Origin of the sequence: Delftia sp. WY8 (assembly GCF_018437695.1) — a bacterium.
Classification (GTDB): domain Bacteria; phylum Pseudomonadota; class Gammaproteobacteria; order Burkholderiales; family Burkholderiaceae_C; genus Comamonas; species Comamonas tsuruhatensis.
Genome location: NZ_CP049795.1, coordinates 4472902 through 4920886 on the forward strand (window position 1 = coordinate 4472902; position 447985 = coordinate 4920886).

Here is a 447985-nt window from a genome sequence, read left to right on the forward strand (position 1 = left end):
GTGGAGACAGAAACCCCGGCCTACGGCGAAGGACCGGCGCCCGGTGCCGTGCCCGGCGTGGGCTGGCTGCTGGGCGCGCCGCTGGGCCGCTTGCCGGCCGTGGCGCTGGCGCGGCTGCTGCGCGCCTTGCCTGAGCAGGCCTTTTTGCGTGTGACACCCTGGCGCATGCTGCTGGTGGAAGACGCCGGAGCCGGCGCGGCGCTGCCCCGCTGGTGGGCGGCTGCAGGGCTGGACAGCGCCGCTGACTGGGTCACCCACGCCCATGACCCGCGCCTGCGCGTATCCGCCTGTACCGGCGCGCCGGGCTGCACCCAGGCCCTGGGTCCCACGCAGACATTGGCGCTGGAGCTGGCGCCGCAGGTGCCGCCCGGCGCGCACCTGCATGTGACCGGATGCGCCAAGGGCTGCGCGCGGCAGGCGCCGGCCACGGTGGTGCTGCGGGCAGAAGGTGAAGACGAGGGCGAAGGCCCTGTCTATTCCGTAGTGCGCCAAGGCCGTGCTGGGGATAGGGCGCAGGAGCAGCGGACCCTGGCCTCGGTGCGAGACAATCCGGGATTGCTGTTTTCAAAAGAATAATGCTGCACCGCTACGAAACCGATGGCGCCGAGATCTACCGGCAGTCCTTTGCCACCATCCGCCGCGAGGCGGCGCTGGAACGCTTCACGCCTGTCGAGGAACGCGTGGTGGTGCGCATGATCCACGCCGCCGGCCTGGTGGAGCTGGCCCCGCACGTGGCCTTCTCGCCCGGCATGGCCGAGGCCGCCGCACAGGCCCTGCAAAACGGCGCGCCCGTGCTGTGCGACGTGCGCATGGTCAGCGAGGGCATCACGCGCTCGCGCCTGCCCGCCGCCAACCCCATCATCTGCACGCTGCAGGACGAGCGCGTGCCCGCGCTGGCCCGTGACATGGGCAACACGCGCAGCGCCGCCGCGCTGGAGCTGTGGCGCCCGCACCTGGCCGGGGCCGTGGTGGCCATCGGCAATGCGCCCACGGCCTTGTTCCACCTGCTCAACATGCTGCAGGACCCGGCCTGCCCCCGGCCGGCCGCCATCATCGGCTGCCCCGTGGGCTTTGTGGGCGCCATGGAATCCAAGCAGGCGCTGATGCAGGACCTGCCCGTGCCCTGCATGGCCGTGCACGGCCGTCTGGGAGGCTCGGCCATTACCGTGGCCGCCATCAACGCACTGGCCAGCCATGTCGAGTAGGCAGCCGCGTCCCAGCCAGGGCGGGCCCGGCATTGTCTGCGTGGGCCTGGGCCCGGGCGACCCCGAACTCATGAGCGTCAAGGCCGACCGCCTGGTGCGCGGCGCCCGCCAGGTGGCGTTCTTCCGCAAGAAGGGCCGGCCCGGCAAGGCCCGCCAGCTGGTGGACGGCCTGCTGGCCCAAGGCGCTGCCGAGCACGCCATGGAATACCCGGTGACCACCGAGCTGCCCGTGGACAGCCCCGCCTATGTGGACCTGCTGGCGCGCTTCTACGACGACTGGTGCCTGCGCCTGGAAGCGCTGGCGCAGACCGGGCAGGTGGTGGTGCTGTGCGAGGGCGACCCCTTCCTCTACGGCTCCTTCATGCATCTGTACACCCGGTTGCGCGAACGCGGCCAGGTGCCGCTGGACGTGGTGCCCGGCATCCCCGGCATGGTGGGCTGCTGGCACGCCACGGGCGAGCCCATCACCTGGGGCGACGACGTGCTCAGCGTGATGACCGGCACCCTGTCCGAAGACGAGCTGGTGCGCCGCATGCAGACGGCCGAGGCCCTGGTGGTCATGAAGGTCGGCCGCAACCTGCCGCGCATCCGCCGCGCCCTGCAGCGCACGGGCCGGCTGGAGGCCGCCTGGCTGGTGCAGAACGGCACCACGGACAGCGAGCAGGTCGCGCGCCTGGGCGATGTGTCCGACGACGCCTGCCCCTATTTCGCCATCGTGCTCGTGCACGGCCAGGGCCGCCGCCCGGAGGCCGCATGGTGAGCGCCGGCCGCCTGACGGTGGTGGGGCTGGGCCCGGGCGCACTGGACCAGATCACGCCCGAAGCCGCAGCCGCCTTGCACGCGGCCGACGATGTGGTCGGCTACCTGCCCTATGTGTCCCGCGCGCAGGCCCTGCTGGCGCAGGCGGGTCAGGGCCAGGCCGTGGCCTGGCATGCCTCGGACAACCGCGTGGAGCTGGAGCGCGCGCGCCAGGCGCTGGCGCTGGCCGCGCAGGGGCGGCAGGTGGTCGTGGTGTCCTCGGGCGACCCGGGCGTGTTCGCCATGGCGTCGGCCGTGTTCGAGGCCATGGAATCGGCCGGTGCGGCGCAGGCCGCCGCCTGGCAGGCGCTCGATATCCAGGTGCTGCCCGGCATCACCGCCATGCTGGCCGCCGCCGCGCGCGCTGGTGCGCCGCTGGGCCATGACTTTTGCTGCATCAATCTCTCGGACAACCTCAAGCCCTGGCCGGTGATCGCGCGGCGCGTGGAACTGGCGGCCGAGGCCGACTTCGCCATGGCCTTCTACAACCCGCGCTCCAAGAGCCGGCCCGAAGGCTTTGTGCGCCTGCTGCAGCTGCTGCGCACCCATTGCGAGCCGCAGCGCCTGCTGGTGTTCGCGCGCGCCGTGTCCACGCCCGAGGAACACTTGCACGTATGCACGCTGGCCGAGGCCACGCCCGAGATGGCCGACATGCGCACCGTGGTCCTGGTGGGCAACAGCGCCACGCGCCGCGTGGGCCGCTGGGTCTACACGCCACGCCACTACGGCATGGATGGCGGCGCGGGCGGTGCTGTCAGCGCCGTCGGCAGCACGCCATGAGCAATCCAGTGCAGCACCGCAGCCACCGACCCGGTGCGCTGGCGCTGCGGCAGCGCCGGGCGCTGCACCATCACCACGGGCAGGCCCAGGGCGCGTGCGGCATCGAGCTTGCCGCGCGTGGCCTCGCCGCCTGCGTTCTTGGCCACCAGCCATTCGATGCCGTGCGTGCGCAGCAAGGCCTCGTCATCGTCCGCGCTGAAAGGCCCGCGCCCCAGAACCACCGTGGTGTGGGGCAGGGGCAGGCTGCCGGGCTCGGGCGCATCGACCAGGCGCAGCAGATAGTGGTGCTGCGGCTGGCCCGCAAAGGCCGCAAGCTGCTTGCGGCCCACGGCCAGAAACACCCGGGCGGCTGCCTGGGGCAGGGCGGCAGCGGCGGCTTGCATGTCGGGCACGTCGATCCAGGCATCGCCGGCCCTGGCCTGCCAGGGCTCGCGCTCCAGCGCCAGCAGCGGCGTGCCGGTGGCGGCGCAGGCCTCGCAGGCATTGCGGCTCATCTGCGCGGCAAACGGATGAGTGGCATCGACCACATGGCTGATGGCCTGCCCGCGCAGGAATTGCGCCAGGCCCTGCGCGCCGCCAAAGCCTCCCACGCGCGTGGGCAGGGGCTGGGCCACGGGCGACTGCGTGACGCCCGCATACGAGAACACGGCGGCAATGCCGGCGCGGTGCAGGGCCTGGGCCAGCTGGCTGGCGCCGCTGGTGCCGCCCAGCAGGAGAACATGGGGCATGACTGATCCCTGGTTGACATTGGTGGGCCTGAACGAAGACGGCCTGGACGGCCTCTCGCCCGCCGCGCTGCGCGCGCTGGACGCGGCCGAGACCGTTTTTGGCGGGCCGCGCCACCTGGCGCTGGCCGGTGCCGGCGAGCGGGGCCGTCCCTGGCCCGTGCCCTTTGACGTGGCTCCCGTGCTGGCCTGCCGTGGCCGGCCCACGGTGGTGCTGGCGTCGGGCGATCCGTTCTGGTTCGGGGCGGGCGGCAGCCTGGCGGCGCATCTGGCGCCGCAGGAGTGGCACTGCCACGCCCAACCTTCGACATTTTCGCTGCTGGCGTCCCGCCTGGGCTGGAAGCTGGAAGACACGGTCTGCCTGGGCCTGCACGCCGGCCATGTGCAGCAGCTGCTGCCGCACCTGTCGCCAGGCCGCCAGTCGCTGGTGCTGCTGCGCGATGGCGCCGCCGTGGCCGCATTGGCGGACTGGCTGGTGCAGGAAGGCTGGGGCGACAGCCGCCTGGAGGTCATGGAATCCGTGGGCGGCCCGCGCGAGCGCCGCCGCGCATGGCGCGCCGCCGAAGCCGCCCAGGCCCTGGCCGCCGACCCTGCCTGCGCGCCCGTGGCCGTGGCCGTGCTCGCCCAGGGCGGCGCGGCCCTGCCGCTGGTGCCGGGCCGGCCCAATCACTGGTACGCCAACGACGGCCAGATCACCAAGGCCCCGGCCCGCGCGCTGACCCTGGCGGCTCTTGCGCCGCGCCACGGCGAATGCCTGTGGGATGTGGGCGGCGGCTCGGGCTCGGTGGCCGTGGAGTGGTGCCTGGCCGGTGGCTCGGCCATCAGCCTGGAGCAGCATGCGGCGCGTGCGGACAACATCCGCCACAACGCCCGGCGCTTCGGCCTGCAGGCGCGGCTGCGCGTGGTGCAGGGCGTGGCGCCAGAGGCGCTGGCCGGGCTGCAGGCGCTGGCCCGGCCCCAGGCCGTGTTCGTGGGCGGGGGCTTTGACGCGGCCCTGTTCGAATGCCTGCAGGCCCTCATGCCCGCGGGCTGCCGCCTGGTGGTCAATGCCGTGACGCTGGAGACCGAGGCCCTGCTGATGCAACTGCAGGCCGAGCACGGCGGCCAGCTGCTGCGGCTGGAGATTTCCAGCGCCGAGCCGCTGGGCCGCATGCGCAGCTGGAAGGCTGCGCGGCCGCTGGTGCAGTGGAGCTGGCAGCGGTGAACCCGGACGAAGCCATCCCCCACCGCTGCGGCGTGCTGGGCCTGGGCCTGCACACCGACGCACTGCCCCATGCGCTGCAGGCGCTGTGGCAGCGGGCGCAGGCGCAGCTGCCGGAAAGCGCAGACGCAGGCGCCTGCGCGCCCCAGCCCATCTGCGCCGTGGCCGTGCTGGACACCAAGGCCGGCCACCCGGCGCTGGCCGCCTGGATGGCGGCTGTCGTGCCCACGGCCGTTCTGGTGCGCGTGCCGCCAGGGCAACTGCCTGGGCAGCCCGTGGTCACGCAGTCGCCGCGCATGCTGGCGCGCTATGGCACGGGCAGCGTGGCCGAGGCGGCGGCGCTGGCCGCCGCAGGCCCGCACTCCGCCCTGAGCGTGACCCGCCTGGTGGCGGACGATGGCAGCGCCACCCTGGCCCTGGCCGTGGGCCAGGGCGGTCCTCTGAACTGTTGCCTGGCCCACGCCAGCCAGGCCAAGAAACAAGGAGCAACGGCATGACCGTGCATTTCATCGGCGCCGGCCCCGGCGCCGCCGACCTGATCACCGTGCGCGGGCGCGACCTCATGGCGGCCTGCCCGGTCTGCCTGTACGCAGGCTCGCTGATACCGCGCGAGCTGCTGGCGCACTGCCCGCCGGGCGCGCGCATCGTCAACACCGCATCCATGAGCCTGGACGACATCGTGGCCGAGATCCAGGCCGCCGAGGCGCGTGGCGAAGACGTGGCGCGCCTGCACTCGGGCGACCTGTCCGTGTGGTCGGCCATGGGCGAGCAGCTGCGCCGCCTGCGCGAGGCCGGCATTGCCTACACCGTCACGCCCGGCGTTCCCTCGTTCGCGGCCGCCGCTGCCACGCTGGGCGCGGAGCTGACCCTGCCCGGCCTGTGCCAGTCCGTGGTGCTGACGCGCACTTCGGGCCGCGCCACGGCCATGCCCGAGGGTGAGAACCTGGCCGCCTTCGCGGCCACGGGCGCCGTGCTGGCCATCCATCTGTCCATCCATGTGGCCGCCAAGGTGCAGTCCGAGCTGCTGCCGCACTACGGCGCCGACTGCCCCGTGGCCATCGTCTGGCGTGCCAGCTGGCCTGACGAAACCGTGGTGCGCACCACGGTGGGCAGCCTGGCCGAGGCCGTGGCCACCCACATGGAGCGCACGGCCCTGATCCTGGTGGGCCGCAGCCTGCAGGCCGAGGACTTCGGCGAAAGCCGCCTCTACGCGGCCGACTACGACCGCCGCTACCGCCCGCTGGGCACCGAGCCGCGCTTTCCCGCCACCGATGTGCATGCGGGTGCCACGCTGGATACCGCGAGGGATACCTTGAGGGACACCGTGAGCGACACCGTGATCGACGTGCCCCTCGGGAACCCCGCCCCATGAGCGCGGCCCTGCCGCCCGTGGCGCTGAGCCTGATCGGCATCGGCACGGGCAACCCCGACCACCTCACGCGCGAGGCCCAGGCCGCCATGCAGGCCGCCGACCTGATCCTGCTGCCGCACAAGGGCGAGGACAAGGCCGAACTCGCCGCCCTGCGCCGCGACCTGTGCGATGCCGTGCTCACTGCGCCCGGCCCGCGCATCGAAGGCTTCGACATGCCCGTGCGCCGCAGCGTGGGCGACGACTACCTGGCCCAGGTCGATGAATGGCATGCGGCCATCACGCGCTGCTGGCAGGCGGCCATCACCCGGTCCCTGGACGAGGGGCTGCAGCCGCGCACCCCCGGCCAGCCCTTGCAGGTCGCCCTGCTGGTCTGGGGGGACCCGGCGCTGTACGACAGCACGCTGCGCATTGCCGCGCGCATGCAGCCGGCGCCGCACAGCGTGCGCGTGGTGGCGGGCATCAGCTCCATGCAGGTGCTGTGCGCCGCGCATGCGATTGCGCTCAACGGCATAGGCCAGCCCTTCGTGGTGACCACGGGCCGCCAGCTGCGCGAGCAGGGCTGGCCGCCCGGCGTGGACACGGCCGTGGTGATGCTGGACGGGCAGTGCAGCTTCACCGAGCTGCCCTCCCACGGCCTGCACATCTGGTGGGGTGCTTACCTGGGCATGGACCGCCAGATGCTGGACAGCGGCCCGCTGGCCGAGGCCGCCCCGCGCATCGCGCAGGCCCGCGCCGCAGCGCGCGAGCGGCATGGCTGGATCATGGATATCTACCTGCTGCGGCGCGGCGGCTGAGGCCGAGGCTGCTGCCGACGCCGGCCCTCTAGCTGTACACCCCCTTCATCAAGGAATCCCGCCATGCAGATGGACAACATCCCCTTCAACACCACCGACTGGGCCGCCGTGGCGCCCACCGAGCATTCGGCCGAGGCCGGCCAGGCGTTCTGGCGCACGCAGAACTTCGGCAACATTCGCGTGCGCACGGTGGAGTACACGCCCGGCTATGTCTCCGACCACTGGTGCACCAAGGGCCATGTGCTGCTGTGCCTGGAAGGGGAGCTGGAGACCGAACTGGCGGACGGCCGCCGCTTCACGCTGACGCCCGGCATGAGCTACCAGGTGGCGGACAACGCCGAGCCGCACCGCTCGCGCTCGCCCAAGGGCGCCAGGCTCTTCGTGGTGGACTGAACCTGCAGGCACGATCGGCACGGCAGCGCGCTGCAGGTCTGCGACAGGTTCGCGCCGGCGCGGGCGAGAGCTGCGCAAACGTGCCGTCATTGAGTGGCGTACGGCACGGGTTGCCAGGGTGCCCATGCCGGTGGGTGGAATGCCTGACGGACGGCTCTCCAGGTACACAGTCATCGGCCATCAACTCAGCGGCGAAGTAGGCATTGCCGATGGCGACAGCCCTTGTGGCCGGGCTTGTGCACAATGAAGAGCTTTCGCCCAGCCTCTTCACGCGATGCAGCAAGAACCCGACTTCCTCCACAACCTGAACCAGGAATTCCGGGACGGCAGGCGCTGGCTGGACCGCACCATCGTGCTGGCCTATGCCGCCGCCGCCGGGCTGTGCGTGGTGGCCTTCACGCTGATGGCGGACGCGGGCTTCGAATTCTTCGAGAGCATCTACCACTGGCAGGGCGGCTGGGCCGTGCTGCTGTGGATGCCTGCCGTCACGGCGGGCGCCGTGTGGCTCACGCGGCGCTGGGCGCCGGGTGCGGCGGGATCGGGCATTCCGCAGGTGATCGCCACGCTGGACCCGGCGCTGGACTCCACGCAGCGCGGGCGCTTCGTGTCGCTGTGGCTGTCCTTCGCCAAGATGGCGCTGGCCAGCGCAGGCTTTGCGGCGGGGCTGTCCATCGGGCGCGAGGGGCCGTCGGTGCAGGTGGCCGCCGGTGTCATGCACCATGCGCGGCGCTGGTTCGGCCCGCATTCGGGCATCAGCCACCATGCGCTGCTGGTGGCCGGCGGCGCGGCCGGCATTGCGGCGGCCTTCAACGCGCCGCTGGCCGGCGTGGTCTTCGCCATCGAGGAGCTGTCGCGCAAGCTGGAGTCGCGCTCCAGCGGCCTGATCATCGCGGCCATCGTGCTGGCTGGCCTGATGGGCGTGTCGGCCTTCGGCAATCTCAGCTATTTCGGCCGCATCCAGGTGCCCCACCTGACCTGGGACGCGCTGCTGCCCGGCCTGTGCGTGACCCTGGCCTGCGGCGTGCTGGGCGGGCTGTTCGCCAAGCTGCTGGCCGCCTCGCTGACCCGCGCGCCCGAGCGGCTCAACCAGCTGCGCGCGCGCTTTCCCATCCGCTTCGCGGCGGCGGTCGCGCTGGTGATCGCCGTCATCGGCATGGTCACGGGCGGCGCCACCTTCGGCGCGGGCTCGGAAGCCGTCAAGCACATGCTGGCGGGCCAGGCCGACGTGCCTTCGTTCTACGTCACCCTGAAGTTCATCGCCACCTGGCTGTCGGCCTGGGTGGGCGTGCCGGGCGGCATCTTCGCGCCGTCGCTGTCCATTGGCGCGGGCGTGGGCCACAACGTGGCCGGCCTCATGGGCGCAGACATCGCGCCCGCCCTCATCGCCATGGGCATGGCCGCCTTCCTGGCCGCCGTGACGCAGGCGCCGCTGACGGCCTTCATCATCGTCATGGAGATGGTGGACGGCCACTCCATGGTGCTCAGCCTCATGGCGGCGGCCATGCTGGCCAGCCTGGTCTCGCGCATGCTGGCCCGGCCGCTGTACGAGACGCTGGCCCAGCACATGCTGAGCATGGTGGTCGCACCTGCTCCTGCTCCTGCGTCGGCACCCGCACCGGTGCCCGAGCAGGCCTCTCCCCCGAAGGACCAGGACAAGCCCGCAGGCGCCTGAAGCGGGCGCGCTTGGCTGACAGCCAATGGCGAATGCCGATGGCCTGGGTGTGCTGCACGCCACGCCATGCTCCCTTCCTGAGTCCGGACGCAAACCCAAGGAAAGGAACGCGCCATGTGGGAGGAAGTGGCCAACACCCTGGTCGAGGAATTTTCCAGCCTGCCCGATGCGGCCGAGGTCACGCGCGTCATGGTGCGCCTGCTGCTGGCGGCGCTGCTGGGCGGCATCGTCGGCTACGAGCGCGAGCACAAGGGCAAGGCCGCAGGCCTGCGCACCCACATGCTGGTGGCCATGGGCGCGGCGCTGTTCGTGCTGGTGCCCGAGCGCGGCGGCATGGACATTGCCGACATGAGCCGCGTGATCCAGGGCGTGGTGGCCGGCGTAGGCTTCCTGGGCGCGGGCGCCATCATCAAGCGCCACTCCGAGGAACAGGTGCAGGGCCTGACCACGGCAGCCGGCATCTGGATGACGGCCGCCATCGGCGTGGCCTGCGGCCTGGGGCGCGAAGCCATCGCGCTGCTGGCCACGCTGCTGGCCATCGTCATCCTCGTGATGCTGCCGCATGTGGTCAGTGCGCCGCCGCCGCACGATGATGCGGAGCCGGACACCAAGCCGCGCGAGACCTGAGGGCGGGCTGCGGCTCAGGCGTGCGGCTGTGAGTCGGGTGGCGGGGACTCCGCCTGTGCCAGCAAACTGTCCCAATCGCCAGGAGGGTGCCCGTTGGCGAGCATTTTTCGGAACACCCTGTAGGCATCGTCGCTGCCCTCATAGGCTCGCCTGGTGTCCTCATCGTTGACCCAGGCGAACACGATGATTTTGCTGGGGGCGTGAAAGCGAAAGAACAGGCGGTACTGCTGGAAGAACCTGGCCCGAAACCAGTGCTTGTGCTCCTCGCCCAGGGTATGGCCCTGGCGGTAGTCTGGCCGCGTCGGATCCTGCGGGATGACATCGAATGCCAGCTTGCGGATCGCCGCCAATCGCTTGGTCGCGTTCTTGCGTGTGTACCCGCCAGGGTCCTTCGTTTTCAGACCCTCCACTTCGTGGCTCAACGCCTGTAGCTGGGCCAGGAAAAGCGGGTGCATGAATACCGTCCAGCCGTGGATGCGCAAGGGGGCGGGCGGTACGGCGCTCATTCGTCGTCTGCCGAAAGCGGTGCATCCAGATCGACCTCGATGCCTTCGGTCAGCGCCTGGATCTGCTGCGCCAGACGGGCATCCATGGTCTGCAGGCGCTCGGGGTGGGCTGCCATGTCCTGGGCCAGAAAGCCGAGAAACTGGCCCAGCACGGGATCGGCATCCTCGGTGGAGTCGGCGCGACTGAGCACGACCTCCCCGCCGGGCAGGATGGTGTAGTGGATCCTGTCGCGCTTGCTCAGGTGCAATGCGCGGCGAACGGCTTCGGGAATGGTGGTCTGGTAGCGGTCAGTGAGCGTGGATTCGGCTTCAAGCGTCGAAAACATGATGGCATCTCCTGAAAGGCTGTGATGCATGGTAATGCAGGTGCATTACCATGCCCGGGCAAAAGGTTCCTTCCCGGAAAGCACGCGCCTCGCGCCTCAGAAATCCACACTCGCACTCAGCGAGAACATGCGCGGACCGCCCACCGTCAAGTAGCCCGAACCCGGGTAGCCGCCCACGGAGGCCCAGTAGTTGCGGTCCGTCGCGTTGTCCACGCGCAGGCGCAGCGTGAGCAGCTTGCCCTGCACTTCGGTCATGTAGCGCACGCCCAGGTCCAGGCGGTTCCATCCGGCCACGCGCAGGGTGTTGACATCGTTGGCGTAGCTGGCGCCGGTGTGCACCAGGCGGCCGTCCAGCGCCAAGCCGTTGATGCCCGGCACATCCCACTCCACGCCCGCCGTGGCCTGGAAGCGCGGCACGCCGATGACGCGCTTGCCGTCGGTGGTGGCGCGGCCCGTGCTTTGCTGCCTGGCGTCCAGCCAGGTGGCGCCGCCCAGCAGGCGCAGGCCGCGCATGGGTTCGCCGAAGACGTTGAATTCCACGCCCTGGTGACGGTCCTTGCCGGCCGAGGTGAACAGGTTGCCGTCGATCAGCGAGCGCGGCTTGTCGGTGGAGAAGAAGGCCAGGCCGCCGCCCAGCTTGCCGCCGTCGTACTTGACGCCCACTTCCTTTTGCTTGGTGACGTAGGGCGACATCTGCTGGCCCGCGTTGGCGATGATGGTGTCGCCCGACTTGGCCGGCGCCGTGTCGCCCTGGGCCAGTCCCTCGATGTAGTTGCCGTACAGCGATACCTGGGGCGTGAGCTTGAACACCGCGCCCAGCACCGGGCTGGTACGGCTCTGGTCGTAGGCCGTGCGCACGCCGCCCTGGCTGGTGACGGCGCCGTTGCTGACGAGGCGGTAGCTCACCGAGTCGGTCTCTATCGTCTGGCGGCGCACGCCGGCCGTCACCAGCATGCGGCCGTCCATCAGCGACAGCGTGTCGCCCAGCGCAAAGCTGTTCAGGCGCGTGCCCCGGTTGTAGGCGGGGTTGGACAGGTCGTTGCCCAGGTAGTTGAGCGGCGTGATCGCGTAGTAGCTGGGGTTGTAGAGGTTGGTGTTCAGCACATTGCCCTGGACCGCAGACGTGCTCATGCCATAGGCGTTGTAGACCTTGAGGTCGAAGGCCGAATAGCTGGCGACGATCTCATGGCCCACATCGCCCGTCTGCAGGCGTGCGCGCACGCCCAGCTCGCCCGTGCTCACGCGGTCCTTGCGCGCGTTGTCGAAGCGGCTGGTGGTGGCCGCGCCATTGCCGGCCGCCGCCAGCGTGATGTTGGCCAGCGAGTTGTTCTCGGAGCTGCGGCGCAGTCCATAGGCGGCCCAGGCCGTCACATTGCTGTTGATGTCCCATTCGCCGCGCAGCGTGCCGAACAGGTCGCGCTCGTCGGAATAGGTCCAGGGCTGGGCCCAGTTGGAGGAAGCATCGGGCGCCGCAGGAATGGCGGCCAGCCCTGCGCCCGGCGTGACATTGGTACGCGTGCGCTTGAGGCGGTTGTCCTGCCAGCCGATGTCGCCCGACAGGCGCACATTGCGGCTGCGCCAGTCCATGCCCACGGACAGCAGATCGAGCTTGGAGCTTTCCTGGTCGATGGCGGTATCGCCGCCCCGGTGCGCGGCGTTCAGGCGGATGCCCGTGGCCTGGTCGGGGCCGAAGCGCCGGCTCACGTCGGCCGCCACAAAGGCCTGGCCGCCGCTGGCAATGCCTGCCGTCACGCGCGACAGCGGATCGCTGCCCGCGCGCTTGGGCAGCAGGTTGATGTTGCCGCCCAGGCCGCCGCCATTGGGGCTGGCGCCCATCAGAAAGGCCGATGCGCCGCGCAGCAGCTCCACGCGCTCGAACAGCTCGGTGGCGATGTACTGGCGCGGCAGCAGCGCGTACAGGCCGTTGTAGGCCACGTCGTCCGAGCCCAGCACGAAGCCGCGCACGAAGTAGGACTCCTGGAAATTGCCGAAGCCGCGCGCCACGCGCACGGAAGGATCGTTCTGCAGCACATCGCCCACGCTCTTGGCCTGGCGGTCCTGGATCAGCTCGTTGGTGTAGCTGGTGATGGAGAACGGCGTCTCCATGTTGTCGCGCGTGCCCAGAATCCCGGCCCGCCCGCCGCGCGCCACCTGGCCGCCCGCGTAGGGCCTGGACAGGCCTTCAGCCGACGCATCGGCGCTGGCCTCCACGGTGACGGTGCCCAGCTCGGGCGCGGCCGTTGCCGTGGAATGGGCAGGCTGGGCCCATGCGGCGCCAGCAGACAAAAGAAGGGCCAGGGCCCCGGCGATCGGGGTCAGCGTGTGGAGGGGGGAGTGCATGGAGAAAACGGGATGAGAATGCGGGATGAGAATGATTCCCAATAATTTTATCGATGCGACTCCCCCGTATGGAGCTTGTAGGGAGATATGTCTGTTTGTGCCCACACTCCGCCTGGCCCGCCTTCACGCCTGTCCAAGCAGCTCCCACGAGCAGACCTGCGCCTCATCCTCCCCCTGCACGAACGCAACCCGCATGCCCAGCGCCTTGCCCATGCCCTGCACGGCCAGGCGCAGGGCGGTGGGCACGGCGCGGTCGCCCGTGATGACGACCATGCCCCGGCACAGCTGGCGCATGCGTTCGCGGTTGCGCTTGAAGAACAGGGCGCGCTGCTTGCGTTCTTCGTGGCTTTCCTCGGGGTGGTCGCCGGGCAGGTGGTCGGTGAGCAGCACGAAGTGCCGGCCCTGGTCGAGCAGGGATTCCAGCTGGCCTTCGGCCGATGCGTCTTCGTTGGTGCGGGCCTTCTGCGCCGCATGCTCGCGCAGGTAGACCAGGGGAAAGTGGGTGGTGTCGAGCAGCATGGCATTTCTCCTGAAAAGGGCGGGCCGTCAGTACAGGTCGTTCCTGACCGCATGGGCGTAGTGGGCGTTGGCCTGTTCCTGTTGGGCGGTATCCATGGCGGGCGCCGTGGCATCGGCCAACTGCGTGAGGGCGGCCATCATCTGGCCCACGGAGGGCAGGGCGGTGCGGTCCAGCTGGCTTGACGGGTTCCACAGGCCGGAGCGGTGGACGGCCTTGCCGCAGTGCAGCAGCACCTCGTCGACCAGGACCACGGTGGCGGTCTTGGGCGTGCCCCGGCCTTCGCTCAGTTCCTGCAGCAGATGGGGGTCGGTGGAGATGCGGCCGCGCCCGTTGATGCGCAGGAAGATGTCCAGCCCCGGGAACAGGAAGAGCATGGCCAGGCGGTCATCGGCCTGCAGGTTGCGCAGGGATTCGATGCGGTTGTTGCCGGGCCAGTCGGCAAAGGCCACGGTGCGCTCGTCCAGCACCTGCACAAAGCCGGGTGGCCCGCCGCGCGGCGAGGCATCCAGGCCGCGTTCGCCGGCCGTGGCCAGGCAAAAGAAGCTGGCCTGGCGCAGATAGGCCTCGTGGAAGTCGGACAGGCGGTCGCGCACGGCCTTCTGGATTCTTTCTGCCGGGGCGGCGTAGAGCGAATCCAGGTCGATGGCCGGGCCTGGCGGGTCTGCAAGGGCGGTGTTGTCTGTGTGCATGGCACAAGCGTAAGAACAAAGGCGTTGGCGGCTGTAGACTGGATCAGCCAACAAATAGCTCAAAGACGCCATGCCCGATGCCATTCTTGAACTGGTCAGCCATGTGAACCGTGCCGATGGCCCCGTGCTGATCGCGGCCGTGGGCAATCAGGACGAGGAGCTGGCCTCCGAGCCGCACCGCCACGCGCGCGGCCAGCTGTTCGGCTCGCTGCGCGGGCTGCTGTCGGTGGGCGTGGAAGACGCGGTCTGGGTGGTGCCCGCCATCCATGCCGTGTGGCTGCCGCCGCACCAGCTGCATTCGGGCCGCTCCCATGGTCCCTTCCACGGCTGGAGCGTCTATGTGGCGGAGCCGGCCTGCGCCGACCTGCCGCAGCGGCCCTGCGCCATCCGCACCTCGGGCCTGCTGCGCGAGGCCGTGCTGCGCGCCGCCGGCTGGGGATGGCAGCAAGGCGTGCCCACAACGCAGCCCGTGCAACCAGGCCCTTCGGTGGACCAGGCCCGCGCCCATGTGATGGCGGTGATCCTGGACGAGATCCGCACCCTGCCCGTGGAGCCCCTGGGCCTGCCCCTGCCCGCCGACCCGCGCCTGCAGCGCATCGCCCGCGCACTGATCGCCGACCCGGCCGATGCCCGCGACCTGGAGGCCTGGGCGCGCTGGGCCGCGGTCAGCTCGCGCACGCTGAGCCGGCGCTTTGTCTCGGAAACCGGCTTCAGCTTCACCGCCTGGCGCCAGCGCGCGCGGCTGATGCGCTCGCTGGAGATGCTGGCCGCCGGCGCGCCTGTAACGAACATCGCGCTGGACCTGGGCTACGCCACGGCCAGCGCCTTCATCGGCTTGTTCCGGCGCACGTTCGGGGAGACGCCTGCGGCGTACCGGGGGAGGTTGGGGGCGAGTGCAAGCTGAGGCGGGGTCGGCGACTGGATTGCCACATGAAAGTAGGATCACTCACTTGCCTACAGGGAGCCTCCCATGCAGACCACTCAGCAAATGAGCATCACCTTGCCCAATGACATCGCCGATGCGGTCAGGGCCAAAGTGAGGGCCGGTGAGTACGCCAGCGAAAGCGAGGTGATCTGCGCGGGGTTGAAAGCGCTGATGGACAAGGATCGCGGCCTGGATAGCTGGCTGCACCTGGAGGTAGGCCCTGCTTATGACGCCTTGAGGGCTGATCCCTCCAGCGCCGTCACCCTCGGCCAGTTGCGGGAGCGTCTGGCTGCCGAGCGCAGCGGCGGCAACGGCGCGTGACGCTGCCCGCGTCGCTCCTGGGTGACTTCGCCTACAACCGCTGCAACTGCGCATTCAGATACGCATCGCGCGAGGGCAGCAGGTGCTCGGCGCACAGGCGGACCAGGGCGTCGCGGTCCTGGGCGCGCAGGGCTTCGATCATTTGCCAGTGTTCCTGGCGTGCGCGCTCGCGGTAGTTGGCCGAGACCAGGGAGGCGAAGCGGATGGGGTGCGTCTGGCGCGCGTATTCGGTGATGGCCTTGTGCAGCGTGTCGTTGCCCGCCAGCGCAAACAGTTCCTGGTGAAAGGCCAGGTTGATGCGGAACACCAGGCGCGCGTTGCCTTCGGCCACGGCGGCGTCGTGCTGCTGCTGGATGGCGGTCAGGCGGTCCAGGCTTTCGGGGGGAACGGGCAGGGGGATCTTGCGCGCGGCCTCGACTTCGAGCATGCCGCGCAGCTCGTACAGCTCCTGCACTTCCTGGGTGGAGAAGGAGCGCACCAGGGCGCCCACGTTCTTGCGGCGCTCGATGAGGCCCATGCGGTCCAGCGCGGCCAGGGCCTCGCGGGCCACATGGCGCTTGACGTCGAAGCGGGCCATGAGGTCGTCCTCCACCAGGCGCTCGCGCGGGTGCAGCCGGCCGAAGACCACGTCCTCTTCCAGCGCGGCCACCATGGCGCCCAGGGCGTCGGCTGCGGGGGCGGGTTCGGCATCCAGGGAAATCGGCAGTGAGGCGGCAGCGACCATCAAGACAGGCGGTTGGGACAAAGACGCCATTTTGTCCGAATTGACCGCCTGCGCCGACTATTCGCGCCGGCCGGGAATGGTGCCGCGCTCGGTGGTGCAGCGCAGGAAGTCGAAGTCCACGCCCTGGTCGGCCTGGTTCACGGTGGTGAGAAAGAGCTTGCGGTAGCCGCGCTCGGCCGTGGGCACGGCCACCGGCTGCTCGCGGGCGCGGCGGGCCAGTTCCTCGTCGCCGACCTGCAGCGTCAGCTCGCGGCGCGCCACCGATAGCGTGATGCGGTCGCCATTCCTCACATGGGCCAGCGGCCCTCCCACGGCCGATTCGGGCGTGACGTGCAGCACGATGGTGCCGAAGGCCGTGCCGCTCATGCGCCCGTCGGAGATGCGCACGATGTCCTTGACGCCCGCACGGGCCAGCTTGCGCGGGATGGGGATGTAGCCCGCCTCGGGCATGCCGGGTGCGCCCTTGGGGCCGATGTTCTTGAGCACGAGGATGTCGTCGGCCGTCACGTCCAGATCGTCGCTGTCGATGCGGTGGGCCAGGTCGGCCGCGTTCTCGAAGACCACGGCGCGGCCTTCGTGCTCCATGAGCCGGGGATGGGCGGCCGACTGCTTGATGATGGCGCCGCCCGGCGCGAGGTTGCCGCGCAGCACGGCGATGCCGCCCTGGGGGTAGATGGGGTTGGAGCGCGGGCGCACCACGTCCTGCGCAAAGCCGGGGCCGGCGCGGTCGATCTCTTCGCCCAGCGTGCGGCCGGTGACGGTGAGGGCGTCCAGGTTCAGCAGGGGCTTGAGCTCGCGCAGCAGCGTGGCCATGCCGCCTGCGTGGTGGAAGTCCTCCATGTAGTGGTCGCCCGAGGGCTTGAGGTCCAGCAGCACGGGCGTGTCGCGGCCCATGCGGTCCAGGGCCTTGAGGTCGATGTCATAGCCCATGCGCCCCGCAATGGCGGCCAGGTGCACGAGCCCGTTGGTGGAGCCGCCGATGGCCAGCAGCACGCGCATGGCGTTCTCGAAGGCGGCGGGCGTGAGGATTTTGTCGATGGTCAGGCCCCCGCGCGCCATGCGCACGGCCTCGGTGCCGGTCTGCTCGGCAATGCGGATGCGGTCGGCCGTGACGGCGGGGGGCGAGGCGCCGCCGGGCACGGTCATGCCCAGCGCCTCGGCAATGCAGGCCATGGTGCTGGCCGTGCCCATGACCGAGCAGGTACCCACGCTGGCCACCAGCTGGTTGTTCACGTCGGCGATCTCTTCGGCGTCGATCTCTTCGGCGCGGAACTTGCCCCAGTAGCGGCGGCAGTCCGTGCAGGCGCCCACGCGCTCGCTGCGGTGCGAGCCGGTGAGCATCGACCCGGTGATCAGCTGGATGGCCGGAATGCCCGCCGAGGCCGCTCCCATCAACTGGGCCGGCACCGTCTTGTCGCAGCCGCCGATGAGCACGATGGCATCCATGGGCTGGGCGCGGATCATCTCCTCGGTGTCCATGGACATGAGGTTGCGCAGGTACATGCTGGTCGGCGCCGAGAAGCTTTCGTGCACCGAGATGGTGGGGAAGTCCATGGGCAGGCCACCCGCCAGCATCACGCCGCGCTTGACGGCCTCGATCAGCTGGGGCGCATTGCCGTGGCAGGGGTTGTAGCTGCTGCCCGTGTTGGTGATGCCTATGACGGGCCGCTGCAGCGCCGAGTCCGTGTAGCCCGCGCCCTTGATGAAGGCCTTGCGCAGGAACAGCGAAAAGCCGCGGTCGCCGTAGTTGGTCAGGCCCTTGGAGATGCCCGTGGCCGCATCGGCGGGGGCGATGTCATGGCCTGGAGCGCCATCGGGAGTCTTGGGGTCGGTCATGGGTGGGGTGCTTTGCAGAGGGTCTTGGCGGGGTCGGAAGGCAGGCGCTGCCTTGTCGTGGGGCAGGATAGCGGCGGATGCTGCGGATTATTATCGTCGTTATCACCTATATTATTAATAATCTATCTGGCCAACCATGCAGCCGTGCCCGGCGTGCGTGCCGGGCATGTTTTTCCGACACAAGACAAAAGGAGGAGACACCCATGGTTGTTGCTGCATCCCGCATCCGTCGCATTCATGCGCCCAACCGGCGCGCCGCCCTGGCTGCGGCGCTGCTGGCCGCGCTGGCGCTGGGCCCAGGCTTGGCCACGCCCGCGCTGGCCGACGGCGCCTATCCGGCCCGGCCCATCAAGCTGGTCGTTCCGTACACGCCCGGGGGCGCCACCGACGTGATCGGCCGCGTGGTGGGGCAAAGGCTCTCGCTGGCGCTGGGCCAGCCCGTGGTGGTGGAGAACCGGGCCGGCGCGGCCGGCAACCTGGGCGCCGCAGCCGTGGCCAAGGAAAGGCCCGATGGCTATACGCTGCTGCTGGGCGCGCTGACCAGCCATTCCATCAACAGCGTGCTCATGCCTGCCACGGCGGGCTTCACCATGGACAAGAGCTTCGCGCCCATAGCCGTGGTGGGCCGCGTGCCGCTGGTGATCACCGTGGGGCCGTCGGTGACGTCGGCCAATCTGGCGGAGTTCATCGCGCTGGCCAAAGCGAAGCCGGGCGGGCTGAACTACGGCTCCTCGGGCAATGGCTCACCCCAGCACCTGGCGGCCGAGCTGTTCAAGCGGCAGGCCGGCGTGCCGCTGACGCACGTGCCCTACAAGGGCAGCACGCCCGCGCTCAACGACCTCATGGGCGGCCAGGTGGATGTGGTGTTCGACACCCTGCCCGCCACGCAGGGCTTCATCAAGGGCGGGCGGCTGCGCGGCCTGGCCGTGACCACGGCGCAGCGCGTGCCCTCCATTGCCGACATTCCCACCACGGCCGAGGCCGGGCTGTCGGGCTTCGAGGTGACGTCGATGTTCGGCCTGCTGGCGCCTGCGGGCACGCCCGCGCCCATCGTCGCCCGGCTCAGCGGCGCGCTCAAGGAAGTGATGGGGCAGCAGGAAGTGAAGGACGCCCTGGTCGCCCAGGGCGCCATGCCCACCTTCACCACGCCTGCCGAGGCGCGCATGCAGATCGCCAAGGAGGTGGGCCGCTGGTCGGCCGTGATCAAGGAGTCGGATATCAAGCCGGACTGAGGCCGGGTGCGGGGCGGGGCCGGGTGGGGCCGCGCTGATATCGGTAAGGGCACAAGCATATGCCCAAAGATTCGTTCCCCCGCGCCTGCATCGTGGCGATACTGGCCGGCCGCATTCCCTCCACTGCCTTGCCTGTACCACCGTGCTACCCGACCCAGTCCCCGACAGCGCGGCCGAAGCGCAGGTCGATCGCGTCATCGACGGCCTGCTCAACGGCCTGCAATGGCGCGCCAGCGTATTCCATGTGGGGCAGTACTGCGGGCGCTGGCGGGCCTCCACGGCGGGGCGCGCGCGGGCCAGCTTTCACCTGATCCTGGACGGGCGCTGCTGGCTGCACCTGCCGGGCCAGCCCTCGGTGGAGCTGCAGCCGCGCGACGGCGTGTTCCTCTCGCGCGATGTGCCGCATTTCATCTCGCCCTATGCCGACCCGGACATGGCCTGCGCCCCGCAGGCCATGCGCCCCGCCACGGGCGATGCCGGCATCGGAGAGACGGCGCTGGCCTGCGGCTTCTTCACCTTCGAGGGCCCCATGCGCGGCCTGCTGGTCGATGCCTTTCCCGACCACCTGGTGCTGCGTGGCGACGACCATGCGATGAGCGGCGCCTCCATGCTGTTCGACCTGATGCGCGCCGAGGCGCTGCGCACGGGCACCGAGCCCTCGGCCGTGATGGACCGGCTGGTGGGCCTGCTGTTCTTCTACGGCCTGCGCCAGCTCGCGCATGGCGATGCGCGGGCGCGCGGCATCTGGAGCCTGCTGCGCCGGCCGGGCTTTGCGCCGCTGGTGGCCGAGCTGCTGCGCGAGCCGGCCCGCAACTGGAGCGTGGCCGACATGGCCGCGCGCGTGTGCCTGTCGCGCGCCACGTTCTTTCGGCAGTTTGCCGAGGCCTGCGGCCAGCCGCCCCAGCAATTCCTGCTGCTGCTGCGCATGCAGCTGGCGGCGCGCCGGCTGGCCCAGGGCGAGGCGATAGGCCAGGTGGCCGAGGCCGTGGGCTACGAGTCCTATGCGGCTTTCTCGCGTGCCTTCAAGCGCGTGATGGGCGAGCAGCCCGGCGCCTGGCAGCGCGCGCAGGCACGCTGCTGCTGAGCCGCCATCCGAGCCCGCCGCATCTGCCTGCGGGTTGACACGTTCGGGCATAAATCCGCGACGCGGCGGCATTGATGGCAAGGGGGGCGCGGCCGATCATGAAGGCATTCCTTCATTCCTGCAAAGCACCATGGCACGCCTGACCCTGCACACCCCGCAAACCGCCCCTGAAGACAGCCGCCCCTTCGTGGAGCGCGCCCTGGCCGGCAACGGATTTCTGCCCAACCTGATCGCCATCCTGGCCAACTCGCCCCAGGCGCTGGAGACCTATGTGACCGTGGGCCAGATCAACGCGCGTGCCCAGCTCACGCTGGCCGAGCGCGAGGTGGTGCAGATCACGGCGGCGCGCATCCATGGCTGCGACTTCTGCGTGGCCGGCCACACCAAGCTGGCCTTCAAGCAGGCCGGCCTGACCCAGGCCGAGGTGGTGGCGCTGCAGGACGGCCGCGACACGGGCCAGCTGCGCCTGGACGCCGTGCGCCGCTTTGCCGAAGCCGTGATCGCCACGCGCGGCGCCGTCGCCGACGAGGCCCTGGCCGCCTTCCACGCGGCCGGCCTGAGCGAGCAGCAGGCGCTGGAGGTGGTGCTGGGCATCAGCCTGGCCACGCTGTGCAACTTTGCCAACAGCCTGGCGCAAAGCCCCGTCAACCCGCAGCTGCAGCCCTATCTGCCCGAACAGTTCCGACAACCGCAGGAGAACGCACATGCTGGCTGATTCGCTGCGGCAGTGGCTGGACGCCCATGCCGACTCCCTGGACGAAGGCCCCGCGCACGCGCACGAAGTGCTGCCCCGGCTGGCGCAGCACGGCCTGTTCGGCCTGGGCGTGCCCGTGGCCGAGGGCGGGCAGGGCGGCAGCCTGGGCGATGCGCTGGAGGCCATTGCCGGCGTGGCCGGGCATTCGCTGACGGCGGGCTTCGTGTTCTGGGCGCAGCGCGCCTTTGTCGAATACCTGCTGCAGTCGCCCAACGCGGCACTGCGCCAGCGCTGGCTGCCGGGCCTGCTGCAGGGCACGCAGGCGGGCGCCACGGGCCTGTCCAACGCCATGAAGTACCTGGGCGGCATCGAGGCCCTGCAGGTCGAGGCCACGCCCGTCGGCACTGTCGGCGCTGTCGGCGCCGACGGCCTTGCACTGCGCGGGCGCGTGCCCTGGGCCACCAACCTGGTGCCGCCGGGTCGCTTCGTGGTGGCCGTTGCCGTCTCGCGCAGCGACGGTGCAAGGCCCTTCGTGGCCGCGCTGCCCGGCGATGCGGCGGGCCTGCAGCGCAGCGCCGACCTGGACCTGATCGCGCTGCGCGGCAGCCATACGGCGGCGCTGTCCATCGAGGGGCTGCAGATCGGTCCGGCCGATGTGATCCATGCCGACGCCAACCATTTCCTGCCGCGCGTGCGGCCCGCCTTCATGGGCCTGCAGCTGGGGCTGTGCATCGGGCTGGCGCGCGCCTCGCTGGCGGCGGCCTCGGCCCGTGCCGGCGCCGGGCGCGATGTGCTGGGAGGCCCGCTGCAGCAGCAGCGCCACGCGCTGGAACTGGCCACGGCCACGCTGCATGCGGGCCTGTCCGACGGGCGTTTTCTTGACCGACCTCAAGCCCTGTTCCGCCTGCGCCTGGAATTGAACGACATCGTGCAGCAGTCCCTGCAGCTGGAGCTGCACGCCAGCGGCGGGCGCGCTTATCATCGCGACCAGCCGCTGGGATTTGCGCGCCGTTGGCGCGAGGCGGCCTTCATCCCCATCGTGACGCCCAGCGTCACGCAGCTACAGGGCGCGCTGGCTGGCGCGGCCCTGGCAACCACCAGTTCATGACCCAGACGGAAGCTTTCTCCCCTGACGCTCCCGCGCCCGTGCTGCAGGCACGCGGCGCGGGCTTTGGCTATGCGCCCGGCAAGGCCGTGTTCGAGGACATCTCCCTGAGCATTGCCCCGCGCGAAATCGTCTGCCTGCTCGGCGGCAGCGGCTGCGGCAAGTCCTCGCTGCTGCGCGTGCTCGGTGGCCTGGAGTCGCCGGACGGCGGCGCCTGGAGCCGGGGCGAGCTCCAGTTCCTCGGCCAGCCGCTGACCGCGCCGCACCCGCGCGCGGGCTTCGTGTTCCAGCAGCCCAGCCTGCTGCCCTGGCTGGACGCGCGGCGCAACGTGGGCTTCGGCCTGGACTTCGAGCGCCAGCCGAAGCTGGAGGCCGATGCCCGCCGCCAGCGCGTGGAGCAGGCGCTGCAGGCCGTGGGCCTGGGCGGCAGCGGCGCGCTCTATCCCTCGCAGCTGTCGGGCGGCATGGCCCAGCGCGTGGCCCTGGCGCGCGCCCTGGCGCGCGAGCCGCAGCTGCTGCTGGCCGACGAGCCGTTCTCGGCCCTGGACGCCATCACGCGCGCCGAGATGCAGGAGCTGATGGTGGACGTGGTCCACCGCTGGCACACGGCGGCGCTGCTGGTCACGCATGACATCGACGAGGCCATCCTCGTGGGCGACCGCATCCTGCTGATGGGCGGGCGGCCCGGCCACATCGTGCGCGAATGGCGCGTGGACATTGCGCGCCCGCGCGAGGACCAGGCCGCCGCCGTGACCGCGCTGCGGCTGGACATCCTCTCGGCCCTGCACGGCGTGCGCCATGCGGCCCAGGCCTGATCCGGCTCGCCTGCCTGCCCGCCTGCCGATCCGCCTGCAGATCCGCCATTTCTTCGACTTCAACCATGCTCTTCTGAAAGGTCTTTCGCATGAGCTTCCAGGACCACCCTTCCTACACCCACATCTGCGCTTCGTCGGACTGCGGCTGCGGCCTCACGCGGCGCGACATGCTGCGCCTGGGCGCGCTGGCCACGGCCTCGGTGGCCGCGCCGCTGCTGGCCGCAGGCGATGCGCGCGCCCAGGCCTTCAAGGGCGATGACCAGCCCGTGAAGATCGGCTACCTGCCCATCACCGACGCCACGCCGCTGCTGGTGGCCCACGGCAACGGCCTGTTCGAGGCCGAAGGCCTCAAGGCCGAGGCGCCGCGCCTGTTCCGCTCCTGGGCCCAGATCGTCGAGGCCTTCGTCTCGGGCCAGGTCAACGTCATCCACCTGCTCACGCCCTCCACGCTGTGGGTGCGCTACGGCGCCAAGTTCCCCGCCAAGATCGTGGCCTGGAACCACGTCAACGGCTCGGGCCTGACCGTGCTGCCCGAGATCCAGAAGGTGCAGGACCTGGGCGGCAAGACCGTGGCGATCCCGTTCTGGTACTCCATCCACAACATCCTGCTGCAGGACGTGCTGCGCAAGGCCGGCCTCACGGCCGTGACCCGCGCGCGCGGCGGCGCCATTGCGGCCAACGAGGTCAACCTCGTCGTGCTGGCACCGGCCGAAATGGTCTCGGCCCTGGCCGGCAAGTCGATTGCGGGGTTCATCGTGGCCGAACCCTTCAACGCCGCCGCCGAGATCGCGGGCGTGGGCAAGATGCTGCGCTTCTCGGGCGATGTCTGGAAGGACCACGCCTGCTGCGTCACCTTCCTGGCCGAGCGCGATATCGCCGACAAGCCCGAATGGGCCCAGCGCGTGACCAATGCCGTGGTCAAGGCCCAGCTGTGGACGCGCGACAACCGCCTGGCCGCCGCGCGCCTGCTGTCGAGCACCGGCGAGCGCCGCTACACGCCCCATCCGCAGCAGACGCTGTCCAAGGTGCTGGCCGCCACCGACTACGCCAGCTACGAGGCCAGCGGCGTGGTCGTCAACAAGGGCTGGCACCAGCGGCGCATCGACTTCCAGCCCTATCCCTATCCCTCGTACACCGAGCAGCTGGTGCGCGCCATCAAGGCCACCAAGGTCGAGGGCGACACGCGCTTCCTCGACAAGCTGGAGCCCAGGTTTGCGGCCACCGACCTGGTGGACGACCGCTTCGTGCGCAAGGCCATCCAGGCCGTGGGCGGCCCGCAGGTCTTCGGCATTCCGGCCGATTTCTCGCGCCGCGAAACCATCGTGGTGTGATCCAGGTGTTGCGACGTATTGGATTGCCGCTGCTGGGCGCGGCCCTGGTCCTGGCCCTGTGGTGGGTGGGCGGCGCGCTGCTGGCGCGCAGCACGCCCGTGGCTGCGGCCTTCGCGCCCTGGCCTTCGCTGCAGGCGCTGGGCCAGCTGCTGACGGGCGCCGACATCTGGATGCACACCCTGCTGAGCCTGCAGCGCGTGGCCGTGGGCCTGCTGCTGGCCTTCGTGGTCGGCGTGCCGCTGGGCGTGCTGGTGGGCCTGTCGCGCGGGTTCTCGCAGGCGTTTTCGCCCGTGTTCCAGTTCCTGCGCATGATCTCGCCGCTGTCGTGGATGCCCATTGCCGTGATGGTGCTGGGCGTGGGCGACGCGCCCGTGTACTTCCTGCTGGCCTTCGCCGCCGTCTGGCCCATCCTGCTGAGCACGGCGGCCGGCGTGGCCCAGCTGGACCGCAACTGGCTGCTGCTGGCGCGCAGCCTGTCGGCCACGCGCACCGAGACCGTGCTGCGCGTGGTGCTGCCCGGCATCACGGCCCAGATCCTCACCGGCGTGCGTCTGGCCATCGGCATCATCTGGATCGTGCTGGTGCCCGCGGAAATGCTGGGCGTATCGGCCGGCCTGGGCTACTTCATCCTCGACACGCGCGACCGCCTGGCGTATTCGGAGCTGATGGCTGCCGTGGTGCTGATCGGCGCCCTGGGCTATGCGCTGGACCATGCGGCTCGGTGGCTGCACCAGCGCTGGATGCATTCGGCCTGAGGCCTGCGGGCAGGCAGTGGCATCAGGTGCTGCATCAGGTGCCGCATCAGGTGCCGCATCAGGTGCCGTGCACGCGGCGCAGCCGCAGTCCTGCCCATCCCGTCAGCACGGCGCACAGCAGCACTCCCCAGGGGCCCAGCGCGGGCACGGGGGTGGCTGTGGCCGGGGCCGGGGCTGCGGGCTCCACGGTCTGGGCCCATGCGCCGCTGTCCGCGGCGAGATAGTTCGCATCGCCGCCGTACCGGGCCACGATGGCATGCGGGCCGGCCGCCGTCAGTTGGGTGGTGGCGATGATGGCCCTGGCATTGGACAAACCCGCCGTGCCCAGCGACAGGCCGCCAGCCAGGATTTCGACCGTTCCCGTGGGGACGGCGGCGGTGCCCAGGGAGACATCGGGTGCGACCACCACGGAGAAGGACAGCGACTGCCCGGAGCGCGAGGGATTGGCGCTGGAGGTCAGCGTGACACGGGAGGGGCCCTGTCCCACCGCCGCCATCTGCACCGCCTGCGGAGCCGCGTCATGGTCCGCATCGCCGAGCTGGCTGGCGTTGATCGTGCATGTCCCTGCGGCCTGGAAGCGGATGGTGCTGCCGGAGGCGCTGCAGATCGCCGCGGTCAATGCATCCACGGCGAACATGACGGGGTTTCCCGAGGCGCCTCCGACGGCGGCCACGTCATAGGTATCCCCCACCCGTGCGCCGGCCGGTGGTGCCGTGGTGAAGGTGATGGCCTGCGGCGCTTTGGCGATGGCACCTGCCGCCGCCGGGCAACTGGTATCGCTGGCCGGCCAGTAGCGGTTGCCCGTCCCCGTGAACGTTTCGCCGCCACAGTTGTTGCCGGGCGCGTTGTTCGTGATCTGGTTGCCGTGGAGTGTGCGGGGGCGGGTGAGCGTGAACGAGACGCCGGCACCCGAGCCCGGAGACACCAGCACGTTGCCGGTGACGGTGCTGTCGGTCATGGTGGTCGGCACCCCGCTGCGCAGGCCCCCGCCCAGCGTGCGGGCCGTGTTGCCGGACAGGCGGCTGCGCTCCACCGTCAGCGAGCCGCTGCCCGTGCTGTAGATGGCACCGCCCTGTCCCCCTGCCTGGTTGCCGCTGAACACACTGTCCACGATGGTCACCGTGCTGTCGCGGCTGTACAGTCCCCCGCCGTTGATGCCGGCCGTGCTGTCCTGCACCACGCTGCGCTCCAGGCGCAGGGTGACGCCGTTGTCCAGGTAGATGGCGCCGCCGTCTTCACCGGCGGCGGTCAGCCCGCCGCGCAGTGTCAGGCCGCGCAGCGTGAGCTGGACACCGCTGCCCTGGGCCGACACCAGGCGGGAGGCATTGCCCCCATCGAGCGCCACCCGCTGGTCCCCGTCGATCGTGATGTCCGAGGTGGTGAAGTTGAGGTCGATGGAATGGCCTGCCAATGCAATGGCGGTGAGGCTGCCTGCCGGAAAGACGGCCGGGTCGAACACGATGGTGTCCGCGCCATTGCCCGATATGCATGCGCCGTTGCCCCAACTGCCGTCATCCATCTGGGCACTGGTCAATGCCTCATTCAGGCTGCAGTCCGCTGCACCGGGCGTGTTGTCCGTGGTATTGACCACGATGGTCGCGGCCTGGCCATTGAGTGCCAGCAGGCTGCACAGCGCGCCAGGCACTGCCAGAAGCCGGAGGCGTCGAAAGGGTCTGTGAAGAAAAGCGTGCACGGTTCCTCCCGTTGCGCTGCGTGTCCCAGGCAGACCCGCGCGCTGTTGTTGCGGACCGCGTGACCTTAGCTTTCTGCGAAGATCGTGAAAATGTGCCGACGGCACATCGCAGGCCTGAAAATGCGGCCTCAGCCGGCCCACCTATCGCCAGCACCTCGAGCACGCCATTGGATTTCGCGACATGACCCTGTCAACGCAGCAACTGGGGCAACTCAATCAGGCCATCCTCGCGGTGCACGGCGCGCCCGATCTGCACGCGCTGGCCACGCATTTGCTGCACGCGCTGCGCCTGGTGGTGCCGGGTGACATTCGGGTGGTGGATTTCTCCGGCATTGCGGAAGTCCGTGGCTACACGGCCTACGATCCGGTGCGGGCCATTTCCTCCGAAGTCAACGCTGCGGTGCACCGGCATCTGGCCGACAACCCCTTGTATCGGCAGCGCCAGACGCAGGCCGCCAGCATTTCCGACCTGCTGACTCGCGGGCAATGGCAGAGGACGGCGCTCTATGCCCAGGCCTACTCCCAGGTGGGCCAGCAGGACGGACTCGCGCTGGACGTGGAACTGGGCCACGGAGCGATGCTGACCCTCAATGTCACACGCGCCTCGCGCGGCTACACCGCGGCGGAGCGCATGGCGCTGACCTTGCTGGGGCCGCATGCGCAGGCGCAGTGGCGGCGCCTGAGCCAGCAGCAGCGAATCAGCCAGGCGGCATGGCAGGCGCTCTCACCGGGCTCGCCGGCTGCCGACGTGCTGAGCCCGCGCGAACGTGAAGTGCTGCAATGGGTCGCCAACGGCAACACCAACGCAGAAATCGCCACCATGCTGGAGTTGCGTGCAGGCACGGTGAAGCGGCACCTGGAAAACATCTACCGCAAGCTGGGAGCCGCCAATCGGCAGGACGCCTTGTCGAGGATGCGCAGGCCGGATTTGTAGCGCGTGTCGCGCGCTTGTGCGAACCCGCGCGGGCGCCGTGCGCGGGGCCAGCTCTTCGAGAAGCAGGGAAACCGGCCCTACGGCAGGACGCTCCGGCAGGCACTGCCAAACCGCTGGGCCAGCGCGTGCAGGCGCCTGTCTCGCGACCACAGGCTTGCTCGACGTAAGCGGTGCAGCCACGTCCGGCACAGTTTTACCTACAGGTTTCGCGCCAGCACAATAAAAGTCCGCCCAAGCCATACGGCGGACTTCCTGAAATCCACTGTGTCGAGGCCTCATGTTTTGTTTTGCCAGTTGCTCTCCTGTCGGCTTCAACGCCGTCCTTCTCAGCGGCGGTACGTTGCCATTTCTGGTGTCCGACGGCATGTTGTTTCAACCATTGCAGTGAGGCAGCGCATGGAGCAGGAAGTGAGATGCGCGAACTGCAATCGAAAGCTCGCCATGGGCGTCTTTCAGCTACTGAACATCAAGTGCCCGCGTTGCGGCACGTTGAATTCCCTGAGGGTCCAAGCGAACCCCCCACCCGAGTGCCGCCGAGCGCCTTCGACTCCATCCATTGAATAGGAGGCCTCCATGGCTCAAGTTTCCAAGGTTCTCGTCTCGGATCAGTACATGCCGCCGGACAACATCCAGCAGTACAAAAGCACGACGGGTTTCCCTCTTGTTTACGATTCGCGGCATATCAATCCGCATGCGCTCGTGTTCGACAACACGGGGCGTCCTGCCAACTACAACCCTGCCAACAACCGCCACACCATCGTGATGGATGTGCGCTTCAGCGATGGCTATCTGGCCGCTTGCCACATGGGCATCATTGCCAGGCACAAAGGCTCATACAGTGTGGCGGGTGACAACCGTGGCGGTGCTGTCATTGCGGGCAATTGGGGCTATTCGCCAGGCAGCGTGGCGCTTGAGGAAATTGAGATCACCAACACCAAGGACAACGGTGACTCGCACCATCGTCCGTCCGCTCAATATCCGCGTGGTGCCATCGGCGAGGCCAAGCTCGAGGAACTGCGCTGGTATCGACTGGTGATCGAAAGCATTTCCAAGAACGGCAGCATCGGCCACGCAGTCCGGGCAACGGACAAGAGTACGGGCCAGACCGTATTCAGCCTGCCAACCTTCTGGTCGGATTACTCGGCCAACTATGACTCCCGTGACGCAGGCAAGGTGGTGTTGTTCAGCATCAGTGATCCCAACAAGCCTGCCGCCGGCTTTGTCTATACACGCCTGATCAGCTATTGGTCGGATGCTGACGAGGTGATAGCCAATCCGTAAGTGATCTGAGAGCGGGTCCCAGGGCAGCGTGTAGCCGTATCGCCGCCATGCCCTGGTCCTCCTGGCAGGGGGTGGTCAATACGCATGCTGCCATGCGTTGCGCATCGTGCTGCCTTTGGTGGAAAGCCAGTCTGTAGGCGAGGGCCAGCGATACGCAATCTCCTGGGAATCCGGCATATCGGTTGCCCTGCCGCCAAGTGCTGCGAGGCGTTTGACTGCCTGCACCCTCACGAAAGTTCTGAGGACCTGTTGGAACAGAGCTGCCTCGTCCATGCCTGGCTCCAGCATCTTCAGGGCTTATTCGTACAAGGCATCGTCGATCGTCACGGTGATCCGCATGGCGGGCCCTCTGTCATCAAAACAGATGCAATTCTGGGCTTGCGCCAGCCTGCAGACAAGCGCGCTTCCCTCCGAAGTGGTCACTCCTGTTTTGCTATGATGACTGTATAAATATACAGTTTTCGAGCGGCCTGGCTGCCCGATCTGCCAGGCCCATGCTCCCTCCCCACCGCTTCTACTACCTGCACAACTTCCAGCGCGCGCTGGACTGGATTGGCCAGCGTTACGGCGATCTGCTGGACGCGCCCGAGCAGGCATTCCTCACCCGTTTCACGCAGCTGCCCCAGCCCTCGCAGGCGCTGATGGTGCGTTTGCTGATGCGGCGCGGGCCCTGGTTTCGGGCCGGCAAGCTGGTGTACGAAGAGATTCCCGGCATTGCCGACGCGGCCGCGCCCCTGCTGGAGATGGGCTGGCTGGACGCGGACCACCCCATGGCGCTGGAGGAGCTGTTTGCGCTGCACACCAAGCCCGAGCTGCTGCAGCTGTTCGCAGGCGCACCCGTTCACTCAGGCCTGCGCAAGGCCGAGCTTTTGCAGGCCCTGCAGCCCCTGCACGAGGCGCCCAGGCCCTATGCGCAGTGGCAGCCCCAGGGCGTCGCAGCCGGCGAAGCCGCCTGGCGCGTGATGGTGGGTGCGCTGTGCGAGCGCTTTCGGCTGATGTTCTTCGGCAATCTCTACCAGGACTGGTCGGAATTCGTGCTGGCCGACCTGGGCGTGTTCCGCTACGAGGCCGTGGCCTTCGATGCGGCGTCGCGGGCCTTCCAGTCGCGTGACGATGTCGATGGCTACCTGGCCCTGCAGGCCTGCCGCGCGGCGCTGGATGAGGGCGTGGAGATCGATGCGCTGCTGCAGCAGGTGGCCGGCTGCGCCAGCGGCAATGCCTGGCTGGAGCAGCGCCGCGCCAAGGTGCTGCTGCGCATAGGCCAGGCCTGCGAGCGCATGCAGGACTGGGAGCGTGCCGAGCAGGCCTATGCGCAAAGCCGCTACCCCGGCGCCCGCCACCGGCGCATGCGTGTGTACGAGCGCATGGAGCGCTTTGCCGATGCCATGGCGCTGGCCCAGGCCGCCCAGGCCCAGCCCGAGAGCGACGAGGAACTGCAGCGCGTGGCGCGCATGCTGCCGCGCCTGCGCCGCAGCCTGGGGCAGGGCGCGCGCGGGCGTGCGGCGGCGCTGGCGCCCGTGGTGGCGCAGATGCGCATGGACGTGGAGCTGGAGCTGCCGGCCCGGCCCGCATCGGTCGAATACGTGCTGCGCGACCACTGGCACAGCGACGCCGCGCCCGTGTTCTACGTGGAGAACGCGCTCATCAACTCGCTGTTCGGCCTGCTGTGCTGGCCGGCCATCTTCGCGCCGCTGCCGGGCGCTTTCTTCCACCCGTTCCAGAGCGGCCCGGCCGACCTGTCCGCGCCTGACTTCGTGCAGCGGCGCGCAGCCTTGTTCGAGGAATGTCTGGCGCATCTGGACGATGGCAGCTGGCGCGAGGTCATCGTGCAGCGCCATGCCGACAAGCAGGGCCTGCAGTCGCCCTTCGTGTTCTGGGGCACGCTGAGCGCGCCCCTGCTGGCGCTGGCGCTGGACTGCATTCCGGCCGCCCACCTCAAGCTGTTCTTTGCGCGGCTGCTGCGCGACGTGCAGGCCAACCGCACGGGCTTTCCCGATCTGGTGCGTTTCTGGCCGGCCGAGCGCCGCTACGAACTGGTCGAGGCCAAGGCCCCCGGCGACAAGCTGCAGGACAACCAGATCCGCTGGCTGCAGTACTGTGCCGAGCACGGCATTCCCGTGCGCGTGTGCCATGTCCAGTGGCGCGGCCAGCCGCTGGGAGAGGCCGCGTGAGCTACACCGTGGCCGTGCGCGCGCTGTGCGAGTTCACGGCGCGCGCGGGCGACCTGGACCTTCGCTTCACGCCCGCGCCCAGCGCGCTGGAGGGCATGGCCGGCCACAGCCTGGTGCAGTCGCGCAGGGGCAAGGACTACGAGACCGAGATCAGCCTGGCCGGTGAGTACGGCGACCTGCGCGTGCGCGGCCGCGCCGACGGCTTCGACGCCCAGGCCGGCCAGCTGGAGGAAATCAAGACCTACCGCGGCCAGATTGAGGGCGTGCGCGCCCACCACCGCGCCCTGCACTGGGCCCAGGCGCGCATCTATGCCCATCTGCTGTGCCAGGCGCGCGGCCTGCAGCGGCTGCGCGTGGCCCTGGTGTATTTCAACGTGGGCAACTCGGAGGAAACCGTGCTGGTGCAGGAGGAAGACGCGGCCACGCTGCGCGCCTTCTTCGAGCAGCAATGCGCGCTGTTCCTGGACTGGGCGCGCAGCGAGGCCGCCCACCGCGCGGCGCGCGAGGCGGCGCTGGCCGCGCTGCGCTTTCCCATGCAGGGCTTTCGCGCGGGCCAGCGCGAGCTGGCCGTGGCCGTCTACCGCGTGGCGCGCGCGCAGCAGGGCGGCCAATGCCTGATGGCGCAGGCGCCCACGGGCATCGGCAAGACGCTGGGCACCATCTTCCCCATGCTCAAGGCCATGCCGGACCAGGGCCTGGACAGGCTGTTCTTCCTCACGGCCAAGGGCACGGGCCATGGCCTGGCGCTGCAGGCGCTGGCCAGCGTGAACCGGCAGATTGCCGAGCAGCACCAGCCACCGCCGCAGGAACCGGCTGCGCCACAACCTCCGCCCTCGCCACCCTCGCCACCCGCAAGGCTGCGCGTGCTCGCCATCCTGGCGCGCGACAAGGCCTGCGAGCATCCCGACAAGGCCTGCCACGGCGACTCCTGCCCGCTGGCGCGCGGCTTCTTCGACCGGCTGCCCGCCGCGCGCGCCGCCGCGCTGCAGCAGGTGCCCTGGGACCCGCCCGCCGTGCGTGCCGTCGCTCTGGCGCACGACATCTGCCCCTACTACCTGTCCCAGGAACTGGTGCGCTGGAGCGACGTGGTCGTGGCCGACTACCACTACTTCTACGACAGCGCCGCCATGCTGTACGCGCTCACCCAGGCCCAGCAATGGAAGGTGGGTGTGCTGGTGGACGAGGCCCACAACCTGCTCGAGCGCGCGCGCCGCATGTACACGGCCGAGCTGTCGCAGTTCGCCCTGGCTGCCGCCCGCAAGTCGGCCACCGGTGCCGTGCGCAAGGCGCTGGACCGGCTCAGCCGCAGCTGGAGCGCGCTGAACAGGGAGCAGACCGCCAGCTACCAGGCCCATGAGGAAGTGCCCGCAGGCCTGCTGGGCGCCGTGCAGCGCGCCGTGGCCGCCATCGCCGACGCCAATGCCGACAGCCCCATGTTGCCCGGCGACCCGGTGCTGGACTTCTACTGGGAGGCGCTGCAGTTCATGGCGCTGGCCGAACAGTTCGGCGGCCATGCGCTGTTCGATGTCCACCTGCTGCCCGGGCGCTCCGGCCCCCGTCGCACGCCGGCCTCCACGCTGTGCATACGCTGCGTGGTGCCCGCGCCCCACCTGGCGGCACGCCATGCGGCGGCCCATGCCTCGGTGCTGTTCTCGGGCACGCTGAGCCCGCCGCACTTCTACCGCGACATCCTGGGCCTGCCCGAAGGCACGCACTGGCTGGAGGCCGACTCGCCTTTCCAGGCCGACCAGCTCGATGTGCAGGTGGCCGGCCACATCTCCACGCGCTACCGCGACCGCGACCGTTCGCTGCGGCCCATCGCCGACCTCGTGGCCGCGCAGTACGCGCGCCGGCCCGGCAACTACCTGTGCTTTTTCAGCAGCTTCGACTACCTGCAGCGCGTGGCCGAATGCCTGCAGCGTGCCCATCCCGATCTGCCGGTCTGGCTGCAGACCCCGTCCATGGACGAGGAGGGTCGCGCGGCCTTCCTGGCCCGCTTCACCGAAGCCGGGCAGGGCGTGGGCTTCGCCGTGCTGGGCGGGGCGTTCTCCGAGGGCGTGGACCTGCCCGGCGAGCGCCTCATCGGCGCCTTCGTGGCCACGCTGGGCCTGCCCCAGGTCAATCCCGTGAACGAAGAGATGAAGCGCGCCATGGACCGCCAGTTCGGCGCGGACAAGGGCTATGACTACAGCTACCTCTACCCAGGCCTGCGCAAGGTGGTCCAGGCCGCAGGCCGCGTCATCCGCAGCGAGCGCGACCGCGGCGTGGTCTTTCTCATCGACGACCGCTATCGGCGCGGCGAGGTGCAGGCGCTGCTGCCGCGCTGGTGGCGGGTGGAGGGCATGCGATGATCCGGGGCCGCACCAGTCCGCGACTGCCATCCCATCCCCATCCAGTCTCCATCCAGGAGCCTTCCGAATGCCCCGCATGCGCTGCGCCATCCTTGCATTGACCCTGGGCCTGCTGGCCGGTGGCCCGGCTGCGGCAGGCGTGGTGCAGCCTGTGCCCGACAGGCAGGCCAGCGAGAACAAGATGCCGGCCTATCCCAAGGAAGCCAGGCGGCTGGAGCAGGAAGGCCAGGTGGTGCTGCGGGTTCTGGTGGGCGCCAGCGGAAAGGCACTGGCCGTGGATGTGGCAGACAGCAGCGGCTATCCTCTGCTCGACCAGGAGGCGCTGGACGCCGTGCGGACGTGGCGCTTTGTCCCCGGCACGCGCGACGGCGTGCCGGACAGCATGTGGACGCGCGTGCCCGTCACCTTCCTGCTGAAATAGCGGCATGCCGGTGGTGGCAGGTGTGTACCCGGTGCGTGCCCTGCGCAGCGACACAAGGAGCATTCCATGAAGATCGTCATCACCAGCGTGCTCGTCGATGACCAGGACAGGGCCCTGGCCTTCTACCGCGACGTGCTCGGCTTCGTTCTCAAGCACGACATTCCCATGGGCGGCGACGCGCGCTGGCTCACCCTGACATCACCCGGCGATGCCGATGGCGTGGAGCTGCTGCTCGAACCCGACATGCACCCGGCCGCCAGGCCGTTCAAGACCGCCCTGCATGCCGACGGCGTGCCGGCCACCTTCTTCGGCGTGGACGACGTGCAGGCCGAGTACGAGCGCCTGAGCGCGGCCGGCGTGCGCTTCACCAGGCCGCCGACGCATCTGGGGCCGGTCACGATCGCCGTGTTCGACGACACCTGCGGCAATCTCATACAGATCAACCAGCGGCATTGAGCGGGGCCTGCGGCCCCTGCGGCCCTTTCGCGCTCAGTCCCTGGCGGTGGGCTTGTCGTGCCGGGGCGGATCGATGCGCTCGATGTTGCCCAGCAGCAGCGCGCGGCCCGCAAAGGTGCCGCCGGCGGTCTCCAGCGCAAAGCGCTCGGTGTCGCGGCCGCGCACTTCGGACTCCAGCGTCCGGGCCTCGTCCTCGGTGGCGCCCAGGGCCAGCACGGCGTGGCGGCCCATGAGCAGGGCGGACTCGAAGCTCTCGCGCACGACATGGTCGGCGTCCTTCTGGATGAGCTCCAGCGCGTGCTCGCGGTCATAGGCGCGCACGATGAGGCGGGCGTGCGGGCATTCGTGGCGCACGTTCTCCACGATGCGCGTGGCGGCGGCCTTGCTGTCCACGCAGACCAGGATGGCGCTGGCATGGCTGGCGCCGGCCGCATGCAGGATGTCGGCGCGCGCGCCGTCGCCGAAGTAGACCTTGAAGCCGTAGGGCTCGGCGTTGCGGATCACGTCGGGGTCGTTGTCGATGATGGACAGTCTGGCCCCATGCGCCAGCGGCCCCTGGCTGGCGATCTGGCCCACGCGGCCGAAGCCGATGACCAGCACGTTGCCGCGCAGGTCCTGCGGCGCCTCCACGCCGTCCAGCGACACGGCCTGGGCGCCGGCCAGGCGCTTGTGCAGCAGCACCACCAGCGGCGTGATGGCCATGGACAGCACGACGATGGCCGTCATGTTGGCATGCACCTCGGGGCTGAGCACCTTGAGCTTGAGCGCCTCGGCAAACAGCACGAAGGCGAACTCCCCGCCCTGGGCCATGAGGATGGCGCGGTCCAGCGCATCGGCATGGCTGCTGCGTGCCACGCGGGCCACGGCGTAGATGCACAGCGCCTTGCCCAGCATCAGCGCCACCACGCCCATGCCCACGATGCGCCAGTTCAGCGCCACCACCTCCAGGTTCAGCGCCATGCCCACGCCCAGGAAGAACAGGCCCAGCAGCAGGCCGCGGAAGGGCTCCACATCGGCCTCCAGCTGGTGGCGGAACGAGGATTCGGACAGCAGCACGCCCGCCACGAAGGCGCCCATGGCCATGGACAGGCCGCCCATCTCCATCAGCAGGGCGGCGCCCAGCACCACCAGCAGCGCGGCGGCCGTCATCACCTCGCGCGCCTTGGCCTTGGCCAGGATGCGGAACAGCGGGTTCAGCAGCCACAGGCCCGCGCCCACCAGCGCGCCTAGCGACAGCAGGGCCACGCCCGCGCGTTGCCACAGGGGCGAGGTGGCCACGGGCGCCGCATCGGCCGGCGCCAGAAAGGCCACGGCGGCCAGCAGCGGCACGATGAGCAGGTCCTCGAACAGCAGGATGGAGACGATGCGCTGGCCGCGCGGCGCCAGGATGTCGCCACGCTCGGCCAGCACCTGCATGACGATGGCCGTGGAGGTCAGCACAAAGCCCGCGCCGCTGACGAAGGCCACCTGCCACGGAAAGCCGAAGGCCATGCCCACGCCCGTGAGCAGCAGCGCGCACACCACCACCTGCAGGCTGCCCAGCCCGAAGATCTGGCCGCGCAGATCCCACAGGTGCGAAGGCTTCATCTCCAGCCCGATGACGAAGAGAAACATCACCACGCCCAGCTCGGCCACGTGCAGGATGGTCTGCGCGTCCGTCACCAGGCCCAGCCCGTAGGGGCCTATGGCCAGGCCAGCGGCCAGGTAGCCGAGCACGGCGCCCAGGCCCAGCCGCTTGAACAGCGGCACGGCCACCACGGCGGCCCCCAGCAGCGTGACGATTCCTACGAGCTGGCTTGCATTGCCTTCAGCGGCCATGTTGTGTTTCCTTTGTGCGTGCGGCAAGGCGGATTTCCATCCGCGAATTTGCGCGCAGGATAGCAAAGCCCGGTCCTGTGTAGAATCGCGCCCCCTCTGTGCCCCCCCTCTGCGCTTACCTCACCGCCCAGCGCCATGCCCCAGATCCTCGTCCACGACCTCCGCAAGACCTACCGCATCCATGAACGCGACCCCGGCGTGATGGGCGCGCTGCGCGCGCTGGTGCGTCCGCGCCACCGCACGGTGCAGGCGCTGCAGGGTGTGTCGTTCGCGCTGGAGCCTGGCGAGCTGCTGGGTTTCATCGGCCCCAACGGGGCGGGCAAGTCCACCACCATCAAGATCCTGTCGGGCATCCTGCGGCCCGATGGCGGGCGCGTGGAGGTGGACGGGCGCGACCCCTTCGCCGACCGCCAGCGCCATGTGGGCCGGATCGGCGTGGTCTTCGGGCAGCGCTCGCAGCTGTGGTGGGACCTGCCCGTGGGCGACGGCTTCAACCTGCTGCGCGACCTGTACCGCGTCGATCCGCTGCGCTTTGCGCGCACCCGCGACGAGCTGGTGGCCATGCTGAACCTGGAGCGGCTGCTGGACCAGCCCGTGCGCCAGCTGTCCCTGGGCCAGCGCATGCGCGCCGAGATCGCCGCGGCCCTGCTGCACGAGCCCGAGATCCTGTTCCTGGACGAGCCCACCATCGGCCTGGACGCACCCTCCAAGCTGGCCGTGCGCGACTTCGTGCTGCGCGCCAACCGCGAACGCGGCACCACGGTGCTGCTGACCACGCATGACATGCACGACATCGAGGCGCTGGCCCGGCGCGTCATCGTCATCGGCCATGGCCGCGTGCTGGCCGACTGCGCGGTCGATGCGCTGCGCGCCCAGGTGGCGGCAGCGCAGGGCGAGGATCGTGGAGGTGGTGATGGCGAAGGCAATGGAGAAGACATGGCCATCGAGGCCGTGATCGCCCGCTTCTACGCCATGCACGGAGCGGCCGAAGGCTGAGCCGGCATGACGCTGCGTGAACTCCTGCGGCCCTATGTGGCGGCCTTTGCATCGCGGTTCCTGGTGATGCTGCAGTACCGCACGGCCGCCTACGCGGGCTTTGCCACGCAGTGCTGGTGGGGCGCCATCAAGACCATGGTGCTGGCGGCGTTCTACGGCAGCGCCTCGGCATCGGCCGGCGCGCCCATCTCGCTGGAGCACGCCATCACCTACACCTGGCTGGCGCAGGGCCTGTTCGCGCTGCTGCCCTGGAGCGGCGACCCCGACGTGGCCCTGGCCGTGCGCACGGGTGCCGTTGCCTATGACCGGCTGCGGCCCGTGGATGCCTATGCGCTGTGGTTCGTGCGCTCGGCTGGCTGGATCGCCGCGCGCGTGCTGCCGCGCGTGGCGCTGATGGTGGCGTTTGCAGGGCTGGCCTTGCCGCTGATGGGGCTGGGCGCCTGGGGCTGGCAGCCGCCGGCCGGCTGGGCCGCAGGCCTGGGCTTTGCCGCCTCCATGCTGCTGGCGCTGCTGCTGTCCACGGCACTGGTCATGCTGCTGAACGTTGCCGCTGCCGCCGCGCTCAATGAAAAAGGCATCAACACGCTGGCCGCGCCCGTGGTCATCGTGCTGTCGGGCAACCTGCTGCCGCTGGCGCTGATGACCGACGCCTGGCAGACCGCGCTGCTGCTGCAGCCGCTGGCCGGCGTGATGGACATTCCTGCGCGCATCTATTTCGGCCAGATGGCCGGTGCGCAGATGCTGGCCTGCCTGGCGCTGCAAGCCCTGTGGATTGCCGCGATCGTGGCCCTGGGCCGCGTGGCCATGGCGCGCACCATGCGCGGCCTCGAAGTGCAGGGCGGGTGAGCGCCATGGCCAAGCAAAAAGGATCGCTGTCCATGTTCCTGCGCCTGGCGCTGGCCTCGCTGGGCGGGCAGGCGCGCTACCCGGCCTCGGCGCTGATGCTGACCCTGGGCCAGTTCCTGGTCACGGGCATCGAGGTCATCGCCGTCTGGGCGCTGTTCCACCGGTTTGGCGAGGTGCAGGGCTGGCGCATCGGCGAAGTGGCCGTGTTCTATGGCCTGGTGAACTGCATGTTCGCCCTGGCCGATGCGCTGGGCCGGGGCTTCGACGTGCTGGGCACGCAGTTCCTGCGCACGGGCGCCTTCGACCGCATGCTGCTGCGTCCGCGCCCCGTGTGGCTGCAGCTCATGGGCCATGACGTGCGCATCAGCCGCCTGGGCCGCCTGCTGCAGGGCCTGATGGTGCTGGGCTTTGCCACGGCCCAGGGCGCCGTGGCGTGGACGCCCCAGGCCGTCGCCGTGGCGCTGTTCGCCGTGGCGGGTGGCGTGGCGCTGTTCCTGGGCATCCTGGTGCTGCAGGGTGCGCTCTCGTTCTGGACCGTGGAAAGCCTGGAAGCCGCCAATGTGCTGAGCTACGGCAGCGTCGAGGCCGCCCAGTACCCCCTGGCCCTGTACGCGCAGTGGTTCCGCCGCCTGCTGACCTTCGCCGTGCCGCTGGCCTGCGTGGCCTACTACCCGGCGCTGGCCGTGCTGGGCAAGCCCGACCCGCTGGGCGCGCCGGCCTGGCTGGGCTGGGTCTCGCCGCTGGCCGGCTTTGCCTTCCTATGGCTGGCCTCGGGCGCCTGGCGCTTGGGGGTGAGGCATTACGCGTCCACGGGCAGTTGAAGCCGCCGCAGGCGCCGGTGCATAACACGCTCTAGACTGCGCGCTTGCCTTACTCCGGACACCAGACCATGACAGCAGATGAACGCTTCGCCCAGGCCGCCCTTGAGCTCGGCCACCGCTTCGATGGCGAGATCAAGATAGGCGGCAACTACAGCCCCGTCGTGCGCGACGGCCAGCAGCTGTTCGTCAGCGGGCAGATTCCCCGCGTGGGCGATGAAGTGCTCTACGTGGGGACGGTCGGCGCCGGGATCGACCTGGCATCGGCCAGAACGGCCGCCGCCATCTGCGCCATGCGGGCCCTGGCCTTCGTGCAGCGCGCGGCCGGCTCGCTCGATGCCGTGCGCGCCGTTGCACGCATCACCGTCTATGTGCGCTCGGCGCCCGATTTCACCCAGCAAAGCGAGGTGGCCGATGGCGCCTCCGACCTCATCGCCCGGGTGCTGGGCCCCGTGGGTGCCCACACGCGCACTTCGGTGGGCGTGCTGCAGCTGCCCAAGGGCGCGGCCGTGGAGCTGGACCTGATAGCCCGCGTGGACTGATCGCGCTACCCCTATCCCTATTCCTATCCCTGGCCCGCTGGCGTTTCGTTGCGCGCCTTCCAGGCCCGCAGCGCCTGGCGGTACTCGTCCATGGCCAGGTCATAGCTGTCGAAGATGCAGGGGTCGCAGCCATTGCCGCAGCAGGCGTCCAGGTCGGGCTGCTCGGGCGGCTGGGGCATGGGGTCGGCGGAATCTGGAATCGGCGCGGTGGTCATGGGCTCGATTGTCTCGCGCTGCTTGTGGCGTTGTTTTGTACGGTTTTTGAGGAGGCAGGCCATGCAGGCTGGCGATAAGAGCAAACAGGATGAGATTTCGCAATTTCTCGCTGAGGAGGACGCCGCCGAACGCAGAAAGGCCGAGCCGCCGCCCGAGGAAGCCGTGCGGGATCTTGCCCTCTGGCGCTCGCCCCGGGCCGGAGCGCTGAACCCGACGCGGCAGGACAATCCGCTGTGGCACTGGATGGTGCGCACGCGCTGGAGCGCCTATGGCGCGAACGAACTTCTGCGTGGACCGTCGCCCTTTGCGCAAGGGCCCATGTGGTGCTTTGCCCGGTATGGCAAGAGCGAGACGGTGCTGGCCGATGGCCGGGTCGTGCACATCGGCGGCGAGCACGAAGACAGCTGCGATCCCGACTTCTTCATCTACAACGATGTCATCGTCATCGACGCGAATGGCGGCATCGCCATCCACGGCTACCCGGACGATGCCTTCCCTCCCACCGATTTCCACAGCGCCACGCTGGTGGGTGACGCCATCTTCATCATTGGCGGCCTGGGCTACCGGCACCAGCGCATGCCGGGGATGACGCGGGTGTACAAGTTGCTGCTGGACAGCATGCGCATTGAGGCGGTTCCCACGCATGGCGAGGCGCCCGGCTGGATCTATCAGCATGAGGCCTGTCTGGCAGGCGATGGGAGAACCATCGTGGTGAGCCGCGGCGAGCGCTGGTTTGGCGAGCAATGCCTGACGCCCGAGAACATCGACGACTGGTCGCTGGACACAGTGACCGGCGAGTGGCGGCGATTGACCCGCAGGCCCTGGCAGCGTTGGGCCATGCGGCGTGCCGATGGCAAAGGCAACCGGCTCATGAGCATGCGGCTTGCGCATTCACTGCGCAAATACAAACACCTGAATCTGCCAACGATCGAGGGCCTGGGTGACGCGCCTGACTTCGAGGCGCTGGACCTGCTCTACCGGATCGATGAGACAGTTGCCCCGCCGGTCCAGGAAGCGGTCGGGGAAATGTACGCCGTGGTGATGGACGGAGTGACGCTGCGCTTCAAGGAAGGCAACCTCCATGTGGAGGCCATCGTCGAGGGGGCGCTGGAGCCGCACAGGCTGCATGCGCTGCAGCAGGCCACGCTGGCACTGCTGGCGCGCATTGAAGAGGCTCCGTGGGTGATGGAGGATCTGCCGCGGGAGCCGGATACCGTGGGCTGACGGCACGCTTTCCGTCTATTCAGCTCAAACAGCGCGGCGCCGGGAAATCGATCACGCTGCGGATAATCTCGCGCATTTCCGTGATCAGCGGCCGGGCATCGTCGCGGCGCCATTGCACGGTGTAGGTCAGCGGGGCCAGCGCGCTGTGCTTTGCGGCCTCGGCGCTGCCGTCCAGCACGCGCAGGCGGCCGCGTTGCTGCAGGGCCAGGGCCCATTGCTCGGGCATGTAGGTGAAGCCCAGCCCGTCCACCACCATGCCCACCACGGCACCCCAGCTGTTGCAGGAAAGGCGCCGCTCCACTGCCAGGCCGTGGCGGCCCAGCCAGTCGTCCAGCGTGCGCGTGGCGCCCGAGCCGGTGGGCAGGGCGATCAGCAGTTGCTCGCGCACCAGGCGCCGGGGCAGGCCGGTGCCGGCGCGGGCGATGAAGTCGTCGCTGGCGGCCCAGACGAAGCGCACCTGGGCGACCTGCTCGAAGGCCAGGCTGCTGCGCGAGGACGGCCCGGCAATGACCACGCAGTCCAGCTCGCCATCGACGATGCGCTGCTCCAGCACCTGGCCGATGTCGGTGTGGGGCTCCAGCTGCAGGTCGGGGTGCAGCTCGGCCACCCGCTGCACCAGCCGGGGCAGCCAGGTCAGGCCGCTGAGTTCGCCAAAGCCGATGCGGCAGCGGCCCTGCAGGCCCACGCTGCGGCCCGCCGCCTCGCGCAGCTGGGCGGCGCCGTGCAGCAGCTCGCGGATGCGCGGCAGCAGCTGCTCGCCCTGGGGCGTGAGTTCGGCGGCGCGGCCGCTGCGGTCGAACAGCTGCACGCCCAGCGAGGCCTCCAGCTCCGCAATGCGCTTGGACAGCGATGAGACCGACAGGTGCACGCGGTCGGCAGCCACGCTGAAGTTCAGGCAGGTGGCGGCCCAGTAGAAGGCTTCGAGCTGTTTGAGGGTCATGGCGACATTCTTCCAAAATCGAAATATCGATTCCTATTTATTTCGCTTTTCTTTGCAGGTTGGCCCTTCTACATTGGCCGGCAATGCCTGCCAACACCGTCCCCTCCACCACCGCTCCTGCAGCCGCTGCACTAGCCCCTGCCCGGCCGCCGCGCCGCCTGCGCCAGGTGCTGTCTCTCGATGATTTCGAGCGGCTGGCGCGGCGCCATCTGCCGCGCCCCATCCATGCCTACATCAGCGGCGCGGTGGAGGACAACGCCTCGCTGGCGGACAACCGCCGCGCCTTTGCCGAGCTGGCCTTCGTGCCGCGCGCGCTGGTGGGCGTGGCACAGCGCGATCCCTCCTTCGAGCTGTTCGGGCGCCGCTACGGCGCGCCCTTCGGCGTGGCGCCCATGGGCATTGCCGCGCTGTCGGCCTACCGGGGCGATCTGGTGCTGGCCCAGGCCGCACAGCAGGCGGGCGTGCCGGCCATCATGAGCGGCTCCTCGCTGATCCGGCTGGAGGAGGTGATGGCGGCCGCGCCCCACACCTGGTTCCAGGCCTACCTGCCGGGCGACCAGGGCCAGATCGATGCGCTGCTGGACCGCGTGGCCGCCGCCGGCGTGCAGACCCTGGTGATCACCGTGGACACGCCCGTGGCCGCCAACCGCGAGAACAATGTGCGCGCCGGCTTTTCCACGCCGCTGCGGCCCGGGCCGGGCCTGGCCTGGCAGGGCATCAGCCACCCGCGCTGGCTGTTCGGCAGCTTTCTCAAGACCCTGTGGCGCCACGGCATGCCGCATTTCGAGAACAACTATGCGCACCGGGGCGCGCCCATCCTGTCGGCCAGCGTGATGCGCGATTTCTCGGACCGCTCCCACCTGGCCTGGCCGCATCTGGCCGCCATCCGCCAGCGCTGGCATGGGCAGCTCGTGGTCAAGGGCATTCTTTCGGCCGCAGACGCCGTGCTGGCGCGCGACCACGGGGCCGACGGCCTCATCGTCTCCAACCACGGCGGGCGCCAGCTCGACGGCGCCGTGGCACCGCTGCGCGTGCTGCCCGGCATCGTGCGCGCCGTGCCCGGCCTGCCGGTGATGCTGGACAGCGGCGTGCGCCGGGGCACCGACGTGCTCAAGGCCCTGGCCCTGGGCGCGCGCTGCGTGTTCGTGGGCCGGCCCTTCAACTACGCGGCCTCGGTGGCCGGGCCGGCGGGCGTGGCCCACGCCATGGCCCTGCTGCGCGAGGAGGTGCTGCGCGACATGGCCATGCTGGGCGCCACGCGCCTGGACCAGGTCACGCCGGCCTGCGTGCGCCATGCGCAGGCCTGGGATGCGTTCTGAGCGGCAAGACAACGGTATCGACACAGACAACAGACACAGACACAGACGGAGACACAGCAGTGAGCAAGATTCCCGGATTCCATATCCACGCCCGGCCCGAGGCCGCCCTTGGCGATGCGCTGCTGCAGCGCTACCGCGGCTTTCCGGTCGCCAATGTCAGCGACGCCATGAGCCGCACCACGGGCACCTCGGCGCTGCGGCCCTTCCATCGCCGCCAGGGGCCGCTGGTGGGCCGTGCGCTGACCGTGCGCACGCGGCCCGGCGACAACCTCATGGTGCACCAGGCCATCGACATCTGCGGCTCCGGCGACGTGATCGTGGTGGACGCGGGCGGCGCCGGGCCCAACGCCATCATTGGCGAGATCATGCTGGCGCTGATGATGGCGCGCGGCGCGGCCGGCATCGTCATCGACGGGCTGATCCGCGACAGCGACACCATCGGCCAGCATGAGCTGCCCGTGTATGCGCGCGGCGTCTCGCACCGTGGCCCCTACAAGGACGGCCCCGGCGAGCTGCATGTGCCCGTCAGCATCGACGGCATGGTGGTCCACCCGGGCGACCTGGTGCTGGGCGACGGCGACGGCCTGCTGGCCGTGCCCGCCGCCGATGCCGCCGCCATTGCCGACCGCGTGGAGGCCATACAGCGCGACGAGGCCGACGTGCTCGCCGCCATTGCCGCAGGCCGCGCCGACCGCTCCTGGGTGGCGCGCACGCTGGCCGCCAAGGGGGTGCTGTGATGGACCGCCGCGTTGTCCGCTTCGACTACTGGCTGGACGCGGCCTTCGACCGCATCGTCTCGGCCGCGCCCGGTGTGCAGCTGCTCACCTGCCGGCGCGAGGGCGACGATGCCGCCGCCTGGCAGGCCCTGGCCGGTGCACAGGTCTACCAGATCACGGCCGCCAAGGACGAGCTGCCGCGCCACTGGTTCGCCACGGCGGACCTGCTGGCGCGCTGCCCCGATCTGCTGGCGGTATCTTCCAGCGGATCGGGCTGCGACACCATCGACATCGAGGCCTGCACGCGCGCCGGCGTGGCCGTGATGAACCAGTCGGGCGGCAACGCGGATTCGGTGGCCGAGATGGCCATCGGCCTGATGCTGTCCGTGCTGCGCCGCATCAACGAATCCGACCGCCTGCTGCGCGCCCCGGCCAGGGGCTTCAGCCGCGAGGACGTGATGGGCCACGAGCTGCGCGGCTGCACCCTGGGCCTGGTGGGCGTGGGCGAGGCCGGCAGCCGCGTCGCGGCCCTGGGCCGGGCCTTCGGCATGCAGGTGATCGGCTGCGACCCGGCCTATGACGCAGCCGGCCTGGCGGCGCGCGGGGCCGAGGCCGTCGGTTTCGACGAGCTGCTGCAGCGCGCGGACATCGTCTCCCTGCACTGCCCGCGCGATGCCTCCACGCTGGGGCTCATGGACGCCGCTGCCTTTGCGGCCATGCGGCCGGGCGCCGTTTTCGTGAGCACGGCGCGCGGCGGTATCCATGACGAGGCCGCCCTGCACGCCGTCCTGGCCAGCGGCCACCTGGCCGGCGCGGGGCTCGATGTCTGGGACCAGGAGCCGCCGCCCGCCTCCCATCCGCTGCTGGCCCTGCCCCAGGTGGTGGCCACCTTCCACACCGCCGGTGTCACGCACGAGGCCCGGCGCAACAACGCCGAGCTGGCCGCCACCCAGATCGTGCAGTTGCTGGCCGACGGCCAGCGGCCCGCGCGCCTGGTCAATCCCGAGGTCTGGCCGCATGCGCGCGAGCGCATCGCCAGGGCCTTGGACCCGTCCCGTTCCCCGTCCCGTTAGCCGCTTCCTTCACCATGACTAAAAAGCCTCTCAGACCACTGCAAGAGGCGACCCAGGAGACAAAGATGACACAGCAAGCAAGGCGCGCATTGTGCGCAGGCCTGGCCGCCGCCTGCATGGCGCTGCCGGCCCTGGCCCAGGCTCAGACCCAGACTCAGGGCGAGGCCCCCTATCCCTCGCGCAACATCGAGATGATCGTGGCCTACGGGCCCGGCGGCGGCACCGATCTTGTGGCGCGGCTGCTGGCCCGCCATCTGGAAAAGAAGCTCGGCGGCAGCGTGGTCGTGCTCAACCGCCCCGGCGCGGGCGGCGGCATCGGCTTTGGCGAACTGGCGCGGGCCAAGCCGGATGGCTACACCATCGGCTTCATCAACACGCCCAACGTGCTGACCATCCCCATCGAGCGCAAGAGCAGCTTCCACTGGAGCCAGTACGACCTGCTGGGCAACCTGGTGGACGACCCGGGCGGCTTTGCCATCCACAACAGCAACGCCATCACCACGCTGGCCGGCCTGGCCGCCTACGCCCGGGCCAACCCCGGTGCCGTGACCGTGGGCACCACGGGCACGGGCTCGGACGACCACCTGGCCATGCTGCTGTTCGCCAAGGCCACGGGCACGCAGCTCACCCATGTGCCCTACAAGGGCGCGGGCGAGGTGCGCGCCGCCGCCACGGGCCAGCAGATCACCATCGGCGCCATCAACGTGGGCGAGGTGCTGGCCTACCAGAAGGGCGGCACTCCCATCCGCCTGCTGGGCCAGATGTCGGCCGCGCGCAGCTCGCTGGCGCCGCAGGTGCCTACGTTCAAGGAGCAGGGCATCGATATCGAGCTGGCCTCCCTGCGCGGCCTGGCCGCGCCCAAGGGCTTGCCCGAAGGCGTGCGCAAAAAACTGGTCGATGCCGTGGCCGCCATCGCGGCCGACCCGCAGTTCAGGCAGCAGGCCGAGGCCATGTACGCGCCGCTGCGCTACCTGGCACCGCCCGCCTACGCGGCCGAGCTGGAGCGCACCGAGGCCGGCTTTCGCAAGCTCTGGACCGAAATGCCCTGGCAGGACGGAAAGCCCTGAAGGCCATGCCCATGCCAACCTTTGAATTCACAAGGACGACCGCCATGCGCTGTCTGCCGCGCCGCAGCCTGGCTGCGCTGGCCCTGTGCGCCCTGGCCCTGCCGGCCCTGGCGCAAGGCCCCATCACCCTCATCGTGGGCTGGCCTGCGGGCGGCCCCTCCGACAACGTGGCGCGGCTGGCGGCCACGCGCATGAGCGAGGCCCTGGGCCAGCCCATCACCATCGACAACCGGGCCGGCGCGGGCGGCAACCTGGGCAGTGACGCGGCGGCCCGCGCAAGGCCCGATGGCAACACCATCATGCTGGCCACCGTGGCCTCGCACGGCCTGAACTCCGCGCTCTACGCCAGGCTGAACCACGATCCGCTCAAGGACTTCGCGCCCATCGGCATGATCACCACCTCGCCTAGCGTGCTGCTGGTGCCCGTGGCCTCGCCGCTGCGCTCGGTCAACGATCTGCTGGAGGCGGCGCGTGCCAGGCCGGGCCAGCTCAACTACGGCTCAGGCGGCGTGGGCTCCAGCCAGCACTTGGCGGGCGCCAGCTTCAAGCAGCTCACGGGCGTGGATGTCACCCACATCCCCTACAAGGGCACGGCCCCGGCCATGACCGACCTGATGGCGGGCCGCGTGGACTTCGTGCTCACCACGGGCGCCATCCCCTTCATCCGCTCGGGCAAGCTGCGCGCCCTGGCCGTGGCCTCGCGCCAGCGCCTGCCGGCCCTGCCCGATGTGCCCACCTTCGAGGAAGCAGGCGTCAAGGGCTTCTACACCGACTCCTGGTACGGGCTGGTTGCCCCGGCCGGCACGCCGCGCGCGGCGCTGGAGCGCCTGAACGGCGCATTGGCCACGGCGCTGCGCAATCCCGAGGTGCAAAAGCAGTTCATCGACCAAGGCTCGCTGCCCGTCAAGCCCATGGGCGTGGACGCGTTCTGGCGCTTCGTGCGCGAGCAGATGCCCGTGGCGGCCGAGCAGGTGCGGGTGTCGGGGGCCAGAGCCGAGTGAGCGCAGCCGGGGGCGGCAGTGCAGGATCGGCGCAGGGGCGACTGCACAGCCGCAATGCAGCCAGCGTGTCACTGGCAGGTCACTGGCAGGTCACTGGTAGTTGAGCGTGAAGGTGGCCCGTCCGTTGGCCAGGCCTGTGGTGACGGAGGGCTGGGTCTGGACATAGCGCGCCGTCAATGGAATCACGTGGTTGCTGGTGTTTGGGGTGATGATGCCCGCCTGCCACTGGTTGGGATTGCCGAAGTTGGCGGAGTCCTCGCCGTAGCTGATGACCTTGTCGCTGCTGCGGATCTGGATGCCGATGCCGGCAGCCCCTCCGGTCACCGTCAGCACATCGGAGCGGTTGGCGGCATCGTTGGCATCCGTGAGCGTGACGAACGGGCGCAGGGTGGAATTGGCTTCGCCCCCGGTGCAGATCAGTTCCAGATCGAATGACTGGGGCGCGGAGGTAGCGCCTATCCCGTTGAACTGTGACCTGTTGACTCGCTGCAGTTTCACGGCGATGTTGCTCGTCTTCACCCGGCAACTGGCGCCTGTGCGCACCACGGTGCTGCCGGTCGCCTTCACGAGCCAGTTATTGCAAAGGCTATTGCAGTCAAACTGGGCGGATGAATAGCTGCTGACGCTGAAAGTGCCCGATTGAACGGCGCCTGTCTTGATGAGTTGCATCCATATGGTTTGCTCATGTACATCATCCTTTTGCCATCCCGTGGCTCCTGCATTGTTGGACGTAGTGGTGATGGACATGGTTTTGCCATTGGGGAAATTCCTGGCTTTCCATGTGGCACGCCAACGGACTCCTATTCCGCGCAAAGATGTGGAGTAGATATCGCCGTCCAGCGTAGTGGGGTTCATGATATTGGGCCATATTTCTGAAGATGGCCCCGAAAGCACACTGTAGGAAATTGTGTCGAGGGTGGATTTGACCATGGGCGATTCCCATAGCACTGATCCATTCATGATATTTCCTGCGGGAACGTTGATGATTTCCGGTAATTGGATGGTGGACGACACCGGGGTAAATATGCCTCCATAAATGGAGCTTACAGAAAAGCAAAGCGTTGCCGTAATGAGAAAATATCTGATTTTTTTCATATGAATGAAACCGGAAACGATGCAGGAGAGTTTGATGGGCGCGCTCCAAAGTCTATTCCTATGATTGATGGAAATCCATAGGATCATTCTGATATTGGCAATGCTTTTTCATGACTCCAATGCCGTGTTCCGTCCGCTGCCGTGGCGCGGCATGGCCACCGGGTCCGGCCTGCGGCACACCTGGCGCAAGCGGCGCCAACGACGTGGGCGGCCGCCTGGGCACGGCCGCCTGGGCATGGCCGCCTGGGCATGGGCGCCACGGGCGACGCCTTTGCAAGACGCCTGGGCTGAGCCGGTGGCTCAACCCCGCCTGCGCGCCGCCAGCCCCTGCACCACGGCCGCCAGCCGGTCGATTTCCTCGGTGGTGTTGTAGAAGGCCAGCGAGGGCCGCACGGTGGTCTCCACGCCGAAGCGCCGCAGGATGGGCTGGGCGCAGTGGTGGCCGGTGCGCACGGCGATGCCTTCGGCGTTGAGCGCCTCGCCCACCTCGGCCGTGGTCCAGCCCTTGAGCACGAAGGACAGTACGCTGGCCTTGTCGGCCGCCGTGCCGATCAGGCGCAGGCCGGGGATGGGCGCCAGCGCCTGCGTGCCGTACTGCAGCAGATCGTGCTCGTAGCGCGCGATGCGCTCCATGCCCAGGGCCTGCACGTAGTCGATGGCGGCGCCCAGGCCCACGGCGTCGGCAATGTTGCCGGTGCCGGCCTCGAAGGTGTTGGGCAGGGGCTGGTAGACGGTTTTCTCGAAGGTCACGTCGGCAATCATGTTGCCGCCGCCCTGCCAGGGCGGCATGTCCTCCAGCACCTCGCGCCGTCCCCAGACCACGCCGATGCCCGTGGGGCCGAAGACCTTGTGGCCCGAGAACACGAAGAAGTCCGCACCGATGGCCTGCACGTCCACGGCCATGTGCGAGACCGACTGCGCGCCATCGACCAGGGCCCGGGCGCCCGCCTGGTGGGCCAGCTCCACGATCTGCTGCACGGGCACGACCGTGCCCAGCGCGTTGGAGACCTGGGTGACGGAGACGATCTTGGTGCGCGGGTTCAGCAGCCTGCGGTATTCATCGATGAGCACCTGGCCCGAGTCGTCCACCGGGATCACGCGGATCTTCGCGCCCTTGGCGGCCGCCAGCTGCTGCCAGGGCACGATGTTGGCGTGGTGCTCCAGGTGGGAGACGATGATCTCGTCGCCCTCGCCCACATGCTGCCAGCCCCAGCTCTTGGCCACGAGGTTGATGGCCTCGGTGGTGCCGCGCACGAAGATGACCTCGTTCACGTCGGGCGCGTTGATGAAGCGGCGCACGCTCTCGCGCGCGCCCTCGTAGGCGTCGGTGGCGCGGGCAGCGAGTTCATGGGCTGCGCGGTGGATGTTGGAATTCTCGTGTTCGTAGAAGTGGCGAATGCGCTCTATCACCGCGCGCGGCTTGTGCGTGGTGGCCGCGTTGTCCAGCCAGGCCAGGGGCCGGCCGTTGACGTGCTCGGACAGGATGGGAAAGTCCCGGCGCACGGCATGCACGTCGAAGGGCGCCTGCACGCTGGCCGCTCCATGCCTTGCCCCGTGCGAAGCCTGCTGGCGCTGCAGCGGATGGGCCGGCGTGGTGTAGCCGGAGGGCAGCACCACGGGATCGACAAAGTAAAAGCGCGGCTCGGCCGAAGGCACGGTGGACGCAATGCCGGGCCCTTCTGTGGGCACGCCGATGCGCGGCACGGCGGGTGCCGCAGGTGCAGCAGGTGCCGCAGGTGCAGCAGGTGCAGCAGGTGCCGTGAACGGGAGCGCGGCCAGCGCATCCAGCGGATCGCCCTGGCGCTGGGGCACGCCCAGCACCTGCGATCCCAGGCGCGGCTCGTAGGCGGGCAGGGCGCTCACGACATGGTCGGGCACGCCGTTGCCGGCCTGGGCATGGGGCAGCAGCGCGGGCGCGCGGTGGGCCAGCGAGGCCAGCGGCGCGGGCGAGGCCGGCAGCAGGTTGCTGCCCGGCGCCAGGCCCTGTGGGATGGGCGTGCCCGGCACGCCGGGGCCCAGGCCCGCGGGGCTGGCCAGCGGCGAGCCGGGCGGCGCCACGTTCACGGGGGCCTGCACGCCAGCAGGCAGGCCGGGAAGACCCGGAAGACCAGGCAGGGCAGGAGCCGATCCCGGTGCGGCGGAGAACAGGGCGTTGGCCATGCGCGCCAGCGCCTCGGGGTCGAAGGGCGCCTGGGGCGCCACGGAGGTGATTGCAGACACGGTCAACGCCCGGCCTCTTTACTTGTAGGTGTCGGGATAGTCGTGGTACTTGCCGATCTCGACATCGTCGAGCACGGCCAGCGCATCGGGCGTGAGCACGGCCAGCGAGCAGTACAGCGAGATCAGGTAGGACGCGATGGCATGGTTGTTGATGCCCATGAAGCGCACCGACAGGCCCGGGCTCTGCTCGCCCGGCAGGCCGGGCTGGTACAGGCCGACCACGCCCTGGCGCTTGTCGCCCACGCGCAGCAGCAGGATCTTGCTCTTGCCATCGGCCACGGGCACCTTGTCCGAGGGGATCAGCGGAATGCCGCGCCAGGTGATGAACTGCGAGCCGAACAGGCTGACCGTGGGCGGCGGCGTGCCGCGGCGCGTGGCCTCGCGGCCGAAGGCGGCAATGGCCAGCGGATGGGTCAGGAAGAAGGCGGGCTCCTTCCAGACCTTGGTCAGCAGCTCGTCCAGGTCGTCGGGCGTGGGCGCGCCGGTCAGCGGGAAGATGCGCTGCTCGTCCGTGACCTGGGCCAGCAGGCCGTAGTCGGGGTTGTTGATGAGCTCGCTTTCCTGGTTCTCCTTGATGGTCTCGATGGTCAGGCGCAGCTGTTCCTTGATCTGGTCATGCGGGCTGCTGTAGAGGTCGGAGATGCGCGTGTGCACATCCAGGATGGTGGAGACGGCGTTGAGGAAGTACTCGCGCGGCTGCTCCTCGTAGTCCACATAGGTGCGCGGCAGCTGGTTGTCTTCCTGCTTGGCCGTGCAGGTGACCTTGATGGCCTCCGGGTTCTTGACGCGGTTGAGGCGGTAGATGCCGGCCTCCACCGGCGACCATTGCAGCAGGTGCGTCAGCCAGCGCGGGCTGATGGTCGAAAGCTGGGGAACGGTTTTGGTTGCGTTGGCCAGTTGCCGCGCGGCGTTGTCGCCTAGCGCGGTCGTGCCGCCCACTGTTGCCGACATGTGCAGACTCCGTGATCAGTTCAGGAAAAAGGGAAGGGGAAGGAGGGAAACAGGGCCAGTGTCCCGGCCCGCGCACATGTCTTCAACATGCTATAGCCGCCAAGCGCAGGCCCCGCACCAGCTGGTCGTGGGCCACGGTCTCGCCGCGCATGACCAGGGCCGAGGGCTGCACGCCCAGCGAGACGGCCAGCTTCTCCACGGTCAGCAGCGAGGCGATGACGCGGCCGCGCTCTATCTCTCCCACGTAGGAGCGGTTCAGGTCCGAGTGCTCGGCCAGCCGCTCCTGCGACCAGCCATGGGCCTCGCGCGCCTGGCGCACGGCAATGCCGAAGCTGGTGACAAGACGGGTGCTCATAGGGCCACCTCCCGGGGCTGCTGCGCGTGCTCGCGCGCATGGGCCTGGGTGACATGGGCGCCGGGCGGCACGTCCTCGGTCACCCAGACATTGCCGCCGATGACGGCGCCGCGCCCCAGCGTGACGCGGCCCAGGATGGTGGCGCCCGCGTAGATGACCACGTCGTCCTCCACCACCGGATGGCGCGCCAGGCCCTTGCGCAGGTGGCCGTGCTCATCGGTGGGAAAGCGCTTGGCGCCCAGGGTGACGGCCTGGTACAGCCGCACGCGCTCGCCGATCACGGCGGTCTCGCCGATCACCACGCCCGTGCCGTGGTCCATGAAAAAGCCCCGCCCGATCTTCGCGCCCGGGTGGATGTCGATGCCCGTCTGCGCATGCGACAGCTCGGCCACGATGCGCGCCAGCAGCGGCTGCTCCAGCAGGTACAGCTGGTGGGCCAGGCGGTGGTGGATCATGGCCAGCACGCCCGGATAGCACAGCAGCACCTCGTCCACGCTGCGCGCGGCGGGATCGCCCTGGAAGGCGGCCAGCACGTCGCTGTCGAGCAGGCGGCGGATCTGGGGCAGGGACTCGGCAAAGGCGCGTGCGATGTCCAGCGCCATGGCATCGGCGCCCGCTGCCGTGTGGGGCGCGGACAGCCGCAGCTCCAGCCGTATCTGGCCCAGCAGCGCATGCAGGGCCGAGTCCAGCTGGTGGGCCACGAAGATGTCCTCGCTTTCCTGGCGCAGGTCGTGCGGGCCCAGGCGCATGGGAAACAGGGCTGCCTTGAGCTGGTCGATCAGGGTGGAAAGCGCGTCGCGCGAGGGAAACTCGCGCGCCCCGGGCTCCTGGGTGCGGCCGTGCGCCTCGCGCCATTCGCGGCGCGCCGCATGCAGGTTCTGGGTGAGTCCGGCAATGTCGAAACTGGCCATCTGCGTGCTCCTTCAGTCTTGAATCCAGGGCAGGCCGTGGAAGCGCCAGCCGTCGTTTTTGCCGCGCTGCTGACGCGCATCGATCTCGCCCTCGAAGCCTTCGAGCACGTTGAACACATGGGCGAATCCGGCCTGGGCCGCCGCCTGGGCCGCCAGCACCGAGCGCTTGCCGCTGCGGCACAGCAGCAGGGCCACGGCCTCCTTGCCGCCGTGCGGTGCCAGGCGCGCTTCCAGTTCGCGGGCAAAGCGCGGGTTGCGCGTCAGCGCCGTGCCCGTGGCCCAGGGCACGTGCAGGGTGCCCTGCACCTGGCCGACGAACTTGCGTTCCTCGGCCGTGCGCACATCGACCAGCACGGCCTGGCCGGCCTGCACCAGCGCCCAGGCCACGGGCGGGCGCACGCCGCCTGCGTGGCCCAGCCCCTGTGCGCGGGCGTGGTCCTGTGCCTCCTGCAGCGCCTGGGGCAGGGCGGTTTCCAAAGTGAGGGCTGTCATGTCGTCGTCCTTGCGGAGAATTCGCGGGTTGGTGGCTATAGGCACCAATCTAAGAACTTCGCGGCAAGCCACCAACGAACAAGAGCGGCGTTTGATAGAAGCAAAACGTCTATGAAGGCGCCGCGCGGCGCCATGCCCGGTTCGGGCGATCAGGCCGTCAGCAGCCGCTGCAGCATCCACAGGTTCAGCGACACCACCAGGGCCGCGCAGCCCCACAGCACCGTCGCCATCCTGGGGCCAAAGGCCAGCTCGCCCAGCGCCTTGCGCCGCGTGGTGAACAGCAGCAGCGGCACGATGGCAAACGGCAATTGCAGGCTCAGCACCACCTGGCTGAACACCAGCAGGGCGCTGGCGCCGGTGCTGCCGTACCAGGCGGTAGCCACCACGGCGGGCACGATGGCGATGCAGCGCGTCAGCAGGGCGCGCAGCGCGGGCGACAGGCGGATCTGCAAGAAGCCTTCCATCACGATCTGCCCGGCCAGCGTGCCCGTGACCGAAGAACTCAGCCCCGAGGCCAGCAGCGCCACGCCGAACACCGCGCTGGCGATGCCCACGCCCAGCAGCGGGGACAGCAGGTGGTAGGCGTCCGACAGCTCGGTCACCGGCGCCTGGCCGGGCCGGTTGAACGCGCCGGCCGCCACCACCAAGATGGCGGCGTTCACGAACAGCGCCAGACCCAGCGCCACCGTGGAGTCCAGCGTGGCCAGGCGGATGGCCTGGCGCGTGCCCTGGGGCGTGGTGTCATGCCGGCGTGTCTGCACGATGGACGAATGCAGGTAGAGGTTGTGCGGCATCACCGTGGCCCCCACGATGCCCACGGCCAGGTACAGCATCTGCGGATTGGCCACGATCTCCATGCCCGGCAGCAGGCCGCGCAGCACGGCCGCCACGGGCGGCTGCAGCCACACCAGCTGGGCGGCAAAGCACAGGCCGATCACTGCCACCAGGGCGATCACCACCGACTCCAGGCAGCGAAAGCCCCGGCTTTGCAGCGCCAGGATCAGCATCACATCCACCACCGTGATGCATACCCCGGCCACCAGCGGCAGGCCGAACAGCAGGTTCAGGCCGATGGCCATGCCCAGCACCTCGGCCAGATTGCAGGCCACGATGGCGATCTCGCAGAAGAACCACAGCACCAGGTTGATGCGCGGTGAAAACTGCGCGCGGCAGGCCTGGGCCAGGTCCCGCCCGCTGGCCAGGCCCAGGCGCACGGCCGCCGCCTGGAACAGCATGGCCATCAGGTTGGAGGCAAAGATCACCGCCAGCAGCGAGTAGCCGAACTGCGAGCCGCCCGCGATGGAGGTGGCCCAGTTGCCCGGGTCCATGTAGCCCACGGCCACCATGTAGCCGGGCCCGGCAAACGCCAGCACGCGGCGCGCGTTGTCCGAGCGGCTGGCGCCGCGCGGCACGGCGATGCTGCGATGCACCTGCGGCAGGCTGGGCGTGCCCGCGTGGCCGTGGTCCGGCTCGATGGTGCCGAAGCGGCCCTGTTCGGCCGCAAGCACGGTGTCGTTCATGGGGGCCTTTCCGCCGGCGGGGGCACGCGGTTGCAGGGGGATGCCTATCGGGCCGTCGGCACCAGGCCGCTGGCGGGCGCAATGGCTGCGGCGGCGGGTGCGGCATCAGTGCCTGCGCCGCGCCACAGCGCCACGAGATCTCCGGTCACGATGACCGCGCCGGCCAGCACAATCAGGCTGCCCACGCAGCGGCGCGCCACGGTGGCAGGTTTCAGGCGCCGCGGCGTGCGGCCCGGCGTGCTGGCCGGCGTGCGGGGGGCGGATGAGGAAGGCAGAAGGGACATCATGGCAACTCCTTGGCAGGGGAACGCTTGTCTCGGGCCAGCCCCGGGGAAGCCCGCCTGCCCCGGCCGGTGCGGGGCAGGCGGGCGGTCCGCGTCAGGCGTAGGCGCTGCTCATCACCAGCGAGCCGTTCACGCCGGACGGGAAGAACCCGCCCTTGGTCGCCGTGTCCTTGGTCAGGTACACGATGTTCAGCACGTCGCCCGGCGAGCGGCTGTAGGCGATGCCGTTGGCATCCAGCGGCACGATGTTGGACGTGGTGGCATCCCCCGTGATGCCCTGGTCCACGTCGGTGGAGCCGTCCAGGCTGTCGCGCGCATCCGAGATGGCGCCGGCCGCCGTGCGCAGCGCGGGCGTGGCCAGTCCCTTGGCGTACAGCACCGTGCGCACCAGGCCTGCGTGGTAGGCCTCGGCGGCCAGGATGCCGGCGGCTGCCTCCAGATAGGTCTTGTTGGTGATCAGCGGCGATGCGCCCTTGTAGGCGGTGACGCCCACGTCCTCGAAGATGAAGGCCCCCAGCAGGAAGTTCTCGTCACTCGCATAGGGATCGAAGGCCGTGCCCGCGCCCACCAGGCCGGCCGCTCGCGCGGCCACCGAGAAGGCGCCGTTCGGGTCGGTTCCGCCAATGTCGATCTGCGGCTGCGCCACTGCGGCCGAACCCAGCGCCGCGCGCAGGAAGGCCACGTGGGCGATCTCGTCCTGGGCGATCTCCTTGGCGTACTGCGCTACCACGGGGTCCTTGAAGGCCACGGCACGGCCACCCGTGATGGCGCCCTGCGTGCCCACGCCCGACTGCAGGTTGGCGGGCAGGCCGGTGCCGAACACCGCGTAGTGATAGAACTGCGACTCCAGATACTCCAGGTTGAGGGCGAAGTTCAGGATCTCCGCATCCGTGGGCCCGTTGGCCTGCGCATTCGCATCGCCCCCGCCACCGCCGCAGGCGGACAGGATCACCCCGCCCGCCATGCCCACGGCCACGCCGCTGGTCTTGCGGAAGAACTGGCGCCTGTCCTCCAGCTTCTTGGCACGTTTTTGCAAAACCCCTATCAACACTGATTCGTCGGACATGATGGTTCCTCTCGGTTCGCGGCAGGCGCGAACGGTCAACGTGAAGAATGCGCCTCCGGCCGAAAGCACACGGGTGTGGCGAAAGCGCGTTCCACTGAAGAGGTGGCCACCTGCTCCAGGGGAATGGGATGCGTCCCCGCTATCCGGCAGTACGCAGGCCGCGCAGGTCTGGATGTGCCGCAATTGAAAGCGTCGGTAACGGTTTGCGGATGCCGCCGTTTCTTTTTCTTTTTTGAATCCAGACCCCGCTGCGCTGCGTATCCAGATCAGCCGGAATCGTTCGGCTTGTCATCAACCCGCTAGGAGCATTCCATGGTCTCGATTCAAAACACCCGCAAGCTGGCCTCGTTCGGCCTGGCCATCGTGATGTCGGCTGCCTCCGTGGCCGCCATGGCCGATGTGATGGTGGGCGGCGCACCCATGCTGCCGTCCAAGGACATCATCGACAACGCCGTCAACTCCAAGGACCACACCACCCTGGTCGCAGCCGTCAAGGCGGCGGGCCTGGTCGATACGCTCAAGGGCCCGGGTCCGTTCACCGTGTTCGCGCCCACCAATGCCGCCTTCGAGGCCCTGCCCGCAGGCACGGTGGACACCCTGCTCAAGCCCGAGAACAAGGGCACGCTGACCACGGTGCTGACCTACCACGTGGTGTCCGGCAAGTGGGATGCAGCGGCGCTGTCCAAGATGATCAAGGACGGCAAGGGCATGGCCAGCATCAAGACCGTCAGCGGCGGCACGCTGGTGGCCAAGTCCAGCGGCTCCAAGATCATGCTGACCGATGAAAAGGGCGGCATGGCCACGGTGACGATTCCCGACGTCTACCAGTCCAACGGCGTGATCCACGTGATCGACAAGGTGCTGCTGCCCAAGTGAGCGGCACAGGCAGCGAGCGGGCCGGCCACTGACCTCCGTGGTCAGTGGCCCGAGCCTTGCGCCTTCGCCATGCGCCTTGCGGGCGCAACGCCGCAAGCCGCTGCCGGCGTCCCGGCCTGCGCGGCCAGCTTGGACAGCCGCCAGCGCGTCAGGTCGTCCGCGCCGGGGCCGGCCTCCACGCGCAGCTCGGAAAAGGGCACGCTGCGGCCCGACTCCTCCTCCACCAGCGCCAGCCGCAGGGGCGTGCCCGACTGCGCACGCACAAAGCGCATGGGCGGCTGCGCTTCTTGCTGCAGGCGCCACCGGTCGCCGACCTGGGCCAGCGCCTGGATCACCAGGGACAGGTCGCGGCCCTTGGGCGTGAGCAGGTACTCGTAGCGGTCCGGGCCGCTTTGGTAGAGGCGGCGCTCGACCAGGCCGGACTGCTCCAGCTGGCGCAGGCGGTCGGTCAGCGTGGCGTTGGTGATGTCCGTGGACTTTCTCAGGTCGTCATAGCGGCTCAGGCCCAGCATCAGGTCGCGCAGCACCAGCATGGCCCAGCGGTCGCCTACGGCCTCCAGCGTGGTGGCGATCGAGCAGGCCATGCCCTCGAAGCTCTTGGATCGCATGGAATTCCTCGTTGTCTGTTCGCGTTGTCGCAGGCCAGGAGTGTCTCAGCAAAACGCAAGCCCGGTCCGCAGAGGTGGATTGCGTGCTTGTAGCTCTAATGATTGAAGTTTATAGTTGAAGCCACTTTCAACCACCGCTTGATCCAAGCAAGGACTTCTCCCATGAGCACGCATCAAGGCACCGCCGTCGTCACTGGCGCCTCCTCCGGCATCGGCGCCGTCTATGCCGATCGCCTGGCCGCACGCGGCCATGACCTGATCCTGGTCGCGCGCCGCCTGGACCGGCTGCAGGCGCTGGCACAGCGCCTGCGCGACGACCATGGCCGCCAGGTCGAGGTGGTGGCGGCCGACCTGGCCGACGCCGCCGGCCTGCAGCGCGTGGAGGCCCTGTTCGATGGGCAGCGCGACATAGCCATGCTGGTCAACTGCGCCGGCCTGGGCGCCCTGGGTCCGGCGGCCCAGGTGGATGCGCGCGAAGTCGACCGCCTGGTCATGGTCAACATCCATGCGCTGACGCGGCTGTCGCTGGCGGCAGCGCGGCTGTTCGCCACGCGCGGCCGGGGCACGCTGATCAACATCGGCTCCATCCTGGCCCTGATGCCCTTGCCGGGCGCCTCCAGCTACAGCGCCTCCAAGGCCTATGTGCTGAGCTTCACGCGCTCGCTGCAGGCCGAGCTGGCACCCAGCGGCGTCACCGTGCAGGCCGTGATGCCCAGCCTGGTGCGCTCGGAGTTCTTCGGGGGCAAGCCTTCTCCTTTTCCCGAGCACCTGTTCATGTCGCCCGAGACCCTGGTGGACACGGCCCTGGCGGCGCTGGACCAGGGCGAGGCCATCTGCTTTCCCACGCTGGGCAGCACGACCGCCTGGCTGGACTTTGACCAATCGCGCGCCAATCTCGTCAAGGCGCTGACGCTCAGCGGCGTGCCGGCGGCGCGCTACCAGGCTGCGGATGCAGGCCAGCCGGCCTGACGGCCGCGCTGCGTCGCCACCCCGGATTCCCGTACTCCTCTTTTTGCCCCGGAGAAAGCCATGCCCCTGTGGAAGATCTACCACCCCGAAAACGCCTTCAGCGATAAAGACAAACAGGCCATCGCCCAGCGCATCACGGCCGTCTACGGCGACCTGCCGCGCTTTTACGTGGGCGTGGTGTTCGAGGCCGTCGCGCGCACTTCGTTCTTCATCGGCGGCGAGCCTGCGGATGATTTCGTGCGCATCTCCGTGGACCACATCGCGCGGCAGATCCGCGACGAGGAGACCAAGACACGGTTCCTCGAAGGCGTGCGGCGGCAGCTGTCCCCCTTCATTGCCGACCGGGGCCTGCGCTGGGAGATGCATGTGGACGAGACGCCCTTCAGCCTGTGGAGCATCCAGGGCCTGCGCCCGCCCGTGCCGGGCACGCCCGAGGGAGAGAAGTGGCGCCTGGACAATCGGCCCTCTCCCCTCTGAGGTCCTGCCTGCACCTCAGCGCAGCGACAGCCCCGCCGACTGGATCGCGCGGGCGTAGCGCGGGCGCTCGCTTTGCAGGCTCTGGCCCAGGTCGGCCGGGGAGCCGCCCGCCACCTTGAAGCCCATGTGCTCCAGCTGCGCGCGCACATCGGGCGCCTGCAGCACGGTCTGCAGGTCGCGGTTGATCTTGGCGACGATGGGTGCGGGCGTGCCGGCCGGCGCGAAGTAGCCCTGCCAGCTCTCCACCGAGAAGCCGGGCACGCCGGCCTCGGCCATGGTGGGTACCTGGGGCAGGGCGTCGGAGCGGTAGGGCGTGGTCACGGCCAGGGCGCGCAGCTTGCCGGCGCGCACGTACTCGGTCACGGCGGCCAGCGTGATCAGCGTGGCGTCGGTGTGGCCGCCCAGCACGTCCAGCGCGGCGGGGCCACCGCCCGGGTAGGGGATGTAGTTGACCTTGGCGCCCGTCTCCTGCGTGAGGATTTCATGCGCCACATGGGCAATGCCGCCATTGCCGGGCAGGCCCAGGCTGATGCTTTGCGGCTTGGCCTTGGCGCGGGCCAGGTAGTCGCCCAGCGTGTTCAGGCCCGTGCCGGGGTTGACCACCAGCACCTGCGGATTGACCACGGCCTTGATGATGGGCGTGAAGGCCTTTTGCGTGTCGTAGGGCAACTGGGCGAACAGCAGGCCGTTGAGCGTGAGGCCCTCGCCCTGCTGCAGCAGGGTGTAGCCATCGGGCGCGGCCTTGGCCACCTTGGCCGCGCCGATGGTGCCGCTGGCCCCGGCCACGTTCTCCACCACCACCGACTGGCCCCACAGCGCGGCCAGCTTGTCGGCCAGCGTGCGCGTGAGCTTGTCGGCGCTGCCCCCGGGCGCCACGGGCACGATGATGCGCACCGGCTTGTTCGGAAAGCTGTCGGCCGAGGCCAGGGCCGCCGGCGCGTGCAGGGCCAGGGCGGAGAACAGGGGAAGCAGCAGTGCGCGCAGCGCAGACGGGGTGCGGATCATGGGAATGCCGGAGTGCAGAGAGTCGATGCCCGCAGTCTGGGAGGCTCCTGGCGCGGCGTGAACTAAGCATTGCGGCTATGCATATGCGGCTGCCGCACAACGTGCGTCACGCTTGCCCCACGCATGCGCGCGCAGTGCCCAAAGCTCATATCCATATCTGCAATGCGTCGTTGGCGCCGGGGCGGGAGAGGCCTAACTTCGTGTCCTCCCGCGAACGTCCTCCCAGGCACTCCCATGACACAGACCCATCTCTCCATCGACTTCAGCGGCAGCGACGTGGCCAGCCGCCGCGCAGCCGCCATCACCGGCTTCATCGCCACGGCCCGGCGCCTGCTCCCCGATCCCGAGCGGGCCACGCCCGAGCAACTGCAGGCCGTGGCCCGCGAGCTGGAGGCGCTGGGCCTGCAGCGCGAACTGTTCCCGCACGCGCACTTCCCCGTCTCGGCCAGCAACCCGGCCCAGGTCTACCGGCTCAGCGAAGACCTGGGCGGGCGCTATGCGCTGTACCTGTCCACCGGCCTGCCGGGCAAGTCCCAGCCGCCGCATGACCACACCACCTGGGCCATCATCGCGGGCGTCGAAGGCGTGGAGCGCAACGTGTTCTTCACACGCGGCAAGACCGACGACCCGCTGCGCGACACCCTGGCGGTGGGCCGCAGCGTCGATGTGGGCAGCGGAACCTCGGTGGTGCTCACGCCCACCGACGTGCACACCATCGAGCTGATCGGCGAGGAGCCCGGCCTGCACCTGCACTTCTACGGGCGCGGCCTGGAGCGCATGCCCGAGCGCGTGGTCTTCGAGAGCCTGGAGGGCGGCAGCTTCCGCACCTTCGGCCCGCCCAAGTCGATTCGCCATGCGCTGGTCACACCGGCCGCTCTTCGGCAGGCCCTGGCCGACGGCGAGGAAATCGCCGTGCTCGACGTGCGCGAGGCCGGTGTCTTCGCACACCGCCACATCCTGTTCGCGGCGCCCGCCCCGGCCTGGCGGCTGGAGCAGCTCATCGACCGCCTGGTGCCGCGCCGGGGCACGCGCATCGTGCTGGTGGATGGCGACGGCTCCCTGGCCCATGAGGCTGCGGCCAAGCTCGTGCGCCTGGGCTGGCCCAATGTCTCCGTGCTCGAAGGCGGCACCGAAGGCTGGGCGGCCGAGGGGCTGGAAATCTTCAGCGGCACCAACGTGCCCAGCAAGGCCTTCGGCGAAGTCATCGAGCATGAAAAGCACACGCCCTGGATCACCTCGGACGAGCTGGGCGCGCGCGTGCAGCGCGGCGACAACATCGTCGTCGTCGACAGCCGCACGCCCGAGGAATTCGCGGCCTTCAGCCTGCCCTTTGCGCTCAGCGTGCCGGGGGCCGAACTGGTCTACCGCATCGGCGAAATCGCCCCGGACCCGCAAACCCTGGTCGTCGTCAACTGCGCGGGCCGCACGCGCTCCATCGTGGGCGCGCAGACCCTGATCGACGCCGGCATCCCCAACCAGGTCGTCTCGCTGCGCAACGGCACCATGGACTGGCTGCTCACCGGCCGCAGGCTGGCCCATGGCCGCCGCACCCCGCTGCCCGAGCCCGGCGCCGTCGCCCTGGCCACCGCCCGCGAGCGCGCAGCCAGCGTGGCACAGCGCGCGGGCGTGCAATCCATTGATGCGGCCGAACTGGCCCGCTTCGAGTCCGAAGCCACCGAACGCACGCTCTACCGCTTCGACGTGCGCACCCGCGAGGAATACCAGGCCGGCCACCTGCCCGGCTGGCGCTGGGCGCCGGGCGGCCAACTCGTGCAGGCCACCGACGAATACGCGGCCACGCGCGGCGCACGCATCGTGCTGGCCGACTGGGACGGCGTGCGCGCCCTCACCACCGGCGCCTGGCTGGCCCAACTGGGCTGGGAAGTCTTCACCTACGTTCCGCCCACGCTGGCCACCCTGGAGGTCGGCGCCGAACCCGTGCGCGTGCTCGCCTCCCACGCGCCTGCGCCCCAGCTGTCCGTGCAGCAGGCGCAGGAACTGCTGGGCGAAGGCCGGGCCATCGTCTTCGACGTGGACAGCCGGCCCGCCTTCGAGAAGCAGCACATCGCCGGTGCGCGCTTTGCCGTGCCTGATCGTCTGCCCTCCTTCGTGCAGGCCCTGCCGCCGGCCCAGGTCGTGGTGCTGACCTCGCCGGACGGCGTGCTGGCGCGCAGCGTGGCGGCCGAACTGGCGGCGCGCACGGGGCGCGATGTGCGTTCCGTGGTGGGCGGGACTTCCGCCTGGGCCGCTGCGGGGTTGCCATTGGGGCAAGGTGATGCTGATGTGCTGACGGGGGATGATGATCAGTGGTACAGCCCTTATGCGCATCGGGATCTGGGGTTGAGGGATGCGGGGTTTCGGGCTTATCTGGATTGGGAGTTGGGGTTGGTGGGGCAGTTGGAGAGGGATGGGTGGGCTTCTGAGATTCGGCTGGTGCCTGCTGTTTGAGTCTGGCTCTGGGTCTGCTTTTTGTCCCTGCCGGGTGGTTGTTTTTCGGGGCCGGGTTTCGGCCCGGCGGCCGACCCGCTTTCTTGTCGCGCGACAAGAAAGCGGGGCAAAGAAGCGCGCCCCGAACTGCCCACGACCCTTCGCTTCGCTGCGGGCGACCTGCGTTGGGCGGGATGCGGGGTGTGCCGCAGAACTCGCTTTGCGCTTCGCGCGCCGCTCAAACAACTGCGGCAAGTCAGATGACGAAGCAGCCCTGTCCTTCGGCAGGGCTGCCACCCCGCATCCCGCCCAACGCAGGCGTGGGCAGAGGGGGGGAGGCTGGGGCAGCCAACAGCCAACGCCATCACTGCGTTCGGTTTCAAACCAGGGGCCGAGCGAAGCGAAGGCCCGGGCAAACTCCCCGTATGTCAGCGCCTGCGGCGTGGTGGTTGCGGGGTTGCAGTCCTGCCGAAGGACAGGACTGCTTCGTCATCTGACTCGCCGTGATGTTTGAACGTAGCGCGCAGCGCGAAGAGAGTTTCACGGCGAACCCCGCAACCGCCACGACGCAGGTTGCCCGCAGCGAAGCGGAGGGTCGCGGACATCCGGGTCGCCTTTGCTTTGCCTACTTTCCTTTGGCGAAACAAAGGAAAGTAGGTCGGCCGCCGGGCCGAGACCCGGCCTCGAAAAGAAACCCCCCGGCAGGGCCAGAACCAGCAAGCGCAGCAAACGCAGCGCACGCAGCAAACGCAGCAGCGCCCAAAAATCTCAGGCAGCCAACCTGAACCGCTCCACCACCCCCCCAAACCCCCTCTCCAGATCCGCAATCAGATCCAAAGGATCCTCCAGCCCCACATGCAGCCGCACCACAGGCGCAGTCCCCGTCCACACACTGTGCTCCCGCAACCGCTCAGGCTGCGCCACCAGCGCCAGGCTCTCGTACCCGCCCCAGGAAGCCCCCTGCGCAAACTGCCGCAACGAGTCAACGAACACGGCGCCGGCACCGGCGTCCACCCCTTCGGCAAACGCGAATGACACCAGCCCGCTGGCCCCGCTGAAGTCCCGCTTCCACAGCGCATGGCCGGGATCGGACGGCAGGGCCGGGTAGAAGACGCGGCCGACCTGGGGCTGCTGCTCAAGCCACTGGGCGATTTCGGTGGCGTGGCGCTGGTGCTGGGCCAGGCGCACGGGCAGGGTGCGCAGGCCGCGCAGTGCCAGGTAGGCGTCGTCGGCGCCTATGGTCAGGCCCAGGGCCTCGTAGGCGGTGGATATCTTCTTCGACAGCGCGGGGCCGTCGGTGATGACGATGCCCTGCATCACGTCGGAGTGGCCGGCGATGTACTTGGTCGCGGCCTGGATGGAGAGGTTGGCGCCGTGCTCCAGGGGCTGGTAGAACCAGCCGCCGCTCCAGGTGTTGTCGGTGGCCACGGCAATGCCGTGCTGGCGCGCCACGGCGGCCAGGGCGGGCAGGTCCAGCACCTCGTAGAGCAGGGAGCTGGGCGACTCCAGGTAGACCAGGCGGGTGTTGGGGCGGATCTTGCCGGCCAGATCGTCGCGCGAGGGCGAGAAGTACTCCAGCGTGATGCCCAGGCGCTGCAGCAAGGTGGCGTCCACGCGGCGCACGGGAGAGTAGACGCTGTCGGCCACCAGGGCATGGTCGCCGGGCGAGAGCAGGGCGATGAGCACCAGGGTGATGGCGGACAGGCCCGAGGGCGTGAGAAAGGCGCGGTGCCCGCCCTCCAGCGCGACCACGGCGTCTTCCAGCGCGCGGTGCGTGTCCAGGCCGTGGCGGCCGTAGGAGGCCACGCGCTCGCCGGCCTCGCGGCGGTGGTGCAGGTCGGCGTAGGCGGCGCTGTCGGCAAAGCGCACGGTGCTGGTGCGCACCACGGGCACGTTGACGGGGCCGGAGCCGCCCTGCAGCTGCGGCGTGCCTGCGTGCAGCAGGCGGGTCGACGGGCCCAGGGGCCGGTGCTTGTCTTGGGGGATGCTCATGCCACGGCCTCGCTGGGACGGAAGTAGGCGGCGTTGTAGTTCTTGACTTCGCCGGTGTCGGGGTCGATGGCCACGCGGCCGCTCAGGGTTTCCAGCGGTTGGCCGTAGAGATGGAAGTGCAGCGTGGGCTGCTCGCCCACCACGGCAATGCTGTGGATGTCATCGGGCAGGAAGGCGATGGAGGCGCCCGGCTGCACGGTGAATTCGCGCGCCAGGTGGATGCTGGCGCGTGCGGGGTCGCTGCGGTCGTCCGTGCGCTCGTAGAGGCGGTTGAGCTCCTGGCCTTCGACGGCAACGATCACGGCCCAGGTCGTGTGGTTGTGCGGGGCCGTGGTCTTGCCGGGGTTGATGGAGTTCAGGTAAAGGGCCAGGCCCGCATCGCCATCGGCCGGGTTGAGGCGGTAGCGCGTGGAGGCGCCCACGCCCTCGGTCTGCGCGGGCGGGGGGAAGTCCGCGCGGCTGAACAAGGCCTTGTGCGCGGCCAGCTGCTCCAGGCGTGCGGTGATGGCCGACAGGGTGCTGCGGTCGGGCGCGCCGGCCTGCAGCAGCTGGCGCACGTCGGCCAGGGCGGCGTCCACGGCCTGGCGGCGCAGGGCGGCGGCGTCTGTATGGATGCCTGTATCTGCGCCTGTGCCGGCCGGGGTTTCAGTCGTTGTTTCTGCGGTCATGGGGATGTGCTCCTGGAGGTGGGGGATCAAAGGGCAAAGCGCAGGCTGTTGAAGGGCAGCGGCGTTGTTACCGGAGCGGCTGGCGCAGGCCTGGGCCGTGCACCATCGCCCAGGGCGCGTTGCAGGAATTCGCGCGTGCGCTCGCTGCGCGGGCTGCCGAAGATCTGGGCGGCCGGGCCGTGCTCGACGATGCGGCCGGCCTCGGTGAAATAGACCTGGTCGCTGACCTCCTCTGCAAAGCGCATTTCGTGCGTGACCAGCACGCAGGTCATGCCGTCCCTGACCAGGTCGCGGATCACGGTCAGCACCTCGCCCACGGTCTCGGGGTCCAGGGCCGATGTCACTTCGTCGAACAGGATCAGCTCGGGCCGCATGGCCAGGGCGCGCGCAATGGCCACGCGCTGCTGCTGGCCGCCGGACAGCTCGCCGGGGTAGGCGGATTCCTTGTGGTCCAGGCGCACCTTCTGCAGCAGGGCGCGGGCCTCGCGCTCGGCCGTGGCGCGGTCGCGGCCGACCACGCGCGTGGGGGCGATGACCAGGTTCTCCAGCACCGACAGATGGGGGAACAGGTTGTACTGCTGGAAGACGAAGCCCACGCGCTTGCGCAGGGCGATCAGCTCGGCCTCGGTGCGCAGCTGGTCCACGCGCGTGCCCGCCACCGAGATGGCGCCGCGCTGGGGCCGCAGCAGGCCGGTGATGCAGCGCAGGATGGTGGACTTGCCCGAGCCCGAGGGCCCGATGATGGTCACCGCCTCGCCGCGCCGCACCTGCACGTCGATGCCTTGGAGCACCTGGTTGTCGCCAAAGGACAGGTGCACATCCTGCAGGTGGACCAGTGCGGGCGCCGTGCCTGCTGGGGCATCGGCAGTGGCGAGTTGGGAGAGAAAGGAGTCAGTGGCGTTCATGGCGTCGCTCCAGGGCGCGGGTGGCGCGGGCAATCGGATAGCAATAGGCGAAAAACAGCGCGAGCAGCGTGAAGTACACAAGGATGGTGAAGTCCGTGCGTGCCACGGTGTTGCTGGCGATCTGGGCGGTGTCCACCACGTCGTGCACGCCCACCAGCGAGGCCAGCGAGGTGCTCATGGTGATGCTGGCGTAGAGGTTCATCCACGGCGGCAGCATGCGGCGCACGCACTGCGGCAGCACGATGAGGCGGAAGATCTCGCTGCGGCGAAAGGCCAGCGACTGGGCCGCCTCCCACTGCGCGCTGGGAATGGACTGGATGGCTCCCCGGAAGATCTCGGCCACGTTGGCGCTGGTGGGCAGGGCCAGGCCCAGCACCACCTTGACCCAGTCGGGGAACGGAAAGGTCCAGCCCACCAGCTTCAGCTCGAACGGGAACACATAGGTGGTGAAGTAGATGAGCACCAGGATGGGCGCATTTCGAAACAGCTGCACATACCAGCGCACGCCCGTGCGCACGGCCGGCGTGGGCGACAGCGACAGGGCGCCCAGCACCAGGCCGGCCACGGTGCCGATGGCCACGGCCAGCACGCTGATCTCGATGTTGACCAGGAGGCCGCGCAGCAGCGCAGGCAGCCATTTCCACAGGTGCACGAAGGCGGGCGGGGTGCTGTCCGTGGCGGCCCAGCAGGCGCACAGGGCCAGCAGTGCGGCGCCTGCGATCAGCCAGGGGCTGCGCGCCGCGCGCAGCAGGGCGGCGGGCAGCGGGCGGGGCGCGGCGCCGGGGTTCAGGGTGGCTTCATTGGCCATAGCCGGGCATCCTCAGGTGTTGTTCCAGCCAGCGGCCCGCCAGGCTGACCAGCCAGGTCAGCAGGCCGAACCACAGCAGGATGAGCAGCAGCAGCTCCAGCACGTTGTCGCGCTGCGACCAGATCATGATGGACTCGTAGGTCACGTCGCCCACGGCAATGGCCGAGGCCACGGCCGTCATCTTCACCAGGTCCACCAGGTTGTTGGTCAGCGAGGGCAGGGCAAAGCGCACGGCCAGCGGCAGCTGCACGCGCACCAGCAGCTGGCGCTGCGAAAAGCCCAGCGAGCGTGCCGCCTCCAGCGTGGTGGCGGGCACGGCCTCGATGCCGGCGCGCAGCGCCTCGGCATGGAACACGCCCTTGTGCAGCGAGACCACGATCACCACCCAGACAAAGGGCGTGAGCGGGTTGTTGCCCGCGCCCCAGTCGCGCAGCTGCTGGGTGATCAGCATGTTGAGCACCAGGAAGGCGCAGTACAGCTGCACCAGCGTGGGCGTGTTGCGCGTGACCTCCACAAAGGCGCGCGCAGGCCGTGCCAGCCAGGCGCGGCCCGAGGTCAGGGCCGCCGCCAGCGCCACGCCGGCCGCCAGGCTGCCGGCAATGGTCAGCAGGGCCAGCTGCACGGTCACGAACATGCCGCGCACAAAGGCCTGGCGCTCGGACACATCCAGCACGAAGGCGTAGTTCAGGCCCAGGCCCTTGAGCGCTTGCACGCCCTGGGCAAGCAGGCTGTCGTTCATGGCACGGCCTCCAGGGCGGCCGGCTGTGCATGCGCTTGCGCTTGCGCAGCGGGGTCTTTCAGCGCGGCCACGGCGCGTGCGATGCGGGCCGTGGCCTCGGCCAGCACCTCGTCGCTGGCGGCCGTGGAGATACGGAAGTAGGGCGACAGGCCGTAGGCCCCGCCATCCACGGCAGCCACGCCTTCGGACTCCAGCAGCCATTCGGTCAGGTCGGTGTCGCTGGCGATGGGCTGGCCGTCCGGGCGCAGGTGGCCTATCAGCGCGCCGCAGTGCACAAAGGCAAAGAACGATCCGCCCGGCGGCAGCAGGGCCAGGCCCGGCACCTGGGCCAGCGCCTGGGTGACCCGTTGCGCGCGCCGCGCATAGGCGTTGCGGGCCTGCTGCACAAAGCTCTGGTCGGGCGACTGCAGCGCCGCCGTGGCTGCGGCCTGTGCCGCGGAATTGGGGCCTGACGAGGCCTGCGACTGGATCACCACCATGGCCTGCACCAGCGCGGCCGGGCCTGCGCCCCAGCCGATGCGCCAGCCGGTCATGGCATAGGTCTTGGAGACGCCGTTGACCAGCAGCGTGCGCTCGCGCAGGTCGGGGGCCACGGCCAGCCAGTGCGCGGGGGCCTGGGGCGTGAACCAGATGTGCTCGTACAGCTCGTCCAGCAGCACCAGAACCTGCGGGTGCTGGCGCAGCACCTGGGCCAGGGCGGCCAGTTCCTCGCGGCTGTAGACGGCGCCCGAGGGGTTGCCCGGCGTGTTCAGCACCAGCCAGCGCGTGCGCGGCGTGATGGCGGCCTGCAGCGCGGCCGGCGTGAGCTTGAAGCCCTGCTCAATGCCGCAGTCCACGATGACCGGCGTGCCGTCGTTCACGCGCACGATGTCGGGAAACGAAGGCCAGTACGGCGCCGGCACGATGACCTCGTCGCCCGCGTCCAGCGTGGCCGCCAGCGCGTTGTAGATCACCTGCTTGCCGCCGTTGCTGACGATGATCTGCCCGGCGTCGAAGTCCAGGCCGTTCTCGCGCCGGTACTTGGCGCTGATGGCCTGGCGCAGCGCGGCCGTGCCGGGCGTGGGCGTGTACTTGGTTTCGCCACGGGCCAGGGCCGCGATGGCGGCCTGCTTGATGGGCTCGGGCGTGTCGAAATCGGGCTCGCCCGTGGTCAGCGCAATGATGTCGCGGCCCTGGCGGGCCAGGGCCGTGGCCCGCGCGCTGGCCGCGGCATTGGGCGAGAGCCTGACGCGCTGCACGCGCTGCGAAAGGGGAAAGGGCGTGGTCATGGCGTGGGGCCTTCCTGGAATGCGGCGGCTGGCGTTGGAGAAACCTGCGGCAAGTCGTGCGGCAAATCGTCCGGCAGGGGCTGCAGCACCTTGCCGGGATTGAGCAGGCCCAGCGGGTCGAAGGCCTGCTTGAGACGCCGCATGAGCTGCAGCTCCACGGCGCTCTTGTAGCGGGGCAGCAGGTCGCGCTTGGTCTGGCCCACGCCGTGCTCGGCGCTGATGGAGCCGCCGTGGGCGTGCACGCTGTCGTGCACCACCTCGTGGATGGCGTCTTCCTGGGCAAACAGCTGCGCGGGCGTGCTGTCCGGCGCGTGCGACACGTTGTAGTGCAGGTTGCCGTCGCCCAGGTGCCCGAAGGCCACGGGCCGCACGGCGCCAAAGCGCGCCTGCAGCAGCGCGGCCGTGGCCGCAAGAAAGTCGGGGATGCGCGAGATGGGTACCGACACGTCGTGCTTGATGTTGCGGCCGTCGCGCCGCTGGGCCTCGCCCAGGGCCTGGTCGCGCAGCCGCCACAGGGCCTGGCTTTGCTGCAGGCTCTCGGCAATGGCGGCATCGGTGATCAGGCCGTCCTCGAAGGCCTGGCCCACCACGCACTCGAAGCGCTGGCGCGCATGGTCCTCGCCCTCGCTGTCGGACAGCTCGATCAGCGCAAACCAGGGCGCCTTGAGCGCCAGCGGTATCGGCTGCTCGGGCACATGGCGGGCTATCAGGCCCAGGGCCGTGTCCGACATCAGCTCGAACGCCGTCAGGCTGGCACCGAAGCCCGCCCGCGCCTGGCTGAGGAAGGCCACCGCATCGCGTATGCAGCCAAAGGCCAGCAGGGCCGTGTGTTGGGCGCGGGGCAGCGGATGCAGGCGCAGCGTGGCCGCCGTGATGATGCCCAGCGTGCCTTCGCTGCCCACGTACAGGTCGCGCAGCGCATAGCCGGTGTTGTCCTTGCGCAGCCCGCGCAGGCCGTCCCAGATGTCGCCCTCGGCCGTCACCACTTCCAGGCCCAGCACCAGCTCGCGCGCGTTGCCGTAGCGCAGCACCTGGGTGCCGCCCGCGTTGGTGGACAGGTTGCCGCCAATGGTGCAGCTGCCCTCGGAGCCCAGGCTGAGGGGAAACAGCCGGTCCGCATCGCGCGCTGCCTGCTGCACATGGGCCAGCACGGCGCCGGCTTCCACGGTCAGGGTGTCGTTGTCGGTGTCGATGGCGCGCACGCGGTTCAGGCGCGCCAGCGACAGCAGCACGGCGTGGCCCGAGGCGTCGGGCGTGGCGCCGCCCATCAGCCCGGTGTTGCCGCCCTGGGCCACGATGGGCGTGCGGTGGGCGCGGCACAGGCGCACCAGCTGCGCCACCTGGGCCGTGTCGGCAGGCCGTGCCACGGCCAGGGCCTGGCCCGTGAGGCGGCCATGCTGGTCGGTCAGGTAGCCGGCCGCATCGGCACCCGTGAGGACATGGGAATCGCCCAGGGCGTGGCGCAGCGCGGTGACCAGGTCGGCGGGGCCGGTGATGTGGCCGCTGGTGCTGGTGTGGGTGCTGGTGTGGGTGTGGGTGCTCATGCGGGCGCCTTCCTGAACTTGTCGTGCAGCTGGCGCAGCAGCGGCGTGGGCGTCATGCCGTTGCGCTGCTCCACCTCGATCAGCCAGCCCGTGCGGTGCCAGTCCTGCACGATGCGGTCGATGGCCGCCTGCGTGTCGGACTCGCCCTTGCGCAGCCAGATCACCGAGGGCGAGGGAATGATGTCGGCGGGCGAGACGATCTCGTAGTCCTTCCAGTCCGCATTGCTGGCCACGAGTTCGCGCAGCGTGGGGCTGACATGCACGGCGGCCGCGCAGTTGCCGCCCTTGAGGGCCAGCAGCGACTCGGGCTGGCCCCGGAAGGCCTTGATCTGGGCGCCGTATTGATCGGCCAGCGGCTTGGTGAAATTGCTGCCCTGCGACACGCACACGGGCTTGCCGCGCAGGTCGTCCCACTGGCGCACGCCGCTGCCCTTCTTGGCGATGGCGGCGCCGCCGACTTCCTCGAACGGCGTGGGCACGAAGGACAGGATCTCGCTGCGCTCCTGCGTCCACTGCATGTTGGCGATCAGGATGTCCACCTTGCCCTGCTGCAGGAACTGCACGCGGTTGGACGGCTGGACCTGCACGGTCTCCACCCCCACGCCCAGGCCCTTGGCCACGCCTTCGGACAGCTGCACGTTGTAGCCCACGTGCCTTTGCGTGACGGGGTCTATGGTGCCGAACGGCGGCCCTGAAAGCATCACCCCCACCACGATCTTGCCGCGCTGCTTGATGCGGTCCAGCGTGGCGTCGGCATGGGCTGCCAGGGCCGTGAGGGCGAGCAGGGTCGCCAGTGCGGTGCGAGTCGGCTTCATGGCTTGGCTCCCTTGGCGGCGGCCTGGGTTGCCTGCGCATCGGCTTGTGCTGCCGCATACACCGCGAAGTCGTAGGGCGCGCGGTCGAACTGGCCCTTCAGCGCGCGTTCGTGGCGCTCGGCGATCCAGGTATCGGGCACGCCGCTGGCGCGGGCCACCTTGAGCAGAAAGCCCGTGCGGTGCCAGTCCTGGATGGCCTTGTCCACGAAGGCCTGGGTGTCGGCCTCGCCGCGGCGCGTCCACACCACGGTGGGCGAGGGAATCAACTGGTCCTGCGTACCCAGCTCGAAGTCCTTCCACTCGGTCGCATTCGGGCCGGTGAGCTTTTCATAGAGCGCGGGCTGGATATGGACCGAAGCCGCGCAGGTGCCGCCCTTGAGCGCCAGCAGCGACTCGGGAATGCCGCGCAGGCCCTTGACCACGGCGCCATAGCTCTCGGCCAGGGGCTTGGCGAAGTTGCTGCCCTGCGACACGCAGGCCACCTTGCCGCGCAGGTCTTCCCAGCGCTTGATGCCGCTGGCCTTGGCCACCAGGGCGCCGCCGCCGATCAGGTCGTAGGGCGTGGGCGCGAACGAGAGGATCTCGCTGCGCTCCTGCGTCCACTGGATGTTGGCGATCAACAGGTCCACCTTGCCGCTTTGCAGGAACTGCACGCGCGTGGAGGCGGTCACGGGAACCGTCTCCAGCGGCACGCCCAGGCGGCGCGCGATGTCGGCGGCCAGCTCGGTCTGGTAGCCGCCGGTCTTGCCGGTGGCGGGGTCCAGCACGCCGAACGGCGGGCTGGCGCCATCAATGCCCACGGACAGCTTGCCGCGTTGCTTGATCTTGTCCAGCGTGGCATCGGCGTGGGCGGCGCCGGCGCCCAGCAGCAGGGCCAGGGCGGCGGCAAGGGGGGGAAGAAGGCGGGGCATGCGTGAATCCATCAGGGAACGGAAGGCCCGGCCCCGTCTTGCGGGGCCTGGGCCTGGGTGGTCGAAAAAAAGCAGGGGTGGACCGCCGTGGCGGTCGGCGGTCAGCTGGCGGACTTGAACTTGGCCTGCAGCTCGGGCAGCAGCGGGTTGGCCGGCTCGATGCCCACGCGCTTTTCGGCGGCGATCAGCCAGCCCGTGCGGTGCCAGTCCTGCACCACCTTGTCCACGGCGGCGATGGTGTCGGCCTCGCCCTTGCGGGTCCAGACCACGGAAGGCGCGGGCAGCACCTCGCTGGCGATGGGCGCCGAGTACTGCGCCCATTCGGGGTTGCTGCGCAGCAGCGGGTAGATCAGCGTGCTGTCATGCACGGCGGCCACGCAGTTGCCGCCCTTGAGCGCCAGCAGCGAGTCCGACGAGCTCTTGTAGCCATGCACCTGGGCGCCGTACTCGCTGGCCAGCGGCTTGGCAAAGCTGCTGCCCTGGGACACGCACACGGGCTTGCCGCGCAGGTCTTCCCACTTGGCGATGCCGCTGCCCTTGCGCACGGCGGCAATGCCGCCCACGCGGTAGAAGGGCGTGGGCGCGTAGCCCAGGGTCTCGGCACGGTCGGGGTTCAGCTCCATGGAGGCGATCAGCAGATCCACCTTGCCGGCCTGCAGAAACTGCACGCGCGTGGCGGTCTGCACCTGGACCAGCTCGGCCTCCACGCCCAGGCCCTTGGCCAGGGCGCGTGCCAGCTCGGGGTTCCAGCCCACGAGCTGCTGGGTGGACGGATCGATGGAGCCGAAGGGCCCGCCATTGACCAGCACGCCAATGGTGACCTTGCCGCGCTGCTTGATCTTGTCCAGCGTGGCATCGGCCCGGGCCTGGGTGCAGGCCAGGGCCAGCGCGGCGGCGATGAAGGTCAGGGATGCGGAAAGGGTGGCGCGGGGCTGGCGGCGCAGGGTGGGGCTTGTGTGCATGGCGGGAGCGGGGCGGTGGGGACGAACGAAAGATGCGTACGCTCGCATCTTCTGGCCGCCCTTGACCCACGGCAACAAAGCTTTGGGAGCATGTTTATGCGCTTTGCGTCGCTGCATCAGGGTGATCACCAGGGAAATGTGGGCCCGAAGCAGGGCGGGTCGATGGTGTAATCGCGACGGCCGGGGTGCTGCACCCACCGGCACCTCCCAGCGAGCCCTCTTCCATGCACCAAGCCCTAGCGTCCCTACTCGCCCCTCTCGCCTGCGCTGCCCTGTTGTGTGGCAGCCCCGTGGCCCGGGCGGCCAATCCCACGAGTTCTGGCAATTGCGAGGAAAGCTCCACCAACATGTCCGAGGTGCGCGCCTGCCTGCAGGAGCAGAACGTGGCCCTGGTCAATGCCGCCTACGTCTCGCTGTCGCTCAAGCTCAAGGCGCGCATGCCCCAGGCGTCGGAAGAGCTGGAAGTGGCGCAGAGGAACTGGGTGCAGTACGCGCGCAGTGCCTGCGAGTTTCTTTCCGAGTTCAACTCGGCCAGCTTTGCCAAGGACGATGCGCGCACCAACTGCTGGAGCGACTTCGCCCGCGCCCGCGCCAAGCAGCTCAAGTCCTGGGAAATGCAGCTGGACAAGAAGCCCTGAGGGCGGGGACGCTGCTCACTGGTAGTTCAGCGTGAAGGTGGCCCTGCCGTTGGCCTGCCCCGTCGTGACTGCCGCAGCGGTCTGCACGTATTTGGCAGTCAGCGGGATCTTGAACTGGGCAACGCCCTGAACGATGGTTCCCGCACTCCATTGGTTGGTGTTGCCAGGCACGTTGGAGTCGGGGCCGTATGCGAGTGCGGTGCCATCCTTCAGTATCTGTATGCCTATTCCGGTGGCAACCGGTTTGCCGCCTGACGTGGCCTGGCTCAAGGTCAGGACGGTGCTCCGATTGCTGGTGTCGTTGGCATCGGTGAGCGTGACGTGGGGGTGCAGAACGCTTGCGGGCGCGCCGCCCTTGCATTCCAGCGTGATGTCGAAGTGCTGGGGGATGGAGGTGGATTGGAGGCCCGTGAATCGCAGGATGGGCACAGCGCCCATGGGTACGGAGATGGCCGAGGCGGCCACCGAGCAGGAGGGACCGACCACCACCCTGGTACGGCCGGACAGGTTGGCGTATCCTGCGGTGCAGCCGGGGCACTGGAATCGCATCTCGACGTTCATCCCGGAGCCCGTTAGCGTGCCAGCGGAAACGTTGCCGGTTTTCACCAGCTCGATCCAGACATCCTGGCGGGATGAAGCATTCCAGAAATAACCCAGCGCGCCCGAATTATTTTCTGATTCGGTGGTAATGGGCATGGTTCTGCCACTGGGAGCGCCGGGGCCGCGCCATGTGGCCCACCAGCGGATTCCAATGCCGGGAATATTGGTGCTGTAGACATTATTGTATCCGGGCGTCTTGCTTCCGGATTGGACATTGGCAGCTACAACGGCTTTTTCAACATCGTACTCGAATGCCGTGTTCAGCACTGCTCGCAGATTAAATACGGTTACCGTAGACTTCCATAGCGTCGATCCGTTGGCGTAATTTCCGGGTACTGTTATTTCCTCGGGCAGTGAAATGCTGGAACTGGTGGGGGAGAATACGCCCCCGGCAAAGGCATTGGTGTTCATCGTTGCCGCTGAAAAGGCGATGAGAAATGGAAGGGCGATCAATGCAAGGCGGCGTACTTGCGAGAAAAATGAGGGAATGAAAGAAAAATGCATGATACTGATTCGGTCCATTGCTGAAGTATGTTTCTCGAAAATATCACGCAATAGTTTTATCGAACTTTTGAGTGACTAAGGAGGGGGGAATGAAAGCATCGAATCATTCGATGTGTGGCCTCTTAGGTATTTCACACTCTACGCCGAAGATATGAGTTGATGCAATCAGATTGTTCTGAAAATGGAGCGTGGCTCAGTCAAAAGCCGCCCATGCACGCCATTCGTAAAGAGCAAGGCCCGCGTGTCACGCAGCTCGGGTGCGTGGGAGGTCGCGCAGACAAGCCAGGTTCAGTCCGCTCGCGGCCCCGGCGACTGTCGTGAGCGCGCCAGGCCGCTCAGGTACTGAGAGGTGCGGTCGAAGAAGCGTCCCTGGCACCTCTGGCGGCTTGCCAGAGCGCATCGGCCAGGGCTGTGATCTCAGGGGCCAGGTGCAGGCGTTCCAGCCAGCGGCCCGCAATGCCGCTGGCGCCGTGGAGGGCTCCGGCCAACTGGCCCGTGATGGCTGCCGTGGTGTCGGCGTCATCGCCCAGGTTGGCGGCCTGCAGTACCGCGCCTTCAAAGCTGTCATGCCTCGCAAAGCACCACAGGGCCGCCTCCAGGCTGTCCACCACGTAGCCGCTGCCGCGAATCTGTGCGGCCGGCTTGTCGCGATAGTCGCCACGGGCAATCTCCCGCAGGCGCGGGCTGGCGCCGTCTTGCAGAACGCCGCCCAGGTCCAGAACCTGCGACCGGGGCAGTCCCTGCAGTGCCCGGCTCAGCGACACGGCGAACAGGCGGCAGGCCTGCAGGCATTCAGGTGCCGCGTGGGTGGTGCGTGAGCTGAGTTCAGCCATGCGCTGCACCAGGTCCTCGTCGGGGCCGAAGAACATGGGCACGGGCGCCAGCCGCATCAGGGAGCCGTTGCCGGCCTGGTCCGGGTCGGGCGACCCGGCCAGCGGATCGCCGGTGGCCAGGAAGCGCTGGATGGCCGCCCTGGTGGCCATGCCGATGTCAAAGCAGTTGCCGGTGGAACTCCAGTACCCCCATTCGTACCAGTTGGCATAGCGCGTCATCTGGTCCTGCGGGTCGCAGCCGCCGCGCTGGAGCAGGCTTTCGGCCAGGCACAGGGCCATGGAGGTGTCGTCGGTCCACTTGCCTGCGGGCAGCGAGAACGGGCCGCCGCCGACCATGTCGGTCAGCGGCGCAAAGCTGCCGCGCGGCTGGAATTCCAGCGTCGTTCCCACGGCGTCGCCGCAGGCCAGGCCCAGCAGGGCACCACGGTATCGGTCCAGCGTGTCCATGGCCACGCCTGTGCTCTTGATCATGGTCGGTCAGGGAGCGGTGCTGCGCAGCCGCGCCCGCACCTGCATGAGGGCAAAGCCCAGCAGGTTCAGGCCCTGCCAGCGCGCGGGGTCGGTGACGCGCACATCGTCGGCAGCCAGGCCGATGCCCCAGATGGCGTCCACGGGGCTGGCCTCCACCAGCACGCGGTCGCCCGTGTTCAGCAGATAGCGGGCCAGGGCGGGGTTCTGGGAGAACTTGGCCTGGTTGGCGTGCACCACGATGCCCATGCGCGCGGCCACCCAGGCCGCTTCATCAAAGCCCTGGATGCCACGCCCCAGCTTCTTGGCCTCGCCCGGCGTGCGGCAGCGCACGATGGCCGCGTGCGCCGCCTCGTCGCCAAACAGCCGCGCCTTGCCCGCCATCATGAAATGCTCGGCCGTGGGGTAGTGCTGGCCATCGACCTCGAAGCCCGCCTCGAACCACTGGCTCATGCAGGTCTTGCCGATGGAGCCATCGGCCGCAGGCTGGTGGCCCCAGAACGGCAGGAAGCGCGGGGTGAGACCCTGGGCCATGGCGTGCTGGAGGTCTTGCAGGGAGGCGATGTGGGCTGTGGTGGTCATACGGAGTTCTCAGGTGCGCAATTCTTCCTGTCGAGCCGCACGTAGACGCGCTCCACGGGAGTCATGAGCATCGGATTTTCATCCTGGGCATGGGCCCGCTGCTCGATGACGAAGGATGTCATGTCGATGACCTCCAGCAGTTCCTCCGTGGCGAAACGGCGTAGCAGCTTGCCACGCAAGCCCAGCTGGATGGCACGCAACGGCAGCTTGGCGCCGCTGGGGGCATGGTCCGGATCCCATTGCTGGCGCACCTCGGAGGTGGCCACCGCTTGCTGCCACTCGGGCAGGCCAGCGTAGAGCTGGGGGTTGAAGGTGGAAGGTACAGCGGCATCCAGCAGGCTCTCGAAGAAAGTCCGGCGTATGCGCAGGCCGAGGATGACTTCCTGGCCGGCCTTGGTCGCCCAGCCGCAGCGACACATCATCCAGAGGAAATTGGGCTTGATCCAGCTCATGCGCGTGAAGCTGAAGTCCGGGCCGCCGAACCGGCCATGCTCCAGCGCGTGAAGGCCGATGGCCGGGCGATAGGCCTGGTAGACCACCACGGTGGAGTCGTCGTAGTGGGCGAGGATGTGCTCTCCCTCGGAAGGCCAGGTGGCAGATTGCTGCAGGTAGGGTGCTGTTGCGAGATTCATGGTCTGTTCGTTGTCGTTGTCGCTGTCGTTGTCGTTGTTGTTGTTGTTGTTGTTGTTGTTGTAGGTGTTCTGAGGGCGCTGCGCCACGCTGCAGGGCCGGTCCTTCACACCACCAGGCAGCCCTGCCGGTCCGACAGGCCGATGGTGGCCTGCATGCCCGCCGTGAACTGCAGGTAGTCGGCCTCCATGCCGTCCGAGAAGATGACGCCATGGTCGGGCATGCGCGAGCGCAGGGTCAGCGGCTGGCCGGCGGTGACCTGGCCGTAGACCAGCTCGGCCGTGGAGGAGCGGCTGGGAAAGGGCTCGCGCACGGCGAAGTCCAGGCGTGGCGCATCCCAGGCGAAGGGCTGGTAGTCGAAGTCGGTGGATGCGCCGCGCACGGCGCGGGCAATGCCCATCGATCCCGTGACGATGCTCTTGATCCAGGCCGACGAGCCCAGCCCCGTGGCGACGATGAGGCCGGAGGACGACTGGGATTCCTGCCGGTCGCCCAGCGCGATGTCGTACAGGGCCGAGGTATGGCTGCGCGGGCCGATGAACAGGTCGTTGGCGGCGCGCAGCACCTGGCCGTCGCTCAGGCGCGCTTCGGCCAGGGTGACGGCGCGCGTGGGGCGGCGGTTGGCGGCCACGTCGCCCAGCAGGGCGGCCAGGTCGGCGGGGGCGAAGGGCAGCAGCAGGCCGTCCCAGCGCGCGGGCTCGGGGTTGACGCCGATGAGCGGCTGGCCGTCCAGGTATTTCATGGTGTTGGCCACCATGCCGTCCTGGCCCAGCGCCACCACGATGTCGTCGGCGCCGAAGACGAAGTTGGGCACCAGGGCGCGGTCCACGATCTGGTAGCGGCCGCGCGCCTCCAGCGCCTGCACCACGGCCTGCAGGGCGGCGGCGTAGGCGGCGCTTTCGCGCAGGTAGTCGCCGAAGTCGGCACCCAGGTGCTCGATGTAGAAGCGCGCCTGGGACAGCGTGTGGTACTTGGCCACCAGCTCATCGAGCCGCGTGCGCCGCACCACCAGCACGGTCTTGTGTTCATTGGCGTTCACGGCGGCTCCTTGCGGGTTCGGTATCGGCCACGGCAGCTGCATGGCCTGCACCGGCGCCCATGAGCGACTGCAGCAGCTCGGGCGAGACGTTGAGCTGGCCGATGCGCTCGGCCTTCTCTGCAATGCCGCCAAAGGCCTGGGCGATGAGCTGGCCCGGCTGCATGCCCACGGCGGCCAGCGATTGCACGATGCGCGGGTCGGCCTTTTCCAGGGCCTGCATGACGGCGCCCACGCGGTAGGCCTCGGCCTCGGCCAGGGTGCGGCTGTTGGCGGCCTGGCCTTCGACGAAGTCGCGGCGGCTGGTCTCCAGCGCCACGTCGGCGGACATCTGTTCGGCGCGCAGCTCGTTTTCCTTGCGCATCTGGGCGGCCTTGGCTTCCAGCTGGGCCTCGCGGATCTGGCGCTTTTTCTTTTCCACGGCCACATCGGTATCGAGCTCGTTCTGGCGGATGGCGCGCTCGTTTTCCACGGCAGCCATGCGGCGGGCATAGACGGCGTCGTCCGCAGCCTTGAGGTTGGACTCGCGCGCCTCGGCCTCCAGGGCGCGGGCGATGTCGGGCGTGGGTTTGACGGCCATGACCGAGACGCCCAGGATCTCCAGCCCCAGCGCCTCGATCTCGGGCTGGGCGGCCAGCTCCTGCTGGGCCGTGCGCGCAATGAGTGCCGAGGAGCGCAGCGCCTGCTTGAGCTCCAGCGCCTGCACGGCCTGCTGGATGATGACCTCGGCCTGCATGGTCACGCGGTCGCCCAGGCGCTGCGGGTCTTCGGACAGGTATTTCTGGCCGTCGCGCGCCAGGGAGAAGTCCATCAGCGTGGCGGTCTGGCGCGGTGTGCTGATGCGGTAGGTGACCTGGCCCTGCACGGTGACGCTCTGGAAGTCGGCCGTCACCAGCTCCAGCATGAAGTGGCAGTCCTGGCTGCCCACGGGCACGGCGACCAGGGTGGTGGTGGGCGCGTAGTAGAAGAAGGACTGGCCCGCACCCTCGCGCACCACCTTGCCGGCGCGGAACTGCATGAGGTGGACCGTGGGTTGGGACTTGATGAAACGGATGCCGAACATGGTGCTTCTCCTTTAAGTTGCTCTGTGCAACTTGTATGGGTTGCATAGTGCAACTTAAAATCCGGCACGTCAAGCACAATCCATCCTATGGCTGAAAAAAATTCCCCATCCCCGCAGGGCGCGCTGGACTTCCCGCGCCCGTTCACCACGGTGGACGTGGTCATCTTCACGGTGGCAGACGATGCCCTGCAGGTGCTGCTGGTGCAGCGCCCCACGGCGGGCAGCGAGCCGTTTCCGGGGCTGTGGGCGCTGCCCGGCGGCTTTGTGGATGTGCGCCAGGACGCAGACCTGCTGGCCTGCGCGCGGCGCAAGCTACTGGACAAGACGGGTGTGGACAGCCCCTACCTGGAGCAGCTGGGAAGCTGGGGCGGCGCGGCGCGCGACCCGCGTGGCTGGTCGGCCACGCATGTGTATTTCGCGCTGATCCCGGGCCATGACCTGATTCTGGCCAAGGGCGCGAATGCGGCCGATGTGTCGTGGTTTGCCGTCGATGAACTGCTGCGCGCGCCTGCGCTGGCCTTCGACCACGGCGAGATCCTGCGCGCAGCGGTGGAGCGGCTGCGGGGCAAGGTGGAATACACCTCGCTGCCGGCCTTTCTGCTGCCCGAGCCTTTCACGCTGCCGCAGCTGCAGCAGGCCTACGAAGTGGTGCTGGGCCGCCCTGTGGACAAGAGCGGTTTTCGCACGCGCATGATGGCGGCCGGCTTTCTGGTCGAGGCAGGCCAGGTGGAGGGCACGTCACGCCGCCCCGCCATGGGCTACCGCCTGGCCGACCGCAGCGCGCCCGTGGTGTTTCCGCGCACCTTCAGCCCGCGCGGGTGAGGGCGGCCTTCGATCAGGATCAGGCGCCCAGCAGGCTGCAAAAGCGCTGCATGTCCACGTTGCCGCCGCTGAGGATGATGCCCACGCGCCGGCCGCGCAGCTCCTCGCCTTTCTGGCGCGCGGCGGCCAGGCCCAGGCAGCCGGTGGGCTCGACCACGAGCTTCATGCGCGTGGCCAGGAAGCCCATGGCGTCGACCAGCTCGGCATCGCTGGCGGTGAGGATGTCGGTCACGTCGCGCTGGATGATGGGGAAGGTGATGCCGCCCAGGTGCTGGGTCTGGGCGCCGTCGGCAATGGTCTTGGGGGTGTCTATGTGGACGATGCGGCCTGCGCGCAGCGACTGCTGGCCGTCGTTGCCGGCCTCGGGCTCCACGCCGTAGAGCGCGCAGTCGGGGCTGAGCGCGCGTGTGGACAGGGCGGTGCCCGACAGCAGGCCACCGCCGCCCAGCGGCACGAAGAGGGCGTCCAGCGGGCCGGTTTCCTCCAACAGTTCCTTGGCGGCCGTGCCCTGGCCGGCCAGCACGTCGGCATGGTCGTAGGGCGGGATCAGGGTCAGGCCATGGCGCTCGGCCAGGTCGCGGCCGATCTGCTCGCGGTCTTCGGTATAGCGGTCGTAGACCACCACCTGGCCGCCATAGCCCTTGGTGGCCGCCACTTTGGCGGCGGGCGCGTCATGCGGCATGACGATGGTGGCGGGAATCTCCAGCAGCCTGGCAGCCAGTGCAATGGCCTGGGCGTGGTTGCCCGAGGAAAACGCCACCACGCCGGCCTTGCGCTGCGCGGCGCTGAAGCGAGACAGGGCGTTGAACGCGCCGCGGAACTTGAAGGCGCCCATGCGCTGCAGGTTCTCGCACTTCAGGAAGACGCGGGCGCCCAGCGCCTCGTCCAGCGTGCGCGAGGTGAGCACGGGCGTGCGGTGGGCATGGCCCTGGATGCGTTGGGCCGCTGCGGCCACGTCGTCATAGGTGGGAAGGCTTGTCATCGGTACGGGAGAGAAGGAGTTGCAGATCGGCGGGGTGCCGGGACCTACTTGGCGTAGCTGTAGACCGTGGCGCGCGACACGCCCAGGTGGGCGGCAATGGTCTCCATGGAGCGGCGAAGGTCCAGCAGGCCGTCGCCCTTGAGTTCACGGACCAGGGCGCGCCGCTCCTCGGGCTTGAGGGCGCGCGGCGTGGTCGCCAGGCGCGCCGCGAACTGGTCGATGCGGGCGCGCACCGTGTCGGCACCGGCCCCGGCGCCCATGGGCGCCAGCATTTCGCGGGCCGGCGTGTCGCCGCTGACGGCGGCAAAGCGGTTGAGCATGCTCTGGAAGCCCTGGAACATCGTCAGGTCCACATTCATGCACAGGGCGGCGATGTAGCGGCCCTCGGAGTCGCGGATGCCGATGGACGTGCTCTTGGCCTGGCGGCCATCGGCGAACTGGTTGGGGTAGTTGGCGATGACCTGCTCGTAGCCGGGGTCCTGGATGCGGGCCAGGCCCAGCTCCGTCGCGCCCTGGCCGACATCGCGGCCCGAGAGATTGTTGTGGATGGCCAGCACCGCATGGGACGGGTCGAGCAGGTCATGCACCACCACCTCGCAGAACGGGGCAAGGGTCTGGCCCAGGCCTTCGGCGATCTTGGCCACCTGTTCCAGCAGTTGGCGCTGCTCGGGAGTGCGTTGTGTCATATTGGACATTTTGTTTTGAATTGGACAAAATGTCAAAACTCAGGCGACCTGCCTTCTTGTCCGTTTCTTGTGCTCCCTGCCATGTTCGACACCCTTGTTCACCTGCTGCAATCCCAGGACGCGCGCTTTCGCGTGATCGAGCACCCTGCCGAGGGCCGCTCCGACCTCGTCGCCGAAATCCGGGGCACGGCACCCGGCCAGGGTGCCAAGGCCATGCTCTGCAAGAGCCGCGATGCGTCCGGTGCGGGCGATCCCCAGCTGTTCCTGGCCGTGCTGCCCGGCGACCGTAAGCTGGACTTCAAGCGCCTGGCCCAGGCCGTGGGCGTGCGCAAGGCCACGCTGGCCTCGCCAGAGGAGGCCCAGGCCGCCACCGGCTGCGTGATGGGATCGGTGCCGCCGTTCTCCTTCAACCCGCAGGTGCGCCTGGTGGTGGACCCGGCACTGGTGGAGCGCTTTGCCGAGATCGCCTTCAATGCGGGCCGGCTGGACCGCTCCATCGTGCTGGACTCGGCCGACTATGTGCGCATTGCCCGGCCCGCGCTGCACAGCCTGAGCGGGGAGGGCGCCGATTGACCATGGATTGACCCTGGCGCGGGGCTGCGCCCACAATCGTCGGCAACGTCCACATCTCCTTGCCTGACCATGTCCACCCCTGCGAAGCAGCACCCTGACCGGCCCGATGCGGCCGGCTTTGTGCGTGCGGCGCTGGCTGCTGCCCTGGCCCAGGTGCAGTCGCATCTGGCGGTCTTGGAGGGCGGTGGCAGCGATGCCGAGACCATTCACCAGCTGCGCGTGGCCCTGCGGCGCCTGCGCACCGTGCTGCGTGAGTGCGCGGGGCTGGCGCCCGGCATGCGCGCCGAATGGGATGACCCCCTGGCCCAGGCCTTTGCGCAGTTGGGCACGCTGCGCGATGCCGATACGCTGGCCGATGTGGTGCGCCCGCTGCTGCAGGCCGCCCATGCGCCCCTGTGCGACTGGCAGGCGCCGCAGGCCGTGCAGGCGGATGCAGCCGCTGCCGTGCGCGAGCCGCCGTTCCTGCACGCGCTGGCCGAGATCCAGGCGCTGGCGCAGGCGCCGCAGGCAGAGCCATCGGCCCGTTTTGCCCACCTGTCCGCCGCAGGCACGCGCAAGTACCTGGCACGGCGGCTGGCGCGCCTGCACCGCCAGGTGCTGCGCGACGGCCGGCACTTCGACCGCCTGCCGCTGTCGCAGCAGCACCGCGTGCGCAAGCGGCTCAAGCGCCTGCGCTATCTGGCGGACTTTGCACGGGAATTCGCGCCCGGAATGTGGCCCGGCAAAAAGGGCCGGCGCTTTGCCGAGGCGCTGGTGCCCGCCCAGGACGCGCTGGGCCTGCACAACGACATGGCCGTGGCGGCCGAGCATTTCCATGCCGAGGCCGCGCGCGACCCGCGCGCCTGGTTCGCCGCCGGCTACCTGCAGGCCCGCCTGGCCACCAGCGCGCGCAGCAGCCGCCGCGCGCTGCGGGCGCTGGCCCGGGTGCCGGGCTTCTGGGCTGGGCGATAATCCGCCGCTGGCGCACCGCCGCAGCCCCTGGGCCGTGGCGGTGCGCTGTTGCTGAAGGTGCCTCATGCCGTTCACCGGCCAGGGGTTCAACGGGAAGCAGGTGCGCGATGCCATCGAGGTGGCCGCTCGCAATGCCTGCGCTGCCCCCGCAACGGTCAGCGGAATACAACTCCCCACGCTGGCGCGCCACCCACCGGTTGCGCGCCGCAAGCCACTGTGTCTGGACGGACATGGGAAGGCGGGGATGCCTGCTGCAGCGCGCCCACCCTGCGCGCCGCAGCGTTCCGCAAGCCCGGATACCGGCCTTCTGCATTGCTTTCGGACGCCGCGGGAGTGCGCCTGTCCGGTCCGGCCCCAGCCTGCGCTGGCGTGGCCGGCTCCGGCGTGCGCGCCGTGCGGCGTGGTTCAGACGATAGGCCCCACGGGTGACTGGGGCAGTTGGATTCAACGCATGCGCTTCGCTTCTTTGGCCGCCGATTGTTCCGGCCCCTTTCCCCTTCCTCCCTTCCTGCGCCCGGCCACCGCTGCGGCCGTGCTGGCCTGCTGCGCCGCGGCGGCCGGCGCCGCACAGGAACCGGCGGCCGGCAAAGCCGGTGCATCCGCCGACGATGCGCTGGACGCCGTCTTCGTGACCGCCACGGCGCGGCCCGAGGCGCGCAGCCGCATCGCGAGCACCACGCAGACCATCGACCGCGAGGCCATAGAGCGCTCCAGCGCGCGCTCGGTCACCGACCTGCTGGCCGAGAACGCCGTGGGCTTTCTCAGCGAATGGACGGCGGCCCAGACCTCGATGAACCTGCGCGGCGCCTCCACCGACGGCCAGGGGCGCGACTTCCGCAGCCAGGTGCTGGTGCTGGTCAACGGCCGGCGCGCGGGCACGGCCAACCTGTCCAAGCTCAGCCCCTCGGATGTGGAGCGCATCGAGATCGTGCGCGGCCCGTCCTCGGTGATCTACGGCAGCCAGGCCATGGGCGGGGTGGTCAACATCATCATGAAGACGGGAGCGACGGCGCCTGGCACGCGCGCCCAGGTCCAGGCCGGCTCGTGGGACCTGTGGCGCACCGATGCGCAGACGGCCGGCGCCAATGACCGCTTCGACTGGTACTTCGGCGTGAGCGCAGGCGGGCGCGGCGACTACGAGTCGGGCGACGGCGGCACGCGCATGGAGAACACGGGCTGGAAGCGGCGCGGCGCCAGCGGCGCCCTGGGCTGGCAGCTGCACGAGCTGCACCGCGTGGAGCTGCAGCTGCGCACGGACGGCATCTACAACGCGGGCTTTCGCGGATCGGGCGCCAACATCTACAGCCGCGACAACCGCAGCAACCGCTCGCTGGACCTGACCTACGAAGGCGCACTGCCCGGCCAGCGCCTGAGCTGGACGACCCACCTCTACAGCCTGGTCGATACCGATGAGTTCAACTGGGCATCGCCCGTGATCCGCTCGGGCAACAGCGCCGTGCCCGGCACGGCGCGCGACTACAACCACCGCCAGCTGGACGCCACGGGCCTGCGCTTTCAGCCGCGCCTGCGTGTCAGCCAGACCAATGACCTGCTGATGGGCTTCGACTGGGAGCGCAGCAAGCTGCGCTCCGACCGCCTGCGCGTGGCCATGCCGGGCGGCCCGGCGGGCCAGGTTGCGCCCTATGACAACAACCAGACCGAGCAGGTGCACGCGCTGTACGTCGAGGACGCGCAGACCCTGTTCGACGATCGCCTCACGCTGCGTGCCGGCCTGCGCAAGACCTGGGGCACGACGCGTTTCGACGATACGCCCAATCTCGCCCTGGCCCAGGCCAGCACGCGCGACTACGACAACCACACTTGGTCGGCCGGCGCCACCTGGAAGGCCACGGACCGGCTCACGCTGCGCGCTGCGGCCTCCACGGGTTTCCGCGCTCCCACGGCCACGGAGCTGGCTTCGGACTTCACGGCCGTCGGCGGTGGCCGCACCTTCGGCAACCCCAACCTCAAGCCCGAGACCAGCCGCCAGATCGAGGTCGGCGCCGCGCTGCAGCAGCCCGGCTGGCGCGTGGATGCGGCCCTGTTCCAGAACACCATCAGCGACCGCATCATCACCGTCTCGCGCGGGGCCACGACCAACACCTCGGACTACGCCAACAACGCGGCCGACATCGTGGCGCGCGGCCTGGAAATGCAGGCCGACATGGACCTGGCGCGGGCGCTGAACCTGACGGGCCACCAGCTCAAGGCCTGGGCTGGCGGCTACTACCACTTCAGCATGCGGGACAAGGGATCGCCAGCGTCGGCCAATACCGACAAGGTGCAGCGCATGTACCGCTACGAGGCCTCGGCCGGCGTGCGCTACGGCCAGGGCAGCGGGCGCCTGCAGGGCGACTGGAGCCTGCAGCTGTCCACGCTGCTGCGCGGTCCCATGTGGTACGACACGGAAGAGGCGCTGCTCATCCCGCAGGGCGAGCCCAGCAGCACCTTCATCCACCGCAAGGGCGCCTTCACCATCTGGAACCTGCGTGCCGACTACCGCGTGTCGCGCGGCGTCAAGCTGTTCGCAGCCGTCAACAACCTGTTCGACCTGAACCGCCATCCCATCTTCATCGCGCTGGACCGCGCGCCCTGCATCGCCAACCCGGCGTACCAGAACGGCGGCTGCGGAACGTCGATGGCCGGGCGCGAACTCATGGTCGGCCTGCAAGCAGAGTTTTGAGGACCATGGCATGAGGCAATCCAGCACCACGCGCCGCCAGTTGTTGCGCCAGGGCGCGGCGGCGGCCCTGGGCTGCGGCCTGCCCGCGGCCTGGGCCGACACCGTCGCTGCAGGCGGTCCGGTGGTGCTGCAGGATGCGCTGGGCCGGCGCGTGGAGATTGCCGCGCCGCCGCAGCGCATCGTCTCCATCTTTGCCTCCAACACCGAGCTTGTGGCCGCGCTGGGCCTGCTGGACCGCGTGGTGGGCGTGGAGGATTTCACGCGCTTTCCACCGGGCGTGGAGCGCATTCCCAAGGTGGGCGGGCGGCTGGGGTTCTCGGTGGACGCCGTGGTGGCGCGCCAGCCGGACCTGGTCATCGTCACGCCCGCGCGCCAGGCGGCGCACCAGCTGGTCGATCCCATGGAGCGCATCGGCGTGCCGGTGATGGTGCTGCTCAGCCGCTCGCTGGCCGAGGTGATGGACAACCTGCGCCTGGTGGCCCGCGCCACGGGCGTGCAGGCGCGCGGCCAGGTGCTGGCCCTGGCGCAGGAAGCGCGGCTGCTGCGCGTGGACCGGCAGGTGGCCGGCCAGCCCCGGCCGCGCGCCCTCATGGTCACGGGCCGGCTGGGCAACGGCATGCTGCTGGCGGCACGCCCTGGCACCTATACCGGCGAGGCCATGGTGCGCGCGGGCGCCGCGTTCGCGCTGGACGGCCTGGGCACCGTGCCCCAGGTCTCGCCCGAGGCCGTGCTGGCCGCCGACCCCGACGTGCTGCTGTTCGCAGGCACGCAGGAGGCCATGCAGGACCTGATCGGCCAGCGCGGCTGGCGCGACCTGCGCGCCGTGCGCGGCGGCCGGGCCACCACGGTGGCGCGTGCCGAGTTCCTGATTCCCGGGCCGCGCACCTTTGGCGGCGTGGAAAAGCTCTCGCGCTGGCTGCACCCTGCGGCCTGGGCCGGGGAGGCCGCATGAATTCCCTTTCACATCCACCTGCGTGGCGCCCCTGGGTCGGTGCGGTCCTGCTGCTGCTGGCCAGCCTGCTGATCGCCGCCTGCGCGGGCCACCAGTGGGCCAGCCCGGCCGACCTGCTGGCCGCGCTGGGCGGCGAAGACAGCCTGCGCAGCCGGCTGCTGCTGCAGTGGCGCGTGCCGCGCGTGCTGGCAGCCGCCCTGGTGGGCGCGCTGCTGGGCCTGTCGGGCGCCATCTTCCAGGGCGTGTTCCGCAATCCGCTGGCCGAGCCCTATCTGCTGGGCGCCTCGGGCGGCGCGGCGCTGGGGGCGACTGTCGCCCTGCTGGTTCCCATGCATCTATTGTTCGGCCTGTCCCAGGCATGGACGCTGCCCGTGCTGGCCTTTGCGGGTGCCTGGGGCTCGACCGTGCTGGTGCTGGCCGTCTCGCGCGTGGCCGGTGCCACCGATGCGGCCGGCATGCTGCTGGCCGGCGTGGCGCTGGCGGCCGTGCTGGGCGCGCTGCGCTCGTTCCTGATGCTGGCGCTGTCCGATGAGACGGTGAGCCTGCAGGTGGTGCTCAGCTGGGTGCTGGGCGGCATACAGACGCCGTCCTGGAGCGGCCTGGGCCTGCTGGCCGGTGCCTCCCTGGCCTGCCTGGCCGGGGCCATGGCGCTGGCGCGCGGGCTGGACCTGCTGGGCCTGGAGCAGGATGCGGCCCAGGGCTTCGGCCTGGATGTGGCGCGCTTCACGCCGCTGGCCGTGCTGGCCGGCTCGCTGGTGGTGGCCGTGGCCGTGGCCTATGGCGGGCTGGTGGCCTTCGTGGGCCTGGCTGCGCCGCACATCGCGCGCTGGATGGCGGGACCGCTGCACCGCGCGGCCCTGCCGGCGTCGGCGCTCACGGGCGCCATCATCGTCACGCTGGCCGATGCCATTGCGCGCAGCGTGCTGCCGCCGGCCGAGATCCCGCTGGGCCTGGTCACGGCCGTGGCGGGCGGGCCCTTCTTCATCGTGCTGCTGGCGCGCAGGCTGAGGTCCGCATGAACGATCAAGCCATGGACGACGCCGTGCCACGCCTGCAGGCCCGGTCCCTCACGCTGCGCCATCGTGGCCGCAGCGTGCTGGACGCCGTCTCGCTGCAGCTGCCCGCCTGCGGCGCCGTGGCCCTGGTGGGGCCCAATGGCGCGGGCAAGTCCAGCCTGCTGTCCCTGCTGGCGGGGCTGCAGGCGCCTGCATCCGGCAGCGTGCTGCTGGACGGGCAAGACATTGCAACCCTGCCCGTGGCCGAGCGCGCACGCCGCGTGGGCTACATGCCCCAGCGCTTTGCGCCGCACTGGGACCTGACGCTGGCCGAGCTCATGCACATGCGGCTGGCGGGCAGGGGTGATGTCGAGGCGGCCATTGCGAGCGCCGGGCTGCAGGATTTCGCGCGCAGGCGCTGGTCCACGCTGTCGGGCGGCGAGCAGGCGCGTGCCCTGCTGGCCACCGTGCTGGCCACCGACCCGCCCGTGCTGCTGGCCGACGAGCCCGGCGCCGCGCTGGACGTGCGCCACCGCCTGGCCCTGGTGCAGGCGCTGGCGCAGCGTGGGCGCGAGCGGCTGGTGCTGGTGGTCATGCATGACCTGGACCTGGCGCTGGCGCACTTCGGGCGCGTCATCGTGCTGGACCAGGGGCGCATTGCGCTCGATGGAGCCCCTGCCGAGCTGCTGCATGCGCCGGGGCTGGATGCCGTGTTCGGCGTGGATTTCGAGCGCATCGACGCACCTCCGCAAACCTTGCTGCGCGCGCGGCTGAAACAGGAGAACTGAACCCATGCGCATCGATCTGGCCGGCTGGACGCGCGACGCCACGCGCGGCGACCACCGTGAATTCCTGGCGCTGTTCGAGCGCGCCGAGCGCCTGGGTTTCCAGGGCGTGTGGTTCAACGAATTCCGCGTGCCCGATACCGCCTGGCCCTATCCCTCGCCCCTGCTGCTGGCCGCCGCCGTGCTGGCGCGCACCGAGCGGCTGCGCGTGGGCACCTCGGTGCTGGTGCTGCCGCTGCACCATCCGCTGATGCTGGCCGAGGAAATTGCCCAGCTGGACCTGCAAAGCGCCGGCCGCATCGACGTGGGCGTGGGCCGGGGCACGGAGCCGGTCGCGCTGCGTGCCCTGCAGATCGATGCGGACAGCACGCGCGAGCGCTTCGAGCAGTCCTGCTGCATCCTGGTGGAGGCGCTGTCGGGCAGGCCCATCGTGGCGGGGCAGGGGCCGTGGAGCTTCGAGGACCGGCCCGCCCTGCCTTTGACCGTGCAGCGCCCGCATCCTCCCTTGTATGTGGCCGGCTCCACGGCAGAGACCCTGGGCTTTGCCGTCGATCAGAATCTGCCCCTGCTGCTGAGCCTGGAGCCGCCCGAAGGCACGCAGCTGGAGCGCCTGGAGGCCGCTGCCCGGGAGCGCGGGCGCGATGCCGCCGCGCTGCGCGCGCGCTCATCGCTGGCGCGCTATGTCTGCATCGGTGCCGATGAGGCCGCCGTGCAGGCCCAGCTGGCCACGCTGTGGCCGCAGCTGTACCAGCGCCGCGTGTACTTTGCGGGCAAACGCGGTGTGCCGGCCGACCAGGTGCTGCCCATCGATGTGCCGCGCGTGCTGGCCGAGCAATTCATCCATGGCACGCCCGAACAGTGCCATGCGCAGATCACCGCATTGCGCGAGCGCACGGGCATGGGCCAGCTGCGCTGCGTCTTCAACGCCAACGGCCTGTGGAGCGATGCCCAGGCCCTCGCCGGCATGGAACTGTTTGCGCAGGAGGTTCTCCCTTCATTGCGCAGCGCCGTGCCTTTCGCCACCGTCTGACTTCCTCTTTTTTCTGGAGAACCTTCCATGCAAACCGCCAAGATTCCCGCCACCATCGTCACCGGCTTTCTGGGCAGCGGCAAGACCACGCTGCTGCGCCACATCCTGGACAACGCGGGCGGCCGGCGCATTGCCGTCATCGTCAACGAGTTCGGCGAGCTGGGCATCGACGGCGAGATCCTCAAGGGCTGCGGCATCGGCTGCGACGACGAGGGCAACGAGCGCGAAGGCGCGCTGTACGAGCTGGCCAACGGCTGCATGTGCTGCACGGTGCAGGAAGAGTTCTTCCCCGTGATGCGCGCGCTGGCCGAGCGCCGCGACCAGATCGACGCCGTGATCATCGAGACCTCGGGCCTGGCCCTGCCCAAGCCCCTGGTCCAGGCCTTCCAGTGGCCCGAGATCGCCAACGTGTTCACCGTGGACGCGGTGGTCACCGTGGTGGACACGCCAGCGGCCGCCAGCGGCCAGTTCGCCGCCAATCCCCAGGCCGTGGACGAGCTGCGCCGCGCCGACCCCAACCTGGACCACGAATCGCCGCTGCACGAACTCTTCGAGGACCAGCTGGGCGCGGCCGACCTGGTGGTGCTCAACAAGACCGACCTGGCCGATGCCGATGCCCTGGCCCGCGTGACCGCCCTGGTGCGCGAGGAGCTGCCGCCCGAGGTCAAGATCGTGCAATCGTCCCAGGGCCGCCTGCCGCTGGACGTGGTGCTGGGCCTGGCCAAGGCGGCCGAGACCACCATCGACCAGCGCGTGAGCCACCACGACCACGACGAAGACCATGACCATGACGACTTCGACTCCTACGTGATCGACCTGCCCGCCGTGGACCGCGACCGCCTGCTGGCCGCGCTGGAGACGCTGGTGGAGCAGCACAGCATCCTGCGCGTCAAGGGCTTTGCCGAGATCCCGGGCAAGCCCATGCGCTGGCTGCTGCAGGGCGTGGGCCGCCGCTTCGACCACCATTTCGACCGCGCCTGGCGCGAGGGCGAGGCACGCGGCACGCGCCTGGTGTTCATCGGGCAAGACCTTGACGAAGCAGCGCTGCGCAAGGGCCTGGAGAATGTGGCCGCCTGACCTTCCGATTCCGTACTGAAACCTGTTCCATGCACCTGCTGTCCACGCGCCCCGGCGGCTTCGTCGAGGATGAGAGCATCGTCACCCGCCTCGACCAGACGCCGGCCGACATCGTCATCCTGAGCTCGGCCGACACCACGCTGGCCCTGCTGTCCTCGGCCGTGGCCGCGCTGGCCGGGGCGTCGGCGGACTTTCCCTCGGTGCGGCTGGCCAATCTGCTGTACCTGCGCCAGCCGGCCTCGCTGGACCTGTATGTGGACGAGGTGCTGCGCCATGCGCGCGTGGTCATCGTGGACCACCTGGGCTCGGAATCGGCCTGGCCCTACGGCATCGAGCAGATCGGCTCGCTGGCGCGCCGCAAGGGGCAGCGCCTGGCCATGTTCTCGGGTGACCTGCAGGAAGACCCGCACCTGCTGGCGCGCAGCACGCTGCCGGCCGCCGCCTGCCGCCAGCTGTGGCAGTACCTGCGCTCGGGCGGCGCGGCCAATGCGCGCGAATTCCTCAAGGCCACCGTCTACCACGGGCTGGACCGGGGCGATGCGCCGCTGCCGCCGCGCACCCTGCCGCAGGCGGCTGTCCACGTTCCCCCGGCGCTGTTCGCTGCCAGGAGCCATGCCCAGGTCCATGCCCATGACGTGGCCGGCATCGACGACCTGCAGCGCGCCTGGACGCCGGGCGCGCCCACCGTGGCCCTGGTGTTCTACCGCTCCCACCTGCTGGCGGGCAATACGGCGGCCTTCGACGTCATGGCCCTGTCGCTGCAGCAGCGCGGCATGAACCCGCTGCCCGTGGCGCTGGACTCGCTCAAGGACCCGCTGTGCCTGGCCACGCTGCGCCAGCTCTGCGAAGACCATGCCGTGCAGCTGGTGCTCAACACCACGGCGTTCTCGGCGCTGGAATCGGGCACGGCCCTGGCCGGCGATGCGCCCGTGCTGCAAGTCATTGCCAGCGGCGGCAACCGCGAGGACTGGTGGGCCGACAGCCAGGGCCTGCGCCCGCGCGACATCGCCATGCAGGTGGTGCTGCCGGAGATGGATGGCCGCATCATCACGCGCGCCATCAGCTTCAAGGGCCTGTCCCACCGCTGCGCCTTCACCCAGGCCGACGTGGTGGCCTACCAGCCCGAGCCCGACCGCGTGGACTTCGTGGCCGACCTGGCCTGGCGCTGGTGCCGCCTGCGCAGCCTGCCCGCGCGCGACAAGCGCCTGGCCCTGGTGCTGGCCAACTATCCGGGCAGCGAAGGCCGCATCGGCAGCGGCGTGGGGCTGGATACGCCGGCCTCGGTGATCGCCATCCTGCAGCACCTGGCGGCCGAAGGGCACGAGCTGGGCGACCCCGCGCAGCTGCCCGCCGATGGCGAGGCGCTGATGCACACCCTGCAGCAGGGCATTGCCAACGACCCGGCCCAGTGGCCGCTGCGACCGGCCTGGCAAAGCTATGCGCTGGACGAGTACCTGGCGCGCCTGGCCGCGCTGCCGGACGGCATGGCCGACGCCATCACGGCGCGCTGGGGCGCGCCCGAGGCCGACCCGCTGCTGCGCCAGGGCCGCTTCATGATCGCGGGCCTGCGCCTGGGCCATGTCTTTGTCGGCATACAGCCGGCGCGTGCATTGGGCGGTAAAGGCATGGGCGCGCAGGACTATGCGAGCTACCACGATGCCGAGCTGGTGCCGCCCCACGGCTACCTGGCCTTCTACTTCTGGCTGCGCGACCGCTTTGCCGTGGACGCCATGGTCCACGTGGGCAAGCATGGCAACCTCGAATGGCTGCCGGGCAAGAGCCTGGCGCTGTCGGGCGCGTGCTGGCCCGATGCCATCCTGGGCCCGCTGCCGCACCTGTACCCCTTCATCGTCAACGATCCCGGCGAAGGCGCCCAGGCCAAGCGCCGCAGCCAGGCCGTGATCATCGACCACCTGATGCCGCCGCTGACGCGCGCCGAAAACCACGGCCCGCTGCAGGACCTGGAGCGCCTGGTGGACGAGTACTACGACGCCCTGCTGGTCGATGCGCGGCGCGGCGCGCTGCTGCGCCGCCAGATCCTGGACATCGTGCGCCGCCAGCACCTGGACCAGGAGCTGGACCTGGCGCCCGGTGCCGCGCAGGACGACGATGCCGTGCTCGAACGCATAGACGCCTACCTGTGCGAGCTCAAGGAAACCCAGATCCGCGATGGCCTGCATGTCTTCGGCGCCTCGCCTCAAGGCCGCCAGCGCCGCGACACGCTGCTGGCGCTGGCGCGCTTCCCGTCGGACGAAGGCCAGGGCCTGATCCAGGCGCTGGCCGCCGACCTGCTGGACAGCCCCGGGTTCGACCCGCTGCGCATGGAGCCTGCACGTCCCTGGACCGGCGCGCGCCCCGCCGCCCTGCAGGCCGTGAGCGACGAGCCCTGGCGCCATGAAGGCGACACGCGCGAGCGCCTGGAGCTGCTGGCCCAGCAGTTGCTGGAAGGTGAGGCCCCGGCCGGTGACTGGCCGCAGACACGCGCCGCGCTGCAACAGGTGCATGCCGTGCTGGCGCCCGCGCTGGATGCCTGTGGCGGCGAGGAACTGCGCCAGCTGCTGCGCGGGCTGCAGGGCCGCTTCGTGCCGCCCGGGCCCAGCGGATCGCCCTCGCGCGGGCGGCCCGACGTGCTGCCCACGGGGCGCAATTTCTACACGCTGGACACGCGCGCCATTCCCACCCAGGCCGCCTGGGAGCTGGGCCAGCAGGCCACGCTCAGGCTGCTGGAGCGCTATCTGCAGGAGCATGGCGAGTACCCGCGCACCCTGGGCCTGTCGGTCTGGGGCACGGCCACCATGCGCACGGGCGGCGACGACATCGCCCAGGCCTTTGCGCTGATCGGGGTGCGCCCCAAATGGGCGCCCGGCAGCCAGCGCGTGGTGGACTTCGAGGTGGTGCCGCGCGTGGGCATGGGCCGGCCGCGCGTGGATGTGACGCTGCGCATCTCGGGCTTCTTCCGCGATGCCTTCCCCGGCGCCGTGCAGATGTTCGACGCGGCCGTGCAGGCCGTGGCCGCGCTGGACGAGGACGCCGAGGACAACCCCATACGCGCGCGCATCCTGGCCGAGGCCGAGCAGCTGCAGGCGCAGGGCATGGACGCCGTGCAGGCCCGCCTGCAGGCCGGCTGGCGCGTGTTCGGTGCGCCGCCCGGCCACTATGGATCGGGCCTGGGCGGACTGTTCCAGAGCGGCGACTGGCAGGGCGATGCCGACCTGGCCCAGGCCTACCTGGGCTGGAGCCAGCATGCCTACGGCCAGGACGCCGAGGGCGTGCCCGCAGGCGATGCGCTGCGCCGCCGCCTGGGCGAGCTCGACGTGGTGGCCCACAACCAGGACAGTCGCGAGCACGACATCCTCGACTCGGGCGACTACTTCCAGTTCCAGGGCGGCATGGCCTCTGCCGTGCGCCACCTCTCGGGCCGCCAGCCCGCGCTCTACCACGGCGACCATGCCAACCCGGCCCAGCCGCGCGTGCGCTCGCTCAAGGAGGAGATTGCGCGCGTGGTGCGCTCGCGCGTCACCAATCCCAAGTGGATGGACGGCGCCAAGCGCCATGGCTACAAGGGGGCCTTCGAGATGGCGGCCACGGTGGACTATCTCTTCGGCTTCGACGCCACCACGCAGCAGGTGGGCGACCACCAGTACGCCCTGGTGGCCGACGCCTATGTGCTGGACGCGGCCACGCGCGACTTTCTCGTGCAGCACAATCCGCAGGCCCTGCGCGACATGCTGGAGCGCCTGCTCGAAGCCATGCAGCGCGGCCTGTGGGAGCAGCCCGGCGACTATCGCCAGCAGCTGGAAGACCTGCTGCTGGAACATGAAAACCATCTCGAAGGATTGCGCGCATGACCGCATCTCCTGACCTGGGCAGCGGCGCCCCGCCCGCGCTGCCGCCGCTGTTTCCCTTTGCCGCCATTGCCGGCCAGCCCCTGCTGTGCCAGGCGCTGCTGCTGGCCGCCATCGACCCGCAACTGGGCGGCGTGCTGATCGAGGGGCCGCGCGGCACGGCCAAGTCCACGGCCGCGCGCGCCCTGGCCGAGCTCATCGATGCCGCGCCCTTCGTCACGCTGCCGCTGGGCGCCTCGCTGGAGCATCTGGCCGGCTCGCTGGACCTGGGCCAGGCCATGGCCGGCCATGCGCTCAAATTCGCGCCCGGCCTGCTGGCGCGCGCCCATGGCGGCGTGCTCTATGTGGACGAGATCAACCTGCTGCCCGATGCCCTGGTCGATGTGCTGCTGGATGCCGCCGCCAGCGGCGTCAACGTGGTCGAGCGCGACGGCATCTCCCACCGCCATGCGGCGCGCTTCGTGCTGGTGGGCACCATGAACCCCGAGGAAGGCCAGCTGCGCCCGCAGCTGCTGGACCGCCTGGGCCTGTGCGTGCGCCTGGCCAATGTGCAGGATGCGGCCCAGCGCCAGGCCATCGTGCGCGCGCGGCTGCTGTTCGATGCCGACCCCGCAGCCTTCCGCGCCCGCCATGCAGACGCCCAGGCCGCGCTGGCCGCGCAGCTGCGCACGGCACGCGAGCGCCTGCAGCCGGCCGGCGCGCTGCCCTGGTCCGACGCGGTGCTGCAGGCCGCCGGAGCGCTGTGCATTGCCGCCCAGGTGGACGGCCTGCGCGCCGACCTGGTGCTGCTGCGTGCCGCACGCGCCTGGGCCGCCTGGCTGGGCGATGCCGAGGTCACGCCCGACCATGTGCAGGCCGTGGCCGAGCTGGTACTGGTGCACCGCCGCAAGCCGGGGGCGCCGCAGCAGCAGCCACAGCAGCCATCCCCACAGCAGGCGCCATCGAATCCGCCTTCGCAGTCGCCGGCACAAAGCCGGCCGCCTGCGGAATCCACGGCCAACGGCGCAGGCGACAGCCCGCCCTCCGAGGCCGACTGGGGCGCCATGCCGCCCGAGCCCGTGGGCCTGCTGCGTGTCGCCGTGCCTTCGTTGCTGGCCCGCGAGGCCGCAAAGCCCGGAGCGCCCGCCGCAAAAAAAGCCTGAGCCCTCGCGGCCCCGCGCCACAGGCAAGGGATGCGAGGGCGGGCCAGCAGGCGGCCAGCCAGCCCCGGCTGGCCCAGGCGCAAGGCGGGCCGCCCACCGGCAGCTGGGACTGGCCGCGCACGCTGGCCGCGCGCGGCGCCCAGGCGCTGGCGCCCGAACATCTGCAGCGCCGCCGTGAGCCGCCCCAGGCCACGCGGCTGCATTGCTTTGTGCTCGATTGCTCGGCCTCCATGGCCGCCAGCGGCGCACTGGCGCGGGCCAAGGGCGTGCTGCTGTCGCTGATGGAAGAGGCCTACCGCCGCCGCGAGCAGGTGGCGCTGATCTGCTTTGCGGGCACGCGCGTGGAATTGCGCCTGCCGCCGCGCAAGGCTGCGGCCTGGAATGACGACTGGATCGCGCCCATCGGCGGGGGCGGCGGCACGCCGCTGCAGGCGGCCGTGGAGCAGGCGGGCCAGTTGCTGCAGCGCCATTGCGGCGCAGAAGCCTCCTGCCAGGGCTGGCTGTGGCTGCTCACCGACGGCCGCACGCGCGAGCGGCCCGCGCGGCCTGCGGCGGCGCAGGAGGCAGGCATCGTGGACTTCGAATCAGGCCGCGTGCGCCTGGGCCGGGCGGCTGCGCTGGCCGCCGCCTGGGACGCACGCCATGTGCGGGCCGATGATTTCGCAGGCTGATCTGCGGCTCTGACGAGGTCAGGCCGGCCAGCTCAGCTCGAACAGCGCGCCGCCGCGCTCGCCCGGCAGGCATTGCGCCCGCCCGCCATGGGCCTGGGCAATGGCCTGGACCACGGCCAGGCCCAGTCCGCTGCCCTTGCTGGCCCCCACGCCGGCGTTTTTGCGGCTGCGGGCGCCTTCGCCGCGCTGGAAGGCGTCGAAGATGCGCGGCGCAAGGTCCGCCGCCACGCCGGGGCCGCTGTCTTCCACGCGCACGGTGCACAGGCCCTGGCGCACGCGCGCGGCCACCAGCAGGGGGCCGGGCTGCGCATACAGCATGGCGTTCTCCAGCAGGGCCAGCAGGGCCTGGCGTATGCGCACGGGGTCGCAGACCACGGGCTGCTCATCCAGCTCCAGCGCCAGTTGCAGGCCCGCCTGCTCCAGCGCCGGCCCCACGGCCAGGGTCACCGATCGCACCTCGCCGGCCAGGCAGGTCTGGCGCAGCTCCAGATGCAGGTGGCCGTTGTCCTGCAGGCCCAGCAGGCGCAGATCGTCGATCAGGCGGGTCAGCCCCTCGACCTGGGTCATCAGGCTGGCCAGCATGTCCTTGCTGGGCAGGAAGACGCCATCGGACAGGCCTTGCAGCCGTCCGCTGAGAATGGTCACGGGCGTGCGCAGCTCATGGGCGATGGCCGCGCTCCAGAAGGCGCGCTCCTGCGCCATGCCTTCCAGGCGCTGGGCCAGGCTGTTGAAGTCGTGCACCAGCTGGGCGGCCTCGTGCAGCGCGCTGTCGTCGGTGTGCGCGCGCGCCGAGAGGTCGCCCTGGGCCAGCTGGCGCAGGCTGATGGCCACCGAGTCCAGCGAGGGCAGGATGCGCCGCGACAGCCGCGTGGCCACGAAGATGGCGATCAGCAGGGCGATGACCAGGGTCAGCAGCACCCAGGCCAGCTCCACGCTGGAGGGCATCCAGCCGTCGGAGACGCTGGCCGGGTGAAAGGTCAGCAGCAGTGCATAGAAGGCGTACGAACCCAGCACGCACAGCACGACCACGGCCAGCGTGACGGCCGACATGGTCAGCACCACCTGCCGGCGCAGGCCCGGCACTGCGCTCATGGATCCATCCCCAGCCGGTAGCCCACGCTGCGCACGCTGTCGGGCATGCCCTGCAGGCCCAGGCCTTCGAGCTTCTTGCGCAGCTTGCTGATGTGGCTGTCCACGGTGCGTTCCAGCGTGTGGCCTTCGGGCAGGCAACTGAGCAGCAGCTCGGCGCGGCTGAACACGCGCCGGGGCGAACGCACCAGGCTGGCCAGCAGGTTGAATTCGGTCACGGTGAGTTCGGGCACATGCGTGGCGCCCTGCACCTGCACGCTGACCTCGCGGCTGTCCAGGTCCACGCGAAAGGGGCCGGCCTGCAGCAGCTTGGTATCGCGGAGCCGGCCCTGGCCGCAGCGGCGCAGCACGGCCTGCACGCGCGCCACGACCTCGGCCGCATTGAAGGGCTTGCCCACGTAGTCGTCCGCGCCAATGCGCAGGCCGATGAGCTTGTCCACGTCCTGGTTGAGGGCGGTGAGCATGATGACGGGCGTGTCGCCGCGCCGGCGGATTTCGGACAGCACCTGCCAGCCGTCGAGGCGTGGCATCTGCACGTCGAGAAGAACGAGATCGGGTTTCAAGTGGTGGTGCAGTTCAAGGGCCTGCTGGCCATCGGCGGCATGGACGGTGCGCAGGTCGCTGCGGGCCAGGTAGGCGCACAGGATGTCTGCGATCTCGGGCTCGTCCTCGGCAACGAGGATGAGCGATGTCGATGGCTGGAAAGGCAAGGGCTGGGCAATGATAGAAGCCATTTTGGGTCGCGGCGGCGGCTGTGTTCATCTCCATCGTTCTTCCACATTTCCCGGGCCGAAATGCCATCGAAAGAACGCAAGCTGTTTCCCTGTGCCGCCGCCATTGGCCGGCATGCGAAACAAAGCGATGAATATGAAGTCACAGCGGCAGTGCCGTATGAGCGGGTGGAGCGGTCAGCTTTTGCAGCGGCTCCCTGAGTGAATGGCCCTTGCGGCAACACGCCGCAGGCCGAAGCCGCACCGGCAGGAGTTTCCTTCATCCCCATGCCTCCTGGCAATCTGGATTTGCATCCGGATGGCCCCTCAGATGATTCGGCGCCAGGCGCCGTATTTTTTCCGCAGCGCGCCCTGGCGCGCATTGAAAACCAGACCTCGCGTCCATGCCACAGTTCTTCATTCACCGGCCCGTCTTTGCCTGGGTCATCGCGCTGTTCATCGTGCTGCTGGGCGTGCTCGCCATCCCGCAATTGCCGATATCGCGCTATCCCACGGTGGCGCCGCCCACGGTGAGCCTGTATGCCACCTACCCGGGCGCCACGCCCAAGACGCTCAATGATTCCGTGGTCTCGCTGATCGAGCGCGAGCTGTCCAGCGTCCGCCACCTGCTGTACTTCGAGTCCTCGGTGGACACCTCGGGCTCGGCCGAGATCAAGGCCACCTTCAAGCCCGGCACCAACCCGGAGCTGGCCCAGGTGGATGTGCAAAACCGCATCAAGGCCGTGGAGCCGCGCCTGCCGCAGGCCGTGCGCCAGAACGGGCTGCAGGTGGAGTCGGCCACGTCGAGCTTTCTGCTGCTGGTGGGCCTGATCTCGCCGGGCGGCGAGTTCGACGAGCTGGCACTCAATGACTACATGGCGCGCAACATCGTGGAGGAGCTGCGCCGCATCGAGGGCGTGGGCCGCGTGCAGCTGTTCGGTACCGAGCAGGCCATGCGCGTCTGGGTCGATCCGGCCAAGCTGATTTCCTACGGGCTGTCCATGGGCGACCTCACCCAGGCCATACAGCAGCAGAACATGCAGATCGCCCCGGGCCGCGTGGGCGATGCGCCGACCGCGCCGGGCCAGCGCGTGACCACGCCGCTGACGGTGCAGGGCCAGCTGACCTCGCCCGCGCAGTTCGCGGCCATCGTGCTGCGCGCCCATGCCGACGGCTCCCGCCTGGTGCTGGGCGACGTGGCGCGCGTGGAGCTGGGCGCGCAGTCCTATGCTTTCTCCAACCGCGAGGACGGCAAGCCCGCCACCAGCGCCGCCGTGCAGCTGTCGCCCGGTGCCAATGCCGTGCGCACGGCCGCTGCCGTGCAAAAGCGCATGGCCGAGCTGGCCTCCATCCTGCCGCAGGGCATGCAGCACACCATCTCGTTCAACACCGCGCCCTTCGTCAAGATCTCCATCGAGAAGGTGGTGCAGACCCTGGTCGAGGCCATGGTGCTGGTCTTCCTGGTGATGTACCTGTTCCTGCAGAACCTGCGCTACACGCTGATCCCGGCCATCGTGGCGCCCGTGGCGCTGCTGGGCACCTTCGCCGTGATGCTGGTGGCGGGCTTTTCCATCAACGTGCTGACCATGTTCGGCATGGTGCTGGCCATCGGCATCATCGTGGACGACGCCATCGTCGTGGTCGAGAACGTGGAGCGCCTCATGGCCGAGGAGGGCCTGTCGCCGCGCGATGCCACGCTCAAGGCCATGAAGGAGATCACGGGCGCCATCATCGGCATCACCCTGGTGCTGACGGCGGTGTTCATTCCCATGGCGTTCGCCAGCGGCTCGGTGGGCGTGATCTACCAGCAGTTCACGCTGTCCATGGCCGTGTCCATCCTGTTCTCGGCCTTCCTGGCCCTGAGCCTGACGCCGGCGCTGTGCGCCACCTTGCTCAAGCCGGTGGCGGCAGGCCACCATGAGAAGAAAGGCTTCTTCGGCTGGTTCAACCGCGGCTTCGAGCGGCTGACGAACCGCTACGAGGCCCATGTCACGGGCCTGGTCCGGCGCACGGGCCGCATGATGCTGCTGTTCGCGGCCATCGTGGCCATCCTGGTGTTTGCGCTGCGCCAGCTGCCCTCGGCCTTCCTGCCCGAGGAGGACCAGGGCTACTTCATGACCTCCATCCAGCTGCCGGCCGATGCCACGGCCGAGCGCACGCTGGACGTGGTCAAGCGCTATGAGGAGCATGTGGCGCAGCGCCCCGGCATCGCCTCCAGCATCTCGGTGCTGGGCTTCAGCTTCGCGGGCTCGGGCCCGAACGCGGCCATGGCCTTCACCACGCTCAAGGACTGGGACCAGCGCAACGGCGCCACGGCCGGCGAGGAAGTCTCGCTCGCGCAAAAGGCCATGGAACACGCGCCCGAGGGCGCCATCATGGTGCTGCAGCCCCCGGCCATCGACGAGCTGGGCACTTCCTCGGGCTTCACCATGTACCTGCAGGACCGCACGGGCCAGGGCCATGCCGCGCTCAAGTCGGCCACCGACCAGTTGCTGGCGCTGGCCGGCAGCAGCAGCGTGCTGGGCTCGGCCTACCAGGACAGCCTGCCTTCGGGCACCAGCGTGCGGCTGGAGATCGACCGCCAGAAGGCCCAGGCGCTGGGCGTGGGCTTTGCCGCCATCAGCGAGACGCTGTCCACGGCCATGGGCTCGCTGTACGTCAACGACTTCCCCAACGCCGGGCGCATGCAGCAGGTCATCGTGCAGGCCGACGCGCCCGCGCGCATGCAGATCGATGATGTGCTCCGGCTGAACGTGCGCAACGCTGCGGGCGGCATGGTGCCGCTGGCCGAGTTCGCCACGCCCGTGTGGTCGGAGACGCCGCTGCAGCTGGTGCGCTACCAGGGCTTCCTGGCGTCGCGCATCTCGGGCACGCCTGCGCCCGGCGCCTCCAGCGGCGCGGCCATGGCCGAGATGGAGCGGCTGGTGGCCCAACTGCCGCCCGGCTTTGCCGTGGCCTGGACCGGCCAGTCGCTGCAGGAGCGCCAGTCGGCCGCGCAGGCGCCCCTGCTCATGGCCCTGTCCATGCTGGTGGTCTTCCTGGTGCTGGCCGCGCTCTACGAGAGCTGGTCCATCCCGCTGTCGGTGATGCTGGTCGTGCCCCTGGGCCTGCTGGGCGCGGTGGCGGCCGTGCTGCTGCGCGGCATGCCCAACGATGTGTTCTTCAAGGTGGGCCTGATCACCATCATCGGCCTGTCGGCCAAGAACGCCATCCTGATCGTGGAGTTCGCCAAGCAACTGCGCGAGGAAGGCCAGGACCTGCGCGAGGCCGCCATCAAGGCCGCGCGCCTTCGGCTGCGGCCCATCCTCATGACCTCGCTGGCCTTTGCGCTGGGCGTGGTGCCGCTGATGCTGGCCTCGGGCGCCAGCGCCGAGACCCAGCACGCCATCGGCACGGGCGTGTTCGGCGGCATGGTCAGCGGCACGGTGCTGGCCGTGTTCTTCGTGCCCGTCTTCTTCGTCTTCGTCCTTGAATGGCAGCGGCGCATCGCCGGGCCGCGCGGCAGCGCGCGCCGGCCGCCGCCCGCTGCGGACCCCGGAACATAAACACATGCCCCTCTGAATCGCGCTCAACGCCCTGTGCTTTCAGGGCCGCCCGCCGGCACAGTCTTCGAACCCTTGCGCGCCATCGGCGCCTGCAGCCCCCGCGCGGCAGGCCGGGCCCACCGGACCCGAGCCGCCGCGTGCAAACGCCGGTGCGCATGCCGGCCCCCTTGGCGCCGACGGCGCCGATGGCGCCCCCTCCGGCACGGCCAGCACGTCCGTCCCATGATTTCTATAATGGCGGCTTCGTTCACCATTGCAGGAGGTATTCGTCCCATGCGCCATTGATGCTGCCGCTGTCCCAGCGGCCCGCTTTTCCCGACCCTGCCCACCGCACGCGCAATGCATGCAAAGCGGCAAGGAACTGCGTTGGCATCCATGAACCGCGATATGACGAATACCACGATCACGCTCGACGGCGTTTCCTGCGTGCTGCCCGATGGCAGCCCCCTTTTCTCCGATCTTTCCGAAACCCTGGACCACCGCCGCACCGGCCTGGTGGGGCGCAACGGCGTGGGCAAGTCGCGGCTGGCGCGCATCCTGGCCGGGCTGGATGCGCCCTCGCAGGGCCGCTGCCTGCGCTCGGGGCAGGTGCTGTACCTGGCCCAGCGCACGGACTGGCACGACCAGCCTTCGGTGGCGGCGCTGGCCGGGCTGCAGCCCGCGCTGGAGGCGCTGGCGCGCATCGAGGGCGGCAGTTGCGAGCCCCGCGACTTCGAGCTGCTGGCCGACCGCTGGGACCTGCGCCAGCGCCTGCAGGCCCAGCTGGAGCTGGCGGGCCTGGGCCATCTGCGTGCCGATACGCCGGGCCACGCCCTCAGCGGCGGCGAGGCCATGCGCGCGGCCCTGGCGGGCGCGCTGCTGTCGGGCGCCGACCACCTGGTGCTGGACGAGCCCAGCAACCACCTGGACCGCGAAAGCCGCCAGGCCCTGGCCGCGCAGCTGCAGCGCTGGCCCGGTGGCCTGGTCGTGGTCAGCCATGACCGCAGTCTGCTGCAGGGCATGGAACGCATCGTGGAGCTGTCGCCGCAGGGGCTTCGCAGCTACGGCGGCGGCTACGCCTTCTATGCCGAAGCCAAGGCGCGGGAGATGGCCTCGGCGGTGCAACTGCTGGAGCAGCGCAAGCTGGAGCGGCGCCGCGAAACGCAGCAGCTGCGTGAGCAGCAGGAGCGCCAGCAGCGCCGCGAGGCGCGCGGCCGCCGCCAGGGCCAGGAGGCCAACCAGGCGCGCATTCTGCTGGACCGGCAAAAGGAGCGCAGCCAGGCGTCGGCTGGCCGCCTGCGCCGCCAGCAGGCGGACACGCGCGAAGCGCTGGACCAGCGCGTGCGCGAGGCGGCGCGCCAGATCGACCTGCAGGCCGACATCCGCTTGCAGGCGCCGCCACCGGTAGGTGCTCCCTGCGACGTGGTGGCGCTGCTGGACGATGTGCTGCTGCCGTTTTCCCCGGGGCCGCGCCTGAACCTGTCTCTGTACGGTGGTCAGCGCCTGGCCGTGACGGGTCCCAACGGCTGCGGCAAGACGCGCCTGCTCGATGTGCTGGCGGGCCGCCTTGCGCCCCAGGCGGGCGAGGTGCGCCGCATGCGGGCCTGTGCCTACCTGGACCAGCGCCTGTCCCTCTTGCAGCCCGGGCGCACGGTGATGGAGCAGTTGCAGGACGCCTGCCCCGGCACCCCCGTGGATGTGCTGCGCACGCGCCTGGCCTGGCTCGGGCTGGCGGCCCGGCAGGTGGAGCAGCCCGCGGGCCGGCTCAGCGGCGGCGAGCAGCTCAAGGCCGCCCTGGCCTGTGCGCTGCATGCCGAGCCGCCCGCGCCCCTGCTCCTGCTGGACGAGCCCTGCAACCACCTGGACCTGCCTTCCCTGCAGGCGCTGGAGGCCATGCTGCGCGGCTACGCCGGCACGCTGGTCGTGGTCTCGCATGACGAGGATTTTCTGCAGGCCATCGGGCTGACCGACCGCCTGGTGTGGTCGCCGCAGGGCTGGCGAATGGAGCCCGCCTAGCTTTCCTGCGCTATCAGCGCCTGCAGTGCGCGCACATCGGTCACCAGCAGCGCCTGGCGCCCCTCCTTGCGCAGCAGGCCGCGCCGGGTGAGGGCGCCCAGCTCGCGCGTGACCTGCTCGCGGTTGGTGCTGATCTTGCTGGCCAGCACCGAGTGGGAAGGCACGGGGCTGATGAGGGCCGTGTGCTCGGGCGATACGCCCGCCTCCCGCGCCAGGCGCAGCAGCTCCCTGTGCAGGCGCGTGGGCACGCCCAGGGTGCTCAACTCCATGACACGGTCGGTCAGCCGGCGCACCAGGCCGGCCAGGCCTTCCATCATGCGCAGGGCGATGGCAGGCTCGCGCGCCAGTAGGGCCAGGAAGTCCTGGCGCGAGAGGCTGGCCAGCAGCGAGGATTCCAGGGTGACCACATCGGTGGAGCGGGCCTGGCCGTCAATGGCCGCCAGGTCGCCGAAGTGCTCGCCGGGCCCGTAGTCGCGGAAGCTGACCTCGCGCCCGCCCGGCGAATAGGTGGTGATGCGCACGCGCCCGCTGACCAGGAAGAACACGTCGCTGCCCGTGGAGCAGCGGTTGAACACGGGCTGGCGGGCCTGCAGCGGGCGCCATTCGCAGTCGGCGGCGATGCGGTCCAGGCTGGCGGTGCCCAGGCCCTCGAACAGGGTGATGCCGCGCAGGGCGAAGCTGGAGGGCTGGGTGGGGTGGGCCATGGAACCAATAGCGGGCGGAATGTACAAAGATTCTGGATCGGGCTGCGCTGTCCCAAGTTCCTTCAAGCCGCCATTGTTCCTGTCTTGTCCTGCCGTCGGGCGCATCATCCGTTTCCATGGCCCGTGTCCTTCCTCCGTCCCTGCCGTCCCTGCGCAGTCTCCACTGGTCCACCGGCCTGGTGCTGTGGACCTATGCGGCGCTGCACCTGTCCAACCATGCCCTGGGCCTGGTCTCGCTGGCCACGGCCGAGGCCGTGCGCGAGCTGGTCCACGGCGTGTGGCGATCCCTGCCCGGCAGCCTGCTGCTCTACGGCGCGCTGGCCGTGCACATGGGGCTGGCGCTGCAGGCGCTGGCGCGGCGGCGCAGCCTGCGCATGCCGGCGCTGGAGGCCGTGCGGCTGCTGCTGGGCCTGGGCCTGCCGCTGCTGCTGGCCCTGCACGTGCCGGCCACGCGGCTGGCGCAGGAGGCCTGGGGCGTGGACCCCTCGTATGCGCGCATCGTGCGTTCTTCCTGGAATCCGTCCAGCATGGCCATCCAGCTGCTGCTGATGGCGGCCGCCTGGACGCATGGCTGCATGGGCCTGCACATGGCCCTGCGTGCGCGCGGCTGGTGGCGGCGCTGGCAGCCGCTGTTGCTCACGGCCGCCGTGCTGCTGCCCGTGCTGGCGGCGCTGGGCATCGTCTCCATGGCGCGCGAGATCGCGGCGGCCGGTGTGCCCGCGCCGGCCGGGCCTTCGCCGCAGGCGGCGCAGCTGCTGCGCGATCTGACATCGGGGCTGCGCCAGGGCTGGCTGGCCGGCCTGGCTGCCTTGCTGGCCGGCCCCTGGCTGTGGCGGCGCATGCGCCTGCGCGGCGCCCGCCAGGTGCTGCTGCACTATCCGGGCCGCACGGTGCAGGTGCCCCAGGGCATGAGCGTGCTCGAAGCCAGCCGCGAGCATGGCATTGCCCATTTGTCGCTGTGCGGCGGCAGGGCGCGCTGCTCCACCTGCCGCGTGCGCGTGTCCGGCCCGGCGGCCCACCTGCCTGCGCCGGGGCGCGATGAGCGCCTCACGCTGGAGCGCGTGGGTGCGCCGCAGGACGTGCGGCTGGCCTGCCAGCTGCGGCCCACGGGCGATGTGCAGGTGGCGCCGCTGTTCCGCTCGCCGGCAGCCGCCCAGGCCGGGCGGGGCGATGAGCAGCGCGAGGTCCGCGAAGTGCGCGCGGTGGCCATCCTGTTCGTGGACCTGCGCCGCTGGTCCGGCCTGGCCGAGCGGCAATGGCCCGTGGACCTGTCCTGGGTGCTGGACCAGTATTTCGAGCGCGTGGGCCAGGCCGTGCACGACAGCGGCGGCATGGCCAACCAGTTCATCGGCGACAGCGTGATGGCCATCTTCGGCCTGGACACCGACCTGGATACGGCCTGCCGCCAGGCCGTGCAGGCCAGTGCCCTGATTACGGCCTGCCGCCAGGCCGTGCAGGCCAGTGCCCTGATAGACCGGCGCATGCAGGAGTGGAGCGCGAGCTTCGAGGCGCAGTTCGGCCAGCCGGTGGATTTCGGCATGGGGCTGCACGCGGGGCGCGCTGCCGTGGGGCGCGTGGGCTTCGAGCACACCACCACCTTCACGGCCGTGGGCGAGGTGGTCAACACGGCCAGCCGCCTGCAGGAATACACCAAGAGCGCCCAGGCCCGGCTGGTGCTGTCGCTGGAGGTGGCGCGCCGCGCGGGCGTGGCCGATGGCCTGGGCGAAGTCCGGCAGGTGCAGGTGCGCGGGCGCTCCGAGTCCTTGCAGGCCCTGCATGTGGCGCGGCCCGGCCTGCAGTGGCCCTGAGGGTGGATGGTGGGCGTGGACGATGAGCGTGGACAGTGAGCGCGGGAGCCGGAGAGTTTGCGCAAAGCTGTGCGTTTAGGCACTGACGTGCAGGCGGGCGAAGACGAGACTGCAGCCATGCAGAACGCAATCACGCGCTGCAGGATTTGACAAAGGATTCGCCATGAAGCACGCAAAGACCCTCTTCGCCATCACCGCCCTTTCTGCCGCCCTTTCCTCCGCGTTGTGGCCGGGCATGGCCTCGGCCGCACCGGCCGCCACGGTATCTGCAGAAACCTGGTTCGGCGCCGAGCCCGCCAGCTCCGGCCCCGCGCTGTCGCGCGCCGAAGTGCAGGCCGACCTGGCCCTGTGGAACCGCGCCGGCCTCAACGTCTACCGCGAGTCCGACGTGAACCACTGGGATGCCGACTACCAGCAGCGCCTGGCCCAGTACCAGCGCATGCGCAGTGGCCCCGAGTACCTGGCCGAAGTGCAGCGCCTGGGCGGCTCGGTGAAAGCGGCCGAAGGCCAGGGTTCCGGTCGTGTCCCGGGTTGAGCCGACGATGCGCGCCGCCACGCATTCCACTGCCCATGCCGCCGCATCGCCCTGGGCCGACTTCGCGCCGCTGCTGGCCCGGGTGCTGCTGAGCCTGCTGTTCATCTACAGCGGCATCGGCAAGCTGATGGGGCCGGAGGGCACCATGGCCTATATCGCCAAGGCGGGCCTGCCGCTGCCCATGCTGTCGTATGCCATGGCGCTGGTGGTGGAGCTGGGCGTGGCCACGGCCCTGCTGCTGGGCTGGCGCACCCGCGAGGCCGCGGCCGTGATGGCCGTGTTCAGCGTCATGTCGGCGCTGATGTTCCACAACCAGTTCGGCGACAAGGGCCAGCTGGTGCAGTTCCTGAAGAACCTGGCGATCGCCGGGGGATTCGTGCAACTGATGCTGGCGCCCGTGGCGCGCTGGAGCCTGGACGCACGGCGTTGAATGCGAGCCAGTGTTGTGCACTGAACACTGCCAATGAAACCGGCGCTGCCCAAAGCCGGGGACACCGAGGTAGGGCCGCCCCGACCCGAGGGTGTCGTCCCCCTCCCTCGCGAAGCGAGTAGAGAGGGGGAAGCGGCGTCAGCCGCTCAGGGGGTGCCGCCTGTTTCACACCTTGATGCCCTTCTCAGCCAGGCGTCGGGCATAGGCGGCCAGGATCAGCCGCTCCGAATGCACCAGGTAGTCATTGAGCGCGGCAGCGGCCTCGGCCGGCTTGCCGTCCTCGAACTGCTGCAGGATGCGCGCATTCATGTCCACATAGGGCGCATGCAGGAAGTGCGGGTCGCGCAGCAGGCCGAAGGCCAGGCGCAGCTCGGCCAGCAGGTGCTCGAACATGGTGTCCAGGCGCTCGCTGTCGGCCAGCTGCACCACGGCCTTGTGGAAACTCATGTTGGCCGTGCCCACGCCAGACCAGTCCTGGGCCTCGCGGTGGCGCTGGGCCGCTTCCACGGCTTCGCGCATCAGGCTGCGTGCCGGGTGCATGGGATAGGCCTGGGCCAGGGCCTGGCACTCCACCATGCGGCGCACGCGGTAGATGTCGATGATGGAGGCGATGCTGGGCGCCGCCACCGACACGCCCTTGTTGGGCTCGTGCACCAGCAGCCCCTCCTTGGTCAGCAGCCGGAAGGCCTCGCGCAGCGTGTTGCGCGAGATCTGCAGGCTTTCGCTGAGCGAGGCTTCCGACAGCTTCTGCCCGGGCTCCCAGGCACCATCGATGAGCTTGCTGCGCAGCTGCTCGGTCACGCGGTCGGTCAGGTTGAGGATGTCGGTGCTGCGGGTCATGGTGGTCGGGATGCAAGGGCCAGAGCGCAGTGTAGCCAGCGCCGGGCCGGTCACCGGTTTCGTGCAGTGCTCAGATGGGGTGTTGCAGCCTGGCGAAGGCCTGCAGCGTGCTGTCCACGGCGGCATCGTCGATATGGCGGTGCGTGACCAGGCGCAGCAGGCCGGCGCTGCCCGTGCGCACCAGCACGCCGGCCTGGGCCAGGCGTGCTTGCCACAGGCGCGCTTCAGCCGCGCTGGTGTCAACGCGAACCTGGACGATGTTGGTCTGCGGCAGTTCGGCCGCGCACCAAGCCGGGTCGATGGCGCGCAGGCCCTGGTGCAGGCGGCGGGCGCGTGCGTGGTCCTCGGCCAGGCGATCGACCATGTGCTCCAGCGCCACCAGGCCCGCCGCCGCGATCACGCCGGCCTGGCGCATGGTGCCGCCCAGCATGCGCCGTATGCCGCGCGCCCGCGCGATGAAGTCGGCCGGCCCCATGAGCACCGAGCCCACGGGCGCGGACAGCCCCTTGGACAGGCAGACGGTGACTGAGTCCGTGTGCGCAGCCATCTCGCGGCAGGACAGGCCCAGGGCCACGGCGGCATTGAACAGGCGCGCGCCATCGGTGTGCACGGGCACGCCATGGCGGCAGGCCAGCGCATGCACGGCGGCCAGCGCCTGGGGCCCGGCCACGGTGCCGCCCCGCGCATTGTGCGTGTTCTCCACGGCCACCACCGCGCTGGGGCAGCGTGCGGAGATGGCGGTGTCCAGCGCCGCCTCCAGCGCGGGCAGGGCGATCAGGCCGCCGTCGCCGGCCAGGCTGCGGTAGTGCATGCCGGTCAGGCCCGCGGCGGCGCGCTCGGCGTTCAGCAGATGGCTGCCGGCCTCGGCCAGCACCTCGCCGGGCATGCGGCCATGGGCGAGCACGGCCACCAGATTGCCCATGGTGCCGCTGACCACGAACAGGCCCGCAGCCTTGCCAAAACGCTGGGCTGCGGTCTCCTCGAGCGCGCGCACGGTCGGGTCGCCGTCCAGGCCGTCATCGCCCAGCGGGGCGCGGGCCATGGCTTCGAGCATCTGCGGCGTGGGGCGCGTGACGGTATCGCTGCGCAGGTCGATGGCGTCGGGAAGAGGGTGCAGGCTGGACATTAGTCGGCCTTGATGTTGCGTTCCTTGACGACGCGCGCCCAACGCGCCGCGTCGGTCTCCATCTGGGCGCCGAACTCTGCCGCAGTGCGGGGCGTCAGCTCCAGCCCCAGGGACTGCAGCTTGGCCTGCAGCGTGGGCGTGGCCATGGCGCGGGCCACGGCATCGTGCAGCGTGGTCTGGATGCCGGAGGGCAAACCGGCAGGCCCCAGCAGGCCGAACCAGTGCAGCACGGTCAGGCCGCGCACGCCGCTTTCGCCCAGCGTGGGAACCTGGGGGAGGGCCGGCGAGCGTTGGGCGCTGGTGGTGGCCAGGGCGCGCAGCGCACCGCTTCGGATATGCGGGATCACGGTGGGTGCCGAGGCGAACATGCTCTCGGTATGCCCGGCAACCACATCGGCAATGGCCTGCCCCGAGCCCTTGTAGGGGATGTGGGTGATGAAGGTGCCGGTCTGCTGCTTGAACAGCTCACCCGCCAGATGCGTGGCCGTGCCCGTGCCGCCCGATGCAAGGTTGAGCCGGCCCGGCTGCGCTTTGGCCAGGGCCACGAATTGCTTCACGCTCTGCGCCTTGAAATTCGGGTTGACGGTCAGCACCAGCGGCGATGATCCGATCAGGGCCACGGGCGTGAAGTCCTTGAGCGCGTCGTAGGGCGTCTTGTACAGGCTGGGCGTGATGGTGTGCGGCATGTCGGCCATCAGCAGCGTGTAGCCGTCAGGCGCGGCCCGCGCCACCATTTCTGCGCCCAGCATGGCCGAGGCCCCGGGCCTGTTGTCCACGACCACGGGCTGGCCCAGTTCACGCGACAGTTCCGTGCCCAGCGCGCGGGCGATGTTGTCCGAGCCGCCACCGGCCGTGTAGGGAACGATGATGCGCACGGGCTGCGCCGGCCATTTCTGCGCTGGCGCAAGGCCGGGCAGGGCAGCGGCGGCCAGGATGAGCAGGCGGCGTGGCACACCGCGGTGGGAAGCGCAGGGCACAAGGCGGTGGCGTTCGGCAGGCATGGCGAGAACTCCTTGGTGCGGCGAGAGAAAGAGACCATCGCGGCCCGGCCCGCAAGCCGCCACTGGCATCAACCGATGAAGCGCCCCGCGTTGCCCAGTACGCCCAGGTCGATGAAGCTGGAGCCCACATGCGGCGGCTGGCCGCTGTAGTCGATCACAAAGCCGCCCATGTCCCAGTTGCGCATGCCGGCCAGCGCTGAGCGCAGCCTGGCCTGGGTGGGGTCGCGGCCGGCGCGTTCCAGGCCCTCGGCCAGCACGCGTGCATTCACATAGGCTTCCAGCGAGCCCATGGAGAACTCCTGCTGGCCGTGGGCGCGCAGGGCCGATTGGTAGTCGCGCACCAGTTGCAGCCGGGCCTGATGGGGCGCGGGGACGACCATGGTCATGGCAAGGCCCCGGGCATCGTCGCCCAGCGGCTTGAGGCTGTCGTTGGGCAAGGTCACGCTCAGGCCCGTGAGCAGCACGCCGGGCACGCTTTTGCGCAGGCCGCGCACCAGCGCGACCGACACCGTGCCGGCCGTGGCCAGCAACACGGCGGACGGACGGGCCGCATGCACTTTGTTCAACACTTCGGCCAGGTCCTTGCCATCGGTGGCAATGGCCGCCTGTACGGAGGGGGCCATCTTCCCGGCTTCCAGTGCGCGTGTGGCGTCTTCCAGTATTTCCCGGCCGTAGGCGTTGTCCAGGTAGACGATGCCGATGCCCTTGAGGCCCATGCCTGCAAGCCGCTGTATCAGTCGTTGGACCTCATTGGTGTAGCTGGCCCGGACATGGAAGACGTTGCGCGCGCCCTTGCGCAGCGACGAGGCGCCCGTGATCGGCGCCACGTAGGGAACGCCAGCCTCTTCGATCAGCGGAATGATGGCCGCATTGTTGGGCGTGCCGTTGCACGACAGCAGGGCGAAGGCCGTGCCCTTGGACAGCATCTGCCGCACGTTGTCGGCCGAGCGCTGGGGCACATAGCCATCGTCCACGATCTGCAGCTGCAGCGTGCGGCCGTGAATTCCGCCGCGGGCATTGATCTGCGCCATGGCCGCTTCCGTGCCCAGCTTGATGTCGGTGCCGTATGCGGCCAGCGGGCCGCTCAGTGACACCGTGGAGCCGATGGTGATGGCTTTGGCGGACAGGCCGGCCTCGTCGGCAAAGGCATTGCGCACGAAGGCCGGCGCCAGGGCCGGGACCGCTGCGATGGCCGCAGCGCGGGGAACCAGGGAAACAATCTGACGGCGTCGCATGGATTCAGGGCTCGGGCAAGGTGGGTTGGGAGCAGGAAGGGCCATTCACGACGCCTGCCGCGCATGCGCCCCGCGCTGGGAGCGCGGCCCATTGTAGGAGGCGGCCTTGCCGCAGGCGATACCGGCGCAGGGGCATTGTTGCATTCATGTCTTCTATCGGTATTCAATCATCGATAGTTTTCCTGACTTTGGCAAGAACCCTGTCAGTGCACATTGCGTAGGCAGGTGTATGCGGGTTTGTACTATCAGTATGCGTTGATTGTCTTAATCACAATTCGTTTCTGTAAGACAAATTACTAGTTTTGTTGAACAAAACCAGGTCGGCAGCGCACTCCTTGCCACCGGGTTGGGCATGCGGGGTGGCTCGACGGCCGTCGCGCACCGGGGGTGTGAAGGGGGAATCAACATGCTGACTGACGTCAATCTCTGGCCGCTTATCGGGGTGGCCATCATCGTTGCGGGCTTCGTGCTGCGCTTCAATCCCATGCTGGTCGTGATCGTCACGGCCATCGGCACGGCACTGGCGGCGGGCTTTCCCGTCGACAAGGTGCTGGCCACCATCGGCACGGGCTTCATCAAGACGCGCAACCTGCCGCTGATCATCCTGCTGCCGCTGGCCGTGATCGGCCTGCTGGAGCGCCATGGCCTGCGCCAGCATGCGCAGAACTGGATCAGCTCCATCAAGTCGGCCACCGCTGGTCGCCTGCTCATCGTCTACCTGGCGGCGCGCCAGCTGACGGCCGCCGTGGGCCTGACCAGCCTGGGCGGGCATCCGCAGATGGTGCGTCCGCTGCTGGCGCCCATGGCCGAAGGCGCGACCCAGTCGCGCTTCGGCATCCTGCCCGCCAAGGTGCGCGACAAGCTGCGCGCCTACTCGGCCGCCACGGACAACGTGGGCCTGTTCTTCGGCGAGGACATCTTCGTGGCCTTCGGCGCCATCGTGCTGATGACCACCTTCCTGAAGGAAGCCGGCATCGAGGTCGAGCCCATCCACGTCGCGCTTTGGGGCATTCCCACGGCCATCTGCGCCTTCGTGATCCACGCCTGGCGCCTGGGTCGCCTGGACCGCATGCTCGAGCGCGAGCTGGCCCAGTACAAGGCGGGCGTCGCAGCCGACGCGGCCAATGCCAACGCCACCCAAGCCAAGGGAGCCTGAAATGACGCTGACCATCCAACACCTGTACTACCTGGTCGGCTTCGTCCTGGCCGTCACGGCCGTGATGACGCTGCGCGATGCCAGCAATCCCAAGCGCTGGTCCAGCGGCCTGTTCTGGGCGCTGTATGCGGCCGTGTTCCTGGTGGGCCATGAGCTGCCCCCCATGGTGGTGGGCGTGATCGCCGTGGCCATGGCGCTGATCGCCGGCTTCGGTGGCGTGGGCAGCGGCCGCCACGCGCCGCGCAGCGATGCCGAATACCTGGCCAGCGCCAAGCGCCTGGGCAACAAGCTGTTCGTGCCGGCCCTGGCGATTCCGCTGATCACCATGGTGGGCACGCTGAGCGCCTCGCACCTGGTCTTCGGCGGAACGCCCCTGCTGGACCCCAAGGCCACCACGCTGGTGAGCCTGGGCGTGGGCTGCGTGCTGGCGCTGGGCCTGGCCTGCTGGCTGACCCGCGAGACGCCGGCCCAGGGCATGCGCGAATCGCGCCGCCTGACCGATGCGCTGGGCTGGGCCCTGGTGCTGCCCCAGATGCTGGGCATGCTGGGCCTGGTGTTCTCGGACGCCGGCGTGGGCAAGGCCGTGGCCTATGTGACCACCACCTATATCAACATGGACATCCGCTTCGTGGCCGTGGCCGTCTACGTGCTCGGCATGGCGCTGTTCACGGTGGTGATGGGCAATGGCTTCGCGGCCTTCCCGGTGATGACGGGCGGCGTGGGCGTGCCCATTCTGGTGGGCGTCTACCATGGCGACCCGGCCGTGATGGCGGCCATCGGCATGCTCTCGGGCTACTGCGGCACCCTGCTGACGCCCATGGCGGCCAACTTCAACCTGGTGCCCGCCGCGCTGCTGGAGATCGACAAGAATGCCGTGATCCGCGCCCAGGTGCCCACGGCCCTGGCCCTGCTGACGGCCAACGTCTTCCTCATGTATTTCCTGATGTTCCGTTAAAGGACGGACTGTTGCCATGACCGATTCCACTTCCCCGCGCATCCTGGTGACCGGCTTCGAGCCGTTCGAGCAGGACCCTGTCAATCCCTCGTGGGAAGTGGCGCGTGCCCTGCATGGCGAGATCGTGGAGGGCGCCACCGTCCACGGCCTGCAGCTGCGCTGCGTGTTCGGCGAATCGCTGCGCCAGCTGCAGGAGGCGCTTGCGCAGCTGCAGCCGGTGCTGGTCATCAGCCTGGGCCTGGCCGGCGGCCGCAGCGAGTTCACGCCCGAGCGCGTGGCCATCAATATCGACGACGCCCGCATTCCCGACCATGCGGCGCGCCAGCCCGTGGACCAGGTGGTGATCCCGGGCGCGCCCGCCGCGTACTTTTCCACGCTGCCCATCAAGGCCGTGGTGCACAACCTGCGTGCGCGGGGCATTCCGTCTTCCGTGTCCAACACGGCGGGCACCTTTGTCTGCAACCACGTGTTTTTCGCGCTCATGCACTGGCTGGCCCAGGGCAAGGCTGCGCCGGGTGCGCGGGGCGGCTTCATCCATGTGCCGGCCCTGCCTGAGCAGGCAGCGCGCAAGCCGGGCATGCCCAGCATGTCGCTGGCCGACCAGGTGGCTGCCGTGCGCGAGACCATCCGCACGGCCCTGACCGTGTCCCAGGATCTGAAGGAAAACGCCGGCCAGTTGCACTGAACCCCGTGCACCGAGTCCGGTGAGGAGAGAACGATGAAAATTGACCTGAACAGTGATCTTGGCGAGAGCCTGGGCGGATGGCGCATGGGCGACGATGCCGCCATGCTCGATATCGTCAGCAGCGCCAACGTGGCCTGCGGATTCCATGCCGGCGACCCGGCAGGCATCCTGGAGACGCTCAAGGCCGCCCGCGCGCGCGGCGCCATCGTCGGCGCCCATGTGTCCTATCCCGACCTGGTCGGCTTCGGCCGGCGCAACATGGACGTGGCCAGCGCCGACCTGGTGGCCGGCGTCATCTACCAGATCGGCGCGCTGCAGGGCCTGGCCCGCGTGGCCGGCACCGAGGTGCGCTACGTCAAGCCGCACGGCGCGCTCTACAACACCATCGCCCACGACAGGCGCCAGGCCACCGACGTGATCACGGCCATGCGCGCCATCGACCCCAGCCTGGTGCTGGTTGCGCTGGCCGGCTCGCCCCTGATCGACTGGGCGCGCGACGCAGGCCTGACCGTGGTGGCCGAGGCCTTTGCCGACCGCGGCTACACGCCCGAGGGCACCCTGGTCTCGCGCCGCGATCCGGGCGCCGTGCTGCACGACGTGGACCAGATCGCCGCGCGCATGCTCATGCTGGTGCGCGAAGGGGTGGTCGAGGCCGTGGACGGCAGCCCCGTGCGCATTGCCGCCGACTCCATCTGCGTGCATGGCGACAGCCCGGGAGCCGTGGCCATCGCACGCCATCTGCGCGAGCGTTTCGAGCAGGAGGGCGTGCGCATTTCCTCCTTCGCGGGTTGAGGAGTGGCCATGCGCTTTCTACCTGTCAACCGCCAGGCCCTGCTGGTGGAGCTGGCCGACCTGGATGAAACCCTGGCCCTGCTGGGCTCGCTGCAGCGCGAGCCCATCGCCGGCGTGCAGGAGCTGGTGCCGGCCGCGCGCACCGTGCTTGTGCAGTTCACCCCCGCCCAGGTGGGCGTGGCCGAGCTGGTGAACCGCATCGCCGCGCGTGACCTGAGCCAGCGCGCCGAGCGCAGCGATGTGCTGGTCGAAATCCCCGTGCACTACGACGGCGAGGACCTGGCCGACGTGGCGCAGCTGCTGGGCATCACGCCCGAGGAAGTCGTGCGCCGCCACACGGGCAGCGAGTACGCCGTGGCCTTCACGGGCTTTGCGCCCGGCTTCGCCTACCTCAGCGGGGGCGATCCGATCTTCAACGTGCCGCGCCGCACCACGCCGCGCACGCGCGTGCCGGCCGGCTCGGTGGCGCTGGGCGGCACGTTCAGCGCCGTCTATCCCCAGGCCAGCCCGGGCGGCTGGCAACTGATAGGCCGCACCTCGGCGCGCATGTGGGACCTTGCGCGCGAGCTGCCTGCGCTGCTGCAGCCCGGCTACCGCGTGCGCTTTGTCGATGCCGCAGGCATGGAGCAGGCGGATGCCGAACCTGCGCCTGCTGTCGTGCAGGCCGAACTGCCAGAGGGCAACGCGCTGCGCGTCAAGGCCACCGGGCTGATGACGCTGTTCCAGGACCGGGGCCGCCTGGGCCAGGCCGGGCAGGGCGTCTCGGCCTCGGGCGCCATGGACCAGGCAGCCTTCAAGGCCGCCAACCGCCTGGTCGGCAATGCCAGCGACCTGGCCGTGCTGGAGACCGTGGGCGGTGGCCTGTCGCTGCAAAGCCAGGGCGAGACCGTGGTCGCCATCACGGGCGCCGATGCGCCCCTGACCGTGACCACCGGGTCCGGCCAGCGCTGGAGCGTGCCGCGCTACCAGGCCGTGGCCCTGGCCGATGGCGACCTGCTGACCATTGCCCAGCCCGTGGCCGGCGCGCGCTGCTATGTGGCCGTGCGCGGCGGCTTTGCCGTCACGCCCGTGCTGGGCAGCGCCTGCACCGACACCCTGGCGAATGTCGGCCCAGCCGCCCTGGCCATGGGCCAGATCCTGCCCGTGCGGGCTGCGGACCGCAAGGCCGTGTCCGCACCCGAGCTGCCGCCCGAGTCCCTGCCCACCGCCGGGCAGGACGTGGTGCTGGACGTGGAACTGGGCCCGCGCACCGACTGGTTCACGCCCGATGCCGTGGCCCTGCTGGCCGCGCAGCGCTGGCAGGTCACGCCGCAATCGAACCGCGTGGGCCTGCGCGTGGCGGGCGAGCAGCCCCTGGAGCGCGCCGTGGCCGGCGAGCTGCCCAGCGAAGGCACGCCGCTGGGCGCCATCCAGGTGCCCCCCAGCGGCCAGCCCGTGCTGTTCCTGGCCGACCATCCGCTGACGGGCGGCTATCCCGTCATCGGCTGCGTGGCGCCGCACCACCTCGATCTGGCCGGCCAAATTCCCGTGGGCGCCTGGATCCGCTTCAACCCCATTCGCGCCTTCGAGGAATATTCCCCCGGCGCGCAAGGCGCCCAGCGCCTGCAGAACAATTGAAGGTATTGCGATGAAAAAAGTCCTGATTGCCAACCGTGGCGAGATCGCCGTCCGCATCGCCCGCGCCTGCGCCGACTACGGCGTGAAGTCCGTGGCCGTCTACGCCGATGCCGACATCGACGCCCTGCACGTGCGCATGGCCGACGAGGCCTATGGCCTGGACGGCGAGCGCCCGGCCGACACCTACCTGAACATCGCCAAGCTCATCGCCATCGCGCACAAGAGCGGCGCCGACGCCGTGCACCCCGGCTACGGCTTCCTGTCCGAAAGCGAAGCCTTTGCGCGCGCCGTGCTGGATGCGGGCCTGCGCTGGATCGGCCCCACGCCCGAGACCATCGCCAAGCTGGGCGACAAGGTCGAGGCGCGCAAGATCGCCCTGCAGGTGGGCGCTCCCCTGGTGGCCGGCACGCCCGACCCCGTCAAGGATGCCGGCGAAGTGCTGGCCTTTGCCCAGCAGCACGGCCTGCCCATCATCATCAAGGCCGCCTTCGGCGGCGGCGGGCGCGGCATGAAGATCGCGTGGCGCATGGACGAGGTGGAGGAACTCTTTCACTCGGCCGTGCGCGAGGCCGTCACCGCCTTCGGCCGCGGCGAGTGCTTCGTCGAGCAATTCCTGGACCGCCCCCGCCACATCGAGGCCCAGGTGCTGGCCGACACCCACGGCAACGTGGTCGTGCTGGGCACGCGCGACTGCTCGCTGCAGCGGCGCAACCAGAAGCTGGTGGAAGAGGCCCCGGCGCCCTTCCTCAGCGACGATCAGCGCGCCCGCATCCACAGCTCCGCACGCGACATCTGCGCGGCGGCCGGCTACGTCAGCGCGGGCACGGTGGAATTCCTGCTGAGCCAGACGGGCGCCATCTCCTTCCTCGAAGTCAACACGCGCCTGCAGGTCGAGCACCCCGTGACCGAGCAGACCACGGGCGTGGACCTGGTGATCGAGCAGCTGCGCGTGGCCGACGGCCTGCCCCTGTCCATCACCGAAACCCCGGCGCCGCTGGGCCACTCCATCGAATTCCGCATCAACGCCGAAGACGTGGGCCGGGGCTTCCTGCCCACGCCAGGCCCCGTGGTGCGGTTCGACCCGCCCTCGGGCCCCGGCGTGCGCCTGGACACGGGCGTGCAGACCGGCTCGGTCGTGCCCGGCAGCTTCGACTCGCTGATGGCCAAGCTCATCGTCAGCGGCGCCACGCGTGAACAGGCCCTGGCCCGTGCCCGCCGCGCGCTGGCCGAGTTCCGCATCGAAGGCCTGTCCTCCGTCCTGCCCTTCCACCGCGCCGTCATCGGCCATGCCGACTTCGTGGGCAACGACGGCTTCAAGGTCCACACGCGCTGGATCGAATCCGACTTCGCCGAACCCCTGGCCGCCGCCGTGCGCGCCGAGCCGCTGCCCGACGCCAGCCTGGTGCGCTGCGCGGTCGAGATCGACGGGCGCCGGGTGTCGCTGGGCCTGCCTGCGGTGCTGCTGCAGGGGCTGGCATCGGCTGGCGGCGGTGTGGCTGCCGCGCCCGTTGCCGAATCTGCCGTGGACCCCGCTGCCGTTACTTCACCCATTGCAGGCAATCTGCATGCGTGGAAGGTGGCCGATGGCGACACCGTCCAGGAAGGCGATGTGATTGCCGTCATGGAGGCCATGAAGATGGAGATGCAGGTGACTGCGCATCGCAGTGGGGTGGTGGCTTTGGTGGCTGAGGCGGGGAAGGCGCAGGTGCTGGGGGCTGTGATTGCTCGGATTGGCTGATTTCTGGTTGACCTGTTTTTGATTCTGTTGTGCCTCTGGCGGCAGGAGCCGGGTTTCGGCCCGGCGGCCGACCCGCTTTCTTATCGCGCGACAAGAAAGCGGGGCAAAGAAGCGCGCCCCAAACTGCCCACGACCCTTCGCTTCGCTGCGGGCGACCTGCGTTGGGCGGGATGCGGGGTGCGCCGTGAAACTCGTTGCGCGCTGCGCGCTTCACTCAAACATCACGGCGAGCTAGACAACGAAGCAAGCCTGTCCTTCGGCAGGCTTGCCACCCCGCATCCCGCCCAACGCAGGCGTGGGCAGAAGGGGGGAGGCTGGGGGGAGCCAACAGCCAACAGCCAACAGCCAACAGCCAACAGCCAACAGCCAACAGCCGGCGCCATCGCTCCGCTCGGCTTCAAACCAGGGGCCGAGCGAAGCGAAGGCCCTTACCAACTCCCCGTATGTCAGCGCCTGCGGCGTGGTGGTTGCGGGGTTGCAGTCCTGCCGAAGGACAGGACTGCTTCGTGATCTGACTCGCTGCGGTTGTCTGAGCGGAGTTCACGCAGTGAACGCAGCGAGTTCCGCAGCGAACCCCGCAACCGCCACGACGCAGGTTGCCCCGCAGCGAAGCGAAGGGGTCGCGGACATCCGGGTCGCCTTTGCTTTGCCTACTTTCCTTCGGCCGGCGTACCGGTGGCGAAACAAAGGAAAGTAGGTCGGCCGCCGGGCCGAGACCCGGCCTCGAAAAACACCCCCCGGCAGGGTCTCAAAAAAGAGCGTGAACTACTCAGCGCCCACCCTGAAAACTACGCGTGCTGTACAGATCCGCCGGCAGCCGCGACAGCAGCGGCAGACCAGACACCGCATCCACCGGCTGCCTCTCGATGTAGTTGAAGAACACATCGGAATCGAGCACGCCAATGTCCAGACGGCGCGCATCAGGCACGGCCGCCAGCGTCTTGTAGCCGTCGCCGCCCGTGGCATTGAAGCTCAGCACGAACAGCTTGTACGTGCGCGCCGCATCCAGCGGCTTCCACGTCTTGCTCGCGTTGTCATACACCTCGATGCCCGATACGCGCTGGCCGGCCGCCGCTGCCGCATTCACGTCAAAGCGCAGGCCGCCCGTGTAGGGGTAGGGGCCGGTCGTGCCGCTGGGGCCGTAGACGGCCTGCAGGCCGTCCTCGAGCATGCCCTTGACTTCCGTGCCGGTGATGTCCAGGCGGAACAGCTTGTTGCCGAAGGGCAGGACCTGGATGACCTGGGCGGCCGTGGTCTGGCCCAGCAGCGGGATGCGCACGCCGCCGCCGCTTTGCAGGGTGATGTCGGCGCCGCCGTAGTGGCGGTTGGCTTCTTCCAGGTAGGCCTGGGCCACGAGCTGCTGGATGTCGCCGCCGCGCACGCTGACGCTGCCTTCGGCATTGCAGGCGGCGCTGGACTGGCTGTAGTTCATGGTGCCGACGCCGCCGGGCACGCGGCGCGAGCACAGTTCCTGGGGCACGGTGGCGACCTGCTTGAGGTTGAACTGGGCAACCTTGTCCTTGAAGGGCTGCAGCGCGGCGGTGGCCTTGGCCGAGGGCGTGGTCACGCGCAGCACGCCGGTGGCGGCGGCGCTGGCCTTGAGCGCGGTCTTTTGCGCATCGGTGGCGGCCTTGCCGGCGATGGTGAAGCTGTCGCCGATCAGCACATGGGGCGTGCCCGTGCACTGGGTGACGCGGCCGTCGGCGTCGAACTGGACCTTGAGGTCGCCGACGACCTGGGCGTACTCCCAGGCCTGGACCACGCAGACGGGGCTGCCGTCCCTGTCGGCCAGGCGCGTGGGGTAGGCGCCGCCGGGCGTGCCCACGCCCGTGGTGTTGAGAACGTCGGGGCCGAGCAGGGTGTGCGAGTCGCCGCCCACGACCACGTCCACGCCGCTGAGCTTGGGCACGATCTGGCGGTCGTACTCATAGCCCACGTGGCTCATGACGATGATCTTGTTGATGCCCTTGGCGCGCAGCGCGTCGATTTCGCGCTGGGCCGCCGTGGCCTCGTCCTCGAAGGTGGTGTCGGCATCGGGGCTGGACGATGCCTTGGTCTTGCCCGCAATAGTCAGGCCGACGATGCCGATCTTCTGGCCGCCGCGCTCCACCACGGTGGAGGGGTTCACATAGCCGGGCGCCTTGGCCGCGTTCAGGGCCGAGTTGGCGCCAAAGCGCACGTTGGCGCTGAGCACGGGCGTCTTGCAGGTGCCTGTGCGCAGGCGGTCCAGGAAGGACTTGAGGCCGCTGTCGCCCTTGTCGAACTCGTGGTTGCCCAGCGTGAAGGCGTCAAAGCAGACGGTGTTCATGAGGGCGGCATCGGCCTCGCCGTCGGCGCCTGCGCGATTGAAGTACAGCGTGCCGGTGAGCGCGTCGCCGGCGTGCAGCTTGAGCACGTTGGGCGACTGCGCGGCCAGCTCCTCGATGGCCTGGGTCACGCGCTCAAAGCCTGCGGCGTCCACGGCCACGGCTTCGGCCTTGCCCGTGCCGGCGTCCAGCTGCAGGGTCTTGCTCTTGGACTCCAGCGTGGAGTGGTGATCGTTGATGTGCAGAATGCGCAGCTCCAGCGGCTGGCCTGCGGGCGTGTCGTTGCCGGAGCCGCCGCAACCGGCGATCAGGGCGGAGGCAGCCAGGGCCACGGCCAGCGGGCGCAGGGCGGGGCGATGGGAGGTCAAGGACATGAACGGGTTCTCTCTGTATCGGTTTGTCACGGCCGCCGATGCTGGGCAAGGCTGATGACACGGCGATGAAATCGCTTTGCAGGGGGCTTGACCTTGACATGGTGGCAATCTCTAAAGTGCCTGCATGCGAGAACAAAGGAGTCAGGCAATGAATGCATCGACCAAGGCCGGCATGGCCATAGACCTGCCCGTTCAGGGCATGACCTGCGCCTCCTGCGTGGGGCGTGTGGAACGCGCGCTCAAGAAGCTGCCGGGCGTGCAGGAGGCCGTGGTCAACCTGGCCACCGAAAAGGCCAGCATCCGCTTCGAGGGCGCGGCCGATCTGCCCGCCGCCATTTCCGCCATCGAGAAGGCCGGCTACGAGGTGCCCCAGTCCAGCGTGGAACTGGAGGTGGAGGGCATGACCTGCGCCTCCTGCGTGGGCCGCGTGGAGCGGGCGCTGAAAAAGGTGGAGGGCGTGCAATCGGCCAGCGTGAACCTGGCCACCGAACGTGCAGTGGTGACGCTGGCTGGCAGTGCAGATGTGGCGGCCCTTGTGGCAGCTGTGCACAAGGCCGGGTACGAAGCGCGTCCGCTGGGAGCCAGCGCGAACCCGGCCAGTGAAGGCGGCGCTGCGCAGTCGCCGGCCGAAGACGGCACGGAGCAGCGCCAGGCGCGCGAGCGTGCGTCGCTCAAGCGCTCGCTGATCGTGGCCACGGTGTTTGCGCTGCCGGTGTTCGTGCTGGAGATGGGCGGCCACATGGTGCCGGCCTTCCACCACTGGGTGGGTCAGGCCATCGGCACCCAGAACAGCTGGTATCTGCAGTGCCTGCTGTCGGCCATCGTGCTGTTCGGGCCGGGCCTGCGCTTTTTCCAGAAAGGCATTCCCGCGCTGCTGCGCGGCGCGCCCGACATGAATTCGCTGGTGGCCGTGGGCACCTCGGCGGCGTTTGCCTATTCGCTGGTGGCCACCTTCGTGCCGCAGTGGCTGCCGGCCGGCACGGTGAATGTGTATTACGAGGCGGCGGCCGTGATCGTGGCGCTGATCCTGCTGGGCCGCTTCATGGAGGCGCGCGCCAAGGGCAATACCTCCGAAGCCATCCGCCGCCTGGTGCGCCTGCAGGCCAAGACGGCGCGCGTGCGCAAGGACGGCGCCGTGCAGGAAGTGGACATCGCCGCCGTGCGTGCGGGCGACACCATCGAGGTGCGGCCCGGCGAGCGCATTCCCGTCGATGGCGAGGTCATCGAGGGCAGCAGCTTCGTCGATGAATCCATGATCAGCGGCGAGCCCGTGCCCGTCGAGAAAACCCCGGGTGCCGAACTGGTCGGCGGCACGGTGAACCAGAACGGCGCGCTGGCCTTTCGCGCCACCAAGGTGGGCGCGGACACGCTGCTGGCGCAGATCATCCGCATGGTCGAGCAGGCCCAGGGCTCCAAGCTACCCATACAGGCGCTGGTGGACCAGGTCACCATGTGGTTCGTGCCGGCCGTGATGGCCGTGGCCCTGCTGACCTTCGGCGCCTGGCTGGCCTGGGGGCCGTCGCCCGCACTGAGCTTTGCGCTGGTCAATGCCGTGGCCGTGCTCATCATCGCCTGCCCCTGCGCCATGGGCCTGGCCACGCCCACTTCCATCATGGTGGGCACGGGCCGGGCCGCGCAGATGGGCGTGCTGCTGCGCAAGGGCGAGGCCCTGCAGACCCTCAAGGACGCCCGCGTGGTGGCCGTGGACAAGACGGGCACGCTGACGCGCGGCCGCCCCGAGCTGACCGACCTGGTGCTGGCCCCGGGCTTCGAGGGCGAGCGCAGCCGCGTGCTGGCGCTGGTGGCGGCCGTGGAGGACCGCTCCGAGCACCCGATTGCGCGCGCCATCGTGGATGCTGCCAAGGCCGAGGATCTGCCGCTGGGCGCTGTGGATCGCTTTGAATCGGTGACAGGCTTTGGCGTGCGCGCCCAGGTGGACGGCGTGCGCGTGGAGATCGGTGCCGACCGCTTCATGCGCGAATTGGGCCTGCAGGTGGACACGCTGGCAGACGAGGCCGCGCGCCTGGGCGACGAAGGCAAGACGCCGCTGTATGCCGCGGTGGACGGCCGCCTGGCCGCCATGATCGCCGTGGCCGATCCCATCAAGGACAGCACGCCGGCCGCCATTGCCGCGCTGCACGCCTTGGGCCTGAAGGTGGCCATGATCACCGGCGACAACCGCCGCACGGCCGAGGCCATTGCGCGGCAGCTGGGCATCGACGAGGTGGTGGCCGAGGTGCTGCCCGGCGGCAAGGTCGATGCCGTCAAGCGCCTGAAGGCCGAGCACGGCACGCTGGCCTATGTGGGCGACGGCATCAACGACGCGCCGGCCCTGGCCGAGGCCGATGTGGGCCTGGCCATCGGCACGGGCACGGACATCGCCATCGAGGCGGCCGACGTGGTGCTGATGTCAGGCGACCTGGGCGGCGTGCCCAATGCGATTGCGCTGTCCAAGGCCACCATGGCCAATATCCGGCAGAACCTGTTCTGGGCCTTTGCCTACAACGTGGCCCTGATCCCCGTGGCTGCGGGCCTGCTGTACCCCGTCAACGGCACGCTGCTGTCGCCCGTGTTCGCGGCCGGGGCCATGGCGCTGTCCAGCGTCTTCGTGCTCAGCAACGCGCTGCGCCTGCGGCGTTTCAGTCCGCCGCTGGCGGCGGGGCGTTGAACGACGAAGGCAGTCAGCCGGGCAGCTTGGGGACGTCTATGAAGTCGTCCAGGCTCAGGCCTTTTTCCTTGAGCAAGGCTTCTAGCACGGGCTGCAGGCGGCCCAGGCTTTGCTGCACGGTCTCGCGCACCGTGTCCACCACGACCTGGGTGCTGCGGTCTATCTCCACATTGAGCAGGTCGCCCACGCCCTTGGACTCGAACACGGTCATGCGGCGCGTCTCGGGGATCAGCCAGACCTCGAACCAGCCCGCCTGGCGGTCCACCTCGGACACCGTGAGGCTGGCGCCGTTGATGGCGATGTAGCCCTTGGCGAACACGTAGTGGCGAAAGCCCTCGGGAATGCCGAAGCGGATGCGGTGGTTGGTGTCGCTGGAGGCCACTTCCAGCACGGGCGAGGTGAAGTCCACATGGCCCGACAGCGGATGGCCGCCGATCTCGGCGCCATCCTTTGCCGCGCGCTCCACATTGACGCGCCCGCCCACGGCATAGCCGCCCAGCGTGGTGATGTTCAGGCTTTGCAGCATCACATCGAACGTGGCGCGCGTGGGCGAGAGGATCTCCGTCACCGTCAGGCACACGCCGTCGGTGGAGACGCTGGCGCCGATGGCCAGGTCCTGGCAGAAGCCTTGGGGAAAGTCGAGGGTGAAGGTGCGCAGGCCGTTCTGGTCGCGCAGCGCGGCAATGCTTGCCACGGCCTGGATGATGCCGGTGAACACGATGTGGGATTCCTTGGAGCCGCCCGTGCGGCGGCGAAGCGGGTATTTTGCATCGCGGCGCTGCGCTGCGGGGGCGCAGGCCGGCGTGTCCCTGCGGGCATCAGGCCGGTGCCGCTGCCTCTTCCCACCAGCCGCTGAGCAGGGCTGGGGGCCGCTGCGCCGCATGCACCCAGGCACAGGACGGCCAGGCATCCTGCTGCACGTTCATGCCCGCATAGATGCCGTAGCCGGGGCCGGCCGCGATCTCGCCTTCGGCATGCAGGGTCTCGCCCGCGCGGATGCTGCAGGCCGCACGGATGTCGCCCAGCGCGCGCATGCCCCAGTCCACCTCGATGTGGCTGCCGCCTTCCACGTCGGCGCCAGCGTACAGGCCGTGGCCCAGCTCGATCAGGCCGCTGGCGCGGATGCTGCCGCCCGCGCGCAGGCCCTTGCCGCAGCGGATGGCGCCCTGCACCTCGATGTCCTGGCCGGCCTGTGCTCCTCCGCCCAGGCGCAGGTCGGCGCCGCAGCGCAGCTCCCAGCCGGCGCGCACGTCCTCGGCGCGCAGTTCCTCGTGCACGTCCACGCTCCAGGCGGCCTTGACCAGGCCCCCTGCCTGCAGTGGGCCGCTGCAGAAGATGGCGCCGCCACTGTGCAGGTCCTGGCCGGCCTCGATGCGGCCGGCGTGGATGCCGGCGCCGGCCTGCAGCGTGCGGCCCACGGCCAGCAGGCCGGGCACGCGCAGCTCGCCATGCACGACGACGCTGCCCGAGAACACCAGGGCATCGGCCTCCAGGTGATCGACCTCCAGCACGGCATCGGTGGGGCCGAACTGGTTCATGAGCCAGCGCGCATCCTCGACGCGGCCATCGCCCACCAGGGCATCGAGCACGCGCTGGTAGTCGTTGCCGTCATGGCGGTTGCGCACGAACCAGCGAAAGCCCGCCGCGCAGGGGCTTTTGGCACGCAGAAAGTTTTGGGAGAGTTCCATGTCCATCATCGGCTCCGGGGTCAAGGCGGCTGTGCCATGCGGCGGCGCAGCCTGAAAGGCGTGCAGGCCAGGGCGATGCGGGCGTGGGCCGGCAGCTCCTGGCATGCGTTTGCATGCGGATTCGCTGCGGGGGCCGTGCGGGAAGCTGGGGTTGGACCTCAGGCTTTCCGCACGGCGGCGGAAAGCAGGGCCGTGAAGCCGCACAGGCTGATGAAGGCCGTGGGCACGCCGTGCACGCGCTGCGGCCGCTGCGCGCGCAAGGCGGTGCAACGGGTCGGGGCGTGGCGGAAAAGGCGTGTAGGGGCCATGGACAGGGGGATGAGGAGCCGCGATTATGCCGCGAGGCCATTTGCGCACGGGGGCATGGGGCCGTGTACAGGACGGGGCTTCGTTGCTTTGGGTAACATCACGGACCCTGCGGGCGCCCGGTGGAGGACCACCGGCGCCCGGTTGCCCTGCTGCGCGGCGATCGGCCCGGCAGGGTCCTCTCGCCAAGAGAAGCCCATGAATTCCAAGACTCCCCCCTCGTTCCTGAGCCGCATCGCCATCGCGATCGGCAGTTTCTTCGCCATCCTCGGCAACGGCCGCCTGGCCGCCGATGTGTCCCGCCTGCGCGACGGCGAGCCGCTGGCCGCCGACGTGCCGCCGCCCGCACCCAAGGAGGTGCGCGTGGAGGTGCCCGTGGACCGGATCGTCGAGGTCCGCGTCGAGGTGCCTGTCGAAAAGGTGGTCGAGAAAGTGGTTGAAAAGCGTGTCGAGGTGCCGGTCGAGAAGATCGTCGAAAAGACCGTCGTGGAGCCGGCCGCACCCGCTGGCACCGCCGCCCTGCAGCTGCTGGGCCTGCTGCAGCGCGAGGCCCGCTTCGTGGACTTCGTGCAGGAAGACGTGGCCGGCTATGCCGACGCCGAGATCGGCGCCGCCGCGCGCGTGGTGCACGAAGGCTGCCGCAAGGTGCTGCGCGAGCATTTCAGCATCGCTCCCGTGCGTGCCGAGGCCGAAGGCAGCCGCGTCACGCTGGCCGCAGGCTTTGATGCCGCCGCCGTGCGCCTGACGGGCAACGTGGTCGGCCAGGCACCCTTCACGGGCACGCTGGGCCACCGCGGCTGGCGCGTGGACGATGTCCGCCTGCCCCAGCTCACCGATCACAAGGCTGCCGCCATCGTGGCCCAGGCCGAGGTGGAGCTGTGAGCATGGACCAGTCCCGTCAATCCTCCCAGGCCCGTTTCAGCATCGGCATCGACCTGGGCACCACGCATTGCGCGCTCTCCTATGTGGACCGCCAGGCCAGCGATGGCGAGAAGGTGGAGCAGGGCGTGCTGGAGATTCCCCAGCTCACCGGCCCCTCCAGCGTGGAGGCACGCCCGCTGCTGCCGTCCTTCCTCTACCTGCCGCATGAAAGCGAGCTGACTGCGGCCGACATGGCCCTGCCCTGGGGCGCCAGCCAGGACTTCGTGGTGGGCGAGTTCGCGCGATCGCGCGGCGCGGCCACGCCGATCCGGCTGGTCTCCAGCGCCAAGAGCTGGCTGTGCCATCCGGGCGTGGACCGCCGCTCGCCCCTGCTGCCGGCCGATGCGCCCGAGGAGGTGCACCGCGTCTCGCCCCTGACCGCCTCCATCCGCTACCTGTCGCACCTGCGCTGGGCCTGGGAGCAGGCCCATCCCGAGGCGCCGTTCGACGCCCAGGACGTGACGGTGACCATTCCCGCCTCGTTCGACCCGGCCGCGCGCGAGCTGACGGCCGAGGCCTGCCGCGCCGCGGGCTTCCAGAAGCTCACGCTGCTGGAGGAACCCCAGGCTGCGCTGTACAGCTGGATCCAGGCCAGCGGCGGCCAGTGGCGCAAGCAGGTGCAAAGCGGCGAGATCATCCTCGTCGTGGACGTGGGCGGCGGCACCACCGACCTGTCGCTGATCGCCGTGCTGGAAAAGGACGGCGGCCTGGAACTGCAGCGCGTGGCCGTGGGCGAGCACATCCTGCTGGGCGGCGACAACATGGACCTGGCCCTGGCCTACGGCGTGGCCCGCAAGCTGGCCCAGGAGGGCAAGCAGCTCGACGCCTGGCAGACCCGCGCCCTGGCCCATGGCTGCCGCCAGGCCAAGGAGCAACTGCTGGCCGATGCCACGCTGCAGTCCGTGCCCGTGGTCGTGCCCAGCCGGGGCAGCAAGCTCATCGGCGGCAGCATCCGCACCGAGGTCACGCGTGACGAGGTGCTGCAGATGCTGGTGGAAGGCTTCTTCCCGCGAGCAGCCGTCTCCGACAAGCCCCAGACCCGCGCGCGCGCCGCGCTGACCCAGCTGGGCCTGCCCTATGCGCAGGACGCAGCCGTCACGCGCCACCTGGCGGCCTTCCTCTCGCGCCAGGCCGGCGCCACCGAGCAGATCGAAGGCCTCCAGGGCACGCAGCCCGAGGGCGCGTCCTTCCTGCATCCCTCGGCCATCCTGTTCAACGGCGGCGTGCTCAAGGCGCCGCAGATCGAGCAGCGCATCCTGGAAGTCGTCAACGGCTGGCTGGCCGGCGAAGGCGCGCAACCCGCGCGCCTGCTGGACGGCGCCAACCTCGACCTGGCCGTGGCGCGCGGCGCCGCCTACTTCGGCCATGTGGCGGCTGCGGGCCGTGGCGTGCGCATCCGTGGCGGCACGGCGCAGAGCTATTACGTGGGCGTGGAAAGCAACATGCCCGCCATCCCCGGCATGGAGCCGCCCATCTCGGCCCTGTGCCTGGCGCCCTTCGGCATGGAAGAGGGCACCGAGGTGGCGCTGGACACCCAGGAATTCGGCCTGGTCGTGGGCGAGCCCGTGCGCCTGCGCTTCTTCGGTTCCTCCGTGCGCCGCGCCGACCAGGTCGGCACCGTGCTGGACTTCTGGGGACCCGAGGAACTGGTCGAGCTGCAGGAAATCGAGGCTCACCTGCCCGCCGAAGGCCGTGCGCCCGGCGAGATCGTGCCCGTCACCCTGCATGCGCGCGTGACCGACATCGGCACGCTGGAACTCAACGCCGTGCCCGTGGGTGGTGACGAACGCTGGAAGGTGGAGTTCGACGTGCGGGCCGATGTAGCGTAGCCCGCCCCGGCGGCAGGCCCGGTCCGGGCCGCGCACCGTGCCCTGTATGACTGCCGATATGCCTGATACTGCCGCCCCCGCCTCCGCCACCCCCTTCGCTCCCGACGCCGCCCACATCGTGGGCATCGACCTGGGCACCAGCCACACCGTGGTGGCGCATGTGCCCGTGGGCGGCACGGCGGCCGACATCGCCTTGCTGCCCGTGGCGCAGCGTGTCTCGGCTGGCGAGGTCGCTGCCCAGGTGCTGCTGCCTTCTGCGCGCTACCAGGCGGCGCCCGGCGAGCTCGGCGATGCCTGGCAGCAGCCCTGGGCGGCACTGGGCGCCGATGCGCAAGCGCCCGCCGTCAATGGCCGCTGGGCGCGTGATCTGGGCGCGGCCGTGCCGTCGCGCCTGGTGGCCAGTGCCAAGAGCTGGCTGTCGCACGCGGGCGTGGACCGCACGGCGGCCATCCTGCCCTGGGGCGCGCCCGAAGAGGTGGCCCGGCTGTCGCCGCTGCAGGCCTCGGCCAGTTACCTGGACCATGTCCGGCAGGCCTGGGACCGCACGCACCCCGGCGCGCCGCTGAGGGACCAGCTGGTCGTGCTGACCGTGCCGGCCTCATTCGACGAAGGCGCGCGCGCACTGACGCTGGAGGCCGCGCGGCTGGCCGGTCTGCCTGCGGTGCAATTGCTGGAGGAACCCAAGGCCGCCTTCCACGACTGGCTGGTGCTGCAGGGCGAACGCCTGGCGGCCGAGCTGGCGCACTGCCGCCTGGTGCTGGTGGTGGATGTGGGCGGCGGCACCACCGACCTGACCCTGATCCGCGTGCAGCCCGCTGAAGCTGGAGGCCTGCCCGTGCTGACACGCACGGCCGTGGGCGAGCACCTGATGCTGGGCGGCGACAACATGGACCTGGCGCTGGCCCATCGGCTGGAGCCGCAGTTCGCCCCGCCCGGCGAGCGTCTGCCCGCCGCACGCTTCGCCCAACTGGTGCAGCGCTGCCGCATGGCCAAGGAACAGTTGCTGGCCGACGATGCGCCCGAGTCCGTGGCCGTGACCCTGCTGGGCAGCGGATCGAAGCTGCTGGCGCAGACGCGCACGGCCACGCTGCGCCGCGACGAGGTGCGCGAGGCCGTGGTCGAAGGCTTCATGCCGCTGGCCGGCCTGCAGGATCTGCCCACCCGGCGCCAGGGCGCTTTGCGCGGCCTGGGGCTGCCCTATCCTGCCGATGCGGCGATCACACGGCACCTGGCGCAGTTCCTCGCGCAGCACGCGGCTGGGGAGTTGCCCGATGCGGTTCTGCTCAATGGCGGCGTCTTCCACGCCCATGCGCTGGCCCAGCGGCTGGTGGCGCAGCTGCAGGCCTGGCGCGGCCAGCCGCTGCGCCTGCTGCACAACCCGCATCCCGACTGGGCCGTTGCACGCGGCGCAGCGGCGCATGGCCTGGCCATGCATGTCCAGAGCCGTCCGTCAGAGGATCTGCCGGAATCGGAAGATGCCCGGACTGTGCCCGCCCCGGTACCGCGCATCGGCGGTGGCTCGCCGCGCAGCTACTGGCTGGTCCTGCCCGAGAAGGCGGGTGCCGCACCACAGGGCATCTGCCTGCTGCCGCGCGGCACGGAGGAGGGCGTGCGCATCGTGCTCTCCGGCCGGCGCTTTGCGTTGCGCCTGGGCCAGGCCGTGCGCTTTTCGCTGGTGGCCAACAGCCTGGCGGCGGCGCCTGCGCAGGCCGGCCGTATCGCGGCGCTCGACGGCGAGGGCTGGGTCGAGCTGCCCGCCCTGTCCACCGTGCTGCCCGCGCCCGAGGGCCGGGACAAGGCCCAGGTCGAAGTGCAACTGCAGGCCTGCATGACCGAGGTCGGCACGCTGGAGGTGCGCTGCGTGGCCGCCGACGATGCGCAGCGCCAGTGGTTGCTGCCGTTCAGCGTGCGCGGTGCGCTGGCCGCAGATGCGCAGGACACCGGCGATCTTTCTGCCCGGCAGGGCCGGCTGGCGGACGCCGTGGCCCTGATCGAGCGCATCTTCGGCAGCCAGGCCCAGGAGGTGACGGCCAAGGAGGTCCGCCAACTGCGCCAGTCGCTGGAGCGACGGCTGGGCCCGCGCGAGGACTGGGACCTGCCGCTGCTGCGCGCGCTGTTCGACGCCTTGCTGGCCCGCGCTAGGCGCCGCCGCCGCACGGCCGAGCACGAGCGCGTCTGGCTGAACCTGGCAGGCTGGTGCCTGCGCCCCGGCGTGGGCGCCGAGCTGGACGGCTGGCGCATGCAGCAGGTCTGGCAACTGCATGGCCAGGGCCTGGGCCATGGCGGCGAGGCGGCCAACCGCACCGAATGGTGGGTGTTCTGGCGCCGCGTGGCCGCGGGCCTGGACGAGGCCCGGCAGATGGAGCTGCTGGAAGAGGTTGCCGGCCACATGCAAAAGGCCGTGCAGCAGTCCACGCAGCGCAGCCAGGGCAAGTCCGCCCATGGCAGCTACGACGACATGCTGCGCCTGTTCGCCGCCATGGAGGCCGTGCCCTGGCAGTACCGCCAGGAAATGGGCCAGTGGATGCTGCAGCGGCTGAAGCACCCTGGTGAATCCGTGCAGACCTGGTGGGCCATAGGCCGGCTGGCCGCGCGCATGCCGCTGGCGGCCAACGCCCACCGCGTCATGCCGCCCGAGGCTGCGCAGGAGTTCCTGGACGCCACCCTGGCCCAGGACTGGCGCCGCAATGAGACCGCCATGTTCGCTGCCGTGCAGATGGCCCGCATGACGGGCGACCGTGCGCTGGACCTGTCCGATGCCCAGCGCGCCCTGGTGCTGGAGCGGTTGCGCGGCGCCGGTGCACCGCAGCGCTGGATCGACCTGGTGGAACAGGTCCAGCAGATGGACGCCCAGGATGCGAAGCGCAGCTTTGGGGATAGCCTGCCGCCGGGGCTGGTGCTGGTGGGGTGACGGCTGTTGCCCAAGAAGAAGGCCCCGCAGTGCGGGGCCTTCTTCTTGGGGAGGCACTGCAGCAAGTGCAGTGCGCTGTGCTTACTGCGAGTTCCAGACGTAGTAGGCGACACCTTCGTACTTGAAAACGGGATAGCTGGCGATCACGAAATCGCGTTCAGCCGCGTTGGCCGTGTAGAAGTGCGTGCCTGTCTGCACGTTGAAGAAGCGGAACATGGGCACGGTGCCATTGCCGGCGGCCGTCTGGGCATACCAGGACGTGCCCTCGCTCTTGAAGCTGGGATAGGTTGCGAGCACGTAGTCACGTTCAGGCTGGCTGATGGTGAAGAAGTGTGCGCCGGAGGCCGTGTTGAAGAAGCGGAACACCGGGTCCAGGCCCTGCTGCGGCTGGGTGGACGCATAGAAGGCCACGTTCTCGTACTGGAAGGCCGGGTAAGTGGCCACCACATAGTCGCGCTCGGAAGCGCTGGCGGTATAGAAATGAGCGCCGGTCTGGCGGTTGAAGAAGCGGTAGATGGCGGTGCGGGCCTGTCCGGTGCCGGTGTCCACGCCGCCCGTGCCCGTGTCTGCAGCAAGCCACTTCTGCACATTGGGGAAGAGCAGGTCAAAGCGCCCATAGATCGAGTTGCCACCCGTGCGCGAACAGGTCTGGTCGTCGCCGCCGTAGAGCGTGCCGACCAGCAGGCCATTCAGGAACAGGCCCGAACCGCTGCTGCCCGGCTGCGTCAGGCCCTGGTCCCAATTCACGCTGAGGTAGCCGCCATCGCGGTACCGGCAGGTCATGGTGGCATCGCTGGAGGGTTCGCAGGCCAAGGAGCGGTCATAGGTGCCGAAGCTGATCTTCTGCAGGTCGCCGCGCGGGTGGTGTATGCCTACCACCTTGGCGCCACTGGTCAGGGCCTGGGTGGACCAGCCGGCAAAGACGGCGCCTGCAGGGGCGGCTTCGTTGAGCCGCAGCAAGCTGCCGTCATAGGTGGCGGTGGCGTACAGCAGGGTGGCGCCGTTGCGCAGCGTGCGCGAGGCCGACGACAGCGTGCGGCTGTTGCACGAGGGCGTGCGATAGAACCACGAAGTCTCCAGCGTGGAGGCCACGGTCTGGGTGCTGATGCAATGGTTGGCCGTGAGGAAGTAGGGCGTTCCGGAGCCTGCCTTGTCGTTGATCAGCGTGCCCGAGCACACATAGCCCTGGCCGTTCTGGACATAGAACATGCGCGCCACGGCGTTGCGCTGCGCGCTGTAGGCGTCATAGCAGGTGGAGTCCAGGTGGCATGACAGGGACTCGTTGAGCTGGGCCGAGAACACGTTCTCGCCCTCCAGCGGCAGCGACAGGTTCTCGTACACGTGCATGACGCGCGGAATGGCCAGTCGCAGCGCATCGGCAGGCGTGCCGGGCGGCAGGTCGATCTCCAGGGTGACCTCGTCGCCGCCGCTGTCGGGAGTCCACCAGGTGCGGCCATCGGCGCTGGCATCGCCTGCGTCCTTGTTGGCCTGCAGCAGCTGCAGCACGCGCTGGCCGGAAATTTCATAGGCGCCGGCGCGGTCGCCTTGGGCATAGATGCGCAGCAGGGCGCTGCCGGGCAACTGCTCGATTTCCACACCCAGGCGAATGCCGTAGGCACCTTCGGAGCGCACGCTGACTGCGGCAATCAGCCCGCCGTCGGCCGAGGTCTGCCATTGCAGTTGCCCGCCCAGGGCCTGGGTGGTGGCGGTCTGGCTGCTGGGGCGCTGTGCGCCCACCTGCAGGGCGCCGCCCACAGCGGCCGAGGCGGCTCGCACATCCTTCCAGATGCCCAGTTCCACGCGCAGCGGCATGGGGGTGACGGCTGCGGGGGAAGACATGCTGCGTGAAGCCAGGAACTCCCGAGGCGTGTCCTGCGGCTGGACGCGCGAGTCCACGCTCATGCGGGGGATGAACTGAGGCACATCTGTGGCGCCCTCCTGCCCCCATGCCAGCCCCAGGCTGCCGGCCAGGGCGAGCGCCAGCGCGACGCTGCGCAAGCCCCTGCGCGCAGTGGTGTCGAAAAGATCGGTCATGAGCTCCCTCTCAACGGATTGGTGGATATTGCGAAACCCGGGCATTTTAGGTGTTGTGTGCGTGACAGCCCGGTGACGGCAGGGCCGTCCGGCGCTTCCTAGAATGGTCGCTGCGCTGCAGCGGCAGCCGGGAGCGGACACTGCGAGCGCCGTGCCTGCCCCACACATCTGCCCCCTGTCATCTACCAAGGATCTGATCCAGCATGAGCCATTCCTACTCCGACACCCAACTCCTGATCGACGGCCAATGGCAGGACGCCGCCAGCGGCAGGAAGATTCCCGTGCGCAATCCGGCCAGCGGCGAGGTCATCGGCCATGTGGCCCATGCCGACGTGGCCGACCTGGACCGTGCGCTGGCCGCCGCTCAGCGCGGCTTCGAGACCTGGCGCAAGGTCTCCGCCCATGAGCGCGGAGCCGCCATGCGCCGTGCCGCAGCCCTGCTCAAGGACCGCGCCGACGAGATCGCTGCCCTGCTGACGCAGGAGCAGGGCAAGCCGCTGGCCGAGGCCAAGGGCGAGATCCTGGCCGGCGTGGGCATCATCGAATGGTTTGCCGACGAGGCGCTGCGCGTGTACGGCCGCATCGTGCCCTCGCGCCGTCCCGAGGTGCAGCAGCTGGTGATCAAGGAGCCCGTGGGTCCCGTGGCCGCCTTCACGCCCTGGAACTTCCCCGTCAACCAGATCGTGCGCAAGATCGGCGCGGCGCTGGCCACGGGCTGCTCCTTCCTGTGCAAGGCGCCCGAGGAAACGCCGGCTGCGCCTGCCGCCCTGTTCAAGTGCTTTGTCGATGCCGGCGTGCCGGCCGGGGTGGTGGGCCTGGTGTTCGGCGATCCGGCCCAGATTTCCTCCTACCTGATCGCCCATCCCGTGATCCGCAAGGTCACGTTCACGGGTTCCACGCCCGTGGGCAAGCAGCTGGCGGCGCTGGCCGGCCAGCACATGAAGCGCTCGACCATGGAGCTGGGCGGCCACGCGCCGGTCATCGTGGCCGAGGATGCCGACGTGGCGCTGGCCGTCAAGGCGGCGGGGGCGGCCAAGTTCCGCAATGCAGGCCAGGTCTGCATCTCGCCCACGCGCTTTCTGGTGCACAACAGCGTGCGCGAGGAATTCACACGCGCCATGGTGGCGCATGCCGAAGGCCTCAAGGTCGGCGATGGCCTGGTGCAGGGCACGCAGATGGGCCCGCTGGCCAATCCGCGCCGCGTCACCGCACTGGCCCATTTCATCGAGGACGCGCAAAAGCAGGGCGCCAAGCTGCTCACGGGCGGCGGCTCCCTGGGCGACAAGGGCAACTACTTTGCACCCACGGTGCTGGGCGATGTGCCGCTGAGCGCCGAGATCTTCAACCAGGAGCCTTTCGGCCCCGTGGCTGCCATCCGCGGCTTCGACGATCTGGGCGATGCCATCGCCGAGGCCAACCGCCTGTCCTATGGCCTGGCCGCCTATGCGTTCACGCGCTCCATCAAGACCGCTCACCAGCTGGCGCAGCAGGTCGAGGCCGGCATGCTGTGGATCAACCAGCCGGCCGTGGCCTCGGCCGAGATGCCGTTCGGCGGCATCAAGGACTCGGGCTACGGCTCCGAAGGCGGCCCCGAGGCGCTGGAGGCCTACCTGGTCTCCAAGGCCGTGTCCATTGCCGCCGTGTGATCATGGCCGGCTGAAAGATGAACGGCCCCTGAGGGGGCCGTTTTTCATGGGTGCGGCTTGCGCGCGGGAATGCGGTAGATGACGGCCGCGTACTTGGGCCGCTGCTGCTGCTCCACGACGACCCCGCCCAATCCTTCGGCGATGCGCCGGCTGGCCGTGTTGGCCTCGGCCACCGGGTAGCTGAAGGACTTCGGGGCGAAGGTTTCCGCGGCCCAGGCGGCCAGGGCGGCAACGGCCTCGCGGCCATGGCCCTGGCCATGCGCGTCCTCGCGTATCCAGATGCCGAGTTCGGGCTCGGCATCGCGCGCGCGGTGCAGGCCCAGCAGGCCGGTGAATCGGCCTGACGCGCGCTCGCGCAGCGTGAAGTTGAAGTCCGTGCCGGCTGCGATCTCCCGCAGCCATCCGCGCCAGACCGCCTCGAAATCGGCAGGCGTCGATGGCGGCTCGAACGACAGGTAGCGCGTCAACGTGGGCGTGATGCAGGCAAAGGCCTCATTGGCATCGGCGGCAGTGAAGGGGCGCAGCGCCAGGCGCTGTGAGGTGATGGTGGTGTCGCTCCACGTCATGGATGCTTTCCTCGCAACAGGGGGACAGAGAGCGTGGGGCGCTGCCGGCCTGGGCCGGCCTTAGCCGTTCATTCTGGCATGGGTCCGTGCTTCAGCCGGCATTGCGGAAGAAGGCTTCGTGCTGCGCGATCTCATGCGCGGCATGGCGCAGCTGGCGGGCCTGGTCGGGGTGGCGTTCGGCCACGCGCTGCGCCAGCGCGCGCAAAAGCGGCGGGCACTGGCCGGGCGCCTGTTGCAGCCGCTGCAGGCGCAGCAGCGCGGCGCGCACGGCGCGGGCCGTGCCGTCGCCCAGGGCCGCTTCCCCGGACAGCTGGTGCAGCGCCTGGATGGCGCGGCCCACATGCAGGGCGGCCAGGCCGCACTCGGCCGCCTGCGCACCCAGCTGCCCTCCGGCCTGCTCCGACATGCGCACCAGGCGCAGCAGCCGGTGGTACAGGCGGGCACGCCAGATGCGGCCATCGCGCGCATGGCCGGGCGTGGCGGCCATGTCCTGCAGCTCGTGGACCATCATGGAGCGCAGGCCCTGCAGCCGTCCCTGCAGGGTGACCGGCAGGATGAATCGGTAGGCAGCCCAGCCGGCCAGCGGCCCGGACACCACCGCCAGCCCCAGGGCCAGCGCATGGCCGAAGCTGGCCGTCTGCGGGTAGTGGGGCTGCAGCAGGAGCAGCAGCACCATGTTGCAGTCATAGCCCGAGAGCGCGGTGCGCTGGTGGGAGAACAGCAGTGCGCCCACGAAGACGAAGGGCAGCATCAGCCACACCAGGCCCGCCTGGCTGCTGGCGAACGGCCAGACCAGCCACTGGCAGGCCAGGGCCACCAGCACGCCCATGGCCTGGCCCAGGGTCACATGGCGCATGGTGGCCGACGGGTTCTCGAAGCCCGAGAACACGGTCAGCATGATGGACATGCCCAGCAGCATGTAGGCGCCGCCGCTCCAGCCCGAGGCCACCCACAGCAGGCCCACGATGGCGATGGCCGCGCTGGCGCGCAGCATGGCGCGGCGCGCGCCCAGCCAGTCGCTGTGCAGCACCACCGGCCATTGGCGCGCGCGGTGGCCGGGCGGCAGCGCCACGTCGTGGGTGGCGGCCAGGTGGGCCTGCAGTGCAAAGCCCATCGGGGCCAGCATGTCGGCCGCGCCGGGCCAGGTTGCGGCGGACTCGCGTGCGCGTATCAGGGCCGCCGCGGCCTCGTGCAACTGCACGCGCGTCTCCAGTGCCACGGCGGCTTCGCGCAGCGCCTGCGCGGCGGCCAGGGCCTGCGCGTCGCCAAAGGCCGCAGGCGGCTCCTGCGATGGTGCATCGCGCAGCCACAGCAGGGCCGAGATCTGGGCATTCATGAGTCGGCGCAGCGCGTGCACGGCCTCGCGCGAGCGCTGCGATCCTGCGGCGTGCGGGTCCAGCCCCTCCTCGATCACCGCCATGGCCAGCAGGCGGGCGGCGATCTCCTGCGAGCCCAGTGACGAACGGCCGCGCGCCTGCAGGCTGTCGGCCAGATCGCGCAGCAGCCGGGCAAACAGCTGGCGTACCTCGGCATTGCCGGGAATGCCGCTGCCCTTGGGCGTGAACAGCCAGCCCACGAGCAAGGCTGCGAAAACGCCGGTCAGCGCGGTGAACAGCCGGTCCCAGCCCAGCGCGAAGACCTGCTCGGGATGGGCGAAGTCCAGCAGCGCCACCATGGCTGCCGAATAGCCGGCCAGCATGGTGCCGTAGGCCACGAAGCTGCGCTGCAGATTGCCCACGCCCGCACACAGGCCCAGCCAGACGGCCAGGCCCAGCACCAGCCACAGCAGATTGCCCTGGGCAAGCAGCACCAGGCCCACGCCGACGGCTGTGCCGGCCACGGTGCCTGCGACCCGGAAAAAGCTTTTCTCGACCAGTTGCCCGCGCAGCGGCTGGGATGCGGCCCAGGTGGCCATGGCGGCCCACTGCGGATGCTCCAGCCCCAGCTGCCAGGCAGCCAGCAAGGCCAGGCATGCGGCGAAGGCCGTGCGCAGGTGCTGGCGCAGGCGCACGGGGTCGAAACCCCAGCGGGCCGAGGCCTGGAGCAGGCGGCCATAGGCATCGTGGAGGGCGCTCATGGCGCGCCTTCCGTGCGCAGCGCGCCCATGCGCGCCTGGATCTTGGCCATGCCGGCCAGCATGGCCTCGACCTCGGCATCGTCCAGGTCCTGCAGCATGGCCAGCTCGGCCTGCAGCATGGTGGCGCGCACGCGATCCACGGCGCCGTTGCCTTCATCGGTCAGGAAGATGCGCTTGCTGCGCCGGTCACCGGGGTCGGCGCGGCGCTCCACCCATCCGTGGCCTTCCAGAATATCGAGCAGGCGCACCAGGCTGGAGCCGTCCAGTCCCACGCGCTCGGCCAGTTCCTTTTGCGTGACGCCATCGCCCCAGGCGCGCAGGTGGATCAGCGGCGCCCAGGTGGCGTCGGTCAGGCCGTCGGCCAGCAGTTGTTCCTCGACCTGGCGGCGCCACTGGCGTACCAGGGTGACCATGAGAAAGCCGAGACGGGCGCGGGGAGGGGCAGAGGCAAAGGACATGCCTCGATTATCTTTGTAGTTCAATTAATTTGTATTACAAATTAATTGTGCCTGCATTTGATTCAAGGGTATTCCCTTGCTCTGGAAGGCAGGCCGTCCATGAAAAAGGCCCTGCGAGACGATGCCTCGCAGGGCCGGTCGATGGATGCTGGCAGCTTCAGAGCAGGCCGGGCACCCAGCGGTTGAAGAGCAGGCCCGCCACCAGAAGCCATGCGAACAGCAAGGCGGCCAGCAGCAGGGGCTTCGTGCCTGCGGCACGCACGGCGCGGACATGGGTGGTCAGGCCCAGGGCCGCCATGGCCACGGCCAGCAGCGCGTTGTCCAGCTGCACGCCCACCTGCACCACGGCAGCGGGCAGCACGCCCAGCGAGTTCACGCCGGCCATGGCGACGAAGCCCAGCGCGAACCAGGGAATGGTGATGCGGCGCGGCTGGCCGTCGCTCATCTGGCTGCTGCGGTTGCCGCGCGCCACCGCCATGGACAGCAGCAGCAGGAAGGGGGCCAGCATCATCACGCGCACCATCTTGGAGATCACGGCCACGTCGGCGGCTTCGGGCGCAATGGCTTCGCCGGCGGCCACGACCTGGGCCACCTCATGCACGGTGGAGCCCACGTACAGCCCGTACTGCGCGGGCGACATGTCCAGCCAGCCGTGGGCGGCGTTCCAGTGGAACAGCGCGGGGTAGAGAAAGGTGCCCACGGTGCCGAAGACCACCACGGTGGCCACGGCCACGGCCACGTCTTCGGCACGTCCCTTGATCACGGGTTCGGTGGCCAGCACGGCAGCGGCGCCGCAGATGGAGCTGCCCGCGCCGATCAGCACCGTGGTGCGCGCATCCAGCCCGAAGACGCGGCGGCCCAGCCACTGCGCCAGCAAGAAGGTGCTACCCAGCACCAGGGCATCGACCACCACGCCGGCCATGCCCACATGGCCTATGTCCTGGAAGGTCAGCCGCAGGCCGTAGAGCACGATGCCCGCACGCAGCAGGCGCTGCTTGGCCAGGCCCACGCCGGCATGGCAGCTGGGCGCCAGGCGCGGATAGACGGTGTTGCCGATGACCAGGCCGATGCAGATGGCCAGCGTCAGCGCGCTCAGGCCCGAGCCGGCCAGCAGGGGCTGGCGTGCGCCCCAGGTGGCGGCTGCGGCAATGGCGCCTGCCAGCAGCAGGCCGGGCGCAAGCTCGGTCAAATGGCGAAGCCAGCCAGGGAGGAAGGAGCATGGGAGGGAAGTGGTGTTCATGGTGCCTGCGCGCCGCGTCAGGAGCGCGGTGCATGGGAGGCACTTTAGATTTCTTGGCTATATTCGTATAACGAATAGTTTTTGTAGCATCAACCGGGGAAACAGGTTGATGCCTCGTCCAGACTGCACGCCATGCTGCACCTCACCCTGCGACAGCTCGAAATCTTCTGCGCCGTTGCCCAGGCCGGCTCCACCGTGGCGGCGGCCGATGCCGTGGCCCTGTCGCAGTCGGCCACCAGCGCCGCGCTGCAGCAGCTGGAGCAGGCCATGGGCGCCCAGCTGTTCGAGCGCGTGGGCCGGCGGCTGGCGCTCAACGACGCGGGGCGCGCCCTGCTGCCCGAGGCGCTGGCGCTGCTGGAGCAGGCCAGGGGCATAGAGCAGGCGTTTTCGGTGCGGGCGGCCAGCCTGCCCGTGCGTCTGCGCGTGGCAGCCAGCACCACCATAGGCACCTATGCGCTGCCGGCCGTGCTCGCGCACCTGGCGCGCAGCCATCCGCACCTGAGCGTGGACCTGCAGATCGCCAACACGCGCGAGGTGGGCCAGGCCGTGGAATCGCTGGACGTGGACCTGGGCCTGATCGAGGGCACCAGCCACTGGCCCGGGCTGGAGGTCGAGCCCTGGATGCGCGACGAACTCGTCATCGTGGCTGCAGCACAGGACCCGCTGGTGCAGGCCGCGGGCCAGCGCCCGCTGGGCGTGGCCGCTTTGCGCGGTGCGCGCTGGCTGCTGCGCGAGCCGGGCTCGGGCACGCGCGAGATGGTGGAGCATGCCTTGCTGCCGCATCTGCACCAGCTGCCGGCCGCCGCCACGCTGGGCAGCTCCGAGGCCATAGCGCGCTGCGTGGCCCAGGGCCTGGGCATCAGCTGCCTGTCGCGCGTGCTGGTGCAGGCCCTGGTCGCCTCGGGAGAGCTGGCCGTGCTGCCGACCACGCTGCCGCGCATGTGGCGCGATTTCTCGCTGGTGCAGCGGGCAGGCAAGCGCCGCTCGCCTGCGCTGGCGGCCTTCGTGCAGGCCTGCAGGTCCCAGGCGCAGGAATGAGCCCAGGCTACTTTTGCAGCGGTATCGGCGTGTTGCGCGGCACGGGCACGGCCGTGACGCTGTTCTGCGGCGAGCCTTCGATCACGCGGTCCGAGTAGGTCATGTAGACCAGGGTGTTGCGCTGCGCATCGACCATGCGCACCACGCGCAGGCGCTTGAACAGCAGCGAGATGCGTTCGCTGAACACTTCTTCCTGCTGCTTGAGCGGCGCAGGGATCTGGATGGGTCCGGTCTGCACGCAGCTGATCGAGGCTTCGGCGCGGTCCTCGGCCAGGCCCAGGCCGCCCTTGATGCCGCCGGTCTTGGCGCGCGAGACATAGCAGGTCACGCCCGCCACCTTGGGATCGTCATAGGCATCGACCACGATCTTGTGGTCCGGGCCTATGAACTTGAACACCGTGTCCACCGCACCGACCTGCTCGGCGCGCGCGCCACAGGCGCCCAGCAGCAGCGTGGCCAGGGCGGCCGTGAGCAAGGCCCGGCCTCGCGGGAAATACTTCGCACTGGGTTTGATCATGGCGTTGCGTAAGAGAGTGGCGCGGCCCAACTCAGGGACACCGAGGAAGGGCCGCCCCGCCCCGAGGGTGTCGTCCCCCTCCCGCGAAGCGAGAGAGGGGGAAGGCGCAAAGCGCCTCAGGGGGTGTTTTCACCCGCCACATGGCGGCGAAGATGCTCCAGAGCTTCCTCGACCTGATCCACCAGCACCAGGCACAGGTCGCCGGGCGTCAGCCGCGCCAGCGCGTGGTCGATGGCGTTGAACTCGCCCTGGATCTGGGTCACGTAGCCGGTACGCGGTGCGCCTTGCAGGCCTTGCTGCAGCAGGGCCAGGACTTCACCGTCGGCGCGGCCGCGCTGGCAGGCATCCTGGTAGAGGATGACGTCGTCGAAGGCGCGGCCCAGGATCTGTGTCTGCTCGGTGATGTCCTGGTCGCGGCGGTCGCCCGCGCCGCTGATGACCACGCTGCGGCGCTGGGCCGGCATGGCATCCACGGCCTGCACCAGGGCGCGGATGGCGTCGGGGTTGTGGCCGTAGTCGGCGATCAGCGTGGCGCCACGGTAGTCCATGACGTTGAAGCGTCCGGGGGCGTTGTCGCTGTCGTTGACGAAGCCGGCCAGCCCGCGGCGGATGGTCTGCCACGGCAGGCCCACGCCCCAGGCGGCGGCGATGGCGGCCATGACGTTCTCCACCTGGAAGGTGATGGTGCCGTTGCGCGTGATGGGGATCTCGCGCAGGGCGATGGTCTCGCGCCACGAGCTTTCGGCCGCAACGATGCTGTCGCCGTCCACGTAGACCACGCGGTTGCCCTGGGCGCGGTGCGTGGCCATCACGGGGTGGTGGCGGTCGGCCGCGAAATAGATGACCTTGCCCGGCGAGGTGGAGGCCATGGCGGCCACCAGCGGGTCGGCGGCGTTGAGCACGGCATAGCCGTCGGCGGCCACGTTCTGCACGATGACGCGCTTGAGCACGGCCACGTCTTCCACCGTGGTGATGTAGTTCAGGCCCAGGTGGTCGCCCGCGCCCACGTTGGTGACCACGGCCACCTGGCAGCGGTCGAAGCCCAGCCCTTCGCGCAGGATGCCGCCGCGCGCGCATTCGAGCACGGCCGCATCGGTCTCGGGGTGGGCCAGGGCGTTGCGCGCGCTGCGCGGGCCCGAGCAGTCGCCGCTGTCGATCTGGCGGCCGTTGACGTAGACGCCGTCGGTATTGGTCATGGCCGTGCGCCAGCCATGCGAGGTGAACAGGTGGGCGATCAGGCGCGTGGTCGTGGTCTTGCCATTGGTGCCGGTGACGGCCACCAGCGGGATGCGGCCATCCTGGCCGGGTGCGAACAGCTCATCGACCATGGGCACGCCCACGTTGCGGGGCTTGCCGAAGGACGGCGCCAGGTGCATGCGCAGGCCCGGCGCGGCGTTGACTTCGACGATGCCGCCGTTTTGCTCCTCCAGCGGGCGCAGCATGGTCTCGCAGACCACGTCCACGCCGCAGATGTGCAGGCCGATGGTCTGGGCGGCCTCGACGGCGCGTGCGGCGATGTCGGGATGCACGTCGTCCGTCACATCGGTGGCGCTGCCGCCGGTGGACAGGTTGGCGTTGTTGCGCAGCACCACGCGCTGGCCCTGGGCCGGCACGGATTCGGGCGTGAGCCCTTCTGTGGCGATGCGCGCGATGGCGATGTCGTCCAGGCGGATCTTGGTCAGCGCCGTGCCGTGGCCCGAGCCGCGGCGCGGGTCTTGGTTGACCAGCTCGACCAGTTCGCGGATGGTGTGCTGGCCGTCGCCCAGCACCTGGGGCGGCTCGCGGCGCGCAGCGGCCACCAGCTGGCCGCCGACCACCAGCAGGCGGAAGTCGTGGCCCGGCAGGAAGCGTTCGACCATGATGTCGTCGCCGAATTCCGAGGCGGTGGCGAAGGCGGCCTTGAGCTGCTCGTGCGTGGTGATGTTGACCACCACGCCCTTGCCCTGGTTGCCGTCCTGGGGCTTGACCACCACGGGCAGGCCCACTTCCTGGGCCACGAGCCAGGCTTCTTCCACGTCCTTGACGGGGCGGCCCAGCGGCACGGGCACGCCGGCGGCGTGCAGCAGGCGCTTGGTCAGGTCCTTGTCCTGGGCGATGGACTCGGCCACGGCGCTGGTCTGGTCCAGCTCGGCGGCCTGGATGCGGCGGGCCTTGGAGCCCCAGCCCAGTTGCACCAGCGAGCCCGAGGTCAGGCGGCGGATGGGAATGCCGCGCGCCACGGCCGCATCGACGATGGAGCCTGTGGAGGGGCCGATGCGCTCGTCCTCGTCGAGTTCACGCAGCTCGGCCACCACCTTGTCGGCGTCGAAGGGCGTGTCGGCCAGTGCCGACTGCAGCAGCGCACCGGCCTGTTCCATGGCCAGGCGGCCCACGGATTCCTCGGTGTACTCCACCACCACCTGGTAGGTGCCGGCTTCCACGGTCTCGTGCGTGCGGCTGAAGGTCACGGGGCAGCCGGCCTGGGCCTGCAGCGACAGGGCCGCCACTTCCAGCACATGGGCCAGCGACAGGCGCTGGTCGGCACCGTGCGGCTGCAGCGTGCCGATCTTGGGAAAGCGTGCGCGCAGCCGGTCCTCGAACCCTGCCAGGGCCGAGTAGTCACAGTCGCCGGGCTCGCATTGCACGATGGCTTCGATGGCGGTGCTGCGGGTCCAGAGATTGGGGCCGCGCAGGGCTCGGATGCGGGTGATCTGCATAGTGTCTTCTTTCGGAGGGCAGGCCCGCGTCGCCGGGCCTGCCTGCATGTCATCGTGTGGTCGGGCTCAGGCGGCGGCGGTGGAAACCGCAGCGGCGGCCGGCGTGTAGTCGAAGGTCTTGATGCCGGCGACGATGAGGTCGGGGGCAATGTCCATGGACCACGCCGCGGCAATGGCAGCGAGCAGGGCCGGCGTGTCCGGGCGCAGGCCGCCGGGCAGGCTCAGCGCGTCCAGCGTGCCCAGCACGCGCTCGGCGGCGCCCGTGGCCAGGATCACCTGGTTGCCGCGCACGAAGACGGCACGGCCTTCGCTCTCGCAACGGTGGGCCGCTACCACGGGGCTGTCGGCCTGCATGGAATAGAACAGCACCTCGCCGTCGCACAGGCGGGCCAGGTCGGCCACCTGCTCGATATCGGCATTGAGCACGCCCGCGCCTTCGTCCAGCACCACGTCGATCTGGGTGCGCATCACGCGCGTCATCTGCGACTGTTCATGCACGTCATGGTCGGGCAACTGCTCGAAGCCGTCCATGTCGGTGACCACGCCGACCAGGCAGCGGTCGTAGGCCAGGCCTTCCTCCAGGATGGAGCGGGCCGTGGTCTGGATGACGGCGGCCTGGGCCAGGCGGTTGGTCAGCAGGCGGTGGGCGCCGGCCCAGTTGGCGGTGTTGGTCTTCTGGGTCTGGCGGTTGGACAGGAACATGCCCTCGCTGCTGGCCACGCCCGTGAGCTTGCCCGACAACTGCAGCAGCCAGCCCACCAAGCGGGCCGTGAAACCGTTGTTGCGCGTGCCGGCAATGCCGACCAGGGGGATGCGGCCGGCGCCCGTGCCCTCTTCGGTGCGCGGGAACAGGTGGTCGGCGATGGCCATGCCCACGGGGCGCGGCGCGCCGCTGGTGGGCTTCAGATGCATCAGCAGGCCGGGGCCGGCGTTGACTTCGAGGATGGCGCCGCCCTGCTCCTTCATGGGGCGCGAGACGTCCTGCAGGATCATGTCCATGCCCGCGATGTCCAGGCCCACGATCTTGGCGGCCAGCGTGGCCATGTAGGCCACTTCGGGATGGACTTCGTCGGTGCAGTCGATGGCCATGTTGCCGTTGCGCTGCAGCAGCACGCTGGTGCCCTGGGCAGGAATGGTGTCGGGCGTGACGTTCTGGCGCTTGAGTTCCAGCTTCACGGCCGGGGCTTCGAGGTTGATCCAGTCCAGCGGGTATTCCTGCTCGGGGCCGCGGCGCGGGTCCTGGTTGACCACGGCGACCAGTTCGCGAACCGTGGACTTGCCATTGCCGGCCACGCTCACGGTCTCGCCACGGCAGGCGGCAACCACCTTGCCGCCCACGACCAGGATGCGGTGCTCGGTGCCGTCGATGAAGCGTTCGACGATGACGTCCGAGCCTTCGGGCTGGGCCAGCGCGAAGGCGGCCTTGATGTCGGCCTCGTCGCGCAGGTCCAGCGTCACGCCGCGTGCGTGGTTGCCGTCCGAGGGCTTGACGGTGACGGGAAAGCCGATGTCCTGCGCCACTTCCCAGGCTTCCTCGGGGCTGTGGACGATCTGGCCTTCGGGCACGGGCACGCCGCAGGCGGCCAGCAGGCGCTTGGTGAAGTCCTTGTCCTGGGCAATGCCCTCGGCGATGGCGCTGGTCTGGTCGCTCTCGGCGGTCCAGATGCGGCGCTGCGCGGCGCCATAGCCCAGTTGCACGAGGTTGCCGTCATTGAGGCGGATGTGGGGGATGCGGCGCTCGCCGGCCGCATCGACGATGCAGCCCGTGCTCGGGCCCAGGTAGCGGTCGTTGATCTCGGTCTTGATGGCCTTGATGGCGGCCTTCAGGTCGAAGGGCTCGTCATTGATGGCGGCCATGATCAGCCTGTGGCCATGGGCCAGGGCCGTGCGCGCCACGGTTTCCTCGGGGCAGCGGAAGACCATGCGGTACACCCCGCGCTGCGAGATCTCGCGGGTCTGGCCGAACTCGGCAGGCATGCCCGCCAGGTTCAGCAGCTCGATGATGATGTGCTCCAGCACGTGGCCGCACCAGGTGCCGCCTTCCAGGCGCTGGATGAAGCCGCCGCGCTCGCCCACGCCGCAGTGGTGCTCGACCAGGTCGGGCAGCCAGGCCGTCAGGCGCTCGTTGAAACCGGGAAGCTTGTTCGAGGGATAGTCCTCCAGCTCGCCCAGATCCAGCCAGACCTCCAGCACGGGACGGTAAGTCCAGACGCTGGGTCCACGCAGGTAGGTGGTGCGCAAGAGTTGGATGTCTTTGAATTTCGCCATGTCGGTCAACGGGTAAGCGTGAACGACGACCCGGATTCGGATCGCCGGAGAATGGGAGAGGATTGTGCGCCCAGAAAACCCATGCGCAGTGTTGTCAGCCTAAACCAGGGTTGGCGCGTTGAGCAGGGTATGCCGTGCAACGCGCGGGATATCCACCGGGGAGCTGCGGTTGCCCGCATGACACCAGGAGCCGCCAGGGGCGGGAAAAACAACTCAACATGCAAGAACACCATTCTGTGGACGTTTCGGCCTTCCTTGCCAGCCCCCGCGGGGCTGAGCTGCGAGCCAGGCTCGCTTCCAATGAAAACGTGCTGGCCCTCGCCACGGTTGACCTGACCCTGGATATGCGCTTCGGCGAAGGCTGGGTTGTCCTGACCAACCAGCGCCTCATCGCCTGTGATCCTGAGGATCAGCGATGGAGTGAGTGGATACTCTCTGTCGATCAGAATTTGCGTACGCTGGACCACGGCGGCGTGGGCAACCTCGAATTGCATGGTCCTGCGGCTCGGCTGGCGCTGTGGCGCTTCACCTTGCGCCACCAGGCGGGCGTATTGCGCCTGCTGCAACAGTTCGATCACCAGCGTGAGCGCATGGCGCGTGGCGAGGACTTCGACGGGCCCGAGGACGATGTGCCCCGCTGCCCGGCCTGCCAGACCGAGCTGCCGCCCGAGGCCGACGAATGCCCGGCCTGCGCACGCCAGCAGGGTCCGCAGACCTCCACCTGGGTGCTGCTGCGCCTGTGGCGCTTTGCCCATCCCTACCGGCACCAGCTGCTGCTGGGCTTTTTGCTGACCCTGGCCTCCACGGGCGCCACCCTGGTGGCGCCCTATCTGACCATTCCCATCGTGGACAAGATCCTGATCCCGTTCCAGAACGGCCAGCAGATCGACAGCAGCCTAGTGGTCTTCTACCTGAGCGGCCTGCTTGCGGCGGCGCTGGTGGCCTGGGGCCTGGGCTGGGCGCGCACCTTCGTGCTGGCCAAGGTCTCCGAGCGCATTGGCTCGGACCTGCGCACGACCACCTACAACCACCTGCTGACGCTGTCGCTGGACTACTACGGCAGCAAACGCACGGGCGACCTGATGGCGCGCATCGGGGCGGAAACAGATCGCATCAATTTGTTTCTATCCTTGAACGCGCTGGATTTTGCGACCGATGTGCTGATGATCGTGATGACCTCGGTCATCCTGTTCTCCATCAATCCATGGCTGGCCCTGGTCACCCTGGTGCCGCTGCCCTTCATCGCCTGGATGATCCACCTGGTGCGTGACCGCCTGCGCACGGGCTTCGAGAAGATCGACCGCGTCTGGTCCGAGGTGACCAATGTGCTGGCCGACACCATTCCCGGCATCCGTGTGGTCAAGGCCTTCGCCCAGGAAAAGCGCGAGGCCGACCGCTTCGCCCAGGCCAATCTGGTCAACCTGCAGGCCAACGACAAGGTCAACAAGACCTGGTCGCTGTTCACGCCCACGGTGACGCTGCTGACCGAGATCGGCCTGCTGGTGGTCTGGGGCTTCGGCATCTGGCTGGTGGCGGGCGGCCAGATCACGGTCGGTATTCTGACGGCCTTCATCGCCTACATCGGCCGCTTCTACAGCCGCCTGGATTCGATGAGCCGCATCGTCTCGGTCACACAGAAGGCGGCAGCCGGCGCCAAGCGCATCTTCGACATCCTGGACCACGTGAGCAACGTGCCCGACCCGGTCAACCCGGTCAAGCTGCCGCGCGTGCAGGGTGCCATCACGCTGGACAACCTGACCTTCCGCTACGGCAGCCGCGCCGTCATCAAGAACCTGGATCTGCAGATTCGTCCGGGTGAAATGATCGGCCTGGTCGGCCACAGCGGCTCGGGCAAGAGCACCCTGGTCAACCTGATCAGCCGCTTCTACGACGTGAGCGAAGGCTCCATCCAGCTCGACGGCGTGGATATCCGCCGGCTCAAGGTGTCGGACTTCCGCAGCAACATCGGCCTGGTGCTGCAGGAGCCCTTCCTGTTCTTCGGCACCATTGCCGAGAACATCGCCTACGGCAAGCCCGACGCCACGCGCGAGGAAATCGTGGCGGCCGCGCGTGCGGCCCATGCCCATGAATTCATCCTGCGCCTGCCGCATGGCTATGACTCCCTGGTCGGCGAACGCGGCCAGGGCCTGTCCGGCGGCGAGCGCCAGCGCATCTCCATCGCGCGCGCGCTGCTGATCGACCCGCGCATCCTGATCCTGGACGAGGCCACTTCTGCCGTGGACACCGAGACCGAGAAGGAAATCCAGAAGGCGCTGGACAATCTGGTGCAGGGCCGCACGACGATTGCCATCGCCCACCGTCTGTCCACGCTGCGCAAGGCAGACCGCCTGGTGGTCATGGACCGGGGCGAGATCGTGGAAGTGGGGCCGCACGACGAACTGATGGAAAAGCAGGGCGCCTACTGGCGCCTGTACCAGGCCCAGGCGCGGCGCGCCGAAGAGGATGCCCAGGCCGCAGGCCTGACCCTGGTCGCAACCACCATCGAGGAATAAGCCATGTCCACTGCCCAACATTGCGCCGCCGGCGCCGATCTGAGCCGCGTACGCGTGGAGCGCAACGCCCATGGCCGCCTGGTGCTGATCCTGGCCGACGGCACGCGCCATGAATCCGTGGTGCCCGTGCGCGCCTTTCCCATTGCCGCGCCGCTGCAAGGCCTGTCCCTGGTCTGTGCCGATGGCAAGGAGGCGCTTTGGGTGGACCACATGGACCACCTGCCCGCGCAGGCCCGCACGCTGATCGAGCAGGATCTGGCCGTGCGCGAGTTCGTGCCCGTCATCCAGCGCATCCGCAAGGTGTCCAGCTATTCCACGCCCAGCACCTGGGACCTGGAGACCGACCGCGGTCCCGCGCAGCTCGTGCTCAAGGCCGAGGAGGATATCCGCCGCCTGTCGGGCCGCACGCACCTGATGATCACCAGCCAGGACGGCGTGCAGTTCAGCGTGCCCGACAGCACGGCGCTGGACCGTGCCTCGCGCAAGATGCTGGAGCGTTTCCTCTAGCGCCTGGTCAGGGTGGTTTCGGGGTTTACCCTTGGTTTGAGGCAGGCCTGGGCGTCTTTCAAAAAAAGCGCTTCAGTTCTTTCAGGTTCTGTCGATGATGAGGCGACGGCGGGAAATTCCCGCCCACAGCACACATCCAGCAAGAGGGTCGAGCCATGCCAATTCCACCTGTTGACCGATCGCCCATACCGTGGCGCCCGCAAAGCGCCGATCTGTACTCCACCGGCGCGTCGGGCGCGGTGCCCGTGCGTCCCGTGAACGCTGCCAATCCTGTCGAATCCACGGACCGCATCGGCGAAGGCCGTGTGATTCGCGATCCTGAAAAACCGTCCGTGGTGGACCAGGAAAACCGCGACTGGACGCTGGCCGAGGAGATCAAGCAGAAGGAAGAGGTCGAGGAGCCGCCCAAGGAGCCGATTTCCAAGCAGCTCATCGAGTTCATCCAGTCCATGTGGCGCGCCAGCGCCATGGCCGTGGAGCAGGCCCAGGAGGTCAGCAAGGCCGATGACGTGGCCCGCAACAAGCTGCAGGTGCGCGAGGAGCCGTTGACCTATTCGGAACCCAAGGTCAAGCGTACCGGCGGACTTTGAGTGTCAGTGGCTGAATGCGCAGGCTCAGTCCCTTGAGCCTTCGCCTTCCTTCGTGTCCCCGGCAGCGGACACGGCTGCGGCATGCTCTGCGGCCTTTGCCTCTTCGGCCTGCGCCTTGGCCTTTGCCTTGTCGCGCTCGGCGCGGTACTTGACGGCAAAGGCCTGCACCTCCGCATAGGAGACGTAGCCGTCCTTGTCAGTGTCGGCCTCGTCGAAGGCCGCCGCCAGGCGCGGGAACAGCGCCACTTCGGTGCGGCTGAGCTTGCCGTCCTTGTTGAAGTCCAGCATCTTGAATTCGCGCTGGGCCTTGATTTCCCCCTTGGTCAATGGCGCCGGGCTGGCCGAGGCCTGTCCGGTGGACGCCTTGTCGGCCGTCTCGGCCGCCTGCGCGCGCGCGGCGGGCAGCATGAAGGCGCTGGTCAGCAGGACGGCAGCGGCGGCCTGCAGCACAGGCGGCCGGCGCAGCAGGGCGGAGCGGTTCATGAGGGGAAAATGCATTGACTTTATTTGGGCACGGAACCGGCATTTGCAAGCACGGCCGGCCCGCCCTTTGCAATTGTTTACTTCAGCGGATCGGCGTCCGGATTGGAGATGCCGCTGTTCACATGGCCTGCGGGCACACGGCGGGCCGCCGAGCTGACATGGCCCGATTGGTCGTCGAAGAAGAAATCCGGCTCGAACTCGCGCAGGAAGGGGCCTTTTTCCAGGCCGCCGAGGAACATGGCCTCGTCCACGGTGATTCCCCAATCGAGCAATGTGCGGATGGCGCGCTCGTGCGCCGGCGCACTGCGCGCCGTCACCAGGGCCGTGCGAATGCGCATGGTCTGGGACGAGTCCGCCTGCTGCTGAAGCCGGTGAAGGGCTTGCAGCAGGGGTTTGAACGGCCCTTCTCCCAGGGGCGTGGCGGCATGGGAGACCTCATGGTGCAGAAAGGCCGGCAGCCCGCCTTGCTGGTAGATGCGCTCGGCCTCGTCGGAGAACAGCACGGCATCGCCGTCGAAGGCAATGCGCACTTCCTGCGGGTAGCGGTCGCCTGCGGGCGTGGAGTCGACCATCACGCGCGCCGCGGGAAAGCCGATGGACAGGGCCTTGCGCACATCGACCTCGTTGGCCGAGAGGAACAGGTGGGCGCCCAGCGGCCGCAGGTAGGAAAACGGATCGCGCCCGCGCGTGAACACGCCGCGCTCTATGTGCATGTCGGCCGCCTTGGCCGAGGCGAACACGCGCATGCCGCTGGCCGGGTCGTTGCGCGAGAGCATCATCACCTCCACGCGCTGCACTTCGGGCGTATTGAAGGCCAGCAGCTTGCGCACCAGCGGGAAGGCGATGCCCGGGCGTGCCGGCTGGTGCACCAGGTCCAGCTGGCGGCGCATGTAGGCCTGCTCGTCGCCCGCATCGAACAGCCGGTTCTCTTCCTCGAAGTCGAACAGTGCGCGCGATGAGATGGCAACGACCAGCTTGTCTTGCAGGGTCACGGGCATGGCTTGGCGCTTGTCGCTATTTGACGAACTGGTTGAGCTGGATGATGGGCATGAGCACGGCCAGCACGATCAGGGCCACGACCATGCCCATGGCCACGATCAGCAGCGGCTCCAGGATGGTGGCCAGGTGCATGGCGCGGCGCTGCACCTCGGTGGACAGCTGGTTGGCCGCGCGCTGCAGCATCACGGGCAGCTGGCCGGTCTGCTCGCCCAGGCGGGCAAACATGGAGATCAGGCCCGGGAAGCGCTTTTTCTGCGCCAGGGCCGAGGCCAGCGGCGCGCCCTCGCGCACCAGGGCCAGCGCGTCCATGGCATCGGCGCGCAGCGCGCGGTTGCCCAGCGTTTCGGCGGCGGCCTGCAAGGCCTTGAGAATGGGCACGCCCGCGCCAGCCAGCATGGCCAGCGTGCCGGCAAAGCGTGCCGCGTTGTAGTTGCGCGCCAGCCGGCCGATCAGCGGCAGGCGCAGCCACCAGGCGTCGAAGCGCTCGCGCAGCACGGGGTTCTTCATGGACAGCCGGAATCCCACGGCGCCCAGCACCAGGGCGACCAGCGCGGCCCAGCCATAGCTGCGCACGAAGTCGCTGAGCGCCAGCATGGCCACGGTGAGCCAGGGCAGGGCGCGCTTGGTGCCCGCGAACACGCTGGCCACCTGGGGCACCACGTAGCTGACCAGGAACAACACGATGACGATGGCCACCAGGGTCACGATGGCCGGGTACAGGGCTGCGCCAATGAGCTTGGACTGCAGGGCCTGGCGCGATTCCAGGTCGTCGGCCAGCCGCTCCAGCACCGGGCCCAGGCTGCCGCTGGCCTCGCCGGCGCCGATCACGGCGCAGTAGATGTCGGAGAATTCGCGCGGGTGCTGGGCCAGTGCGCGGGCAAAGGTGGAGCCTGCGTTGACCTCGGCGCGCAGCGCGGCCACCAGGTGGTGCTGGCGCGGGTCGTCGGCTTCTTCGGACAGCGCGGCCAGTGCGCGCTCTATGGGCAGGCCTGATCCGACCAGCCCCGCCATCTGGCGCGTCCACACGGTGAGCCCTGTGGAGCCAAGGACGGGGCGGGTCAGCCAGCGCGAGGCGCCACCCTGCGGGCCGGACGCCGACCCCGAGGCCACGATCTCCACGGCCATGGGCACCAGGGCCTGGGCGCGCAGCTGGCTGCGCGCAGCGCGCGCGTTGTCGGCTTCGATCGTGCCCTTGCGGGTCTGACCTTGGGTATCCAGGGCTTCGAAGGAAAAGGCAGGCATGCGCGGCGGGAGTCGGGAGGGGCTGGGGAAGGATGGCGTTCAGGAAACGCCAGGCGGCGATCCAACCCCCGATGGTAGCCGCTGCCGGTGACGGCTGGATGGCGAGGCCGTCTCGGGCCTCGTCCCCAGGTCCCGGAGGTTCCTATGCCGGCTGGGCGGCCAGGTCCGCTTCGTTGAGCTGGATGGAGCGCAGCGAGGCCGGGCGTTCCATCAGCGGCTGGCCGTAGTCGCTGAACTCGGGCAGCGCGGGCAGCAGCTTCATCATCGTCCCCCAGCGCAGGTAGCTGGCCATGAGCACGTCGGCCGCGGTGAACTGGTCGCCGCACAGGTAGCGCCTGCCGGCCACGGCCTGGCGCAGCGTCTGCACCACGTCGTCATAGCGGCCATAGCCGGCGGACATGGCCTGGTCGGCCGTCTGCTGCTCCAGGTGGCCCTGGCTCTTGGCTGTCATCAAGGCGTCGACGGGGCCGGCCAGGAAGAACATCCAGCGGTGGTAGACGCCGCGCAGCGGGCTGTCCACGGCCGGCGCGAGCCTTCGTTCGGGGAAGATGTCGGCCAGATAGGCAAGGATGGCGGCCTGTTCGGTGATCACGGTCTCGCCGTGCACCAGGGCGGGGACCTTGCCCATGGGGTTGATGGCCAGGTAGTCGGCAGCCTTCATGGTGCTGCCGAATTCCAGCCGCACGGGCTCATAGCGGGCGCCGCATTCCTCCAGCATCCAGCGCGCGATGACGGCGCGCGAGCGGGGGTGGAAGTAAAAGCGCAGAGGCTTGATCGAGTCGTTCATGAAGGCTCCCAGTGGTTTGAATGCATGGCGAGAAGGCCATGGGAGCGACTGTAGGAGGCCATGCTGACAGTTTTTGTCAGCAGTGGTGTCAGCGGACCGTGTAGCCCAGTTGCCGCGACCAGCGTTCGATCAGGCCGCTGCGGTGGTCGGGATAGCGTTCCTGCAGATCGGTGACGGAGCGCACGCGGTCGGCGCGGAAATGGCGGAAGTCCTGGCGCAGTTCGCACCAGGCCGCAAGAATGCGCCGCTGGTCGAAGAAGGCCATGGCAAAAGGCCAGATCCGGCGCTCGGTCGGCTGGCCCTTCTCATCCGTGTAGTGCAGCAGCACCCGGTGCTGGCGCCGTATCGCCAGGCGCAGCGCGGTCTGCCAGGGCTCGGTCACGGATTCGTGGCAGATGGGCGGCACCAGCAGGCCGCTGGTGTCCACCTCGATGCGCAGCTCCAGCGGCAGCGCGCTGCGTATGCGGTCCAGCGCGGCGGTGGCGGCCTGGGCGAGCTCGGGGTCGGCCTGGCGGCTGGCCCAGCGCGCGCCCAGCAGCAGGGCTTCCAGCTCATCGGGCGTGAACATCAGCGGCGGCAGCAGAAAGCCGGGCCGCATCTCGTAGCCCACGCCCGGGTCGCCCGCAATCGCGGCACCCTGTTCGCGCAGGGTGGCGATGTCGCGGTAGAGGGTGCGCAGGCTCACGTCCAGCTGCCGGGCCAGCACCGGCCCTGCCTGGGGCAGGCGCGCGCGGCGCAGCAGGTCGATCAGCTGCAGCAGCCGGGCGGAGCGGCTCATGCCTTCAGCGGCCCATGACGCCGGCCGTGATCTCCAGCGAGCGCAGGCGCAGGTCGCGGTCATACACGTCGCTGACCAGGATCAGCTCGTCGGCCTCGGTGTCGGCCTGCAGCTTCTGCAGGCGCGTGCGCACCTTGTCCGGGCCGCCGATGGAGGCCACGGCCAGGAAGTCGCCGATGGCGCGGCGCTCCTGCTCGCCGAGCTGGGCCGCATAGTTCTCGATGGGGCGCGGCAGCAGTCCGCGCCGGCCCGTGATGATGCCCAGCACGCGCTGGTAGGTGCTGCTGGCCAGGTACTCGGCCTCGTCATCGGTGGGCGCGGCGATCACGGGTGCGCCGACGATCACGTAGGGCTTGGCCAGTTGGGCCGACGGCTTGAACAGGCTGCGGTACAGCTGTACGGCCTGGTAGAGCATGCGCGGCGCGAAGTGCGAGGCAAAGGCGTAGGGCAGGCCCAGATGGGCTGCGAGCTGGGCCGAGAACAGGCTGGAGCCCAGCAGCCAGATCGGCACGTTGGTGCCCGCGCCGGGCGTGGCCACCAGCTTTTGATCCGGCGTGGCCGGGGCCAGCAGGCGTTGCAGCTCCATCACGTCGCGCGGGAAGTCTTCCTCGGTCTCGACGCGGTCGCGGCGCAGGGCGCGCATGGTGGCGCCATCGGTGCCGGGCGCACGGCCCAGTCCCAGGTCGATGCGGCCCGGGTACAGCTCGGCCAGCGTGCCGAAGGCTTCGGCCACCACCAGCGGGGCATGGTTGGGCAGCATGATGCCGCCCGAGCCCACGCGGATCTTCGAGGTGCCGCCTGCGATATGGCCGATCAGCACGGCCGTGGCCGAGCTGGCGATGCCGGGCATGTTGTGGTGCTCGGCCAGCCAGTAGCGCTCGAATCCCAGTGCCTCGGCCTTGCGGGCCGTGGCCAGCGCGATGTCCAGGGCCTCGGCGACGGTGCCGCCTTCGCGCACGGCCACGAGGTCGAGCATGGACAGACGGACTTCATTGAATGATGTCATGGCAGGTTCCAACTTCCAGTTCACGGTGGGTGGGGGCGGCGCGGGCCTTGCCGCGCCAGGGCATTCCTGGTGCGCGTTCGCGCACTCAGTTTCTTCTGGACATTTCCCGCGCGCAGGTGATGCCCAGCACCACGCACCAGACCAGGGGGAGGATGGCTGCCGCCAGATGGTTCTCGCCCTGCTGGATGGCCAGCCAGGACAGCGGCAGCGCCACCAGCGCCGACAGGCGGATGACGCGGCGCAGCTGGCTGGTGGACAGCCGTGACTTGAACCACCACAGGGCGATGTAGCTGATCAGGCTCAGCGTGGCGACCCACAGGAACAGGTCGCCGCCATAGGGAGCGCTCCAGGCGCGTAGGGATTCCAACATGCCGACCATTGTGGCAAACAGGGATGCCCCGTGCTGCGCAGGGTCGGGCGTGGCCGCCTGCGCCTAGTCGCGCGTGACGCGCAGCACTTCCTCGGGCGTGGTGATGCCCTCGCGCACCAGACGCTCGCCGTCGTCGCGCATCAGGCGCATGCCCGCGGCCAGCGCGGTGTCGCGGATCTCGGCCTCGCTGGCCTGGCGGTGGATCTGCGCGCGGATGGTGTCGTCCACCACCAGCATCTCGAAGATGCCGGTGCGCCCCCGGTAGCCGCTGGGCTCGGTGGTGTCGATCTTGCGCACAAGGCGCTGTGCCAGCACGCCCAGCAGGGAGGACGACAGCAGGAAGGGTTCCACCCCCATGTCGATCAGGCGCGTGACGGCGCTGGAGGCATCGTTGGTGTGCAGCGTGGCCAGCACCAGGTGGCCGGTCAGCGAGGCCTGGATGGCGATCTGCGCGGTCTCGAAGTCGCGGATTTCGCCGATCATGATCACATCCGGGTCCTGGCGCAGGATGGCGCGCAGGGCCTTGGCGAAGGTCAGGTCGATCTTGGCGTTGACCTGGGTCTGCCCCACGCCGGCCAGCTCGTACTCGATGGGGTCCTCCACCGTCATGATGTTGCTGTGGCTGGCGTCCATGCGCGACAGTGCCGCATACAGCGTGGTGGTCTTGCCCGAGCCCGTGGGGCCGGTGACCAGCACGATGCCGTGCGGCTGGGCCGTCAGGTGGGTGAATCGCCTCAGCGTCTCGCCCTGCATGCCCACGGCCTCCAGGCTGAGCTTGCTCTCGCTCTTGTCCAGCAGGCGCAGCACGGCGCGCTCGCCGTGGGCGCTGGGCAGGGTGGAGACGCGCACGTCGATGGCGCGCGTGCCCAGGCGCAGGCTGATGCGGCCGTCCTGGGGCAGGCGCTTTTCGGCGATGTCCAGGTCGGCCATGATCTTCAGTCGCGAGATCAGCGCTGCATGCAGTGCGCGGTTGGGCTGCACGACTTCGCGCAGGTCGCCGTCCACGCGAAAGCGCACGCTGGAATGGCGCTCGTAGGGCTCGATGTGGATGTCGCTGGCGCCGTCGCGCGCGGCCTGCGTGAGCAGGGCGTTGAGCATGCGGATGATGGGCGCGTCGTCGGCCGTCTCCAGCAGGTCCTCGACCGCAGGCAGCTCCTGCATCATGCGCGAGAGGTCGGCGTCGGACTCGACCTCGCTGACCACCAGGGCCGCGCTGGACTCGCCCTGCGAGTAGGCGGCGCTGATGCGGTGGGCCAGCGTGCCCGCGTCCAGCATCTGCCAGCGCTGCACCGCATGCCTGCGCTGGACTTCGGACAGGGCCTGCCAGTCGGGCGAGGGGCCGTGCCAGAGCAGGGGCTCGTGGCCGTCGTCCTCGATCAGCAGCTGGCTGGTGCGCGCAAACGCATAGGGCAGGGGGTAGCGCATGGGGCCTTCCTGCCTCAGAGCGCGCCGGGAGCGGCCGGCACGGGGGCGGGCGCGGCGGGCTGCGGCTGGGTGAAGTCGATCAGCTCGGGCCTGGCGCCCGGCACGTTGACGATGGCGGCCGGGTTGGTGAACGAGCCGGGGTCCGGCTGCGGCGTCAGCGTGGGCAGCACGGGCGCGGCATTGACCGAGCGCAGCAGGGCGCTGGGCTCGGGCTGCAGGCTCTGTTGCTGCGCGCGGATGGCTTCGTAGCGCTCGGAAGAGACCTGGTTGGTCGCAGTCGCATCGCGCATCACCACGGGGCGCAGGAAGACCATCAGGTTGGTCTTGTTGCGCTTGCGGTTGGTGTTGCGGAACAGGTTGCCCACGACGGGAATGTCGCCCAGCAGAGGCACCCGGTCCTCGGCCTGGGAGTAGTTGTCGTCGATCAGGCCGCCGAGCACGACGATGTTGCCGTCCTCGACCAGCACGTTGGACTCGATGGAGCGCTTGTTGGTGGTCAGGCCGTTGGTGTCCTTGCGCGTGGACTCGTCCACCGAGGAGACTTCCTGGAACACGGCCAGCTTCACCGTGCCGTTCTCGTTGATCTGCGGGCGCACGCGCAGCATCAGGCCCACGTCCTTGCGCTCCACGGTGGTGAAGGGGTTGACCGTGCCGCCCGTGGAGTTGCTGGCGTACGAGCCCGTGACCATGGGCACGTTCTGGCCCACGATGATGCGCGCCTCCTCGTTGTCCAGCGTCATCAGGTTGGGCGTGGACAGGATGTTGGCGTCACCGCTGTTTTGCAGGAAGTTGGCCAGAAAGCCCAGCGTGTCCTTGCCGTTGACGCGCTGCGTGAAGCCGAGGTTGGTGCCTCTCAGGCTGGACAACGTGTCTCCCGTAATGGCGCTGCCGTCCAGGCCTCCATCCTTGACCAGGCCGAGCAGGTTCAGGATGTTGGCGCCCGCCACATTGGAGTTCGTGCCCAGTGTGCCGATCACGCGGCCGTTGTTGCTGAGCATGGCCTGCCACTGGATGCCGAACTGGGCCAGCCGGTTGTCCTTGATTTCGACGATCAGGCTTTCGATCAGCACCTGGGCGCGGCGGCCGTCGAGCTTGTCGATCACGGCGCGCAGTTGGCGGTAGACGGGCGGCGGTGCCGTGATGATCAGCGAGTTGGTCGAAGGATCGGCCTGGATCATGCCGCCCGTGGAGGGCTGCTGGGCCACGCCCAGCGCGCCACCCCCGCCGCCGCTGCCCAGGCCCGAGGACGAGCCCATGCCCATGGATGCCGTGCCGCTGGAGTCGCGCGAGACCACGGGCTGCGAGGTGGGGATGGAGGACATGCCGCCGCCCTGCGGCAGGGTGCCGCCCGCACCGGGCTGGCCGCTGGCCGTGCCGGCGGCCGTGGCCTGGGCGCCGATGGCGGCGCGCAAGGTGGCGGCCAGCGCCACGGCGTCGGCGTTCTTGAGATAGACCACGTGGATGTTGCCCTGGTCGCCGCCGCCGTTCATGGCGGGCTGGTCCAGCCGCGCGATCAGCGAGCGCACCTGGGCCAGGCGTGCCGGGTTGGCCGCGCGCAGCACGATGGAGTTGCTGCGCGGCTCGGCCATCAGCGAGGTCTTGAAGGCGTTGTCGCTCTGGCCCGGAATATTGGCGCCGCCTGCGGTCACCGTGAGGCCGCCGGGGCTGGCCGTGCCGCCTTCGATCAGGCGCGAGACCAGGGCCACCATGTCGGTGGCCACGGCATGGCGCAGCGGAATGATTTCGACATCGGTGGCGTTGGATACGTCCATAGTCGCCACGATGCGCGAGATGCGCTGCAGGTTGTCTGCGTAGTCGGTGATGACCAGCGAGTTGTTGCCCGGGTTGACGTTGATGGTGTTGTTGGGGCTGATCAGGGGGCGCAGCACGGGCACCAGGTTGGCCGCGTTCTCGTAGTTGAGCTTGAAGATCTGGGTGACGATCTGGCTGCCGGTGCTGCTGCGGCCCGCGCCCACGGCCACCTCGCTGGCCTGCAGCTTGGCGTCGGCTTCGGGGATGACCTTGTACAGGCCGGCCGATTCGACGATGGTGAAGCCCTGCAGGCGCAACGCGGCCAGGAACTGCTGGTAGGCGGTGGCGGGCGGCACGGGCCTGTCGGTCAGCAGCGTGATCTGGCCCTTGACGCGGGGGTCGACCACCACGTTGCGGTTGGTGATGGCGCCGATGGCACGCGAGACGGCCTCGATGTCGGCGCCCGAGAAATTCAGCGTCACAGGCTCGCCCGGACGCAGGCTGGGCGTGGCGCCGGCCGGTGCATTGGTCTGCTGGGCCTGGGCGGTGCCAGCGGTGCAGGCCAGCATGGCGCTGACGGCCAGCGTGTGCAGGGTGTTGCGCCAGAACGGGGTCGTGTGCTGCTGAGTCATGGATCAACCAAAGGAAATGATGGACCGGGGCCCCTGGCGCCGTCCCAGAATGTTGAGCAAGTTGGACAGCGCGGTTTCGCGCTCGGGGCTGGCCGAGGCCTCGCCCTGGAAGTGCAGCCGCTGGCCTACCCATTGGCCCTGGCCGCTCAGGCGCAGGTCGCCGGTCAGGGTGCTGAGCTGCAGCTGCGGACTGTCGCCCCCGAGGATGTCGAGCCGGTAGCTGCCCAGCGGGCGCAGAGGGGACAGCCGCGAGGATACGGCCAGCGCCTCCAGCCGCGTGCTGCCGTCGCTGCGCCAGCGCCCCGATTGCCACAGCAATTGCAGTTGCAGGGCCTGCGTGGCCAGCCGCAGCTGGCCTTGCAGGTCCACCGTGTTCCAGGGCGTGCCCAGGCCGGACAGCAGCGAGGCAGGCCAGCGCGTGTCGCTGTCGTGCACCACGGCGCTCAGACCCTGCCAGCGCGGCAGCAGGTCCAGCACCACGGGCGTGGGTGTGCAGCATTCGCTGCGCAGCTGAATGCGGGCGCCGTCCAGGCGCGGGCGCAGCGTCCATTCCAGCCGCGTGGGCAGGGCCGTGCGGTCGCGGCTGCCGGCGCCTCCGGTGAAGGCCAGGGAGGCCGAGCCGTTCCACAGCGTGCCGCGCGGTTGCAGCAGCAGTACCTGGCCCTGTGTGGCGGAATCCACGCCGCGTGCCAGCCAGGCGGCGGGTGCCCAGACGACGGTGGTGGCCACCAGGCCGCACAGGGCGCCTGCCAGCGCCCACCCGCGCGGTGAGCGCAGGACAGGCTGGGAGCGGGGCTGGCGGCGCATGCTCAAGGTGCCCGCGACGGATCGACAGGCAGGTCCAGCACCAGGCTGCCATCCCAGCGCACGGCATCGGCAGCGCCTGCGGCGCTTGCAGAAGCACTGCGGGCCAGCTTCATCTCGGCGGGAACGGCGTGCGTGTTGCTGCGGACCTGGGCCAGCCAGCGCGCCAGCGCGGCGGCGGGCGCGGCCTTGAGCGTGATCTGTGCGCGGTCGCCCATCCAGTTCAATTGGGCGGAGGCGCCCAGTTCGGCGGACAGCGAGCTTTGCAGCAGCGCCTTGGCATCGCCGACCACGGGGCGTGCGTTGCTGCGCAGCTGCTCGGCCTCGGCCTGCAGCAGCTGCATCTGGCGCAACTGGCGGTCTGCCTGGGCATGGCGTTCGGGCGCGGTGCGCAGGCTGTGCAGGGCGGGGGCCAGGGCCAGCCACCACAGCAGGGCCAGTGCCACCACGCCACCGGCCAGCAGCGTCATGTTCTGTTCACGCGGCGCCAGGGCATTCCAGCGCGCGCGCAGTGGGGCCAGGCTTTGGCGGGATGCGCGCATGTTCATGGCCGGGCCTCCTGGGCAAGCAGCAGGTCGGCGCCGTCGCGCTGCAGTCGCAGGCCGCTTGCGGCCAGATGTTGTTGTGCCTGCTCCAGTGCCTCGGCCTCCAGCGAGACGCCCTTGAGGCGCAGCTGACGGTCCTGGTAGTCCATGGCCTGCGGCAACTGGCCGGCAGGCAGGGCCCGGGATGCGGCGGCTAGCAGGGGTTCCAGGTCGCCCTGCGTCAGCGCGCCGGCGCTCTGGCGCAGCGTGGCGACTTCGCGCTGCATTTGAACGGGCGCATCGACGATGACTGGAACGCGCGGAAAGCTGGTGGCCAGCGTGGAGCGCACCTGGACCTGCTTGGCCGCGATGGCGCGGTTTTCGGTCCAGGCCCAGGCATTGAGGCCCACCACCTGGGCCAGCAGTGCGAGCGCGGCACCCCAGCGCGCGGCCTTCCATTGCGGCGCGCGCAGAAAGCTCTGCCAGCCGTCGAGCATGCGCCGGCGGGTGCGGCTGCCGCCGCCCAGGTCGAGGTCGAACTGCGCCAGGTCCCAGTTTTGTGCGCGGGCCGCCAGGCCGCGCTGGGCGTCCGTCAGCAGGCTGACGGGGCGCTGCAGGGCCTCGGCGGCGCGGGCCAGCGCCGGGTCCGCCTGGATCGGGGTGTCGGGGGGCAGGGCCTGCAGCAGGGCGGCCAGCATGGAGGGGTCGGCACTGTCGGTGCGCAACGGCAGGCAGGCCAGCGAGTCCATGCCTTGCGGGGCCGTGCTCAGGCCGGTGGCCAGCAGCCAGGCCGATTCAGGCGTGCCCACGGCCCACAGCTGGGGCGTGGACTGGGGCGGGCATTCGGGCACGATGCGGCCCACGGGCCGGCCTGCGGACTCCAGGGCCTGCAGATGGGCATGGAGCCAGGCCTTGTCGCAGGCGGCAACCCAGCAGGGCTCGCCCGCGCGTGCCTGAGGCTGCAGCGCCAGATGCAGTTGGGAGGGGTCATCGAGCAGGCGCTCTTCCAGCAGCCCGTCGAGCACGGCACGCAGGCGCACATGTCCACGCCGGCTCCCCGTAGGCACGCCATGGGGGAGGCTGACCAGATGCCAGGACAAGGCCTGGTGCGGCACCACGGCAACCGTCTGGCCGGTGCGGCCAGGATCGGGCAGCAGGCCTGCTGCGGCGTGGCCATGCCGGTCGGCGCGCAGGCCGTCGCTGCTGAGTGCGTAGGCGTATTCGCCAGCGGGGCCCGCAGGCAGATGAAGAATCAAGGTGCTCATGGACGGAAGCGGGCATTGTAGGGGCCGAGTGTGACAGGCATCTGTCACGGCGCGGGAGCTTCGGGCAATCCCCAGTCCCCCCTCTCGCGCCAGATGGTAGTGACTGTCATGTTGTTGCGCCGCAACATGGAGCGTTCGCTGGCCACGATCTCGCCCAGGCGCATGCGGCCACGCGCCTCGAAGAAGCTGGTGGCGACCGACAGGTTCTGTCCCTCGAATTTCTGCGGCAGGCCCAGCGCGTTGGAGGCATCGGCCAGGCTGCGCAGCGGGCGCGATGCGCGCAGCTGCACCAGCTGGCTGGCCTGGGACCAGGTCAGGTCCTCCACGCTGGCCCAGATGACTTCGGCGCTGGCGGTGTTGAGGTTGACGGGCGTGTTCTCGGGCAGCAGGGTGATGTAGGGCTCCAGGCGCGAGACGACCTCGGGCGGCAATCCCAGCCAGCCGAGCTGGCTCAGCGTGCGCGGCATCAGGAACTGCGCGCCCTCGCCGGCGGTGGCCGCTGCGCGCAGGGCCTGGACGATCTGGGCGGCATAGGCGGGCGGCAGGTTCAGGCGTTCCAGCAGGCGGGCCAGCGGGCGCAGGGTTTCGGGCTTGTCGGGCGCGCCCAGCAGGTTGCGCAGGTTCAGGCGCGACTGCAGGTCGATGATCTGGCCCGAGAGAAAGGCGTCCTGCATGTCGGCCATGCCGTCATCGACCTGGCTGACGTTGTTCTGCGCCGCCAGGAAGGTGGACAGGCGCGCCTCCTGCAGCGGCACGGCCCAGGGTTCGGCCAGGTGGTCCACCTGCAGGCTGGTGCGCGCATCCTCGGCCAGCACCACGCGCGACCAGTCCAGCGCACCCAGCAAAATCCAGGCGGCCTGCATGCGGTTGCGCTCGGCGGTCTCGACCTCCACGCTGCGCCACTGCTGCCACAGCGCGGTGGCAGCAAAGGTGGCGACCAGCGTGACCGTGAGCATGGCGGCCAGCAGGGCCACGCCGCGATGGCGGCGGCGGACGGGCAGGGTGCGGGGTGCGCGCATCATGATCGGCTGTTGGATCGCAGGGGGTTGACCCAGTCCATGGTGACGCGGCCGGGGACGGCGCTGTCGGGCGGCAGGGTCAGTTCGACGCGTATGCCGTCAGGAATCGTGGGCAGCTGTGCGCTGCTGTTGGTGCCGCCGGATGGTGGATTGGGCGTGCCCGTGCCGTTGTCCGAGCCGCTGGACTGCGGGTTGCTCCAGGCGTTGTCGCGGTAGTAGTACAGGCGCCACTGGTCCAGGGGCAGCAGCACGGTTTCGCGGCGGCGCTGGTCGTCCGAAGGATTGCGTCCCCATTGCGCCCCCTGGTTCCAGGCCTCGCGCCACTGGGCGCGCGTGCGCAGCGGTGGCGACTGCCAGCGCAGCCACTGGTCGCGTCCGGCTGTCTGGCGGCGGGCCCAGGCCACGACCACGGCGCCATCGTCCACGGCGGCACTGCTCTTGCGGGTCATGCGCAGCACCTGGCCATCCCAGTCGATGACCTGGGCGTGCTCCAGCGGCATCAGGGCTTCGAGGTCGGCATTCCACTGGGCGATCACGGTCTGCAGCACGATCTGCTGCTCGTTGCGCGCGCGAATGGTCTCCTGCGAGCGCACCATGCTGTCCAGTCCGCGCCAGCTCACCAGGGCCAGCAGGGCCATGACGGCGATGGCCACCATCAGCTCCACCAGGGTGAAGCCGTGCGCGCGGGAGAAAGGGCGCAAACGCATCTAGAAGCGGCCCACGATGGTCGATACCCGCAGCACCGGATGCTCGGCCGTGACGACCAGGGCATCCACGCGGCGGAAGCTGGGGTTGGGCGTGGGGCGCACGCTGAGCTGGACCTGCAGTTGCCGGCCGCCCTGCTCGCAGGTCAGGCTGTTGTCGCCCACGGGCGGCATCTGGCGCGACAGGCGCATGCGCACCAGCTCGTTTTGCGCGCACAGCTGGGCCAGCAGCACCTCGGACTGGCGCTCGGCATTGCGAGTCAGGGCCGATGTGGCCTGCAGGCCTGCCATCAGGGCAATGCCCACGATGCCCAGGGCCACCAGGACCTCGATCAGCGTGAAGCCGTGCGGCAGGCGCCTTGGCGCGCCGTGCCTGCGGCGTGGTCCGTGGATGCCTGTCATGGCAGGGATTGCACGGCAAAGGGCCGCAGTCCATCCGTGGCCACGCGCAGCGGCGGGCTGTTGGAGTCGCGCAGCGTCAGCGTGACGGACTGGGGAGGAATCAGTGGCTCGGGGCCGAGGATCAGCGGCGTCGCCGGCTGTGCCTGCACCCCGGGCTGCAGCCATTGCGAAGGCAATTGCGCGCTGGCCGGCAGGCCCTCGAAGCGAAAGCCCTGCGGCATGGGCCGCCAGCGCACGGGCACGCCGTTGGCTCGTGCCTGTGCGCGGGCCGATTCCAGCAGTGCGGCCAGGCGCTCGGCCTCGCGTTCCAGCTGGGCCTGCCCGCTGTCGCGCAGAGACAGGCTTGCGCCGGCAGCGGCAATCGCCATGATGCTGATGACCACCAGCAGTTCCAGCAGGGTGAAGCCGCGCGAAGGAGTGGTCAGGGTGGGCGCAACCGTCTGGCGGGGCATGAGAGCAGGCAGGCCCGCCGGGAGTGCGGGCCTGTGGTGCGGTGCAGCGCGGCGCTTGCGGGCCATCGCCCGGGCCATCGACTTACTGCCAGCTGCCGATGTCGGCATCCTTGCCCTCTCCGCCGGCCTGGCCGTCGGCACCGAAGGACATGATGTCGATGGGGCCCTTGATGCCCGGATTCAGGTACTGGTACGGGCGGCCCCAGGGATCGTTGGGCAGCTTTTCCAGATAGGGCTTCCAGTTGTTGGGCAGCGGTCCGCTCGTGGGACGGATGATCAGCGCCTGCAGGCCCTGCTCGGCCGTGGGATAGCGCTGGTTGTCGAGGCGGTAGAGCTTGAGCGCCTGGGAGATGTTGGTGATGTCGGTGCGTGCAGCCGTGACGCGGGCATCGTCGGCGCGGTCCAGCACGTTGGGCACGATCAGGGCCGCCAGCACGCCGATGATGACCAGGACCACCATCAGCTCGATCAGCGTGAAGCCGCGCTGGACGGCGGTGCGCAGGGCAGGCAGCGGACGGCGGGGAAGGCTGGTCATGGAACGGTGCAGCAAATTGGACATATCGCTCCATCATAATCGCGCGATGGTGACACTTTCATTGAACCGGGGCCAGGCCCGGACCTGGCACGTCAAGGCGGCCACATTCGTGCTCTGGCTGCTGGCGGCCGGCATCGTGGCTTTCTGGGCCATGCGCCTGGGCAATGGCGGCGCGGGGGCGCCCGTGCCACCGGCTCCCCCCGAGGCACTGCAGGTCGATGCGCCCGCGCTGGCGCAGGCCCTGGGGGGCGTGGCCGCTGCTCAGGGTGTTGCTGTGCCGGTCGCGGCGCCTGTGGTCTCGCGCTATGCGCTGGTGGGTGTGCTGGCCGGTCGCGACAGCGGCGGCGGCGCGGCGGTCATCGCCGTGGGCAACCAGCCGGCCAAGCCGTTTCGCGTGGGGCGTGCCGTGGAAGAGGGCGTGGTGCTGCAGTCGGTTTCGGGCCGCGAGGCGCGCCTGGGCCCCAGCGTCGATGGCCCCGCCTCCATCACGCTGCAGCTGTCCCTGCCCGACAAGCGCTGAGTCCGGTCAGTGCGGCGGCTGCAGTTCCAATACCAGCCAGCCGCCAAAGTCAGGAGCCGGCAGCGTCCACTGGGCCGCCTGAGGCAGGGCGTTCCCTTCACGCATCAGCCATTGCACGCAGCGCGCCACGCCGGCATGGGTGATCCAGACGATGTCGCGCCCGGCGCCGTCGTCCTTCGAGTACATCCTTGCCTGCTGCAAGGCCTCGTCCACCCTGCGCAGCATGGCGGCCAGGGACTCTCCCCGGCCCGGCGCGTGCCCGGCAAGGTCTGCCGCCCAGGCATCGATGGCGCTGCGGTCCAGCGCATCCCATGGCTGGCCTTCCCACTCGCCGAAGTCCATCTCCAGCAGGCGGCTGTCCGCCGCCGATGCCAGGCCGGGCCGCAGTGCCTGCAGGGCCTGTGCCAATTGATGGCATCGGCGCAGTGGCGAATGCGCCAGCAGACAATCCGCAGGCAGGGCGAGGTGCAGGGCCTGCGCTGCATCGGCCGTGGCCTGGGCGTCGGCCTCCATGTCGAGCCGGCCATAGCAGGTGCCGGGCTCCACCAGGGGGCGGGCATGGCGTACCAGCCAAAGGCGCGGCGTTGGGAGAGCGTTCATTGCATGCGCATCAGCACAGCGGCGGCGCCCAGCAGCATGGCCAGTTCACAGACCTGCTGGGCGGCGCCCAGGCAATCGCCCGTCATGCCGCCCAGGCGACGGCGCAGCCAGCGCACCATGGCGGCCGTGACCAGGGCGCCGGGCAGGACCAGGCCGATGACGAGCGGCAGGCCCGCCAGCCACGCCGGCAGCGCCAGGGCGGGCAGGCACCAGAGGATTGCCGCGACCAGGCCCCTGGCAGCCAATGGCCGACCCGCGGCGTACAAGGCCTTGGAGTGGGTGGCCTGGCCCACATAGGGAAGGCATTGCATGAGGGCCAGCGGCGCCATGCGCGACAGCACATGGATGCTGCACAGCAGCAAGGCCGCCCATTGCACGCGAATGTCGACCAGCAGCGCGACCAGGGAGACCCTGGCCAGCAGCGCCATCACCAGCGCCATGGCGCCGTAGGCTCCCAGGCGCGAATCCTTCATGATTTCCAGCGCGCGCTCGGGCGGGACAAAGCCGCCCAGGCCGTCGGCCACATCGGCCAATCCGTCTTCATGCAGTCCCCCGGTCAGCCACAGCGTGGCCACGGTGGAGAGAACGGCAGCCACCAGAGGCATCCAGGGGCTGGGTGCCAGCAGCCAGCCTGCGGCCAGCAGCCAAGCCGCGCCCCAGGCGCCGACCAGCCAGCCCACGCCCGGCAGATGGGCCACGCTGGCGTGCTGCATTGCCGGACTCCAGCCGGCCCAGGCCGCAAGCCGCCCGGTGACCGGAATGCGGCTGAAGAACTGCAGGGCCAGCAGGAAATGGCGTATGGGCTGCATGTCTGGACAGCCGAGGCGGGGCCTACTTCAGGAAGAGCTGGTAGGCAGGGTTGCCGGTTTCCTCGACCCAGGGGTAGCCCAGATTGCTCAGGAAGGCGTCGAATTTCTTGCCATCCTTGGCAGGCACCTGCATGCCGACCAGGATGCGGCCGTAGTCCGCACCCTGGTTGCGGTAATGGAACAGCGAGATGTTCCAGGTCGGCGCCATCAGGCTGAGGAACTTGAACAGTGCGCCGGGGCGCTCGGGGAAGACGAAGCGCAGCAGGCGCTCTTCCTGGGCCAGCGGCGAATGGCCGCCGACCATGTGGCGCAGATGCTCCTTGGCCATGTCGTCGAAGGTCAGGTCCAGCGCCTCGAAGCCCTGCTTCTCGAAGTTCCTGGCGATCTTCTCGGACTCGCCGCGCGCTGCCGTGGTCAGGCCCACGAAGACATGGGCCTTGTTCTCGTGGCTGATGCGGTAGTTGAACTCGGTCACGTTGCGCGGGCCGCCAGGCAGCTTGCCCACGACTTCGCAAAAGCGCTTGAAGCTGCCGCGTTCCTCGGGGATGGTCACGGCAAAAAGCGCCTCGCGCTCCTCGCCCACCTCGGCACGCTCGGCCACGAAGCGCAGCCGGTCAAAGTTCATGTTGGCGCCGCACAGGATGGCGGCATAGGTCTCGCCCCTGGTCTTGTTCTTCGCGACGTACTGCTTGATCGCCGCCACGGCCAGGGCGCCGGAGGGCTCGACGATGGAGCGCGTGTCCACGAAGATGTCCTTGATCGCGGCGCAGACGGCATCGGTATCGACCACCACGTAGTCGTCCACCAGGCCCTGGGCGATGCGGAAGGTCTCCTCGCCCACCAGCTTGACGGCCGTGCCGTCGGCGAACAGGCCCACATCGGCCAGCTCCACGCGGTGGCCGGCGCGCACGGACTGCAGCATGGCGTCCGAATCCTTGGTGTGCACGCCGATCACCTTCACGTCGGGGCGCACGGCCTTGATGTAGTTGGCCACGCCCGAGATCAGGCCGCCGCCGCCAATGGCGACAAATACGGCATCCAGGCGCGGGCTGCCCAGCTTTTGCAGCTGGCTCAGCATTTCCATGGCAATCGTGCCCTGGCCGGCGATCACATAGGGATCGTCGAAGGGGTGCACAAAGGTCAGGCCCTTTTCCTTTTGCAGCCTGACGGCGTGCTTGTAGGCGTCGGAATAGCTTTCCCCGGCCAGTTCCACCTCGCCGCCCAGCGCCTGTACCGCATCGATCTTGACCTGCGGCGTGGTGGTGGGCATCACGATCACGGCGCGGCAACCGAGCTTGCGTGCGCCCAGCGCCACGCCTTGCGCATGGTTGCCGGCCGAGGCGCAGATCACGCCCTTTTCCAGCTGCTCGGCGGACAGGTGTGCCATCTTGTTGTAGGCGCCTCGCAGCTTGAAACTGAACACCGGCTGCTGGTCCTCGCGCTTGAGCAGCACCTTGTTGTGCAGGCGGCGGCTCAGCGCCTTGGCGGGCTCCAGGTCCGACTCCACGGCCACGTCGTACACGCGCGCGGTAAGGATCTTGGTCAGGTAGTCGGCAGGGGTCAGGGGGTGGTTCATCGTCGGCGAAAGGCTGGAGAGCAGCAGGCCGGGAGGCGGCCCGTCGGTGTCAGGCGGCCATCATAGGCGCTTGTGACTCATGCTGCAGTGCAGCGTCCAGGCTGGGCCGGGGACGACAAAGGCAAAAAAAAGCCCCAGGCTGTAAAGCCGGGGGCTGAATCCACCAATAGAGGAGGTGGAGGAGACAACTGGTGCGATGCAGAGTGAAGTTGGTTCACAATCTGCAGTCCATCTGGAGGGTTGTCCGGGTTAACCCTTCAGATAACGCTTGGGTGCATTGTATGCACGGCAGGTGCTGCGTTGCAACAAAATCAGGGTTTTTGTGTAGTTGATGCAAAATAGCAACAGTTTTTTGAGGACGCAACAATGGAATGCACAGTGAGTTGGACAGGCGGCACGACCGGCATGCGCTCGGGCATGGGCTTCGTGGCGGAAACGGGCAGCGGCCATGTGGTCAATATGGACGGGGCGCCGGATGCGGCCAATCCTGCCAATGGAGGCCAGAACCAGGCACCCCGCCCCATGGAAATGCTGCTGGCAGGCGCAGGCGGCTGCACGGCCTACGACGTGGTGCTGATCCTCAAGCGCGGCAGGCACGCGGTCAAAGGCTGCAGCGTCAAGCTCACTTCGGAGCGCGCGGACACCGACCCCAAGGTGTTCACCAAGATCCACATGCAGTTCACCGTCAGCGGCACCGGCCTGCCAGCGGGCGCGGTGGAGCGGGCCATTGCCATGAGCCACGACAAATACTGCTCGGCCACCATCATGCTGGGCAAGACGGCCGAGATCACCACGGGGTTCGACATCGTCGAGGCCTGAGGTATCTGGTGCTTGGTTCCGTGCCTCGACAGGGACTCGGCAAGAATGAAGAAAGCGGGCCGGGCCCGCTTCTTTTTTGGCTGGATGCAGCTCCCGTCGTTTCAGAAGCTTCGGATCTCAGATGCGGTGAGCGGTCGTCGTCATGACCTTGGCGGCCAGGCGCATCAAGGCGCGGGCGGGGGGCGGCAATTCCAGGGCACCGGCTTCGCGCGCAGCGGCGGCATGGCGTTCCTCGTCATCCTTCATGCGGGCCACCACGGCCAGCGAAGGGCGGTCCTCCTCGGGCAGACGGCCCAGATGGGATTCCAGGTGGGCGGAAACCTGCTCCTCGGTCTCCACCACGAAGCCCAGGCTGGCGGCGTCACTGATCTTGGCGGCCACCACGCCGATGGCGAATGCCCCGGCGAACCACAGCGGGTTCAGCAGGCTGGGTCGGTCGCCCAGGGCGTTGAGCCGGTCGCGGGTCCATGCCAGATGGTCGGTTTCCTCGCGGGCCGCCTCCAGCAGATGCTCGCGCAGCACCATGTCGCGCGTCACCATGGCCTGGGCGTTGTACAGCGCCTGGGCGCAGACCTCTCCGACATGATTGACGCGCATCAAGGCGCCCGACAGGCGGCGCTGTGCCTCGGTCAGCTCACCCTCCGCGATGCCGGTGGCGGGAGAGCGCTCGGCCGCGGAAGGCTGTGCAAACAGGGTGCGAAGCGCCGCATCGGCGGCAGTCAGTATCTTGTCCATGGGCGGTCCCTAGAGCGGAAAATCTTGGCAAATTCAGGGTCTGAACGGTACACCAGGACGACATGCCCTCTCTTTGTGCAAGCGCAACAAGGCCGGCGCGATGTTCGGGTTGGGCCTGATTGTGTTGGTCTGCAGGTTTGTTGCGGCAGTGCAACGAAAAACGGGGGTTCAAGCCCGTTTGTGGGTGAATTTCTTTGCATGGGCAGCGGCGGTCTGGTGCAATAGGCCCTAACTTCCCCACCAGGAGGTTGGCGCGGGAAACCGGTGGAGCCTCAGGCCAAGCCTCTCTTCCTCACGACCGGCGCCCTTCTAAACCTTGGAGTAACTCGTAATGAAAAAATCTCTGATTGCCCTGGCAGTGCTGGCTGCTTCCGGCGCCGCAATGGCTCAATCCTCCGTGACCCTGTTCGGTATCGTGGACACCAACGTTGCCTACGTGAACAAGGACGCAGCTGGCGACAGCCGTTATGGTCTGGGCACCAGCGGCGCTTCCACGAGCCGTCTGGGCCTGCGCGGCACGGAAGACCTGGGTGGTGGTCTGAAGGCTGGCTTCTGGCTGGAAGGCGAAATCTTCGGTGACGATGGCAACGCCAGCGGCTTCAACTTCAAGCGTCGTTCCACCGTGAGCCTGTCGGGCAACTTCGGTGAAGTGCGCCTGGGCCGTGACCAAGTTCCGACCTTCCAAAAGCTGACCTCCTACGACCTGTTCAGCGCCACCGGTATCGGCCAGTTCATGGGCTTCCGTAACTGGGCTGCTGGCCAAGGCGCCGACGACAACGGCATCCGCGCTAACAACCTGATCTCGTACTACACCCCCAACTTCGGCGGTTTCAACGCCGGCTTTGGCTACGCTTTCGACGAAAAGCAAACCATCGGTACTGCTGACAGCGTCGGCCGTTACATCGGCGGTTACGTTGCATACGACAACGGCCCCCTGAGCGCCAGCCTGGGCGTTGCCCAGCAAAAGACTGCCGTTGGCGGCCTGGCTACCGACCGTGACGAAATCACCCTGGGTGCTTCGTACAACTTCGGCGTTGCCAAGCTGAGCGGCCTGCTGCAACAGACCAAGTTCAAGCGCGACATCGGCGGCGACATCAAGACCAACTCCTACATGCTGGGCGCTTCGGCTCCCGTGGGCGGCGTGGGCGAAGTCAAGCTGCAGTACGCTCTGTACGACCAGAAGGCCATCGACTCCAAGGCTCACCAGATCACTCTGGGCTACGTGCACAACCTGTCCAAGCGCACCTCTCTGTACGGCAACCTGGCATTCCTGAAGAACAAGGATGCTTCGACCCTGGGCCTGCAAGCCAAGGGCGTGTACGCTGGTGGCGTGCAAGCTGGCGAAAGCCAGACTGGCGTGCAAGTCGGTATCCGCCACGCTTTCTAATGAACGGCTGGCGTAAGCCAGTTGCCATTTGAAGCAAAAAAGAGCCAGTCTTCGGACTGGCTCTTTTGTTTTGTGCTAGGGAAAGACCTGTGTTGTGCTTGTGCCAACGGTGACGAGGCGGGAAAAGCGTTTCTAGAATGAAATTTCCACCAACCAATCGTTAACAAGAGAGAGACAACACAATGAATTCTTCATTCGTGAAAAAGAGCGTGGCACTGGCGGTGTTGGCAGCAACGGCACCCTTGGCAGCATTCGCCCAGCAAAGCAGCGTACAGCTGTACGGCATCGTCGATGCCGGCGTGCGCCACACCACCAATGAAGGCCCGACCAAGAGCGGCAAGACCCAGATGATCGGCGGCGGCATGTCGCAAAGCCGCTGGGGCATCAACATCACCGAGGACCTGGGCGGCGGTCTGGCAGCCATTGCCAACCTGGAAGCCCGTTTCCTCACCGACACCGGCGAGCAGGCTGCGGCCAGCTACTTCCAGCAATCCTGGGTGGGCCTGCGCAGCAAGAGCTTCGGCCAGATCACCCTGGGTCGCCAGTACAACATGCTGTTCGATCTGGTGACGTCCACCTATGCCTCCTTCCCGTATTCGCCGTACATGGAGGCCTACAAGCCTGAAATCGGCATGTCCATGGGCGCGCGCGCCAGCAACATGGTCAAGTACCTGGCCGAGTTCGGCCCCGTGCGCGGCGCATTGCAGTATTCGTTCGACGAGAACAACACCTTCGACAAGGTCGGCACTGGCGTGGTGCCCGGTGGCGCCATCAAGACGGCCGGCGGCTATCTGCGCTACTCGCAAAGCGGCATTTCCGCAGGCGCCGGCTACCTGGGTACGACGCTGCCGGCCGGCACCAAGGTCGATGCCTATACCCTGGGCGGCTCCTACCGCGTGGGTCCCTGGTACGTCAACCTGGGCTACGGCCTGAACAAGCGCAAGGACGCATTCCCGGCGGCAACCGCAGGCGGTGGATTCGACCAGGCCATCCTCAACTCCTTCTGGACGGGTTCGTCCAACGGCGGCTTCGTGGCCGGCGACGCCAACAAGCGCCAGATGTACAAGATGGGCTTCGGCTACCAGATCACGCCCCAGATCAATGTGGGCGCGCATTACTACCATGCCAAGCAGTCGGGCTCGGGCACGGGCAATTTCAATGGCAAGGCAGACTTCCTGGTGGCGGTGCTCGACTACGCCTTCTCCAAGCGTACGGATGCCTATGTGGCCCTGGACCACACCAAGACCAGTGGCGGCTCGGGCGTGATGCTCGACGCCAATGGCGCCACCAAGCGCACGGGCTTCACCGTCGGCCTGCGCCATCGCTTCTGAGCGCGCGGCGTTTGCGCAACGGATGGCCTCCTTCGGGAGGCCTTTTTGTTTCCTGTCGATGGGCTGACGGTGGGCGGGCGCGATTTCCTGCGTTAAGGTAATGCGCAGGCCAATGAAGCGAAAGAACCAAGGCGATGGAAGCCACTCGATACAAGGCAGGCGGTCGGGTCTTTGCCCAGATCGCTCAGTACCACCCCGAGCTGACGGCGCTGCGCCGCGAGCTGCATGCGCATCCTGAGCTGGGGTTCGAGGAGCGCTTCACGGCTGCGCGCGTCAAGGAGGCCTTGCGGCAATGCGGCGTGGACGAGATCCACGAAGGCCTGGGCACCACGGGCCTGGTGGCCGTGATCCGTGGCCAGGGGCATAGCTCGGGAGCGATGGTGGGCCTGCGTGCCGACATGGATGCACTGCCCATGGTCGAGCACAACGAATTTCCCTGGAAATCGGGCAAGCAGGGGCTGATGCACGGCTGCGGGCATGACGGCCATACGGCCATGCTGGTGGGCGCCGCCCGCTACCTGGCTGCGACACGGCGTTTCGACGGCTCGGCCGTGCTGGTCTTTCAGCCTGCCGAGGAAGGACGGGGCGGCGCGCGGGCCATGATCAATGACGGGCTTTTCGACCGCTTTCCCATGCAGTCCGTGTACGCCATGCACAACTGGCCCGCCATGCGCGCCGGCACCGTCGGTATCAACATGGGCGCGATGATGGCGGCGGCCGACCGCATCACCATCGAGATCACGGGGCGCGGCGGCCACGGCGCCCATCCCTACCAGACGGTGGACGTGGTGCTGGCGGCCGCGCACATCACCACGGCGGTGCAGAGCATCGTCTCGCGCAATGTGCGCGCCATCGACAGCGCCGTCATCAGCCTGTGCGCCGTGCAGGCCGGGGACCTGGGCGCCTTCAGCGTGATGCCGGGCACGGCAACGCTGGTGGGAACCGTGCGGACCTTCGATCCCGCCGTGCAGGACCGTGTCGAGCAGCGCCTGCAGGAGTTGTGCAGCGCGGTGGCGCTGGGGCTGGGTGCCACGGCCAAGGTCAACTACGAGCGCATCTATCCCGCCACCATCAACTCCCCCACGGAGGCCGCCTTTGCGGCCGACGTGGCCCAGGCGCTGGTGGGCGTGGAGAACCTGGACCGGCAGCTGGAGCCCAGCATGGGTGCGGAGGATTTTTCCTTCATGCTGCAGCACAAACCCGGCGCCTACCTGCGCCTGGGGCAATCCACGGGCGCCCAGCCCGGGGTGCCGCTGCACAGCAGCCGGTATGACTTCAACGACGAGGTGCTGCCGCTGGGCGCTGCCCTGCACGCCAGCTTGATCGAGCAGGCCATGCCGCTGCCTTCGCAGGACGTATAGCGCAGGCGGAGCCGGTCAGCGGGGCTGTCCCTCGGTCGCAAGAAGGTGGGCCTTTACCGTTTCCAGGATCTCGTCGGACAAGGCTGGATTGGCGGCGACCGTGGCACGTGCCAGGACCAGGGCGCCCACCATGCTGCTGAGCATGGCCATGGCCTGGGCGCGCTGTGCGGCATCGGGTGCCTGATCGTCGCCAAGTGTGCCGATCACGCGCGCAAACCTGCCGATGTTGCGTTCCACCCCTTCGGCGAACACCGCTGAAAGATCACCGCCTGCCCGAGCCACGTCCACGGCCAGCGCCGCAGCGGGGCAGCCCTCGCCGGGGCTGTCGCGGTGCTGCGGCGACAGATAGGACTGCACGCGCGCGGCAAGGCTGCCGGCCTGTTCACCCTGCAGGCCGTCCAGCGGCGCGATGGACCAGTCGAAGGCGCGTGCGCAGGCTTCGCGCACCAGCGCGTCCTTGGATTCGAAGTGGCGATAGAGCCCGCCGTGGGTGAGTCCCGCGCCGCGCGTCACCTCGGCCACGCCGACGCCGTCCAGCCCGTGCTCGCGGTACAGCCGCGCAGCGGCTTCGAGGATGTCCTGCCGGTTCTGCGCGGCCTGGGCTTTCGTGACTTTCATGTGCACTGTCCAATGATTATGGTTGTCATCAAAATGCGTTTATGATGACGACCATCATCATAAGTCCGTGCCTGCAGGCAATGCTCACCATCTGCGGCAGGGGCTGTGCACTCTACAGGGAAGAACCGATGAACGCCTCTTCAATCCCGAGCAGCCTGTGCCCCGTGCGCGCTGCAGTCTCTGCATGGTCCATCAGGGAGCGTTCATGAGCACGGGTCCTCTCGCACGCCGCGTGGTCATCACGGGCATGGGCATGGTCTCGCCGCTGGGGCGGGGCACTGAACTGGCCTGGCGCCGGCTGCTGTCCGGCGCATCGGGCCTGAGCCGGCTGCCCGAGGATCTGGCGCCCGATGTGCCGGGCCAGGTGGCAGGCCAGGTGCCCGACCTGGCCCGGGACCCGGAAGGCGGCTGGGACATCGATGCCGTGGTCTCGCCCAAGGACCAGCGCAAGATGGACCGCTTCATTCCGCTGGCACTGGACGCTTCGGACCAGGCCCTGGCCCAGGCCGGCTGGCAGCCGGCCAGCGAGCAGGAGCGCACGCGCACGGCCTGCATCATTGGCTCGGGCATCGGCGGCTTTGGCGCCATTGCCCAGGCCGTGCGCACCACGGACAGCCGGGGGGTGTCGCGCCTGTCGCCCTTCACTGTACCGTCTTTCCTGGTCAATCTCGCGGCCGGGCATGTGTCGATACGCCATGGGCTCAAGGGCCCGCTGGGTGCGCCGGTCACTGCCTGCGCAGCCAGCGTGCAGGCCCTGGGCGACGGCCTGCGCATGATCCGTTCGGGCGAGGCCGACGTGGCGCTGTGCGGCGGCGCCGAGGCGGCCATCGACCGCGTGAGCCTGGGTGCGTTCGCGGCGGCCAAGGCCCTTTCCACGGGATACAACGACCGGCCCGAAGAGGCCTCACGCCCCTTCGACGCGGGCCGCGACGGCTTTGTCATGGGCGAGGGCGCGGGCGCCCTGGTGCTGGAGGGACTGGACCACGCACTGGCGCGCGGCGCCGTGCCGCTGGCCGAAGTGGTGGGCTACGGCACCAGTGCCGATGCCTATCACATCACCTCGGGCCCGGAAGATGGCGACGGCGCGCGCCGCAGCATGGCACAGGCGCTGGCCATGGCCGGGCTGTCGCCGGATCAGTTGCAGTACCTCAATGCCCACGCCACCTCCACGCCCGTGGGCGACCGGGGCGAGCTGGCGGCCATGCGCTCCCTGTTTGGCGAGGGCAGCGGTGTGGCGATCAGCTCCACCAAGTCGGCCACGGGCCATCTGCTGGGCGCGGCGGGCGCGGTGGCGGCCATCTTCACGGTGCTGGCGCTGCGCGACCAGATGGCGCCGGCCACGCGCAATCTCGTGGAGCCCGATCCCCTGGCCCAGGGGCTGGACCTGATCGCCGGCGCGGCAAGGCCCTGGGCCATGGAGCATGCCCTGGTCAACGGTTTCGGCTTTGGTGGCGTCAACGCCTCGCTGGTGCTCCGGCGCTGGCAGGGCTGAACGAGGCGGGTGCGCCTGGGGGCCGGTGCTACGTGTAGCGCTTGGCCCGCAGGTTGTTCTTCATCTGCTCCAGCGCAGGCTGCAGGGCCGGGCCGATGCGCAGCGCCACGCAGGTGGCCAGCACGTCGATGACCAGCAGGTGCAGCAGGCGCGACACCATGGGGCTGTAGCGGTCGTAGCCCTCGGGATGGTCGGCGGCCAGATGGATGTGGCAGGCCGAGGCCAGGGGCGAGCCGCTGGCGGTGATGGCAATCGTGGTGGCGCCGTTCTTGCGCGCGATGTCGGCGGCGTCCATCAGGTCGCGCGTGCGGCCCGAGTTGGAGATGATCACCGCGCAGTCGCCGGGTCCCAGCAGGGTGGCGCTCATCACCTGCATGTGGCCGTCGCTGGTGGCCAGGCTGGTCACGCCCAGGCGAAAGAACTTGTGCTGCGCGTCCTGCGCCACGATGCCCGAGTTGCCCGCGCCGTAGAACTCGATGCGCCGGCCTGTCTGCCAGGTCGAGGCGATGGCCTGCGCCGCCTGCTCTATGGCCGTGGTGCTGGCGGCATTGCGGTATTGCAGGAAGGCGGCCACGGCGTTGTCCACCACCTTGACCATCACGTCGCTGGTCTTGTCGTCGGTGTCCACGCTGCGGTGGATGAAGGGCACGCCCTCGCTGACGCTGCCGGCCAGCTTGAGCTTGAAGTCGGCCAGGCCGTCGTAGCCCATGCTGCGGCAAAAACGCACCACCGTCGGCTTGCTGACATGGGCTCGCTCGGCCAGTTCGCGCACCGGCTGCCGTGCGAAGGCCCGTGGATCGGCCAGCACCAGGCGGGCCACGCGTTGTTCGGCGGGAGCAAGCGAGGGCAGCGAGGCGGTGATGCGGTCCAGCATTAGGCGGTGGGCGTTGTTCTATGGGTAAAGGGAAGCGGTTGCCGCAAGGCAGGTCCAGCGCGCATTTTGCATGAGCGGCAGCCTTCGCTTACTTTCCTGACGCCAATGCAAACCATGCGCGCGCATACACTCGGAGGATTTGCCGGTACAACCGCACCGCCCTGGTGCGATACCGCCCCTCGCCAGGCTCCCGCCCAAAGGATGTTCCATGAACCAGCTTGATGCGCTTCGACAGTACACGACCGTGGTGGCCGATACCGGCGACTTCCACCAACTGGCCCAGTTCCAGCCGCGGGATGCGACCACCAATCCCTCGCTCATCCTCAAGGCGGTGCAAAAGCCCGAGTACGCACCGCTGATGCGCGCCACCGTGGCCCAGTACAAGGGCCGCAGCCTCGACGAGGTCATGGACCGCATGCTGGTGCGCTTCGGCTGCGAGATCCTGAACACCATTCCGGGCCGTGTCTCCACTGAAGTCGATGCGCGCCTGTCGTTCAATACCTCGGCCACCGTGGCGCGTGCCGAGCGCCTGATCGAGCTGTACCAGGCCGAAGGCGTGCACATCGACCGCGTGCTCATCAAGATCGCCTCCACCTGGGAAGGCATCGAGGCGGCGCGCCAGCTGGAGCTGCGCGGCATCCACACCAACCTCACCCTGCTGTTCTCGTTCTGCCAGGCCGTGGCCTGCGGCCAGGCCAAGGTGCAGCTGATCTCGCCCTTCGTGGGCCGCATCTACGACTGGTACAAGAAGCAGGCCGGCGCCCAGTGGGACGAGGCCGCCATGGCCGGCGCCAACGATCCCGGCGTGCGCTCCGTGCGCGCCATCTACGAGCACTACAAGCACTTCGGCATCGCCACCGAGGTCATGGGCGCGAGCTTTCGCAACACGGGCCAGATCGTGGCGCTGGCGGGCTGCGACCTGCTGACCATCGCCCCCGAACTGCTGGCCCAGCTGGGCGCCAGCGATGCGCCCCTGGCGCGCGCCCTGGACCCCGAGGCCGCGCGGACCCTGGCCCTCGATCCCGTGCACTACGACGAGGCCGGTTTCCGCCTGGCCCTCAACGAGGACGCCATGGCCACCGAGAAGCTGGCCGAAGGCATACGCGCCTTCGCTGCCGACACCCGCAAGCTCGAAGCATTGATGCAGCAGGCCGCAGACTGATTGGATGAAGATCTTGCCCGTTTTGTGCAACACCTTGCCGGCCTGGTCGGCACTTGAACGCCATTTCAACGAAGACATCCGGTCCCTGGATCTGCGCCAGGCCTTTGCCGCGGACGCGGGCCGGCTGGACGCGCTGAGCCAGCAGGCGCCCCATGTCTTTGCCGACCTGTCCAAGAACCTCTGGACCGAGCGCACCGAAGAGCTGCTGCGCGAGCTGGCGCAGCAGACCGGCGTGCTGGCCCAGCGCGACGCCATGCTGGCCGGCGAGCCCGTCAACTGCACCGAAGGCCGTGCCGTCATGCACTGGCTGCTGCGCATGCCGCGTGACGGCGGCCAGCTGCGCCACTGCGCCACCGTGCAGCAGTGGCAGCCGGCCATGCACGAGGCGCTGGCACAGGTGCACGAGACGCTGGATGCCATGCTGGCCCTGGCCGAGCAGGTGCGTGGCGACGAGGGCATCACCGACATCGTGAACATCGGCATCGGCGGCTCGCACCTGGGCCCCGAAGTGGTGGTCAATGCGCTGGAGGACTGGGTCGATGCGGGCAAGAATTTCCATTTCGTCTCCAACGTCGATGGCCATGAGCTCGGCCATGTGCTGCGCCGCGTGCGCCCGCACAGCACGCTGTTCCTGATCGCCTCCAAATCCTTCACCACGGCCGAGACCATGCTCAACGCGCACTCGGCGCGCCGGTGGTTTCTGGAGCAGGGCGGCAGCGAGGATGCGCAGGCCGCGTGCTCCATCGACCGGCACTTCGTGGCGCTCACCACCAATGTGCAGGCCGCAGCCGACTTCGGCATCCGCCGCACGCTGGGATTCTGGGACTGGGTGGGCGGTCGTTTTTCGCTGTGGTCGGCCATCGGCCTGCCGGTGGCCATCGCCATCGGCGCGGCGCAGTTCCGTGCGCTGCTGGACGGCGCCCATGCCATGGACGCGCATTTCTTTTCCTCCGGCGTGGAGGGCAACCTGCCGCTGCGCCTGGGCCTGCTGGACGTCTGGTATCGCGATTTCTGCGGCTTCTCCAGCCGCTGCATTGCCCCCTACAGCCATGGCCTGCGGCGGCTGACCGCCTATCTGCAGCAGCTGGAGATGGAGAGCAACGGCAAGGGCGTGACGCGCGACGGGCAGACACTGCCCGTGCGCACGGCGCCCGTGATCTGGGGCGAGCCTGGCACCAATGGCCAGCATGCCTTCTTCCAGATGCTGCACCAGGGCCAGGACGTGATTCCCGTGGAATTCATCGCGCTGCGCGACGGCGGCAAATACCTGGGCGCCCACCACCAGAGCCTGGTCGTCAACGCCATTGCCCAGGCCCAGGCCCTGATGGAGGGGCGCCACGGCGAGGGTGCGGAGCGCCATTGCGCGGGCAACCGGCCCAGCAGTTTCCTGCTGCTGCAGCAGCTCGATCCGGCATCGCTGGGCGCCCTGATCGCACTGTACGAGCACCGTGTCTTCTCGGCCGGTGCGGTCTGGGGCATCAACAGCTTCGACCAATGGGGCGTGGAGCTGGGCAAGCACCTGGCGCGCCAGCTGCATGCGCGCCAGGACAGCGGCGACTGGCAGGGCGTCGATGCCTCGACGCAGGGCCTCATGCACCGGCTTGCGGCAGGGGCGGCCGGCTGACCGGGCGCGGCGGGCCTGTGGCCCCCGCGGCGCACCAGCAGGGTGCCGGGTCATGTGGGTGGAGCATGACCTTCTTCCATTTCATCGTTATGCACAGGCGCCTGATTGCTCGATAGTTGATGCAATCGCCTTGACGGCGGCCCTGCTTGCATGCAGCCAGTGACGGCGGCTCGGCAGGGTGGAGGCGCAGCGCGCCTTCGGATCTGCAACAACTATCCAAGGAGACCCTCGATGCGATTCGTACTGGCCCATGTGGCGATGGCATGTGTGGTGGCGGCAACTGGCGCTGCCCATGCACAGGAAGCGGCCGGCACGCTGGACAAGATCCAGAGCACAGGCAAGGTGGTGATGGGCGTGCGCGAAAGCTCGGCGCCCATGGCCTATGCCTTCGGGACCACGCAGAAGTACGTGGGCTACCACGTCGAGCTGTGCGAGAAGGTGCTGGCCCAGATCGTGCCCAAGGCCAAGATCGAGTACATGGCCCTGACCTCGCAGAACACCATGCCCCTGGTGCAGAACGGCACCGTGGACATCGGCTGCGGCCCGACCACCAACAACCTCGCGCGCCAAAAGCAGGTGGCCTTTGCCGTGACCACCTACGTGAGCCAGGTGCGCATGGCCGTGCGCGCCGACTCGGGCATCACCTCCTTCAAGCAGCTCGACGGCAAGCCCGTGGCGGCCTCGGCCGGCACGACTGCCGTGCAGCTGCTGCGCAAGTACGGGCGCGACAATGGCGTGAACCTGCCCACCTCGCTGGGCAAGGACCATTTCGAGAGCTTTCTGATGCTCGAATCGGGCCGTGCCGATGCCTTCGTGCTGGACGACAACCTGCTGGCCGGCGTCATCGCCAACTCCAAGAACCCTGCAGGCTTCAGGATCGTGGGCGAGGTGCTGGGCTCCGAGCCCATCGCCATCCTGTTTCGCCGCGACGATCCCGCCTTCAAGAAGGCTGTGGACGACGTGCTGGTGGGCATGATGGCCTCGGGCGAAGTGGCGAAGATCTACGACAAGTGGTTCGTGCAGCCCATTCCGCCCAAGAATGCCCCGCTGAACCTGCCCATGAGCGACATGCTCAAGCAGCTGCTGCAAAAGCCCAACGACAAGCCGCTGGAGTCCTACGCGCAGCAGTGACCACGGGCCCGGACCCGGTCATCGCGACCGGGCCAGTTCGGCCACTGCCTGTGCCAGTGCCGCAATGCCTGCATCGATCTGATCGGTGGCAATGGAGGACAGGCGCAGCCGGAAAAAGGGGCAGGGCTGGCGCGACGTCGCAAAGAACGCGCTGCCTGCCTCGATCAGCACGCCGTGGCGGCGCGCCACGGCGGCCAGCGCATCGGCATCCAGCCACGCCGGCGCCTGCACCCACAGCGATGCGCCGCCCTGGGGCTGGCGGAAGATGAAATCCGGCAGGTGTGCGCGCAGCGAGCGGTCCACCTGCGCCACGCGTTCCAGCATGGCCTGGTTCACGCGGCGCGCATGGGCCTCATGGTGGCCCAGCGACAGGAACAGCGCATAGGCGTGCTGCAGAAAGGCGCTGGGGTGGCGCACCATGGCATGGCGCAGCACGCGCAACTCGTCGATCAGCGCGCGCGGCGCGACGATATAGCCCAGCCGCAGCGCGGGCGACAGGCTCTTGGACAGCGAACCCACATAGATCACACGCCCGCCCTTGTCCAGGCTCTTGAGCGCGGGCATGGGCGTGCCATGGTAGAGGTTCTCGGCCTCGTAGTCGTCCTCGATGATCACGAAATCGCCCTGCTCGGCGCGGCGCAGCAGCTGCTCGCGCCGCTGCAGGCTCAGCGTCACGGTGGTGGGGCTCTGGTGCGAGGGCGTGACGAACAGGTAGTCCAGCGGCGGCAGGCCATCGACCACCACGCCTTCCTCGTCCACGGCCACGGGCACCCAGTGGGGGCGGCGCAGCGAAAAGGTGTTGCGCGCATGCGGGTGGCCCGGCTCCTCGAAGCCCAGCCGCTGCGAGGGGTCCAGCAGCGCGTCGGCCAGCAGGTAGAAGGCCTGCTGCGCGCCCACGGTGACCAGGATCTCTTCCTTGAGCGCGAACACGCCGCGCCGGGGCAGCAGGCGCAGGCGGATCTGCTCGATCAGGTCGGGCACATCGTCGGTCTCGAAGTCCGGCGTCCACTGCGGCAGCTGGGCGCGCGCCAGGCTGCGCGTGCAGCATTCCCGGAAGCCTTCGGTGGGAAACAGCGCGGGATCGTGCATGCCGTAGACGAAGGGGTAGGGGTACTCGCGCCACTGCAGCGGCTTGGACAGCGTGTGCCTGTCCGTCAGCGAGCGCAGCACGCGTGCAGACCAGTCCGGTGCGGGCTCCCCGGGACTTGCCGCAGGCAGGGCCACGGCGCCGTCCACACCAGCCAGGCGCGAATCCCGGGCCACGAACACGCCGCTGCGCGGGCGGGCTTCCAGAAAGCCTTCATCCACGAGCTGCTCGTAGACCGTGGTCACGGTATTGCGCGACACCTCCAGAAGGCGCGACAGCTCGCGCGAGGGCGGCATGGCCGCGCCGGGCGGCAGGCGGCCTTCGAGGATGGGCTGGACCAGGGCCAGGCGCAGGCGGTCCTTCAGGGGAAGGCCGGGCTGCTCGGGCAGCGCGAACAGGCGGGCCCACTGGTGGCGTGGGTCTGTGGCGGAAGGGGTGCTCATGGCGCAACGGAGGCAATCGGGGGGCGTTCTTGGCGCGGCCGGGCAGAGGGCGCGCGGTCGGCGCCATGTTGCGGTGCGGGTGCGGGCAAGTAAAGGTTTGGGCCGGCCGACGCGGGTAAACACCGGGCCTCTGGCTCCTACGTTTGGACGGCTGTGGCCCCCGCGGCCCGCGCCCTTGTTGCGTATTCTGGATTGAAGGCAGCGAGCCGCGCGGCCTGGCGATCCAACGAGGGAGACAGTCCATGCACACCATCACTTTCCGACGCCGCGCCCTGGCGGCCCTGGCCCTGGCCGGCGCGCTGGCGGGCCTGGCGGCCACGCCGCTGCAGCCCCAGGCCCAGGAGCCGCAGCGCGGCGGCACCCTGATCGTGGGCAGCACCCAGGTGCCACGGCACCTGAACGGCGCCGTGCAATCGGGCATTGCCACGGCCATGCCTTCCACCCAGCTATTCGCCAGCCCGCTGCGCTTCGATGACCAGTGGAAGCCCCAGCCCTACCTGGCCGAGTCCTGGAAGCTGGCCGAGGACGGCAAGTCGCTGACCCTGAACCTGCGCAGGAATGCCGTGTTCCACGACGGCAAGCCCATCACCTCGGCCGACGTGGCCTTCTCCATCATGGCCATCAAGGCCAACCACCCGTTCCAGACCATGCTGGGGCCCGTGGAGAAGGTGGACACGCCCGACCCCTACACGGCCATCATCCGCATGAACGCGCCGCATCCGGCCATCCTGCTGGCCATGAGCCCGGCGCTGGCGCCCATACTGCCCAAGCACATCTATGGCGACGGTGCCGACCTCAAGACCCATGCGCGCAACAGCGCCGACGTGGTGGGCTCGGGGCCGTTCAAGCTGACCGAGTTCCGCGCGGGCCAGCGCATCGTGATGGAGCGCTTCGACAAGTTCTTCCTGCCCGGCCGGCCCTACCTGGACAAGCTGGTCTTCAACATCGTGCCCGACTCCTCCAGCCTGCTGCTGAGCCTGGAGCGCGGCGACGTGCAGATGGTGCCCTACCTGCAGGCCTCCATCGACCTGAAGCGCCTGTCCACCAATCCCCAGATCACGCTGACCGGCAAGGGCTTCGAGGGCATAGGCTCGATCAACTGGCTGGCCATCAACACCGACAGGAAGCCGCTGGACGACGTGCGCGTGCGCAAGGCCATTGCGCATGCCATCGACAAGAACTTCATCACCAAGGCGCTGATGGGCGGCTTTGCCACCGTGGCCGACGGCCCCATCGTGGCGGCCAGCCCCTTTGCCTCGGCCGACCTGGTGCGCTATCCGCTGGACCTCAAGAAGTCGGCGGCCCTGCTGGACGAGGCCGGCCTCAAGCCCGGCGCCAATGGCGAGCGCTTCAAGATCACCATCGACTACCTGCCGGGCACGGACGAGCAGCAAAAGAACGTGGCCGAGTACGTGCGCGCCCAGCTCAAGAAGGTGGGCATCGCCGTCGATGTAAGGGCCTCGGCCGATTTCCCGGCCTGGTCCCGGCGCCTGGCCACGCATGACTTCGACCTGTCCATGGACATCGTCTTCAACTGGGGTGATCCGGTCATCGGCGTGCACCGCAGCTACCTGTCCACCAACATCAAGCCCGTGGTCTGGACCAACACCCAGTCCTACCGCAATCCCAAGGTGGACGAGCTGCTGAACACGGCCAGCGGCACGCTGGACACGGCCGAGCGCAAGAAGCTCTATGCGGCCTTCCAGAAGACCGTGACCGACGAGCTGCCGGTGATCTTCATCAACAACTCGCCCTACCACACCGCCGCGCGCAAGAACGTGGGCAACCTGCCGACCACGGTCTGGGGGCCGGCCTCGCCCTACGACGAGATCTTTCTGAAGTAGTCGGGGAGGTGCAGTCCATGGCTTTTCTTCGCACACTCCTCAAGCGGCTGCTGCAGGGCCTGGCGCTGGTGCTGGCCGTGGTGGTGCTGAACTTCATGCTGGTGCATGCGGCGCCCGGCGACCCCGTGGAGACCATTGCCGGCGCCAGCGGCGGCATGGAGCCCGAGCTCATGGCCGAGCTGCGCACACGCTACGGGCTGGACCGGCCGCTGCCCGTGCAGCTGGGCATCTACCTGGCGCGCGTGGCCAGTGGTGATCTGGGCTACTCCTACTTCTTCAACCTGCCGGTGGCGCAGATGATTGCCGAGCGCGTGCCCGCCACCTTGCTGCTGGTTCTGGCCGCCGTGCTCACGGCCTTCGTGGTGGGCACGCTGCTGGGCGTGCTGTCCTCGCGCCGGCCCAACGGCCTGCTGTCGCAGTGCATCACCGTGCTGTCCCTGGTGGGCTTTGCGGCGCCCGTGTTCTGGACCGGCATGCTGCTGGTGCTGGCGTTTGCCTCCTGGTGGCCCGTGCTGCCGGTGTCGGGCATGCGCTCGGCCGATGCCGCAGGCGGCGCGGGCCTTGCCGACCTGCTGGACGTGGCCCGGCACCTGGTGCTGCCCGCGCTGACACTGGCCCTGGTCTACCTGGCGCAGTACAGCCGGCTGTCGCGCTCGTCCATGCTGGACGTGCTGGGCGCCGACTACATCCGCACGGCGCGCGCCAAGGGGCTGGCCGAGCATGTGGTGCTCTACCGCCATGCGCTGCGCAACGCGCTGCTGCCCGTGGTGACCATGCTGGGCCTGCAGTTCGGCAACGTCATGGCCGGCGCCATCATCGTCGAGACGGTCTTCAACTGGCCGGGCCTGGGCCGGCTGGCCTTCGACTCGGTGCTGCGGCGCGACTACCCGACCATCCTGGGCGTGCTGCTGTTCTCCTCCATCGTCGTGGTCGTGATGAACCTCGTCACCGACCTGTGCTACCGGCTGATCGATCCCCGCATCAAGGCGGCCTGAGACCATGAATGCCATCACACCACCTTCCGTGTCCGTGCCGAGCGTCGCCGCGCCGCAGGCCGCAGCCCATGCCGAGCACCCGGCGCGCGAAGCGCTGCGCATGTTCCTGCGCAACCCCTCGGCCATTGCCGGCATGGCCATGCTGCTCATCGTGCTGCTGGTGGCCATCGCCGGCCCCTGGATCTGGCCTGCGGACCCGTTCGAGATCCGCACCATGCCGCTGAGCCCGCCGTTCAGCGAGGAGGCCTGGCTGGGCAGCGACCAGCTGGGGCGCGACGTGCTCACGGGCATCATCCACGGCGGCCGCGCCACGCTGATGGTGGGCGCCTTCGCGGCTTTGCTGTCGGTGTGCATCGGCGTGACGCTGGGGGCGATGGCCGGCTACTACGGCGGCCGCGTCGATGCGCTGCTGATGCGCGTGACCGAGTTCTTCCAGGTGCTGCCCGCGCTGCTGTTCGCCATGGTGGTGGTCACGCTGTTCTCGCCCTCGCTGGTGACGGTCACGCTGGCCATCGGCAGCGTGAGCTGGCCGGCCACTGCGCGGTTGACGCGGGCCGAGTTCATGCGCATCCGCCAGCTTGAATTCGTGCGCGCGGAGAGCGCCATCGGCGCGCGCCACGGCCGCATCATCTGGAAGGTGATCCTGCCCAATGCGCTGCCGCCGCTGGTGGTGTCGGCCACGCTGGCCGTGGGCGCCGCCATCCTGTTCGAGGCCGGCCTGTCCTTCCTGGGCCTGGGTGATCCCAACCAGATGAGCTGGGGCCTGATGATCGGGTCGGCCCGCCAGTACCTGCTGTCGTGCTGGTGGGCCGTGGCCTTTCCCGGTGCCGCCATCTTCGTCACCGTGCTGGCCGTCAGCCTGATCGGCGACGGCCTCAACGATGCACTCAACCCCAAGCTGAGGGAGCGCTGATGGACACCGACACCCCCCTGTTGCAAGTCAGCGGCCTGCGCGTGGCCTTCCAGGGCCGGCGCGGCCAGGCCACGGTGCTCAACGGCGTGGATTTCGATCTGCGCGCGGGCGAGACGCTGTGCGTGGTCGGCGAATCCGGCTGCGGCAAGAGCATGACGGCGCTGGCGCTGCTGCGCCTCATTCCCTCGCCTCCGGGTCGCATCACGGGCGGGCAGGTGCGCTTCCAGGGCGAGGACCTGGTGGCCGCCGGCGAGGCCCATATGCGCCAGGTGCGCGGCAACCGCATCTCCATGATCTTCCAGGAGCCGATGACCTCGCTGAACCCGGTGCTCACCGTGGGCGAGCAGATCGCCGAGCCGCTGCGCCTGCACGCCGGCCTGGACGCGGGCGCCGCGCGCCAACGCGCCGTGGAAATGCTCCGGCAGGTCGGCATCCCCGCACCCGAGCGGCGCGTGCACGAGTACCCGCACCAGTTGTCGGGCGGCATGCGCCAGCGCGTGATGATCGCCATGGCCCTGGCCTGCCGGCCCGACATCCTGATCGCCGACGAGCCCACCACGGCGCTGGACGTGACTGTGCAGGCTCAGATCTTCGACCTGCTGCGCGAGCTGCAGCGCGACAAGGGCACGGCCATCGTGCTGATCACGCATGACATGGGGGCCGTGGCCGAGATGGCCGACCGCGTCATGGTCATGTATGCGGGCCGCGTGATCGAGCAGGGCCGCTGCGAACAGGTGCTGTCGGCGCCCGCCCATCCCTACACGCGCGGCCTGATCGCCTGCCTGCCCGAGCTGGGCAGCAGCCAGGCAGGCGGGCGCACCGAGCTGCCCGAGATCCCCGGCGTCGTGCCCTCGATCTGGGAGTTGGGCAGCGGCTGCGCCTTCCGTGCGCGCTGCCGCGAGGCCCAGCCGCGCTGCGCCAGCGAAGCGCCGCCGCTGGTCGCGCTGGATGATCCATCCCACGGCGTGGCCTGCTGGCTGCACGCTCCCGCTTCCCGCATCCGAGCCCATACGGAGGCCCTGGCATGAACGCACGCATGGACGATACCCTCTTGCAGGTGGACGATCTCCAGGTCCACTTTCCGCGCCCGGGCAAGGGCCTGTTCGGCAGGCCCGAGGTGGTCAAGGCCGTGGACGGCGTGTCCTTCAGCCTGCGGCGCGGCAGCACGCTGGCCGTGGTGGGCGAGTCGGGCTCGGGCAAGACCACCACGGCGCTGGCCGTGATGCGCCTGGCGCCCGTGACGGCGGGCCGCATGCAGCTGGGCGATACCGACCTGGGCGGCCTGTCGGGTGAGGCCCTGCGCCAGGCGAGGCGGCGCATGCAGATCGTGTTCCAGGACCCGTTCTCCTCGCTGAATCCGCGACAGCGCGCGGGCGATGCGGTGCGCGCTCCGCTGGACCTGATGGACGTGGGCACGCCGGCCGAGCGCGAGGCGCGCGTGGCCGAGCTGTTCACCCAGGTGGGCCTGCGGCCCGAGCAGCGCCAGCTGTTCCCGCACCAGTTCTCGGGCGGCCAGCGCCAGCGCATCAACATCGCGCGCGCCCTGGCCACGCGGCCCGAACTCGTGGTCTGCGACGAGCCCGTGTCGGCGCTGGACATCGCCATCCGCGCCCAGATCCTCAATCTGCTGGCGCGGCTGCAGCGCGAGCTGGGCCTGAGCTACCTGTTCATCTCGCACGACATGGCCGTGGTCGAGCACATCTGCGACGACATCGCCGTCATGTACCTGGGCCAGATCGTGGAGCGCGCACCGCGCCAGGCTTTCTTCGCGCGGCCGCTGCATCCCTACAGCGTGGCCCTGATGTCGGCCGTGCCCACGGTGCGCGGCGGGCGCGAGCGCGCGGCGCGGCGCATCCGGCTGGCCGGCGATCCGCCCAGTCCCATCGACCCGCCTGCGGGCTGCCGCTTCGCCGGGCGCTGTCCCGTGGCCGTGCCTGCGTGCTCGGCCGAGGCGCCACCGCTGCGCGAAGCCGCCCCCGGCCACTGGGTGCGCTGCATCCGCGTGGACCACATCGATGGCGTGCCGCGCGCGCCGCTGGCCCTGTGAACCCGGAGCACCCGCCACCATGAGCATCACTGTCTACGCCGCCCGCAAGATCATCACCATGAACCCCATGCAGCCCGAGGCCACGCACGTGGCCGTGCGCGACGGGCGCATCCTCGCGGTCGGGGACCTCGCGCGCTGCACGGCCTGGGGCGAGTGCCGCGTCGACGAGCGCTTTGCCGACCAGGTGCTGCTGCCCGGGCTGGTGGAGGGCCACTGTCACCTCAAGGAGGGCAGCATGTGGGACTGGACATACACGGGCTGGTTCGACCGGCGAGACCCCGATGGCAAGACCTGGCCCGGCCTGCGCTCCATGGATGCCGTGGTGGACCGCCTGGCCGAGGTGGCGGCGCGCATGGATGCGCAGGGCCTGCCGCCCGGCCAGCCGCTGATCGCCTGGGGGTTCGATCCCATCTACTTCGGCGGCGAGCGCATGACGGTGGAGCACCTGGACCGGGCCGCCGCAGGCCGTCCCGTCGTGATCTCGCACGCCAACGGCCATTTGATGAACGTCAACAGCGCCATGCTGCGCCTGGCCGAGATCACGCGCGACAACGAGGTCGAGGGCGTGGTGCGCTTTGCGCCCGGCCACTCCCTGGCCGGCGAGCCCACGGGCGAGCTGCAGGAGCCGGCCGCCATGTTCCTGGTGCTGCGCAAGATCGGCAACGCCGGGCTGCTGGCGCCCATGACCGAGGCTGGCGTGCGCTCCTTCGCTCGCCTGGCCTGCCGCCAGGGCGTGACCACGGCCACCGACCTGGTCAACAAACTGGGTGAGCAGGACTGCCGCGTGCTGGAGGCCGCGCTGGGCGACGACCAGGTGCCCATCCGCATCCTGCCCGCCTTCCAGGCCTTCCACGGCACGCATGGCGCCGAGGCCGGTGCCGAGCATGTGCGCACGCTCATGGCGCGCAACACCGACAGGCTGCGCTACGGCCTGGTCAAGATGATGCTGGACGGCTCCATCCAGGGCTTTTCGGCACGCCTGCGCTGGCCCGGTCACTACAACGGCGCGCCCAACGGCATCTGGGTCACCGCGCCCGCGCAGTACGAGGCCGATTTCGAGACCTACCACCGCGCAGACCTGCTCATCCATACGCACACCAATGGCGACGAGGCCAGCGAGGCCGCCATCGACGCCATAGACCGCGTGCTGGCCCGCGCCCCCCGGCCCGACCACCGCCACACGCTGCAGCATGGCCAGATGATCGATGCGCCGCTTTTTCGCCGCATGGCGGCGCTGGGCCTGTGCGCCAACCTGTTCGCCAACCACCTCTGGTACTGGGGCGACCAGCACTACGAGATGACCATGGGGCCGGACCGGGCCATGCGGCTCGATGCCTGCGCCAGCGCGCTGGCCGCCGGCGTGCCGCTGGCCATTCACTCGGATGCGCCCGTCACGCCGCTGGGGCCGCTGTTCACCGCCTGGTGCGCGGTCCACCGGATCACGCCCAAGGGTCGCGTGCTGGGCGCGGCCGAGCGCCTGACCGTGGCCCAGGCCCTGCATGCCGTCACGCTGGGCGCGGCCTGGACACTGAAGATGGACCACGAGATCGGCAGCATCGAATGCGGCAAGCGCGCCGACTTCTGCGTGCTGGAGGACGATCCGCTGTCTCTGGACCCCATGGTGCTCAAGGACCTCCGGGTCTGGGGCACGGTGCTGTCGGGGCGCGTCTTCAAGGCGGCATGACATGGGACAGCGGCTGCCGTTCACGGTCATCGGCGGTTTCCTGGGCGCCGGCAAGACCACGCTGCTCAACCACTGGCTGCGCCATGCGGATGGCCAGCGGCTGGCCGTGCTGGTCAACGACTTCGGTGCGCTCAACATCGATGCAGGCCTGATCAAGGCCCACAGTGGCGACACCATTGCGCTGACCAATGGCTGCGTGTGCTGCCAGATCGGCGATGACCTCTCCATGGCCCTGATCGGCGTGCTGCAGCAGCGCGAGCGCTTCGACGCCGTGGTGGTCGAGGCCAGCGGCGTCTCCGATCCCTGGCGCATCGCCCAATTGGGCCTGGCCGATCCCGCACTGGCGCTGGACGGCGTCATCGTGGTCGTCGATGCCGCTGCCCTGCCCGGGCAGGCGGCCGATCCGCTGCTGGCCGACACGCTGCAGCGCCAGGTGGCCCGGGCCGACCTGGTCATCGTCAACAAGACCGATCTGGCCGAAGCCCGGACCCTGGAGCGCGTGCACGGCTGGATAGCCAGCCACGCGCCAGCCGCGCAACGCTGCGATGTGCACGAAGCCCGGGTGCCCGTGGAGCTGCTCAGTGGCGCAGCCCTGCTGCGTGGCGTGCGGGAGGTCTCATGGGGTGCCAGCACTGCGCGCCCCATGCATGGCCGGCAGTTCGAGACCTGGTCCTGCCAGCCGCCCGGGGGGCTGTGCGAGACGGCCCTGCAGGCGTGGCTGCAGGCCATGCCGGCTGGCGTGCTGCGGCTCAAGGGCGTGGTGCAGACCGGGGCGGGCCAGTGGAGCGAGCTTCAGTTTGCCGGGCGCAGCGGCCGGCTGCGTGCCGCATCAGCGCCCGTACAGCAGCAGCAGGTGCCCGCCATCGTGGCCATCGGCCTGGCCGGGCAGTTGCCGGTGGCGGCGCTGCAGGCGCTGGTGGCAGGCGCTGCGGGCGTCAGGGCTGCGGGCCGTCCCGCATGAAATCCTGGGCCGCCTGCTGCAGCCACTCGCGCAGGCTTTGCAGCGGCGGGTAGTTGCCGCGGCTTGTGGGCCAGGCCAGGTAGTAGCGCTCGGCGCTTTCCATCTCGGGCAGATGGGGCAGGGCACGCACCAGATCGCCCTGGGCCAGTTCCCGCTCGATCAGAAAACGCGGCAGCAAGGCCACGCCCACGCCGGCGATGGCGGCCTGGGCGGCGGTGGCGAACTGGTCGAACAGCATGCCCTGGCCCTCGGCCATGGGCGCATGGTGCACGGACAGCCAGCGCTGCCAGGCATCGGGGCGCGAGGCCAGGTGCAGCAGCGGCGCCTGCAGCAGGTCCTGGGGCTGGGCAAAGCCATGCTGGGCCAGCAGGGCGGGGCTGCAGGCAGGCACCACGGTCTCGCTCATCAGAAAGGCCAGCTCGGCGCCCGGCCAGTGCGGCAGGCCGAAATGGATGGCGGCGTCCACGGCTTCGAGCTGGAAGTCGAACTGGGACAGCCGCGTCGTCAGGTTGATGGTGATGCCCGGGTGGGCGCTGAAGAACTGCGGCAGGCGCGGCGCCAGCCAGCGCGTGCCGAAGGTGGGGAGGATGGCCAGGTTCAGGCTGCCGCCGCGCGGGTTGGCCCGAAAGCCCAGCGTGGCCGTGGAGATGCGCATCAGCGCGCCCCGGATTTCCTGCGCATAGGCCTGGCCGGCCGGGCTCAGGCGCACGGTCTGGCGCTCGCGCACAAAGAGTTCTGCCTCCAGCCGCTCCTCCAGCGCTCGGATCTGGCGGCTGACGGCGCTTTGCGTCAGGTGCAGCTCGGCCGCAGCTGCCGTGAAGCTCTGGTGCCGGGCCGCCGCCTCGAAGGCGCACAGCAGGGACATGGGGGGCAGGAAACGGCGGGACAGCAGCATGGCAGGGAGCGGTGGGGCAATCGTGGGAGGGGCATTCTGTTTGGGAATGACCTATGGGCCCGATTATCGTTTGACCAGGCTCAAGGCGCAGACCTAGCATGCATGCCAGGAATTCACCATGCCGCAGGCTGATCTGCGGCCCCACCATCAGTCCCCACAAGCACCATGTCTTCTACGTCCGCCAACGCCTTCGTGCCTTCCGACGAGATCCGCGCGCGCTTTTCCAGCGCCATGTCCGAGATGTACCGCGATGAAGTGCCCCAGTACGGCACGCTGATCGAACTCGTGGCCGACATCAACCAGCGCACGCTGCAGGCCGAGCCTGAGCTGCTGGCCCGGATGCAGCGCAGTGGCGAGCTGGCCCGCCTGGGCGTGGAGCGCCACGGCGCCATCCGCGTGGGCACGGCCGCCGAGCTGTCCATGCTGCGCCGCCTGTTCGCCATCATGGGCATGGAGCCCGTGGGCTACTACGACCTGTCGGTGGCCGGCGTGCCCGTGCACTCCACGGCCTTCCGTCCCGTCAGCGATGCCGCGCTGCTGGCCAATCCCTTCCGCGTCTTCACCTCGCTGCTGCGCCTGGACCTGATCGCCGACGAGGCGCTGCGCGCCCAGGCCGCCGCCATCCTGGCGCGCCGCAACATCTTCACCGAGCGCGCGCTGGCGCTGATCGCCCAGTCCGAGGCCAACGGCGGCCTCACCGATGCCGAGGCCGATGAATTCGTCGGCGAGGCGCTGGAGACCTTCCGCTGGCACAGCGAATCCACCGTGGACGGCGCCACCTACGACGCGCTGCACAAGGCCCACCGCCTGATCGCCGACGTGGTCTGCTTCAAGGGCCCGCACATCAACCACCTGACGCCGCGCACCCTGGACATCGACGCGGCCCAGGCCGCCATGCCAGCACGCGGCATGGATGCCAAGGACGTGGTCGAAGGCCCGCCGCGCCGTGCCTGCCCCATCCTGCTGCGCCAGACCAGCTTCAAGGCGCTCAAGGAGACCGTGCGTTTTGCCGGCGATGCCACGGGCGCAGGCTCGCACACGGCGCGCTTCGGCGAGATCGAGCAGCGCGGCGTGGCGCTCACGCGCAAGGGCCGCGCGCTCTACGACCAGCTGCTGGCCCAGGTGCGCGACATGGGCAGCGCGGGCAGTGCCGCACCCGACTACGGCAGCCGGCTGGCCCAGGTCTTCGAGGCTTTCCCCGACACCCATGAGCAACTGCGCCGCCAGGACCTGGCCTTCTACCGCTTCACGCTGAGCGACGAGGGAGCCGCCCTGGCCGCAGGCGAGGCCGCCGCGGCCGCCGCCTCGGACCTGGACGCCCTGATCGCCCGTGGCCTGGCCCAGGCCGAGCCCATCGTCTACGAAGACTTCCTGCCCGTGAGCGCGGCCGGCATCTTCCAGTCCAACCTGGGCGGCGAAGAGCAAAAGCAGTACGCGGCCCATGCGGCCCAGCAGGCCTTCGAGGCCGACCTGGGTGCCCGCGTGCATGACGAGATCGCGCTGTACGAGCAGGCGCAGCAGCGCTCCATCGACCAGCTGCGCAGCGCGCTGCGCACCCAGGCCGCCCAGGCTGTGGCCTGACCGGCTGCCTGGATGCCGGCTTTGGCCGGCATCCACCCTGTATCCCCTTTCCCGGGGCGCATGCGCAGGCGCCAGGCCTGTGCACGCGCCCCTTTGTTTTTTGCAAAGCCGCAAGAGGCCTTCATGAGCACTGCAGACCTGGGCATTCAGTCGCCCACCGCCCATCTGTTCAACCCGCTGTTCGCACATCCCGAAGGCTCGCCCATACGCGAGCTGTTTCCCTATCTGAGCCGCCCCGGCATGCTCTCGCTGGCGGGCGGCTATCCCTCGCCCAGCCTGTTCGATGCCGAAGGCCTGCAACAGGCCGCGATGGCCGCTTTGCAGCAGGACGCTGCCGCCAGCCTGCAGTACGGCGCCAGTGAAGGCCAGCTGCCGCTGCGCGAAGCCCTGGCCGCGCTGTGCGCCACGCGCGGCATTGCCTGCACGCCGGCCGACATGATCGTGACCACGGGCTCGCAACAGGCCTTCGACCTGCTGGTCAAGGTGCTGGTGGAGCCTGGCGATCCGGTGCTGGTCGAGGTGCCTGCCTACCCGGCCACGCTGCAGACCCTGAAGCTGGCCCAGGCACAGGTCGTTGCCGTGCCCACGGACGAGCAGGGCCTGGACACCGAGGCCCTGGCCCGCCTGCTGGCGCAGTGGCCCCATGCGCGTGCCCCCAAGCTGCTCTATACCGTGCCCAACTTCTCCAACCCGGGCGGCACCCTGCTGCCCGCGGCGCGGCGCACGGCTCTGGTGGCGCTGGCACGCGAGCATGGCTTTGTCATCGTCGAGGACGACCCCTATGGCGAGCTGCGCTTTACCGGCCAGCGCGAACCGTCGATCTACGAAACGGGCCTGGCGCTGTGCGGCGCCCAGGCCAATCCCGTGGTCTACCTGTCCAGCCTGTCCAAGACCGTGGCGCCTGCGCTGCGCATCGGCTGGATGCTGGCCGACGCCCAATTGCTGCGCCGCTGCACCATCGCCAAGCAGACGGCCGATCTGTGCACCTCGCCGCTGGCGCAGATGATCGCCGCGCACTATCTGCGCTCGGGCCGCTATGCGCCCCAGCTGGCCCAGGCCTGCGCCGAGTACGCGGCGCGCATGGATGCGCTGTGCTCGGGCATGCAGTCGGCCCTGGGCGAGCAGATCCGCTTCGTGCGGCCTGCGGGCGGCATGTTCGTCTGGGCGCAGCTGCTGCCGCCACAACGGCATGCGGGCGAGCCCGAGGCCCTGGCCCGGGCGCTGTTCACGGCCGCTGTGGAGCAGGGCGTGCTCTATGTGCCAGGCAAGGCCTTCTTCCCGGCCGAGGCGGCGCAGCAGGCCGGCCTGTGCATGCGCCTGTCGTATGCGGCGCCCACCGTGCCCCAGATCACCGAGGCCGTGGCGCGCCTGGGCCGGGCCTGGGGCCAGGCCGTGTCCTGAGGACATCGGCAACAGCGTTCATGCAATGAAAAAGGCCGCCCGAGGGCGGCCTTTTCCTTGCGGGGCAAACCGGGTATGGCGCAAGGCCTGCCCGGTTGCGGCGGGCAATTACATGCCCATGCCGCCCATGCCACCCATGCCGCCCATGTCGGGCATGGCGGGGGCGCCTTCAGCCTTGGGGGACTCGGCGATCATGGCTTCGGTCGTCAGCAGCAGCGATGCCACGGAAGCGGCGTTCTGCAGGGCCGTACGCGTCACCTTGGTCGGGTCCAGGATACCCATTTCCAGCATGTCGCCGTAGGTGTCGTTGGCGGCGTTGAAGCCGTAGTTGCCCGAGCCGTTCAGCACGGCGTTGACCACCACCGAGGGCTCGCCACCGGCGTTGGCCACGATTTCGCGCAGGGGCGCTTCGATGGCCTTCATGATCAGCTTGATGCCGGCGTCCTGCTCGGCGTCGCCGGTCTTCAGTTCGCCCACGGCTTGCTTGGCACGCAGCAGAGCCACGCCGCCGCCGGCCACGATGCCTTCTTCCACAGCAGCGCGGGTAGCGTGCAGGGCGTCTTCAACGCGGGCCTTCTTTTCCTTCATCTCGACTTCGGTGGCGGCGCCGACCTTGATCACGGCCACGCCGCCGGCCAGCTTGGCCACGCGCTCTTGCAGCTTTTCGCGGTCGTAGTCGCTGGTGGCTTCTTCGATCTGGATGCGGATCTGCTTGACGCGGGCTTCGATTTCAGCAGCTTGGCCAGCACCGTCGATGATGGTGGTGTTTTCCTTGCCGATTTCGATGCGCACTGCCTGGCCCAGGTCTTCCAGGGTCACCTTGTCCAGCGCCAGGCCCACTTCTTCAGCGATGACCTTGCCGCCCGTCAGGATGGCGATGTCTTCCAGCATGGCCTTGCGGCGGTCGCCGAAGCCAGGAGCCTTGACAGCCACAACCTTCAGGATGCCGCGGATGGTGTTGACCACCAGCGTTGCCAGGGCTTCGCCTTCGACATCTTCTGCAATGATCAGCAGGGGACGGCCGGCCTTTGCCACGGCTTCCAGCGTGGGCAGCAGGTCGCGGATGTTGCTGATCTTCTTGTCGAACAGCAGCACGAAGGGGTTGTCCAGCAGGGCAACCTGCTTTTCGGGGTTGTTGATGAAGTAGGGCGACAGGTAGCCGCGGTCGAACTGCATGCCCTCGACGACGTCGAGTTCGTTGGCCAGCGACTTGCCTTCTTCAACGGTGATCACGCCTTCCTTGCCGACCTTGTCCATGGCTTCGGCAATGATGCTGCCCACGGATTCGTCGGAGTTGGCGGAGATCGAGCCGACCTGGGCGATTTCCTTGGAGGTGGTGGTGGCCTTGGATTGCTTCTTCAGCTCTTCCACCAGGGCGGCGACAGCCTTGTCGATGCCGCGCTTGAGGTCCATGGGGTTCAGGCCGGCGGCCACGTACTTGATGCCTTCGCGGACGATGGCCTGTGCCAGCACGGTGGCGGTGGTCGTGCCGTCACCGGCGATGTCGTTGGTCTTGGAGGCCACTTCCTTCACGAGCTGGGCGCCCATGTTCTGCAGCTTGTCCTTGAGTTCCACTTCCTTGGCGACCGACACGCCGTCCTTGGTCACGGTGGGGGCGCCGAAGGAGCGCTCCAGCACCACGTTGCGGCCCTTGGGGCCCAGCGTGACCTTGACCGCGTTGGCCAGGATGTTCACGCCTTCAACCATGCGAGCGCGTGCTTCGCCGCCGAAAACTACGTCTTTTGCTGCCATTTCAATTCTCCGGATTCAGTTGGAAAGTGCGGTTTCGAAGCGCGTGGATTACTTTTCGACGACCGCGAACAGGTCGTCTTCCTTCATCACCAGCAGTTCGTCGCCATGGACCTTGACGGTCTGGCCGCTGTACTTGCCGAACAGAACGCGGTCGCCGACCTTCACGTTCAGGGCGATCACTTCACCCTTGTCGTTCTTCTTGCCGGGACCCACTGCCAGCACTTCGCCCTGGTCGGGCTTCTCGGCGGCGTTGTCGGGGATCACGATGCCCGAAGCCGTCTTGGTTTCGTTTTCGAGGCGCTTGACGATCACGCGATCGTGCAGGGGACGCAGGTTCATACCAACTCCTAAATCATCAACAAAGTTGAAACAAAGACTTGCCGGCCCGGCGGGCCGGCATTCGAAGCAATGTGGGACAGAGGATTGTTAGCACTCATACCCAACGAGTGCTAATAATAAGGCAATTCGGCCAGGTTTCAAGGGGTAGGGCCGGATGTGCCGCAAGACGGCACATCCGGCGCGGAGTGCGGAACGCCACTACACATTAGCTTTCCGCCACTGATCTTTAGTTTTTTCGGGGCGCGCCCGCGCTGGCCAGCGGCGAAGCGCGGCTTGCAGGAGCACACAGAACTTCCGACGAAAGGCTGTCGCTGAATCACCATGCAGCCTTGCGGGCTGTGACCTAACGTCGCATCGAAGGCGCCCTGGCCGTGGTGCTGAGCGCACCCAAGATCAGCCAGCCGTGCAGAGTGACTGCCCTTGATCAGGCGCGAACGAGACCGAGGCCTCGTCTGGTGACCTCTGTGGTCAGAGGGAGAAAAGCTCCGCCTTCGTGGCACGATGACGGCCCAGTCCTAAAGGGGAGCTTCACCAGGTCGGGTGCGGATGAGGAGCGAAGCATCTGGCGATGCCGCCAGCCCTGAAGCTTGGATGACCACCATGTGGCTGCAACTGATAGGTCACGAGGTGGCCGTGAGCAGCAGCAATCGCTGCGGAGCAGTTGGCAACTGCAGACTTTCTAACGATGGCCTCAGGCTGATCTACGCCCTTCACTGTGCAAAGCGAGAGTGACAGGGACGACCAACACCGGCCGTTGAAGGCTTCCATTGTCGGACGACCGCTTCACCGTTTGGAAGTGGCCAGTCGATTCTTCGGTGCGCCGTGCTTCGCCTCGAAGGCCCCATTTCGCGCTGCACCGCTGATTCCGGTCGACTCAATGCCGTCGCTCCGACTGGTTTCAACGAAGGTGGAATCAGCCCACGATGGTGCTCGCGCCGAGCGTCCGCACTCAGGCGTTGGTGCGCAGGTTGGTGCACTGACGATGTAGGATTTGGATACAATGAAAATAAGAAGCATTCTTGTTTGCCGCTGCATATTGCCCCGGTGCCTTTCCTCCTGCTTCACTCGTGCCGCTTTCCCATGCCCGCCGCCGACCGCGCCCTTGTTCCCGATGTCGCCACTCTCTACTCCGACCACCACGGCTGGCTGCTGGGCTGGCTGCGCAAGCGCCTGGGCAATGCCTTTGATGCGGCCGATCTGACCCAGGACACCTATGTGCGCCTGCTGGGCCGTAGCGGCGCCGAGATCCAGGCCATTCGCGAACCGCGTGCCCTGCTGATGACCATTGCCCAGGGTCTGGCCGCCAACCTCTACCGCAAGCGCTGCGTGGAGCAGGCCTATCTGGACGCCCTGGCCCTCATGCCCGAGGCCGTGGCCCCGTCCCCCGAGCACCGCGCCATCGTGCTGCAGACCCTGGTCGAGGTGGACCGCCTGCTGGCCCTGCTCCCACTGCCCGTGCGCCAGGCCTTTTTGCTGTCGCAGATCGACGGCGTGAGGCAGGCCGACATCGCGGCTGAACTGGGCCTTTCCGTGCCCACCGTGCGCCGCCATATCGCGCGGGCCGTGGTGCAAGTCTGCTTTCTGGACGACGACGGCGCATGAGCCTGCCCATTCCTCTTGCGGTGCGCGAGCAGGCCGCCGAATGGCTGGTGGAGCTGCAGTCCGATGATCACAGCGCCGGCACGCGCGAGATGCTGGTGCAGCGCCTGCAGCACTGGCGCGAATCCCATCCCGACCATGAGCGCGCCTGGTTGCGCATAGAGGCCATGGGCGCACGCCTGCAGCCGCTATCCGGTACGCCGGCCAGCGTGGCCCTGGCCCAGGCCGCGCGCACGGCACGCGGGCGCGGGCGGCGCTTGGCGGTGCGCAGCCTGGCCGTGCTGCTGTTCACGGGCGCGGGTGCCGGTGCCGTGGCATGGAGAGGTCCGGCATCCTCGGGCGACTGGCTGGCCGGCCTGGGGGCGGACCTGCGCACGGGCACGGCCCAGCGGCGCAGCCTGCGCCTGCCGGACGGCACCCAGCTGCAGATGAATGCCGACAGCGCGGTCGACCTGGATTTCAGCCCGCAGCAGCGCCTGGTGCGCCTGCGCGGCGGCGACATCGAGGTGGCCACGGCCCAGGGCCTGAAGGATAGTGCGCCGCCCTTGCTCGTCGAAACCCGCCATGGCCGCATACGTGCCCTGGGCACGCGCTTCGTCGTGCGCCAGCGCGGCCAGGGGCCCAGCCGGGTTGCGGTCTTTGAAGGCGCCACGGAGATCGCGCCCCGCGAACGGCCCGGCCACCTCCATCTGCTGCAAACAGGCCAGCAGGCGCAGTTCGACGCTCAGGCCACCACGCCGGCCGGGCCCGCCGATCCGGCCCTGGCAGCCTGGACGCGCGGCATGCTGGTGGCCCAGGACATGCCGCTGGCCGAGTTCCTGGACCAGCTGTCGCGCTACCGGCCCGGCCACCTGGACTGCGATGGTGCCGTGGCGCAGCTGCCCGTCAGCGGCACCTATCCGCTGGCCGACACCGACCAGGTGCTGGCCATGCTGCTGGCCACCCTGCCGGTGCGCCTGCGCACGGCCACGCGCTACTGGGTGGTGGTCGAGCCGGCCTGATTTCCTGGCTCTTGTCGATCCTGGCTGATCGCTTTTCGCGTCTCGCGGGGCAATGGAGATGAAGCGCTTTTTTCTGCGTCCGCATTCCATTGCCAACCATCCAGGACCGAGGGACACGCACACCATGGGCCATCACCCGACTTTTCGCGCCACACGACTGGCATTTCAACTGCGGCAGGCCTTGCGCCCCGCCGTTCTGGCACTGCCGCTGGTGGCGGTGCTTGCCCCGGCGCAGGCCCACGCACAGGCACAGCCCCACGCCCAGGCAGTGCAGCGCTACGACATTCCTGCCGGGCCGCTGACCGCCACGCTCAATCGCTTTGGCGCCCAGGCGGGCATCCTGCTGTCCTTCTCCACCGCCCAGACCGCAGACAGGACCAGCCCCGGCGTGCAGGGTGATCGAACCGTGGACCAGGCCCTGTCCGCGCTGCTGGCCGGCACGGGCCTGCAGGCCCTGCCGCGCGAGGGCGGCGGCTTTGTGGTGCGACCGTCCCTGGCCGTGGGAACGCCCACCGGCGCGGCCACGCTGGCCGAGGTGCGCGTCACCGCCCAGGCCGAGCGCAGCGCCGTCACCGAGGGCACGCAGTCCTACGCCGCCAGCGAATCGCGGGCCGCCACGGGCCTGTCCCTGTCGCTGCGCGAGACGCCGCAGTCGGTCAGCGTGATCACGCGCCAGCGCATGGACGACCAGGGCATCGTGCTGCAGGAAGACATCGCCCGCCAGACCACGGGCCTGAGCTATGCGCAGTACGGCCCCACGGGCGGTGACACCAACCAGTTCTTCGCGCGGGGCTTTCAGATCAAGAACTTCCAGGTCGATGGCGTCAACCGCCTGTTCAGCGACTACCCGGCCATCTTCCAGACCAGCGACATGGCCATGTTCGACCGCGTCGAAGTCGTGCGCGGCGCCTCGGGGCTGATGAGCGGCGCGGGCACGCCCGGCGCCACCATCAACCTGGTGCGCAAGCTGCCCACGGCCGAGTTCCAGGGCAGCGCCAGGCTCACGGCAGGCTCCTGGGATTTCGCACGTGCCGAGGTGGATCTGTCATCTCCGCTCAACGCCTCCGGATCGGTGCGCGGGCGCATCGTGGCCGTGTCGCAGAACCGCCATTCCAAGGTCGACTACGAGCAGGACCGCAGCCGCTCGCTGTACGGCGTGGTGGAGGCTGACCTGTCGCCGTCCACGCTGGCCACCGTGGGCTTTTCCGCGCAGGACTACGACGCTTCTGGCGTAGGCCGTGGGGGCCGGCCTTTCTTCTACACGGATGGCACGCGCATCGATTGGAGCCGCTCCGCGTCCTCGGGCGCGCGCTGGGCCTCGGCACGGCGGGACTACCGCAGCGTCTTCGCCTCGCTCGAGCACCGCATGGCCAGCGACTGGCGCCTGAAGGCCATCTACACGCTCGACCGCAGCAGCTATGACGAGATTCCGGGCTGGACCAATGAACAGCCTGTGGACCGCACCACCGGCGCAGGTGCCGGCCTGTGGGCCGCCTGGTGGACGGGGCGGCCTCGGCAGGACACGCTGGACCTCACGGCTTCCGGTCCCTTCCAGCTGCTGGGACGCCAGCACCAGGCCGCCTTCGGCGCCAGTGTGGCGCGCACGCGCAACGACAGCGGCTCGCATGGCCGCTGGGCCTTCCCCAGCTGGGACAACACCATAGACAACCTCTTCACCTGGGATGGCCGCACGCCGGTGCAGCCCGACAACCCGGTACTAGGCCGCAGCGCGGCCGTGGAACGCAGCAGCAGTGCTTACGGATCGCTGCAGCTGCGCCCCACGGACCGGCTGTCCGTCATCGCGGGCGCACGCATCACGAACTGGAAGCGTCGCGACAGCTACACCGATTTCGCCAGCGGCGAGACCAGCGGCAGCGCCATGGCCGAAAACGGCAAGCTCACGCCCTTCGCCGGCCTGGTGCTGGACGTGGGCCGCGACTGGTCGGCCTATGCCAGCTATACCGATATTTTCCAGGCGCAGAGCAGCCTGGACATCCACGGCAAAAAGCTCGATCCCCTCCTGGGCCGCAGCTACGAGCTGGGCCTCAAGGGCGAGCTGCTGGACAAGCGCCTGCAGGTGGGCGCCGCCGTCTACCGCCTGCTGCAGGACAACGTGGCCCAGGCCATCACGGGCAGCTACGCGCCCAATGGCGAGCAGGCCTACCGTGCCGTCAAGGGCGCCGAAACGCGTGGCTTCGAGGTGGAGATGACCGGCGAAATCCGCCGCCACTGGAACGCCTCCGTCGGCTTTGCCCGCAACATCGCGCGCGACGCCGAGCGCAACCGCCTGAACCCCGAAATCCCGCGCAACACCCTCAAGCTGTTCACCACCTACCGCCTGCCTCACATAGGCCACGGCCTGACCGTGGGCGGCGGCGCGCGCTGGCAAAGCGGCACCTGGAGCGACCTCTCCTTCCTGGGCCTGCCCAACGTCAGCCGTGTCGAGCAGAAAAGCTATGCTGTGGCCGACCTGATGGTGCAATACGCCATCAATCCGAAGCTCACGGTCTCGGCCAACCTCTACAACGTCTTCGACCGCAAGTACCAAGGGGTTTCGACCTCGTCGTACTACGGGGAGGCGCGGAATATGCGCGTGGCGGTGTCTATGAAGTTCTGAAATGTTTTCAGCTGCGCCCCGTGTGAACGTCGTCAGCATCAGTGGATGTGCTGTCCGCCGTTGATGGCGATGTTTGCGAGGGTAGAGCTGTCAGGGTGTCATGGCGAGCCTGGCCGTCCATCCGTGTTTCGGGACTGCAAGTTTGAGTGGGGGTGAGACGATCACTGGCACGGGGCGAGCGCCCGGAGAATGTCCTAGCCTTCGAGTAGCCCCACCATTTGGGCCAGCGCTTGTCGCAGAGGCTAAGGACTGCTTGGCGCCATGCAGCGTGAGTTCGCCCGGCAGCGGGGGCGGCAGCTGCCGAGGCAAAGCCGACACCGACAGGCCAGCGACAAACGACTGCAACGGGTCGGTAGCTGCCACACAAGAGCCCATGGCAACCCGCGACGCCGCCGCACATCGGCCCTGAGCCCTTGCGCCTCGGCCGATAGCTCGCTCCTCAGCCTTGCTGGCCAAAAAAACTAAAGTGCAGTGGCGCGTTTTCCGTACAGACGAAAGTTCAGTGGCGCATCTCTCTAAAGATCGATGGCGCATGGCTTGCGAGGACGTGAGAAATCAACGAGTTATCTGCGTGACGCGCGGCGTGTTCAGTGGCGTTCCGCACGGAGCTTGCGCAATGGAGCCGCACGGCCGCCCTCATTTTTTTCAACAACAATTCAACAATAGTTGTATTATTGATGAATGCAAGAAACCCAAGTCATCCGATCGCTTTCGGCCCTGGCCCATGAAGCGCGCCTGCGCGTTTTCCGCGCCCTGGTAGTCGCCGGCCCTGCGGGGCTTACGCCCAGCGCCTTGGCCGAACAGTTGGGTATCGCACCCAACGCGCTGTCGTTCCACCTCAAGGAGCTGTCCCATGCCGAGCTGGTCAGCCAGGAGCGCCTGGGCCGCAATGTGCTGTACCGGGCGTCCTTTGCGGCGATGAACGACCTGCTCGCCTACCTTACCGAAAACTGCTGCCAGGGCGCCGCATGCGCCACGGTGGATGCCTTGCCCTGCAACTGCTGAACGGAGTCCACGATGAAACGCTTCCATGTCCATATGCACGTCGACGATCTGGCCAAGAACATCGCGTTCTATTCCCAGCTGTTTGGTGCCGAGCCCGCCCGCGTGGAAAGCGACTACGCGAAGTGGATGCTGGATGAGCCCCGGGTGAACTTCGCCATTTCGACGCGAGGCGAGAAAGCCGGCCTGGACCACCTGGGCTTCCAAGTGGATGAGGCCGAGGAGCTGGATGCGCTCAAGGCACGCGCCAGGGCCGCCGACCTGGCGATGCTCGACGAAGGCGCCACCACCTGCTGCTATGCACGCAGCGACAAGCACTGGATCACCGATCCCCAGGGGATTGCCTGGGAGCACTTTCATTCGCTGGAGAACATTCCCGTGTTTCACGAGGCCCCTGATGCAGCTGTCGGAGCCAGCGGCGCGTGCTGCGCGCCGACGGCCCCGCGCCAGGCGGCCGCATCTGCCTGCTGCGCCCCAGGCACCGTAGCTTCCTCTTCCTCCACGTCCTGCTGCTAAGCCACCATGTCTGATTCCATCACCCCCCTGAATGTCCTGTTCCTGTGCACTCACAACTCGGCGCGCAGCATCCTGGCCGAAGCTTTGCTCAACGACATGGGCAATGGGCGCTTCAAAGCGTATTCGGCCGGCAGCAGCCCCCGCGCGAATCAGCAGCCCAATCCCTTGAGCTTGCAGGTGCTGCAACGTGCCGGCGTATCTGTGCAGGGGCTGCGCCGCAGATGGACCTGATCATCACCGTCTGCGACAACGCAGCTGGCGAGGTCTGCCCGATCTGGCCCGGCCACCCCGCCACCGCCCACTGGGGATACGCCGATCCCTCGCAGGGAGACGCATCTGAAGAGGTCAAGCTGGAAGCATTCCGACAGACTCTGCACATGATGCGCCGTCGTCTGGAGCTGCTGGTCAATCTGCCCGACGACAAGCTGGAAAAGGCAAGGCTACAGGGCACCGCCCGCGAACTGGCCTCCCACTGACGCCCCCTTCGTCCACGAATGCGCGCCTTCTGAAACCCGAATCTCCCAGCACCATGCTCATGGCAGTCCTGATCTTCATCTCCACCCTTGTGCTGGTTATCTGGCAACCGCGCGGCCTGGGCATTGGCTGGAGCGCCTCGCTGGGCGCGGTCGTTGCCCTGCTGGCCGGCGTGGTGCATCTTTCCGACATTCCAGTGGTCTGGGGCATCGTGTGGAATGCGACCGCCACCTTTGTGGCCGTCATCATCATCAGCCTGCTGCTTGACGAGGCCGGCTTCTTCGAATGGGCCGCGCTGCACTTCGCACGCTGGGGCGGCGGCCGGGGCAGCAAGCTGTTCGCGTTCATCGTGCTGCTGGGTGCGGCTGTGTCCGCCTTGTTCGCCAATGACGGCGCCGCCCTGATCCTCACGCCCATCGTGATGGCCATGCTCGTGGCGCTGGGCTTTTCGCCCTCCGCCACGCTGGCATTCGTCATGGCAGCAGGCTTCATCGCCGACACGGCCAGCCTGCCGCTGATCGTCTCCAACCTGGTCAACATCGTCTCGGCCGACTTTTTCAACATCGGCTTCAACGAATACGCCTCGGTAATGGTGCCGGTCAATCTCGCCTCGGTGCTGGCCAGCCTCGCCATGCTGATGCTGTTCTTTCGGCGCGGCATTCCCGCAACCTATGACCTGGCCCAGCTCAGGCGCCCGGCCGATGCGATCCGCGATCCGGCGACCTTTCGCGCGGGCTGGGTGGTCCTGGTCCTGCTGTTGGTCGGCTTCTTCGGGCTGGAGCCGCTGGGCGTGCCTGTCAGCGCGGTCGCGGCCGCAGGTGCCGCCCTGCTGCTGGCCGTGGCGGCACGCGGCTGCGTCATCAGCACCCGCAAGGTACTGCATGGCGCGCCGTGGCAGATCGTGGTGTTCTCGCTGGGCATGTATCTGGTGGTCTACGGATTGCGCAATGCCGGGCTGATCACCTCTATCGCATCCGTTCTGGACCGCTTTGCCCAAGGCGGCGTCTGGGGCGCAGCCATTGGCACGGGGGTGCTCTCGGCCCTGCTGTCGTCTGTGATGAACAACATGCCCACCGTGCTGGTGGGTGCGCTGTCGATCGATGCCTCCAGTGCCACCGGCGTGGTCAGGGATGCCATGGTCTACGCCAACGTGATCGGCTGCGACCTGGGCCCGAAGATTACGCCCATCGGTAGCCTGGCCACGCTGCTGTGGCTGCATGTGCTGGCCAGCAAAGGCATGACCATCGGATGGGGCTACTACTTCAGGGTCGGTACGGTTTTGACGGCCCCCGTGCTGCTCATCACGCTTGCCGCCCTTGCGCTGCGCCTGAGCGTGGCTGCCTGAATTCCCTCACAGAACCCACCTGCCATGAGCACCATCACGATCTATCACAACCCCGCCTGCGGCACATCGCGCAACGTGCTGGCCCTGATCCGCAACAGCGGCGAGGAGCCCGCCGTCATCGAATACCTCAAGACACCGCCCGACCGGGCCACGCTGGAGCGGCTGCTGGCGGACCTGGCCCTGCCTGTGCGGGAGGTTCTGCGGCAAAAAGGTACGCCGTATGACGAGATGGGCCTGGGCGACCCGGAATGGACCGATGCCCAGCTGATCGACGCCATGCTCCGGCACCCTATCCTCATCAATCGCCCCATTGTGGTGACGCCACTGGGCACGCGCCTGTGCCGGCCATCCGAGGTGGTGCTGGACATACTGCCGCGTCCCCAGCAAGGGGCATTCTCCAAGGAGGACGGCGAAGCCGTCATCGACGCGGCAGGACAGCGTGTGGCAAAGCACTGACTTGCCAGATCCGGCCCCTGCGTGGCCAAAGGTGGCGAGGCAGCAACGACCTGCCGCTGTGGCGCGCCGAAGCCTCAGCGGCGCCCCGCTCCTGAGCCTGCTCACAACCCGGGGCGGCTCACGATCCCTTCGGCCGCTGCCTTGAAGTTCGCCATGACTTCATCGATCGGCTGACCCATCTGCGCATGGACGATGGCGCCGTCCGCCACCAGGGTGAGCGCAGCGCCCACGGACACGGGATGGCCACCGAACAGGCGATCCAGCACGGACGACATTTCCTGCTTGTGCCGCCGGACCGTTGCCAGGATCTCAGGGTCGGACGAGCCCAGTTCGGCAGCGGCATTGAGAAAGGCGCAGCCCCGAAAGTCGGGCTGGCCGAACCAGCTCCTGAGGGTGGTGGACAGGGCATCCAACGCTGACGAGCCCCCGGCGGCCTCCTGCGCCAGGCTGGCCTGGAACCAGGAAATCCACCGTTCATGGCGGTAGTCGAGGTACGCCCGGATCAGGTCGTCCTTGCTGGCGTACTGGCGGTAGAAGGTGACTTTGCTGACCGACGACCGCTCGATGATCCGGTCCACGCCCGTGGCCCGGATGCCCTCTGCGTAGAAAAGGCCATGGGCTGCCACCAGGATGCGCTCGCGGGGCGGCAATGACTCGAAGGATGGCTCGGGAGTTTTCATGAAGACATTGTAGACAGATCGTTCCACCTCCGTTAGAGTGGCGCATGTAGACAGATCGTTCTACATCTTTTCAAAGGTCACATCATGGAAACTCGCCCACCCCTGCCCCCGTTCTCTCTCGCAAGCGCCGTCCAAAAGGTCCGTCTGGCCGAGGATGGATGGAACACACGCGATGCGGCCAAGGTCGCGATGGCCTATACCCCCGACACGAAATGGCGCAACCGGGCGGAGTTCGCCAACAGCCGCGCCGAGGCCCAGGCCCTTCTTGAGAGGAAGTGGAAGAAGGAGCTGGACTACCGGCTGATCAAGGAGCTTTGGCTGTACGCGGAAAACCGGATCGCAGTCCGCTACGCCTATGAGTGGCACGACGATGCCGGGAACTGGTTCCGGTCGTACGGCAACGAGAACTGGGAATTCGAGGCCGACGGTCTCATGCGCCGGCGCTTCGCATGCATCAACGACATGCCCATCCAGGAATCGGAGCGCAAGTTCCACTGGCCGCTGGGGCGTCGCCCCGATGACCACCCCGGTCTGTCCGACCTGGGCCTGTAGGCAAAGCCCCGGGCCACGTCCCTGGGCAGCCAGCCGCTGCCGCGATGGCCTGGGCGGGAAGGAGCTCCGCCTTACCGACTCAGCGCCTTGCGGACCTCCGCCTGGAACGCCTCGCTGTTGCGAAGGCGCAGGTACTCCTGGTATGCGGCCCGATATTCCTGCGTTTCGACTCCGTAGGAGATCGATATCTCCGCATGGCGGTCCAATCCGGCGCGGCGCCAGAGTGCGAGATCGGCGATGACTTCGGCGCGGGAAAGCGCTGCGTCCGATGTGGCTGCCGAGGCGTCTTGCGGCTGCGAATGGGCTGCGAAGCAGGTCGAGAAGGCGATGGCCGCAAGCGCCGGCTTCAGGAGGCGTGCGGCTGCAGCAACGGTGGGGGAGGGGGTTGTGTTTGACATGGTTTGACAGATGGAGTGGGTGGAGCCGGGCCATGGCTTCGGCCGCCTGCTTGGGCAGGTCGCCTGGGCCGCATGTCCCGCAGGGGTGTTCGATTGCTTTGCTGTGTGTGGAAAGGGGGCTCCTTTCGGGAAGTGGCAGGTTCAGGGGGCAACGCTGGCGGGAAGACCGTGGCTGGCGGTTGCCAATGCCCTGGAAGGCAGGGGCTCCGGCGTCCAGCCGCCGCCCAGCGCCTTGAAGATCGCCACCGTCGAGCGCGCCGACTCCATCCGGGCCTGCGCCTGTGCATCCAGCACGCCCAGCAGGCTTTCATCCGCCTGCAGCACCTCGATCAGGCTGACCACGCCCTTGTCGTAGGCGGCGCCTGCGGCCTGCCGGGCCCGCGTGAGCGCATCCGCACCCCTGGCGAGCACGGCCATCAGCTCCTGCCGCTTGTCCAGCGAGACCAGGGCGTTCTCCACTTCTTCCGTGGCGCGCAGTACCGACTGCCGGTAGGCGGCAAGGCTTTCCGCCTCCTGTGCCTGCGCCTGGTGGATCTGGGCGTTGATGCGACCGAAGTCGAACAGCCGCCAGCGCAGGCCGCCCACAACGCTGGCCTGCGATGCGCCGGCGCTGAAGAGATTGCCCGCGGAGATGGAGGTGGCGCTGCCGATCAGGCCGCTGATCGACAGCTTCGGGTAGTACTCGGCGATCGCCACGCCGATGCGTGCGTTCGACGCTGCCAGGCGCCGCTCCGCCGCGATGAGGTCCGGGCGTCGCCGCAGCAGATCGCCGGGCGCCTCCGCCAGGGAAAGGGTTGGCAGCACGGGAACCGGGCGGGGATCGGCCAGCTCGGCCCGGTGCGTGCCGGGTGCCGTGGCCAGCATCACGTCCATGGCGTTGAGGGCGGCCTCGAGCGCGTTCTCCAGCGGCGGGATGGTTGCTTGCGCCCGCGCAAGTGCCCCCTCAACCTGGCGCAGCTGAAGCTCGGGTGCCAGGCCCTTGTTCCACCGCAGTTCGACGATGGAGCGAAGTTGCTGCTGGGTCCGCACCTGCGAGCGTGCCACTGCCAGCCGCGCCTGCAGGCCGCGAATCTGGATATAGATGTCCGCAGTCTGGGCGGCCACCGCGAGCCGCACGGCAGTGGCGCCGGCTTCCGATGCCTGGTACTCGGCCAGGGAGGCCTGCCGGGTCCTGCGCAGGCCGCCGAAGAGATCAAGCTCCCAACTGGCCCCGAGGTTGGCCTCCTGGGCGCTGCCGTAGCGATCGAACCCCGGCATGGAGTCGAGCACCCGGCCCAGCGGAGTCTCGACCGACTGATAGCTCCTGGCCGTTTGCGCCGAGACCTGGGCCGACGGCAGCAACGCAGCTGCCGCCGCGTCCAGCCCGGCGCGTGCCTGAAGCACGCGGCCAGCGGCCTGGGCAACATCCAGGTTCTGCTGCAGTGCCGCCGTGACGAGGCGCGCCATTTGCGCATCGCCAAAGGCTGCCCACCAGGCTGCAAGGTCCGTGGGGGAGTCCGGCGAGGGAGGCTTGCCCTCACCCAGAACGCGGCCCCCCATGTAGGCCTGGGGCAGGGCCGTGGCGGGCGGCTGGTAGTCAGGGCCTACCGCACACCCTGCACAAAGGCTGGCGAGCATCAGAAAGACGGGGGCGGCAAGACGCGGCATGTTCAACAGTCAGAAGCGTGACGACGCTGTGACTATATTCCAAAATGGTCACTTGCATAGTATTTTTTTGATGGAGTAAGCTAGGCCGCATGAGCACCACCAACGTCTATCCGACCTCTGCGCGCGGCCCGGTCGAACACGATGTCCGGCAACAGATCGTGACTGCGGCGAAAGAGCATTTCAGCCGCTACGGCTACGAGAAAACCACGGTGTCCGACCTTGCCAAGGCCATCGGCTTTTCCAAGGCCTACATCTACAAGTTCTTCGAGTCCAAGCAGGTCATCGGCGAGATGATCTGTTCCAACTGCCTGATGGAGATGGAGGCGGAGATCCGCCAGGCCGTCGCCAGCACGGATGCGCCTCCCGAGCAGCTGCGGCGCCTGTTCAAGGCGATCGTCGCTGCCACGCTGCGGCTTTTCTCCGAGGACCGCAAGCTGTACGAGATCGCCATTTCGGCGTCGGCCGAGCGCTGGCAGGCAGCGCAGGCCTATGAGGAACGCATGCATCAGCTGCTGCTGCAGGTGCTCGACGCCGGGCGCCAGCGGGGCGACTTCGAGCGCAAGACGCCGCTGGATGAAACCGGGCGCGCCATCTTCCTGGTCATGCTCCCCTATCTGAACCCGGTGATGCTGCAGCACAGCCTCGACCATGCGGACGAGGCGCCCGCACAACTGGCCGGATTGGTGCTGAGAAGCCTGTCGCCCTAAATCCTGCAGTTGTGACCATTGACATAAATGGTCACTAATCACAGAATCGGGTCCTGCTCATTGATCGGGACCCCCTCATGCTTCGGCACCGCCATCTGTCCATCGCCGCTGTCGGCGCACTGTCACTTGCACTCGCAGCCTGCGGCAAAAGCCCGCCGCCAGATTCGCGCACCCAGCCACCCCTCGTTCGCACCACCCTGGTAGCGCCAGGCCATTCTTCCGAGCGCGTCTTCACCGGCACCATCGCGGCCAGGGTGCAGGGCGATCTTGGATTTCGCGTGGCCGGCAAGGTGCTCGAGCGCCTGGTGGATACAGGCCAGACGGTCAGGCGCGGCCAGGCATTGCTGCGCCTCGACCCGGTGGACCTGAAGCTGGCCGCCCATGCCCAGCAGGAGGCCGTCGCAGCCGCCAGGGCACGGGCCCAGCAGGCCAGCGACGAGGAGCAGCGCTACCGGGACCTGCAGGGAACGGGTGCCGTTTCGGCCTTGGCCCATGAACAGATCAAGGCGGCCGCGGATGCCGCCCGCGCCCAGCTCAGGGCGGCCGAAGCGCAGGCCGCCGCAGCGCTGAACGCCAGCCGCTACGCCGAACTGCTGGCCGATGCCGATGGCATCGTGATGGAAACACTTGCCGAGCCTGGCCAGGTCGTCAGTGCCGGCCAGGTGGTCGTGCGCCTCGCCCATGCCGGCAGGCGCGAAGCGGTCGTCCAGTTGCCCGAGACACTGCGCCCCGCGCTGGGCTCGGCGGCCCAGGCCCGCCTGTTCGGCAGGGAGGAGGTGGTCATCCCCGCCAGACTGCGCCAGCTGTCCGATGTGGCCGACCGGGCCACCCGCACCTTTGAGGCCCGCTATGTGCTGGACGCCGGCGCGGCGGCCAGCGCCCCGCTGGGCAGCACGGTCACGCTCAGGATTGGCGGGACATCGACATCGACATCGACATCGACATCGACATCGACATCGACATCGACATCGACGGCCGGCAAGTCAACCCTGCAGGTCCCCATCGGCGCCATCCTCGATGAGGGCAAGGGCGCCGCTGTCTGGGTGGTGCAGGGCGATCAGGTCAGGCGCCAGCCCGTCACCGTGGTTCAGGTGCAGGACGGCAATGCCCAGGTGGTGGGTGCGCTCGACCAGGGGGAGCGGATCGTCGCGCTCGGCGCGCATTTGCTGAGCGAGGGTGCGCAGGTGCGGCTGGACAGCGAGGCGCCGGCGCCTTCAACGGCAACAACGGCAACAACGTCCACGGCGTCCTCCGTGTCCACGGGAGCGTCCCGTGAGTGAAGGCCGTTTCAACCTATCGGCGCTTGCCGTCCGTGAGCGCTCCATCACGCTCTTCCTGATCCTGCTGATTTCGCTGACGGGTGTCTTTGCCTTCCTGAAGCTGGGCCGGGCGGAAGATCCGGCCTTCACCGTCAAGGTCATGACCATCATCACGGCCTGGCCTGGCGCCACCCCGCAGGAAATGCAGGACCAGGTGGCAGAGAAGCTGGAAAAGCGCCTGCAGGAGCTGCGCTGGTATGACCGCACCGAAACCTTCGTCAGACCGGGGCTGGCCTTCACCACGCTGACCCTGCTCGACTCCACGCCCCCCGGCGAGGTGCAGGAGGAGTTCTACCAGGCACGCAAGAAGCTCGGTGACGAGGCCCGCAACCTGCCGGCGGGCGTGATCGGCCCGATGGTGAACGACGAGTACGCCGACGTGACCTTTGCGATCTACGCCCTCAAGGCGCGCGGCGAGGAGCCCCGGGCGCTGGTGCGCGATGCCGAAGCCTTGCGCCAGCGTCTTTTGCACGTGCCGGGCGTCAAGAAGGTCAACATCGTCGGCGAGCAATCCGAGCGGATCTACGTGGAGTTCTCGCACGAGCGCCTGGCCACGCTGGGCATCAGTCCGCAGGACGTCTTCGCGGCATTGAACAACCAGAACGTCCTCACGCCTGCCGGGTCGGTGGAGACCCAGGGACCCCAGGTGTTCATCCGCATCGACGGGGCGTTCGACGCGCTGCAGAAGATCCGCGACACGCCCATCGTGGCCCAGGGCCGCACGGTCAAGCTGTCCGACATCGCCACCGTCCAGTGCGGCTACGAAGACCCCTCGACCTTCATCATCCGCAACGGTGCGGAGCCTGCCTTGCTGCTGGGCGTCGTCATGCGCGACGGCTGGAACGGGCTGGACCTGGGCAAGGCGCTGGACCGGGAGGTGGGCGCCATCAACGCAGACATGCCGCTGGGCATGGGCCTGACCAAGGTGACGGACCAGGCCGTGAACATCAGCGCCTCCGTCGATGAGTTCATGCTCAAGTTCCTGGCCGCGCTGCTGGTCGTGCTGGTGGTGTGCTTCGCCAGCATGGGCTGGCGCGTTGGCGTGGTGGTGGCTGCGGCCGTGCCGCTGACGCTGGCGGCCGTGTTCATCATCATGGCCGCCACGGGAAAGAATTTCGACCGCATCACGCTCGGCTCGCTGATCCTTGCGCTGGGCCTGCTGGTGGACGACGCCATCATCGCCATCGAGATGATGGTGGTGAAGATGGAAGAGGGCTACGACCGCGTGGCCGCGTCCGCCTACGCCTGGAGCCATACCGCGGCGCCCATGCTGTCCGGAACGCTGGTGACGGCGGTGGGCTTCATGCCCAACGGATTCGCACGCTCCACGGCGGGCGAGTACACCAGCAACATGTTCTGGATCGTCGGCATCGCGCTCATCGTGTCCTGGGTGGTGGCCGTGGTGTTCACGCCCTATCTGGGCGTGAAGATGCTGCCCCCTCTCAAGAAGGTCGAAGGCGGACATGCGGCGATGTATGGCACGCCCCGCTACGAGCGCCTGCGGCGCGTGCTGGGCAAGGTGATCGCCCGAAAGGGCATGGTGGCCGCAGTCGTGGGCGGGCTCATGGTGGCTTCCGTGCTGGGCATGTCCATCGTGAAGAAGCAGTTCTTTCCCATCTCCGACCGGCCCGAGGTGATGGTCGAGGTGCAGATGCCCTACGGCACCTCCATCGGCCAGACGAGCGAGACCACCCGCACGGTGGAAGCCTGGCTGCTGCAGCAGCCCGAATCGGAGATCGTGACCGCCTATATCGGCCAGGGCGCACCGCGCTTTTTTCTGGCCATCTCGCCTGAGCTGCCCGACCCGTCGTTCGCCAAGATCGTCGTGCGCACCGCCAACCAGGCGCAGCGCGACGCACTCAAGCTCAGGTTGCGCGAGGCCATCTCCCAGGGACTGGCCCCGCAGGCGCAGGTGCGCGCATCGCAGATCGTGTTCGGGCCGTACTCCCCGTTCCCCGTGGCGTATCGCGTCTCCGGCCCCGACCCGCAGCGGCTGCGCGACATTGCCGGCCAGGTGCACCAGGTGCTGCACGACAGCCCGATGATGCGGACCGTGAACTCCGACTGGGGCGTGCGCACCCCCGTCATGCGCTTCACCCTGGACCAGGACCGGCTGCAGGCCATGGGCCTGACCTCCGCGGCAGTCGCGCAGCAGCTGCAATTCCTGCTCAGCGGCGTGCCCGTGACCACCGTGCGCGAGGACATCCGCACCGTGCAGGTGATGGCGCGTTCTGCGGGCGGCACCCGCCACGATGTGGCCAGGGTCGGCGACTTCACGCTCACCAACGCCACTGGCCAGCGCATACCGCTGTCGCAGCTGGGCGAGGTCACCGTGCAGATGGAGGAGCCCGTCATGCGCCGCCGCGACCGCATGCCCACCATCACGGTTCGCGGAGACATCGATGACAGCCTGCAGCCGCCCGATGTCTCTGCGGCCATCACCCGGCAGCTGGAGCCCATCAGGAAGGCGTTGCCTGCGGGCTACCGCATCGACGAGGCCGGCTCCATCGAGGAATCCGGCAAGGCCATGACGGCCATGCTGCCCCTGTTCCCGATCATGATCGCCATCACGCTGATCATCATCATCTTGCAGGTGCGGTCGATATCGGCCATGGTCATGGTGTTCCTGACCAGCCCCCTGGGATTGATCGGCGTGGTGCCGACGCTGATCGTCTTTCAGCAGCCCTTCGGCATCAATGCACTGGTGGGGCTGATCGCGCTGTCGGGCATCCTGATGCGCAACACGCTGATCCTGATCGGGCAGATCCAGCACAACGAGCAGGAGGGGCTTGCGCCGTTCCAGGCGGTGGTGGAGGCCACTGTCCAGCGCGCCCGGCCCGTGATCCTGACCGCGCTGGCGGCGATCCTGGCCTTCATCCCGCTGACCCAATCGGTGTTCTGGGGAACGCTGGCCTATACGCTGATCGGCGGCACGCTCGCCGGCACGGTGCTGACGCTGGTCTTCCTGCCCGCCATGTACTCGATCTGGTTCAGGATCAGGCCCGGCGAATCCCCGCGCTGATCCACGGCAAATGCGCCAGCGGCCCGGGCCGATTGGCCACAATGGCGCATCCCGTTCCAGGCTCAGGAGTCCATGCATGTCCGATATCCGCTGCGGCGATTCCACCCACCATCGCACCTCTTGGGGCCGCCGCTGCGCGCGCGCCGCCGCACCCGTGCTGGCGGCGCTGCTGCTGTCGCCGCTGGCCCAGGCAGCGCTCAAGGTGGGCGACACCGCGCCGCGCTTCACCACGCCGGCTGCGGTGGCGGGCAAGGCCTTCGATTTCGACATGGCCGCCACCCTCAGGAAGGGGCCGGTGGTGCTGTATTTCTTCCCCAAGGCCTTCACCCAGGGCTGCACCATGGAAGCCCACGCCTTTGCCGAGGCCACGCCGCGTTTCGCGGCCATGGGCGCCACGGTGGTGGGCATGTCGCATGACGACATCGATACGCTCAAGCGCTTTTCCACCGAGGCCTGCCGTGACCAGTTCGCCGTGGCATCGGACCCGCAGGCGCAGACCATCCGCGCCTACGACGCCTCGGCCGCCGCCAACCCCCAGCGCGCCGACCGCATCTCCTACGTGATCGGCCAGGACGGCAAGGTCCGCTTCGTGCACATGGGCTCGGACCCGGACGAGCATGTGCGCCAGACCGAGGCCGCGGTCAAGCGGCTGACCGGAAAGTAGCCCGCCGCGCGGCCCCTGTCAGGGGCCGTTGCCCTCGCTGGCCAGGATCTCGGCGTATTCCTCGTCCGTGAACAGCCTGGAGCGTGTGTGGAAGGCCTTGCCCGTGCTGCCCTCCAGCGAGAAGGTGCCGCCCTGGCCGTCGATCACGTCGAGGATGAGCTGGGTGTGCTTCCAGTATTCGTACTGCGACTTGCCGATGTAGAAGGGCGCGCCGCCCACCTGGCCCAGCAGCACGTCCTGGGCGCCTATCGTCAGCTCGCCGGGCAGGTAGCAGTTGGCGGCGCTGTTGTCGCAGCAGCCGCCGGACTGGTGGAAGAACACCGGCCCGTGCTGGGCCTGCAGGTCGGCGATCAGCGCCAGCGCGGCGTCGGTGGCAATCACTTTGTCAACCATGGGTTGGTCCTTTCCTGGGCGGCCGGCCGCGCTGCGCGCCGCCGGCCGCATTCACCTGGGAAGAACTTCAGAAGAAGCCCAGCTTGTTCTCGCTGTAGCTGACCAGCAGGTTCTTGGTCTGCTGGTAGTGGTCCAGCATCATCTTGTGGGTCTCGCGGCCGATGCCCGATTCCTTGTAGCCGCCGAAGGCCGCGTGCGCCGGGTAGGCGTGGTAGCAGTTGGTCCACACGCGCCCGGCCTTGATGGCGCGGCCCATGCGGTAGGCCACGTTGCCGTTGCGGCTCCACACGCCCGCGCCCAGGCCGTAGAGCGTGTCGTTGGCAATGGCCAGGGCCTCGGCCTCGTCCTTGAAGGTGGTCACGGCCAGCACGGGGCCGAAGATTTCCTCCTGGAAGATGCGCATCTTGTTGTGGCCTTTGAACAGCGTGGGCTGCACGTAGTAGCCGCCTTCCAGGTCGCCGCCCAGGTGGGCCTGGCCGCCGCCGGCCAGCACCTCGGCGCCCTCCTGCTTGCCCAGGTCCAGGTACGACAGGATCTTGGTGAGCTGCTCCTTGGACGCCTGCGCGCCCATCATGCTGTCGGTGTCCAGCGGGTTGGCATGCCGGATGGCGGCCACGCGCTGGAGCACGCGCTCCATGAAGCGGTCGTAGATGCTTTCGTGGATCAGCGCGCGGCTGGGGCAGGTGCAGACCTCGCCCTGGTTGAAGGCGAACAGCACCAGCCCTTCGACGGCCTTGTCGAGGAAGGCATCGTCCTTGTCCATCACATCGGCGAAGAAGATGTTGGGCGACTTGCCGCCCAGCTCCAGCGTGGCAGGGATCAGGTTGTTGGCGGCGGCCTGGGCGATCACGCGGCCCGTGGAGGTGGAACCCGTGAAGGCGATCTTGGCGATGCGCTTGCTGGTGGCCAGCGGCATGCCGGCCTCGCGGCCGAAGCCGTTGACGATGTTGAGCACGCCGGGCGGCAGCAGGTCGGCAATGAGCTCGGCCAGGATCAGGATGCTGATGGGCGTGGACTCGGCCGGCTTGAGCACCACGCAGTTGCCTGCGCCCAGCGCGGGCGCCAGCTTCCAGGCCGCCATGAGGATGGGGAAGTTCCAGGGAATGATCTGGCCCACCACGCCCAGCGGCTCCTGGATGTGATAGGCCACCGTGGTCTCGTCGATATGGCTGAGCGCGCCTTCCTGGGCGCGCACGCAGCCCGCGAAATAGCGGAAATGGTCCACGGTCAGCGGGATGTCGGCATTCAGCGTCTCGCGGATGGCCTTGCCGTTGTCCACGGTCTCGGCATAGGCGAGCAGCTCCAGGTTGGCCTCGATGCGGTCGGCGATCTTCAGCAGGACGTTCGCACGCTCGGCCGCGCTGGTGCGGCCCCAGGCGTCGCTGGCGGCATGGGCGGCATCCAGCGCCAGTTCGATGTCTTCGGCCGTGGAGCGCGCGGCGCGGGTGTAGACCTTGCCGCTGATGGGGGTGACCACGTCGAAGTACTGCTCCTTGACCGGAGGTACGAACCTGCCGCCGATGAAGTTGTCGTAGCGGGCCTTGTAGGCGATCTTGGCGCCAGCGGCGCCGGGTGCTGCGTAGACGGTCATGCTGCTTGTCTCCTGAGGATGCTTATGGGTCTGTTGTGATCGGGTGTGGATCGGGATATCCGGCCATGGCCGGACGGCAGACATGATTCAAAAGCCGTGCCAGCCCGCAGGCCGCAGGGCAGGTGCCCGCAAAGGCGCGCGGGACGTGGCTGCTGCGGGTATTCCCGTGCGCGTTCGCCCTGTGCCGTGACGTTGCGCAACAGGACAACTGTCCAGAAATGGAACAGTCGGGCGCCTGACCCGCCACTTGGCTTGCCCGGTGCCCGCCGGCCCCGCATACTGGCCCGCAACGCGGCGCAATGACGCCCGAGCAGGAGACAGCATGCAATCGAGAGCCTCCCTTGTGGCCTTGCGCCAGGCCCGTCACAGCCTGATGGAGTCGGGCCGCTGCCCCAGCGGCCTGGTGGACGAGCGCCTGGCGCGCTCGTGGCAGCGCTGCATCGAGCAGGGACTGCGTCCCACCGGGCGCCTGGGCGCCGCCGACAACCTGGAGCAGCATGCGCTGGGCGTGCTGCGCAGCCGCCACCATGCGCTGCTGGCGCATTCACGGCCCGTCATGGAATACCTGTCCGAGCAAGTGCGCGGCAGCCAGAGCGTGGTGGTGCTGGCCGGCCCCTGCGGCACCCTGGTGGATACCTGCGGCGACCCCTTCTTTCTGGGCAAGGCCGAGCGCGTGGCCCTGGCCAGCGGTGCGTCCTGGCATGAGGCGCAGCGCGGCACCAATGCCATCGGCACGGCACTGGCCGAGATGGACTCCATCGAAATCCAGGGCGGCGAGCATTTCCTGGAGCGCAACGGCTTTCTCACCTGCGCGGCCGCGCCCATCCTGTCGGGCACGGGCCAGCTGCTGGGCATCCTGGACATCTCCAGCGAACATGGCCGGGGCAGCCCGCACACGCTGGGCCTGGTCGGCACGGCGGCCCGCATGATCGAAAACCGCCTCATGGCCTGCGACGGCCAGCGCCACATCCGCCTGCACCTGCACGCGCGGCCCGAAGGCATTGGCACGGTGGGCGAAGGCATTGCGCTGATCTCGGGCGACGGCTGGGTGGTGGGTGCCAACCGCGCCGCGCTGGCCTTGCTGCGCCTGTCGCACGCGCAGCTGGGCAGCGTGGCGCTGGACCAGGTGCTGGACGCCAGCCTGCAGGAGCTGCTGTCACGCCAGCACCGCCAGCCCGATGCGGCCCAGCCGCTGCGGCGCCATGACGGCACGGCGCTGTTCGGCCAGCTGGTGCCGGATCGGCGCACCATCATGGCGGGGGCGGCGGCGCAGACAGTGCAGGAGGCGCTGGGAGCGCGGCAAGCGGGGGAAACACGGCAGGCCCCCCGCGATGCGCTGGCGCGGCTGGACACGGGCGATGCGCGCTGGCGTGCGGCGGCCGACAAGGCCCGGCGCGTGCTGGGCAAGCCGATTGCGCTGCTCATCCAGGGCGAGTCCGGCGTGGGCAAGGAATGGTTTGCGCGCGCGGCCCACGACAGCGGGCCACGCCGCGACGGCCCCTTCGTGGCCATCAACTGCGCGGCCATGCCCGAGTCGCTGATCGAGGCCGAGCTGTTCGGCTACCGCCAGGGCGCCTTCACGGGCGGGCGGCGCGAAGGACAGGCGGGCCTGCTGCGCCAGGCGCACGGCGGCACCCTGTTCCTGGACGAGATCGGCGACATGCCGCTGTCGCTGCAGACCCGGCTGCTGCGCGTGCTGCAGGAGCGGCAGGTGGTGCCGCTGGGCGGTGGCACGCCCGTTGCGGTCGATTTCGCGCTGGTCAGCGCCTCCAACCGCAGGCTGCGCGAGGATGCCGACCAGGGACGTTTTCGTGCCGACCTGTACTACCGCATCAACGGCCTGGCCGTGGAGCTGCCTCCGCTGCGCGAGCGCGGCGACTTCGAGGCGCTGGCCGCGCGCATGCTGGCCGACATCGAACCCGCGCGCCCGCTGCGCATGGCACCGGCCCTGCTGGCGCAGCTGGCCGGCCATGGCTGGCCCGGCAATCTGCGCCAGTGCGCCAGCGTGCTGAGAACGGCCTGCGCCATGCTCGACCCCCATGAGGACTGCCTGCAATGGCAGCACCTGCCCGACGACTTCCAGGCCGAGCTGGCGCAGACCGCCCGCAGCGGCCCCCGGCTCGACGCTGCGCCGCAGAGCCTGGATGAACTCTCGCGCTCGGCCGTGCGGCAGGCGCTGGAGAACTGCCGGGGCAATGTCACCCAGGCCGCGCGCATGCTGGGCATCAGCCGCCAGACGCTGTACCGCAAGCTGGCCCAGGACCGTGCGGCGGACGGCTTGCGGCTGCAGTGAGGCGCCTGCCGGTGCTCAGGCCTTGAAGGTGATCCAGGGCCTGAGCTTCACGGCGGCATGGATCAGGCCGGCCGCCTCCTGCGACTCGATGACCGGGCCGATGGGCTTGTAGGCTTCGGGCGCCTCCTCGATGCGGCGCTCCTCGCGCAGCGTCACGCATTGCCAGCCCTGTTCGCCCGAATGGCCTGCACGGGCTTCGGGCCGCAGCGCGCGCACGGCCTGGCGGCGCATGCGGCGCCCCGCGCCATGGCTGCAGGACCAGAGCCAGTCGGCCGCGCCCAGGCCCGTGACCAGGTAGGAGGCATCGCCCATGGACCCCGGGATCAGCGCGAAGTCGCCCTCGTTGGCCGGCGTGGCGCCCTTGCGGTGGATGTTCATGCCGCCTTGCTGCAGGACCACGTTGTGCGGCACATCGACCACCAGGCGCGAATCCGCTGCGCCCACGATCTGCTCCAGGTCCTTGCGCACCAGCTCGGCCAGCACCACGCGGTTGGCCCAGGCATAGCGCGCCGCCACGCCCATGGCCTGCAGGTACTCGCCGGCCAGCGGACCCGACAGGCCGTACAGGCCGCTGGCCGGGTGCTTCACGCCTTGCGGCCACTCGGCCCGGGCGCGGTCCATCCAGGCCTGGCCCACGTAAAAGCCCAGGTCGCGCGAGCCGCTGTGGATCATCACCACCACGTCGCCCGCGCGCAGGCCGGCGCGGTAGGCCGCGTGGCGGTCCAGCACCTCATCGACCACCTGCAGTTCCACGAAATGGTTGCCCGATCCCACCGTGCCCAGGCACGGGTCGCGGAACACGGCATGGCGCTCCTGCAGATAGGCATGGGGCGCGTGGCGGGCGCTGCCAGCGAAGCTGTCCAGGCCGATGCAGGCGGCCAGTTCGCGGTGCAGGCGGTCCCTGTCGACATGGCCCCACAGGCCCTGGCCGCTCAGCCGGTCCACAAAGGCGGCCGGCCCGTGGTCGAACAGCGCGCGGAAGGCGGCCGTGGTCACGGGCACGTCGCGCCCGCTGCCCAGCAGGCTGGCGCTCAGCAGTTCTACCAGCCGGCCCTTGTGCGGCGCCAGCTGGTCCAGCCGTGCGCCCGTGGTCAGCAGGCGCACGCTGCAGTTGATGTCCGTGCCGATGGCGGCCGGAATGACGAAGTCCGATGGCGTGGCCACCACGCTGCCCACGGGCGCCACCGTGCCCGGATGGAAGTCGGGCGTGGCGCAGGCGCGGCAGACGGCGCCGTGGCTGCCCTGGCCGTCAAGCCGGCGCACGGCCGCAAAGTCCAGCAGCTGGCGCACGGCCTTGTCCTCCAGGGGAAGGCTGTCGGGAAGAAGAATGTGGGCCTCGGCCTGGCCATCGCGCACGTGGTAGATGCCGTCGCGATAGTCGAGAGAGATGCCCGTGCGTGCAAAGGCACGCTGGAGTCGTTGAGGAGTGCTCATGGCTGCAGATCCGCGAGGCCTGGTTGGCGCTCGCCGCGTCCGATGGGTGTACGGACGATGAAAGACACCCGGGCGGCAAAGGCCCGGAAAACGTCTTTCCTGCAGCAGCTCGTTCAAGAAAGAAGGGGCGCAGTATAGCGGGATCCGCGCTGGACGGCAGGCGCTACGCGTTGCGCCGCTCGTACTGGGCGATGGCGTTGAGCAGCAGGGGCGAGAACTTCTTCGCGTAGTCGGCTCCACCCCACTGGCTTGACGATCCGCTCAGGTGCAGGGCGCCCAGCGGCACGCCGTCGGCATCGACCACGGCGGCGGCCAGCGCGACCTCGCCCATGATGAATTCATCCACCACCATGGCGTAGCCGCGCTCGCGCACCTTCTTCAGTTCCGCCTGGACGGCCTTGGCCGTGGTCAGCGTCCGGGGCGTGCTGGCCACCAGGCGGCCGGGGGCCAGCAACTGCTCCACCTGCGCCTCGTCCAGCCGGGCCATCACGGCGCGCCCGCCCGCCGTGCATTGCAGGGGCACGCGCCGGCCCACGAGCGAGGCGTGGTAGTGCTCGGTGCTGGTCTGGTGGCGCAGCACGTGCACCAGCCAGTCGCCGTCGCGCAGCGACAGGCTGATCTTCTGCTCCGTGTCCTTGGACAGCTGCAGCAGCAGGGGGTTGAGCGCCTCGGCCAGCGCATGGGTGCGCAGGAAGTGGAAGGTCAGGTCCAGCACGCCCGGGCCCAGCCGGTAGCGGCGGGTCTGGCTGTTTTGCTGCAGGTAGCCCTCGGCGCTGAGGGTGTAGGCGTAGCGCTGGGCGGCGCTCTTGTCCAGGCCGCTGCGCTCCATGATTTCCGTGAGGCTCAGGTCGCCCGCCGCGCCCTTGAAGCAGTCCAGCACGCGGAACGCCTTGCCCACGGAACCCACATACAACGCGTTTTCGATCATCGTTTTACCTGATTGTGAATCTGAAGTATTAAATAACAATACCAAGTATTGAAAAATACGGAGGCAGCGGATGCCACAGCAAGCCATTGTCAGTGCGGACCGGGCGGTCGGCGCGTCGGAGTGGATCAAGGGCCAGCGGGAGAACATGCTTTCGCTGCTGGCGGACATCGTCAACATCGACTCGGGCAGCTTCGACAAGCCTGGCGTGGCGCGCGTGTTCCGGCGCCTGGAGGCCTTTTTCCTGAGCCAGGGGCTGCAGGTCAGCCCGCATTTCGTCGATGGCGTGGAGGCGGCGATCTCGGTGACCGTGAACGCGGGCAGCACCGTGGGCAGGCCCGTGCTGCTGATGGGGCACTGCGACACGGTCTTCCCTGAAGGCGAGGCCGCGCGCAGGCCGTTTCGCATCGAAGGCGGCAGGGCCTACGGCCCGGGCGTGGCCGACATGAAGTCGGGCATCGTCATGAACGCCTTCCTGCTGGCTGCGCTGGCCCACAGCGCGGAGCCCGCGCCCGAGGTCACGGGCCTGTTCACCTGCGACGAGGAAATCGGCTCCCCCCTGAGCAAGTCCGTCATCGAGCCCTTTGCGCGCAAGGCGGGCTTTGTCTTCAATGCGGAGCCGGGCCGGCCTTCGGGCAACGTGGTCACGGGCCGCAAGGGCGGTGTGTTCTTCGGCGTGGAGATCGAGGGCAAGGCGGCGCACTCGGGCGCCAACTTCGCCGAGGGCATCAGCGCCATCTCGGAGCTGGCGCACAAGGTGGTGGCGCTGGACGCGCTTACCGACCTGGACAAGGGCGTCACGGTCAACGTGGGCCTGGTGTCGGGCGGCCTGTCGGTGAACACGTCGGCGCCGTCGGCCAAGGCGGCCATCGACCTGCGCATTTTCGATCTGGACCAGCGCGAGTCCCTGGTGGGCCGCATCCGCTGCATCTGCGACAAGTCCTTCATCCAGGGCACGCGCTCCACGCTGAACATCACCGGCGAGTTCCGCCCCTTCGTTCCCACGCCGCAGTCGCAGCAACTGTTCGAGCTGTACCAGGCCGAGCTGGGCGCGCTGGGCCACAAGGCCGAGGGCGAGTTCAGCGGCGGCTGCGCGGACTCGGGCGTGACCTCCAGCCTGGGCGCCATCACGCTGTGCGGCACCGGCCCCGTGGGCGGCAAGTTCCACACCACCGACGAGTACTGCGAGGTGGACACCATCGTCCCGCGCGGCCTGGCGGTGCTCCACACCATTGCGCGCCTGCCCCACGCCCGGTGGTAGGGCGCGCCTGATTCCCGCCTTCCCCCTCAAGCCACTGCTTGGTGCACTTTCATGAATCCACTTGCCTTGCCCACACGCCGCTCGCTCCTGAAAATCGCCGCCGGCCTGCCGCTGGCGCCCCTGCTGCTGCAGCCCGCCGCGGCCTCGGCGCCCGGCCCGGTCAGCCTGATGGTGCCCTACCCGGCAGGCGGGCCCAGTGACGTCAGCGCCCGCATCCTGAGCAAGCCCATAGGCGAGGGACTGGCGGCCAAGGTGATCGTGGAAAACCTGGGCGGCGCCACGGGCACGATTGCCGCATCCAAAGTGCTGGGCGCCAGGGCCGACGGCAGCATGTTCTTCCAGGGCACGCAGAACGAACTCATCCTGCCGCCGCTCACCAACAAGGCCGTGCGCTACCAGCCCGATGCGTTCGAGAACCTGCAGTACATCACCGTCACCCACCTGGTTCTGCTGGTGCGCTCGGGCCTGCCGGCCCGGAACATGCAAGAGTTCCTGGCGCTGGCGCGCTCGCGCAACGAAAGCAATTCGCTGACCTACGGCTCCGTGGGCGTGGGCTCGCTCTACCACCTGATCACCGAGTACATGGGCAAGGTGGTGAAGGTGCCGTTCACCCACGCGCCCTATGCGGGCACGGCGCCCGTGATCCAGGACCTGGCCGGCGGCCAGATCGACTTCAGCATCATGCCGTTCCAGGCGTCCATGCTGGAGATGATCCGCACCGGCCGCTTCCGGGCGCTGGCCGTGCTGTCGCGCAACCGGCCTGCGGTGCTGTCGGCCGTGCCCAGCATCACCGAAGTGCCGGCGCTGCGCGATTTCGAGTACGCCAGCCTGGCGGGCTACTTCGTCAAGCGCGGCACGCCGCAGGACGTCAAGCAGCGCCTGAACCAGGCCATCGGCCAGGCCCTGCTGGACCCGCAGGTCATCGCCAAACTGGAGGCCGACGGCCGTGACGTTGCCAAGCCCATGGGCCTGGACGATGCGGCGGCCGCCTATGCGCGCGAGATCGCCAAGTACCGCGAGATGATCCGCGTCACGGGATACGTGCAGGCGGATTGAGAACGAAGGCCGCAACCTAAGCGAGTGCACCCTCCAGCAGCTCGGCCATGCGCGGCAGGTCGGGATCGGCGCTGGTCACCAGCCAGATGGCGCGCTCATAGGCGGCGCCCGCAATGGGCAGCATGCGGCAGTCGCCCATGAAGCGCTCCAGGCCCGTCCAGTGCGGCACCAGGCCCACGCCCATGCCGTCGGCGGCCAGCATGGCAATGGCCTCCAGCGCGTCCAGGTCGCACAGCACCGCAGGCTCCAGCCCCTGGTCGGCCAGCCAGTCGGCCGCATGGCGGCCACCCCAGGCATCGGGGTCGTAGCGTATGTAGGGCAGGCTGCGCAGCAGCGCGGCAGGCCGGCCGCGCGCCTGGGGCGGTGCCAGCAGCACCAGCGGCTCGCGGCGCAGCTGCACGCTGCGCAGCGCCTTGGGCAGTTCAAAAGGGGGCGCCACGATGACGGCGGCATCGAGCTCGCCGGACTGAAGCATCTGGAACAGCGCGCGCGAGGTGCCCGGCACGATGACGGGCCGGCACTGTGGCGCCGCCTGCGTGAGCTTGCGCAGCGCGGCCGGCAGCATGCCGGTGAGCGCGGTCGAGATGGCGCCGATGCGCAGCGTGCCGGCCAGGCCATCGGCGCTGGCATCGCTGCCCAGCAGCGCGGCCTCGCGCACTAGGCGCCGCGCGCGCGGCAGCAGGGCCACGCAGGCCTGGGTGGGGCGGGCCGCATGGCCGCTGCGCGAAAGCAGGGCAAAGCCCAGCTCGCGCTCCAGCGCCTGCACGCGCTGGCCCACGGCGGTGGCGGTCAGGTGCTCGGCGCGCGCCGCATCGGCGATGGAGCCGCTGTCCACCACGGCGATCAGGCTCTTGAGATAGCGGGTCTCCAAAAGATTTCCTTGGGGATTGCAAAGAAATCAACGCTATCACTTTCGAAAAGCCTCTGCTAGGCTCGCGCCACCCACGGCAGGCCACGGCCTGCGAACCTGCCTGCACCACAAGCACAACCAAAGGATCAGCCATGCGCACCAGCTTCCACCTTGCCTACCATGTCCGCGATCTGGACGAAGCGCGCGCCTTCTACGGCACGCTGCTCGGCTGCCAGGAAGGCCGCAGCACCGAGACCTGGGTGGACTTCGACTTCTTCGGCCACCAGATCTCGCTGCACCTGGGCGAGCCCTTCCCGGTCACGAACACCGGCCGCGTGGGCGACCACATGGTGCCCATGCCCCACCTGGGCCTGGTGATGGCCATGGACGACTGGAAGGCCCTGGCCGCGCGGCTGTCGGGCGGCGTGGTGGATTTCGTGCTGCAGCCCGGCATCCGCTTCGAGGGCGAGCCCGGCGAGCAGGCCACCATGTTCTTCCGCGACCCCAGCGGCAATCCCATCGAGGTCAAGGGCTTCGCCGACCTGGACAAGGTCTTCGCCAAATGAGCGGTTCGCTGCCCCCGCTTCCTTTTGTCTGCGCACCCGGCTATCCGGCAGCCCAGGCCTGGCTGCAGGCCCTGCAGGCGGCCCTGCCCGAGGAGCGCGTGGTGGCGCTCGATACGCTGGATGCGGGCCAGCGCGCGGCCTGCGAGGTCGCCATCGTCGCCAACCCCCAGCCCGCCGACCTGCGCACGCTGCCGCGCCTGCAATGGGTGCACAGCGTCTGGGCCGGCGTGGAGCGCCTGGTGGCCGAACTGGGCGATACCGACCTGCGCATCGTCCGCCTGGTGGACCCGCAACTGGCCGACACCATGGCCGAGGCCGTGCTGGCCTGGACCCTGTACCTGCACCGCGACATGCCGCGCTATGCCCGCCAGCAGACCGCGCGCCAATGGCTGGCACATGACGGCGTGCGCGCGCAGGACAGGACGGTATCGCTGCTGGGCCTGGGCGCACTGGGCAAGGCCGCCGCGCAGCGGCTGCTGGCGGCAGGCTTCCAGGTGCGCGGCTGGAGCCGCACGCCCAGGCAGATGGACGGCGTGCAATGCCATGCGGGTGATGCCGAGCTGCCCGCCATGCTGGCGCAGACCGACATCCTCGTATGCCTGCTGCCGCTCACGCCGCAGACGCGCGGCATCGTCGGCGCGCAGGCGCTGGCCGCGCTGCCCGCCCATGCCTCGCTGATCAACTTTGCGCGCGGCCCCATCGTGGACGATGCCGCGCTGCGCGCCGCCCTGGACGGCGGCCGCCTGGCCCATGCCGTGCTGGACGTGTTCGAGCAGGAGCCCCTGCCAGAATCGTCCTGGCAATGGGCGCATCCCGCCGTGACCGTGCTGCCCCACATCTCGGCACCCACGGACCGCGCGACGGCATCGGCCATCGTGGCGGGCAACATCCGGCGCTGGCGCGCCAGCGGCGAGCTGCCGCAGGCGGTGGACGCGGCGCGGGGCTATTGAGGGCGGCTGCGGTACGGCTATGGCACGGCCATGGACTGGCTTCTGAGCCAGTCCATGACGGCGCGCACATGGGGGCCCGGCTCCCGTTGCTCGCCCACGGCCAGATGGTAGGTATGGCCGGTGATCGAGGGGCCGAAGGGCTGCAGCAGGTGGCCGGCCGCAATGTCCTCGGCCACCAGGGCCAGGCTCACCAGGGCAATGCCATGACCGGCAATGGCCGCCTGGATGGCATGGCCCTCGTCGGAAAAGCGCAGTTGCCCCGCCGGTGAATTCCAGGCCAGGCCTGCCTCGTCAAACCAGCGCTCCCAGGTGGGATTGCTGGCGTGCGCCGTCTTCCAGTCAAAGCGGATCAGCGGCAGGCGGGCCAGGTCGGCCGGACCCAGCACGCCCAGCCGGGGATTGGCCACGGGCGCAAAGCGGTCGCTGAACAGGGGCTCGGCCACCAGGCCCGGATAGGGGCCGCGCCCGTAGCGCACGGCGATATCGACGGCATGGGAGCGCAGGTCCACCACATCGTCCGAGGCCTGCAGTTGCAGGTCCACCTCCGGGTGCATCGCGCGGAAGCTGGCCATGCGCGGCACCAGCCATTTCACGGTGAACGCATTGGTGGCCGAGATGCTGACCTGGGCGCGCAGGCGCTTTTGCAGCAGGCGCTCCAGCGTGGCGGCAAAGGCGTCGAAACCGTCGCGCAGCACCGGATAGAGCTGGGCGCCGGCCTCGGTCAGCACCACCTTGCGTACCTGGCGATCGAACAGCGCCAGGCCCAGCTGTTCCTCCAGCGCGCGGATCTGGTGGCTGATGGCCGTGGGTGTCACGGCCAGGTCGTCGGCGGCCTGCTTGAAGCTGCCCAGGCGGGCGGCGGCCTCGAAGGCGCGCAGTGCGGAAAGCGGCAGCTGGTTGCGTTGCATGAGGGCTGGAGGACGCAAGGGGCGGGTGAGGAATGGGGTGAGGAATGGGGTGAGGAAAACTCATCTTATGCCTGACAAATGAACCTTTGTCGCAATCATCCGGCTTCCCTATCGTCCACCCATACCCCAAGCGCGATCCTGCCGGGGATGGATGAAGGAAATGAAACCATGCTGCACCGTGTCACCACGCAACCCGACCCCTACGAGCCGTTTTTGCTGTCGCAAGGCATTCGCTTTGGCGAGCTGCTGTTCATCTCCGGCCAGGCCGGCGCCGGAGACGATGGCCGCATCGTGCCGGGCGGCTTCCTGGCCCAGGGCCGGCAGGCGTTTGCCAATCTGCGCCGCGCGCTGGAGGCGGGCGGCTCCAGCCTGAAGGACGTGATCAAGGTCACCATCTTCGTCACCGACATGGGCCACTTCGACGAGGTGGTCGCCCTGCGCCGCGAGTTCTTCGGCGCCCCCTATCCGGCCGACACGATTGCCCAGATCCAGGCGCTGTACGACCCGGCGGCCATGATCGAGATCGAGGCCATTGCAGCCGTGCGTGATGGCCAGGCCCGCTGACATGGTTGCGGCCGTTCTGTTCCGATGGCCTGGCCACGGCGTGCATGGCCGACGACTGGAGCCGATGGGGCCGATATCTGATCCCTTCAACCGCCGAGCAGTCCCGAGGTGCTCAGCGGCCCCGGCGACAGCTGCTGTCCCCAGGCCTGCGTCAAGGCCTCGATGGCATCGCCCACCACGCGGCAGGCCTGGGTGAGCTTGCCGTGCCGGGGCAGGGCCAGCGTCACATGGCGCACCAGGCCGGGGTTGACCAGGCGGCTGGCCTGCAGCCGGCCCTGGCGCAGTTCGGCATCGATGGAATACGGGCCGATCACCGAGTAGAGGCCGGGCGCGTGGGCCACGAGTTCCTTTTGCACGGTCAGCGAGTCGGCCTCGGCCGCCGCCGCGAGCCGAAAGCCGTGGCTGTGCGCGGCCTCATCGAGCGCGTCGCGCCAATGGCTGGGGCGGCGCGGCAGCACCAGCTGCAGGCCGTCGAGCGCGGCGAACTCCGTGGTGGGCGCCAGGGTCAAGGGGTCGCCAGGGCGCGACACCAGATAGCTGTGCGCGGTGCTCAGCAGCCGCTCGTCGCCGCCGGCCGGGCGTGCGAAGCGAAAGAGGATGGCCAGGTCCACGGCACCGCTGTCCAGCAGCGCATCGAGCTCCGTTCCCTGGGCCTCGGTGATGTTCAGGCGTATGCCGGGGTGCTCGCGCTGCAGCCAGTCGAACACATGCGTCATCAGCGGGTGCGCGGCCGAGGGCACGATGCCCAGCCGCACCTCTCCCCATAGCTGGCCTGCGTCCGCACGCAGTGTTTCCTGCAATTGCTCGGTTTCCTGCAGCCAGCTGCGCAGCCGCAGCGCGGCCCGCGCGCCCAGCGGCGTCAGCGTGACGCCCCGGCCCGTGCGCCGCAGCAAGGGGCCGCCCAGAGACGCTTCGAATTCGCTGATCTGCCGGCTGATGTGCGACTGAACGGTGTGCCGCCGTGCCGCGACCTTGCTGATGCTGCCGGCTTCGGAGACCTCGAGGAAGAGCTTGACGCTGGGCAGGTGCATGGTGGTTACCCGGTTGAGGTATGCCTGATGAGGCAATTCTGAAAGCCTGAAATTCTATCTATCCAGATATCAAACGGATTTCTACAGTGCAGTCATGCCTTGCCAGCGGCCTTGCCGTGGCAGGTTTTCCAGACACCGAACCTAAGGAAAATCCGTTGAAACTCGCCAGCTTCATCCATGCCGGACAGCCCCGCTACGGGCAGGTTCTGGCCGAGCGCTTCCTGCTGCCGCCCGCCGACTTTCTCGCCCGCCATCCCGACCTGCTGTCTGTGCTGCGCGCACAGGCGCTGGGCGAGCTGGAGCAGGCCCTGCAGGCCGGCGCCGTGTCCGTCGATGCGGCGCAGACCCAGGCGCTGCCCGTCATCCCCAACCCCGGCAAGCTCATCTGCGTGGGCCTGAACTACAAGACCCATGTGGCCGAGACGCGGCGCGCCGACAGTGAGCACCCGTCGCTGTTCCTGCGCTTCAACGACAGCCTGGCCGCCGATGGCGACGAGCTGCTGCGCCCGGCCTTTTCGGAGCGTTTCGACTGGGAGGGCGAGCTGGCCTTCGTCATCGGCCGGGGCGGGCGCCACATTGCAAAGGAAGATGCCTTCGACCACATCGCCGGCTATGCCTGCTTCAACGATGTGAGCGTGCGCGACTGGCAGCGCCATACGCACCAGTTCACGCCCGGCAAGAACTTTCCCGTCACGGCGCCCTTCGGCCCCTGGCTGGTCACGCGCGACGAGGTGGCCGACGTGCGCAGCCTGGCGCTGCAGACCCGCCTGAACGGCAGCGTGATGCAGCAGGCCAGCCTGGGCGACCTGATCTTCGACATCCCCACCATCGTGGCCTATGTGTCGCGCTTCACGCCGCTGTCGCCCGGCGACGTGATCGCCACGGGCACGCCGGGCGGCGTGGGCGACCGCCGCGAGCCGCCTCTGTACATGAAGCATGGCGATGTGGTCGAGGTCGAGATCACGGGCCTGGGCGTGCTGCGCAACCGTATCGGCACTGATAGCGCTGCCGTCTGACTCCGGAGAAATTCATGGATAACCAACAAGCGATTTCGCAGCGGCCCCGGCTGCGCATTGCCGTCGATATCGGCGGCACCTTCACCGACATGGCGGCGTTTGACGAGGCCAGCGGCCAGCTGCTGTTCGGCAAGGCCCTGTCCACGCATGGCGAGCTGGTCAACGGCATCCAGGCCACGATAGACAGCGCGGGCATCGACTGGCGCGACGGCCATCTGTTCCTGCACGGCTCCACCATTGCCATCAACACGCTGCTGGAGCGCAATGGCGCCCACACCGCGCTGCTGATCACCGAGGGCTTTCGCGACATCTACGAGATCGGCCGCGTGAACCGGCCCGATGCCTACAACCTGTTCTTCAACAAGCACCAGCCGCTGGTGCGGCGCTCGCTGCGCCATGAGGTGTCCGAGCGCCTGCGCGCCGACGGCAGCCTGCACAAGCCGCTGGACGAGGCGGCCGTGCGCGAGCTGGCCCGCGAGCTGGCAGGGCAGGGCGTGGAGGCCGTGGCCGTGCTGCTGCTGCATTCCTACCGCAATCCGGCGCACGAGCAGCGCGTCAAGCAGATCCTGCAGGAAGAGATGCCGGGCGCCTTTGTCTGCGCCTCGCACGAGCTGTCGCAGGAGTACCGCGAGTTCGAGCGCGTGTCCACCGCCGTGGCCAATGCCTATGTGGGGCCGCGCGTGTCGCAGTACCTGGGCCAGCTGGAGAACCACCTGGGCGGCAAGGGCTTCGAGGGCGACTTCTACATCGTGCAGTCCACGGGCGGCCTGTTCCCCGTCGAGCATGCCAAGGTGGGCTGCGTGCGCATGCTCGAATCGGGTCCGGCGGCCGGCGTGATCGGCGCCCAGGCCATCTGTGCACAACTGGGCATGGGCGACGCCATCGCCTTCGACATGGGCGGCACCACGGCCAAGGCCGGCGTGATCAGCGAGGGCCGGCCGCTGACCACGGGCTCGGCGCTGATCGGCGGCTACGAGCAGGCCCTGCCGATACAGATCCCGATGATGGACATCCACGAAGTGGGCACGGGCGGCGGCTCCATCGCCCGCGTGGAGACGGGCAACGCGCTGCGCGTGGGCCCGCAGAGCGCCGGCTCCATCCCCGGTCCCGTGGCCTATGGCCGTGGCGGGCTGGAGCCCACGGTGACCGACGCCAACCTGGTGCTGGGCCGGCTGGACGCGGAGCATTTCCTGGGCGGCGAGCTGCAGCTGGACATGGACGCCTGCCAGCGCCAGATGGCCGAGCGCGTGGCGACCCCGCTGGGCCTGGAGCCCACCGAGGCGGCCGACGGCATCCTGCGCATCGCCGTGACGCAGATGTCGCATGCCGTCAAGGCCGTGACCACCGAGCGCGGCCTGGACGCGGGCAGCTTCACCATGGTCGTCTACGGCGGCGCGGGGCCGCTGCACGCCTCGGCCATTGCGCGCGAGATCGGCATCCGCAAGGTGCTGATCCCCTATGCGCCCGGCTATTTCTCGGCCTACGGAATGCTGTTCTCCGACCTGCGCTACGACTATGTGCGCTCGGTATTCCGCAAGCTGGGCGAGGTGTCCTTCGAGGAGATCGAGGCCGCCTACCAGAGCATGGAGGACGAGGGCCGCGCCGCGCTGGCGCAGTCCGGCATCGCGCCGGACGGCATCGTGATCGAGCGCGCCGCCGACATGCGCTACGTGGGCCAGGAGCATGCGGTGACCGTGGACCTGCCCATGGCCTTCTTCGAGGGCAGGGACCGCTCGGCCATCAAGCGCCAGTTCGACGAGCTGCACAAGGTGCGCTACGGTACCTCGGCCCCGCAGGAGCCGGCCGACCTCGTGAGCCTGCGCGTCACCGTGCTGGGCACCATGAAGAAACCGCCCAGGCACAGCGTGGAACGCGGCAGCGCCGAGCCCAGCCGTGCCTCCGTGCGCACGGTCAAGCCCGTCTATTTCCGCTCCAGCGGCTGGGTGGACACGCCGGTGCATCTGCGCGAGCGCCTGCTGGCGGGCAACGAGATCGCGGGGCCCGCGCTGATCGAGGAACACGCATCCACCACCGTCGTGCAGCCCGGCGACCGGCTGCGCGTGGACGAACTGGGCAATCTGCAAATCGACATCGGGAGCGACCGCACATGAACCACCCCACTGACTCCAGGCCCGTCGATCCGGTCACCGTCGAGATCATCCGCAACGGCCTGTACGCCGTCACGGAGGAGATGAAGACCAACCTGACGCGCACGGCCTACAACCTCATCATCTACGAGGCGCTGGACTTCACGGTCGGCCTGTTCACGCGCGAGGGCGACACGGTGTCCATCGGCCTGGGCCTGCCCATGTTCATCCGCGGCATGTCGGAGACGGTCAAGGCCAAGATCCGCCATTTCGGCTACGAGAACATCCTGCCCGGCGACATCCTGGTCACCAACGATGCCTACACCACCGGCAGCCACCTGAACCACTTCACGTTCACCATGCCGGTGTTCCATGAGGGCCGGCTCGAAGGCTTCACCTGCTGCATGGCCCACTGGCTGGACGTGGGCGGCACGCTGGGCAACGTCACCACGGACATCTTCAGCGAGGGGATACAGATCCCCATCATGAAGTACCAGCGCCAGGGCGAGGTCAACCAGGACCTGATCGACATCATCGCGATGAACGTGCGCCTGGCCGAGCGGGCCCTGGGCGATCTGCGCGCGCAGATCACGGCCATCACCACGGGCGAGCGCCGCTATGTGGAACTGCTGCAGCGCTATGGCGTGGATGCGGTCAACGGCGCCATCGCGCAAATCATGGATTCCAGCGAGGCCGTGGCGCGCAAGAACACGCTGTCGATTCCCGATGGCGTGTACGAGGCCGAGTCCTTCATGGACGACGACGGGCTGGACATCGGCAAGCGCATTCCCATCCGCGTCAAGGTCACGGTGCAGGGCGACGAGATGACGGTGGACCTGTCGGATGTCTCCAAGCAGGTGCGCGGCTTCTACAACTCGGGCTTCACCACGGGCATCGCCTGCGCGCAGGTGGCCTACAAATGCCTCACCACGCCGACCGACTACCCGGTCAACGACGGGAGCTTCCGGCCGCTCAAGGTGATCATGCCCATGGGCACGGTGATCAGCGCCGAGAGGCCGTATCCCATGCGCGTGTGGATGACCTTCCCCATGACGGTGATCGACACCATCTTCAAGGCCCTGGCGCCGGCGATTCCCGACCGCTCCATCGCAGGCCACCATGCGGACCTGGTGTTTCCCAACATCCATGGCATCTCGCCCGAGGACGGGCGGCTGTTCATCGTCGGCATCGGCCCGCTGGGCGGCGGCTGGGGCGCCAAGAGCCGCGAGGACGGCGTGTCCGTCACCGTCTGCATCAATGACGGCGACACCCACAACAGCCCCACCGAGCAGCTCGAGGCCAAGTACCCGGTGCTGGTGGAGAAGTACGAGATCCGCCAGGACTCGGCCGGCGCGGGCCAGTACCGGGGCGGCCTGGGCGCGGAGATGGTGGTGCAGGCGCTGTCGCCCTTCACCGTCACCACGCGCATCGACCGCGTGCACTGCAAGCCCTGGGGCCTGGAGGGCGGCGGCGATGCCATGGGCAACGGCCTGGCCGTGCGCCACAAGGGCGAGTGGAAGACCGACCACGCCAACGCCAAGATCTTCAACGTGCGCCTGGAACGCGGCGATGCCTACCGCATGCTGTCGGGCGGCGGCGGGGGCTTTGGCGACCCGCTGGCGCGCGAACTGGACAAGGTGGCCGAGGACGTGCGCGAAGGCTATGTGAGCGCCCAGGTGGCCCGCGAGGTCTACCGCGTGGCGCTGGACAGCCAGGGGCAGGTGGACCACGAGGGCACGCAGGCGCTGCGCAGCGGCAGGTCTCCGTCCGCCGCAACGGCAACCTCGGCCGTGGCCTGGGACGGGCAGTGAGCACGGCCATGGCCTCCGACCACGCCCTGCAGGCCGGCCGGCTCTGGGACCTGTGGTGCGCCCTGGCGCTGCGCCATGTCGCGCTGGGCGGTGCCTGCGCCTGCGGGGCGGGCGGCATCAGCCTGCGGCTGGAGGACTTCGAGCTGGACATCGTGGACTACCTGCAGGACGGGGGCGAGCGCTGCGAGCAGCCCGAGGTGGCGGCCTGGTTCCGTGCCCGGCCCGCACCCGGGCAGGGCGCGCAGCCGCTGCGCGGCCTGCTCGATGCGCTGGGCTCGGACGAGGTGCCGCAGGCCGTGGCGCAGTGGGCGCTGGCGCGGCTGGAGCGCACGCTGCGCTCGTTCGCCGAGGTGCATGGTGGGGCACAGGGCGGGGTACAGGGCGGGGTGGCGTCATGAGCGGGCATTTCTCCAGCCTGCTGGCCCTGCCCGAAGCGGCGGGCCAGCGCATTCCGGTCACCGTGCTCACGGGCTTTCTGGGCAGCGGCAAGACCACGCTGCTCAACCGGCTGCTGGCGCTGCCGGACCTGCACGGGACGGCCGTCATCGTCAACGAGTTCGGTGCGGTCGGCATCGACCAGGACCTGACCAGCCTGGCCTGCGAGGACACGGTGCTGCTGGCCAATGGCTGCCTGTGCTGCAGCGTGCGCGGCGATCTGGTGGAGGCGCTGGAGCGCCTGGCCCTGCGCGAACAGGGCGCGCCGCGCCGCGTGCTGATCGAAACCAGCGGCCTGGCGGACCCGGGGCCGATACTGCGCTCCTTCCTGGGCGAGCCCGCCGTGCGGGCGCGCTATGCGCTGGCCGGCGTGGCCTGCACGGTCGATGCCGTGCTGGGCAGCGCCACGCTGGCAGGCTATCCCGAAGCCGTGCGGCAGCTGGCTGTGGCTGACCTGGTGCTGCTGACCAAGACAGACTTGCTGGGCGGCGCACAGCCCGCTGCGCAACTGCTGGCCCAGGTGCAGGCCATCAACGGCGAGGCGCCGCAAGGCATGGACCCCGCCCACCATGTGGCGCTGCTGCAGCGGCTGATGTCGGAAGGCGCGACGGGGCAGGAAGACGCCGCTGCGGGCATGCTCCAGGCACCCGGCTACCGGGCCATGGCTCCGGTGACAGCTCCGGTGACAGCGCCGGCAGGCGCGCACCGCGACGGCATCTCGTCCTTTGTGCTGCAGCGCGACGAGCCCCTGCCCGCGCAGGCGTTCGGCGAATGGATGGACTGGGTCACGGCCATGCGCGGCGATGACCTGCTGCGCGTCAAAGGCATCGTGCACCTGCAGGAGCACCCGCACCAGCCCCTGGTCATCCATGGCGTGCAGCACCTGTTCGCCCCGCCGCAGACGCTGCCCCGCTGGCCGGGTGCCGACCGGCGCACGCGCATCGTCTTCATCACGCGGGGGCTGGATGCCCAGGCCCTGGACGACACGCTGAGCGTGCTGGTGCGCAGGCACAGGCGGCGCGCGCCGAATCAGGACCCGGGCTGAGCCACGCAACGGCCGGCCCATTTTCAAAAGAAACAGGAGACAAAGCATGAAAACTCTGACACGGCTGAAGGGGCCGGTGCTGGGCGCCTTACTGGGTGCGCTGGCTGCCTTGCCCATCGCCAGCATGGCCTCGTCCAGTGCGCCCGCCGCCTTTCCCGAGCCGGGCAAGATGGTCAAGGTCATCGTCCCCTTCGTGGCGGGCGGCGGCGTGGACAGCGCGGCGCGCCTGTTCGCCGAGCAGTTGCGCAAGCAACTGGGCACGACGGTCATCGTCGAGAACCGCGTGGGCGGCAGCGGCGTGGTGGGCGGCCGTGCGGTGCTGGCGGCAGCCCCCGATGGCTACACCCTGCTGTTCTCGGCCGCCACGCATGTGCTGGCCAAGCAGGTATTGGCCCATCCGCCCTATGACCCGCAGACCGACTTTGTCCCCGTGGCGCGCGTGGGCGAGGCGCCGCTGATGCTGGTGATCTCGCCACAGCTGCCCCACAGCAAGCTGGGCGAGGTGCTGGCCGCAGGCGCCAAGAGCACGTGGACGGCGGCCATTCCCGCCGTGGGCGCACCCAGCCACCTGGCCACGCTGCTGCTGGCCCAGCAGGGCCGCATGCGCCTCGAGTACGTGCCCTACAAGGGCACGCAGCCCGCGCTGGTGGATGTGGGCGGCGGCCATGTGGACCTGCTGCTCGACTCCATGGTCTCCGTGCTGCCGCTGGCCAAGGCCGGCAAGGTGCGGCCGATTGCCATCACCTCCGGCAAGCGCAGCCCGCTGGCGCCCGAGGTGCCCACCATGCAGGAAAGCGGCCTGCCGCGGTTTGCCTACACCTCCTGGTACGGACTGTGGGCGCCCAAGGACACGCCTGCCGACCGGGTGCAGCGGCTGAACCAGGCCTCCAACGCGGCGGTGGCCGAGCTGGCCAGGTCCGGCGCCTTCGCGAGCCTGGGCATCGACACGGTTTCGGAGAGCACCGAGCAGTTCAAGCGCTTCATCGCCGCCGATGTGGCGCAGAGCGCCGCGCTGCTCAAGGGCGCGGGCTTCAAGCCCGAGTAGCCGGGCAGACACCGGCACACGCCCGAGAAAGAGCAAAAGCAAAGCAAAGCAAAGCAAAGCAAAAAACCACAAGGAGACAACATGCAGGTATTCATACGCCAGGCCCTGGCCGCCTCGCTGGGGCTGGCCGCCGCGCATGCGGGCGCGCAGTCCTCGGTATCGATCTCGGGCACCGTCGATGTGAGCGTCAGGCAGGTGCGCAACCAGGGCCTGGGCACGGTCACCTCGCAGGCCAGCGGCGCCAACTCCACCAGCAAGCTGGTATTGCGGGGGCAGGAGGACCTGGGCGACGGCCTGAGCGCGGGCTTCTACCTGGACGGCAGCCTGCTGGCCGACACCGGCGCCATGGGCGCCAGCGGCCCGTTCTGGGACCGGCGCTCCACGGTCAGCCTGGCCTCGCGCCAATGGGGCGAGCTGCGGCTGGGGCGGGACTGGGTGCCCACGCACCTGGTGTGGAGCGGCTTCGATCCGTTTGCCACGCTGGGCATCGGCAGCGCCAATGGCTTTCGCTCATTCACGGCTTCCCGCGCGCTGGGCCAGGCCTTCGGCACGGCGCCGGAGTCGCAGGCGGCCAATCCCACGCTGCGCGTGAGCAATGCGGTGGAGTATTTCCTGCCGGCCGGCCTGGGCGGGCTGCAGGGCGTGTCCGGCAGCCTGATCGCCACCCTGGGCGAGAAGGGCGCCACCGCGGCAGGCCAGACGCGCGGCAACGGCTTTCGGCTGGGCTGGGCGGGCGCGGGCTGGAACGTGGCGGGCGCGCAGTTCACCACGCGCAACACCCTGAGCGGCATCCATTTCAAGGACCAGAGCTACGGCGTCTCCTACGACTTCGGCTGGCTCAAGGCCAGCCTGGCCCAGCGTCGCTGGGTGCATGGCGTGGACCGCACGGTCAACACCCTGGTGGGCATGAGCGTTCCCGTGGGCAGCGGCGTGGTCAAGCTCAGCTACGTCAAGGCCGACCAGACGGGCGCAACGGCGGCGCAAAGCGCCAGCGATGCCGACCTGTGGGCGCTGGGCTATGTGCACTCGCTGTCGCGGCGCACGGCGCTGTACGCGCATGCGGCCCGCATGTCCAACCGCAATGGGGCGGCCTTCGCCATTGCCGGGGGTGCGGCTGTCAGCGGCAATCCGGCCGCGGCCAATTACTTTGGCGGGCGCGCCTCCACGGCCTTCGAGCTGGGCATCCGGCACGACTTCTGACGGGCAGCGTGGGCGGCGTGCGCGCTGGTTCGTGGTCATTGCTGCACCCCATGCAGCAGTGAACTGCACGCCGGCTTATTGCTGCCCTCAATCGCTTCTTCTACGCTGCACCCATTTCACGGAGCAGCGAGATGAACCCATTGATCAAGGTCCGCATGGACGCCGCAGGCACCCCCGACGCCATGCGCCTGGAGCCGGTCGAGGTGCAGGCGCCCGGCCCCGGCCAGGTCTGGCTGGAGCAGACGGCCATCGGCGTGAACCCGCTGGACGTGAGCCAGCGCAAGGGCGCTGTCGCCATCGACTTTCCCTCGGGCCTGGGGCTGGAGGGCGCGGGGCGGGTGGCCGCCGTGGGCGAGGGCGTGACGAATGTGGCCGTGGGCGAGCGCGTGGGCTACGCCACGGGGCCGCTGGGCGCCTATGCCAGCGCCCGCCTGTATCCGGCCGAGCGCCTGGTGAAGCTGCCCGATGCGCTGCCTGACGACGCGGCGGCGGCCGTGCTGTTCAAGGGCATCACGGCGCAGTACCTGCTCAAGACCACCCATGCCGTGGGCCCCGGCAGCCGCATCGTGATCTATGGCGCCGCCGGTGCGCTGGGCCAGTTGATGTGCGCCTGGGCCAGGCACCTGGGCGCCCTGGTGATCGGCGTGGTGTCCAAGGCAGCCAGCGTGGAGCGCGCGCGGGCGGCCGGCTGCGACGAGGTCTTCGTGTTCGATGCGGCCACGCTGCCGGCTCAGGTGCTGCAGGCCACCGGGGGCCTGAAGGCCGACGTGGTCTACGACCCCATCGGCCGCACGACGCTGGGCGCCTCGCTGGACTGCCTGCGCCCGCGCGGCCTGCTGGTGTCCTTCGGCGCGACCTCCGGCCTGCCCGATCCCATCTCGGTGGCCACGCTCAATGCCAAGGGCTCGCTGTTCCTCACGCGCCCCTCGCTGGCCGCGCACACTGCCACGGCGGCCGAGTACCAGGAGCGCGCACGGGACGTGCTGGCCGCCGTGGCGGCCGGCATCATCGTGCCCGGCGTCTGGCGCCGGTATGCGCTGGCGGAGGTGGCGCAGGCGCATGGCGATCTGGAGCAGGGACGCTCCCAAGGTGCGATCATCCTGACCCCATGAACCTTCTGGACAGCCAGCACGCCGATGAACTGGCGGCCCTGGTGGCGCTGCATGAACAAGGCTCCTTCGCTGCGGCGGGGCGGGCCTTGCTGCGCCATCCGTCCGTGCTGTCCAAACGCCTGAACGCGCTGGAGACCCGGCTGGGCGTGCGGCTGGTGGAGCGCAGCACACGCCATCTGCACCTGACCGACGAGGGCCTGCGCCTGGTGGACAAGGTGCGCCAGGCGGCCGGCCTGATCGCCGATGCCCAGAAGGAGGCCGCCCAGGGCGCCTCGCAGGCGCGGGGCAGGCTGCGGCTGTCGCTGCCGGCCGCCATGGGACGGCGCTGGCTCAGCCCGCTGCTGGCCGAGTTTGCGCTGGCCCATCCGCAGATCGTGCTGGAGGTGGAGTATGCGGACCGCTTCGTGGACATCGTGGGCGAGCGCTTCGACGCGGCGGTGCGCATAGGCCGGCTGGCGGACAGCCGGCTGGTGGCGCTGCGGCTGGGCGGGCACCAGCGCATCCTGGGCGCATCGCCCGCCTACCTGCAGGCCCACGGCACGCCCGCGCACCCCGAGGACCTGGCGGCGCACCGCTGCCTGGGCTTCACGGGGCTGCAATCGTTTCCGCAATGGGAGCTGGTGCACGGTGGCGCATCGGGCGATGTGCCTCAGGGCCAGACCCGGCACACGGTGCTGGTGCGCGGCCCCATGGTCAGCAATGACAGCGAGGCCCTGCTCACGGCGGCCGTTATGGGGGTGGGCATTCTGGCCGGCGGCGACTGGCTGATGAGCGAGCACATGGCCGCAGGCCGGCTGGTGCGGGTGCTGCCGCAATGGCGCCTGGATGGCGCCTCGGGCATCTACTTCGTGCGGCCCTCGGCGGCGTTCAGCAGCGCGGCCATGACGGCGCTGCGCGACTGCCTGGTGCGGTGGTTTGCCACGCGCAGCCCCTGGCGCACGGGGCATGACACACTGGCGCCGCCCCTATCGTCTTGCGCATCCGCTACATGACCCAAAGACCCTCGCCGCCCGCCTTGGCGGCCGCCTTGCTTCCCTGGCTGTTCGTGCTGCTGTGGAGCACGGGCTTCATCGGCGCCAAGTTCGGCCTGCCCTATGTGGAGCCGCTGACCTTTCTGACGCTGCGCTATGCCATCGTCCTGGTGCTGATGGCGGCGGTGGCCCTGGTGCTGCGCGCGCCCTGGCCACGGTCGGCACGCCAGTGGCTGCACATTGGCGTGTCAGGGCTGTTCGTGCATGGCGTGTACCTGGCCGGGGTGTTCACGGCCATCGCCCACGGCCTGCCTTCGGGCGTGACGGCCCTGGTGGTGGGGCTGCAGCCGCTGATCACGGCCCTGGTGGCCGGCACCTTGCTGGGCGAGTCCGTGCGGCCCCGGCAGTGGGCCGGGCTGGCGCTGGGCTTCACGGGCGTGGCCCTGGTGGTGGCGGGCAAGATCGCCTCGGTGCCGGTCCATGCCCTGCTGGCCATGCTGGTGCCGGCCGTGGTGGCGCTGGCCGGCATCACGGCCGGCACGCTGTACCAGAAGCGGTTCTGCCCCTCGTTTGATCTGCGCACGGGCTCGGTCATCCAGTACCTGCCCTGCCTGGTGGCGACGGGGGCGCTGGCCCTGGCCACCGAAACCATGCAGGTGCGCTGGAGCGGCGAATTCCTGTTCGCGCTGGGCTGGCTGGTGCTGGTGCTGTCCGTGGGCGCGGTCAGCCTGCTCAACCTGCTGATACGCCGCGGCGGCGCCGTGCACGTGGCCAGCCTGTTCTACCTGACGCCGCCGGCCACGGCCCTGATCGCCTGGGCCATGTTCGGCGAGACGCTGGGCGGCCTGGCGCTGGCGGGCATGGCCTTGACGGCAGCCGGCGTGTGGCTGGCGCGCCAGGGGCGCTAGCTTGTCCCGCAAGCCGCGGGCAGGGCATGCGCAAAGGCGGGATACTGCGGCACTGTCAGCCCACGAATACCGGATTTCCGCAACATGCCCATCAATGAACTGCGCGCCATCGCCACCTTTGCCAAGGCGGTCGAGCTGGGCAGCCTGCGCCAGGCGGCGCTGTCCCAGGGCGTGAGCCCCCAGGCCGCCAGCCAGGCGGTGGCCCATCTGGAGCAGCACCTGGGCGTGCGCCTGCTGCACCGGACCACGCGCAGCCTGGCGCTGACCGAGGAGGGCCAGCGTTTCCTGCAGGACACCCAGCCGGCGCTGGCCGCGCTGGACCGCGCACTGAACCTGGCACGCGACAGCCGCGAGGGCATTGCGGGGCCGTTGCGCATCGTGGGCCCCAAGTCCTGCTTTGCGCCCGTGCTGATGCCGCTGCTCGATGAGTTCTGCCGCCTGCACCCGGGCATCGTCCCCGATGTGCGGCTGGACGACGGCATAGGCAACTGGGTGCTGGACCGGGTCGATGCGGGGTTTCGCATCGGCGCCTCGCCCGATGAAAGCGTGATCGGGCGGCGGCTGTTTCCCGTGCAGCTCATCGTCTGCGCGGCGCCGCAGTACCTGCAGCGCCATGGCGTGCCCCGGTCGCTGGACGAGCTGGCCGCGCACCGCTGCAGCATGTTCCGCCATGCGGCCACGGACACGGTGATGCCCTGGTACCTGCCGGTCGATGGCGAGCTCACGCACCGCTACCTGCAGCCGGCCCTGTCCACCAACGATGCCGAGCTGGAGCTGCATGCCGTGCTGGCCGGCCAGGTGCTGGGCCAGCTGTCCAACATCTGCGCGGCCGCGCACATCCGCGCGGGGCGCCTGGTGCCCGTGCTGCTGGAGCATGTCAGCGAGCACATCGGCCTGCATGTCTACTACGGCAGCCGCGACGCGCTGCCCCGGCGCGTGCGTGCCTTCATCGACCTGGCCGTGCAGCGGCTGCAGGACTGCCCGGACTATCTGCTGACCATGGAAGAACTGGAAAGGGCGGCGGCCGCAGGTGCCGCCGCCCTTTCCGGGGGCTGACCGGGATCAGGTCCGGTCGTTCAGGCCAGATCGATCACGCCAGCGCGATCACGCCAGATCGATCACGCCAGGTCGAACGGCAGCTTGCGCACGGGCTTGTCCGTGAGCTGCGCCACGGCGTTGGCGAAGGCCGGGGCCAGCGGCGGCAGGCCGGGCTCGCCCATGCCCGTCGGCGGCTCGGCGCTGGGCACGACGTGGACGGCGATCTCGGGCATGTCGGTGATGCGCGGCACGGCGAAGTCGCCGAAGTTGCTCTGCTCCACCACGCCGTCCTTGAGCGTGATCGCCGCGCCGGGCAGGCACATGGACAGGCCCATCAGCGCTGCGCCCTGCACCTGCGCCTCGATGGTGCGCGGGTTCACGGCCAGGTTGCAGTGCACGCCGGCCGTGGCCTTGTGCAGCACCGGGCGGCCGTCCTTGACCGAGGCCTCCACCACATAGGCCACCACCGTGTCGAAGGACTCGTGCACGGCCACGCCCCAGGCACGGCCCGCGCGCAGCTGGCGCTTGCCGTAGCCGCTCTTGTCCACGGCCAGCTGCAGCGCCAGACGATGGCGCGGGTGCTTGTCGCCGAACATCTGCATGCGGTAGGCCACGGGGTCCTGGCGGCTGCTGCGCGCGATCTCGTCGATCAGCGTTTCCATGACGAAGGCCGTGTGGGTCGATCCCACGCTGCGCCACCACAGCACGGGCACGTTGACCTTGGGGTGGTGCACGGTCAGGCGCATGGGCAGCGGATAGGGCTCGCGCATGCCCTCCACGGCCGTGGCGTCGATGCCGTTCTTGATCATGCCGCCCTCGAACATGGTGCCCGCCGTGATGGACTGGCCCACGATGGCGTGGTCCCAGGCCAGCACCTTGCCGCGTTCGTCGAAGCCGATCTTCGCGCGGTGCAGGTGCATGGGGCGGTAGTAGCCGCCCTTGATGTCGTCCTCGCGGCTCCAGACCATGCGCACGGGAGCGTTCAGGCCGGCGCGGCGCGCGGCCAGCGCCACCTGGCAGGCTTCGACCACATAGTCGCTGGTGCCCACGCCCCGGCGGCCAAAGCCGCCGCCGGCCATCTGCACGTGCACGCGCACCTGCTCGGGCTTGAGGCCCAGCACGCGCGCGGCGGCCATGCCGTCCACGCCCGCGAACTGCGTGCCCAGGTAGAGGTCGGCACCCGCCTCGCCGGTCTCGCCCATCTGCACCGTGCAGTTGAGCGGCTCCATGGGCGCATGGGCCAGGTAGGGGAAGCTGAACTCGGCCTCGATATGGCGCGGCGCCTTGTCCAGCGCCGAGATATCGGCGTCGAAGTGGCGCGCGCCGGGCTGCGCGGCCAGCTCGCGGTACTGGGCCAGCTGGCGTTCGCTGTCCACCTTCTCCACGGCGTCGGTGTTCCATTGCGCCTTCAGCGCTTCGCGGCCCTTGCGCGCAGGCCAGTAGCCGGTGGCGATCACGGCCACGCCTTCGCCGCCGCCGTCCACGGGCACGCGCAGCACGGCCTTGACGCCGGGCACGGCACGCGCCGCAGCGTCGTCCAGCGAGGCCAGCTGTGCCTTGAACACGGGCGGGTGTGCAATCACCGCCGTCAGCTGGCCCGGCAGGTGCATGTCGATGCCGAAGCTCTGCTGGCCGCTGCTCTTGGCCCGGGCGTCGATGCGGCCCGTGGGCTTGCCGATCAGGCGGAAGTCCTTGGGATTCTTCAGCACGACGGTGGCCGGCACGGGCTGGGCCATGGCGGCCTGGGCCAGCTCGCCATACGACAGCTTCTTGCCGTTGGGGCCGAGCACGAAGCCCTCGCGCGTGCGCAGCGTGGCGGCGTCCACCTTCCACTGCGCGGCGGCGGCGGCCACCAGCATGGCGCGCGCACGGGCGCCCAGCTCGCGGTACTGGGTGTAGCTGTGCTTGAGGGCGGTGGAGCCGCCCGTCATCTGGATGCCGTAGCGCGGATCGGCATAGGCCGCATCGTTGCCGCCCAGGCGGGCGCGGACCTTGCTCCAGTCGGCGTCCAACTCCTCGGCCAGCACCAGGGGCAGGGCGGTGTGCACGCCCTGGCCGAACTCCAGGCGGTTGATGGCCACGGTGACTTCGCCGCTGGGCGAGATCTCCACGAAGGAGGCGGGCTGCTCGGTGGGCTTGAGGCCGGCGGCCTCGCCCTTGCCCGGCGCCTGCGCCATGGCGGGAAACACGCCCAGGGCCAGCGAACCGGCCCCGGCGATCTTGAGGAAGCTGCGGCGGGGGATCTGTGCAAGGGTGGGCGCGTCGGCGATGGCGGCAGCGGCCTCGTCACGGTCCAGGATGTGCTGCAGGGCGCGCGGCAGTTCGGCGGGGTTGAAGGTGGTCAGCATGCGGCGTTCTCCGTTCAGCCCAGGGTGCGCGCGGCATCGGCCACGGCCGCGCGGATGCGTGCATAGGTTCCACAGCGGCAGATGTTGCCGGCCATGGCCGCGTCTATCTCCTCGCCGCTGGGCTTCTTGCCCTTGGGCAGCGACTTGAGGAAGGCCGTGGCGCTCATGATCTGCCCGCTCTGGCAGTAGCCGCACTGGGCCACGTCGTGGCGCACCCAGGCATCGCGCACGGCGGTGCCCACGCGGTCGGAGCCCGAGGTCATGGCCTCGATGGTGGTGATCTTCTGGCCCGCGGCCGCCGAGATCGGCGTCACGCAGGAACGTATGGCCTGGCCATTCATGTGCACCGTGCAGGCGCCGCACAGCGCCGCGCCGCAGCCGAACTTGGTGCCGGTCATCTCCAGCGTGTCGCGCAGGGCCCACAGAATGGGCGTCTCGGGGTCCAGGTCCATGGAAACGGTCTTGCCGTTGATGGTGAGATCGGTCATCGCAGTCTCTCCTTGTTGTGGGTCAGTCAGGCAGGGGTGGGGTCCCCGCAGTAGTGTCGTGCGCAGCTGCGGCCCATGGAAGCCGGGCGCCGTCGAGGCGCGAATATAGAAAGAGGCCTTGCTTGCAACTAGTCCTGATTTGATTGATGCATTGGCAAGTGCAAGTTGCGAATGGGGCGGAGCGGTTGAGTTTCTGGAGTGTTTGGTACTGACGTTGTATATACTTTGTTGGTATCTTCACAGGAGTGGATCATGCCCAAGGAAGCCGTTTTCACCATGAAACTGGAAGCCGAGCTGCGCGAAGACTTCATGGCCGAAGCCGCAGGCGAGGACCGGCCCGCATCTCAGGTCATGCGGGAGTTGATGCGCGGCTACATTGAGCAGCGCCGCAAGGCCCGCGAATATGACGGCTATCTTCAGCGCAAGGTCGAGGAGGGACGTGCCTCCATGCGCGCTGGACTTGGCCGCTCGAATGAGGAAGTCGAGGCCGAGTTCGCTGCCCGGCGCCGTCAGGTTGCGGCAGACCGTGCGTGAAAGTCATCTGGACGCCGCAGGCGCAGCAGGATCGCGCCGATATCTGGGACTACATCGCAGCTGACAATCCTCGCGCAGCCTTGCGCATGGACCTGCTTTTCAGCGACGCAGCGGCCCGGTTGGCCGCGTATCCCAAGATGGGCAAAACGGGCAGGATTGCCGGCACGCGCGAGCTGATCCCCCATGAAAGCTATCGCCTTGTCTATGAGATAGAAGGCACGACGGTCTGGGTGCTGTCCCTGGTGCACACCGCGCGCCAGTGGCCGCCAGCGCGGTGACGATAACTGCATGCCAGGCCGGGATGGCCCTGATCAATGCACAACTCAATGCACAAACCCACCCTTGATGAACCGCACGGGCTCGGCGTCCATGCGTGCAATCAGCGCGCCCAGGCCGTCGGCCACGGCGCCAGCGCCAGCGCCAGCGCCGGAGGTGGTCTTGGCCGCCGTGTCCGTGCGGCAGACCAGGTCGTCCTCCGACCAGCCCTGGGCGCCCGGACGCGATAGCGCGCGCAGCCAGCCGCTGCGGTCGCCCAGCCATTGCATGCCCTGCAGCTGCTCCGAGCCGCTGAGCAGGGCCATGGCCTGCCAGGCGCGCGGGTCGTTGACGGTGCAGTCCAGGGCGCTGGCGGCGCGGTTGCCGCCATCGTGCGATAGCTGCAGGCTGACCAGGCGCGGGTCTTCCTGCACCGGGTCGCTGCCTGCCACCACCCTCAGCCGCTGCTGGCGGCTTTGCCAGGTGCTCAGGCGGCGTGCGGGCTGGCCTGCGCACTGCACGGCCATGTCGGGAAGGCCCACGGGATAGGGCCAGTTGCCGGCGATCTGCAGCATCTGGCCTGCGGCGCGGGCCTTCATGAAGTCGATCAGGGCCCAGGCGTCGTCGCTGGACAGCCGGTCGGCCTGGCCGTGTGCCCGTGCGCCGTCGCGAGACTCCACGGGGCGGCGGTCATGAAGAATGGCCCAGAGCAATTCCCCATCGGCGCGGCGCCACAACAGCGGGCTGGTGAAGTTGGGGGGCCAGACCGGCTGGCTGGCGGCCAGCGGGCCGTGGCCCCGGCCATCGGCACCGTGGCAGGCCGTGCAGTGCTGGGCATAGACGGCGCCGCCGCGCGCAATGCTCTCCACGCTGAAGCCCGTGGGCGCGGCATGGAAGCTGGTGGCATGCGCGGGCACCAGGATCAGGTCGGCACGCGGCCAGGGGGCCAGCAGCAGGGCGAGCGCGGCCAGCGCGGTCAGCACCAGGGCCGGCAGGCGGATGCGGCGCAGAACCAGGGCCAGCGCCAGGGCCAGCAACAGCAAAACGATGGCGGTGGCCACGGCCGCCAGCGACCACAGCAGGCCCCGGGCCTGGCCCAGGTCGATCAGCAGGTTTTCGCCGGACAGGCGCAGGGCCCAGGGCCAGGCGGGCTGCCCATCCACCGTGCCGGCCAGGCCCAGGCCATGCAGCAGCTGCAGCAGGCCGACCTGGGCCTGCTGCATGGCGCCGATCAAGGGGTTGAGCCAGTCGGGGGAGTCGCTGCGTTGCATCGGAGGCCGGCGCTACCAGGTCTGGTCCAGGCCCAGGTGGCGCAGGGCCTCGTGGCGCAGCTCGGACAGGCGGGCATGGCCGCGCTGGCGCGGGTAGGGCAGGTCCACATCGATCTCGGCCACGATGCGGGCGGGCCGCTGGCTGAAGACCAGCACGCGGTGGGCCAGGAAGAGGGCCTCTTCCACATCGTGGGTGACCAGCAGCACGGAAAAGCCTGCGCGCTGCCAGATCTTGAGAATCTCGCTTTGCATGGCCAGCCGCGTCAGCGAGTCGAGCTTGCCCAGCGGCTCGTCCAGGATCAGCAGGCGCGGGTCGTTGACCAGGGCGCGCGCCAGGGCCGCGCGCTGGGCCATGCCGCCCGACAGCTGGTGGGGATGGCTGTCCGCAAAATCCTCCAGTCCCACCAGGCGCAGGGCCTCGTCGATGCGGTGGGACTGGCTGTCCAGCAGGCCGCGTGCCTGCAGGCCCAGGGCCACGTTGCCGCGCACCGTGCGCCAGGGAAACAGCGTGGGGTCCTGGAAGACGACGATGCGCGAGGGATCGGGCTCGGTGATGGCCGTGCCGTCCTGCGCGACGGCGCCGGCCGTGGGCGCGTCCAGCCCGGCCACCAGGCGCAGCAGCGTGGACTTGCCGCAGCCGCTGGGGCCCAGCAGGGCGACGAACTCGCCGGGCCGCACCTGCAGGCTGACCTCGTCGAGCACCTGCAGCGCGCCCTGCCCCTGGCCGAACCAGTGGCTGACGGCCTGCACATCGATGGCCGCGCCGGCTAGGGCCGCCCCGGCTAGGGCCGCCCCGGCGATGGCGGGCGTGGCTGCGGCGTTGGCGGCGTGTTCTGCGGCAATCACCATTTGACGGTTCCCTTCTGCCACGACAGCGTGCGGTCGCGCACGGTGAACAGCAGCGTGATCAGGCCCGAGCACAGCACGGCCATGACCAGCAGCGCCGTGTACATGTTGGCGTAGGCTGCCCAGCCCTGGGCCCACTGCAGATACCAGCCCAGGCCGGCCTTCACGCCCATCATCTCGGCCGTGATCAGCACCGAGAACGAGGCGCCCAGCCCCATGAACAGGCCCACGAAGACCTGGGGCAGGGCGGCCGGGATGGCCACGCGCAGCACCAGGAACCAGGGCGATGCGCCCAGCGTGCGCGCCACGTCGTAGTAGCTCTTGCTGACCGAGGCCACGCCCGACCAGGTCAGCACGGCCACCGGAAAGAACGTGGCCAGCGCCACCAGGAACACGGCTGCCGAGTAGCTCGACGGCGCGAAGAAAAAGGCCAGCGGCAGCAGGGCCGAGGCCGGCACCGGCCCCAGGAAGCGCAGCAGCGGATGCACCCAGTAGCCCGCGATGCGCGACCAGCCTATCCACACGCCCGTGAGAAAGCCGATCACCGCGCCGAACACGATGCCGTTGAGCAGCAGCCGCAGCGAATACAGCGTGGACAGGCCCAGGCGCTGCCAGTCCTCGTGCACCACGTCGATCAGGCTTTGCGGTGGTGCGAAGAACGGCGGCGGCAGCGCGCCGAGCTTGGCCGTCAGCGTCTCCCACAGCGCCAGCAGCAGCGGCGCGGCCACCAGCCAGGCACCGGCCGGGCGCAGCCAGCGGTCGATGCGCTGTGCTGCCCGTACGGGTCGCACAGGCAGCGCGGACGAGGCCAGCAGCAAAAGGGCCACGACCAGGGCGGCAATGCCGAATTCCTGCGTGAATGCCCATTCGCTGAAGCCGATCTCCTTGTTGGGCCACAGCAGGGTCAGCATGCCCAGGCCGGCCCAGGCGGCGGCGGCCAGCAGGCCGGTGCGCCAGGGGCCTGCCTTGCGCGTGCCCTGCGCCTGTTCCCGCTCCAGGCCGGGTGCGGCATCCGTGGCGCCCAGGCGCCAGCGTGGTCTTGCGGTGCTCATGCGAGGACGTCCAGCGTGATGTGGCTGGCAAAGCGGCCAGGGTCGGTCTGCTTCTTGAGCACGCCGGCCGTGCGGAAGTCGGCCGCAAAGGCCTGGACCTCGTCGCGCAGCGGCTTGCCGTGCGGATGGTGCTTGAAGGTCAGCTCGGCCAGCAGGCGCTGCAGGTCCTCGACGGGCACCTTGGGCGAGTACCTGGCAAAGATCTTCGCCGTTTCGTTGGGGTTCTCGGCGATGTAGTCAGAGGCCTGGGTGAGCGCGCGCACCACGCTGGCCGCTGCGGGCTTGTTGGCCCGGGCGAACTTTGCGCCTGCGCCGATCACGCAGCAAATGCTTTCGGCGTACTCGTTCTTGGCGCTGTTGCCCAGTTCGAGGAAGGTGCCGGGGTTGCGCTTTTCGATCAGGTAGAGATTCGGGTCGCCGTCGGCAATGGCCTGGATCTCGCCCTTCTTGGCGGCCACATCCAGCAGGTCGGCCGGGTAGACGCGCCATTCGATGTCCTTGTCCACATCCAGGCCGCGCTTGGCCAGGTGGATGGAATAGAACTGCTTGGCCGGGCTGTTGAGATCGGCCACGCCGATGGTCTTGCCCTTGAGCGTGCTGGGGTCCAGCGTGACGCCGGCCGACTTCAGGCCGACCAGGCGCAGGCAGCCGCCGTGCACGCTGCCGATGAGCTTGACATCCAGCCCCGCCTCCAGCGGCTTGATCCAGCGGTGGATCAGGCCCGCGCCCGCATCGGCCTTGCCCGTGGCCAGCGCCTCCAGCAACTGGTCGGCCGAGCCGCCCCAGTTCAGCAGCTCCACGTCCAGGCCGTTGCGCTCGAAGAAGCCGCGCTCCAGCGCCACGGGAATGGGCGAATGGCAGAAGCTGGCCTGGCTCCAGGCAAAGGTGATCTTCTGGCGCGGCTGCGCCCCGGCGCGGCCGCTGAACCAGGCGGCCGATCCCAGCGCGCCGGCTGCGGCGCCGGCGCGGATCAGGGTGCGGCGCGAGAGCGAGGGCTCGGTCGCCTCGGGAGCATCGAGCGCCCCGAAAGCACCGCAATCGGCGCCATGGGCGCAGCGGCTGTCCTGGGTCCTGTCGATCTCGGTCTGGGTCTTGCGGGTCATGGAACTCCCTCCAAAGCAGTTTCGGGACTGCCGATGCTGTCCGCTGAGTGCCGTGTTTCCAACGACGCAAAACGCGCATCCATATGTGCGTGGCAACTAGGAAGGGCGCGGCCCGGCGACATGCGCAAACCGAATAAGCGAACGCGTTTTTCTTCGTAGTGCGCAGGGCGCGGGCTTCGAATAATGGGCTGCATCGACCACTCATACGGAGTCCATGCATGACCTCAGCGACCGGCACCGAGTCCGCCCCGCACGACGCAGCCAGCGATGCGCTGTGGCAGCAGGACACCCAGGCCCTGCACGCCGGCTACCGGGGGCGAGAGCAGCAGCGCAGCGCGGCCGTGCCCATCTACCAGAGCACCTCCTTCGTGTTCGACAGCGCCCAGCACGGCGCCAACCTGTTCGGCCTGGTGGAGGAGGGCGATGTGTACTCGCGCACTGCCAACCCCACGCTGGCGGTGCTGGAGCAGCGCATTGCGGCACTCGAAGGCGGCGTGGCCGCGCTGGCCCTGGCCTCGGGCATGGCCGCCATCGACGTGGCGCTGGCCACGCTGGCCAGTGCGGGCGACCATGTGGTCGTGGCCTCGCAGCTGTATGGCGGCACGCACAACTTCATCGCCCATGTGCTGGCCTCGCGCGGCGTGCAGAGCACGGCCGTGGCCAAGGATGATTTCCAGGCGTTGCGCCGGGCGATAGGGCCGCGCACCAAGGCCGTGTTCGTGGAGTCCGTGGGCAATCCATCGGGCGGCATTGCCGACCTGCGCCAGCTGGCCGATATCAGCCATGCGGCCGGCGTGGCCCTGGTGGTGGACAACACCGTGGCTTCGCCGCTGCTGCTGCGGCCCTTCGACTGGGGCGCCGACATCGTCGTGCATTCGGCCACCAAGGCCATTGGCGGACACGGCAATGTGCTGGGCGGGCTGATTGTGGACAGCGGCCGCTTCGACTGGGTGGCGCACGCGGGGCGCTACCCGCAGTTCAGCGCGCCCGAGCCGGCCTACCAGGGCTTTGTCTTCACCGAGAAATTTCCCGACCGCGCCTTCATCGCGCGGGCCCGTGCCGTGCTGCTGCGCAACTGCGGCGCGGCGCTGGCGCCGCACAGCGCCTTCCTGCTGCTGCAGGGCCTGGAGACACTGGGCCTGCGCCAGGAGCGCGCCAGCCGCAACACGCTGGCCGTGATCGATTTCCTGCAGCGCCATCCGCTGGTGGAGCGCATACACCACGCCAGCCAGAGCGGCCACGCCGACCACGCGCTGGCCCTGCGCCAGCTGCGCGGCGGGCATGTGCCGGCGCTGCTGGGCTTCGAGCTGCGCGGCGGCCGGCCGGCGGCGCGCGCCTTCTATGACGCGCTGCGCCTGTTCCTGCGCCTGGTCAACATCGGCGACAGCAAGTCGCTGGCCGCCATTCCTGCCGAGACCACGCACAGCCTGCTCAGCGACGAGGAGCTGGCGCGCGTGGGCATTGCGCCCGGGCTGGTGCGCCTGTCCATCGGCATAGAGCACCCGCAGGACCTGCTGGCCGACCTGGAGCAGGCGCTGGAGCAGGCGCAGGGCCATGCGGTGTTGGCTGCCGAACGCGGACAAGACCGCGAACAAGACCACGAGCAAGACCGCGATCAGCGCCTGGCGGCCTGAGCGCCCCTTCCTTCCCACTTCCCTGGCAGCACAGCATGAGCACCTTGACAGCATCCACCCTCGAAGCGCCCGCCGCCACGGCGGCAACCCCGGCCCTGCCCGTCATCGACCTGCAGGCCCTGCGCGACCCGGCCACGCAGGCCCAGGCGCTGCGCCAGCTGGCGCGCACGGCACGCGACACCGGCTTCTTCTACCTGGAAGGGCACGGCATAGGCCGGGACGCATGGCAGGGCATACAGCGGCGCGCGCGCGAATTCTTTGCGCTGCCGCTGGCGGACAAGCAGGCGCTGGCCATTGCCAACACGCGGCACTTCCGGGGCTATACGGCCGTGGGCATGGAGATCACGCGCCAGCGGCCCGACCAGCGCGAGCAGATCGACCTGGGCGAGGAGTCGCCCGAGATTCCCGCAGGCCCCGGCGTGCCGGACTGGAAGGGGCTGCAAGGCCCCAACCAGTGGCCGCAGGCCCTGCCCGGGTTCCGCGAGGAGGTGCTGGCCTGGCAGGCGGCAGCGCATGGCGTGGCGCTGGAGCTGCTGCGCCACTTCGTGGCCGCGCTGCAGCTGCCCGAGGGCGCGTTGGACGCCCTGGTCAGCGGCCTGCCTGCGCACCGCATCAAGATCATCCACTACCCGGGCAGCGAGCTGGGCGCAGCAGGCCAGGGCGTGGGCGCACACAAGGACGGCGGCCTGCTGACCCTGCTGCTGCAGGACGAGGTGGGCGGGCTGCAGGTGGAGACGCCGGCTGGCTGGGTCGATGTGCCGCCGCGCGACGGGGCCTTCGTCATCAACATCGGCGAGATGCTGGAGCTGGCCACCAACGGCTATCTGCGCGCCAACGTGCATCGCGTGCTGGTGCCGCGCGCGGGCGTGCAGCGCTACTCCATCGCCTACTTCCTGGCGCCGCGCCTGGACCTGGGCCAGGTGCCGCTGCTGACCCTGCCGCCCGAGCTGGCCGTGCTGGCCACGGGGCCGCAGAGCGACCCGGACAACCCGCTGTTCAGCCATGTGGGCGAGAACGCGCTCAAGGGCCGCGTGCGCTCCCACCTGGATGTGGCCCAGCGCTTCTATCCCGAGCATTTCGCCCGCCTGCAGGCCCAGGCCCGCGCGGCCGGCCGTGAGCTGCACCCTGGTGCCTATTGATTCTTGAAAGGACTGTGCGATGGACAAGCGAGTATTTCTGCGGGGACTGGCGGCGGGGGCCTCGGTGGCGGCGATGTCAGGCGCCATCCGGGCCGCGCAGGCCGGCCCGCTGCGCGTGGGCGTGCGCGGCGGCGTGGACGAGGAAATCTGGGAAGTGGTGACCCGCGTGGCACGCGAGCAGGGTCTGCAGGTCAAGCCCGTGGTCATCAGCGGCGCGGCCAGCCCCAACGAGGCGCTGAACAACGGCGACATCGAGGCCAACTCCTTCCAGCATGTGCCGTTCCTGCGCGACCAGAACCAGCAGCGCGGCTACCGGCTGGTGGCGGCGGGCGACACCTACATCTCGCCCATCGCCTTCTATTCGAAAAAGCACAAACGCCTGGCCGACCTGCCCGCTGGCGCGCGCCTGGGCATTCCCAACGATCCCAGCAACCAGACGCGCGCGCTGGTGGTGCTGCAGGACCAGGGCATCCTGAAGCTGCGCGAGGGCTTCGACCCCTTCAAGGGCACGGCGGGCCTGGCCGACATCGCCAGCTACCAGAAGAAGGTGCAGCTGGTGGAGGCGGCCTCGGTGGTGCTGGCGCGCTCGCTGGACGATCTCGATGCCTCGGCCATCGTCAACAGCTTTGCCTACCAGGCGGGGCTGATCGCCACGCGCGATGGCATTGCCGTCGAAAGGCGCGAGCGCAATCCCTACGTGAACATCATTGCCGTGCACGAGCGCGACCGCGCTGCACCCTGGGTCGCGGCCCTGCTGCGCGCCTACCAGTCCGAGCCCGTGCGCCAGTTCATCGTGAGCAGGTACCAGGGCTCGGTGCTGCCGGCCTTCTGAGGCGTGTAAGGCAATGAAGGTGGAACAGGCGGCGGCCGGCGAGCCCCATGCAATCGATGCGCTGCAGCGGCCGCACATCGTCTTCGAGGGCGTGCGCAAGCACTACCCGGGAACGGGCAGGGGCGCGGGAAGGAGCGCGGGCGAGCCCGTGCACGCACTGCAGGCGCTGAGCTTCGAGGTGGCGCGTGCCGAGGTGTTCGGCATCATCGGCCGCAGCGGCGCCGGCAAATCCACGCTGCTGCGCACCATCAATGCGCTGGAGCGGCCCAGCAGCGGCCGCGTGCTGGTGGACGGCACCGATGTCGCCACGCTGGACGAGGACGCGCTGGTGGCGCTGCGCCGGCGCATCGGCATGATCTTCCAGCACTTCAACCTCCTGTCCTCGCGCACGGTGTACGAGAACGTGGCCCTGCCGCTGCAGGCCGCAGGCTGGCGGCCCGCGCTCGTGCGCGCACGGGTGGACGAGCTGCTGGCCCTGGTGGGGCTGGCGGACAAGAGCGGCGCCTATCCGGCCCAGCTCTCGGGCGGGCAAAAGCAGCGCGTGGGCATTGCGCGCGCGCTGGTGCACGAGCCCGAAATCCTGCTGTGCGACGAGGCCACCTCGGCCCTGGACCCCGAGACCACGCAGTCCATCCTGGAGCTGCTGCGCGAGATCAACCGCAAGCTGCGGCTGACCATCGTGCTCATCACGCACGACATGGCCGTGATCCGCGAGGTCTGCGACCGCGTGCTGGTGCTGGACCAGGGCCGGCTGCAGGAGATCGGCGAGGTCTGGCAGCTGTTTGCGGCACCGCGCTCGGAAGCAGCGCGTGCGCTGCTGCGGCCGCTGCGGCAGGCCTTGGCGGCGGACCTGGAACTGGTGGCAGCGGCCGATGGCCCGGAGGCCGTCGCCGTGCTGGCCATCGGATGGGCCGACGGCGGCAGCCAGCAGGGCCTGCCGCTGGCGCAGCTTCAGGTGCTGGGCCCGCGTGCCCGCTTGCTGCAGGGTGGGCTGGACTGCATGCGCGGGCGTTCGCAGGGCCGCCTGCTGGTGGGCGTGCCGGTGCAGGATCTGCCCTCGTCGCTCTCCCCGCTCTCGCCGGACGCGCTGACTTCCCTTCAACAGGCGCTGGGCGCCGATTCACTGCAACTGCTTGGCCATGTCCCTGCCCCCGCTCGATAAATACCTGCAGGCCTTTCTGGAAACCCTGCTGATGGCGGGCGCGTCCTCGCTGATCGCCATCGTTGCCGGGCTGGCGCTGGCCATCGTGCTGCACACCACGGCGCCGGGCGGGCTCTATGCCAGGCCGCGGCTGTACCGGGGGCTGTCGGCGGCGGTGAACATCGGCCGGGCCATTCCCTTCATCATCCTGCTGGTGGCCCTGCTGCCGGTGACGCGCGCCATCGTGGGCACCACGCTGGGCACCTGGGCGGCGGTGGTGCCGCTGTCGGCCAACCTGATCCCGTTCTTTGCGCGCATCGCCCAGGTCAGCCTGGGCGAAGTGGACGGCGGCCTGGTGGAGGCGGCGCGCGCCATGGGCCTGCGCCGCCCGCAGATCGTGCGCCAGGTGCTGCTGCCCGAGGCGCTGCCGGGCCTGATCGGCGGGATGACCGTGAGCGTGATCGCCATGGTCAATGCCTCGGCCATGGCGGGCGCCGTGGGGGCGGGCGGCCTGGGCGACCTGGCCATCCGCTACGGCTACGAGCGCTATGAGACGCGCGTGATGTTCGAGGTCATCGTCATCCTGGTGGCCCTGGTGTCGGTGCTGCAGTTCGGCGGCGAATGGCTGGCACGCCGAGCCGACCACCGGCGTTCGATCTCTTGAGATGATTTGGAAATAACAGACTGAATTTTTATTATTTTTGGTTTTTTCGACTTGTCTCGACAATGGCCTGCAGCAGCATTCGGGCTGCTGATTCTTTTCCGAGACGCTTCGATGACCCACACCACACGCCCCGCCTGGCCTTCCCCTCTTGCCGGCCGCACTGCCATGAAGCCGGGCGTGGCCATCGTCTGTGGCGTCCACCATGTCCAGCTGTCCTTCCCGGCGCGCGCCCAGGCGGCCATGGAGCGCTTTTATGGCGAAGTGCTGGGCCTGTCTGCCCTGACCGTTGCCGGGCGTCCGGGCCTGAGCTTTCTGGCCGGCGGTCAGCGCATCGATCTGGTGCCCTACAAGGGGCAGTCCGGCGGCACCGAGCGCGCGGCGGGCAACCTGGTGCACCTGGCGCTGACGGTCAGCGACGTGGATGCGCTGCGCCAGCAGTTGCTGGTGCACGGCGGCCTGGCGCTGGAGGTGGCGCCCGTGAGCGAGGGCCGGCGCTGCTATGCGCGCGACCCCGCAGGCAATCTGATCGAGCTGCTGGAGCTGCCCCGCGAGGCAGCGGCCGATGCCCCGGACGAGCCGGCCGTGGCCTGTTCGGCCTGAAAGCCTCTCGCCGTCCCCTCTCTCTTTCCTTCCTGCTTTTGCCTTCCACAGGCCCGGGCCGCACCGGCCCCGGGCGGAGCCTTGCCCATGAACTTCCAGCAACTGCGCTATGTGCGCGAAACCGTGCGCCGCGGCTACAGCCTGACCGAGGTGGCCCACACGCTGCACACCTCCCAGCCCGGCGTGAGCCGTCAGATCCGCGAACTGGAGGAAGAGCTGGGCGTGGAGATCTTCATCCGCGCAGGCAAGCGGCTGACCGGGCTGACGCCGCCCGGCGAGGCGCTGCTACCCATCGTCGAGCGCCTGATGCTGGAGGCCGACAACCTGCGCCGCGTGGGCGCCGACTTCAGCGCCAGCGAGCAGGGCCGGCTGTCGATTGCCGCCACCCACTCCCAGGCCCGCTATGCGCTGCCCCATGTGGTGCGCGACTTCCGCCAGCGCTATCCGCAGGTGCGCCTTCACCTGCACCAGGGCTCGCCCGAGCAGGTGGCGCAGATGCTGCGCAGCGGCGAGGCCGACATCGGCGTGGCCACCGAGGCGCTGGCCGGCTATGAAGGCCTGGTGGCGCTGCCCTGCTACCGCTGGACGCACGGCGTGGTCGTGCCGCCGGGCCACCCGCTGCTGCAGTCGCAGCAGGCGCTGACGCTGGAGGCGCTGTCGCGCTTTCCCATCATCACCTACGAGCAGGGCTATACGGGCCGCGCCCACATCGACGAGGCCTTTGCGCGCGAGGGCCTGGAGCCCGACGTGGTGCTCACGGCCATGGACGCCGACGTGATCAAGACCTATGTGGAGCTGGACATGGGCGTGGGCATCGTCGCCTCGGTGGCGCTGGATGCCGAGCGCGACCAGGGCCTGCGCACGCTGGACGCCGGCCACCTGTTCGAGGTCAACACCACGCGGCTGGGCCTGCGCAAGGGCGCCTGGCTGCGCGGCTATGCCTATGCCTTCATCGAGACCTTCGTGCCCACGCTGACGCGCGAGGTGGTCGAGCAGGCCGTGCGCCAGGGCGTGGAGCCCGAGTAGGCAGACGAAGGGGGCCGGCCTCAGCCCGGCTCGCGCGCCATCTCCAGCAGGGTGTCGCCGGTCACGCGATAGCGGATCCACTCGGTCTGGGGCAGGGCGCCCAGGCGGTCGTAGAACTCGATGGAGGGCAGGTTCCAGTCGAGCACGCTCCACTCGAAGCGGCCGCAGTCCTTCTCGACGGCGATCTGCGCCAGGCGGCGCAGCAGCGCCGTGCCAGCGCCCAGACCGCGCGCCTCGGGCGTGACGTAGAGGTCTTCGAGGTACAGGCCGTGACGGCCCTGCCAGGTCGAGTAATTGAAGAAGTAGACCGCAAAGCCCACGGGCTGGTCGCCATGCAGGCAGATCAGGCCGAAGACGGCGGGGTTGTCGGCAAACAGGGTGCGCTTCACATGCTCTGGTGTGGCCAGGACTTCATGCTCGGCTTTTTCATAGACGGCGAGTTCGCGCACGAAGCGGACGATGAGCTCGGCGTCATCGGGGGTGGCGGGTCGGATCTGTAGGGTGGTAGTCATTCAAACGCGGGGGAACACGGGAAACACGGTATTGCGGCGCAAGATGGCGCCGCAATCTCCGGTTTTAGCCGATTTTCGCGCCCGTGTCCGCCAGGGGCTGTTGCACCGGAAGGGGCAGGAACTGGCGCAGGATCTGGAAGTGGTCCTCGAAGAACGCGCTTTCCATGGCGGGCAGGTCGCAGACGGCCACCCAGCGCGCCAGTGCCGCATCGTCGCCGCCCTGCACGGGCGGCAGCGAGGGCAGCACGCCCAGGTCCAGATAGTGCACATGGGTGATGGTGCGCCCGCGCAGGCTGCGGTCGGGATGGTCGAAGACCTGCACGGACTGCAGGGCCGCCTGCAGGTCGGCCTCGCTGAGCGTGGAGCAGGTCTCCTCGCGCAACTCGCGCAGGCAGGACTGCCACAGCGTGTCGCGCGGCTCCAGGAAGCCGCCCGGCAGCGCCCACAGGCCCAGGCCCGGGGCATGGCCGCGGCGTATCAGCAGGATGTGGTCCTGTTGCGCGCCTTCGTGCGGCACGCGGCAGCGCAGCAGTGCGTCCACGGTCACGAAGACGGGCGGGTAGGGCGCCGCAGCCCAGGCCTGGCGGTACCGGGCCAGCATGCGCCATTCTTCGCACATCTGCGCATGGACGGGCGTGGTGGCCCATTGGCGCAGGAACTGCAGGGTGGCGGGCGGCACCTGGGCGGCCAGGGCCTCGAAGTCCACGCCGGATTCGCCGAAGTAGATGTCGCGCAGCGGCGTGGCGTCGAACTGGCCCAGGCGCGGCAGGCTGATCAGCTGCCAGCGCGGAAAGCGCGCCAGGTAGCCGCTGGTCGCATCCTTGAAATGGCCGACCAGGGCCACGCTGGCGCCTTCGGGCACGCAGGACTGCACGGCCTGCTGCACGGCCTGTACCCACAGCGGCTCGTTGTAGTAGTCGCGCACGGGCACGCAGTGCAGGCGGGCCGCGTCCGCGGGCGGCAGCGCCTCGCGCAGCATCTGCGCGCGTTCCTGCCAGCTGAAGGGGTTCTTGGGATTGGGCGCCTGCCAGGCGCTGCCCAGCACGACGACGATCTGCTCGGCACGCTCCAGCGCCGCGCGCAGCAGGGCCATGTGGCCGTTGTGCAGCGGCTGGAAGCGCCCGATCAGCACGGCGGTGTGCACGCGCTCGCTGGTGGCCGGGGTTTCGGTGGGGGCGTCCATGGCGGCAGTCTCTTGCATAAACAGGCTCGGTGGCTTCACTCTGGCTTCATTCGTAGTGGGCGGCAATGGGCATCTGGCGCCCGGTACCGAAGGCGCGCGGGCGCACGCGCAGTATGGGCGGGGCCTGGCGGCGCTTGTACTCGCTGCGGAAGATCATGCGCTTGACGCGGTCAACCAGCTCGGCCCCGCCGGGCTGGCCCAGCAGCTGGGTCACAAAACGCTCGGCCGTGCCGTACTCGGCGGTGGACAGGTGCCGGCCCTCGATGGCGTATTTGAGGATTTCGTCCAGCACCGCATAGGGCGGCAGGCTGTCCTCGTCCTTCTGGTCGGGCGCCAGCTCGGCCGAGGGCGGCTTGTCGATGATGGCCTGGGGAATCAGCTCGCGGCCCGCACTGTGGTTGATGTGGCGCGACAGCTCGAAGACCTCGGTCTTGTACAGATCGCCCAGCAGGCCCAGGCCGCCGTTGGTGTCGCCATACAGCGTGCAGTAGCCCACCGAGATCTCGGACTTGTTGCCCGTGGTCAGCAGCAGGTGGCCGAAGGCGTTGGAGTACTCCATCAGCGTGGTGCCGCGGATGCGTGCCTGCAGGTTCTCCAACGGCAGGCCCTGCAGCGGCTGGCCGAAGCTGGACTCGAACTGGCGCGCATAGCCGTCGACCAGCTCGCGGATCGGGTGCTCGTGCAGCGTGATGCCCAGGTTGCGGCACAGGATCACCGAGTCATCGACCGAGCCGCTCGACGAAAAGCGCGAGGGCATGGTGACGGCCACCACGTTGTCCGCGCCCAGGGCCTCGGCCGCCAGGGCCAGGGTCAGCGCGCTGTCTATGCCGCCCGAGCTGCCGACGACGGCGCGCGTGAAGCCGCAGCGGCGCGCATAGTCGCGCAGGCCCAGCACGATCTGGCGGCGGTAGAACTCCATGGTGGGCAGGCCTGCGGCCGGCACGCTCATGCAGGGCTGGCCGGCCGCGTCGAGGAAGCGTCCGTCGCCGAACTGCAGCGTGCGCAGGTCCTCCACGAAGCGCTCGGCCTCGAAGACCACGCCGCGCCCGGGCTCCACCGCGAAGGAGGCGCCGTCGAACACGATCTGGTCCTGCCCGCCGATCTGGTTCACGTAGAGGATGGGCAGGCCGTGGCGCGTGGCCGCCTGGCCGAAGATCTCGTGGCGCTGCTCGCGCTTGCCCAGGTGGCTGGGGCTGGCGTTGATGCTGACCACCAGGTCGGGCGCGGCGTCGGCCATGCGCGCGAAGGGGTTGGTGGCGTAGTCGGCACCGGCGTCGTTCCAGCCGTCCTCGCACACCAGAAAGCCCACCTGGGCCTGGCCTATGCGCAGCACCTTGGCCGCGTCGGGGCCGGGCTCGAAGTGGCGGCGTTCGTCGAAGATGTTGTAGGTCGGCAGCAGCTGCTTGTCGTAGCGCAGGCGCACCGCGCCGTCCTTGAGCACCAGCAGGCTGTTGTGCAGCGGCTTGCCCGGCCCGCTGGCGCGCGTGGGCGCGCCGATGACCCAGTGCAATTGCGGCCACTGGCGCGTGGCCTGCAGCAGCTGCTGCAAGCCTTGCTCCAGGCGCTCGCGAAAGGCGGGCTCGTCCAGCAGGTCGCCAGGGTAGTAGCCGCACAGCGACAGCTCGGGAAAGACCAGCAGGTCGGCCTGCGCGTGCGCGGCGCGGGCAGCGGCCTCGGCCATGCGGGCCACGTTGCCGGCGATGTCGCCGACGGTGGGGTTGAGTTGGGCGATGGTGATGCGCAGCATGAATGGAGCCTTGGCGGTGTCAGGCGGTGTCGGGCGGTGTCAGACGGCGACAGGCTGGGCCAGGCCGAAGACCTGGCGCAGATAGGCCAGATAGGTTTCGTCGTTGCACAGCGTTTTGCCCGGCGAGTCCGAGATCTTGGCCACGGGCTGGCCGTTGGCGTGGGTGAGCTTCATCACGATGTTGATGGTCTCCAGCCCCATGTCGTTGGTCAGCCGCGTGCCGATGCCGAAGCCCAGCTGTATGCGGTCGGCAAAGCGCTGGTACAGGGCCAGGGCCGTGTCCAGGTCCAGGCCGTCGGAGAACACCAGGCGCTTGGCCTGGGGGTCTATGCGCAGCTTCTGGTAGTGGGCGATGGCCTTCTCGCCCCAGGCATACGGGTCGCCCGAGTCGTGCCGCAGCCCGTCGAAGAGCTTGGCGAAATACATGTCGAAATCGGCCAGGAAGGCATCCATGCCCACGGTGTCGGTCAGGGCCACGCCCAGGTCGCCCCGGTACTCCTGCACCCAGTCCTCCAGCGCGGCGATCTGGAAGTCGCGCAGGCGCACGCCCTGGGCCTGGTAGCTCTGCAGGTACTCATGGGCCATGGTGCCTATGGGCACGATGCCGAAGTCGCGCGCCAGCAGCACGTTGGACGTTCCCTTGAACCACTGCGCCGTCTGCGTGGCAAAGGCCTGGACCACCTCGCGCTGCCAGGCGCCCGAGAAGCGCCGGCGCACGCCGAAGTCGAACAGCTCGAAGGGATTGCGCAGCCTGGCCTCGCAGGCCAGGTGGCGCAGGCGCTCGATCTTGCCGGCCAGGCGCCTGCGGCCTTCGGCCAGCGCCGCCTCGGCGTCGAAGCGCCGGAAATACAGCTCGTTGACGATGGCCAGCACATAGATCTCGAAGCCCATCACATGGACCTGGGGGCCCTTGGCCTCGATGTGCAGGGTGTCGCCATCGGCCCAGGCACGGATGAAGGCGCGCTGGAACTGGAAGATGCGCAGAAAGTCGATGAAGTCGCTCTTCATGAAGCGCAGCCCGCCCAGGTAGGCCAGGTCTTCGGGCGTGAAGCGCAGCGCGCACAGGGCGTCCAGCTCGCGCTCCACCTCGGGCAGCAGCTCGGCCAGCGGGAAGGCCGTCTTCGTGCGGCAGACGAATTCGTACTCGGCCTCGGTCTGGGGATTGCGGTGCAGCATGGCCTGCCACATCGTGAATTTGTAGAGATCGGTGTCGAGCAGGCTGGTGATGATGGGAGCCATGGTGCGATGCTGGGGAAACAGGAAAGGGGGCTGCGCGCGTGAAGGCGGTCCGCCCCTACAGGTGGAGTTCTTGGCTGGAGGCCAGCCGCAATCCGCGGGCCTGCATGGCTGCAAGGAAATCATGGTGCGCGGACTCGAAGCCCGGCACCGGGCTCATGGCGTCGTGCATCAGCACGATGCGCTCAGGATGGGGAAGGTGCTCGACCAGATGCTCGACCGTGGAGCGCACGCAGTGACTGCTCGCCTCGCCCGCGACCACCAGCATGTCTGCCTGGGCCAGCCGCTCCAGCAAGGCCGTATTCAGCAAGGTCGCCGGATCGGCCGGGTCGGGGACCTCGGCCAGCAGCGCGCTGTAGTGCTCGGTCCAGGGATTGAGCCCCTTGAAAACGTTGTACACGGCGCGCTGGCACTGCTGCTGCCAGTCGCCGCAGGCCGCCAGCACATCGGCATGGATACCATGGCCCCAGCTGCCCACTTCGCAGTGCACGGGCCAGACCATCAGCGTGTAGCGGCTGTTGGCTTCGAGTGCATCCAGATATTCCAGGCTGCGCTGCAGCGCCTCGGCGTTGCGTGGCCGGAACACCCCCGCCCGCACCTGCGCCGCCGTGATCGCGGTGAACGGCGCCACATCGCCGCTGTCGTCGCCATTGCCCTGTTGCCAGAAAGCCGGATGGGCGATGTCGTAGCGCTGGTGCGAGTCCAGCGTCACCGTGATGGCGTCCACCTTCGCCCCCTCGCGCCGTATCCAACCGGCAAGCCGCTGCATGTCGGCATGGGCGCCCGCCACGGGAAGGCTGGGACGTTGCCGGGCAGGACACCAGTCCTCAGGCAGATCGCAGAAGTCGTTCTGGGGGTCTATGACCAGGAGCTGGGTGGTGGAAGATGGCATATATGAGGGTGCACGCAAGCAACAGTGCGTGGTCGGTGCATCAGGTCAATGCTTCAGTGTAGTGCTGCAGGAGCGTCGCCTGTCACCAAGGCTTGATCCTTCCGCTTCTGCAGGGGCTGTGAAATACGGTGCCACATCCCTGTCAAGGCCAGGGCGAAACGAGAGGGGGAAGCGACTTCGGAACATGAAGCGGAACCTACAATGGGAGGTTTTACGTATTCCCTGGGTGGTTTGGACCGTTTCATACGGCAATAGCGCTGGTTCCGGCCGTGCCCTGCATCAACCGAATGCTTTCATTCGGTAGCTTTTGATTATCAATATGGCTTCCCTTCAGGTAACAACGACTTTCATGGGCATAGGGTTGGCCGCGCTGATCCTGTACCTGATCCGGCGCGACCATCTCTACCTCATGCACGGCCTGTTCTGGGTGGTCGTTGCCGTTGCCGCCGTCGTGCTGGGCGTCTGGCCCGGGATGATCAACCGCCTGGCAGCGGTGCTGGGCATCAGCTATCCGCCGGCCATGCTGCTGCTGCTGGCCAGCATCGTCCTGCTCATCAAGGCCTTGCATGCCGACATGGTCAACACCCGCATCGAGCGCGATGTGCGGCGGTTGAATCAGCGGTTGGCGATGCTGGAGGCGGATGCTGAGGATTTGCGTCTGCCTCTTTCTAACAAGACCCCGTCATGAGCACCCCCTTGCTTCCCGTCATCTTTTGCGGCGGCTCTGGAACCCGCCTGTGGCCGCTTTCCCGTGAGAGCTACCCAAAGCAATTTTTGGCGCTTCACGGGGACGGTATCTCTATGTTGCAGAAAACTGTCGAGCGCTTAGACGGTATGGCCGAACATATACCGAAGGCTGCTCCCGTCGTGATCTGCAATAACGAGCACCGTTTTTTGGCCGCGCAACAACTGCAGGAGACTGGAATAGAGGGCGCCAGGCTGGTGTTGGAGCCTGTTGGTCGAAACACGGCTCCGGCTTTGACCCTGGCGGCCCTGATTGCAGAGCCCGGCACCGTCATGCTGGCCATGCCTGCAGATCATGTCATGACCAAGCTTTCGGACTTTCACGATGCCGTGTCTGTGGCTTGGCAACTTGCAAAGGAAGGCTCTATGGTGACGTTTGGCATTGTGCCCAGCCGTCCCGAGACTGGTTTTGGCTACATAGAGAAGGCTGAAGCTATCGATTGCGGTGCATTCGCGATAAGCAGCTTTACTGAGAAGCCGAGTCAGGAACTGGCAGAACGCTATGTGAGAAGCGGCAATTATCTCTGGAATAGCGGTCTTTTCATGGTGCGAGCAGACGTGTGGCTTAAGGCTGTCGCAGAGCTGCAACCGCAGATTCTGCACGCTTGTCGAGCCTCGATAATTCAAAGCAGCCAAGATATGGACTTCATCCGTCCCCATGGCGAGCTCTTCGCTGGATGCCCTTCAAACTCGATCGATTACGCAGTAATGGAGCATTTGCCAGGTAACAAAGATCTGGGAATACCTGCATCGGTGGTGCCGCTGGACGCGGGCTGGTCGGACCTGGGGGCCTGGGACTCTCTGTGGGACGTGTTGCCACGTGATTCATGTGGCAACGCCCACGTGGGCCACACGCTGGCTATTGACACTCAAAACAGCCTTCTCTTCTCGGAGAGTTGCCTAGTGACTACCGTTGGAGTGGATAACCTAATCATCGTGGAAACTCCAGATGCCGTCCTAGTGGCTGACAAGAGCAGGAGTCAGGATGTAAAAAAGATCGTCACCGAATTGAAGGCGCAAAATCGGCAGTTGGCAGCCTCGCATCGTAAGGTACATCGCCCCTGGGGTTGGTACGACAGCATAGACCGCGGTGACCGCTTCCAAGTCAAGCGTATCGTTGTCAATCCTGGATCCAAGCTTAGTCTTCAGATGCATTATCACCGGGCTGAGCATTGGATCGTAGTGAAAGGAACTGCAGAAGTGACTAATGGCGATAGAACTTTCCTGCTTGGGGAAAACGAGTCCACTTTCATACCTGTCGGACATATTCACCTTTTATCAAATCCAGGAAAACTACCGCTTGAAATTATCGAAGTACAGTCGGGCGCGTACTTGGGCGAAGACGATATTGTTCGCATTCAGAGCGAATACTAGTTTGTTAAGAAAAATCAATTCATCACTATATGGTTTTAGACAGTGTAAATATATTCACTCCTATAAGAGTATTTTTTAAATACAAAGGGCTTATTGCGGATTTGGCTAAGCGAGAAATTGTAAGCCGTTATAAAGGGTCGATTGCTGGATTGCTTTGGTCTTTTTTAAATCCATTGTTGATGCTGGCTGTTTATACCTTTGTGTTTAGTATAATATTTCAATCTAAATGGTCGGGTGGTAATGGGTCGAGAACAGAGTTTGCATTGGTTTTATTTGCTGGATTGATAATATTTGGATTATTTTCGGAAGTGATCAGTCGTGCACCAGTACTAATTATTGGTAATATTAACTATGTTAAGAAAATAATTTTTCCCATTGAGATATTGCCGTATATTGCGTTGGCTTCGGCCTTTTTTCAATTTATGGTGAGCACTTTTGTTTGGATAATATTTTATATTATTTTCTTTGGCGTTCCGCATGCAAGTATTTTTTTGTTGCCAATTACTCTTTTGCCATTGATATTGCTCACTTTGGGGATCTCGTGGATTCTTGCATCATTAGGTGTTTACATTCGAGATACGCCGCAGTTTGTTGCAATAATAATCACAATACTTATGTTTCTATCTCCTATTTTCTATTCGACGACTTCAATTCCCGTTGAGTACAGAAAATTGCTAGAGATTAATCCGCTGACCTTTTCAATAGAAACTGCTCGCGACGTGATGCTGTGGGGGAAGTCTATTAATTGGAAGGCATGGTTTCAGCAAGCTGTCGTGTCAGCATCCGTCTTTTGGATAGGGTTTGCTTGGTTTCAAAAAACCAAGGGAGGGTTCTCTGATGTCCTTTAAATCTATCATTGAAGTCGAAAATATAAGTAAGTGCTACGAGATTTACAAAAAACCGCTTGACCGTCTGAAGCAATATGCCACTCAGGGAGTGGGGGCTATTAGTCAAAGCTCGAAAAAAAAATATTATCGTGAGTTCTGGGCATTGAGAGATGTTTCTTTTAAGATTGGCAAAGGGGAAACGGTTGGTATTATTGGGCAAAATGGCAGTGGTAAATCTACGTTATTACAACTTATTTGCGGCACATTAAAGCCAACCAGTGGTCGCGTCAAAGTTAATGGCCGTATTGCTGCGCTGTTAGAATTGGGTGCTGGATTTAATCCTGAATTCACTGGACGCGAGAATGCATATCTCAATGCGGCAATTTTAGGTATTCCTCGTGAGGCTATGCATTCACGAATGCAAGATGTTCTGGAATTTTCCGAACTAGGGGATTTCCTTGAGCAACCAGTTAAAACCTATTCCAGCGGCATGTACGCACGCTTAGCGTTCGCTGTTGCTATCCATGTGGATCCGGAAATCTTGATTGTTGACGAGGCATTGGCTGTCGGGGATGCTCGCTTCATTGCTAAATGTATGCGTCGGATAAAGGATATACAAGCACAAGGTGCATCTATCTTATTCGTAAGCCACGATGTTGGATCTGTTCGAACCTTGTGTCAGCGAGCTATTTGGATTAATCAAGGTAAACTGATTGATGATGGAGATGTTTTTCCCGTTACTGGCCAATATATGGCGTATATGTTTCGCGATGAGGTGGTTGAAGAACAAAAAAGAATGCAGGATGAAGATGTTTCTACGAGTATGCCTGCCTTGTCGGATCGAATAGATTGTCCAGCATTGGAAAATACTAAAGATGATTTTCTCAAGCCAATCAACCATTGGGGTTCTGAGGTTGGTATTGTTAAAGTCGCAGAGCTTTTGGATGCCAGTCAAGTCAGGAAAAATGTATATGCTTGGGGCGAGTCACTTAAAGTTGTTATAGAAGTGGCACTGCCTTCTCATTTGCCTAAAGAGAATATCAGCTTGGCATTTTCTATCAAGGATCTGAAAGGAACAGATCTTATCGTGTCGACTACGCATGATTTCACCAAACTTGATTTCTCAAAGGGAGAGTGCTTTAAAGTATCTTTTGACTTTACTAACTATCTTACAGCGGGAAAATATCTTTTGGTTGTAGCTGTGGAGAATAGAGAAAATAAAGATATCCACTACTATGAATATATAGAGGGAGTTCAGTATTTTGCCTCCGAATCGGAGCATCGCCTGTTTGGCGTATTCCAGCCTTCTGTCACACAATCATCCATTCAGCTAGTGCCATGACTACCGATAAAAAAATCAATTCTCAACCCTACTGGGATATGCGCTTTGTCACTGACTGGGAAAAAATGAGTGGTCCTGCTCAATCAAGAGAATTTTCTTGGCTTGCTGTGAATCAATTACCTGAGTGGATTTTTCAAGCCCTGCAGCGAGATGCTCTGACATTAGTGGATTGGGGTTGCGCGCAAGGAGATGGTACGGATGTGTGGGCTAGTCAAATGCCAGTCGCAAATATTTGCGGGGTGGATTTTTCTGCTCCCGCGATAGAACAGGCATCTAAGAGATATCCTGCCATAAATTTCAAATGCCAGAATTGGCTCAACCCGAGTCAAGATACTTTAGATGAGTATGATATCGTGTTTTCATCGAACACACTGGAGCATTTTTCTAATCCATATGAAGTATTGCGACGCATAACTGAGCATGCTAGAAAAGCCATAGTGCTGCTACTGCCTTACCAAGAGTTCCAGAGGATTGATGAGCACGAGTTTACTTTTCTTGCGAAAAATATTCCTACTAAATTGGCTAACGGTTTTTCTTTAGTGTGGAGTAAGGTTTCTGGACCACATAAATTTTGGGCAGGGGAGCAAATACTCTTAATTTATGGCAAAGATCAATGGATTTCTGAGCAGAAACTGACGTTAAACGATGTTTTTATAGATAAAAATAATATAAATAGCCAGAGCCATGAATTGCATCGCCAACATGAGGAAATTGCTGAACTGAACCAGCGCCTAAAAGGTCTTAAGGACAATAGCCAAAGCGCACAAGCTGAATTTGAAAAGCGGTTAGCTGATGTCATCCACACAAGTCAAGAAGCACAAGCTGGATTGGAGAAACGGTTAGCTGATGTCATCAACACCAGGCAAGGGGCAGAAGCTGAACTTGAGCGGCGGTTAACGGATGCGATCCATGCCAGTAAAAGCGCACAAGCTAAGGTCGAAATACTTGAAAAATCCATTGCTGAACATTCAAGACGATCTGAAAGAAATCTGAAAAAAATCGAGAATCATGAGATTGAGCTAAACTCTGCTGCCTTGGTTGCAGAGGAGATGCATCAAGCCAATGCTGAATTGCAAAACATCCTTGTTTCGCGTAATGCAGAAATTGAAAAACTGCAAAAAGAACTACAGAATTTCAGGACATCTGCCTCTTGGCGGATCACCCGGCCGTTGCGCGCTACTTATTCACACATAAGTAGACTAGGAACGCCTGTTTTTCTTAAGCTACCGCCACACATCAGGCGCAATATATTGCATAAGATCAATCCAACAATACATCCGATTGATCTACAGCAGGTGTCCTTGCCAACGGTGACTCATCCAGTTCTTTCGGAATATCCGAATCAGCGCCATAAAGGTATATATATAGCAGATCAAGCTCTTTTGGATGACGATCTAGTTATCATTGCCGGGGTGCCTTTTGATGATATCGGTGGCGGGCAGCGCTCTGCACAACTGGCTCGCTGCGCTTTGAAAACTGGGCGGCGAGTTACCTATATACATATCTATAAGAAGTTTGATTTTGAAGTCAATGATTATGTTGACTCTAATGTCTCCCTCTATGGATTGAATCATGTGCATATAGACTCCATTTCTCCGGACGCACTGCTTAAAAATATTTCCAGTAATGCAACTCTGTTAGTAGAGTTGCCTCACCGAGCTGCGTTGGAGTATCTGAATAAATTCAGCATTTGCGGTATGCGTACCGTATTTGAATTGATAGATGATTGGGAAACAAGTCTTGGCGGCGATTGGTTTAATCGGGATGTTTATTGCGAAATTGTAAAAAAATCTCAAATTGTGGTTGGTACAGCAAAGCTTCTAGTTCATCGCCTTAATAATTTGGGTCGTGACGATGCTTTATATCTACCTAATGCTGCGAATGAGTATATTTTCGATAAGTATAAAAGTTATACACGCCCTGATGATCTCCCGAGAAATGGAGGGATCGGCCTGTATTTCGGTTCGCTTTATGGTGAGTGGTTTGCTTGGGATTTCCTTGAAGAGGCGGCACGCAAAAACCCTAGTATTAACTTCGTGCTGATCGGTGATCGCCCGCAAAGAGAGAATCTTCCAAAAAATATTTATCTTTTGGGTTCTAAGCGCATTGAGGATTTGCCCGCCTACTTGGCGTACTCGGATTTCTGCTTGCTTCCATTTTCCCCGGGGAAGATCTCTGATGCTGTATCTCCCATTAAGGTCTTTGAATATTTGTTTGCCGGTAAACCTGTCGTCTCCACTGACTTGCCAGAAATAAATGGATACCCTGGCTTGATGATTGAGAAAAATCCAGAAGATTTTGCCCTGGCTTGCGCTAGGGTCATACATAGAGATAACAGTAGCATCAAGGAATATGGTGATCAGTTTATTTGGGAGAATTCATGGTTTTCTCGGCTTGATGTCATCACTGCAAAACCGGAAGTAACAAATTTTCGAAATTCAGTTAGTGTTGTAATTCTTATACATAACAATCGAAAAATCATTGAGCGGACGCTAGCCTCTTTGTTGCATCATTGCTCCGTATATATAAAAGAATTGATTGTTGTAGATAATTGCAGTACTGACAATGGTGCTGAATTTGTCCAAGAAAATTTCCCCTCGGCACAAGTGATTAAGAACCCCGTGAATGGTTGCGCATCCGGGCGTAATTTAGGGATCGCAGCTGCTACTGGAAAATATATCTCTTTCTTTGATTCCGACCAATGGTTTACTTCGTCAAGCTGTTTTGAAGAGGCTCTCTCTATTCTGAGTCGTGATGCCAATGTGGGTGCTGTTGGATGGGCTGCAGGTTGGTTCGATGCTGGTCGAACGGATTTTGGTGGAATGATCACGGACTATTGTCCTAATCGTGCCATGAATGCAAAGGCCATTCGTGAAGGCTATCGATCAGATATCGCATATTTGGGTACTGGTGGTTTTTTCACGCGAACGGCAGTGATCAATTCTACTCAGGGATTTGATACCGCTTATGACCCGACTTGCTTTGAAGATACAGATATTTCACTTCAGATAAAACAATTGGGTCTGGATATCTGTTATCGCGACTTGACGGGTATTCGCCATCAACCACATCAAACTACTAATGCCAGTGCTAGCTCTGATTCTTATGCAAATCTTTTTAAAAGAAATGCTGACTATTTCAGAGAGAAATGGAAGCATCGCAGCGATTTTTTTATTGATTACACTGAGTGAAAATGTCTAATATTCATACTTCAAAAAAGAATATTCTTTGTGTTGTAGGAACTCGCCCGGAAGCTATTAAGATGGCTCCGGTTATCATTGCTCTTAAAAAAGAGCCATGGGCACGGGTCCGCGTATTAGCTACGGCACAGCATCGCCAGATGCTGGATCAGGTATTGGATTTTTTCGGAGTGAAGCCTGATATCGATTTGAACATAATGCGGCCAAATCAAGCACTGACAGAGCTTACGGGACGTTTGCTCTTGGAGTTGGATGCGGTGCTTAAAGAAGAGAAGCCAGACGTTGTATTAGTTCAAGGGGATACCACTACGGTAATGACTGTAGCTTTGGCTTGTTTTTATCATAGGGTTCCGATTGGTCATGTTGAAGCTGGTTTGCGTACATGGGATATGCAGAACCCCTTCCCAGAGGAAGCAAATCGTGTAATTGCTGGAAAACTTGCTCGTTGGCATTTCGCTCCAACAGAAGAATCAAGAAAGAATCTTCTTAGGGATGGGATTGTGGATAAGGATATTATCGTGACCGGCAATACGGTCATAGATGCACTGTTAGCAACTGCTGAAAAGAAATTTGAGCTAGATTTGCCTTTAGATCCTGAAAAACGTCTTGTGCTTGTTACTTCACACCGTAGAGAAAATTTTGGTGAACCATTTAGGAGTATTTGTCGTGCGTTGAAGGAACTGGCTCGGAAGAATCCTGAGATTCAATTTCTTTATCCTGTTCACCCAAATCCAAATGTAAAGAATGTGGCTTATGAGTTTTTGAGTCAAGAACCCAACTTCCTTCTTTGCGAGCCTTTGGATTACGCACCTTTTGTTGCAGCAATGAAGAGATCAGTCCTGATCTTGACCGATTCCGGAGGCGTTCAGGAAGAGGCTCCTGCACTTGGCAAGCCTGTACTTGTATTGCGCGAGGAAACAGAACGCCCTGAAGCAGTTGCTGAAGGAGTTGTGGAATTGGTGGGATCTGATAGTGAGCATATTGTTCAAAGAGTGCAGTGCTTGCTAGATGATGAAACGGAATACAAGAAAATGGCACGAGGTGTTTCTCCATACGGAGATGGAAAGGCCGCTGAAAGAATAGTTGCCGTTCTGAGAGAGCAAGCTTAGTGAAAGTATTGCTTATTGCATATGAGTTTCCTCCAATATTGGCTGCCCAGGCATTGCGTTGGTTTTATTTATCCAATGAGCTGGTCGATATTGGTGTGGAAATCCATGTCGTATGTCCAGATATTTCGACAGAAAACGCGTTTCCCATGGATATGGATGCGCGTATTACTATCCATCGAGTCTGGCCAGGGCCTTTTATCGGATTTAGCCAGAGACTGGCAGGAAATGTCTGGAGAAATAGTAAAGCTGCGAATAGCAGAAATGCGTCAAAGCCATCTTGGCTATTTCAGGCTTATCGAGTAGTCCGATCGATTTTGAATGCTATTTTTTATCCGGATGTAAGGTCTGAATGGTATCCTTTCGCACTTCGAAAGATAAAGAAGTTGTTGAGGGACGAAAAATTCGATGCAGTAATAAGCTCACATGAGCCGTGTGTTGATATTTTTGTTGGAAATTATGCCCGTAAATTGGGGATTCCTTGGGTTATTGACATGGGTGATCCATTGCTAACCCCATACTCGCCAAAATGGAGGCGCGGAATTGATCTGAAAGTGGAGCGAAAGGTTATTCACTCAGCCTCTTCCATCTGGGTCACGGCTGGCAGTGTGTTGGACTTGTTGATAAGTCGTCATGGTGCCAGTGTCGAGAGAAAAATATCAGTATTGCCTCAAGGTTTTTCGTATAGGCGAGTAGGTCGGAAAAATAAAGAGGATGAACAACGCTTTCTTATGGTGTTTACAGGAAATTTCTACAGAGATTTCAGGAATCCGATAGAGTTGGCAAAGGCACTTTTTGGATTACAGGATCTGGCAATATCTTTTATCATTGCTGGGGATAATTCTGAATTTGAGCCCATGTTTCAAGGGATTTTCGGTGTTGAGTTTGCTGGAAAGAAAAGTCATTTTGAGTGCCTTGAGTTGCAAAGGCAGGCAGATGTACTAGTGAATATTGGAAATGTCCAAAGCTACCAGATTCCAGGGAAAATATATGAATATCTGGGTGCTGAGAAGGCCATACTACACATAAAGACTGCTGAAGATTCTGACCCTGGTGTCGAACTTTTGGAAGAGACAGGCTCAGGGATTGTTGTGAAAAATTGCAGCAGACAAATTGAGGCTGTGCTAAGAGATATGTATAGGCAATGGGTAGATAATCCAGAGCAATTGACTGATGGGCGAAAAGAGGATGCTATTAAGGTTCATTCTTGGAGTCATCGAGCTCGTACTTGTAAGGATCTGTTGAAAGAAATATTGCATTGAGACTGATCGCTCTGATAAGGTAATAGATTTTTAATATATTCTGGTGTCAGATAATGCTCTTATGAGACTTGATGTAATTTTTGCCGCTGATGCGCTTCGCCCACCACTGACGGGTATCGGGCGATATACCTATGAGCTGGCGAAGCGGCTGGTTTGTCATGAGCGTATTGATAGATTGCGGTATTTTTCTTCCGGGCGATGGGTTGATGATCCCATGGCTGCTTTGGAAACCACCGCCCCTTTGAAACGATCCGTGACTAAGACCAAAGCGGCTTTGCGGGATAGGGTTGCGGGGAGTAGATTGGCTGTTCGTTTATACAAAAGGATCACCCCTGCTCTTTTTGGATGGCGGCTGCGTGGAAATGACGGGTGTGTATATCATTCGCCTAATTATATTGTTCCGAATTTCAGTGGTAGGACTGTAAGCACAGTACACGATCTCTCTCATATCCTTTATCCTAATTTTCATCCCCAGGCTCGTGTTGAATATATGAATATGGCTTTAGGTGAAAGTTTGGCGAGGACAGATCATGTAATTACGGTATCCGAGGCTGTTCGTCAGGAAGTGCTGGCTCATGGATTGATGTCGCCAGAGCAAGTGACCGCTATACATTTGGCGGCGGGTAGTGATTTCCGACCTCATACATCAGAGATGCTAGACTCTGTACTGAATGCTTTAGGGCTTAAGTCTGGGAGGTATAGCCTATTTGTCGGTACCATAGAGCCACGGAAAAATATCCAACGCCTTGTTGAGGCGTATGGAATGCTACCCAAAGAGGTGCGGCACAATTGGCCCTTGGTGATTGCCGGGGGAAATGGCTGGAACTCTAGTGCGATTCACTTGTGCCTTGCAAAAGCACGAGCCCAAGGCTGGTTGCAATATATATCCTATGTCGACCAAAGCTGGCTTCCGGCATTGTATGCGGGGGCGCGGCTGATGGCCTATCCATCACTTTATGAAGGTTTTGGATTGCCTATTGTAGAAGCAATGGCGAGCGGCACTCCTGTGCTCACATCCAACGTTTCCTGCATGCCAGAGATTGCCGGAGGTGCCGCTAGGCTGGTGAATCCCTTGAATCTGGAGGAAATCTCGTATGGCCTTCAGACCTGCCTGACTGATGAGCATTGGCAAAGGCAGGCGCGAACCTTAGGGTTGGTGCGATCTGGTCAAATGTCTTGGGATCAATGCTCCGAGCGAACAATAGAAATCTATGCCAAAGTAGCTCAATTGGTTCGATAAATCAGCGGGAAGTTTGAAGTGGATTTCGCCTATCTCTGCCATGTGCAATACTCAGTAATGAAGATACAGCTACATATCTCACTGCATTCCCCCATGATCTGAAGATTTTCGATCGATTGACTTTCGCAGTATGTAGTGGCAGAGCGATCTCTGTAACTTGTAGTCCCTGCCTACGCATAAGCAGCAGCGTGCCGATGTCTTGATAGTCAAGCATTGTGGCCTCCGTAGAGGCTGCTACCTCCAATGCTTGGCGGTTGTACAACCGGAAACCGGACACAAAATCCCGCAGGCCAAAACCTGTCAACCAGCGGAACCATTGCCACGCGATGCGGCGCACCAGGCTGTTGCGCTCGGCGAAGTAGGCTACGACCATGTCCGCCTGCTGGCGTTGTGCCAGCAGCGTGGGCAGCTCCTCCACCTCATAGCGACCTTCAGCGTCGATGGTGACGACGGTCTGGAACCCATGGGTCTGCGCGTAGCGCAGGCCGGTCTGCAGGCTGCCCCAATTGGTCATTGCCAGCAAGGGGCGCAGTACCCTGGCGCCGCATTGCTCGGCTTCATGGCAGGTGGCATCCGTGCTTCTGTTGTCCACGACGAGCACGCTGGCCTCGACCAATGCATGCACGCGACGTATCAGGTGCGCAATCTCGGCTTCGTTGTTGCGCGTGGAAATGACAACCAGCAAGTCCTGGCGTGCTCTTGCCGGGCGGGTGTCGGGTGCCAGGCTGCGGTAGTGGCGTGCCACGCTGCGTTCGCAGGGACCGATGCTGAAAAACCGATGCAAGGCCTTGTGGCCCGATTGGCCCAGTCGTTGCCTGAGGGCCGTGTCGTGCTGCAGGCGAGCAATGCTGCTGCGCCAGGCATCAATGTCTTCAAACGGTACATGCAGGCCGGCGTGTGAGTGGGCGACCACCCAGGGCATGCCCGAACCGGGAAGGTCGGTGACCAGGCAGGGCTTGCCGTGCAGCATGGCCTCCAGCAATACGATGCCGAAAGCTTCCGTGCGTTCGCGCGAGGCAAGACAGAAGATGTCGCATTCTGCAAACAAGGCATGTTTTTCCTCGTCCGATACCGAGCCCATCAGTCGCACGCAGACCTGTCTGCCCTCTGGAGTGCATTGGCGTATCAGCTCTTCCAGGGATGCTCGCAGCTCTCCTTCTCCCGCGATCAGCAACTCCACGCCTGGCATGGCCGAGGCGGCTCGGATCAAGGTCTCGAAGCCTTTGTAGTAGGTCAATCGGCCGATGGACAACAGGCGCAGCCGGGTGTCGGGGCGCCAGCCTTGGCCGTGCTGCAGCGGTGCTGGTGCAGGAATGGTTTCGAGGTTCAGGCCCAGCGGGACGATCTCGCATTTGCTGCGCCAGGTACGCAGGGCATTGCTGGCCTCAAGATAGGGTGGCGACGTTGCGAATACCTGTTGGGCGCGTTCCAGCAAGGCCTGCTCGAACGGCCGGTACAGCATGTAGGCCAATGCCACGGACCACTTGATATTGGACACCACGACATCGGAGTGCCAGTGGATGACCCAGGGCACGCGCCGCGCGATGGGCAGGGTCAGTGCCCAAAGCGCCGAGTTGTTGGGTAGATGCAGGTGCAGTACGTCGGGCTGAATGCGTTCGATGGCGCGGCCCAGTGCGCGCCGGAATCCCATGGCCATGGGGGCATAGACCAGATTGAATTGAACGGGCACGCGTTCCAGCCAGGCGGGATCATCCGGCTCCGGATCACCATGGACCAGAGCATGGGCATCAACACCCTGGCGTCGTTGCTCGTGTATCAGGTCGGCCAGAAAGACTTCCATGCCGCCCCGGTAGGGAGGGAAGAATTTACCGACGTGAAGTATGCGCAGGGCCATTGCAGAGGGCCTTACTTCGCTGGCTGGGGTTTGGCCGCCGACTGTTGGCTCAACTGGTTACGGATTTGCCTATATTGCGGATTTTGAGGCTCCCGTCGAATGGCCTGGTCCAGGTATTTCAGGGCTTCAGTCAGATTTCCTTGGCCGTGATAGGCCATGGCAAGACCGTACAGCGCAGGTGCGCTGGGGTCGCGGGCTACCAGTGGCGTGAGTAATTCCTTGGCTTGGGCACTTTCGCCCTTGCCAATCAAGGCCAGACCCATCCCGACAATCAATCGAGGTGCGCTAGGCGAGGTTTTCAGCAGAATTTGAAAGTCATCAAGGGCTACCTGATATTGCTGAGCCCCGATGGCTGTTTCCGCACGCTTGAGGCGAAGGGTTTGCTCCATCTGCTTGGCGCTGGCAGTATCTTCCGCAGGCGCCGAAAGGGCTTTGGTGTATTCCTGGAGTGCTTCGCGAGGTTGGCCCAGGGCCAAAAGCGCCTCGGCTTTTTGGTAATGCAGAGCTTGGCCGTTGAAGCCCTTTGATTGTGCTGCCCAGAAGGCATTCAGGGCTTCGGAGAATTTCTTCTGCTGAGAAAGCACAGCACCCATGTTGAACAGTGCGTTGCCTCCCAGGTCGCCAAGGGCATTGGCCGTGGCGAAATCCTGCAGTGCCTGGTCGAGCATGCCCTTGTCGGCGTGTGCCGTTCCGACGTTGAGGAAGGCACGACCGCGTCCCACGGCATTGGCCGGGGCCTTTTTATCGATTTTTTCGGCGGCATCGGCCCAGGATGTGCCTACATCCTGAAGAGAGAGCACGCGTTCGAAAGCGAGGGCTCCGAACACCACGCCGATGACGATGCCGACGATGTAGAGGGTGCGTGGCTTGACCCCCGTCAGCGCAATGGCCACCAATCCCGGGATGGCCACAGCCCACAGGTAGCTGCGATACAGCACGAAGGGGTCCTGCAGCCAGACCGTGGCGAATTCGGTCGCATACCAGAGCAGGGGAAACAGGAGGCAGAGCGCGACCAGGCCGATGACACCGGGGCGCTTGAGCAAGGCCCAGATGGAGCAGGCCAGCAGGGCCAGGTAGCCCAGCGCGCCGGCCAGATGCCAGATCGATCCGAAACCGAGAGGGAATGCCGGTCGCAGATCGATGGACATCCAGCCCACATAGGGAACGATCCACAGGAAACCATAGGCAAAGAAAAGGGCTGCCTCGTTAAGGATGCTCAGGGGATAGATCCGAGAGGTGATCCCGGGCTGAAGGGCTTCCAATTGCCTTGCATAGCCCTGGGATTGCTCATCGAAAATCTGGCCCATCAGACTGCCGAAGAAATGAAAGACGGCAGCCGAGGCAACGGCCAGCAGCAGCAGGGCCATGCCCACAATGACCATGGCAGCCTTCAGGCCGGGGCGCTTCACAAAAATGTAAAGCGGCACCACCATGGCGACTGTCAGAAAAGCATGTTCCTTGGACAGTACGGCAAGCACATAGCAGATCAATGCCGCGACATGCCAGAGGGCTCGCCCGCTCTGAAGCCCGCGCACAAAGGCCCAGCATGCCAGAACGGCAAAGAGCGTTGCCATGACGATGGATCGCTGCACCAGGTATCCAACGGCGTAGACCGCGACAGGGTTGAGCGCGAAAAGGACCAGGCCCAGTTGCAGGGCTGCATCGCGCGACGCGTGGAAGTGGGGTTGCTCCTCGATGTCGTGCGGAAAGCGCGTCTGTGTCAGCAGTGCCTTGAACAATGCATAGAGAGCCGCCACGGTCGCGAGATGCAAGGCGATATTGAAGACGCGCTGCTTCCACCAGCCATCTCCGAAAATCTGTTCGATCCAGACGAAGCTGCCATACGACAGCGTGCGCTGCTTGAAGTCCAGCAGGCTGCCATAGTTGCCGAAGATCGTTCCATCCGTCAGACGCATATCGTCGAACAGCAGCCCGTTGTTCAGGCCGGGCAGATATACCCCCAATACGGCCAGCAAAAGAAGGGCACTGAACCAGTAAATCGCTTTGGAGGGGGCAGCCATTGCTTCTTGTCTTGTCTCGGATGTGGCGGAACTTGGAATGGTGGGCCGGGAAATGGCCGCTCTCGGGAAGAGCGCAGGCAGTTTACCAGCCGAGCAACCCGCTACCGCAGCCTGCTGCGCCGGTTTGACGTGAGTGTTGTGAGAAGGCCCGAGATGAAAAAAGCCCCATGCTGCGTCAGGCGCGGCATGGGGCCGGGAGGCCATCAGATGGGCGTGAACGCCCCTGGCATTTTGCTTACAGGCCAGCCGCAGCACGCAGCGCCGCTGCCTTGTCCGTCCGCTCCCAGGTGAACTCGGGCTCTTCACGGCCGAAGTGGCCGTAGGCGGCGGTCTTGCTGTAGATCGGGCGCAGCAGGTCCAGCATCTGGATGATGCCCTTGGGACGCAGGTCGAAATGTGCGGCCACCAGCTTGGCAATCTGGGCGTCGGGGATCACGCCCGTGCCTTCGGTGTAGACCGTGATGTTCATCGGGCGTGCCACGCCGATGGCGTAGGCCACCTGGATCTGGCACTGGCGCGCCAGGCCGGCGGCCACGATGTTCTTGGCCACGTAGCGCGCGGCGTAGGCGGCGCTGCGGTCCACCTTGGTTGGGTCTTTGCCGCTGAAGGCGCCGCCGCCATGGGGGCAGGCACCGCCGTAGGTGTCGACGATGATCTTGCGGCCGGTCAGGCCGCAGTCACCCTGGGGGCCGCCCACGACGAAGCGGCCCGTGGGGTTGATCAGGTACTTGGTGTCCTGCAGCCACTCGGAGGGCAGCACGGGCTTGATGATTTCCTCGATGATGGCTTCGGTGAAGCTGGACTTCATCCTGGTGGCCGATTCCGACTGGTCGGGGCTGTGCTGGGTGGACAGCACCACGGTGTCGATGCTGTGGGGCTTGCCGTCCACATAGCGCATGGTCACCTGGCTCTTGGCGTCAGGACGCAGGAAGGGCAGGCGGCCGTCCTTGCGCAGCTGGGCCTGGCGCTCGACGAGGCGGTGCGCGTAGTAGATGGGCGCGGGCATCAGCTCGGGTGTCTCGTCGCAGGCGTAGCCGAACATCAGGCCCTGGTCGCCGGCGCCGGTGTTGAGCTCGTCATCGCTGGCCTTGTCCACGCCCTGGGCGATGTCCTGGCTTTGCTTGTCGTAGGCCACGAGCACGGCGCAGCCCTTGTAATCGATGCCGTAGTCGGTGTTGTCGTAGCCGATGCGCTTGATGGTGTCGCGTGCGACCTGGATGTAGTCGACGTTGGCGCCCGTGGTGATCTCACCTGCCAAAACCACCAGGCCCGTGTTGGTCAGCGTCTCGGCCGCCACGCGGCTGTACGGGTCTTGGGCGAAAATGGCGTCCAGGATCGCGTCAGAGATCTGGTCGGCCACCTTGTCCGGATGGCCTTCAGAGACGGATTCCGAGGTGAAAAGAAAATCGTTCGCCATGTGAATAAACTCCTTGGTTGCAGCTTTTTTTGATGGGCGTTGCCCAAGCTGCAGGAGCCCTGGCGAACGCTTTAGCAGACTTGTTTTACGTCGCTCTGCAAGTTGCTCAGTTAACTCAGCGACCCGCACATTTTAATGCCTTCCTTGTTCCGACTGTTTGCTGCACTGCCTTTGTGGCTATTGCACCCCCTTGGCGCGCTCATGGGCTGGATGGCTTTCGTGGCCTCCGGCACGTACCGGCGCCGCTTTCTGGCCAATGCCCGCCAGGCCGGCTACGGCTTCGGCTCAGTGGCGCCGGCCGTGGGGCACGCGGGGCGCATGGTGGCGGAGCTGCCGCGCATGTGGATGGGCAGGCAGCCGAGCTGCCAGATGCACAACGAGGAATGCGTGCGCCGGGCCTACGCCGCCGGGCGCGGCATCATCTTTCTGACGCCCCACCTGGGCTGCTTCGAGCTGTCGGTGCAGCATGCGGCACGGCAATGGTCGGCCGAGCATGGCGAGATCACCATTCTCTACCGCCCCGCGCGCCAGCCCTGGCTGGCCCGCGTCATGGAGACGGCGCGCAACCGCCCCGGCGTGCAGGCCGTGCCGACCACGCTGGCTGGCGTGCGCCAGATGATCAAGGCGTTGCGCAAGGGCATGGCCGTGGGGCTGCTGCCCGACCAGGTTCCGCCCGAGGGGCAGGGCGTCTGGTCGCCGTTCTTCGGCCGTGATGCCTATACGATGACGCTGGCGGCGCGCCTGGCGTTGCAGACGGGGGCCGCGGTGATCGTGGCCCGTTGTGAGCGCTTGTCCTGGGGGCGGGGCTATGCGCTGTATCTTGAGGAGTTGCCCGTGCCCTTGTCCGAGAATCTGGAAGCTGCGGTGCAGCAGATCAACGAGGCGATGGAACACACCATCCGCCAATGCCCGCAGCAGTACCTGTGGGGCTATGCGCGCTACAAGCAGCCGCGCCGTGAAGCAGCTGCCGGCGAGGTGGGTGCATGAGCGGGCGCATCGGCGTGTGGCTGATGCGGTCGCTGGCGTGGATGCCGCTGCCGTGGCTGCGGGGGCTGGGTGCGTTTCTGGGGCGGCTGCTGTTCGTGCTGGCCGCGCCACGCCGCAAGGTGGCGCTGCGCAATCTGGCGATGTGCTTTCCCGAGCTGACCGAGGCGCAGCGCGTGGAGCTGGCGCGCAGTAACTTCATCGTCTTTTGCCAGACCTGGCTGGACCGCAGCTGGCTGTGGGCCGCGCCGCGCGAGGTGGTAGCCGAGCGCGTGAAGCTGCAGGGCGCCGTGCATGAGCTCGATGGCGATACGCCCACCATCCTGTTCGCGCCGCATTTCTACAGCATGGACGCGGGCGGGCTGGCCTTGCCGCTGCACACCACGCGGCCCTTCACCTCGATCTTCTCCACCCATCCGGACCCGGCGGTCGATGAGTGGTTCATGTCGGGGCGCCAGCGCTTTGGCGACGTGCGCATGCTCAACCGCGCCGACGGGGTCAAGCCCATCATCTCCAGCCTGCGCAAGGGCGGTTTGCTGTACCTTTTGCCCGACATGGACTTCGGCCGCAACGACTCGGTCTTCGTGCCTTTCTTCGGCGTGAACGCGGCCACCATTCCCTCGCTGTCGCGCTTCGCGCGCCTGGGCCGGGCCAAGGTGCTGGGCATGTACACGCGCATGACGCCCACGGGCTACGTGGCCGAGATCACGCCGGCCTGGACGGATTTCCCCACCGACGATGTCGAGGCCGATACGGCCCGCATGAACCGTGAGCTGGAGGCGGCCATCCGCACCATGCCCGACCAGTACTACTGGGTGCACAGGCGCTTCAAGACCCGGCCCGAGGGCGAGCCCTCGGTCTACTGAACGGGGCGGGACAGGAACTGCTCCAGCGCTTGCCGCACCGCATCGGGCTGCTCGTGCACGACCCAGTGCGAGGTGCCGGCCAGGTGCTGCACGGTCAGGCGCGGCACCCACGGCTCCAGGCCTTCGACCAGGGCAGGCTGCAGCGCCGGGTCGCTGTCGCCCCAGAGCACATGCGTGGGCACGCCGATGTCCAGCATCTCGGGCGGCAGCCTCAGGTTGCGCAGTGCGTCGGCTGAGTCCGGATCTTCGGGCCGGGGCGGCACCAGGGGACTGGCGCCGTAGTAGTGGCAGGAGCCTTGCACGCCCAGGTCCCAGTGCTCGCGGTAGCGCTGCTGCAACTGCGGCGTGAGCCATCCGGGCAACTCGCCCTGCGGCGTGCGGAAAAAGCCCAGCATGCGCTGCCAGTCGTTCTCGGCCAGCAGGGTGGGCGCATCAGGTCGGCGCAGAAAATGCATGTACTGGCTTGCGGCCTGCTGCACGGGGTTGTGCAGCAGTTCGCGCAGAAAGGCGCCCGGATGCGGGGCGTTGAGGATCATCAGCCGTTGCATCAGCCCGGGATGGCGGTTGGCCAGGCCCCAGGCCAGGGCACCGCCCCAGTCGTGGGCGATCACGCAGGCTGCGGGTGCGCCAGGGCTTTCGATGGCGATCAGCGCCGCCAGATCCTGCAGCAGGTGCTTGGCCTTGTACTGCTCCACACCGGCCGGCTGGCTGGAACGGCCAAAGCCCCGCAGATCGGGTGCGACGCAACGCCATTGCGTGCCGAACTGCTCCAGCATGCCTTCCCAGATGAAGCTGCCTTCAGGAAAGCCGTGCAGGAACAGCAGCAGTGGCTGGCCGGGTTCGCCGCTGACGCGGCAGTGCAGATGGATGCCGTGAGGCAGCTCGCGAATGCAGGTGTTCACCATGTTGCGCTCCTTGCGGGGCGCTGGCTACACGAGCGCCTCCAGGCGCTAATCTTGGGGGCTGTCGGTCGCGGCGGGCGTCGCAGTTGCGACGTTCGCGACGTCGGCGGGCTCGTCCGTGGCCGCAGGCGGATTCAGGCCTTCGGGATGGCTCCAGTGCCACAGCAGCTGGGCCACCTCGTCCACGCCCTGCTTCTTGAGCGCGGAGAACATGCGCACTTCGCCACCACCGGCGTTGAGCCGCGTGATGGACAGCACCTTGGCCTGCTCGGCGCGCGTGAGCTTGTCGGCCTTGGTCAGCAGCACGAGGAATTTCAGGCCTTCCTGCACGCGCGGGCGCATGGCGTCGAGCAGGGCTTCGTCCAGCTCCGTCAGGCCCAGGCGCGGATCGCACAGCAGCACGATGGCCGACAGGCTCTCGCGGCTGACCAGATAGTTCAGCATCACGCGCTGCCAGCGCTGCTTGTCCGTGCGCGAGACGGCGGCATAGCCGTAGCCGGGCAGGTCGGCCAGCACGGCGTCGGTCACGCCCTGCTTGCCCAGGGAAAACAGGTTGATGTGCTGTGTGCGGCCAGGCTTCTTGGAGGCGAAGGCCAGCTGCTTTTGCTGCGTCAGCGTGTTGATGCAGGTGGACTTGCCGGCGTTGGAGCGGCCCACGAACGCGATCTCGGGCACATCGACCTTGGGAAGATGGTGCAACTGCGCAGCTGTCGTCAAAAAGCGCGCCGTATGCATCCAGCCCATGGCCAGCTTGGGATCGATCAGGGAGGAAGTGGGGGCGGCATCGCCAGCCGGCGCAGCAGGATTCATGGTGTGGTCAGTCTCTCGGGGCCTCATTGTAGGTTCCCCCATGGAACCGGCGCGCCCAGCGGGCTATAGGCAACGGTGCTGACAAAGCGTGGCGCAAGAAACTGGCACACTCCAAAGTCGGAGACAGCGAGCAAGGGCCGCCCCGCCGCGAAGCTGTCGTCCCCTCCCCCGCGAAGCGGGCAGAGAGGGGGAAGGCGCGAAGCGCCTCAGGGGGAGCCTAAACCTCTTCGCTCCAGCAAAAACCATCCCTCGCAATCATGGCGCTGGCTGCGCTGGGCCCCCAGCTGCCCGCCGCATAGCCGCGCGGCCCCGAGGTGTCGCTGCGCCAGTGCTGAAGGATGGGTTCCACCCAGCGCCAGGCCTGCTCCTGCTCGTCGCTGCGCACAAAGAGGTTCAGCCTGCCGGCGATCACGTCCAGCAGCAGACGCTCGTAGGCGCCCACGCGCTTGGCACCGAAGCGCTGGTCGAAGTCCAGGTTCAGGTGCACGGGGGCCAGCGAAGGCTCGGCCTGCTGCTGGGTGGCGCCCTGTGCCAGCAGGTGCAGCTCCAGCCCGTCCTTGGGCTGCAGATTGATCACCAGGCGATTGGCTTCGGACAGGGGTGAGCGGAAGATCGGGTGGGGCACGGGCCGGAAGTTCACGACGATGCGCGCGTCCCTTCCTGCCAGCCGCTTGCCGGTGCGGATGTAGAAGGGCACGCCGGCCCAGCGCCAGTTGCAGATCTCGGTGCGCAGGGCGACGAAGGTCTCGGTCTGGCTGCCCGCCGCCACGCCTTTTTCCTGCTGGTAGGCGGATACGGGCTGGCCCTGGCTGGCGCCGGCCAGGTACTGGCCGCGCACCACGTGCTGGCTCAGGGTTTCCGGCGTCCAGGGCCTGAGCGACTGCAGCACCTTGAGCTTTTCGTCGCGGATGGCATGGGCCGATGCGTTGATCGGCGGCTCCATGCCGATGGCGCACAGCAGCTGCAGCGCATGGTTTTGCACCATGTCGCGCAGCGCGCCGGTCTGGTCGTAGAACGCGCCCCGGCTTTCCACGCCCAGTTCCTCGGCGATGGTGATCTGGATGTTGGCAATGGTCTCGCGCCGCCACAGCGGCTCGAACAGCGCATTGCCAAAGCGCAGCGCCAGAAGGTTCTGCACAGAGGGCTTGCCCAGGTAGTGGTCTATGCGGAACACCTGCTCTTCGCGCAGCACCTTGCGCAGCGTGGCATTGATGGCCTGGTTGGAGGCCAGGTCGTGGCCCAGCGGCTTTTCCAGCACCACGCGGGTGCGCGGGCCGTTCAGGCCCACGGCGGCGATCTGCTCGCAGACTGTGGTGAACAGGCTGGGGGCGGTGGCCACGTACATCACCACCGTTTCTGCGTCGCGCGCGGCCAGCGCCTGTGCCAGCTTCCCGTAGTCGGCGGGCTGCGACAGGTCCATGCGCAGGTAGTGCAGCAGGTCTGCGAAGCGGGCGAATTCCTCGGGGCTGGGGCGCTTGGACAGCTCGACGCCGTCAAAGCGCGACTGGATGAGGGCGCGGTACTGGTCGTCGCTCAGGTCATCGCGGGCCACGCACAGGATGCGGCCGCCCTCGGGCAGGGTGCCGTGGCGAAACGCCTGGAACAGCGCCGGCATGAGCTTGCGCCATGCCAGATCGCCCGTGCCGCCAAACAAGACCAGATCGAAACCCATGTTGCCTCCCGAGGTGAATATTTTGGTAACTGAGTTACCAATTTTTGAGGAAATCGAATAAATTATAGAGGCACCACGTCATTTGATTGAAGCTTCAGATGATGATTGTTGTAATTTGATTACTTCTCTGCAAGCAGCCCTGTCGGTGAACCCCATGCTTATCCGTTGCGATCACGCCCTCGCCTGGCCTCTTTTGCAAAACCACGCCCGGGCCGTGATGCCCGAGTTCGACCTGCGCGGTGCCTTCGCCTCTGACCCCGCCCGGTTCGCGCGCTTCAGCCAGGAGGCTCCGCACTGCTTTGCGGACCTGTCCAAGAATCTGTGGGACGCGCAGGCCGAAGACCTGCTGCTGCAGCTGGCCCGCGATTGCGAGGTGGAGCGCCAGCGCGACGCCATGTTCGCGGGCGAGGCCGTCAACTCCACCGAGGGGCGTGCGGCGCTGCACACGCTGCTGCGCCATCCGCCCGGCAATGCGCCGCCGGGCCTGGCCTGGGCGCTGGCCCAGGTGCATGAGACGCTGGATGCCATGCTGGCCTATGCCGAGCGCGTGCGTGCGGATGCGGATATCACCGACGTGGTGTGCATGGGCATAGGCGGATCGGGTCTGGGGCCGCAGATGGCGGTCCAGGCGCTGCAAGGCCTGGGCGATGCGCGCCGGCGCATGCACTTCGTCTCGAATGTGGATGGCCACGCGCTGCAGGCCGTGCTCGTGGGCCTGCAGCCGCGCAGCACGCTGTTCATCGTGGCCTCCAAGGTGTTCAACACGCAGGAGACGCTGACCAATGCGCGCAGCGCACTCGACTGGTTCCACGCAAACGGCGGCAGCGAGGTGTCCCGCCATTTCGTCGCGCTGACCACCCATGCCGCTGCGGCGGCGCAGATGGGCATCACCACCACCTTCGGCTTCTGGGACTGGGTGGGCGGACGCTATTCGCTGTGGTCGTCCATCGGACTGCCGGTGGCCGTTGCCGTAGGCGCTGCCGCGTTTCGCGCCATGCTGGCCGGTGCGCACGCCATGGACATGCATTTCCGCACGTCGCCGCTGCAGGCCAATCTGCCCGTGCGCCTGGGCCTGCTCGACGTCTGGTACCGCAATCTGCTGGGCTTTGGCAGCCGCTGCATCGCGCCCTACCACGCAGGCCTGCGGCGCCTGCCGGCCTATCTGCAGCAACTGGAGATGGAGAGCAACGGCAAGCGCGTGGACCGGCAGGGCCGGCCGCTGGCGCTGGGCTCGGCACCCGTGCTCTGGGGTGAGCCCGGCACGGATGGGCAGCATGCCTTCTTCCAGATGCTGCACCAGGGCAGCGACATCGTGCCGCTGGAGATCATTGCGGTGAAGCAGGCTTCGCACACCTTGCCAGGCCACCAGGAACAGTTGCTGGCCAACGCGCTGGCCCAGGCCCAGGCCCTGATGCAGGGGCGCGCCAGCGAGGACGGGCACCGCCATTTCCCCGGCAACCGTCCCAGCAGCTTCCTGCTGCTGGACGCGCTCACGCCTGCGGCGCTGGGCGCGCTGGTTGCGCTGCAGGAGCACCGCGTGTTCGTGGCCGGCGCGCTGTGGGGCATCAACAGCTTCGACCAATGGGGGGTGGAGCTGGGCAAGCTGCTGGCGCGTGACCTTCAGCTGCGCCTGGGCAATGGCGACATGGCGGGGCTGGACGCCTCCACCGCCGGCCTGCTGCAGCGGCTGCGGGCCTGATGGCCTGAGGGCCTGGCCCCGCTCTACGCCTCCCGGAAGCAGTTGACCGGCAGCCCTGGCACCTCGACGCGGCAATGCATCAACGCCCCGGCAGGCACGGCGGCCCGGCGTTCTTCCTCGGGGCGGCCGTGCGAGGCGGAGGTGATGTAGAGCGTGCGCAGGTCTTCTCCGCCCAGGCAGACCATGGTGGGGCAGCGCACGGGCGTCTCGATGCGCTGCACGACTTCGCCCTGCGGGTCCAGCCGCAGCACGCAGCCGCCTTCGTACATGGCCACCCAGTAGTGGCCCCGGGTGTCGACGCAGGCACCATCGGGCCGGCCGCCGTACAGGCGCCCTTGCGTGCGGGGCGCGAAGGCCTTCCACAGTGCGCGGGCCCCCAGCGTGCCGGTATCCAGGTCGAAGGCAAAGCGGTCTATGCGGTGTGCGGGCGTGTCGGCCCAGTACAGCCATGCGTCGTCGGGGCTGAAGGCCAGCCCGTTGGCCGTGGTGCAGTCGCCTGCCATGCGCTGGACCGCGTAGCCGCCGTTGTCCACCGCGCGCAGGCACCACAGTGCCGCCTCGGGCGCGGTCTTGGGTGCGAACAGGGAGCCCGCCCAGAAGCGGCCGGCTCGGTCGCAGCGGCCGTCGTTGAGGCGGAACTGGCGTGGATCGTGGTCCAGGCCGGCCAGCATGGTGATGTGGCCGGTGGCCGGATCCAGCAGGCCGAAGCCGTCTCGCAGGCCGATGACGATGCGGCCCTGGTCCGTGGGCGCGCAGCAGCCGGGCTCGCTGGGCGTGGCCCAGCTTTGCTGCTGGCCGCTGGCCGGGTCCCAGGCATGGATGCGCAGGCCCTGGATATCGCACCAGTAGAGCCGGCGATCAGCGGGGTGCCAGAAGGGCGATTCGCCCAGGGCGCTGGGAGGAACCGGGGCGATCTGCATGGCCATGGTCTGCTCGCTGGAAGTCATGGCCAGCATTCTAGGAGCGGCTCCCGCCAGACCGCTGCTCGCAGATAGTGTGTTGCGCAGATCAGGGATATCTCTAGCCAGGCATGTGCATAGAAGTATCAGCGGCCGGGCTGCCCGTACCAATGCACCCGCAGGCCTGTCCCCACAATCGGTCACCAGCGGCAGGGATGGACCGCGAAGACCACAGCATTCATTGCGAAGGAGACAGACATGCACAGCTTGCTCAGGGCGGGCGCGGCGCTGGCCGTGGCCGCATCGGCCGCCGGCGCACAGGCCGACACCGAACTCGTGATTGCGACCGTGAACAACGGCCACATGATCGAGATGCAGAAACTCTCTGCCCGCTTCGAGCAGGCCCATCCCGGCATCACGCTCAAATGGGTCACGCTGGAAGAGGGCATGCTGCGCCAGCGCGTGACCACCGACATCGCCACCAAGGGCGGCCAGTTCGACGTGATGACGGTGGGCCTGTACGAGGTGCCGATCTGGTCGAGGAATGGCTGGCTGCTGCCGATTGCCACCGATGCCGCCTATGACGCAGACGACTTGCTGCCTTCCATCCGCAAGGGCCTGTCGCACGAGGGCAGGCTCCACGCCCTGCCGTTCTATGGCGAGGCATCGATGCTCATGTACCGCCGTGATCTGGCCGAAAAGGCGGGTTTCACCATGCCCGCGCAGCCGAGCTGGGAGCAGGTGCGGGAATTTGCCGCCAAGGCCCATGATCCCAAGGCTGGCGTCTACGGCATCTGCCTGCGCGGCAAGCCGGGCTGGGGTGACAACATGGCCCTGGTCACCACCATGGTCAACACCCACGGCGGCCAGTGGTTCGACATGCAATGGAAGCCGCAGCTGGACACACCGGCCTGGAAGAAGGCGGTGGGTTTCTATGTGGAGCTGCTGAAGTCCTACGGGCCGCCCGGCGCATCGGCCAACAGCTTCAACGAGAACCTGGCGCTGTTCAACGAGGGCAAGTGCGCGGCCTGGGTCGATGCCAGCATTGCGGCCTCGTTCGTGGGCGATCCACGGCAGTCCAAGGTGGCCGGCAAGGTGGCGTATGCGGCCGCTCCCGTGGCCTCCACGCCCAAGGGGGCGACGTGGCTGTGGACCTGGAACCTGGCCATTCCCGCCAGCTCCAGGAAGGTGGATGCGGCCCAGGCCTTCATCAAATGGGCCACTTCCAAGGAGTATGTGCAGCTGGTGGCGCGCGAGCATGGCTGGCGCGCCGTTCCCACGGGCACGCGGCAGTCCACCTATGCGAGCGCCGAGTTCCAGAAGGTCGCGGACTTTGCCGGCGCCGAGAAAAGCGCCATCGACAGCGTGAGCCTGAGCGATGCGACCGAGCCGCGCTCACCCTACATCGGCGTGCAGTACGTGGCCATCCCCGAGTTCCAGGCCATAGGCATTGCCGTGGGGCAGCAAGTCAGTGCGGCGCTGTCGGGCAAGGCCACGGTGGAGCAGGCGCTCAAGACCTCGCAGACCCTGGCGGACCGCGAGATGAGGAAAAGCGGCTACTACAAGTGATGGCTGCCTCGATGCTTCGACCAAGCCCCGCGCCCATGACGCGCCTGCTGCCCCGCGCGCTCATGGCTCCCGCCGTGGCCGTGCTGCTGTGCTGGATGCTGGTGCCGCTGCTGATGACGGTGTATTTCTCGTTCGTCGACTACAACCTCATGCAGCCGGGCGGCCACCCCTTCGTGGGCCTGCGCAACTACGAGTTCTTCGTCACCGACCCGGACTTCATGCCCGCCGTGCGCCAGACCCTGGTGTTCCTGGCCAGCGTGGTGTCGATCACCGTGGTGCTGGGCGTGCTGCTGGCGCTGCTGGTCAACGAGCCATTTCCGGGCCGCGGCATGGTGCGCGTGCTGCTGATCTCGCCCTTCTTCGTGATGCCCGCCGTCAACGCGCTGCTGTGGAAGCACATGATGATGAATCCCATCTACGGCGTGCTGGCCAGCCTGTGCAGGGCGCTGGGCCTGGAGCCTGTGGACTGGCTGACCGAGGTGCCGCTGCTGTCCGTGGTCATCATGGTGTCCTGGCAGTGGCTGCCTTTTGCCTGCCTGATCTTCATCACCTCGCTGCAGTCGCTGGACCGCGAGCAGATGGAGGCGGCGCGCATGGACGGCGCCAATGCCCTGCAACGTTTCCACCACCTCACGCTTCCCCATCTGGCCCGCCCGATGGCGGTGGTGGTGATGATCGAGATGATCTTCCTGCTGGGCGTGTTTGCGGAGATCGCCATCACCACGGCGGGCGGCCCGGGCAACGAGAGCACCAACCTCACCTATCTCATCTACAAGCAGTCGCTGATGCATTTCGACGTGGGCGTGGCCTCTGCGGGGGCATTGTTCGCCGTGGTGCTGGCCAACATCGTTGCCGTCTTCCTGATCCGCATCGTCGGCAAGAGCCTGGACTGAGCGCATGACGGCCCCTTCACTTTCCACCGCCTTGCGTGCCGCCGCGGCCTGGGCGCTGGCGCTGCTGCTGTTCTTTCCGCTGGGCTGGCTGTTCCTGACCGCGTTCAAGACCGAGCTGCAGGCCATTGCCGTGCCGCCGCTGTTCGTGTTCGAGCCCACGCTGGCCAACTTCGGCGAGGTGCAGCAGCGCAGCAACTACCTGCTGCACGCGCGCAACTCCTTGGTCACCAGCCTGGGGTCCACCCTGGCGGGCCTGGCCATCGCCGTGCCCGCCGCCTACTCGATGGCCTTCTTTCGCACGCGGCGCACACGCGATGTGCTGATGTGGATGCTGTCCACCAAGATGATGCCCGCCGTGGGCGCATTGCTGCCCATCTACGTGCTGGCCCAGGGCGCCGGCCTGCTGGACACGCTCACGGTGCTGACCGTGGTCTTCACGCTGTCCAACCTGCCCATCATGGTGTGGATGCTCTACAGCGCGTTCAAGGACATCCCGCACGAGATCCTCGAAGCCGCGCGCATGGATGGCGCCGGCCTGTGGGCCGAGTTCCGCCATGTGGTGCTGCCGCTGGCGCTGGGCGGCATTGCCTCCACGGGCCTGCTGTGTCTGGTGCTGAGCTGGAACGAGGCCTTCTGGTCGCTCAACCTCAGCAGCGCGCGCGCCGGCACGCTGGCCACGCTGATCGCCTCCTACTCCAGCCCCGAGGGGCTGTTCTGGGCCCGGCTCTCGGCGGCATCGCTTTTGGCCATCGCGCCCATCGTGGTGTTCGGCTGGTTCAGCCAGAAGCAACTGGTGCAGGGCATGACCTTCGGCGCCGTCAAGTAGCCGCTCTTCAAACCAAGAAAACCATGGCCTATCTGCAACTGCAAGACATGCGCAAGAGTTTTGGCGAGGCGCACATCATCCGTGGCGTGGACCTCGCCATCGAGCGCGGCGAGTTCATCGTCTTCGTCGGCCCCTCGGGCTGCGGAAAATCCACGCTGCTGCGCCTGATCGCGGGGCTGGAGTCCGTCAGCGCGGGCCATCTGCTGCTCGATGGGCGCGACATCACGCACGCGCCCTCGGGCCGGCGCGATCTGGCCATGGTGTTCCAGAGCTATGCGCTGTACCCGCACATGAGCGTGTACGACAACATGTCCTTTGCGCTGCGCCTGGCGGGCGTGCCGCGCAAGGAGATATTGCGCAAGGTCGGCCGGGCGGCAGAAACGCTCAATCTCACGGCCTGCCTGGAGCGCCGCCCGGGCGAGCTGTCGGGCGGGCAGCGCCAGCGCGTGGCCATCGGACGCGCCATCGTGCGCGAGCCCAAGGTCTTCCTGTTCGACGAGCCGCTGTCCAATCTGGATGCGGCGCTGCGCGGCAACACGCGCGTGGAAATCCTCAAGCTGCACCGTGCATTGGGCGCCACCACCATCTATGTGACGCACGACCAGGTGGAGGCCATGACCCTGGCCGACCGCGTGGTGGTGATGCGCGACGGCGCCATCGAGCAGGTGGGCTCTCCTCTGGAGCTCTATGACCGCCCGGCCAACCGCTTTGTCGCGCAGTTCATCGGCATGCCGCCGATGAACCTGCTGGCGGCCCATGCCGTGCCGGGCCTGTCGGCCAGCACGCAGGGGCGCTTGCCGCCGGACGGCACGCTGGGCATACGCCCCGAGGCGCTGCGCCTGTCCCAGGCAGATGCAGGTCCCAGTGATGGGGCTGGCGTCCAGGGGCGCGTGGACCTGATCGAAGCCTTGGGTGCCGACACGCTGGTCCATGTGGACGTGGCCGGCGTGCCGCTGGTGGCGCGCCAGACCGAGCGCATGCCGCTGGCCGTGGGCGATGGGGTGAGGGTGTGCCTCGACCCGGGCTGCATGCTCCATCTGTTCGACCGCGATGGCCGTGCGCTGGCGGCCTGCTGAGCCTGGCGGCCGAGCCCTGCCTTCTTCTTTCCGTCTCTTCCCATCCCTTTGTCCGGGACACCATGAACGCGACTGCCCCCTCCCTTTCCCGCCCCACGGTGCTGCACCTGGGACTGGGCTCTTTCCATCGCGCGCACCAGGCTGCCTACCAGCAGCGATTGATGGATGCGGGCGACACGCAGTGGGCGCTGGTGGGCGCCAACCTGCGCCCTGACATGGCGCAGACGCTGGAGGCCCTGGTGCGACAAGGCGGTGCCTACACGCTGGAGACGATTGCGCCCAACGGCACGGTGCACTACCAGTGGATGGATGCCTTGAGCGAGGTGATTCCGTACGCGCCCGGGCTGGCCGCCGTCGTGCAGCGGGGCGCCTGGCCGGCCACCCGCATCATCTCCTTCACGGTCACCGAGGCCGGTTACTGCCTGGATGGTCAGGGAGCGCTCGACGCCGCGCATACCGATCTGGCGCAGGACCTGGAGCGCGCACGCCGGGGCGAGGCGGGGACCACCCTCTATGGCGTGCTCTGCGCCATCCTGCAGGCGCGCCGCGCCACCGATGCCGGCCCCGTCACGCTGCTGAGCTGCGACAACCTGCGCCACAACGGCGACCGCCTGCGCGCCGGCCTGCTGGCCTTCATGCGCCAGGCACAGTTGCATGGGCTGGCCGACTGGGCACAGCGGCATACCAGCTGCCCCAACGCCATGGTCGATCGCATCACTCCCCGCCCGCCACCTGAGCTGCGCGCGCGCGTGCTGGCCGCCACCGGCCGCGACGACGAGGCCGCGGTGATGGCCGAGCGCTTCACGCAATGGGTGATCGAGGACCGCTTCATTGCCGGGCGCCCCGCCTGGCAGACCGTGGGCGTGGAGCTGGTGCCCTCGGTGGCGCCTTACGAAGAGGCCAAGATCCGCATCCTCAACGCCAGCCACAGCTGCATCGCCTGGGCCGGGACGCTGGCGGGCCTGGAGCATATCCACGAAGGCTGCGCCGTGCCCGCGATACGCCAAATGGCCTGGGACTACGTGACCCGGGATGTGATCGCCTGCCTTTGCGCACCGGGCCGGCCCAGCCCGCTGGACCTGCCGGCCTACCGTGACACGGTGCTGGAGCGCTTTGGCAATGCGGCCCTGCGCGACACCAACCAGCGCGTGGCGGCCGATGGGTTTGCCAAGATCCCCGGCTTCATCGCGCCCACGCTGCGCGAGCGGCTGGCGGACAACGCCGCCATCGATGCCGCGGCCATGCTGCCAGCGCTGTTCCTGGCCTTCCTGCAGCGCTGGCACCGGGGCACACTGCCCTATGCGTACCAGGACCAGGCCATGGACCCGGCGGTGGCGCATGCCATCTGCGCGGCGCCCGATCCCGTGGCCTCGCTGTGCGCCGAGCCGCTGCTGTGGGGCGAGGTGGCAGGCCATCCGCAGCTGGTGGAGTCGGTGCGCCGGGCCTCGGAGCGGGTACGGGCATTTGTGGACAGAACCGAAACATGCACAAGGCGGAGCTGACATGCGCATAGCCATCGTGGGCGAGGCCCTGATCGATTTCACCGCCACGGGTGGCCTGGCCTTCCAGGGCCATGAGGGCGGGGCGCCCGCCAATGGCGCCATCGCGGCGGCACGGCTGGGGCAGGCCACGGGCCTTGTCTCGCAGCTCTCGGAGGACCTATTTGGCGAGCGCCTGTTCGCGCACCTGCAGCGCAACGGCGTGGACATGCGCCTGGTGCAGCGCTGCAGCGCGCCCAGCACGCTGGCCTTTGTGGAGCGCGGCGAACACACCAACCGCTATGCCTTCTACATGCAGGGCACGGCCGACACGCTGTGGGCGCCTGCCGAGCTGCCGAAGTTGCCGGACGAATGCCGCATCCTGCAGTTCGGCTCCATCGCGCTGCTGCATGCGCCGGCGGGGCCGCGCATCCTGGATCTGGTGGCCGCGCAGCGCGGTCGGCGCCTCATCGTCTTCGACCCCAATGTGCGTCCCACGCTGATCCGCGATGCGCAGGCCTTCCGGCGCGACTGCCTGGACTGGCTGGCCCTGGCCGACCTGGTCAAGCTCAGCGACGAGGATGCGGCCTTCATCGCGCCCGGTCAGCCGGTGCTGGAGGCTGCCGGGAGCTGGCTGTCGCGTGGGCCCAGGGCCGTGGTGCTCACGCAGGGGGCCGAGGGCGCCACCTTGCTGCGCGCAGACCGCGCTCCGCTGTCGGTGCGCCCGCCTGCAGTGCCGCTGGCGGACACCATCGGCGCGGGCGACACCTTTGGCGCGGCACTGTCCGTGGCGTTGCTCGAGCGCGGCGTGGAGCAGGCGCAGCAGTTGAAGTCCCTGCCAGATGCCGCGTGGCGCGAGGTGCTGCGCTTTGCGGCCACGGCTGCCGCGCTCAACTGCACGCGCGCCGGCGCCCAGCCGCCCTGGCGTGCGGAGCTGGATGCCGCGCTTGGGGGCCTGGATGCTGCGCAGGCGCAGCAGCACCACAGGGCGTAGCGGCCGCCGGTGTTACCGTGCGCCCTGTGCCCGTCTCATCGTCCCTGATTGACCGACTGCCATGCCCAGCACACGCCGCCGCCCGCCGCGCCAGCGCCATCCCGAACTGGAGCGCGACTTTGTCCGCACGCCCGCCCTCGGCTATGAAGACGTGGAGGGCAGTGGCCTGGTGCGCTGCCTGGCACATGGTTTCCCGAGTCCGCTGGTGCGCTGGCATTTCCATGACGAGTACGAGCTGCATCTCATCACCCACACCTCGGGCCGTGCCTTCGTGGGTGACTGGATAGGGCCGTTCGAGCCGGGCCACCTCGTGCTGTGCGGGCCGCGCCTGCCGCACAACTGGATATCGTTCGACGTGCCCGAGGCCGGCGCGCCCGAACGCGATCTCGTCATCCTGTTCAACCACGATCCCATTGCCCTTGCGGCCGAGCAGATCCCCGAGATGCGCGAGGTACTGCAGCTGCTGGACCGCGCGCGCCACGGCATCGAGTTCTTCGGCATGGCCGAGGCAGCGCGCGTGCACTGGGAGGCGGTCCGGGGTGCGCGCGGCATGCGCCGCTTCGCGGCCTTTTGTGATCTGCTGTCTGATCTTTCCGAATGCACCGACTACCGGCTGCTGTCGGCCGTGCAGATGCAGGGCGTGCAGGCCGAGGCCCAGGTGGACCAGATCAACGAGGTGGTCAACCGCATCATGGCGCGCGTGAACGAGCCGCTGAGCCTGGCGGACGTGGCGGCCGAACTGGGCATGAGCGAAAGCCGCTTCAGCCGTTTCTTTCGCCGTGCCACAGGCAACAGCTTCACCGACTTTGTCAGCCGCGTGCGCATCAACAGTGCCTGCCATCTGCTCATGCAGACCGATTGCTTCATCGCCGATATCTGTTTTCAGGTCGGCTTCAGCAATCTGGCCAACTTCAACCGCCGCTTCCTGGAAATCAAGGGGATGACGCCCTCGGAGTTCCGCAGGCAGGCCGAAAGCCGCTTCGGCGCTGGCTGAGGCGGGCGAGGGGCCTGGAATCCGGGAAAGAAGGGGTGTGGTATTGCGCGCCACATGGGTAGAGCCCTTATTGCCGCGCTGGCACAGATCGATATGCTGGGTTGCGAAAAACACATGTTCCGCACCGGATCCGTGGCCGGTTTGTGACCACGATCAAGGAATGTGTCTTCCTCTGCGCGCAGGGGCGAAAGCAGGGTTCCTGACGATATCAATCACAGGTGGCCCCATTGTAGAATCCGCCGAATTTTGCGCTTTCAACAACAGAACCACGCCCTCGATATGAAGTTGCTTGCCTCTTTGCTGACGGCTGCCATTCTTGCTGCAGCCCCCGCCTTTCCCGCTTTCTCCGCTGGCGAGGCACCTGCTGCCCCGGCTCAGCCGAAGGCGGCCAAGGCCGATCTGGCGAAGGGCGAGGCCAGCTACACCGCCGTCTGCGCGGCATGCCATGCGGCCGACGGCAATTCGACGGTGCCCATCCAGCCCAAGCTGGCCGGCCAGCATCCCGAGTACCTGGTCAAGCAGTTGCTGGAGTTCAAGGACGACAAGCGCAAGGACCCGGTGATGAAGGGCTTTGCCAGCATGCTCAGCGAGCCTGACATGAAGAACATCGCCGCCTGGCTGCATGCGCAAAAGCCCAAGGACGGCTTTGCCAAGGACAAGGACCTGGTGGCCATGGGCGAGCGCATCTACCGTGGTGGCATCCAGGAGCGCAACATCGCCGCCTGCGCAGGCTGCCACAGCCCCAACGGCGCCGGCATCCCGGCCCAGTACCCGCGTCTGGCCGGCCAGCACGCCGACTACACCACCACCCAGCTCACGGCCTTCCGTGACGGCAAGCGCGGCAATAGCATTCAGATGACGCAGGTTGCTGCCAAGCTTAACGATCGCGAAATCAAGGCCGTGGCAGACTACATCGCTGGCCTGCGTTGATGTGCTCCCGGAACCGATGCGGTTCCCAGGGTAATCACCGGGAACCTATTGCCCTATAGACGCCCCAAGCCAGGCGGGTCCATCGCATGAATGCAGATGGTCCCGCTTTTTTCATTCGGGTTTTGGTTTTTCGCTCTTCATGTCAGACAACTCTTCCGGTGCCGCTCTTGCCTCTCCCCGCCCGCAGGCCGCGCGCGCGATGCTGGAGCTGCTGGCATCGATGCGCTTTGCGATCTCGCTGCTGACGGTCATCTGCATTGCCTCGGTGATCGGCACCGTGCTCAAGCAGCATGAGCCGGTGGGCAACTACGTCAACCAGTTCGGACCGTTCTGGGCCCAGCTGTTTCTTGCGCTCAAGCTCAATGCGGTCTACAGCGCCTGGTGGTTCCTGCTGATCCTGGCCTTTCTGGTGATCAGCACCTCGCTGTGCGTGGCACGCCATGCGCCCAAGTACCTGGCCGATCTGCGCAGCTACAAGGAAAACGTTCGCGAACAAAGCCTCAAGGCCTTCGGCCACCGTGCGCAGAACGTGGTGCCCGGCAGCACCGAGGAAGCCGCCAGGCGCCTGGGTCAGCAGCTGGTGTCGGGCGGCTGGAAGGTGCGGCTGCAGCAGCGCGATACGGCGGCCGGTCCCGGCACGGGCTGGATGCTGGCGGCCAAGGCGGGCGCGGCCCACAAGCTGGGCTACATCGCCGCCCATGGCGCCATCGTGCTGATCTGCCTGGGGGGGCTGTTCGACGGTGACCTCATCGTGCGTGCGCAGATGTGGCTGGGAGGCAAAACACCTTATACCGGCGGTGGCCTGATCTCCGAGGTGTCCGAGCAGCACCGGCTGAGCGAACGCAACCCCACCTTCCGCGGCAACCTGCTGGTGACCGAGGGCGGCACGGCGGGCACGGCCATCCTGTCGCAGTCCGATGGCGTGCTGCTGCAGGAGCTGCCCTTTGCGGTGGAGCTCAAGAAGTTCATCGTCGAGTACTACTCCACGGGCATGCCCAAGCTGTTTGCCAGCGAGGTCGTCATCCACGACAAGGCCACGGGCGAGAAGCTGGAAAAGCGCATCGAGGTCAACCACCCGGCCAGCTACCGCGGCATCGAGATCTACCAGTCCAGCTTTGATGACGGCGGCTCGTCGGTGAAGCTGCATGCCGTGCCGCTGGAGGCCGGGACCAAGCCCTTCGATGTCGAAGGCGTGATTGGCGGCTCCAGCCAGTTCACGCGCAAGCTCGCCGACGGCAAGGACGAGGCGCTGACGCTGGAGTTTGCCGAGCTGCGCACCATCAACGTCGAGAACTTCGGCGGTGCGGGCGGCGCCAGTGGCAGCGCCACCGATGTGCGCAAGGTGGACCTGAAGCAGGCCATCGACGAGCGCCTGGGCGCGGCCCACAAGACCGTGACCAAGAAGGAACTGCGCAACATCGGCCCCAGCATCCGCTACAAGCTGCGCGATGCCGCGGGCCAGGCGCGCGAGTTCCAGAACTACATGCTGCCCGTGGACACGGGCGACGGCCAGCGCGTGTTCCTGCTGGGCGTGCGCGACAACCAGGCCGACGCCATGCGCTATCTGCGCATTCCCGCCGACCCCGAAAGCGAAATGGACACCTTCCTGCGCCTGCGCAGCGCGCTGCAGGATCCCAAACTGCGCGAGCAGGCGGCCCGGGCCTATGTGGCCAAGGCCATCGATTCCTCGCGCTCCGAGCTGAGCGGTGCGCTGGCGCAGTCGGCCACCAAGGCGCTGGAGCTGTTCGCGGGACAGACCGACAAGAAGGGTCCCGATGGCAAGCCGCTGGGCGGGCTGCAGGCCATCTCCGATTTCATGGAAAGCAATGTGCCCGCGGCCGAGCGTGAACGCGCGGGCGAGGTGCTGGTGCGCATTCTCAATGGCGTGCTGTTCGAGATGGCCCAGATCGTGCGGGCCCAGGCCGGCCAGGCACCGCTGGAGCCCAGCGAGCAGACGCAGTCCTTCATGACACAGGCCGTGTTCTCGCTCAGCGACTCGCAGTTCTACCCCGTGCCCATGGTCTTCATGCTGCAGGACTTCAAGCAGGTGCAGGCCAGCGTGTTCCAGGTGGCGCGTGCGCCGGGCAAGAACGTGGTGTATCTGGGCTGCCTGTTCCTCATCATCGGCGTGTTCTGCATGCTGTACGTGCGCGACCGCCGCATCTGGATCTGGCTCACGCCTCGCGATGGCCAAAGCCATGCCGAAATGGCCTTGTCCACCAATCGCAAAACGCTCGATGGTGATAGAGAATTCGCCATGCTGGCCGGCAAGCTGATAGGCGCCGAGCCCATCCACAAGAAACCCCCCGGAGGTTCCGCATGAACACCGCCACCACGACGACTTTGACGCTCAACGAGGGCTTCTTCGCCCGCCGCAACTGGTTCGACTGGGTGTTCGCGGCCCTCGTGGCGGCGGGGCTGCTCTATGCGCTGCAGCGCTATGGCGAGTACATGGATGTCTACGAGAAGTGCATCCTGGTCGGCACCATTCCCGCGGCCATCTGGCTGGGCTGGTTCTGGCGCTCGCTGCGGGCGCTGATGCTGGTGGTGGCCGGGCTGTCGCTGCTGGCCATTGCGCTGTACCAGGGGCCGGAGGGGGCGCAGCTGGCGCGCTCGGACACGGTGTTCGGCCTCAAGTACTTCCTGTCCAGCCAGTCGGCCATCCTCTGGATGAGCATGGTGTTCTTCATCAGCACCGTCTTCTACTGGATCGGCATGTTTGCGCGGGGCGAGGGCACGGCGCTGTCGCTGCTGGGCTCGCGCCTGGCCTGGCTGGCCGTGACGCTGGCGCTGGTGGGCACCATGGTGCGCTGGTACGAGAGCTATCTGATCGGCCCCGATGTGGGCCACATCCCGGTCAGCAATCTCTATGAAGTGTTCGTCATGTTCTGCTGGATGACGGCGCTGTTCTATCTGTACTACGAACAGCACTACGACACGCGCGCCCTGGGTGGCTTCGTGATGCTGGTGGTCAGCGCGGCCGTGGGCTTTTTGCTGTGGTACACGCTGGTGCGCGAGGCGCACGAGATCCAGCCCCTGGTGCCGGCGCTCAAGAGCTGGTGGATGAAGCTGCATGTGCCGGCCAACTTCATCGGCTACGGCACCTTCGCGCTGGCGGCCATGGTCTCCTTCGCCTACCTGATCAAGCAGCAGGCCACGGAGACGCGCTGGTACAAGCTCGCGCCGCTGTGGATGCTGGGCGTGGTGCTGTGCTTCGAGCCCATCGTTTTCCGCAAGGGTGCGACCGACAACGGCGGCAGCTACTGGATGGTGTACTTCGGCGTCTCGGCGCTGATCGTGGCCGGCATCCTGCTGGCGCGCAAGCGCATCGCCGAGCGGCTGCCCAGCTTCGAGCTGCTGGACGATGTGATGTACAAGTCCATCGCCGTGGGCTTTGCCTTCTTCACCATCGCCACCGTGCTGGGCGCGCTGTGGGCGGCCGAGGCCTGGGGCGGCTACTGGAGCTGGGACCCCAAGGAGACCTGGGCGCTGATCGTCTGGCTCAACTACGCGGCCTGGCTGCACATGCGCCTGGTCAAGGGGCTGCGCGGCACCGTGTCCGCCTGGTGGGCGCTGGGCGGGCTGGCCATCACCACCTTCGCCTTCCTGGGCGTGAACATGTTCCTGTCGGGACTGCACAGCTACGGCGAGCTGTGATCCGCTGCTGATTCGGACCGCCGCCGAACAAAGGGCTGCATGCGCCGGCGCGCATGCAGCCCTTTTTGTATCCGGCTCTTTTTCATGGCAGTTGAGGCTGGGGCGTAGCATGGAACTTGCGCGGGCCTGCAAGGCTCCCAATCGTCATGCCGCCCGGCGCCCCTGCCGCAGCAGGCACTTTCGGAGATTCCCATGCTGATCCGCTCCCACGACAACGGCTTCCAACATCCGCAAGGCAGCGAAATCACGCCCCGGGCGAGCTACCTGCAGCGCCGGGCCTGGCTGCAGTACCTGGCCGCAGGTTCGGCCGGTGCCGCCTTGCCGGGCTGGGCGGCAGGCGTGCAGCGCCCCGGCAAGCTGGCGGCGCTGGCTTCCGTGCCTTCGCAGGTGCCGGGCGCGAACTCCATGGAGCGCGTCACCGCCTATGCCGATGCGTCGCAGTACAACAACTTCTACGAATTCGGCCTGGACAAGGACGATCCTGCCAAGAACGCCCACACGCTCAAGACGCGGCCGTGGACAGTGAAGATCGAAGGCCTGGTCCAGCAGCCGCAGACACTGGACCTGGATGCGCTGCTCAAGCTCGCACCGCTGGAAGAGCGCATCTACCGGCTGCGCTGCGTGGAAGGCTGGTCCATGGTGATTCCCTGGGTCGGCTATTCCCTGGCCGAACTGCTGCGCAAGGTGCAGCCGCTGGGCAGCGCGAAATACGTGGAATTTGTCACCCTGGCCGACAAGGCGCAGATGCCGGGCCTGCGCAGCGGCGTGCTCGACTGGCCGTACACGGAAGGGCTTCGCCTGGATGAGGCCATGCACCCGCTGACCCTGCTGGCCTTCGGCATGTATGGCGAAGTGCTGCCCAACCAGAATGGCGCGCCCGTGCGGCTGGTCGTGCCGTGGAAATACGGCTTCAAGAGCGCCAAGAGCATCGTCGCCATCCGCCTGACCGACAAGGAGCCGGGCACGGCCTGGAACAAGGCGGCGCGCAACGAGTACGGCTTTTATTCCAATGTGAACCCGGACGTGCCGCACCCGCGCTGGAGCCAGGCCACGGAGCGGCGCATTGGCGAGGATGGCCTGTTCGCCAAGAAGCGCAAGACGCTGCTGTTCAACGGCTACGAAGCCCAGGTCGGCCAGCTCTACACGGGCATGGATCTGAAGAAGTTCTATTGATGCGGCCCATGCAATGACGGTGTTACAGCGCCTTTTGCTGCACCGGGCGGCCAAGCCGCTGGTGTTTCTTGTGTGCCTGCTGCCGTTTGCGTGGCTGCTGGCCGGAGCCATCCTGAACACTCTTGGCGCCAATCCGGCCGAGGCCCTGCTGCGCTCCACGGGCGACTGGACGCTGCGCTTTCTTTGCGTGGTGCTGGCCGTGACACCGCTGCGCCAGGCGCTGGGGCTGACGGCGCTGGCGCGCTTTCGGCGCATGCTGGGCCTGTATGTGTTCTTCTACGCCGTGCTGCATCTGCTGTGCTATGCGTGGTTCGACATGGGGCTGGACTGGGGCGAGATCGTGCTCGACATCCCCAAACGCCCGTTCATCCTCGTGGGCTTTGCGGCCCTGCTCTTGCTGACCGCGCTTGCCGCCACATCGCCGCACCGTGTGCTCCGGGCCATGGGCGCAAAGCGCTGGCAATGGCTGCACCGCTGCATTTATGCGGTGGCGCCGCTGGCCCTGCTGCATTTCTTCTGGATGCGCGCGGGCAAGAACAACTTCGCCGAGGTCGGCGTATACGCCGCCATTCTTGCGCTGCTGCTGGGCTGGCGTGTGGCCCATGCACTGCGCCGCCGGCGCGCCAGAAGCTAGCCGGCGACGGCGCGCAGGGCAGGGCGCAACTGGCGGGTGACAGGGTCGATGTCCGCCATGGGCAACTGGTAGTTGCGCTGGTCGAACAGATCAATGCCGCACTGCAGGCCTTCGAGCCAGTTGAACAGGTCGGCAATCGCCTTGGCGCCCATGATGGGCGCGCCGTGCTGGGGCACGATCATGTCGATGGGCAGCTGGCGCGCCATCTGCACCCACAGCCGCAGGATCTTGTTGGAGACCATGTATCGGCGGTGAAAGCCTTCCATGCGCGCGATGTGCGGCACGAGGTCGGTCACGGGCACCTGCGCCTCGATGCCATTCATCAGGGACACGCCGAGGTCGCCCGTGAAGAGGATGCGGCTGACCGGGTCGTAGAAGTGGAAGTTGCCTTCGGCATGCAGGAAGTGGGCGGGCAGCAGGTGCAGTTCATGGCGGCCCAGCGGCAGCCGGCCACCGGCGTCCGGCACGCCGATCACGCGGTTCTCGGTCTTGCCGACCTTGGTGAAGTGGGGCGCAAAGCGCTCCCAGATGCGCGAGATCACCAACTGGGCCTTGGTGCTGGTCATCCAGCGATCCAGCGAGGCAATGATGTCGGGATCGGCGTGGGAGGCAATCAGATAGGAAAGCTTGTGCGGCGCGAAATGCCGAGACATGCCCATGAACAGCTCGTTGAACGCGAGATTGCCGCCCGGATCGATGATGGCGCCCGTGTCGTCATCGACGATGAGGAACTGGTTGGCCTGGATGGCCTGTCCATCTTCCTCGATGAGGTCGGTGAACATCAGGCAGGCGTGGTTTTTGTCTCGGTAAAGCTCTACGGGCATGGCGGGTTGTCGAGGGACAAGATGCGGTCACTCTAAGCGCCATGCCATGCAGCGGGGTTGACGTGCATCAAGCCGCAGTGCGGCTGCCGCGTCAGTCGGCCTGTGGCCTGCGGGAGTCCGAGGCGCCCGTGGGCGTGGAGCTTTCCTCGACGGCTGCATTGGAGGGGCCGGTCGGCAAGGTGGTGGGCGCCGGTGCGGGCGTTGCCCGCTCGGCCGGGCTGGAGATGCCCAGGGTCTGCGGCAGCGTGGCGCGGTGGCTGGCGGCTGGCGAGCTGGGCAGGAACAGAGGCCCCTTCTGCCCACAGGCCGCAAGGGACGCCGCACAGGCCCCAAGGGCAATGCACCTGACTAGAATTTGCGAGGCTTTCAACATAAGCGAATTGTAATGACCGACCAAGAATTTCTGGACCTTGCCGAACGACTGCTGCTGGCGGTGGAGCAAGACTGCGATCGCATCAACGATGAAACCGATGCCGACCTCGATGCCCAGCGCGTGGGAGGCATGGTGACCCTGGTCTTTGCCAACCGCAGCCAGATCGTGATCAACCAGCAAAAGCCGCTGCACGAGATCTGGCTGGCCGCCAAGGCCGGCGGCTTCCACTACCGCTACGACGCGTCGCAGGGCGCCTGGCTCGATACCAAGGGCGCGGGCGAGTTCTTCGCCAACCTGAGCCGCTACGCCACCGAGCAATCGGGCCTGGTGCTGCAGTTCTCGGCACGCTGAGACCCCGGCTTTCGGCTGGCTCCAAAAGAAAAGCCCGGCATGGCCGGGCTTTCTTGCGTGGTCGACCGCCTCAGTTGCGGAACAGGTCGAGGATGCGGTTGCGTTCCTCGGTGGCGGGCGGGGGCGTGGCGCCTGCGGCGCTGCCCGTGGATGCACTGTCCATGCCCAGGCTGCTGACGCCGCCGTTGCGCGCGTTTTCCTCGTAGTACCACTCGCCGCCCATGTTCACGACGCCGGGCGGCACGGGCATCTCGGCCACGGGAACGCCCTTGAGCGCGTGCTGCATGAAGCTGATCCAGATCGGCAGGCTCAGGCCGCCGCCGGTCTCGCGGCTGCCCAGGTTGCGCGGCGTGTCGTAGCCGATCCAGGATACGGCGGCCAGCGTGGGCTGGAAGCCCGCAAACCAGGCATCCACCGAATCGTTGGTCGTGCCGGTCTTGCCATACAGGTCGGGGCGCTTGAGCATGGACTGCGCGCGCGCTGCCGTGCCCACGCGCGCCACGTCCTGCAGCAGGCTGTCCATGATGAAGGCGTTGCGCGCGTCGATGGCCTGGGGCAGTTCCTGCACCGGGGGCGGTGTGAATTCGGACAGGATGCGGCCCTTGTGATCGGTGACGCGGGAAATCAGCCAGGGATTGACGCGGTGGCCGCCGTTGGCAAACACGGAGTAGCCGGCCGCCAGCTGCAGCGGCGTGACGGCACCTGCGCCCAAAGCCATGGTCAGGTAGGCGGGGTGCTTGGCGGCGTCAAAGCCGAAGCGCGTGACCCACTCCTGGCCCTGTTTGGGTCCCACGGCCTGCAGCAGCCGGATGGAGATCATGTTCTTGGACTTGTTCAGGCCTGTGCGCATGGTCATCGGCCCGTCGTAGCGGCTGTCGTAGTTCTTGGGCTCCCAGGGCTGCCCCCCCGTCACGCCCGCACTGAAGAACAGCGGCGCGTCATTGATCATGGTGGAGGGCGAGAAGCCCTTTTCCAGCGCCGCGGAGTAGATGAAGGGCTTGAAGGCCGAGCCGGGCTGGCGCCAGGCCTGGGTCACATGATTAAACTTGTTCTTCTGGAAGTCGAAGCCGCCGATCAGGGCGCGCAAGGCGCCCGTCTGGGGAACCAGGGCCACGAAGGCGCCTTCCACCTCGGGCAGCTGCGTGATTTCCCAGGTGTTCTTGGGCGTCTTGACCACCCGGATCACGGCACCGGGACGGATCTTGATGTTGGGCGGTGCCTTGGGGTTCAGGCCCGATTCGGCAGGCTTGAGGCCTTCGCCCGTGATCTCGATCTGCTCGCCGTCGGCACGGGCCGCCAGGATCTTGCGCGGGTTGGCATCCAGCACCACGGCGGCGAGCACGTCTCCGTTGTCGGGGTGGTTGGCCAGGGTGTCGTCAATGGCGTCTTCACGGTCCTCGGCGTTGGCGGGCAGGGCCACGAACTTCTCGGGGCCGCGGTACTTCTGGCGGCGCTCGTAGTCCATGATGCCGCGGCGCAGCGCGGCGTAGGCGGCTTCCTGTTCGCCGGCATTGATGGTGGTGTAGACGTTCAGGCCGCGCGTGTAGGCCTCGTTGCCGTACTGGGCAAAGATCAGCTGGCGCGCCATTTCGGCCACGTACTCGGCATGCACCCGGGTGTTGAAGGAGCCTGTGCGGATCTTCAGCGGCTCGGCCTTGGCTTCAGTGGCCTGGGCCGCCGTGATGAAGCCGTTTTCCTCCATGCGCTCGATGATGTAGAGCTGGCGCGAGCGGGCGCGCTTGGGGTTGCTGATCGGGTTGTAGGCCGAGGGCGCCTTGGGCAGGCCGGCCAGCATGGCCGCTTCGGCGACGGTGATGTCCTTCAGTGGCTTGCCGAAATAGGCTTCACAGGCGGCGGCAAAGCCATAGGCCCGATTTCCCAGATAAATCTGGTTCATGTAGATCTCGAGAATCTGGTTTTTGCTCAGCAGATGCTCTAGCTTGAAAGTCAGTAAGACTTCGTAAATTTTGCGTGTAAAAGTTTTCTCGGAAGACAGATAGACATTGCGTGCCACCTGCATGGTGATGGTCGATGCGCCCTGGCTTTTCACGCGGCCCAGATTGGCCAGCGCGGCGCGGGCCATGCCCTTGTAGTCGACGCCACCGTGCTCGAAAAAGCGGGTGTCTTCAATGGCCAGCACCGCGTCGGTCATCACTTTGGGGATGTCCTGGATGGGCGTCAGCGTGCGCCGCTCCTCGCCGAACTCGCCCAGCAGGGCGCCTTCGCTGGAGTACACGCGCAGCGGCAGCTTGGGCCGGTAGTCGGCCAGCTCGGACACGTCGGGCAGGTTGGGGTAGGCCATGGCCAGGGCCACGGCCACGGTCAGCATCAGGGCCAGCGCGCCGGCGACGGCGATGCCCGCCAGCCATAGCAAGGCCTTGGGAAACCAATGCATGGGCTTGGACGGAGCGGAGCGAGGCTTTCCAGCCTGGGGTTCTCGGGAGTCTGAGGACGGCATGTCGCAGGGAGTGCTGAGGAGTGCCGCATTATAAAAATGCGTTCCCCAGGGGGTCGGTAGGAGGCGGCTGCACACGGTTGCCAGCATGGCCGCATGCCTCGCATCCTAAGCCAGGCGTACAGGCCGACATGCAAGCAGGGGTGCATTCCTGTCGCATTTGATGGCCCGCAACAATGTCTGTTTTTGGCCACTACCGTCAACCGTGCTCCGGCAGGCATGGTGAGTTGCGCGCAGTCTTGCTGATAGCATTCAACCTATATGTGAAGGTTTGTTGCGTTCTTTACATACACAAGAAGAGGGAGGGCAAGTTGATTGCTATGGGATCCTTATTCAGTCGCCAGCCCGCACCTTTGCTAGGCATCGACATCAGTTCTTCGAGCGCCAAGCTCGTTGAGCTGTCTCGTGCCAGGTCGGGCGAACTGTTGCTGGAGCGCTGTGCCATCGAGCCGCTGGAGCGGGGATGGATTACGGACGGCAACATCGAAAAGTTCGACGAAGTGGCAGAGGCTGTACGGCGGCTGGTCAAAAAAAGCGGCACGCGGACCAAGAACGTGGCCATGGCATTGCCGGCTTCGGCCGTGATCACCAAGAAGATTTCGCTGCCCGACGGCATGAGCGAGCAGGAACTGGAGGTCCAGGTCGAATCCGAGGCCAATCAGTACATTCCTTTTTCGCTCGACGAAGTGAGTCTGGACTTCTGTGTCATAGGCCCGTCATCGAATTCGCCTGGCGACGTGGATGTGCTCATTGCCGCCTCCCGCCGCGAGAAGGTGCAGGACCGCCAGGGCCTGGCCGAGGCGGCCGGCCTCAAGCCGATGGTCATCGACATCGAGCCCCATGCCTCCCGCATGGCCGCCGGACGGTTGATCGAGCGCCTGCCCAATCAGGGCAACAACGCTTTGGTGGCGCTGTTCGAGGTAGGCGCCATGACGACCAGCATGCAGATCCTGCGTGACGACGAGGTGCTGTACGACCGTGACCAGGCCTTTGGCGGCGCCCAGCTGACGCAGCTGATCGCGCGCCAATATGGTTTCTCCCTCGAAGAGGCCGAGTCCAAGAAGCGCAACGGCGAACTGCCGGAGGACTACGCCTCCGCCGTGCTCAAGCCCTTCGTGCAGAGCATGACGCAGGAAGTGTCGCGTGCACTGCAGTTCTTTTTCACCAGCACGCCCCACAACCGCATAGACCACATCCTGCTGGCTGGCGGCTCGGCACCGCTTTCCGGCCTGTCGGAGGCCATCACGCAGCAGACCGGATTTGCCTGCAGCCTTGCCAATCCCTTCGATGGCATGGAAGTCGGCAGCGGCGTGCGCCTCAAGCGCATGTCGCGCGAGGCCCCCGCCTACCTGACCGCCTGCGGTCTGGCCATGCGGAGGTTTGTGTCGTGATCCTGATCAATCTGCTTCCTCACAGAGAAGCCACACGCAAGCGACGCAAGGAAGCATTCCAGGCCACGATGGTCCTCTCGGCCCTGATAGGGCTTTTGATCATTGGTGCTGTCTACTGGTGGTATCAGACGATGATCGAAGCCCAGCAGGCGAAGAACAGCATGCTGCGCGCCGAGATCACGGTGCTGGAGTCCCAGATCAAGGAAATCGCCGGGCTGGAGGATGAAATCACGGCCCTGCGCGCCCGGCAAAAGGCCGTGGAAGACCTGCAGTCCGATCGCAATCTGCCGGTGCACATGCTCAACGAGCTGGTGGCCCAACTGCCCGATGGCGTCTACATCACCAGCATCAAGCAGGAAGGTCTGGCCGTGACCATGCAGGGCACGGCGCAGTCCAATGAGCGGGTGTCCGAAATGCTGCGCAATCTGTCCGAGGGAACGCCCTGGATCTCCAAGCCGGAACTGGTGGAGATCGTGGCCAGGGCGGTGAACGTAACGCCCAAGGACCAGCGCCGTGCTGCAGCGTTCAATCTGCGCTTCCAACTCACGCGCGCCAGCGTTGCGGAGAAAGGCCTTCCGACGGCGGCCAACCCAGGAAAGTCCCAGTGATGGCCAAGAAGAAAAAGAACGACATCGACTTCTCCGCATTGCAGGAGAACATCCAGCGCCAATTCCGTGGTCTTGATCCCAATGATCCTTCGCGGTGGCCCTTGCTGCCGCGTTTTCTGTTGTGCGTTGCCATTGCGTTGGGCGTCGCCGCCTTGCTCTGGTACGTACTGATCAAGGACTATGAGGACACGCTGGAGCAGGAGCGCAACACCGAAGTCACGCTGCGCCAGGACTTCAGCCAGAAGCTGTCCAAGGCGGTCAGCCTGGATGGCCTGAAGAAGCAGCGTGAACAGGTCCAGCAATATGTGACACAGCTGGAAAAGCAGTTGCCCAGCAAGGCGGAAATGGCTGCGCTGCTCTCGGACATCAACCAGGCCGGACTGGGGCGCAGCCTTCAGTTTGAAACGTTCCGCCCTGGGGCCATGGTGGTCAAGGAGTACTACGCCGAGCTGCCCATTGCTTTGAAGGTCACAGGACGTTTTCATGACATCGGTTCATTCGCTTCCGACGTGGCCTACCTGTCGCGCATCGTGACCTTGAACAACTTGTCGATTGTCCCTGGGGGCAAGGAGGGCAGCGAGGTCTTGAGCATGGAGGCGACGGCGCGAACCTTCCGCTACCTGGATGCCGAGGAAGTGCAGGCGCAGCGTGCGGCCGCCGGGAAGGGCAAGAAATGAGGCAAATGCGTTTTCGCGGCTGGCTTGTGCTGGCCGCCTGTCTGTCGCTGGTGGCGTGCACTTCATCCGAGCATGAGGAATTGCAGACCTGGATGGCACAGGAGCGTGCCAATGCAAAGCCTCGCGTCAAACCATTGGAAGAGCCGAAGTTATTCACGCCTCAGGCCTACCTGGGTTCGGAGGGGATGGATCCCTTCAACCCTCTGAAGCTGATGCAGGTGTTGCGCAGAGAGTCCGTGCAGTCCAACGCGAATACCAGCTTGATGGCTGCAGAGCTCAACCGCCGCAAGGAGCCGCTGGAAGCAGAGCCCCTGGATGCAATGACCATGGTGGGCAGCCTGGACAAGAAGGGTGTGCCCACGGCCTTGATCAGAGTCGGAACATTGCTGTATCAGGTCCGTGCAGGAAATTACCTGGGCCAGAACTACGGAAAGATCACCCGGATCACGGAGACTTCCATCCAGTTGCGCGAAATCGTCCAGGATGGCAGCGGCGACTGGATAGAAAGAAATAGCACACTGGAGTTGCAGGAGGGAAGGAAATGATGGGCACACATCGCAGCATGTCTCACAAAGCTCGCTGGGGAATCGCCTTGGGCGGTTGGTTGCTGGGCTCCTTTGCATGGGCGCAGTCCGCGATAGAGTCGGTCTCCGGTTCCATCCAGGGGGGCACCGAGGTGGTGCGCATCGAGCTTTCCGAAGCGCTGGCTGCGGATCCGACCGGATTTGCGATCCAGTCGCCTGCACGGATCGCACTGGATTTTCCTGGCGCAACCAATGCGACGGGCAAATCGATGGTCGAGCTCAACCAGGGCAACCTGCGTTCCATCAATATCGTGGAGGCCTCGGGCCGTTCCCGGCTGGTGCTGAATTTGAAAACGGCGACTTCCTACCGCACTGAACGCCAAGGCAAGGCGTTGCTGATCCTGCTGGATCCTGTGGCTGCATCTGCTGCGGTGAAGCCTTCTGCACAGCTGGGTGTGTTTGAAGCCAAGACAGCCGTTGGTAGCGATGTCCAACCCATTCGGGATGTTGATTTCCGTCGTGGCAGCGATGGCTCGGGCCGCATCGTCGTGGGATTGAGCAATAGCCAGGTCGGCGTGGATCTGCGCCGCGAAGGCAAGGAACTGGTCGTCGATTTTCTGCGTTCTTCCCTGCCTGAAGGCTTGCGCCGCAAGCTGGATGTTGCGGATTTCGGAACACCGGTGCAGACAATCTCCTCGGTGCAGCAGGGGGAGTCCGTGCGCATGCGTATCGCTCCCGTAGGCGACTGGGAGCACAGCGCCTACCAAAGCGACAGCCAGTTTGTGATCGAGGTCCGCCAGAAAAAGGTGGATGTGAGCAAGCTCACGCAGGGCCCCGGCTACAGCGGTGAAAAGCTCTCCCTGAATTTCCAGAACATCGAAGTGCGGTCCCTGCTGCAGGTGATTGCCGACTTCACGAACTTCAACATCGTGACCTCGGACACGGTTTCCGGGGCGCTGACCCTGCGTCTGAAGGATGTTCCCTGGGACCAGGCGCTGCAGATCATCATGGATGCCAAGGGCCTGGGCATGCGCAAGTCGGGCTCGGTGCTCTGGATTGCGCCCAAGGATGAAATCGATGCGCGCACCAAGCGTGACTATGAAGCCGCGATGGAAATCCAGAAACTGGAGCCGCTGCGCACCCAGGGCTTTCAGCTGAACTATGCGAAGGCGGCCGATATCCTGTTGCAAATCACGACGAACACCAGCTCTGCCGGGGCTGGCGGAACTGCGACGAGATTTCTGTCCGAGCGCGGGTCCGCAATCTCCGAGCCTCGAACCAACCAGCTCTTTGTGACGGACACTCCCGCCAAGCTTGAGGCGATGAAGGCATTGCTGGCCACGCTGGATGTGCCAGTGCGGCAAGTGCTCATTGAAGCGCGTATTGTGGAAGCCCGTGACACGTTCGGTCGTGCCCTGGGGGTGCGCCTTGGCGGCGGGGACTTGCGTGCCCAGCGTGGTGGTGATGGCGGCTACAGCATCGGCGGTGACAATCGTGTTGTCTTCGGTACCGGGTTCGATAACGCAAATGCTTCTGCCGGTGCTGGAGGCACGGTCAACACTTCGGGCAGCTTCGTGAATCTTCCTGCCTCTGTGGCAGGTGTTGCAGGGTCTGGCACATTTGCCATGTCCATCTTCAATGCTGCAGCCAATCGCTTTCTTACGCTGGAGCTTTCGGCAATGGAGGCCGATGGACAAGGCAAAATCATTTCAAGTCCTCGTCTCATGACCGCTGACCAGACCAAGGCGCTGATCGAGCAGGGTACTGAATACCCATATTCAGTCACCGCGCCCAACGGAGCGACCACCATAGCCTTCAAGAAGGCGGTGTTGAAACTGGAAGTGACGCCGCAAATAACTCCTGAAGGCGATATCATCCTGGATCTGGATATCAACAAGGATTCTCGCGGTGAAACAACGATCCAAGGTGTAGCTATTGATACCAAGCATATCAAGACGCAGATCCTGGTACAAAACGGTGGCACTGTGGTGATTGGCGGTATTTTTGAGTTGGAAGAAACCAATCAGGAAAACAAGATTCCTTTGCTGGGTGATGTGCCTGTTCTGGGTAATCTTTTCAAGAGCCGCTCCAGGGCCTCTTCCAAGAGAGAAATGCTGGTATTCATTACACCAAAAATGATTTCTGATAGCACTGCAAAACGCTGAGTGAAAATTTAGGGAGATTTCTGATGAAAAAGTTGTGGCTGGCCGCTTTGACGGCCTTTACGCTGGTCGCATGTGGCGGCGGAGGGGGAAATCCGGGCACCGGTGGTGGCACGGGAGGAGGAACCGAGACTCCGGCAGGAACCATGACGATTCAGGTGATCACTGGCGCGTCCTCCAGCGCGCAGGGTGTCATTTCGATCACCGCGTCCGAGAGCACCGCCAGGGCGCGTGCGACCCTGCTGGATTCCAAAGGTGCTGCAGTTGCCAATGAAATTGTTACGTTTTCGGAAGATGGTGGGAGTCTGCTGAAATTCAGTCCTGAATCCAGGACTGCCCTGACGGACAGCAAGGGTGTGGCTGAAGTGGAAATTTCAGCGGCCACCGCAACCTCGATTGGTGCGACCCGCGTCAAGGCCTCTGCCACAATTGCAACCAAGGAAGTGTCCGGCGGTCAGAATCTGGCCATTACGAGCGCACCTCCCACAGGTGATCCTCAGGCCCTGGTCCAGGCCATCAATTTTCTGGACGTGGTCCCGTCTGACAAATCCATTGTTATCAAAGGATCGGGTGGCAATGGGCGCTCTGAGACCGCCATCCTTCGTTTCAAGGTGGTTGATTCCAGCGGCAGCCCGATCAAAGACGTAGTTGTGGATTTCGTGGAAGCCACAGGAGGTGTCCAGGTCAATATTGCCCAGGCTCGCTCGAACAATGATGGCATTGTGACCACGTCGGTATCGTCCAAAAGCGCACCCACTTCCGTTGTCGTGAGGGCAACGGTGAATGGTCGGAACGTGACGTCGCAGTCAGATCTTTTGACCGTGACCACCGGTATTTCCACGCAGCGCGGCTTCGATCTTTCTGCCTCCAAGTTCAACCTGGACCTGGATCTTTCCGGTGATACATCCACACTGCGTATTGGCATCGTGGACAGTAACGGTAATCCGGTATCCGATGGTGTACCTGTGGTCGCAACAGTGGACTTCGGCCGCGTTGGTTCCTCCAATCGTGGCGGCTGCCAGACAGTCAACGGACTGTGCACGGTGGACTACCAGGTGCAGAATCCGCGTCCTGCCGACGGTCAACTGATCAACGTGGCCATTTCGACTGTGCTGGGCACGGGCCAAGTCATCAGCGACAGCCTGTTCCTGAAGGCTACTTCGGTGGGTTGGCTGAGCCTGTACCAAAGCGGTGCGTTGGTCAATAAATTGACGGTGAGCAAGTTGGATGCCACTTGTAATGCCATCTGGACGGGTGAACTAGGAACTCCTAGGGGCTTCCCTGCGCCGGCCGGGACGACCATCGAGGCCAAATCCCTGGACACCAATGTGACGGTGTCCGTGTTCAACGGATCCCCGGTGCTTGATCGTGTCTCCGGCCGCAGCGGAGTTGCTTTCCAGGTGACTTCGAAGCCTGGTGCTCCTGCAGGCTCGACTCAGGTGCAGTTCACCTTCAAATCCAATAATAATGTGAGCACCTTGACCCTGCCCGTGGACTATCCGGCATGCGCGACTGCCACCACTCCGACAGCTCCCACTACTCCGACAGCCCCTTAACGGGGCACAGGCCGATCGCTCTGATCGGCCTGCCCGGCTCCGGCAAATCGACCATAGGGCGCCAGCTGGCGCGCCTGTGGTCGATGCGTTTTGTGGATTCGGACCATGTGATCGAGCAGCGCCTGGGCTGCAGCATCCGGGAGTTTTTCGAGCGTGAGGGCGAGCAGGCTTTTCGCGACATGGAGTCGCAGGTCATTGATGAGCTGTCGGCCTCCACATCCAGCCTGCTGTTGTCCACGGGCGGCGGCGTGGTGCTGCGCGAGCAAAATCGCCGCCATCTGCATGAGCGCACCCAGGTCTTCTACCTGGATTGCACGCCAGAGGACATCGCGGCGCGGCTGCGCAACGATGTGACGCGGCCCTTGCTGCAGGTGGAGGATCCGGCGTTGCGCCTGCGCGAGTTGCTGCTGCAGCGCGAGCCCCTGTATCTGGAGACGGCGCACTTCGTGATCCAGACATCCGGCCTGTCTGTGGCGCAGGCCGCCCAGCGCATACGCATGCAGGCGGAACTGGCCTGAACGCTGCCCGCTGGAACACCAAAGGCCTCGGCACTTGCCGAGGCCTTTTTCTTTAAGATCGGCAGTTGCCGGGCGCGCTGCCGTGTCGCGGAAACCTTTTCATTCTTTCTCCCCTGGAGCGACATCATCTTGCCCCACGCCTCCTCCTCGCCTGCTGCCCAGGTCGTGACCATTGACCTGGGTGAGCGCTCCTATCCGATTGCCATCGGCACCGGCCTGCTGGACCAGGCAGCCACCTATGCCGCGCTGCCTTCTGCGGCACAGGCCGTCATCGTCAGCAACGATGTGGTCGCACCGCTCTATGAGCCCGCACTGCGCCGCGTGCTGGAGCAGCGCTACCGCAGCGTGCGGACCGTGGTGCTGCCCGATGGCGAAGCCCACAAGGACTGGCAGACGCTGAACCTGATCTTCGATGACCTGCTGTCCGGTGGTTGCGACCGCAAGACCGTGCTGTTCGCGCTGGGCGGCGGCGTCATTGGCGACATGACGGGCTTTGCTGCCGCCAGCTACATGCGCGGCGTGCCCTTCGTGCAAGTGCCCACCACGCTGTTGTCGCAGGTGGACTCGTCGGTGGGCGGCAAGACCGCCATCAACCATCCGCTGGGCAAGAACATGATCGGCGCCTTCTACCAGCCGCAGCTGGTGGTTTGCGATCTGGCCTCGCTGGACACGCTGCCCGCACGCGAGCTGAGCGCCGGCCTGGCCGAGGTCATCAAGTACGGGCCCATCGCCGACATGGACTTCCTGGCCTGGCTGGAGGAGAACATGGACGCCTTGCTTGGCCGCGACCGCACTGCACTGGCGCACGCGATCAAGCGCAGCGTGGAGATCAAGGCCTGGGTGGTGGGGCAGGACGAGAAAGAGGCCGGATTGCGCGCCATTCTCAATTTCGGCCACACCTTCGGGCATGCGATCGAAGCCGGCATGGGCTACGGCAACTGGCTGCACGGCGAAGGCGTGGGCGCAGGCATGGTCATGGCGGCCGAGCTGTCGCAGCGCCTTGGCCTGGTGGATGCCGCCTTTGTGCAAAGGCTGCGCGTGCTGATCGAACGTGCGGGCCTGCCGGTGCGCGGCGCCGTGCTGGATGCGCGTGACAACGCTGGCCGCTATCTGGAACTGATGCGCGTGGACAAGAAGTCCGAGGCGGGCGAGATCCGCTTCGTTCTCATTGACGGGCCGGGAAAGGCCGTCATGCGCTCGGCGCCCGATGCCTTGGTGCGCGAAGTCATAGACGCCTGCTGCGCCTGACGCGCGGCGCTGGGGGGCAAGCCAGAACTGCTAGAGTGCCCTTGTCAGCATGATGAGGCGATCGAATGCAGAAACAGGCCCTGGCCCCCTATGCCTGCAACCCGGCGTTCAGCCGGGGGCGGCGTTTCCCGGAGGCGCCTGCGCCCACGCGCAGCGACTTCCAGCGCGACCGGGACCGCATCGTCCATTCCTCGGCCTTCCGGCGCCTGGTCTACAAGACCCAGGTCTTCGTCAACCATGAGGGCGACCTGTTCCGCACCCGCCTGACGCACTCGCTGGAAGTGGCTCAGCTGGGCCGCTCGGTGGCCCGATCGCTGCAACTTGACGAAGATCTGGTCGAGGCCATCTGTCTGGCCCACGACCTGGGCCACACCCCCTTCGGCCATGCGGGCCAGGATGCGCTCAATGCCTGCATGCAGCCGCATGGCGGCTTCGAGCACAACCTGCAAAGCCTGCGCGTGGTGGACCGGCTGGAAGAGCGCTATCCAGCCTTTGACGGCCTGAACCTGAGCTTCGAGACGCGCGAGGGCGTTCTCAAGCACTGCTCGCGCACCAATGCCGAGCACCTGGAGGCGCGCGAGCCCGGCGGCGTGGCCCAGCGCTTTTTGCTGGGCCGGCAGCCTTCGCTGGAGGCCCAGCTGTGCAACCTGGCCGATGCCATTGCCTACAACGCCCATGACGTGGACGATGGCGTGCGCTCCGGCCTGATCACCATGCCCCAGCTGTGCGAGGCTGTTCCCCTGTTCGCGCGCTATCACGACGCAACACTGGCCGAGCATCCTCAACTGGGCATGCCCCTGGCCGAGCGGCGCCTGCTGTACGAAAGCATCCGCCGCATGCTCAGCGATCAGGTCTATGACGTGATCGCCGCCACGCAGCAGCGCATTGCGCAGGCGCGGCCCTGTTCGGTGGACGAGGTGCGCGCCCAGCCTGGCCCTCTGGTGGGCTTCAGCGATACCATGAGGCAGCAGTCGCAGCAGCTCAAGCAGTTCCTGTTCCGCAATCTCTACCGCCATGAGCAGGTGGTGAAGACCATGGAAGGCGCGCAGCAGGTGGTGGCCGAGCTGTTTGCGGCCTACATGGTCGAGCCCGACCGCATGAAGCCGCGCTTCGTGCAGCGGGCCATGCTGGCCGAGGACGTATCGGCGCGTGCGCGGGTGGTGGCCGACTTCATCGCCGGGATGACGGACCGCTACGCGGCCCGTGAGCATGAGCTGCTGACAGGCCTGCGCCTGCTGGGCTGAGAAATCCGAGCAACGGCGTCGCCGGGGCTGCGCGGCTAGAATGCGGACCCTGCGTGACAGGGCAGGGAAGGGTTCCTGGACGGTTTCGCAATGTCTGGGGGCGCAGTGCCCCCGTTCGCATTTTTGAAGGGCACAGCCATGACCGATACCAACCACGAGATTCGCGCGGCCGAGTTTCCGCCTGTCACCGTGATCGAGGATACGGTGCACTGGCTCGAAAAGGCCGTGATCGGCCTGAACCTGTGCCCCTTCGCCAAGGGCGTGCACATCAAGGGCCAGATCCACTACACGGTCAGCCAGGCCACCGACGCCGAAGGCGTGGCGGCAGACCTGCACCGCGAGCTGGAAGCCCTGGCCGAGGCCTCCCCGGACAAGCGCGACACCACGCTGCTGATCCTGCCGCACGCATTGCAGGACTTCCTGGACTTCAACGACTTTCTCGAAGTGGCCGACGCCATGGTCGAGGAGCTGGACCTGGGCGGCATACTGCAGGTGGCTTCGTTCCACCCGCAGTTCCAGTTCGAGGGCACCGAAGCCGACGACGTCACCAACTGCACCAACCGCTCGCCCTATCCGACGCTGCACCTGCTGCGCGAGGACAGCATAGACAAGGCGGTCGAGGTGTTCCCCGAAGCCGAATCCATCTACGAGCGCAACATGGAGACGCTGGAGAAGATCGGCATCGAAGGCTGGCTGGACCTGGGTGTGGGCGCGCGCTGCCCTATGGCGCACGCAGCCAAGCCGGGCGCTGCCGAATGAAGGCGCGCCAGGGCAAGCCTGCCGCAAAGCCCGAGCAGGATGTGACCGCGCAGCTGGGCCTCAAGCCCGGCCAGTCCATTGAACTGCTCAAGGCACTGCACATCCTCACGCGCGAAGGCAAGATCAACCAGGATTCGCGCCGCAAGCTCAAGCAGGTCTACCACCTCTACCAGTTCATCGCGCCCATCCTCGAAGAACTGTCGGCCGACGGCCATGCGGTCACCCTGGCCGACCACGGCGCCGGCAAGTCCTACCTGGGATTCATCCTCTACGACCTGTATTTCAAGCCGCTGGGGCGCGGCCATATCTACGGCATAGAAACGCGCGCGCCGCTGGTGGAGGCTTCGCAGAAGCTGGCCGCCGAGCTGGGCTTCGACCGCATGGGCTTCCTCAACATGTCGGTGGCCGAATCCACGCATGCCGACTTCATGCCTGCGCAATTCGACGTGGTCACGGCCCTGCATGCCTGCGACACCGCCACCGACGATGCCATCGCCTTCGGCCTGGAGAAAAAGGCCAAGGCCATGGTGCTGGTGCCCTGCTGCCAGGCCGAGGTCGCTGCCTGCCTGCGCCAGACCAAGGCGCTGAGCCTGACGCGCACGCCGCTGGCCGAACTGTGGCGCCATCCCATACACACGCGCGAAATGGGCAGCCAGCTCACCAACGTGCTGCGCTGCCTGTACCTGGAAGCCTGCGGTTACCAGGTCACCGTGACCGAGCTGGTCGGCTGGGAGCACAGCATGAAGAACGAGCTGATCATTGCGCGTTACACGGGGCAGAAAAAGCGCAGTGCGGTTGAGCGCATGCGCGCCATCCTGGCGGAGTTCGGCCTGCAGGATGCGATGGCACAGCGCTATCCGCTGCTGCAGGCGGCCTGAGCCGGCTGCCTGCAGCAGTCTCAGACCCCCGCCACGGCGTGGTACCAGGCGATGCCATCGGCATCAATGTTGCGCTCCACCTGCCCTGCATGCATCAAATGATTCAGGCAGGCCAGGCTTTCGCCCGTGGCCATGCCCAGCAGGGCGGGGCTGGATTCGCTGATGGGGCGTGAGAACAGAGCGCCGAAGACATCGACGGCGCGACGCGGTTCGGCCAGTGCGGCCAGCAAGCGGGCGTTGGCGCGCTCCTGGCCTGCCGCCAGCGAATCGATGCGCGCATGCAGGCCGCGAAAGCAATCGCCATGCGCGGGCAGGACGAGCACATCGTCGGGCACTTCGCGCCTGACCTTTTCCAGAGAATCCATCCAGTCGGCCATGGGGTTGGCGTCTGGCTCCATGGCATGGACCGAGACGTTGGACGAGATGCGTGGCAGCACCTGGTCGCCCGAGATCAACAGCTTGAGATCGGGGCAGTAGAGGCTGGCGTGCTCGGGCGAGTGGCCGCTGCCGACCACCACGCGCCACAGGTGCTTTCCTATGCGCAGTTCCTCTCCATCGTGCAGGCGGCGGTAGCTGTCGGGCAGGGCATGGATGTGCTTGCCGAAGTTGCCGAAGCGGGCGCGGTAGGACTCCAGTGCGCTGTCGCTCCAGCCTGCGCGGCGGTAGAAGGCGATGGCGTCGGGCGGGGCCTCGCGGCTGCAGTCCGAGACCACGACGCGGCAGTTGAGGTATTCCAGGCGCGTCATGTACAGGGGCACATGGAACTTGCGCGTCAGCCATCCGGCCAGACCCACATGGTCGGGGTGCATGTGGGTGACGAAGACGCGCGTCAGCGAGCGGCCATCGGTGGATTGGGAGAACAGCGCGCGCCAGGTGGCCACGCCTTCGTCGGTGCGCGCACCCGTATCGACGATGGCCCAGCCCTGGCCGTCATCGATGGCCCAGAGATTGATGTGGTCCAGCGCATAGGGCAGGGGCATGCGCAGCCAGAGCACGCCGGGCGCCACCTCCAGCGTCTGCCCGCGCTGCGGCGGCGCCTCGAACGGGTAGTCGAGCACCGGCCTGGGCGGCGCTTCCGGGGCCTGCGAGGCGATCGGGTCTTGGTCTGTCTGGTTCATGGGGTTCCTTGTTCCGTCGCTGGGTTGGCCGCAATGCTATCCGGCCCTCAGCGCCTTGCCTGCAACGATACGCCTGCCGGCCTGGGCTGACTGTCACTGGCTCGTCACGGGCTGTTCCTACAGTGCACAAATCAATCAACAGGGGGAGGGCGCGGCCTTGCCGCGGGGTCCCCTGCCTACAGAGGGATATCCGCATGAAACTGAAGATGTTGTGCAGCGCGCTGGCCGGTGCGTCGCTGCTGTTGAGCGCCTGTGGCGGCAGCGATGGATCGTCCGCTGCCACCCCGACCAAGAACGTGCTGTTCTTCCTGGGTGACGGCATGGGCATCACCACCATGACCGCCGCGCGCATCTACAGCGTGGGCGAAGACGGTGAGCTGACCATGGACAAGCTGCCCGAGACGGCCTTCGTCCACACCTTCTCGAACGACGCCCAGGTGACGGACAGCGCACCCTCGATGGCCGCCTACATGACCGGCGTGAAGATGAACAACGAAGTCATCTCCATGACGCCCGACACCAAGGCCACGGATGCCAGCGGCAAGGCCTATCACACCAACTACGACAGCACCTGCCCCAGCGGCAACGGCCAGGCCGTTCCCACGCTGCTCGAGCAGATGAAGTCCGCCGGCTACGGCACGGGCGTGGTCTCCACCGCGCGCATCACGCATGCCACGCCGGCAACCACCTATTCGCACGTCTGCCACCGCGATGCGGAAAACACCATTGCCGCGGCCCTGGTGCCTGGCGGATCCGGCTACAACAGCAAGCTCGGCGACGGCGTGGACGTGATCCTGGGCGGTGGCTCGTACTACTTCACGCCCAAGGCCGACGGCGGCCGCCGCAACGACAGCCGCAACCTGATCGCCGAGTTCAAGACGCAAAAATACAGCTACGCCGCCAACAAGAGCGAGTTCGACAAGCTGCCCGTGGACGGCAGCAAGATCGCCGGCCTGTTCACCAAGGACCACATGGCCTATGACCTGGACCGCGATGCGACCAAGGAACCGAGCCTGGCCGAGATGACGGGCAAGGCCATCGACGCGCTGTCGGCCAAGAAGAAGGGCTTCTTCCTGATGGTGGAAGGCGGCCGCATCGACCATGCACTGCACGCCACCAACGCGCGCCGCGCGCTGCAGGATACCGTGGCCTTCGACAACGCCATCCAGACCGCGCTGGACAAGATGGCCAAGCTCGATCCGGGCCTGAAGAACACGCTGATCGTCGTCACAGCCGACCATGACCACACGCTGCACCTGAACGGCTATGCCGCGCGCACCGGCAAGACCGAGGCCGGCAAGCCCGGCGTGCTGGGCCTGGTCAAGAACTACGTGGACGGCAAGGCCTCCACCGATGTGGATGGCAATCCCTACACCATCCTGGGCTTCGGCAACGGTCCCAAGCGCCTGGCCACGCGCGGCCCCATCGACGCGGCTTCGCTGGAGAGCCCCGACTACCTGCAGGAGGCCGTGGTGCCCCTGGCCTCCGAAACCCACGGCGGCGGCGACGTGTTCCTGGGGGCTCAAGGCATGGGTGCCGATACGTTCTCGGGCGTGATCGACAACACGGCCGTGTTCAACCTGATCAAGAAGAGCATCGGCTTGTGATGCCGCACGCTGCATTCAAGGCACTCAAGGAATTCCACATGCATCCGATCCTCCAAAAGACCTCCCTCGCCCTGGCGGCGGCCGGCGCGCTGGCGCTGCTGGCGCCTGCAGCCCATGCGGCTGGCGAGGCCAAGAACGTCATCTTCTTCCTCGGCGACGGCATGGGGCCGGTCACCGTGACCGCCGCGCGCATCTACAAGGGTGAAAAGCAGCTGGCCGAAAAGGCCGGCTCCCTGGCCAGCAGCGAACGCGCCACGCTGACCATGCAGTCCCTGCCCTACGCCAGCCGCATCAAGACCTTCTCGCGCGATGGCCAGACCACGGACAGCGCGCCCTCGATGGCCGCCTACATGACCGGCGTGAAGATGAACAACGAAGTCATCTCCATGTCGGCCGAGACCATGGCCTACGCGGCCAACGGCCAGCAGTACATCAACGGCGAGGACACCACCTGCCCGGCCGGCAACGGCCAGCCCGCGCAGACCCTGCTGGAGCTGTCCAAGGCCAAGGGTCGCGCCGTGGGCGCCATCTCCACCACGCGCGTGGGCCATGCCACGCCTGCGGCCACCTATGCCCATATCTGCAACCGCAATGGCTACAACAGCATTGCCGAGCAGTCCGTGCCCGGCCATGCCAACTACAACGCCAGGCTGGGCGACGGCATCGACGTGCTCATGGGTGGCGGCCAGCGCAACTACCTGCCCAAGTCGGTCAACCCCAGCAGCAAGCGCACGGACACGGCCAACCTCGTGGACATGATGAAGGCCAAGGGCTACGCCTATGTTGCCAAGGGCAGCGAGCTGGCGGCCCTGGACGCGACCAAGGCGCCCAAGCTGCTGGGCCTGTTCACGCAAAGCGAAATGGCCTACGAGCTGGACCGCGTCAAGCAAAGGCTGGACGAGCCCAGCCTGTCCGACATGACCGGCAAGGCGCTGGACGTGCTCAGCCGCAATGACAAGGGCTTCTTCCTGATGGTGGAAGGCGGCCGCATCGACCACGCACTGCACGGCACCAATGCCAAGCGTGCGCTGGAAGACACGCTGGCCTTCGACCGCGCCATCGAGACCGCCATGGCCTACATGGAAAAGAAGGATCCGGGCCTGAAGAACACGCTGATCGTCGTCACCGCCGATCACGACCACAACATGGTGTTCAACGGCTACTCCAGGATCGGCAACCCCATCCTGGGCAAGGTGCAGGACTACCAGAGCGGCCAGATGGCCAAGGCCCAGGACGGCAAGCCCTACACCACGCTGGCCTTCGGCAATGGCGGACGTCCCAACGCCACGGCCTCCAGCCAGGTCAATGCCGAAGATGGCAACAAGCCCTGGATTGCGCCCACACGCGGCGCGGAGCGCCAGGACCTCAGCGGCGTGGACACCACGGACGACAACTACCTGCAGGAGGTGGGCCTGAACCTGGGCACGCCGGGCTCCGAGACCCATGGCGGCGGCGACGTGATGCTGTTCGCCGGCGGCGCGGGCGCCAAGATCTTCAAGGGCACGATGGACAACACCAAGGTGTTCTCCAAGGTCCGCGAAGCCGCTGGCCTGTAATTGTTTCTTCCTTCGTTGGCTGCTTGCCAACCCCTGGCCGGAGCCGTGGCGCATGCGTGTGCCCGGCCCCGGTTTTTTCGCATCGGCTGGATTCCATGACGCTCTCCCTTCCGGCGCCGCGCGCGGCGCGCCACATCTACGCGGCCGCGCTGCTGGCCTGCTCCGTCTCCGCAGCATGGGCCGCCGAGCCGTCCAAGCCGGCACCCGCACCCACGGCCGCAGTCCCTGCGGATTCCGTGGCGCGCACCACGGCCGCCGTACAGGCCACGCCCGAGGCCGACCTGCGCATCACCTACGAAGCCATGAGCGTGGGCAGCGACGGCGTGCAGCGCAGCAGCGTCTATACCAACCGCGTCTACCGCCGCAAGGCCCAGCTATGGATAGAGCGCGAAATGCCCGCCGCCCTGCGCCAGAGCCAGGAGCACGGCCATGACCACGCCCACGGCCCGCACGCCGGCCACGCCCATGACGAAGCCCGCGCCGCACCCCTGTCCATCCGCCGCGCCGATGACGGCAAGGTCGGCGTGGAAGTCATCCTGGCCAAGCTGCGCCGCGTCATCAGCGTGGACCTGGCCCACCACGGCAACGTGGGCTACGGCGGCTCCTTCGACAACGTGTACTGGATCGTGCCTCCCACCGCGCTGCAGGGCATGGAGCGCGTGGGCAAACCGCACAACGGCGTGCAGCGCTACCGCGGCACGGCAGGCGAGCAGACCACCGTCATCGACTGGGACGTGGCCAACCAGTTCGCCCGCCGCGTGGAGCGCAGCGACTCCCACGGCACCGAGCGCATCGTCGTCACCGCCAGCAAGCTGCGCGCACCGCTGGCCCAGCCCTGGAAGACCATCGAAGGCTATGACAAGGGCGACTACTCCGACTTGCTGGATTGAGCACCTGACACCCCAATGCAAAGAGCTGCCCGGAGGCAGCTCTTTTTTATTCCCCATTTCAATGCTCAAACGCATGGCGCTGGAAACCGGCGCAGCCTAACACCAGGGGCGCCGAGCAAGAGCCGCCTCGCGGCGATGGCGCCGTCCCCCTTCAGGGGGAAGCCGCGCAGCGGCTCAGGGGGAGGCCAGTTACACCTGTGCTCCGGAGTCTTTTACGACCTTGCTCCACTTCGTCGATTCGGCCTTGATGTAGGCGAGGAATTCGGCCGGCGTGTCGATCACGACGTCACCGCCCTGGTCGTTGATCTTCTTGACCACGGCCGGGTCCTTGAGCACCTTGGCAATGGCCGTGTACAGGCGCTGCTGCACGGCAGCGGGCGTCTTGGCCTGGGTCCACAGGCCGAACCACGAAGTGGCCTCGTAGCCGGGCACGCCGGCTTCGGCCACGGTGGGCACATCGGGCAGTTCGGGCGAGCGCTTGGCCGTGGTCACGGCGATGGGACGCAGCTTGCCCGAGCGCACATGCTGGATGGCCGAGGGCATGTTGTCGAACATGATGGCGATCTGGTTGCCCAGCAGGTCGGTGATGGCCGGGGCGCTGCCCTTGTAGGGCACGTGCACCATGTCCAGGCCCGTCATGGAGCGGAACAGCTCGCCCGACAGGTGGATGGAGCTGCCGCTGCCCGAGGAGCCGTAGTTCAGCTTGCCGGGATTGGCGCGCGCGTAGGCGATCATTTCCTTGACGGTCTTGAACGGCTGGCTGGGGTGGGCTACCAGCAGGTTGGGCACGTTGGCCACGCGCGTCAGGGGCGAGAAGTCCTTGATGGGGTCGAAGCCGGGCTTGGCGTAGAGCGCGGCATTGATGGCATGCGTGCCCACGGTGCCCATGAACAGCGTGTAGCCGTCGGCCGGCGCACGCGCGGCGGCCACGGCGCCGATGTTGCCGCCAGCGCCGGGCTTGTTGTCCACGATCACGGTCTGGCCCAGTTCCTGCTGCAGCGCCTGGGCGACGATGCGCGCCAGGATGTCGGTGGTGCCGCCAGCGGCGAAGGGCACGAGGATGGTGATGGGCTTGCTGGGGAAGCCGTCCTGGGCCAGGGCGGCGGTGCCGGACAGGGCGCCGAGGGCGGTCAGGGATGCGGCGGCCAGCGCCTGCAGGCCACGGCGGCGGGTGAAGTGGGTGGTTTGATCGGACATCGAGAGGTCTCCTGATTCGGCAATAAGGTGGATGGCCGGGCCCGGCAACGCCGGGCTGGGCCAGGGCAAGGCCCTGTGTGGCGCCCGCCTGTGCAGGCGGGCGCTTCCAGTGGTTCTTCTTGAAGGGTGTTGTGCCTGGGAAGGCGTTCGGTCAGACGGGTGGTCAGACGTTCGGTCAGACGGGCGCCACGCCCAGCGTGGTGCCGCCGCAGATGTAGAGCACCTGGCCGGTGACGAAGCCGTTGTCGGGCGACAGGAAGAACAGCGCGGCGCGGGCCACGTCTTCCGGTGTGCCCATGCGGCCCACGGCAATGCTGTTGAGGATGCGCTGGGTCTGCGGCGCGCCTTCGGGGTTGCTCTTGGTGAACAGCTCGGTGGCGATGGGGCCGGGGCCCAGGGCGTTGACCGTGATGCGGTCGCGGCCCAGTTCCATGGCCAGGGTGCGCGTCAGGCCGATCAGGCCGGCCTTGGTCGCCGAGTAGACGATGCGGTCAGGCTTGCCCAGCGCGGCGCGCGAGGACATGTTCACGATGCGGCCCTCGCCGCAGGCACGCAGCGTGGGCAGGAAGGCCTGCACCAGCAGCATGGGCGCGCGCAGGTGCAGTCCCACCACGTCGTCGAGATGCTGGGTGCTGGCGTTGTCGATGGTGCCGGGGCGCGTGGCGCCCGCGTTGTTGACCAGGGCCACCACGTTGTGCGCGGCGGCAATGCGGGCCGCCGCCTCGGCGGTGGCCTGCTCGCTGGTCAGATCGGCCTGGTAGCTCACCAGCAGCGGATGGCTCCAGTCGGGCAGCACGTAGTCGAGGTTGACCACGGCGCGGCCCTGGGCCAGCAGGGCCTCGGCGATGGCGCGGCCGATGCCGTTGCTGGCGCCGCTGACCACGGTGACGGGTGTCTTGTTATCCACGGTGCTCATCGCAGTCTCAGACCTTTTCCAGGATCACGGCAATGCCCTGGCCCACGCCGATGCACATGGTGCACAGCGCGTAGCGGCCTCCCAGCGTGTGCAGCTGGTTCACGGCGGTGGTGGCCAGGCGGGCACCGGAGGCACCCAGCGGATGGCCCAGCGCAATGGCGCCGCCCCATTGGTTGACGCGGCGGTCATCGTCGGCAATGCCCAGATCGCGCAGCACGGCCAGGCCCTGCGCGGCGAAGGCTTCGTTCAGCTCGATCACGTCCATCTGCTCCAGCGTCAGGCCGGTCAGGGCTAGCACCTTGCGCACGGCAGGCGCGGGGCCGAAGCCCATGATGCGCGGGGCCACGCCGGCCACGGCCATGCCGACCACGCGGGCGCGGGGCACCAGGTTGTATTGCCTGGCGGCTTCCTCGTTGGCCAGCAGCAGGGCGCAGGCGCCGTCGTTCACGCCGCTGGCATTGCCGGCCGTCACCGTGCCATCCGGGCGGCGCACCACGCCCTTGAGCTTGGCCAGCGCCTCGATGGTGGTGGCGCGCGGATGTTCGTCCTGGCTCACCACGATGGCGTCGCCCTTCTTCTGGGCAATGGACACGGACACGATTTCCTTGGCCAGGTAGCCGGCCGCGATGGCGGCGGCCGCCTTTTGCTGGCTGGCCAGGGCCATGCGGTCCTGGGCTTCGCGCTCGATCTTGAAGTCGTCGGCCACGTTCTCGGCCGTCTCGGGCATGGAGTCCACGCCGTACTGCTGCTTCATCAGCTTGTTGACGAAGCGCCAGCCGATGGTGGTGTCGTACACGGCGCTGCTGCGGCTGAAGGCGCTTTCGGCCTTGGGCATGACGAAGGGGGCGCGGCTCATGCTTTCCACGCCGCCCGCGATCATCAGGCGGGCCTCGCCCGCCTTGATGGCGCGCGCGGCCGTGCCCACGGCGTCCAGGCCCGAACCGCACAGGCGGTTGATGGTGGCGCCCGGCACATCGATGGGCAGGCCGGCCAGCAGGGCGGACATGCGCGCCACGTTGCGGTTGTCTTCGCCGGCCTGGTTGGCGCAGCCGTAGAGCACGTCGGCCACGGCCGTCCAGTCCACGCCGGGGTTGCGCTCCATCAGCGCCTTGATCGGCACGGCGCCGAGGTCATCGGCACGCACCGGGGACAGGGCGCCGCCGTAGCGGCCGAAGGGGGTGCGGATGGCGTCGCAGATGAAGGCCTGGTTGGACTGGCTCATGGTGTCTCCTGGGAAAAGAATGAAGAGGTGCCGGGGTGCGCCGCAGCGCACCCACTGGGGGAGCGGAGGGATCAGGCCGTGGCCGTCGCGTCCTTGATGGGCAGGCCCACGATGGACTGCAGCTCGGCGTGCGAGAGGCCGGGCACGGTGTCGATCAGGCGCAGGCCCTCGGGCGTGCATTCCAGCGTGCACAGGTCGGTGTAGATGCGCTTGACGCAGGACAGGCCCGTGAGCGGATAGCTGCAGGCCTCGACGACCTTGCATTCGCCGGTCTTGGTCAGCAGGTCCATCATCACCCAGGTCTGGCGTGCACCCACGGCCAGGTCCATGGCGCCGCCCACGGCGGGAATGGCACCGGCCTCGCCCGTGCTCCAGTTGGCCAGGTCGCCCGTGGCCGAGACCTGGAAGGCGCCCAGCACGCAGATGTCCAGGTGGCCGCCGCGCATCATGGCGAAGCTGTCGGCATGGTGGAAGTAGCAGCCGCCCGGCAGCAGGGTGACGGGCTGCTTGCCGGCATTGGTCAGGTCATAGTCCTCCTGGCCTTCGGCGGGCGCCGGGCCCATGCCCAGGATGCCGTTCTCGCTTTGCAGGATGACCTCGCGGCCGGCCGGGATGTGGTTGGCCACCTGGGTGGGCATGCCGATGCCCAGGTTGACGTAGGCGCCGTCGAAGATGTCTTCGGCCACGCGCCGGGCCAGCTCTTGCTTGCTGCGTTTCTGGTAGCTGCTCATGCTCTTGCTTTCGGCGGTTGGGGCGCTCATGCGGTTTTCTTGAAGCCGCCGGCCTGGGTGGCCACGCGGTCGATCTTCACGATCTGGCTCACGTAGATGCCGGGCGTGACCACGGCCTCGGGGTCCAGCGCGCCCAGCTCCACGATCTCGTGCACGGTGGCGATCGTGTGCTTGGCCGCCGTGGCCATCACCGGCCCGAAGTTGCGGGCCGACATGCGGTAGGTGAGGTTGCCCCAGCGGTCGCCCTTCTCGGCCTTGACCAGTGCCACGTCGCCGTGGATGGGATGCTCCAGCACATAGTGCTTGCCGTTGATCTCGCGCGTTTCCTTGCCGTTGGCCAGCTCCGTGCCATAGGCCGTGGGGCAGAAGAAGCCGCCGATGCCGGCGCCGGCGGCGCGCAGGCGCTCGGCCAGGTTGCCCTGGGGCACGAGTTCCAGCTCGATCTTGCCGCTGCGGTACAGGTCGTCGAACACCCAGCTGTCCACTTGGCGGGGGAAGCTGCAGATGATCTTGCGCACCTGGCCGCTCTTGAGCAGGGCGGCCAGCCCCTGGTCTCCGTTGCCCGCGTTGTTGTTGACCACGGTCAGTTCGCGTGCGCCCTGGGCGATCAGGCCGTCGATGAGTTCGGTGGGATTGCCCGAGGTGCCGAAGCCCCCGATCAGCACGGTGGAGCCGTCCTGGACGCCCGACAACGCCTCGGCGATGGTGTCGGTGATTTTGTTGATCACTTGCTTGTCTCCGGTATGCAGGCCGCTGGCGCTGCGCTAAAATGTTCGTATGTAGAACAAAAGTTCGCAGAAAGAATTATAGAGCCATGGAAAAAAATGCCGCTTCCGTAATTTCCACAGGTGGGGTTGAAGAAGAGGGCGGCACGCCGCGCCCCGGCGACAGCTATGTGCAGTCCTTTGCGCGCGGCCTGGGCGTGATCCGCTCGTTCAGCGCCGAGGCGCCTGCGCAGACGTTGAGCGAGGTGGCGGCGCGCACGGGGCTCACGCGCGCCGGGGCCCGGCGCATCCTGCTGACGCTGCAGACGCTGGGCTATGTGAAGAGCGACGGCAAGCTGTTCCAGCTCACGCCGCGCATCATGGAACTGGGCTTTGCCTACCTCAGCTCCACCCCGGTCTGGAACCTGGCCGAGCCCGTGATGGAAAACCTGGTCGACGAGGTCAAGGAGTCCTGCTCGGCCGCCGTGCTCGATGGGGGCGACATCGTCTATGTGCTGCGCGTGCACACCCACAAGATCATGAGCACCAACCTCGGCGTGGGCTCGCGCCTGCCGGCCTGCTGGACCTCGATGGGTCGCGTGCTGCTGGCCGGCGAGAGCGATGAATCCCTGCAGGCCCTGCTGGATGCGCGCGAGCGCCGGCAGTTCACGGCCCTGACCGAGCAGGATGATGACCGCCTTCGCCAGCGCATTCTGGAGGTGCGCGTCCAGGGCTGGGCCCTGGTGGACCAGGAACTGGCCGAAGGCCTGATCTCCATCGCGGCGCCCGTGAAGAACGCGGCCGGGCGCACCGTGGCCGCGCTCAACATCAGCGGCCAGGCCAACCGCAACAGCGCCGAGATGATGCGCGTGCAACTGCTGCCCCGGCTGCTGGCCGCCACGCAGCTGGTGAGCCAGCTGTTGAGGGCCTCGTCGCGTCTTTCCCTGTAAAACGGAGTGTGGCGCAGTGCGGCAGCGCGGGGCGGGGCGGGGCGCTCCATAATTGCCGCTCCACGCCCTGCACCCGCTTGCCTGCACCCAGCACCATGGCCCGCCTGCCCAGACTCACCATTGCGGATCTGCCGCATCACATCATCCAGCTCGGCAACAACGGCGCGGACATCTTCATCGATGCCCAGGACCGGGAGACCATGCTGGGGCTGCTGCGCGAGATGGCGCGCAGCTGCGAGCTGGCCGTGCATGCCTACGTGCTCCTGCCCAGCCAGTTCCACCTGCTGGCCACGCCGCGCACCGACGATGGCCTGCCCAGGTTCATGCAGGCCGTGGGCCGGCGCTATGTGCGCTACTTCAACGACCGCCACGGCCGCAGCGGCACGCTGTGGGAAGGCCGCTATCGCGGCACGGTGCTGCAGCCCAGCTGGCTGCTGCCCACCATGGTCTTCATGGACGACAGCCCCGTGCGCGCCGGCCTGGTCCAGCGGCCGGCCGACTGGCCCTGGTCCAGCTACGCGCACAACGCCGGCCTGCGCAGCGACGCGCTGATCCAGCCCCATGCCGTGTTCTGGGAGCTGGGCAACACCCCGTTTGCGCGCGACGCGGCGTATGTGTCGGCCGTGGAAGAGGGCGTCAGCAGCGATGACGGCGAACGCATCAGCCAGTCGGCGCTGCGGGGCTGGGCGCTGGGCGATGAGCAATTCATTGCCGATTTACAACAGCGCACCGAGCGCCGCGTGACCCGCCAGCGCGCCGGCCGTCCGCCAGGACGGACCAATGAGCGCACCACAACAGTGCGTTAGTACCCACTGATGGACTGCAAGTGCTTGATTCCTCATCGCAGGCCTCTGTGAAATAAATATGTCCCTTATTAATTTCCGATTTTTTTGTTCTGGAATTAATTGGGATCTGACCCTTATATAAATTTATTGCATGAGGTGATGCCTTGCCTTAATCTTGCGTTCCCTGCGAAAAATTTGAGGATTCCGCCATGACGACGGCTGCCGAGATCAAGCATCTCCAAGACCACGGTCTGTACTCCAAGAGCAACGAGCACGACGCCTGCGGCCTCGGCTTTGTTGCGCATATCAAGGGCGTCAAGCGCCATGACATCGTCACCGGCGCGCTCAAGATCCTCGAAAACATCGACCATCGCGGTGCCGTGGGTGCCGACAAGCTCATGGGTGACGGCGCGGGCATTCTGATCCAGATTCCCGACCAGCTCTACCGCGAAGAGATGGCAAAGCAGGGCGTGGCCCTGCCGCCCGCGGGCGAGTACGGCGTGGGCATGATCTTCCTGCCCAAGGAACACGCCTCGCGCCTGGCCTGCGAGCAGGAGATGGAACGCGCCATCAAGGCCGAAGGCCAGGTCCTGCTGGGCTGGCGCGATGTGCCCGTGAACCGCGACATGCCCATGTCGCCCACGGTCCAGGAAAAGGAACCCATCCTGCGCCAGGTCTTCATCGGCCGCGGCGCCGACGTGATCGTGCAGGACGCGCTGGAGCGCAAGCTGTACGTGATCCGCAAGACGGCCAGCGCCGCCATCCAGAACCTCAAGCTCAAGCACAGCAAGGAATACTACGTTCCCAGCATGAGCAGCCGCACTGTGGTCTACAAGGGCCTGCTGCTGGCCGACCAGGTGGGCGTGTACTACAACGACCTGTCCGACGAGCGCTGCGTCTCGGCCATCGGCCTGGTGCACCAGCGCTTTTCGACCAACACCTTCCCCGAGTGGCCGCTGGCCCACCCCTACCGCTACGTGGCCCACAACGGTGAAATCAACACCGTGCGCGGCAACTACAACTGGATGCTGGCGCGCGAGGGCGTGATGGCCTCGCCCGTGCTGGCCGAGGACCTCAAGAAGCTCTATCCCATCAGCTTCGCCGGCCAGTCCGACACGGCAACGTTCGACAACTGCCTGGAACTGCTGACCATGGCCGGCTACCCCATCAGCCAGGCCGTGATGATGATGATTCCCGAGCCCTGGGAACAGCACGAGTCCATGGACGAGCGCCGCCGCGCCTTCTATGAATACCACGCCGCCATGATGGAGCCCTGGGACGGCCCGGCCTCCATCGTGTTCACCGACGGCCGCCAGATCGGCGCCACGCTGGACCGCAACGGCCTGCGCCCCTCGCGCTACGTGATCACCGATGACGACCTGGTCATCCTGGCGTCCGAAGCCGGCGTGCTGCCCGTGCCCGACAGCGCCATCGTGCGCAAGTGGCGCCTGCAGCCCGGCAAGATGCTGCTGATCGACCTGGAGCAGGGCCGCCTGATCGAGGACGACGAGCTCAAGGCCAACATCGTCAACACCAAGCCCTACAAGCAGTGGATCGAGAACCTGCGCATCAAGCTGGGCAGCGTGGGCGGTGACACCCATGCCGGCCCCGAGGCCGCCAGCCTGCCGCTGCTCGAGCGCCAGCAGGCCTTCGGCTTCACGCAGGAAGACATCAAGTTCCTGCTGGCCCCCATGGCCAAGAACGGCGAGGAAGGCATCGGCTCCATGGGCAACGACAGCCCGCTGGCCGTGCTGTCGGACAAGAACAAGCCGCTGTACAACTACTTCCGCCAGATGTTCGCGCAGGTGACCAACCCGCCGATCGACCCCATCCGCGAAGCCATCGTGATGTCGCTGGTGTCCTTCATCGGACCCAAGCCCAACCTGCTGGACATCAACCAGGTCAACCCGCCCATGCGCCTGGAAGTGCACCAGCCCGTGCTGGACTTCGCCGACATGGCCAAGCTGCGCGACATCGAACGCCACACGCAGGGCAAGTTCAAGAGCGCAACGATCGACATCACCTACCCGCTGTCCTGGGGCAAGCAGGGCGTGGAAGCCAAGCTGGCATCGCTGTGCGCGCAGGCCGTGGACGCCATCAAGGGCGGCGCCAACATCCTGATCATCAGCGACCGCCATGTGAGCGCCACCCAGGTGGCCATCCCCGCGCTGCTGGCGCTGTCGGCCATCCACCAGCACCTGGTGCGCGAGGGCCTGCGCACCACGGCCGGCCTGGTCGTGGAGACGGGCACGGCGCGCGAAGTGCACCACTTCGCCGTGCTGGCAGGCTACGGCGCCGAGGCCGTGCACCCCTACCTGGCCATGGAAACCCTGGCCGACATGCACAAGGAGCTGGGCGGCGACCTGTCGGCCGACAAGGCCATCTACAACTACGTCAAGGCCATCGGCAAGGGCCTGTCCAAGATCATGTCCAAGATGGGCGTGTCCACCTACATGTCCTATTGCGGCGCCCAGCTGTTCGAGGTGATCGGCCTGAACAGCGACACCGTGGACAAGTACTTCACCGGCACGGCCAGCCGCGTCGAGGGCATCGGCGTCTTCGAGATCGCCGAGGAAACCATCCGCAACCACCGCGCGGCCTTCGGTGACGATCCCGTGCTGGAGACCATGCTGGACGCCGGTGGCGAATACGCCTGGCGCGCCCGTGGCGAAGAGCACATGTGGTCGCCCGACGCCATCGCCAAGCTGCAGCATTCCACGCGCTCCAACAACTGGAGCACGTACAAGGAATACGCCCAGCTGATCAACGACCAGAGCAAGCGCCACATGACGCTGCGCGGCCTGTTCGAGTTCAAGTTCGACCCGTCCAAGGCCATCCCGCTGGACCAGGTCGAGTCGGCCAAGGAGATCGTCAAGCGCTTTGCCACGGGCGCCATGTCGCTGGGCTCCATCAGCACCGAGGCCCATGCCACGCTGGCCGTGGCCATGAACCGCATCGGCGGCAAGAGCAACACCGGCGAAGGCGGGGAAGATCCCCAGCGCTACCGCAACGAGCTCAAGGGCATCCCGATCAGGAAGGGCGAGACCCTGGGCTCCATCATCGGCGCCGACAAGGTCGAGGCCGACATCGAGCTGCAGGACGGCGACTCGCTGCGCTCCAGGATCAAGCAGGTGGCCTCGGGCCGCTTCGGCGTCACGGCCGAGTACCTGTCGTCCTCGGACCAGGTGCAGATCAAGATGGCCCAGGGCGCCAAGCCCGGCGAGGGCGGCCAGCTGCCCGGCGGCAAGGTGTCCGACTACATCGGCAAGCTGCGCCACTCCGTGCCCGGCGTCGGTCTGATCTCGCCCCCGCCCCACCACGACATCTACTCCATCGAGGATCTGGCCCAGCTGATCCACGACCTGAAGAACGTGGCGCCGCACGCCGACATCTCGGTCAAGCTCGTGTCCGAAGTGGGCGTGGGCACCATCGCGGCCGGCGTGGCCAAGTGCAAGAGCGACCACGTGGTCATCGCAGGCCATGACGGCGGCACGGGCGCATCGCCCTGGTCGTCCATCAAGCATGCGGGCTCGCCCTGGGAGATCGGCCTGGCCGAGACCCAGCAGACCCTGGTGCTCAACCGCCTGCGCGGCCGCATCCGCGTGCAGGCCGACGGCCAGATGAAGACCGGCCGCGACGTCGTCATCGGCGCGCTGCTGGGCGCCGACGAGTTCGGCTTCGCCACGGCGCCCCTGGTCGTCGAGGGCTGCATCATGATGCGCAAGTGCCACCTGAACACCTGCCCCGTGGGCGTGGCCACGCAGGACCCGGTGCTGCGCGCCAAGTTCTCGGGCAAGCCCGAGCATGTGGTGAACTACTTCTTCTTCATCGCCGAGGAAGTGCGCCAGATCATGGCCCAGCTCGGCGTGGCGAAGTTCGACGACCTGATCGGCCGCTCCGACCTGCTGGACACCCGCAAGGGCCTGCAGCACTGGAAGGCCCAGGGCCTGGACTTCTCGCGCCTGTTCGCCCAGCCCGAAGTGCCCGCGGACGTGGCACGCTTCCATGTCGAAAAGCAGGACCACCTGCTGGACAAGGCGCTGGACGTGAAGCTCATCGAGCGCTGCAAGCCCGCCATCGAGAACGGCGAGCGCGTGCGCATCATGGAAGTGGCGCGCAACGTCAACCGCTCCGTGGGCGCCATGCTCTCCGGTGCCGTGACGCGCGTGCATCCCGAAGGCCTGCCCGATGACACCATCCGCATCCACTTCGAGGGAACCGGCGGCCAGTCCTTCGGCGCCTTCCTGTGCAACGGCATCACGCTGAACCTGCGCGGCGACGCCAACGACTACACGGGCAAGGGCCTGTCCGGCGGCCGCGTGGTGGTGCACGCCAGCCATGAGTTCCGTGGCGATACCACCAGCAACACCATCGTGGGCAACACCGTGATGTTCGGCGCCACCAGCGGCGAGGCCTTCTTCGGCGGCGTGGCCGGCGAGCGTTTCGCGGTCCGCCTGTCTGGCGCCACCGCCGTGGTCGAAGGCGTGGGCGACCACGGCTGCGAATACATGACCGGCGGCACCGTGGTGGTGCTGGGCAAGACCGGCCGCAACTTCGCCGCCGGCATGAGCGGCGGCGTGGCCTATGTCTACGACGAGGATGGCCGCTTCGCCGAGCGCTGCAACAAGGCGTCCGTCTCGCTGGACCAGGTGCTGCCCCACGACGAGCACCTGGCCCAGGTCTCGCCTGCCGTCTGGCACCGCCGCGAGACCGACGAGCGCCAGCTGCGCGCGCTGATCGAGGCGCACAGCCGCTGGACGGGCTCCAAGCGCGCCCGCGACCTGCTGGACAACTGGGCGGCGGCCCGCTCCAAGTTCGTCAAGGTCTTCCCCAGCGAGTACAAGCGTGCCCTGTCCGAGATGTACGAGCGCCAGGTGATGGAAGAGCCCGCCACGCCCGAGGTCGAGGAACACGCCAAGGAGGCGGTGGCCGCCAAATAACAAGGAAGCGAAGGATGCGGGCAGCGGCCCGCATCCAACCCTGCACCCCACACATCAGGACAACGAATCATGGGAAAGACCACCGGCTTCATGGAATATGAGCGCCTCGAGGAGGGCTATGCGCCCGTCGCCGAGCGCGTGAAGCACTACAAGGAATTCGTCATCGGCCTCGATGACAGCCAGGCCAAGATCCAGGGCGCGCGCTGCATGGACTGCGGCACGCCGTTCTGCAACAACGGCTGCCCGGTCAACAACATCATTCCGGACTTCAACGACCTGGTCTTCCACGGCGGCTGGAAGAGCGCCAGCGCCGTGCTGCACAGCACCAACAACTTCCCCGAGTTCACCGGCCGCATCTGCCCCGCACCCTGCGAGGCCGCCTGCACCCTGAACATCAACGACGATGCCGTGGGCATCAAGTCCATCGAGCACGCCATCATCGACCGTGCCTGGGCCGAAGGCTGGGTCAAGCCGCTGCCCAGCAGCCGCAAGACCGGCAAGAAGGTGGCCGTGGTCGGCGCCGGCCCCGCAGGCCTGGCGGCCTCGCAGCAGCTGGCCCGCGCCGGCCACGATGTGACGCTGTTCGAGAAGAACGACCGCGTGGGCGGCCTGCTGCGCTACGGCATTCCCGACTTCAAGATGGAGAAGTCGCACATCGACCGCCGCGTCGAGCAGCTCGTGGCCGAAGGCGTCAAGATCCGTACCGGCGTGCTGGTGGCGGGCAAGGACGGCCTGGGCGAAGACTCCAAGGTCACCAACTGGGCCAAGGAAACCGTCAGCCCCGAGCAGCTCATGGCCGAGTTCGACGCCGTGCTGCTGACCGGCGGTGCCGAGCAGTCGCGCGACCTGCCCGTGCCCGGCCGTGAACTCAAGGGCATCCATTTCGCCATGGAGTTCCTGCCGCAGCAAAACAAGGTCAACGCCGGCGACAAGCTCAAGGGCCAGCTGCGTGCCGATGGCAAGCATGTCATCGTCATCGGTGGCGGCGACACGGGCTCCGACTGCGTGGGCACCAGCAACCGCCACGGCGCCGTCAGCGTGACCCAGTTCGAGCTGATGCCCATGCCGCCCGAGCAGGAGAACAAGCCCCTGGTCTGGCCCTACTGGCCGATCAAGCTGCGCACCAGCTCCAGCCACGAGGAAGGCTGCGAGCGCGAGTTCGCCATCGCCACCAAGGAGTTCATCGGCGAGAAGGGCCAGGTCACGGCCGTCAAGACCGTACGCATCGAAATGAAGGACGGCAAGATGGTCGAGGTGCCCGGCAGCGAGCAGGTGCTCAAGGCCGACCTGGTGCTGCTGGCCATGGGCTTCGTCAGCCCCGTGCAGGCCGTGCTCGATGCCTTTGGCGTGGACAAGGACGCACGCGGCAACGCCAAGGCCACCACCGACTTCACGGGCGGCTACGCCACCAGCGTGCCCAAGCTCTTCGCCGCCGGCGACGTGCGCCGCGGCCAGTCCCTGGTGGTCTGGGCCATCCGCGAAGGCCGCCAGGCCGCTCGCTCCATTGACGAGTTCCTCATGGGCACGTCCGACCTGCCTCGGTGAGATGCCAACCCCGGAAGGGGCTTGGCCATGGACAAAGAAAAAGCCCTTGGTGATGAACCAAGGGCTTTTTATTACAGATTCCTCGTGTTTCAGCGTAGGCCCTTGAAACTGGCGCGCCCTAAAGCGAGGGACACCGAGGAAGGGCCTGGGCCGGCCGCGCCGCCCCGCACCGAGGGTGTCGTCCCCCTCTGGGGGAAGGCGCGAAGCGACTCAGGGGGAGGGTTTATCCTCTGCGGGCTTGTCCACTGCGGTGCCGGGTTCGGCTTCTTCTTCCGGCGCCTTGGAGACGCGGCTGAACCAGCCGGCGCCCAGGATGCCGATCTCGTAAAGAATGCACATGGGCACGGCCAGGGCCAGCTGGGAGATCACGTCGGGCGGCGTGACCACGGCGGCGATGATGAAGGCCACCACGATGAAATAGCCGCGGAAGGACTTGAGCTTGGCGATGTCCACCAGGCCGAAGCGCACCAGCAGCATGACCACGATGGGCACCTGGAAGGCCAGGCCAAAGGCCAGGTACAGCGACAGGATGGCCTCCACATACGATGCAATGTCCGGCGTGGCCGCCACGCTGTCCGGGGTGAAGCCCTGGATGAAGGCGAACATCTTGTCGAGCACGAAGAACTGCACGAAGGCGATGCCGATATAGGCCAGCAGGCTGCCGAAGATGATCAGCGGCAGCGCAAAGCGCTTTTCATGGCTGTACAGGCCGGGCGCCACGAAGGCCCACATCTGGTACATGATCCAGGGCAGCACGGCCAAGATGCCCACCATCATCAGTACCTTGAGCGGCACGAAGAAGGGGGTGAACACGCCGACTGCGATGAGCTTGGCATCGGGCGGCATGTGGGCCTTGATCGGGTGGGCGATGAAGTCGATCAGCCCGTTGGGGCCAGGCCATATGGCCAGCACGGCGATCGCCAGACCGATGCCGTAGATGCAGTAGAGCAGGCGGTCGCGCAGCTCCATCAGGTGCTGGACGAAAGGCTGCTCGGTGCCTGCCAGCTCGTCGTCTTTAGGTGGAATGTCGGACATGGTGCGAAACCGCGGCGGGCCGCAAGGGCGTCCACGGACCTGGTATGAAAAGCAGAAAGCCCGACGGATCGGGCAGGGTGGGGCGATGGCGAGTGCCCGGGTGGCAGAGGCTGGGCCGGTTGCCTCGTGGCCCGCTGCGCGCCAGCATCTTCAGCGGGACTTCTGGGGACGAAAGCGCGCCACGCGCGCCGCGCCCGACTGCGCCTTGGTGCGCACGCCGGCCCGGGCCTTGTACCACTGGGGCACGGCGGCACGCTTGAGGCGCCAGTTCTTGCCCGGGTGGCGGTAGGCCGGCGCCACGGCGCTGTACGTATCGCTGCCTGAATCGTAGGAAGAGGAGTCGTACGAGGAAGACGTGCCGTTGAGCGATGCCGTGGACTCGTTCCAGTCCTTCTCGAAATTGGCGGCCGAAGTGTGGATGGACTGCTCGACGTCACGCGCCGCGCCTTCCACCGTGTCCTTCATCTTGCGCAACTCGTCGAGTTCCATCGAACGGTTGACCTCGGCCTTCACATCGGAGACGTAGCGCTGGGCCTTGCCCAGCAGGGTACCGACGGTGCGCGCCACGCGCGGCAGCTTCTCGGGGCCGATGACCACGAGAGCCACGGCGCCGATCAGCGCCATCTTGGACAGACCGATATCAAACATGGAGGCTTGGCGTGCGGAGCATCAGCTCTTTTGCTTGGCTTCGACGTCGATGGTGGCCTTGTCGGTGGCTGTCTGGCCTGCAACCTGGCCAGGGGCAGCTGCGGGGGTGTCGGTGGAGGTCGAGCCGTCCTTCACACCGTCCTTGAAGCCCTTGACGGCGCCGCCAAGGTCGGAACCGATGTTCTTCAGCTTCTTGGTTCCGAACACCAGAACCACGATGGCCAGGACGATCAGCCAATGCCAGATGGAAAACGAGCCCATGAGAATCTCTCCTAAGAATTGCAGATCATTTTAGACGCCGGGCCATGGCGGCAGTTCGCAAGGCCCCACAAAAGCCGTTCGGCCGGCGCATGTACGCAGAAGTCGCAAGCAAGAGGCGGGCCATCTTGCGCGCTAGCCTGCGTCCAGCAAAGGCTTCAGCCCTTCAGCCAGGGGCGGGGGCCGCCCATGACATGGATGTGCAGATGGTGGACTTCCTGTCCGCCCTCGGTGCCGGTGTTGACCACCAGACGGAAACCGCCATCGGGATACGGATTGCAGCCTTGCTCGGCGGCCAGGCGGGGCGCCAGCACCATCATGCGGCCCAGCAGCGCAGCGTCGTCGGCCTGGACCTGGGCCATGGAGGGGATGTGCTTCTTGGGCACCATCAGAAAGTGGATGGGCGCGCCGGGATGGATGTCGTGGAAGGCGAAGACTTCATCGTCCTCATAGACCTTGCGGGAAGGGATCTCGCCTTTGATGATGCGGCAAAACAGGCAGTTCGGGTCGTGGTCGTGCATGGCGCTACGGGAGTCCTGGGAAGCTGGCGGTGGATCGAAAAATCAGGGTGAATTGTCGTTGATGTGCAGTGTCTGGCGCACGCCGATGTCGCTGCGGTGCTGCTGGAGCCAGTGCTGCCCCTGCTCGCGCCCCAGCTCGAACAGCTCGCGCACGAAACGCATGTCGGAGCGCGTCTTGGTCGAGGCGCCGTAGCCCTTGAGTACCGCGCCGCCGTCCACGCGGTGCAGCAGCACCTTTTTGTAGCGTGCCGGGTCCAGCTTGCCCTGCTCCAGCAGGCGTTTGACGAATTCGATGGCGCGCAGCTCGGACAGCAGGCCGGCGTTGAAGGTGACCTCGTTCATGCGGTCCATGATGTCGGCCGCCGTGTTGGGCAGGTCGGTGTGCTCGATGGGATTGATCTGCACCAGCAGGATGTCGCTGGACGCCGTGCCGTAGATCAGGGGATACAGGGCGGGATTGCCCGAGAAACCACCGTCCCAGTAAGGCTCGCCATCGATTTCCACGGCCTTGAACAGCTGGGGCAGGCAGGCCGAGGCCATGACCGCGTCGGCACTGAGCCTTCTGCCCGAAAAGATGCTTCCCCGGCCCGTGCGCACATTGGTGGCGCAGACAAAGACCTTGGGCACCACGCCCTCCACGGGCGGACGCGTCAGCGCCTCGAAATCCACGACCCGTTCGAGCAGCTTGCGCAGCGGGTTGATGTCCAGCGGGTTGGTCTGGTAGGGCGAGAAGAACTGGTTGAGCACGCCCATGAAGGGGCTGCCCGGCAATGGCGCGCCCCACATCAGGCTGCCCATGGTGCCCACGCCTTCCCACAGTTCGGTCAGCGAGGCGCGGGCCAATTGGGCGCCCAGCGCCTGGGCGGCCACAGGATCGCTTTCCTGGCGCGCGGCCTGGGCAAAGCCCTGTGCCAGGGCCACGGCATTCATGGCGCCGGCGCTGGTGCCGCTGATGCCGTCGAAGACAAGGCTGCCGTCTTCCAGCAGTGCGTCCAGCACGCCCCAGGTCAGGGCGCCGTGCGAGCCCCCGCCCTGCAGGGCGAGGTTGATCTTGCAGGTCGGGGTGGAGGACATGGCGGGCGGGCCGGCGGCTTCAGCGGTCCACGGCCTGGTTGCGGTTCATGGCGACCATGCCGCGCACGATGCGGTACAGGAACCAGATGGAGATCACCGTCCAGGCGATCCAGCCGGGCACGAAGAACAGCAGCCACAGCGGTGCCGTGACCAGGTACAGGATGCCGGCCCAGATCACGCTGCGGATGCGCCACGAGAAATGGTTGGCCATCCAGCTGCCTTCGGCGTCGCCGCGCTTGACCAGGTCGATGATCAGGGCGATCACCAGCAGCGCGATGCTGGGCTGGGCGCCGGGCACGACGGCGGCCACGGCCACCACCAGGTGCAGCAGGTAGCTGACCCAGCCCCAGGCCTTGAGGCCTTCGATGCGGGACTGGTCCAGGGCACGGACTTCGATGTAATCGTCATTCATGGCAGCGGTCCTTTCTCGTTCACATCACGTTCCTGGGCCTTGCGCAGCGCCTTTTCCTCGATGCCGCTGGTGCCTTCGCGGCGCTCCAGCTCGGCGACGACCTGGGCGGGCGTCAGGCCATAGTGGGCCAGGGCGATCATGCTATGGAACCACAGATCGGCCACTTCGTAGAGGATTTTGCCGGCGTCCCCGCCATGGTCTGCGTCCTTGGCGGCCATGACGACTTCGGTGGCCTCTTCGCCGATCTTCTTCAAAAAGGCATCCGGGCCCTTGTGCAGCAGGCGGGCGACGTAGCTTTTGTCGGGGTCGCCGCCGTTGGCGGGCTTGCGGCTTTCGATGACGGCGGCCAGGCGCGCCAGGGCGTCCTGCGAGGAAGTGCTTGTGGTGTCGTTCATGTTCGTGGAATTCATTTGTAGATCGATTCGGGGTCTTTCAAGACCGGATCGACGGCCTGCCACTGGCCATCGCGCAGCACGCTGTAGAAGCAGCTGTGGCGCCCCGTGTGGCAGGCAATGCCGGGCTCGTGGCCGGTCTGGGTGATCTTGAGCAGGACCACGTCGTTGTCGCAGTCGATGCGCACCTCGTGCACGGTCTGCACGTGGCCCGATTCCTCGCCCTTGAACCACAGCTTGTTGCGCGAGCGGCTGAAATAGACGGCGCGGCCCAGCTCGGCCGTCTTGGCCAGGGCCTCGCGGTTCATCCAGGCGAACATCAGCACGTCGCCCGTGTCCTTTTCCTGCGCGATCACGGGCACCAGGCCCTGCGCATCCCATTTGACTTGATCTAGCCAGTTCATTGCCTGCATTGTGAATATCCTGGGTTGGAATCCCTGTGACAGCATTGTCAGGAATTGCCTGGATTGAAAATACACCCCCTGAGTCGCTTCGCGCCTTCCCCCTCTCTCGCTGCGCGGGAGGGAGACGACAGCCTTGCTGCGGGGCGGCCCTTGCTCGCTGTCCCTGGTCCCTTGGGCCGCGCCGGTTTCATGGGTTGTGGGCGGCGCGAGCGCCATGGAAAACTGAAATGAAGGAGTCCGCCGACGCGCCGTATCAGAGGCGCACGGGCACGCCGCGCTCGGCCATGCGCTGCTTGGCCTGGCCCACGGTGAATTCGCCATAGTGGAAGATGCTGGCGGCCAGCACGGCGTCGGCGCCGCCCAGGGTCACGCCATCGGCCAGGTCGTCCAGCGAGCCCACGCCGCCGGAGGCGATCACGGGCACGGGCACGGCGTCGCTGACGGCGCGCGTGAGCTTCAGGTCGAACCCGGACTTGGTGCCGTCGCGGTCCATGCTGGTCAGCAGGATCTCGCCCGCGCCGCGGCGCGCCATTTCTGCGGCCCACTGCACGGCGTCCAGGCCGGTGTTCTTGCGTCCGCCGTGGCTGTAGACATCCCAGCCGGGGCCGGCGGCGCGGCCGTCGGTGCCGATGCGCTGCTCGTCTTCGGCGGTGCGGCGCTTGGCGTCGATGGCCACGACGATGCACTGCGCGCCGTACTTGTCGGAGGCGGCATTGATCACATCGGGATTGGCGATGGCGGCCGAGTTGAAGCTGGTCTTGTCGGCGCCCGCGTTGAGCAGGCGGCGCACGTCCTCGACGGTGCGCACGCCACCGCCCACGGTCAGCGGAATGAAGACCTGGCTGGCCACCGATTCGATGATGGGCAGGATCAGGTCTCGGCCATCGCTGGTGGCCGTGATGTCCAGGAAGGTCAGCTCGTCCGCGCCCTGGGCGTTGTAGCGCGCGGCGATCTCCACCGGGTCGCCCGCATCGCGCAGCTCCACGAAGTTCACGCCTTTGACGACGCGCCCTCCCGTGACGTCAAGACAGGGGATGATGCGTTTGGCAAGCATGGGCAGACTCGTGGCTAGGGCGTGAAACAAGGGCGAAAAGATACCACGCCCTCGGCGTCCGCAGGCGCTGCGGGGTTCAGCGCTTGAGACCTGCGGCCTGGCTTTGCCAGCGCCATGCGTCCTCGCACATGCGGTCCAGGTCCAGCATGGCCTTCCAGCCCAGCAGGCGCTCGGCCTCGGCGGGGTCGGCCCAGCACTGGGCCACGTCGCCGGGGCGGCGCGCCACGATCTGGTAGGGCACGGGGCGGCCGCTGGCGCGCTCGAAGGCCTTGACCATCTCCAGCACCGAGACCGGGCGCCCCGTGCCCAGGTTCACGGTCAGCAGGCCTTGCTGTTTACGCAGATGGCGCAGCGCCGCCAGGTGGCCGCGCGCCAGGTCGGTGACGTGGATGTAGTCACGCACGCCCGTGCCGTCCGGCGTGGCGTAGTCATCCCCATAGACACTGAGCTGCTGGCGCTGGCCGATGGCGACCTGCGACACATAGGGCATGAGGTTGTTGGGGATGTCGCGTGGGTCCTCGCCGATCAGGCCGCTTTCATGGGCGCCCACGGGATTGAAGTAGCGCAGCCGTGCCAGGCGCCACTGGCCGGGCTCGGCGCGGTCCAGGTCGGCCAGCATTTCCTCGATCCACAGCTTGCTGCGGCCGTAGGGGTTGGTGGCAGACAGCGGGAAATCCTCGCGGATCGGCAGGCTGGCCGGGTCGCCGTAGACCGTGGCCGAGGAGGAGAACACCAGGCTGTGCACGCCCGCCGCCTGCATGGCCTGCAGCAGGGCGACCGTGCCGCCCACGTTGTGTTCGTAGTAGCGCAGTGGCTGGGCCACGGATTCGCCCACGGCCTTGAGTGCGGCGAAGTGGATCACCTCGCGGATGGAGTGCTCGGCAAACAGCCGGTCCAGCGCGGCGCGGTCGCGCACATCGCCTTCCACGCACAGTGGGCGCCGGCCCGTGATGCGTTCCATGCGGGCTAGCACGTCGGCGCTGCTGTTGCTGAAGTTGTCGTAGATCAGGTAGGGCTCGCCTGCGGCGGCCAACTCCACGCAGGTGTGGGAGCCGATGAAGCCGGCGCCGCCTGTGACCAGGATCATGAATACCTCTCATTGGTGATTTTTTGGCGTGCCTAGTATCGCAATAACCCAGCTTCTCCCCGGGTTCAAGTGGGCTGAGCACAAAAGTAGGGAGAAAACACATTTGTAGACAAACAACGTTATGCTCGGCCCGCTTTTCGTCGGATTGACGATAGCTTTCATCAAATTGTTAAGAAATTTGATGCATAAAAACTATGAATTGATGGGGCATCACCACGCCCTGAGGAGAAGGCCATGAACGGTTTCCTGCGAAGCTGCCTGGTCTGCTGGGGGTTGCTGTGCGGCTGGGTGGTGCAGGCTGCCGAACCCGCGGTGGCTGTCTATTACGGGAACAAGGCATCGCTCAGTGAATTGAGCCTCTACGACATTGCCGTCGTGGAGCCGGGCCATGGCTATGACCCGGTCCGGTTCCGCAAGCAGGCCCCGGGCAGCGAGCTGTATGCCTACGCTTCCGTGGCCGAGGTGCTGCCCGAGCGCGCCTACTTCGGCAAGATTCCCGAGGCCTGGAAGATGGCGCGCAACGGCGCCTGGCAGTCCATCGTCCTGGACCAGACACCCGCGCAGTGGCCCGCCTTCTTTGCCGACGAGGTGATCGCGCCGCTGTGGAAGCAGGGCTTTCGCGGCTTCTTCCTGGACACGCTGGACTCCTACCGCCTGGCCGCGAATTTCGACGAAAAGGCCCAGCAGGACGGTCTGGTGCGCGTCATCGAGACGCTGCACCAGCGCTATCCCGGCATCCGCCTGATCCTGAACCGGGGCTTCGAGATCGTGCCGCGCGTGAGGGACAAGGTACAGATGGTGGCGGCCGAGTCGCTGTTGCGGGGCTGGGATGCCAGCCTCAAGCGCTATGTGAACGTGCCCGAGAAAGACCGCGAATGGCTGCTGCAGCAACTGCAGACCATCCGCGAGCGCGACCGCCTGCCGGTGCTGTCCATCGACTACGTGGCCCCGCATGACCGCGACGCCACGCGCGAGACCGCCCGCCGCATTGCGCAGCTGGGCATCATCCCCTGGGTTTCCGATGCCGGGCTGCAGACCCTGGGCATAGGCCAGGTGGAGGCGGTGGCGCGCAGGGTGTTGATTCTCTACAACGGTGCCGACTATCCGTCCATCAACGGCGCATCGGCGCACCGCTTCCTGGAAATGCCCCTGAACTACATGGGCTACGTCGCCGACTACGCCGATGTGCGCGAGCCCCTGCCCGAAGGCGTGTCGCGCGACCGCTATGCCGGCGTGGTGAGCTGGTTCGGCGGCGCGGTGCCCGAGATGCGGGCCAAAAGCGTGCGGCAGTGGCTGGCCAACCAGGTGCAGCAGGGCATGCCGCTGCTGGTGCTCAATACGCTGGGCCTGTCCCAGGACCGCACCATGTCGGCCGCCCTGGGCACGCGCAGCACGGAAGCGGCACCCCTGTTCCCGCTGCGGCGCGCCGAAAAGGCGCCGGTCATGGGTTTCGAGATACAGCCGGCCGAGCCAGCGCACGATTACGAGGGCTGGGAGTTCACGCCGCAGATGGCCAGGGGCAGCCGCGAGTTGCTGTCCTTCGACGACAAGCGGGGGCGCCGCTTCGTGTCGGCCGCCATCACGCCCTGGGGCGGCTTTGCACTCATGCCCTATGTGGTGGTGGGCATGCCGGGCACCGACCAGTCGCGCTGGGTGATCGACCCCTTCGCGCTGTTGCGCGAGGCGCTGCGCCTGCAGGACTTTCCGGTGCCCGACGTCACCACCGAGAACGGCCGCCGCCTGCTGCTGGCCCATGTGGACGGGGACGGCTTTCCTTCCAAGGCCGAGCTGCCGGGCACGCCCTTCGCCGGCGAGGTGCTGCGCCGCGAGATCCTGGAGCGCTACAGGATTCCGCACACCATCTCGGTCATCGAGGCCGAAGTCTCGCCGCAGGGCCTGTATCCGCAGTGGGCCGACCAGCTGGAGGGCATTGCCAAGCGCATCTTCGCCATGCCCCATGTCGAGATCGCCAGCCATTCCTATTCCCATCCCTTCTTCTGGGAGCCCGGGGCAGCGCCCGACGGGGATGACAGCAAGGAGGTGAACCTCAACCTCCACATCCCCGGCTACCAGATGGACATGAACCGGGAGATCAATGGCTCGGTCGACTACATCCGCAAGCGCCTGGCGCCGCCCGGCAAGCCGGTGGACGTGTTCTTGTGGACCGGCAACACGGCGCCCAGCGCCGAGGCCCTGGCCATCTCCGACGCGGCGGGACTGCTCAACATGAATGGCGGCGACACGGCCATCACGCGCAGCAATCCCTCGCTGACGGAGGTGCGCAGCTGGGGCCTGCGCAAGGGCGGCCATCTGCAGATCTATGCGCCCGTCACCAACGAGAACATCTACACCAACCTCTGGCACGGGCCGTTCTACGGCTTCGAGCGCGTCATCGAAACCTTCGAGATGACCGACGCGCCCCGGCGCATGAAGGCCGTGGACATCTACTACCACTCCTACTCCGCCAGCAAGCAGGCCAGCATCAAGGCCCTGCACAAGGTCTACCAGTGGGCGCTGGCGCAGCGGCTGAACCCGGTCTACAGCTCCGAGTACATCCGCAAGGTGCAGGATTTCTACGAATTCGCCATCGGCCGCGACGCGCAGGGCTGGCGTCTGCGGGGCCCGGGCCAGTTGCGCACGCTGCGCATGCCGCCCGGCATGGCCCTGCCTTCAATGGCTGCCAGCCGCGGCATCGCCGGCTATGCCAAGGGCACGGACGGCAACTACCTTCACCTGGCCGGCGGCGCCGGATACCTGGTGCAGCAGGATGCCGCAGGCGCGGCCGCCTCCGCGGCGCGCCCCTATCTGGTGGATGCCAATGCCCGGCTCACGCAATGGCTGCCCCAGGCCGATGGCGGCGTGCGCTTGACCCTGCAGGGCCATGTGCCGCTGGAGCTGCGCATGCACCTGCCGTCCGGCTGTGCGCTGAGTTCCCTGAACGCCGCCAATCCCCTCATTGCCGTGGCGGGTGCCGATACGGGCAGCTCCAACCTCCGTTCCTTCAGAAGTACCCATCACAGTGTTGAACTCCAAGCGCAATGCCGGGGGCTCTGAGCGCCCCGTCACGGTTCCCTTCTGGCTGATCGTGCTGCTGGCGGTACTGATCGGCGGTGCCCTGTGGATGCTGTTTCCCAAGCAGGATCTGGAGCGCCGGCTCTCCGTCACCGGAGATGATTCCGAGCTGTCCTACAACTACCTGAGCAACCTGCTCAAGAGCGACCCGGGCAATGAAAACCTGCGCGCCCTGCTCAAGGCCAAGGAGGAGCGCCTGAAAGCCATCAAGCTGGCGCGCGAAGAGGCAGCCAAGCAGGCGCTGCCCAGCGCCGCCGTCCAGGCCTGGGAGCGCTGGCAGGCCGCCTACCAGAACTATCTGGAGGCGCAAAAGCAGGACCATCGCGCCGGAGGGCAGGCCGATGCCCTGGGGCTCCAGGTGATGCAGGCGCTCAAGGAGGTCCCGCTGGCGGGTCTGACCCAGGAGCAGGCGCTGTACCTGGCTTCTTCGGCGCTGGTACTCAAGGACGCACCGCTGGCCCTGGGCATCTACGACGATGTGGCCGCCCGCCAGGGCGATCCCGCGCGCAAGGCGCAGGTCTATGAGTCCGCAGCGCGGCAGGCGCTGGGCATGTCGCTGTACGAGGAATCGGCCCGGCTGCTGCGCCAGGCCAGTGCCACGACCGACGATGTCCCGCAGTCGCGCGCCTACCTCTGGCAGGCCCTGCAGGTGCTGCAGTCCGGCAACCGTGCCAGCGAAGCGCTGGCGCTGGCGCGCCAGCAGGAAGAACTGTTGGGCAGCGACCCGGAAACGCTGCGAAGGCTCATCGGCCTGGCGCGCGCGGCCGGCAACCGGGCTGAGGCCGAGCGCTATGCCAAGCGGCTGCTGCAGCTGTCCCTGCTGCAGCAATGGCAGGTGCAGGTGGCAGGCGCTTCGGGAGCAGGCCCAGCCGTAGCGTCCGCAGTGGCCGACGACGGCGCCTGGGCACTGCAGCCCGTGGCCTGGACCGCCCCGGGCTGGCGCATGCTGCGCACGGCCGACCCCGCACGCAAGCCGCCGCCGGGCCTGCCATTTGACGACAAGACCTACCAGCTGGGCTACGAGGTGTTCCTCGAAAACCGCAACCTGGAAGATGCCTGGCGCGTGGCCACGGCTGCGGTGCGCCAGGCGCCGCAGGACATGGCCTGGCGCGAGCGCCTGGCCCAGGTGTCCGAATGGATGGGGCAGCAGCAGCAGGCCCTGGACAACTGGCTGGTCATTGCGCAGAACACGGGCCGTGAAGATGCCTGGAAGACGGTGATGCGCCTGGCGCCGGGCCTGTTCGACGACCGCGCCCTGATTGCCGGCCTGCGCCACCAGTTGAGCCGCCGTCCCCAGGATGCCGCGCTGCTGCAGGCGCTGGTCCAGGCCTATGAGCGCCAGGCCGAGCCGGGCGCGGCCATCGACTATCTGCAAAAGCACGGCAGCACGCCGCAGTCGCAGATTCTGCTGGCCCAGCTGGCCGAGCGCGCAGGCCGTTCGCCGCTGGCGCTGCAGGCATGGAAGCGCGTGCTCAGCGATCCCGAGCAGCGCACGCCGTCCCATGTCATGCCCGCCGCCGTGCTCGCGCTGCTGCAGGGCGAGCCGGCGCTGGGCCTGCGCTGGCTGGAAGACGCACAGACGCGCGTTCCGGCCGGCATGCAGGACGAAGGCGAGTACTGGCGCCTGCTGGGCGACCTGGCCCAGGACCAGCGCCAGGAGGCGCTGACGCTCAAGGCCTACCGCCGCCTGCTGCAGACGCCGCACGCCGGCATCAGCGACTACGACGAAGTGATCCGCCTGCTGCAGCGCACCGACCGGCGCGAGGCGGCCCAGATGTCCCTGCATGCCTGGGAGCAGTTCCAGGACGTGCGCCATCTGACACAGGCCTTCTACCTGCTGGAGGACCAGGAGGACTGGACGCAGATCGGCCGCCAGGTCGAGCGCATCATGGCCGACCCGGCCTTGCTCAAGCGCCTGATGGGCCAGCCCACCTTCTTCCAGATCCTGGGCGCCTACTACCAGCGCACTGCGCAGCCGAAAAAGGCCATGGAAGCCTTCGAGAAGGGCCTGGCGCTGGACCCCGGCTCCACGCCGCTGCGCCAGGGCCTGATGTGGCTGCTGATCGACACGCAGAACGCGGCGGCCCTCAAGCTGCTGCTGGCGGCGGCCGAGCCCGTGTGGGCACGTGATGCCGACATGCACGGCGCCCTGGCGGCGGCCTACATGACGCTGTCGCGCCCGGCCGTTGCGCTGGAGCGGTATCTGAAGCCGCACCGCACGGAGCATGCCGACGACTTCCTGTGGATGATGCAGTACGCGGATGCGCTGGAGCAGAACCAGCAGGCGGACCAGGCCTGGAACCTGAGGCAGCAGCTGTGGCAGCGCGAGAAGGCGCGCACGCGTGCGCAGCAGGGCCCTTCGGCCGATGCGGCCCGCCGCTGGCTGACCGCCGAGGGCCTGGACGAGGTCCAGCGCCAGGCACGCAGCCGGCTCATGCTCTTTCATACCCAGGGCGATGCCGAATTCGCCCTGATGCGCGAGCTGCTGCGCATGGACCTGGAAGGCGGGCGCCGCGAGCATTCTGCTGCTGCGGCCGAGCTGGCCATCGCCTGGCTGCAGGAGCGTGGCGAATACCAGGCCGAGCGCGGCTACCTTTGGCAGCAGTACGCGCGCAGCCGCAGCAAGAGTGCCAGCGCACCGCTGTGGGCCGAGATCACGGTGGCCCTGGCGGAAAAGGATGTGGCCCAGGCCGGGCAGCTGCTGCAGCGCCATGACGAGGCACTGCCGCGCTACGACCGCATCAACGCGGCGGCCATGGTGGGCGATGTGCGGCTGGCGCAGACCGCGGGCTTCGAGAGCATGGCCTACCAGCCCGACGACGATCCCCTGCACCTGGGGCTGACCGAGCAGTTGCTGGCCTTCAGCGACTACGGCGGCCTGCAGTTGCGCAATCGCCGCATGGACGCCATCGACGAGCAGGTCTCGCGGCTGCGCTGGCATGTGGGTCTCAACCCCCGCTGGGCGCTGGACCTGGATGCCGAGGACGTGCGCCGCACGGTCAACAAAAGCACCCTGGTGCGCGGACCCTCCCAGGAGCGGGGCATCGGCCTGCGCCTGACGCGCAAGACGCAGTCGGCCTCCAGCGAGTTCATGCTGGGCCGGCGCGAAAGCCTGGAGAGCTACACGCCGATGCAGTTCACGCAGACCTACAACGTGGACAGCCGCTGGAGCCTGCAGGCATCGCTGGGCCGGCACCTGGCCACGCAGGAAACGCTGGCCATGCGCATGGGCGGCATGAAGGACCGCGTGTCGCTGGGCAGCAGCTACCAGCTCTCGCGCCTGGACCAGATCACGCTGGAGCTGGCATCGGAGCGCTACCGCGTGCAAAGCGGCGCCCGCGTGGGCTCCGGCAACCATGCGATGCTGCAATACCTGCACACCTATCGCAGCGAGGCACCCACCCTGCAGTTCGGCGCCTTCACCTCCTGGCACCGCTACAGCCGCACCGACCCGGCGCTGCTGCAGGGCAGGGATGCGGCCATCCTGGGCTACCTGCCTGCGTTCAACGATCCCACCATCGACTATCTGTTGCCGCGCAGCTTCCGCTTCTCGGGCCTGCAGATGATGTTCAACACGGGCTACGAGCAGCAATACACGCGCGCGCTGCGGCCCTATGCCAGCCTGGCCCTGACGCACCACAGCATCAACGGCGCGGGCTACGAGCTGGGCATGGGCCTGGCCACCAGCCTGTTCGGCGCGGACCACCTCGCGCTGGGCCTGAACCTGTCCAAGTCGGGCATCAACACCGTGGGCAATACCCGCGAGCTGTTGCTCACCTACCGCCTCCACTACTGATCCGAAGACTTCAAGGAGCCTTTCCATGACACACCGCACTTCTTTTGCCTCCCGCCTTCGCGTGCTCACGGGTATGGCCCTTGTCGGCCTGCTGTCTGCCTGCTCGACCATCGACCGGGGCACGGCGCCCGCGCTGGAGACGAACGCCAGCTGGGCCGTGCTGCCCTTCGAGAACCACACCGAGACACCCATGGCCGGCAACCGCGCCGCCGCCATCGCCACGGCGCTGATCAATGCGCGCGGCGTGGGCCAGGTCAAGCGCTACACGGGCGATGCGCTGCAGGAGACGCTGTTCGACGGCCGCGACGCCAAGCGCCGCGAGGACGCCCTGGCCTGGGCGCGCGGCGAAGGCGTGCGCTATGCGCTGACGGGCGCGGTGGACGAATGGCGCTACAAGGTCGGAGTGGATGGCGAACCGGCCGTGGGCGTGACGCTGGAGATCGTGGACGTGGGCACCGGCGCCACCGTGTGGAGCGGCGCGGGCGCGCAAAGCGGCTGGAGCCGCGAGGCCCTGGCCGCCGTGGGCCAGAAGCTGATCCGCAATCTGCTGGGCACGGGCCTGGCCAACGCCCGATAAGCGCATCGAGGAACGATTTTCCATGCCAGACCAAGCCACCACGCCCAAGGCGGCACCGCATCCCGATGCACCGCGCCGAGCCGGCATTGCCGCGGAATTCAGGGGTTCGCCCCTGGGCCTGCTTGTGCAGACAAGCGCCAAGCCCTGGGTGGTGGTGGGAGAGACGCTGCTTTTGCCGTTGCTGGCCCTGTTGGTCGGCATGTGGGCCAACCCCGCCAACCCCCTGTGGGTGGAGGCGGAGTTTCCCTGGGCCTGGCTGGCGCCCGTGGTCGTGGCCCTGCGCTACGGGCCCGTTGCCGGCCTGTCGGCGTCCGGTGTGCTGCTGCTGGCATGGCTGGGCGTCAACCAGCGGGATCTGTCGCTGTTTCCCGAACAGTATTTCCTGGGCGGCCTGATCCTGGTCATGGTCGTGGGCGAGATCTCCAGCCTGTGGCGCGCGCGCATACGCCGTGCGCGCACGGCGCAGAACTACATGGACCAGCGCACCGAGCAGCTGATCCGCCAGCACTACCTGCTGCGCCTTTCGCATGACCGCCTCGAGCAGGAGCTCATAGGGCGTCCCGTGTCCATGCGCGACGCCATCAACGTGCTCAGCGGCCTCAGCGGCGCCGAGGGCGATGCGCAAAGCCTGCTCAACCTGCTGGCGCGCTTCAGCCAGATCAGCGTGGCCAGCCTGGTGCCCGTGCGCAACGATGTGCTGGACCCCACGCCCATTGCCCAGCTGGGCGGCGAGCGGCCCATCCATGTCCATGACCCGCTGGTGCGCCAGGCGCTGGACAGCCATGTGCTGTGCCATATCTCGCAAAGCATGGCGCAAGGCCAGCAGACGCAGTACATCGTCGTGGCGCCCATGCTGGACCTGGAGGGCGAGATCTACGGCCTGCTGCTGGTCGAGGAAATGCCTTTCTTCGCACTGCAGGAAGAAGCGCTGCAGACCATCAACCTGCTGCTGGGCTACTACACCGACAGCGTGGCCGCCAACAGCCTGGCCGCACCGCTGCTGCAGGCCTATCCCGACTGCCCGCCGCACTTCGCCTTCGAGGTGCAGCGCATGGAGCATGTGAACCGCAGCGCGCGCCTGAGCAGCGTGGTGGTGGCGCTGGAGCTGTCGCCATCGGCCGTCCAGGCGCAGATGGCCCAGCAGATCATGCGGCTGGAGCGCATGCTGGACCGCTCCTGGCTGCAGGAGCGCGATGGCCGGCAGCTGCTGGCCATCTTCATGCCGCTGGGCACCAACGCCACGGCCGAGGGCTACCTGAACCGCATCGAGGCCTGGCTGGCCCAGCGCGGCGTGGCCTCGCTGGCCGATGCGGGCATCTTCCCGCGCACCATCTTGCTGGACCGCTGCTCGGCCATCAGCGTGCTGGAGCGGCTGCACCAGATGGGGCAGGGCCATGCTTAACCTCAAGCTGGCCCTGGGCGCGCTGGCCGCGGAAATCGCCTCCTGGAGCAGCCTGTGGCTGCTGCGCAGCCAGTCGGATGCCGCCCTGCTGGGCTATCTCATGGCCCATGGATTGGCCAGCGGCCTGCTGGCGCTGTGCCTGGCGCCGTTCCTGGCCACCTCGGCCAGGTCGGTGCGCCAGCGCCTGGCCCTGGTGGCGCTGATGGGGCTGTTTGCCTATGCCGTGCCGGGGGCCGGCATCCTGGGCGCCGTCGTGGCCACCATTGCGCTGCACACGCAGCGCGGTCCGCGCGGTGGCCAGCGCTTTCCGGTGATGCCCCTGCCCGATTTCGACCCGCACCAGCAGTCCGGAACCAGCCGCCGCCAGGCGGGCCTGCAGTCCTTCCTGGCCAATCCCAATGTGCCCGTCGCCTCGCGCATGCGGGCCATGGTGGCGCTGGGCAGCGTGCCGGGGCGCATTGCCTCGCCCATGCTGCGCACGGCGCTGGGCGATTCCAGCGAGGACCTGCGCCTGCTGGCCTACAGCATGCTGGACGCCAAGGAGCGCGAGATCAGCAAGACCATCCACCAGGAGCTTCAGCTGTTCGAGCATGCCCGCCAGTCCGAGGGCGATGCGCCCTGCGGGCCGCGCGGCCTGCAGGCGGCTCGGGCGCTCACCGACCTGTACGCGGAGCTGGTCTACCAGGGCGTGGCGCAGGGCGATGTGCGTGACCACGCCATCCAGCAATCCCTGCACTACTGCGACCTGGTGCTGGCCCAGCGGCCCGACAACGCGCTGCTGCTGTTGCGCCGTGGCCGGCTGTTGCATCTGCAGGGCAGGCAGGTGGAGTCGCTGGCCTGCTACGAGCGCTCGCTGGCGCTGGGCATGGAGCCCGCGCGCGTCGTGCCCTACCAGGCCGAGCTGCTGTTCGAGCGGCGCGAGTTCGCCAAGGCGCAGGCGCTGATGCGATCGCTGGACATCGAGCATGCCCTGCCGCGCCTGAAGCCCAGCATCCGCTACTGGAGTGCCTCATGAGCCGTGCGAGCCAGTTCCCCACGGCGGCCAGTGCGGACATCGCGCTGTTGCTGGAGGGCACGTTTCCCTATGTCAGCGGCGGCGTGTCCAGCTGGGTCAACCAGATCCTGCAGGCCTATCCCGAGCACCGTTTCGCCATCGTCTTCCTGGGAAGCCGGCGCGAGGACTATGGCGATTTCCGCTACGCGCTGCCGCCCAACGTGGTGCACTTCGAGCAGCATTTCCTCTTTGACGCCCTGCACTCCAACATCCAGCCCGCGCCCTCGCGCGGCCATCCCGAAGCCCTGGCCAAGGCCCGGGAGTTCCTGCAAGCGCTGGAGGCGCATGACGGCACTGCCGAAAGCCGGGCCAAGGTGCTGGCGGCCATGCGCTCGATTGCGCTGGAACTGCAGCCCGGCGGCAGCCTGCCGCTGGAGGATTTCCTGCACAGCGAATTCGCCTGGGACCTGATCCGCGACAGCTACCGGCGCCACTGCACCGATCCATCGTTCGTGGACTTCTTCTGGACCGTGCGCATCATGCTGCAGCCGCTGTGGCTGATGGCGCGCATCGCCCACGGGCTGATTCCGGTGCGCGTGCTGCATACGGTCTCCACGGGCTATGCGGGGTTTCTGGGGGGGCTGCTGCACCATTCGCGCGGCCTGCCGCTGGTGCTGTCCGAGCATGGCATCTATACCAAGGAGCGGCAGATCGACCTGCTGCAGAGCACCTGGATCCGCGACAACCGCAACATCTTCCAGCGCGACCCCATGGAGGTGTCGTTCTTCCGGCAGATGTGGATACGGTTTTTCGACTGGATGGGGCGCTTTTGCTATGGCGCGGCCGATCCCATCATTGCGCTGTACGAGAACAACCGCCTGCGCCAGGTGGCCGATGGCGCGGCGGCAGAGCGCACGGTCAGCATTCCCAACGGCATCCGCATAGAGCGCTTTGCGCCGCTGCGCACCCAGCGGCCGGCCGAGACGCCGCCCGTGCTGTGCCTGATCGGCCGCGTGGTGCCCATCAAGGACATCAAGACCTTCATCCGCGCCATGCGCCGCGTGGTCAACCGGATGCCCCAGGCCCAGGCCTGGGTGGCCGGCCCCACGGCCGAAGACCCGGCCTATGCCGATGAATGCCAGAACCTCGTGGACAGCCTGGGCCTGCAGGCCAACGTACGCTTTCTGGGCATGCAGAAGGTGGAGGAGTTGCTGCCCAAGGTGGGCGTGGTCGTGCTGTCGTCCATCAGCGAGGCGCTGCCCCTGGTGATTCTCGAAGCACAGGCCGCCGGCGTGCCCGTGGTCAGCACCGACGTGGGCTCGTGCCGCCAGCTCATCGACGGGCTGGGGCCCGAGGACCAGGCCCTGGGCTCGTGCGGGCGCGTGGTCGGCATTGCCAACCCCGAGGCACTGGCCGATGCCTGCCTGGAGCTGCTGGCATCGCCCGGGCAATGGCAGGCCGCCAGCGCGGCCGGGATTGCGCGCGTGGAGCGCTACTACTCCGACCGGCTGCTGTTCGAGCGCTACAGGCAGGTCTATGACAGGGCGCTGCAACAGTCCGAGGAAAAACACTGATGGCCGGCATTGGATTCGAACTGCGCCACCTGCTGCGCAAGAACACGCTGACCAGCGTGCTCCAGGCCTACGCCTATGCGGGCGTGATCGGCTCGGGGCCGTGGGTGTTCTCCATCATCGGCATCCTGCTGGTGGGGGTGTTCAGCGTCAGCGTGGTGGCGCCGCCGCTGCTGGTCACGCAGTTCCAGACCTCGGTCACCTACCTGGTGGCCAGCAGCCTGATCCTGACCGGGGCGGCGCAGCTGGCATTCACGCGCTTTGTCTCGGACCAGCTGTTCCTCAAGAAGGACGAGAGCATCCTGCCCAACCTGCATGGCCTGCTGCTGGTCGTGGTGGCCACTGCCAGCGCGCTGGGCACGCTGGCGCTGTTCGTGGTGCTGCCGGGCCAGGGCCTGCTGTACCGCGTGCTGATGCTGGCGGGCTTCACGCTGATGTGCGTGGTCTGGGTCATGACCGTGCTGCTGTCGGGCCTCAAGCACTACCGGGCCATTGCCGGGCTGTTCGGTGCCACCTACCTGCTCATCGTGCTGCTGGCGCTGCCGCTGCGCTACTGGGGGCTGGAAGGGCTGCTGGCCAGCTTCGTGATCGGCCACGTGCTGCTGCTGGCCGGCATGTGGCTGATCGTGCTGCGCAGCTTTCCGCTGCAAAAGCGCTGGATCGCCTTCGACTTCACGCAGCGCTCGCTGATCTTTCCGGCGCTGATCGCCATCGGCGTGCTCTACAACCTGGGCATCTGGATCGACAAGTTCATGTTCTGGTACTACCCGCCGACCTCGCAGCAGATCATCGGCGGGCTCAGGGCCTCGCTGATCTACGACCTGCCGGTGTTCCTGTCCTACCTGTCCATCATCCCGGGCATGGCGGTCTTTCTGGTGCGCATCGAGACCGACTTCGTCGAGTACTACGACAAGTTCTTCGATGCCGTGCGCGGCGGCGGATCGCTCGAGTACATCGAGTCCATGCGCAACGAAATGGTCTACGCCATCCAGGCGGGCCTGGGCGAGATCGCCAAGGTGCAGACGCTGGCCGTCCTCGTCACCCTGGTGGCCGGGCCGGCCATCCTGCAGTTGCTGGGCATCTCCCAGCTGTACCTGCCGCTGCTGCATGTGCAGGTGGTCGGCGCCGGGCTGCAGGTGGGCGTGATGGCCGTGCTCAACGTGTTCTTCTATCTGGACGAGCGGCGCATCGTCTTCATGCTGTGCCTGCTGCTGGTGGTGCTGAACATCGCCTTCACGGGCATTTCGCTGGCGCTGGGCGCCGCGTTCTATGGCTACGGCTTTTGCCTGGCCATGCTGGTGACGCTGTGCGTGGGCCTGTTCATGCTCTCGCGCGAACTCAACCGGCTCGAGTACAAGACCTTCATGCTGCAGTGACCGGCAGGCATCTCTCGCCCTTTGCCGATTTGCACGGTCTTGATCCAGCGTGTTGGCGGGGGGCGCCGGTCTGCGCGACAATACGGGATTCGGCGCCGGCACCCAACCGAGACAAAGGTTCCGCCAAGGAACCATTCATTACAACGATTGCGCACCTTGCGTGCAGCGGCCGCCGCCTTTCGCTTTTTCCACTCCAAAGCTTTAAGCCATGAAAAAACGCACCCTCTTGGCCATGGTGGCCCTGTCTGCACTGCTGGCAGCCTGCGGCAAGAACGAGTCCGCATCGACCGCCGCCGCGCCGGTTGCCGCCCCCGTGCCGGCAGCCATGACCAAGTTGGTGATCGGCCTGGACGACAACTTCCCGCCCATGGGCTTTCGTGACGACAAGAACGAGATCGTCGGCTTCGACATCGACATGGCGCGTGAAGCCGCCAAGCGCATGAACGTGGAGGTGGACTTCAAGCCCATCGACTGGAGCGCCAAGGAGGCAGAGCTGGTCGGCAAGCGCGTCGACGCGCTGTGGAACGGCCTGACCATCACCGAAGAGCGCAAGAAGAACATCGCCTTCACCGCGCCCTACATGGAGAACCACCAGATCATCATCGTGCGCGCCGACTCCGACATCAAGGACAAGGCCGGCCTGGCCGGCAAGGTCGTGGGTGCGCAGGATGGCAGCTCGGCCGTGGACGCCATCAAGAAGGACGCCGCCGTGGCCGCCAGCTTCAAGGACCTGAAGACCTTCGGCGACAACATCACCGCGCTGATGGACCTGTCGGCCGGTCGCCTGGACGCCGTCGTGGTCGACGAGGTCGTGGGCCGCTTCCACGTGGCCAAGAAGGCTGGCGAGTACCTGGTGCTCGAGGACAACTTCGGCACCGAGGACTACGGCGTGGGCCTGCGCAAGGAAGACACCGAAGTTCTGGGCAAGCTTGAAGCCGCGCTGGCCGAGATGAAGAAGGACGGCAAGGCCGCCGAAATCGCCTCCAAGTGGTTCGGCAAGGACATCATCAAGTAAATCCGGCACACCATGCGACCGGCAAGGCCAGCCTGGCATTGCCGGTCTTTTGCGTTCTGGGACGCACGCGCCCGTGGCTGCCCGGATCCTGCCGATGCCGGCGGGGCCGCGCACCGCACTGAGGCCATTCGATGGAATATGTAATCTCGCTCATGGGGCCGCTGTCCGCCGGCGCCCTGGTCACCCTCAAGCTCTTCGTCATCACCCTGGCGCTGTCCATTCCCCTGGGACTGTCGCTGGCGCTGATGCGCATCTCCCGCTTTCCCGCCCTGAGCCGGCTGGTCGGCGGCTACATCTGGCTGATGCGCGGCACGCCGCTGATGCTGCAGATGCTGTTCATCTACTTCGCGCTGCCCTTCGTGCCCGTGATCGGCGTGCGCCTGCCCGATTTCCCGGCCGCCGTCGTCGCCTTCGCGCTGAACTACGCCGCCTACTTCGCCGAAATCTTCCGCGCGGGCATCCAGTCCGTGGACCGCGGCCAGTACGAGGGCGCCAAGGTGCTGGGCATGAGCTACGGCCAGACCATGCGCCGCATCATCCTGCCGCAGATGTGGGCGCGCATCATCCCGCCCGTGAGCAACGAGACCATCACCCTGGTCAAGGACACCTCGCTGATCTACGTGCTGGCCCTGAACGATCTGCTGCGCGCGGCGCGCGGCATCGTGCAGCGCGATTTCACCATCACGCCCTTCGTGGTGGCCGCAGGCTTCTATCTGGTCATGACTCTCGTGTTGACCTGGATCTTCCAATACCTAGAAAAACGCCATGCAAAGTATGACGCGTGAAACGCGACACCCCCTGAGTCGCTTCGCGCCTTCCCCCTCTCTCGCTACGCGGGAGGGGGACGACACCCTCGGTACGGGGCGGCCCTTCCTCGGTGTCCCATGCCTGGGTTGCGCCCCTTTCGTCGGCATTGAACATGGGCAACTGACATGAATACCGAAACAATGATCAGTGCGCAGAACATCTGCAAGGGCTTTGGCGGCGTGCCGGTGCTGCGCGGCGTTTCGCTGGAGCTGGCGCGTGGCGAGGTGGTGGCCATCATCGGTCCCTCGGGATCGGGCAAGAGCACCTTTTTGCGCTGCCTCAACCACCTGGAAACCATTGACAGCGGCCGTGTCGCCGTCGAGGGCGAGGTGCTAGTGGACAGCGGCGCGGACGGCCGTGCCCACTACGTGCCCGAGGCGCAGATCCGCCAGATCGGCCGCAAGATGGGCATGGTGTTCCAGTCCTTCAACCTGTTCCCGCACCTCACGGTGCTGGAGAACGTCATCGAGGCGCCCATCATCGTCAAGGGCCTCAGGCGCGAGCAGATCGTGCCCAAGGCCGAGGCGCTGCTGCACAAGGTGGGCCTGCTGGAAAAGCGCGATGCCTATCCCAACCGTCTGTCGGGCGGGCAAAAGCAGCGCGTGGCCATTGCCCGGGCCCTGGCCATGGAGCCCGACATCCTGCTGTTCGACGAGCCCACCTCCGCGCTGGACCCCGAGCTGACCGGCGAGGTGCTGCGCACCATGCGCGAGCTGGCGCAGGAGCACATGACCATGCTGGTCGTGACCCACGAGATGGGCTTTGCCCGTGAAGTGGCCAATCGCGTGATCTTCATGGACAAGGGGGAGATCGTCGAGCAAGGCCCTGCGGAAGCATTCTTTGCGGCGCCGCGGCACACACGGACCCAGGCATTCCTGCAGAACATGTTGTAAAAAAACATCTGTCCAGTCCGGATTTTCCCCAGGTCCAGAGAGCGTGCAACGCTTGTGTAGCAAGCAAAGCATGCTCTTTTTTTTATGGCGGTTTCTGCCATGACTTTTTGAGAAACATACACGGATGTATGTTTATCTCGGGCGGTGGTGAGCAAGCAGCGGCACCTGTCTGCACAATAGCGGGCTTGCCTGCGAACATTTATCGACCGCACCACAGCATGATCCCAACCGCCTCTTTCGTGGAGTTGCGCAACGTCACCTTCGGCTATGGCGAGCGTGTGATCCTGCGCGACCTGTCGCTGCAGGTGCCGCGCGGCAAAGTCACGGCCCTGATGGGCGCATCGGGCGGGGGCAAGACCACCGTGCTGCGCCTGATCGGCGGCCAGCAGCATGCCCAGCAGGGGCAGGTGCTGTTCGATGGCAAGGACGTCACCACCATGGACGCAGCGGGCCTGTACGCTGCGCGCCGGCGCATGGGCATGCTGTTCCAGTTCGGCGCCCTGTTCACCGACATGAGCGTGTTCGACAACGTGGCCTTCCCGCTGCGCGAGCACACCGACCTTCCCGACGAACTGGTGCGCGACATCGTGCTCATGAAGCTGCATGCCGTGGGTCTGCGCGGTGCGCGCGACCTCATGCCCAGCGAGATATCGGGCGGCATGGCCCGCCGCGTGGCGCTGGCGCGGGCCATTGCACTGGACCCCGAACTGGTCATGTACGACGAGCCCTTCGCCGGGCTGGACCCCATTTCCCTGGGCACCGCTGCCCAACTGATCCGAGAACTCAACGACGCCATGGGCCTGACCTCCATCCTGGTGTCCCATGACGTGGAGGAAACCTTCCATGTGGCCGACCATGTGGTCATTCTGGGCAACGGCGGTGTCGCCGCCCAGGGCTCGCCCGAGGAAGTCAAGGCCAATCCCGATCCGCTGGTGCAGCAGTTCATCCACGCACGCGCCACCGGCCCCGTACCCTTCCATTACCCCGGCGTGAGTGCCGAAGAGGATTTCGGCACGCCTGAAAGCCCGGTCAAGGCCAGCGGCCGGAGGCGCGCATGAACCGGCTGCATCCCGCTCGCATCGGCGCGGCAGTGCGCCACCAGTTGACCCAGCTGGGCATGGGCACCCGCCTGTTCGGCCGCCTGCTCGCGCTGATGGGGCCGGCGCTGGGCAGGCCGCGGCTGATTGGCGACCAGATCCATTTCCTGGGCAACTATTCGCTGGCCATCATCGGCGTGTCCGGCCTGTTCGTCGGTTTCGTGCTGGGCCTGCAGGGCTACTACACCCTGCAGCGCTACGGCTCGGCCGAGGCGCTGGGCCTGCTGGTGGCGCTGTCCCTGGTGCGCGAGCTCGGTCCCGTCGTCACGGCGCTGCTGTTTGCCGGCCGTGCCGGCACGGCGCTGACGGCCGAGATCGGCCTCATGAAGGCCGGCGAGCAGTTGTCGGCCATGGAAATGATGGCCGTGGACCCCGTGCGCCGCATCCTGGCGCCGCGCTTCGTGGCCGGCCTGATCGCCATGCCGCTGCTGGCCGCTGTCTTCAGCGCCGTCGGCGTGATCGGCGGCTGGCTGGTGGGCGTGGTCATGATCGGCGTCGATGGCGGTGCCTTCTGGGGCCAGATGCAAAACGGCGTGGACTGGTGGTATGACCTGGGCAACGGCGTTCTCAAGAGCCTGGTGTTCGGCGTGGCGGTGACCTTCATCGCGCTGCTGCAGGGCTATGCAGCCAAGCCCACGCCCGAAGGCGTGTCCCGCGCGACCACGCGCACGGTGGTGATGGCCTCGCTGGCCGTGCTGGGGCTGGACTTCCTGCTCACGGCCACGATGTTCAGCCTTTGACCCGGCACCGAAGCCACCCCCGCAAAACAAGGAAAAACAAACCATGCAGCAATCCAAGAGTGATGTCTGGGTCGGACTGTTCGTGCTGATCGGCGCTGCGGCGCTGGTGTTCCTGGCGCTGCAGTCGGCCAACCTGCTGAGCCTGAGCTTCCAGAAAACTTACACGCTGACCGCGCGCTTCGACAACATCGGCGGACTCAAGCCCAAGGCGGCCGTGCGCAGCGCGGGCGTCGTCGTGGGCCGCGTGGAATCCATCACCTTCGACGATCAGGTCTTTCAGGCCAGCGTGACCATGGCCATGGAAAACCGCTACGCGTTTCCCAAGGACAGTTCCCTGAAGATCCTGACCAGCGGCCTGCTCGGCGACCAGTACATCGGCATCGAAGCCGGCGCAGATGACCACAACCTCAAGGATGGCGACCGCGTCGTCGCAACCCAGTCGGCCGTTGTGCTGGAAAATCTGATCGGACAGTTCCTCTACGGCAAGGCCGAGCAGGGTGGCAGCTCCGGTGCAGGAGGCAAAGAATGACAACCAACCATGAACAGGCGACCGCGGGTCGCCCTGCAGTCCAGGCAGCATCCTGGCAGCGCGCAGCCATGCTAGGCACATTGGCCGCCGCTTCGCTGCTCGCCGGCTGCGCCACCGCGCCGGGCGAGGCCCGCAATCCCCAGGACCCGTTCGAGCCGTTCAACCGCAGCGTCTACTCGTTCAACGACGGCCTGGACCGTGCCGTCCTGAAGCCGGTGGCCACGGCCTACCGCGACGTCACTCCGCGTCTGGCCCGCGATGGCGTGAGCAATTTCTTCTCCAACCTCAGCGATGTCTGGTCCTTCGTGAACAACGCGCTGCAGGGCCAGGCCGAAGGCGCCTACAACTCCGTCGTGCGGTTCTCGGTGAATACGGTCTTCGGCCTGGGCGGCTTGCTCGACATCGCCAGCGAGGCCGGCATCGAGCGCCAAAAGCAGGACTTCGGCCAGACCCTGGGTCGCTGGGGCGTGCCCACCGGGCCGTACCTGGTGCTGCCGCTGCTGGGCCCGTCCACGGTGCGTGACACTGCGGCTCTTCCGGTGGATGCCTGGGGCAACCCCATGTCGGCGATCAACGACATCCCGGTTCGCAACAGCCTGTATGTGCTGCGACTGGTGGATACACGTGCCCGCCTGCTCAATGCCTCCGACACGCTGGACTCCGTCGCGCTCGACCGCTACAGCCTGACGCGCGATGTCTACCTGAACCTGCGGCGTGGCAAGTCGGGTGATGACGGTCGCATCGAGGATTACGACGACGATGCCGGCAAGCTGCCGCCCGAAGACGGTGCGAAGTAAGCAGTTCGTAACATCCCGAGATGAAAAACGGCCGCTGCCTGACATGGCGCGGCCGGAAAAATGTGCAATATCAACCCGGTCCGGGGCATGAGGCCCTGCTGGGAAAGGAAGAGTGATGATCAATCGACGTGCCTGGAGCGCTGCCGCTGCAGCCATGCTGGCCATGGGAACCCTTGGCGCGGCACTGCCGGCCCGCGCAGCCGGCGAGACCCCCGATGCGCTGATCAAGCGTGTCTCCACCGACGTGCTGGAAACCATCAAGAAGGACCCCTCGCTGCGCGAGGGCGATGTCTCCAAGGTCAATGCGCTGGTCAATGACAAGGTCATGCCGTATGTGAATTTCCGCCGCATGACCTCCGCCTCGGTGGGGCCGGCCTGGCGCCAGGCCACGCCTGCGCAGCGCGAGAAGCTGGAGACCGAGTTCAAGGCCCTGCTGATCCGCACCTATTCGGGCGCGCTGACGCAGGTTAGTAACCAGACCATCAACGTCAAGCCCCTGCGCGCGGCAGCCGGCGACACCGATGTGCTGGTGCGCACCGAAGTGCTGGGCCGCGGCGAGCCCGTGCAGCTGGACTACCGGCTCGAGAAGTCCGGCGACGGCTGGAAGATCTACAACCTGAACGTGCTGGGTGTGTGGCTGGTGGAAACCTACCGCAACCAGTTCAGCCAGGAAATCAATGCCCGCGGCATCGACGGCCTGATCGAGACCCTGGCCACGCGCAGCAAGATGCCGGCCACGCCGCCCTCCAAGGGCTGACAGCCGCGGACGCACGCGCCATGCTGCAGCTCCCCCGTGAACTGACCTACCGCCAGGCGCGCAGCTGTCTCGTGCAGCTGCGGCCCCAGGTGCAGGCCTTCGATGGCGCCCAGGTGCGTGTCGATGCCAGCGGTGTCGAGGTCTTCGACTCGGCCGCACTGGCCGTGCTGCTGGCCTGCCGCCGCACCGCGAAGGCGGCAGACAAGCAATTGGTGGTCGTGGGCCTGCCGCAGGGCCTGCAGTCCATGGCGGCGCTGTATGGCGTCGACGGGCTGCTGGCCGACACGGCCGCATCCTCCCCCTCCTGAGCCGGCGCAGCGCGCCGCTGCAAAGAGCCCTGCAAGGCAGGTTTGGCTGCAAGGGCCTAGAATCGCGCCTCGCATGTCTGCCGTCTCATTCCAATCCATCTCCAAGACCTACCAGACCCCCAAGGGGGCCTTCCAGGCGCTCAATCACGTGAGTCTGGACATCGAGGAGGGCGAGTTCTTCGGCCTGCTCGGTCCCAATGGCGCTGGCAAGACCACGATGATCAGCATCCTGGCCGGCCTGTCGCGCGCCACCAGCGGCCGCGTGCTGGTCCAGGGCAGCGACGTGCATGCCGACTACTCGGCTGCCCGGCGCAAGCTGGGCATCGTGCCGCAGGAGCTGGTCTTCGATCCCTTCTTCAATGTGCGCGAGGCGCTGCGCTTTCAGTCCGGCTATTTCGGCGTCAAGAACAATGACGACTGGATCGACGAGCTGCTGCACAGCCTGGGGCTGACCGACAAGGCCAATTCCAACATGCGCCAGCTGTCCGGCGGCATGAAGCGCCGCGTGCTGGTGGCCCAGGCGCTGGTGCACAAGCCGCCCATCATCGTGCTCGACGAGCCCACGGCCGGCGTGGACGTGGAGCTGCGCCAGACGCTGTGGCACTTCATCGCACGCCTGAACCGCGAAGGCCATACCGTGCTGCTCACCACCCACTACCTGGAAGAGGCCGAGGCGCTGTGCAGCCGCGTGGCCATGCTCAAGCAGGGCAACATCGTCAAGCTCTCGACCATGTCGGATCTGCTCAAGTCCGCCTCCTCCAACGTGCTGCAGTTCAAGACCGATACCGCCTTGCCGCCGGCCCTGGCCGCACGGGCGCGGGTGACCGGCCGCATCGTGCAGATACCCGCCAACGACGCCAGCGATGTGGAGCGCCTGCTCGCCGCGCTGCGCGAGGGCTCCGTCGTCCCCGAGGACGTGGAAATCCGCCGCGCCGATCTGGAGGACGTCTTCATCCATGTGATGAACGAGCAGGGACAGACTTCGCAGGGAGCTTCGGCATGAACGGCTGGCAGACCCTGCTCAAGAAGGAAGTGCTGCGCTTTTGGAAGGTCAGCTTCCAGACCGTGGCCGCACCCGTGCTCACGGCCGTGCTCTATCTGCTGATCTTCGGCCATGTGCTCGAAGGCCGGGTGCTGGTGTATGACCGCATCAGCTACACGGCCTTCCTGATCCCTGGCCTGGTGATGATGAGCGTGCTGCAGAACGCCTTCGCCAACAGCTCCTCCAGCCTGGTGCAGAGCAAGATCATGGGCTCCATGGTCTTCGTGCTGCTCACGCCGCTGTCGCACTGGGCCTGGTTCGGGGCCTATGTGGGAGCGTCGGTGCTGCGCGGGCTGCTGGTGGGCGCGGGCGTGTTCGTCGTCACGCTGTACTTCGCCATTCCCGAGTTCACGGCACCGCTGTGGATTCTGGTCTTCGGCCTGCTGGGCGCGGCGCTGCTGGGCACGCTGGGCGTGATCGCCGGCCTGTGGGCCGACAAGTTCGACCAGATGGCGGCCTTTCAGAACTTCCTGATCATGCCCATGACGTTCCTGTCGGGCGTGTTCTATTCGATCCAGTCCCTGCCGCCTTTTTGGCAAAAAGTCAGCCATCTGAACCCGTTTTTCTACATGATCGACGGTTTCCGCTACGGCTTCTTCGGCCAGAGCGACGTATCGCCCTGGGTCAGCCTGGCCATCGTCGGCTCGGCCTGGCTGGCAGTGAGTGCCCTGGCCGTGCATCTGCTGCGCATCGGCTACAAGATCCGCGGCTGAGGTTTTTTCTCAGGCTGCGGCGGGCGCTGTGCCGGCATTTTCGAACCCACCCATGAACAGGCGGCCGGCGCCCGGCGCCGCCGCCAACCAAGGCCATGCCGCGATGCATGGCAGGAAAGCTTCCCCATGACTGCAGACCAACTCAAGGAACTGATCGCCACCGGCCTGCCTTGCGAACACATTGCGCTGGAAGGCGACGGACGGCACTGGTTTGCCACCATCGTCTCGGCCCAATTCGAGGGCCAGCGCCTGCTGCAGCGCCAGCGCCTGGTCTACGCCACGCTGGGCCAGCGCATGCATACCGACGAGGTCCATGCGCTGTCCATGAAGACCTACACGCCCGCCGAGTGGGCTGCCCAGGCCGGCCAGGCCTGAGCGCACAGCCCGGTCACGACGCCTCAGACTTTCTGCCGCAACTGGTCGATACGGCCCGTGCGGCATCTCCTTTTTCCCGATTTCCAGATTCAAGTCTGTCAGCCATGGACAAACTCCTGATTCGCGGTGGCCGAGCGCTGCATGGCGAGGTGACGGTCTCCGGCGCCAAGAATGCCGCCCTGCCCGAGCTGTGCGCCGCGCTGCTGTCGTCCGAGCCCGTCACCCTGCGCAATGTGCCGCGCCTGCAGGACGTGGCCACCATGCTCAAGCTCATCCGCAACATGGGTGTCGGCGCCGAGCACGATGACAGCGGCACCGTGCGCATCCACGCCGGCTCGCTGTCCAACCCCGAGGCACCCTACGAACTGGTCAAGACCATGCGCGCCTCGGTCCTGGCCCTGGGCCCGCTGCTGGCCCGATTCGGCCAGGCCCGCGTGTCGCTGCCCGGCGGCTGCGCCATCGGCTCGCGCCCCGTGGACCAGCACATCAAGGGCCTGCAGGCCATGGGTGCCGAGATCGTTGTCGAGAACGGCTACATGCACGCGTGCCTGCCCGGGCATCTCAAGCGCCTGCAGGGCGCCAGCATCACCACCGACATGGTGACGGTCACGGGCACCGAGAACTTCCTGATGGCCGCCGTGCTGGCCGAAGGCGAGACGGTGCTGGAAAACGCCGCCATGGAGCCCGAGATCGGCGACCTGGCCGAAATGCTCATCAAGATGGGCGCAAGAATCGAAGGCCATGGCACCGGCCGCATCGTCATCCAGGGCGTGGAGCGCCTGGGCGGCTGCGAGCACCAGGTGGTGGCCGACCGCATCGAGGCCGGCACCTTCCTGTGCGCCGTGGCGGCCACGGGCGGCGAGGCGCTGCTGCGCAATGGCCGTGCCGACCACCTGGGCGCGGTCATCGACAAGCTCAAGGACGCTGGGGCCGAAGTGTCCGCCGAGGAGGGCGGCATCCGCGTGCGCGCCGCCGGCAAGCTCAAGGCCCAGAGTTTCCGCACTACCGAGTACCCGGGCTTTCCCACCGACATGCAGGCGCAGTTCATGGCGCTGAACCTGGTGGCCGAAGGCTGCAGCATGGTCACCGAGACCATCTTCGAGAACCGCTTCATGCACGTCGACGAGATGCTGCGCCTGGGCGCGCAGATCACCACCGACGGACGCGTGGCCACCATCACCGGCAGCCAGTCGCTGTCGGGCGCGGCCGTCATGGCCACCGACCTGCGCGCTTCGGCCAGCCTGGTCATCGCCGGCCTCGTGGCCAAGGGCGAGACCCTGGTCGATCGCATCTATCATCTGGACCGCGGCTACGATCGCATGGAAGACAAGCTGCGCGGCCTGGGTGCCGACATCGAAAGAGTTTCCCAATGACCATCACGATTGCCCTGTCCAAGGGCCGCATCTACGACGAAACCGTGCCGCTGCTGGCCGCTGCCGGCATCTCGGTCACCGAAGACATTGAAAAGTCGCGCAAGCTGATCTTCGAGACCAACCAGAGCCACGTGCGCGTGGTGCTGGTGCGCGCCTCCGACGTGCCGGTCTACGTGCAGTACGGCGGCGCCGACCTCGGCGTGGCCGGCCTGGACTCGCTGATCGAGCATGGCGCCCAGGGCCTGTACCAGCCCCTGGACCTGAAGATCGCGCGCTGCCGCGTCAGCGTCGCCGTGCGCAACGGCTTCGACTACGCGCTGGCCGTCAAGCAGGGCGCCCGTCTGCGCATCGCCACCAAGTATCCCGAGATCGCGCGCAACTTCTTCGCCACCAAGGGCGTGCACGTGGACATGGTCAAGCTCTACGGCTCCATGGAACTGGCCCCGCTGACCGGCATGGCCGACGCCATCGTCGACCTGGTGTCCACCGGCAACACGCTCAGGGCCAATGACCTGGTCGAGGTCGAACCCATCATGGAGATCAGCTCGCGCCTGGTGGTCAACCAGGCCTCGCTCAAGCTCAAGCAGGCCCCTCTGCGCAAGATCATCGATGCCTTCGCATCGGCCATTCCCCAAGACTGAAGCCCTCTGCACCATGGAATACCAAGCCGCTCCCGCCCGCCTGTCCACGCTTGACGCCAACTTCGAACACGATTTTGCGCAGCGCCTGCATTGGTCGGCGGACACGGACGCGGCCATCGAGCAGCGCGTGGCCGACATCCTGGCCGATGTGCAAAAGCGCGGCGATGCGGCCGTGCTGGAGTACACGGCGCGTTTTGACGGATTGCAGGTGGACGGCATGGCAGCGCTGGAGCTGACGCAGGCCGAGCTCAAGGCCGCCTTCGACAGCCTGGGCGACGAGCAGCGCGATGCGCTGACGGCCGCTGCCCAGCGCGTGCGCACCTACCACGAGGCACAAAAGCGCGCCAGCGGCGAGAGCTGGAGCTACCGCGACGCCGATGGCACCCTGCTGGGCCAGAAGGTCACGCCGCTGGATCGCGTGGGCATCTATGTGCCCGGCGGCAAGGCCGCCTATCCGTCCAGCGTGCTGATGAATGCCATTCCCGCCCATGTGGCTGGCGTGCAGGAAATCATCATGGTCGTGCCCACGCCGCGCGGCGAGAAGAACGCCCTGGTGCTGGCGGCTGCCTATGTGGCGGGCGTCACGCGCGGCTTCACCATCGGCGGTGCCCAGGCCGTGGCGGCCCTGGCCTACGGCACGGCCACCATCCCCAGGGTGGACAAGATCACCGGCCCCGGCAATGCCTATGTGGCCAGCGCCAAGAAGCGGGTGTTCGGCACCGTGGGCATCGACATGATTGCCGGCCCCAGTGAAATCCTGGTGCTGGCCGACGGCAGCACGCCGCCCGACTGGGTGGCCATGGACCTGTTCAGCCAGGCCGAGCATGACGAGCTGGCGCAGAGCATCCTGCTGTGCCCCGATGCCGACTACATCGCCGCCGTCCAGCGCGAGATCGACCGCCTGCTGCCCGAGATGCCGCGACGCGCCATCATCGCCAAGAGCCTGAGCGACCGGGGTGCCCTCATCCTCACGCGCGACATGCAGGAGGCCTGCGCCATCAGCAACCGCATCGCGCCAGAGCACCTGGAAGTCTCCAGCAACGATCCCCACCAGTGGGAGCCGCTGCTGCGCCATGCAGGCGCCATCTTCCTGGGGGCCTACACCAGCGAAAGCCTGGGCGACTACTGTGCCGGCCCCAACCATGTGCTGCCCACCAGCGGCACGGCGCGCTTTTCCTCGCCGCTGGGGGTCTATGACTTCCAGAAACGATCCAGCCTCATCGAGGTCAGCGAGCAGGGCGCCCAGACCCTGGGCCGCATCGCCTCGGTGCTGGCGCATGGCGAAGGCCTGCAAGGCCATGCGCGCGCGGCCGAAATGCGCCTGAAGTAGACACTCGCTTCCTATTGGACGAAGGCGCCGTCACCGAAAGGGGCGGCGCTTTTTGCTGCCTGAACGCTAGAGCAAGTATGTCAAGAATCGACACGAAATCAGTGGAGCACGAATTTCGTGTAGACTTGCACCCTGTGAAGAACCTCACCATCACCGTCGAAGACAGCGTGCTCGAATGGGCCCGCATCGAGGCCGCGCGCCGCGGCACCAGCGTCTCGCGCATGGTGGGCGACTTCATGGCCGAGATGCAGCGCCGCGAGGACGCCTACGAGCGCGCCTACCTGGCCTGGCGCACCGACGAGCGCGGCTGGGACGGCGGCCAGCCGTCATCCACGCAGCCCGCCCAGCGCAGTGCCGCGCTGCGCCGCGAGGGCCAGGCATGAACACCGTCTTCGTCGATACCTCCGTGCTGGTCGCTGCCGAAGACACGGGGCAGGGCGCCTTGCATGCCGCCGTGCTGCAGTGGCTGGACCTGCTGTGGCGCACGCGCAGCGGGCGCACCGGCAGTCAGTCGCTGTGCGAGTTCTATGAACAGGTCACCACGGCCGCCCAGCCTTTGCCGCAGGGCGATGCGCGCGCCGCCATCCGCCGCTACCAGACCTGGACGCCCTGGAAGACCGATGCCGCCACGCTGGAGACCGCCTGGGCCGTGCAATCGCGCCACCAGCTGGCCTTTGGCGACTGCCTGGCCGTGGCCTGCGCCCAGCACAGCGGCTGCGAGCAGATGCTGACCCTGCACCTGCCGCACGGCGCCCAGTTTGGCGGCGTCGCCATGGTGCACCCGCTGCACCAGGCGCCGCAGCAGCAGCAGGCCTGAGCGGCTTCGCTTATGGATTTCTTCCCCCACTGACTCGTGAAAGTGTGCATGCCATGACAGCTTCCATTCCGCAGGTTCAGGCCCTGGCCCTGGAGCGCATCCGCGCCGATGTCCGCTCCATGCATGCCTACCATGTGCAGCCCTCGCAAGGCCTGCTCAAGATGGACACGATGGAGAACCCCTTCCGACTGCCACCCGAGCTGCAGGCCGCGCTGGGCGAGCGCCTGGGCCGGCTGGAGATCAACCGCTACCCTGGCGAGCGCCAGGAAGTGCTCAAGGACATGCTGGCCCGCTACGCGCAGGCGCCGGCCGGCAGCGCCGTGCTGCTGGGCAATGGCTCGGACGAGATCATCACGCTGCTGGCCCTGGCCTGTGCCCAGCCCCACGCCGAGGGCCGCGCCACCATGCTGGCGCCCATGCCGGGCTTCGTCATGTATCCCATGAGCGCCAGGCTGCAGGGCCTGGACTTTGTGGGGGTCGACCTGACGGCCGACTTCGAGCTGGACGTGCCCGCCATGCGCGCCGCCATTGCCGAGCACCGCCCCGCCATCACCTATATCGCCTATCCCAACAATCCCACGGCCACGCTCTGGGCCGAGGCCGATGTGCAGGCCGTGATCGACGCGGTCGGCGCCATCGGCGGCCTGGTCGTCATGGACGAGGCCTACCAGCCCTTCGCCCGCCGCAGCTGGGCAGAGAACATGCGCGCCGACCCGGCCCGCAACGCCCATGTGCTGCTGATGCGCACGCTCAGCAAGTTCGGCCTGGCCGGTGCGCGCCTGGGCTACCTGATCGGCCCGGCCGCCATCGTCGGCGAGATCGACAAGGTGCGCCCGCCCTACAACATCAGCGTGCTCAACTGCGAGACGGCCATCTTCGCGCTGGAGCACGAGGCGCTGTATGCGCAGCAGGCCGTGGCCATCCGCGCCGAGCGCCAGCCGCTGATCGACGCGCTGACCGCGCTGCCGGGTGTGGAAAAGATCTGGCCATCCGAGGCCAACATGGTCTTGCTGCGCGTGCGCGATGCCGCGCGTGCCCAGGCCGAGATGAAGGCCCGGGGCGTGCTGGTGAAGAACGTCAGTGCCATGCACCCGCTGCTGGCCAATTGCCTGCGCCTGACCGTGGGCACCCACGAAGAAAACGCCCAGATGCTGGCGGCCCTGAAGGAATCCCTATGAGCAATGCAGTCCCCGCACGCACCGCCGAAGTGCAGCGCAACACCGCCGAGACCCGGATCAAGGTCGCCATCAACCTGGACGGCACGGGCAAGGCCAGCCTGCACTCGGGCATCGGCTTTCTGGATCACATGCTCGACCAGATCGCGCGCCACGGCCTGATCGACCTGGACATCGAGTGCGAGGGCGACCTGCACATCGACGGCCACCACACGGTGGAGGACATCGGCATCACCCTGGGCCAGGCCTTCGCCAAGGCCGTGGGCGACAAGAAGGGCATCCGCCGCTACGGCCACGCCTATGTGCCGCTGGACGAGGCCCTGAGCCGCGTGGTCATCGATTTCTCGGGCCGTCCCGGGCTGCACATGGACGTGAAATTCACGGCCGGCAGCATCGGTCAGCTCGACACCCAGCTGGTCTACGAATTCTTCCAGGGGTTCGTCAACCATGCGGGCGTGACCCTGCACATCGACAACCTCAAGGGCTTCAATGCCCACCACCAGTGCGAGACCATCTTCAAGGCCTTCGCACGCGCCCTGCGCTTTGCGCTGGAGCATGACGAGCGCATGGCCGGCGTCATCCCCTCGACCAAGGGCGCTCTGTAAAGAGAAGCGATTGGCATCGGCCAGAACTTGATCTGACCGGGCAATCCCGCCGAAAATCCGACAGAACACGCGCCACACGCTATGAGTTTGACTGACAACACCGTCGCCGTCGTCGATTACGGCATGGGCAATCTGCGCTCGGTTTCACAGGCCGTGCGCACGGCCGCCGCCGATTCCGGCTGGCAGGTCGTTGTGACCTCCGATCCCGAGGTGGTCCTGGCCGCCGACCGCGTCGTGCTGCCGGGCCAGGGCGCCATGCCCGACTGCATGCGCGAGCTGCGCGAATCCGGCCTGCAGGAAGCCGTGCTGCATGCCGCTGCCAACAAGCCCCTGTTCGGCGTCTGCGTGGGCATGCAGATGCTGCTGGACCACAGCGACGAAGGTGACGTGCCCGGCCTGGGCCTCATCCCCGGCAACGTGCGCAAGTTCGATCTGGCGGGCCGCACCCAGGCCGATGGCAGCCGCTTCAAGGTTCCGCAGATGGGCTGGAACCGCGTGCACCAGACGCACAACGCCGGCCATGCCCACCCGCTGTGGCGTGGAATTCCCGAAGACAGCTTCTACTACTTCGTGCACAGTTTCTATGCCGTGGTGCAGCAGCCGCAGCATTGCGCTGCGCAGGCCGACTACGGCGGGCGCTTTGCCTGCGCCATCGCGCGCGATAATATTTTCGCCACGCAGTTTCACCCCGAAAAAAGCGCTGACCAGGGCCTGGCCCTGTTCCGCAACTTTCTGGGCTGGAAGCCCTGAATCCCCTTTTCTTCCCCGCACCGGCCGCTGAATCCCAGGCCTTCATTGCTCGCAAACCATCATGCTGCTCATTCCTGCCATCGACCTCAAGGACGGCCACTGCGTACGCCTCATCCAGGGTGATATGGACCAGTCGACCACGTTCGGCGAAGACCCGGCCATCATCGCCCGCCGCTGGCTCGACGCCGGCGCGCGCCGCCTGCATCTGGTGGACCTCAATGGCGCGTTTGCGGGCCAGCCCAAGAACCTTGCGGCCATCAAGGCCATCCTCAAAGAGGTGGACGGCCGGATTCCGGTGCAGCTCGGCGGAGGCATCCGTGACCTGGACACCATCGAGAAATACATAGATGCCGGCATCAGCTACGTGATCATCGGCACCGCTGCCGTGAAGAACCCCGGCTTTCTGCAGGATGCCTGCAGCGCCTTCGGCGGCCATGTGATCGTCGGGCTCGACGCCAAGGACGGCAAGGTCGCCATCGACGGCTGGAGCAAGCTCACGGGCCAGGACGTGCATTCGGTGGCCAAGCGCTTCGAGGACTGGGGCGTGGAGTCCATCATCTACACCGACATCGGCCGCGACGGCATGCTCACGGGCATCAACATCGATGCCACCGTCAATCTTGCCCAATCGCTGAAGATCCCCGTCATCGCCTCGGGTGGCCTGGCGGGCATGGCCGACATCGAGGCGCTGTGCAAGGTCGAGGACGAAGGCATCGAGGGCGTGATCTGCGGTCGCGCCATCTACTCGGGCGATCTCGACTTCGCCGCAGCGCAGGCTCGCGCCGACGAACTCACGGCCTGAGCGGCCTGCGCCTTCTCGATATTCGCGGGCGCCTGTCCCTGACAGGCGCCCGCGCTGCATTCAGCGCCGGGGTTTCAAGCGGCCTCTACGAGCAGGCGGGAAGGGCTTGCCCGGCATTGGTGGCGCGCACGGTCTGCACAAAGGCATCCCAGTAATTCGGCAGCCCGGCCCAGGGGTTGCCCACGCCGGTGCTGGGCTCGAACTCCAGCTGGGTCACATAGATCCATCCCGCCTGGTAGCGTGCCGAGGCGGCCGACTGCACGGCCGTCTGCATGGCCGCGCAGCCCGACACGTTGTGCACCAGCGAGGCCTGGTGGCTATTGGCCAGCCCGTACAGCCAATCGAAACTGGTCGTGCGCGGATCGTAGGTGGCGTACGTGGAGCCCTTGCCCTCGAACGTGGTCAGCACATCGGCCACATCGGCATAACCGGCCACGGGCACGAGGCCTGGGTTGCCGATCACGATCAGGTCGGGATTCTTGGCCTTGATGTACTGGTAGATGCTGCGGTAGAAGTCCAGCCGGTTGGCGGTGGCCGCCATCTCGTCAATGAAGAAGCCCTTGACCAGGCCTGCGCCGTAGTGCGTGAAATAGTTGTCGATATTGGCCTGGATGCTGGCCAGCGATCGCGTGCCCGTGCCATAGCTGGAGCTCACATAGCCTACCAACTGCCCGCCCGCGTTGGCAAAAGCGGTTGCGGCGCGCGTGATGTTCGCATCCGGGCCACTGAAAATGCCGTTGGCCGGGTTCAGGATGGCCGTCATCTGCACGTTCGGATTTGCCTGGGCGCTGGCTGCCAGCGCATTCCAGGCCGCGGCCCCCGCGCCCGTGGGATAGAAATACGCAGGCACCAGCACCCGCAGCGGCGCAGGAGCCGGGCGCAGATAGAAGGTCTGCGAAGCGCTGCCCGTGCGGCTTCCCACGGTGGCGCTGGCCTGCACCTGCTGGCGGCCCGGCGTGGCGCCGGTCAGGGAGGCAGTTGCCACGCCGGAGCTGGTCAGCGCCGAGGTGCTGACGCCTGTGGCTGCGCTGAAGCTCACCACGGTTCCATCGGCGGCATTCACGCCATCTGCGAGAACACCTGCGCGCAGGGTCAGTGCCGAGCCTGCAGTCACCACATCCCTGGCGGCCGGGGCCGTCCATTGCACGGTGACCGAGGTCACTCCGGGCTGGCCGGTGCCGCCGCCATCGCCCCCGGTGCCGCCGCCAGCGCTGCTGTCACCACCACCGCCTCCGCCGCAGGAAGCCAAGGAGGCGGCCAGGGCGAGCATGCCGAGTCGCAGGACAAGAGGAGAGGGAGCGTGGGAGCGTTGCATGACAGAGGAAGGCTGGGCGGGGGAAAGGCTATATTCAAGCATGAAAGTTACATCTTCCTTTCCCGCAGTAACAGCTTTACCTGCGGCCGCGCAAGCTCCCGGCGCCTGCGCTGATGCATGGCAGGGCCTGCCCGCCATCCGCCTGCGCCTGGCCTGCGGCGATGCCGCCCTGGTGGCCTTGCAAGGGGCACAACTGCTCTCCTGGCAGGCAGATGGCGAGGAGCAACTGTTCCTGAGTCCCCTGGCGGCCCATGACGGCCACACACCCATACGCGGCGGTATTCCGGTCTGCTTTCCCCAATTCAACCAACGCGGCCCGCTGGTCAAGCACGGCTTTGCGCGCACCCTGCCGTGGCAGGCTGATGCAGCACAGGCCGAGATTCTTGCCGGCGATGGCTTGTTCCTGCGGCTCAGGCTCGCCGACACGCCGCAGACGCGCGCCGTCTGGCCGCATTCCTTCGAGACCTGGCTGGAGGTCACGCTGTTGCCCGGCCGGCTTGACGTGGAGCTGGTAGTGCACAACCGGGGCGACACGCCTTTGGCTTTCACTGCCGCCTTGCACAGCTACCTGCGCGTGGCGGACGTGGAGCAATGCCGGCTGCAAGGCCTTGACGGCCTGCCTTACTGGGATGCCGTGGCCGACACCCATCCCACGCAGCACGGTGACGTGCGCTTTGGCGAAGAGCTCGATCGCGTCTACCCCCGGCCCGGGAACGCCATGGAGCTGGCCGCACCTGGCGGCGGCTTGCGGATCTCGCAGGATGCCGCCTGGACCGAGACCGTGGTCTGGAACCCCGGCCCCGCGCTGTGTGAACGTCTGCCCGACATGCCGCCGCAGGGGTGGCGGCAGATGCTGTGCGTGGAGGCCGCCGCCATCGATGCGCCCGTGCATGTGGCGCCCGGCGCGCAATGGCGCGCGGCCCAGCGCCTGCACAAGCTGTAGCTCAGCACCGGCCCTGCAATGGAAAAAGCGCCTGTGAACAGGCGCTTTTTTCGTTGGGGCGGGGGGGCCGGGTCAGCGGCGCTGCATGCGCTGTGCCGACTGCGCAGGGCGCAGGCCCGGGGTGATCTGCAGCTCCACGGGGCCTTCGCCACGGCGCACATCGAATTTCGCGGCCTCGCCGGGCTTGAGCGCGGCCACGGCGGTCAGCAGCTCGGACACATTGCGGATGGGCTTGTCGCCCACCTGCACGATCACATCGCCCGGGCGCATGCCGGCCTGGGCAGCGGGGCCTGCCTGCAGCACGCCGGTGATGATCACGCCGGAGTCGGCCTTCACGCCAAAGGTCTCTGCCAGCTCCGGCGACAGCTCATTGGGCTCCACGCCGATCCAGCCGCGCACCACGCGGCCGTCCTTGACGATGCCGTCCAGCACCAGCTTGGCCGTGGACACGGGAATCGCAAAGCCGATGCCCATGCTGCCGCCCGAGCGCGAATAGATGGCGGTATTGATGCCCAGCAGATTGCCGCTGACATCCACCAGCGCGCCGCCCGAATTGCCGGGGTTGATGGCGGCATCGGTCTGGATGAAGTTCTCGAAGGTATTGATGCCCAGCTGGCTGCGGCCCAGGGCGCTGACGATGCCGCTGGTCACCGTCTGGCCCACGCCGAAGGGGTTGCCGATGGCCAGCACGCGGTCGCCCACGTCGATCTGGTCGGAATTGCCCAGAACGATGACGGGCAGCTTGTCCAGGGCGATCTTGAGCACGGCCAGGTCGGTCTCGGGATCGGTACCGATCACCTGGGCCTTGGCCTGGCGGCTGTCGGTCAGCGTGACCTCGATGTCATCGGCGCCCTCGACCACGTGGTTGTTGGTCAGGATGTAGCCGTCGGTGCTGATGATCACGCCGCTGCCCAGGCCTGCCTGCTCCTGCGTGCCCTGGTCGCCGAAGAAGAACTGGAACCACGGATCGTTGCTGCGCGGATGCCGTACCGCCTTGCTGGTGTTGATGCTCACCACGGCCGGCGCTGCCTTCTTGGCCGCAGGTGCAAAGCTGCCCGGGCTGACTTCTCCGACGGGCGTTGCCGGCGCCTCCAGCAACGCAATGCCCGCGTTGCTGCGCACGGCGCCGCGGCGCAGCCAGTCCGGCTGCAGGGTGGCAACGACGAAGTAGGCAGCCACCAGGATGGTGACCGCCTGCGAAAACAGCAGCCAGGTGCGTTTCATGAAGTGTGGTGTTCTGTGCGGGAGTACAAGGCCCCATTGTGAGGCATGTCGTGAGCGGGGCGGTGGGCCGGCGGGCGAGCACCAAAGCCGCGCTCCCCACACAGCTACAGTACAAACCCTAGAATCCCCCGACGACTGCGCCACGCCGCGTTCGCTGTTGCGCCGGCCCACAAGCCGGCCCCAAGAGAGAGCCAAGTCCTCCGATCCCGAAGTCTTGCAGAACGATCTGCCGCCGCACGCTCATCCGTTGCCGTGGCATCCACCGCGCCGTCCTGCTGTTCGATCCCTGGAAAAAAACCATGACTACGCTTGACCAAGCGCAGCCGGGCATGGCCCCTGCTGTTGCGACCGCACGCCCTCTCAACCGACAGGACTACAAGACCCTTGGCCTGTCGGCCCTGGGGGGCACCCTGGAGTTCTACGACTTCGTCGTTTTCGTTTTCTTCGCCAATGTCATCGGCAAGCTGTTCTTCCCGGCCGAGATGCCGGACTGGCTGCGCCAGCTGCAGACGCTGGGCATTTTTGCGGCGGGCTACCTGGCCCGGCCCATCGGCGGCATTGTGATTGCGCACTTTGGCGACATCCTGGGCCGCAAGAAGATGTTCACGCTGTCCATCTTCCTGATGGCCGTGCCCACGCTGGTGATCGGCCTGCTGCCCACCTATGCCTCCATCGGCATTGCCGCGCCGATTTTGCTGCTGGCCATGCGCGTGCTGCAGGGCGCGGCCATTGGTGGCGAGATGCCGGGCGCCTGGGTCTTCGTGGCCGAGCATGCGCCTGCGCGCCACTACGGCTTTGCCATCGGCTCGCTGACTTCGGGCATCACGGGCGGCATTTTCCTGGGCTCCATCATCGGTGTCTGGCTCAACAGCACCTACAGCGCCGAGGAGATCCACGACTGGGCCTGGCGCATGCCCTTCATCCTGGGCGGCGTGTTCGGCCTGGTGTCGGTCTACCTGCGCAAGTTCCTGCATGAGACACCCATCTTCCAGGAGCTGATGGCGCGCAAGCAGGCCGACCGCGAGCTGCCGCTCAAGACCATCGTGCGCGACCACCGCCAGGCCTGCGTGCTGGTGGCGCTGATGACCTGGGTGCTGTCCACGGCCATCGTGGTGGTGGTGCTGTTCACGCCGGCCTATCTGCAGAAGGTCTTCCACATCGACGCGGCCCTGGCCATGAAGGCCAATGCCGTGGCCACGGTGACGCTGACGCTGGGCTGTGTGTTCTGGGGCTGGCTGTCCGACCGGATGGGCACGCGTGTGGCCATGGTCACGGGCTGGCTGGGCATGACGGTGACGGCCTATGCGTTCTATCTGAACCTGCCGGGCACGGCGTCCTCGCTGGTGTGGAGCTACGCGCTGGTGGGCTTTTTCGTGGGCAGCATTGCGCTGCTGCCGGTGGTGGGCGTGCGCGCCTTCCCGGCCGAGGTGCGTTTCACGGGCCTGTCCTTTGCCTACAACATGGCCTATGCGGTGTTCGGCGGCATGACGCCCATGCTGGTGTCCGTGTGGCAGCAGGTGGATGTGATGGCGCCTGCGCACTATGTGGCGGCCATGGGCATCCTGGGCGCGGCCATCGGCTTCTGGCCCCTTGCCTGCCGTGGTTGGCAACCCAGGCGCGGCTGAGCTTGGCAGTGGAATGAAGGGCAGCATGGCTGCCCTTTTTCCTGGGCGCCGCATGGATCGCTGACAATCCTTTCATGAGCACCACGCGACAAGAACTCCTGGCCCACTTCGACGGTTTGCTGCAGCCCGAGCGCTTCAAGGACTATGGTCCCAACGGCCTGCAGGTGGAGGGGCGCGGCGAGATCCGCCGCATCGTCAGCGGGGTGACGGCCAGCCGCGCGCTGATCGAGGCGGCCATCGAGGCGCAGGCCGATGCCATCTTCGTGCACCACGGCCTGTTCTGGCGCGGCATGGATGGCCGCATCACGGGCTGGCTCAAGGAGCGCATCCGCCTGCTGCTGGCCCACGACATCAATCTCTTTGCCTACCATCTGCCGCTGGATGCCCATCCGCAATGGGGCAACAACGCGCAGTTGGGCGTGCAGCTGGGGCTTGAGGGCCAGGCAACGTTTGGCGAGCAGAACCTGGGCTGGATGGCTGCGGCGGAGTTTGCCGACGCGGCGGCGCTGGGCAGGCATGTGGAGCAGGCGCTGGGGCGCACGCCTGTCTGCGTGGGGGGAGAGCGCCCCATTCACCCCATTCGCCGCATTGCATGGTGCACGGGCGGCGCGCAAGGTTTCTTCGAGGCCGCGATTGCCGCTGGGGCGGATGCCTTCATCACGGGCGAGATTTCCGAGCCGCAGGCGCACCTGGCCCGGGAAACGGGCGTGGCCTTTCTGGCGGCAGGCCACCATGCCACGGAGCGCTATGGTGCGCCGGCCCTGGCGGGGCAGGTGGCATTGGAGCTGGGGCTGGAGCACCGTTTCATCGAGATCGACAATCCGGCCTGATGCTGGCCTGTTAGTGGCCCACTATTGGCCCGCCCAGGGGGCGAGGCCTTTTGCTGCAAGCGCGGCGCGAATGACCGGCTTGCCTGATCCGGATACTGAAAATGCCTGATTCCACACAGTCCACGGCCTTGATGGCCATAACCCAGGGCGACTCTGCCGGGGTGGGGCCCGAGACCATTGCCAAGGCGTTCATGGACGCGCCCGAGCAGATGCGCGGCTGCTTCGTCGTCGGCGAGTTGCAGACGCTGCGCCGGGCAGCCGCCGTGGCGGCGCGTGCGCGCGATGGCGACAACGCCATTCCCATGCCCGTGGCCGTCATCGAGTCGGCTGGGCAACTGTGGCAGGTGCCGCCCCATTGCATCCCTTTGCTGGAGCTGCCCGGGCTGCCCGGTCCTGCGCCCTGGGGGCAGGTGAGCGCCAGCGCCGGTGACGCGGCCGCGCGCTGCGTGGTCTGGGCTGCGCGGGCTGCCTTGCGCGGCGAGATCGCGGCTCTGGTGACGGCGCCGCTGCACAAGGAGGCGCTGCATGCCGCAGGCGTGGACTTCCCCGGCCACACGGAATTGCTGCAATTCGAGGCGGCCCGGCACGCGGGCGTGGAGCTGTCGCACATGCCGGTGCGCATGATGCTGGCCAACGATGAGCTGCGCACGGTGCTGGTCAGCATCCATACCTCGCTGCGCAAGGCGATCGATGCGGTAACGAAGGACAACCTGCTGCAGACCTTGCGCATCACGCATGAGGCCCTGTCTCGCAGCCTGGGCCGCCCGCCGCGGATCGGTGTGGCAGGGCTGAACCCGCATGCGGGCGAGGGCGGCCTGTTTGGCAGCGAGGAGGTGGAGATCATTGCCCCGGCCATCGCCCAGGCGCGCGCCGAGGGCCTGGACGCCCACGGACCTTTTGCGCCCGATACGGTGTTCATGCGCGCCCGCAATGCTCCCGGCCATCCCGGCGAGTTCGACGCGGTGCTGGCCATGTACCACGACCAGGGACTGATTCCCGTGAAGTACCTGGGCGTGGAAAAAGGCGTGAATGTCACATTGGGGCTGCCGCTGGTACGCACCAGTCCGGACCACGGCACGGCTTTCGATATTGCGGGGCAGGGTGTTGCAGAGGCCGGAAGCCTGATTGAGGCCGTGCGAATGGCGCGCAAATTGGCGGCTTGAATGGCTAGCCCAAGCATCGGGAATTCGCAGTAATGGAAAACGCCCGTGGCAACCATGCCACGGGCGTTTTGATTTGCGTCAAAACACGGATTTCAGCGCTTGAGGCTGTCGCGAATCTCGCGCAGCAGCACGATGTCTTCGGGGGTGACGGGCGCGGGAGCGGGGGCTGCCGGTGCCTCGCGGCGCAGGCGGTTGATCTGCTTGACCATCATGAAAATGATGAAGGCCAGGATGATGAAGTTCACTGCCACCGTGATGAAGTTTCCATAGGCAAATACGGGGACGCCGGCCTTCTTGAGCGCATCGAGCGTCATCGCCGTTCCGGGGGGTACGCTGCCCAGCACGACGAACAGATTGGAGAAGTCCAGCTTGCCGAAAACCAGGCCCACGACCGGCATGATCAGGTCGTTTACCACGGAATCAACGATTTTGCCAAACGCTCCACCAATGATGACGCCCACGGCGAGATCTACCACGTTTCCCTTAACTGCGAACTCACGAAATTCCTGCATCATGCCCATGGCTGGCTCCATCTGGAAAGAGTTTGAGATAGCGCAGTATTGCGCGGCTTTGGAGCCTGTCAACGGCACAAGCAGCATGGAATAACCATACTCGCCCCGCTACAATTTATTGTTGACCCCAACTCAAGCGACGTAGTTCGAGGAACCCCATGAGTGACACTCCAATCGACTCCAGCAAGCGGACGTGGATCATCACGTCGGCGTGCGCTGGTGCGGTGGGCGGCGTGGCGACAGCCGTCCCGTTCGTGAGCACCTTCCAGCCATCCGAGAAGGCCAAAGCCGCCGGGGCTGCAGTGGAGGTCGATATCTCCGCCCTCAAGGACGGCGAGAAGCTCACGGTCGAGTGGCGCGGCAAGCCCGTCTGGATCATCAAGCGCACGCCTGACCAGATCAAGGAGCTGCCCGAACTGGACAGCCAGTTGGCCGATCCCCAATCCAAGCGCCATCCTGAAGAGTTCACGCCGCCCTATGCGATGAACGAGGCCCGCTCGATCAAGCCCGAAGTGCTGGTCGTCGTCGGCATCTGCACGCATCTGGGCTGCTCGCCTTCCGACAAGTTCCAGCCGGGCGCCCAGCCCTCGCTGCCCAGCGACTGGAAGGGCGGCTTCCTGTGCCCCTGCCATGGCTCGACCTTCGATATGGCTGGCCGTGTCTTCAAGAACAAGCCGGCTCCCGACAACCTGCAGGTGCCGCCGCACATGTACCTGTCGGAGACCAAGCTCCTCATTGGTGAAGACAAGGCTTGAGGGAGACAAGAACAATGGCCCACGAATTCAAGGACATCGATCCGAATGCGCCCGCCGGCGCCAAGCTCACGAACTGGTTCGAGAACCGTTTTCCCACGGCTTTCGACGCCTATCGCGTGCACATGTCGGAGTACTACGCTCCGAAGAATTTCAACTTCTGGTACATCTTCGGCTCGCTGGCGCTGCTGGTGCTGGTGATCCAGATCGTCACCGGCATCTTCCTGGTGATGCACTACAAGCCCGACGCCGAAAAGGCGTTCGCCTCGGTGGAGTACATCATGCGCGATGTGCCCTGGGGCTGGCTGATCCGCTACATGCACTCCACGGGTGCGTCGGCCTTCTTCGTCGTCGTCTATCTGCACATGTTCCGCGGTCTTCTGTACGGTTCGTACCGCAAGCCGCGCGAACTGGTCTGGATCTTCGGCTGCGCCATCTTCCTGGTGCTGATGGCCGAGGCCTTCATGGGCTACCTGCTGCCCTGGGGCCAGATGTCGTACTGGGGCGCCCAGGTGATCGTGAACCTGTTCTCGGCGATTCCCTTCATCGGCCCTGACCTGGCGCTGCTGATCCGTGGCGACTACGTGGTGGGCGATGCCACGCTCAACCGCTTCTTCAGCTTCCACGTGATCGCCGTGCCCCTGGTGCTGCTGGGCCTGGTCGTGGCCCACTTGCTGGCGCTGCACGATGTGGGCTCCAACAACCCGGATGGCATCGAGATCAAGGGCCCCAACGCGCCCAAGGACGCCAAGGGCCATCCGCTGGACGGCATTCCCTTCCATCCCTACTACACGGTGCACGACATCTTCGGCGTGACGGTGTTCCTGTTCCTGTTCTCGGCCGTGGTGTTCTTCGCGCCCGAGTTCGGCGGCTACTTCCTGGAGTACAACAACTTCATCCCGGCCGATCCGCTGAAGACGCCTTCGCACATTGCGCCGGTCTGGTACTTCACGCCGTTCTACTCGATGCTGCGTGCCATCACCAGCGAGATGATGTACGTGCTCATCGCCTGCGTGGTGCTGGGTGCGGGCTTTGGCGTGCTCAAGTCGCGCCTGCCGGCCGCCGTCAAGGGCGTGGTCGCCATCGTGGCCCTGGGCGTCATCGCCATGATGCTGTCCATCGATGCCAAGTTCTGGGGTGTGGTGGTGATGGGCGGTGCCGTGATCATCCTGTTCGCGCTGCCCTGGCTCGATTGCAGCCCGGTCAAGTCCATCCGCTACCGCCCGAGCTGGCACAAGTATCTCTACGGCATCTTCGTGATCAACTTCGTGATCCTGGCCTATCTCGGCGTGCAGCCGCCTTCGCCCATCGGCGAGCGCGTGTCCCAGGTCGGAACGCTGTTCTACTTCGGCTTCTTCCTGCTGATGCCCTGGTGGAGCCGTCTGGGCAAGACCAAACCCGTTCCCGATCGTGTGACGTTCAAGCCGCACTGAAGCTGGAGAGAACAACAATGAAGAAACTGATTCTCACGTTGATCGCGGCCCTGGGCATCGTGACCGGTGCACAGGCTGCCGAAGGCGGCATCGCCTGGGACAAGGCCCCGGGCAAGACGAATGACACGGCATCGCTGCAAAACGGCGCCAAGCTGTTCGTCAACTACTGCCTGAGCTGCCACTCGGCCGCATTCATGCGCTTCAACCGGCTGCAGGACATCGGGCTGACCGAGCAGGAAATCAAGGACAACCTGCTTTTCACCACCGACAAGGTCGGCGAGACCATGAAGGCGACCATCAACCCCAAGGAAGCCAAGGAGTGGTTCGGCGCCAATCCTCCGGACCTGACGGTGATCGCACGTTCGCGTGCCGGCCACAACGGCACGGGCGCCGACTACCTCTACACCTTCCTGCGCACCTTCTACCGCGACGACACCAAGGCCACGGGCTGGAACAATCTGGCCTTCCCCAGCATAGGCATGCCCCATGCGCTGTGGCAACTGCAGGGCGAGCGCCGCGCCATCTTCGAAGAAGCCGAGGAGCACGGTGTGAAGACCCAGGTTTTCAAGGGGTGGGAGCAGGTCTCTCCTGGCAGCATGAGCGCAGTGCAGTACGATCAGGCAGTTGGCGATCTGGTGAACTACCTGCAATGGATGGGTGAGCCGGCACAGAACAGCCGCACCCGCATTGGCGTGGGTGTGCTGCTTTTCCTGGCGGTCTTCATCTTCATCGCATGGCGCCTCAACGCCGCGTTCTGGAAAGACGTCAAATAAAACCGTGACTGCAGAAGGCCGTGCAAGCAATTGCTGCGGCTGAACTGTGTGCAGAGTGGGCGCCGCGAGCGACCCACTCTTTTTGATTTTTAGGAGCCTCCACCATGATGGTGCTTTATTCGGGAACGACCTGCCCCTTTTCACACCGTTGCCGCTTCGTCCTGTTCGAAAAAGGCATGGACTTCGAGATCCGCGATGTGGACCTGTTCAGCAAGCCTGAAGACATCAGCGTGATGAATCCGTACGGCCAGGTGCCCATCCTGGTCGAGCGCGACCTGATCCTGTACGAATCGAACATCATCAACGAGTACATCGACGAGCGCTTCCCGCACCCCCAGCTGATGCCCGGCGACCCGGTGGACCGCGCCCGCGTGCGCCTGTTCCTGCTGAATTTCGAAAAGGAACTGTTCGTCCACGTGAGCACGCTCGAGGAGCGCAACGTCAAGGGCAACGAAAAGGCCATCGAGAAGGCCCGCGCCCACATCCGCGACCGCCTGACGCAGCTGGCTCCCGTGTTCCTCAAGAACAAGTACATGCTGGGCGAGAACTTCTCCATGCTGGACGTGGCCATCGCCCCGCTGCTGTGGCGCCTGGACTACTACGGCATCGAGGTGTCCAAGAACGCCGCCCCGCTGCTCAAGTACGCCGAGCGCATCTTCTCGCGCCCTGCCTACATCGAAGCGCTGACGCCTTCCGAGAAGGTGATGCGCAAGTAATTCGCATCGGTTGACGACTGATTGCGCGGGCAGGGAAGGCGGTCAACCGGTCGCCATCCTGCCCGTTTTCGTGTTCCGACCACTCAGACCACTCATTTCCTGGGATCGTCATGACTGCCCCCGAAGCAACTTCCACCCGCCCCTACCTGATCCGGGCACTGTACGAGTGGTGCACCGACAACGGCTTCACGCCCCACATCGCCGTGCGTGTGGACCGCAATGTGCAGGTGCCGCGCGAGTTCGTGCGCGACGGCGAGATCGTGCTCAACGTCAGCTACGACGCCACCAGCGGCCTGCAGATGGGCAATGATTTCATCAGCTTCACGGCCCGCTTTGGCGGCAAGCCCCGCGAAATCATGGTGCCCGTGGAGCAGGTGATGGCCATCTACGCACGCGAGACCGGGCAAGGCATGGCTTTCCCGGCGCCGGAGCCTGAGGCCGAAGCCGACAACGATGTTTCGCCCGGGCAGGCGTCCGATGAGCCTGTGCCACAGGACGCCGCCGCTGAGGTGCCGGCCGAGCCTGCATCCGACGAGCGCGTGGTGCAGCTGGTGAGCATCCACAGCGAAGGTGATGACGAAGAGCCACCGCGCACGCCGCCGCCTTCGGGTACGCGGCCTTCGCTGAAGCTGGTCAAGTAGGTTTTTCGCATCGGCGCGCATGCCGTTGCTCCCGCAAGCGTGCTTGGCCCCATCGGGAAAGTCTGAGGCAGCATTTTTCTGCGCTAGAATGCGTGCTTCGCCGGTTTAGCTCAGTTGGTAGAGCACCCGCCTTGTAAGCGGTAGGTCGTCAGTTCGAATCCGACAACCGGCACCAGAAACATAAACCCGCATGCTCAAACATGCGGGTTTTTTGTTTTCTGACAAGGGTTTAGCCATGGAGGCATGCCTGTACATGCCCATGCATGCAGCTACACAGCACGGCTTTTCTTGTATCCCCTCGTGTATCCCTGCAGAATCACCTGGTTTTTTCTAACTCAGGGATACACGGCATGAAGCGTGAAGAAATCAAGCGAAGGCCCATGCCGGACACGGTGATAGAGAGCCTTGAGCCTGGCACCACCATGTACCGTGAGCGCCACGGCGATGGCGTGTACCTGCGTGTGAAGCCGAGCGGCACGAAGGATTGGCAGCTCAGGTACAAGACGCCAGAGGGGAAATGGGGTTGGCTGGGGATTGGTGGATATGGCAAGGGCACGCATCAGCTCACCGGCCAGCAGGCGCGCGAGAAGGCCCGCCAGTGGCTCAAGCAGTCCAAGGATGAAGGAATCCCGCTGCCCCAGGCGAAAAGCCCGCCTGCGCTGGAAGATGCGGAACCACGCGAGACTTTCGCCCAACTGGCAGCCGAGTGGCTCAAGGTCAAGAAGGACGCCAAGAGCTGGACAGGTGACACCTACGACCGCGCCAAGGCCATGATTGAGAACCACGTTCTACCCAGCATGGGCGCACGGGACTACACAGCCATCCCCGCCAGCGATTGGTTTGCCCTGTTCAAGCGCATGGAGGAAAAGGGCATTCTCGAAACCATCGCCAAGGCACGGGCCTACTGCCGAGACATCTACGCTCTGGCCCAAGTGACCGACCGCGCAAAGTTCAACCCCATCGACAACCTGCACAAGTTCATTGCGCCCAGCCGCAATGAGAACTTTGCCCATGTGTCCCAGGCAGAGATTCCCGGCCTGATTCGTGCGATGCGCGCCCATCCGTCGCGCTCTCTGTCCATCGGGTTGCAGTTGCTGGCGCTTTTGGCGGTGCGCCCGTCTGAGCTGCGAGAAGCGCCATGGGATGAGTTCGACCTTGAGGCGAGGCTATGGACGGTGGCCGCCAGCAGGAAGAAGGAGCGCCGCGAGTTCGTGTTTCCGCTGCCAGACCAGGCCGTGATGCTGTTGCGCGAACTAAAGCAGTACGCAGGAAAGAGCCCTCTCCTGTTCCCGGGCCGCGCCAGCATGGACACGCCCATCAGCAACATGACGTTCAACCAGGCTCTTGCGCGCATGGGCTACAAGGGACGGCAGACACCCCACGGCATGCGTCACCTGTTCAGCACAGCGGCCAACGAGGCCGGGAAGGAATGGCGCATCGTGGATAGCGCCCTGGCCCACAAGGTCAGAGGCACTGAGGGCGTCTACAACAAAGCGCAGTACCTGGCTCAGCGCCGTGAACTGATGCAGTGGTGGGCAAACAGGCTGGACGCCTTGGCGGCAGACCTTGCTGGTGTGCGTGCTGCATGAAGTGGATGGCAGAAGCACCAAGGCCGAAACATCATGCTGCTATTGCACGCGACTTGTATTTGTGTGGTGTTCCAGGTGTTCTGGTGTTCCAGGTGATGTAAGTTGTTGATTTGAATATTATTTTCTCTTTCTTGTGCTGGAACACCGCAGGAGATCATGGTGTTCCAGGTGTTCCGCCTAGTGCAGGTTGTGTTTTCTGCTATTAAATATGTAGCAATTTGCGGCCTGCGGGCTGCCGCCATCAGGAGACGTGTTGGCGTCAAGCTCGGCGCCAAAGCGTGACCCTGTCAGCCGCAGGCTGTCGAGCCGAATGGCTTTTCAATGCGCGATGGCCTCTGCCGGCCAGGAGCAGACGGAGGCTGCGAGAAAAAGCGGACACGCAACGTTGAAGCTCAGCGGGCGGCGAAGGGTTAGGCCTTTGCGCGCTCACGATCCGACAGGATGCAGCAGCCTCAGAAACGACCAGTTTAGGAAGATTATGGCCAGGCCCGCTGCTTCTTCTGGCCTCTTTGCCAGCGCGACGGCATAGGCCTGTCTCTGGATGGGTGCCCAATTGATTTTCAGTGAGTTGAGTTCTTCAATCGAGAGCTTGTGATCTTCGCGGTGAGCGTAGCCGTTTCGAATGTTGTTCAAAGCCTTAGCAGCGCTGACATATGGTGAAGGTAGAACGCCGAGCGCATCCGCCAGATCTACCTTCATCTCAAAGGTGACTCGATGGTTGTCAAAGAACTTTTTCGGCTTCTCTAGTTTTCGTGAAATCAACGTCTCAATCGTCCTCTCGATCAAGAGATGGCCGCGCAGAACCTTTGACAATTCTGGTGCCTCGTCAAGCGCGAGCAGGCCCATTCCATACTCGTCCAACTCTTCATGAGTAGCCGTGTCGAAGTCAATCGCTCGTGGCTGACGTGGTTTACGCATGGTGGTCAATTCATAGGCCTAACGTCTGGATTCAGGGGGCGGCAAAAGCGCAGCTTTTGACGGTCCCCTGGAAAGAATTGTTAGATCAATATGGGTAGGGAAGATTAGTTAGCCAATCTCGAAGATTTTGCTCACCAAAAGCGACATTGGTAGGTTGATAGAGCGGCGCTGCCACTCCTGTATGTGGTGGGCTGCCGTAGTTAGCATTTGGATTGTAACCAGAAGAGGACTGAACATCCAGCGTGCATTTAGTCAATGGCCGCCCGCTTGAAAGCAAATATGTACGAAAAAGCATTAGCGCTGGAATGATATGGTTGAACCAGTCTTCTACGGGCTGATCATCTGTACCTAATCGGGGGTATCGATATGAGCTTCCGCCTAGGTTTTCCCAGCCAAAGCGCTCAAAGAAACTCTGAATACGATTTCGCTCTTGCGGTGGTGCACCTTGAATATCAAATGTGATGACGATTGGCATGGTTATTTCCTAATGATCTAACGTAGTGTAGACCGCATGAAGCTGCAGGCCATATCTGGCGCTTGCGGGCTAAAACGGTACGTAAAAGTTGCCGCAAGAAGCCTATAGCCTGCCCTTGCGGCAGCTGCGCTGGACGAAAATACAGTACTAAATTCAGGCATGAAACCCGCCGCCTCTCCTGTGTTACGTGCCACGCGGTTGTTGAATCAGATCCGCGAGCTAATTTGTAACGAGCACTATATCCTACGCACGGAGCATGCCTATGTGCAATTACCTGGTTTGTGGCCTTGGATGACATGGGGCTGCAGGAAGGCGAGGTTTTTCAAGCCATGCTGTGACGGCTTTCGGGCTGCTAGCTGGATGGCGGCTCAGGGTCGTTTGCTGGTATTCGCAGTTCCACATGTGAGTCATAGACGCTCCCTCTTCGACCAAGCCGCCAATGCCTCAGGCCCAGATTGTGCCGACTAGGGAACAAACTAAGGCTCAGAGGCGCGTTTTTCCGTGCCATCGAAAGTACAGTGGCGAGGCGAGCAATGGCGCATGGCCTGCGTGGCTGTGGGGAGCCAGCGCTCTACCGCTACCGTGCGCCGTGCTTGGGCTCGTTCCGCAGGCTGCTCGACCGCCGCGCATGCAGGCTTGACTTGGATGAGGGGTGGCGCTGCATAGCAGCGTTGTCGGTTCGCAGCACGCGCCCTTTGCTTGGTACGGGAGCAAAGCCTAGATTCCGTGCGTACCGCCTGCGTACCTTGGCATCTTTCAACAGCAGCGCAGCCAGTCAGCCCCCGACAGCTGAGGTGTAGGCGCGCGATGTTTTTGCCCCGGATAGTCCGGCGAGATGAAAAGCGGGGAGCCTGCTCGCCTGCCGGGGCATTCTCTACAGGTGTTGTACTAAGGCAGTGTGGTGGTGATAAAGACTTATCAGCGGGAAGACCTGCGGGCCCTGCTGGGCATGAGCATGCTGAGCGGGGAGAGCTTTGGTGATGGCGGTGCAGTGCTCTACGTGTTCCGGCGTGATGGGCTTTGGCTGGCGCTGGATGAAGAAGCGGTGCAAGTGACGTTACCGCAGGAGTTGGCGGCCTGCACCGGACTGAGCGATCCTGAGCCGAAGCAGGGTGAGCCTGGCATGTATGGCCTTCCGGGGCAGCGCCCGTTGCTGCCTTTCCCGTTCACAGTCCGGCAGCTTCTGGAGTTTGATGAGACCGCTGGGGGTGTGGTGTACGAACGCTGCGAGCGCGGCGCCTTCACGGAGGAATGGGTGGCCGAGCTGGCGCAGGCGACAGGGCAAAAGGACGAGGCCAAGGCGAGACACAACGCCGCCGAGCTGGCGCGGTATGTGATGGAGTGGGAGCCGCTACCAGGGGAGATGGGAGGGCAGGGGCCAGAAGATGCTGACGCCATGGAGGGCTCGCCCACTGCTGGGGTGGCCGTGATGCCAATGAAGCGCCAGCGGCGGGACTTGCTGGCCCCGCTGGTGGAGAAGGCCATGCGGGACTGTGGCGGCGATGCCGCGCAGGTTTTCGTGTTGATGCGGGCGTGGGCTGTAGGGCCGACGCCGCGCCCGCCGCTTGTGGGCGTGACGGAGGATGGCCGTATCCAGTGGCGAGATGCGAACGACAAGCCCCAGGAGCTTTCAAGGGATAGCCTGCGCGACCGGGTAAGGAGGGCGCGGGCAGGCTCCAACGCGCGATAGCAGGCGCAAACGCGCGCGAGGTGGTAGACGCGGCCCCCTCCGCAGACATTCGCGGCATGTCTCACAAAGCGCAAGGACGCAAGAACATGCCTCTTATCAAGAAATCCACTGCCGCCACTCTTATCGGTCAAAGCCGTTCCAGCATCGAGCGCCTGGTGAAGCTCGACCCCAGCTTTCCCCGCCCCATCAAGATGGGTGACCATCGCCAAAGCGCCGTGTTCTTCGACGATGGTGAGCTGAACACTTGGATTGAAGCCCAGAAGGCCAAGCGCATGCCTCGCCTGCAGGTGGCCGCATGAGCGCCTTCGCCATCATTGACTCCGCAGAGCCAGGAGTCTCCCGCGGTACCACACCGATGGCAGGCCGTGAGCCTGGCAACGATTACGCACGCGCCGCCCTCGACGCCCAGGCAGTGCGCGCCGCCCAGGCCTCCCGGGTCATGCGCGCCGCGCTCGATGCACAGGCTGCGCGCGCCGCCCAGGCTGCCGAGCACCTGGCCGACGCCAAGCTACGGGCTTTTGCTGGGGGGCATGAATGATGCTGCTCGCCATCTTCTCCGTCGCCGCGCGCATCCGCCATGCATGGAGGGTTCAGGCATGAGCCCAAAAGAAAACGCCCAGCCCCGCAATGCAGAACTGAGCGCCCCTAGTAACGGCGCCCATCGTATCAGCACCCGCAGCATGACGCCACGTCAGACCCGTGTGGTTCGTGCCCTGGTTGATTCGAGAAACTGGATTGCCCGCGAGGCCATTGACCGCATTGCCGGTGTGTCCAATGGCCCGGAGGTCATCCGCCAACTGCGCCAGCGCTTTGGCCATGACGCCATCGAGATGGAGCGCATCACCGTGGTGGACAGCGATGGCCTGCTGACGCAGCCGGGACGCTACCGCCTGACCGACGCAGGGCGCCAGTGCCTGACAGAGAAGGGGTTGCAGTAATGCGCCGTCCCTTCCCTCGCTACAAGATGCCGTGCTACAGTTCATGTATTGCGCCTGTTACGCGCAATCGGATGTGGAAGTCCGCTGAATCCGCTGCGACGAAAGCCGCAGTTCCCGCAATGGAGTGCGGCTTTGTCGTTCGTGCCCCTTTTTATGGTGGCTCGATGGGCAGGCGCAAGCCTGGCCGGTTCGCGCAAGCGGGTTCCCGGTCTTCCACACCCATCGAGTCACCGCCCCCACGTGGAAGTGGAGCGGTGGTTTATGCAAACCGAACCTGCTTGGAGCCAATCATGGCTATCTCTTTGCGCACTGCTGCGCCCACCTCGCCCACCACGGGCACGCCTGACCCCATCCAATTGCACGCCGATGCGCACAACGCGCTGAACATGGCCGTGTTCTATCTGCGCCAACCTCAGGCCAATCTGCCCGGCGCCCGCCGCAAGGCCATTCAAGCCCTTTCCGCGCTGCGCAACCTGTCCGCCATCCTGGAGGGCTGAACCATGAAGACCAAGAAAAACGCTGCCAGCGAGGCAGTGGGGGCGCAGCCTTGCCAAAAACAGCCTGACGTGCAGCCGCGCGATGCCATCGACTGCATTACGCTCGGACTGCCGCTATCAGCACTGCCGCCGCCGTTGTCTGATGCCTGCCAGCAGGACCTTTCGGCCTGCAGGCGTATGTTTGGCGGACTGCATCCCGAGGACGTAATTGACCCCCTTCGCACTGCGGCAGAAGCCCTTGAATGGGTTGTCGAGATTGCCAAAACTATCGAAGCCGAGACCGCGAGTAATTCACGTATCCGACGCCTGGCAAGCATGGCGGCATTTGTGGCAATGGACGTGGCGAACCTGACGGAGAGCAGCTATGAGGACATGCTGGCTGCTATCAAGAAGGGCGGTGCTTTATGAGCGTTGTGGCCATTGCCCCGTGGCAGAGGGCGGAGCGCGATGAACTGGCGCTGTCCTGCGTCGAGGAAATTGAGTCCATCAGTGTTCATCTGAGAAGCAACCTGCCCAACGAACCTGAATACCTTTTCCTCCGCTCCATGGTGTTGCGCGTCATTGAACTGAACAGCGTGGCAATGTCTGTGCTGAGTGGTGAGGATGACCGCACTACGGAAGAACTGCGCCGCGTGCTGGAGATGGGGCAATGATTGCCGGGCAGTTTTCCCAAGCCATGGAGGCCGCTGGCATCCTGCCGCCTGACACCATCCACGCCGATGGCCAGCTACATAGGTTTAGCACTACCGGCAAGCGCAGCGACAGTGCGGGCTGGTATGTGCTGCATGCAGACGGCCTGCCGGCTGGCGTGTTCGGTTGCTGGCGCAGCGGGCTGACCCAGGTCTGGTGCAGCAAAGCAGACAGCGCCATGTCCCAGGCCGAGCGCGACACCATGCGCCAGCGCGTGCGTGACGCGAAGGCTCAGCGTGATGCCGCGACCCTGCAGCGCCAGCAGCAGGCCCACTCAGAGGCATGCGCAAGGTGGGAAACAGCTTTGCCGGTGATGCAGCACCCCTACCTGACCGCCAAGGGCATCCAACCGTTTGGCCTGCGTGCCGAGGGTGCCGCGCTGCTGGTGCCCATGCGGGACACATCGGGCATCCTGCACAGCCTGCAGACCATTGCGCCTGATGGCCGCAAGCGGTTCATGTCCGGTGGCCGTGTGCACGGCTGTTATCACGCGGTAGGCCGACCCGGCATGGCACTGGTGCTGGGCGAGGGCATGGCAACGATGCACAGCATTCGCGCCGCGACTGGCCTGGCCGTGGCCGCCGCATTCAGCGCCGGCAACCTGGCCCCCGTCGCCCAGGCCCTGCGCCGCAAGTTCCCGACTATGCCCATCATCCTGGCGGCTGACGATGACCACACCACCGAGGGCAACCCTGGCATGGCAGCAGCGCGCGCCGCCGCGCTGGCTGTGGGCGGCCTGGTGGTTGCTCCGCAGTTCCCTGCTCACCGCCCGCGCAAGGCGACCGACTTCAACGACCTGTTTTCCCTGGCTGGCACTGGCGCGGTGCGCGCGTGCTTTGCCGAGGTTCTGGAGGGCTTGCCCCATGAAAACCGCTGACCACAGCACCGCAGCCGTAGCGCTGGCTTGTAACCGTGCGCGGCTGGTGCGTATTGCACTGACCAGGCGCACTCCGTGCTGGCCGCACCCGCTCCACTTTCAGGCAGAGCCCGCGCTCAAGCAGGCCCGGAAGCCCGATGCCCAGGCGCTGGCCGCGCTGCGCAAGGCGTGCGCCAGGACACACCCTGCCCCCATGACCATCGACGCTGGCCCACTGCCTGGCAAGGCTGGTGCGCTGGTGCTGGACGTGCGTGCCACGGAGGTGACTACATGCTGATGAACAGCAGGAAGCCGCAGGCCGCGGCTGTGCAGAGCCTGGCCGATTTGTGGGAGCGTGTCGGGTGTCATGTGAAGGTGCGGCCGCTCCCATCAGCAGCGCCAGGCACCAGGGCCAGCGTCAACAACCCCATCCCCGGCGAGACCGAGCGCCCGCGCTTCGTTGTGCTGGACGATGAGTACCAGGCCGCAGACGGCACGCGCTACCGTCCGGGCGTGTGGCACTTCGGTGCCAAGCCGGGTCGAGGCAATGCGCCGCCTACGCTGACGCAACAGCGCATCAGCGGCCCTTTGCACATCGAAGCCGTCACCTTCGACAGCGCGGGCAACAACTTCGGGCGCCTGCTGCGCTTTCGAGACACGCGCGGCCACTGGCGACAGTGGGCCATGCCCATGGAGATGCTCAAGGGCGACGGCGCAGACCTGCGCGGCGTGCTGCTGTCCATGGGCGTATACATCGACCCCAGCCAGGCCGGCCGCCAATCGCTGGCCGTGTACCTGCAAAACCAGACACCAGTGCGGCAGATGGAGGCTGCTACGCAAACGGGCTGGGCAGGTGGCGACTTCAAGGCGTTTGCCCTGCCCGATGGCGTCATTGGTCCCAGGGCCGCGCGCGTGACCTTTCAGGCCCAGGGGCTGCACATTGATGAGTACACCCAGCGCGGCACACTGCCCGGCTGGCAGGCGTCTATCGCAGCCTCTGCCGTGGGCAATCCCATGTTGGTGCTGCCGCTGTGCAGTGCCTTCGCTGGCCCTTTGCTGGCGCTGGTGGGCATGGAGTCTGGAGGGTTGCACCTGGTGGGCGACAGCTCGACTGGCAAGACCACGGCTCTGCAGGCCGCGTGCAGCGTCTGGGGTGGCGAGAGCTACCGCCGCAGTTGGCGGGCCACGGCCAACGGCCTGGAGGGAACCGCCGCACTGTTTGGCGATGGCCTGCTGGCACTGGATGAAATCAGCGAATGTGACCCGCGTGATGTAGGCGAGGTGGTCTACATGCTGGGCAATGGCCGAGGGAAAGCCCGTGCCAGCCGCAGCGGAGCCGCCCGCACCGTCACCCGCTGGCGCAGCTCAGTTCTGTCCACAGGCGAGCGCAGTATCGCCACCAGCATGCAGGACGCGGGCCAGCGCATCAAGGCTGGCCAAGCCGTGCGCCTGCTGGATATACCAGTGCAACGCCGGCATGGCGCATGGGACTTGCTGCACGGCCACGCCAGCGGCCCGGCGTTCTCCGATGCCATCAAGCGCGCAAGCCGCCAGCACCACGGTACAGCGGGCCGGGCCTTCCTGGAGAAGCTCACGCGCGACACGCAGGACATGGCCGCCAGTTTGGAGGCCATCAAGGCCGAGCTGATGACCAGCAACAGCGCCAGTGCAGGCGACGGCCAGCCTGCACGAGCTGCTGCCCGCCTGGCTGTGCTGGCGTTGGCCGGGGAGCTGGCCACCGCCTACGGCATCACCGGATGGAAAGAAGGCGAGGCCACCAGCGCGGCGCAAGTCGGCTTTGCCGCTTGGCTTGCGCAGCGCGGTGAAATTTCAGGCAACGCCGAGCAGGGGCAGGTGCTGCAGGCGGTGCGAAGTTTCATCGAACGTCACGGGGATAGTCGTTTCTCGGATGCCAACGGCGCCTACGACGAGAAGGAGCAGCGCGTGCAGAACCGCGCAGGTTGGTGGGCGCATGACGGGCAGGGAATGGAGTATTGGTTTACTGCCGATGGTCTGCGCGAGGCGCTCAAAGGCTTTGATTTCGGCTCGGCCATTCGTGTATTGCAAGGTGCAGGAGCAATGCCATTACCTGGAAAGGATGGCAAGTCATCTAAGAGCAAGAGAATTCACGCCCGTAAAGAGCGCATTTATCAAATACAGTATGAAAAGCTGGATTGATATTCTGATCGCTGGGTTTGTGGAACACCGGAACACGCTGGGTGTTCCGAGTGTTCCGCCATAACCTATTGATTTTCAAGGGTGGAACACTGGGAACACCTGGAACACCGTGAACTAACGAAGTCCAGGTGATGAGCCGTCCGGCGATGGACGGGAAGGCAGGGGAGGAACTTGGAGTTGGCCCGCCCACTGTGGCGGGCTCTTGCGTTGGTGGAGGTGGCCAGCGCGGGGCCAGCAGGTTGGCCGTTGCAAAGTCGTTGGGGAATTTGTATCCCCTGGTGTATCCCTGATTTTTGGATTTGGCATTTGTTTTTAAAAATCAATGGCTTGCATGATTTTTAGAATCCGACAACCGCACCAGAAGGTCTCCTCAGGAGGCCTTTTTTCATTTCCGTGCCCCGATTTCAGCAGCCGCTCTTCAGTGGCCGGTCAGGCCTGGACCTTGAGGCGGATCTCGGCCACATCCCAGCCCTTGGTGCGCAAGTGGGCGGCCATGGCCGGCAGCAGCTGGCGTATCTTGGCCGCTGCCGCGTTGTTGCGCACCAGCAGGCACCAGGTGCTGCCCTCGATGGGGCCTGCCTGCAGGCTGTCGCGCAGCAGCGGCGGCACCAGGGGCAGGATGGCCGTCAGGCGATTGCTGGAGTCGCGTGTGAGCTGGGCGAGCCGGGCCAGTGTCGGCGAGTTCTCGACAGCGTGCAGGGCGGTGACGGCGTGGTTGCGGCGTGTGAAGGTCATGGGCTTGAAGGCTGGTCAGGCAGCGTAGGCATGCGCCAGCCGGGACCCTCGTTATAGCAGCATCTGCAGGGCGACGCGGGTCCGGGAATTCGGGTTCAGGGCTCTGCGGCCGCATGCGTCGGCCTGCCTGGAAGAGGGTTGGACAGAGACAGTTAGAATCAATTGTTCGGTTCTCGCTTCAGCCCGGCCGCATGTGTTCTCCAGCAGGGTACTTGCAGGCAGGTGGAGCGGCCCCATCTGAAATCCAACAATCTAGGGATTCCAGGCACACCGCAGTCCGCTTCAGCGGGTGGCGGTGTGTCTTTTTCGCATGGCCACCAACTTCCTCACCAAACTATTCGGCAGCCGAAACGATCGGCTTCTCAAGCAATACCGCAAGACGGTCGTTCGCATCAATGCGATGGAGCCCGACTACGAGAAGCTCAGCGACGAGGATCTGCGCGCAAAGACGCAGGAATTCAAGGAGCGTGTGGCCAAGGGAGAGTCGCTGGACGACCTGCTGCCCGAAGCCTTCGCCGTGGTGCGCGAAGGGTCCAAGCGTGTCATGAAGATGCGCCACTTCGACGTCCAGTTGCTGGGCGGCATGGCACTGCACTACGGCAAGATCGCGGAAATGCGCACCGGCGAAGGCAAGACGCTGACCGCCACGCTGCCGGTCTACCTGAACGCACTGTCGGGCAATGGCGTGCACGTGGTGACGGTGAACGACTATCTGGCCAACCGCGATGCCACCTGGATGGCCAAGCTGTACAACTTCCTCGGCCTGTCGGTGGGCATCAACCTGCCCAACATGCCGCGCGAGGAAAAGCAGGCCGCCTACAACAGCGACATCACCTACGGTACGAACAACGAATACGGCTTCGACTACCTGCGCGACAACATGGTCTACGAGTCGGGCGACCGCGTTCAGCGCGTGCTCAACTACGCCATCGTCGACGAGGTGGACTCCATCCTGATCGATGAGGCCCGCACGCCGCTGATCATCAGCGGTCAGGCCGAGGACCACACGGCCATGTACGTGGCCATGAACAAGATCGTGCCCAACCTGGTGCGCCAGGAAGGCGAGGCTGATCCCCGCACGGGCGAAGGCGTGACCAAGCCCGGCGACTTCACGGTGGACGAAAAGAGCCACCAGGTATTCCTGACCGACCAGGGCTACGAAGCCGCCGAGCGCCTGCTGGGCCATGCCGGCATGATTGCCGAGGGCGCCTCGCTCTACGACCCGGCCAACATCACCCTGGTCCACCATCTGTATGCGGCGCTGCGCGCCAACAATCTCTACCACCGTGACCAGCACTACGTGGTGCAGAACGGCGAGATCGTCATCGTCGACGAGTTCACGGGCCGCCTGATGGCGGGCCGGCGCTGGAGCGATGGCCTGCACCAGGCTGTCGAGGCCAAGGAAGGCGTGACCATCCAGGCCGAGAACCAGACCATGGCCTCGATCACCTTCCAGAACTACTTCCGTCTCTACGGCAAGCTGGCGGGCATGACGGGTACGGCCGATACCGAAGCCTACGAATTCCAGGAAATCTACGGCCTCGAAACCGTGGTGATTCCGCCCAACCGTCCCAGCAAGCGCGACGACCAGCTCGACCGCGTCTACAAGACCACGCGCGAGAAGTACGAGGCGGCGATCCGCGACATCCGCGAATGCCATGAGCGCGGCCAGCCCGTGCTGGTGGGTACGACCTCGATCGAGAACTCGGAAATCATCGACGAGCTGCTCAACAAGGAAAACCTGCCCCACCAGGTGCTCAACGCCAAGCAGCACGAGCGCGAGGCCGACATCGTGGCCCAGGCCGGCCGTCCCGGCATGATCACCATCGCCACCAACATGGCCGGTCGTGGTACCGACATCGTGCTGGGCGGCAACATCGAAAAGCAGGTTGCGGCTGTCGAGGCCGATGAATCCCTGTCCGAAGCCGAACGCCAGCAGCGCATCGAACAGATGCGCGCCGACTGGAAGATCGAGCATGACAAGGTTTCGGCCCTGGGTGGCCTGCGCATCATCGCCACGGAGCGCCACGAATCTCGCCGTATCGACAACCAGCTGCGTGGCCGTTCGGGCCGCCAGGGCGACCCCGGCTCCTCGCGCTTTTACCTGAGCCTGGACGATGCGCTGATGCGCATCTTCGCGGGCGACCGTGTGCGCGCCATCATGGACCGCCTGAAGATGCCCGATGGCGAAGCCATCGAAGCCGGCATCGTGACCCGCTCCATCGAAGGCGCTCAGCGCAAGGTCGAGGCCCGCAACTTCGACATCCGCAAGCAGCTGCTCGAATACGACGACGTGTCCAACGACCAGCGCAAGGTGATCTACCAGCAGCGCAACGAGATCCTCGACGCCTCGGACCTGCACGAGATGATCACGGTGATGCGCGATGACGTGGTGTCCGACCTGGTGCGCCAGTACGTGCCCGCCGAGTCCATGGAAGAGCAATGGGATCTGGCCGGCCTGGAAAAGGCGCTGGAAAGCGAATGGCGCATCCAGCTGCCGCTGCAATCGCAAGTGCAGTCCGCGCATGCCATCACCGACGAGGAGATCCTCGAGAAGGTGCTGCAGGCTGCCCGTGAAGTGTTCGAGGCCAAGGTCGAGCTGATCGGACGCGAGAACTTCACTCAATTCCAGCGCGCCGTGCTGCTGCAAAGCTTTGATACCAACTGGCGTGACCACCTGTCCGCGCTGGACTATCTGCGCCAGGGCATCCACCTGCGTGGCTATGCCCAGAAGCAGCCCAAGCAGGAATACAAGCGCGAGGCTTTCGAGCTGTTCCGCCAGCTCATCGACCAGGTCAAGACCGAAGTCACGCGCGTGCTGATGACCGTGCAGGTGCAGTCGCGCGAACAGGTGGAGCAGGCCACCGAGGCCATGGAGCAGCGCAGCGCCCACAGCCTGGAGCACATGACCTATGGCGCTCCCTCGGATGGCGACATCGGTGGCTCCCTCGAAGACGAGCCGCTGGAGTTGCCCGAAGGCGCTCGCGTGGGCCGCAATGATCCCTGCCCCTGCGGCAGCGGCAAGAAGTACAAGCAGTGCCACGGCAAGCTGTCGTGATGCGGCCGGCGTCGTAAGACGCCGCAAGACACGGAAAACGGCACGGATGCACTCCGTGCCGTTTTCTTTTTTAAGGTCGATGAAATACGTGCCGCCCCGGTTTGTTCCGATAATGGAGCGCGTTTTTCTTTCACTGTAGGAAGCCCCTCAATGCCTGTGAATCTCTCCGCTCCCGTGCACGCCGACCTGTTGGCGATCAACGGCGTTCGCATCGGCGTCACCGAAGCCGGTGTGCGCAAGGCCAACCGCAAGGACCTGTCCGTGTTCCTGCTCGACGAGGGCGCTTCGGTGGCGGGTGTGTTCACGCAGAACCGTTTCTGCGCAGCGCCCGTGCAGGTCAGCCGCGAGCACCTGGCCCAGACGTCCGGCGCCATCCGTGCCATGGTCATCAACACAGGCAATGCCAATGCCGGCACCGGCGCTGACGGACTGGCGCGCGCGCGCCGCACCTGTGCGGATCTGGCTGCGCTGCTGCAGCTCAAGCCCGAGCAGATCCTGCCGTTCTCCACTGGCGTGATCATGGAAGAGCTGCCCGTGGATCGCATCGCCGCCGGCCTGCCAGCTGCCATCGCAGCAGCCAAGGCCGACAACTGGGGCACGGCCGCCGAAGGCATCATGACCACCGACACCCTGCCCAAGGCCTTCAGCCGCGCCGTGGACATTGGCGGCAAGCGCGTGAGCATTACCGGCATCAGCAAGGGTGCGGGCATGATTCGCCCCAACATGGCGACCATGCTGGGCTTTCTGGCCACCGACGCCGCCATCGCACCTGAACTGTTGCAGCCTCTGGTCAAGGAGCTGGCCGACGGATCGTTCAACCGCGTGACCATCGACGGCGACACATCGACCAACGATTCCTTTGTGTTGGTCGCCACGCACAAGGCCGGCAATGCGCAGATCACTTCGCTGACCAGTGCCGAAGGCCAGGCCCTGAAGGCTGCATTGCTGGATGTGTCGCGCCTGCTGGCCCAGGCCATCGTGCGCGACGGCGAAGGCGCCACCAAGTTCATCACCGTCAAGGTGGAGGGCGGCAAGACCGAGGCTGAGTGCCGCCTCGTGGCCTATTCCATCGCGCATTCACCCCTGGTCAAGACGGCGTTCTTTGCCAGCGATCCGAACCTGGGCCGCATCCTTGCGGCGGTGGGCTATGCTAGCATCGACGATCTGGACCAGACCAAGATCGACCTGTACCTGAACGATGTGCATGTCGCAGTCAATGGCGGCCGCAACCCTGCCTATCAGGAGGAAGACGGCCAGCGCGTGATGAAGCAGCAGGAGATCATCGTGCGCGTGCTACTGGGCCGAGGGCAGGCCGAGCAGACCGTGTGGACCTGCGATCTGAGCCACGACTACGTGAGCATCAACGCCGACTACCGCTCCTGACTCTCCACCCACCGTGCCGCCGGCAGCCGCAGGCCTTGTGCCTGGCTGCTGCCAGCTTTCAATGGCGGCCGGCGCGCAAAAGCTCTGGCGTTGGCATGAGATCCATCTCGATTCCCGGGCATATCCAGCGTCGGTGGCCGTGAGATCCGTATTCGAGAGACATCCATGACATTGCCCACAGAAGCCGTCGCCGCCCCCTTGCTGCAACTCGTGCAGCGCGCCGAGCAACTGATGCAGCGCATCGAGGCCATCCTGCCCCAGCCGCTGCAATCCCCCGCAGACTGGAATACCGCCATCGCCTGGCGCTATCGCAAGCGCGCCAACGGCTGCGGTTTGCTGGAGCCCGTGCGCCATGTCGGCGCCATGCAGCTGTCCGACCTGCAGAACATCGATGTGCAAAAGGACAAGATCGCGCGCAACACCGAGCAGTTCGTGACCGGCCGCACGGCCAACAACGTGCTGCTCACCGGCGCGCGCGGCACGGGCAAATCCTCGCTGATCCGTGCCTGCCTGCATGCTTTTGCTTCGCAGGGCCTGCGCCTGATCGAGGTGGACAAGGCCGATCTGACCGACCTGCCCGACATCGTCGATGTGGTGGCCGGCCGGCCCGAGAAGTTCGTCATCTATTGCGACGATCTGAGCTTTGAGGAAGGCGAGCCTGGCTACAAGGCCATGAAGTCCATTCTGGATGGATCGGTCAGCGCCGCCAGCCCGAACGTGCTGGTCTATGCGACCAGCAATCGCCGCCATCTGCTGCCGGAGTACCAGTCCGAGAATCTGACCTACCAGCGCGGCGAGGATGGGGAGCTGCATCCCGGAGAGGTGATCGAGGAAAAAATCTCGCTGTCCGAGCGTTTCGGCCTGTGGGTGAGCTTCTACCCGTTCAGCCAGGACGAGTACCTGCGCGTGGTGGCACAGTGGCTGGAGGCCCTGGGCCTGGACCAGGCCACGATCGAGGCGGCACGCCCGGAGGCCCTGGTCTGGGCGCTGGAGCGCGGTTCACGCAGCGGTCGCGTGGCCCACCAGTTTGCGCGCGACTATGCGGGCCGTGCCGAGCGCCCGAGTCAGCGCCAGACCGGCATCGCCGATGTCCAGGGGTTGGCTGAAGAGGCTGAACTCTGAGCACCTGCTGCCTGGCCCTGGGCTGGGCAGACTTTTTTGCGAAAGATCAAGTGACTGAAAAAGAAATCTCCCCCAAGGCCCGCGCTGAGGCGGCCGAGTCGCAGGCGCCAGTGCGGCGCAAGCACACCGAAGTCGCCGTTGGCGTGCTGCTTCGCGAGTCCGATGGCGCGTTGCTGATCACCAGCCGTCCGCCGGGCAAGCCGTATGCAGGCTACTGGGAGTTTCCGGGCGGCAAGATCGAAGCCGGTGAGACCGTGGAGCAGGCCTTGCGCCGCGAGATGCAAGAGGAACTGGGCGTAGAGATCGCGGCCGCTGAAGTCTGGAAGGTGACCGAGCATGACTATCCGCATGCCCTGGTGCGCCTGCACTGGTGCAAGGTCACGCGCTGGAGCGGGGAGTTCGAGATGCGTGAAGGCCAGCAGATGGCCTGGCAGCAACTTCCGCTGCAGGTGCATCCGGTGCTGCCAGGTGCCTATCCGGTGCTGCAGTGGCTGAGCGAGGAACGCGGGCTGCCTTTCGATGCCGGGTTCTACGAGGCAGGCCAGCCGAAAGCCTGATCGGGCCTGATCAAGGCTCGGTGCGAGGATCGCCGAAGGGCGCATCCTCGGGCGGCATCGGTGCAGGCACGCGGAATTCCTCATTGGCCCATGCGCCCAGGTCGATCTGGCGGCAGCGTTCGCTGCAGAAGGGGCGGAAACGGTTGGCTGGTGCGAACAGGCTGGGGCCTGCACAGGTCGGGCAGCGCACCGTGGGGCCGGCAGAAGAGAGGCTGGCGGGCTGGGGGGCGGGGGCGCTCGAGGGCATGTCGGCCGTCTTGTCCATCAGCTGCAAAGCGTGACCTCGAACGAGGCATCTTCGCTGCAGGGTTGAGGCTTGGCGCCGTTCTCGGGGCGGAGCAGGCGCACCGAAACCAGTAGGCGGTTGCCGCTGATCTCCGGAACCAGATTCAACGACGGGTCTATGCGCAGGCGCAGCAGCTGAAAGCTGCGGCCGGGCGGCATGGCCTGCTGGAACACGCCTTTTTCGGCAGCCACCCATTGCGGCACGCCGGTTTCGCGCAGCAGCTTGAGCAGCAATTGCAGCGACTGACCCAGCGGGGTCAGGGTGCTGGCCCAGTCCTCCAGATCGCGCAGGCGTATCTGGGGATCATGGAACTGCCAGGCGTGATAGGCCGGAAGGTCGAAGCCGCAGGTGCCGCCGGGGATGCCGATGCGGCTGCGCACGGCCATCAGCCACTCGTTTTCAGTCAGGGTCTGGCCGGCCTTGCCGTTCTGGGCATTGAGCTGGGCAAAGCACTGCTCCACATGGCGTGAGACCTGGTCAAGCATGTGCTCGGCAATGTCGGGATTGCCGCGCAGGCTGTCGAGCAGGCTTTTGTGGCGCTCAAGGTCCTTGAGCACGTCCGTCTTCAGGTCGGTACGTGCCGCCACGTCCATGATCTCGAAGATGGTGACCAGCGCAAAATGGTGATCGATGGAATGAGCGCGCGACAGCAACTCGCTCAGGCGGCGATATAGCTGTTCCAACCGGAGGTAGGTCCTCAGGCGCTCATTGAAAGGATATTCGTACAGGATCACGCTTGCTGGGCTCCTCGGGGTGCACAGGAATCAGCTGTCTACGTCGTGCACATGCTGAATTACACGCACAGGCCAAGCCATGGCGTGCATCATAGCCCGAACCATGCAGAGATTCGATCGGTGCATGCGCGCAAAGCCTCTATCGTCATGGCCTCGTCGTTGTAGAGCACCCAGTCGGCGGCTGCCAGCCGTGCCGCACGTGTGGCCTGGGCCGAGATGATGGCCTGCACCGCCTCGCGTGGCAATCCGTTGCGCGCGATCACGCGAGCGATCTGCGTTTCGGTGCGGCAGTCAACGACCAGCACCGCATCAAGCATGGCAGGCCAGCGGCCGGACTCCACGAGCAAGGGAATGTCATGCACGATGAGTCGGCACCCAGCCACTGTGGCCTGCTCCACTTGCCGGGCCGTCTGCTGCGCCACGAGGGGATGGACGATGGCCTCCAGCTGCTGTCGTGCCGAGGGCTGCTGAAAGACCAGTTCGCGCATGCGCGTGCGGTCCAGGGCGCCGCTGGCATCAATCAGTTCGGGCCCGAAGACGCGCGCTATCTCGGGCAGAGCAGCACCTTCGGGGGCGGTGAGGCTGCGAGAGATCTGGTCGGCATCGATCACGGCCGCTCCGCGCAAGCCCAGTTGCGCTGCGACGGTGCTCTTGCCGCTGCCAATGCCGCCCGTCAGGCCCAGCCGAAACGGGCGTGCAAGCAAGGGCGGGGCGATGCTGGGGGCCATGCCGCAGTGTTGAATCAAAGGCCCAAGGCCGCCAATAGGGATTGCAGCATCTGCTGCGGTCCGAACACCATGGCTGCAAAGCCGGCGCCCGCCAGAAAGGGGCCGAAGGGAACATAGCCGCCCTCACGCAGGCGGCTGTTGATCTTCAACGCGATGCCCACGATGGCGCCAATCACCGACGAGATCAGGATGATGGGCACGAGTGCCTGCCAGCCGAACCAGGCGCCCAGCGCGGCAAACAGCTTGAAGTCGCCGTAGCCCATGCCTTCCTTGCCGGTGGCCAGCTTGAAGGCCCAGTAAACCAGCCACAGCGAGAGATAGCCCGCTGCAGCGCCCCATACCGCGTCGGCCAGAGGCACGGCGGTCCAGTGCAGCGCCGACGACAGCAGTCCGGCCCACAGCAAGGGCAGGGTGATGTCGTCGGGAAGCAGTGTGGTGTCCCAGTCGATCAATGCCAGGCTCAGCAAGGCCGCACTGAAAAGGCACCAGGCAGCGCCTGTGGGCGTGATGCCCCATTGCGCCGCACAGTAGGCAAACAGCGCGGCGCAGGCCAATTCCACCAGCGGATAGCGGATGCTGATCGACGCCTTGCATTCGGAGCACCGGCCTCGCAGCGCCAGATAACTGAGCACGGGAATATTCTCGTACCAGTGGATGGCATGGCCGCAATGCGGGCAGCGCGAGCGGGGGCGGCTCAGGCTCAGGGGCGCCTCGGCAGGCGGCGGCGCTGTGGCGGGCGATGGCGTGGCGGAGGATGAAGATTTCTCTTGCGCCCATTGGGCGCATTCCGCATTCCATTGCTGTTCCATCATGCGGGGCAGCCTATGCACCACCACGTTGAGAAAGCTGCCAACCAACAGGCCCAGCAGGCCGCCCAATGCAGCCTGCATCCAGAGTTCCAAAACCATCAGACCACCTGGCCCAGCTTGAAGATGGGCAGATACATCGAAACCACGATGCCGCCGATGAGGGTGCCCAGGAAAACAATGATGATGGGCTCCATCAGGCTGGACAGGCCAGCCACCATGTCATCGACCTCTTCTTCATAGAAATCGGCCGCCTTGCCCAGCATATGGTCGATGGAGCCGGATTCCTCGCCGATGGCGCACATCTGCAGCACCATGGACGGAAAGACATTGGCATTGGTCATGGCCACGGTGAGACTGGTGCCGGTGGAGACTTCCTGCTGGATCTTTTCCGTGGCATTGGCATACACGGCATTGCCGGATGCGCCGCCGACAGAATCCAGTGCCTCGACCAATGGGACGCCCGCGGCAAACATGGTCGACAGCGTGCGCGTCCAGCGTGCGACGCAGGATTTCTCGATCAGCACGCCAAAGACCGGCACCTTCAGCAGCGTACGGTCCATGAATTGCTGCATGCGCTCGTTGCGCTTCCAGGCCTGCATGAAGAAGTAGAGACCGCCGCCAATCACGCCGAAGATCAACCACCACCATTGGACAAAGACATCGCTGATGCCCATAACGAACAGCGTCGGCGCCGGCAGGTCGGCGCCGAACGAACTGAACACTTCCTTGAAGGCCGGGATCACGAAAATCATGATGATGGTCACGACGATGAAGGCCACGACGATGACCGAGATCGGGTACATCAGCGCCGATTTGATCTTGGACTTGATGGCCTCGGTCTTCTCCATGTACGTGGCCAGGCGGTCCAGCAGGGCTTCCAGGATACCGGCCGCTTCGCCCGCCTCCACCAGATTGCAGTAGAGGCTATCGAAGTACATGGGGTGCTTGCGATAGGCCGCGTTCAGCGAGGTGCCGGTCTCCACGTCGGCGCGAATATCGGCCAGAAGGCGCGTCACGCTGGGGTTGGTGTTGCCCCGTCCGACAATGTCGAAGGCCTGAAGCAGCGGGACGCCCGCCTTCATCATCGTTGCCATCTGGCGGGTGAACAGCGCAATGTCCTTGGGCTTGATCCTCTTGCCCCCGCGTGTGCGGCGCTTCTTGATCTTGCTGGGCAGCACGCCCTGGCGGCGTAGCATGGCCTGGACCTGGTTGATGCCCCCGGCCCGGGTCTCGCCTCGGATGATCTTGCCGTTGCGATCCTTGCCTTCCCATTCGAAGACAAATTCCTTGATTCCCTTGGACGCGGCTGTGGCCATCGTGCTCCCTCGTTTGTTGTCTGCGCTGTCCGCGCTATTTACTCATTGGTGACTGCCAGCACTTCTTCGAGCGAGGTCAGTCCCTGTCTGGCCTTGTGCAAACCCGAGCCACGCAGCGACCGCACGCCTTCGCGCTTGGCCTGTGCGGCGATCTCCAGCGCACTGCCGTCCTGCAGGATGATGCGCTGGATTTCCTCGCTGATAGGCATCACCTGATAGATGCCTACGCGGCCCTTGTAGCCGTTGTTGCATGCCGGACAGCCGACGGGCCTGTAGGTGACCCAGCTGCCGTCAATGTCCGCATCGTCGTAGCCTGCATCGATCAGGGCCTCCCGCGGAATGTCAGCCGGCTCCTTGCATTGAGGGCACAGGCGCCTGGCCAGGCGCTGGGCGGTGATCAGGATCACGCTCGATGCGATGTTGAAGGGCGCAATGCCCATGTTGCGCATGCGCGTCAACGTGGTCGGTGCGTCATTGGTGTGCAGGGTGGACAGCACCAAGTGGCCGGTTTGCGCTGCCTTGATCGAGATGTCGGCCGTTTCCAGATCGCGGATTTCACCGACCATGATGATGTCGGGATCCTGGCGCAGAAAAGCCTTGAGCGCAGTGGCAAAGGTGAGGCCGGCCTTTTCGTTCACATTGACCTGGTTGACGCCGGGCAGGTTGATTTCCGAAGGATCTTCCGCCGTGGCGATGTTCACGCCGGCCTTGTTCAGCAGGTTCAGGCAGGTGTACAGCGACACTGTCTTGCCCGAGCCGGTGGGGCCTGTGACCAGAATCATTCCGTAGGGGCGGCTGATGGCTTCAAGCAGGCGTGCCTTCTCCTCGGGTTCATAGCCCAGGGCGTCGATGCCCATCCTGGCCGAGCTCGGGTCCAGGATACGGATCACGATCTTCTCGCCGAAAAGCGTGGGCAGCGTGCTGACGCGAAAGTCGATGACGCGGTCCGGGCCGACCTTGAGCTTCATACGCCCGTCCTGCGGGACACGCTTTTCCGAGATGTCCATGCGCGAGATCACCTTGATGCGCGAGGCCAGCTTCTCCTTGATGGCAATGGGCGGCGATGCAATTTCACGCAGCTCGCCGTCAATGCGAAAGCGCACCCGGTACTGGTGCTCGTAGGGTTCGAAATGCAAGTCCGACGCGCGCATGTTGAAGGCGTCGAGCAGCATTTTGTGCAGGAACTTGACGATGGGCGCATCTTCGACGTCTGCTGCGGCCGAGTTGTCCTTTTCCTCTGCCACCTCATCAGGCTTGAGGTCGCCGAACTCGAAGTCGCCGCTGCCGCCATAGCTGTCCATGGCCTCGCTGGCGCTTTTGTTCTGCTGCGCGATCAGTCGCTCCAGCTTGTCGGCCTCGACGATGATCCAGTCCACGCCCAACTGGGTGGTGAACTTGATCTGCTCGGCGGCTTCCTGCTGCGTCGGGTCGGCGGTGGCCACCGTGAGGCGGTTGCCGCGCTTGCTCAGAGGCAGGACGCGATAGGTGCTGATGATCTTGGCGTCCAGCAGATCCTGCGGCAGGCGCATGGCGTCGACCGCATCAAGATCGAGCAGCGGCGCGCTGAACATGGTGGAAACCGTCTCCGCCACTTCCAGGGCAGAGAGGGTGCCGGCGACGCTCAGTTCTGCAATGAACGAGGTGCGATTGGTGGCGGCCTTGCCGGCAGCCGCTTCCGCTGCCTGTTGCGATACCTTGCCTGCTGAAATCAGAGCCCGCCCGATGCCGGGAAGCGATGCGACAGCGGATGCATTCTTGAGCGAGGAGTCAGCAACAGCCATGTAGCAAGACGTGTGAGAGGAAAGGACATTTATCCTATCATCACTGAGCACTTGGAATGCCAGACACACTGTTACACGCCTGGGTCTTGAACCTGGCGCAATGGTGTGATGGAGATGGAATGACCAGATGGTCGGGGTGAGAGGATTCGAACCTCCGGCCTCTACGTCCCGAACGTAGCGCTCTACCAGGCTAAGCTACACCCCGTTGCTTTTGTAGAAAAAGCGAGCAGCCTGAATCAGGTGCGTCGCTCCAAAAGCTGAGACGCCAATTGTAGCAAACTTGCCGTATGCAAATTGCTTGGGAGCACATTTATTGCGTCGATGGCGCGGCGTGCCTCGGCATGTGCGGCCTCGCGTGCCACGTCCAGCGCACCTGTGCTGCGCACGATATCCACTACGGCGGTCAGTTGCTCGGTGGAGCCCTGTTCGATGGCGGCGCGCACGATGGCGGCCTGCTCAGGCGTGCCGCGTTGCATGGCGGCAATCAGGGGGAGGGTGCATTTGCCTTCGCGCAGGTCATCGCCCAGGTTCTTGCCCATTTCCTGGGTATCGCCTGCGTAGTCGAGTACGTCGTCAATGATCTGGAAGGCCGTGCCCAGCGCCTGGCCATAGCTGGCGCAGGCCTGCTCGATTTCGCGGGGCGCGTCGGCCAGCACGGCGCCCAGCTGGGCGCTGGCCTCGAAGAGCTGGGCGGTCTTGGAGCGGATGACGTGCAGGTAGCCGGCTTCGTCCAGCGAGGCATCGTGCGTGTTGATGAGTTGCTGGACCTCGCCCTCGGCGATCACGTTGGTGGCATCCGAGAGGATCTTGAGCACGCGCATGCTGCCGACTTCCACCATCATCTGGAAGGAGCGCGAGTGCAGGAAGTCGCCGACCAGCACGCTGGCCGGATTGCCGAAGGTCTCGTTGGCCGTCGGGCGGCCGCGACGCAGCGTGGATTCATCCACGACGTCGTCGTGCAGCAGGGTGGCTGTATGAATCAGTTCGACCACGGCAGCCAGGACATGCCTGTCCTTGCCTTCGTATCCCAATGCATTGCAGACCATGAGCAGCAGGGCGGGCCGCAGGCGCTTGCCGCCTGCAGCGATGATGTACTGGGAGATCTGGGCAATCAGCGGGACGGTGGTCGTCAGGCGCTGGGCAATCACATGATCCACCTCGCGCATGTCGTCAGTGATCAGGGCAAGCGGATTGGGGGTGGAGAGAGCTGTGGTCAAGGTACTGCGGGCGCCAAGTGGATCGTCAATTATAGGAAGAGCGACCCTGCCTGCGACCCGCTCTGGCGGTTGTTTGGGCGAAGGAGGGGAGCGCTTCATGCAAGGAATGTGAGTGCGTGCTAGAATCTCCGGCTTCCGTGGAAATTCGTTCGCGGAACTCTCAAATTCAAGAGGTTTAAATGTACGCAGTCATAAAAACCGGCGGCAAGCAGTATCGCGTTGCAGCTGGCGAAAAGATCAAGGTAGAACAGATTGCTGCGGACGTAGGCCAAGAAGTTGTGATCGATCAGGTTCTGGCAGTCGGCAACGGCGCTGAAATCAAGGTCGGCACACCTCTGGTGTCCGGTGCGTCTGTCAAGGCAACCGTGGTTGCTCACGGCAAGCACGACAAAGTGCACATCTTCAAGATGCGCCGTCGTAAGCATTATCAGAAGCGCCAAGGCCATCGCCAGCAGTTCACCGAGCTGCAGATCGTGGCGATCGCTGCTTAATCCAGGAGCTGAGTCATGGCACAGAAAAAAGGCGGCGGCTCTACGCGAAACGGGCGCGATTCCAAGCCCAAAATGCTCGGCGTGAAGGCTTTTGGTGGTGAGTTGATCACCGCCGGCTCGATCATCGTGCGCCAACGTGGCACCAAGTTCCACCCCGGCGACAACGTCGGCGTGGGCAAGGACCACACCCTGTACGCTCTGGTGGACGGCCACGTGTCGTTTGCTGTCAAGGGTGCACTGTCCAAGCACACGGTCAACGTGACGGCTGCCTAAGCTCTGTCACTTCGACGCTCGAAGCCCCGACCTGTCGGGGCTTTGTCGTTTCAGGAGGGCGGTGCATCGTGCGCTCGTCCCCTTTTCCGTCTCTGAGGTGTGGCCTGGGGCTGTCTGGTGCACACTGCTTTTTGTAAACTGGATGCCTCATGAAGTTCGTCGACGAAGCTTATATCGACATTGCTGCCGGTGATGGCGGCAATGGCTGCGTGTCATTCCGGCACGAAAAATACAAGGAATTCGGTGGTCCCGATGGAGGAGATGGCGGCCGTGGAGGCCATGTCTACGCGGTGGCCGACGTCAATCTCAACACCCTGGTGGACTACCGCTTCTCGCGTCGCCACGATGCCACGCGCGGCGAGCACGGCAAGGGCTCGGACATGTTCGGTGCCGCAGGCAACGACATCACGCTGCGCATGCCGGTTGGCACCATCATCAGCGATGCCGAAACCGGGGAGGTGCTCTACGAGCTGTTGACGCCCGGCGAGGTGGTGACCATTGCCAAGGGCGGCGATGGCGGCTACGGCAACCTGCGCTTCAAGAGCGCCATCAACCGCGCGCCACGGCAAAAGACGCCTGGCTGGCCCGGTGAGCGCAAGAACCTCAAGCTGGAGCTCAAGGTTCTGGCCGACGTGGGTCTGCTGGGCATGCCCAATGCGGGCAAATCCACCTTCATCGCCGCAGTCTCCAATGCGCGTCCCAAGATTGCCGACTATCCGTTCACCACGCTGCATCCCAATCTGGGCGTGGTTCGTGTTGCCGCCGAGCAAAGCTTTGTGGTGGCCGATATCCCCGGGCTGATCGAAGGCGCGTCGGAAGGTGCCGGCCTGGGCCACCAGTTCCTGCGTCACCTGCAGCGCACCCGATTGCTGCTGCATGTGGTGGACCTGGCGCCGTTCGATGACAGCGTGGATCCTGTGGCCCAGGCCAAGGCCATCGTGGGCGAGTTGCAGAAGTACGATGCCGAGCTGTACAACAAGCCGCGCTGGCTGGTGCTCAACAAGCTGGACATGGTGCCGGCCGAGGAGCGCGCCGCACGCGTCAAGGACTTCGTCAAGCGCTTCAAGTGGAAGGGCCCGGTGTTCGAGATTTCCGCCCTGACGCGCGAAGGCTGCGAAGTGCTGATCCGCACCATCTACAAGCATGTGCATGAACAGCAGCAGATCGAGGCCGGTCCCAAGGAAATCGACCCACGCTTCGTCGAAGTCGAGGGTGATGGCGTGGATCTCACCGACCCGCGTTTTGCTCCCCGCGATTCCGAGTAAGAGCGGCCTGTCCCACCCATTGCCTTGATCACAACAGCGGCGGGGTCTGCCTCGGCCTGCGCTGCAAGAATCACTATCCATCCATGTCTTCCAACTTGTTGCGTGATGCCCATCGCATCGTGGTCAAGGTCGGCTCCAGCCTGGTGACCAATGAAGGTCGCGGTCTTGATGAGGCCGCGATCCAGGAATGGAGCCGCCAGCTGGCGGCCCTGGTGCGCGGGGATGAAAGCCATGGAGGCCGGCGGCGCGAGGTGATCATGGTCTCCAGCGGCGCGGTGGCCGAAGGCATGAAGCGTCTGGGCTGGATTGCACGGCCCAAGGAGATTCATGAACTGCAGGCCGCTGCGGCCGTGGGGCAGATGGGCCTGATACAGATGTACGAGTCCAAGTTGCGCGAACAGGGCATGGGCAGTGCGCAGGTGCTGCTCACGCATGCCGACCTCGCGGACCGCGAGCGCTATCTCAACGCGCGCAACACCTTGCTGACGCTGCTGGAGCTGGGCATCGTGCCGGTGATCAACGAGAACGACACCGTGGTCAACGACGAGATCAAGTTCGGTGACAACGATACCTTGGGCGCTTTGGTTGCCAATCTGATCGAGGCCGATGCCCTGGTCATCCTGACCGATCAGCGAGGCCTTTACAGCGCCGACCCGCGCAGCAATCCCGATGCGCGTTTCATCGATGTGGCCAATGCCGGCGACCCGGCGCTGGAGGAGATGGCCGGAGGCGCGGGCTCGTCCATTGGCAAGGGCGGGATGATCACCAAGATCCTCGCGGCCAAGCGCGCGGCGGGCTCGGGTGCTTCAACCGTCATCGCCTGGGGGCGTGAGCAGGACGTGCTGGTGCGTCTGGCGGCAGGCGAGTCCATCGGCACGCTGCTCCTGGCGCAGACGCACAAGAACCAGGCGCGCAAGCAGTGGATTGCAGACCATCTGCAACTGCGCGGCTCCGTGTCCGTGGATGCCGGCGCCGTGGCCAAGCTGCGCGACGAAGGCAAGAGCCTGCTGCCCATCGGCATGGTGAATGTGGATGGCGAGTTCGCCCGTGGCGATGTGATCGCGGTGCGCGATGCCCTGGGTATCGAGGTGGCGCGTGGGCTGGCCAACTATGCAAGTGCCGAGGCGCGGCTGCTGTGTCGCAAAAGCTCGGTGGAGATCGAGCGCCTGCTGGGCTATTCCGCAGGCCCGGAGATGGTGCACCGCGACAACATGGTGATTGCGGGGCACTGAGGCGCCAGACTCTCAAGGCCAAGAAAAAGCGCACCCTCGGGTGCGCTTTTGCGTATGGCTCTGGCCCGGTTTCAGGCCTTGCCTGGATCGGGTTGCAGGGCTTGCTGCCCCGACTGTGGATCAGGATCGAAACAGGCGCCAGGCGGCAACTCCATGCCGGGATTGACGCGAAAGCTGCCTGAGCGTGCTGGATGCAAACCCGGCGCAGTGTATGTCTCAGGACCCTGTTCATGGGCTTCCCTGGGGCGCATGCCGCTGCGCAGATAACGGTTGCGTTGCTGTTCGCCGCGGGGCAGGAACCGGGCCAGCTCGGTCAGGGCCATCTCATAGACGCCGCGCTTGAACTCCACCACCACGTCCAATGGCACCCAGTAGTCATTCCAGCGCCAGGCGTCGAATTCGGGGTGGTCGGTGGCACGCAGGTTCAAATCCCAGTCGTGACCCATGAGCTGCAGCAAATACCAGATCTGCTTCTGGCCTTTGTAGTGTCCGCGCGCATCGCGGCGGATGTACCGGTCTGGCACCTCGTAGCGCAACCAGTCCCGGGTGCGGGCGACCACGCGAACGTGGTTGGGCATCAACCCCACTTCCTCATGCAGTTCCCGGAACATGGCCTGTTCGGGTGTCTCCCCCCGGTCAATGCCGCCCTGTGGAAACTGCCAGCTGTGGGTGCGGATGCGTTTGCCCCAGAACACCTGGTTCTTTTGGTTGAGCAGGATGATGCCGACGTTCGGGCGAAATCCGTCCCGGTCAAGCATAATCGAACCCCAATTTTCTGAATTGTGTCCATTATGCACGGTGCCTTGCCAGCGGCAAGCACGCTGCCCCGATTCCCGCGAAGCCCCTGATCCATGAAAGCCTCCCAATTTTTCATCTCCACCCTCAAGGAAGCTCCGGCCGACGCCGAAGTGGTCAGCCACAAGCTCATGATGCGGGCCGGCCTGATCAAGAAGCTGGGTGCAGGCATCTACAACTACATGCCCATGGGGCTGCGGGTGATCCGCAAGGTCGAGGCCATCGTGCGCGAGGAAATGAACCGTGCCGGTGCCGTGGAGGTGACCATGCCCGTGGTCCAGCCTGCAGAGATGTGGGAGGAGACCGGCCGCTTCGAGAAGATGGGCCCCGAGCTGCTGCGCATCAAGGACCGCCATGGCCGCGACTTCGTGATCCAGCCCACCAGCGAAGAGGTGGTGACGGACATCGCGCGCCAGGAGCTCAAGAGCTACAAGCAGCTGCCCAAGAATTTCTACCAGATCCAGACCAAGTTCCGCGATGAGCGCCGCCCGCGCTTTGGCCTGATGCGTGGCCGCGAGTTCATCATGAAGGACGCCTATTCCTTCGACAAGGACCGTGATGCGGCCCAGGTCAGCTACCAGACCATGCGCGCGGCCTACAAGCGCATCTTCGACCGCTTCGGCCTGCAGTACCGTGCCGTGCGTGCAGACAGCGGTGCCATCGGCGGCGATCTGAGCGAGGAATTCCAGGTCATCGCTTCCACGGGCGAGGACGCCATCGTCTACTGCCCGAGCAGCGACTATGCCGCCAATATCGAAAAGGCCGAGGCCCTGGCGCCTGCGGGTCCCCGTCCCGCTGCGTCCCAGGCGATGACCAAGGTGGCGACGCCCGGCAACAGCACCTGCGAATCTGTCGCATCCCAGCTGGGCCTGCCGCTGTCGCAGACGGTGAAGTCCCTGGTGCTGGCCACCGACAAGCTCGACGACAAGGGCGAGGTGGCAGGCAGCCAGATCTGGCTGCTGCTGCTGCGCGGTGATCATGAAATGAACGAGATCAAGGTGGCCAAGGTGCCGGGCCTGGACGTGGGCTTCCGCTTTGCCACTGTGGCCGAAATCGAGGAGCACTTCGGCTGCCAGCCCGGCTACCTGGGCCCGATCGGCCTGAAGCAGCCCGTGAAGCTGGTCGTGGACCGCGAGGTCGCCGTGATGGCCGACTGGGTCTGCGGCGCGAACGAGGCCGACTTCCACATCACCGGCGTGAACTTCGGCCGCGACCTGCCCGAGCCTGATGTGGTGGCCGACCTGCGCAACGTGGTGGCTGGCGACAAGTCTCCTGATGGCGCAGGCGAGCTGGCCATTGAGCGCGGAATTGAAGTCGGCCATGTGTTCTACCTGGGTACCAAGTACTCCCAGGCCATGAACGCCACCTTCCTGGCCGAGAACGGCAAGCCCTCGCTGTTTGAAATGGGCTGCTACGGCATTGGCGTGACGCGCCTGCCCGCTGCAGCCATCGAACAGAACCATGACGAGCGCGGCATCATCTGGCCCGACGCGATTGCGCCCTTCACCGTGGTGGTCTGCCCCATTGGCATGGACCGCAGCGAACCCGTGAAGGAAGCTGCCGAGAAGCTGCATGCCGAGCTGCTGGCCCTGGGTGTGGACGTGATCCTGGACGATCGTGGCGAACGTCCGGGCGCCATGTTTGCCGACTGGGAGCTGATTGGCGTGCCGCACCGCGTGGTGCTGTCCGACAGGGGCCTCAAGGAAGGACAGGTCGAGTACCAGCATCGCCGCGACACGGAAGCGACCAAGCTGGCCGCCGCCGATGTGCTGGGCCATCTCAAGCAAAGGCTGGGCCTGTGAGCCAGGCGCCCGTGGTGACGCGACGCGATTGCCTGCGCCTGGCGGCTTCGCTGGGCTCGGCACCGCTGCTCGGCGGGCTGGCCGCGCCCGCCTGGGCCGGTGGCCAGCTGGAGGAGCCGCTGGCCGATTCGGTGCGCACTGCGCTGAGTTCCGCCGTCACGGGATCGGCGCCGCCCGAGCTGCGCTTTGCCTCCACTGAGGCCCGGCTGGACTACCTGCGCTGGCTCACGGCCAGCAGCGAGCGCCTGCGTTCGCGCAAGCCGGAGCTGGCGACGCGGCTGGAGTTCCTGCAAACCGTCTGGTACGAGTCCAAGCGTGCCGGCCTGGAAGTCTCTCTGGTGATGGGGCTGGTGCAGGTGGAGAGCGCGTTCCGCAAGTTCGCCATCTCCAGCGTGGGTGCACGCGGCTACATGCAGATCATGCCGTTCTGGATGCGGCTGATCGGCGATGGAGACATCGGCAAGCTGTTTCACATGCAGACCAATCTGCGCTTTGGCTGCGTGATCCTGCGCCACTATCTGGACCGCGAAAAAGGCGATGCCTACATGGCGCTGGGCCGCTACAACGGCAGCCGGGGACAGCCCCAGTACCCGAATGCGGTGTTCGCTGCGCAGCGGCGCTGGGAGATAGAGCCCTCGCGCTCGGCTTGAGGGCCGCGCAGCGCCGCCGAGCGGCTGCGCGGCTGTTGTTCTGCTGTTCTGCGTTGCCCGTCAGGACGACGTCTCCGACGACATGCTGGATACCTTGGCCACGGCCGCTGCCGTGTCGCCGGCGTTGGGCGGCGCGGCCGGGCTGCTGGCGGACATGCGCGTGACCAGCACCTGGTCGATGCGGTAGCTGTCCACGTCCATGACCTCGAAACGGTAGCCGCCCCATTGCACGGTGTCGGTGCGCCTGGGAATGCGGCGCAGCATCACCATGAGGAAGCCGCCCAGGGTCTCGTAGTCCTCGGCGTGGGGCAGCTCGTCGAGTTCCAGGGCCTGCATCACATCCTCGACGGGCGTGACGCCGTCGATCAGCCAGGAGTTCTCGTCGCGGCGCAGGATCTGCTCCTCGTCGCCCGGGCTGACCAGGCCGCCCATCACCGTGCTCATCACGTCATTGAGCGTGACCACGCCGACCACCAGGCTGTATTCGTTGACGATGACGGCAAAGTCCTCATGCACCTGGCGAAACTGCTCCAGCACCTCGGCCAGCGTCAGGCGGTCCGGCACGACCAGCACCTTGTGGACCAGGGAGTCGTCCATGAGCGACAGGGGCTGGTTGTTCAGCGCGCGCTGGAACAGGTCCTTGGCATCGACATAGCCGACGATGTGGTCGATGTCGCCATCGCAGACGGGGTAGGTGGAAAAAGGTTCTTCGGCAATGCGGACCCGGATCAGTTCGTCGGGGTCGTCACGGTGGAAGTAGGCGATGCGGTCGCGCTGCGTCATGGCCGAGCCGATGGTGCGCGAGTCCAGCTCGAACAGGTTGGCGATCACCTGCTGCTCCTTCGCGGCCAGCACGCCGGCGCGCGCGCCAGCTTCGGTCATGGCCAGGATGTCTTCGTGCGTGATGCGGTCGTCGCGCACCGTGGGCAGGCCTAAGAGCTTGGCAACGGCGTCCGCCAGGTGGTTGAAGCACCAGACCAGGGGCTTGAGCACGGCCATGCACCAGAGCATGGGGCGCAGCACGCGGATGGCCAGGGCTTCGGGCTCGGCCATGCTCAGGCGCTTGGGCAGCAGGTCGGCAAAGAGGATGAACAGCGAGGTGACGGTGGCGAACGAGAGTAGAAAGCCCACGGTCTGTGCCCGGCTCTCGGGCAGCCAGAGCATGAGCAATTCGGCCAGATAGGGCGTCAATGCCCCTTCGCCCACCACGCCGCCCAGGATGGCGACGGCATTCAGCCCAATCTGCGTGACCGTGAAGTACTCGCCCGGCTGGGCCTGCATCTTCATGACCTGTTCGGCGCGTGGCTCCCCGTCCTCCGCCATCTGCCGAAGCCGCAGGCGCCGCGAGGCGGCCAGCGAGATCTCGGCCACGGAGAAGAAGGCACTGGTCAGTATCAGTGCGACGATCAACAGCAGACTTTGGGACAGACTCATAGGCAAGGCGGAGAAGCGGGCGCAGGCGCGGTTTTCCGGATGTGAAAGATGTGTCCATTCGACCACACATCACATGCCCCTGGCCTTGTGGCATGCCCGGGCAGTGCGCTGGCAGTCCGGTACGGGCGAAAAAAAGCCACCCAAGGGTGGCTTGATTCTGCGCAGCAGCGGGCGCAGGCGGGTTGCTGCGCGCGAGTCGCAAGCCTGCGAACTCAGGCCTTGGGTGCCAGCAGCTGCTGCAACTCGCCGGATTCGTACATCTCCATCATGATGTCCGAGCCGCCGATGAACTCGCCCTGCACGTAGAGCTGGGGGATCGTGGGCCAGTTGCTGTAGTCCTTGATGCCCTGGCGGATTTCCTGGTCCTCGAGCACGTTGACGGTGGAGATGTCCTTGGTCTCCACGCCGCAGGCCTTGAGAATCTGGATGGCGCGGCCCGAGAAACCGCACATGGGAAAGCTGGCGCTGCCCTTCATGAACAGCAGGATGTTGTTGCTTTTGACCAGTTGGTCGATGCGTTGCTGGGTGTCGCTCATCTGTGTGGTGCTCCGGGGTCGTGGTGGGCGCCGCAGGCGCGGCGGCATGGATGGGATTATTTCACTCTCGGCGCGGACTTTGAAAGCATGCGGGAATGCTGCGCCCGGACCCGAGCTCAGGCTTGCGCTGTCCATTGCCCGCCCGTGCAGCGGGCGATGCCGCCCAGGTCGTGGCGGTGTTGCACGCTCTCAAAGCCGGCGCTGCGCAGCAGGGTGGCCACGGCATCGGCCTGGTCCCAGCCATGCTCGAGCAGCATCCAGCCGCCGCTGGCCAGCAGCGCAGGCGCCTGCGCGACGATGGCGCGGATGTCGGACAGGCCATCGGCGCCGCTGGCCAGAGCCGACAGCGGCTCATGCTCCAACGCCAGCAAGTGCGGATCGTCGTCGCGGATATAGGGCGGATTGCTGACGATGAGGTTGAACGGCGCCTGGCCTGCCAGCGGCTCCAGCCAGCTGCCATGCGCAAACCGCACGCCCAGCTGCAGGCGCGTGGCATTGGCGCTGGCCACGGCCAGCGCGTCGGCACTGGCATCCACGGCCCACACGGTGGCGCCGGGGCGCTGGCTCTGCAGGGCCAGGGCAATCGCTCCGCTGCCGGTGCCCAGATCCGCCACACGGCATGCGGGGCCGCTCGGGGCCTGGGCGGGTATCAGCTCCAGCGCCCAGTCCACCAGGGTTTCGGTATCGGGGCGAGGGTCGAGCACGCGTGCGTCCACGGCCAGATCCAGCCCGTAGAACTCCTTGTGGCCCACCAGGTAGGCGACGGGCTCCCCGCTCAGCCGCCGTGTGCACAGCGCGGCATAGACGCCGGCCTGGGGCGCGGTCAGCGCGTCCCCGTCGTGGGTGAGCAGCCAGGCGCGGCCGCCGGCCTGGCGTCCGAGCACATGCAGCAGCAGCATTTGCGCGTCGATGCGCGCAAGCCCCTGGGCCTGGGAGTGCTGCAGAGCCTCTTTGATGGTGGGTAGGTTGGCCATGGCCCGCGCCTCAGCTGTTGACCTGCAGCTCGGCCAGCAGTTCGGCCTCGCGTGCGGCCTGCAGCGCGTCGAGCACGTCGCCCAGGTCGCCATCCATCACGGCCAGCAGCTTGTAGATGGTGAGGTTGATGCGGTGGTCGGTGAGCCGGCCCTGGGGGAAGTTGTAGGTGCGGATGCGGTCGCTGCGGTCGCCGCTGCCGATCAGGCCCTTGCGCAGCGCGGCCTCCTTGGCCTCGCGCTCGCTGCGCTCTTTTTCCTGCAGGCGCGCCTGCAGCACCTGCAGGGCCTTGGCCTTGTTGCTGTGCTGGCTGCGGCCGTCCTGGCACTCGGCGACGATACCCGTGGGCAGGTGGACCACGCGCACGGCCGAGTCGGTCTTGTTGATGTGCTGGCCTCCGGCGCCGCTGGCACGGAAGGTGTCGATGCGCAGGTCGGCCGGGTTGAGCGTGATGGCCTGGGTTTCGTCGGGCTCGGGCATGACGGCCACGGTGCAGGCACTGGTGTGGATGCGGCCCTGGGTCTCGGTGGCCGGCACGCGCTGCACGCGGTGGCCACCGGATTCGAAGCGCAGGCGGCCATAGACGTCGGTGCCTTCCACGCGCAGCACCACTTCCTTGTAGCCGCCCAGCTCGCTTTCGTTGGCGCTCATGATCTCGACCTTCCAGCCCACGGCGTCGCAGTGGCGCGTGTACATGCGTGCCAGATCGCCTGCGAACAGGGCAGATTCATCGCCACCCGTGCCCGCGCGGATTTCCAGGTAGGCGTTGCGCGCGTCATCGGGGTCCTTGGGCAGGAGCAGGCGCTGCAGTTCATCTTCCAGCTGCACCAGCTCGATCTCTGCGCCGGAGATTTCCTCGCGCGCCATTTCCTCCATGTCGGGATCATCCAGCATGTCCCTGGCAGAGGCCAGATCGGCCTCGCGCTGGCGGTAGCGTGCATAGCGGCCGGCAATGGCCGTCACATCGGCATGCTCGCGCGAGATGGCACGGTACTGCTTCATGTCGCCCATGATGTCTTCGCGCGAGAGCAGGAAGTCGAGTTCTTCAAGGCGCTGGGCGTAGCGCTCCAGTTGTTGGCGCAGAAAGTCTTGCATGGTGTGAGGCGATGGTGCGAAGGGCTGCGCGGGGCAGCGCTGCGGCGGGGGAACGAGGTGGCCGGAAGTGGGCCGAGGCGCCAGAGACCCGCGGGTGCGCGGCTCTCTGAAGGGAGGCGAGCGCCGCTAGAGCGCCTTGTCGGGAGTCGTGCCGCGCGGACCGCCTGGCGCGGAGCGCAGGAACAGGCGCGAGACCGTGTCCATGGTCTGGGTGCGCTGGTCGGCGTCACCCTTGTGCAGCTCGGCCAGGGTGCCGTGCAGCATTTTCTGCGTGAGGCCGCGCGACAGGGCCTCCAGCACGGTGTCTATGTCCTCGCCCTTGGCCAGCAGCTTCTTGGCCCGTGCAATCTCCAGCGCACGCCATTCGTCGGTCTGGGTGTTGAGCTGCCGGATCAGCGGCACCACGCCGGCCTGCGGGCGGCGCTGGTCCAGCCAGTGCATGAAGCTTTGCACGCCGTGGTCGATGATAACTTCTGCCTGCTCGACCGCCGCCTGGCGCTGGGCCTGGCCCGTGCGCACCACGGTGGCCAGATCGTCCACGGTGTAGAGGTAGACGTCGCGCAGGTCCTTGACCTCGGATTCGATATCGCGCGGCACGGCCAGATCGACCATGAACATGGGGCGGTGCTTGCGCTTCTTGAGCGCGCTTTCGACGGCGCCCAGGCCGATGATGGGCAGGCTGGAGGCCGTGCAACTGATCACGGCGTCGTATTCATGCAGATGCTCGGGCAGGTCGGCCAGCCGCATGGTGCCGGCGCCAAACTGGGCGGCCAGCTTTTCGCCGCGCTCCAGCGTGCGGTTGGCGATCATGATCTGCTTGGGGTGGCGGGCCGCGAAGTGGGTGGAGACCAGCTCGATCATCTCGCCCGCGCCCACGAACAGCACGCGGATCTGGGAGAGGTCTTCGAACAGCTGGCCTGCCAGCCGCACGGCGGCAGCGGCCATGCTGATGCTGTGGGCACCGATCTCTGTGGAGCTGCGCACTTCCTTGGCCACCGCGAAGCTGCGCTGGAACAACTGGTTCAGCGTGCTGCCCAGGGCGCCTGCGTTCTCTGCGGCGCGCACGGCATTCTTCATCTGGCCCAGGATCTGGGCCTCGCCCAGCACCATGGAATCGAGCCCGCTGGCCACGCGGAAGGCATGGCGCGCCACATGGCCGTCTTCCAGCAGATAGGAGTGCGAGCGCAGCAGTTCGGACGAGATGCCGCCGCTGTTGGCCAGCCAGTGCAGCGTGTGGTCCATGGCCGGCATTTCGGCCGCGCAGTAGATCTCGGTACGGTTGCAGGTGGAGAGAATGGCGGTCTCGACGGCGCTGTGCTGGCGGCCGGGGCCGGTCAGCGATTCGCGCAGGCCCTGCAGCGTGGGCACGATCTGGTCGAGCGCGAACGCGAAACGTCCCCGCATATCGAGCGGAGCCGTGTGGTGGTTGATGCCGAGTGCCCAGACTGCCATAACCCGGGATTATAAAATTTCGCGCAGTTTCAGGCATCCCTGATCACAACACCCTGGAATCGGAGCCCGCACATGGGATGGATTGCGAGTACGAATCATTGGCTGAACTTCCTGGCGCCTGCACTTTTCCTGTCGCCGGCCCTGATGTTGTGCGCGCTTTTGATCTATGGGAAATCGCAGCAATCCATGGCCTGGTGGTCACAGGTTGCTATCAATTTCATTGTTGGTGCACTGGTGCTGCTGGCGGGGCTGTGGTGGTTCGGGCGCGATGCAAAGTTGGCCACCTATGCTGCGCTGGTCGTGGTGATGGCGCTTTGCCAGTGGGTGTTTTCACGCGGCTGGCGCTGATGGCTGACAGCAAAGATTGATGCAGATCAACGGAAGAGGGTGTTTCTCCTGGCGATCAGGGGCCTGAGACTGCGGCTGGAGGCACGGCGCCCGGCGCGGCCTGCTCCAGCAGCCATTCGCGGAACTGCGCAAAGGCTTCGGAAGGTGCCCGCGTGGCGGGACGGCACAGAAAGTAGCCGCGTTCGATGTGGACGGGCGCAGGCAAGGCAAGGGCCACGCGGCCGGCGGCCAGGTCTTCCTCGACCAGGCAGCGCTGCACCAGGGCCACGCCCATGCCGGCGGCCACGGCCTGTACCAGCAGGGCCACCAGCTCGAAGTCGGCTGCCGGTGCGGGGCAGGGTCCGGGCAGGTTCAGGTGGGACATCCAGCGGGCCCAGTTGCCCGGATAGTTGGTGTGGAACAGCAGCGGGCGTGCTAGCACGTCCCGGGGGCTGCGGATGGGCCGCGGGCCCTGCAGTTCTCTCGGATGGCAGATGGGCACCAGATCGCGGCCCACCACATAGTCGGCCACCACATGGGCGGGCCAGGGCTCGCTGCCCACGCGCAGCCAGCCGTCTATCTCGGCGGCCGACAGCGGATCGTCGCGCCGATAGGGCGCGAACGACAGGGCGATGCCCGGATGCAGGGCGTTGAAGTGCGGCAGGCGCGGAATCAGCCAATGGCTGAACAGCGTGGGCACCACCGACAGGCGCAGTTGCGGGCCGAAGTGGCGCCTGCGTGCGGCCGCGGATGCCGATTCGATGGCGTGTACGGCGGGCTCCACGGCCTGCAGGTATTCGCGGCCGGCTTCGGTCAGCACGCTGCGCCGGCCCTGGCGCTCGAACAGCGCAAAGCCCAAGTGCTCTTCCAGCCGGGCGATGGCGCGGCTGATGCCGCCCTGGGTGACATACAGCTCCCGGGCCGCCAGCGAGTAGCTGCCCAGGCGCGCCGCCGCCGCGAAGGCGTGCAGCTCGGAAAGCGAGGGGGAGTGCATGCGCATGACGGGCGCAATTATGACGGTTGGTCATGGTTGCTTGCCGTCTTGTCTCTTTTCGCGCGTGCGGCGGCTGTCCAGAATCAGCGCCTGTTCCGCAGAGCCCGTGCTTTGCCGCCACCCCCAACCAAGATAGGAAACATCCCATGGCAATGCGCCGCACCCTGTTGTCCAGCCTGGCCGCCTGCGCCGCCACCGCTCTTCTGGCTCCCGCCGCTTGGGCCCAGGGCCCGGCGGCCGACTATCCCAGCCGTCCGATCCGCCTGGTCGTGCCGTTCGGAGCCGGTGGCTCCACCGACATGGTGGCGCGCCTGCTGGCCGAGAAGATGAGCGTGATCCTCGGCAAGTCCGTGGTGGTGGACAACCGCGGCGGGGCCGGCGGCTCCATCGGCGCTTCCGAAATCGCGCGTGCCGCGCCGGACGGCTACACCATCGGCATGGCCACGGTGAGCACGCACGGCTCCAACCCGGCGATCTTCCGCAAGCTGCCCTATGACCCGATCAAGGACTTCGCGCCCATCACCAATGTGATGTCGGTGCCCAGCGTGTTCGTGGTCAACGCCAGCGTGCCCGCCAAGACCATGAAGGAGTTCATCGCCCTGGCCAAGGCCAACCCGGGCAAGTACAGCTTTGCATCGCCGGGCACGGGTTCGCTGGGCCACGCCAATATCGAGAACTTCATGAACCTGGCGGGCATCGACCTGCTGCACATCCCCTACAAGGGCGCGGGCCAGGCCATCACCGATGCGCTGGGCGGCCAGGTCAATGCCATGACGGACAACCTGCCCTCCACGCTGCCTCACATCAAGGACGGCAAGCTGCGACCTCTGGCGGTGCTGGCCTTCAAGCGCGCCGATGTGCTGCCCGACGTGCCCACGTACACCGAGCTGGGCTTTGCGCAGATGGGCGATGGCGGCTGGTTCGGCCTGGTTGCGCCGGCCGGCACGCCGCGCCCCATCATCGACAAGCTCAATGCCGCCGCGCACAAGGCCATGGCCATGCCTGACTACCTGGAAAAGCAAAAATCCATCTCGGGCGAATCCATGGGCAACACGCCCGAGGAATTCGCCAAGCAGATCAAGGCCGCCATCGAGCGCTACACGGCCGTGGCCAAGCGCGCCAACATCAAGCTCGACTGATGGACCGCATGGCACAGTCGGATTTCCTGCGCCCCCGGCCGGACACCCCGGTCGTGGTGCATCCCGCAATGGGCGAGGCGCTGCCCATCGTCTGCGACTCGCCGCACAGCGGCACCTCCTATCCCGAGGATTTCGGCCATGCCGTGCCCATGTCCCTGCTGCGCCGTGGCGAGGACACGCATGTGGCCGCGCTCTGGGACCGGTGGCCCGCGCATGGCGCGACGCTGATCGAGGCCACCTTTCCGCGCACCTACATCGACCCCAACCGCAGCGAGGCCGACCTGGACCCGGCCCAGATCGACGGCCAGTGGCCCGTGCCCCTGGCGCCCAGCGTCAAGACGCGCCAGGGCCTGGGCCTGATCTGGCAGCGCATCAGCCGCGACGGCGTGGCAACGCCGCTGTATGACCGTCCGCGCACGGTGGCCGAGGTGGAGCACCGCATCGCGCGCTACTGGCGCCCCTACCATGCGGCGCTGGCGCAGGCCATCGATGGCAGCGTGCAGCGCTTTGGCGGCGTCTGGCACCTGAACCTGCACTCCATGCCCAACGATGTCTACAAGCGCCTGGGCCGTACCGACGCGCCGCCGCTGGCCGACTTCGTGCTGGGCGACCGCGACGGCACGACCTGCGCGCCCGAGTTCATCCAGTTGGTGGGCGAGACGTTGGCGGGCTTTGGCTATAGCGTGGCCTACAACGAGCCCTACAAGGGCGTGGAGCTGATCGGGCGCATAGGCCAGCCGCACCTGGGCCGGCACAGCCTGCAGATCGAGATCCGCCGCCCGGTCTACATGGACGAGGACACGCGCGAGCCCAATGCGGGATTCGAGCCTCTGCGCGGCCATCTGCGTGAGCTGATGGCCGTGGTCGCAGCGCATGTGCGATCGGAAATGGCAAGGCGCGGCTAGGCCGGGCTGGCCGGATCACCGGGCATGGTCGGCGTGCCCGGCGTGCCCGGCGGACCTGTCACCACGGGTGCCGCCACCGAGGTGGTGGCCGGTGGCGACAGGTACAGGCCTGCGCCCTTGAGCGAGGCCAGGATGCTGAACAGCACATCGCTGCGCACGCCACCCGCATTGCGCGGATTGCCGACGTAGCCGATGGCCAGGAAGGTCAGCGTGCCGTTGGCAATGCCTTCTAGCTGCACCAAAGGCTCGGGCGTGTCCAGGATGCCTTCATGCGCGCGAAAGGCTTCCAGGATCAGGGTGCGCATGCGCTCGGCATCGGTGTCCAGCGGTGCGGGAAGGCGCAGCAGCACCCGCCCGGGCGCGCCGGCCAGCGTCATGTTGCGCACGGTCTTGGTGATGAATTCCGAGTTGGGCACGATGACGGTGGAGCGGTCGCCCAGCTGGATCTCGGTCGCGCGCACGTTGACGCGGCGCACGTCGCCCTCGGTATCGCCCAGCACCACCCAGTCGCCCACCTTGACGGGCCGCTCGGCCAGCAGGATCAGGCCCGAGATGAAGTTCTGCACGATGGCCTGCAGGCCAAAGCCAATGCCCACCGACAGCGCGCTGGCCACCCAGGCGATGCGCTCCACGCTGATGCCCAGCCCCGCCAGCGCCACGGCCACCACGAAGATGCCGCCCACATAGCCCAGCAGCGTGGTGATGGAGCTGCGCATGCCAGGCTCCAGCGAGGTGTTGGGGAAGTAGCGGTCCGTCAGCCAGCGCTTGATCACGCGGATCACGATCAGGCCCGTGACGATCACCGCAAACGCGGTGAACAGGGCCTGGGGCGCCATGGTGAAGTCGCCCACCTTGAGGCTGTGATTGACCGTGCTGCCACGGCGGAACACCTCGTCGGGCCCCGTGCCCAGCGGGGCCAGCAGGGCGATCACCATGTAGAACAGCAGGGCCACGCGCAACAGTCCCGAGACCAGGACCGAGGCCTGGTCCAGCAGCCGCCCCTCGATGCCCAGGCCCTGGTTCAGCCGGGTGCCGAAGCTGCCCTTGGACGACAGAAGGGCCTCGCACAGATCGTCGCCCAGCTGGAACAGCAGGTAGGTGGTGGCAAAGACCACGCCGGTCCACACCATCTGGCGTGCCAGCGTGCCGGCCAGCGCCACATAGCCGGTCACGGCCAGTGCAATGGTGGCAATGCTGGCCACCGCCGCGCAGGCCACGAGCAGTCCCACCCACAAGGGCCGTGGCGGCGCGGGCTCCGCCTGGGCGCCGTCTTCCTGCGCCACTGGCGCCGGCGCGCGCAGATGCCGCAGGGCCAGCATGACCACGGCCGAAATCAGCAGGGCCGACAGGGCGTGCACCGTGACCTCGGCGGCCAGGCTGGCGCCGATGATGGCGTTGACCTCGGTCACCAGGCCGTTGATCGCGGCACCTGCCGCAATCCACCAGGGGTAGGGGCTGAGCCGCTCGGCCAGCTCGTCCGACACGCCGGGCAGGCGCCATGAGCTGCGCTTGCGCGACAGCAGGGTCTGGCCCAGCGACACCACGAAGGCGCCGAACAGCGTGACCTGCACGCTGGCCTTGGCCAGCGCGTCCAGCGATTCGCTGAAGCCATCGCCGGCCTTGAGCACGCTCCAGGCCAGCTGCGCCGCCAGGCCGATCAGCAGCGTGTTGATCACCACCGTGGCTGCCGCGCGCAGCGAGCGGCGCAGGCGGCCGCTGGGCAGGCGTGCGGGCGCGGCGCGCACCAGCAGGCGCTCGGCCAGCCAGGGGCCGAGCAGGGCGATCAGCAAGGCAGCGGCCAGGCTGGCGATAAAGCCGCCCCGGCGATCGGAGGCCAAGGTGGAGCTCACCGATTGGCGCAGCTCGCGCCCCAGCCCCCGCAGGCGCGCCGCGTCCAGGGGCGCGGCGGTGCTCAGATTGCGCCAGAAGGGGCGGCCCAGCGGTGAATCGGTGCGGGCCGTCAGCGCGGCCTGGAATTGTTCGCGGCGCTGGCGTATCAGCTCGTTGCCGCGCTGGTCGGCATCGACCGACACCAGCCGCGCGAGTTTGAGTTCGGAATCCACGGCACTGCGTTGCTTGGCCAGGCTGGCGCGCTGCTCGGCCACATCGAGCGCATCGGCGGGGGCGCCTTTTTCGGGCGCCGGTCCCAGGCCGGCCAGGCGCGAATCGATATCGGCCAGTTCCTCGGTGCGGCGGGCCGCCACCTGGTCGGCTGCCGTGCCAATGGCTGCAGCCTCGTCCAGCAGCTTGCGGCCGTCATCGTCCTCGGCCAGCTTGCGGGGAATGGCGTCCAGCTGCTTGCGCAGATCGTCCACGCTGGGAAGGGCGGGCCGGCCGTCTTCTGCGGTCGCGCCCGCGGCTGTGGCGCCGTCCTGGGCCAGGGCCGGGCCGGGTGCAGACAGGAGCAGCATCGCCAGAGCCATCAGCCAGATGGCCAGGCATGGGCGAAGGGCCTGTGCCCACGTGGGGCGCTGCGGAAGAGGGCTGCAGGGCGGTGTCATGGACGCACATTGTGCGGCGGGCCGCTGCAGCGGTTGTTTCCAAAGGTCCGGCCCCGTCAGCCGGCAGCCGTCTCAGCGCGATGCGGGACTGAACATATCGACACGGTCGGTGATGACGCCGTCCGTGCCCAGGTCGATCAGGCGCTGTGCGGCCCATTCGTCGTTGACCGTGTAGCTGCTGCAGCGCAGGCCCGCGCCATGCACCTTGGCGACCAGGGCTGCATCCCACAGCGCGTGGTTGAGCACCATGGCTGCGCAGCCCAATTCCAGCGCGGTGCGCAGGTCGGCGTCGCCCGTGGCGTCTGCCAGCCTGTCCACCAGCAGGCCGCGTGGAATGTGGGGCGCCGTGTCGCGTGCGCCCTTGAGGGCATCGGTCTTGAACGAGGTGAACAGCGGCGGGACCCGGTCCTGGGGCCAGATGCGGTTCATCAGCTCGCCCGTGGCGCGGCCCGTGGCCTCTTCCTGGCCGGGCGTGGGCTTGATCTCCACGTTCAGGAAAAAGTGGTTGGCCAGGCACCAGCGCGCCAGGGCTTCCAGCGTGGGCAGGGCCTCGCCCGCATATGCGCGCGAGTGCCAGCTGCCGGCGTCGAGCTGGGCGATCTCGCCCATGGACAGGTCGCCACCCGTGCCGTGGCCGTTGGTGGTGCGCTCCAGCGTGGCGTCGTGCATCAGGAACAGCACGCCGTCGGCAGACAGCTTGGCATCGCACTCGAACATGCGATAGCCGTGCGCGGCGCCCAGGCGGAAAGCGGCCATGGTGTTTTCGGGCGCCAGCTTGCCGGCGCCACGGTGGGCCACCCACAGGGGGTAGGGCCAGGATTTCAGGTTCTCGGTCATGGCGAGTCCGTCAAAAGAAGGGAGCTTGGATGGAAAAAGAGAGCCTCTGGGGCTCTCTTGGAAAAGGTCGGAGAGCCGGCCTTCAGGGGATCAGATCCGCTTGCCGCTTTCTGCGTCGAACCAGTGCAGGCGACGCTCTTCGGAAGGACGCACGCGCATGGTCTCGCCGGACTTGGGGAAGGGCGCGCCTTCGTCGATGCGTACCGTCATCGTCTCGCCATTGAGCGAACCATAGACCAGGCGCTCGGCGCCCAGCATTTCCACGGTGTCCACCTTGATTTCCCAGCCGCCTTCGTTGACGACGACCAGGTGCTCGGGGCGGATGCCCAGGATGCGGCCGGCCGTGCCGCCGGGCGCGTTCTTGAGCAGGTTCATCGGGGGCGAGCCGATGAAGCTGGCCACGAAGGTGGAGGCAGGCGTGTGGTAGACCTCTTCGGGCGTGCCGAACTGCTCCATCACGCCGCCGTTCATGACGATCATGCGCTGGGCCAGGGTCATGGCCTCGACCTGGTCGTGGGTCACGAACAGGCTGGTGATGCCCAGCTCGGCGTGCAGCTTCTGGATTTCGATGCGGGTCTGGCCGCGCAGCTTGGCGTCCAGGTTGGACAGCGGTTCGTCGAACAGGAAGACCTTGGGCTGGCGCACGATGGCGCGGCCCATGGCCACGCGCTGGCGCTGGCCACCCGACAGCTGGCGCGGCTTGCGGTCCAGCAGGTGCGACAGCTCCAGGATCTTGGCGGCCTTGTCCACGCGGCGCTTGATCTCCTCGGGCGGCACCTTGGCGATCTTCAGGCCGTAGGCCATGTTCTCGTAGTTCGACATATGCGGGTACAGCGCATAGTTCTGGAACACCATGGCGATGTCGCGCTTGGCCGGTTCCACGTCGTTGACGACCTTGTCGCCGATCAGCAGCTGGCCGTCGGAGATCTCTTCCAGGCCCGCCACCATGCGCAGCAGGGTGGACTTGCCGCAGCCCGAAGGGCCGACGATGACGACGAACTCGCCGTCCTGGATTTCGGCGTTGACGCCGTGCAGTACCTGGTTGGCCGACGGGCCGTGGCCGTAGCGCTTGATCAGGTTGCGAAAGGAAATGGATGCCATACGAAGATTCTGGTTGAGTCGCAGAGCGAAGGGCGCTGGCGCTTGCTCTGCGGGGTTCTATACGGTGGGTGGGGGCGGTGGACGGCTTACTTTTCGGTGTCCACCAGGCCCTTGACGAACCAGCGCTGCATCAGGATCACCACGGCAGCGGGCGGCAGCATGGCCAGCAGGGCCGTCGCCATCACCACGTTCCAGTCGTTGCCGGTATCGCCGCTGGCCACCATGCGCTTGATGCCGATGACCACGGGGTACATGTCTTCCGAGGTGGTCACGAGCAGCGGCCACAGGTACTGGTTCCAGCCGTAGATGAACTGGATCACGAACAGCGCCGCGATCGAGGTCTTGGACAGCGGCACCAGCACATCCTTGAAGAAGCGCATGGGGCCGGCGCCATCGATGCGGGCGGCCTCCACCAGCTCGTCCGGCACCGTCAGGAAGAACTGGCGGAACAGGAAGGTGGCCGTGGCCGAGGCGATCAGCGGAATCGTCAGGCCGGCGTAGCTGTTGAGCATGCCCAGCGTGGAGACGACTTCGTAGGTGGGGCCGATGCGCACTTCCACGGGCAGCATCAGGGTCACGAAGATCAGCCAGAAGCAGATCTTCTTGAATGGGAAGCGGAAGTACACCAGTGCGAAGGCCGACAGCAGCGAGATCGCGATCTTGCCCACGGTGATCACCATGGCCGAGACGAAGCTGATCCACATCATGCGTGCCACGGGCGCGCTGGAGCCAGGGCCCGAGCCGCCGAACAGCGCGGCCTTGTAGGTTTCCCAGAAGTTGCTGCCGGGCACCAGGGGCATGGGCACCTGGATGATGTCCTGCGGCGTGTGCGTGGAGGCCACGAAGGCCAGGTACAGCGGAAAGCCGACGATCAACACGCCCAGCACCATGATCAGGTGCGAGAAAAAGGTCAGAAGAGGACTGCGTTCAACCATGATCAGTACTGCACTTTCTTCTCAACATAGCGGAACTGGATCACGGTGAGTGCAACCACGATCACCATCAGCACGACGGATTGGGCAGCCGAGCCGCTCATGTCCATGGCCTTGAAGCCATCGTGATAGACCTTGTAGACCAGGATGGAGGTGTCCTGGCCCGGACCGCCCTGGGTCGTGGCGTCCACGATGCCGAAGGTGTCGAAGAAGGCATAGACCACGTTCATCACCAGCAGGAAGAACGTGGTGGGCGACAGCAGCGGGAACTGGATGTCCCAGAAGCGGCGCATGGGGCCCGCGCCGTCGATGGCGGCGGCCTCGATCAGCGACTTGGGGATGGACTGCAGGCCCGCAAGGAAGAACAGGAAGTTGTAGGAGATCTGCTTCCAGATCGCGGCGATGACGATCAGCGTCATGGCGTTGCCGGAGTTCAGCAGGTGGTTCCAGTCATAGCCGATCATGCGCAGCGCATAGGCCACGACGCCGATGGACGGCGAGAACATAAACACCCACAGCACGCCTGCCACGGCGGGCGCCACCGCATAGGGCAGCAGCAAGGCGGTCTTGTAGGCGAGCGCACCCTTGATCACGCGGTCCGCAAAAATGGCCAGCATCAGCGACAGCGCGATGCCGAACACCGCCACCAGCAGGGAAAAGATGGCCGTGGTCTTGAACGAGGCCAGGTAGGCAGGGTCATCCAGCAGATGCTGGAAGTTGGCGAAGCCCACCCATTCGGTGGAAAAGCCAAACGTATCCTGCGCCTGGAAAGACTGCACGATGGCCTGGCCTGCGGGCCAGAAAAAGAAGACCAGCACGATGACCATCTGTGGTGCTATCAGCAGCCACGGCAGCCAGGCGGATCGAAAAAGAACGCGTTTTTCCATGACGGAACTCGGTAGAACAAAACAGCCCGCAAACCGGATGGCCGTGGGGCCGCCGGTTGCGGGCCTGTGATGCACGGTGCGGGCTGCCTGCGCAGCGGCCACACCGCAGATCACATGGGAGGATTACTTGTTGGCCCGGGCGAAGCGGCCCAGTTGCTCGTTGCCACGGGTGACAGCGGTGTCCAGTGCCTGCTGGGGAGTCTTCTTGCCGGTCCAGATCTGTTCGGTTTCCTCATCGATGATGGTGCGGATCTGAACGAAGTTGCCCAGGCGGATGCCGCGCGACTTGTCGGTGGTCTTGCGGATCATCTGCGTCACGGCGGTGTCGGTGCCGGGATGCTTTTCGTAGAAGCCCGAAGCCTCGGTCAGCTTGTACGCAGCGGTGGTCACGGGCAGGTAGCCGGTGCGCTGGTGGCTGGCGGCCTGGATCTTGGTGTTGTTCAGGAAGTTGAAGAAGTCAGCCACGCCCTTGTAGCGTTCGGCGCTCTTGCCAGCCATCACCCACAGGGAAGCACCGCCGATGGCCGTGTTCTGGGGGGCGCCCTTCACATCGGCGTAGTAGGGCAGTTGCGACTGGCCGAAGGCGAACTTGCCTTCCTTGACCACGCGGGCGTACAGGCCGGAGGAGCCCGTGATCATCGCGCACTCGCCGGAAGCGAAGGCGGCGTCGGGCACGTTGCCGCGGCCCTTGTAGACGAAGCTGCCGTCCTTGGCGGCCTTGGCCAGGTTCTCGAAGTGCTTGACGTGCAGCGGCGAGTTGAACACCAGCTTGGCATCGGTGCCGTCAAAGCCGTTGTTCTTGGTCGCGTACAGGGTGTTGTGCCACAGCGAGAAGCTCTCCAGCTGGGTCCAGCTCATCCAACTCGTGGTCAGTGCGCAGCGGTGGCCCGAGGCCTTGAGCTTTTCAGCGGCGGCGAACACTTCGGGCCAGGTCTTGGGCGGCTTGTTCTCGTCCAGGCCAGCCTTCTTGAAGGCGTCCTTGTTGTAGTAGAAGATGGTGGTCGAGCTGTTGAGCGGATAGCTCATCATCTGGCCGTTGGGGGCGGTGTAATAGCCGGCCACGGCGGAGATGTACTCGCCCTGGTCGAACTTGAAGCCGCCGTCGTTCATGACCTTGGTGACCGGAACCACGGCACCCTTGGAGGCCATCATGGTGGCCGTGCCCACTTCGAAGACCTGCAGGATGTCAGGTGCATTGCCGGCGCGGAACGCGGCGATGGCAGCTGTCATGGACTCGTCATACTGGCCCTTGTAGGTCGGCACGATCTTGTACTGGGTCTGGCTGGCGTTGTACTCCTTGGCCAGGTCGTTCACCCAGTCGCCCAGGGCCGCGCTCATCGAGTGCCACCACTGGATTTCGGTTTGGGCTTGTGCCGAGATGGTGGTGGCCGCGATCGCGGCCGCCATGGCCAGTTGCTTCAGTTGCATGAGGACTCCTCTAGTTCGGTGACGGTTTCAGACCGCTGCCACGGTAAGGCAGGGGCATGACATGTCTGTGTCATTGTTTTCGGATGCTTCTTACCGCACTACAGGCCAAACCCGGTGAGCCGCTGGTCCCGTATGTCAGTCGTGTGACAAAAAATGACACGCGAAGCGGCGCTATTTTAGGTCAATACCATTTCGTTTCAAAAGCACGGGTTGTTCGTATTGGCTCGTTTGTGCTCTTTCTGTATAAGGCCGGTTCGCCGGGGCGTGTCTGCCCCGTGGTGTTGGCGAGGGCTGGCGTCTCAGGGCAAGACGGCGAGCCGCCCAGAGCCCCGTAGGAAGCGGGCCTTCGAGGGGCTCGCTTAAAATTGCGCTCCCACTTGGCTTAGCGGCGCCCCTAGAGCGCCAGACACGGTCTACCCCCATGAATGTACCGATTGCGTTGGCGGCCCTGCAGGCACAGGCAGCCGAACCTGCACGTCTGCGAGAGATTCCCTACAACTACACCTCGTTTTCCGATCGCGAGATCGTGATCCGCCTGCTGGGTACTTCCATGTGGGATGTGCTCAACCAGCTGCGCCAGGAGCGGCGCACGGGCCGCTCCGCCCGCATGCTCTACGAGGTGCTGGGGGACATCTGGGTCGTCCAGCGCAATCCCTACCTGCAGGACGACCTGCTGCACAGCCCCGATCGCCGCAAGGCGCTGGTGGAAGCACTGGAGCACCGCCTGGGCGAGATCGACAAGCGCCGTGCTCCGCAGCAGGACCCCGTGCGCGATGCGCTGGTGGGCCAGCTGGTGGATGCGGCGCGCCGCGCCGTGCATGAGTTCAACGCCACCTTCGTCGAGGCCGAGCAACTGCGCCGCCGGGTGCAAAAGAGCCTGGGCCGCCACACGGCCAAGGACAACATCAAGTTCGACGGCCTGTCGCGCGTGGCCCATGTGACGGACGCCACCGACTGGCGCGTCGAGTATCCCTTCGTCGTGCTCACCCCCGATACCGAAGCCGAGATGGCCGCCCTGGTGCGTGCCTGCATCGAGCTGCGCCTGACCATCATTCCGCGCGGCGGCGGCACGGGCTACACGGGCGGTGCGATCCCGCTGACCTGGCGCAGCGTGGTGATCAACACCGAAAAGCTCGAGGCCATGACGGAGGTGGAGATGCGCCGCATCCCCGGCGTGGACCACGAGGTGCCCACCATCTTCACCGAGGCCGGAGTGGTCACGCAGCGCGTGGCCGATGCGGCCGAGCGCGCGGGCTTCGTCTTCGCCGTGGACCCCACATCGGCCGAGGCCTCGTGCATCGGCGGCAACGTCGCCATGAATGCGGGCGGCAAGAAGGCCGTGCTCTGGGGCACGGCGCTGGACAACCTGGTGTCCTGGCGCATGGTCACGCCCGATGCGCAGTGGCTGGAAGTCACGCGCGTGGGCCACAACCTCGGCAAGATCCATGACGCCGAGATGGCCAGCTTCGAGCTGCAGTACTTCGAGGCCGACGGCAAGACCCCCATCCGCAGCGAGCGGCTGGACATTCCCGGCCAGAAATTCCGCAAGGAAGGCCTGGGCAAGGACGTGACCGACAAGTTCCTGTCGGGCCTGCCCGGCATCCAGAAGGAAGGCTGCGACGGCCTGATCACCAGCGCGCGCTGGGTGGTGCACCGCATGCCCGAGCACACGCGCACGGTCTGCATGGAGTTCTTCGGCAACGCCAAGGACGCCGTGCCCAGCATCGTCGAGATCAAGGACTTCATGTTCGCCGAGCAAAAGCGCTCGGGCGTGCTGCTGGCCGGCCTGGAGCACCTGGACGACCGCTACCTGAAGGCCGTGGGCTACGCCACCAAGAGCAAGAAGGGCAACGGCCATCTGCCCAAGATGGTGCTGCTGGGCGACATTGCCGGCGACAACGCCGACGATGTGGCCCGCGTGGCCGCCGAGGTGGTGCGCATCGCCAACTCGCGCAACGGTGAGGGCTTCACCGCCGTCAGCGCCGAGGCGCGCAAGAAATTCTGGCTGGACCGCAAGCGCACGGCCGCCATCTCGCGCCACACCAACGCCTTCAAGATCAACGAAGACGTGGTGATCCCGCTGCCCCGCATGTGGGAGTACACGGACGGCATCGAGCGCATCAACATCGAGCTGTCGCTGCGCAACAAGCTCAAGCTGTGCGACGCGTTGACGGACTTCTTCCAGCACGGCGACCTGCCCCTGGGCAAGCAGGACGATGCGGGCGACATCCCTTCGGCCGAACTGCTGGAGGACCGCGTGCAGCAGGCCCTGGCCCTGGTGGCCGACGTGCGCACGCTGTGGCAGGGCTGGCTGGACAACGTGGAAAACCTCTTCCAGCAACTGCAGGATCACACGCTGCGCGCGAGCTGGAAGACCCAGCTGAAGGCGCCCATGGCCCAGATCTTCGCGGGCGCGGCCTTCCAGCCGCTGCTGGCCGAAGTCAACGCCATTCACCAGCGCGTGCTCAAGGGCCGTGTCTGGGTGGCGCTGCACATGCACGCCGGCGACGGCAACGTGCACACCAACATTCCGGTCAACAGCGACGACTACGAGATGCTGCAGACCGCCCATGAGGCCGTGGCGCGCATCATGGTGCTGGCCCGCCATCTGGACGGGGTGATCTCGGGCGAGCACGGAATCGGCATCACCAAGCTGGAATTCCTCAGCGACGACGAACTGGCGCCCTTTGCCGCCTACAAGCAGCGCGTGGACCCCGAAGGCCGCTTCAACAAGGGCAAGCTGATCCGCAACGAGAAGCTGCAGGCCGTGGTGGGCCAGAGCCATGACGGCCGCTCGCCGCGCGAATCGCTGATGTTCGCCGACCTGACCAACGCCTACACGCCCAGCTTCGGCCTGATGGGGCACGAGTCGCTGATCATGCAGCAAAGCGACATCGGCGCCATTGCCGACTCGGTCAAGGACTGCCTGCGCTGCGGCAAGTGCAAGCCCGTGTGCGCCACCCATGTGCCGCGCGCCAACCTGCTGTACAGCCCGCGCAACAAGATCCTGGCGACCTCGCTGCTGGTCGAAGCCTTTCTGTACGAGGAGCAGACGCGCCGCGGCGTGTCGCTGCGCCACTGGCAGGAGTTCGAGGACGTGTCGGACCACTGCACGGTCTGCCACAAGTGCTTCAACCCCTGCCCGGTGAAGATCGACTTCGGCGACGTGACCATGAACATGCGCAATCTGCTGCGCAAGATGGACAAGAAGAGCTTCCGGCCCGGCAACAAGCTGGCCATGGCCATGCTCAACGCCACCAACCCGGACACCATCAAGTTCATGCGCTCGGCCATGGTCGGCGTGGGCTTCAAGGCCCAGCGCCTGGCCTCCGACGTGCTCCACAGCCTGGCCAGGAAGCAGACCCAGCATCCGCCGGCCTCGGTGGGGCGCGCGCCGCTCAAGGAGCAGGTGATCCACTTCGTCAACAAGAAGCTGCCGGGCGGCCTGCCCAACAAGACGGCGCGTGCCCTGCTGGACATCGAGGACAAGGACTACGTGCCCATCATCCGCAGCCCGCAGACCACGAACGCGGACACCGAGGCGGTGTTCTACTTCCCCGGCTGCGGCTCCGAGCGCCTGTTCAGCCAGGTGGGCTTGGCCACGCAGGCCATGCTCTGGCATGCCGGCGTGCAGACCGTGCTGCCACCCGGCTACCTGTGCTGCGGCTATCCCCAGCGCGGCAGCGGCCAGTTCGACAAGGCCGAGAAGATGATCACGGACAACCGCGTGCTCTTCCACCGCGTCGCCACCACGCTCAACTACCTGGACATCAAGACCGTGGTGGTCAGCTGCGGCACCTGCTACGACCAATTGCAGGGCTACGAGTTCGGCAAGATTTTCCCGGGCAGCCGCATCATCGACATCCACGAGTACCTGCTGGAAAAGGGCGTGACGCTGCAGGGCAAGGAGGGCTACCTCTACCACGACCCCTGCCACTCGCCCATGAAGCTGCAGGACCCCATGAAGACCGTCAAGGCCCTGGTCGGCGACGGCGTGATCAAGAGCGAGCGCTGCTGCGGCGAATCGGGCACGCTGGGCGTCACGCGCCCCGACATCTCCACGCAGATCCGCTTCCGCAAGGAAGAGGAACTCAAAAAGGGCGAGGCCGCGCTGCGCGCCAGCGGCGCCCTGGCCGAGAAGGACAACGTGAAGATCCTCACCAGCTGCCCCAGCTGCCTGCAGGGCCTGTCGCGCTACGGCGGCGACATGAACAACGGCCTGCTGGAGGCCGACTACATCGTGGTCGAGATGGCGCGCCAGATCCTGGGCGAGAACTGGATGGCCGAATATGTTCAGCGCGCCAACGCCGGCGGCATCGAACGGGTTCTGGTCTGATGGCTGCTTCCGCTTCCTGCCCCCTGTGCGCCACAGAAGGCGGCCTGCCCGTCTGGCGCGGCCGGCGCCTGCGAGTGATCCGCGCCCAGGAAGAGGGCTTCCCGGCCTTCTACCGCGTGGTCTGGAATGCGCATGTGGCCGAGTTCTCCGACCTGGATGCCGCCGACCGCCAGCACTGCATGGATGCCGTGGTCGTGGTCGAGCGCGTCTTGCGTGAGCGCCTTGCGCCGGCCAAGATCAACCTGGCGGCGCTGGGCAACATGGTGCCGCACCTGCACTGGCATGTGGTTGCGCGCTTCGAATGGGACAGCCATTTTCCGGGCTCGGTCTGGGCTGCTGCCCAGCGCCCGCGCAATGGCGAGCGCGAGGCCGAGGTGGCAGCGCGCTTGCCAGCCATTGACACGGCGCTGTCGCAGGCACTCGATGCCTGGCAGCAGCACCCCGCCACTGAATGAGGAGCACCGCATGGCCGGCCTGACCCCTGACACCCCAACTCCCGAAGCCCTGACCGTGCACGGCGCATCGCGCGTGCTGGAAGTGGCCTATTCCGACGGCGCAAGCTTTCGCATTCCCTTCGAGTTGCTGCGCGTGTACTCCCCCTCGGCCGAGGTGCAAGGCCATGGCCCGGGCCAGGAAGTGCTGCAGACCGGCAAGCGCGACGTGGCCATCACGGCCATCGAGCCCGTGGGCAACTACGCCATCAAGCCTTTCTTCAGCGACGGGCATGAAAGCGGCCTGTACACCTGGGAATACCTCTACGAACTGGGCCGCCGCCAGGACGAGTTCTGGACCCAGTACCTGGACCGCCTGCAGGAATCCGGCATGGACCGCGACACCCCCATGCCCGGCAAGGCCGGCGGCGGCGGGCACGGCTGCGGCAGCCACTGACGCACTACGCACGCAGGGGCCGGGGCGCGGCGTCTGCCGCGCCGTTCCCGCAGCGCCACATTCAGGACCTTTGCACAGCACAGGGTTATTGGGGGTGGTGCTATATTAAAAATAGCTTGAAAGTCTTTGTTTGAAGGCGTTTCAGGCTGTTTGTTCTTGATAACCCTTGCCCGGCAAAGCCCGTGGCCACACGGGGTTGTCGCTGTACGCATTACTACTGCTTGCTTAGCATCGTTGTTATGAGCACCACACATTTCGGATTCCAGTCGGTGGACGAGCGCGAGAAGGCCAGCCGCGTGCGCGGCGTGTTCGACTCGGTCGCTTCGCGCTACGACGTCATGAACGACCTGATGTCGGGTGGTCTGCACCGTGCCTGGAAGGCCTATACGGTGATGGTGGCCAACCTCAAGGAAGGCGACAAGGCGCTGGACATCGCGGGCGGCACGGGCGATCTGGCCCTGGCCTTCGCCAAGAAGGTCGGCTCCACCGGCCAGGTGGTGCACACCGACATCAACGAAGCCATGCTGCGCGTAGGCCGGGACCGGCTGATCAACAAGGGCGTGATCCTGCCCACCATGGTCTGCGATGCCGAGGCCCTGCCGTTTCCGGACAACCATTTCGATCTGGTCAGCGTGGCCTTCGGCCTGCGCAACATGACGCACAAGGATGCGGCGCTCAAGGAAATGAACCGCGTCCTGCGCCCCGGCGGCAAGCTGCTGGTGCTGGAATTCTCCAAGGTGGCCAAGCCCCTGGAGAAAGCCTACGACTGGTACTCCTTCAAGATTCTTCCGGCCATGGGCAAGCTCGTGGCGGGCGATGACGCCAGCTACCGCTATCTGGCCGAGTCCATCCGCATGCACCCCGGCCAGGAAGATCTCAAGCGCCTGATGCAGGAATGCGGCTTCGGCCATGTGGACTATCACAACATGACGGGCGGCATTGCCGCGCTGCATGTGGGAATCAAGTGCTGAGCGCGTGAGGTGCTCGGTGAGGTGACGGCAACACGATTATTCGAGGAGATGACATGAAAAAGCTATGGTCTATGGTCTTGGTCGCGATGCTGGTGGTGGTCCACGGCACGGCCGACGCCAAGCGCATGGGCGGTGGCGGATCGGTGGGCAAGCAGTCGAGCAACGTGACGCAGCGTGAAGCCGCGCGCGCGCCGACACAGAACACGCCGCCGCAGAACGCCGCCACACAGAACGCTGCAGGCAAGCCGGCCACTGCACCGGCAGCTGCTCCCGCCAAGAAGCCCTGGGGCGCCATGCTTGGCGGCTTGGCCGCTGGCCTGGGCCTGGCCTGGCTGGCGAGCTCGCTGGGCCTGGGCGCCGCCTTCGGCCAGTTCCTGCTGATCGGCCTGCTGGCCCTGGTCATCATGGTGGTGGTGGGCATGGTCATGCGTTCGCGCCGTGCATCGGCTGGCGCGCAGCAGGCATCGTCCAGCCCCTTTGCCTTCCAGAACGCAGCGCCTGCCGGTGCCGGCAATATCGGTGGCAACGTGGACAGCGCACCGCTGGCACGCCAGTACAACCCCGAGAAGGTCGGCAACGACGCATCGGCCCGTCCCTGGGAGCAGAACCATCAGCCGGCCGCCCTGGCTGCAGGCTCGGGCTCCGGCGTGCAGATCGGCTCGGCCCTGGCAGGCTCGCAGAACTGGGGTGTGCCTGAAGGCTTCGATACCGAGGGCTTCCTCACCGCTGCCAAGCGCAACTTCGTCACGCTGCAATCGGCCTGGGACCGCTCCGACATCGCGTCGCTGCGCGCCATGATGACCGACGAGATGCTGACCGAGATCCGTGGCCAGCTCAGCGAACGCGAGGCCCAGCGTCCCGGCCAGCCCAACCAGACCGACGTGGTCATGATCGACGCCCAACTGCTGGGCATCGAGGACCTGGGCAATGACTACATGGCCAGCGTGGAATTCTCGGGCATGATCCGCGAAGACGCCTCGGCAGGTCCCACGCCCTTCCGCGAAGTCTGGAACATGACCAAGCCCAAGAGCGGCAGCAGCGGATGGCTGGTCGCCGGAGTCCAGGCATTGCAGTAATTCCTCTCACTTCGGGAATAATCGGGGACTATGGCAACACAGTCCCCTTTTTCTTTCCTGAACGGCCTCATGGAACGCGTGATGGCCGGCCCGCAACCGCCGCAATGGCTGGTCAGCGAGGTGCATCAGCGCATCGTGCTGTTCCTCAACCATGTGCTGATGCAGGAAAAGGAGGCCACCGAGCGCCTGGTGCGGCAAAAGGGCCGCGTGGCGCGCGTGCAGTGGCGCGGCTACTCCATGGCCCTGCAGATCACGCCGGCCGGCCTGTTCAACGTGGCGCCTGAAGACGCGCAGCCCGATCTGCTGCTCGAAGTGACCGAGACCTCCGCACTGGCCCTGGCCCAGGTGGCCCTGCGCGGCGACAAGCCCTCCATCCGCATCGAAGGCGACGTGCAACTGGCCGCCGACATCAACTGGCTGGTGGACCACGTCGAATGGGATGTGGAGGAAGACCTCGCCCGCATCATCGGCGATGCGCCCGCGCACACCGTGGCCAAGGTGGCCCGCAGCGCTGCCCAGGCACTGCGCCAGTTCGTGGGCGCCCGCATGGCCGGCAAGCCCGATGCCGATGCCCCCGCCCCTGAAGCCGCACGTTCGGCAGCGCCCGCCAGCGCGCCCGTTGGTTCCCCCGTGGTGTCCCTGCCCGGTTTCGAGAACGACAAGCCATGAGCCGGTTTCTTCGCGGGCTGACCATCCTCTGGGTGGTGTTCCGCTACGGACTCGACGAGCTGGTGCTGTCGAGCTTCGAGCATCCCTGGATGCGCCGCGCACGCGCGGTGCTCACCCTGGGCCGCCGGCTGGACAAGCCGCGCGGCCAGCGCCTGCGCGAGGCGCTGGAGGAACTGGGCCCCATCTTCGTGAAGTTCGGTCAGGTGCTGTCCACGCGCAGCGACCTGATGCCGCCCGACGTGGCCGAGGAGCTGGCCCGGTTGCAGGACCGCGTGCCGCCCTTCGATTCGCAGATTGCGGTGGACACCATAGAGCGTGCCTTCCGCAAGAAGCTGGACCAGATCTTCGTGAGCTTCGAGCGCGAGCCGGTGGCCAGTGCCTCCATCGCGCAGGTGCACTTTGCCGTGATCAGCGACCGCAACGGCGTGCAGCGCGATGTGGCCGTCAAGGTGCTGCGCCCGGGCATGAAGGCCGTGATCGACAAGGACCTGGCGCTCATGCACATGATGGCGCGCTGGGTCGAGCGGCTGTCGGCCGACGGCAAGCGCCTCAAGCCCCGCCAGGTCGTGGCCGAATTCGACAACTACCTGCACGACGAGCTGGACCTGATCCGCGAAGCCTCCAACGCCGCGCAGCTGCGCCGCAACATGGAAGGCCTGGACCTGGTGCTGATCCCCGAGGTGTACTGGGATTTCTGCCGCAACGACGTGATGGTCATGCAGCGCATGAAGGGCGTGCCCATCAGCCAGGTCGAGCGCCTGCGCGAGGCCGGGGTCGACATCCCCAAGCTCGCACGCGACGGCGTGACCATCTTCTTCACTCAGGTGTTCCGCGACGGTTTCTTTCACGCCGACATGCACCCGGGCAACATCATGGTCAGCCTGGAGCCCGAGACCTTCGGGCGCTATATCTCGCTGGACTTCGGCATCGTCGGCACGCTGACCGAGTACGACAAGGAATACCTGGCGCAGAACTTCACGGCGTTCTTCCGCCGCGACTACAAGCGCGTTGCCGAGCTGCACATCGAAAGCGGCTGGGTGCCGCCGAGCACGCGCGTGGACGAGCTGGAAGCCGCCATCCGCGCGGTGTGCGAGCCGTATTTCGACCGTCCGTTGGCAGAGATCTCGCTGGGCATGGTGCTGATGCGCCTGTTCCAGACCTCGCGCCGCTTCCATGTCGAGATCCAGCCGCAGCTGGTGCTGCTGCAAAAGACGCTGCTCAACATCGAAGGCCTGGGCCGCCAGCTGGACCCCAATCTGGACCTGTGGAGCACCGCCAAGCCCTTCCTCGAAAAATGGATGCTGGACCAGATGGGCCCGCAGCGGCTGTGGCGCGAGCTGCAGGCCGAGGCGCCGCGCTACGCCAAGCTCATTCCCGAGCTGCCGCGCCTGATCCATCGCCGGCTCACGCGCAACTCCGGCGAGCACGACGAACTGCTCAAGGAACTGCTGCAGCAGCAAAAGCTCACCAACCGCCTGCTTCAGGCCATCGTCAGCGCGGGCATAGGCTTTGTGATCGCGCTGATCCTGCTGCAACTGGTGGTGCGCCTGCGCTGGTACTGAGAACACCGACGGGTTTCAAGCCCTCTGACTTTTCCCACTTTGAATCAGGAGTGCCAGCGTGCTGCTCTCAATGGTGATCGCCTACCTGTTCGTGACCATAGCCATTGGCCTGTGGGCGGCCAGGCGGGTCAAGAACACGGCCGACTTTGCAATTGCCGGGCGCCATCTGCCCATGTACATGATCATCACCACCACGTTTGCCACGTGGTTCGGCTCGGAGATCGTGCTGGGCGTGCCCGCCAAGTTCATCGAGGGCGGCCTGCGCGGCGTGGTCGAGGACCCGTTCGGCGCGGGCATGTGCCTGATCCTGGTGGGCCTGTTCTTCGCGGGCAAGCTCTACCGCATGACGCTGCTGACCATCAGCGACTACTACCGCCACCGCTATGGGCGCTCCATCGAGATCGTCTGCTCGCTGATCATCATGCTCAGCTATCTGGGCTGGGTCTCGGCCCAGGTCACGGCGCTGGGCCTGGTTTTCAACCTGCTGTCGGGCGGCACGGTCAGCATTCCCGTGGGCATGGCCATCGGCGTGGTGTCCATCCTGGCCTACACGCTGTTCGGCGGCATGTGGTCGGTGGCCGTGACCGATTTCCTGCAGATGATCATCCTCGTGGTCGGACTCGTGGTACTGGCCTGGTTTGCGGGCGACATGGCCGGTGGTGCCGACAAGGTCATCGACCTGGCCGTGAGCCGCGACCTGTTCCAGTTCTGGCCCGAACCCAGCTGGCATGACATCCTCTTCTTCTTTGGCGCGGCCATCACCATGATGCTGGGCTCCATCCCCCAGCAGGACGTGTTCCAGCGCGTGATGTCGGCCAACAGCGAAAAGGCCGCCACGCGCGGTACCGTCATCGGCGGCACGGCCTATATCTTCTTTGCCTTCGTGCCCATGTTCCTGGTGACCAGCGCGCTGATCATCATGCCGCAGGAGGCGGCGGAACTGCTCGGGCAGGACCCGCAGAAGGTGCTGCCCACCCTGGTCATGGACAAGATGCCCTTCGTCATGCAGGTGCTGTTCTTCGGCGCGCTGCTGTCGGCCATCAAGTCCTGTGCCTCGGCCACGTTGCTGGCACCCAGCGTGACCTTCACCGAGAACATCTGGCGCCAGTTCCGCACCCAGGCCAGCGACCGGGAAATGCTGCTGGCCATGCGCATCAGCGTGCTCGTCTTCAGCATCTGCGTGCTGGCCTACTCGATCAAGATGGAAGGAACGCCCATCTATGAGTTGGTCTCCAGCGCCTACCAGGTGCCGCTGGTCGGTGCCTTCGTACCGCTGGTCTTCGGGCTGTACTGGAAGCGCGCCACCACGCAGGGCGCCATTTGCGCCGTGGCACTGGGCATTGGCGTGTGGGTGGTCTTCATGGCCACGCCGGCTTTGCACGAGGCATTTCCGCAGCAATTGGCGGGACTGCTGGCGGCTGTGACGGGGATGTTGGCCGGGTCACTGGCACCCCAGTGGCTGGCCAATCGCAGCGCAGACATTCTTGAGTTCAGGCCCGAAAGGTAAACGCATGCCTGAATGTGACCTGGAAAACAATTGATCACAATTATCGATAGTTATTTTCTATAAAGTTGGCGCTTGGGATCATGGAGGTCCCAAGATGCTGACATGTGCGGTATGAAGCACAGATCCTGACAGTACGGCGGACCTCCGAAATCAAACGCTTGGGAGGAAGCACTGTCATGAGAACACTGGAACTGATTGCGAAGACTTGCCGGCTGAGGCTGCGGACTGCTGCCGGCGTCCGATTGCGATGGGGAGGGCTTGGAGGCGCCTTGCTTGTGCCAGCCCTGTGCGGCCAGGTGGCAATGGCTGCACCGAGGATCCCGGTCGCGCCGGTCATTGTCTGGAGCGAGGATTTCGAAAACTTGCAGACACCCCCCATCGACACGGAGGGGCGGGATCTGCTGGCCTACAAGGGCGCGGCCCCTGCGGGGCAGATGTATACCGCCGACTCGCTCTACCAGATGAGCGCCAACCAGTGCAATGGCATAGTGACGTCCTTCAGCCAGGCTCCAGGTTCGACGGTGATGATTGCGGCCTGCTCGGACCATGGCAATTGGAACAACCTGCAGCAGATGGCCGAGGTCGCCGGGCGCTATCAGGGCCAGAGTGCGGCGGCTGCACGCAACAATCACGTCATGGCAATGCTTACAGCGAATGGGACCTTTCCTGCTGGCGCAATTGCCTTTCGCACCGCCACCAATATTGCACAAAGTGCCAGCAGCAGATTCCTCACGGCCCGTACCGATGTGGTGGCGACCTTCTGCTCGTCGGGATTTGTCGCCCCGCTGCTGCGTTTTTCCCTGATCAATGACGCTGGTACGGAGCTGCCCATCTCCACGACCGCGATCAATCCATGCGTGGGTGGACAGTCATTCAATACAACACCTATCGGTATTGCCGGCACCCAGACCGCTGTGGCCCAGACGGTGACTTCTCCGGGAGCACTGCTCTTCAGCGGGACCTCTGTCGGGTTTGTTCTGCACAACGACCAGACCGGCTCCATGGGCAACGATTCGTCGATCGACAACGCGCAGATCATCGATGTCACGCCGCAACTGGACAAGGCCTTCTCGCCTGCTAGCATCCAACTCGGCCAGGTCTCCCGGCTGACCATGACCATCACCAATACGACCGATCTGCTGCGCAAGCAAGGCTGGTCGTTTACCGACAACCTGCCTGCAGGACTGGTTGTCGAGGGCAATGCCAGCACCACCTGCCCCGGCACGAACGTGCAGGCAGCAGCAGGTGGCAGTACCGTGACCGTGTCCAACGGAGACCTGGCCCAGGGCGCCGCCTTTTGCGAGGTGAGCCTCGACGTGCGTCCGACCGCGACAGGTAGCTTCACCAACGGTCCTTCCAACCTCAGTCTTATTGGCCTGAACCAGCCGGCCACACTGGCTGTGCTGGCGGTTGCGCCAGCGGCCGACATGCAGGCCACCTCCATCACGCTTCCCCTGACCATGACGGTGGGCGCGCCGGTGTCCGGCAGCTTCAGCTGCACCAATGCCGGCCCCAGTGAGGCCACGGCGGCCTCGTGCGTGATCTCCGGCCTGCCCGCCGGGGCGACCACGTCCTGCACACCCAGCGTTCCCACGGCCTCGCCATTGGCATCGGGCGGCAGCATTGCCTGCACGGTGCAGTTCACGCCCACCACAACGGGCACCATCGCGGCCTTGGTGACGGCGAGCAGCAGCACCGTGGATCCGGTGCCGGCCAACAACACCAAGGCACACCCCTTCAATCCCGTGGAGCGGGCCGACATGCAGGCCACCAGCGTCACGCTGCCGGCCACCGCCAACGTGGGTGTTCCCGTGAAGGGCTCTTTCGTCTGCACGAATGCCGGCCCCAATGCGGCGGCCTTTGCCAATTGTTCCATCGCAGGGCTGCCGGCAGATGCCAGCACCTCATGCACGCCTGCGGTGCCGACAGGCACGCCGCTGGCCTCTGGCGCAAGCATTGCCTGCACGGTGAGCTTCACGCCCACCACGCAGGGCAGCCTCACAGCCACCGTGACGGCGGTCAGTGGAACCACGGACCCGGAGCCGGCCAACAATTCGCGTGACCAGGAGTTGGTGGTTGCTGCCGCGTTGGCGCCGGAGCCGGTCCCCGCCACCGGGGTGCCTGCCCTGGTGCTGATGGGCCTGGCCGTCATGCTGGCGGGCCTGGGAACGCAGCGAGGCCGGGTACGGCGCTGAGCACGGATGCGGCAAGCCCCCGGCAGCGGGGGCGGTCGGGCCTGATGGAATGCCAGTCTCCGCGACTGGCATTTCTCATTGGAGGCCACCAGTTGCCGGCCCTGTACGCGCGCCTTGTGGCCTGCCCCGCCTGGGCCATTGGGCTTGAGACAGCCGCAGTATCGGACGGATGCCTATAATCGAAAGTTTTGCATCTTCCCTCGTATTAGCATTAGCGCCATGCCTATTTATGCATACAAGTGTGGCTCCTGCGGTCATGCCAAGGACGTGCTGCGGAAAATCTCGGATGCCCCGCTGACGACCTGTCCGGCCTGCGGGGCCGAGACCTTCTCCAAGCAGCTGACAGCTGCCGGCTTCCAGCTCAAGGGCTCGGGCTGGTATGCGACCGACTTCAAGAACAGCGGTGGCAAGAGCGCCGCCGCACCGGCTCCCGCAGCCGATGCTCCTGCCTCGGATACTTCTGCCGCACCAGCGGCAACTGCGTCCGCGCCCGCTGCGGCCCCTGCATCTGCCTCCGCGCCTGCAACGGCCCATTGATCAAGGCTTGCATTTCATGTCCGCTCTGCGCAAATGGCTGTTCGCCGGCCTGCTGGTGATCGTTCCGCTGGTGATCACGCTGGGCGTGCTCAACTGGATCATCGGCACGCTCGACCAGACGCTGACCATCCTGCCCGAGGCCTGGCATCCGGATCGGTTGCTGGGCTTCCATATCCCCGGCTTCGGTGTCGTGCTGACGCTGCTGATCCTGCTCGTGGTCGGTGCGGCGGCCAGCAACTTCATCGGCCGCAAGCTCGTGTCCTGGGGCGATGCGGTGGTCAGCCGCATTCCTGTGGTGCGCTCCATCTATTCCAGCGTCAAGCAGGTATCCGATACCGTGTTCTCGGACAGCGGCAATGCGTTTCGCACCGCCGTGCTGGTGCAGTGGCCTCGTGAAGGCGTCTGGACCGTGGCCTTCGTCACCGGCTCGCCCAGCGGGGAGGTTGCCGCCTACCTGCGCGACGAATACCTGAGCGTCTTCGTGCCGACCACGCCCAACCCTACGGGCGGCTATTTCGTCATCGTTCGCAAGAGCGATTGCATCGAACTGGAAATGAGCGTGGATGCCGCGCTCAAGTACATTGTTTCCATGGGCGTGGTGACTCCACCGGATCTCGCAGTGCCCGCGGAACCCAAATAACAAACTGTCGCGCCCTTGCCGGGCGCAGGAAGCTTTTCATCATGGCCATGCGCTCCCACTACTGCGGTCTCGTGACCGAAGCCCTGATGGGCGAAACCGTTACCCTGTGCGGCTGGGTGAACCGTCGCCGCGACCATGGCGGTGTGATCTTCATCGACCTGCGCGACCGCGAAGGCTATGTGCAGGTGGTCTGCGATCCCGATCGCGCCGAGATGTTCAAGACCGCCGAAGGCCTGCGCAACGAGTTCTGCGTGCAGGTCAAGGGCCTGGTGCGCGCACGTCCCGAAGGCACGACCAACGACAAGCTCAAGAGCGGCCAGATCGAAGTGCTGTGCCATGAGCTGAACGTGCTCAACGCCTCGGTCACCCCGCCGTTCCAGCTGGACGACGAGAACCTGTCCGAGACCGTGCGCCTGACCAACCGCGTGCTGGACCTGCGCCGCCCCTACATGCAGCGCAACATGATGCTGCGCTACCGCACGGCCATCCAGGTGCGCAACTTCCTGGACAAGGAAGGCTTCATCGATATCGAAACGCCCATGCTGGGCAAGAGCACGCCCGAAGGCGCGCGCGACTACCTGGTGCCCAGCCGCGTGCACGACGGCGAGTTCTTCGCCCTTCCGCAGTCGCCCCAGCTGTACAAGCAGATGCTGATGGTGGCCGGCTACGACCGCTACTACCAGATCACCAAGTGCTTCCGCGACGAAGACCTGCGCGCCGACCGCCAGCCCGAGTTCACGCAGATCGACTGCGAGACCTCGTTCCTGGGCGAAGAGGAAATCCGCGCCATCTTCCAGCGCATGATCACCGAGGTCTTCAAGACCCAGCTGAACGTGGATCTGGGCGAGTTCCCGATGATGACGTACCAGGAAGCGGCCTTCCGCTTCGGCTCGGACAAGCCCGACCTGCGCGTCAAGCTCGAGTTCACCGAACTGACCGAAGTCATGAAGGACGTGGACTTCAAGGTGTTCTCCACGCCCGCCACGACCAAGGGCGGCCGCGTGGTGGCACTGCGCGTGCCCGGCGGCTCGCAGATCTCGCGCGGCGAGATCGACCAGTACACCGAATTCGTCAAGATCTACGGCGCCAAGGGCCTGGCCTGGATCAAGGTCAACGAAGTGGCCAAGGGCCGCGATGGCCTGCAGTCGCCCATCGTCAAGAACCTGCATGACGCGGCCCTTGCCGAAATCCTCAAGCGCACGGGTGCACAGGACGGCGACCTCATCTTCTTCGGCGCCGACAAGGAAAAGATCGTCAACGACTCCATCGGCGCGCTGCGCCTGAAGGTGGGCCACAGCGATTTCGGCAAGGCCAACGGCCTGTTCGAGGACCGCTGGGCGCCGCTGTGGGTGGTGGACTTCCCCATGTTCGAGCACGACGAGGAAAACGACCGCTGGGCGGCCGTGCACCACCCGTTCACCTCGCCCAAGGACGGCCACGAGGAACTCATGGTCACCGATCCGGGCAACTGCCTGGCCAAGGCCTACGACATGGTCCTGAACGGCTGGGAGCTGGGCGGCGGCTCGGTGCGTATCCACCGCGCCGACGTGCAGAGCAAGGTGTTTGACGCGCTCAAGATATCGCCCGAAGACGCACGCGCCAAGTTCGGCTACCTGCTGGACGCGCTGCAGTACGGCGCCCCCCCGCACGGCGGCCTGGCCTTCGGCCTGGACCGCCTGATCACGCTGATGACGGGCGCCGACTCCATCCGCGACGTGATCGCCTTCCCCAAGACCCAGCGCGCCCAGGACCTACTGACGCAGGCACCTTCGCCCGTGGACGAAAAGCAGCTGCGCGAGCTGCACATCCGCCTGCGCAATCCGCTGGCGGCCACGCAGGGCTGAGGAGCAGGCTTCACGGCTTGACAGGAACGGCAGGAGCTGGCGCAGCTTCTGCCGTTTTTCTTTTTGCGGAGAGCTTTCATGCGTTTTCAAGGCATTGCATCGGTGGCGCTGGCGTTGGCGGTGTCGGCAGGGCTGGGCCTGTCCGGTTGCGGCGAGAAGAAGACCGAGCTGGGGCAGGGCGGTTCGGAGATCACGGGCTCTGCCGGGCCGCTGGGGGCGAACAACGGGTCGCGCGAACTCGTGCGCTGCGATGCGCCCGTGGCCACGCTGGCCCTGGCCGAGAATCCCAACGGCTACGTCATGGGCTCGGGCTATCAGCTGCCGGCCTCGCCCGTTCCGCTGGTCAAGCTGCTGGCCCAGCAAAGCGGGTGCTTTCGCGTGGTGGACCGGGGAGCGGGCCTGCGCGGCACGGTGCAGGAGCAGGACCTGAAGAATGCCGGCGTGCTGCGCGAGAACTCCACGGTGCGCAAGGGCCGGGGCTACGAGGCCCAGTACACGCTGACGCCCAGCCTGACCTTCAGCGAGCAGGACGCGGGCCGCGGGCTGGCCGGCGTGGTCGCCATGATCCCGGTGCTGCGAGACATTGCAGGGCTGGCCGGCCTGGTCGAGCAGGTCAAGTTCAAGGAGGCGCAGACCGCGCTGCTGCTGTCGGACAACGAAACCACCGAGCAGGTGGCCGCTGCCACGGGCGCAGCCCGCACCACCGATCTGGGCGTGGGCGGCATGGTGCTGGGCCGCCTGGGCGCTGCGGGCGCGGGCTGGAGCAATACCAACGAGGGCAAGGTCATCGCCGCTGCCTTTCTGGATGCGCACAACCAGCTGGTCTTCCAGGTGCGCGCGCTGCAGGCCAAGGAGCTGCCACCGCCGGTGGCCACCAAGGCCGGGCAGGGCAGGAGCTGAGGCCAGCCATGGCCGGCCACAAGATCCCCGAGTCGGTGCTGGTCGTCATCTACCGTGATGACGGCCAGGTGCTGCTGATGCGCCGCACCGCTGCGGCGCCTGAGGGCGGGGAGTTCTGGCAGTCGGTGACGGGCAGCAAGGACCATGAGGGCGAGTCCTGGCGCGAGACCGCGGTGCGCGAGGTGCGGGAAGAAACCGGCATTGATGCCGAGGCGCCCGGCTGCCTGCTGCAGGACTGGGCGCTGGAGAACATCTACACCATCTACCCTGCCTGGCAGCACCGCTATGCGCCCGGTGTATGGCACAACCGCGAGAGGGTTTTCGGGCTGCGGATTCCGTCCTACACCCCTGTGTTCTTGAATCCGAGGGAACATACCGCATCTGCTTGGCATCATTGGCGTGAGGCTGCCCAGCGCTGCTATTCACCGTCCAATGCGGAGGCCATCTTGCTGCTTCCACGTTTTTCCCCAACGAAGCCGGACTGAACCCCTCGCCTGCGTTCCCGAACCGCCATGACTGAAAACGCGAATTCCCATCAGGTGGACCCCGGCCCGTCGATACTGCGCGTCGCGACCTACAACATCCACAAGGGCGTGCAGGGCATGGGTCCCGCGCGCCGCCTTGAAATCCACAACCTGGGCCACGCCGTGGAGCAGCTCGATGCCGACATCGTCTGCCTGCAGGAAGTGCGCAAGATGAACCACAAGGAGGCCGCGTACTTCGAGCGCTGGCCCCAGGTATCGCAGGCGGAGTATCTGGCTCCCCTGGGCTATGAAGCCGTCTACCGCACCAACGCCTACACCCGCCACGGCGAGCACGGCAACGCGCTGCTGACCCGCTGGCCCGTGGTGGGCCACCAGCACGAGGACATCTCCGACCACCGCTTCGAGCAGCGTGGCCTGCTGCATGTGGAGGTGGAAGTGCAGAACCGGCGCGTGCACACCATCGTGGTGCACCTGGGGCTGATCCCCGGCAGCCGCGTGCGCCAGGTCTCCCAGCTCAAGCGCTTCATCGAGCGAGAGGTGCCGCCCGGCGCGCCCGTGGTGGTGGCTGGCGACTTCAACGACTGGGGTGGCCAGATCAAGCGCATGCTGGGCGGTTTCGGCCTGTACGAGTACGACGAATTGCCCAGCGTGCCCACCTATCCCTCGCGCCTGCCGCTGGCCCAGCTGGACCACGTCTATGTGCGCGGCCTCACGCCGCTGGGCCTGCATGTGCCCAAGGGGCGCATCTGGTGGCGCATGTCGGACCATCTGCCGCTGATTGCGGAATTCCGCCTCTAGCCCTGGCCGCTCTGACACACGCCACTCTTTTGCTATTGAATTGATAGCTTTCGGGGCGGGCAGAACCTGCGTTTGGGTGGAAAATCCCTTGCGTGCCATGCTGCGGGTTTCGCTGTTACCATGCCAGCCATGTTCAGAGAACTCGTCGACATGAAACAAGACAGCCAGGCCGAGGGCACCCCCGTCTCGGTCAAGATCCGCGAACGACTGAAGCAGGCGCAAAAGCGCTTTCATGCGAACGACAACATCTCCGAATTCATCGAGCCCGGTGAACTCGAGCAACTGCTCGACGAAGTCCAGGAAAAGATGCAGGGCGTGCTCGACAGCATGGTCATCGACACCACGCACGACCACAACACGCGCGCCACGGCGCGCCGCGTGGCCAAGATGTATGTCAACGAGGTGTTCCGGGGCCGCTATGTGGCGCAGCCCGCCATCACCGAATTCCCCAACGCCGAGCACCTCAACGAGCTGATGATCGTCGGCCCGATCACGGTGCGCAGCGCCTGCAGCCACCATCTGTGCCCGGTGATCGGCAAGATCTGGATCGGCGTGCTGCCCAACAAGAACACCAATGTCATCGGCCTGTCGAAGTACGCGCGGCTGGTGGACTGGATCATGGGCCGTCCCCAGATCCAGGAAGAGGCCATCATCCAGCTGGCCGACCTGATCCTCGACAAGACCCGCCCCGACGGCCTGGCCGTGGTCATGGAGGCTTCGCACTTTTGCATGTCCTGGCGCGGTGTGCGCGAGATGGACAGCAAGATGCTGAACTCCGTCATGCGCGGCGCCTTCCTCACCAACCCGGAACTGCGCCGCGAGTTCCTCTCGCTGGTGTCCAGCCGCAAGTAAATCCCCGGGGTGGCGTCCCCGGACGCCTCACACAACACCCCAGGCTGCGCAGTGCGCGGCCTTTTTTCTTTCCCGCGCCACGCCCCGCTTTCCCCGGACCTGCCCATGTCGCTGCAAGCCTTTGCCCTGATCATCATTGCTGGCCTCATCCATGCCGGCTGGAACATCGTGGCCAAGAAGGCGGGCGGTGATTCGCGCTTTGCCTTCTTCACCTCGGTCATCATGATGGTGATCTGGGCGCCGCTGGGCTGGTGGGTGGGGCGCGATGTGGTGCCCACATGGGGCCGCAACGAATGGCTGGTGGTGCTGGCCAGCGGCCTGCTGCACGTGGCCTACTACGTGACCTTGCTGCGCGGCTACCGCAGCGCGGACCTCACCGTGGTCTATCCGCTGGCGCGCGGCTCGGGGCCGCTGCTGTCGTCCATGGTGGCCATCCTCTTTCTGGG

The 447985-nt window shown here is 67.0% G+C and carries 410 protein-coding genes, 2 tRNA genes, 1 pseudogene and 1 riboswitch (2 of these 414 running past the window's edge); of the genes and pseudogenes, 252 read left to right on the forward strand and 161 right to left on the reverse strand.

The features are described from left to right. The 4 genes in view from cobG to cobJ are tightly spaced (each overlapping or abutting the next) and all read left to right on the forward strand, a layout consistent with a single transcriptional unit that may run on beyond the window. On the forward strand, positions 1 to 576 hold the 3' portion of the coding sequence (cobG, locus tag G4D77_RS20575; protein ID WP_154833459.1) for a precorrin-3B synthase. The gene continues 669 nt to the left of window position 1, outside the view; only the last 576 of its 1245 coding nucleotides appear in the window; its start codon lies off the left edge, out of view; it ends in the stop codon at positions 574 to 576. Further along, positions 576 to 1205 carry a precorrin-8X methylmutase gene (locus tag G4D77_RS20580; RefSeq protein ID WP_013800507.1) on the forward strand — a complete coding sequence of 210 codons (630 nt, stop codon included), beginning with the start codon at positions 576 to 578 and terminating at the stop codon, positions 1203 to 1205. The genes cobG and G4D77_RS20580 overlap by 1 nt, the downstream gene beginning before the upstream one ends. Then, positions 1195 to 1965, forward strand: a complete 771-nt coding sequence (gene cobI, locus G4D77_RS20585; protein WP_016452704.1) for a precorrin-2 C(20)-methyltransferase — start codon at positions 1195 to 1197, stop codon at positions 1963 to 1965. The genes G4D77_RS20580 and cobI overlap by 11 nt, the downstream gene beginning before the upstream one ends. Then, entirely contained in the window at positions 1959 to 2783 is an 825-nt protein-coding gene (gene cobJ / locus G4D77_RS20590; RefSeq protein WP_154833461.1) for a precorrin-3B C(17)-methyltransferase, read from the forward strand. The genes cobI and cobJ overlap by 7 nt, the downstream gene beginning before the upstream one ends. Here the strand turns inward: cobJ and G4D77_RS20595 are convergent. Continuing rightward, a complete protein-coding gene (locus tag G4D77_RS20595; RefSeq protein WP_154833462.1) occupies positions 2726 to 3511 on the reverse strand; it encodes a cobalt-precorrin-6A reductase in 786 nt (261 codons plus the stop codon). The genes cobJ and G4D77_RS20595 overlap by 58 nt on opposite strands. Here G4D77_RS20595 and cbiE point away from each other — a divergent pair. From cbiE to G4D77_RS20630, 7 genes are all read left to right on the forward strand, one after another. After that, positions 3510 to 4712, forward strand: coding sequence for a precorrin-6y C5,15-methyltransferase (decarboxylating) subunit CbiE (gene cbiE / locus G4D77_RS20600; RefSeq protein WP_193726192.1), 1203 nt, complete (start codon positions 3510 to 3512; stop codon positions 4710 to 4712). The two genes, G4D77_RS20595 and cbiE, sit on opposite strands and share 2 nt — an antisense overlap. Beyond that, positions 4709 to 5206: a cobalamin biosynthesis protein gene (locus tag G4D77_RS20605; RefSeq protein WP_154833463.1), complete on the forward strand. Its 498-nt coding sequence runs from the start codon at positions 4709 to 4711 to the stop codon at positions 5204 to 5206. The genes cbiE and G4D77_RS20605 overlap by 4 nt, the downstream gene beginning before the upstream one ends. Continuing rightward, a complete protein-coding gene (gene cobM, locus G4D77_RS20610) occupies positions 5203 to 6081 on the forward strand; it encodes a precorrin-4 C(11)-methyltransferase (protein ID WP_154833464.1) in 879 nt (292 codons plus the stop codon). The genes G4D77_RS20605 and cobM overlap by 4 nt, the downstream gene beginning before the upstream one ends. Continuing rightward, positions 6078 to 6875, forward strand: coding sequence for a precorrin-6A synthase (deacetylating) (gene cobF, locus G4D77_RS20615; protein WP_154833465.1), 798 nt, complete (start codon positions 6078 to 6080; stop codon positions 6873 to 6875). The genes cobM and cobF overlap by 4 nt, the downstream gene beginning before the upstream one ends. Before the next feature lie 63 nt (positions 6876 to 6938). Then, positions 6939 to 7268, forward strand: coding sequence for a DHCW motif cupin fold protein (locus G4D77_RS20620; RefSeq protein ID WP_013800515.1), 330 nt, complete (start codon positions 6939 to 6941; stop codon positions 7266 to 7268). Positions 7269 to 7542: 274 nt separating this feature from the next. Next, on the forward strand, positions 7543 to 8940 hold the full coding sequence (locus tag G4D77_RS20625) for a chloride channel protein (RefSeq protein WP_017406579.1): 1398 nt from the start codon (positions 7543 to 7545) through the stop codon (positions 8938 to 8940). 114 nt (positions 8941 to 9054) lie between these two features. Further along, positions 9055 to 9567 carry an MgtC/SapB family protein gene (locus G4D77_RS20630; protein ID WP_016448386.1) on the forward strand — a complete coding sequence of 171 codons (513 nt, stop codon included), beginning with the start codon at positions 9055 to 9057 and terminating at the stop codon, positions 9565 to 9567. 14 nt (positions 9568 to 9581) lie between these two features. Here the strand turns inward: G4D77_RS20630 and G4D77_RS20635 are convergent, their stop codons facing one another. From G4D77_RS20635 to G4D77_RS20655, 5 genes are all read right to left on the reverse strand, one after another. Then, entirely contained in the window at positions 9582 to 10073 is a 492-nt protein-coding gene (locus tag G4D77_RS20635) for a type II toxin-antitoxin system YhaV family toxin (RefSeq protein ID WP_043790975.1), read from the reverse strand. Beyond that, on the reverse strand, positions 10070 to 10399 hold the full coding sequence (locus G4D77_RS20640) for a type II toxin-antitoxin system PrlF family antitoxin (RefSeq protein ID WP_043790977.1): 330 nt from the start codon (positions 10397 to 10399) through the stop codon (positions 10070 to 10072). Before G4D77_RS20640 ends, G4D77_RS20635 begins: the two co-directional genes overlap by 4 nt. A gap of 96 nt (positions 10400 to 10495) precedes the next feature. Continuing rightward, positions 10496 to 12739 carry a TonB-dependent receptor gene (locus tag G4D77_RS20645; RefSeq protein WP_154833466.1) on the reverse strand — a complete coding sequence of 748 codons (2244 nt, stop codon included), beginning with the start codon at positions 12737 to 12739 and terminating at the stop codon, positions 10496 to 10498. 123 nt (positions 12740 to 12862) lie between these two features. Next, entirely contained in the window at positions 12863 to 13258 is a 396-nt protein-coding gene (locus G4D77_RS20650) for a hypothetical protein (protein WP_154833467.1), read from the reverse strand. A 27-nt stretch (positions 13259 to 13285) separates the two neighbouring features. Next, positions 13286 to 13948 carry a pyridoxamine 5'-phosphate oxidase family protein gene (locus G4D77_RS20655; protein WP_154833468.1) on the reverse strand — a complete coding sequence of 221 codons (663 nt, stop codon included), beginning with the start codon at positions 13946 to 13948 and terminating at the stop codon, positions 13286 to 13288. Positions 13949 to 14018: 70 nt separating this feature from the next. Between G4D77_RS20655 and G4D77_RS20660 the strand changes: the two genes are divergently transcribed. After that, positions 14019 to 14852, forward strand: coding sequence for an AraC family transcriptional regulator (locus G4D77_RS20660; RefSeq protein WP_154833469.1), 834 nt, complete (start codon positions 14019 to 14021; stop codon positions 14850 to 14852). Between the two features lie 66 nt (positions 14853 to 14918). Beyond that, complete coding sequence (locus G4D77_RS20665) at positions 14919 to 15194, forward strand: ribbon-helix-helix domain-containing protein (RefSeq protein WP_016448378.1); 276 nt, start codon at positions 14919 to 14921, stop codon at positions 15192 to 15194. Positions 15195 to 15225: 31 nt separating this feature from the next. Here G4D77_RS20665 and G4D77_RS20670 read toward each other — a convergent pair whose 3' ends face one another. Beyond that, positions 15226 to 15918, reverse strand: coding sequence for a GntR family transcriptional regulator (locus G4D77_RS20670; protein WP_154833470.1), 693 nt, complete (start codon positions 15916 to 15918; stop codon positions 15226 to 15228). 57 nt (positions 15919 to 15975) lie between these two features. Next, complete coding sequence (locus G4D77_RS20675) at positions 15976 to 17754, reverse strand: IlvD/Edd family dehydratase (RefSeq protein WP_154833471.1); 1779 nt, start codon at positions 17752 to 17754, stop codon at positions 15976 to 15978. A 203-nt stretch (positions 17755 to 17957) separates the two neighbouring features. On the opposite strand from G4D77_RS20675, the gene G4D77_RS20680 reads away from it, so the two are divergent. From G4D77_RS20680 to G4D77_RS20710, 7 genes are all read left to right on the forward strand, one after another. Further along, entirely contained in the window at positions 17958 to 18986 is a 1029-nt protein-coding gene (locus tag G4D77_RS20680; RefSeq protein ID WP_126311031.1) for a Bug family tripartite tricarboxylate transporter substrate binding protein, read from the forward strand. A gap of 142 nt (positions 18987 to 19128) precedes the next feature. Continuing rightward, on the forward strand, positions 19129 to 20070 hold the full coding sequence (locus G4D77_RS20685; protein WP_016448374.1) for an AraC family transcriptional regulator: 942 nt from the start codon (positions 19129 to 19131) through the stop codon (positions 20068 to 20070). A gap of 130 nt (positions 20071 to 20200) precedes the next feature. Further along, the gene (locus G4D77_RS20690; protein WP_154833472.1) at positions 20201 to 20785 is read left to right on the forward strand and encodes a carboxymuconolactone decarboxylase family protein; all 585 of its coding nucleotides are present in this window, start codon (positions 20201 to 20203) and stop codon (positions 20783 to 20785) included. Next, positions 20775 to 21872, forward strand: a complete 1098-nt coding sequence (locus G4D77_RS20695; RefSeq protein ID WP_154833473.1) for an acyl-CoA dehydrogenase family protein — start codon at positions 20775 to 20777, stop codon at positions 21870 to 21872. The genes G4D77_RS20690 and G4D77_RS20695 overlap by 11 nt, the downstream gene beginning before the upstream one ends. Next, entirely contained in the window at positions 21869 to 22684 is an 816-nt protein-coding gene (locus G4D77_RS20700) for an ABC transporter ATP-binding protein (RefSeq protein WP_016452685.1), read from the forward strand. Before G4D77_RS20695 ends, G4D77_RS20700 begins: the two co-directional genes overlap by 4 nt. 89 nt (positions 22685 to 22773) lie before the next feature. Next, positions 22774 to 24015: an ABC transporter substrate-binding protein gene (locus tag G4D77_RS20705; RefSeq protein WP_016448371.1), complete on the forward strand. Its 1242-nt coding sequence runs from the start codon at positions 22774 to 22776 to the stop codon at positions 24013 to 24015. Continuing rightward, on the forward strand, positions 24012 to 24770 hold the full coding sequence (locus tag G4D77_RS20710; RefSeq protein ID WP_016452684.1) for an ABC transporter permease: 759 nt from the start codon (positions 24012 to 24014) through the stop codon (positions 24768 to 24770). Before G4D77_RS20705 ends, G4D77_RS20710 begins: the two co-directional genes overlap by 4 nt. A gap of 58 nt (positions 24771 to 24828) precedes the next feature. Here G4D77_RS20710 and G4D77_RS20715 read toward each other — a convergent pair whose 3' ends face one another. Beyond that, positions 24829 to 26415: an Ig-like domain repeat protein gene (locus G4D77_RS20715; RefSeq protein WP_154833474.1), complete on the reverse strand. Its 1587-nt coding sequence runs from the start codon at positions 26413 to 26415 to the stop codon at positions 24829 to 24831. Between the two features lie 229 nt (positions 26416 to 26644). Here G4D77_RS20715 and G4D77_RS20720 point away from each other — a divergent pair, with 229 nt between their 5' ends. From G4D77_RS20720 to G4D77_RS20730, 3 genes are all read left to right on the forward strand, one after another. Beyond that, the gene (locus G4D77_RS20720; RefSeq protein ID WP_154833475.1) at positions 26645 to 27397 is read left to right on the forward strand and encodes a helix-turn-helix transcriptional regulator; all 753 of its coding nucleotides are present in this window, start codon (positions 26645 to 26647) and stop codon (positions 27395 to 27397) included. Between the two features lie 441 nt (positions 27398 to 27838). Further along, positions 27839 to 27961: a Com family DNA-binding transcriptional regulator gene (locus G4D77_RS20725; protein ID WP_231574389.1), complete on the forward strand. Its 123-nt coding sequence runs from the start codon at positions 27839 to 27841 to the stop codon at positions 27959 to 27961. A gap of 9 nt (positions 27962 to 27970) precedes the next feature. Continuing rightward, on the forward strand, positions 27971 to 28678 hold the full coding sequence (locus G4D77_RS20730) for a hypothetical protein (RefSeq protein WP_016452681.1): 708 nt from the start codon (positions 27971 to 27973) through the stop codon (positions 28676 to 28678). A gap of 75 nt (positions 28679 to 28753) precedes the next feature. On the opposite strand, the gene G4D77_RS20735 is transcribed toward G4D77_RS20730, so the two are convergent. After that, positions 28754 to 28951 (reverse strand): DUF2191 domain-containing protein, encoded by a 198-nt coding sequence (locus tag G4D77_RS20735; RefSeq protein WP_410172264.1) that lies wholly within the window; start codon positions 28949 to 28951, stop codon positions 28754 to 28756. Positions 28952 to 29172: 221 nt separating this feature from the next. Between G4D77_RS20735 and G4D77_RS20740 the strand changes: the two genes are divergently transcribed. From G4D77_RS20740 to G4D77_RS20755, 4 genes are all read left to right on the forward strand, one after another. Beyond that, the gene (locus G4D77_RS20740) at positions 29173 to 30849 is read left to right on the forward strand and encodes a VRR-NUC domain-containing protein (RefSeq protein ID WP_154833476.1); all 1677 of its coding nucleotides are present in this window, start codon (positions 29173 to 29175) and stop codon (positions 30847 to 30849) included. Then, positions 30846 to 33200 carry a helicase C-terminal domain-containing protein gene (locus G4D77_RS20745; RefSeq protein WP_154833477.1) on the forward strand — a complete coding sequence of 785 codons (2355 nt, stop codon included), beginning with the start codon at positions 30846 to 30848 and terminating at the stop codon, positions 33198 to 33200. Before G4D77_RS20740 ends, G4D77_RS20745 begins: the two co-directional genes overlap by 4 nt. Before the next feature lie 67 nt (positions 33201 to 33267). Beyond that, complete coding sequence (locus G4D77_RS20750; protein WP_016452677.1) at positions 33268 to 33621, forward strand: energy transducer TonB; 354 nt, start codon at positions 33268 to 33270, stop codon at positions 33619 to 33621. A 66-nt stretch (positions 33622 to 33687) separates the two neighbouring features. Continuing rightward, positions 33688 to 34077 (forward strand): VOC family protein, encoded by a 390-nt coding sequence (locus tag G4D77_RS20755; RefSeq protein ID WP_154833478.1) that lies wholly within the window; start codon positions 33688 to 33690, stop codon positions 34075 to 34077. Between the two features lie 33 nt (positions 34078 to 34110). Here the strand turns inward: G4D77_RS20755 and G4D77_RS20760 are convergent, their stop codons facing one another. Next, a complete protein-coding gene (locus G4D77_RS20760; RefSeq protein ID WP_046239598.1) occupies positions 34111 to 35895 on the reverse strand; it encodes a monovalent cation:proton antiporter-2 (CPA2) family protein in 1785 nt (594 codons plus the stop codon). A gap of 135 nt (positions 35896 to 36030) precedes the next feature. Here G4D77_RS20760 and G4D77_RS20765 point away from each other — a divergent pair, with 135 nt between their 5' ends. The 4 genes from G4D77_RS20765 (at position 36031) to G4D77_RS20780 (ending at position 39097) form a co-directional block, all read left to right on the forward strand. Continuing rightward, positions 36031 to 36891 carry an ABC transporter ATP-binding protein gene (locus tag G4D77_RS20765; protein WP_154833479.1) on the forward strand — a complete coding sequence of 287 codons (861 nt, stop codon included), beginning with the start codon at positions 36031 to 36033 and terminating at the stop codon, positions 36889 to 36891. Between the two features lie 6 nt (positions 36892 to 36897). Beyond that, positions 36898 to 37737, forward strand: a complete 840-nt coding sequence (locus tag G4D77_RS20770) for an ABC transporter permease (RefSeq protein ID WP_154833480.1) — start codon at positions 36898 to 36900, stop codon at positions 37735 to 37737. A 5-nt stretch (positions 37738 to 37742) separates the two neighbouring features. Then, positions 37743 to 38558, forward strand: coding sequence for an ABC transporter permease (locus tag G4D77_RS20775; protein ID WP_154833481.1), 816 nt, complete (start codon positions 37743 to 37745; stop codon positions 38556 to 38558). 68 nt (positions 38559 to 38626) lie between these two features. Beyond that, positions 38627 to 39097 carry a RidA family protein gene (locus tag G4D77_RS20780; protein ID WP_012207603.1) on the forward strand — a complete coding sequence of 157 codons (471 nt, stop codon included), beginning with the start codon at positions 38627 to 38629 and terminating at the stop codon, positions 39095 to 39097. A gap of 23 nt (positions 39098 to 39120) precedes the next feature. Here G4D77_RS20780 and G4D77_RS20785 read toward each other — a convergent pair whose 3' ends face one another. Further along, a complete protein-coding gene (locus G4D77_RS20785) occupies positions 39121 to 39312 on the reverse strand; it encodes an oxidoreductase-like domain-containing protein (RefSeq protein ID WP_016452671.1) in 192 nt (63 codons plus the stop codon). Here G4D77_RS20785 and G4D77_RS20790 point away from each other — a divergent pair. Further along, positions 39311 to 40537, forward strand: coding sequence for a hypothetical protein (locus G4D77_RS20790; protein WP_227740899.1), 1227 nt, complete (start codon positions 39311 to 39313; stop codon positions 40535 to 40537). The genes G4D77_RS20785 and G4D77_RS20790 overlap by 2 nt on opposite strands. 19 nt (positions 40538 to 40556) lie before the next feature. On the opposite strand, the gene G4D77_RS20795 is transcribed toward G4D77_RS20790, so the two are convergent. Then, positions 40557 to 41477, reverse strand: a complete 921-nt coding sequence (locus G4D77_RS20795; protein ID WP_012207596.1) for a LysR family transcriptional regulator — start codon at positions 41475 to 41477, stop codon at positions 40557 to 40559. An 83-nt stretch (positions 41478 to 41560) separates the two neighbouring features. Here G4D77_RS20795 and G4D77_RS20800 point away from each other — a divergent pair, with 83 nt between their 5' ends. The 5 genes from G4D77_RS20800 to G4D77_RS20820 all read left to right on the forward strand — a co-directional run bounded on the left by G4D77_RS20800 (position 41561) and on the right by G4D77_RS20820 (position 46653). Then, positions 41561 to 42796, forward strand: a complete 1236-nt coding sequence (locus tag G4D77_RS20800; RefSeq protein WP_154833482.1) for an alpha-hydroxy acid oxidase — start codon at positions 41561 to 41563, stop codon at positions 42794 to 42796. Positions 42797 to 42855: 59 nt separating this feature from the next. After that, on the forward strand, positions 42856 to 43533 hold the full coding sequence (locus tag G4D77_RS20805; RefSeq protein ID WP_154833483.1) for an RraA family protein: 678 nt from the start codon (positions 42856 to 42858) through the stop codon (positions 43531 to 43533). After that, the gene (locus G4D77_RS20810) at positions 43533 to 44585 is read left to right on the forward strand and encodes a hydroxyacid dehydrogenase (protein ID WP_213757730.1); all 1053 of its coding nucleotides are present in this window, start codon (positions 43533 to 43535) and stop codon (positions 44583 to 44585) included. The genes G4D77_RS20805 and G4D77_RS20810 overlap by 1 nt, the downstream gene beginning before the upstream one ends. A gap of 65 nt (positions 44586 to 44650) precedes the next feature. Continuing rightward, positions 44651 to 45652 carry a tripartite tricarboxylate transporter substrate binding protein gene (locus G4D77_RS20815; protein WP_016450801.1) on the forward strand — a complete coding sequence of 334 codons (1002 nt, stop codon included), beginning with the start codon at positions 44651 to 44653 and terminating at the stop codon, positions 45650 to 45652. 44 nt (positions 45653 to 45696) lie between these two features. Then, on the forward strand, positions 45697 to 46653 hold the full coding sequence (locus G4D77_RS20820) for a Bug family tripartite tricarboxylate transporter substrate binding protein (protein ID WP_154833484.1): 957 nt from the start codon (positions 45697 to 45699) through the stop codon (positions 46651 to 46653). 90 nt (positions 46654 to 46743) lie between these two features. Here G4D77_RS20820 and G4D77_RS20825 read toward each other — a convergent pair whose 3' ends face one another. From G4D77_RS20825 to G4D77_RS20865, 9 genes are all read right to left on the reverse strand, one after another. Next, positions 46744 to 47748 carry a fimbrial protein gene (locus G4D77_RS20825; protein WP_227740900.1) on the reverse strand — a complete coding sequence of 335 codons (1005 nt, stop codon included), beginning with the start codon at positions 47746 to 47748 and terminating at the stop codon, positions 46744 to 46746. Positions 47749 to 48048: 300 nt separating this feature from the next. Beyond that, positions 48049 to 49974, reverse strand: a complete 1926-nt coding sequence (locus G4D77_RS20830) for a family 2A encapsulin nanocompartment cargo protein cysteine desulfurase (protein ID WP_213757731.1) — start codon at positions 49972 to 49974, stop codon at positions 48049 to 48051. 12 nt (positions 49975 to 49986) lie between these two features. Further along, positions 49987 to 50919 carry a family 2A encapsulin nanocompartment shell protein gene (locus G4D77_RS20835; protein ID WP_013800566.1) on the reverse strand — a complete coding sequence of 311 codons (933 nt, stop codon included), beginning with the start codon at positions 50917 to 50919 and terminating at the stop codon, positions 49987 to 49989. Positions 50920 to 51001: 82 nt separating this feature from the next. After that, complete coding sequence (locus tag G4D77_RS20840; RefSeq protein WP_012207587.1) at positions 51002 to 51274, reverse strand: helix-turn-helix domain-containing protein; 273 nt, start codon at positions 51272 to 51274, stop codon at positions 51002 to 51004. Next, positions 51271 to 52185 (reverse strand): serine O-acetyltransferase EpsC, encoded by a 915-nt coding sequence (gene epsC / locus G4D77_RS20845; RefSeq protein ID WP_013800567.1) that lies wholly within the window; start codon positions 52183 to 52185, stop codon positions 51271 to 51273. Before epsC ends, G4D77_RS20840 begins: the two co-directional genes overlap by 4 nt. A gap of 12 nt (positions 52186 to 52197) precedes the next feature. Next, complete coding sequence (locus tag G4D77_RS20850; protein ID WP_154833485.1) at positions 52198 to 52677, reverse strand: rhodanese-like domain-containing protein; 480 nt, start codon at positions 52675 to 52677, stop codon at positions 52198 to 52200. A 149-nt stretch (positions 52678 to 52826) separates the two neighbouring features. Further along, positions 52827 to 54197: an Nramp family divalent metal transporter gene (locus G4D77_RS20855; protein ID WP_154833486.1), complete on the reverse strand. Its 1371-nt coding sequence runs from the start codon at positions 54195 to 54197 to the stop codon at positions 52827 to 52829. A gap of 44 nt (positions 54198 to 54241) precedes the next feature. Continuing rightward, a complete protein-coding gene (locus G4D77_RS20860) occupies positions 54242 to 54484 on the reverse strand; it encodes a hypothetical protein (RefSeq protein WP_154833487.1) in 243 nt (80 codons plus the stop codon). Between the two features lie 91 nt (positions 54485 to 54575). Beyond that, positions 54576 to 55547: a ferritin-like domain-containing protein gene (locus G4D77_RS20865; RefSeq protein WP_016450780.1), complete on the reverse strand. Its 972-nt coding sequence runs from the start codon at positions 55545 to 55547 to the stop codon at positions 54576 to 54578. Between the two features lie 312 nt (positions 55548 to 55859). On the opposite strand from G4D77_RS20865, the gene G4D77_RS20870 reads away from it, so the two are divergent. Then, a complete protein-coding gene (locus G4D77_RS20870; RefSeq protein WP_043791000.1) occupies positions 55860 to 56423 on the forward strand; it encodes a fasciclin domain-containing protein in 564 nt (187 codons plus the stop codon). Between the two features lie 41 nt (positions 56424 to 56464). On the opposite strand, the gene G4D77_RS20875 is transcribed toward G4D77_RS20870, so the two are convergent. After that, positions 56465 to 57031 (reverse strand): winged helix-turn-helix transcriptional regulator, encoded by a 567-nt coding sequence (locus G4D77_RS20875; protein ID WP_016452655.1) that lies wholly within the window; start codon positions 57029 to 57031, stop codon positions 56465 to 56467. A gap of 162 nt (positions 57032 to 57193) precedes the next feature. On the opposite strand from G4D77_RS20875, the gene G4D77_RS20880 reads away from it, so the two are divergent. Continuing rightward, positions 57194 to 58000, forward strand: coding sequence for an SDR family NAD(P)-dependent oxidoreductase (locus G4D77_RS20880; RefSeq protein ID WP_046241455.1), 807 nt, complete (start codon positions 57194 to 57196; stop codon positions 57998 to 58000). 60 nt (positions 58001 to 58060) lie between these two features. Continuing rightward, positions 58061 to 58477 carry a tautomerase family protein gene (locus tag G4D77_RS20885; RefSeq protein WP_154833488.1) on the forward strand — a complete coding sequence of 139 codons (417 nt, stop codon included), beginning with the start codon at positions 58061 to 58063 and terminating at the stop codon, positions 58475 to 58477. Positions 58478 to 58492: 15 nt separating this feature from the next. Here the strand turns inward: G4D77_RS20885 and G4D77_RS20890 are convergent, their stop codons facing one another. After that, positions 58493 to 59482 (reverse strand): tripartite tricarboxylate transporter substrate binding protein, encoded by a 990-nt coding sequence (locus G4D77_RS20890; protein WP_016450776.1) that lies wholly within the window; start codon positions 59480 to 59482, stop codon positions 58493 to 58495. Positions 59483 to 59716: 234 nt separating this feature from the next. Between G4D77_RS20890 and G4D77_RS20895 the strand changes: the two genes are divergently transcribed. Beyond that, positions 59717 to 61930 (forward strand): rhodanese-like domain-containing protein, encoded by a 2214-nt coding sequence (locus tag G4D77_RS20895; RefSeq protein WP_154833489.1) that lies wholly within the window; start codon positions 59717 to 59719, stop codon positions 61928 to 61930. 747 nt (positions 61931 to 62677) lie between these two features. Here G4D77_RS20895 and metC read toward each other — a convergent pair. The 10 genes from metC to G4D77_RS20945 form a co-directional block, all read right to left on the reverse strand. Then, positions 62678 to 63901: a cystathionine beta-lyase gene (metC, locus tag G4D77_RS20900; RefSeq protein ID WP_154833491.1), complete on the reverse strand. Its 1224-nt coding sequence runs from the start codon at positions 63899 to 63901 to the stop codon at positions 62678 to 62680. Then, complete coding sequence (locus tag G4D77_RS20905; protein WP_154833492.1) at positions 63898 to 64569, reverse strand: cysteine dioxygenase family protein; 672 nt, start codon at positions 64567 to 64569, stop codon at positions 63898 to 63900. The genes metC and G4D77_RS20905 overlap by 4 nt, the downstream gene beginning before the upstream one ends. A gap of 26 nt (positions 64570 to 64595) precedes the next feature. Continuing rightward, on the reverse strand, positions 64596 to 65474 hold the full coding sequence (locus G4D77_RS20910; RefSeq protein WP_154833493.1) for an amino acid ABC transporter ATP-binding protein: 879 nt from the start codon (positions 65472 to 65474) through the stop codon (positions 64596 to 64598). Beyond that, positions 65461 to 66282, reverse strand: a complete 822-nt coding sequence (locus G4D77_RS20915; protein WP_154833494.1) for an amino acid ABC transporter permease — start codon at positions 66280 to 66282, stop codon at positions 65461 to 65463. Before G4D77_RS20915 ends, G4D77_RS20910 begins: the two co-directional genes overlap by 14 nt. Further along, positions 66272 to 67021, reverse strand: a complete 750-nt coding sequence (locus tag G4D77_RS20920; RefSeq protein WP_034397155.1) for an amino acid ABC transporter permease — start codon at positions 67019 to 67021, stop codon at positions 66272 to 66274. The genes G4D77_RS20915 and G4D77_RS20920 overlap by 11 nt, the downstream gene beginning before the upstream one ends. Next, positions 67018 to 68289: an aminotransferase class I/II-fold pyridoxal phosphate-dependent enzyme gene (locus G4D77_RS20925; protein ID WP_154833495.1), complete on the reverse strand. Its 1272-nt coding sequence runs from the start codon at positions 68287 to 68289 to the stop codon at positions 67018 to 67020. Before G4D77_RS20925 ends, G4D77_RS20920 begins: the two co-directional genes overlap by 4 nt. Next, on the reverse strand, positions 68286 to 69833 hold the full coding sequence (locus G4D77_RS20930; RefSeq protein ID WP_154833496.1) for an FAD-binding oxidoreductase: 1548 nt from the start codon (positions 69831 to 69833) through the stop codon (positions 68286 to 68288). Before G4D77_RS20930 ends, G4D77_RS20925 begins: the two co-directional genes overlap by 4 nt. Next, on the reverse strand, positions 69830 to 70648 hold the full coding sequence (locus tag G4D77_RS20935; protein ID WP_154833497.1) for a transporter substrate-binding domain-containing protein: 819 nt from the start codon (positions 70646 to 70648) through the stop codon (positions 69830 to 69832). The genes G4D77_RS20930 and G4D77_RS20935 overlap by 4 nt, the downstream gene beginning before the upstream one ends. Next, complete coding sequence (locus G4D77_RS20940) at positions 70645 to 71559, reverse strand: transporter substrate-binding domain-containing protein (RefSeq protein ID WP_154833498.1); 915 nt, start codon at positions 71557 to 71559, stop codon at positions 70645 to 70647. The genes G4D77_RS20935 and G4D77_RS20940 overlap by 4 nt, the downstream gene beginning before the upstream one ends. A gap of 101 nt (positions 71560 to 71660) precedes the next feature. Then, positions 71661 to 72521 (reverse strand): transporter substrate-binding domain-containing protein, encoded by an 861-nt coding sequence (locus G4D77_RS20945; protein ID WP_047219606.1) that lies wholly within the window; start codon positions 72519 to 72521, stop codon positions 71661 to 71663. A 347-nt stretch (positions 72522 to 72868) separates the two neighbouring features. Between G4D77_RS20945 and G4D77_RS20950 the strand changes: the two genes are divergently transcribed. After that, positions 72869 to 73159, forward strand: a complete 291-nt coding sequence (locus tag G4D77_RS20950; RefSeq protein ID WP_017406972.1) for a lysozyme inhibitor LprI family protein — start codon at positions 72869 to 72871, stop codon at positions 73157 to 73159. 15 nt (positions 73160 to 73174) lie between these two features. Here the strand turns inward: G4D77_RS20950 and G4D77_RS20955 are convergent, their stop codons facing one another. The 6 genes from G4D77_RS20955 to G4D77_RS20980 all read right to left on the reverse strand — a co-directional run bounded on the left by G4D77_RS20955 (position 73175) and on the right by G4D77_RS20980 (position 78875). Then, on the reverse strand, positions 73175 to 74281 hold the full coding sequence (locus G4D77_RS20955; RefSeq protein ID WP_279994192.1) for a fimbrial protein: 1107 nt from the start codon (positions 74279 to 74281) through the stop codon (positions 73175 to 73177). A gap of 317 nt (positions 74282 to 74598) precedes the next feature. Continuing rightward, positions 74599 to 75567, reverse strand: coding sequence for an ADP-ribosylglycohydrolase family protein (locus tag G4D77_RS20960; protein ID WP_227740901.1), 969 nt, complete (start codon positions 75565 to 75567; stop codon positions 74599 to 74601). 6 nt (positions 75568 to 75573) lie between these two features. Further along, the gene (ybiA, locus tag G4D77_RS20965; protein WP_154833499.1) at positions 75574 to 76146 is read right to left on the reverse strand and encodes a riboflavin biosynthesis intermediates N-glycosidase; all 573 of its coding nucleotides are present in this window, start codon (positions 76144 to 76146) and stop codon (positions 75574 to 75576) included. Then, positions 76143 to 76865, reverse strand: a complete 723-nt coding sequence (locus G4D77_RS20970; RefSeq protein WP_227740902.1) for a DUF4291 domain-containing protein — start codon at positions 76863 to 76865, stop codon at positions 76143 to 76145. Before G4D77_RS20970 ends, ybiA begins: the two co-directional genes overlap by 4 nt. A 17-nt stretch (positions 76866 to 76882) precedes the next feature. Continuing rightward, positions 76883 to 77815: a diacylglycerol kinase catalytic domain-containing protein gene (locus tag G4D77_RS20975; protein ID WP_154833501.1), complete on the reverse strand. Its 933-nt coding sequence runs from the start codon at positions 77813 to 77815 to the stop codon at positions 76883 to 76885. After that, positions 77802 to 78875 carry an SPFH domain-containing protein gene (locus G4D77_RS20980; protein WP_046240865.1) on the reverse strand — a complete coding sequence of 358 codons (1074 nt, stop codon included), beginning with the start codon at positions 78873 to 78875 and terminating at the stop codon, positions 77802 to 77804. Before G4D77_RS20980 ends, G4D77_RS20975 begins: the two co-directional genes overlap by 14 nt. An 87-nt stretch (positions 78876 to 78962) precedes the next feature. Here G4D77_RS20980 and G4D77_RS20985 point away from each other — a divergent pair, with 87 nt between their 5' ends. Beyond that, positions 78963 to 79697: an NUDIX hydrolase gene (locus G4D77_RS20985; RefSeq protein WP_016448794.1), complete on the forward strand. Its 735-nt coding sequence runs from the start codon at positions 78963 to 78965 to the stop codon at positions 79695 to 79697. Between the two features lie 19 nt (positions 79698 to 79716). Here G4D77_RS20985 and G4D77_RS20990 read toward each other — a convergent pair whose 3' ends face one another. Together G4D77_RS20990 and G4D77_RS20995 are read right to left on the reverse strand one after the other, a co-directional pair. Continuing rightward, positions 79717 to 80679, reverse strand: coding sequence for a threo-3-hydroxy-L-aspartate ammonia-lyase (locus G4D77_RS20990; RefSeq protein ID WP_154833502.1), 963 nt, complete (start codon positions 80677 to 80679; stop codon positions 79717 to 79719). Between the two features lie 44 nt (positions 80680 to 80723). After that, on the reverse strand, positions 80724 to 81365 hold the full coding sequence (locus G4D77_RS20995; RefSeq protein ID WP_154833503.1) for a helix-turn-helix transcriptional regulator: 642 nt from the start codon (positions 81363 to 81365) through the stop codon (positions 80724 to 80726). Positions 81366 to 81446: 81 nt separating this feature from the next. Between G4D77_RS20995 and G4D77_RS21000 the strand changes: the two genes are divergently transcribed. The 11 genes from G4D77_RS21000 to G4D77_RS21050 all read left to right on the forward strand — a co-directional run bounded on the left by G4D77_RS21000 (position 81447) and on the right by G4D77_RS21050 (position 96069). Further along, on the forward strand, positions 81447 to 81938 hold the full coding sequence (locus G4D77_RS21000) for a YbaK/prolyl-tRNA synthetase associated domain-containing protein (protein WP_154833504.1): 492 nt from the start codon (positions 81447 to 81449) through the stop codon (positions 81936 to 81938). Positions 81939 to 82007: 69 nt separating this feature from the next. Beyond that, positions 82008 to 82889, forward strand: a complete 882-nt coding sequence (locus tag G4D77_RS21005) for a CHAD domain-containing protein (RefSeq protein ID WP_154833505.1) — start codon at positions 82008 to 82010, stop codon at positions 82887 to 82889. 38 nt (positions 82890 to 82927) lie between these two features. Further along, positions 82928 to 83211, forward strand: a riboswitch (cobalamin riboswitch). Between the two features lie 129 nt (positions 83212 to 83340). Beyond that, on the forward strand, positions 83341 to 85572 hold the full coding sequence (locus tag G4D77_RS21010; protein WP_154833506.1) for a TonB-dependent receptor: 2232 nt from the start codon (positions 83341 to 83343) through the stop codon (positions 85570 to 85572). A 10-nt stretch (positions 85573 to 85582) separates the two neighbouring features. Further along, positions 85583 to 86524: an ABC transporter substrate-binding protein gene (locus G4D77_RS21015; protein ID WP_213757732.1), complete on the forward strand. Its 942-nt coding sequence runs from the start codon at positions 85583 to 85585 to the stop codon at positions 86522 to 86524. Next, complete coding sequence (locus G4D77_RS21020; RefSeq protein WP_154833508.1) at positions 86521 to 87543, forward strand: FecCD family ABC transporter permease; 1023 nt, start codon at positions 86521 to 86523, stop codon at positions 87541 to 87543. The genes G4D77_RS21015 and G4D77_RS21020 overlap by 4 nt, the downstream gene beginning before the upstream one ends. Next, on the forward strand, positions 87540 to 88307 hold the full coding sequence (locus tag G4D77_RS21025) for an ABC transporter ATP-binding protein (RefSeq protein WP_141835491.1): 768 nt from the start codon (positions 87540 to 87542) through the stop codon (positions 88305 to 88307). The genes G4D77_RS21020 and G4D77_RS21025 overlap by 4 nt, the downstream gene beginning before the upstream one ends. Before the next feature lie 4 nt (positions 88308 to 88311). Beyond that, positions 88312 to 89334, forward strand: a complete 1023-nt coding sequence (locus tag G4D77_RS21030; protein ID WP_154833509.1) for an LLM class flavin-dependent oxidoreductase — start codon at positions 88312 to 88314, stop codon at positions 89332 to 89334. Between the two features lie 27 nt (positions 89335 to 89361). Next, positions 89362 to 90411 carry a cobalamin biosynthesis protein CobW gene (gene cobW, locus G4D77_RS21035; protein ID WP_046241471.1) on the forward strand — a complete coding sequence of 350 codons (1050 nt, stop codon included), beginning with the start codon at positions 89362 to 89364 and terminating at the stop codon, positions 90409 to 90411. A gap of 29 nt (positions 90412 to 90440) precedes the next feature. Continuing rightward, positions 90441 to 94259 carry a cobaltochelatase subunit CobN gene (gene cobN / locus G4D77_RS21040; protein WP_154833510.1) on the forward strand — a complete coding sequence of 1273 codons (3819 nt, stop codon included), beginning with the start codon at positions 90441 to 90443 and terminating at the stop codon, positions 94257 to 94259. Further along, the gene (locus G4D77_RS21045; RefSeq protein ID WP_126310991.1) at positions 94256 to 95398 is read left to right on the forward strand and encodes a magnesium chelatase ATPase subunit I; all 1143 of its coding nucleotides are present in this window, start codon (positions 94256 to 94258) and stop codon (positions 95396 to 95398) included. The genes cobN and G4D77_RS21045 overlap by 4 nt, the downstream gene beginning before the upstream one ends. A gap of 209 nt (positions 95399 to 95607) precedes the next feature. Then, positions 95608 to 96069: a vWA domain-containing protein gene (locus G4D77_RS21050; protein ID WP_084027467.1), complete on the forward strand. Its 462-nt coding sequence runs from the start codon at positions 95608 to 95610 to the stop codon at positions 96067 to 96069. An 18-nt stretch (positions 96070 to 96087) separates the two neighbouring features. Here G4D77_RS21050 and G4D77_RS21055 read toward each other — a convergent pair whose 3' ends face one another. Both G4D77_RS21055 and G4D77_RS21060 read right to left on the reverse strand, forming a co-directional pair. Further along, positions 96088 to 97161 (reverse strand): ATP-binding protein, encoded by a 1074-nt coding sequence (locus tag G4D77_RS21055; protein ID WP_016448780.1) that lies wholly within the window; start codon positions 97159 to 97161, stop codon positions 96088 to 96090. After that, entirely contained in the window at positions 97158 to 97892 is a 735-nt protein-coding gene (locus G4D77_RS21060; RefSeq protein WP_016448779.1) for a response regulator, read from the reverse strand. The genes G4D77_RS21055 and G4D77_RS21060 overlap by 4 nt, the downstream gene beginning before the upstream one ends. Before the next feature lie 380 nt (positions 97893 to 98272). On the opposite strand from G4D77_RS21060, the gene G4D77_RS21065 reads away from it, so the two are divergent. Both G4D77_RS21065 and G4D77_RS21070 read left to right on the forward strand, forming a co-directional pair. Further along, positions 98273 to 101413, forward strand: coding sequence for a multidrug efflux RND transporter permease subunit (locus G4D77_RS21065; RefSeq protein ID WP_154833511.1), 3141 nt, complete (start codon positions 98273 to 98275; stop codon positions 101411 to 101413). 387 nt (positions 101414 to 101800) lie between these two features. Continuing rightward, positions 101801 to 103408 (forward strand): ABC-F family ATP-binding cassette domain-containing protein, encoded by a 1608-nt coding sequence (locus tag G4D77_RS21070; protein WP_227740903.1) that lies wholly within the window; start codon positions 101801 to 101803, stop codon positions 103406 to 103408. Here the strand turns inward: G4D77_RS21070 and G4D77_RS21075 are convergent. Continuing rightward, positions 103405 to 104112 carry a Crp/Fnr family transcriptional regulator gene (locus tag G4D77_RS21075; RefSeq protein ID WP_154833513.1) on the reverse strand — a complete coding sequence of 236 codons (708 nt, stop codon included), beginning with the start codon at positions 104110 to 104112 and terminating at the stop codon, positions 103405 to 103407. The genes G4D77_RS21070 and G4D77_RS21075 overlap by 4 nt on opposite strands. Before the next feature lie 116 nt (positions 104113 to 104228). On the opposite strand from G4D77_RS21075, the gene G4D77_RS21080 reads away from it, so the two are divergent. From G4D77_RS21080 to G4D77_RS21090, 3 genes are all read left to right on the forward strand, one after another. Continuing rightward, positions 104229 to 105920 carry an adenylate/guanylate cyclase domain-containing protein gene (locus tag G4D77_RS21080; protein ID WP_154833514.1) on the forward strand — a complete coding sequence of 564 codons (1692 nt, stop codon included), beginning with the start codon at positions 104229 to 104231 and terminating at the stop codon, positions 105918 to 105920. Positions 105921 to 106083: 163 nt separating this feature from the next. After that, complete coding sequence (locus G4D77_RS21085; protein WP_016454396.1) at positions 106084 to 106455, forward strand: DUF4148 domain-containing protein; 372 nt, start codon at positions 106084 to 106086, stop codon at positions 106453 to 106455. A gap of 7 nt (positions 106456 to 106462) precedes the next feature. Beyond that, on the forward strand, positions 106463 to 106885 hold the full coding sequence (locus G4D77_RS21090; protein ID WP_047218891.1) for a DoxX family protein: 423 nt from the start codon (positions 106463 to 106465) through the stop codon (positions 106883 to 106885). A 165-nt stretch (positions 106886 to 107050) separates the two neighbouring features. Here the strand turns inward: G4D77_RS21090 and G4D77_RS21095 are convergent, their stop codons facing one another. The 4 genes from G4D77_RS21095 to G4D77_RS21110 form a co-directional block, all read right to left on the reverse strand. Then, entirely contained in the window at positions 107051 to 107725 is a 675-nt protein-coding gene (locus G4D77_RS21095; protein ID WP_012207532.1) for a GntR family transcriptional regulator, read from the reverse strand. A gap of 70 nt (positions 107726 to 107795) precedes the next feature. Then, positions 107796 to 108851, reverse strand: a complete 1056-nt coding sequence (locus G4D77_RS21100) for a threonine aldolase family protein (protein ID WP_154833515.1) — start codon at positions 108849 to 108851, stop codon at positions 107796 to 107798. Next, positions 108851 to 109852, reverse strand: coding sequence for a tripartite tricarboxylate transporter substrate binding protein (locus G4D77_RS21105; RefSeq protein ID WP_154833516.1), 1002 nt, complete (start codon positions 109850 to 109852; stop codon positions 108851 to 108853). The genes G4D77_RS21100 and G4D77_RS21105 overlap by 1 nt, the downstream gene beginning before the upstream one ends. Before the next feature lie 68 nt (positions 109853 to 109920). Continuing rightward, positions 109921 to 111087 carry an ABC transporter substrate-binding protein gene (locus tag G4D77_RS21110; protein WP_154833517.1) on the reverse strand — a complete coding sequence of 389 codons (1167 nt, stop codon included), beginning with the start codon at positions 111085 to 111087 and terminating at the stop codon, positions 109921 to 109923. Between the two features lie 406 nt (positions 111088 to 111493). On the opposite strand from G4D77_RS21110, the gene G4D77_RS21115 reads away from it, so the two are divergent. Genes G4D77_RS21115 through G4D77_RS21140 form a run of 6 tightly spaced genes read left to right on the forward strand, consistent with a single transcriptional unit; the run spans position 111494 to position 118030 of the window. Beyond that, complete coding sequence (locus tag G4D77_RS21115; RefSeq protein WP_016448769.1) at positions 111494 to 112243, forward strand: DUF969 domain-containing protein; 750 nt, start codon at positions 111494 to 111496, stop codon at positions 112241 to 112243. A gap of 1 nt (position 112244) precedes the next feature. Next, on the forward strand, positions 112245 to 113198 hold the full coding sequence (locus G4D77_RS21120; RefSeq protein ID WP_016454392.1) for a DUF979 domain-containing protein: 954 nt from the start codon (positions 112245 to 112247) through the stop codon (positions 113196 to 113198). Between the two features lie 16 nt (positions 113199 to 113214). Then, positions 113215 to 113883, forward strand: coding sequence for a pyroglutamyl-peptidase I (gene pcp, locus G4D77_RS21125; protein WP_016454391.1), 669 nt, complete (start codon positions 113215 to 113217; stop codon positions 113881 to 113883). Between the two features lie 33 nt (positions 113884 to 113916). After that, positions 113917 to 114675: a LamB/YcsF family protein gene (locus tag G4D77_RS21130; RefSeq protein WP_016454390.1), complete on the forward strand. Its 759-nt coding sequence runs from the start codon at positions 113917 to 113919 to the stop codon at positions 114673 to 114675. 9 nt (positions 114676 to 114684) lie between these two features. Further along, the gene (locus G4D77_RS21135) at positions 114685 to 116292 is read left to right on the forward strand and encodes a 5-oxoprolinase subunit B/C family protein (RefSeq protein WP_154833518.1); all 1608 of its coding nucleotides are present in this window, start codon (positions 114685 to 114687) and stop codon (positions 116290 to 116292) included. Between the two features lie 10 nt (positions 116293 to 116302). Next, on the forward strand, positions 116303 to 118030 hold the full coding sequence (locus G4D77_RS21140) for an acetyl/propionyl/methylcrotonyl-CoA carboxylase subunit alpha (protein ID WP_154833519.1): 1728 nt from the start codon (positions 116303 to 116305) through the stop codon (positions 118028 to 118030). A gap of 769 nt (positions 118031 to 118799) precedes the next feature. Here the strand turns inward: G4D77_RS21140 and G4D77_RS21145 are convergent. Then, positions 118800 to 120710 carry a bifunctional metallophosphatase/5'-nucleotidase gene (locus G4D77_RS21145; protein ID WP_154833521.1) on the reverse strand — a complete coding sequence of 637 codons (1911 nt, stop codon included), beginning with the start codon at positions 120708 to 120710 and terminating at the stop codon, positions 118800 to 118802. A gap of 148 nt (positions 120711 to 120858) precedes the next feature. On the opposite strand from G4D77_RS21145, the gene G4D77_RS21150 reads away from it, so the two are divergent. Continuing rightward, entirely contained in the window at positions 120859 to 123378 is a 2520-nt protein-coding gene (locus G4D77_RS21150; protein ID WP_154833522.1) for a heavy metal translocating P-type ATPase, read from the forward strand. 13 nt (positions 123379 to 123391) lie between these two features. Here the strand turns inward: G4D77_RS21150 and G4D77_RS21155 are convergent, their stop codons facing one another. After that, complete coding sequence (locus G4D77_RS21155; protein WP_154833523.1) at positions 123392 to 124096, reverse strand: riboflavin synthase subunit alpha; 705 nt, start codon at positions 124094 to 124096, stop codon at positions 123392 to 123394. 100 nt (positions 124097 to 124196) lie between these two features. Further along, a complete protein-coding gene (locus G4D77_RS21160; RefSeq protein ID WP_026062924.1) occupies positions 124197 to 125072 on the reverse strand; it encodes a hypothetical protein in 876 nt (291 codons plus the stop codon). A gap of 498 nt (positions 125073 to 125570) precedes the next feature. Between G4D77_RS21160 and G4D77_RS21165 the strand changes: the two genes are divergently transcribed. Genes G4D77_RS21165 through G4D77_RS21175 form a run of 3 tightly spaced genes read left to right on the forward strand, consistent with a single transcriptional unit; the run spans position 125571 to position 131033 of the window. Further along, the gene (locus G4D77_RS21165; RefSeq protein WP_016450853.1) at positions 125571 to 126254 is read left to right on the forward strand and encodes a DUF2760 domain-containing protein; all 684 of its coding nucleotides are present in this window, start codon (positions 125571 to 125573) and stop codon (positions 126252 to 126254) included. A gap of 2 nt (positions 126255 to 126256) precedes the next feature. Continuing rightward, positions 126257 to 128122, forward strand: a complete 1866-nt coding sequence (locus G4D77_RS21170) for an Hsp70 family protein (protein ID WP_154833524.1) — start codon at positions 126257 to 126259, stop codon at positions 128120 to 128122. A gap of 58 nt (positions 128123 to 128180) precedes the next feature. Beyond that, a complete protein-coding gene (locus G4D77_RS21175; protein WP_193726193.1) occupies positions 128181 to 131033 on the forward strand; it encodes an Hsp70 family protein in 2853 nt (950 codons plus the stop codon). A gap of 81 nt (positions 131034 to 131114) precedes the next feature. On the opposite strand, the gene G4D77_RS21180 is transcribed toward G4D77_RS21175, so the two are convergent. Further along, complete coding sequence (locus tag G4D77_RS21180; RefSeq protein ID WP_154833526.1) at positions 131115 to 133067, reverse strand: trypsin-like serine protease; 1953 nt, start codon at positions 133065 to 133067, stop codon at positions 131115 to 131117. Positions 133068 to 133270: 203 nt separating this feature from the next. Between G4D77_RS21180 and G4D77_RS21185 the strand changes: the two genes are divergently transcribed. Then, positions 133271 to 134713, forward strand: coding sequence for an NAD-dependent succinate-semialdehyde dehydrogenase (locus G4D77_RS21185; RefSeq protein ID WP_016448756.1), 1443 nt, complete (start codon positions 133271 to 133273; stop codon positions 134711 to 134713). Positions 134714 to 134757: 44 nt separating this feature from the next. On the opposite strand, the gene G4D77_RS21190 is transcribed toward G4D77_RS21185, so the two are convergent. The 4 genes from G4D77_RS21190 to G4D77_RS21205 form a co-directional block, all read right to left on the reverse strand. Next, the gene (locus tag G4D77_RS21190) at positions 134758 to 135279 is read right to left on the reverse strand and encodes a GNAT family N-acetyltransferase (protein WP_154833527.1); all 522 of its coding nucleotides are present in this window, start codon (positions 135277 to 135279) and stop codon (positions 134758 to 134760) included. A 91-nt stretch (positions 135280 to 135370) separates the two neighbouring features. After that, complete coding sequence (locus G4D77_RS21195; protein WP_154833528.1) at positions 135371 to 137356, reverse strand: FUSC family protein; 1986 nt, start codon at positions 137354 to 137356, stop codon at positions 135371 to 135373. Beyond that, entirely contained in the window at positions 137353 to 137814 is a 462-nt protein-coding gene (locus G4D77_RS21200) for a MarR family winged helix-turn-helix transcriptional regulator (RefSeq protein ID WP_016448753.1), read from the reverse strand. The genes G4D77_RS21195 and G4D77_RS21200 overlap by 4 nt, the downstream gene beginning before the upstream one ends. 157 nt (positions 137815 to 137971) lie before the next feature. Beyond that, entirely contained in the window at positions 137972 to 139054 is a 1083-nt protein-coding gene (locus G4D77_RS21205) for a YeiH family protein (RefSeq protein WP_154833529.1), read from the reverse strand. 132 nt (positions 139055 to 139186) lie between these two features. Between G4D77_RS21205 and G4D77_RS21210 the strand changes: the two genes are divergently transcribed. Then, positions 139187 to 140092, forward strand: coding sequence for a LysR family transcriptional regulator (locus tag G4D77_RS21210; protein ID WP_154833530.1), 906 nt, complete (start codon positions 139187 to 139189; stop codon positions 140090 to 140092). A 7-nt stretch (positions 140093 to 140099) separates the two neighbouring features. Here the strand turns inward: G4D77_RS21210 and G4D77_RS21215 are convergent, their stop codons facing one another. From G4D77_RS21215 to G4D77_RS21225, 3 genes are all read right to left on the reverse strand, one after another. Beyond that, positions 140100 to 140609 carry a CreA family protein gene (locus G4D77_RS21215; protein ID WP_227740904.1) on the reverse strand — a complete coding sequence of 170 codons (510 nt, stop codon included), beginning with the start codon at positions 140607 to 140609 and terminating at the stop codon, positions 140100 to 140102. Positions 140610 to 140725: 116 nt separating this feature from the next. After that, positions 140726 to 143305 carry a cyanophycin synthetase gene (gene cphA, locus G4D77_RS21220; RefSeq protein WP_017407310.1) on the reverse strand — a complete coding sequence of 860 codons (2580 nt, stop codon included), beginning with the start codon at positions 143303 to 143305 and terminating at the stop codon, positions 140726 to 140728. Positions 143306 to 143371: 66 nt separating this feature from the next. Beyond that, positions 143372 to 145573, reverse strand: coding sequence for a cyanophycin synthetase (locus G4D77_RS21225; RefSeq protein ID WP_016450863.1), 2202 nt, complete (start codon positions 145571 to 145573; stop codon positions 143372 to 143374). A 218-nt stretch (positions 145574 to 145791) separates the two neighbouring features. On the opposite strand from G4D77_RS21225, the gene G4D77_RS21230 reads away from it, so the two are divergent. From G4D77_RS21230 to G4D77_RS21240, 3 genes are all read left to right on the forward strand, one after another. Further along, positions 145792 to 148086 carry a cyanophycin metabolism-associated ABC transporter gene (locus G4D77_RS21230; protein WP_016448747.1) on the forward strand — a complete coding sequence of 765 codons (2295 nt, stop codon included), beginning with the start codon at positions 145792 to 145794 and terminating at the stop codon, positions 148084 to 148086. Positions 148087 to 148089: 3 nt separating this feature from the next. Then, positions 148090 to 148593, forward strand: coding sequence for a cyanophycin metabolism-associated DUF1854 family protein (locus G4D77_RS21235; protein WP_016448746.1), 504 nt, complete (start codon positions 148090 to 148092; stop codon positions 148591 to 148593). A gap of 155 nt (positions 148594 to 148748) precedes the next feature. Next, positions 148749 to 149183 carry a hypothetical protein gene (locus G4D77_RS21240; protein WP_016450864.1) on the forward strand — a complete coding sequence of 145 codons (435 nt, stop codon included), beginning with the start codon at positions 148749 to 148751 and terminating at the stop codon, positions 149181 to 149183. A 24-nt stretch (positions 149184 to 149207) separates the two neighbouring features. On the opposite strand, the gene G4D77_RS21245 is transcribed toward G4D77_RS21240, so the two are convergent. From G4D77_RS21245 to gspG, 17 genes are all read right to left on the reverse strand, one after another. Beyond that, the gene (locus G4D77_RS21245) at positions 149208 to 149681 is read right to left on the reverse strand and encodes an EF-hand domain-containing protein (protein WP_154833532.1); all 474 of its coding nucleotides are present in this window, start codon (positions 149679 to 149681) and stop codon (positions 149208 to 149210) included. A gap of 62 nt (positions 149682 to 149743) precedes the next feature. Continuing rightward, on the reverse strand, positions 149744 to 150664 hold the full coding sequence (locus G4D77_RS21250) for a 5'-nucleotidase (protein ID WP_213757733.1): 921 nt from the start codon (positions 150662 to 150664) through the stop codon (positions 149744 to 149746). Between the two features lie 16 nt (positions 150665 to 150680). Further along, positions 150681 to 151907: a type II secretion system inner membrane protein GspF gene (gene gspF, locus G4D77_RS21255; RefSeq protein WP_154833534.1), complete on the reverse strand. Its 1227-nt coding sequence runs from the start codon at positions 151905 to 151907 to the stop codon at positions 150681 to 150683. Positions 151908 to 152049: 142 nt separating this feature from the next. Beyond that, positions 152050 to 152694 carry a glutathione S-transferase family protein gene (locus G4D77_RS21260; protein WP_016448741.1) on the reverse strand — a complete coding sequence of 215 codons (645 nt, stop codon included), beginning with the start codon at positions 152692 to 152694 and terminating at the stop codon, positions 152050 to 152052. A gap of 88 nt (positions 152695 to 152782) precedes the next feature. After that, positions 152783 to 153472, reverse strand: coding sequence for a helix-turn-helix transcriptional regulator (locus G4D77_RS21265; RefSeq protein ID WP_016448740.1), 690 nt, complete (start codon positions 153470 to 153472; stop codon positions 152783 to 152785). A gap of 4 nt (positions 153473 to 153476) precedes the next feature. Then, complete coding sequence (locus G4D77_RS21270) at positions 153477 to 154478, reverse strand: LLM class flavin-dependent oxidoreductase (protein ID WP_016448739.1); 1002 nt, start codon at positions 154476 to 154478, stop codon at positions 153477 to 153479. Positions 154479 to 154563: 85 nt separating this feature from the next. After that, complete coding sequence (locus tag G4D77_RS21275) at positions 154564 to 154848, reverse strand: hypothetical protein (RefSeq protein WP_223275171.1); 285 nt, start codon at positions 154846 to 154848, stop codon at positions 154564 to 154566. 63 nt (positions 154849 to 154911) lie between these two features. Continuing rightward, the gene (locus G4D77_RS21280; RefSeq protein ID WP_016448738.1) at positions 154912 to 156273 is read right to left on the reverse strand and encodes a GspE/PulE family protein; all 1362 of its coding nucleotides are present in this window, start codon (positions 156271 to 156273) and stop codon (positions 154912 to 154914) included. A gap of 14 nt (positions 156274 to 156287) precedes the next feature. Next, positions 156288 to 158657 (reverse strand): type II secretion system secretin GspD, encoded by a 2370-nt coding sequence (gspD, locus tag G4D77_RS21285; RefSeq protein ID WP_016450867.1) that lies wholly within the window; start codon positions 158655 to 158657, stop codon positions 156288 to 156290. Positions 158658 to 158660: 3 nt separating this feature from the next. Beyond that, complete coding sequence (gspN, locus tag G4D77_RS21290) at positions 158661 to 159464, reverse strand: type II secretion system protein N (RefSeq protein ID WP_016450868.1); 804 nt, start codon at positions 159462 to 159464, stop codon at positions 158661 to 158663. Positions 159465 to 159466: 2 nt separating this feature from the next. Continuing rightward, complete coding sequence (locus tag G4D77_RS21295; protein ID WP_016448735.1) at positions 159467 to 160009, reverse strand: type II secretion system protein M; 543 nt, start codon at positions 160007 to 160009, stop codon at positions 159467 to 159469. After that, entirely contained in the window at positions 160006 to 161250 is a 1245-nt protein-coding gene (gspL, locus tag G4D77_RS21300) for a type II secretion system protein GspL (RefSeq protein ID WP_154833535.1), read from the reverse strand. Before gspL ends, G4D77_RS21295 begins: the two co-directional genes overlap by 4 nt. Positions 161251 to 161294: 44 nt before the next feature. Beyond that, a complete protein-coding gene (gspK, locus tag G4D77_RS21305; protein WP_016448733.1) occupies positions 161295 to 162272 on the reverse strand; it encodes a type II secretion system minor pseudopilin GspK in 978 nt (325 codons plus the stop codon). Next, on the reverse strand, positions 162269 to 162976 hold the full coding sequence (locus G4D77_RS21310) for a prepilin-type N-terminal cleavage/methylation domain-containing protein (RefSeq protein ID WP_154833536.1): 708 nt from the start codon (positions 162974 to 162976) through the stop codon (positions 162269 to 162271). Before G4D77_RS21310 ends, gspK begins: the two co-directional genes overlap by 4 nt. After that, a complete protein-coding gene (gspI, locus tag G4D77_RS21315) occupies positions 162977 to 163375 on the reverse strand; it encodes a type II secretion system minor pseudopilin GspI (RefSeq protein ID WP_154833537.1) in 399 nt (132 codons plus the stop codon). Beyond that, positions 163372 to 163827 (reverse strand): GspH/FimT family pseudopilin, encoded by a 456-nt coding sequence (locus tag G4D77_RS21320; RefSeq protein WP_154833538.1) that lies wholly within the window; start codon positions 163825 to 163827, stop codon positions 163372 to 163374. Before G4D77_RS21320 ends, gspI begins: the two co-directional genes overlap by 4 nt. 82 nt (positions 163828 to 163909) lie before the next feature. After that, on the reverse strand, positions 163910 to 164386 hold the full coding sequence (gene gspG, locus G4D77_RS21325; protein ID WP_016448729.1) for a type II secretion system major pseudopilin GspG: 477 nt from the start codon (positions 164384 to 164386) through the stop codon (positions 163910 to 163912). Between the two features lie 22 nt (positions 164387 to 164408). On the opposite strand from gspG, the gene G4D77_RS21330 reads away from it, so the two are divergent. After that, positions 164409 to 164882: a type II secretion system protein N gene (locus G4D77_RS21330; RefSeq protein ID WP_016448728.1), complete on the forward strand. Its 474-nt coding sequence runs from the start codon at positions 164409 to 164411 to the stop codon at positions 164880 to 164882. Between the two features lie 6 nt (positions 164883 to 164888). On the opposite strand, the gene G4D77_RS21335 is transcribed toward G4D77_RS21330, so the two are convergent. Genes G4D77_RS21335 through ilvA form a run of 3 tightly spaced genes read right to left on the reverse strand, consistent with a single transcriptional unit; the run spans position 164889 to position 167867 of the window. Then, entirely contained in the window at positions 164889 to 165482 is a 594-nt protein-coding gene (locus G4D77_RS21335; RefSeq protein ID WP_026062177.1) for a histidine phosphatase family protein, read from the reverse strand. Next, positions 165479 to 166291, reverse strand: coding sequence for an adenosylcobinamide-GDP ribazoletransferase (locus G4D77_RS21340; RefSeq protein ID WP_154833539.1), 813 nt, complete (start codon positions 166289 to 166291; stop codon positions 165479 to 165481). Before G4D77_RS21340 ends, G4D77_RS21335 begins: the two co-directional genes overlap by 4 nt. Before the next feature lie 22 nt (positions 166292 to 166313). Continuing rightward, positions 166314 to 167867, reverse strand: a complete 1554-nt coding sequence (gene ilvA, locus G4D77_RS21345) for a threonine ammonia-lyase, biosynthetic (protein WP_017404585.1) — start codon at positions 167865 to 167867, stop codon at positions 166314 to 166316. 366 nt (positions 167868 to 168233) lie between these two features. On the opposite strand from ilvA, the gene G4D77_RS21350 reads away from it, so the two are divergent. Continuing rightward, on the forward strand, positions 168234 to 168686 hold the full coding sequence (locus G4D77_RS21350; RefSeq protein WP_016448724.1) for an OsmC family protein: 453 nt from the start codon (positions 168234 to 168236) through the stop codon (positions 168684 to 168686). Positions 168687 to 168803: 117 nt separating this feature from the next. On the opposite strand, the gene coq7 is transcribed toward G4D77_RS21350, so the two are convergent. Then, entirely contained in the window at positions 168804 to 169421 is a 618-nt protein-coding gene (gene coq7, locus G4D77_RS21355; protein ID WP_016448723.1) for a 2-polyprenyl-3-methyl-6-methoxy-1,4-benzoquinone monooxygenase, read from the reverse strand. Positions 169422 to 169752: 331 nt separating this feature from the next. Between coq7 and G4D77_RS21360 the strand changes: the two genes are divergently transcribed. The 3 genes from G4D77_RS21360 (at position 169753) to G4D77_RS21370 (ending at position 173500) form a co-directional block, all read left to right on the forward strand. Further along, entirely contained in the window at positions 169753 to 170808 is a 1056-nt protein-coding gene (locus G4D77_RS21360; RefSeq protein ID WP_016448722.1) for a porin, read from the forward strand. 182 nt (positions 170809 to 170990) lie between these two features. Continuing rightward, positions 170991 to 172139 (forward strand): porin, encoded by a 1149-nt coding sequence (locus G4D77_RS21365; RefSeq protein ID WP_016448721.1) that lies wholly within the window; start codon positions 170991 to 170993, stop codon positions 172137 to 172139. Between the two features lie 134 nt (positions 172140 to 172273). Then, positions 172274 to 173500 carry a M20 aminoacylase family protein gene (locus G4D77_RS21370; protein ID WP_047472722.1) on the forward strand — a complete coding sequence of 409 codons (1227 nt, stop codon included), beginning with the start codon at positions 172274 to 172276 and terminating at the stop codon, positions 173498 to 173500. A 15-nt stretch (positions 173501 to 173515) separates the two neighbouring features. On the opposite strand, the gene G4D77_RS21375 is transcribed toward G4D77_RS21370, so the two are convergent. After that, the gene (locus G4D77_RS21375; RefSeq protein ID WP_046240742.1) at positions 173516 to 174118 is read right to left on the reverse strand and encodes a TetR/AcrR family transcriptional regulator; all 603 of its coding nucleotides are present in this window, start codon (positions 174116 to 174118) and stop codon (positions 173516 to 173518) included. Positions 174119 to 174323: 205 nt separating this feature from the next. Between G4D77_RS21375 and fabF the strand changes: the two genes are divergently transcribed. Continuing rightward, positions 174324 to 175610 carry a beta-ketoacyl-ACP synthase II gene (fabF, locus tag G4D77_RS21380; protein WP_047218864.1) on the forward strand — a complete coding sequence of 429 codons (1287 nt, stop codon included), beginning with the start codon at positions 174324 to 174326 and terminating at the stop codon, positions 175608 to 175610. A 28-nt stretch (positions 175611 to 175638) separates the two neighbouring features. Here the strand turns inward: fabF and G4D77_RS21385 are convergent, their stop codons facing one another. Next, the gene (locus G4D77_RS21385) at positions 175639 to 176484 is read right to left on the reverse strand and encodes a MurR/RpiR family transcriptional regulator (RefSeq protein ID WP_016448717.1); all 846 of its coding nucleotides are present in this window, start codon (positions 176482 to 176484) and stop codon (positions 175639 to 175641) included. 208 nt (positions 176485 to 176692) lie between these two features. Here G4D77_RS21385 and tal point away from each other — a divergent pair, with 208 nt between their 5' ends. From tal to G4D77_RS21400, 3 genes are all read left to right on the forward strand, one after another. Then, on the forward strand, positions 176693 to 177646 hold the full coding sequence (gene tal, locus G4D77_RS21390; protein WP_203400408.1) for a transaldolase: 954 nt from the start codon (positions 176693 to 176695) through the stop codon (positions 177644 to 177646). A 4-nt stretch (positions 177647 to 177650) separates the two neighbouring features. Beyond that, positions 177651 to 179270, forward strand: a complete 1620-nt coding sequence (gene pgi / locus G4D77_RS21395) for a glucose-6-phosphate isomerase (protein ID WP_154833541.1) — start codon at positions 177651 to 177653, stop codon at positions 179268 to 179270. A gap of 231 nt (positions 179271 to 179501) precedes the next feature. Continuing rightward, complete coding sequence (locus G4D77_RS21400) at positions 179502 to 180401, forward strand: transporter substrate-binding domain-containing protein (RefSeq protein WP_047326428.1); 900 nt, start codon at positions 179502 to 179504, stop codon at positions 180399 to 180401. Positions 180402 to 180419: 18 nt separating this feature from the next. Here G4D77_RS21400 and pdxR read toward each other — a convergent pair whose 3' ends face one another. Then, entirely contained in the window at positions 180420 to 181931 is a 1512-nt protein-coding gene (gene pdxR, locus G4D77_RS21405; protein WP_154833542.1) for a MocR-like pyridoxine biosynthesis transcription factor PdxR, read from the reverse strand. A gap of 242 nt (positions 181932 to 182173) precedes the next feature. On the opposite strand from pdxR, the gene G4D77_RS21410 reads away from it, so the two are divergent. From G4D77_RS21410 to G4D77_RS21440, 7 genes are read left to right on the forward strand one after another with little or no spacing between them, the layout of a single operon-like run. Beyond that, the gene (locus G4D77_RS21410) at positions 182174 to 183775 is read left to right on the forward strand and encodes an ABC transporter substrate-binding protein (RefSeq protein ID WP_154833543.1); all 1602 of its coding nucleotides are present in this window, start codon (positions 182174 to 182176) and stop codon (positions 183773 to 183775) included. A gap of 17 nt (positions 183776 to 183792) precedes the next feature. After that, complete coding sequence (locus tag G4D77_RS21415) at positions 183793 to 184770, forward strand: ABC transporter permease (protein ID WP_012207467.1); 978 nt, start codon at positions 183793 to 183795, stop codon at positions 184768 to 184770. 4 nt (positions 184771 to 184774) lie between these two features. Further along, the gene (locus G4D77_RS21420; protein ID WP_043790046.1) at positions 184775 to 185683 is read left to right on the forward strand and encodes an ABC transporter permease; all 909 of its coding nucleotides are present in this window, start codon (positions 184775 to 184777) and stop codon (positions 185681 to 185683) included. Continuing rightward, positions 185683 to 186711 carry an ABC transporter ATP-binding protein gene (locus G4D77_RS21425; RefSeq protein WP_016448710.1) on the forward strand — a complete coding sequence of 343 codons (1029 nt, stop codon included), beginning with the start codon at positions 185683 to 185685 and terminating at the stop codon, positions 186709 to 186711. The genes G4D77_RS21420 and G4D77_RS21425 overlap by 1 nt, the downstream gene beginning before the upstream one ends. Continuing rightward, the gene (locus G4D77_RS21430) at positions 186708 to 187730 is read left to right on the forward strand and encodes an ABC transporter ATP-binding protein (protein WP_016450885.1); all 1023 of its coding nucleotides are present in this window, start codon (positions 186708 to 186710) and stop codon (positions 187728 to 187730) included. Before G4D77_RS21425 ends, G4D77_RS21430 begins: the two co-directional genes overlap by 4 nt. 19 nt (positions 187731 to 187749) lie before the next feature. Next, positions 187750 to 189414 (forward strand): amidohydrolase, encoded by a 1665-nt coding sequence (locus tag G4D77_RS21435; RefSeq protein ID WP_203400409.1) that lies wholly within the window; start codon positions 187750 to 187752, stop codon positions 189412 to 189414. Position 189415: 1 nt separating this feature from the next. Beyond that, on the forward strand, positions 189416 to 190375 hold the full coding sequence (locus tag G4D77_RS21440) for a CobW family GTP-binding protein (RefSeq protein WP_154833545.1): 960 nt from the start codon (positions 189416 to 189418) through the stop codon (positions 190373 to 190375). Here the strand turns inward: G4D77_RS21440 and G4D77_RS21445 are convergent. After that, complete coding sequence (locus G4D77_RS21445; RefSeq protein ID WP_012207461.1) at positions 190350 to 191270, reverse strand: LysR family transcriptional regulator; 921 nt, start codon at positions 191268 to 191270, stop codon at positions 190350 to 190352. The genes G4D77_RS21440 and G4D77_RS21445 overlap by 26 nt on opposite strands. Positions 191271 to 191435: 165 nt before the next feature. On the opposite strand from G4D77_RS21445, the gene hglS reads away from it, so the two are divergent. Both hglS and G4D77_RS21455 read left to right on the forward strand, forming a co-directional pair. Continuing rightward, positions 191436 to 192851 carry a 2-oxoadipate dioxygenase/decarboxylase HglS gene (hglS, locus tag G4D77_RS21450; RefSeq protein ID WP_017406079.1) on the forward strand — a complete coding sequence of 472 codons (1416 nt, stop codon included), beginning with the start codon at positions 191436 to 191438 and terminating at the stop codon, positions 192849 to 192851. Between the two features lie 123 nt (positions 192852 to 192974). Then, the gene (locus G4D77_RS21455; RefSeq protein WP_126310965.1) at positions 192975 to 194252 is read left to right on the forward strand and encodes an aminotransferase-like domain-containing protein; all 1278 of its coding nucleotides are present in this window, start codon (positions 192975 to 192977) and stop codon (positions 194250 to 194252) included. 108 nt (positions 194253 to 194360) lie between these two features. On the opposite strand, the gene groL is transcribed toward G4D77_RS21455, so the two are convergent. Beyond that, positions 194361 to 196004: a chaperonin GroEL gene (groL, locus tag G4D77_RS21460; RefSeq protein ID WP_016445455.1), complete on the reverse strand. Its 1644-nt coding sequence runs from the start codon at positions 196002 to 196004 to the stop codon at positions 194361 to 194363. A gap of 48 nt (positions 196005 to 196052) precedes the next feature. After that, a complete protein-coding gene (gene groES / locus G4D77_RS21465; protein WP_016445456.1) occupies positions 196053 to 196343 on the reverse strand; it encodes a co-chaperone GroES in 291 nt (96 codons plus the stop codon). Between the two features lie 1080 nt (positions 196344 to 197423). Here groES and G4D77_RS21470 point away from each other — a divergent pair. From G4D77_RS21470 to arsC, 8 genes and pseudogenes are all read left to right on the forward strand, one after another. Further along, positions 197424 to 197945 carry a sigma-70 family RNA polymerase sigma factor gene (locus G4D77_RS21470; RefSeq protein ID WP_154833546.1) on the forward strand — a complete coding sequence of 174 codons (522 nt, stop codon included), beginning with the start codon at positions 197424 to 197426 and terminating at the stop codon, positions 197943 to 197945. Then, a complete protein-coding gene (locus G4D77_RS21475; RefSeq protein WP_154833547.1) occupies positions 197942 to 198943 on the forward strand; it encodes a FecR domain-containing protein in 1002 nt (333 codons plus the stop codon). Before G4D77_RS21470 ends, G4D77_RS21475 begins: the two co-directional genes overlap by 4 nt. A gap of 181 nt (positions 198944 to 199124) precedes the next feature. Next, positions 199125 to 201560 carry a TonB-dependent siderophore receptor gene (locus G4D77_RS21480; RefSeq protein WP_227740905.1) on the forward strand — a complete coding sequence of 812 codons (2436 nt, stop codon included), beginning with the start codon at positions 199125 to 199127 and terminating at the stop codon, positions 201558 to 201560. Between the two features lie 681 nt (positions 201561 to 202241). Continuing rightward, positions 202242 to 202565, forward strand: a complete 324-nt coding sequence (locus G4D77_RS21485) for an ArsR/SmtB family transcription factor (RefSeq protein WP_016445460.1) — start codon at positions 202242 to 202244, stop codon at positions 202563 to 202565. A gap of 12 nt (positions 202566 to 202577) precedes the next feature. Continuing rightward, a complete protein-coding gene (locus G4D77_RS21490; RefSeq protein WP_154833549.1) occupies positions 202578 to 203078 on the forward strand; it encodes an ArsI/CadI family heavy metal resistance metalloenzyme in 501 nt (166 codons plus the stop codon). Between the two features lie 6 nt (positions 203079 to 203084). After that, a pseudogene (locus G4D77_RS21495) lies at positions 203085 to 203554 on the forward strand (arsenate reductase ArsC). Positions 203555 to 203607: 53 nt separating this feature from the next. Continuing rightward, positions 203608 to 204897, forward strand: a complete 1290-nt coding sequence (locus tag G4D77_RS21500) for an arsenic transporter (RefSeq protein WP_016445463.1) — start codon at positions 203608 to 203610, stop codon at positions 204895 to 204897. Positions 204898 to 204921: 24 nt separating this feature from the next. Next, positions 204922 to 205353: an arsenate reductase (glutaredoxin) gene (arsC, locus tag G4D77_RS21505; RefSeq protein WP_016450895.1), complete on the forward strand. Its 432-nt coding sequence runs from the start codon at positions 204922 to 204924 to the stop codon at positions 205351 to 205353. A 101-nt stretch (positions 205354 to 205454) separates the two neighbouring features. Here the strand turns inward: arsC and G4D77_RS21510 are convergent, their stop codons facing one another. After that, positions 205455 to 206033 carry a TetR/AcrR family transcriptional regulator gene (locus G4D77_RS21510; RefSeq protein WP_154833550.1) on the reverse strand — a complete coding sequence of 193 codons (579 nt, stop codon included), beginning with the start codon at positions 206031 to 206033 and terminating at the stop codon, positions 205455 to 205457. An 84-nt stretch (positions 206034 to 206117) separates the two neighbouring features. Between G4D77_RS21510 and G4D77_RS21515 the strand changes: the two genes are divergently transcribed. Then, a complete protein-coding gene (locus tag G4D77_RS21515) occupies positions 206118 to 206585 on the forward strand; it encodes a nuclear transport factor 2 family protein (protein WP_016445466.1) in 468 nt (155 codons plus the stop codon). A gap of 71 nt (positions 206586 to 206656) precedes the next feature. Here G4D77_RS21515 and G4D77_RS21520 read toward each other — a convergent pair whose 3' ends face one another. Together G4D77_RS21520 and G4D77_RS21525 are read right to left on the reverse strand one after the other, a co-directional pair. Further along, on the reverse strand, positions 206657 to 206983 hold the full coding sequence (locus G4D77_RS21520) for a hypothetical protein (protein ID WP_099752498.1): 327 nt from the start codon (positions 206981 to 206983) through the stop codon (positions 206657 to 206659). 141 nt (positions 206984 to 207124) lie between these two features. After that, on the reverse strand, positions 207125 to 208630 hold the full coding sequence (locus G4D77_RS21525) for an efflux transporter outer membrane subunit (protein WP_154833551.1): 1506 nt from the start codon (positions 208628 to 208630) through the stop codon (positions 207125 to 207127). Between the two features lie 89 nt (positions 208631 to 208719). Between G4D77_RS21525 and G4D77_RS21530 the strand changes: the two genes are divergently transcribed. From G4D77_RS21530 to G4D77_RS21545, 4 genes are all read left to right on the forward strand, one after another. Next, positions 208720 to 209337 (forward strand): TetR/AcrR family transcriptional regulator, encoded by a 618-nt coding sequence (locus G4D77_RS21530; RefSeq protein ID WP_016445469.1) that lies wholly within the window; start codon positions 208720 to 208722, stop codon positions 209335 to 209337. Between the two features lie 77 nt (positions 209338 to 209414). Continuing rightward, positions 209415 to 210617: an efflux RND transporter periplasmic adaptor subunit gene (locus G4D77_RS21535; RefSeq protein ID WP_213757734.1), complete on the forward strand. Its 1203-nt coding sequence runs from the start codon at positions 209415 to 209417 to the stop codon at positions 210615 to 210617. Further along, positions 210610 to 213678, forward strand: coding sequence for an efflux RND transporter permease subunit (locus tag G4D77_RS21540; protein ID WP_154833553.1), 3069 nt, complete (start codon positions 210610 to 210612; stop codon positions 213676 to 213678). The genes G4D77_RS21535 and G4D77_RS21540 overlap by 8 nt, the downstream gene beginning before the upstream one ends. Before the next feature lie 76 nt (positions 213679 to 213754). Beyond that, the gene (locus G4D77_RS21545) at positions 213755 to 214342 is read left to right on the forward strand and encodes a peroxiredoxin (RefSeq protein ID WP_016445472.1); all 588 of its coding nucleotides are present in this window, start codon (positions 213755 to 213757) and stop codon (positions 214340 to 214342) included. Positions 214343 to 214360: 18 nt separating this feature from the next. On the opposite strand, the gene G4D77_RS21550 is transcribed toward G4D77_RS21545, so the two are convergent. Beyond that, positions 214361 to 214735, reverse strand: a complete 375-nt coding sequence (locus G4D77_RS21550; RefSeq protein WP_016450901.1) for a DUF779 domain-containing protein — start codon at positions 214733 to 214735, stop codon at positions 214361 to 214363. Between the two features lie 67 nt (positions 214736 to 214802). Then, the gene (exaC, locus tag G4D77_RS21555; protein ID WP_012207447.1) at positions 214803 to 216326 is read right to left on the reverse strand and encodes an acetaldehyde dehydrogenase ExaC; all 1524 of its coding nucleotides are present in this window, start codon (positions 216324 to 216326) and stop codon (positions 214803 to 214805) included. 322 nt (positions 216327 to 216648) lie between these two features. On the opposite strand from exaC, the gene G4D77_RS21560 reads away from it, so the two are divergent. Next, positions 216649 to 218619, forward strand: a complete 1971-nt coding sequence (locus tag G4D77_RS21560; RefSeq protein ID WP_133073712.1) for a sigma-54-dependent Fis family transcriptional regulator — start codon at positions 216649 to 216651, stop codon at positions 218617 to 218619. 15 nt (positions 218620 to 218634) lie between these two features. On the opposite strand, the gene G4D77_RS21565 is transcribed toward G4D77_RS21560, so the two are convergent. Both G4D77_RS21565 and G4D77_RS21570 read right to left on the reverse strand, forming a co-directional pair. Next, a complete protein-coding gene (locus G4D77_RS21565; protein ID WP_213757735.1) occupies positions 218635 to 220053 on the reverse strand; it encodes an RtcB family protein in 1419 nt (472 codons plus the stop codon). 163 nt (positions 220054 to 220216) lie between these two features. After that, positions 220217 to 220981, reverse strand: a complete 765-nt coding sequence (locus G4D77_RS21570) for an IclR family transcriptional regulator (protein ID WP_047326467.1) — start codon at positions 220979 to 220981, stop codon at positions 220217 to 220219. Between the two features lie 70 nt (positions 220982 to 221051). Between G4D77_RS21570 and G4D77_RS21575 the strand changes: the two genes are divergently transcribed. Together G4D77_RS21575 and G4D77_RS21580 are read left to right on the forward strand one after the other, a co-directional pair. Continuing rightward, complete coding sequence (locus G4D77_RS21575) at positions 221052 to 222239, forward strand: M20 family metallopeptidase (RefSeq protein WP_043822119.1); 1188 nt, start codon at positions 221052 to 221054, stop codon at positions 222237 to 222239. Positions 222240 to 222290: 51 nt separating this feature from the next. Beyond that, positions 222291 to 223295, forward strand: a complete 1005-nt coding sequence (locus tag G4D77_RS21580) for a tripartite tricarboxylate transporter substrate binding protein (protein WP_016445478.1) — start codon at positions 222291 to 222293, stop codon at positions 223293 to 223295. Positions 223296 to 223311: 16 nt separating this feature from the next. Here G4D77_RS21580 and G4D77_RS21585 read toward each other — a convergent pair whose 3' ends face one another. After that, a complete protein-coding gene (locus tag G4D77_RS21585) occupies positions 223312 to 224166 on the reverse strand; it encodes a LysR substrate-binding domain-containing protein (protein ID WP_154833555.1) in 855 nt (284 codons plus the stop codon). Positions 224167 to 224297: 131 nt separating this feature from the next. Between G4D77_RS21585 and G4D77_RS21590 the strand changes: the two genes are divergently transcribed. After that, positions 224298 to 224711, forward strand: coding sequence for a VOC family protein (locus G4D77_RS21590; protein ID WP_012207434.1), 414 nt, complete (start codon positions 224298 to 224300; stop codon positions 224709 to 224711). Further along, entirely contained in the window at positions 224708 to 225661 is a 954-nt protein-coding gene (locus G4D77_RS21595) for a 2-hydroxyacid dehydrogenase (RefSeq protein ID WP_154833556.1), read from the forward strand. The genes G4D77_RS21590 and G4D77_RS21595 overlap by 4 nt, the downstream gene beginning before the upstream one ends. A gap of 17 nt (positions 225662 to 225678) precedes the next feature. On the opposite strand, the gene G4D77_RS21600 is transcribed toward G4D77_RS21595, so the two are convergent. After that, positions 225679 to 226569 (reverse strand): LysR substrate-binding domain-containing protein, encoded by an 891-nt coding sequence (locus G4D77_RS21600; protein WP_016445481.1) that lies wholly within the window; start codon positions 226567 to 226569, stop codon positions 225679 to 225681. Between the two features lie 168 nt (positions 226570 to 226737). On the opposite strand from G4D77_RS21600, the gene G4D77_RS21605 reads away from it, so the two are divergent. Continuing rightward, a complete protein-coding gene (locus tag G4D77_RS21605; protein WP_016445482.1) occupies positions 226738 to 227133 on the forward strand; it encodes a RidA family protein in 396 nt (131 codons plus the stop codon). Between the two features lie 86 nt (positions 227134 to 227219). Here G4D77_RS21605 and G4D77_RS21610 read toward each other — a convergent pair whose 3' ends face one another. Then, entirely contained in the window at positions 227220 to 228164 is a 945-nt protein-coding gene (locus G4D77_RS21610; protein WP_013800697.1) for a LysR family transcriptional regulator, read from the reverse strand. A gap of 155 nt (positions 228165 to 228319) precedes the next feature. On the opposite strand from G4D77_RS21610, the gene G4D77_RS21615 reads away from it, so the two are divergent. From G4D77_RS21615 to G4D77_RS21665, 11 genes are all read left to right on the forward strand, one after another. Further along, entirely contained in the window at positions 228320 to 229180 is an 861-nt protein-coding gene (locus G4D77_RS21615) for a fumarylacetoacetate hydrolase family protein (protein WP_154833557.1), read from the forward strand. Positions 229181 to 229194: 14 nt separating this feature from the next. Beyond that, positions 229195 to 231291, forward strand: a complete 2097-nt coding sequence (locus G4D77_RS21620; RefSeq protein ID WP_013800699.1) for a hydantoinase/oxoprolinase family protein — start codon at positions 229195 to 229197, stop codon at positions 231289 to 231291. Further along, the gene (locus G4D77_RS21625) at positions 231288 to 233078 is read left to right on the forward strand and encodes a hydantoinase B/oxoprolinase family protein (protein ID WP_043790064.1); all 1791 of its coding nucleotides are present in this window, start codon (positions 231288 to 231290) and stop codon (positions 233076 to 233078) included. The genes G4D77_RS21620 and G4D77_RS21625 overlap by 4 nt, the downstream gene beginning before the upstream one ends. A gap of 8 nt (positions 233079 to 233086) precedes the next feature. Continuing rightward, complete coding sequence (locus tag G4D77_RS21630; RefSeq protein WP_154833558.1) at positions 233087 to 233476, forward strand: hypothetical protein; 390 nt, start codon at positions 233087 to 233089, stop codon at positions 233474 to 233476. Next, a complete protein-coding gene (locus G4D77_RS21635; protein WP_154833559.1) occupies positions 233473 to 234558 on the forward strand; it encodes a CobW family GTP-binding protein in 1086 nt (361 codons plus the stop codon). The genes G4D77_RS21630 and G4D77_RS21635 overlap by 4 nt, the downstream gene beginning before the upstream one ends. Before the next feature lie 46 nt (positions 234559 to 234604). After that, the gene (locus tag G4D77_RS21640) at positions 234605 to 235603 is read left to right on the forward strand and encodes a tripartite tricarboxylate transporter substrate binding protein (protein WP_012207426.1); all 999 of its coding nucleotides are present in this window, start codon (positions 234605 to 234607) and stop codon (positions 235601 to 235603) included. Between the two features lie 81 nt (positions 235604 to 235684). After that, positions 235685 to 236803, forward strand: a complete 1119-nt coding sequence (locus G4D77_RS21645; RefSeq protein ID WP_016445488.1) for a porin — start codon at positions 235685 to 235687, stop codon at positions 236801 to 236803. Between the two features lie 131 nt (positions 236804 to 236934). Further along, positions 236935 to 237915: a quinone oxidoreductase family protein gene (locus tag G4D77_RS21650; RefSeq protein WP_203400419.1), complete on the forward strand. Its 981-nt coding sequence runs from the start codon at positions 236935 to 236937 to the stop codon at positions 237913 to 237915. Continuing rightward, positions 237912 to 238907, forward strand: a complete 996-nt coding sequence (locus tag G4D77_RS21655; RefSeq protein WP_154833561.1) for a LysR family transcriptional regulator — start codon at positions 237912 to 237914, stop codon at positions 238905 to 238907. The genes G4D77_RS21650 and G4D77_RS21655 overlap by 4 nt, the downstream gene beginning before the upstream one ends. Next, positions 238904 to 239794, forward strand: a complete 891-nt coding sequence (locus G4D77_RS21660) for a DMT family transporter (protein WP_046984933.1) — start codon at positions 238904 to 238906, stop codon at positions 239792 to 239794. The genes G4D77_RS21655 and G4D77_RS21660 overlap by 4 nt, the downstream gene beginning before the upstream one ends. An 84-nt stretch (positions 239795 to 239878) precedes the next feature. Continuing rightward, a complete protein-coding gene (locus G4D77_RS21665; protein ID WP_016445491.1) occupies positions 239879 to 240850 on the forward strand; it encodes a LysR family transcriptional regulator in 972 nt (323 codons plus the stop codon). Between the two features lie 62 nt (positions 240851 to 240912). Here G4D77_RS21665 and G4D77_RS21670 read toward each other — a convergent pair whose 3' ends face one another. Beyond that, positions 240913 to 243180 carry a xanthine dehydrogenase family protein molybdopterin-binding subunit gene (locus G4D77_RS21670; RefSeq protein WP_154833562.1) on the reverse strand — a complete coding sequence of 756 codons (2268 nt, stop codon included), beginning with the start codon at positions 243178 to 243180 and terminating at the stop codon, positions 240913 to 240915. A gap of 14 nt (positions 243181 to 243194) precedes the next feature. Continuing rightward, positions 243195 to 243668, reverse strand: a complete 474-nt coding sequence (locus G4D77_RS21675; RefSeq protein ID WP_016450919.1) for a (2Fe-2S)-binding protein — start codon at positions 243666 to 243668, stop codon at positions 243195 to 243197. 252 nt (positions 243669 to 243920) lie between these two features. On the opposite strand from G4D77_RS21675, the gene G4D77_RS21680 reads away from it, so the two are divergent. Beyond that, positions 243921 to 244202, forward strand: a complete 282-nt coding sequence (locus tag G4D77_RS21680; RefSeq protein WP_016445493.1) for a hypothetical protein — start codon at positions 243921 to 243923, stop codon at positions 244200 to 244202. Next, positions 244199 to 244480, forward strand: coding sequence for a type II toxin-antitoxin system RelE/ParE family toxin (locus tag G4D77_RS21685; protein WP_034399600.1), 282 nt, complete (start codon positions 244199 to 244201; stop codon positions 244478 to 244480). The genes G4D77_RS21680 and G4D77_RS21685 overlap by 4 nt, the downstream gene beginning before the upstream one ends. 45 nt (positions 244481 to 244525) lie before the next feature. Here the strand turns inward: G4D77_RS21685 and G4D77_RS21690 are convergent, their stop codons facing one another. Genes G4D77_RS21690 through G4D77_RS21705 form a run of 4 tightly spaced genes read right to left on the reverse strand, consistent with a single transcriptional unit; the run spans position 244526 to position 248729 of the window. Then, on the reverse strand, positions 244526 to 245728 hold the full coding sequence (locus G4D77_RS21690; RefSeq protein WP_154833563.1) for a c-type cytochrome: 1203 nt from the start codon (positions 245726 to 245728) through the stop codon (positions 244526 to 244528). A gap of 12 nt (positions 245729 to 245740) precedes the next feature. Continuing rightward, positions 245741 to 246577 (reverse strand): ABC transporter ATP-binding protein, encoded by an 837-nt coding sequence (locus tag G4D77_RS21695; RefSeq protein WP_034364515.1) that lies wholly within the window; start codon positions 246575 to 246577, stop codon positions 245741 to 245743. After that, positions 246571 to 247626, reverse strand: coding sequence for an ABC transporter permease (locus G4D77_RS21700; protein WP_203400420.1), 1056 nt, complete (start codon positions 247624 to 247626; stop codon positions 246571 to 246573). Before G4D77_RS21700 ends, G4D77_RS21695 begins: the two co-directional genes overlap by 7 nt. Continuing rightward, on the reverse strand, positions 247623 to 248729 hold the full coding sequence (locus tag G4D77_RS21705) for an ABC transporter substrate-binding protein (protein WP_096913984.1): 1107 nt from the start codon (positions 248727 to 248729) through the stop codon (positions 247623 to 247625). The genes G4D77_RS21700 and G4D77_RS21705 overlap by 4 nt, the downstream gene beginning before the upstream one ends. Positions 248730 to 248947: 218 nt before the next feature. Here G4D77_RS21705 and G4D77_RS21710 point away from each other — a divergent pair, with 218 nt between their 5' ends. The 7 genes from G4D77_RS21710 to G4D77_RS21740 all read left to right on the forward strand — a co-directional run bounded on the left by G4D77_RS21710 (position 248948) and on the right by G4D77_RS21740 (position 255765). Then, complete coding sequence (locus G4D77_RS21710; RefSeq protein WP_151019266.1) at positions 248948 to 250363, forward strand: O-acetylhomoserine aminocarboxypropyltransferase/cysteine synthase family protein; 1416 nt, start codon at positions 248948 to 248950, stop codon at positions 250361 to 250363. A gap of 35 nt (positions 250364 to 250398) precedes the next feature. Continuing rightward, positions 250399 to 251502, forward strand: a complete 1104-nt coding sequence (locus G4D77_RS21715) for an isopenicillin N synthase family dioxygenase (RefSeq protein ID WP_043790067.1) — start codon at positions 250399 to 250401, stop codon at positions 251500 to 251502. 19 nt (positions 251503 to 251521) lie between these two features. Continuing rightward, the gene (locus G4D77_RS21720) at positions 251522 to 252334 is read left to right on the forward strand and encodes a MetQ/NlpA family ABC transporter substrate-binding protein (protein ID WP_012207412.1); all 813 of its coding nucleotides are present in this window, start codon (positions 251522 to 251524) and stop codon (positions 252332 to 252334) included. 13 nt (positions 252335 to 252347) lie between these two features. Then, positions 252348 to 253496, forward strand: coding sequence for a methionine ABC transporter ATP-binding protein (locus tag G4D77_RS21725; protein WP_154833565.1), 1149 nt, complete (start codon positions 252348 to 252350; stop codon positions 253494 to 253496). Beyond that, on the forward strand, positions 253474 to 254139 hold the full coding sequence (locus G4D77_RS21730) for a methionine ABC transporter permease (RefSeq protein ID WP_013800725.1): 666 nt from the start codon (positions 253474 to 253476) through the stop codon (positions 254137 to 254139). Before G4D77_RS21725 ends, G4D77_RS21730 begins: the two co-directional genes overlap by 23 nt. A gap of 111 nt (positions 254140 to 254250) precedes the next feature. After that, the gene (locus G4D77_RS21735) at positions 254251 to 254739 is read left to right on the forward strand and encodes a VOC family protein (protein ID WP_012207409.1); all 489 of its coding nucleotides are present in this window, start codon (positions 254251 to 254253) and stop codon (positions 254737 to 254739) included. Positions 254740 to 254826: 87 nt separating this feature from the next. Then, positions 254827 to 255765, forward strand: a complete 939-nt coding sequence (locus tag G4D77_RS21740) for a CysB family HTH-type transcriptional regulator (RefSeq protein ID WP_013800726.1) — start codon at positions 254827 to 254829, stop codon at positions 255763 to 255765. 20 nt (positions 255766 to 255785) lie between these two features. On the opposite strand, the gene G4D77_RS21745 is transcribed toward G4D77_RS21740, so the two are convergent. The 5 genes from G4D77_RS21745 to G4D77_RS21765 all read right to left on the reverse strand — a co-directional run bounded on the left by G4D77_RS21745 (position 255786) and on the right by G4D77_RS21765 (position 261335). Further along, positions 255786 to 256277: a GNAT family N-acetyltransferase gene (locus G4D77_RS21745; RefSeq protein ID WP_012207407.1), complete on the reverse strand. Its 492-nt coding sequence runs from the start codon at positions 256275 to 256277 to the stop codon at positions 255786 to 255788. Positions 256278 to 256341: 64 nt separating this feature from the next. Then, on the reverse strand, positions 256342 to 257460 hold the full coding sequence (locus G4D77_RS21750; protein ID WP_043782881.1) for a bifunctional nicotinamide-nucleotide adenylyltransferase/Nudix hydroxylase: 1119 nt from the start codon (positions 257458 to 257460) through the stop codon (positions 256342 to 256344). A gap of 46 nt (positions 257461 to 257506) precedes the next feature. Next, on the reverse strand, positions 257507 to 259207 hold the full coding sequence (locus tag G4D77_RS21755; protein ID WP_154833566.1) for an NAD+ synthase: 1701 nt from the start codon (positions 259205 to 259207) through the stop codon (positions 257507 to 257509). A 39-nt stretch (positions 259208 to 259246) separates the two neighbouring features. Continuing rightward, complete coding sequence (gene pncB / locus G4D77_RS21760) at positions 259247 to 260446, reverse strand: nicotinate phosphoribosyltransferase (protein ID WP_012207404.1); 1200 nt, start codon at positions 260444 to 260446, stop codon at positions 259247 to 259249. A gap of 55 nt (positions 260447 to 260501) precedes the next feature. Next, a complete protein-coding gene (locus G4D77_RS21765; protein WP_154833567.1) occupies positions 260502 to 261335 on the reverse strand; it encodes a cysteine hydrolase family protein in 834 nt (277 codons plus the stop codon). Between the two features lie 319 nt (positions 261336 to 261654). Here G4D77_RS21765 and G4D77_RS21770 point away from each other — a divergent pair, with 319 nt between their 5' ends. The 8 genes from G4D77_RS21770 to G4D77_RS21805 all read left to right on the forward strand — a co-directional run bounded on the left by G4D77_RS21770 (position 261655) and on the right by G4D77_RS21805 (position 272430). Beyond that, positions 261655 to 262023 (forward strand): DUF2304 domain-containing protein, encoded by a 369-nt coding sequence (locus G4D77_RS21770; protein ID WP_154833568.1) that lies wholly within the window; start codon positions 261655 to 261657, stop codon positions 262021 to 262023. After that, positions 262020 to 263453, forward strand: a complete 1434-nt coding sequence (locus tag G4D77_RS21775) for a mannose-1-phosphate guanylyltransferase/mannose-6-phosphate isomerase (protein WP_154833569.1) — start codon at positions 262020 to 262022, stop codon at positions 263451 to 263453. Before G4D77_RS21770 ends, G4D77_RS21775 begins: the two co-directional genes overlap by 4 nt. A gap of 29 nt (positions 263454 to 263482) precedes the next feature. Beyond that, the gene (locus G4D77_RS21780) at positions 263483 to 264301 is read left to right on the forward strand and encodes an ABC transporter permease (protein ID WP_154833570.1); all 819 of its coding nucleotides are present in this window, start codon (positions 263483 to 263485) and stop codon (positions 264299 to 264301) included. Beyond that, a complete protein-coding gene (locus G4D77_RS21785) occupies positions 264291 to 265622 on the forward strand; it encodes an ABC transporter ATP-binding protein (RefSeq protein ID WP_154833571.1) in 1332 nt (443 codons plus the stop codon). Before G4D77_RS21780 ends, G4D77_RS21785 begins: the two co-directional genes overlap by 11 nt. Further along, complete coding sequence (locus tag G4D77_RS21790; RefSeq protein WP_154833572.1) at positions 265619 to 268813, forward strand: glycosyltransferase; 3195 nt, start codon at positions 265619 to 265621, stop codon at positions 268811 to 268813. The genes G4D77_RS21785 and G4D77_RS21790 overlap by 4 nt, the downstream gene beginning before the upstream one ends. A gap of 2 nt (positions 268814 to 268815) precedes the next feature. Then, positions 268816 to 269931, forward strand: coding sequence for a non-hydrolyzing UDP-N-acetylglucosamine 2-epimerase (gene wecB, locus G4D77_RS21795; protein WP_154833573.1), 1116 nt, complete (start codon positions 268816 to 268818; stop codon positions 269929 to 269931). After that, a complete protein-coding gene (locus tag G4D77_RS21800; RefSeq protein WP_154833574.1) occupies positions 269931 to 271190 on the forward strand; it encodes a glycosyltransferase in 1260 nt (419 codons plus the stop codon). The genes wecB and G4D77_RS21800 overlap by 1 nt, the downstream gene beginning before the upstream one ends. A gap of 61 nt (positions 271191 to 271251) precedes the next feature. Then, a complete protein-coding gene (locus tag G4D77_RS21805) occupies positions 271252 to 272430 on the forward strand; it encodes a glycosyltransferase family 4 protein (protein WP_154833575.1) in 1179 nt (392 codons plus the stop codon). A gap of 1 nt (position 272431) precedes the next feature. Here G4D77_RS21805 and G4D77_RS21810 read toward each other — a convergent pair whose 3' ends face one another. The 3 genes from G4D77_RS21810 to metK form a co-directional block, all read right to left on the reverse strand. Beyond that, complete coding sequence (locus tag G4D77_RS21810; RefSeq protein ID WP_154833576.1) at positions 272432 to 274285, reverse strand: glycosyltransferase; 1854 nt, start codon at positions 274283 to 274285, stop codon at positions 272432 to 272434. Between the two features lie 11 nt (positions 274286 to 274296). Next, positions 274297 to 276306 carry a tetratricopeptide repeat protein gene (locus G4D77_RS21815; protein WP_154833577.1) on the reverse strand — a complete coding sequence of 670 codons (2010 nt, stop codon included), beginning with the start codon at positions 276304 to 276306 and terminating at the stop codon, positions 274297 to 274299. A gap of 235 nt (positions 276307 to 276541) precedes the next feature. After that, positions 276542 to 277723 (reverse strand): methionine adenosyltransferase, encoded by a 1182-nt coding sequence (gene metK, locus G4D77_RS21820; RefSeq protein WP_016445515.1) that lies wholly within the window; start codon positions 277721 to 277723, stop codon positions 276542 to 276544. Between the two features lie 135 nt (positions 277724 to 277858). On the opposite strand from metK, the gene G4D77_RS21825 reads away from it, so the two are divergent. Together G4D77_RS21825 and G4D77_RS21830 are read left to right on the forward strand one after the other, a co-directional pair. Next, complete coding sequence (locus G4D77_RS21825) at positions 277859 to 278710, forward strand: lysophospholipid acyltransferase family protein (RefSeq protein WP_154833578.1); 852 nt, start codon at positions 277859 to 277861, stop codon at positions 278708 to 278710. Beyond that, positions 278707 to 279573: a lysophospholipid acyltransferase family protein gene (locus G4D77_RS21830; RefSeq protein WP_154833579.1), complete on the forward strand. Its 867-nt coding sequence runs from the start codon at positions 278707 to 278709 to the stop codon at positions 279571 to 279573. Before G4D77_RS21825 ends, G4D77_RS21830 begins: the two co-directional genes overlap by 4 nt. Here G4D77_RS21830 and G4D77_RS21835 read toward each other — a convergent pair. From G4D77_RS21835 to zwf, 3 genes are all read right to left on the reverse strand, one after another. Next, complete coding sequence (locus G4D77_RS21835) at positions 279567 to 280478, reverse strand: alpha/beta fold hydrolase (RefSeq protein WP_154833580.1); 912 nt, start codon at positions 280476 to 280478, stop codon at positions 279567 to 279569. The two genes, G4D77_RS21830 and G4D77_RS21835, sit on opposite strands and share 7 nt — an antisense overlap. A gap of 45 nt (positions 280479 to 280523) precedes the next feature. Next, on the reverse strand, positions 280524 to 281285 hold the full coding sequence (gene yihA, locus G4D77_RS21840) for a ribosome biogenesis GTP-binding protein YihA/YsxC (RefSeq protein ID WP_047326503.1): 762 nt from the start codon (positions 281283 to 281285) through the stop codon (positions 280524 to 280526). 217 nt (positions 281286 to 281502) lie between these two features. Then, complete coding sequence (zwf, locus tag G4D77_RS21845; RefSeq protein WP_213757736.1) at positions 281503 to 282957, reverse strand: glucose-6-phosphate dehydrogenase; 1455 nt, start codon at positions 282955 to 282957, stop codon at positions 281503 to 281505. Between the two features lie 154 nt (positions 282958 to 283111). Between zwf and pgi (G4D77_RS21850) the strand changes: the two genes are divergently transcribed. Further along, the gene (gene pgi / locus G4D77_RS21850; protein ID WP_026062014.1) at positions 283112 to 284656 is read left to right on the forward strand and encodes a glucose-6-phosphate isomerase; all 1545 of its coding nucleotides are present in this window, start codon (positions 283112 to 283114) and stop codon (positions 284654 to 284656) included. 23 nt (positions 284657 to 284679) lie between these two features. On the opposite strand, the gene G4D77_RS21855 is transcribed toward pgi (G4D77_RS21850), so the two are convergent. Then, positions 284680 to 285582, reverse strand: a complete 903-nt coding sequence (locus tag G4D77_RS21855; RefSeq protein ID WP_193726230.1) for an SMP-30/gluconolactonase/LRE family protein — start codon at positions 285580 to 285582, stop codon at positions 284680 to 284682. Positions 285583 to 285813: 231 nt separating this feature from the next. On the opposite strand from G4D77_RS21855, the gene G4D77_RS21860 reads away from it, so the two are divergent. From G4D77_RS21860 to msrQ, 12 genes are all read left to right on the forward strand, one after another. Beyond that, positions 285814 to 287124, forward strand: a complete 1311-nt coding sequence (locus tag G4D77_RS21860; RefSeq protein ID WP_016445523.1) for an ABC transporter substrate-binding protein — start codon at positions 285814 to 285816, stop codon at positions 287122 to 287124. A gap of 35 nt (positions 287125 to 287159) precedes the next feature. Further along, positions 287160 to 288017: a carbohydrate ABC transporter permease gene (locus tag G4D77_RS21865; RefSeq protein ID WP_016445524.1), complete on the forward strand. Its 858-nt coding sequence runs from the start codon at positions 287160 to 287162 to the stop codon at positions 288015 to 288017. Between the two features lie 4 nt (positions 288018 to 288021). Further along, complete coding sequence (locus tag G4D77_RS21870) at positions 288022 to 288843, forward strand: carbohydrate ABC transporter permease (protein WP_026062016.1); 822 nt, start codon at positions 288022 to 288024, stop codon at positions 288841 to 288843. Between the two features lie 23 nt (positions 288844 to 288866). Further along, positions 288867 to 289919, forward strand: a complete 1053-nt coding sequence (locus tag G4D77_RS21875) for an ABC transporter ATP-binding protein (RefSeq protein ID WP_154833583.1) — start codon at positions 288867 to 288869, stop codon at positions 289917 to 289919. Positions 289920 to 289981: 62 nt separating this feature from the next. Then, positions 289982 to 291421 carry a D-arabinitol 4-dehydrogenase gene (gene dalD / locus G4D77_RS21880; RefSeq protein WP_154833584.1) on the forward strand — a complete coding sequence of 480 codons (1440 nt, stop codon included), beginning with the start codon at positions 289982 to 289984 and terminating at the stop codon, positions 291419 to 291421. 1 nt (position 291422) lies between these two features. Further along, the gene (locus G4D77_RS21885) at positions 291423 to 292391 is read left to right on the forward strand and encodes a carbohydrate kinase family protein (RefSeq protein WP_047326510.1); all 969 of its coding nucleotides are present in this window, start codon (positions 291423 to 291425) and stop codon (positions 292389 to 292391) included. A 61-nt stretch (positions 292392 to 292452) separates the two neighbouring features. Next, positions 292453 to 293385 carry an AraC family transcriptional regulator gene (locus tag G4D77_RS21890; RefSeq protein WP_046238457.1) on the forward strand — a complete coding sequence of 311 codons (933 nt, stop codon included), beginning with the start codon at positions 292453 to 292455 and terminating at the stop codon, positions 293383 to 293385. Positions 293386 to 293664: 279 nt separating this feature from the next. Beyond that, positions 293665 to 294315: a c-type cytochrome gene (locus G4D77_RS21895; protein WP_016445530.1), complete on the forward strand. Its 651-nt coding sequence runs from the start codon at positions 293665 to 293667 to the stop codon at positions 294313 to 294315. Between the two features lie 139 nt (positions 294316 to 294454). Then, positions 294455 to 296638 (forward strand): cytochrome c biogenesis protein ResB, encoded by a 2184-nt coding sequence (locus G4D77_RS21900; RefSeq protein WP_047217117.1) that lies wholly within the window; start codon positions 294455 to 294457, stop codon positions 296636 to 296638. Next, a complete protein-coding gene (gene ccsB, locus G4D77_RS21905) occupies positions 296635 to 297972 on the forward strand; it encodes a c-type cytochrome biogenesis protein CcsB (protein ID WP_016445532.1) in 1338 nt (445 codons plus the stop codon). The genes G4D77_RS21900 and ccsB overlap by 4 nt, the downstream gene beginning before the upstream one ends. 192 nt (positions 297973 to 298164) lie before the next feature. Further along, the gene (msrP, locus tag G4D77_RS21910) at positions 298165 to 299145 is read left to right on the forward strand and encodes a protein-methionine-sulfoxide reductase catalytic subunit MsrP (RefSeq protein ID WP_016445533.1); all 981 of its coding nucleotides are present in this window, start codon (positions 298165 to 298167) and stop codon (positions 299143 to 299145) included. Between the two features lie 13 nt (positions 299146 to 299158). Continuing rightward, positions 299159 to 299779 (forward strand): protein-methionine-sulfoxide reductase heme-binding subunit MsrQ, encoded by a 621-nt coding sequence (gene msrQ / locus G4D77_RS21915; RefSeq protein ID WP_026062808.1) that lies wholly within the window; start codon positions 299159 to 299161, stop codon positions 299777 to 299779. On the opposite strand, the gene G4D77_RS21920 is transcribed toward msrQ, so the two are convergent. Together G4D77_RS21920 and lptM are read right to left on the reverse strand one after the other, a co-directional pair. After that, positions 299776 to 300603 (reverse strand): oxygen-binding di-iron domain-containing protein, encoded by an 828-nt coding sequence (locus G4D77_RS21920; protein WP_012207382.1) that lies wholly within the window; start codon positions 300601 to 300603, stop codon positions 299776 to 299778. The genes msrQ and G4D77_RS21920 overlap by 4 nt on opposite strands. Positions 300604 to 300694: 91 nt before the next feature. Then, a complete protein-coding gene (lptM, locus tag G4D77_RS21925; protein WP_082254145.1) occupies positions 300695 to 300976 on the reverse strand; it encodes an LPS translocon maturation chaperone LptM in 282 nt (93 codons plus the stop codon). Between the two features lie 12 nt (positions 300977 to 300988). Between lptM and cyaY the strand changes: the two genes are divergently transcribed. Next, positions 300989 to 301327 carry an iron donor protein CyaY gene (gene cyaY, locus G4D77_RS21930; RefSeq protein ID WP_016445535.1) on the forward strand — a complete coding sequence of 113 codons (339 nt, stop codon included), beginning with the start codon at positions 300989 to 300991 and terminating at the stop codon, positions 301325 to 301327. 70 nt (positions 301328 to 301397) lie between these two features. Here the strand turns inward: cyaY and G4D77_RS21935 are convergent, their stop codons facing one another. After that, positions 301398 to 303722, reverse strand: coding sequence for a penicillin-binding protein 1A (locus G4D77_RS21935; protein ID WP_213757737.1), 2325 nt, complete (start codon positions 303720 to 303722; stop codon positions 301398 to 301400). A gap of 371 nt (positions 303723 to 304093) precedes the next feature. On the opposite strand from G4D77_RS21935, the gene G4D77_RS21940 reads away from it, so the two are divergent. The 11 genes from G4D77_RS21940 to G4D77_RS21990 all read left to right on the forward strand — a co-directional run bounded on the left by G4D77_RS21940 (position 304094) and on the right by G4D77_RS21990 (position 315347). After that, positions 304094 to 305173, forward strand: a complete 1080-nt coding sequence (locus G4D77_RS21940; RefSeq protein ID WP_026062715.1) for a pilus assembly protein PilM — start codon at positions 304094 to 304096, stop codon at positions 305171 to 305173. Continuing rightward, the gene (locus G4D77_RS21945; protein WP_154833586.1) at positions 305170 to 305781 is read left to right on the forward strand and encodes a PilN domain-containing protein; all 612 of its coding nucleotides are present in this window, start codon (positions 305170 to 305172) and stop codon (positions 305779 to 305781) included. Before G4D77_RS21940 ends, G4D77_RS21945 begins: the two co-directional genes overlap by 4 nt. Then, positions 305781 to 306458, forward strand: a complete 678-nt coding sequence (locus G4D77_RS21950; protein ID WP_154833587.1) for a type IV pilus inner membrane component PilO — start codon at positions 305781 to 305783, stop codon at positions 306456 to 306458. Before G4D77_RS21945 ends, G4D77_RS21950 begins: the two co-directional genes overlap by 1 nt. Next, positions 306455 to 307003: a pilus assembly protein PilP gene (locus G4D77_RS21955; protein WP_026062714.1), complete on the forward strand. Its 549-nt coding sequence runs from the start codon at positions 306455 to 306457 to the stop codon at positions 307001 to 307003. The genes G4D77_RS21950 and G4D77_RS21955 overlap by 4 nt, the downstream gene beginning before the upstream one ends. After that, positions 307000 to 309147 carry a type IV pilus secretin PilQ gene (locus G4D77_RS21960; RefSeq protein WP_154833588.1) on the forward strand — a complete coding sequence of 716 codons (2148 nt, stop codon included), beginning with the start codon at positions 307000 to 307002 and terminating at the stop codon, positions 309145 to 309147. The genes G4D77_RS21955 and G4D77_RS21960 overlap by 4 nt, the downstream gene beginning before the upstream one ends. 23 nt (positions 309148 to 309170) lie before the next feature. After that, on the forward strand, positions 309171 to 310700 hold the full coding sequence (locus G4D77_RS21965; protein WP_154833589.1) for an Ig-like domain-containing protein: 1530 nt from the start codon (positions 309171 to 309173) through the stop codon (positions 310698 to 310700). Further along, on the forward strand, positions 310649 to 311218 hold the full coding sequence (locus G4D77_RS21970) for a shikimate kinase (RefSeq protein ID WP_227740906.1): 570 nt from the start codon (positions 310649 to 310651) through the stop codon (positions 311216 to 311218). The genes G4D77_RS21965 and G4D77_RS21970 overlap by 52 nt, the downstream gene beginning before the upstream one ends. Positions 311219 to 311347: 129 nt before the next feature. Beyond that, positions 311348 to 312466 (forward strand): 3-dehydroquinate synthase, encoded by a 1119-nt coding sequence (gene aroB, locus G4D77_RS21975; RefSeq protein WP_154833590.1) that lies wholly within the window; start codon positions 311348 to 311350, stop codon positions 312464 to 312466. 65 nt (positions 312467 to 312531) lie between these two features. Continuing rightward, on the forward strand, positions 312532 to 313710 hold the full coding sequence (locus G4D77_RS21980) for a deoxyguanosinetriphosphate triphosphohydrolase (protein WP_034364810.1): 1179 nt from the start codon (positions 312532 to 312534) through the stop codon (positions 313708 to 313710). Between the two features lie 138 nt (positions 313711 to 313848). After that, the gene (locus tag G4D77_RS21985) at positions 313849 to 314469 is read left to right on the forward strand and encodes a DUF1415 domain-containing protein (protein ID WP_016445546.1); all 621 of its coding nucleotides are present in this window, start codon (positions 313849 to 313851) and stop codon (positions 314467 to 314469) included. Next, positions 314466 to 315347, forward strand: coding sequence for a class I SAM-dependent methyltransferase (locus G4D77_RS21990; RefSeq protein WP_034364807.1), 882 nt, complete (start codon positions 314466 to 314468; stop codon positions 315345 to 315347). The genes G4D77_RS21985 and G4D77_RS21990 overlap by 4 nt, the downstream gene beginning before the upstream one ends. A gap of 20 nt (positions 315348 to 315367) precedes the next feature. On the opposite strand, the gene G4D77_RS21995 is transcribed toward G4D77_RS21990, so the two are convergent. Next, positions 315368 to 316465 (reverse strand): MBL fold metallo-hydrolase, encoded by a 1098-nt coding sequence (locus tag G4D77_RS21995; RefSeq protein WP_213757738.1) that lies wholly within the window; start codon positions 316463 to 316465, stop codon positions 315368 to 315370. 194 nt (positions 316466 to 316659) lie between these two features. Here G4D77_RS21995 and G4D77_RS22000 point away from each other — a divergent pair, with 194 nt between their 5' ends. From G4D77_RS22000 to G4D77_RS22010, 3 genes are all read left to right on the forward strand, one after another. After that, positions 316660 to 318072, forward strand: coding sequence for an alkaline phosphatase (locus tag G4D77_RS22000; RefSeq protein WP_046986463.1), 1413 nt, complete (start codon positions 316660 to 316662; stop codon positions 318070 to 318072). A gap of 38 nt (positions 318073 to 318110) precedes the next feature. Then, complete coding sequence (locus G4D77_RS22005) at positions 318111 to 319628, forward strand: alkaline phosphatase (RefSeq protein ID WP_047326519.1); 1518 nt, start codon at positions 318111 to 318113, stop codon at positions 319626 to 319628. Between the two features lie 95 nt (positions 319629 to 319723). Then, positions 319724 to 320518: a hypothetical protein gene (locus G4D77_RS22010; RefSeq protein WP_154833592.1), complete on the forward strand. Its 795-nt coding sequence runs from the start codon at positions 319724 to 319726 to the stop codon at positions 320516 to 320518. 189 nt (positions 320519 to 320707) lie between these two features. On the opposite strand, the gene G4D77_RS22015 is transcribed toward G4D77_RS22010, so the two are convergent. The 5 genes from G4D77_RS22015 to G4D77_RS22035 form a co-directional block, all read right to left on the reverse strand. Continuing rightward, complete coding sequence (locus G4D77_RS22015; RefSeq protein ID WP_012207363.1) at positions 320708 to 321715, reverse strand: Bug family tripartite tricarboxylate transporter substrate binding protein; 1008 nt, start codon at positions 321713 to 321715, stop codon at positions 320708 to 320710. A gap of 175 nt (positions 321716 to 321890) precedes the next feature. Beyond that, complete coding sequence (locus G4D77_RS22020) at positions 321891 to 322631, reverse strand: SDR family NAD(P)-dependent oxidoreductase (protein ID WP_016450985.1); 741 nt, start codon at positions 322629 to 322631, stop codon at positions 321891 to 321893. Positions 322632 to 322638: 7 nt separating this feature from the next. Continuing rightward, complete coding sequence (gene pcaF, locus G4D77_RS22025; RefSeq protein ID WP_154833593.1) at positions 322639 to 323853, reverse strand: 3-oxoadipyl-CoA thiolase; 1215 nt, start codon at positions 323851 to 323853, stop codon at positions 322639 to 322641. Positions 323854 to 323924: 71 nt separating this feature from the next. After that, a complete protein-coding gene (locus G4D77_RS22030) occupies positions 323925 to 324584 on the reverse strand; it encodes a 3-oxoacid CoA-transferase subunit B (protein WP_026062883.1) in 660 nt (219 codons plus the stop codon). A gap of 26 nt (positions 324585 to 324610) precedes the next feature. Beyond that, positions 324611 to 325312: a 3-oxoacid CoA-transferase subunit A gene (locus tag G4D77_RS22035; protein WP_012207359.1), complete on the reverse strand. Its 702-nt coding sequence runs from the start codon at positions 325310 to 325312 to the stop codon at positions 324611 to 324613. Positions 325313 to 325398: 86 nt separating this feature from the next. Here G4D77_RS22035 and G4D77_RS22040 point away from each other — a divergent pair, with 86 nt between their 5' ends. The 4 genes from G4D77_RS22040 to G4D77_RS22055 all read left to right on the forward strand — a co-directional run bounded on the left by G4D77_RS22040 (position 325399) and on the right by G4D77_RS22055 (position 333508). Further along, positions 325399 to 326238, forward strand: a complete 840-nt coding sequence (locus G4D77_RS22040) for an IclR family transcriptional regulator domain-containing protein (RefSeq protein WP_154833594.1) — start codon at positions 325399 to 325401, stop codon at positions 326236 to 326238. A 95-nt stretch (positions 326239 to 326333) separates the two neighbouring features. After that, positions 326334 to 327044, forward strand: coding sequence for a transposase (locus G4D77_RS22045; RefSeq protein WP_016445555.1), 711 nt, complete (start codon positions 326334 to 326336; stop codon positions 327042 to 327044). A gap of 188 nt (positions 327045 to 327232) precedes the next feature. Further along, a complete protein-coding gene (locus tag G4D77_RS22050) occupies positions 327233 to 331963 on the forward strand; it encodes a glutamate synthase-related protein (RefSeq protein WP_061287363.1) in 4731 nt (1576 codons plus the stop codon). A 69-nt stretch (positions 331964 to 332032) separates the two neighbouring features. Continuing rightward, the gene (locus G4D77_RS22055) at positions 332033 to 333508 is read left to right on the forward strand and encodes a glutamate synthase subunit beta (RefSeq protein ID WP_016445557.1); all 1476 of its coding nucleotides are present in this window, start codon (positions 332033 to 332035) and stop codon (positions 333506 to 333508) included. Positions 333509 to 333718: 210 nt separating this feature from the next. Here G4D77_RS22055 and tatC read toward each other — a convergent pair whose 3' ends face one another. The 10 genes from tatC to galE all read right to left on the reverse strand — a co-directional run bounded on the left by tatC (position 333719) and on the right by galE (position 340393). Further along, positions 333719 to 334543, reverse strand: coding sequence for a twin-arginine translocase subunit TatC (tatC, locus tag G4D77_RS22060; protein ID WP_017406166.1), 825 nt, complete (start codon positions 334541 to 334543; stop codon positions 333719 to 333721). Positions 334544 to 334693: 150 nt separating this feature from the next. After that, positions 334694 to 335191: a Sec-independent protein translocase protein TatB gene (tatB, locus tag G4D77_RS22065; protein ID WP_016445559.1), complete on the reverse strand. Its 498-nt coding sequence runs from the start codon at positions 335189 to 335191 to the stop codon at positions 334694 to 334696. 21 nt (positions 335192 to 335212) lie between these two features. Continuing rightward, entirely contained in the window at positions 335213 to 335452 is a 240-nt protein-coding gene (gene tatA, locus G4D77_RS22070) for a Sec-independent protein translocase subunit TatA (RefSeq protein WP_016445560.1), read from the reverse strand. A gap of 155 nt (positions 335453 to 335607) precedes the next feature. After that, a complete protein-coding gene (locus G4D77_RS22075) occupies positions 335608 to 335970 on the reverse strand; it encodes a histidine triad nucleotide-binding protein (protein WP_016445561.1) in 363 nt (120 codons plus the stop codon). A 42-nt stretch (positions 335971 to 336012) separates the two neighbouring features. After that, positions 336013 to 337044, reverse strand: a complete 1032-nt coding sequence (locus G4D77_RS22080; protein WP_016445562.1) for a patatin-like phospholipase family protein — start codon at positions 337042 to 337044, stop codon at positions 336013 to 336015. 19 nt (positions 337045 to 337063) lie between these two features. After that, a complete protein-coding gene (locus G4D77_RS22085) occupies positions 337064 to 337456 on the reverse strand; it encodes a DUF4870 family protein (protein WP_013800783.1) in 393 nt (130 codons plus the stop codon). Continuing rightward, positions 337453 to 337866: a phosphoribosyl-ATP diphosphatase gene (locus G4D77_RS22090; RefSeq protein ID WP_047473622.1), complete on the reverse strand. Its 414-nt coding sequence runs from the start codon at positions 337864 to 337866 to the stop codon at positions 337453 to 337455. The genes G4D77_RS22085 and G4D77_RS22090 overlap by 4 nt, the downstream gene beginning before the upstream one ends. After that, positions 337863 to 338261 (reverse strand): phosphoribosyl-AMP cyclohydrolase, encoded by a 399-nt coding sequence (gene hisI / locus G4D77_RS22095; protein WP_174538852.1) that lies wholly within the window; start codon positions 338259 to 338261, stop codon positions 337863 to 337865. Before hisI ends, G4D77_RS22090 begins: the two co-directional genes overlap by 4 nt. Before the next feature lie 244 nt (positions 338262 to 338505). Further along, on the reverse strand, positions 338506 to 339306 hold the full coding sequence (gene hisF, locus G4D77_RS22100; RefSeq protein WP_017406260.1) for an imidazole glycerol phosphate synthase subunit HisF: 801 nt from the start codon (positions 339304 to 339306) through the stop codon (positions 338506 to 338508). A gap of 76 nt (positions 339307 to 339382) precedes the next feature. Further along, the gene (galE, locus tag G4D77_RS22105) at positions 339383 to 340393 is read right to left on the reverse strand and encodes a UDP-glucose 4-epimerase GalE (protein ID WP_154833596.1); all 1011 of its coding nucleotides are present in this window, start codon (positions 340391 to 340393) and stop codon (positions 339383 to 339385) included. 234 nt (positions 340394 to 340627) lie between these two features. Here galE and G4D77_RS22110 point away from each other — a divergent pair, with 234 nt between their 5' ends. From G4D77_RS22110 to hisA, 28 genes are all read left to right on the forward strand, one after another. Beyond that, positions 340628 to 343447, forward strand: coding sequence for a bifunctional glycoside hydrolase/polysaccharide deacetylase family protein (locus tag G4D77_RS22110; protein ID WP_154833597.1), 2820 nt, complete (start codon positions 340628 to 340630; stop codon positions 343445 to 343447). Then, the gene (locus G4D77_RS22115; protein ID WP_154833598.1) at positions 343413 to 347261 is read left to right on the forward strand and encodes a tetratricopeptide repeat protein; all 3849 of its coding nucleotides are present in this window, start codon (positions 343413 to 343415) and stop codon (positions 347259 to 347261) included. Before G4D77_RS22110 ends, G4D77_RS22115 begins: the two co-directional genes overlap by 35 nt. A gap of 25 nt (positions 347262 to 347286) precedes the next feature. Continuing rightward, positions 347287 to 347838: a hypothetical protein gene (locus G4D77_RS22120; protein WP_016445568.1), complete on the forward strand. Its 552-nt coding sequence runs from the start codon at positions 347287 to 347289 to the stop codon at positions 347836 to 347838. A 22-nt stretch (positions 347839 to 347860) separates the two neighbouring features. Then, the gene (locus G4D77_RS22125; RefSeq protein WP_016445569.1) at positions 347861 to 349240 is read left to right on the forward strand and encodes a PelD GGDEF domain-containing protein; all 1380 of its coding nucleotides are present in this window, start codon (positions 347861 to 347863) and stop codon (positions 349238 to 349240) included. Next, the gene (locus G4D77_RS22130; RefSeq protein WP_154833599.1) at positions 349233 to 350255 is read left to right on the forward strand and encodes a hypothetical protein; all 1023 of its coding nucleotides are present in this window, start codon (positions 349233 to 349235) and stop codon (positions 350253 to 350255) included. The genes G4D77_RS22125 and G4D77_RS22130 overlap by 8 nt, the downstream gene beginning before the upstream one ends. Then, positions 350252 to 351808, forward strand: a complete 1557-nt coding sequence (gene pelF / locus G4D77_RS22135; RefSeq protein ID WP_047326524.1) for a GT4 family glycosyltransferase PelF — start codon at positions 350252 to 350254, stop codon at positions 351806 to 351808. The genes G4D77_RS22130 and pelF overlap by 4 nt, the downstream gene beginning before the upstream one ends. Beyond that, complete coding sequence (gene pelG / locus G4D77_RS22140) at positions 351808 to 353181, forward strand: exopolysaccharide Pel transporter PelG (protein WP_016445572.1); 1374 nt, start codon at positions 351808 to 351810, stop codon at positions 353179 to 353181. Before pelF ends, pelG begins: the two co-directional genes overlap by 1 nt. Before the next feature lie 208 nt (positions 353182 to 353389). Further along, positions 353390 to 354196 carry an amino acid ABC transporter substrate-binding protein gene (locus tag G4D77_RS22145; RefSeq protein WP_016445573.1) on the forward strand — a complete coding sequence of 269 codons (807 nt, stop codon included), beginning with the start codon at positions 353390 to 353392 and terminating at the stop codon, positions 354194 to 354196. A gap of 131 nt (positions 354197 to 354327) precedes the next feature. Continuing rightward, the gene (locus G4D77_RS22150) at positions 354328 to 354981 is read left to right on the forward strand and encodes an amino acid ABC transporter permease (RefSeq protein WP_012207336.1); all 654 of its coding nucleotides are present in this window, start codon (positions 354328 to 354330) and stop codon (positions 354979 to 354981) included. A 147-nt stretch (positions 354982 to 355128) separates the two neighbouring features. After that, a complete protein-coding gene (locus G4D77_RS22155; RefSeq protein WP_154833600.1) occupies positions 355129 to 355896 on the forward strand; it encodes an amino acid ABC transporter ATP-binding protein in 768 nt (255 codons plus the stop codon). Between the two features lie 218 nt (positions 355897 to 356114). Continuing rightward, positions 356115 to 356954, forward strand: coding sequence for an ABC transporter ATP-binding protein (locus G4D77_RS22160; RefSeq protein ID WP_154833601.1), 840 nt, complete (start codon positions 356115 to 356117; stop codon positions 356952 to 356954). Then, positions 356951 to 357733, forward strand: a complete 783-nt coding sequence (mlaE, locus tag G4D77_RS22165) for a lipid asymmetry maintenance ABC transporter permease subunit MlaE (RefSeq protein ID WP_016445576.1) — start codon at positions 356951 to 356953, stop codon at positions 357731 to 357733. The genes G4D77_RS22160 and mlaE overlap by 4 nt, the downstream gene beginning before the upstream one ends. Before the next feature lie 43 nt (positions 357734 to 357776). After that, positions 357777 to 358262 carry an outer membrane lipid asymmetry maintenance protein MlaD gene (mlaD, locus tag G4D77_RS22170; protein ID WP_016445577.1) on the forward strand — a complete coding sequence of 162 codons (486 nt, stop codon included), beginning with the start codon at positions 357777 to 357779 and terminating at the stop codon, positions 358260 to 358262. Beyond that, positions 358259 to 359059: an MlaA family lipoprotein gene (locus G4D77_RS22175; protein ID WP_034364771.1), complete on the forward strand. Its 801-nt coding sequence runs from the start codon at positions 358259 to 358261 to the stop codon at positions 359057 to 359059. The genes mlaD and G4D77_RS22175 overlap by 4 nt, the downstream gene beginning before the upstream one ends. Positions 359060 to 359174: 115 nt before the next feature. Further along, complete coding sequence (locus tag G4D77_RS22180) at positions 359175 to 359816, forward strand: MlaC/ttg2D family ABC transporter substrate-binding protein (RefSeq protein WP_016445579.1); 642 nt, start codon at positions 359175 to 359177, stop codon at positions 359814 to 359816. A 20-nt stretch (positions 359817 to 359836) separates the two neighbouring features. Beyond that, complete coding sequence (locus G4D77_RS22185) at positions 359837 to 360124, forward strand: STAS domain-containing protein (RefSeq protein WP_047473032.1); 288 nt, start codon at positions 359837 to 359839, stop codon at positions 360122 to 360124. Positions 360125 to 360197: 73 nt separating this feature from the next. Continuing rightward, positions 360198 to 361127 carry an ABC transporter ATP-binding protein gene (locus G4D77_RS22190; protein ID WP_017405469.1) on the forward strand — a complete coding sequence of 310 codons (930 nt, stop codon included), beginning with the start codon at positions 360198 to 360200 and terminating at the stop codon, positions 361125 to 361127. Then, the gene (locus tag G4D77_RS22195; RefSeq protein ID WP_016445581.1) at positions 361124 to 361879 is read left to right on the forward strand and encodes an ABC transporter permease; all 756 of its coding nucleotides are present in this window, start codon (positions 361124 to 361126) and stop codon (positions 361877 to 361879) included. The genes G4D77_RS22190 and G4D77_RS22195 overlap by 4 nt, the downstream gene beginning before the upstream one ends. 126 nt (positions 361880 to 362005) lie before the next feature. Further along, a complete protein-coding gene (locus G4D77_RS22200) occupies positions 362006 to 362254 on the forward strand; it encodes a BolA family protein (RefSeq protein WP_012207326.1) in 249 nt (82 codons plus the stop codon). Between the two features lie 104 nt (positions 362255 to 362358). Further along, entirely contained in the window at positions 362359 to 363627 is a 1269-nt protein-coding gene (gene murA / locus G4D77_RS22205; RefSeq protein ID WP_154833602.1) for a UDP-N-acetylglucosamine 1-carboxyvinyltransferase, read from the forward strand. Further along, on the forward strand, positions 363624 to 364268 hold the full coding sequence (hisG, locus tag G4D77_RS22210) for an ATP phosphoribosyltransferase (protein ID WP_017405470.1): 645 nt from the start codon (positions 363624 to 363626) through the stop codon (positions 364266 to 364268). Before murA ends, hisG begins: the two co-directional genes overlap by 4 nt. Before the next feature lie 13 nt (positions 364269 to 364281). Further along, positions 364282 to 365598 carry a histidinol dehydrogenase gene (gene hisD, locus G4D77_RS22215; protein ID WP_154833603.1) on the forward strand — a complete coding sequence of 439 codons (1317 nt, stop codon included), beginning with the start codon at positions 364282 to 364284 and terminating at the stop codon, positions 365596 to 365598. 77 nt (positions 365599 to 365675) lie between these two features. Beyond that, positions 365676 to 365981 carry a hypothetical protein gene (locus G4D77_RS22220; protein WP_174538854.1) on the forward strand — a complete coding sequence of 102 codons (306 nt, stop codon included), beginning with the start codon at positions 365676 to 365678 and terminating at the stop codon, positions 365979 to 365981. Continuing rightward, positions 365978 to 366415 (forward strand): PIN domain-containing protein, encoded by a 438-nt coding sequence (locus G4D77_RS22225; RefSeq protein ID WP_133072255.1) that lies wholly within the window; start codon positions 365978 to 365980, stop codon positions 366413 to 366415. Before G4D77_RS22220 ends, G4D77_RS22225 begins: the two co-directional genes overlap by 4 nt. A 53-nt stretch (positions 366416 to 366468) precedes the next feature. Beyond that, a complete protein-coding gene (hisC, locus tag G4D77_RS22230; protein ID WP_017405474.1) occupies positions 366469 to 367593 on the forward strand; it encodes a histidinol-phosphate transaminase in 1125 nt (374 codons plus the stop codon). Further along, positions 367590 to 368195 (forward strand): imidazoleglycerol-phosphate dehydratase HisB, encoded by a 606-nt coding sequence (hisB, locus tag G4D77_RS22235; protein ID WP_016445588.1) that lies wholly within the window; start codon positions 367590 to 367592, stop codon positions 368193 to 368195. Before hisC ends, hisB begins: the two co-directional genes overlap by 4 nt. A gap of 81 nt (positions 368196 to 368276) precedes the next feature. Next, positions 368277 to 368945 carry an imidazole glycerol phosphate synthase subunit HisH gene (gene hisH / locus G4D77_RS22240; RefSeq protein ID WP_017405475.1) on the forward strand — a complete coding sequence of 223 codons (669 nt, stop codon included), beginning with the start codon at positions 368277 to 368279 and terminating at the stop codon, positions 368943 to 368945. Between the two features lie 61 nt (positions 368946 to 369006). Next, positions 369007 to 369747, forward strand: a complete 741-nt coding sequence (gene hisA, locus G4D77_RS22245) for a 1-(5-phosphoribosyl)-5-[(5-phosphoribosylamino)methylideneamino]imidazole-4-carboxamide isomerase (RefSeq protein WP_016445590.1) — start codon at positions 369007 to 369009, stop codon at positions 369745 to 369747. An 85-nt stretch (positions 369748 to 369832) separates the two neighbouring features. Here the strand turns inward: hisA and G4D77_RS22250 are convergent, their stop codons facing one another. Further along, complete coding sequence (locus G4D77_RS22250; RefSeq protein WP_154833604.1) at positions 369833 to 371017, reverse strand: spherulation-specific family 4 protein; 1185 nt, start codon at positions 371015 to 371017, stop codon at positions 369833 to 369835. Positions 371018 to 371102: 85 nt separating this feature from the next. Between G4D77_RS22250 and G4D77_RS22255 the strand changes: the two genes are divergently transcribed. Beyond that, positions 371103 to 372005 carry a D-hexose-6-phosphate mutarotase gene (locus tag G4D77_RS22255; RefSeq protein ID WP_227740907.1) on the forward strand — a complete coding sequence of 301 codons (903 nt, stop codon included), beginning with the start codon at positions 371103 to 371105 and terminating at the stop codon, positions 372003 to 372005. 72 nt (positions 372006 to 372077) lie between these two features. Here G4D77_RS22255 and G4D77_RS22260 read toward each other — a convergent pair whose 3' ends face one another. Continuing rightward, entirely contained in the window at positions 372078 to 373229 is a 1152-nt protein-coding gene (locus tag G4D77_RS22260; RefSeq protein ID WP_154833606.1) for a S1C family serine protease, read from the reverse strand. 299 nt (positions 373230 to 373528) lie between these two features. Between G4D77_RS22260 and G4D77_RS22265 the strand changes: the two genes are divergently transcribed. The 3 genes from G4D77_RS22265 (at position 373529) to pdxA (ending at position 376847) form a co-directional block, all read left to right on the forward strand. Next, the gene (locus tag G4D77_RS22265) at positions 373529 to 374854 is read left to right on the forward strand and encodes an MFS transporter (RefSeq protein ID WP_154833607.1); all 1326 of its coding nucleotides are present in this window, start codon (positions 373529 to 373531) and stop codon (positions 374852 to 374854) included. Positions 374855 to 374928: 74 nt separating this feature from the next. Further along, complete coding sequence (locus G4D77_RS22270) at positions 374929 to 375684, forward strand: Nif3-like dinuclear metal center hexameric protein (RefSeq protein WP_065345736.1); 756 nt, start codon at positions 374929 to 374931, stop codon at positions 375682 to 375684. 101 nt (positions 375685 to 375785) lie between these two features. Beyond that, positions 375786 to 376847: a 4-hydroxythreonine-4-phosphate dehydrogenase PdxA gene (gene pdxA, locus G4D77_RS22275; protein ID WP_154833608.1), complete on the forward strand. Its 1062-nt coding sequence runs from the start codon at positions 375786 to 375788 to the stop codon at positions 376845 to 376847. Between the two features lie 92 nt (positions 376848 to 376939). On the opposite strand, the gene mscL is transcribed toward pdxA, so the two are convergent. Continuing rightward, positions 376940 to 377368, reverse strand: coding sequence for a large conductance mechanosensitive channel protein MscL (mscL, locus tag G4D77_RS22280; protein ID WP_012207302.1), 429 nt, complete (start codon positions 377366 to 377368; stop codon positions 376940 to 376942). A gap of 149 nt (positions 377369 to 377517) precedes the next feature. Between mscL and petA the strand changes: the two genes are divergently transcribed. From petA to G4D77_RS22315, 7 genes are all read left to right on the forward strand, one after another. Then, the gene (petA, locus tag G4D77_RS22285) at positions 377518 to 378114 is read left to right on the forward strand and encodes a ubiquinol-cytochrome c reductase iron-sulfur subunit (RefSeq protein WP_016445597.1); all 597 of its coding nucleotides are present in this window, start codon (positions 377518 to 377520) and stop codon (positions 378112 to 378114) included. Positions 378115 to 378128: 14 nt separating this feature from the next. Further along, on the forward strand, positions 378129 to 379544 hold the full coding sequence (locus G4D77_RS22290; RefSeq protein WP_016451018.1) for a cytochrome b: 1416 nt from the start codon (positions 378129 to 378131) through the stop codon (positions 379542 to 379544). Positions 379545 to 379561: 17 nt separating this feature from the next. After that, positions 379562 to 380317, forward strand: a complete 756-nt coding sequence (locus G4D77_RS22295; protein WP_154833609.1) for a cytochrome c1 — start codon at positions 379562 to 379564, stop codon at positions 380315 to 380317. Between the two features lie 104 nt (positions 380318 to 380421). After that, positions 380422 to 381033: a glutathione S-transferase N-terminal domain-containing protein gene (locus G4D77_RS22300; RefSeq protein ID WP_012207298.1), complete on the forward strand. Its 612-nt coding sequence runs from the start codon at positions 380422 to 380424 to the stop codon at positions 381031 to 381033. A gap of 110 nt (positions 381034 to 381143) precedes the next feature. After that, positions 381144 to 381674, forward strand: a complete 531-nt coding sequence (locus G4D77_RS22305; RefSeq protein ID WP_017405520.1) for a ClpXP protease specificity-enhancing factor — start codon at positions 381144 to 381146, stop codon at positions 381672 to 381674. A gap of 99 nt (positions 381675 to 381773) precedes the next feature. Further along, positions 381774 to 381849: transfer RNA gene (locus G4D77_RS22310), tRNA-Thr, on the forward strand. A gap of 175 nt (positions 381850 to 382024) precedes the next feature. Beyond that, complete coding sequence (locus tag G4D77_RS22315) at positions 382025 to 383263, forward strand: tyrosine-type recombinase/integrase (protein ID WP_154833611.1); 1239 nt, start codon at positions 382025 to 382027, stop codon at positions 383261 to 383263. Positions 383264 to 383689: 426 nt separating this feature from the next. Here G4D77_RS22315 and G4D77_RS22320 read toward each other — a convergent pair whose 3' ends face one another. Then, positions 383690 to 384181 (reverse strand): hypothetical protein, encoded by a 492-nt coding sequence (locus G4D77_RS22320; RefSeq protein ID WP_154833612.1) that lies wholly within the window; start codon positions 384179 to 384181, stop codon positions 383690 to 383692. A gap of 85 nt (positions 384182 to 384266) precedes the next feature. After that, entirely contained in the window at positions 384267 to 384656 is a 390-nt protein-coding gene (locus G4D77_RS22325) for a hypothetical protein (protein WP_154833613.1), read from the reverse strand. Positions 384657 to 385605: 949 nt separating this feature from the next. Here G4D77_RS22325 and G4D77_RS22330 point away from each other — a divergent pair. From G4D77_RS22330 to G4D77_RS22375, 10 genes are all read left to right on the forward strand, one after another. Beyond that, the gene (locus G4D77_RS22330) at positions 385606 to 386346 is read left to right on the forward strand and encodes a hypothetical protein (RefSeq protein WP_154833614.1); all 741 of its coding nucleotides are present in this window, start codon (positions 385606 to 385608) and stop codon (positions 386344 to 386346) included. 56 nt (positions 386347 to 386402) lie between these two features. After that, positions 386403 to 386645, forward strand: coding sequence for a helix-turn-helix transcriptional regulator (locus tag G4D77_RS22335; protein ID WP_213757739.1), 243 nt, complete (start codon positions 386403 to 386405; stop codon positions 386643 to 386645). After that, entirely contained in the window at positions 386642 to 386884 is a 243-nt protein-coding gene (locus G4D77_RS22340) for a hypothetical protein (RefSeq protein ID WP_154833615.1), read from the forward strand. The genes G4D77_RS22335 and G4D77_RS22340 overlap by 4 nt, the downstream gene beginning before the upstream one ends. Before the next feature lie 142 nt (positions 386885 to 387026). Continuing rightward, positions 387027 to 387284 carry a hypothetical protein gene (locus G4D77_RS22345; protein ID WP_154833616.1) on the forward strand — a complete coding sequence of 86 codons (258 nt, stop codon included), beginning with the start codon at positions 387027 to 387029 and terminating at the stop codon, positions 387282 to 387284. A 290-nt stretch (positions 387285 to 387574) separates the two neighbouring features. After that, on the forward strand, positions 387575 to 387781 hold the full coding sequence (locus G4D77_RS22350) for a hypothetical protein (protein WP_154833617.1): 207 nt from the start codon (positions 387575 to 387577) through the stop codon (positions 387779 to 387781). Between the two features lie 3 nt (positions 387782 to 387784). Continuing rightward, a complete protein-coding gene (locus G4D77_RS22355; protein WP_046986115.1) occupies positions 387785 to 388189 on the forward strand; it encodes a hypothetical protein in 405 nt (134 codons plus the stop codon). Beyond that, positions 388186 to 388434 (forward strand): hypothetical protein, encoded by a 249-nt coding sequence (locus tag G4D77_RS22360; protein WP_046986116.1) that lies wholly within the window; start codon positions 388186 to 388188, stop codon positions 388432 to 388434. The genes G4D77_RS22355 and G4D77_RS22360 overlap by 4 nt, the downstream gene beginning before the upstream one ends. Beyond that, positions 388431 to 389348 (forward strand): toprim domain-containing protein, encoded by a 918-nt coding sequence (locus G4D77_RS22365; RefSeq protein WP_046986117.1) that lies wholly within the window; start codon positions 388431 to 388433, stop codon positions 389346 to 389348. The genes G4D77_RS22360 and G4D77_RS22365 overlap by 4 nt, the downstream gene beginning before the upstream one ends. Next, the gene (locus G4D77_RS22370) at positions 389335 to 389625 is read left to right on the forward strand and encodes a hypothetical protein (RefSeq protein ID WP_046986118.1); all 291 of its coding nucleotides are present in this window, start codon (positions 389335 to 389337) and stop codon (positions 389623 to 389625) included. The genes G4D77_RS22365 and G4D77_RS22370 overlap by 14 nt, the downstream gene beginning before the upstream one ends. Then, positions 389619 to 391505, forward strand: coding sequence for a DUF927 domain-containing protein (locus G4D77_RS22375; protein WP_227740908.1), 1887 nt, complete (start codon positions 389619 to 389621; stop codon positions 391503 to 391505). The genes G4D77_RS22370 and G4D77_RS22375 overlap by 7 nt, the downstream gene beginning before the upstream one ends. Before the next feature lie 429 nt (positions 391506 to 391934). Here the strand turns inward: G4D77_RS22375 and G4D77_RS22380 are convergent, their stop codons facing one another. Continuing rightward, positions 391935 to 392240 carry a hypothetical protein gene (locus G4D77_RS22380; protein WP_016445601.1) on the reverse strand — a complete coding sequence of 102 codons (306 nt, stop codon included), beginning with the start codon at positions 392238 to 392240 and terminating at the stop codon, positions 391935 to 391937. Positions 392241 to 392550: 310 nt separating this feature from the next. Here G4D77_RS22380 and secA point away from each other — a divergent pair, with 310 nt between their 5' ends. The 4 genes from secA to G4D77_RS22400 all read left to right on the forward strand — a co-directional run bounded on the left by secA (position 392551) and on the right by G4D77_RS22400 (position 398360). Next, positions 392551 to 395298, forward strand: a complete 2748-nt coding sequence (secA, locus tag G4D77_RS22385; RefSeq protein ID WP_154833618.1) for a preprotein translocase subunit SecA — start codon at positions 392551 to 392553, stop codon at positions 395296 to 395298. Positions 395299 to 395448: 150 nt separating this feature from the next. After that, positions 395449 to 396681 carry a bifunctional glutamate N-acetyltransferase/amino-acid acetyltransferase ArgJ gene (gene argJ, locus G4D77_RS22390; RefSeq protein WP_016445603.1) on the forward strand — a complete coding sequence of 411 codons (1233 nt, stop codon included), beginning with the start codon at positions 395449 to 395451 and terminating at the stop codon, positions 396679 to 396681. Positions 396682 to 396846: 165 nt separating this feature from the next. Next, positions 396847 to 397803: an ATP-binding protein gene (locus G4D77_RS22395; RefSeq protein ID WP_154833619.1), complete on the forward strand. Its 957-nt coding sequence runs from the start codon at positions 396847 to 396849 to the stop codon at positions 397801 to 397803. Positions 397804 to 397853: 50 nt separating this feature from the next. Beyond that, positions 397854 to 398360 (forward strand): (deoxy)nucleoside triphosphate pyrophosphohydrolase, encoded by a 507-nt coding sequence (locus G4D77_RS22400; protein WP_016445605.1) that lies wholly within the window; start codon positions 397854 to 397856, stop codon positions 398358 to 398360. Positions 398361 to 398370: 10 nt separating this feature from the next. On the opposite strand, the gene G4D77_RS22405 is transcribed toward G4D77_RS22400, so the two are convergent. The 8 genes from G4D77_RS22405 to G4D77_RS22440 form a co-directional block, all read right to left on the reverse strand. Continuing rightward, positions 398371 to 398625, reverse strand: a complete 255-nt coding sequence (locus tag G4D77_RS22405; protein ID WP_016451023.1) for a DNA gyrase inhibitor YacG — start codon at positions 398623 to 398625, stop codon at positions 398371 to 398373. Further along, on the reverse strand, positions 398625 to 399380 hold the full coding sequence (gene zapD, locus G4D77_RS22410; RefSeq protein ID WP_016445607.1) for a cell division protein ZapD: 756 nt from the start codon (positions 399378 to 399380) through the stop codon (positions 398625 to 398627). Before zapD ends, G4D77_RS22405 begins: the two co-directional genes overlap by 1 nt. A gap of 89 nt (positions 399381 to 399469) precedes the next feature. Beyond that, on the reverse strand, positions 399470 to 400108 hold the full coding sequence (gene coaE, locus G4D77_RS22415; RefSeq protein WP_154833620.1) for a dephospho-CoA kinase: 639 nt from the start codon (positions 400106 to 400108) through the stop codon (positions 399470 to 399472). Between the two features lie 14 nt (positions 400109 to 400122). Further along, positions 400123 to 401016 (reverse strand): prepilin peptidase, encoded by an 894-nt coding sequence (locus G4D77_RS22420; protein WP_154833621.1) that lies wholly within the window; start codon positions 401014 to 401016, stop codon positions 400123 to 400125. Further along, a complete protein-coding gene (locus G4D77_RS22425) occupies positions 401016 to 402233 on the reverse strand; it encodes a type II secretion system F family protein (RefSeq protein ID WP_017405526.1) in 1218 nt (405 codons plus the stop codon). The genes G4D77_RS22420 and G4D77_RS22425 overlap by 1 nt, the downstream gene beginning before the upstream one ends. Before the next feature lie 38 nt (positions 402234 to 402271). Beyond that, a complete protein-coding gene (gene pilB, locus G4D77_RS22430; protein WP_034364744.1) occupies positions 402272 to 404014 on the reverse strand; it encodes a type IV-A pilus assembly ATPase PilB in 1743 nt (580 codons plus the stop codon). 128 nt (positions 404015 to 404142) lie between these two features. Then, positions 404143 to 404219 (reverse strand) — tRNA-Pro (locus G4D77_RS22435). A 31-nt stretch (positions 404220 to 404250) separates the two neighbouring features. Beyond that, positions 404251 to 405180 (reverse strand): polyprenyl synthetase family protein, encoded by a 930-nt coding sequence (locus G4D77_RS22440; protein ID WP_213757994.1) that lies wholly within the window; start codon positions 405178 to 405180, stop codon positions 404251 to 404253. Between the two features lie 230 nt (positions 405181 to 405410). Here G4D77_RS22440 and rplU point away from each other — a divergent pair, with 230 nt between their 5' ends. The 4 genes from rplU to proB all read left to right on the forward strand — a co-directional run bounded on the left by rplU (position 405411) and on the right by proB (position 408492). Continuing rightward, a complete protein-coding gene (rplU, locus tag G4D77_RS22445; protein ID WP_012207284.1) occupies positions 405411 to 405722 on the forward strand; it encodes a 50S ribosomal protein L21 in 312 nt (103 codons plus the stop codon). A 15-nt stretch (positions 405723 to 405737) separates the two neighbouring features. Further along, positions 405738 to 405995 carry a 50S ribosomal protein L27 gene (gene rpmA / locus G4D77_RS22450; protein ID WP_012207283.1) on the forward strand — a complete coding sequence of 86 codons (258 nt, stop codon included), beginning with the start codon at positions 405738 to 405740 and terminating at the stop codon, positions 405993 to 405995. A gap of 149 nt (positions 405996 to 406144) precedes the next feature. Further along, on the forward strand, positions 406145 to 407260 hold the full coding sequence (cgtA, locus tag G4D77_RS22455) for an Obg family GTPase CgtA (protein ID WP_016451026.1): 1116 nt from the start codon (positions 406145 to 406147) through the stop codon (positions 407258 to 407260). An 83-nt stretch (positions 407261 to 407343) separates the two neighbouring features. Continuing rightward, a complete protein-coding gene (gene proB / locus G4D77_RS22460; RefSeq protein WP_016445651.1) occupies positions 407344 to 408492 on the forward strand; it encodes a glutamate 5-kinase in 1149 nt (382 codons plus the stop codon). A 71-nt stretch (positions 408493 to 408563) separates the two neighbouring features. Here proB and G4D77_RS22465 read toward each other — a convergent pair whose 3' ends face one another. Further along, positions 408564 to 409250 carry an RNA pyrophosphohydrolase gene (locus G4D77_RS22465; protein ID WP_016445652.1) on the reverse strand — a complete coding sequence of 229 codons (687 nt, stop codon included), beginning with the start codon at positions 409248 to 409250 and terminating at the stop codon, positions 408564 to 408566. A gap of 93 nt (positions 409251 to 409343) precedes the next feature. On the opposite strand from G4D77_RS22465, the gene G4D77_RS22470 reads away from it, so the two are divergent. Then, complete coding sequence (locus G4D77_RS22470; RefSeq protein WP_154833622.1) at positions 409344 to 411089, forward strand: proline--tRNA ligase; 1746 nt, start codon at positions 409344 to 409346, stop codon at positions 411087 to 411089. After that, the gene (locus G4D77_RS22475; RefSeq protein ID WP_016445654.1) at positions 411086 to 411739 is read left to right on the forward strand and encodes a lytic transglycosylase domain-containing protein; all 654 of its coding nucleotides are present in this window, start codon (positions 411086 to 411088) and stop codon (positions 411737 to 411739) included. The genes G4D77_RS22470 and G4D77_RS22475 overlap by 4 nt, the downstream gene beginning before the upstream one ends. 60 nt (positions 411740 to 411799) lie before the next feature. On the opposite strand, the gene paeA is transcribed toward G4D77_RS22475, so the two are convergent. From paeA to hemA, 5 genes are all read right to left on the reverse strand, one after another. Beyond that, entirely contained in the window at positions 411800 to 413173 is a 1374-nt protein-coding gene (gene paeA / locus G4D77_RS22480) for a polyamine export protein PaeA (RefSeq protein WP_016445655.1), read from the reverse strand. A gap of 212 nt (positions 413174 to 413385) precedes the next feature. Next, the gene (grxD, locus tag G4D77_RS22485) at positions 413386 to 413709 is read right to left on the reverse strand and encodes a Grx4 family monothiol glutaredoxin (protein WP_012207276.1); all 324 of its coding nucleotides are present in this window, start codon (positions 413707 to 413709) and stop codon (positions 413386 to 413388) included. 116 nt (positions 413710 to 413825) lie between these two features. Next, entirely contained in the window at positions 413826 to 414683 is an 858-nt protein-coding gene (gene prmC, locus G4D77_RS22490) for a peptide chain release factor N(5)-glutamine methyltransferase (RefSeq protein WP_154833623.1), read from the reverse strand. Positions 414684 to 414693: 10 nt separating this feature from the next. Beyond that, a complete protein-coding gene (gene prfA, locus G4D77_RS22495) occupies positions 414694 to 415776 on the reverse strand; it encodes a peptide chain release factor 1 (RefSeq protein ID WP_154833624.1) in 1083 nt (360 codons plus the stop codon). Positions 415777 to 415902: 126 nt separating this feature from the next. Further along, on the reverse strand, positions 415903 to 417228 hold the full coding sequence (hemA, locus tag G4D77_RS22500; protein WP_017405531.1) for a glutamyl-tRNA reductase: 1326 nt from the start codon (positions 417226 to 417228) through the stop codon (positions 415903 to 415905). 72 nt (positions 417229 to 417300) lie between these two features. Here hemA and G4D77_RS22505 point away from each other — a divergent pair, with 72 nt between their 5' ends. Then, entirely contained in the window at positions 417301 to 417576 is a 276-nt protein-coding gene (locus tag G4D77_RS22505; protein ID WP_154833625.1) for a hypothetical protein, read from the forward strand. 55 nt (positions 417577 to 417631) lie between these two features. Here G4D77_RS22505 and G4D77_RS22510 read toward each other — a convergent pair whose 3' ends face one another. Then, a complete protein-coding gene (locus tag G4D77_RS22510; RefSeq protein ID WP_016445660.1) occupies positions 417632 to 418555 on the reverse strand; it encodes a LysR substrate-binding domain-containing protein in 924 nt (307 codons plus the stop codon). A gap of 140 nt (positions 418556 to 418695) precedes the next feature. Here G4D77_RS22510 and G4D77_RS22515 point away from each other — a divergent pair, with 140 nt between their 5' ends. Continuing rightward, the gene (locus tag G4D77_RS22515) at positions 418696 to 419688 is read left to right on the forward strand and encodes a tripartite tricarboxylate transporter substrate binding protein BugE (RefSeq protein WP_016445661.1); all 993 of its coding nucleotides are present in this window, start codon (positions 418696 to 418698) and stop codon (positions 419686 to 419688) included. Beyond that, entirely contained in the window at positions 419688 to 420593 is a 906-nt protein-coding gene (locus G4D77_RS22520) for an N-formylglutamate amidohydrolase (protein WP_133072238.1), read from the forward strand. Before G4D77_RS22515 ends, G4D77_RS22520 begins: the two co-directional genes overlap by 1 nt. On the opposite strand, the gene G4D77_RS22525 is transcribed toward G4D77_RS22520, so the two are convergent. The 6 genes from G4D77_RS22525 to ugpB form a co-directional block, all read right to left on the reverse strand. Beyond that, positions 420590 to 423016, reverse strand: a complete 2427-nt coding sequence (locus G4D77_RS22525; RefSeq protein ID WP_154833626.1) for a DUF3772 domain-containing protein — start codon at positions 423014 to 423016, stop codon at positions 420590 to 420592. The two genes, G4D77_RS22520 and G4D77_RS22525, sit on opposite strands and share 4 nt — an antisense overlap. 150 nt (positions 423017 to 423166) lie before the next feature. Further along, a complete protein-coding gene (gene ugpQ / locus G4D77_RS22530; RefSeq protein ID WP_016445664.1) occupies positions 423167 to 423931 on the reverse strand; it encodes a glycerophosphodiester phosphodiesterase in 765 nt (254 codons plus the stop codon). Positions 423932 to 424021: 90 nt separating this feature from the next. Further along, positions 424022 to 425032: a sn-glycerol-3-phosphate ABC transporter ATP-binding protein UgpC gene (gene ugpC, locus G4D77_RS22535; protein ID WP_016445665.1), complete on the reverse strand. Its 1011-nt coding sequence runs from the start codon at positions 425030 to 425032 to the stop codon at positions 424022 to 424024. Between the two features lie 86 nt (positions 425033 to 425118). Next, positions 425119 to 425967, reverse strand: coding sequence for a sn-glycerol-3-phosphate ABC transporter permease UgpE (gene ugpE / locus G4D77_RS22540; protein ID WP_016445666.1), 849 nt, complete (start codon positions 425965 to 425967; stop codon positions 425119 to 425121). A gap of 2 nt (positions 425968 to 425969) precedes the next feature. Beyond that, on the reverse strand, positions 425970 to 426851 hold the full coding sequence (gene ugpA / locus G4D77_RS22545) for a sn-glycerol-3-phosphate ABC transporter permease UgpA (RefSeq protein WP_016445667.1): 882 nt from the start codon (positions 426849 to 426851) through the stop codon (positions 425970 to 425972). 123 nt (positions 426852 to 426974) lie between these two features. Beyond that, positions 426975 to 428279, reverse strand: coding sequence for a sn-glycerol-3-phosphate ABC transporter substrate-binding protein UgpB (ugpB, locus tag G4D77_RS22550; protein ID WP_012207263.1), 1305 nt, complete (start codon positions 428277 to 428279; stop codon positions 426975 to 426977). A gap of 421 nt (positions 428280 to 428700) precedes the next feature. Here ugpB and G4D77_RS22555 point away from each other — a divergent pair, with 421 nt between their 5' ends. The 17 genes from G4D77_RS22555 to G4D77_RS22635 form a co-directional block, all read left to right on the forward strand. Next, a complete protein-coding gene (locus G4D77_RS22555) occupies positions 428701 to 432615 on the forward strand; it encodes a DUF3683 domain-containing protein (RefSeq protein ID WP_016445668.1) in 3915 nt (1304 codons plus the stop codon). Then, positions 432615 to 433070 carry an HIT family protein gene (locus tag G4D77_RS22560; RefSeq protein WP_017407144.1) on the forward strand — a complete coding sequence of 152 codons (456 nt, stop codon included), beginning with the start codon at positions 432615 to 432617 and terminating at the stop codon, positions 433068 to 433070. The genes G4D77_RS22555 and G4D77_RS22560 overlap by 1 nt, the downstream gene beginning before the upstream one ends. Before the next feature lie 10 nt (positions 433071 to 433080). Then, positions 433081 to 433503 carry a gamma-butyrobetaine hydroxylase family protein gene (locus G4D77_RS22565; protein ID WP_016445670.1) on the forward strand — a complete coding sequence of 141 codons (423 nt, stop codon included), beginning with the start codon at positions 433081 to 433083 and terminating at the stop codon, positions 433501 to 433503. Positions 433504 to 433742: 239 nt separating this feature from the next. Continuing rightward, the gene (gene ubiE, locus G4D77_RS22570) at positions 433743 to 434474 is read left to right on the forward strand and encodes a bifunctional demethylmenaquinone methyltransferase/2-methoxy-6-polyprenyl-1,4-benzoquinol methylase UbiE (RefSeq protein WP_012207259.1); all 732 of its coding nucleotides are present in this window, start codon (positions 433743 to 433745) and stop codon (positions 434472 to 434474) included. A 53-nt stretch (positions 434475 to 434527) separates the two neighbouring features. After that, positions 434528 to 435550: a Tim44 domain-containing protein gene (locus G4D77_RS22575; protein ID WP_154833627.1), complete on the forward strand. Its 1023-nt coding sequence runs from the start codon at positions 434528 to 434530 to the stop codon at positions 435548 to 435550. Positions 435551 to 435580: 30 nt separating this feature from the next. After that, positions 435581 to 436219, forward strand: a complete 639-nt coding sequence (locus G4D77_RS22580) for a ubiquinone biosynthesis accessory factor UbiJ (RefSeq protein ID WP_026062830.1) — start codon at positions 435581 to 435583, stop codon at positions 436217 to 436219. Beyond that, a complete protein-coding gene (gene ubiB, locus G4D77_RS22585; protein ID WP_016445674.1) occupies positions 436216 to 437781 on the forward strand; it encodes a ubiquinone biosynthesis regulatory protein kinase UbiB in 1566 nt (521 codons plus the stop codon). The genes G4D77_RS22580 and ubiB overlap by 4 nt, the downstream gene beginning before the upstream one ends. A 58-nt stretch (positions 437782 to 437839) precedes the next feature. Continuing rightward, positions 437840 to 439288 carry a high affinity choline transporter 1 gene (locus tag G4D77_RS22590; protein WP_016445675.1) on the forward strand — a complete coding sequence of 483 codons (1449 nt, stop codon included), beginning with the start codon at positions 437840 to 437842 and terminating at the stop codon, positions 439286 to 439288. 176 nt (positions 439289 to 439464) lie between these two features. Then, entirely contained in the window at positions 439465 to 441483 is a 2019-nt protein-coding gene (locus G4D77_RS22595) for a DUF7933 domain-containing protein (protein WP_213757740.1), read from the forward strand. 219 nt (positions 441484 to 441702) lie between these two features. Then, positions 441703 to 442020: an FmdB family zinc ribbon protein gene (locus tag G4D77_RS22600; RefSeq protein WP_016445677.1), complete on the forward strand. Its 318-nt coding sequence runs from the start codon at positions 441703 to 441705 to the stop codon at positions 442018 to 442020. A 16-nt stretch (positions 442021 to 442036) separates the two neighbouring features. Beyond that, positions 442037 to 442660: a DUF502 domain-containing protein gene (locus G4D77_RS22605; protein ID WP_016445678.1), complete on the forward strand. Its 624-nt coding sequence runs from the start codon at positions 442037 to 442039 to the stop codon at positions 442658 to 442660. A gap of 41 nt (positions 442661 to 442701) precedes the next feature. Next, complete coding sequence (aspS, locus tag G4D77_RS22610) at positions 442702 to 444504, forward strand: aspartate--tRNA ligase (protein ID WP_016445679.1); 1803 nt, start codon at positions 442702 to 442704, stop codon at positions 444502 to 444504. Between the two features lie 78 nt (positions 444505 to 444582). Further along, entirely contained in the window at positions 444583 to 445404 is an 822-nt protein-coding gene (locus tag G4D77_RS22615) for a CsgG/HfaB family protein (RefSeq protein WP_046241038.1), read from the forward strand. 8 nt (positions 445405 to 445412) lie between these two features. Next, the gene (gene nudB, locus G4D77_RS22620; protein WP_017406295.1) at positions 445413 to 445889 is read left to right on the forward strand and encodes a dihydroneopterin triphosphate diphosphatase; all 477 of its coding nucleotides are present in this window, start codon (positions 445413 to 445415) and stop codon (positions 445887 to 445889) included. A 27-nt stretch (positions 445890 to 445916) separates the two neighbouring features. Beyond that, the gene (locus G4D77_RS22625; RefSeq protein WP_016445682.1) at positions 445917 to 446687 is read left to right on the forward strand and encodes an endonuclease/exonuclease/phosphatase family protein; all 771 of its coding nucleotides are present in this window, start codon (positions 445917 to 445919) and stop codon (positions 446685 to 446687) included. Positions 446688 to 446816: 129 nt separating this feature from the next. Continuing rightward, a complete protein-coding gene (gene folE / locus G4D77_RS22630; RefSeq protein WP_016445683.1) occupies positions 446817 to 447539 on the forward strand; it encodes a GTP cyclohydrolase I in 723 nt (240 codons plus the stop codon). Positions 447540 to 447644: 105 nt separating this feature from the next. Further along, on the forward strand, positions 447645 to 447985 hold the start of the coding sequence (locus G4D77_RS22635; RefSeq protein ID WP_016451038.1) for an EamA family transporter. Its footprint extends 541 nt past the window's final position; the window shows 341 of its 882 coding nt (coding positions 1-341); it begins with the start codon at positions 447645 to 447647; its stop codon lies off the right edge, out of view.

Bases quoted from the DNA above. Each gene is read 5' to 3' on its own strand.
- G4D77_RS20580 (WP_013800507.1), top strand. From the start codon at position 576: ATGCTGCACCGCTACGAAACCGATGGCGCCGAGATCTACCGGCAGTCC.
- cobI (WP_016452704.1), top strand. From the start codon at position 1,195: ATGTCGAGTAGGCAGCCGCGTCCCAGCCAGGGCGGGCCCGGCATTGTC.
- cobJ (WP_154833461.1), top strand. From the start codon at position 1,959: ATGGTGAGCGCCGGCCGCCTGACGGTGGTGGGGCTGGGCCCGGGCGCA.
- cbiE (WP_193726192.1), top strand. From the start codon at position 3,510: ATGACTGATCCCTGGTTGACATTGGTGGGCCTGAACGAAGACGGCCTG.
- G4D77_RS20595 (WP_154833462.1), bottom strand. From the start codon at position 3,511: ATGCCCCATGTTCTCCTGCTGGGCGGCACCAGCGGCGCCAGCCAGCTG.
- cobM (WP_154833464.1), top strand. From the start codon at position 5,203: ATGACCGTGCATTTCATCGGCGCCGGCCCCGGCGCCGCCGACCTGATC.
- cobF (WP_154833465.1), top strand. From the start codon at position 6,078: ATGAGCGCGGCCCTGCCGCCCGTGGCGCTGAGCCTGATCGGCATCGGC.
- G4D77_RS20620 (WP_013800515.1), top strand. From the start codon at position 6,939: ATGCAGATGGACAACATCCCCTTCAACACCACCGACTGGGCCGCCGTG.
- G4D77_RS20625 (WP_017406579.1), top strand. From the start codon at position 7,543: ATGCAGCAAGAACCCGACTTCCTCCACAACCTGAACCAGGAATTCCGG.
- G4D77_RS20630 (WP_016448386.1), top strand. From the start codon at position 9,055: ATGTGGGAGGAAGTGGCCAACACCCTGGTCGAGGAATTTTCCAGCCTG.
- G4D77_RS20635 (WP_043790975.1), bottom strand. From the start codon at position 10,073: ATGAGCGCCGTACCGCCCGCCCCCTTGCGCATCCACGGCTGGACGGTA.
- G4D77_RS20640 (WP_043790977.1), bottom strand. From the start codon at position 10,399: ATGTTTTCGACGCTTGAAGCCGAATCCACGCTCACTGACCGCTACCAG.
- G4D77_RS20645 (WP_154833466.1), bottom strand. From the start codon at position 12,739: ATGCACTCCCCCCTCCACACGCTGACCCCGATCGCCGGGGCCCTGGCC.
- G4D77_RS20650 (WP_154833467.1), bottom strand. From the start codon at position 13,258: ATGCTGCTCGACACCACCCACTTTCCCCTGGTCTACCTGCGCGAGCAT.
- G4D77_RS20655 (WP_154833468.1), bottom strand. From the start codon at position 13,948: ATGCACACAGACAACACCGCCCTTGCAGACCCGCCAGGCCCGGCCATC.
- G4D77_RS20660 (WP_154833469.1), top strand. From the start codon at position 14,019: ATGCCCGATGCCATTCTTGAACTGGTCAGCCATGTGAACCGTGCCGAT.
- G4D77_RS20665 (WP_016448378.1), top strand. From the start codon at position 14,919: ATGCAGACCACTCAGCAAATGAGCATCACCTTGCCCAATGACATCGCC.
- G4D77_RS20670 (WP_154833470.1), bottom strand. From the start codon at position 15,918: ATGGTCGCTGCCGCCTCACTGCCGATTTCCCTGGATGCCGAACCCGCC.
- G4D77_RS20675 (WP_154833471.1), bottom strand. From the start codon at position 17,754: ATGACCGACCCCAAGACTCCCGATGGCGCTCCAGGCCATGACATCGCC.
- G4D77_RS20680 (WP_126311031.1), top strand. From the start codon at position 17,958: ATGGTTGTTGCTGCATCCCGCATCCGTCGCATTCATGCGCCCAACCGG.
- G4D77_RS20690 (WP_154833472.1), top strand. From the start codon at position 20,201: ATGGCACGCCTGACCCTGCACACCCCGCAAACCGCCCCTGAAGACAGC.
- G4D77_RS20695 (WP_154833473.1), top strand. From the start codon at position 20,775: ATGCTGGCTGATTCGCTGCGGCAGTGGCTGGACGCCCATGCCGACTCC.
- G4D77_RS20700 (WP_016452685.1), top strand. From the start codon at position 21,869: ATGACCCAGACGGAAGCTTTCTCCCCTGACGCTCCCGCGCCCGTGCTG.
- G4D77_RS20705 (WP_016448371.1), top strand. From the start codon at position 22,774: ATGAGCTTCCAGGACCACCCTTCCTACACCCACATCTGCGCTTCGTCG.
- G4D77_RS20720 (WP_154833475.1), top strand. From the start codon at position 26,645: ATGACCCTGTCAACGCAGCAACTGGGGCAACTCAATCAGGCCATCCTC.
- G4D77_RS20725 (WP_231574389.1), top strand. From the start codon at position 27,839: ATGGGCGTCTTTCAGCTACTGAACATCAAGTGCCCGCGTTGCGGCACG.
- G4D77_RS20730 (WP_016452681.1), top strand. From the start codon at position 27,971: ATGGCTCAAGTTTCCAAGGTTCTCGTCTCGGATCAGTACATGCCGCCG.
- G4D77_RS20735 (WP_410172264.1), bottom strand. From the start codon at position 28,951: ATGGACGAGGCAGCTCTGTTCCAACAGGTCCTCAGAACTTTCGTGAGG.
- G4D77_RS20740 (WP_154833476.1), top strand. From the start codon at position 29,173: ATGCTCCCTCCCCACCGCTTCTACTACCTGCACAACTTCCAGCGCGCG.
- G4D77_RS20750 (WP_016452677.1), top strand. From the start codon at position 33,268: ATGCCCCGCATGCGCTGCGCCATCCTTGCATTGACCCTGGGCCTGCTG.
- G4D77_RS20755 (WP_154833478.1), top strand. From the start codon at position 33,688: ATGAAGATCGTCATCACCAGCGTGCTCGTCGATGACCAGGACAGGGCC.
- G4D77_RS20760 (WP_046239598.1), bottom strand. From the start codon at position 35,895: ATGGCCGCTGAAGGCAATGCAAGCCAGCTCGTAGGAATCGTCACGCTG.
- G4D77_RS20765 (WP_154833479.1), top strand. From the start codon at position 36,031: ATGCCCCAGATCCTCGTCCACGACCTCCGCAAGACCTACCGCATCCAT.
- G4D77_RS20770 (WP_154833480.1), top strand. From the start codon at position 36,898: ATGACGCTGCGTGAACTCCTGCGGCCCTATGTGGCGGCCTTTGCATCG.
- G4D77_RS20775 (WP_154833481.1), top strand. From the start codon at position 37,743: ATGGCCAAGCAAAAAGGATCGCTGTCCATGTTCCTGCGCCTGGCGCTG.
- G4D77_RS20780 (WP_012207603.1), top strand. From the start codon at position 38,627: ATGACAGCAGATGAACGCTTCGCCCAGGCCGCCCTTGAGCTCGGCCAC.
- G4D77_RS20790 (WP_227740899.1), top strand. From the start codon at position 39,311: ATGGGCTCGATTGTCTCGCGCTGCTTGTGGCGTTGTTTTGTACGGTTT.
- G4D77_RS20785 (WP_016452671.1), bottom strand. From the start codon at position 39,312: ATGACCACCGCGCCGATTCCAGATTCCGCCGACCCCATGCCCCAGCCG.
- G4D77_RS20795 (WP_012207596.1), bottom strand. From the start codon at position 41,477: ATGACCCTCAAACAGCTCGAAGCCTTCTACTGGGCCGCCACCTGCCTG.
- G4D77_RS20800 (WP_154833482.1), top strand. From the start codon at position 41,561: ATGCCTGCCAACACCGTCCCCTCCACCACCGCTCCTGCAGCCGCTGCA.
- G4D77_RS20810 (WP_213757730.1), top strand. From the start codon at position 43,533: ATGGACCGCCGCGTTGTCCGCTTCGACTACTGGCTGGACGCGGCCTTC.
- G4D77_RS20815 (WP_016450801.1), top strand. From the start codon at position 44,651: ATGACACAGCAAGCAAGGCGCGCATTGTGCGCAGGCCTGGCCGCCGCC.
- G4D77_RS20820 (WP_154833484.1), top strand. From the start codon at position 45,697: ATGCGCTGTCTGCCGCGCCGCAGCCTGGCTGCGCTGGCCCTGTGCGCC.
- G4D77_RS20825 (WP_227740900.1), bottom strand. From the start codon at position 47,748: ATGAAAAAAATCAGATATTTTCTCATTACGGCAACGCTTTGCTTTTCT.
- G4D77_RS20835 (WP_013800566.1), bottom strand. From the start codon at position 50,919: ATGTCGGCAACAGTGGGCGGCACGACCGCGCTAGGCGACAACGCCGCG.
- G4D77_RS20840 (WP_012207587.1), bottom strand. From the start codon at position 51,274: ATGAGCACCCGTCTTGTCACCAGCTTCGGCATTGCCGTGCGCCAGGCG.
- epsC (WP_013800567.1), bottom strand. From the start codon at position 52,185: ATGGCCAGTTTCGACATTGCCGGACTCACCCAGAACCTGCATGCGGCG.
- G4D77_RS20850 (WP_154833485.1), bottom strand. From the start codon at position 52,677: ATGACAGCCCTCACTTTGGAAACCGCCCTGCCCCAGGCGCTGCAGGAG.
- G4D77_RS20855 (WP_154833486.1), bottom strand. From the start codon at position 54,197: ATGAACGACACCGTGCTTGCGGCCGAACAGGGCCGCTTCGGCACCATC.
- G4D77_RS20860 (WP_154833487.1), bottom strand. From the start codon at position 54,484: ATGATGTCCCTTCTGCCTTCCTCATCCGCCCCCCGCACGCCGGCCAGC.
- G4D77_RS20865 (WP_016450780.1), bottom strand. From the start codon at position 55,547: ATGTCCGACGAATCAGTGTTGATAGGGGTTTTGCAAAAACGTGCCAAG.
- G4D77_RS20870 (WP_043791000.1), top strand. From the start codon at position 55,860: ATGGTCTCGATTCAAAACACCCGCAAGCTGGCCTCGTTCGGCCTGGCC.
- G4D77_RS20875 (WP_016452655.1), bottom strand. From the start codon at position 57,031: ATGCGATCCAAGAGCTTCGAGGGCATGGCCTGCTCGATCGCCACCACG.
- G4D77_RS20880 (WP_046241455.1), top strand. From the start codon at position 57,194: ATGAGCACGCATCAAGGCACCGCCGTCGTCACTGGCGCCTCCTCCGGC.
- G4D77_RS20885 (WP_154833488.1), top strand. From the start codon at position 58,061: ATGCCCCTGTGGAAGATCTACCACCCCGAAAACGCCTTCAGCGATAAA.
- G4D77_RS20890 (WP_016450776.1), bottom strand. From the start codon at position 59,482: ATGATCCGCACCCCGTCTGCGCTGCGCGCACTGCTGCTTCCCCTGTTC.
- G4D77_RS20895 (WP_154833489.1), top strand. From the start codon at position 59,717: ATGACACAGACCCATCTCTCCATCGACTTCAGCGGCAGCGACGTGGCC.
- metC (WP_154833491.1), bottom strand. From the start codon at position 63,901: ATGAGCATCCCCCAAGACAAGCACCGGCCCCTGGGCCCGTCGACCCGC.
- G4D77_RS20905 (WP_154833492.1), bottom strand. From the start codon at position 64,569: ATGACCGCAGAAACAACGACTGAAACCCCGGCCGGCACAGGCGCAGAT.
- G4D77_RS20910 (WP_154833493.1), bottom strand. From the start codon at position 65,474: ATGAACGCCACTGACTCCTTTCTCTCCCAACTCGCCACTGCCGATGCC.
- G4D77_RS20915 (WP_154833494.1), bottom strand. From the start codon at position 66,282: ATGGCCAATGAAGCCACCCTGAACCCCGGCGCCGCGCCCCGCCCGCTG.
- G4D77_RS20920 (WP_034397155.1), bottom strand. From the start codon at position 67,021: ATGAACGACAGCCTGCTTGCCCAGGGCGTGCAAGCGCTCAAGGGCCTG.
- G4D77_RS20925 (WP_154833495.1), bottom strand. From the start codon at position 68,289: ATGACCACGCCCTTTCCCCTTTCGCAGCGCGTGCAGCGCGTCAGGCTC.
- G4D77_RS20930 (WP_154833496.1), bottom strand. From the start codon at position 69,833: ATGAGCACCCACACCCACACCAGCACCCACACCAGCACCAGCGGCCAC.
- G4D77_RS20935 (WP_154833497.1), bottom strand. From the start codon at position 70,648: ATGAAGCCGACTCGCACCGCACTGGCGACCCTGCTCGCCCTCACGGCC.
- G4D77_RS20940 (WP_154833498.1), bottom strand. From the start codon at position 71,559: ATGCCCCGCCTTCTTCCCCCCCTTGCCGCCGCCCTGGCCCTGCTGCTG.
- G4D77_RS20945 (WP_047219606.1), bottom strand. From the start codon at position 72,521: ATGCACACAAGCCCCACCCTGCGCCGCCAGCCCCGCGCCACCCTTTCC.
- G4D77_RS20950 (WP_017406972.1), top strand. From the start codon at position 72,869: ATGTCCGAGGTGCGCGCCTGCCTGCAGGAGCAGAACGTGGCCCTGGTC.
- G4D77_RS20955 (WP_279994192.1), bottom strand. From the start codon at position 74,281: ATGGACCGAATCAGTATCATGCATTTTTCTTTCATTCCCTCATTTTTC.
- G4D77_RS20960 (WP_227740901.1), bottom strand. From the start codon at position 75,567: ATGATCAAGAGCACAGGCGTGGCCATGGACACGCTGGACCGATACCGT.
- ybiA (WP_154833499.1), bottom strand. From the start codon at position 76,146: ATGACCACCACAGCCCACATCGCCTCCCTGCAAGACCTCCAGCACGCC.
- G4D77_RS20980 (WP_046240865.1), bottom strand. From the start codon at position 78,875: ATGTTCGGCATCCGTTTCATCAAGTCCCAACCCACGGTCCACCTCATG.
- G4D77_RS20985 (WP_016448794.1), top strand. From the start codon at position 78,963: ATGGCTGAAAAAAATTCCCCATCCCCGCAGGGCGCGCTGGACTTCCCG.
- G4D77_RS20990 (WP_154833502.1), bottom strand. From the start codon at position 80,679: ATGACAAGCCTTCCCACCTATGACGACGTGGCCGCAGCGGCCCAACGC.
- G4D77_RS20995 (WP_154833503.1), bottom strand. From the start codon at position 81,365: ATGACACAACGCACTCCCGAGCAGCGCCAACTGCTGGAACAGGTGGCC.
- G4D77_RS21000 (WP_154833504.1), top strand. From the start codon at position 81,447: ATGTTCGACACCCTTGTTCACCTGCTGCAATCCCAGGACGCGCGCTTT.
- G4D77_RS21005 (WP_154833505.1), top strand. From the start codon at position 82,008: ATGTCCACCCCTGCGAAGCAGCACCCTGACCGGCCCGATGCGGCCGGC.
- G4D77_RS21010 (WP_154833506.1), top strand. From the start codon at position 83,341: ATGCGCTTCGCTTCTTTGGCCGCCGATTGTTCCGGCCCCTTTCCCCTT.
- G4D77_RS21015 (WP_213757732.1), top strand. From the start codon at position 85,583: ATGAGGCAATCCAGCACCACGCGCCGCCAGTTGTTGCGCCAGGGCGCG.
- G4D77_RS21020 (WP_154833508.1), top strand. From the start codon at position 86,521: ATGAATTCCCTTTCACATCCACCTGCGTGGCGCCCCTGGGTCGGTGCG.
- G4D77_RS21025 (WP_141835491.1), top strand. From the start codon at position 87,540: ATGAACGATCAAGCCATGGACGACGCCGTGCCACGCCTGCAGGCCCGG.
- G4D77_RS21030 (WP_154833509.1), top strand. From the start codon at position 88,312: ATGCGCATCGATCTGGCCGGCTGGACGCGCGACGCCACGCGCGGCGAC.
- cobW (WP_046241471.1), top strand. From the start codon at position 89,362: ATGCAAACCGCCAAGATTCCCGCCACCATCGTCACCGGCTTTCTGGGC.
- cobN (WP_154833510.1), top strand. From the start codon at position 90,441: ATGCACCTGCTGTCCACGCGCCCCGGCGGCTTCGTCGAGGATGAGAGC.
- G4D77_RS21045 (WP_126310991.1), top strand. From the start codon at position 94,256: ATGACCGCATCTCCTGACCTGGGCAGCGGCGCCCCGCCCGCGCTGCCG.
- G4D77_RS21055 (WP_016448780.1), bottom strand. From the start codon at position 97,161: ATGAGCGCAGTGCCGGGCCTGCGCCGGCAGGTGGTGCTGACCATGTCG.
- G4D77_RS21060 (WP_016448779.1), bottom strand. From the start codon at position 97,892: ATGGCTTCTATCATTGCCCAGCCCTTGCCTTTCCAGCCATCGACATCG.
- G4D77_RS21065 (WP_154833511.1), top strand. From the start codon at position 98,273: ATGCCACAGTTCTTCATTCACCGGCCCGTCTTTGCCTGGGTCATCGCG.
- G4D77_RS21070 (WP_227740903.1), top strand. From the start codon at position 101,801: ATGACGAATACCACGATCACGCTCGACGGCGTTTCCTGCGTGCTGCCC.
- G4D77_RS21075 (WP_154833513.1), bottom strand. From the start codon at position 104,112: ATGGCCCACCCCACCCAGCCCTCCAGCTTCGCCCTGCGCGGCATCACC.
- G4D77_RS21080 (WP_154833514.1), top strand. From the start codon at position 104,229: ATGGCCCGTGTCCTTCCTCCGTCCCTGCCGTCCCTGCGCAGTCTCCAC.
- G4D77_RS21085 (WP_016454396.1), top strand. From the start codon at position 106,084: ATGAAGCACGCAAAGACCCTCTTCGCCATCACCGCCCTTTCTGCCGCC.
- G4D77_RS21090 (WP_047218891.1), top strand. From the start codon at position 106,463: ATGCGCGCCGCCACGCATTCCACTGCCCATGCCGCCGCATCGCCCTGG.
- G4D77_RS21095 (WP_012207532.1), bottom strand. From the start codon at position 107,725: ATGACCCGCAGCACCGACATCCTCAACCTGACCGACCGCGTGACCGAG.
- G4D77_RS21100 (WP_154833515.1), bottom strand. From the start codon at position 108,851: ATGTCCAGCCTGCACCCTCTTCCCGACGCCATCGACCTGCGCAGCGAT.
- G4D77_RS21105 (WP_154833516.1), bottom strand. From the start codon at position 109,852: ATGCCTGCCGAACGCCACCGCCTTGTGCCCTGCGCTTCCCACCGCGGT.
- G4D77_RS21110 (WP_154833517.1), bottom strand. From the start codon at position 111,087: ATGCGACGCCGTCAGATTGTTTCCCTGGTTCCCCGCGCTGCGGCCATC.
- G4D77_RS21115 (WP_016448769.1), top strand. From the start codon at position 111,494: ATGCTGACTGACGTCAATCTCTGGCCGCTTATCGGGGTGGCCATCATC.
- G4D77_RS21120 (WP_016454392.1), top strand. From the start codon at position 112,245: ATGACGCTGACCATCCAACACCTGTACTACCTGGTCGGCTTCGTCCTG.
- pcp (WP_016454391.1), top strand. From the start codon at position 113,215: ATGACCGATTCCACTTCCCCGCGCATCCTGGTGACCGGCTTCGAGCCG.
- G4D77_RS21130 (WP_016454390.1), top strand. From the start codon at position 113,917: ATGAAAATTGACCTGAACAGTGATCTTGGCGAGAGCCTGGGCGGATGG.
- G4D77_RS21135 (WP_154833518.1), top strand. From the start codon at position 114,685: ATGCGCTTTCTACCTGTCAACCGCCAGGCCCTGCTGGTGGAGCTGGCC.
- G4D77_RS21140 (WP_154833519.1), top strand. From the start codon at position 116,303: ATGAAAAAAGTCCTGATTGCCAACCGTGGCGAGATCGCCGTCCGCATC.
- G4D77_RS21145 (WP_154833521.1), bottom strand. From the start codon at position 120,710: ATGTCCTTGACCTCCCATCGCCCCGCCCTGCGCCCGCTGGCCGTGGCC.
- G4D77_RS21150 (WP_154833522.1), top strand. From the start codon at position 120,859: ATGAATGCATCGACCAAGGCCGGCATGGCCATAGACCTGCCCGTTCAG.
- G4D77_RS21160 (WP_026062924.1), bottom strand. From the start codon at position 125,072: ATGGACATGGAACTCTCCCAAAACTTTCTGCGTGCCAAAAGCCCCTGC.
- G4D77_RS21165 (WP_016450853.1), top strand. From the start codon at position 125,571: ATGAATTCCAAGACTCCCCCCTCGTTCCTGAGCCGCATCGCCATCGCG.
- G4D77_RS21170 (WP_154833524.1), top strand. From the start codon at position 126,257: ATGGACCAGTCCCGTCAATCCTCCCAGGCCCGTTTCAGCATCGGCATC.
- G4D77_RS21175 (WP_193726193.1), top strand. From the start codon at position 128,181: ATGCCTGATACTGCCGCCCCCGCCTCCGCCACCCCCTTCGCTCCCGAC.
- G4D77_RS21180 (WP_154833526.1), bottom strand. From the start codon at position 133,067: ATGACCGATCTTTTCGACACCACTGCGCGCAGGGGCTTGCGCAGCGTC.
- G4D77_RS21185 (WP_016448756.1), top strand. From the start codon at position 133,271: ATGAGCCATTCCTACTCCGACACCCAACTCCTGATCGACGGCCAATGG.
- G4D77_RS21190 (WP_154833527.1), bottom strand. From the start codon at position 135,279: ATGACGTGGAGCGACACCACCATCACCTCACAGCGCCTGGCGCTGCGC.
- G4D77_RS21195 (WP_154833528.1), bottom strand. From the start codon at position 137,356: ATGAGCGCCCTCCACGATGCCTATGGCCGCCTGCTCCAGGCCTCGGCC.
- G4D77_RS21200 (WP_016448753.1), bottom strand. From the start codon at position 137,814: ATGTCCTTTGCCTCTGCCCCTCCCCGCGCCCGTCTCGGCTTTCTCATG.
- G4D77_RS21205 (WP_154833529.1), bottom strand. From the start codon at position 139,054: ATGAACACCACTTCCCTCCCATGCTCCTTCCTCCCTGGCTGGCTTCGC.
- G4D77_RS21210 (WP_154833530.1), top strand. From the start codon at position 139,187: ATGCTGCACCTCACCCTGCGACAGCTCGAAATCTTCTGCGCCGTTGCC.
- G4D77_RS21215 (WP_227740904.1), bottom strand. From the start codon at position 140,609: ATGATCAAACCCAGTGCGAAGTATTTCCCGCGAGGCCGGGCCTTGCTC.
- cphA (WP_017407310.1), bottom strand. From the start codon at position 143,305: ATGCAGATCACCCGCATCCGAGCCCTGCGCGGCCCCAATCTCTGGACC.
- G4D77_RS21225 (WP_016450863.1), bottom strand. From the start codon at position 145,573: ATGGCGAAATTCAAAGACATCCAACTCTTGCGCACCACCTACCTGCGT.
- G4D77_RS21230 (WP_016448747.1), top strand. From the start codon at position 145,792: ATGCAAGAACACCATTCTGTGGACGTTTCGGCCTTCCTTGCCAGCCCC.
- G4D77_RS21235 (WP_016448746.1), top strand. From the start codon at position 148,090: ATGTCCACTGCCCAACATTGCGCCGCCGGCGCCGATCTGAGCCGCGTA.
- G4D77_RS21240 (WP_016450864.1), top strand. From the start codon at position 148,749: ATGCCAATTCCACCTGTTGACCGATCGCCCATACCGTGGCGCCCGCAA.
- G4D77_RS21245 (WP_154833532.1), bottom strand. From the start codon at position 149,681: ATGCATTTTCCCCTCATGAACCGCTCCGCCCTGCTGCGCCGGCCGCCT.
- G4D77_RS21250 (WP_213757733.1), bottom strand. From the start codon at position 150,664: ATGCCCGTGACCCTGCAAGACAAGCTGGTCGTTGCCATCTCATCGCGC.
- gspF (WP_154833534.1), bottom strand. From the start codon at position 151,907: ATGCCTGCCTTTTCCTTCGAAGCCCTGGATACCCAAGGTCAGACCCGC.
- G4D77_RS21260 (WP_016448741.1), bottom strand. From the start codon at position 152,694: ATGAACGACTCGATCAAGCCTCTGCGCTTTTACTTCCACCCCCGCTCG.
- G4D77_RS21265 (WP_016448740.1), bottom strand. From the start codon at position 153,472: ATGAGCCGCTCCGCCCGGCTGCTGCAGCTGATCGACCTGCTGCGCCGC.
- G4D77_RS21270 (WP_016448739.1), bottom strand. From the start codon at position 154,478: ATGACATCATTCAATGAAGTCCGTCTGTCCATGCTCGACCTCGTGGCC.
- G4D77_RS21275 (WP_223275171.1), bottom strand. From the start codon at position 154,848: ATGTTGGAATCCCTACGCGCCTGGAGCGCTCCCTATGGCGGCGACCTG.
- G4D77_RS21280 (WP_016448738.1), bottom strand. From the start codon at position 156,273: ATGCGCTACCCCCTGCCCTATGCGTTTGCGCGCACCAGCCAGCTGCTG.
- gspD (WP_016450867.1), bottom strand. From the start codon at position 158,657: ATGACTCAGCAGCACACGACCCCGTTCTGGCGCAACACCCTGCACACG.
- gspN (WP_016450868.1), bottom strand. From the start codon at position 159,464: ATGCGCCGCCAGCCCCGCTCCCAGCCTGTCCTGCGCTCACCGCGCGGG.
- G4D77_RS21295 (WP_016448735.1), bottom strand. From the start codon at position 160,009: ATGAACATGCGCGCATCCCGCCAAAGCCTGGCCCCACTGCGCGCGCGC.
- gspL (WP_154833535.1), bottom strand. From the start codon at position 161,250: ATGAGCACCTTGATTCTTCATCTGCCTGCGGGCCCCGCTGGCGAATAC.
- gspK (WP_016448733.1), bottom strand. From the start codon at position 162,272: ATGATGCGCGCACCCCGCACCCTGCCCGTCCGCCGCCGCCATCGCGGC.
- G4D77_RS21310 (WP_154833536.1), bottom strand. From the start codon at position 162,976: ATGCGTTTGCGCCCTTTCTCCCGCGCGCACGGCTTCACCCTGGTGGAG.
- gspI (WP_154833537.1), bottom strand. From the start codon at position 163,375: ATGACAGGCATCCACGGACCACGCCGCAGGCACGGCGCGCCAAGGCGC.
- G4D77_RS21320 (WP_154833538.1), bottom strand. From the start codon at position 163,827: ATGCCCCGCCAGACGGTTGCGCCCACCCTGACCACTCCTTCGCGCGGC.
- gspG (WP_016448729.1), bottom strand. From the start codon at position 164,386: ATGTCCAATTTGCTGCACCGTTCCATGACCAGCCTTCCCCGCCGTCCG.
- G4D77_RS21330 (WP_016448728.1), top strand. From the start codon at position 164,409: ATGGTGACACTTTCATTGAACCGGGGCCAGGCCCGGACCTGGCACGTC.
- G4D77_RS21335 (WP_026062177.1), bottom strand. From the start codon at position 165,482: ATGAACGCTCTCCCAACGCCGCGCCTTTGGCTGGTACGCCATGCCCGC.
- G4D77_RS21340 (WP_154833539.1), bottom strand. From the start codon at position 166,291: ATGCAGCCCATACGCCATTTCCTGCTGGCCCTGCAGTTCTTCAGCCGC.
- ilvA (WP_017404585.1), bottom strand. From the start codon at position 167,867: ATGAACCACCCCCTGACCCCTGCCGACTACCTGACCAAGATCCTTACC.
- G4D77_RS21350 (WP_016448724.1), top strand. From the start codon at position 168,234: ATGGAATGCACAGTGAGTTGGACAGGCGGCACGACCGGCATGCGCTCG.
- coq7 (WP_016448723.1), bottom strand. From the start codon at position 169,421: ATGGACAAGATACTGACTGCCGCCGATGCGGCGCTTCGCACCCTGTTT.
- G4D77_RS21360 (WP_016448722.1), top strand. From the start codon at position 169,753: ATGAAAAAATCTCTGATTGCCCTGGCAGTGCTGGCTGCTTCCGGCGCC.
- G4D77_RS21365 (WP_016448721.1), top strand. From the start codon at position 170,991: ATGAATTCTTCATTCGTGAAAAAGAGCGTGGCACTGGCGGTGTTGGCA.
- G4D77_RS21370 (WP_047472722.1), top strand. From the start codon at position 172,274: ATGGAAGCCACTCGATACAAGGCAGGCGGTCGGGTCTTTGCCCAGATC.
- G4D77_RS21375 (WP_046240742.1), bottom strand. From the start codon at position 174,118: ATGAAAGTCACGAAAGCCCAGGCCGCGCAGAACCGGCAGGACATCCTC.
- fabF (WP_047218864.1), top strand. From the start codon at position 174,324: ATGAGCACGGGTCCTCTCGCACGCCGCGTGGTCATCACGGGCATGGGC.
- G4D77_RS21385 (WP_016448717.1), bottom strand. From the start codon at position 176,484: ATGCTGGACCGCATCACCGCCTCGCTGCCCTCGCTTGCTCCCGCCGAA.
- tal (WP_203400408.1), top strand. From the start codon at position 176,693: ATGAACCAGCTTGATGCGCTTCGACAGTACACGACCGTGGTGGCCGAT.
- pgi (WP_154833541.1), top strand. From the start codon at position 177,651: ATGAAGATCTTGCCCGTTTTGTGCAACACCTTGCCGGCCTGGTCGGCA.
- G4D77_RS21400 (WP_047326428.1), top strand. From the start codon at position 179,502: ATGCGATTCGTACTGGCCCATGTGGCGATGGCATGTGTGGTGGCGGCA.
- pdxR (WP_154833542.1), bottom strand. From the start codon at position 181,931: ATGAGCACCCCTTCCGCCACAGACCCACGCCACCAGTGGGCCCGCCTG.
- G4D77_RS21410 (WP_154833543.1), top strand. From the start codon at position 182,174: ATGCACACCATCACTTTCCGACGCCGCGCCCTGGCGGCCCTGGCCCTG.
- G4D77_RS21415 (WP_012207467.1), top strand. From the start codon at position 183,793: ATGGCTTTTCTTCGCACACTCCTCAAGCGGCTGCTGCAGGGCCTGGCG.
- G4D77_RS21420 (WP_043790046.1), top strand. From the start codon at position 184,775: ATGAATGCCATCACACCACCTTCCGTGTCCGTGCCGAGCGTCGCCGCG.
- G4D77_RS21425 (WP_016448710.1), top strand. From the start codon at position 185,683: ATGGACACCGACACCCCCCTGTTGCAAGTCAGCGGCCTGCGCGTGGCC.
- G4D77_RS21430 (WP_016450885.1), top strand. From the start codon at position 186,708: ATGAACGCACGCATGGACGATACCCTCTTGCAGGTGGACGATCTCCAG.
- G4D77_RS21435 (WP_203400409.1), top strand. From the start codon at position 187,750: ATGAGCATCACTGTCTACGCCGCCCGCAAGATCATCACCATGAACCCC.
- G4D77_RS21440 (WP_154833545.1), top strand. From the start codon at position 189,416: ATGGGACAGCGGCTGCCGTTCACGGTCATCGGCGGTTTCCTGGGCGCC.
- G4D77_RS21445 (WP_012207461.1), bottom strand. From the start codon at position 191,270: ATGCTGCTGTCCCGCCGTTTCCTGCCCCCCATGTCCCTGCTGTGCGCC.
- hglS (WP_017406079.1), top strand. From the start codon at position 191,436: ATGTCTTCTACGTCCGCCAACGCCTTCGTGCCTTCCGACGAGATCCGC.
- G4D77_RS21455 (WP_126310965.1), top strand. From the start codon at position 192,975: ATGAGCACTGCAGACCTGGGCATTCAGTCGCCCACCGCCCATCTGTTC.
- groL (WP_016445455.1), bottom strand. From the start codon at position 196,004: ATGGCAGCAAAAGACGTAGTTTTCGGCGGCGAAGCACGCGCTCGCATG.
- groES (WP_016445456.1), bottom strand. From the start codon at position 196,343: ATGAACCTGCGTCCCCTGCACGATCGCGTGATCGTCAAGCGCCTCGAA.
- G4D77_RS21470 (WP_154833546.1), top strand. From the start codon at position 197,424: ATGCCCGCCGCCGACCGCGCCCTTGTTCCCGATGTCGCCACTCTCTAC.
- G4D77_RS21475 (WP_154833547.1), top strand. From the start codon at position 197,942: ATGAGCCTGCCCATTCCTCTTGCGGTGCGCGAGCAGGCCGCCGAATGG.
- G4D77_RS21485 (WP_016445460.1), top strand. From the start codon at position 202,242: ATGCAAGAAACCCAAGTCATCCGATCGCTTTCGGCCCTGGCCCATGAA.
- G4D77_RS21490 (WP_154833549.1), top strand. From the start codon at position 202,578: ATGAAACGCTTCCATGTCCATATGCACGTCGACGATCTGGCCAAGAAC.
- G4D77_RS21500 (WP_016445463.1), top strand. From the start codon at position 203,608: ATGCTCATGGCAGTCCTGATCTTCATCTCCACCCTTGTGCTGGTTATC.
- arsC (WP_016450895.1), top strand. From the start codon at position 204,922: ATGAGCACCATCACGATCTATCACAACCCCGCCTGCGGCACATCGCGC.
- G4D77_RS21510 (WP_154833550.1), bottom strand. From the start codon at position 206,033: ATGAAAACTCCCGAGCCATCCTTCGAGTCATTGCCGCCCCGCGAGCGC.
- G4D77_RS21515 (WP_016445466.1), top strand. From the start codon at position 206,118: ATGGAAACTCGCCCACCCCTGCCCCCGTTCTCTCTCGCAAGCGCCGTC.
- G4D77_RS21520 (WP_099752498.1), bottom strand. From the start codon at position 206,983: ATGTCAAACACAACCCCCTCCCCCACCGTTGCTGCAGCCGCACGCCTC.
- G4D77_RS21525 (WP_154833551.1), bottom strand. From the start codon at position 208,630: ATGCCGCGTCTTGCCGCCCCCGTCTTTCTGATGCTCGCCAGCCTTTGT.
- G4D77_RS21530 (WP_016445469.1), top strand. From the start codon at position 208,720: ATGAGCACCACCAACGTCTATCCGACCTCTGCGCGCGGCCCGGTCGAA.
- G4D77_RS21535 (WP_213757734.1), top strand. From the start codon at position 209,415: ATGCTTCGGCACCGCCATCTGTCCATCGCCGCTGTCGGCGCACTGTCA.
- G4D77_RS21545 (WP_016445472.1), top strand. From the start codon at position 213,755: ATGTCCGATATCCGCTGCGGCGATTCCACCCACCATCGCACCTCTTGG.
- G4D77_RS21550 (WP_016450901.1), bottom strand. From the start codon at position 214,735: ATGGTTGACAAAGTGATTGCCACCGACGCCGCGCTGGCGCTGATCGCC.
- exaC (WP_012207447.1), bottom strand. From the start codon at position 216,326: ATGACCGTCTACGCAGCACCCGGCGCCGCTGGCGCCAAGATCGCCTAC.
- G4D77_RS21560 (WP_133073712.1), top strand. From the start codon at position 216,649: ATGCAATCGAGAGCCTCCCTTGTGGCCTTGCGCCAGGCCCGTCACAGC.
- G4D77_RS21565 (WP_213757735.1), bottom strand. From the start codon at position 220,053: ATGAGCACTCCTCAACGACTCCAGCGTGCCTTTGCACGCACGGGCATC.
- G4D77_RS21570 (WP_047326467.1), bottom strand. From the start codon at position 220,981: ATGATCGAAAACGCGTTGTATGTGGGTTCCGTGGGCAAGGCGTTCCGC.
- G4D77_RS21575 (WP_043822119.1), top strand. From the start codon at position 221,052: ATGCCACAGCAAGCCATTGTCAGTGCGGACCGGGCGGTCGGCGCGTCG.
- G4D77_RS21580 (WP_016445478.1), top strand. From the start codon at position 222,291: ATGAATCCACTTGCCTTGCCCACACGCCGCTCGCTCCTGAAAATCGCC.
- G4D77_RS21590 (WP_012207434.1), top strand. From the start codon at position 224,298: ATGCGCACCAGCTTCCACCTTGCCTACCATGTCCGCGATCTGGACGAA.
- G4D77_RS21595 (WP_154833556.1), top strand. From the start codon at position 224,708: ATGAGCGGTTCGCTGCCCCCGCTTCCTTTTGTCTGCGCACCCGGCTAT.
- G4D77_RS21600 (WP_016445481.1), bottom strand. From the start codon at position 226,569: ATGCAACGCAACCAGCTGCCGCTTTCCGCACTGCGCGCCTTCGAGGCC.
- G4D77_RS21605 (WP_016445482.1), top strand. From the start codon at position 226,738: ATGCTGCACCGTGTCACCACGCAACCCGACCCCTACGAGCCGTTTTTG.
- G4D77_RS21610 (WP_013800697.1), bottom strand. From the start codon at position 228,164: ATGCACCTGCCCAGCGTCAAGCTCTTCCTCGAGGTCTCCGAAGCCGGC.
- G4D77_RS21620 (WP_013800699.1), top strand. From the start codon at position 229,195: ATGGATAACCAACAAGCGATTTCGCAGCGGCCCCGGCTGCGCATTGCC.
- G4D77_RS21625 (WP_043790064.1), top strand. From the start codon at position 231,288: ATGAACCACCCCACTGACTCCAGGCCCGTCGATCCGGTCACCGTCGAG.
- G4D77_RS21630 (WP_154833558.1), top strand. From the start codon at position 233,087: ATGGCCTCCGACCACGCCCTGCAGGCCGGCCGGCTCTGGGACCTGTGG.
- G4D77_RS21635 (WP_154833559.1), top strand. From the start codon at position 233,473: ATGAGCGGGCATTTCTCCAGCCTGCTGGCCCTGCCCGAAGCGGCGGGC.
- G4D77_RS21640 (WP_012207426.1), top strand. From the start codon at position 234,605: ATGAAAACTCTGACACGGCTGAAGGGGCCGGTGCTGGGCGCCTTACTG.
- G4D77_RS21645 (WP_016445488.1), top strand. From the start codon at position 235,685: ATGCAGGTATTCATACGCCAGGCCCTGGCCGCCTCGCTGGGGCTGGCC.
- G4D77_RS21650 (WP_203400419.1), top strand. From the start codon at position 236,935: ATGAACCCATTGATCAAGGTCCGCATGGACGCCGCAGGCACCCCCGAC.
- G4D77_RS21655 (WP_154833561.1), top strand. From the start codon at position 237,912: ATGAACCTTCTGGACAGCCAGCACGCCGATGAACTGGCGGCCCTGGTG.
- G4D77_RS21660 (WP_046984933.1), top strand. From the start codon at position 238,904: ATGACCCAAAGACCCTCGCCGCCCGCCTTGGCGGCCGCCTTGCTTCCC.
- G4D77_RS21665 (WP_016445491.1), top strand. From the start codon at position 239,879: ATGCCCATCAATGAACTGCGCGCCATCGCCACCTTTGCCAAGGCGGTC.
- G4D77_RS21670 (WP_154833562.1), bottom strand. From the start codon at position 243,180: ATGCTGACCACCTTCAACCCCGCCGAACTGCCGCGCGCCCTGCAGCAC.
- G4D77_RS21675 (WP_016450919.1), bottom strand. From the start codon at position 243,668: ATGACCGATCTCACCATCAACGGCAAGACCGTTTCCATGGACCTGGAC.
- G4D77_RS21680 (WP_016445493.1), top strand. From the start codon at position 243,921: ATGCCCAAGGAAGCCGTTTTCACCATGAAACTGGAAGCCGAGCTGCGC.
- G4D77_RS21690 (WP_154833563.1), bottom strand. From the start codon at position 245,728: ATGCAACGCAGCGACTCCCCCGACTGGCTCAACCCCTTGATCGGCGCC.
- G4D77_RS21695 (WP_034364515.1), bottom strand. From the start codon at position 246,577: ATGGTGATTGCCGCAGAACACGCCGCCAACGCCGCAGCCACGCCCGCC.
- G4D77_RS21700 (WP_203400420.1), bottom strand. From the start codon at position 247,626: ATGAGCACCGCAAGACCACGCTGGCGCCTGGGCGCCACGGATGCCGCA.
- G4D77_RS21705 (WP_096913984.1), bottom strand. From the start codon at position 248,729: ATGACCCGCAAGACCCAGACCGAGATCGACAGGACCCAGGACAGCCGC.
- G4D77_RS21710 (WP_151019266.1), top strand. From the start codon at position 248,948: ATGACCTCAGCGACCGGCACCGAGTCCGCCCCGCACGACGCAGCCAGC.
- G4D77_RS21715 (WP_043790067.1), top strand. From the start codon at position 250,399: ATGAGCACCTTGACAGCATCCACCCTCGAAGCGCCCGCCGCCACGGCG.
- G4D77_RS21720 (WP_012207412.1), top strand. From the start codon at position 251,522: ATGGACAAGCGAGTATTTCTGCGGGGACTGGCGGCGGGGGCCTCGGTG.
- G4D77_RS21725 (WP_154833565.1), top strand. From the start codon at position 252,348: ATGAAGGTGGAACAGGCGGCGGCCGGCGAGCCCCATGCAATCGATGCG.
- G4D77_RS21730 (WP_013800725.1), top strand. From the start codon at position 253,474: ATGTCCCTGCCCCCGCTCGATAAATACCTGCAGGCCTTTCTGGAAACC.
- G4D77_RS21735 (WP_012207409.1), top strand. From the start codon at position 254,251: ATGACCCACACCACACGCCCCGCCTGGCCTTCCCCTCTTGCCGGCCGC.
- G4D77_RS21740 (WP_013800726.1), top strand. From the start codon at position 254,827: ATGAACTTCCAGCAACTGCGCTATGTGCGCGAAACCGTGCGCCGCGGC.
- G4D77_RS21745 (WP_012207407.1), bottom strand. From the start codon at position 256,277: ATGACTACCACCCTACAGATCCGACCCGCCACCCCCGATGACGCCGAG.
- G4D77_RS21750 (WP_043782881.1), bottom strand. From the start codon at position 257,460: ATGGACGCCCCCACCGAAACCCCGGCCACCAGCGAGCGCGTGCACACC.
- G4D77_RS21755 (WP_154833566.1), bottom strand. From the start codon at position 259,207: ATGCTGCGCATCACCATCGCCCAACTCAACCCCACCGTCGGCGACATC.
- pncB (WP_012207404.1), bottom strand. From the start codon at position 260,446: ATGGCTCCCATCATCACCAGCCTGCTCGACACCGATCTCTACAAATTC.
- G4D77_RS21765 (WP_154833567.1), bottom strand. From the start codon at position 261,335: ATGCCATCTTCCACCACCCAGCTCCTGGTCATAGACCCCCAGAACGAC.
- G4D77_RS21770 (WP_154833568.1), top strand. From the start codon at position 261,655: ATGGCTTCCCTTCAGGTAACAACGACTTTCATGGGCATAGGGTTGGCC.
- G4D77_RS21775 (WP_154833569.1), top strand. From the start codon at position 262,020: ATGAGCACCCCCTTGCTTCCCGTCATCTTTTGCGGCGGCTCTGGAACC.
- G4D77_RS21780 (WP_154833570.1), top strand. From the start codon at position 263,483: ATGGTTTTAGACAGTGTAAATATATTCACTCCTATAAGAGTATTTTTT.
- G4D77_RS21785 (WP_154833571.1), top strand. From the start codon at position 264,291: ATGTCCTTTAAATCTATCATTGAAGTCGAAAATATAAGTAAGTGCTAC.
- G4D77_RS21790 (WP_154833572.1), top strand. From the start codon at position 265,619: ATGACTACCGATAAAAAAATCAATTCTCAACCCTACTGGGATATGCGC.
- wecB (WP_154833573.1), top strand. From the start codon at position 268,816: ATGTCTAATATTCATACTTCAAAAAAGAATATTCTTTGTGTTGTAGGA.
- G4D77_RS21805 (WP_154833575.1), top strand. From the start codon at position 271,252: ATGAGACTTGATGTAATTTTTGCCGCTGATGCGCTTCGCCCACCACTG.
- G4D77_RS21810 (WP_154833576.1), bottom strand. From the start codon at position 274,285: ATGGCCCTGCGCATACTTCACGTCGGTAAATTCTTCCCTCCCTACCGG.
- G4D77_RS21815 (WP_154833577.1), bottom strand. From the start codon at position 276,306: ATGGCTGCCCCCTCCAAAGCGATTTACTGGTTCAGTGCCCTTCTTTTG.
- metK (WP_016445515.1), bottom strand. From the start codon at position 277,723: ATGGCGAACGATTTTCTTTTCACCTCGGAATCCGTCTCTGAAGGCCAT.
- G4D77_RS21825 (WP_154833578.1), top strand. From the start codon at position 277,859: ATGCCTTCCTTGTTCCGACTGTTTGCTGCACTGCCTTTGTGGCTATTG.
- G4D77_RS21830 (WP_154833579.1), top strand. From the start codon at position 278,707: ATGAGCGGGCGCATCGGCGTGTGGCTGATGCGGTCGCTGGCGTGGATG.
- G4D77_RS21835 (WP_154833580.1), bottom strand. From the start codon at position 280,478: ATGGTGAACACCTGCATTCGCGAGCTGCCTCACGGCATCCATCTGCAC.
- yihA (WP_047326503.1), bottom strand. From the start codon at position 281,285: ATGAATCCTGCTGCGCCGGCTGGCGATGCCGCCCCCACTTCCTCCCTG.
- zwf (WP_213757736.1), bottom strand. From the start codon at position 282,957: ATGGGTTTCGATCTGGTCTTGTTTGGCGGCACGGGCGATCTGGCATGG.
- pgi (WP_026062014.1), top strand. From the start codon at position 283,112: ATGCTTATCCGTTGCGATCACGCCCTCGCCTGGCCTCTTTTGCAAAAC.
- G4D77_RS21855 (WP_193726230.1), bottom strand. From the start codon at position 285,582: ATGGCCATGCAGATCGCCCCGGTTCCTCCCAGCGCCCTGGGCGAATCG.
- G4D77_RS21860 (WP_016445523.1), top strand. From the start codon at position 285,814: ATGCACAGCTTGCTCAGGGCGGGCGCGGCGCTGGCCGTGGCCGCATCG.
- G4D77_RS21865 (WP_016445524.1), top strand. From the start codon at position 287,160: ATGACGCGCCTGCTGCCCCGCGCGCTCATGGCTCCCGCCGTGGCCGTG.
- G4D77_RS21870 (WP_026062016.1), top strand. From the start codon at position 288,022: ATGACGGCCCCTTCACTTTCCACCGCCTTGCGTGCCGCCGCGGCCTGG.
- G4D77_RS21875 (WP_154833583.1), top strand. From the start codon at position 288,867: ATGGCCTATCTGCAACTGCAAGACATGCGCAAGAGTTTTGGCGAGGCG.
- dalD (WP_154833584.1), top strand. From the start codon at position 289,982: ATGAACGCGACTGCCCCCTCCCTTTCCCGCCCCACGGTGCTGCACCTG.
- G4D77_RS21885 (WP_047326510.1), top strand. From the start codon at position 291,423: ATGCGCATAGCCATCGTGGGCGAGGCCCTGATCGATTTCACCGCCACG.
- G4D77_RS21890 (WP_046238457.1), top strand. From the start codon at position 292,453: ATGCCCAGCACACGCCGCCGCCCGCCGCGCCAGCGCCATCCCGAACTG.
- G4D77_RS21895 (WP_016445530.1), top strand. From the start codon at position 293,665: ATGAAGTTGCTTGCCTCTTTGCTGACGGCTGCCATTCTTGCTGCAGCC.
- G4D77_RS21900 (WP_047217117.1), top strand. From the start codon at position 294,455: ATGTCAGACAACTCTTCCGGTGCCGCTCTTGCCTCTCCCCGCCCGCAG.
- ccsB (WP_016445532.1), top strand. From the start codon at position 296,635: ATGAACACCGCCACCACGACGACTTTGACGCTCAACGAGGGCTTCTTC.
- msrP (WP_016445533.1), top strand. From the start codon at position 298,165: ATGCTGATCCGCTCCCACGACAACGGCTTCCAACATCCGCAAGGCAGC.
- msrQ (WP_026062808.1), top strand. From the start codon at position 299,159: ATGACGGTGTTACAGCGCCTTTTGCTGCACCGGGCGGCCAAGCCGCTG.
- G4D77_RS21920 (WP_012207382.1), bottom strand. From the start codon at position 300,603: ATGCCCGTAGAGCTTTACCGAGACAAAAACCACGCCTGCCTGATGTTC.
- lptM (WP_082254145.1), bottom strand. From the start codon at position 300,976: ATGTTGAAAGCCTCGCAAATTCTAGTCAGGTGCATTGCCCTTGGGGCC.
- cyaY (WP_016445535.1), top strand. From the start codon at position 300,989: ATGACCGACCAAGAATTTCTGGACCTTGCCGAACGACTGCTGCTGGCG.
- G4D77_RS21935 (WP_213757737.1), bottom strand. From the start codon at position 303,722: ATGCATTGGTTTCCCAAGGCCTTGCTATGGCTGGCGGGCATCGCCGTC.
- G4D77_RS21950 (WP_154833587.1), top strand. From the start codon at position 305,781: ATGGCCAAGAAGAAAAAGAACGACATCGACTTCTCCGCATTGCAGGAG.
- G4D77_RS21955 (WP_026062714.1), top strand. From the start codon at position 306,455: ATGAGGCAAATGCGTTTTCGCGGCTGGCTTGTGCTGGCCGCCTGTCTG.
- G4D77_RS21960 (WP_154833588.1), top strand. From the start codon at position 307,000: ATGATGGGCACACATCGCAGCATGTCTCACAAAGCTCGCTGGGGAATC.
- G4D77_RS21965 (WP_154833589.1), top strand. From the start codon at position 309,171: ATGAAAAAGTTGTGGCTGGCCGCTTTGACGGCCTTTACGCTGGTCGCA.
- G4D77_RS21970 (WP_227740906.1), top strand. From the start codon at position 310,649: ATGCGCGACTGCCACCACTCCGACAGCTCCCACTACTCCGACAGCCCC.
- G4D77_RS21980 (WP_034364810.1), top strand. From the start codon at position 312,532: ATGCAGAAACAGGCCCTGGCCCCCTATGCCTGCAACCCGGCGTTCAGC.
- G4D77_RS21985 (WP_016445546.1), top strand. From the start codon at position 313,849: ATGACCGATACCAACCACGAGATTCGCGCGGCCGAGTTTCCGCCTGTC.
- G4D77_RS21990 (WP_034364807.1), top strand. From the start codon at position 314,466: ATGAAGGCGCGCCAGGGCAAGCCTGCCGCAAAGCCCGAGCAGGATGTG.
- G4D77_RS21995 (WP_213757738.1), bottom strand. From the start codon at position 316,465: ATGAACCAGACAGACCAAGACCCGATCGCCTCGCAGGCCCCGGAAGCG.
- G4D77_RS22000 (WP_046986463.1), top strand. From the start codon at position 316,660: ATGAAACTGAAGATGTTGTGCAGCGCGCTGGCCGGTGCGTCGCTGCTG.
- G4D77_RS22005 (WP_047326519.1), top strand. From the start codon at position 318,111: ATGCATCCGATCCTCCAAAAGACCTCCCTCGCCCTGGCGGCGGCCGGC.
- G4D77_RS22010 (WP_154833592.1), top strand. From the start codon at position 319,724: ATGACGCTCTCCCTTCCGGCGCCGCGCGCGGCGCGCCACATCTACGCG.
- G4D77_RS22015 (WP_012207363.1), bottom strand. From the start codon at position 321,715: ATGTCCGATCAAACCACCCACTTCACCCGCCGCCGTGGCCTGCAGGCG.
- G4D77_RS22020 (WP_016450985.1), bottom strand. From the start codon at position 322,631: ATGAGCACCGTGGATAACAAGACACCCGTCACCGTGGTCAGCGGCGCC.
- pcaF (WP_154833593.1), bottom strand. From the start codon at position 323,853: ATGAGCCAGTCCAACCAGGCCTTCATCTGCGACGCCATCCGCACCCCC.
- G4D77_RS22030 (WP_026062883.1), bottom strand. From the start codon at position 324,584: ATGAGCAGCTACCAGAAACGCAGCAAGCAAGAGCTGGCCCGGCGCGTG.
- G4D77_RS22040 (WP_154833594.1), top strand. From the start codon at position 325,399: ATGGAAAAAAATGCCGCTTCCGTAATTTCCACAGGTGGGGTTGAAGAA.
- G4D77_RS22045 (WP_016445555.1), top strand. From the start codon at position 326,334: ATGGCCCGCCTGCCCAGACTCACCATTGCGGATCTGCCGCATCACATC.
- G4D77_RS22050 (WP_061287363.1), top strand. From the start codon at position 327,233: ATGACGACGGCTGCCGAGATCAAGCATCTCCAAGACCACGGTCTGTAC.
- G4D77_RS22055 (WP_016445557.1), top strand. From the start codon at position 332,033: ATGGGAAAGACCACCGGCTTCATGGAATATGAGCGCCTCGAGGAGGGC.
- tatC (WP_017406166.1), bottom strand. From the start codon at position 334,543: ATGTCCGACATTCCACCTAAAGACGACGAGCTGGCAGGCACCGAGCAG.
- tatB (WP_016445559.1), bottom strand. From the start codon at position 335,191: ATGTTTGATATCGGTCTGTCCAAGATGGCGCTGATCGGCGCCGTGGCT.
- tatA (WP_016445560.1), bottom strand. From the start codon at position 335,452: ATGGGCTCGTTTTCCATCTGGCATTGGCTGATCGTCCTGGCCATCGTG.
- G4D77_RS22075 (WP_016445561.1), bottom strand. From the start codon at position 335,970: ATGCACGACCACGACCCGAACTGCCTGTTTTGCCGCATCATCAAAGGC.
- G4D77_RS22080 (WP_016445562.1), bottom strand. From the start codon at position 337,044: ATGTCCTCCACCCCGACCTGCAAGATCAACCTCGCCCTGCAGGGCGGG.
- G4D77_RS22085 (WP_013800783.1), bottom strand. From the start codon at position 337,456: ATGAATGACGATTACATCGAAGTCCGTGCCCTGGACCAGTCCCGCATC.
- G4D77_RS22090 (WP_047473622.1), bottom strand. From the start codon at position 337,866: ATGAATTCCACGAACATGAACGACACCACAAGCACTTCCTCGCAGGAC.
- hisI (WP_174538852.1), bottom strand. From the start codon at position 338,261: ATGCAGGCAATGAACTGGCTAGATCAAGTCAAATGGGATGCGCAGGGC.
- hisF (WP_017406260.1), bottom strand. From the start codon at position 339,306: ATGCTTGCCAAACGCATCATCCCCTGTCTTGACGTCACGGGAGGGCGC.
- galE (WP_154833596.1), bottom strand. From the start codon at position 340,393: ATGATCCTGGTCACAGGCGGCGCCGGCTTCATCGGCTCCCACACCTGC.
- G4D77_RS22110 (WP_154833597.1), top strand. From the start codon at position 340,628: ATGAACGGTTTCCTGCGAAGCTGCCTGGTCTGCTGGGGGTTGCTGTGC.
- G4D77_RS22120 (WP_016445568.1), top strand. From the start codon at position 347,287: ATGACACACCGCACTTCTTTTGCCTCCCGCCTTCGCGTGCTCACGGGT.
- G4D77_RS22125 (WP_016445569.1), top strand. From the start codon at position 347,861: ATGCCAGACCAAGCCACCACGCCCAAGGCGGCACCGCATCCCGATGCA.
- G4D77_RS22130 (WP_154833599.1), top strand. From the start codon at position 349,233: ATGCTTAACCTCAAGCTGGCCCTGGGCGCGCTGGCCGCGGAAATCGCC.
- pelF (WP_047326524.1), top strand. From the start codon at position 350,252: ATGAGCCGTGCGAGCCAGTTCCCCACGGCGGCCAGTGCGGACATCGCG.
- pelG (WP_016445572.1), top strand. From the start codon at position 351,808: ATGGCCGGCATTGGATTCGAACTGCGCCACCTGCTGCGCAAGAACACG.
- G4D77_RS22145 (WP_016445573.1), top strand. From the start codon at position 353,390: ATGAAAAAACGCACCCTCTTGGCCATGGTGGCCCTGTCTGCACTGCTG.
- G4D77_RS22150 (WP_012207336.1), top strand. From the start codon at position 354,328: ATGGAATATGTAATCTCGCTCATGGGGCCGCTGTCCGCCGGCGCCCTG.
- G4D77_RS22155 (WP_154833600.1), top strand. From the start codon at position 355,129: ATGAATACCGAAACAATGATCAGTGCGCAGAACATCTGCAAGGGCTTT.
- G4D77_RS22160 (WP_154833601.1), top strand. From the start codon at position 356,115: ATGATCCCAACCGCCTCTTTCGTGGAGTTGCGCAACGTCACCTTCGGC.
- mlaE (WP_016445576.1), top strand. From the start codon at position 356,951: ATGAACCGGCTGCATCCCGCTCGCATCGGCGCGGCAGTGCGCCACCAG.
- mlaD (WP_016445577.1), top strand. From the start codon at position 357,777: ATGCAGCAATCCAAGAGTGATGTCTGGGTCGGACTGTTCGTGCTGATC.
- G4D77_RS22175 (WP_034364771.1), top strand. From the start codon at position 358,259: ATGACAACCAACCATGAACAGGCGACCGCGGGTCGCCCTGCAGTCCAG.
- G4D77_RS22180 (WP_016445579.1), top strand. From the start codon at position 359,175: ATGATCAATCGACGTGCCTGGAGCGCTGCCGCTGCAGCCATGCTGGCC.
- G4D77_RS22185 (WP_047473032.1), top strand. From the start codon at position 359,837: ATGCTGCAGCTCCCCCGTGAACTGACCTACCGCCAGGCGCGCAGCTGT.
- G4D77_RS22190 (WP_017405469.1), top strand. From the start codon at position 360,198: ATGTCTGCCGTCTCATTCCAATCCATCTCCAAGACCTACCAGACCCCC.
- G4D77_RS22195 (WP_016445581.1), top strand. From the start codon at position 361,124: ATGAACGGCTGGCAGACCCTGCTCAAGAAGGAAGTGCTGCGCTTTTGG.
- G4D77_RS22200 (WP_012207326.1), top strand. From the start codon at position 362,006: ATGACTGCAGACCAACTCAAGGAACTGATCGCCACCGGCCTGCCTTGC.
- murA (WP_154833602.1), top strand. From the start codon at position 362,359: ATGGACAAACTCCTGATTCGCGGTGGCCGAGCGCTGCATGGCGAGGTG.
- hisG (WP_017405470.1), top strand. From the start codon at position 363,624: ATGACCATCACGATTGCCCTGTCCAAGGGCCGCATCTACGACGAAACC.
- hisD (WP_154833603.1), top strand. From the start codon at position 364,282: ATGGAATACCAAGCCGCTCCCGCCCGCCTGTCCACGCTTGACGCCAAC.
- G4D77_RS22220 (WP_174538854.1), top strand. From the start codon at position 365,676: ATGTCAAGAATCGACACGAAATCAGTGGAGCACGAATTTCGTGTAGAC.
- G4D77_RS22225 (WP_133072255.1), top strand. From the start codon at position 365,978: ATGAACACCGTCTTCGTCGATACCTCCGTGCTGGTCGCTGCCGAAGAC.
- hisC (WP_017405474.1), top strand. From the start codon at position 366,469: ATGACAGCTTCCATTCCGCAGGTTCAGGCCCTGGCCCTGGAGCGCATC.
- hisB (WP_016445588.1), top strand. From the start codon at position 367,590: ATGAGCAATGCAGTCCCCGCACGCACCGCCGAAGTGCAGCGCAACACC.
- hisH (WP_017405475.1), top strand. From the start codon at position 368,277: ATGAGTTTGACTGACAACACCGTCGCCGTCGTCGATTACGGCATGGGC.
- hisA (WP_016445590.1), top strand. From the start codon at position 369,007: ATGCTGCTCATTCCTGCCATCGACCTCAAGGACGGCCACTGCGTACGC.
- G4D77_RS22250 (WP_154833604.1), bottom strand. From the start codon at position 371,017: ATGCTCGCCCTGGCCGCCTCCTTGGCTTCCTGCGGCGGAGGCGGTGGT.
- G4D77_RS22255 (WP_227740907.1), top strand. From the start codon at position 371,103: ATGAAAGTTACATCTTCCTTTCCCGCAGTAACAGCTTTACCTGCGGCC.
- G4D77_RS22260 (WP_154833606.1), bottom strand. From the start codon at position 373,229: ATGAAACGCACCTGGCTGCTGTTTTCGCAGGCGGTCACCATCCTGGTG.
- G4D77_RS22265 (WP_154833607.1), top strand. From the start codon at position 373,529: ATGACTACGCTTGACCAAGCGCAGCCGGGCATGGCCCCTGCTGTTGCG.
- G4D77_RS22270 (WP_065345736.1), top strand. From the start codon at position 374,929: ATGAGCACCACGCGACAAGAACTCCTGGCCCACTTCGACGGTTTGCTG.
- pdxA (WP_154833608.1), top strand. From the start codon at position 375,786: ATGCCTGATTCCACACAGTCCACGGCCTTGATGGCCATAACCCAGGGC.
- mscL (WP_012207302.1), bottom strand. From the start codon at position 377,368: ATGGGCATGATGCAGGAATTTCGTGAGTTCGCAGTTAAGGGAAACGTG.
- petA (WP_016445597.1), top strand. From the start codon at position 377,518: ATGAGTGACACTCCAATCGACTCCAGCAAGCGGACGTGGATCATCACG.
- G4D77_RS22290 (WP_016451018.1), top strand. From the start codon at position 378,129: ATGGCCCACGAATTCAAGGACATCGATCCGAATGCGCCCGCCGGCGCC.
- G4D77_RS22295 (WP_154833609.1), top strand. From the start codon at position 379,562: ATGAAGAAACTGATTCTCACGTTGATCGCGGCCCTGGGCATCGTGACC.
- G4D77_RS22300 (WP_012207298.1), top strand. From the start codon at position 380,422: ATGATGGTGCTTTATTCGGGAACGACCTGCCCCTTTTCACACCGTTGC.
- G4D77_RS22305 (WP_017405520.1), top strand. From the start codon at position 381,144: ATGACTGCCCCCGAAGCAACTTCCACCCGCCCCTACCTGATCCGGGCA.
- G4D77_RS22315 (WP_154833611.1), top strand. From the start codon at position 382,025: ATGAAGCGTGAAGAAATCAAGCGAAGGCCCATGCCGGACACGGTGATA.
- G4D77_RS22320 (WP_154833612.1), bottom strand. From the start codon at position 384,181: ATGCGTAAACCACGTCAGCCACGAGCGATTGACTTCGACACGGCTACT.
- G4D77_RS22325 (WP_154833613.1), bottom strand. From the start codon at position 384,656: ATGCCAATCGTCATCACATTTGATATTCAAGGTGCACCACCGCAAGAG.
- G4D77_RS22330 (WP_154833614.1), top strand. From the start codon at position 385,606: ATGAGCATGCTGAGCGGGGAGAGCTTTGGTGATGGCGGTGCAGTGCTC.
- G4D77_RS22335 (WP_213757739.1), top strand. From the start codon at position 386,403: ATGTCTCACAAAGCGCAAGGACGCAAGAACATGCCTCTTATCAAGAAA.
- G4D77_RS22340 (WP_154833615.1), top strand. From the start codon at position 386,642: ATGAGCGCCTTCGCCATCATTGACTCCGCAGAGCCAGGAGTCTCCCGC.
- G4D77_RS22345 (WP_154833616.1), top strand. From the start codon at position 387,027: ATGACGCCACGTCAGACCCGTGTGGTTCGTGCCCTGGTTGATTCGAGA.
- G4D77_RS22350 (WP_154833617.1), top strand. From the start codon at position 387,575: ATGGCTATCTCTTTGCGCACTGCTGCGCCCACCTCGCCCACCACGGGC.
- G4D77_RS22355 (WP_046986115.1), top strand. From the start codon at position 387,785: ATGAAGACCAAGAAAAACGCTGCCAGCGAGGCAGTGGGGGCGCAGCCT.
- G4D77_RS22360 (WP_046986116.1), top strand. From the start codon at position 388,186: ATGAGCGTTGTGGCCATTGCCCCGTGGCAGAGGGCGGAGCGCGATGAA.
- G4D77_RS22365 (WP_046986117.1), top strand. From the start codon at position 388,431: ATGATTGCCGGGCAGTTTTCCCAAGCCATGGAGGCCGCTGGCATCCTG.
- G4D77_RS22370 (WP_046986118.1), top strand. From the start codon at position 389,335: ATGAAAACCGCTGACCACAGCACCGCAGCCGTAGCGCTGGCTTGTAAC.
- G4D77_RS22375 (WP_227740908.1), top strand. From the start codon at position 389,619: ATGCTGATGAACAGCAGGAAGCCGCAGGCCGCGGCTGTGCAGAGCCTG.
- G4D77_RS22380 (WP_016445601.1), bottom strand. From the start codon at position 392,240: ATGACCTTCACACGCCGCAACCACGCCGTCACCGCCCTGCACGCTGTC.
- secA (WP_154833618.1), top strand. From the start codon at position 392,551: ATGGCCACCAACTTCCTCACCAAACTATTCGGCAGCCGAAACGATCGG.
- argJ (WP_016445603.1), top strand. From the start codon at position 395,449: ATGCCTGTGAATCTCTCCGCTCCCGTGCACGCCGACCTGTTGGCGATC.
- G4D77_RS22395 (WP_154833619.1), top strand. From the start codon at position 396,847: ATGACATTGCCCACAGAAGCCGTCGCCGCCCCCTTGCTGCAACTCGTG.
- G4D77_RS22405 (WP_016451023.1), bottom strand. From the start codon at position 398,625: ATGGACAAGACGGCCGACATGCCCTCGAGCGCCCCCGCCCCCCAGCCC.
- coaE (WP_154833620.1), bottom strand. From the start codon at position 400,108: ATGGCCCCCAGCATCGCCCCGCCCTTGCTTGCACGCCCGTTTCGGCTG.
- G4D77_RS22420 (WP_154833621.1), bottom strand. From the start codon at position 401,016: ATGGTTTTGGAACTCTGGATGCAGGCTGCATTGGGCGGCCTGCTGGGC.
- G4D77_RS22425 (WP_017405526.1), bottom strand. From the start codon at position 402,233: ATGGCCACAGCCGCGTCCAAGGGAATCAAGGAATTTGTCTTCGAATGG.
- pilB (WP_034364744.1), bottom strand. From the start codon at position 404,014: ATGGCTGTTGCTGACTCCTCGCTCAAGAATGCATCCGCTGTCGCATCG.
- G4D77_RS22440 (WP_213757994.1), bottom strand. From the start codon at position 405,180: ATGCGCGAGGTGGATCATGTGATTGCCCAGCGCCTGACGACCACCGTC.
- rplU (WP_012207284.1), top strand. From the start codon at position 405,411: ATGTACGCAGTCATAAAAACCGGCGGCAAGCAGTATCGCGTTGCAGCT.
- rpmA (WP_012207283.1), top strand. From the start codon at position 405,738: ATGGCACAGAAAAAAGGCGGCGGCTCTACGCGAAACGGGCGCGATTCC.
- cgtA (WP_016451026.1), top strand. From the start codon at position 406,145: ATGAAGTTCGTCGACGAAGCTTATATCGACATTGCTGCCGGTGATGGC.
- proB (WP_016445651.1), top strand. From the start codon at position 407,344: ATGTCTTCCAACTTGTTGCGTGATGCCCATCGCATCGTGGTCAAGGTC.
- G4D77_RS22465 (WP_016445652.1), bottom strand. From the start codon at position 409,250: ATGCTTGACCGGGACGGATTTCGCCCGAACGTCGGCATCATCCTGCTC.
- G4D77_RS22470 (WP_154833622.1), top strand. From the start codon at position 409,344: ATGAAAGCCTCCCAATTTTTCATCTCCACCCTCAAGGAAGCTCCGGCC.
- paeA (WP_016445655.1), bottom strand. From the start codon at position 413,173: ATGAGTCTGTCCCAAAGTCTGCTGTTGATCGTCGCACTGATACTGACC.
- grxD (WP_012207276.1), bottom strand. From the start codon at position 413,709: ATGAGCGACACCCAGCAACGCATCGACCAACTGGTCAAAAGCAACAAC.
- prmC (WP_154833623.1), bottom strand. From the start codon at position 414,683: ATGGCCAACCTACCCACCATCAAAGAGGCTCTGCAGCACTCCCAGGCC.
- prfA (WP_154833624.1), bottom strand. From the start codon at position 415,776: ATGCAAGACTTTCTGCGCCAACAACTGGAGCGCTACGCCCAGCGCCTT.
- hemA (WP_017405531.1), bottom strand. From the start codon at position 417,228: ATGGCAGTCTGGGCACTCGGCATCAACCACCACACGGCTCCGCTCGAT.
- G4D77_RS22505 (WP_154833625.1), top strand. From the start codon at position 417,301: ATGGGATGGATTGCGAGTACGAATCATTGGCTGAACTTCCTGGCGCCT.
- G4D77_RS22510 (WP_016445660.1), bottom strand. From the start codon at position 418,555: ATGCGCATGCACTCCCCCTCGCTTTCCGAGCTGCACGCCTTCGCGGCG.
- G4D77_RS22515 (WP_016445661.1), top strand. From the start codon at position 418,696: ATGGCAATGCGCCGCACCCTGTTGTCCAGCCTGGCCGCCTGCGCCGCC.
- G4D77_RS22520 (WP_133072238.1), top strand. From the start codon at position 419,688: ATGGACCGCATGGCACAGTCGGATTTCCTGCGCCCCCGGCCGGACACC.
- G4D77_RS22525 (WP_154833626.1), bottom strand. From the start codon at position 423,016: ATGGCTCTGGCGATGCTGCTCCTGTCTGCACCCGGCCCGGCCCTGGCC.
- ugpQ (WP_016445664.1), bottom strand. From the start codon at position 423,931: ATGACCGAGAACCTGAAATCCTGGCCCTACCCCCTGTGGGTGGCCCAC.
- ugpC (WP_016445665.1), bottom strand. From the start codon at position 425,032: ATGGCATCCATTTCCTTTCGCAACCTGATCAAGCGCTACGGCCACGGC.
- ugpE (WP_016445666.1), bottom strand. From the start codon at position 425,967: ATGGTTGAACGCAGTCCTCTTCTGACCTTTTTCTCGCACCTGATCATG.
- ugpA (WP_016445667.1), bottom strand. From the start codon at position 426,851: ATGGAAAAACGCGTTCTTTTTCGATCCGCCTGGCTGCCGTGGCTGCTG.
- ugpB (WP_012207263.1), bottom strand. From the start codon at position 428,279: ATGCAACTGAAGCAACTGGCCATGGCGGCCGCGATCGCGGCCACCACC.
- G4D77_RS22555 (WP_016445668.1), top strand. From the start codon at position 428,701: ATGAATGTACCGATTGCGTTGGCGGCCCTGCAGGCACAGGCAGCCGAA.
- G4D77_RS22560 (WP_017407144.1), top strand. From the start codon at position 432,615: ATGGCTGCTTCCGCTTCCTGCCCCCTGTGCGCCACAGAAGGCGGCCTG.
- G4D77_RS22565 (WP_016445670.1), top strand. From the start codon at position 433,081: ATGGCCGGCCTGACCCCTGACACCCCAACTCCCGAAGCCCTGACCGTG.
- ubiE (WP_012207259.1), top strand. From the start codon at position 433,743: ATGAGCACCACACATTTCGGATTCCAGTCGGTGGACGAGCGCGAGAAG.
- G4D77_RS22575 (WP_154833627.1), top strand. From the start codon at position 434,528: ATGAAAAAGCTATGGTCTATGGTCTTGGTCGCGATGCTGGTGGTGGTC.
- G4D77_RS22580 (WP_026062830.1), top strand. From the start codon at position 435,581: ATGGCAACACAGTCCCCTTTTTCTTTCCTGAACGGCCTCATGGAACGC.
- ubiB (WP_016445674.1), top strand. From the start codon at position 436,216: ATGAGCCGGTTTCTTCGCGGGCTGACCATCCTCTGGGTGGTGTTCCGC.
- G4D77_RS22595 (WP_213757740.1), top strand. From the start codon at position 439,465: ATGAGAACACTGGAACTGATTGCGAAGACTTGCCGGCTGAGGCTGCGG.
- G4D77_RS22600 (WP_016445677.1), top strand. From the start codon at position 441,703: ATGCCTATTTATGCATACAAGTGTGGCTCCTGCGGTCATGCCAAGGAC.
- G4D77_RS22605 (WP_016445678.1), top strand. From the start codon at position 442,037: ATGTCCGCTCTGCGCAAATGGCTGTTCGCCGGCCTGCTGGTGATCGTT.
- aspS (WP_016445679.1), top strand. From the start codon at position 442,702: ATGGCCATGCGCTCCCACTACTGCGGTCTCGTGACCGAAGCCCTGATG.
- G4D77_RS22615 (WP_046241038.1), top strand. From the start codon at position 444,583: ATGCGTTTTCAAGGCATTGCATCGGTGGCGCTGGCGTTGGCGGTGTCG.
- nudB (WP_017406295.1), top strand. From the start codon at position 445,413: ATGGCCGGCCACAAGATCCCCGAGTCGGTGCTGGTCGTCATCTACCGT.
- G4D77_RS22625 (WP_016445682.1), top strand. From the start codon at position 445,917: ATGACTGAAAACGCGAATTCCCATCAGGTGGACCCCGGCCCGTCGATA.
- folE (WP_016445683.1), top strand. From the start codon at position 446,817: ATGTTCAGAGAACTCGTCGACATGAAACAAGACAGCCAGGCCGAGGGC.